410 protein-coding genes, 2 tRNA genes, 3 rRNA genes, 1 other RNA gene, 13 pseudogenes and 2 riboswitches (2 of these 431 only partly in view) are annotated in these 456,540 nt (G+C 72.3%); of the genes and pseudogenes, 268 read left to right on the forward strand and 161 right to left on the reverse strand.

What is annotated here, in order from left to right:
- Window positions 1-2,699, forward strand: partial view of an NAD-glutamate dehydrogenase gene (locus ACQP10_RS06730; RefSeq protein WP_346021933.1) — the 3' portion only. Its footprint begins 2,179 nt before the window's first position; 2,699 of the gene's 4,878 nt are visible here — the last part of the coding sequence; its start codon lies beyond the left edge, outside the window; it ends in the stop codon at window positions 2,697-2,699.
- Window positions 2,700-2,754: 55 nt separating this feature from the next.
- Here the strand turns inward: ACQP10_RS06730 and ACQP10_RS06735 are convergent, their stop codons facing one another.
- The gene (locus tag ACQP10_RS06735; RefSeq protein WP_399499924.1) at window positions 2,755-3,795 is read right to left on the reverse strand and encodes a hypothetical protein; all 1,041 of its coding nucleotides are present in this window, start codon (window positions 3,793-3,795) and stop codon (window positions 2,755-2,757) included.
- A 102-nt stretch (window positions 3,796-3,897) separates the two neighbouring features.
- Between ACQP10_RS06735 and prfB the strand changes: the two genes are divergently transcribed.
- Window positions 3,898-5,013 (forward strand): peptide chain release factor 2, encoded by a 1,116-nt coding sequence (prfB, locus tag ACQP10_RS06740; protein ID WP_179819393.1) that lies wholly within the window; start codon window positions 3,898-3,900, stop codon window positions 5,011-5,013.
- A gap of 88 nt (window positions 5,014-5,101) precedes the next feature.
- On the opposite strand, the gene ACQP10_RS06745 is transcribed toward prfB, so the two are convergent.
- On the reverse strand, window positions 5,102-5,293 hold the full coding sequence (locus ACQP10_RS06745) for a hypothetical protein (protein ID WP_179819392.1): 192 nt from the start codon (window positions 5,291-5,293) through the stop codon (window positions 5,102-5,104).
- A 233-nt stretch (window positions 5,294-5,526) separates the two neighbouring features.
- On the opposite strand from ACQP10_RS06745, the gene ftsE reads away from it, so the two are divergent.
- From ftsE to ssrA, 5 genes are all read left to right on the forward strand, one after another.
- Entirely contained in the window at window positions 5,527-6,216 is a 690-nt protein-coding gene (gene ftsE, locus ACQP10_RS06750; protein WP_346021935.1) for a cell division ATP-binding protein FtsE, read from the forward strand.
- A 33-nt stretch (window positions 6,217-6,249) separates the two neighbouring features.
- Complete coding sequence (ftsX, locus tag ACQP10_RS06755) at window positions 6,250-7,155, forward strand: permease-like cell division protein FtsX (RefSeq protein ID WP_179819390.1); 906 nt, start codon at window positions 6,250-6,252, stop codon at window positions 7,153-7,155.
- Window positions 7,156-7,234: 79 nt separating this feature from the next.
- A complete protein-coding gene (gene smpB, locus ACQP10_RS06760; RefSeq protein ID WP_189245779.1) occupies window positions 7,235-7,702 on the forward strand; it encodes an SsrA-binding protein SmpB in 468 nt (155 codons plus the stop codon).
- A gap of 2 nt (window positions 7,703-7,704) precedes the next feature.
- Window positions 7,705-9,603 carry a penicillin-binding transpeptidase domain-containing protein gene (locus ACQP10_RS06765; RefSeq protein ID WP_433541057.1) on the forward strand — a complete coding sequence of 633 codons (1,899 nt, stop codon included), beginning with the start codon at window positions 7,705-7,707 and terminating at the stop codon, window positions 9,601-9,603.
- Window positions 9,604-10,017: 414 nt separating this feature from the next.
- Window positions 10,018-10,402, forward strand: a transfer-messenger RNA (tmRNA) gene (ssrA, locus tag ACQP10_RS06770).
- Window positions 10,403-10,584: 182 nt separating this feature from the next.
- Here the strand turns inward: ssrA and ACQP10_RS06775 are convergent.
- A complete protein-coding gene (locus ACQP10_RS06775) occupies window positions 10,585-11,724 on the reverse strand; it encodes a S1C family serine protease (RefSeq protein WP_433541058.1) in 1,140 nt (379 codons plus the stop codon).
- Between the two features lie 98 nt (window positions 11,725-11,822).
- On the opposite strand from ACQP10_RS06775, the gene ACQP10_RS06780 reads away from it, so the two are divergent.
- The 9 genes from ACQP10_RS06780 to ACQP10_RS06820 all read left to right on the forward strand — a co-directional run bounded on the left by ACQP10_RS06780 (window position 11,823) and on the right by ACQP10_RS06820 (window position 26,042).
- On the forward strand, window positions 11,823-12,836 hold the full coding sequence (locus tag ACQP10_RS06780) for a hypothetical protein (protein ID WP_433541059.1): 1,014 nt from the start codon (window positions 11,823-11,825) through the stop codon (window positions 12,834-12,836).
- Window positions 12,837-12,890: 54 nt separating this feature from the next.
- The gene (locus ACQP10_RS06785; protein ID WP_433541060.1) at window positions 12,891-15,122 is read left to right on the forward strand and encodes an acyl-CoA dehydrogenase; all 2,232 of its coding nucleotides are present in this window, start codon (window positions 12,891-12,893) and stop codon (window positions 15,120-15,122) included.
- Between the two features lie 3 nt (window positions 15,123-15,125).
- The gene (locus ACQP10_RS06790; RefSeq protein ID WP_433541061.1) at window positions 15,126-16,055 is read left to right on the forward strand and encodes a hypothetical protein; all 930 of its coding nucleotides are present in this window, start codon (window positions 15,126-15,128) and stop codon (window positions 16,053-16,055) included.
- The gene (locus tag ACQP10_RS06795) at window positions 16,028-16,951 is read left to right on the forward strand and encodes a hypothetical protein (RefSeq protein WP_433541062.1); all 924 of its coding nucleotides are present in this window, start codon (window positions 16,028-16,030) and stop codon (window positions 16,949-16,951) included. The genes ACQP10_RS06790 and ACQP10_RS06795 overlap by 28 nt, the downstream gene beginning before the upstream one ends.
- Window positions 16,952-17,103: 152 nt before the next feature.
- A complete protein-coding gene (locus tag ACQP10_RS06800) occupies window positions 17,104-17,232 on the forward strand; it encodes a hypothetical protein (RefSeq protein WP_268246289.1) in 129 nt (42 codons plus the stop codon).
- 216 nt (window positions 17,233-17,448) lie between these two features.
- A complete protein-coding gene (locus ACQP10_RS06805) occupies window positions 17,449-18,735 on the forward strand; it encodes a glycosyltransferase family 4 protein (protein ID WP_433541063.1) in 1,287 nt (428 codons plus the stop codon).
- Window positions 18,732-22,937, forward strand: a complete 4,206-nt coding sequence (locus ACQP10_RS06810) for an alpha-(1->3)-arabinofuranosyltransferase domain-containing protein (RefSeq protein WP_433541064.1) — start codon at window positions 18,732-18,734, stop codon at window positions 22,935-22,937. The genes ACQP10_RS06805 and ACQP10_RS06810 overlap by 4 nt, the downstream gene beginning before the upstream one ends.
- A complete protein-coding gene (locus ACQP10_RS06815) occupies window positions 22,934-23,983 on the forward strand; it encodes a DUF3068 domain-containing protein (RefSeq protein WP_389993591.1) in 1,050 nt (349 codons plus the stop codon). The genes ACQP10_RS06810 and ACQP10_RS06815 overlap by 4 nt, the downstream gene beginning before the upstream one ends.
- A gap of 25 nt (window positions 23,984-24,008) precedes the next feature.
- Window positions 24,009-26,042, forward strand: coding sequence for a hypothetical protein (locus tag ACQP10_RS06820; protein WP_433541065.1), 2,034 nt, complete (start codon window positions 24,009-24,011; stop codon window positions 26,040-26,042).
- Between the two features lie 103 nt (window positions 26,043-26,145).
- On the opposite strand, the gene ACQP10_RS06825 is transcribed toward ACQP10_RS06820, so the two are convergent.
- Window positions 26,146-26,889: a class I SAM-dependent methyltransferase gene (locus ACQP10_RS06825; RefSeq protein ID WP_346021945.1), complete on the reverse strand. Its 744-nt coding sequence runs from the start codon at window positions 26,887-26,889 to the stop codon at window positions 26,146-26,148.
- Between the two features lie 119 nt (window positions 26,890-27,008).
- Between ACQP10_RS06825 and ACQP10_RS06830 the strand changes: the two genes are divergently transcribed.
- On the forward strand, window positions 27,009-28,985 hold the full coding sequence (locus ACQP10_RS06830; protein ID WP_433541066.1) for a hypothetical protein: 1,977 nt from the start codon (window positions 27,009-27,011) through the stop codon (window positions 28,983-28,985).
- A 36-nt stretch (window positions 28,986-29,021) separates the two neighbouring features.
- On the opposite strand, the gene ACQP10_RS06835 is transcribed toward ACQP10_RS06830, so the two are convergent.
- Together ACQP10_RS06835 and ACQP10_RS06840 are read right to left on the reverse strand one after the other, a co-directional pair.
- The gene (locus ACQP10_RS06835) at window positions 29,022-29,237 is read right to left on the reverse strand and encodes a type II toxin-antitoxin system VapB family antitoxin (protein ID WP_433541067.1); all 216 of its coding nucleotides are present in this window, start codon (window positions 29,235-29,237) and stop codon (window positions 29,022-29,024) included.
- A 49-nt stretch (window positions 29,238-29,286) separates the two neighbouring features.
- Window positions 29,287-30,624: an acyltransferase family protein gene (locus tag ACQP10_RS06840; protein ID WP_433541068.1), complete on the reverse strand. Its 1,338-nt coding sequence runs from the start codon at window positions 30,622-30,624 to the stop codon at window positions 29,287-29,289.
- A 117-nt stretch (window positions 30,625-30,741) separates the two neighbouring features.
- Between ACQP10_RS06840 and ACQP10_RS06845 the strand changes: the two genes are divergently transcribed.
- The 5 genes from ACQP10_RS06845 (at window position 30,742) to ACQP10_RS06865 (ending at window position 36,031) form a co-directional block, all read left to right on the forward strand.
- Entirely contained in the window at window positions 30,742-31,674 is a 933-nt protein-coding gene (locus ACQP10_RS06845; protein WP_346021949.1) for a DUF3068 domain-containing protein, read from the forward strand.
- Entirely contained in the window at window positions 31,671-32,594 is a 924-nt protein-coding gene (locus tag ACQP10_RS06850) for a decaprenyl-phosphate phosphoribosyltransferase (protein ID WP_386149151.1), read from the forward strand. Before ACQP10_RS06845 ends, ACQP10_RS06850 begins: the two co-directional genes overlap by 4 nt.
- Window positions 32,591-33,970, forward strand: a complete 1,380-nt coding sequence (locus ACQP10_RS06855) for an FAD-binding protein (RefSeq protein ID WP_433541069.1) — start codon at window positions 32,591-32,593, stop codon at window positions 33,968-33,970. The genes ACQP10_RS06850 and ACQP10_RS06855 overlap by 4 nt, the downstream gene beginning before the upstream one ends.
- A gap of 103 nt (window positions 33,971-34,073) precedes the next feature.
- Complete coding sequence (locus ACQP10_RS06860) at window positions 34,074-34,820, forward strand: SDR family NAD(P)-dependent oxidoreductase (protein ID WP_179819376.1); 747 nt, start codon at window positions 34,074-34,076, stop codon at window positions 34,818-34,820.
- A 95-nt stretch (window positions 34,821-34,915) separates the two neighbouring features.
- Complete coding sequence (locus tag ACQP10_RS06865; protein ID WP_346021951.1) at window positions 34,916-36,031, forward strand: NAD(P)H-dependent flavin oxidoreductase; 1,116 nt, start codon at window positions 34,916-34,918, stop codon at window positions 36,029-36,031.
- Window positions 36,032-36,176: 145 nt separating this feature from the next.
- Here the strand turns inward: ACQP10_RS06865 and ACQP10_RS06870 are convergent, their stop codons facing one another.
- From ACQP10_RS06870 to ACQP10_RS06890, 5 genes are all read right to left on the reverse strand, one after another.
- Window positions 36,177-37,274, reverse strand: a complete 1,098-nt coding sequence (locus tag ACQP10_RS06870) for an NlpC/P60 family protein (protein WP_346021952.1) — start codon at window positions 37,272-37,274, stop codon at window positions 36,177-36,179.
- The gene (locus tag ACQP10_RS06875; RefSeq protein ID WP_346021953.1) at window positions 37,271-37,576 is read right to left on the reverse strand and encodes a hypothetical protein; all 306 of its coding nucleotides are present in this window, start codon (window positions 37,574-37,576) and stop codon (window positions 37,271-37,273) included. The genes ACQP10_RS06870 and ACQP10_RS06875 overlap by 4 nt, the downstream gene beginning before the upstream one ends.
- A gap of 211 nt (window positions 37,577-37,787) precedes the next feature.
- Entirely contained in the window at window positions 37,788-38,192 is a 405-nt protein-coding gene (locus ACQP10_RS06880; RefSeq protein WP_433541070.1) for a hypothetical protein, read from the reverse strand.
- Window positions 38,193-38,204: 12 nt separating this feature from the next.
- On the reverse strand, window positions 38,205-38,432 hold the full coding sequence (locus ACQP10_RS06885; protein WP_179819371.1) for a hypothetical protein: 228 nt from the start codon (window positions 38,430-38,432) through the stop codon (window positions 38,205-38,207).
- Window positions 38,433-38,528: 96 nt separating this feature from the next.
- On the reverse strand, window positions 38,529-39,344 hold the full coding sequence (locus ACQP10_RS06890; protein WP_346021955.1) for a crotonase/enoyl-CoA hydratase family protein: 816 nt from the start codon (window positions 39,342-39,344) through the stop codon (window positions 38,529-38,531).
- Between the two features lie 178 nt (window positions 39,345-39,522).
- Between ACQP10_RS06890 and ACQP10_RS06895 the strand changes: the two genes are divergently transcribed.
- The 6 genes from ACQP10_RS06895 to ACQP10_RS06920 all read left to right on the forward strand — a co-directional run bounded on the left by ACQP10_RS06895 (window position 39,523) and on the right by ACQP10_RS06920 (window position 47,458).
- The gene (locus ACQP10_RS06895) at window positions 39,523-41,073 is read left to right on the forward strand and encodes an acyl-CoA synthetase (RefSeq protein ID WP_346021956.1); all 1,551 of its coding nucleotides are present in this window, start codon (window positions 39,523-39,525) and stop codon (window positions 41,071-41,073) included.
- 33 nt (window positions 41,074-41,106) lie between these two features.
- Complete coding sequence (locus ACQP10_RS06900; protein ID WP_346021957.1) at window positions 41,107-41,994, forward strand: Zn-ribbon domain-containing OB-fold protein; 888 nt, start codon at window positions 41,107-41,109, stop codon at window positions 41,992-41,994.
- 103 nt (window positions 41,995-42,097) lie between these two features.
- Entirely contained in the window at window positions 42,098-43,123 is a 1,026-nt protein-coding gene (locus tag ACQP10_RS06905) for a lipid-transfer protein (protein ID WP_179819368.1), read from the forward strand.
- Complete coding sequence (locus tag ACQP10_RS06910) at window positions 43,120-44,268, forward strand: thiolase domain-containing protein (protein ID WP_179819367.1); 1,149 nt, start codon at window positions 43,120-43,122, stop codon at window positions 44,266-44,268. Before ACQP10_RS06905 ends, ACQP10_RS06910 begins: the two co-directional genes overlap by 4 nt.
- A gap of 18 nt (window positions 44,269-44,286) precedes the next feature.
- Window positions 44,287-45,876: an acyl-CoA synthetase gene (locus ACQP10_RS06915; protein WP_433541071.1), complete on the forward strand. Its 1,590-nt coding sequence runs from the start codon at window positions 44,287-44,289 to the stop codon at window positions 45,874-45,876.
- A gap of 112 nt (window positions 45,877-45,988) precedes the next feature.
- Window positions 45,989-47,458, forward strand: a complete 1,470-nt coding sequence (locus tag ACQP10_RS06920; protein ID WP_433541072.1) for an aldehyde dehydrogenase (NADP(+)) — start codon at window positions 45,989-45,991, stop codon at window positions 47,456-47,458.
- Window positions 47,459-47,523: 65 nt separating this feature from the next.
- Here ACQP10_RS06920 and ACQP10_RS06925 read toward each other — a convergent pair whose 3' ends face one another.
- From ACQP10_RS06925 to ACQP10_RS06950, 6 genes are all read right to left on the reverse strand, one after another.
- Window positions 47,524-47,688 (reverse strand): hypothetical protein, encoded by a 165-nt coding sequence (locus tag ACQP10_RS06925; RefSeq protein WP_346021961.1) that lies wholly within the window; start codon window positions 47,686-47,688, stop codon window positions 47,524-47,526.
- Between the two features lie 196 nt (window positions 47,689-47,884).
- On the reverse strand, window positions 47,885-48,601 hold the full coding sequence (locus tag ACQP10_RS06930; RefSeq protein ID WP_433541073.1) for a recombinase family protein: 717 nt from the start codon (window positions 48,599-48,601) through the stop codon (window positions 47,885-47,887).
- Window positions 48,495-48,974, reverse strand: coding sequence for a hypothetical protein (locus tag ACQP10_RS06935; RefSeq protein ID WP_346021963.1), 480 nt, complete (start codon window positions 48,972-48,974; stop codon window positions 48,495-48,497). The genes ACQP10_RS06930 and ACQP10_RS06935 overlap by 107 nt, the downstream gene beginning before the upstream one ends.
- Complete coding sequence (locus ACQP10_RS06940) at window positions 48,971-50,371, reverse strand: HAMP domain-containing sensor histidine kinase (RefSeq protein WP_346021964.1); 1,401 nt, start codon at window positions 50,369-50,371, stop codon at window positions 48,971-48,973. The genes ACQP10_RS06935 and ACQP10_RS06940 overlap by 4 nt, the downstream gene beginning before the upstream one ends.
- On the reverse strand, window positions 50,368-51,042 hold the full coding sequence (locus ACQP10_RS06945; RefSeq protein ID WP_346021965.1) for a response regulator transcription factor: 675 nt from the start codon (window positions 51,040-51,042) through the stop codon (window positions 50,368-50,370). Before ACQP10_RS06945 ends, ACQP10_RS06940 begins: the two co-directional genes overlap by 4 nt.
- 14 nt (window positions 51,043-51,056) lie before the next feature.
- Complete coding sequence (locus tag ACQP10_RS06950) at window positions 51,057-52,418, reverse strand: alpha/beta hydrolase (RefSeq protein ID WP_433541074.1); 1,362 nt, start codon at window positions 52,416-52,418, stop codon at window positions 51,057-51,059.
- A 132-nt stretch (window positions 52,419-52,550) separates the two neighbouring features.
- Here ACQP10_RS06950 and ACQP10_RS06955 point away from each other — a divergent pair, with 132 nt between their 5' ends.
- Genes ACQP10_RS06955 through ACQP10_RS06970 form a run of 4 tightly spaced genes read left to right on the forward strand, consistent with a single transcriptional unit; the run spans window position 52,551 to window position 55,961 of the window.
- Window positions 52,551-53,156 (forward strand): hypothetical protein, encoded by a 606-nt coding sequence (locus ACQP10_RS06955; protein WP_346021967.1) that lies wholly within the window; start codon window positions 52,551-52,553, stop codon window positions 53,154-53,156.
- A 5-nt stretch (window positions 53,157-53,161) separates the two neighbouring features.
- Window positions 53,162-54,133, forward strand: a complete 972-nt coding sequence (locus ACQP10_RS06960; protein ID WP_433541075.1) for a peptidoglycan-binding protein — start codon at window positions 53,162-53,164, stop codon at window positions 54,131-54,133.
- The gene (locus ACQP10_RS06965) at window positions 54,130-54,798 is read left to right on the forward strand and encodes an ABC transporter ATP-binding protein (protein WP_346021969.1); all 669 of its coding nucleotides are present in this window, start codon (window positions 54,130-54,132) and stop codon (window positions 54,796-54,798) included. The genes ACQP10_RS06960 and ACQP10_RS06965 overlap by 4 nt, the downstream gene beginning before the upstream one ends.
- A complete protein-coding gene (locus ACQP10_RS06970; RefSeq protein WP_346021970.1) occupies window positions 54,795-55,961 on the forward strand; it encodes an ABC transporter permease in 1,167 nt (388 codons plus the stop codon). Before ACQP10_RS06965 ends, ACQP10_RS06970 begins: the two co-directional genes overlap by 4 nt.
- Window positions 55,962-56,261: 300 nt before the next feature.
- Here the strand turns inward: ACQP10_RS06970 and ACQP10_RS06975 are convergent.
- Window positions 56,262-57,065, reverse strand: a pseudogene (locus ACQP10_RS06975) (Tn3 family transposase); the annotation flags it as partial.
- On the opposite strand from ACQP10_RS06975, the gene ACQP10_RS06980 reads away from it, so the two are divergent.
- Both ACQP10_RS06980 and ACQP10_RS06985 read left to right on the forward strand, forming a co-directional pair.
- Window positions 56,949-57,728 (forward strand): aldose epimerase family protein, encoded by a 780-nt coding sequence (locus ACQP10_RS06980; protein WP_346021972.1) that lies wholly within the window; start codon window positions 56,949-56,951, stop codon window positions 57,726-57,728. The pseudogene ACQP10_RS06975 and the gene ACQP10_RS06980 overlap by 117 nt on opposite strands.
- Window positions 57,729-57,863: 135 nt before the next feature.
- The gene (locus ACQP10_RS06985; RefSeq protein ID WP_179819353.1) at window positions 57,864-58,094 is read left to right on the forward strand and encodes a hypothetical protein; all 231 of its coding nucleotides are present in this window, start codon (window positions 57,864-57,866) and stop codon (window positions 58,092-58,094) included.
- A 68-nt stretch (window positions 58,095-58,162) separates the two neighbouring features.
- Here the strand turns inward: ACQP10_RS06985 and ACQP10_RS06990 are convergent, their stop codons facing one another.
- Both ACQP10_RS06990 and ACQP10_RS06995 read right to left on the reverse strand, forming a co-directional pair.
- Entirely contained in the window at window positions 58,163-58,801 is a 639-nt protein-coding gene (locus ACQP10_RS06990) for a LysE family translocator (protein WP_346021973.1), read from the reverse strand.
- Window positions 58,802-58,871: 70 nt separating this feature from the next.
- Complete coding sequence (locus ACQP10_RS06995; RefSeq protein WP_389993677.1) at window positions 58,872-59,813, reverse strand: LysR family transcriptional regulator; 942 nt, start codon at window positions 59,811-59,813, stop codon at window positions 58,872-58,874.
- 75 nt (window positions 59,814-59,888) lie between these two features.
- Here ACQP10_RS06995 and ACQP10_RS07000 point away from each other — a divergent pair, with 75 nt between their 5' ends.
- Window positions 59,889-60,413 (forward strand): cysteine dioxygenase, encoded by a 525-nt coding sequence (locus ACQP10_RS07000; protein WP_433541076.1) that lies wholly within the window; start codon window positions 59,889-59,891, stop codon window positions 60,411-60,413.
- An 88-nt stretch (window positions 60,414-60,501) separates the two neighbouring features.
- On the opposite strand, the gene ACQP10_RS07005 is transcribed toward ACQP10_RS07000, so the two are convergent.
- From ACQP10_RS07005 to ACQP10_RS07040, 8 genes are all read right to left on the reverse strand, one after another.
- On the reverse strand, window positions 60,502-61,266 hold the full coding sequence (locus ACQP10_RS07005) for a PspA/IM30 family protein (RefSeq protein ID WP_179819349.1): 765 nt from the start codon (window positions 61,264-61,266) through the stop codon (window positions 60,502-60,504).
- Between the two features lie 165 nt (window positions 61,267-61,431).
- Window positions 61,432-62,193, reverse strand: coding sequence for a hypothetical protein (locus ACQP10_RS07010; RefSeq protein ID WP_179819348.1), 762 nt, complete (start codon window positions 62,191-62,193; stop codon window positions 61,432-61,434).
- Complete coding sequence (locus ACQP10_RS07015) at window positions 62,193-64,025, reverse strand: substrate-binding and VWA domain-containing protein (protein WP_246423932.1); 1,833 nt, start codon at window positions 64,023-64,025, stop codon at window positions 62,193-62,195. Before ACQP10_RS07015 ends, ACQP10_RS07010 begins: the two co-directional genes overlap by 1 nt.
- Before the next feature lie 130 nt (window positions 64,026-64,155).
- Window positions 64,156-65,331, reverse strand: coding sequence for an MFS transporter (locus ACQP10_RS07020; protein WP_346021978.1), 1,176 nt, complete (start codon window positions 65,329-65,331; stop codon window positions 64,156-64,158).
- Between the two features lie 150 nt (window positions 65,332-65,481).
- Window positions 65,482-66,228, reverse strand: a complete 747-nt coding sequence (locus ACQP10_RS07025; protein ID WP_433541077.1) for a TetR/AcrR family transcriptional regulator — start codon at window positions 66,226-66,228, stop codon at window positions 65,482-65,484.
- A gap of 105 nt (window positions 66,229-66,333) precedes the next feature.
- A complete protein-coding gene (locus tag ACQP10_RS07030) occupies window positions 66,334-68,631 on the reverse strand; it encodes a YhgE/Pip family protein (protein WP_433541078.1) in 2,298 nt (765 codons plus the stop codon).
- On the reverse strand, window positions 68,628-69,341 hold the full coding sequence (locus tag ACQP10_RS07035) for an ATP-binding cassette domain-containing protein (protein WP_389993690.1): 714 nt from the start codon (window positions 69,339-69,341) through the stop codon (window positions 68,628-68,630). The genes ACQP10_RS07030 and ACQP10_RS07035 overlap by 4 nt, the downstream gene beginning before the upstream one ends.
- Before the next feature lie 193 nt (window positions 69,342-69,534).
- Window positions 69,535-70,881: a M20/M25/M40 family metallo-hydrolase gene (locus ACQP10_RS07040; protein WP_179819343.1), complete on the reverse strand. Its 1,347-nt coding sequence runs from the start codon at window positions 70,879-70,881 to the stop codon at window positions 69,535-69,537.
- Between the two features lie 284 nt (window positions 70,882-71,165).
- Here ACQP10_RS07040 and ACQP10_RS07045 point away from each other — a divergent pair, with 284 nt between their 5' ends.
- A complete protein-coding gene (locus ACQP10_RS07045; RefSeq protein WP_389993693.1) occupies window positions 71,166-72,560 on the forward strand; it encodes an aspartate aminotransferase family protein in 1,395 nt (464 codons plus the stop codon).
- A 263-nt stretch (window positions 72,561-72,823) separates the two neighbouring features.
- Here ACQP10_RS07045 and ACQP10_RS07050 read toward each other — a convergent pair whose 3' ends face one another.
- The 3 genes from ACQP10_RS07050 to ACQP10_RS07060 all read right to left on the reverse strand — a co-directional run bounded on the left by ACQP10_RS07050 (window position 72,824) and on the right by ACQP10_RS07060 (window position 76,411).
- Window positions 72,824-74,314 (reverse strand): tetratricopeptide repeat protein, encoded by a 1,491-nt coding sequence (locus tag ACQP10_RS07050; RefSeq protein WP_433541079.1) that lies wholly within the window; start codon window positions 74,312-74,314, stop codon window positions 72,824-72,826.
- Between the two features lie 266 nt (window positions 74,315-74,580).
- A complete protein-coding gene (locus ACQP10_RS07055) occupies window positions 74,581-75,228 on the reverse strand; it encodes a response regulator transcription factor (protein ID WP_346021983.1) in 648 nt (215 codons plus the stop codon).
- A gap of 16 nt (window positions 75,229-75,244) precedes the next feature.
- Complete coding sequence (locus ACQP10_RS07060; protein WP_433541080.1) at window positions 75,245-76,411, reverse strand: sensor histidine kinase; 1,167 nt, start codon at window positions 76,409-76,411, stop codon at window positions 75,245-75,247.
- A gap of 306 nt (window positions 76,412-76,717) precedes the next feature.
- On the opposite strand from ACQP10_RS07060, the gene ACQP10_RS07065 reads away from it, so the two are divergent.
- On the forward strand, window positions 76,718-78,511 hold the full coding sequence (locus ACQP10_RS07065) for a gamma-glutamyltransferase family protein (protein WP_433541081.1): 1,794 nt from the start codon (window positions 76,718-76,720) through the stop codon (window positions 78,509-78,511).
- 341 nt (window positions 78,512-78,852) lie between these two features.
- Here the strand turns inward: ACQP10_RS07065 and ACQP10_RS07070 are convergent, their stop codons facing one another.
- Window positions 78,853-79,020, reverse strand: coding sequence for a hypothetical protein (locus ACQP10_RS07070; protein ID WP_346021986.1), 168 nt, complete (start codon window positions 79,018-79,020; stop codon window positions 78,853-78,855).
- A gap of 255 nt (window positions 79,021-79,275) precedes the next feature.
- On the opposite strand from ACQP10_RS07070, the gene ACQP10_RS07075 reads away from it, so the two are divergent.
- Complete coding sequence (locus tag ACQP10_RS07075) at window positions 79,276-80,031, forward strand: SURF1 family protein (protein WP_346021987.1); 756 nt, start codon at window positions 79,276-79,278, stop codon at window positions 80,029-80,031.
- Between the two features lie 43 nt (window positions 80,032-80,074).
- Window positions 80,075-80,398, forward strand: coding sequence for a DUF3817 domain-containing protein (locus ACQP10_RS07080; protein WP_179819334.1), 324 nt, complete (start codon window positions 80,075-80,077; stop codon window positions 80,396-80,398).
- Window positions 80,399-80,439: 41 nt separating this feature from the next.
- Here the strand turns inward: ACQP10_RS07080 and ACQP10_RS07085 are convergent, their stop codons facing one another.
- The 6 genes and pseudogenes from ACQP10_RS07085 to ACQP10_RS07110 form a co-directional block, all read right to left on the reverse strand.
- Window positions 80,440-80,634, reverse strand: coding sequence for a hypothetical protein (locus ACQP10_RS07085; protein ID WP_179819333.1), 195 nt, complete (start codon window positions 80,632-80,634; stop codon window positions 80,440-80,442).
- A gap of 279 nt (window positions 80,635-80,913) precedes the next feature.
- Window positions 80,914-82,236, reverse strand: a complete 1,323-nt coding sequence (locus ACQP10_RS07090; protein ID WP_433541082.1) for a serine/threonine-protein kinase — start codon at window positions 82,234-82,236, stop codon at window positions 80,914-80,916.
- A 72-nt stretch (window positions 82,237-82,308) separates the two neighbouring features.
- The gene (locus ACQP10_RS07095; RefSeq protein WP_433541972.1) at window positions 82,309-82,911 is read right to left on the reverse strand and encodes a hypothetical protein; all 603 of its coding nucleotides are present in this window, start codon (window positions 82,909-82,911) and stop codon (window positions 82,309-82,311) included.
- A 181-nt stretch (window positions 82,912-83,092) separates the two neighbouring features.
- Window positions 83,093-83,806, reverse strand: a pseudogene (locus tag ACQP10_RS07100) (serine/threonine-protein kinase); the annotation flags it as partial.
- Window positions 83,799-85,403 (reverse strand): hypothetical protein, encoded by a 1,605-nt coding sequence (locus ACQP10_RS07105; protein WP_433541083.1) that lies wholly within the window; start codon window positions 85,401-85,403, stop codon window positions 83,799-83,801. The pseudogene ACQP10_RS07100 and the gene ACQP10_RS07105, both read right to left, overlap by 8 nt.
- On the reverse strand, window positions 85,400-87,034 hold the full coding sequence (locus tag ACQP10_RS07110) for a serine/threonine-protein kinase (protein ID WP_346021991.1): 1,635 nt from the start codon (window positions 87,032-87,034) through the stop codon (window positions 85,400-85,402). The genes ACQP10_RS07105 and ACQP10_RS07110 overlap by 4 nt, the downstream gene beginning before the upstream one ends.
- Before the next feature lie 432 nt (window positions 87,035-87,466).
- Here ACQP10_RS07110 and ACQP10_RS07115 point away from each other — a divergent pair, with 432 nt between their 5' ends.
- The 4 genes and pseudogenes from ACQP10_RS07115 (at window position 87,467) to ACQP10_RS07130 (ending at window position 92,013) form a co-directional block, all read left to right on the forward strand.
- Window positions 87,467-88,411, forward strand: coding sequence for a GNAT family N-acetyltransferase (locus ACQP10_RS07115; RefSeq protein WP_346021992.1), 945 nt, complete (start codon window positions 87,467-87,469; stop codon window positions 88,409-88,411).
- A gap of 133 nt (window positions 88,412-88,544) precedes the next feature.
- Window positions 88,545-89,201, forward strand: a complete 657-nt coding sequence (locus tag ACQP10_RS07120) for a response regulator (RefSeq protein WP_433541084.1) — start codon at window positions 88,545-88,547, stop codon at window positions 89,199-89,201.
- Window positions 89,202-89,477: 276 nt separating this feature from the next.
- A pseudogene (locus ACQP10_RS07125) lies at window positions 89,478-90,200 on the forward strand (sensor histidine kinase); the annotation flags it as partial.
- 454 nt (window positions 90,201-90,654) lie between these two features.
- Window positions 90,655-92,013, forward strand: coding sequence for a DUF4153 domain-containing protein (locus ACQP10_RS07130; RefSeq protein ID WP_433541085.1), 1,359 nt, complete (start codon window positions 90,655-90,657; stop codon window positions 92,011-92,013).
- Here ACQP10_RS07130 and ACQP10_RS07135 read toward each other — a convergent pair.
- Window positions 91,982-93,361: a glycosyl hydrolase family 8 gene (locus tag ACQP10_RS07135; protein WP_346021995.1), complete on the reverse strand. Its 1,380-nt coding sequence runs from the start codon at window positions 93,359-93,361 to the stop codon at window positions 91,982-91,984. The two genes, ACQP10_RS07130 and ACQP10_RS07135, sit on opposite strands and share 32 nt — an antisense overlap.
- Window positions 93,362-93,621: 260 nt before the next feature.
- On the opposite strand from ACQP10_RS07135, the gene ACQP10_RS07140 reads away from it, so the two are divergent.
- From ACQP10_RS07140 to ACQP10_RS07155, 4 genes are all read left to right on the forward strand, one after another.
- Window positions 93,622-95,388 carry an N-acyl-D-amino-acid deacylase family protein gene (locus ACQP10_RS07140; protein ID WP_433541086.1) on the forward strand — a complete coding sequence of 589 codons (1,767 nt, stop codon included), beginning with the start codon at window positions 93,622-93,624 and terminating at the stop codon, window positions 95,386-95,388.
- Window positions 95,385-96,506, forward strand: coding sequence for an alanine racemase (locus ACQP10_RS07145; protein ID WP_389993723.1), 1,122 nt, complete (start codon window positions 95,385-95,387; stop codon window positions 96,504-96,506). The genes ACQP10_RS07140 and ACQP10_RS07145 overlap by 4 nt, the downstream gene beginning before the upstream one ends.
- 151 nt (window positions 96,507-96,657) lie before the next feature.
- Window positions 96,658-97,044 carry a Rid family detoxifying hydrolase gene (locus ACQP10_RS07150; RefSeq protein WP_179819325.1) on the forward strand — a complete coding sequence of 129 codons (387 nt, stop codon included), beginning with the start codon at window positions 96,658-96,660 and terminating at the stop codon, window positions 97,042-97,044.
- A 50-nt stretch (window positions 97,045-97,094) separates the two neighbouring features.
- Window positions 97,095-98,333: a hypothetical protein gene (locus ACQP10_RS07155; protein ID WP_346021998.1), complete on the forward strand. Its 1,239-nt coding sequence runs from the start codon at window positions 97,095-97,097 to the stop codon at window positions 98,331-98,333.
- 41 nt (window positions 98,334-98,374) lie between these two features.
- Here ACQP10_RS07155 and ACQP10_RS07160 read toward each other — a convergent pair whose 3' ends face one another.
- The gene (locus ACQP10_RS07160) at window positions 98,375-98,944 is read right to left on the reverse strand and encodes a TetR/AcrR family transcriptional regulator (protein ID WP_346021999.1); all 570 of its coding nucleotides are present in this window, start codon (window positions 98,942-98,944) and stop codon (window positions 98,375-98,377) included.
- Window positions 98,945-99,245: 301 nt separating this feature from the next.
- Here ACQP10_RS07160 and ACQP10_RS07165 point away from each other — a divergent pair, with 301 nt between their 5' ends.
- The gene (locus tag ACQP10_RS07165; RefSeq protein WP_389993732.1) at window positions 99,246-100,028 is read left to right on the forward strand and encodes an alpha/beta fold hydrolase; all 783 of its coding nucleotides are present in this window, start codon (window positions 99,246-99,248) and stop codon (window positions 100,026-100,028) included.
- Window positions 100,029-100,041: 13 nt separating this feature from the next.
- A complete protein-coding gene (locus tag ACQP10_RS07170; RefSeq protein ID WP_433541087.1) occupies window positions 100,042-102,957 on the forward strand; it encodes a helix-turn-helix transcriptional regulator in 2,916 nt (971 codons plus the stop codon).
- Window positions 102,958-103,096: 139 nt separating this feature from the next.
- On the opposite strand, the gene ACQP10_RS07175 is transcribed toward ACQP10_RS07170, so the two are convergent.
- A complete protein-coding gene (locus ACQP10_RS07175; RefSeq protein WP_312873134.1) occupies window positions 103,097-103,486 on the reverse strand; it encodes a response regulator transcription factor in 390 nt (129 codons plus the stop codon).
- A gap of 893 nt (window positions 103,487-104,379) precedes the next feature.
- On the opposite strand from ACQP10_RS07175, the gene ACQP10_RS07180 reads away from it, so the two are divergent.
- The 3 genes from ACQP10_RS07180 (at window position 104,380) to ACQP10_RS07190 (ending at window position 106,541) form a co-directional block, all read left to right on the forward strand.
- Window positions 104,380-104,754: a C40 family peptidase gene (locus ACQP10_RS07180; RefSeq protein WP_433541088.1), complete on the forward strand. Its 375-nt coding sequence runs from the start codon at window positions 104,380-104,382 to the stop codon at window positions 104,752-104,754.
- A 102-nt stretch (window positions 104,755-104,856) separates the two neighbouring features.
- Window positions 104,857-104,928, forward strand: a tRNA-Arg gene (locus ACQP10_RS07185).
- Between the two features lie 872 nt (window positions 104,929-105,800).
- Window positions 105,801-106,541: a lytic polysaccharide monooxygenase gene (locus ACQP10_RS07190; RefSeq protein ID WP_389993743.1), complete on the forward strand. Its 741-nt coding sequence runs from the start codon at window positions 105,801-105,803 to the stop codon at window positions 106,539-106,541.
- A 242-nt stretch (window positions 106,542-106,783) separates the two neighbouring features.
- Here the strand turns inward: ACQP10_RS07190 and ACQP10_RS07195 are convergent, their stop codons facing one another.
- Complete coding sequence (locus ACQP10_RS07195) at window positions 106,784-107,341, reverse strand: tetratricopeptide repeat protein (protein ID WP_433541089.1); 558 nt, start codon at window positions 107,339-107,341, stop codon at window positions 106,784-106,786.
- Between the two features lie 390 nt (window positions 107,342-107,731).
- Here ACQP10_RS07195 and ACQP10_RS07200 point away from each other — a divergent pair, with 390 nt between their 5' ends.
- Together ACQP10_RS07200 and ACQP10_RS07205 are read left to right on the forward strand one after the other, a co-directional pair.
- The gene (locus ACQP10_RS07200; protein ID WP_346022006.1) at window positions 107,732-108,784 is read left to right on the forward strand and encodes an aldo/keto reductase; all 1,053 of its coding nucleotides are present in this window, start codon (window positions 107,732-107,734) and stop codon (window positions 108,782-108,784) included.
- Window positions 108,785-108,886: 102 nt separating this feature from the next.
- Entirely contained in the window at window positions 108,887-109,684 is a 798-nt protein-coding gene (locus tag ACQP10_RS07205) for an endo alpha-1,4 polygalactosaminidase (RefSeq protein ID WP_433541090.1), read from the forward strand.
- 230 nt (window positions 109,685-109,914) lie between these two features.
- Here ACQP10_RS07205 and ACQP10_RS07210 read toward each other — a convergent pair whose 3' ends face one another.
- Entirely contained in the window at window positions 109,915-110,406 is a 492-nt protein-coding gene (locus ACQP10_RS07210; protein ID WP_433541091.1) for an AAA family ATPase, read from the reverse strand.
- 285 nt (window positions 110,407-110,691) lie between these two features.
- Here ACQP10_RS07210 and ACQP10_RS07215 point away from each other — a divergent pair, with 285 nt between their 5' ends.
- Window positions 110,692-111,015, forward strand: coding sequence for a type II toxin-antitoxin system RelE/ParE family toxin (locus ACQP10_RS07215; protein ID WP_386149171.1), 324 nt, complete (start codon window positions 110,692-110,694; stop codon window positions 111,013-111,015).
- Between the two features lie 28 nt (window positions 111,016-111,043).
- A complete protein-coding gene (locus tag ACQP10_RS07220; protein WP_433541092.1) occupies window positions 111,044-112,141 on the forward strand; it encodes an ImmA/IrrE family metallo-endopeptidase in 1,098 nt (365 codons plus the stop codon).
- Between the two features lie 242 nt (window positions 112,142-112,383).
- On the opposite strand, the gene ACQP10_RS07225 is transcribed toward ACQP10_RS07220, so the two are convergent.
- The 3 genes from ACQP10_RS07225 to ACQP10_RS07235 form a co-directional block, all read right to left on the reverse strand.
- Window positions 112,384-112,728: a hypothetical protein gene (locus ACQP10_RS07225; protein ID WP_346022010.1), complete on the reverse strand. Its 345-nt coding sequence runs from the start codon at window positions 112,726-112,728 to the stop codon at window positions 112,384-112,386.
- Between the two features lie 107 nt (window positions 112,729-112,835).
- Window positions 112,836-113,537 (reverse strand): hypothetical protein, encoded by a 702-nt coding sequence (locus tag ACQP10_RS07230; protein WP_346022011.1) that lies wholly within the window; start codon window positions 113,535-113,537, stop codon window positions 112,836-112,838.
- A 101-nt stretch (window positions 113,538-113,638) separates the two neighbouring features.
- On the reverse strand, window positions 113,639-114,847 hold the full coding sequence (locus tag ACQP10_RS07235) for an ROK family transcriptional regulator (protein ID WP_433541093.1): 1,209 nt from the start codon (window positions 114,845-114,847) through the stop codon (window positions 113,639-113,641).
- 51 nt (window positions 114,848-114,898) lie between these two features.
- On the opposite strand from ACQP10_RS07235, the gene ACQP10_RS07240 reads away from it, so the two are divergent.
- The 9 genes and pseudogenes from ACQP10_RS07240 to ACQP10_RS07280 all read left to right on the forward strand — a co-directional run bounded on the left by ACQP10_RS07240 (window position 114,899) and on the right by ACQP10_RS07280 (window position 122,441).
- Entirely contained in the window at window positions 114,899-115,231 is a 333-nt protein-coding gene (locus ACQP10_RS07240) for a hypothetical protein (protein ID WP_433541094.1), read from the forward strand.
- A gap of 155 nt (window positions 115,232-115,386) precedes the next feature.
- Window positions 115,387-116,616: a hypothetical protein gene (locus ACQP10_RS07245; protein ID WP_433541095.1), complete on the forward strand. Its 1,230-nt coding sequence runs from the start codon at window positions 115,387-115,389 to the stop codon at window positions 116,614-116,616.
- 28 nt (window positions 116,617-116,644) lie between these two features.
- Window positions 116,645-116,767: pseudogene (locus tag ACQP10_RS07250) on the forward strand (epoxide hydrolase N-terminal domain-containing protein); the annotation flags it as partial.
- 21 nt (window positions 116,768-116,788) lie between these two features.
- A complete protein-coding gene (locus tag ACQP10_RS07255) occupies window positions 116,789-117,601 on the forward strand; it encodes an alpha/beta fold hydrolase (protein WP_433541884.1) in 813 nt (270 codons plus the stop codon).
- 78 nt (window positions 117,602-117,679) lie between these two features.
- The gene (locus tag ACQP10_RS07260; protein WP_346022015.1) at window positions 117,680-118,333 is read left to right on the forward strand and encodes an NUDIX domain-containing protein; all 654 of its coding nucleotides are present in this window, start codon (window positions 117,680-117,682) and stop codon (window positions 118,331-118,333) included.
- Window positions 118,334-118,490: 157 nt separating this feature from the next.
- Window positions 118,491-118,961 carry a nuclear transport factor 2 family protein gene (locus ACQP10_RS07265; RefSeq protein WP_346022016.1) on the forward strand — a complete coding sequence of 157 codons (471 nt, stop codon included), beginning with the start codon at window positions 118,491-118,493 and terminating at the stop codon, window positions 118,959-118,961.
- A gap of 165 nt (window positions 118,962-119,126) precedes the next feature.
- Window positions 119,127-120,530 carry an alkaline phosphatase PhoX gene (locus ACQP10_RS07270; RefSeq protein ID WP_399499890.1) on the forward strand — a complete coding sequence of 468 codons (1,404 nt, stop codon included), beginning with the start codon at window positions 119,127-119,129 and terminating at the stop codon, window positions 120,528-120,530.
- A gap of 317 nt (window positions 120,531-120,847) precedes the next feature.
- Window positions 120,848-121,390 carry an RNA 2'-phosphotransferase gene (locus ACQP10_RS07275; RefSeq protein WP_346022018.1) on the forward strand — a complete coding sequence of 181 codons (543 nt, stop codon included), beginning with the start codon at window positions 120,848-120,850 and terminating at the stop codon, window positions 121,388-121,390.
- Between the two features lie 70 nt (window positions 121,391-121,460).
- Window positions 121,461-122,441 carry a carbohydrate kinase family protein gene (locus tag ACQP10_RS07280; RefSeq protein WP_433541096.1) on the forward strand — a complete coding sequence of 327 codons (981 nt, stop codon included), beginning with the start codon at window positions 121,461-121,463 and terminating at the stop codon, window positions 122,439-122,441.
- A gap of 41 nt (window positions 122,442-122,482) precedes the next feature.
- Here ACQP10_RS07280 and ACQP10_RS07285 read toward each other — a convergent pair whose 3' ends face one another.
- Both ACQP10_RS07285 and ACQP10_RS07290 read right to left on the reverse strand, forming a co-directional pair.
- Complete coding sequence (locus ACQP10_RS07285) at window positions 122,483-124,840, reverse strand: DUF4132 domain-containing protein (protein ID WP_433541097.1); 2,358 nt, start codon at window positions 124,838-124,840, stop codon at window positions 122,483-122,485.
- 326 nt (window positions 124,841-125,166) lie between these two features.
- Entirely contained in the window at window positions 125,167-128,748 is a 3,582-nt protein-coding gene (locus ACQP10_RS07290; protein WP_433541098.1) for a galactose-binding domain-containing protein, read from the reverse strand.
- Window positions 128,749-129,033: 285 nt separating this feature from the next.
- Here ACQP10_RS07290 and ACQP10_RS07295 point away from each other — a divergent pair, with 285 nt between their 5' ends.
- From ACQP10_RS07295 to ACQP10_RS07315, 5 genes are all read left to right on the forward strand, one after another.
- Complete coding sequence (locus ACQP10_RS07295) at window positions 129,034-130,026, forward strand: LacI family DNA-binding transcriptional regulator (RefSeq protein WP_399499886.1); 993 nt, start codon at window positions 129,034-129,036, stop codon at window positions 130,024-130,026.
- A 299-nt stretch (window positions 130,027-130,325) separates the two neighbouring features.
- Window positions 130,326-131,714, forward strand: a complete 1,389-nt coding sequence (locus ACQP10_RS07300) for an ABC transporter substrate-binding protein (protein WP_399499885.1) — start codon at window positions 130,326-130,328, stop codon at window positions 131,712-131,714.
- A gap of 155 nt (window positions 131,715-131,869) precedes the next feature.
- Window positions 131,870-132,805 carry a carbohydrate ABC transporter permease gene (locus ACQP10_RS07305; RefSeq protein ID WP_346022023.1) on the forward strand — a complete coding sequence of 312 codons (936 nt, stop codon included), beginning with the start codon at window positions 131,870-131,872 and terminating at the stop codon, window positions 132,803-132,805.
- Complete coding sequence (locus tag ACQP10_RS07310) at window positions 132,805-133,800, forward strand: carbohydrate ABC transporter permease (RefSeq protein WP_346022024.1); 996 nt, start codon at window positions 132,805-132,807, stop codon at window positions 133,798-133,800. The genes ACQP10_RS07305 and ACQP10_RS07310 overlap by 1 nt, the downstream gene beginning before the upstream one ends.
- Before the next feature lie 43 nt (window positions 133,801-133,843).
- Window positions 133,844-135,376, forward strand: coding sequence for a glycoside hydrolase family 13 protein (locus ACQP10_RS07315; protein WP_399499883.1), 1,533 nt, complete (start codon window positions 133,844-133,846; stop codon window positions 135,374-135,376).
- 143 nt (window positions 135,377-135,519) lie between these two features.
- Here the strand turns inward: ACQP10_RS07315 and ACQP10_RS07320 are convergent, their stop codons facing one another.
- The 7 genes from ACQP10_RS07320 to ACQP10_RS07350 form a co-directional block, all read right to left on the reverse strand.
- Window positions 135,520-135,867 carry a hypothetical protein gene (locus ACQP10_RS07320; RefSeq protein ID WP_189245884.1) on the reverse strand — a complete coding sequence of 116 codons (348 nt, stop codon included), beginning with the start codon at window positions 135,865-135,867 and terminating at the stop codon, window positions 135,520-135,522.
- Window positions 135,868-136,100: 233 nt separating this feature from the next.
- Window positions 136,101-136,706: a response regulator transcription factor gene (locus tag ACQP10_RS07325; RefSeq protein ID WP_179819289.1), complete on the reverse strand. Its 606-nt coding sequence runs from the start codon at window positions 136,704-136,706 to the stop codon at window positions 136,101-136,103.
- Window positions 136,703-137,839: a sensor histidine kinase gene (locus tag ACQP10_RS07330; protein WP_399499881.1), complete on the reverse strand. Its 1,137-nt coding sequence runs from the start codon at window positions 137,837-137,839 to the stop codon at window positions 136,703-136,705. Before ACQP10_RS07330 ends, ACQP10_RS07325 begins: the two co-directional genes overlap by 4 nt.
- Window positions 137,840-137,982: 143 nt before the next feature.
- On the reverse strand, window positions 137,983-138,672 hold the full coding sequence (locus tag ACQP10_RS07335) for an ABC transporter permease (RefSeq protein ID WP_179819287.1): 690 nt from the start codon (window positions 138,670-138,672) through the stop codon (window positions 137,983-137,985).
- 11 nt (window positions 138,673-138,683) lie between these two features.
- Window positions 138,684-139,580 (reverse strand): ABC transporter ATP-binding protein, encoded by an 897-nt coding sequence (locus ACQP10_RS07340; protein WP_433541099.1) that lies wholly within the window; start codon window positions 139,578-139,580, stop codon window positions 138,684-138,686.
- A gap of 70 nt (window positions 139,581-139,650) precedes the next feature.
- The gene (locus ACQP10_RS07345; RefSeq protein ID WP_346022028.1) at window positions 139,651-140,082 is read right to left on the reverse strand and encodes an NUDIX hydrolase; all 432 of its coding nucleotides are present in this window, start codon (window positions 140,080-140,082) and stop codon (window positions 139,651-139,653) included.
- Window positions 140,083-140,164: 82 nt separating this feature from the next.
- Window positions 140,165-140,857: an HAD family hydrolase gene (locus ACQP10_RS07350; RefSeq protein WP_346022029.1), complete on the reverse strand. Its 693-nt coding sequence runs from the start codon at window positions 140,855-140,857 to the stop codon at window positions 140,165-140,167.
- Window positions 140,858-141,272: 415 nt separating this feature from the next.
- Here ACQP10_RS07350 and ACQP10_RS07355 point away from each other — a divergent pair, with 415 nt between their 5' ends.
- Together ACQP10_RS07355 and ACQP10_RS07360 are read left to right on the forward strand one after the other, a co-directional pair.
- Window positions 141,273-141,950, forward strand: a complete 678-nt coding sequence (locus ACQP10_RS07355; RefSeq protein WP_346022030.1) for a pyridoxamine 5'-phosphate oxidase family protein — start codon at window positions 141,273-141,275, stop codon at window positions 141,948-141,950.
- 4 nt (window positions 141,951-141,954) lie between these two features.
- Window positions 141,955-143,082 carry a globin domain-containing protein gene (locus tag ACQP10_RS07360; RefSeq protein ID WP_346022031.1) on the forward strand — a complete coding sequence of 376 codons (1,128 nt, stop codon included), beginning with the start codon at window positions 141,955-141,957 and terminating at the stop codon, window positions 143,080-143,082.
- A gap of 41 nt (window positions 143,083-143,123) precedes the next feature.
- Here the strand turns inward: ACQP10_RS07360 and ACQP10_RS07365 are convergent, their stop codons facing one another.
- The 3 genes from ACQP10_RS07365 to ACQP10_RS07375 form a co-directional block, all read right to left on the reverse strand.
- Entirely contained in the window at window positions 143,124-143,927 is an 804-nt protein-coding gene (locus ACQP10_RS07365; RefSeq protein WP_346022032.1) for an MBL fold metallo-hydrolase, read from the reverse strand.
- 133 nt (window positions 143,928-144,060) lie between these two features.
- Complete coding sequence (locus ACQP10_RS07370; RefSeq protein ID WP_179819280.1) at window positions 144,061-144,954, reverse strand: serine/threonine-protein kinase; 894 nt, start codon at window positions 144,952-144,954, stop codon at window positions 144,061-144,063.
- 28 nt (window positions 144,955-144,982) lie between these two features.
- On the reverse strand, window positions 144,983-146,881 hold the full coding sequence (locus tag ACQP10_RS07375) for an N-6 DNA methylase (RefSeq protein WP_346022033.1): 1,899 nt from the start codon (window positions 146,879-146,881) through the stop codon (window positions 144,983-144,985).
- Between the two features lie 84 nt (window positions 146,882-146,965).
- Between ACQP10_RS07375 and ACQP10_RS07380 the strand changes: the two genes are divergently transcribed.
- Window positions 146,966-147,763, forward strand: a complete 798-nt coding sequence (locus ACQP10_RS07380; RefSeq protein ID WP_346022034.1) for a PP2C family protein-serine/threonine phosphatase — start codon at window positions 146,966-146,968, stop codon at window positions 147,761-147,763.
- 89 nt (window positions 147,764-147,852) lie between these two features.
- Here the strand turns inward: ACQP10_RS07380 and ACQP10_RS07385 are convergent, their stop codons facing one another.
- Window positions 147,853-148,683: a phosphoribosylaminoimidazolesuccinocarboxamide synthase gene (locus tag ACQP10_RS07385; RefSeq protein ID WP_346022035.1), complete on the reverse strand. Its 831-nt coding sequence runs from the start codon at window positions 148,681-148,683 to the stop codon at window positions 147,853-147,855.
- Between the two features lie 453 nt (window positions 148,684-149,136).
- Window positions 149,137-149,898, reverse strand: a complete 762-nt coding sequence (locus tag ACQP10_RS07390) for a PP2C family protein-serine/threonine phosphatase (protein ID WP_179819276.1) — start codon at window positions 149,896-149,898, stop codon at window positions 149,137-149,139.
- A gap of 209 nt (window positions 149,899-150,107) precedes the next feature.
- Here ACQP10_RS07390 and ACQP10_RS07395 point away from each other — a divergent pair, with 209 nt between their 5' ends.
- Both ACQP10_RS07395 and ACQP10_RS07400 read left to right on the forward strand, forming a co-directional pair.
- Window positions 150,108-151,724, forward strand: a complete 1,617-nt coding sequence (locus ACQP10_RS07395) for a peptide chain release factor 3 (RefSeq protein ID WP_376770495.1) — start codon at window positions 150,108-150,110, stop codon at window positions 151,722-151,724.
- A 161-nt stretch (window positions 151,725-151,885) separates the two neighbouring features.
- Complete coding sequence (locus tag ACQP10_RS07400) at window positions 151,886-152,866, forward strand: Gfo/Idh/MocA family protein (RefSeq protein ID WP_346022036.1); 981 nt, start codon at window positions 151,886-151,888, stop codon at window positions 152,864-152,866.
- 618 nt (window positions 152,867-153,484) lie between these two features.
- On the opposite strand, the gene ACQP10_RS07405 is transcribed toward ACQP10_RS07400, so the two are convergent.
- Both ACQP10_RS07405 and ACQP10_RS07410 read right to left on the reverse strand, forming a co-directional pair.
- Entirely contained in the window at window positions 153,485-154,003 is a 519-nt protein-coding gene (locus ACQP10_RS07405; protein WP_399499877.1) for a GNAT family N-acetyltransferase, read from the reverse strand.
- A 112-nt stretch (window positions 154,004-154,115) separates the two neighbouring features.
- Window positions 154,116-154,958 (reverse strand): SDR family oxidoreductase, encoded by an 843-nt coding sequence (locus tag ACQP10_RS07410; protein ID WP_433541100.1) that lies wholly within the window; start codon window positions 154,956-154,958, stop codon window positions 154,116-154,118.
- Here ACQP10_RS07410 and ACQP10_RS07415 point away from each other — a divergent pair.
- The gene (locus tag ACQP10_RS07415) at window positions 154,945-155,898 is read left to right on the forward strand and encodes a helix-turn-helix domain-containing protein (RefSeq protein ID WP_433541101.1); all 954 of its coding nucleotides are present in this window, start codon (window positions 154,945-154,947) and stop codon (window positions 155,896-155,898) included. The two genes, ACQP10_RS07410 and ACQP10_RS07415, sit on opposite strands and share 14 nt — an antisense overlap.
- Window positions 155,899-156,006: 108 nt before the next feature.
- Here the strand turns inward: ACQP10_RS07415 and ACQP10_RS07420 are convergent, their stop codons facing one another.
- The 4 genes from ACQP10_RS07420 to ACQP10_RS07435 form a co-directional block, all read right to left on the reverse strand.
- Window positions 156,007-156,303: a DUF6204 family protein gene (locus ACQP10_RS07420; RefSeq protein WP_346022040.1), complete on the reverse strand. Its 297-nt coding sequence runs from the start codon at window positions 156,301-156,303 to the stop codon at window positions 156,007-156,009.
- Window positions 156,304-156,305: 2 nt separating this feature from the next.
- Window positions 156,306-156,944, reverse strand: a complete 639-nt coding sequence (locus ACQP10_RS07425; protein WP_399499874.1) for a TetR/AcrR family transcriptional regulator — start codon at window positions 156,942-156,944, stop codon at window positions 156,306-156,308.
- A 286-nt stretch (window positions 156,945-157,230) separates the two neighbouring features.
- Window positions 157,231-158,451 (reverse strand): beta-ketoacyl-[acyl-carrier-protein] synthase family protein, encoded by a 1,221-nt coding sequence (locus ACQP10_RS07430; protein ID WP_433541102.1) that lies wholly within the window; start codon window positions 158,449-158,451, stop codon window positions 157,231-157,233.
- A 313-nt stretch (window positions 158,452-158,764) separates the two neighbouring features.
- Window positions 158,765-159,316, reverse strand: coding sequence for a YceI family protein (locus ACQP10_RS07435; protein ID WP_346022043.1), 552 nt, complete (start codon window positions 159,314-159,316; stop codon window positions 158,765-158,767).
- A 95-nt stretch (window positions 159,317-159,411) separates the two neighbouring features.
- On the opposite strand from ACQP10_RS07435, the gene ACQP10_RS07440 reads away from it, so the two are divergent.
- Window positions 159,412-159,873 carry a MarR family winged helix-turn-helix transcriptional regulator gene (locus ACQP10_RS07440; protein ID WP_346022044.1) on the forward strand — a complete coding sequence of 154 codons (462 nt, stop codon included), beginning with the start codon at window positions 159,412-159,414 and terminating at the stop codon, window positions 159,871-159,873.
- A gap of 780 nt (window positions 159,874-160,653) precedes the next feature.
- Here ACQP10_RS07440 and ACQP10_RS07445 read toward each other — a convergent pair.
- Together ACQP10_RS07445 and mscL are read right to left on the reverse strand one after the other, a co-directional pair.
- Window positions 160,654-161,262 carry a hypothetical protein gene (locus ACQP10_RS07445; RefSeq protein ID WP_346022045.1) on the reverse strand — a complete coding sequence of 203 codons (609 nt, stop codon included), beginning with the start codon at window positions 161,260-161,262 and terminating at the stop codon, window positions 160,654-160,656.
- Between the two features lie 206 nt (window positions 161,263-161,468).
- Window positions 161,469-161,897, reverse strand: coding sequence for a large conductance mechanosensitive channel protein MscL (mscL, locus tag ACQP10_RS07450; RefSeq protein ID WP_346022046.1), 429 nt, complete (start codon window positions 161,895-161,897; stop codon window positions 161,469-161,471).
- A gap of 170 nt (window positions 161,898-162,067) precedes the next feature.
- Between mscL and ACQP10_RS07455 the strand changes: the two genes are divergently transcribed.
- The 4 genes from ACQP10_RS07455 (at window position 162,068) to treZ (ending at window position 171,860) form a co-directional block, all read left to right on the forward strand.
- Window positions 162,068-165,472, forward strand: a complete 3,405-nt coding sequence (locus ACQP10_RS07455) for a BTAD domain-containing putative transcriptional regulator (RefSeq protein ID WP_433541103.1) — start codon at window positions 162,068-162,070, stop codon at window positions 165,470-165,472.
- Between the two features lie 251 nt (window positions 165,473-165,723).
- Window positions 165,724-167,829 (forward strand): glycogen debranching protein GlgX, encoded by a 2,106-nt coding sequence (gene glgX / locus ACQP10_RS07460; RefSeq protein ID WP_179819260.1) that lies wholly within the window; start codon window positions 165,724-165,726, stop codon window positions 167,827-167,829.
- Window positions 167,822-170,056: a malto-oligosyltrehalose synthase gene (treY, locus tag ACQP10_RS07465; protein WP_433541104.1), complete on the forward strand. Its 2,235-nt coding sequence runs from the start codon at window positions 167,822-167,824 to the stop codon at window positions 170,054-170,056. Before glgX ends, treY begins: the two co-directional genes overlap by 8 nt.
- A gap of 100 nt (window positions 170,057-170,156) precedes the next feature.
- Window positions 170,157-171,860 carry a malto-oligosyltrehalose trehalohydrolase gene (gene treZ / locus ACQP10_RS07470; protein WP_399499870.1) on the forward strand — a complete coding sequence of 568 codons (1,704 nt, stop codon included), beginning with the start codon at window positions 170,157-170,159 and terminating at the stop codon, window positions 171,858-171,860.
- 91 nt (window positions 171,861-171,951) lie between these two features.
- Here the strand turns inward: treZ and ACQP10_RS07475 are convergent, their stop codons facing one another.
- The 4 genes and pseudogenes from ACQP10_RS07475 to ACQP10_RS07490 all read right to left on the reverse strand — a co-directional run.
- A complete protein-coding gene (locus tag ACQP10_RS07475) occupies window positions 171,952-172,923 on the reverse strand; it encodes a YbgA family protein (RefSeq protein ID WP_179819259.1) in 972 nt (323 codons plus the stop codon).
- A 44-nt stretch (window positions 172,924-172,967) separates the two neighbouring features.
- Window positions 172,968-173,489, reverse strand: coding sequence for an RNA polymerase sigma factor (locus ACQP10_RS07480; protein ID WP_433541105.1), 522 nt, complete (start codon window positions 173,487-173,489; stop codon window positions 172,968-172,970).
- Between the two features lie 112 nt (window positions 173,490-173,601).
- A complete protein-coding gene (locus tag ACQP10_RS07485) occupies window positions 173,602-174,192 on the reverse strand; it encodes a hypothetical protein (RefSeq protein WP_433541973.1) in 591 nt (196 codons plus the stop codon).
- A gap of 227 nt (window positions 174,193-174,419) precedes the next feature.
- Window positions 174,420-174,593 (reverse strand): annotated as a pseudogene (locus tag ACQP10_RS07490) (MerR family transcriptional regulator); the annotation flags it as partial.
- A 202-nt stretch (window positions 174,594-174,795) separates the two neighbouring features.
- On the opposite strand from ACQP10_RS07490, the gene ACQP10_RS07495 reads away from it, so the two are divergent.
- Window positions 174,796-176,112, forward strand: a complete 1,317-nt coding sequence (locus ACQP10_RS07495) for a cryptochrome/photolyase family protein (protein ID WP_433541106.1) — start codon at window positions 174,796-174,798, stop codon at window positions 176,110-176,112.
- Window positions 176,113-176,216: 104 nt separating this feature from the next.
- Window positions 176,217-176,606 carry a VOC family protein gene (locus ACQP10_RS07500; protein WP_346022053.1) on the forward strand — a complete coding sequence of 130 codons (390 nt, stop codon included), beginning with the start codon at window positions 176,217-176,219 and terminating at the stop codon, window positions 176,604-176,606.
- A 120-nt stretch (window positions 176,607-176,726) separates the two neighbouring features.
- On the opposite strand, the gene ACQP10_RS07505 is transcribed toward ACQP10_RS07500, so the two are convergent.
- The 6 genes from ACQP10_RS07505 to ACQP10_RS07530 form a co-directional block, all read right to left on the reverse strand.
- On the reverse strand, window positions 176,727-177,062 hold the full coding sequence (locus ACQP10_RS07505) for a hypothetical protein (protein ID WP_179819255.1): 336 nt from the start codon (window positions 177,060-177,062) through the stop codon (window positions 176,727-176,729).
- Between the two features lie 162 nt (window positions 177,063-177,224).
- A complete protein-coding gene (locus ACQP10_RS07510; RefSeq protein WP_346022054.1) occupies window positions 177,225-177,902 on the reverse strand; it encodes a uracil-DNA glycosylase in 678 nt (225 codons plus the stop codon).
- Window positions 177,903-177,979: 77 nt separating this feature from the next.
- Window positions 177,980-178,858, reverse strand: coding sequence for a carbohydrate ABC transporter permease (locus ACQP10_RS07515; protein WP_179819253.1), 879 nt, complete (start codon window positions 178,856-178,858; stop codon window positions 177,980-177,982).
- Complete coding sequence (locus ACQP10_RS07520; RefSeq protein WP_386149255.1) at window positions 178,855-180,213, reverse strand: ABC transporter permease subunit; 1,359 nt, start codon at window positions 180,211-180,213, stop codon at window positions 178,855-178,857. Before ACQP10_RS07520 ends, ACQP10_RS07515 begins: the two co-directional genes overlap by 4 nt.
- Before the next feature lie 290 nt (window positions 180,214-180,503).
- The gene (locus ACQP10_RS07525) at window positions 180,504-181,829 is read right to left on the reverse strand and encodes an ABC transporter substrate-binding protein (protein WP_346022057.1); all 1,326 of its coding nucleotides are present in this window, start codon (window positions 181,827-181,829) and stop codon (window positions 180,504-180,506) included.
- A 124-nt stretch (window positions 181,830-181,953) separates the two neighbouring features.
- Entirely contained in the window at window positions 181,954-183,213 is a 1,260-nt protein-coding gene (locus ACQP10_RS07530) for an ABC transporter substrate-binding protein (protein ID WP_346022058.1), read from the reverse strand.
- 131 nt (window positions 183,214-183,344) lie between these two features.
- Between ACQP10_RS07530 and ACQP10_RS07535 the strand changes: the two genes are divergently transcribed.
- The 3 genes from ACQP10_RS07535 (at window position 183,345) to ACQP10_RS07545 (ending at window position 186,937) form a co-directional block, all read left to right on the forward strand.
- Window positions 183,345-183,851, forward strand: a complete 507-nt coding sequence (locus tag ACQP10_RS07535) for a PadR family transcriptional regulator (protein ID WP_179819250.1) — start codon at window positions 183,345-183,347, stop codon at window positions 183,849-183,851.
- A complete protein-coding gene (locus ACQP10_RS07540; RefSeq protein WP_346022059.1) occupies window positions 183,848-184,594 on the forward strand; it encodes an ABC transporter ATP-binding protein in 747 nt (248 codons plus the stop codon). Before ACQP10_RS07535 ends, ACQP10_RS07540 begins: the two co-directional genes overlap by 4 nt.
- A 63-nt stretch (window positions 184,595-184,657) precedes the next feature.
- Window positions 184,658-186,937 (forward strand): ABC transporter permease, encoded by a 2,280-nt coding sequence (locus ACQP10_RS07545; protein WP_399499866.1) that lies wholly within the window; start codon window positions 184,658-184,660, stop codon window positions 186,935-186,937.
- Window positions 186,938-187,087: 150 nt separating this feature from the next.
- On the opposite strand, the gene treS is transcribed toward ACQP10_RS07545, so the two are convergent.
- Window positions 187,088-188,776, reverse strand: a complete 1,689-nt coding sequence (treS, locus tag ACQP10_RS07550) for a maltose alpha-D-glucosyltransferase (protein ID WP_389993860.1) — start codon at window positions 188,774-188,776, stop codon at window positions 187,088-187,090.
- Between the two features lie 420 nt (window positions 188,777-189,196).
- Entirely contained in the window at window positions 189,197-190,864 is a 1,668-nt protein-coding gene (locus ACQP10_RS07555; protein ID WP_179819246.1) for an asparagine synthetase B family protein, read from the reverse strand.
- A gap of 70 nt (window positions 190,865-190,934) precedes the next feature.
- Here ACQP10_RS07555 and ACQP10_RS07560 point away from each other — a divergent pair, with 70 nt between their 5' ends.
- The 8 genes from ACQP10_RS07560 (at window position 190,935) to ACQP10_RS07595 (ending at window position 201,969) form a co-directional block, all read left to right on the forward strand.
- Window positions 190,935-192,917, forward strand: a complete 1,983-nt coding sequence (locus tag ACQP10_RS07560) for a hypothetical protein (RefSeq protein ID WP_346022062.1) — start codon at window positions 190,935-190,937, stop codon at window positions 192,915-192,917.
- A gap of 78 nt (window positions 192,918-192,995) precedes the next feature.
- Window positions 192,996-193,661 (forward strand): DALR anticodon-binding domain-containing protein, encoded by a 666-nt coding sequence (locus ACQP10_RS07565; protein WP_433541107.1) that lies wholly within the window; start codon window positions 192,996-192,998, stop codon window positions 193,659-193,661.
- A 59-nt stretch (window positions 193,662-193,720) separates the two neighbouring features.
- Entirely contained in the window at window positions 193,721-194,536 is an 816-nt protein-coding gene (locus ACQP10_RS07570; protein WP_179819243.1) for a neutral zinc metallopeptidase, read from the forward strand.
- A gap of 222 nt (window positions 194,537-194,758) precedes the next feature.
- On the forward strand, window positions 194,759-196,141 hold the full coding sequence (gene lysA, locus ACQP10_RS07575; protein WP_346022064.1) for a diaminopimelate decarboxylase: 1,383 nt from the start codon (window positions 194,759-194,761) through the stop codon (window positions 196,139-196,141).
- 34 nt (window positions 196,142-196,175) lie between these two features.
- Window positions 196,176-197,468 carry a homoserine dehydrogenase gene (locus ACQP10_RS07580; RefSeq protein WP_179819241.1) on the forward strand — a complete coding sequence of 431 codons (1,293 nt, stop codon included), beginning with the start codon at window positions 196,176-196,178 and terminating at the stop codon, window positions 197,466-197,468.
- 233 nt (window positions 197,469-197,701) lie between these two features.
- Window positions 197,702-198,706: a polysaccharide deacetylase family protein gene (locus tag ACQP10_RS07585; RefSeq protein ID WP_399499864.1), complete on the forward strand. Its 1,005-nt coding sequence runs from the start codon at window positions 197,702-197,704 to the stop codon at window positions 198,704-198,706.
- A gap of 138 nt (window positions 198,707-198,844) precedes the next feature.
- A complete protein-coding gene (locus ACQP10_RS07590; RefSeq protein WP_389993875.1) occupies window positions 198,845-200,089 on the forward strand; it encodes a glycosyltransferase family 2 protein in 1,245 nt (414 codons plus the stop codon).
- Window positions 200,089-201,969, forward strand: a complete 1,881-nt coding sequence (locus tag ACQP10_RS07595; RefSeq protein ID WP_399499862.1) for a glycosyltransferase — start codon at window positions 200,089-200,091, stop codon at window positions 201,967-201,969. Before ACQP10_RS07590 ends, ACQP10_RS07595 begins: the two co-directional genes overlap by 1 nt.
- 42 nt (window positions 201,970-202,011) lie before the next feature.
- On the opposite strand, the gene ACQP10_RS07600 is transcribed toward ACQP10_RS07595, so the two are convergent.
- On the reverse strand, window positions 202,012-202,809 hold the full coding sequence (locus ACQP10_RS07600; RefSeq protein ID WP_346022068.1) for an SAM-dependent methyltransferase: 798 nt from the start codon (window positions 202,807-202,809) through the stop codon (window positions 202,012-202,014).
- A gap of 94 nt (window positions 202,810-202,903) precedes the next feature.
- On the opposite strand from ACQP10_RS07600, the gene ACQP10_RS07605 reads away from it, so the two are divergent.
- The gene (locus ACQP10_RS07605) at window positions 202,904-204,232 is read left to right on the forward strand and encodes an MFS transporter (protein ID WP_346022069.1); all 1,329 of its coding nucleotides are present in this window, start codon (window positions 202,904-202,906) and stop codon (window positions 204,230-204,232) included.
- A gap of 74 nt (window positions 204,233-204,306) precedes the next feature.
- On the opposite strand, the gene ACQP10_RS07610 is transcribed toward ACQP10_RS07605, so the two are convergent.
- On the reverse strand, window positions 204,307-206,097 hold the full coding sequence (locus ACQP10_RS07610) for a glycosyltransferase (RefSeq protein ID WP_433541108.1): 1,791 nt from the start codon (window positions 206,095-206,097) through the stop codon (window positions 204,307-204,309).
- Window positions 206,098-206,308: 211 nt separating this feature from the next.
- On the opposite strand from ACQP10_RS07610, the gene thrC reads away from it, so the two are divergent.
- The 26 genes from thrC to ACQP10_RS07740 all read left to right on the forward strand — a co-directional run bounded on the left by thrC (window position 206,309) and on the right by ACQP10_RS07740 (window position 232,482).
- Entirely contained in the window at window positions 206,309-207,367 is a 1,059-nt protein-coding gene (thrC, locus tag ACQP10_RS07615; protein ID WP_179819235.1) for a threonine synthase, read from the forward strand.
- A 59-nt stretch (window positions 207,368-207,426) separates the two neighbouring features.
- Window positions 207,427-208,371 carry a homoserine kinase gene (gene thrB / locus ACQP10_RS07620; RefSeq protein ID WP_433541109.1) on the forward strand — a complete coding sequence of 315 codons (945 nt, stop codon included), beginning with the start codon at window positions 207,427-207,429 and terminating at the stop codon, window positions 208,369-208,371.
- Window positions 208,372-208,837: 466 nt separating this feature from the next.
- A complete protein-coding gene (gene rho, locus ACQP10_RS07625; protein WP_433541110.1) occupies window positions 208,838-210,859 on the forward strand; it encodes a transcription termination factor Rho in 2,022 nt (673 codons plus the stop codon).
- 409 nt (window positions 210,860-211,268) lie between these two features.
- Window positions 211,269-212,594, forward strand: coding sequence for a sensor histidine kinase (locus tag ACQP10_RS07630; RefSeq protein WP_346022073.1), 1,326 nt, complete (start codon window positions 211,269-211,271; stop codon window positions 212,592-212,594).
- On the forward strand, window positions 212,588-213,250 hold the full coding sequence (locus ACQP10_RS07635; RefSeq protein WP_346022144.1) for a response regulator transcription factor: 663 nt from the start codon (window positions 212,588-212,590) through the stop codon (window positions 213,248-213,250). The genes ACQP10_RS07630 and ACQP10_RS07635 overlap by 7 nt, the downstream gene beginning before the upstream one ends.
- A 279-nt stretch (window positions 213,251-213,529) precedes the next feature.
- Window positions 213,530-213,748, forward strand: coding sequence for a 50S ribosomal protein L31 (rpmE, locus tag ACQP10_RS07640; protein ID WP_179819231.1), 219 nt, complete (start codon window positions 213,530-213,532; stop codon window positions 213,746-213,748).
- A 113-nt stretch (window positions 213,749-213,861) separates the two neighbouring features.
- Window positions 213,862-214,914, forward strand: a complete 1,053-nt coding sequence (prfA, locus tag ACQP10_RS07645) for a peptide chain release factor 1 (protein ID WP_346022074.1) — start codon at window positions 213,862-213,864, stop codon at window positions 214,912-214,914.
- Window positions 214,915-214,922: 8 nt separating this feature from the next.
- A complete protein-coding gene (gene prmC, locus ACQP10_RS07650; protein WP_179819229.1) occupies window positions 214,923-215,777 on the forward strand; it encodes a peptide chain release factor N(5)-glutamine methyltransferase in 855 nt (284 codons plus the stop codon).
- A gap of 45 nt (window positions 215,778-215,822) precedes the next feature.
- The gene (locus ACQP10_RS07655) at window positions 215,823-216,488 is read left to right on the forward strand and encodes an L-threonylcarbamoyladenylate synthase (RefSeq protein ID WP_433541111.1); all 666 of its coding nucleotides are present in this window, start codon (window positions 215,823-215,825) and stop codon (window positions 216,486-216,488) included.
- 111 nt (window positions 216,489-216,599) lie between these two features.
- The gene (locus ACQP10_RS07660; RefSeq protein ID WP_433541112.1) at window positions 216,600-218,888 is read left to right on the forward strand and encodes a hypothetical protein; all 2,289 of its coding nucleotides are present in this window, start codon (window positions 216,600-216,602) and stop codon (window positions 218,886-218,888) included.
- A 17-nt stretch (window positions 218,889-218,905) separates the two neighbouring features.
- Window positions 218,906-219,286 (forward strand): hypothetical protein, encoded by a 381-nt coding sequence (locus tag ACQP10_RS07665; protein ID WP_179819226.1) that lies wholly within the window; start codon window positions 218,906-218,908, stop codon window positions 219,284-219,286.
- 140 nt (window positions 219,287-219,426) lie between these two features.
- The gene (gene glyA / locus ACQP10_RS07670; RefSeq protein WP_346022076.1) at window positions 219,427-220,695 is read left to right on the forward strand and encodes a serine hydroxymethyltransferase; all 1,269 of its coding nucleotides are present in this window, start codon (window positions 219,427-219,429) and stop codon (window positions 220,693-220,695) included.
- Between the two features lie 57 nt (window positions 220,696-220,752).
- Complete coding sequence (locus ACQP10_RS07675) at window positions 220,753-222,084, forward strand: glycosyltransferase family 4 protein (protein WP_189245942.1); 1,332 nt, start codon at window positions 220,753-220,755, stop codon at window positions 222,082-222,084.
- A gap of 153 nt (window positions 222,085-222,237) precedes the next feature.
- Window positions 222,238-222,669, forward strand: a complete 432-nt coding sequence (locus ACQP10_RS07680; protein WP_179819223.1) for a hypothetical protein — start codon at window positions 222,238-222,240, stop codon at window positions 222,667-222,669.
- 292 nt (window positions 222,670-222,961) lie between these two features.
- On the forward strand, window positions 222,962-223,753 hold the full coding sequence (atpB, locus tag ACQP10_RS07685) for a F0F1 ATP synthase subunit A (protein ID WP_179819222.1): 792 nt from the start codon (window positions 222,962-222,964) through the stop codon (window positions 223,751-223,753).
- A gap of 72 nt (window positions 223,754-223,825) precedes the next feature.
- Window positions 223,826-224,062, forward strand: coding sequence for an ATP synthase F0 subunit C (gene atpE, locus ACQP10_RS07690; protein ID WP_179819221.1), 237 nt, complete (start codon window positions 223,826-223,828; stop codon window positions 224,060-224,062).
- Window positions 224,063-224,094: 32 nt separating this feature from the next.
- Window positions 224,095-224,631, forward strand: a complete 537-nt coding sequence (locus tag ACQP10_RS07695; protein WP_389993902.1) for a F0F1 ATP synthase subunit B — start codon at window positions 224,095-224,097, stop codon at window positions 224,629-224,631.
- Window positions 224,631-225,440 (forward strand): F0F1 ATP synthase subunit delta, encoded by an 810-nt coding sequence (locus tag ACQP10_RS07700; RefSeq protein ID WP_179819219.1) that lies wholly within the window; start codon window positions 224,631-224,633, stop codon window positions 225,438-225,440. Before ACQP10_RS07695 ends, ACQP10_RS07700 begins: the two co-directional genes overlap by 1 nt.
- Before the next feature lie 23 nt (window positions 225,441-225,463).
- Window positions 225,464-227,113, forward strand: coding sequence for a F0F1 ATP synthase subunit alpha (atpA, locus tag ACQP10_RS07705; RefSeq protein WP_189245948.1), 1,650 nt, complete (start codon window positions 225,464-225,466; stop codon window positions 227,111-227,113).
- Window positions 227,114-227,116: 3 nt separating this feature from the next.
- Window positions 227,117-228,016, forward strand: coding sequence for a F0F1 ATP synthase subunit gamma (locus ACQP10_RS07710; protein ID WP_179819217.1), 900 nt, complete (start codon window positions 227,117-227,119; stop codon window positions 228,014-228,016).
- A gap of 1 nt (window position 228,017) precedes the next feature.
- Window positions 228,018-229,445, forward strand: coding sequence for a F0F1 ATP synthase subunit beta (gene atpD / locus ACQP10_RS07715; protein WP_389993907.1), 1,428 nt, complete (start codon window positions 228,018-228,020; stop codon window positions 229,443-229,445).
- 66 nt (window positions 229,446-229,511) lie between these two features.
- Complete coding sequence (locus tag ACQP10_RS07720) at window positions 229,512-229,922, forward strand: F0F1 ATP synthase subunit epsilon (RefSeq protein WP_179819215.1); 411 nt, start codon at window positions 229,512-229,514, stop codon at window positions 229,920-229,922.
- A 37-nt stretch (window positions 229,923-229,959) separates the two neighbouring features.
- The gene (locus ACQP10_RS07725) at window positions 229,960-230,373 is read left to right on the forward strand and encodes a DUF2550 domain-containing protein (protein ID WP_346022079.1); all 414 of its coding nucleotides are present in this window, start codon (window positions 229,960-229,962) and stop codon (window positions 230,371-230,373) included.
- A 182-nt stretch (window positions 230,374-230,555) separates the two neighbouring features.
- Complete coding sequence (locus ACQP10_RS07730) at window positions 230,556-230,915, forward strand: GntR family transcriptional regulator (protein WP_346022080.1); 360 nt, start codon at window positions 230,556-230,558, stop codon at window positions 230,913-230,915.
- Window positions 230,912-231,778 (forward strand): ATP-binding cassette domain-containing protein, encoded by an 867-nt coding sequence (locus ACQP10_RS07735; protein WP_399499856.1) that lies wholly within the window; start codon window positions 230,912-230,914, stop codon window positions 231,776-231,778. The genes ACQP10_RS07730 and ACQP10_RS07735 overlap by 4 nt, the downstream gene beginning before the upstream one ends.
- On the forward strand, window positions 231,775-232,482 hold the full coding sequence (locus tag ACQP10_RS07740) for a hypothetical protein (RefSeq protein WP_433541113.1): 708 nt from the start codon (window positions 231,775-231,777) through the stop codon (window positions 232,480-232,482). Before ACQP10_RS07735 ends, ACQP10_RS07740 begins: the two co-directional genes overlap by 4 nt.
- 232 nt (window positions 232,483-232,714) lie before the next feature.
- On the opposite strand, the gene ACQP10_RS07745 is transcribed toward ACQP10_RS07740, so the two are convergent.
- Window positions 232,715-233,305: a cob(I)yrinic acid a,c-diamide adenosyltransferase gene (locus ACQP10_RS07745; protein ID WP_346022083.1), complete on the reverse strand. Its 591-nt coding sequence runs from the start codon at window positions 233,303-233,305 to the stop codon at window positions 232,715-232,717.
- 65 nt (window positions 233,306-233,370) lie between these two features.
- On the opposite strand from ACQP10_RS07745, the gene ACQP10_RS07750 reads away from it, so the two are divergent.
- The 3 genes and pseudogenes from ACQP10_RS07750 (at window position 233,371) to ACQP10_RS07760 (ending at window position 237,412) form a co-directional block, all read left to right on the forward strand.
- Window positions 233,371-236,553: a S41 family peptidase gene (locus tag ACQP10_RS07750; protein WP_433541114.1), complete on the forward strand. Its 3,183-nt coding sequence runs from the start codon at window positions 233,371-233,373 to the stop codon at window positions 236,551-236,553.
- Between the two features lie 233 nt (window positions 236,554-236,786).
- A pseudogene (locus ACQP10_RS07755) lies at window positions 236,787-236,915 on the forward strand (response regulator transcription factor); the annotation flags it as partial.
- Window positions 236,916-237,094: 179 nt separating this feature from the next.
- Complete coding sequence (locus tag ACQP10_RS07760; protein WP_179819208.1) at window positions 237,095-237,412, forward strand: STAS domain-containing protein; 318 nt, start codon at window positions 237,095-237,097, stop codon at window positions 237,410-237,412.
- A 76-nt stretch (window positions 237,413-237,488) separates the two neighbouring features.
- Here the strand turns inward: ACQP10_RS07760 and ACQP10_RS07765 are convergent, their stop codons facing one another.
- Both ACQP10_RS07765 and nucS read right to left on the reverse strand, forming a co-directional pair.
- Window positions 237,489-238,079, reverse strand: coding sequence for a TetR/AcrR family transcriptional regulator (locus ACQP10_RS07765; protein ID WP_179819207.1), 591 nt, complete (start codon window positions 238,077-238,079; stop codon window positions 237,489-237,491).
- 515 nt (window positions 238,080-238,594) lie between these two features.
- Window positions 238,595-239,254, reverse strand: a complete 660-nt coding sequence (gene nucS / locus ACQP10_RS07770) for an endonuclease NucS (protein WP_179819206.1) — start codon at window positions 239,252-239,254, stop codon at window positions 238,595-238,597.
- Window positions 239,255-239,384: 130 nt separating this feature from the next.
- Here nucS and ACQP10_RS07775 point away from each other — a divergent pair, with 130 nt between their 5' ends.
- The 4 genes from ACQP10_RS07775 (at window position 239,385) to ACQP10_RS07790 (ending at window position 241,654) form a co-directional block, all read left to right on the forward strand.
- A complete protein-coding gene (locus ACQP10_RS07775; RefSeq protein WP_346022086.1) occupies window positions 239,385-239,522 on the forward strand; it encodes a hypothetical protein in 138 nt (45 codons plus the stop codon).
- 89 nt (window positions 239,523-239,611) lie between these two features.
- Window positions 239,612-239,863 (forward strand): ATP/GTP-binding protein, encoded by a 252-nt coding sequence (locus tag ACQP10_RS07780; protein WP_428837524.1) that lies wholly within the window; start codon window positions 239,612-239,614, stop codon window positions 239,861-239,863.
- Between the two features lie 114 nt (window positions 239,864-239,977).
- On the forward strand, window positions 239,978-240,691 hold the full coding sequence (locus ACQP10_RS07785; RefSeq protein ID WP_389993928.1) for an alpha/beta hydrolase: 714 nt from the start codon (window positions 239,978-239,980) through the stop codon (window positions 240,689-240,691).
- A 171-nt stretch (window positions 240,692-240,862) separates the two neighbouring features.
- A complete protein-coding gene (locus ACQP10_RS07790) occupies window positions 240,863-241,654 on the forward strand; it encodes an alpha/beta fold hydrolase (protein WP_312873117.1) in 792 nt (263 codons plus the stop codon).
- A 147-nt stretch (window positions 241,655-241,801) separates the two neighbouring features.
- Here the strand turns inward: ACQP10_RS07790 and ACQP10_RS07795 are convergent, their stop codons facing one another.
- Both ACQP10_RS07795 and mce read right to left on the reverse strand, forming a co-directional pair.
- Window positions 241,802-243,103 carry a DivIVA domain-containing protein gene (locus ACQP10_RS07795; RefSeq protein WP_433541115.1) on the reverse strand — a complete coding sequence of 434 codons (1,302 nt, stop codon included), beginning with the start codon at window positions 243,101-243,103 and terminating at the stop codon, window positions 241,802-241,804.
- Window positions 243,104-243,482: 379 nt separating this feature from the next.
- Window positions 243,483-243,926, reverse strand: coding sequence for a methylmalonyl-CoA epimerase (gene mce / locus ACQP10_RS07800; RefSeq protein ID WP_433541885.1), 444 nt, complete (start codon window positions 243,924-243,926; stop codon window positions 243,483-243,485).
- Window positions 243,927-244,010: 84 nt separating this feature from the next.
- Here mce and ACQP10_RS07805 point away from each other — a divergent pair, with 84 nt between their 5' ends.
- Window positions 244,011-245,198: an acetyl-CoA C-acetyltransferase gene (locus tag ACQP10_RS07805; protein WP_433541116.1), complete on the forward strand. Its 1,188-nt coding sequence runs from the start codon at window positions 244,011-244,013 to the stop codon at window positions 245,196-245,198.
- A gap of 1 nt (window position 245,199) precedes the next feature.
- Window positions 245,200-246,180 (forward strand): methylmalonyl Co-A mutase-associated GTPase MeaB, encoded by a 981-nt coding sequence (gene meaB / locus ACQP10_RS07810; RefSeq protein WP_389993936.1) that lies wholly within the window; start codon window positions 245,200-245,202, stop codon window positions 246,178-246,180.
- Between the two features lie 121 nt (window positions 246,181-246,301).
- On the opposite strand, the gene ACQP10_RS07815 is transcribed toward meaB, so the two are convergent.
- Window positions 246,302-246,976 (reverse strand): DUF4230 domain-containing protein, encoded by a 675-nt coding sequence (locus ACQP10_RS07815; RefSeq protein WP_346022089.1) that lies wholly within the window; start codon window positions 246,974-246,976, stop codon window positions 246,302-246,304.
- A gap of 112 nt (window positions 246,977-247,088) precedes the next feature.
- Window positions 247,089-248,477: a hypothetical protein gene (locus ACQP10_RS07820; RefSeq protein WP_433541117.1), complete on the reverse strand. Its 1,389-nt coding sequence runs from the start codon at window positions 248,475-248,477 to the stop codon at window positions 247,089-247,091.
- Between the two features lie 340 nt (window positions 248,478-248,817).
- Between ACQP10_RS07820 and ACQP10_RS07825 the strand changes: the two genes are divergently transcribed.
- From ACQP10_RS07825 to ACQP10_RS07850, 6 genes are all read left to right on the forward strand, one after another.
- The gene (locus tag ACQP10_RS07825; protein WP_346022091.1) at window positions 248,818-249,351 is read left to right on the forward strand and encodes a MarR family winged helix-turn-helix transcriptional regulator; all 534 of its coding nucleotides are present in this window, start codon (window positions 248,818-248,820) and stop codon (window positions 249,349-249,351) included.
- Between the two features lie 261 nt (window positions 249,352-249,612).
- Window positions 249,613-251,280 (forward strand): acyl-CoA mutase large subunit family protein, encoded by a 1,668-nt coding sequence (locus ACQP10_RS07830; protein ID WP_179819195.1) that lies wholly within the window; start codon window positions 249,613-249,615, stop codon window positions 251,278-251,280.
- Window positions 251,281-251,396: 116 nt separating this feature from the next.
- The gene (locus ACQP10_RS07835) at window positions 251,397-252,332 is read left to right on the forward strand and encodes a tetratricopeptide repeat protein (RefSeq protein ID WP_179819194.1); all 936 of its coding nucleotides are present in this window, start codon (window positions 251,397-251,399) and stop codon (window positions 252,330-252,332) included.
- 191 nt (window positions 252,333-252,523) lie between these two features.
- Entirely contained in the window at window positions 252,524-253,153 is a 630-nt protein-coding gene (locus ACQP10_RS07840) for an AAA family ATPase (protein WP_399499853.1), read from the forward strand.
- Window positions 253,154-253,236: 83 nt separating this feature from the next.
- Window positions 253,237-254,649: an NAD-dependent malic enzyme gene (locus ACQP10_RS07845; RefSeq protein WP_346022145.1), complete on the forward strand. Its 1,413-nt coding sequence runs from the start codon at window positions 253,237-253,239 to the stop codon at window positions 254,647-254,649.
- A gap of 107 nt (window positions 254,650-254,756) precedes the next feature.
- Entirely contained in the window at window positions 254,757-255,335 is a 579-nt protein-coding gene (locus ACQP10_RS07850) for a YqgE/AlgH family protein (protein ID WP_179819192.1), read from the forward strand.
- A gap of 34 nt (window positions 255,336-255,369) precedes the next feature.
- On the opposite strand, the gene ACQP10_RS07855 is transcribed toward ACQP10_RS07850, so the two are convergent.
- A complete protein-coding gene (locus ACQP10_RS07855; RefSeq protein WP_346022093.1) occupies window positions 255,370-256,104 on the reverse strand; it encodes a TetR family transcriptional regulator in 735 nt (244 codons plus the stop codon).
- Window positions 256,105-256,252: 148 nt separating this feature from the next.
- On the opposite strand from ACQP10_RS07855, the gene ACQP10_RS07860 reads away from it, so the two are divergent.
- The 7 genes from ACQP10_RS07860 (at window position 256,253) to ACQP10_RS07890 (ending at window position 264,916) form a co-directional block, all read left to right on the forward strand.
- The gene (locus ACQP10_RS07860) at window positions 256,253-257,845 is read left to right on the forward strand and encodes a DHA2 family efflux MFS transporter permease subunit (RefSeq protein WP_346022094.1); all 1,593 of its coding nucleotides are present in this window, start codon (window positions 256,253-256,255) and stop codon (window positions 257,843-257,845) included.
- A 141-nt stretch (window positions 257,846-257,986) separates the two neighbouring features.
- On the forward strand, window positions 257,987-258,796 hold the full coding sequence (locus tag ACQP10_RS07865) for a L,D-transpeptidase family protein (RefSeq protein ID WP_433541118.1): 810 nt from the start codon (window positions 257,987-257,989) through the stop codon (window positions 258,794-258,796).
- Between the two features lie 45 nt (window positions 258,797-258,841).
- Window positions 258,842-259,093, forward strand: coding sequence for a DUF3039 domain-containing protein (locus tag ACQP10_RS07870; protein WP_346022096.1), 252 nt, complete (start codon window positions 258,842-258,844; stop codon window positions 259,091-259,093).
- A gap of 92 nt (window positions 259,094-259,185) precedes the next feature.
- Window positions 259,186-260,217, forward strand: coding sequence for a M43 family zinc metalloprotease (locus ACQP10_RS07875; protein ID WP_433541119.1), 1,032 nt, complete (start codon window positions 259,186-259,188; stop codon window positions 260,215-260,217).
- A gap of 76 nt (window positions 260,218-260,293) precedes the next feature.
- Window positions 260,294-261,685, forward strand: coding sequence for an MFS transporter (locus ACQP10_RS07880; RefSeq protein WP_433541120.1), 1,392 nt, complete (start codon window positions 260,294-260,296; stop codon window positions 261,683-261,685).
- 939 nt (window positions 261,686-262,624) lie between these two features.
- Window positions 262,625-263,056: a hypothetical protein gene (locus ACQP10_RS07885; protein ID WP_433541121.1), complete on the forward strand. Its 432-nt coding sequence runs from the start codon at window positions 262,625-262,627 to the stop codon at window positions 263,054-263,056.
- A gap of 111 nt (window positions 263,057-263,167) precedes the next feature.
- Entirely contained in the window at window positions 263,168-264,916 is a 1,749-nt protein-coding gene (locus ACQP10_RS07890; RefSeq protein WP_346022100.1) for a DEAD/DEAH box helicase, read from the forward strand.
- Between the two features lie 141 nt (window positions 264,917-265,057).
- On the opposite strand, the gene ACQP10_RS07895 is transcribed toward ACQP10_RS07890, so the two are convergent.
- The 3 genes from ACQP10_RS07895 to ACQP10_RS07905 form a co-directional block, all read right to left on the reverse strand.
- Window positions 265,058-265,690, reverse strand: coding sequence for a hypothetical protein (locus ACQP10_RS07895; RefSeq protein ID WP_399499851.1), 633 nt, complete (start codon window positions 265,688-265,690; stop codon window positions 265,058-265,060).
- Window positions 265,691-265,815: 125 nt separating this feature from the next.
- Window positions 265,816-266,388, reverse strand: coding sequence for an isochorismatase family protein (locus tag ACQP10_RS07900; RefSeq protein ID WP_179819182.1), 573 nt, complete (start codon window positions 266,386-266,388; stop codon window positions 265,816-265,818).
- A gap of 4 nt (window positions 266,389-266,392) precedes the next feature.
- Window positions 266,393-267,682 (reverse strand): nicotinate phosphoribosyltransferase, encoded by a 1,290-nt coding sequence (locus tag ACQP10_RS07905; protein ID WP_399499850.1) that lies wholly within the window; start codon window positions 267,680-267,682, stop codon window positions 266,393-266,395.
- Between the two features lie 57 nt (window positions 267,683-267,739).
- Between ACQP10_RS07905 and clpS the strand changes: the two genes are divergently transcribed.
- From clpS to ACQP10_RS07930, 5 genes are all read left to right on the forward strand, one after another.
- The gene (gene clpS, locus ACQP10_RS07910; RefSeq protein ID WP_246424236.1) at window positions 267,740-268,009 is read left to right on the forward strand and encodes an ATP-dependent Clp protease adapter ClpS; all 270 of its coding nucleotides are present in this window, start codon (window positions 267,740-267,742) and stop codon (window positions 268,007-268,009) included.
- Window positions 268,010-268,126: 117 nt separating this feature from the next.
- Window positions 268,127-268,657: a DUF2017 domain-containing protein gene (locus ACQP10_RS07915; RefSeq protein WP_346022103.1), complete on the forward strand. Its 531-nt coding sequence runs from the start codon at window positions 268,127-268,129 to the stop codon at window positions 268,655-268,657.
- Between the two features lie 166 nt (window positions 268,658-268,823).
- On the forward strand, window positions 268,824-269,240 hold the full coding sequence (locus ACQP10_RS07920) for a M67 family metallopeptidase (RefSeq protein WP_346022104.1): 417 nt from the start codon (window positions 268,824-268,826) through the stop codon (window positions 269,238-269,240).
- A 417-nt stretch (window positions 269,241-269,657) separates the two neighbouring features.
- The gene (locus ACQP10_RS07925) at window positions 269,658-269,936 is read left to right on the forward strand and encodes a MoaD/ThiS family protein (protein ID WP_179819177.1); all 279 of its coding nucleotides are present in this window, start codon (window positions 269,658-269,660) and stop codon (window positions 269,934-269,936) included.
- Between the two features lie 159 nt (window positions 269,937-270,095).
- Window positions 270,096-271,043: a PLP-dependent cysteine synthase family protein gene (locus ACQP10_RS07930; protein WP_179819176.1), complete on the forward strand. Its 948-nt coding sequence runs from the start codon at window positions 270,096-270,098 to the stop codon at window positions 271,041-271,043.
- Between the two features lie 152 nt (window positions 271,044-271,195).
- On the opposite strand, the gene ACQP10_RS07935 is transcribed toward ACQP10_RS07930, so the two are convergent.
- Window positions 271,196-271,765 (reverse strand): hypothetical protein, encoded by a 570-nt coding sequence (locus ACQP10_RS07935; protein WP_433541122.1) that lies wholly within the window; start codon window positions 271,763-271,765, stop codon window positions 271,196-271,198.
- Window positions 271,766-271,945: 180 nt separating this feature from the next.
- Between ACQP10_RS07935 and cysM the strand changes: the two are divergent.
- A pseudogene (cysM, locus tag ACQP10_RS07940) lies at window positions 271,946-272,048 on the forward strand (cysteine synthase B); the annotation flags it as partial.
- Window positions 272,049-272,064: 16 nt separating this feature from the next.
- Here the strand turns inward: cysM and ACQP10_RS07945 are convergent.
- From ACQP10_RS07945 to ACQP10_RS07955, 3 genes are all read right to left on the reverse strand, one after another.
- Window positions 272,065-272,544: an AAA family ATPase gene (locus ACQP10_RS07945; protein WP_389993974.1), complete on the reverse strand. Its 480-nt coding sequence runs from the start codon at window positions 272,542-272,544 to the stop codon at window positions 272,065-272,067.
- 231 nt (window positions 272,545-272,775) lie between these two features.
- The gene (locus ACQP10_RS07950) at window positions 272,776-273,195 is read right to left on the reverse strand and encodes an ATP-binding protein (protein WP_433541123.1); all 420 of its coding nucleotides are present in this window, start codon (window positions 273,193-273,195) and stop codon (window positions 272,776-272,778) included.
- Window positions 273,192-273,518, reverse strand: coding sequence for a hypothetical protein (locus tag ACQP10_RS07955; protein ID WP_433541124.1), 327 nt, complete (start codon window positions 273,516-273,518; stop codon window positions 273,192-273,194). The genes ACQP10_RS07950 and ACQP10_RS07955 overlap by 4 nt, the downstream gene beginning before the upstream one ends.
- Window positions 273,519-273,720: 202 nt before the next feature.
- Here ACQP10_RS07955 and ACQP10_RS07960 point away from each other — a divergent pair, with 202 nt between their 5' ends.
- The 4 genes and pseudogenes from ACQP10_RS07960 (at window position 273,721) to ACQP10_RS07975 (ending at window position 276,396) form a co-directional block, all read left to right on the forward strand.
- Window positions 273,721-274,575, forward strand: coding sequence for a helix-turn-helix domain-containing protein (locus tag ACQP10_RS07960; RefSeq protein ID WP_433541125.1), 855 nt, complete (start codon window positions 273,721-273,723; stop codon window positions 274,573-274,575).
- 21 nt (window positions 274,576-274,596) lie between these two features.
- Window positions 274,597-274,653 (forward strand): annotated as a pseudogene (locus tag ACQP10_RS07965) (hypothetical protein); the annotation flags it as partial.
- Between the two features lie 42 nt (window positions 274,654-274,695).
- Window positions 274,696-274,941: a DUF397 domain-containing protein gene (locus ACQP10_RS07970; RefSeq protein ID WP_386149258.1), complete on the forward strand. Its 246-nt coding sequence runs from the start codon at window positions 274,696-274,698 to the stop codon at window positions 274,939-274,941.
- Between the two features lie 300 nt (window positions 274,942-275,241).
- The gene (locus tag ACQP10_RS07975) at window positions 275,242-276,396 is read left to right on the forward strand and encodes a methyltransferase (RefSeq protein ID WP_389994022.1); all 1,155 of its coding nucleotides are present in this window, start codon (window positions 275,242-275,244) and stop codon (window positions 276,394-276,396) included.
- Window positions 276,397-276,432: 36 nt separating this feature from the next.
- Here ACQP10_RS07975 and ACQP10_RS07980 read toward each other — a convergent pair whose 3' ends face one another.
- Window positions 276,433-278,019: an alpha/beta fold hydrolase gene (locus ACQP10_RS07980; RefSeq protein WP_433541126.1), complete on the reverse strand. Its 1,587-nt coding sequence runs from the start codon at window positions 278,017-278,019 to the stop codon at window positions 276,433-276,435.
- 349 nt (window positions 278,020-278,368) lie between these two features.
- Window positions 278,369-279,613 (reverse strand): MFS transporter, encoded by a 1,245-nt coding sequence (locus ACQP10_RS07985; protein WP_433541127.1) that lies wholly within the window; start codon window positions 279,611-279,613, stop codon window positions 278,369-278,371.
- 72 nt (window positions 279,614-279,685) lie between these two features.
- Between ACQP10_RS07985 and ACQP10_RS07990 the strand changes: the two genes are divergently transcribed.
- Window positions 279,686-280,528 carry a LysR family transcriptional regulator gene (locus tag ACQP10_RS07990; protein WP_433541128.1) on the forward strand — a complete coding sequence of 281 codons (843 nt, stop codon included), beginning with the start codon at window positions 279,686-279,688 and terminating at the stop codon, window positions 280,526-280,528.
- A gap of 129 nt (window positions 280,529-280,657) precedes the next feature.
- Here the strand turns inward: ACQP10_RS07990 and ACQP10_RS07995 are convergent, their stop codons facing one another.
- Window positions 280,658-282,673 (reverse strand): DUF3352 domain-containing protein, encoded by a 2,016-nt coding sequence (locus tag ACQP10_RS07995; RefSeq protein ID WP_346022115.1) that lies wholly within the window; start codon window positions 282,671-282,673, stop codon window positions 280,658-280,660.
- A gap of 251 nt (window positions 282,674-282,924) precedes the next feature.
- Between ACQP10_RS07995 and ACQP10_RS08000 the strand changes: the two genes are divergently transcribed.
- The 6 genes from ACQP10_RS08000 (at window position 282,925) to ACQP10_RS08025 (ending at window position 288,717) form a co-directional block, all read left to right on the forward strand.
- Window positions 282,925-283,716 (forward strand): thioesterase family protein, encoded by a 792-nt coding sequence (locus ACQP10_RS08000; RefSeq protein WP_346022116.1) that lies wholly within the window; start codon window positions 282,925-282,927, stop codon window positions 283,714-283,716.
- A gap of 90 nt (window positions 283,717-283,806) precedes the next feature.
- On the forward strand, window positions 283,807-284,793 hold the full coding sequence (gene murI / locus ACQP10_RS08005) for a glutamate racemase (RefSeq protein WP_346022117.1): 987 nt from the start codon (window positions 283,807-283,809) through the stop codon (window positions 284,791-284,793).
- Window positions 284,790-285,542: an MBL fold metallo-hydrolase gene (locus tag ACQP10_RS08010; protein ID WP_346022118.1), complete on the forward strand. Its 753-nt coding sequence runs from the start codon at window positions 284,790-284,792 to the stop codon at window positions 285,540-285,542. Before murI ends, ACQP10_RS08010 begins: the two co-directional genes overlap by 4 nt.
- Window positions 285,543-285,546: 4 nt before the next feature.
- Entirely contained in the window at window positions 285,547-286,263 is a 717-nt protein-coding gene (gene rph / locus ACQP10_RS08015) for a ribonuclease PH (RefSeq protein WP_179819159.1), read from the forward strand.
- A complete protein-coding gene (gene rdgB / locus ACQP10_RS08020) occupies window positions 286,260-286,898 on the forward strand; it encodes an RdgB/HAM1 family non-canonical purine NTP pyrophosphatase (protein WP_346022119.1) in 639 nt (212 codons plus the stop codon). The genes rph and rdgB overlap by 4 nt, the downstream gene beginning before the upstream one ends.
- 91 nt (window positions 286,899-286,989) lie before the next feature.
- Complete coding sequence (locus ACQP10_RS08025; RefSeq protein WP_433541129.1) at window positions 286,990-288,717, forward strand: molybdopterin-dependent oxidoreductase; 1,728 nt, start codon at window positions 286,990-286,992, stop codon at window positions 288,715-288,717.
- Window positions 288,718-288,786: 69 nt separating this feature from the next.
- Here the strand turns inward: ACQP10_RS08025 and ACQP10_RS08030 are convergent, their stop codons facing one another.
- Window positions 288,787-289,098, reverse strand: coding sequence for a hypothetical protein (locus ACQP10_RS08030; protein WP_346022121.1), 312 nt, complete (start codon window positions 289,096-289,098; stop codon window positions 288,787-288,789).
- A gap of 431 nt (window positions 289,099-289,529) precedes the next feature.
- On the opposite strand from ACQP10_RS08030, the gene ACQP10_RS08035 reads away from it, so the two are divergent.
- Together ACQP10_RS08035 and ACQP10_RS08040 are read left to right on the forward strand one after the other, a co-directional pair.
- Window positions 289,530-290,285, forward strand: coding sequence for a toxin glutamine deamidase domain-containing protein (locus tag ACQP10_RS08035; RefSeq protein WP_346022122.1), 756 nt, complete (start codon window positions 289,530-289,532; stop codon window positions 290,283-290,285).
- Window positions 290,286-290,394: 109 nt separating this feature from the next.
- On the forward strand, window positions 290,395-290,664 hold the full coding sequence (locus tag ACQP10_RS08040; RefSeq protein WP_179819154.1) for a PepSY domain-containing protein: 270 nt from the start codon (window positions 290,395-290,397) through the stop codon (window positions 290,662-290,664).
- A 168-nt stretch (window positions 290,665-290,832) separates the two neighbouring features.
- Here ACQP10_RS08040 and ACQP10_RS08045 read toward each other — a convergent pair whose 3' ends face one another.
- From ACQP10_RS08045 to ACQP10_RS08075, 7 genes and pseudogenes are all read right to left on the reverse strand, one after another.
- Complete coding sequence (locus tag ACQP10_RS08045) at window positions 290,833-293,352, reverse strand: ABC transporter permease (protein WP_433541130.1); 2,520 nt, start codon at window positions 293,350-293,352, stop codon at window positions 290,833-290,835.
- A gap of 3 nt (window positions 293,353-293,355) precedes the next feature.
- Window positions 293,356-294,129: an ABC transporter ATP-binding protein gene (locus tag ACQP10_RS08050; RefSeq protein WP_386149212.1), complete on the reverse strand. Its 774-nt coding sequence runs from the start codon at window positions 294,127-294,129 to the stop codon at window positions 293,356-293,358.
- A gap of 253 nt (window positions 294,130-294,382) precedes the next feature.
- Window positions 294,383-295,048 carry a response regulator transcription factor gene (locus ACQP10_RS08055; protein ID WP_312873108.1) on the reverse strand — a complete coding sequence of 222 codons (666 nt, stop codon included), beginning with the start codon at window positions 295,046-295,048 and terminating at the stop codon, window positions 294,383-294,385.
- A 58-nt stretch (window positions 295,049-295,106) separates the two neighbouring features.
- Window positions 295,107-296,258 (reverse strand): sensor histidine kinase, encoded by a 1,152-nt coding sequence (locus tag ACQP10_RS08060; protein ID WP_433541131.1) that lies wholly within the window; start codon window positions 296,256-296,258, stop codon window positions 295,107-295,109.
- A gap of 379 nt (window positions 296,259-296,637) precedes the next feature.
- The gene (locus ACQP10_RS08065; protein WP_346022125.1) at window positions 296,638-298,995 is read right to left on the reverse strand and encodes a M4 family metallopeptidase; all 2,358 of its coding nucleotides are present in this window, start codon (window positions 298,993-298,995) and stop codon (window positions 296,638-296,640) included.
- A 620-nt stretch (window positions 298,996-299,615) separates the two neighbouring features.
- A tRNA-Leu gene (locus ACQP10_RS08070) sits at window positions 299,616-299,688 on the reverse strand.
- A gap of 49 nt (window positions 299,689-299,737) precedes the next feature.
- Window positions 299,738-299,887: pseudogene (locus ACQP10_RS08075) on the reverse strand (HNH endonuclease); the annotation flags it as partial.
- Window positions 299,888-299,972: 85 nt separating this feature from the next.
- On the opposite strand from ACQP10_RS08075, the gene ACQP10_RS08080 reads away from it, so the two are divergent.
- Entirely contained in the window at window positions 299,973-300,209 is a 237-nt protein-coding gene (locus tag ACQP10_RS08080; protein WP_433541132.1) for a hypothetical protein, read from the forward strand.
- Between the two features lie 11 nt (window positions 300,210-300,220).
- Here the strand turns inward: ACQP10_RS08080 and bcp are convergent, their stop codons facing one another.
- Window positions 300,221-300,688, reverse strand: coding sequence for a thioredoxin-dependent thiol peroxidase (bcp, locus tag ACQP10_RS08085; RefSeq protein WP_346022127.1), 468 nt, complete (start codon window positions 300,686-300,688; stop codon window positions 300,221-300,223).
- A gap of 111 nt (window positions 300,689-300,799) precedes the next feature.
- Between bcp and ACQP10_RS08090 the strand changes: the two genes are divergently transcribed.
- Window positions 300,800-301,138 (forward strand): DUF3618 domain-containing protein, encoded by a 339-nt coding sequence (locus ACQP10_RS08090; protein WP_389994063.1) that lies wholly within the window; start codon window positions 300,800-300,802, stop codon window positions 301,136-301,138.
- A 196-nt stretch (window positions 301,139-301,334) separates the two neighbouring features.
- Here ACQP10_RS08090 and ACQP10_RS08095 read toward each other — a convergent pair whose 3' ends face one another.
- Window positions 301,335-302,528: an amino acid deaminase/aldolase gene (locus tag ACQP10_RS08095; RefSeq protein WP_346022129.1), complete on the reverse strand. Its 1,194-nt coding sequence runs from the start codon at window positions 302,526-302,528 to the stop codon at window positions 301,335-301,337.
- Window positions 302,529-302,676: 148 nt separating this feature from the next.
- Here ACQP10_RS08095 and ACQP10_RS08100 point away from each other — a divergent pair, with 148 nt between their 5' ends.
- Window positions 302,677-303,294, forward strand: coding sequence for a DUF6286 domain-containing protein (locus ACQP10_RS08100; protein WP_179819145.1), 618 nt, complete (start codon window positions 302,677-302,679; stop codon window positions 303,292-303,294).
- Window positions 303,295-303,521: 227 nt separating this feature from the next.
- Here the strand turns inward: ACQP10_RS08100 and ACQP10_RS08105 are convergent, their stop codons facing one another.
- From ACQP10_RS08105 to gcvT, 4 genes are all read right to left on the reverse strand, one after another.
- Window positions 303,522-305,453 (reverse strand): glycosyltransferase 87 family protein, encoded by a 1,932-nt coding sequence (locus ACQP10_RS08105; RefSeq protein WP_433541133.1) that lies wholly within the window; start codon window positions 305,451-305,453, stop codon window positions 303,522-303,524.
- A 345-nt stretch (window positions 305,454-305,798) separates the two neighbouring features.
- On the reverse strand, window positions 305,799-307,175 hold the full coding sequence (locus tag ACQP10_RS08110; protein WP_179819143.1) for an L-serine ammonia-lyase: 1,377 nt from the start codon (window positions 307,173-307,175) through the stop codon (window positions 305,799-305,801).
- 77 nt (window positions 307,176-307,252) lie between these two features.
- Window positions 307,253-307,642 carry a glycine cleavage system protein GcvH gene (gcvH, locus tag ACQP10_RS08115; protein ID WP_179819142.1) on the reverse strand — a complete coding sequence of 130 codons (390 nt, stop codon included), beginning with the start codon at window positions 307,640-307,642 and terminating at the stop codon, window positions 307,253-307,255.
- A complete protein-coding gene (gene gcvT, locus ACQP10_RS08120; RefSeq protein WP_346022131.1) occupies window positions 307,639-308,730 on the reverse strand; it encodes a glycine cleavage system aminomethyltransferase GcvT in 1,092 nt (363 codons plus the stop codon). The genes gcvH and gcvT overlap by 4 nt, the downstream gene beginning before the upstream one ends.
- Window positions 308,731-308,763: 33 nt before the next feature.
- Window positions 308,764-308,858, reverse strand: a riboswitch (glycine riboswitch).
- Window positions 308,859-308,957: riboswitch (glycine riboswitch) on the reverse strand.
- 132 nt (window positions 308,958-309,089) lie between these two features.
- Between gcvT and ACQP10_RS08125 the strand changes: the two genes are divergently transcribed.
- From ACQP10_RS08125 to ACQP10_RS08140, 4 genes are all read left to right on the forward strand, one after another.
- Window positions 309,090-309,956, forward strand: a complete 867-nt coding sequence (locus ACQP10_RS08125) for a hypothetical protein (protein ID WP_433541134.1) — start codon at window positions 309,090-309,092, stop codon at window positions 309,954-309,956.
- A 7-nt stretch (window positions 309,957-309,963) separates the two neighbouring features.
- Window positions 309,964-310,278: a hypothetical protein gene (locus tag ACQP10_RS08130; protein ID WP_346020916.1), complete on the forward strand. Its 315-nt coding sequence runs from the start codon at window positions 309,964-309,966 to the stop codon at window positions 310,276-310,278.
- A 25-nt stretch (window positions 310,279-310,303) separates the two neighbouring features.
- Entirely contained in the window at window positions 310,304-311,011 is a 708-nt protein-coding gene (locus ACQP10_RS08135) for a nucleotidyl transferase AbiEii/AbiGii toxin family protein (protein ID WP_433541135.1), read from the forward strand.
- A gap of 98 nt (window positions 311,012-311,109) precedes the next feature.
- Window positions 311,110-311,310, forward strand: coding sequence for a CsbD family protein (locus ACQP10_RS08140; protein WP_179819139.1), 201 nt, complete (start codon window positions 311,110-311,112; stop codon window positions 311,308-311,310).
- A 175-nt stretch (window positions 311,311-311,485) separates the two neighbouring features.
- On the opposite strand, the gene ACQP10_RS08145 is transcribed toward ACQP10_RS08140, so the two are convergent.
- Complete coding sequence (locus tag ACQP10_RS08145) at window positions 311,486-311,803, reverse strand: hypothetical protein (protein WP_179819138.1); 318 nt, start codon at window positions 311,801-311,803, stop codon at window positions 311,486-311,488.
- Between the two features lie 484 nt (window positions 311,804-312,287).
- Between ACQP10_RS08145 and hutU the strand changes: the two genes are divergently transcribed.
- A complete protein-coding gene (gene hutU / locus ACQP10_RS08150) occupies window positions 312,288-313,943 on the forward strand; it encodes a urocanate hydratase (protein WP_389994085.1) in 1,656 nt (551 codons plus the stop codon).
- Between the two features lie 152 nt (window positions 313,944-314,095).
- A complete protein-coding gene (locus ACQP10_RS08155) occupies window positions 314,096-314,911 on the forward strand; it encodes a MurR/RpiR family transcriptional regulator (RefSeq protein WP_346020913.1) in 816 nt (271 codons plus the stop codon).
- A 71-nt stretch (window positions 314,912-314,982) separates the two neighbouring features.
- Here the strand turns inward: ACQP10_RS08155 and ACQP10_RS08160 are convergent, their stop codons facing one another.
- The 3 genes from ACQP10_RS08160 to ACQP10_RS08170 form a co-directional block, all read right to left on the reverse strand.
- Window positions 314,983-315,732, reverse strand: coding sequence for an ABC transporter permease (locus ACQP10_RS08160; RefSeq protein ID WP_346020912.1), 750 nt, complete (start codon window positions 315,730-315,732; stop codon window positions 314,983-314,985).
- A 35-nt stretch (window positions 315,733-315,767) separates the two neighbouring features.
- A complete protein-coding gene (locus ACQP10_RS08165) occupies window positions 315,768-316,727 on the reverse strand; it encodes an ATP-binding cassette domain-containing protein (protein WP_346020911.1) in 960 nt (319 codons plus the stop codon).
- Between the two features lie 200 nt (window positions 316,728-316,927).
- Window positions 316,928-317,458, reverse strand: coding sequence for a PadR family transcriptional regulator (locus ACQP10_RS08170; protein WP_179819133.1), 531 nt, complete (start codon window positions 317,456-317,458; stop codon window positions 316,928-316,930).
- A gap of 38 nt (window positions 317,459-317,496) precedes the next feature.
- Between ACQP10_RS08170 and ACQP10_RS08175 the strand changes: the two genes are divergently transcribed.
- The 6 genes from ACQP10_RS08175 to ACQP10_RS08200 all read left to right on the forward strand — a co-directional run bounded on the left by ACQP10_RS08175 (window position 317,497) and on the right by ACQP10_RS08200 (window position 323,727).
- On the forward strand, window positions 317,497-317,826 hold the full coding sequence (locus ACQP10_RS08175; RefSeq protein ID WP_346020910.1) for a hypothetical protein: 330 nt from the start codon (window positions 317,497-317,499) through the stop codon (window positions 317,824-317,826).
- 131 nt (window positions 317,827-317,957) lie between these two features.
- Window positions 317,958-318,644 (forward strand): SDR family oxidoreductase, encoded by a 687-nt coding sequence (locus tag ACQP10_RS08180; RefSeq protein WP_346020909.1) that lies wholly within the window; start codon window positions 317,958-317,960, stop codon window positions 318,642-318,644.
- A gap of 101 nt (window positions 318,645-318,745) precedes the next feature.
- The gene (locus ACQP10_RS08185; protein ID WP_362747650.1) at window positions 318,746-319,909 is read left to right on the forward strand and encodes an allantoate amidohydrolase; all 1,164 of its coding nucleotides are present in this window, start codon (window positions 318,746-318,748) and stop codon (window positions 319,907-319,909) included.
- Complete coding sequence (locus ACQP10_RS08190; RefSeq protein ID WP_389994094.1) at window positions 319,897-321,255, forward strand: formimidoylglutamate deiminase; 1,359 nt, start codon at window positions 319,897-319,899, stop codon at window positions 321,253-321,255. Before ACQP10_RS08185 ends, ACQP10_RS08190 begins: the two co-directional genes overlap by 13 nt.
- 128 nt (window positions 321,256-321,383) lie before the next feature.
- A complete protein-coding gene (gene hutI, locus ACQP10_RS08195) occupies window positions 321,384-322,556 on the forward strand; it encodes an imidazolonepropionase (RefSeq protein WP_386149260.1) in 1,173 nt (390 codons plus the stop codon).
- Between the two features lie 232 nt (window positions 322,557-322,788).
- Window positions 322,789-323,727 carry a sigma-70 family RNA polymerase sigma factor gene (locus ACQP10_RS08200; protein WP_179819128.1) on the forward strand — a complete coding sequence of 313 codons (939 nt, stop codon included), beginning with the start codon at window positions 322,789-322,791 and terminating at the stop codon, window positions 323,725-323,727.
- Between the two features lie 436 nt (window positions 323,728-324,163).
- Here ACQP10_RS08200 and ACQP10_RS08205 read toward each other — a convergent pair whose 3' ends face one another.
- Complete coding sequence (locus ACQP10_RS08205; RefSeq protein ID WP_346020907.1) at window positions 324,164-325,342, reverse strand: cytochrome P450; 1,179 nt, start codon at window positions 325,340-325,342, stop codon at window positions 324,164-324,166.
- Window positions 325,343-325,483: 141 nt separating this feature from the next.
- Here ACQP10_RS08205 and ACQP10_RS08210 point away from each other — a divergent pair, with 141 nt between their 5' ends.
- Window positions 325,484-326,092 (forward strand): TetR/AcrR family transcriptional regulator, encoded by a 609-nt coding sequence (locus ACQP10_RS08210; RefSeq protein WP_433541136.1) that lies wholly within the window; start codon window positions 325,484-325,486, stop codon window positions 326,090-326,092.
- 93 nt (window positions 326,093-326,185) lie between these two features.
- Here ACQP10_RS08210 and ACQP10_RS08215 read toward each other — a convergent pair whose 3' ends face one another.
- Complete coding sequence (locus ACQP10_RS08215; protein WP_346020905.1) at window positions 326,186-326,617, reverse strand: SgcJ/EcaC family oxidoreductase; 432 nt, start codon at window positions 326,615-326,617, stop codon at window positions 326,186-326,188.
- A 150-nt stretch (window positions 326,618-326,767) separates the two neighbouring features.
- Complete coding sequence (locus ACQP10_RS08220) at window positions 326,768-327,394, reverse strand: PadR family transcriptional regulator (protein WP_399499838.1); 627 nt, start codon at window positions 327,392-327,394, stop codon at window positions 326,768-326,770.
- A gap of 170 nt (window positions 327,395-327,564) precedes the next feature.
- Here ACQP10_RS08220 and ACQP10_RS08225 point away from each other — a divergent pair, with 170 nt between their 5' ends.
- The 4 genes from ACQP10_RS08225 (at window position 327,565) to ACQP10_RS08240 (ending at window position 329,463) form a co-directional block, all read left to right on the forward strand.
- A complete protein-coding gene (locus tag ACQP10_RS08225; RefSeq protein ID WP_433541137.1) occupies window positions 327,565-328,380 on the forward strand; it encodes an alpha/beta fold hydrolase in 816 nt (271 codons plus the stop codon).
- 90 nt (window positions 328,381-328,470) lie between these two features.
- A complete protein-coding gene (locus tag ACQP10_RS08230) occupies window positions 328,471-328,701 on the forward strand; it encodes a hypothetical protein (RefSeq protein WP_433541138.1) in 231 nt (76 codons plus the stop codon).
- A complete protein-coding gene (locus ACQP10_RS08235; RefSeq protein WP_433541139.1) occupies window positions 328,698-328,934 on the forward strand; it encodes a hypothetical protein in 237 nt (78 codons plus the stop codon). Before ACQP10_RS08230 ends, ACQP10_RS08235 begins: the two co-directional genes overlap by 4 nt.
- A gap of 106 nt (window positions 328,935-329,040) precedes the next feature.
- Window positions 329,041-329,463 (forward strand): SgcJ/EcaC family oxidoreductase, encoded by a 423-nt coding sequence (locus ACQP10_RS08240; protein ID WP_346020900.1) that lies wholly within the window; start codon window positions 329,041-329,043, stop codon window positions 329,461-329,463.
- Between the two features lie 477 nt (window positions 329,464-329,940).
- Here the strand turns inward: ACQP10_RS08240 and ACQP10_RS08245 are convergent, their stop codons facing one another.
- Window positions 329,941-330,873 (reverse strand): ABC transporter substrate-binding protein, encoded by a 933-nt coding sequence (locus tag ACQP10_RS08245; protein ID WP_346020899.1) that lies wholly within the window; start codon window positions 330,871-330,873, stop codon window positions 329,941-329,943.
- Window positions 330,874-331,133: 260 nt separating this feature from the next.
- On the opposite strand from ACQP10_RS08245, the gene ACQP10_RS08250 reads away from it, so the two are divergent.
- The 9 genes and pseudogenes from ACQP10_RS08250 to ACQP10_RS08290 all read left to right on the forward strand — a co-directional run bounded on the left by ACQP10_RS08250 (window position 331,134) and on the right by ACQP10_RS08290 (window position 339,532).
- Window positions 331,134-332,447: an ammonium transporter gene (locus ACQP10_RS08250; protein WP_433541140.1), complete on the forward strand. Its 1,314-nt coding sequence runs from the start codon at window positions 331,134-331,136 to the stop codon at window positions 332,445-332,447.
- Window positions 332,444-332,782, forward strand: coding sequence for a P-II family nitrogen regulator (locus ACQP10_RS08255; protein WP_179819116.1), 339 nt, complete (start codon window positions 332,444-332,446; stop codon window positions 332,780-332,782). Before ACQP10_RS08250 ends, ACQP10_RS08255 begins: the two co-directional genes overlap by 4 nt.
- 212 nt (window positions 332,783-332,994) lie before the next feature.
- Window positions 332,995-333,585: pseudogene (locus ACQP10_RS08260) on the forward strand ([protein-PII] uridylyltransferase); the annotation flags it as partial.
- 281 nt (window positions 333,586-333,866) lie between these two features.
- Window positions 333,867-334,256 (forward strand): annotated as a pseudogene (locus ACQP10_RS08265) (HD domain-containing protein); the annotation flags it as partial.
- Window positions 334,257-334,573: 317 nt separating this feature from the next.
- Window positions 334,574-335,107, forward strand: a complete 534-nt coding sequence (locus ACQP10_RS08270; protein ID WP_433541141.1) for an ACT domain-containing protein — start codon at window positions 334,574-334,576, stop codon at window positions 335,105-335,107.
- 129 nt (window positions 335,108-335,236) lie between these two features.
- The gene (locus ACQP10_RS08275) at window positions 335,237-338,155 is read left to right on the forward strand and encodes a nitrate- and nitrite sensing domain-containing protein (protein ID WP_433541142.1); all 2,919 of its coding nucleotides are present in this window, start codon (window positions 335,237-335,239) and stop codon (window positions 338,153-338,155) included.
- Window positions 338,152-338,574, forward strand: coding sequence for a roadblock/LC7 domain-containing protein (locus ACQP10_RS08280; protein ID WP_386149223.1), 423 nt, complete (start codon window positions 338,152-338,154; stop codon window positions 338,572-338,574). Before ACQP10_RS08275 ends, ACQP10_RS08280 begins: the two co-directional genes overlap by 4 nt.
- A gap of 27 nt (window positions 338,575-338,601) precedes the next feature.
- Window positions 338,602-338,964, forward strand: coding sequence for a DUF742 domain-containing protein (locus tag ACQP10_RS08285; protein ID WP_179819112.1), 363 nt, complete (start codon window positions 338,602-338,604; stop codon window positions 338,962-338,964).
- Window positions 338,945-339,532, forward strand: a complete 588-nt coding sequence (locus ACQP10_RS08290) for a GTP-binding protein (RefSeq protein ID WP_346020895.1) — start codon at window positions 338,945-338,947, stop codon at window positions 339,530-339,532. The genes ACQP10_RS08285 and ACQP10_RS08290 overlap by 20 nt, the downstream gene beginning before the upstream one ends.
- Before the next feature lie 115 nt (window positions 339,533-339,647).
- Here ACQP10_RS08290 and ACQP10_RS08295 read toward each other — a convergent pair whose 3' ends face one another.
- Window positions 339,648-340,601: an SIS domain-containing protein gene (locus ACQP10_RS08295; RefSeq protein ID WP_433541143.1), complete on the reverse strand. Its 954-nt coding sequence runs from the start codon at window positions 340,599-340,601 to the stop codon at window positions 339,648-339,650.
- Between the two features lie 127 nt (window positions 340,602-340,728).
- Window positions 340,729-341,574 carry a hypothetical protein gene (locus ACQP10_RS08300; RefSeq protein ID WP_433541144.1) on the reverse strand — a complete coding sequence of 282 codons (846 nt, stop codon included), beginning with the start codon at window positions 341,572-341,574 and terminating at the stop codon, window positions 340,729-340,731.
- A 454-nt stretch (window positions 341,575-342,028) separates the two neighbouring features.
- Between ACQP10_RS08300 and ACQP10_RS08305 the strand changes: the two genes are divergently transcribed.
- The 4 genes from ACQP10_RS08305 to ACQP10_RS08320 are packed head-to-tail and all read left to right on the forward strand — an operon-like array spanning window position 342,029 to window position 346,269.
- Entirely contained in the window at window positions 342,029-343,159 is a 1,131-nt protein-coding gene (locus ACQP10_RS08305) for a polyamine ABC transporter substrate-binding protein (RefSeq protein ID WP_346020892.1), read from the forward strand.
- Window positions 343,156-344,037 carry an ABC transporter permease gene (locus ACQP10_RS08310; protein WP_346020891.1) on the forward strand — a complete coding sequence of 294 codons (882 nt, stop codon included), beginning with the start codon at window positions 343,156-343,158 and terminating at the stop codon, window positions 344,035-344,037. The genes ACQP10_RS08305 and ACQP10_RS08310 overlap by 4 nt, the downstream gene beginning before the upstream one ends.
- Window positions 344,030-344,803, forward strand: coding sequence for an ABC transporter permease (locus tag ACQP10_RS08315; RefSeq protein WP_346020890.1), 774 nt, complete (start codon window positions 344,030-344,032; stop codon window positions 344,801-344,803). The genes ACQP10_RS08310 and ACQP10_RS08315 overlap by 8 nt, the downstream gene beginning before the upstream one ends.
- A complete protein-coding gene (locus ACQP10_RS08320) occupies window positions 344,803-346,269 on the forward strand; it encodes an ATP-binding cassette domain-containing protein (protein WP_433541145.1) in 1,467 nt (488 codons plus the stop codon). The genes ACQP10_RS08315 and ACQP10_RS08320 overlap by 1 nt, the downstream gene beginning before the upstream one ends.
- Here ACQP10_RS08320 and ACQP10_RS08325 read toward each other — a convergent pair.
- Window positions 346,263-346,871 carry a TetR/AcrR family transcriptional regulator gene (locus ACQP10_RS08325; protein ID WP_189246053.1) on the reverse strand — a complete coding sequence of 203 codons (609 nt, stop codon included), beginning with the start codon at window positions 346,869-346,871 and terminating at the stop codon, window positions 346,263-346,265. The two genes, ACQP10_RS08320 and ACQP10_RS08325, sit on opposite strands and share 7 nt — an antisense overlap.
- A gap of 127 nt (window positions 346,872-346,998) precedes the next feature.
- Between ACQP10_RS08325 and ACQP10_RS08330 the strand changes: the two genes are divergently transcribed.
- The 7 genes from ACQP10_RS08330 (at window position 346,999) to ACQP10_RS08360 (ending at window position 355,808) form a co-directional block, all read left to right on the forward strand.
- Window positions 346,999-348,270, forward strand: a complete 1,272-nt coding sequence (locus tag ACQP10_RS08330; protein ID WP_346020888.1) for a glycosyltransferase — start codon at window positions 346,999-347,001, stop codon at window positions 348,268-348,270.
- Between the two features lie 83 nt (window positions 348,271-348,353).
- Entirely contained in the window at window positions 348,354-349,760 is a 1,407-nt protein-coding gene (locus ACQP10_RS08335; protein ID WP_346020887.1) for an aminobutyraldehyde dehydrogenase, read from the forward strand.
- Window positions 349,761-349,882: 122 nt separating this feature from the next.
- Window positions 349,883-353,038 carry a nitrate- and nitrite sensing domain-containing protein gene (locus tag ACQP10_RS08340; protein WP_433541146.1) on the forward strand — a complete coding sequence of 1,052 codons (3,156 nt, stop codon included), beginning with the start codon at window positions 349,883-349,885 and terminating at the stop codon, window positions 353,036-353,038.
- The gene (locus tag ACQP10_RS08345; protein WP_179819103.1) at window positions 353,035-353,457 is read left to right on the forward strand and encodes a roadblock/LC7 domain-containing protein; all 423 of its coding nucleotides are present in this window, start codon (window positions 353,035-353,037) and stop codon (window positions 353,455-353,457) included. Before ACQP10_RS08340 ends, ACQP10_RS08345 begins: the two co-directional genes overlap by 4 nt.
- A 9-nt stretch (window positions 353,458-353,466) precedes the next feature.
- Complete coding sequence (locus tag ACQP10_RS08350; protein WP_179819102.1) at window positions 353,467-353,868, forward strand: DUF742 domain-containing protein; 402 nt, start codon at window positions 353,467-353,469, stop codon at window positions 353,866-353,868.
- Between the two features lie 7 nt (window positions 353,869-353,875).
- Window positions 353,876-354,415, forward strand: a complete 540-nt coding sequence (locus tag ACQP10_RS08355; RefSeq protein ID WP_346020885.1) for a GTP-binding protein — start codon at window positions 353,876-353,878, stop codon at window positions 354,413-354,415.
- Between the two features lie 136 nt (window positions 354,416-354,551).
- Window positions 354,552-355,808: a flavin-dependent oxidoreductase gene (locus ACQP10_RS08360; RefSeq protein WP_433541147.1), complete on the forward strand. Its 1,257-nt coding sequence runs from the start codon at window positions 354,552-354,554 to the stop codon at window positions 355,806-355,808.
- Window positions 355,809-356,143: 335 nt separating this feature from the next.
- Here ACQP10_RS08360 and ACQP10_RS08365 read toward each other — a convergent pair whose 3' ends face one another.
- Genes ACQP10_RS08365 through ACQP10_RS08380 form a run of 4 tightly spaced genes read right to left on the reverse strand, consistent with a single transcriptional unit; the run spans window position 356,144 to window position 359,560 of the window.
- Entirely contained in the window at window positions 356,144-356,986 is an 843-nt protein-coding gene (locus ACQP10_RS08365) for an ABC transporter ATP-binding protein (protein ID WP_346020883.1), read from the reverse strand.
- 23 nt (window positions 356,987-357,009) lie between these two features.
- Window positions 357,010-357,801 (reverse strand): ABC transporter permease, encoded by a 792-nt coding sequence (locus ACQP10_RS08370; protein ID WP_355639845.1) that lies wholly within the window; start codon window positions 357,799-357,801, stop codon window positions 357,010-357,012.
- Window positions 357,798-358,574: an ABC transporter permease gene (locus tag ACQP10_RS08375; RefSeq protein ID WP_346020881.1), complete on the reverse strand. Its 777-nt coding sequence runs from the start codon at window positions 358,572-358,574 to the stop codon at window positions 357,798-357,800. Before ACQP10_RS08375 ends, ACQP10_RS08370 begins: the two co-directional genes overlap by 4 nt.
- The gene (locus ACQP10_RS08380) at window positions 358,571-359,560 is read right to left on the reverse strand and encodes an ABC transporter substrate-binding protein (RefSeq protein ID WP_346020880.1); all 990 of its coding nucleotides are present in this window, start codon (window positions 359,558-359,560) and stop codon (window positions 358,571-358,573) included. The genes ACQP10_RS08375 and ACQP10_RS08380 overlap by 4 nt, the downstream gene beginning before the upstream one ends.
- Window positions 359,561-359,920: 360 nt before the next feature.
- Between ACQP10_RS08380 and ACQP10_RS08385 the strand changes: the two genes are divergently transcribed.
- The 5 genes from ACQP10_RS08385 (at window position 359,921) to ffh (ending at window position 366,229) form a co-directional block, all read left to right on the forward strand.
- Window positions 359,921-363,040 (forward strand): nitrate- and nitrite sensing domain-containing protein, encoded by a 3,120-nt coding sequence (locus ACQP10_RS08385; protein WP_433541148.1) that lies wholly within the window; start codon window positions 359,921-359,923, stop codon window positions 363,038-363,040.
- Between the two features lie 12 nt (window positions 363,041-363,052).
- A complete protein-coding gene (locus ACQP10_RS08390; protein WP_218912001.1) occupies window positions 363,053-363,466 on the forward strand; it encodes a roadblock/LC7 domain-containing protein in 414 nt (137 codons plus the stop codon).
- A 24-nt stretch (window positions 363,467-363,490) separates the two neighbouring features.
- Window positions 363,491-364,018, forward strand: a complete 528-nt coding sequence (locus ACQP10_RS08395; protein ID WP_376770461.1) for a DUF742 domain-containing protein — start codon at window positions 363,491-363,493, stop codon at window positions 364,016-364,018.
- A 10-nt stretch (window positions 364,019-364,028) separates the two neighbouring features.
- Complete coding sequence (locus ACQP10_RS08400; protein WP_179822947.1) at window positions 364,029-364,589, forward strand: GTP-binding protein; 561 nt, start codon at window positions 364,029-364,031, stop codon at window positions 364,587-364,589.
- An 83-nt stretch (window positions 364,590-364,672) separates the two neighbouring features.
- Window positions 364,673-366,229: a signal recognition particle protein gene (ffh, locus tag ACQP10_RS08405; protein WP_399499828.1), complete on the forward strand. Its 1,557-nt coding sequence runs from the start codon at window positions 364,673-364,675 to the stop codon at window positions 366,227-366,229.
- 226 nt (window positions 366,230-366,455) lie between these two features.
- Here the strand turns inward: ffh and ACQP10_RS08410 are convergent, their stop codons facing one another.
- Window positions 366,456-366,794, reverse strand: a complete 339-nt coding sequence (locus ACQP10_RS08410) for a hypothetical protein (protein ID WP_346020877.1) — start codon at window positions 366,792-366,794, stop codon at window positions 366,456-366,458.
- A gap of 267 nt (window positions 366,795-367,061) precedes the next feature.
- On the opposite strand from ACQP10_RS08410, the gene rpsP reads away from it, so the two are divergent.
- The 12 genes and pseudogenes from rpsP to ACQP10_RS08470 all read left to right on the forward strand — a co-directional run bounded on the left by rpsP (window position 367,062) and on the right by ACQP10_RS08470 (window position 375,372).
- On the forward strand, window positions 367,062-367,529 hold the full coding sequence (gene rpsP, locus ACQP10_RS08415; protein WP_179819092.1) for a 30S ribosomal protein S16: 468 nt from the start codon (window positions 367,062-367,064) through the stop codon (window positions 367,527-367,529).
- 1 nt (window position 367,530) lies between these two features.
- A complete protein-coding gene (locus tag ACQP10_RS08420; RefSeq protein ID WP_179819091.1) occupies window positions 367,531-367,773 on the forward strand; it encodes an RNA-binding protein in 243 nt (80 codons plus the stop codon).
- Window positions 367,774-367,893: 120 nt separating this feature from the next.
- The gene (gene rimM / locus ACQP10_RS08425; RefSeq protein WP_179819090.1) at window positions 367,894-368,409 is read left to right on the forward strand and encodes a ribosome maturation factor RimM; all 516 of its coding nucleotides are present in this window, start codon (window positions 367,894-367,896) and stop codon (window positions 368,407-368,409) included.
- Window positions 368,410-368,422: 13 nt separating this feature from the next.
- Window positions 368,423-369,190 (forward strand): tRNA (guanosine(37)-N1)-methyltransferase TrmD, encoded by a 768-nt coding sequence (gene trmD / locus ACQP10_RS08430; RefSeq protein WP_346020876.1) that lies wholly within the window; start codon window positions 368,423-368,425, stop codon window positions 369,188-369,190.
- A gap of 345 nt (window positions 369,191-369,535) precedes the next feature.
- Window positions 369,536-369,889 carry a 50S ribosomal protein L19 gene (gene rplS, locus ACQP10_RS08435; protein WP_179819088.1) on the forward strand — a complete coding sequence of 118 codons (354 nt, stop codon included), beginning with the start codon at window positions 369,536-369,538 and terminating at the stop codon, window positions 369,887-369,889.
- A 157-nt stretch (window positions 369,890-370,046) separates the two neighbouring features.
- Window positions 370,047-370,919 (forward strand): signal peptidase I, encoded by an 873-nt coding sequence (gene lepB, locus ACQP10_RS08440; protein ID WP_346020875.1) that lies wholly within the window; start codon window positions 370,047-370,049, stop codon window positions 370,917-370,919.
- 134 nt (window positions 370,920-371,053) lie between these two features.
- Window positions 371,054-371,764, forward strand: coding sequence for a signal peptidase I (lepB, locus tag ACQP10_RS08445; protein WP_386149234.1), 711 nt, complete (start codon window positions 371,054-371,056; stop codon window positions 371,762-371,764).
- Window positions 371,765-371,828: 64 nt separating this feature from the next.
- Window positions 371,829-372,515, forward strand: coding sequence for a ribonuclease HII (locus tag ACQP10_RS08450; protein ID WP_346020873.1), 687 nt, complete (start codon window positions 371,829-371,831; stop codon window positions 372,513-372,515).
- 39 nt (window positions 372,516-372,554) lie between these two features.
- Window positions 372,555-372,878 carry a DUF2469 domain-containing protein gene (locus ACQP10_RS08455; RefSeq protein ID WP_179819085.1) on the forward strand — a complete coding sequence of 108 codons (324 nt, stop codon included), beginning with the start codon at window positions 372,555-372,557 and terminating at the stop codon, window positions 372,876-372,878.
- A gap of 331 nt (window positions 372,879-373,209) precedes the next feature.
- Window positions 373,210-373,563: a YraN family protein gene (locus ACQP10_RS08460; protein WP_346020872.1), complete on the forward strand. Its 354-nt coding sequence runs from the start codon at window positions 373,210-373,212 to the stop codon at window positions 373,561-373,563.
- 48 nt (window positions 373,564-373,611) lie between these two features.
- Window positions 373,612-373,863, forward strand: a pseudogene (locus tag ACQP10_RS08465) (magnesium chelatase domain-containing protein); the annotation flags it as partial.
- 27 nt (window positions 373,864-373,890) lie between these two features.
- Window positions 373,891-375,372 carry a recombinase family protein gene (locus tag ACQP10_RS08470; protein ID WP_433541149.1) on the forward strand — a complete coding sequence of 494 codons (1,482 nt, stop codon included), beginning with the start codon at window positions 373,891-373,893 and terminating at the stop codon, window positions 375,370-375,372.
- Here the strand turns inward: ACQP10_RS08470 and ACQP10_RS08475 are convergent.
- Window positions 375,369-375,980, reverse strand: a complete 612-nt coding sequence (locus ACQP10_RS08475) for a hypothetical protein (RefSeq protein WP_433541150.1) — start codon at window positions 375,978-375,980, stop codon at window positions 375,369-375,371. The genes ACQP10_RS08470 and ACQP10_RS08475 overlap by 4 nt on opposite strands.
- Window positions 375,981-376,126: 146 nt before the next feature.
- Here ACQP10_RS08475 and ACQP10_RS08480 point away from each other — a divergent pair, with 146 nt between their 5' ends.
- The 11 genes from ACQP10_RS08480 to ACQP10_RS08530 all read left to right on the forward strand — a co-directional run bounded on the left by ACQP10_RS08480 (window position 376,127) and on the right by ACQP10_RS08530 (window position 382,604).
- Window positions 376,127-376,318, forward strand: coding sequence for a helix-turn-helix domain-containing protein (locus tag ACQP10_RS08480; protein ID WP_433541151.1), 192 nt, complete (start codon window positions 376,127-376,129; stop codon window positions 376,316-376,318).
- Complete coding sequence (locus ACQP10_RS08485) at window positions 376,315-376,464, forward strand: hypothetical protein (protein WP_433541152.1); 150 nt, start codon at window positions 376,315-376,317, stop codon at window positions 376,462-376,464. Before ACQP10_RS08480 ends, ACQP10_RS08485 begins: the two co-directional genes overlap by 4 nt.
- A complete protein-coding gene (locus ACQP10_RS08490; RefSeq protein WP_433541153.1) occupies window positions 376,451-376,798 on the forward strand; it encodes a hypothetical protein in 348 nt (115 codons plus the stop codon). Before ACQP10_RS08485 ends, ACQP10_RS08490 begins: the two co-directional genes overlap by 14 nt.
- Complete coding sequence (locus ACQP10_RS08495; protein ID WP_433541154.1) at window positions 376,798-377,643, forward strand: bifunctional DNA primase/polymerase; 846 nt, start codon at window positions 376,798-376,800, stop codon at window positions 377,641-377,643. The genes ACQP10_RS08490 and ACQP10_RS08495 overlap by 1 nt, the downstream gene beginning before the upstream one ends.
- Window positions 377,640-379,319 carry a DUF927 domain-containing protein gene (locus ACQP10_RS08500; protein WP_433541155.1) on the forward strand — a complete coding sequence of 560 codons (1,680 nt, stop codon included), beginning with the start codon at window positions 377,640-377,642 and terminating at the stop codon, window positions 379,317-379,319. Before ACQP10_RS08495 ends, ACQP10_RS08500 begins: the two co-directional genes overlap by 4 nt.
- Before the next feature lie 295 nt (window positions 379,320-379,614).
- Complete coding sequence (locus ACQP10_RS08505; protein ID WP_433541156.1) at window positions 379,615-379,968, forward strand: hypothetical protein; 354 nt, start codon at window positions 379,615-379,617, stop codon at window positions 379,966-379,968.
- A gap of 3 nt (window positions 379,969-379,971) precedes the next feature.
- Window positions 379,972-380,208, forward strand: coding sequence for a hypothetical protein (locus ACQP10_RS08510; protein ID WP_433541157.1), 237 nt, complete (start codon window positions 379,972-379,974; stop codon window positions 380,206-380,208).
- A 193-nt stretch (window positions 380,209-380,401) separates the two neighbouring features.
- Window positions 380,402-380,953, forward strand: a complete 552-nt coding sequence (locus tag ACQP10_RS08515; protein ID WP_433541158.1) for a helix-turn-helix domain-containing protein — start codon at window positions 380,402-380,404, stop codon at window positions 380,951-380,953.
- Between the two features lie 196 nt (window positions 380,954-381,149).
- Entirely contained in the window at window positions 381,150-381,530 is a 381-nt protein-coding gene (locus ACQP10_RS08520; RefSeq protein WP_433541159.1) for a hypothetical protein, read from the forward strand.
- On the forward strand, window positions 381,527-382,174 hold the full coding sequence (locus tag ACQP10_RS08525; RefSeq protein ID WP_433541160.1) for a hypothetical protein: 648 nt from the start codon (window positions 381,527-381,529) through the stop codon (window positions 382,172-382,174). Before ACQP10_RS08520 ends, ACQP10_RS08525 begins: the two co-directional genes overlap by 4 nt.
- Before the next feature lie 166 nt (window positions 382,175-382,340).
- Window positions 382,341-382,604: a hypothetical protein gene (locus ACQP10_RS08530; RefSeq protein WP_433541161.1), complete on the forward strand. Its 264-nt coding sequence runs from the start codon at window positions 382,341-382,343 to the stop codon at window positions 382,602-382,604.
- Window positions 382,605-382,848: 244 nt separating this feature from the next.
- Here ACQP10_RS08530 and ACQP10_RS08535 read toward each other — a convergent pair whose 3' ends face one another.
- Together ACQP10_RS08535 and ACQP10_RS08540 are read right to left on the reverse strand one after the other, a co-directional pair.
- The gene (locus ACQP10_RS08535) at window positions 382,849-383,031 is read right to left on the reverse strand and encodes a hypothetical protein (protein WP_433541162.1); all 183 of its coding nucleotides are present in this window, start codon (window positions 383,029-383,031) and stop codon (window positions 382,849-382,851) included.
- Window positions 383,028-383,270 (reverse strand): hypothetical protein, encoded by a 243-nt coding sequence (locus ACQP10_RS08540; RefSeq protein ID WP_433541163.1) that lies wholly within the window; start codon window positions 383,268-383,270, stop codon window positions 383,028-383,030. Before ACQP10_RS08540 ends, ACQP10_RS08535 begins: the two co-directional genes overlap by 4 nt.
- A 185-nt stretch (window positions 383,271-383,455) precedes the next feature.
- Here ACQP10_RS08540 and ACQP10_RS08545 point away from each other — a divergent pair, with 185 nt between their 5' ends.
- Window positions 383,456-383,716 (forward strand): GntR family transcriptional regulator, encoded by a 261-nt coding sequence (locus ACQP10_RS08545; protein ID WP_433541164.1) that lies wholly within the window; start codon window positions 383,456-383,458, stop codon window positions 383,714-383,716.
- 468 nt (window positions 383,717-384,184) lie between these two features.
- On the opposite strand, the gene ACQP10_RS08550 is transcribed toward ACQP10_RS08545, so the two are convergent.
- The 7 genes from ACQP10_RS08550 to ACQP10_RS08580 all read right to left on the reverse strand — a co-directional run bounded on the left by ACQP10_RS08550 (window position 384,185) and on the right by ACQP10_RS08580 (window position 389,306).
- Window positions 384,185-386,203: a hypothetical protein gene (locus tag ACQP10_RS08550; protein WP_433541165.1), complete on the reverse strand. Its 2,019-nt coding sequence runs from the start codon at window positions 386,201-386,203 to the stop codon at window positions 384,185-384,187.
- On the reverse strand, window positions 386,203-386,589 hold the full coding sequence (locus ACQP10_RS08555) for a hypothetical protein (protein ID WP_189250007.1): 387 nt from the start codon (window positions 386,587-386,589) through the stop codon (window positions 386,203-386,205). Before ACQP10_RS08555 ends, ACQP10_RS08550 begins: the two co-directional genes overlap by 1 nt.
- On the reverse strand, window positions 386,586-386,819 hold the full coding sequence (locus ACQP10_RS08560; RefSeq protein WP_433541166.1) for a hypothetical protein: 234 nt from the start codon (window positions 386,817-386,819) through the stop codon (window positions 386,586-386,588). The genes ACQP10_RS08555 and ACQP10_RS08560 overlap by 4 nt, the downstream gene beginning before the upstream one ends.
- Before the next feature lie 75 nt (window positions 386,820-386,894).
- Window positions 386,895-388,010 (reverse strand): hypothetical protein, encoded by a 1,116-nt coding sequence (locus ACQP10_RS08565; RefSeq protein ID WP_433541167.1) that lies wholly within the window; start codon window positions 388,008-388,010, stop codon window positions 386,895-386,897.
- Window positions 388,007-388,351 carry a hypothetical protein gene (locus ACQP10_RS08570; protein ID WP_433541168.1) on the reverse strand — a complete coding sequence of 115 codons (345 nt, stop codon included), beginning with the start codon at window positions 388,349-388,351 and terminating at the stop codon, window positions 388,007-388,009. Before ACQP10_RS08570 ends, ACQP10_RS08565 begins: the two co-directional genes overlap by 4 nt.
- A gap of 75 nt (window positions 388,352-388,426) precedes the next feature.
- On the reverse strand, window positions 388,427-388,885 hold the full coding sequence (locus ACQP10_RS08575; protein ID WP_433541169.1) for a hypothetical protein: 459 nt from the start codon (window positions 388,883-388,885) through the stop codon (window positions 388,427-388,429).
- 31 nt (window positions 388,886-388,916) lie between these two features.
- Window positions 388,917-389,306 (reverse strand): DUF6907 domain-containing protein, encoded by a 390-nt coding sequence (locus ACQP10_RS08580; protein ID WP_433541170.1) that lies wholly within the window; start codon window positions 389,304-389,306, stop codon window positions 388,917-388,919.
- 98 nt (window positions 389,307-389,404) lie between these two features.
- Between ACQP10_RS08580 and ACQP10_RS08585 the strand changes: the two genes are divergently transcribed.
- The 3 genes and pseudogenes from ACQP10_RS08585 (at window position 389,405) to dprA (ending at window position 392,236) form a co-directional block, all read left to right on the forward strand.
- Window positions 389,405-389,824: a magnesium chelatase domain-containing protein gene (locus ACQP10_RS08585; RefSeq protein ID WP_433541171.1), complete on the forward strand. Its 420-nt coding sequence runs from the start codon at window positions 389,405-389,407 to the stop codon at window positions 389,822-389,824.
- A gap of 121 nt (window positions 389,825-389,945) precedes the next feature.
- Window positions 389,946-390,902 (forward strand): annotated as a pseudogene (locus tag ACQP10_RS08590) (YifB family Mg chelatase-like AAA ATPase); the annotation flags it as partial.
- Window positions 390,899-392,236 carry a DNA-processing protein DprA gene (dprA, locus tag ACQP10_RS08595; RefSeq protein ID WP_433541172.1) on the forward strand — a complete coding sequence of 446 codons (1,338 nt, stop codon included), beginning with the start codon at window positions 390,899-390,901 and terminating at the stop codon, window positions 392,234-392,236. The pseudogene ACQP10_RS08590 and the gene dprA, both read left to right, overlap by 4 nt.
- Window positions 392,237-392,504: 268 nt before the next feature.
- Here dprA and ACQP10_RS08600 read toward each other — a convergent pair whose 3' ends face one another.
- Together ACQP10_RS08600 and ACQP10_RS08605 are read right to left on the reverse strand one after the other, a co-directional pair.
- A complete protein-coding gene (locus tag ACQP10_RS08600) occupies window positions 392,505-392,894 on the reverse strand; it encodes a murein hydrolase activator EnvC family protein (protein ID WP_346020869.1) in 390 nt (129 codons plus the stop codon).
- 404 nt (window positions 392,895-393,298) lie between these two features.
- The gene (locus ACQP10_RS08605) at window positions 393,299-394,576 is read right to left on the reverse strand and encodes an MFS transporter (RefSeq protein ID WP_433541173.1); all 1,278 of its coding nucleotides are present in this window, start codon (window positions 394,574-394,576) and stop codon (window positions 393,299-393,301) included.
- 67 nt (window positions 394,577-394,643) lie between these two features.
- Between ACQP10_RS08605 and ACQP10_RS08610 the strand changes: the two genes are divergently transcribed.
- The 6 genes from ACQP10_RS08610 (at window position 394,644) to ACQP10_RS08635 (ending at window position 400,027) form a co-directional block, all read left to right on the forward strand.
- On the forward strand, window positions 394,644-395,273 hold the full coding sequence (locus ACQP10_RS08610; protein ID WP_399499823.1) for a helix-turn-helix domain-containing protein: 630 nt from the start codon (window positions 394,644-394,646) through the stop codon (window positions 395,271-395,273).
- 323 nt (window positions 395,274-395,596) lie between these two features.
- Complete coding sequence (gene rpsB / locus ACQP10_RS08615; protein ID WP_433541174.1) at window positions 395,597-396,538, forward strand: 30S ribosomal protein S2; 942 nt, start codon at window positions 395,597-395,599, stop codon at window positions 396,536-396,538.
- A gap of 113 nt (window positions 396,539-396,651) precedes the next feature.
- Window positions 396,652-397,485 (forward strand): translation elongation factor Ts, encoded by an 834-nt coding sequence (gene tsf, locus ACQP10_RS08620; RefSeq protein WP_346020865.1) that lies wholly within the window; start codon window positions 396,652-396,654, stop codon window positions 397,483-397,485.
- Window positions 397,486-397,608: 123 nt separating this feature from the next.
- Window positions 397,609-398,307, forward strand: coding sequence for a UMP kinase (gene pyrH, locus ACQP10_RS08625; RefSeq protein ID WP_218911649.1), 699 nt, complete (start codon window positions 397,609-397,611; stop codon window positions 398,305-398,307).
- Window positions 398,308-398,576: 269 nt separating this feature from the next.
- The gene (gene frr, locus ACQP10_RS08630; protein WP_312873091.1) at window positions 398,577-399,134 is read left to right on the forward strand and encodes a ribosome recycling factor; all 558 of its coding nucleotides are present in this window, start codon (window positions 398,577-398,579) and stop codon (window positions 399,132-399,134) included.
- Window positions 399,135-399,202: 68 nt separating this feature from the next.
- Window positions 399,203-400,027: a phosphatidate cytidylyltransferase gene (locus ACQP10_RS08635; protein WP_433541175.1), complete on the forward strand. Its 825-nt coding sequence runs from the start codon at window positions 399,203-399,205 to the stop codon at window positions 400,025-400,027.
- Window positions 400,028-400,075: 48 nt separating this feature from the next.
- Here ACQP10_RS08635 and ACQP10_RS08640 read toward each other — a convergent pair whose 3' ends face one another.
- On the reverse strand, window positions 400,076-401,158 hold the full coding sequence (locus tag ACQP10_RS08640; RefSeq protein WP_346020863.1) for a suppressor of fused domain protein: 1,083 nt from the start codon (window positions 401,156-401,158) through the stop codon (window positions 400,076-400,078).
- A gap of 64 nt (window positions 401,159-401,222) precedes the next feature.
- Here ACQP10_RS08640 and rlmN point away from each other — a divergent pair, with 64 nt between their 5' ends.
- The gene (gene rlmN, locus ACQP10_RS08645; RefSeq protein WP_346020862.1) at window positions 401,223-402,344 is read left to right on the forward strand and encodes a 23S rRNA (adenine(2503)-C(2))-methyltransferase RlmN; all 1,122 of its coding nucleotides are present in this window, start codon (window positions 401,223-401,225) and stop codon (window positions 402,342-402,344) included.
- Between the two features lie 178 nt (window positions 402,345-402,522).
- Here rlmN and ACQP10_RS08650 read toward each other — a convergent pair whose 3' ends face one another.
- From ACQP10_RS08650 to ACQP10_RS08660, 3 genes are all read right to left on the reverse strand, one after another.
- On the reverse strand, window positions 402,523-403,194 hold the full coding sequence (locus ACQP10_RS08650; protein WP_346020861.1) for a hypothetical protein: 672 nt from the start codon (window positions 403,192-403,194) through the stop codon (window positions 402,523-402,525).
- A gap of 34 nt (window positions 403,195-403,228) precedes the next feature.
- Window positions 403,229-404,047, reverse strand: a complete 819-nt coding sequence (locus ACQP10_RS08655; RefSeq protein ID WP_346020860.1) for an ABC transporter ATP-binding protein — start codon at window positions 404,045-404,047, stop codon at window positions 403,229-403,231.
- Window positions 404,048-404,220: 173 nt separating this feature from the next.
- Window positions 404,221-405,843, reverse strand: a complete 1,623-nt coding sequence (locus tag ACQP10_RS08660; protein WP_433541176.1) for a PucR family transcriptional regulator — start codon at window positions 405,841-405,843, stop codon at window positions 404,221-404,223.
- A gap of 142 nt (window positions 405,844-405,985) precedes the next feature.
- Between ACQP10_RS08660 and speB the strand changes: the two genes are divergently transcribed.
- Window positions 405,986-406,945, forward strand: a complete 960-nt coding sequence (gene speB / locus ACQP10_RS08665; protein ID WP_189246084.1) for an agmatinase — start codon at window positions 405,986-405,988, stop codon at window positions 406,943-406,945.
- Window positions 406,942-408,522: a purine-cytosine permease family protein gene (locus ACQP10_RS08670; protein WP_346020857.1), complete on the forward strand. Its 1,581-nt coding sequence runs from the start codon at window positions 406,942-406,944 to the stop codon at window positions 408,520-408,522. The genes speB and ACQP10_RS08670 overlap by 4 nt, the downstream gene beginning before the upstream one ends.
- A gap of 113 nt (window positions 408,523-408,635) precedes the next feature.
- Here the strand turns inward: ACQP10_RS08670 and ACQP10_RS08675 are convergent, their stop codons facing one another.
- Window positions 408,636-409,130 carry an Lrp/AsnC family transcriptional regulator gene (locus ACQP10_RS08675; protein ID WP_346020856.1) on the reverse strand — a complete coding sequence of 165 codons (495 nt, stop codon included), beginning with the start codon at window positions 409,128-409,130 and terminating at the stop codon, window positions 408,636-408,638.
- A gap of 221 nt (window positions 409,131-409,351) precedes the next feature.
- Here ACQP10_RS08675 and ACQP10_RS08680 point away from each other — a divergent pair, with 221 nt between their 5' ends.
- The 9 genes from ACQP10_RS08680 (at window position 409,352) to ACQP10_RS08720 (ending at window position 419,630) form a co-directional block, all read left to right on the forward strand.
- Entirely contained in the window at window positions 409,352-410,785 is a 1,434-nt protein-coding gene (locus ACQP10_RS08680) for a gamma-aminobutyraldehyde dehydrogenase (RefSeq protein WP_399499819.1), read from the forward strand.
- 25 nt (window positions 410,786-410,810) lie between these two features.
- Window positions 410,811-411,959, forward strand: coding sequence for an ABC transporter ATP-binding protein (locus ACQP10_RS08685; RefSeq protein ID WP_346020854.1), 1,149 nt, complete (start codon window positions 410,811-410,813; stop codon window positions 411,957-411,959).
- An 8-nt stretch (window positions 411,960-411,967) separates the two neighbouring features.
- On the forward strand, window positions 411,968-413,215 hold the full coding sequence (locus tag ACQP10_RS08690) for an ABC transporter substrate-binding protein (RefSeq protein WP_389994310.1): 1,248 nt from the start codon (window positions 411,968-411,970) through the stop codon (window positions 413,213-413,215).
- Window positions 413,216-413,222: 7 nt separating this feature from the next.
- Window positions 413,223-414,074, forward strand: a complete 852-nt coding sequence (locus ACQP10_RS08695; protein ID WP_433541177.1) for an ABC transporter permease — start codon at window positions 413,223-413,225, stop codon at window positions 414,072-414,074.
- Window positions 414,071-414,919 (forward strand): ABC transporter permease, encoded by an 849-nt coding sequence (locus ACQP10_RS08700; protein ID WP_346020853.1) that lies wholly within the window; start codon window positions 414,071-414,073, stop codon window positions 414,917-414,919. The genes ACQP10_RS08695 and ACQP10_RS08700 overlap by 4 nt, the downstream gene beginning before the upstream one ends.
- Before the next feature lie 183 nt (window positions 414,920-415,102).
- Window positions 415,103-416,497, forward strand: a complete 1,395-nt coding sequence (locus tag ACQP10_RS08705) for an NAD(P)/FAD-dependent oxidoreductase (protein WP_346020962.1) — start codon at window positions 415,103-415,105, stop codon at window positions 416,495-416,497.
- Window positions 416,498-416,647: 150 nt separating this feature from the next.
- Window positions 416,648-417,259, forward strand: coding sequence for a GNAT family N-acetyltransferase (locus ACQP10_RS08710; RefSeq protein ID WP_433541178.1), 612 nt, complete (start codon window positions 416,648-416,650; stop codon window positions 417,257-417,259).
- A gap of 160 nt (window positions 417,260-417,419) precedes the next feature.
- Window positions 417,420-418,307, forward strand: coding sequence for an alpha/beta hydrolase (locus ACQP10_RS08715; RefSeq protein ID WP_346020851.1), 888 nt, complete (start codon window positions 417,420-417,422; stop codon window positions 418,305-418,307).
- A 162-nt stretch (window positions 418,308-418,469) separates the two neighbouring features.
- A complete protein-coding gene (locus ACQP10_RS08720) occupies window positions 418,470-419,630 on the forward strand; it encodes a DUF418 domain-containing protein (RefSeq protein WP_389994224.1) in 1,161 nt (386 codons plus the stop codon).
- 100 nt (window positions 419,631-419,730) lie between these two features.
- Here ACQP10_RS08720 and ACQP10_RS08725 read toward each other — a convergent pair whose 3' ends face one another.
- Window positions 419,731-420,333: a DUF5709 domain-containing protein gene (locus ACQP10_RS08725; RefSeq protein ID WP_346020849.1), complete on the reverse strand. Its 603-nt coding sequence runs from the start codon at window positions 420,331-420,333 to the stop codon at window positions 419,731-419,733.
- A 629-nt stretch (window positions 420,334-420,962) separates the two neighbouring features.
- Between ACQP10_RS08725 and ACQP10_RS08730 the strand changes: the two genes are divergently transcribed.
- Entirely contained in the window at window positions 420,963-422,237 is a 1,275-nt protein-coding gene (locus tag ACQP10_RS08730; RefSeq protein ID WP_433541179.1) for a cation:proton antiporter, read from the forward strand.
- Window positions 422,238-422,295: 58 nt separating this feature from the next.
- On the opposite strand, the gene ACQP10_RS08735 is transcribed toward ACQP10_RS08730, so the two are convergent.
- Complete coding sequence (locus ACQP10_RS08735) at window positions 422,296-423,450, reverse strand: LacI family DNA-binding transcriptional regulator (RefSeq protein ID WP_433541180.1); 1,155 nt, start codon at window positions 423,448-423,450, stop codon at window positions 422,296-422,298.
- Between the two features lie 52 nt (window positions 423,451-423,502).
- Between ACQP10_RS08735 and ACQP10_RS08740 the strand changes: the two genes are divergently transcribed.
- The 3 genes from ACQP10_RS08740 to ACQP10_RS08750 all read left to right on the forward strand — a co-directional run bounded on the left by ACQP10_RS08740 (window position 423,503) and on the right by ACQP10_RS08750 (window position 426,142).
- Window positions 423,503-424,417 (forward strand): MFS transporter, encoded by a 915-nt coding sequence (locus tag ACQP10_RS08740; protein WP_433541181.1) that lies wholly within the window; start codon window positions 423,503-423,505, stop codon window positions 424,415-424,417.
- Window positions 424,303-424,767 (forward strand): MFS transporter, encoded by a 465-nt coding sequence (locus ACQP10_RS08745; protein WP_433541182.1) that lies wholly within the window; start codon window positions 424,303-424,305, stop codon window positions 424,765-424,767. The genes ACQP10_RS08740 and ACQP10_RS08745 overlap by 115 nt, the downstream gene beginning before the upstream one ends.
- Before the next feature lie 157 nt (window positions 424,768-424,924).
- The gene (locus ACQP10_RS08750; protein ID WP_346020845.1) at window positions 424,925-426,142 is read left to right on the forward strand and encodes an MFS transporter; all 1,218 of its coding nucleotides are present in this window, start codon (window positions 424,925-424,927) and stop codon (window positions 426,140-426,142) included.
- Window positions 426,143-426,201: 59 nt separating this feature from the next.
- On the opposite strand, the gene ACQP10_RS08755 is transcribed toward ACQP10_RS08750, so the two are convergent.
- The 6 genes from ACQP10_RS08755 to ACQP10_RS08780 form a co-directional block, all read right to left on the reverse strand.
- Window positions 426,202-427,134 carry an acyl-ACP desaturase gene (locus ACQP10_RS08755; protein WP_179819056.1) on the reverse strand — a complete coding sequence of 311 codons (933 nt, stop codon included), beginning with the start codon at window positions 427,132-427,134 and terminating at the stop codon, window positions 426,202-426,204.
- Window positions 427,135-427,220: 86 nt separating this feature from the next.
- Window positions 427,221-427,931: a DUF998 domain-containing protein gene (locus ACQP10_RS08760; RefSeq protein WP_433541183.1), complete on the reverse strand. Its 711-nt coding sequence runs from the start codon at window positions 427,929-427,931 to the stop codon at window positions 427,221-427,223.
- A gap of 178 nt (window positions 427,932-428,109) precedes the next feature.
- Window positions 428,110-429,369: a glycosyltransferase gene (locus tag ACQP10_RS08765; protein ID WP_346020843.1), complete on the reverse strand. Its 1,260-nt coding sequence runs from the start codon at window positions 429,367-429,369 to the stop codon at window positions 428,110-428,112.
- Window positions 429,370-429,519: 150 nt separating this feature from the next.
- Window positions 429,520-429,858, reverse strand: a complete 339-nt coding sequence (locus ACQP10_RS08770; RefSeq protein WP_433541184.1) for a hypothetical protein — start codon at window positions 429,856-429,858, stop codon at window positions 429,520-429,522.
- Window positions 429,831-430,346: a hypothetical protein gene (locus ACQP10_RS08775; RefSeq protein ID WP_433541185.1), complete on the reverse strand. Its 516-nt coding sequence runs from the start codon at window positions 430,344-430,346 to the stop codon at window positions 429,831-429,833. Before ACQP10_RS08775 ends, ACQP10_RS08770 begins: the two co-directional genes overlap by 28 nt.
- Window positions 430,347-430,604: 258 nt before the next feature.
- On the reverse strand, window positions 430,605-431,240 hold the full coding sequence (locus ACQP10_RS08780) for a DedA family protein (RefSeq protein ID WP_346020841.1): 636 nt from the start codon (window positions 431,238-431,240) through the stop codon (window positions 430,605-430,607).
- A gap of 304 nt (window positions 431,241-431,544) precedes the next feature.
- Between ACQP10_RS08780 and ACQP10_RS08785 the strand changes: the two genes are divergently transcribed.
- Both ACQP10_RS08785 and ACQP10_RS08790 read left to right on the forward strand, forming a co-directional pair.
- Entirely contained in the window at window positions 431,545-433,020 is a 1,476-nt protein-coding gene (locus ACQP10_RS08785) for a sensor histidine kinase (protein ID WP_433541886.1), read from the forward strand.
- The gene (locus ACQP10_RS08790) at window positions 433,017-433,685 is read left to right on the forward strand and encodes a response regulator (RefSeq protein ID WP_433541186.1); all 669 of its coding nucleotides are present in this window, start codon (window positions 433,017-433,019) and stop codon (window positions 433,683-433,685) included. Before ACQP10_RS08785 ends, ACQP10_RS08790 begins: the two co-directional genes overlap by 4 nt.
- 20 nt (window positions 433,686-433,705) lie before the next feature.
- Here ACQP10_RS08790 and ACQP10_RS08795 read toward each other — a convergent pair whose 3' ends face one another.
- Window positions 433,706-434,356 (reverse strand): VC0807 family protein, encoded by a 651-nt coding sequence (locus tag ACQP10_RS08795; RefSeq protein ID WP_433541187.1) that lies wholly within the window; start codon window positions 434,354-434,356, stop codon window positions 433,706-433,708.
- Window positions 434,357-434,633: 277 nt separating this feature from the next.
- Here ACQP10_RS08795 and ACQP10_RS08800 point away from each other — a divergent pair, with 277 nt between their 5' ends.
- Window positions 434,634-434,987, forward strand: a complete 354-nt coding sequence (locus tag ACQP10_RS08800; protein WP_179819048.1) for a luciferase family protein — start codon at window positions 434,634-434,636, stop codon at window positions 434,985-434,987.
- A 12-nt stretch (window positions 434,988-434,999) separates the two neighbouring features.
- Here ACQP10_RS08800 and leuE read toward each other — a convergent pair whose 3' ends face one another.
- Complete coding sequence (leuE, locus tag ACQP10_RS08805; protein WP_179819047.1) at window positions 435,000-435,668, reverse strand: leucine efflux protein LeuE; 669 nt, start codon at window positions 435,666-435,668, stop codon at window positions 435,000-435,002.
- A gap of 209 nt (window positions 435,669-435,877) precedes the next feature.
- Window positions 435,878-436,357 (reverse strand): Lrp/AsnC family transcriptional regulator, encoded by a 480-nt coding sequence (locus tag ACQP10_RS08810; RefSeq protein ID WP_346020838.1) that lies wholly within the window; start codon window positions 436,355-436,357, stop codon window positions 435,878-435,880.
- A gap of 127 nt (window positions 436,358-436,484) precedes the next feature.
- On the opposite strand from ACQP10_RS08810, the gene ACQP10_RS08815 reads away from it, so the two are divergent.
- From ACQP10_RS08815 to ACQP10_RS08835, 5 genes are all read left to right on the forward strand, one after another.
- Complete coding sequence (locus tag ACQP10_RS08815) at window positions 436,485-437,156, forward strand: nitroreductase family protein (RefSeq protein WP_399499817.1); 672 nt, start codon at window positions 436,485-436,487, stop codon at window positions 437,154-437,156.
- Between the two features lie 585 nt (window positions 437,157-437,741).
- Window positions 437,742-439,304, forward strand: a complete 1,563-nt coding sequence (locus ACQP10_RS08820; protein WP_433541188.1) for a cellulose binding domain-containing protein — start codon at window positions 437,742-437,744, stop codon at window positions 439,302-439,304.
- 210 nt (window positions 439,305-439,514) lie between these two features.
- The gene (locus ACQP10_RS08825; RefSeq protein WP_433541189.1) at window positions 439,515-441,185 is read left to right on the forward strand and encodes a carbohydrate binding domain-containing protein; all 1,671 of its coding nucleotides are present in this window, start codon (window positions 439,515-439,517) and stop codon (window positions 441,183-441,185) included.
- Between the two features lie 223 nt (window positions 441,186-441,408).
- Complete coding sequence (locus ACQP10_RS08830) at window positions 441,409-442,797, forward strand: hypothetical protein (RefSeq protein WP_433541190.1); 1,389 nt, start codon at window positions 441,409-441,411, stop codon at window positions 442,795-442,797.
- Window positions 442,798-442,833: 36 nt separating this feature from the next.
- Window positions 442,834-443,694 carry a PhzF family phenazine biosynthesis protein gene (locus ACQP10_RS08835; protein WP_389994261.1) on the forward strand — a complete coding sequence of 287 codons (861 nt, stop codon included), beginning with the start codon at window positions 442,834-442,836 and terminating at the stop codon, window positions 443,692-443,694.
- A 93-nt stretch (window positions 443,695-443,787) separates the two neighbouring features.
- Here the strand turns inward: ACQP10_RS08835 and ACQP10_RS08840 are convergent, their stop codons facing one another.
- Window positions 443,788-444,849: an AI-2E family transporter gene (locus tag ACQP10_RS08840; RefSeq protein WP_346020832.1), complete on the reverse strand. Its 1,062-nt coding sequence runs from the start codon at window positions 444,847-444,849 to the stop codon at window positions 443,788-443,790.
- Between the two features lie 540 nt (window positions 444,850-445,389).
- On the opposite strand from ACQP10_RS08840, the gene ACQP10_RS08845 reads away from it, so the two are divergent.
- The 3 genes from ACQP10_RS08845 to rrf all read left to right on the forward strand — a co-directional run bounded on the left by ACQP10_RS08845 (window position 445,390) and on the right by rrf (window position 450,666).
- Window positions 445,390-446,907: ribosomal RNA gene (locus tag ACQP10_RS08845) — 16S ribosomal RNA — on the forward strand.
- 408 nt (window positions 446,908-447,315) lie between these two features.
- A 23S ribosomal RNA gene (locus tag ACQP10_RS08850) occupies window positions 447,316-450,441 on the forward strand.
- A gap of 108 nt (window positions 450,442-450,549) precedes the next feature.
- Window positions 450,550-450,666 (forward strand): 5S ribosomal RNA (gene rrf / locus ACQP10_RS08855).
- Together the 16S, 23S and 5S rRNA genes form the textbook arrangement of a ribosomal RNA operon.
- 522 nt (window positions 450,667-451,188) lie before the next feature.
- On the opposite strand, the gene ACQP10_RS08860 is transcribed toward rrf, so the two are convergent.
- Together ACQP10_RS08860 and ACQP10_RS08865 are read right to left on the reverse strand one after the other, a co-directional pair.
- Window positions 451,189-452,655: a phosphodiester glycosidase family protein gene (locus ACQP10_RS08860; RefSeq protein WP_346020831.1), complete on the reverse strand. Its 1,467-nt coding sequence runs from the start codon at window positions 452,653-452,655 to the stop codon at window positions 451,189-451,191.
- Between the two features lie 579 nt (window positions 452,656-453,234).
- On the reverse strand, window positions 453,235-454,860 hold the full coding sequence (locus tag ACQP10_RS08865) for a PucR family transcriptional regulator (protein ID WP_346020830.1): 1,626 nt from the start codon (window positions 454,858-454,860) through the stop codon (window positions 453,235-453,237).
- A 224-nt stretch (window positions 454,861-455,084) separates the two neighbouring features.
- Here ACQP10_RS08865 and ACQP10_RS08870 point away from each other — a divergent pair, with 224 nt between their 5' ends.
- Window positions 455,085-456,540, forward strand: partial view of a HAMP domain-containing protein gene (locus tag ACQP10_RS08870; protein ID WP_346020960.1) — the start only. It continues 3,080 nt past the right edge of the window; only the first 1,456 of its 4,536 coding nucleotides appear in the window; it begins with the start codon at window positions 455,085-455,087; the stop codon falls past the right edge of the window.

The raw sequence follows: 456,540 nt of genomic DNA on the forward strand, positions 1-456,540 counted from the left end.
TGCAGGCCGCGCTGCACGAGGAGATCCTCGGAGCCCTGGAGGACGTCGCCTCCCTGGACGAGGACCGCATCCTGCGCGCCTACCTGGAGATGATCGGCGCCACCCTGCGGACCAACTGCTTCCAGACCGTGGACGGCCAGCGCAAGCCGTACATCAGCCTCAAGCTGGACTCGCCGTCGATCAGCGTGCTGCCACTGCCCCGGCCGAAGTTCGAGGTGTTCGTCTACTCGCCGCGGGTGGAGGGCGTGCACCTGCGCTTCGGCAAGGTCGCGCGAGGCGGCCTGCGCTGGTCGGACCGGATGGAGGACTTCCGCACCGAGGTGCTGGGCCTGGTCAAGGCGCAGATGGTGAAGAACACCGTCATCGTCCCCACCGGCTCCAAGGGCGGCTTCGTCGTGAAGAACCCGCCGAAGTCGGGCGGCCGGGAGGAGGTCCTGGCCGAGGGCATCGCCTGCTACCGGATGTTCATCTCCGGCCTGCTGGACATCACCGACAACCTCGTCGACGGCCGGGTCGTCCCGCCCGCCGACGTGGTCCGGCACGACGAGGACGACACCTACCTGGTGGTCGCCGCCGACAAGGGCACCGCGAAGTTCTCCGACATCGCCAACGAGGTCGCCAAGGACTACGGCTTCTGGCTGGGCGACGCCTTCGCCTCCGGCGGCTCGATCGGCTACGACCACAAGGGCATGGGCATCACCGCCCGGGGCGCCTGGGAGTCGGTCAAGTACCACTTCCGCACCATCGGCGTGGACGTGCAGAGCACCGACTTCACCGTGGCCGGCATCGGCGACATGTCCGGCGACGTGTTCGGCAACGGCATGCTGCTGTCCCAGCACATCCGGCTGGTCGCCGCCTTCGACCACCGGCACGTCTTCGTCGACCCCGACCCGGACGCGGCCCGCGGCTACGCCGAGCGCGCCCGGCTGTTCGCGCTGCCCCGCAGCTCCTGGGCCGACTACGACGCCTCGCTCATCTCCAAGGGCGGCGGCGTCTGGCCCCGTACGGCCAAGTCGATCCCGGTCTCCCCGCAGATGCGCGCCGCGCTCGACCTGGCCGACGGGGTGACCTCGCTGGCGCCCAACGACCTGATCAGCGCCATCCTGCGGGCCCCGGTGGACCTGCTGTGGAACGGCGGGATCGGCACCTACGTCAAGGCGTCGAGCGAGTCCCACGCCGACGTCGGCGACAAGGCCAACGACGCGCTGCGGGTCGACGCCGCCGAGCTGCGCTGCAAGGTGATCGGTGAGGGCGGCAACCTGGGCTTCACCCAGCTCGCCCGGATCGAGTTCGCGCTCAACGGCGGGCTGGTCAACACCGACTTCATCGACAACTCCGCCGGCGTGGACACCTCCGATCACGAGGTGAACATCAAGATCCTGCTGGACCGAGCGGTCCGCGACGGCGAGCTGACCGACAAGCAGCGCGACCAGATCTTCCTCGACATGACCGACGAGGTCGCCGAGCTGGTCCTGCGGGACAACTACGACCAGAACGTGGTGCTGGCCGCCGCCCGCGCCCAGGCGCCGGAGATGCTGCACATCCACGCGCGCCAGCTCCGCAGGCTGGAGCGGGCCGGGCTGCTCAACCGGGAGCTGGAGTTCCTGCCCTCGGACAAGACGATCGCCGAGCGGCGACAGGCCGGGCTCGGGCTCAGCGCGCCGGAGTTCTCGGTGCTGCTGTCCTACACCAAGCTGGTGACGGACGCCGAGATCCTCGCCTCCGACCTGCCCGACGACCCCTACCTGGCCTCCTGGCTGGTGTCCTACTTCCCGTCGGCGCTGCGCGAGCGGATGCGCCCCCACATGGACGCCCACCCGCTGCGCCGGGAGATCATCACCACCTGCGTGGTGAACGACATGATCAACTCCAGCGGGACCACCTTCATGTTCCGGCTGGGGGAGGAGAGCGGCGCGTCCGCCCCCGACATCGCCCGCGCCTACCTCGTCACCCGCGAGGTCTTCGACCTGCCCAGCTTCTGGCGGCAGGTCGAGGAGCTGGACAACAAGGTGGACACCGCCACGCAGATCGCCATGGAGCTGGAGGCGCGCAAGCTGGCCGAGCGCGGCACCCGCTGGCTGCTCGGCAACCGCCGGGCGCCGCTCGACCTGGCCTCCACGGTCGACTTCTTCGCCAAGGGCATGAACGGCCTGCTGCCGCACCTGCCCAAGCTGCTGACCGGCTCGGACCTGTCGGCGTTCGAGGAGCGCCGCGACTCCTTCATCGCCCGGGGCGTGCCCGAGGAGCTGGCCGAGCGGGTCGCGTCGATGGTTCCGGCCTACTCCACGTTCGACCTGGTGGAGGTCGCCTCGCAGCTCGGCCGCCCGGTCGGCGAGGTGGCCGAGGTCTACTTCGACCTGGCCGACCGGCTCCAGCTGGCCGGGCTGCGCGAGCGCGTCATCGCGCTGCCGCGGGACAACCGGTGGAACTCCATGGCGCGGGCCGCGCTGCGCGACGACCTCTACGCCGCGCACGCCTCCCTCACCCGCGACGTCCTGGCCCACAGCACGCCGGGCCTGTCGCCGGAGGAGCGCCTGGCCCACTGGACCGAGGCGAACGCGGCGGCGGTGGCCCGGGCACGGCAGACCCTGTCGGAGATCTGGGAGAGCGACAACTTCGACCTGGCGACGCTGTCGGTGGCGCTGCGCGCGATCCGCGCGCTGGTGGCCACGGTCAACCTGCCGCTCCGCGAGGTGTGATCCCGAGCCGCGGGGCCCTCGGCGACCGGCCGGTCACCGAGGGCCCCGCGGCCGGTCAGGTGCCGAAGACCTTGGTGACGGTGCCGAGGTAGGCGATGACCCGCGCCGGGACGTGGGCGTTCCGGCGCGGGACGACGCTGACGTAGGGCTGCGTCTCCACGATCCGCAGCTCCTTGACCGGCAGGTCCGAACCGGAGACCAGCGGCTTCAGGTGCCTCGGCACCCTGATCATCGCGCAGGGCGGGACCTTGTTCGTCAGGGTGTCGGTCCTGACCAGCGAGTACATGACCATGGCCCCGCCGTCGGCGGTGCGCAGCGCGCGCACCGGGTAGCCGCTTGCGCCGAAGATCGAGTCGTAGGCCTGGCAGTCGTCGGCCTTGTGCTTCTTCCGCTCGGCCGCGATCTCCTCGGCGTAGCCGGTGGTGCGCCGGCCCTTCTCGATCAGCCCGGCCGCGATCCCCTGGTCGCCCTGCTCCGCGGCGGTCGCGTGCAGCGGCGCCATCAGCCGCGGGCTGATCTCCACGGACCGGTCGTCCTGGTCCAGCGCGGTGGCGTAGCCCTCGGCGTCCCTGGCGATCTCCGGGATCTTCTCGCCCGGCTCCAGCAGCGCGGTGGAGCTGACGCACCACCTGTCCTCGCGCTCGGTCAGGGTCAGCACGGCGGTGCGGGAGCCGCCCGCGGAGTCCTCGCGGCTCACCACCGCGGCGAACCAGTACGGCGCCCGCTGGACGCGGGGGACCAGCAGCCGCGGCCGGCCCCAGGTGTGGTGGGGCGGCGCGTCGGGGGAGACGTTGAACGCGGCGGAGCTGAGGGCCTGCTGCGCCTCGCAGGTCTGCGCCAGCATGTTCCTGCGGTCGGCGGCCAGGTGCGGCGTGGCGCCGCTCAGCACGCCCTCGGCGTCCAGGACGCCCTCCAGGGCGTCGTCCGCCTCCTCAAGGGTGACCGGGGGCTTGGCCAGGGCGGCGGAGGTGGGGGTCGAGCCGGGCGGCATCCCGCCCTTGAGCGGCGTCTGGTCCCCGGGGCCGGAGCAGGCCGCGGCGCAGGTCACCAGCGCGAGGGCGAGCGCGAGCGACCCGCGTCTCCGATGTGCCCGCAACTGCCCGCCTCCTCGTGGTCCCCCCTCGCGCGCCCATGCTAGCCACCGGCGGGGCGCGAGCCGTACCCAACGGGGTTCGGTGGTCGCGTACCCTTTACAGACGTGGCAGTCATCGATCCGGCCGAAGAGATCAACGAGCTTACCGGCACGCTCGCCAGCATCCAGGACGTCCTCGACCTCGGCGTGATGCGCAAGCAGATCGAGGAGCTCGGGGAGCAGGCCGCCGCGCCCGACCTGTGGAACGACCAGGAGCGGGCCCAGCAGGTCACCAGCAGGCTCTCCTACCTCCAGGGCGAGGTCAACAGGATCGAGTCGCTGGGGCGCCGCCTGGAGGACCTGGGGGTCCTGTACGAGCTCGCCGCCGCCGAGGACGACGAGGAGACCCGCGCCGAGGCCGACCGCGAGCTGGAGTCGCTCAAGAGCGACATCGGCGCCCTGGAGGTGCGCACCCTCCTGTCGGGCGAGTACGACGCCCGCGAGGCCGTCGTCACGATCAACTCCCAGGCCGGTGGCGTCGACGCCGCCGACTGGGCGCAGATGCTCCTGCGGATGTACCTCCGCTGGGCCGAGCGCAAGGGCTACCCGACGGAGGTCTACGAGACCTCCTACGCCGAGGAGGCCGGCATAAAGTCGGCCACCTTCACCGTCAAGGCCCCCTACGCGTACGGCACGCTCCGCGGCGAGCACGGCACCCACCGCCTGGTGCGGATCAGCCCGTTCGACAACCAGGGCCGCCGCCAGACCTCCTTCGCGGGCGTGGACGTGGTGCCGGTCGTCGAGACGACCGACCACATCGACATCAACGAGGACGACCTGCGCGTCGACGTCTACCGTTCCTCGGGGCCCGGCGGCCAGGGCGTCAACACCACCGACTCGGCGGTCCGCCTGACCCACCTGCCCACCGGGATCGTCGTCTCCTGCCAGAACGAGCGCTCGCAGCTGCAGAACAAGGCCACCGCCATGGCGGTCCTGCAGTCCAAGCTTCTGGAGCGCAAGCGGCAGGAGGAGGCCGCGGCGCTGAACGAGCTGCGCGGCGAGTCGACGACGTCGTGGGGCACCCAGATCCGCAACTACGTGCTGCACCCCTACCAGATCGTCAAGGACCTCCGCACGGGTTCGGAGGCCGGCAACCCGGCCGCGGTGCTCGACGGCGACCTCGACCAGTTCATCGAGGCGGAGATCCGCTGGACGCGCCGCCAGGAGTCGGGCGCGGAGTGACGGCCGGATGACGCCGCCGGGCGTCCGGGCGGACCGTCGTACGGCGGCCGGGCGCCGGGGCGCCGTCCGGCGCCCGCCAGGGGCCTTCTCAGGCCCCGGTGAGGTGGTTCAGGGCCAGGGACAGCAGGAGCAGGGCGACCAGCGCCAGCAGCACCATCGTGGCCGCCATGCCGTCCAGGCCGTGGTGGTGCATCCGCTCGCGAGCGGCGCGGCACTGAGGACAGCGGCCCTCGGCGACAGGGTGCGCGCACCGCGCGCAGACCAAGTCCTCACAGCTCATACGTCCTCCTTCTAGCCTTCAGAACCACTTTATGCGGTCGTTACCGGGCGGCCGAATCGTTTTGTTTCCGTTATGGACTTTCCAGGCCGGTCTTCCCCCTAGACTGGGCTCCGGCCACCGGAACGTCGATCCTTGGTAAAGACCGGCGCCCCCCGGCCGGCGAGAGGCGAAGGCGAAGCTCCGCCACTACCTCGACCGTCCTACCCCCTAGACTGGCATGCCGTGATGCGCCCGTGATCCATTTTGATAATGTCACCAAGGTCTACGCGAACCAGAACCGGCCCGCGCTGGACCACGTCAGCGTCGATGTCGACAAGGGTGAGTTCGTGTTCCTCGTCGGCCCCTCCGGGTCGGGGAAGTCCACCTTCCTGCGCCTGATCCTCAAGGAGGAGCGCCCCGACTCCGGGGTGATCCAGGTCGCCGGCAAGGACCTCTCCCGGTTGTCCAACTTCAAGGTGCCGCACCTGCGCCGCCGGATCGGCTGCGTGTTCCAGGACTTCCGGCTCCTGCCGAACAAGAACGTGTACGAGAACGTCGCGTTCGCCCTCGAAGTGATCGGCAAGCCGCGGCGGTTCATCCGTAAGGTCGTGCCCGAGGTCGTCGAGCTCGTCGGCCTGGAGGGCAAGGCCCACCGGATGCCCGACGAGCTGTCCGGCGGTGAGCAGCAGCGGGTCGCGATGGCCCGCGCGTTCGTCAACCGGCCGATGATCCTCCTGGCCGACGAGCCCACCGGAAACATCGACCCGGCCACGAGCATCGGCATCATGAAGGTGCTCGACCGGATCAACCGGACGGGCACCACCGTCGTCATGGCCACGCACGACGCGGCCATCGTCGACTCCATGCGCAAACGCGTAGTGGAACTGGAGGACGGCAAGATCGTCCGAGACCAGTCGCGTGGCGTGTACGGCCAGGCGTACTGACACACCAGTACCGGCAGCAGCGACAGGAAGAGCATGCGGGCAAACTTCATCTTCTCCGAGGTCTGGATCGGCCTCCGGCGTAACCTCACGATGACCGTCGCGGTGATCGTGACAGTGGCGATCGGCATGGCCCTGCTGGGCGTCGGCCTGATGATCAACTCCCAGATCTCCACCATGAAGGACTTCTGGTCGGACAAGGTCGAGGTCTCGGTCTTCCTGTGCAAGAAGAACGACCCCTTCCCGGCGTGCAAGGGCAGCGGCGGGGTGAACGCCCAGGAGCAGGCCGCCCTCTCACAGCAGATCAAGGCGATGCCGCAGGTCGAGTCGGTCTCCTTCGAGGACTCCGCGCACGCCTACGAGGTCTTCAAGACGACGAACTCCGGCAACACCGTGCTGCTGTCGGCGATCCGGGCCGAGGACATGCCGGAGTCGTTCCGGGTGAAGCTCAAGGACCCGGACACCTACACCGCGGTGATCGAGCAGCTCAAGGGAGCCCCCGGCGTCTCCAACGTGGTCAACCAGAAGGAGATCCTGGAGAAGTTCTTCGCCCTGCTGGAGAGCCTCCGCTGGGCCGCCCTGGTGGTCGCCATCATCCTGGTCTTCGCGGCCACGCTGCTGATCGGCAACACCGTCCGGCTGTCGGCCTACAACCGCAGGCGCGAGACCGGGATCATGCGGCTGGTGGGCGCGTCCAACATCTACATCCAGCTGCCGTTCGTCATGGAGGGCGTCATCGCCGGCCTGATCGGCGGTGTGATGTCCGGGGTGCTGCTGATGGTCAGCAAGGTGTTCCTCTTCGACAAGGTGCAGGTCTACCTCGCCAACACCGTGCTCACCTGGGAGACCGTGACCAAGGTCATCCTCATCACGCTGATCTTCGGTGTGGTGATCTGTATCCTGGCGTCGTTCGTCACGCTCCGCCGCTACCTGCGGGTGTGACGTCCCGATGACCCTCGTGCCGGACATGCGCGCGATCTCGGGCGCGGTAGGCCGTCCCGGGCACCGGTAGGCTCGAAGCATGCCACGTGAGACCGGGCGGAAGGCCATCGCCCAGAACAAGCGTGCCTGGCACGACTACCACATCGAGGAGACCTTCGAGGCCGGCCTCGTGCTACAGGGCACCGAGGTCAAGTCGCTCCGCCTGGGGCGGGCGTCCCTCGTCGACGGGTACGCCACGATCAAGGACGGCGAGGCCTGGCTGATCAACGTCCACATCCCCGAGTACACGATGGGGACGTGGACCAACCACGCGGCGCGCCGTACCCGCAAGCTGCTGCTCCACCGCAAGGAGCTGGACAAGCTCGCCGCCAAGACCAAGGAGGGCGGCCTCACCCTGGTGCCGCTCGCGCTGTACTTCAAGGACGGCAAGGCCAAGATCGAGATTGGCCTCGCGAAGGGCAAGAAGGACTGGGACAAGCGGCAGACGCTGGCCGAGCAGCAGGCCAAGCGGGAGATGGCCCGCGCGCTCAGGTACAGGAACAGGTAACTGTGACGGGGAAGGCTCGGCGCGCCGTCGCCGCGGCGCTCACGCTGGTCGCGACCGCACCCCTGCTGTCGGCGTGTCTTGAGGAGCCGTCGGCCCATGAGGCGGTCCGCGACTTCCTGGTCGGCTGGCAGACAGGTGACTACGCCGCCGCCGCCAGGCGCACCGACGGCGACGAGAAGGTGGTTCGCAGGGCCCTGGAGGACGCCAAGGTCCAGCTCGACGCGGCCTCGTTCCGCTTCCGGCTGACCGGCCTGCGCGCCGGGCAGGGCGACCGGGACGAGGAGGCCGAGGCCGACTTCGCGGCCGAGGTCGACCTGGGGGAGAACAACCCCCTGTGGGAGTACGACGGGAAGCTGCCGCTGCGCCTGGTGAACGGCCAGTGGAAGGTGCACTGGTCGCCCAGCGTCCTGCACCCCGAGCTGCACGAGGGCCAGCGGTTCGCGGTGGACATCAAGCCCCAGGGGCGCAACCCCATCGAGGACCGCACCGGCGACCCCCTCCAGCAGGTGACCACGCTCTACGTGGCGAACGTCACGCCGGCCGAGCTGAAGAACCCGTCCGAGGTCTGCGAGCGGCTGGCCAAGGTCACCGGGTTCCCGCAGGACCGTCTGCTGAGCCGGATCCGGTCGGCCCGGCCGGACGCGGCCGTGCCGCTGGCCACCTTCGGCGGCAGGCGCTACGCGCAGCTGGAGTCCCAGCTGAAGGCCATCCCCGGCATCACCATCGCCAAGGACCCGCAGCCTCTGGCGCCCGACTCGCCCAAGCAGATCGTGGGCATCGTCTCCGCGGTCACCGCCGACCTCCAGCAGCAGCTCGGCGGCCCCCAGCGGGCGGGCGACACGGTCGGCCGCACCGGGTTGCAGAAGGCGTACCAGGAGTACCTCACCGGCTCGACCGAGACCAGCGTGATCACGCTGGACGTCAAGACGACGAAGAAGGTGGCCGAGCTGCACAAGTGGGAGGGGCGCCCCACCTCGCCGGTGCGCACCACCCTCGACCGCGGCGTCCAGAAGGCGGCGGACGACGCGCTGCTCGGCGTCACGCCCGGCATGCTGGTCGCGGTGCAGGCCTCCACCGGCGAGGTGCGGGCCATCGGCACCACCAAGGAGTACCACCAGGAGAAGGACGCCCTGGCCGGGCGGTTCCACCCGGGCTCGGCCTTCTCGCTGATGGCCGTCGAGGGGCTGATCAAGGCGGGGACGAACTTCAAGCAGAAGCTCGCCTGCCCCGCGGAGCGGAGCGTCGGCGGCGCCCGCTTCCGCCAGTCCGGGCCGCCCGCTCCGAGCACGCCCACCGTCCAGGGCGCCTTCGCCACCGGCTGCGTGACGGCGCTGACCTCGCTGGCCCGCAAGGTGGACGGCGCCGAGCTGGCGGCCGGCGCGGCGAAGTTCGGCCTGGGCACGCACTGGAACCTGCCGCTTTCGACCTTCAGCGGCTCGATACGGCCCCTGAAGGGCGACGCGGCCACGGCGCGGGCCATCGCGGGCCAGAACGTTCTGGTCAGCCCGCTGACCATGGCCCTGGTGGCGGGGGCGGTCGCCTCTCCCACGGGCACCTGGCACCCGCCCGTCCTGGTCACCGACCCCAAGGAGCCCGACCCCTCGGCCGAGACCAAGCCGGTGACGCCGCCCGCGCAGATCAAGCTCGACGACAGGACGGTCGCCACCCTCAGGACGCTCATGCGGGCCGGGGTGACCTCGGGTTCGGCCGCCGCCGCGGCGGCCCCGGGCGACCCGGTGTACGGCGTCACCGCCACCGCCGTCCGCGGCCGCAAGCCCCTGGCGTGGTTCGTCGGCTGGCAGGGGGACACGGCCGTGGCGGTGCTGATGGAGAGCACCGACCCCGCCGCCGGGGCGACCGTCGCCGGCCGGTTCTTCCGGGGGCTGCGCGCGGGCCTGTGACCGATCCCCGCCGACGGAGCCGTGACCCGTCCGGGGGCTGTGACCCGTCCGGGCGGAGACGGAACCGGGCGCCTCGCCGGCCTCGCACACACTCTCGGTGACAATCTCGTCGCCCCGAGCAACCATGAGGTGCCCGCGCTGCGTCCTTCCAGATGACCGGGCGCCGCTTGGGGGGTTGCGGGCCCGGTCGCTGTGATGGCGCCGGGTCCTCGTCTCGGGGAGGCCCCGCCGTCCGGACCGGCTCGACCCTGCCGGTCGATCCCGGGGGCGCGCGGCGCGACGCCCGCGCCCCCGGGATTTCCGGATTTTCCCGCCCGGAAGGGCTCCCGGGCGGGAATCAGGTTGGCATGGACGGTGTTGTTACGGGTATCTTCGGATCGCCCGCCTTTCGAGGCCGGGTTGACAACTCAACAGGGGGGTGACTGGTTTCGACTTTGGCTTTGCAAGTCAGGGGAAGCGGGTCGAGGACTGCGGACATAACCTCGTTAACACTGTGACCGCGACCAACAAGTGCCAATAAGACGCACTCCGAGGTCAGCCAGGGCAACCTGGCCCTCGCCGCCTAAGCAGCGAGTGACCTCTGCCGGCCCGGGAGCGCCTCCGGCCCGGATCCGGCATCGCTAGGAGGCTCAACCGATCGACCCGGCCACGGGGGAGATCGGGAAATCTAACAGTGGCTGAGCCCGTCGGCGACTTGCCTGCGTGATCGCCGGGGCTGAGAAAAGCACAGCGGGCTGCACCCGGAGAAGCCCTGTCTTGGAGCTGAAGGACGCGGGTTCGATTCCCGCCACCTCCACCACCCCGTGAGGAAGCCCGCCGGGGCGAGTAGCACTCGCCCCGGCGGGCTTTTTCGTCATGGCCGGAGAATCCCCGGGCGGGCCGTCGCCTCCGGATGGAGTCCCCAGGCGGAGCCTCCTTCGCCGCGCCGGCGTGGGCGGCTTCTCGTGTTTCCCACGCGGGTCGGCCGCTTTCCCGCGCGGGTCAGCCGCCGCTGGGGAGTTCGCTCAGGGTCACCGTGACGGTGGCGGTGGAGCCGTTCGAGCGGCGCAGCTCCACCCGGGCCCGGTCGCCGGGATCGAGGTCGGCGAGGACCTCCGAGAGGGCCTGCGTCGTCGGGGTTGCGGTGCCGTTGACGGAGAGGATCAGGTCGCCCGCCTTGATCCCCGCCCGCGCCGCGCCGCCGCCGGGGGTGACCCGTACGACGCCGGTGCCCACGGGCAGGCCGTCGGAGCCGATCACGGTCTGCACGGTGACGCCGAGGGCGGCCCGGCGGGTGTTGACGACCCGGCCCTTCTCGATGATCTGCCGGGTGATGTCCACGGCGGTGTCGGAGGGGATCGCGAAGCCGATGCCGGCCGCCTGGCCGCCGCCCAGTTCGGGGTTGACGGCGGTGAGGGTGGGGATGCCGATGACCTTCCCCGCGAGGTCGACCAGTGCTCCGCCGCTGTTGCCCGGGTTGATCGCGGCCGACGTCTGGATGGCGTTGGTGATCGTCGCGGCGGGGCCCTCGCCCTCGGCGGGCTCGGTGACCGTACGGCCCAGCGCGGAGACGATCCCGTCGGTGACGCTGCCGGACAGGCCCAGCGGGTTGCCCATGGCCAGGACGAACTGGCCGACCCGCAGGCGGCTGGAGGCGCCGAAAGCGGCCGGTCGCAGCCCCCTGGGGTCGTCCACCTTGATCACGGCCAGGTCGCCCAGCTCGAAGGTGCTGATCAGCCTGGCCGGCCGGGGCGGGCCACCGCTGGCGAGCGTCACCTGGAAGCGCCTGGCCCGGCCGACCACGTGGGCGTTGGTCACGATGTGCCCGGCGGCGTCGTAGATGACCCCGGAGCCGAGGCCCTCCCCCGTGGTGATCTGCACGATCGACGGCAGCACCTTGGCGATGACCTGCTCGTAGGCCGCCTGGAGCGACTGCGGTGAGACCGGCGCCCCGGGGCCGGGCGGCGTGCCGGTCGGGGAGCCGGGGAGTCTGCCGGCCGTGACGGCGGGCGGGCCGCCGGCCGAGCCGGAGACCGAGTCGGAGATGGAGCCGGTCAGCCCCGTCCCGCCGTCCCCGCCGCAGCCCGCGAGCGCCACGGCGACGGCCGCCAGCAGCGCGGCCCGCGATGTCGATCCCCCCATGCAGGGATATCTTCCCGGACACCGGCGGAGGTACCCTGCCGAGGTTTTGATCAGGTCTGGGTTCATCGTTCCGGGTCCCGTGACGTAGCCTGACGACCATGGCGGACGTTGACGGTGACTCCTCCGGGCGTTCTCACGAGAGATACATCCCGTCGTACGAGGCGCCCACGGCGCCCATGCCCGCGGTCCAGGCCGAGGACGGCACCATGATCGGCACCCGGGTGCCCCGCCGGTTCCCCATCGGGGACGGCGAGGAGACCCTGCTGGTCCCGAGGATCGACCCGGCTGGAGCGTTCCCCGCGCCGGAGCGGCCGTCGCCCGTGGGCGAGCCGGCCGGGCGGGCGGAGCCGCCGGCACCGCCCCCGCCGTCCGGGGCCTCACCCGCCGGGCCGCCGCGGCGCGGCGGGCTGTCGCTGCGGGCCGTCTACAGCATCGTCGCCGCCCTCCTCACCGCCGCCGCGGTCGTGCTGGTCTTCGTCCTGTTCTCCGGGGACGAGCCCCCCGAGCAGAGCGCGCAGCCCCGGCCGGAGGGCGCCGCCGCGCCCCCCGCGAAGGCCGCCCCCACGATCACACTGCCCGGCCGGCCCAAGATGAAGGCGCTGGCGGCGCTGCCCGGCACGCCCAGCGGGGTGGTCGGCTCGGTGAGCGACGCCACGGCGGACATCACCTACGCCAAGCTCGGCAGGCCCTGGAAGGCCGCGGCCGTGCCGCCCTTCTCGGTCGGCCAGCAGGTCGGCGCGGCGCGGCTGCCGCGCACGGTCGTCGGCTCCGGGATGCTCCCCGGCGCGACCCCGGCCACCGCCCCGAAGACCTACCCCGCCCTGCGGACGGCGGCGATGCAGGCGGTGAAGTGGACGGCCGCCAACCACCACCCGCCGGGCGGGAAGATCGCCTGGACGGCCTCGCAGAAGGCGGCCGGCGGCAAGGGCTGGACGCTCGGCTACCGCGTGACCTACGTGCTGAACGGCAAGAAGCACACCTCCCAGGCGGCGGTCACCGTACTGGACGTCGGCCGCCGCAAGCCCGCGATGCTCTTCGTGACCGTGCCCGACTCGCGCAAGGAGCTCTGGGCGGACATCGCACCCCTGATGGCCAGTGCCCGGCCGTTGTGATGGAAGCAACTTCTAGAATATGGTTCTGGCAGTGAATCGTGTCTGGAGGCTGCCATGGCGATCGGGTTGAGTGAGGAGCACGAGGCGCTCCGCGAGTCGGTGACCGGCTGGGCCGAGCGGAACATCCGCCCTGAGGTCGTGCGCGCCGCCGTCGCGGCGGGGGACGGGGAACGCCCCGCCTTCTGGTCCGCCCTCGCCGATCAGGGCCTGCTCGGCCTGCACCTCCCGGAGGAGTACGGCGGCAGCGGCTACGGCCTGCTGGAGGCCGCCGTCGCGGTCGAGGCCCTCGGCGAGAAGGCCGCCCCCGGCCCGTACGTCCCCACCGTCCTCGCCGCCGCCGCGATCCTCGCCTCCGACGGCAAGGCCCGCGCTGAGCTGCTGCCCGGCCTCGCCGACGGCACGCTGACCGGCGCGGTCGCGTTCGGCGCCGCCCTCACCGGCACCCGCGACGACGCCGGGACGCTCACCGTCACCGGCGTCGCCGAGACGGTCCTGGGCGGCGCGCTCGCCGACGTCCTGGTGCTCCCCGTGGACACCGGCCGGGACGAGGAGGAGTGGGTGGCGCTGGACGCCTCCGCGGTGACCGTGACGTCGGTCGCCTCCCTCGACCTCACCCGCGGGGTGGCCAGGGTCGAGCCGGCGGGGGTGACCGTGCCGGCCGGGCGGGTGCTGGACGGCCTCACCGGCGCCGCGGTCCGCGACCTCGCGGCGATCGTCCTCGGCGCGGAGGCCGCGGGCGTCGCGGCGTGGTGCGTGCGCGCCGCCGCCGAGTACGCCAAGGTGCGCGTGCAGTTCGGCCGTCCGATCGGCCAGTTCCAGGGCGTCAAGCACAAGGCCGCCCGGATGCTCGTCGCGCTGGAGCAGGCCCGCGCCACGGTCTGGGACGCCACCCGCGCCGCGGCCGAGGCCGCCACCGGGGAGGGGAACGGCGCCGCGGCGGCCGCCTACACGGCCGCGATCGCCGGGGTCGTCGCGCCCGACGCCGCCGTGCAGTGCGCCAAGGACGCCATCCAGATCTTCGGCGGCATCGGCTACACCTTCGAGCACGACGCCCACCTCTACTACCGCCGCGCGCTGACCCTGCGCGCGCTGCTCGGCCCCTCGTCCGAGTGGGCCGAGCGGGTCGCCGGGCTCGCGCTCTCCGGCGTGAGCCGGGAGATGGAGATCGAGCTGCCGGAGGAGTCGGCGGCGCTGCGCGAGGAGATCCGCGCCGAGATCGCCCAGATCGCCGCGCTGGAGGGCAGGGAGCAGAAGCGGGCCCTGGCCGGGGCCGGGTTCGTCATGCCGCACCTTCCCCGCCCCTGGGGCCGCGACGCCAAGCCGCTTGAGCAGGTGCTGATCCTCCAGGAACTCAAGGCCGCCCGGGTCAAGCCGCCCCAGATGATCATCGGTGCCTGGGTGGTGCCGTCGATCGTCGCGTACGGCACGCCCGAGCAGCAGGAGCGCTTCCTGCCGCCCACGCTGAGCGGCGAGATGATCTGGTGCCAGCTCTTCTCCGAGCCGGGCGCCGGCTCCGACCTCGCCTCGCTGCAGATGAAGGCCGAGAAGGTCGAGGGCGGCTGGCGGCTCAACGGTCAGAAGATCTGGACCTCCGTGGCCCACGTCGCCGAGTGGGGCATCTGCATCGCCCGCAACTCCTCCGAGGGTTCCAAGCACGAGGGCATCACCTACTTCATCGTCGACATGAAGGCCCCGGGCGTCACCGTCCGTCCGCTGACCGAGATGACCGGCGAGAACCTGTTCAACGAGGTCTTCCTCGACGACGTGTTCGTCCCGGACGAGCTGGTCGTCGGCGAGGTCGGCCAGGGCTGGAAGGTCGCCCGCAACACGCTGTCCAACGAGCGGGTCTCGCTGTCGGCGGGGTCCGGCGGCACCGGAGCGTCCGTCCCCGACCTGCTCGGCCTGGCCGGGCGGCTCGGCCGCGAGCTGTCCTCCGCCGAGCGTCAGGAGGTGGCCCGGGTCGTCTGCGAGGGCCACTCGATCAGCGCCCTCGGCATGCGGGTGACGCTGAAGCAGCTCACCGGCGCCGAGCCGGGCGCCGACGCCTCGGTGCGCAAGCTGCTGTCCACCTCGCACGCCCAGCACGTCTCGGAGTGCGCGGTCGGCCTGCTCGGCACGGCTGCGGTGGTCGCGGCGGACATGAAGCTCGGCGACGCCGGCTACTGGAACCGCGCCGTGCTCGCCACCCGGGCGATGACGATCTACGGCGGCACCACCGAGGTGCAGCTCAACATCATCGGTGAGCGGATGCTCGGCCTGCCGCGCGACCCGGAGCCGGGCCGGTAACCCGTGGCGGGAGTGCCTCCGGGGCCGGACGCGGCCGTCCCGCCGGGACCGGCCGCGGACGGGGGCACCCTTCCGGAGGCGGGCGGACCGTCCGGCGCGCGGGCCGCGGCGGCGCGGTTCGCGCCCGCCCTGCTCGGGCTGGCGCTCGGGCTGCTCGCGTTGGGGCCCGCGCTGGGCCCGGGGTTCGTGCTGCGGTACGACATGGTGTTCGTGCCCGACCCGCCGCCGGTCGGGCCGGGGGAGGGCTTCCCCCGGGCGGTGCCCAGCGACCTGGTGGTCGCGCTGCTCGCGCAGGTCGTGCCCGCCCAGGCGGTGCAGAAGGCCGCGCTGCTCGGCATCTTCGTGCTGGCCGCCTCGGGTGCGGCGGCACTGGTGCCCTCGCGGCGTCTCGGCCCGCGGCTGGCGGCGGCGGCCTTCTACGCCTGGAACGCCTACCTCGCGCAGCGGCTGCTGCTCGGCCAGTGGGCGCTGCTGCTCGGGGTGGCCGGGCTGCCGTGGGCGGTGCGCGCCGCCGCCCACTCCGTCAGGGGCGCCTCAGCGGAAGCCGTACGGCGGGCCGGGCGGACCCCGGGGACCCCGGTGACCCCGGGGACCCGGGAGACCTGGTGGGCGCGGGCCGCCTGGCCGGTACGGCTGGCGGTCGCGCTGCTGCCGGCCGCGGTGGGCGGGTTCCAGGCGATGCTGGTCTCGGCGCTGGCGGTGCTCCCGGTGGCGGCGACCACGCGGGGTCCGGCCGGTCACCCGCCACCCGCCGGCCCGCCGGGTGCGGACCCCGGGAGCCGTCCGGCGGACCGGAGGCGGACCGGCGTCCCGGTGAAGCCGGCGGCCGGTGGCGGGTCGGTCCCGCGGTCCGCCGGGCGGGCGGGGCCGCGGCGGTCGTCGTCCTGCTCAGCCTGCCGTGGCTGGTGCCGGCCCTGGGCAGCCGGGCGGTGACCGACCCCGCCGGGGTGCGGGCGTTCGCGGCCCGCGCCGACGGCCCCTTCGGGACGGTCGGCAGCCTGCTCACGCTCGGCGGGATCTGGAACTCGGACGCCGGGGTGCCGGGACAGGGCACCTGGTGGTCGGCGGGCGTGCGGCTGGCGCTGGCGGCGGTCGCGGTCTGGGGGTTCGCGCGCACGCGCTCCGGGCGGGCGGCGCCGTACCGGGCGGGGTTGGCGACGGCGGCGGTGGCCGGGCTGGGCGTCGCCTTGGCGGGCGCCTTCGCGCCGGGGGTGCTGGGCGGCCTGATCGCCTGGTGGCCGGGGTTCGGGCCGCTGCGGGACGGCCAGCTCTACCTCGCCCCGTTCGCGCTGCTGCAGGCGGTGGGCCTGGGCTGCGCGGTGGAGCGCTGGAACTCGCGCGCGGTGGCCGCGGTCGCGGCGGCGGTCCCGGTACTGGTGCTGCCCACGTTCGCGCTGGGGGCGTTCGGCAGGCTGGCCGCGGTGGACTACCCGGACGAGTGGCGGCGGGTCCAGGCGATCGTGAACTCCGACCCGGCGCCCGGGGCGCTGCTGTCGCTGCCGTGGGGCGCGCACCGGGCGTTCGGATGGAACGGCCACCGGGTGATCCTCGACCCGGCGACCAAGATGTTCCGGCGCAGGGTGCTGTGGAACGACGCGTTGCTGGTGGGGTTGCCCGGCGGCGGGCGGCTGCGGGTGGCGCCCGAGGACCCGGCGACGGCGGGGGTGGACGCGGCGCTGCGCGCCCGCCCGGGAGCGCGGGAGGCGGCGCTGGCGCGGCTGGGCGTCCGTTATGTCCTCACCCGGGCTGGTGACGACACGTTCCGTGATGCGGCGACCGTGTTCACCGGCCCGGAGATCCGGCTCCTGCGGCTTGACGAGGGCCTCTGAACAGCTTGATCGGCGTTCTTGGAGGGACATATCCCCAGCTCGGAGGAGTACCCAACGGTAACTTTCTTTGTCACGTTTTAACCAAAACCATGGCTTATGCGCGAATCACGTTCTAGTCTCGGCACACTGTCCGTCGCTGAAGGGAGCCAGGGATGCGAGTGCTCTTGGCGCTGGCCATCGGTGCGATCCTCGCGGTCGGTGCCTCCGTGGCAGTCGTGAACGTCGGCTCGCCCACCCCGGAGCCGCCGAACCGCCCCCTGTACAACTACGGCACCAGGTGATCTGAGGCCGCGCGGCGGCCGGTGATCGCACCGGTCCCCGGCCGGACCGCGGGGATCGTCCATCGGAACGGAGCGTGGCTTCACCATGCCCTGAAACGGGCGCGCCGGGCCGGGCGGGCGGCGGCGCCGTACCCGGACCGGACCGGCGGCGCCCGTCCGGACGCGGGGGACAGGAGAGACCGCGGAGGACCGCGGCCCGGAGAGCAAGGAGGCAGCGTGGCCCTTTTCGGCCGGAGCGCGGGGCCGCGCCCGTCCGCCCCGTCGCGGCCCGCCCTCAGCGTGGAGGCCGAGGGTACGCCCGAGGAGCCGCTGCGCGGCGTCCGGGTGGCGGTGCTGAACTTCCGCGAGCCGCAGCAGTCGGTGGCGGGCGGCGCGGAGGAGTACGCCTGGCAGGTCAGCCGCTACCTGACCGGCCAGGGCGCGAAGGTGTGGTTCGCCACCGCCCGCGAGCCCGGCCAGCCCGCCGCGGAACAGCGCGACGGCGTCGAGCTGCGCAGGATGGGCAACCGCTACCTCGTCTACCTGCTCGTGCCGCTCTGGCTGCTGCTGCGCCGCCGCCGGTTCGACGTCGTCATCGACTCGATGAACGGCATCCCCTTCTTCTCCCCCTTGGTGGTGCGCCGCCGCACCGCGGTGATCTGCCTGGTGCACCACGTGCACGACCGGCAGTTCCACGCCTTCTTCCCGCCCTGGCTCGCCAGGATCGGCTGCTTCGTCGAGGGGCCGGTGGCGCGGTCGCTCTACCGCCGCCGCACCACGATCACCGTCTCGGAGTCGTCCCGGGAGGACCTGCGGGCGCGGCTGCGCTGGAAGGCGCCGATCCACGTCGTGGCCAACGGCAGCCCGGTGGCCCGCCCGGTGACGATGCGGGAGCTGCCCGGCGACCCGCTCGTGGTCTACCTGGGCAGGCTGGTCGGGCACAAGAGGGTCGAGCGGGTCGTCGGCCTGGCCGCCGAGCTGGGCGAGACCCGCCCCGAGCTGCACGTCCACGTCGTGGGCCGGGGGCCCGAGAGCGGGTCGCTCGCCCGCCGGGCCGCCGAGCTGGGCGTCGCCGGCCGGGTGCACCTGCACGGCTTCCTCGCCGAGCCCGCCAAGAACGCCGTGCTCGGCGCGGCGCTGCTGAACGTGACCGCCTCGGAGTTCGAGGGCTGGGGCCTCACGGTGATCGAGGCCGCGGGCTTCGGCGTGCCGACCGTCGCCTACGACGTCGCCGGGCTGCGCGACTCGGTCCGGGACGGGGTGACCGGCTGGCTGGTCCGCGAGGGCGAGACGCTCGCCGACGTGGTGGACCGGGCGATCGGGGAGCTGTCGGACCCGGCGCGGCGCGCGGAGATCCAGGCGGCCTGCCGGGCGTGGGCGGGCGAGTTCACCTGGGGGCGGACCGGCGCCGCCGTCACCGGCCTCGTCACCGCCGAACTGCGCGCCGCCCGTACGGCAGGCCCGCTCCGCAGGGCCGCGGCCGCCGGCCTGCGCATCGCCTCCGGGGAGACCGACCCCGCTTGAACACGGAACCCGCCTCCGAGCCCGGCCGGCTCCGGCACGGCCTGCGCCTGCTGGCCGGCTGCCTGCTGCTCGCCGCCGTGGCGTTCAACACCGCCCCCGGCCAGGTCATCGGCGAGACCAAGCTCGACATGGCGATCAACCCGGTCGCCTTCCTGGCCAGGGCGACGCACCTGTGGGACGGCGCGTTCTTCGGCCACCTGCAGAACCAGGCGTACGGCTACCTGTTCCCGATGGGCCCGTTCTACGCGCTGTTCACCGAGCTCGGCATGCCCGCCTGGAACGTCCAGCGGCTGTGGATGGCGCTGGTGCTGTGTGCGGCGTTCCTCGGCGTCGAGCGGGTCGCGCGGGCGATGGGGATCGGCGCCCCCGCCACCCGCGTCCTGGCCGGGCTCGCCTACGCCCTCGCCCCGCACGCCGTCGCGCTGATCGGGACCAACTCCTCGGAGTTCCAGCCGAGCGCCGTGCTGCCGTGGGTGCTGCTGCCCCTGATCCACGGCACCCGGCCCGGGGCGAGCCCGCGCCGGGCCGCCGCGCTGTCGGCGCTGGCGTTCGTCTTCGCCGGCGGGATCAACGCCGTGGCCGAGCTGGCGGTCCTCGTCGTGCCGCTGCTGTACCTGCTGACCCGGCGCGGCGGCCCCCACCGGCGACGCCTGCTCGCCTGGTGGCTCGCCTGCGTGGCCGCGGTGTCGATGTGGTGGCTGCTGCCCCTGCTGGTGATGGGCCGCTACATCTTCTCCTTCCTGCCCTTCATCGAGACCGCCGACGCCACCACCGGCGTCACCTCGCTCCTCAACACCCTGCGCGGCACGTCGAGCTGGATGTCCTTCCTGCCGGTGGACGGCCAGGCGTGGCTGCCCGCGTCGTTCGAGCAGGCCACCGCGCCGGTGATGATCGCGCTGACCGCGGCGGTCGCCGCGCTCGGCCTCGCCGGGATCGCCGCCCGCGCCACGCCGGAGCGGCCCTTCCTCGCGCTCAGCGTGCTGGCCGGGGTGGTGGCGGTCACCGCCGGGCACGCCGACGCGCTCGCCCACCCGTGGACCGAGCAGGTGCGGGCGCTGCTCGACGGGCCGCTGGCGCCCTTCCGCAACCTGCACAAGTTCGACGCCCTCATCCGGCTCCCGCTGGCCCTGGGCCTCGCGGCCCTGCCCCGGGCCGGACCGGTACGGTTGTGCCGGCCCGTCCTGGCCGGCACCGCCGTACTGGCCGCCCTGGCCGCGCTGCCGGTGGCCACCGCCGGGGCGACCCCCGCCGGGGGGTTCGAGGCGCTGCCCGGTTACTGGCGGGACGCCGCGACCTGGCTGAACCGCAACACCGGCGACGGCATGGTCCTGGCCGTTCCCGGCTCGCGCCGCGGCGACTACCTGTGGGGCCGTCCGATGGACGAGCCCATGCAGTCGCTGCTGACCGTGCGCTGGGCGACCCACACCAACGTCCCCTGGGGCTCGCCGGGACTGGCGAGGCTGGTCCAGGCGGTGGACGAGCGCTTCGCCACCGGCCGCGGATCGCCGGGCCTCACCGCCGCGCTGCGCCGGATCGGCGTGAAGTACCTGCTGGTCCGCAACGACCTCGCCCGGCAGAGCCTCGGCACGGCCTGGCCCGCGCGGGTCCACGAGACCCTCGCCGAGTCCACCGGCCTGCGGCGGGTCGCCGGCTTCGGCCCGGAGATCGGCCTGCGGTCCAGCCCCACGGCCGCCGGCTGGTTCGAGCAGCCCTACTCGGCGCTGGAGGTCTACGCGGTGCCCGACCCCGCGCCGCTCGCCGCGACCGTGCCGCGCGACGGGACGCTCCGGGTCACCGGCGCGCCCGAGGCGGTGCTGGACATGGCCGAGGAGGGACTGCTCGCCGACGACCGGCCCGTCGTGGTCGGGGACGAGCCCGGAGCGCCCGCCGTGCCCGCGCGCGACACGGTGGCCACCGACACGCTGCGCCGCCGCGAGATCCTCTTCGGCGACCTGCGCCGCATCGCCACCCCCACCATGACCGCCGGCCAGCGGCCCGAGCGGCCCCGGGGCGCCGACCTCACCGACCCCGCCTGGTCCGGCGCGACCGTCACGGCCGCCTACACCGGCGTCCGTGACGTGCGGGCCTCCTCCGCCGAGTCGGGCATCGGGGCGGGGGAGCGCCGCGACCCGGGCCGCCAGCCGTACGCGGCGTTCGACGGCGATCCGCGCACCGGGTGGCGCTCCGACGGCTGGGACGGCGCGGTCGGGCAGTGGCTCCAGGTGCGCTTCACCGAGCCGATCGACATGCCGCAGATAACCGTCGCCTTCGAGCGCTCGCCGCTGCTGCCGCAGGTGACCGAGGTGTCCCTGGAGACCGAGGCGGGCGCCCGCCGGGTCGCGGTGAACCCGACCGCCGACCCGCAGCTGATGCGCCCGCCCCTCGGGCGGACCTCCTGGCTGCGGATCCGGGTGACCCGGCTGGCCGCCGAACTCGCGACGCCGACCGGCGCCCGCGTCGGCGTCACCGAGGTCGCGATCCCCGGCGTGCGGCCCGGACGCACCCTCGTCGTGCCCCCCGACGGCCCGCGCGACCCCGGGACGGTGCTGCTGACCCGCCGGGGTACGGCGAGCGCCTGCATGCGCGGGTCGTCCACCTGGACCTGCGACCCCTCCACGCTGCAGGTCACCGGGGAGGACGGCGACGGCTTCGACCGCTCCTTCACCGTCCGCGAGGGCGGGAAGCGGTCCCTCAGCGGCGACGCCGTGCTGACCGACCCCGTCTCCTCCCGCCTCGTCACCACCCTGCACGGCGTCCACCCGCAGGTGACCGCCTCCTCCACGCTGACCGGCCACCCGGCCGTGCTCGGCCGCGCGGCCATGGACGGCGAACTCGGCACCGTCTGGTACGCCGACCCCGCCGACCGCCACCCGACCCTGACGGTCAGGCTGGGCAGGAAGCGGACGATCTCCCAGATCATGGTGCTGTTCCCCGACTCCTTCCTCGGGCAGCCGCCGGTCCAGGTCAGCGTGAGCGGCGGCGGGCAGACCACGCGGGGCTGGATCCGCGCCGACGGCCGGGTGGTCCTCCCCAAGATCACCACCGACACCCTGGAGATCGGCTTCACCACCCCGGTGTCCCGGCCGATCGAGGTGTCGGAGGTCACCGTCCCCGGAGTGAAGCCGCTCGGCTCGATGGAGACGACCCCGCTGCGGCTGCCCTGCGGATACGGGCCCACCCTCTCGGTGAACGGCAAAACGGTGCGCACCGAGGTCGTCCGGGGCACGATGGGCGACGTGCTCGGCGGCCGTCCCGTCGGCTACCGCGCCTGCGGGCCGGTCGAGCTGAAGCCGGGCACGGCCAGGGTGAGCGTCGCCCCGGCCGACGCCTTCCGGATCGAGTCGCTCGTGGTGCGCGCCGCGGACGGTGAGACGCGCGGCGCGACGGAAAGCGGGACGGACGGCCGGACGGCGGACCGGAAACCCGGATCGTCGTCCGGGACCGGCCGGGACGACTCGGAAGGCGACGCCGTGACGGCCTCGCCCGTGACCGCGGAGGCGTGGGGACCGGCCGAGCGCCGGGTCCGCTTCTCGGCCTCCGCCCCCTCCTACCTGGTGGTCAACGAGAACCACAACGCGGGCTGGCAGGCGTACCTCGACGGCGGGCGGCTGACGCCGGTCCGGCTGGACGGCTGGCGGCAGGCGTGGGAGCTGCCCGCCGGGCAGGGCGTGGTGACCATGCGCTACGAGCCCGACTCCGCCTACCGCGCGGCGCTGCTCGGCGGCGGGTGCCTGGTGCCGCTGGTGGCGGCGCTCGCGTTCGTCCGGCCGCGCCGTACCGCGGCCCGCCGGGCGGGGACGGGGGCCGCAGCGGTCCGCGCGGCCTGGTTCTGGCCGCTCGCCCCGGCCGTCGGCCTGTGGACCGGCGGCGTGGCGGGCGCGGTGGTCGTCACCGCGGCGGCGGCGCTGTACGCCCGGCCGGTCAGGCTCTGGGGCGTCCGCCCCGGCGGGTCCGTGCCCGCGACGCTGCTGCGGTGGGCGCCGGCGGTCCCGCTCCTCCTGGCCGGTCTCGCGCTCGCCGCCGGCACCGCGTACGGCGGGACCGCGCTCGCCGGGGCGCTGACCGGCGTCGTGCCGCAGGTGCTCTGCCTGCTGGCGCTCGCCTGGCTGCCGGTCGCGGCCCCGGAACCGGTCCCCGCCGCCCCGGCCGCACCGGAACCGGTGCGGCACCCGGAGCCGGCCGCGACGGCGGTGCGCCGGTGACCGGCCCGCGGGTCCCCTGGACCGCGTTCGCGGCGGCGAGCGCCTTCTTCGTCACGCTGGCGGCGCTGCTGCGCCTGTACGTCTACCCGAGCGCCCTGGTGATGCCGCTGGAGCAGGCCAGGACGTACCGCATGACGGCGTCCGGCGCCCAGTACTTCGACACCGCGACGCTCACTTCCCACGCCGGGGTCTCTCTGCTGTCCACCACGACGGTGAGCGGGGACGCCGGCGCGGGCGGCCCGGACACCGCGGTGTGGGTGGAGTTCACCTCGCTCACCACCGAGGGCGGCGACCGGATCGACTACCACGAGCGCCGGACCGCCTTCGACCGCAGGACGGGCCTCGCGGTCGCCTGTTGTGACGGGTACGTCGACGACGACCCCGGCGCCCGGCAGGAGGGGCTGGCCTTCCGCCTGCCGTTCCGCGCCGAGCCGCGGACCTACCCGATGTACGACGTGCTGCTGCGGACGGCGGTCCCGCTCCGCTACGAGCGGCAGGAACGGGTGTTCGGCCGGCCGGCCTACCGCTACACCTACACGGCGGGCCCGATCAGGATCGAGGACGTCCCCGGGCAGCTCCCGGGCAAGGTGCTGGGCCTGCCGGAGTGGAGGGCCGTCAACGTCGCCCGCTACGCCGAGGTGACCCGGACGATCTGGGTGGAGCCGGAGAGCGGCCTGACGGTCAAGGTGCGTGAGCACCAGCGCCAGACCCTGCGCACCCCCGACGGGGTCGAGCGCAAGGTGGCCCTCCTGGCGGACCTGGACATGATGCCCGAGGACGTGGCGGACCGGATGGCCGACGCGGAGGCCTTCGCCCGCTGGGTCCTCCTCGTCCGCGACCTGCTGCCGGGGCTGTTCCTGGCGGCCGGGCTCGCGCTGGTCCCGGTGGCCCTCCGGCGGCGGAGGCGGGACGGGCGGCCCGGCCCGGCCGGGGAGCCGGCCGTACGTCCGGACGCGGAGACGAACGGGGACCCGGCCGGGGTACGGCCGGGCGCGGAGGCGGGCGGCGAGCCGGCCGCGGCCGGGGCGGACGGGGAGCGGAAGTGAGCGGCGCGGCGGCCGGGGTGAGGCGATGACGGGAACGGGCGGCGGCCCGGTCGAGGTGGAGCTGCGGCTGCCGGCCTGGGCGCGCGGCGTCCCGCGGCTCCGGCACGGCCTCACGGCCGCGGCGCTGCTACTGGTGGCCGCGGGCCTCGTACTGAAGGGATGGCTGCTCAGCCGGTCCTACTTCGTCGAGGACGACATCGTCTTCGTCGGCCGGGCCGTGACCGAGCCGTTCGGCTGGGCGCACCTGCTGCGGGTGCACATCGGCCACCTGATGCCGGGCGCCCTCGCGCTGGTCCGGGCCCTCACCGCGATCTCCCCCTACGACTGGGGGCTGGTCTCGGCCGTCGTCCTCGCCCTGTCCGCGGCGGCGGCCCTGGCGCTGTACCGGCTGCTGCGCCTGCTGTTCGGGGCCCGGCCGATGGTCCTCGTCCCGCTCGCCTTCTTCCTGTTCTCGCCCGCGAACTTCCAGGCGACCGCCTGGTTCGCCGCGGCGATCAACCTCCTGCCCCTGCACGTCGCCATGCTCATGGCGATGTGCTCGCAGGTGCTGCTGGTCCGCACCGGCCGGGTACGGCACGCGGTCGCCGGGCTCGCCTGGACGTGCGCCGGGCTGCTGTTCTTCGAGAAGGCGGTGCTCATCCCGCCGGTGCTGTTCCTGCTCACCGTCGTGCTCCTCGCCGGGGAACACGGGGTGCTCGGCGCCGCGCGCCGGCACCTGGGCCTGTGGCTCGTCCACGCGGCGGTGGCCGGCGCCTACCTCGCCGGGTACCTCGCGGCGACCGGGCGGTCCGGCGGACAGGGGATCGCGTTCCCCGGCTTCTACACGGCCGTGGACTACGCCGCGACGTTCTTCGGCGGCACGGTCCCGACCCTGCTGGTCGGGGGCCCGCTGACCTGGGAGCCGGTGCTGTCGACCGGCGCGCTGGCCGGTCACCGGCCCGTCGAGATCGCCGTGGCCTGGCTGGCCCTGGCCGCCGTCGTGGCGGGAACCTGCCGGGCGCGGCGCGCGGCGGTCCCGGCGTGGCTGCTGGCGGGCGGCTACCTCCTGGTCGCGGACGGCCTGCTGATCATGATCGTCCGCTCCGGGCCGTGGCGCGCCTTCGAGAGCCGCTACATCGCCGACGCCCTCCCCCTGCTCACGGTCTGCCTGGCGCTGGCCCTGATGACGTGGCGGGGCGCGAAGGCGCGGGGCGCGGCGTCTCCGGCGGGGAGCGCGACGGCGAACCCGGCGGCTCCGAGCCCGGAAGGGGACGCGTCGGACCCGGCGGTCCAGGGCCCGGAGGCGGCCGGTCCGGCGGCGGTCCCGGACGGGGGCGCGCGGACCCTCCCGGTGTACGCCGTACCGGCCGCGTGCGCCTACGTGGCGCTCGCCCTGGTGTCGGCGTCGGTCTTCGGCCCCACGCTCCCCGGCCGTACCGGCCGCGCCTACTTCGACGCGGCCCGCGCGGACCTCGCCGCGCTCGGCCCCGAGCCCGGCGTGTACCCCGCGATGGTGCCCGAGCGGCTGCTGTTCCCCTGGCAGTCGCTGCCGGACCGGCTGACCTCCCGGGCACTCGCCCCGCTCGCCCGGGGCGCGCTGCGTGAGCGGGTCGCCCACCCCGGGGTCGCCTACGACGCGGTCACCTTCGACGACCGGGGCCACCTGGTGCCCGCGGCGGTCCTCGGCGGGTTCGTGACCGGCGAGGACGGCGGCTGCCTCCCGTGGCGCGGCGGCGCGGTCACCGCCGATCTCGCCGTCCACGAGGGGAACGTCGTCCGCCTGCACTACGACGTGCCCCGCGACACGCGTGTCACCGTGACCGTGGGGGAGCGGCGGACCGAGGTCACGTTGCGGGCGGACCGGGAGCGGGTCCACCTCGCGGCGGCGCCCGCCCCGGGGCCGGTCCGCGTCACGCTCCCGGACGGAACGCTCCCGGACGGATCACGTCGGGACGGCGCGCTCCCGGACGGAACGCGCCGGGACGGCGGCCGGGAGAGCGGCGTCTGCCTGCGGGCGGTGGTGGTCGGCGCGGCCGTGCCGGAGAGGCCGGAAGGGGCGGTCGATGGCGGCGCGGGCTGAGCGGCGGGCGGGGACCCCCGGAGCGTCTCCCGGTGCCCGGCGGCCGGTAGGGGACGAACGGCGGGCGGGGGCGCCCGGAGCGTCTCCCGCCGGTGCCCGGCGGTCAGTGGCGGCGCAGGACGAGCAGCAGGTTCCAGCTCACGATCTCCCGCAGCCCCGGGACGCGGATCACCGGGGTCGCCCAGCGAGGGTGGTAGCGGGGCAGGGCGTCCAGGACCGTGACGTCGGGCCGCCGCCGGGCCCAGCGCAGCGCGGCGCCGACCGAGACGGGGTAGAGGCTCTCGCCGTAGACGTTCTTGGGGCGCCTGCCGTACCGGCGGGTGTAGCGGGCGGCGGCACGGTGGCCGCCGAGGTAGTGCCACGGGGAGGTCTCGTGGCCGCCCCAGGGCGACAGCCAGTTGGTGAACGACAGGTACACCACGCCGCCGGGCCTGGTCACCCGGACCATCTCGGCGGCCATCCGCCACGGGTCGGGCACGTGCTCCAGCACGTTGGAGGAGAAGCAGACGTCCACCGATCCGGTGGCCAGCGGCAGGTCCAGCGCGCTGCCCAGCACCGCCCCCTCGGGCGCGGCGCCCTGGCGGGCCATCATCTCCCCGGCGTCGCAGTCGACGCAGACCGGGCGGGCGCCCGCGGCGCGCAGCACGTCGGTGAAGTATCCCGGGCCGCCGCCGACGTCGGCGACGAGCGCGCCGTTCAGCTCGGTGTAGGAGGCGAGCTGGGCGACCGTGTCGCGGGCCAGCATGCCGTAGAAGAAGTCCGGGTCGGTCTGCTCCTTGCGGAAGGCGCGGAGGAGTGTGACGGACCGGCCCAACGTGGCCCGGAACGGTGCCTGCGGGGTCTCCAACGCTGCTCCTCACCGCAATTGGACAAACCAGGTGGGCCGGAGCATAACACCGCATCACTTCTGGTCCTGACAGCTCGCGCGGTGTTCCGCCGGAACACCGGATCGTAGGGAGACGCCTGGTGGACGCCACTGAGGACACGAGAGCCGCCACGGGCCCGGAGCACCCGGCCGGCACGGATCACGCCGACGAGGCCGCCGGACCGGGCCGTTCCCGGGACGGGGCGGATGCGGAGACGGGCCGGCCGGAGGCGCCGGCGGTGCGTCTCACGCTGCCCGGGTGGCTGGCGCGGCTGCGCGGCCCGGTGTCCCTGGGCGCGGCGGCCCTCATCGCGGTGTCGCTGGTCCTGCGCGTGCTGGTCCTGCGCGACTCCTACTTCGTCGAGGACGATCTGCTGTTCGTCGGCAACGCCTACGGCGAGGACTTCACGCTCGACTACCTGACCCGGGTGCACAAGGGCCACTTCATGCCGGGCGCGATCGCGCTGACCTGGGTGCTGTCGCGCGCCGCCCCCTACGACTGGGCGTTGGTGTCGGCCGTCACGCTCGTCGCGCAGGCGCTGCTCGGCGTGCTGGCGCTGCGGCTGCTGCGGACCCTGTTCGGCGGTCGGCCGGCGATCCTGCTGCCGCTGGCGCTGTTCCTGTTCTGCCCGCTGACCTTCCCGGCGTTCGCCTGGTGGGCCGCGGCGATCAACGCGATCCCGCTCCAGCTCGCCCTGGTGCTCGCGCTCACCGCCCAGGTGCGCTTCGCCCGCGGCGAGGGAGCCCGGTACGGCCGGCGCGCGCTGATCTGGTGCGTGGTCGGCATGGCCTTCAGCACCAAGGGGGTCTTCGCGGCCTTCCTGCTGTTCGCGCTGACCACGGCGTACCTGCGTGACCGGGAGACCGGCTGGCTCCGCTCGATGTGGCGGGAGCTGCGGGCGAACCGGTGGCTCTGGGCGGCGCACGCGGCGGTGCTGGCCGCCTACACGCTCGTCTACCTCGACCGGATGGACACCGCGCCGGGCGAGGGCGCCGCGGCCCCCAAGCCCGGCGTGGCCGCCGACCTGATCTCCCTGCTGCTGGGCCGTACCTTCCCCAGCGGGGCGGTCGGTGGGCCGGTGTCGTGGACGCCGACCCCCGCGGGCGGCCTGGCCGCGCCGTCCGGCTTCGTCGTGGCGCTCTCCTGGGCGGTGCTGGCGGTCACGGTGGTGGCCACGCTCGTCTACCGGCGGCGGGCGCACCGGGCGTGGCTCACGCTGGCCGGGTACCTGGTGCTCGCCGACGCGATCCCGACGGTGATCGCCCGGGGCAGCTACCTGGGGCTGGTGGGCGCCGAGACCCGCTACGTCGCGGACGCCGCGCTGGTCCTCGCGGTCTGCCTGGGCTGCGCGCTGCTGCCGTTGGCGGGGGAGACGGGCGCCTACCGCCGCCCGCTGCCCGAGCGGTCCTCGCTCGCCCTCGTCGCGGGGCTCACCGCCGGGGCCTACCTGGTGCTGTCGGTGTTCTCCGTCGAGGCGTACCGGGCGACCCTGAACGGCCAGCGCGTCCGGGCCTACCTCGACACGGCCGCCGCTGAGCTGGCCGCCGCCCCGGACACCGCGGTGATCTACCCCGCCCCGGTGCCGCCCGACATCGTGCTGCCGGTGAACGGCGAGCGGCGGCTCACCGACCGCCTGCTCGCCCCGCTGGCCCGGCCGGTCCTGCGGGCCAGGATGGCCCACCCCGAACCCACCGAGGACGCCCGGGTCTTCAACCGGGAGGGCAGGCTGGTGCGGATGAACGTCGCCCCCGGCTTCTTCGCCGCCCGGGGTCCGGGCGAGCGGTGCATGCGGACGCTGCTGGGTGCGATGTCCTTCCCCGACGCGGTCTCCTTCGGCGGCCGGGCCACCGTGGGCGGCCTGTCCTACTCGGCCGACCGTCCCGCCTCGGTCACCGTGGAGGTCGGCGGGGAGCGGACCGTCCTGTCGCTGCGCAAGACCACCATGGGGCTGATCCAGTTCCCGGTGCACGGGATCGGGCGGGGGATGCGGATCGAGATGAACGACCCGGACGCCCCGGTCTGCGTGATCGCCGTGGCCCTGGGCGCCCCGGCCCCCGAGGGCGAGGGCCCGTCCTGACCCGCCATGGCGGTCTCACCCGCTGGAGGCTCGGGGTCACCGCCGACGGTTCGTCTTCTCTTCGAGGATCTCCAGGTCGAAGGCGCCGTCGGCGGCGGCCGCGCGCAGCCGCGTCAACGCCAGTGCTCGCCGCCGGTTCTCCAGCACCTCGCGCAGAGCGGCGTCGACCGTCTCTCCCTTCGTGCCGGTTCCCAATGCCTTGGCCACCTCGGCCAGTAGGTCGTCATCCAGATCGATCATGGTCCGGCTCATCGCGCCTCCTCGTATGCCTAGACGCGCATCAGATATACATCGCGATGTGTCAGCGCACCGGGTTTCGGCCCTCTTCTCGTCCGAGACGGGCCAGCCGGGTGGCGGGGCGTTCGACGAAGCGGTGGGTCAGGGCGGCCATCGCCAGCGTGATGACCGTGATGGGGACGAGGTTGGCGAGGAAGCCGCCGGTGAACGACCGCTGCCCGGTGAAGCCGTACCAGAGGTGGATGGCCACGAACTGCCAGAGGAACACCCCGTAGGAGATCCGGCCGAGGTAGGCCATGACCCGGTTGCCGAGCAGCAGCCGGACCGGGGAGTCGCCCGGGGGCGGCAGCGTGGCGGGGACGAGCAGACACGTGGCGACGACCGCGTAGAGGACGATCTCGAACAGGCCCGACCAGAAGCCGTCGATGCCGAGGAAGCGGGTGCCGGTCACCGGGGAGGCCGCGAGCGCGTAGGCCAGCGCGGCGACCAGCCACCACGAGCCGGGGGAGGCGGACGCCGCCCGCCGGAACCGGCTCGCCGGGGAGTCTCCCGCCGGGTCGGCACGGTCCCAGGCCAGCACGACGGCCAGCGCCATCCCGACGGCGAAGAAGATCGCCGACCGGGGTGCCCAGGAGTTCAGGTAGGGCCGGTACTCCGGGTAGTAGGTCAGCAGCGTCCAGGCCAGTGACACCGCCCCCAGTACGGCCAGGCCGGCCAGCAGGCGGCGGGCCCGGGCGCCGGTGTCCGGGCCGCCGCGCCGGGCGAAGGCCGCGAGCCCGGCCGCCAGCAGCGGGAGCGCGACGTAGAAGGCCGCCTCCACCGACAGGCTCCACATCTGGGCGAGGCCCTTGGGCCCGAGGCCGAACCACCAGGGGTGGGTGTCGTAGTTCTGGGTGAGGGTCAGCAGCTTCAGCCAGGTCCAGCCGTCCGACAGGTGGTCGCGCGACCACAGCAGGAGGGCGACGGCGACCGTCAGCCAGTAGGCGGGCAGGATCCGCAGGGCGCGCTTCCACAGGTAGGACCGCACGTGGACGGGCGCCTCCCCGGCCAGCAGCGACGCCGCGAAGGGCCGGTAGAGCAGCAGCCCGGAGAGCGCGAAGAAGATCGGCACGGCCACGTCGCCCCGGGAGAGCAGCGCGCCGCCGAAGCCGGGCGCGAGCGCGGCCCCGGTCTCGGTCGCCACGTGGAAGACGAGCACGGCGAACGCGGCGACGGCGCGCACGCCGTCGAGGGTGTCGAGCCGGCCGTCACCGGAGAGCGTCGCGGGCCCGTCCCCGGCGACCGGTGCGGCGGGCCGCGAGATGCCCCGGGGGCTCGGGGGGAGCGGTTCGGGGGTAGTTTTGCGGGGGGCCGCGGGATCCGGATCGGAGAGGGCCTCCGTACTAGAACCTGTTTCGGTCACTTTTCCGCATCCCTACGTGACGACGGTCACTCTCGGCAAATAACATACTGGCCAGTAGCCTCGTTAATCCAGAAATATCCCCCTAAATCTCCCAGGCCGGGACCCCCAGGAGGCCAGATGCGCCGGACCGTTGGACTAGTCCTCATAGCACTCGGGGCGTTCCTCATCGTGCTGGCGCCGCTCGTGCGGTTCCAGGTCGCCCCCAAGCTGATCGCCGCCCCGGCCGACTACTACGGCATCAGCGAGCTGACGGCCCCGGGCGCGCGGTACTTCAGCATCGGAGACCTCAAGGTGATGACCGGCGACGCCGACATCACCGTGACCATGCGGGGGGACGTCTCCCAGGCCCAGGGCGACCGGGTCGTCTGGGACGAGGTCATGGCGGTCAACGACGTGACCAACGAGAACCCGCTGATCTCGCTCGTCCCCCGCCGCAGCGCCTTCAACAAGTACACCGGCGAGGCCGTCGACTGCTGCGCCGCCAACATCGACAAGAAGCCGGTGAAACTGGAGGGGCAGGTCTACCTGTTCCCCTTCGACGTGCAGAAGAAGACCTACCGGGTCTTCAACGCCACCGCCGGCAAGGCGTTCGACGCCCGCTTCACCGGCGAGGAGGACGTCAACGGGGTGCGCGCCTACCGGTTCGAGCAGGACGTCCCCAAGACGAAGACCGAGACCCGCACCGTCCCCGCCTCGATCATGGGGGTGACGGACACGACCGGCGACATCCAGGTCGACCGGTACTACAGCGGCCGGAACACCTTCTGGGTCGAGCCCACCACCGGCTCGCCGGTGAAGCAGGAGCAGGAGCGCCACGAAGTCCTCACCACCCAGGACGGCGCCCACAGCATCACCGCCTTCGACGCGACGGCGAGGATGACCCCCAAGACGGTCGACGCCCTGGTGAAGAAGGCGATGGACGGCAGGAGCCAGATCACCCTGCTCAAGGTGACCATCCCGCTGGTCGTGCTGATCGTGGGCGTCGTCATGCTGGCCGCCGGGATCCTCATGGTCGTCGCCGGGCGTGGGCGCCGAGTCCGGACCCGGTGAACGAGGAGACGGCCGTCGCGCGGCCGTCGGCGGACCCGCCGGCGGCCGCGTCCGATTCCCCGGGGTTCTCGCCCGTGGCGCTGCTGCGGGCCTGCCGGCCCCGCCAGTGGCTGAAGAACGCCCTCGTCTTCGCGGCCCCCGCCGCGGCGGGAGTGCTGACCACCCCCCGTGGCCTGCTGGGCACGGCCATCGCCTTCGGCGCGTTCTGCCTGGCCGCGAGCGGCGCCTACCTGCTCAACGACGCCGCCGACGTCGAGGCCGACCGCCGCCACCCGCGCAAGCGCCGCCGCCCGGTCGCGGCGGGCCTGGTAACCGTACGGCTCGCCCGGATCACCGGGGTCGTCCTGCTGCTGCTGGGCCCGGCGCTGGCCGCGCTGTCCGGCGACTGGAAGCTGCCCGCCGTCGTCGCCGGGTACCTGGCGCTGACCTTCTCCTACACCTTCTGGCTCAAGCACCAGGCCGTGGTGGACCTGGTCGCGGTCGCCGGCTGCCACGTGATCCGCGCCCTCGCCGGCGCGGTCGCCGTGGACGTGCCGGTGACGAGCTGGTTCCTGGTGGTCGTCTCGCTCGGCTCGCTGCTGCTCGTGACGGGCAAGCGCGAGGCCGAGCTGCGCGCCTCCGGCGACTCCGCCCGGCGGGCCCTGTCCGCCTACACGCCGAGCTACCTCGCCGGGGTCCGGTCGATGTCCTCGGGCGCCATGATCGTTACCTACTGCCTGTGGGCGCTGAACGAGCGGCACCCCGGCCCCTTCCACGCGATCAGCATCGTGCCGTTCGTGCTCATCGTCCTGCGGCACAACCTGCTGGTGGACCGGGGGGTGGGAGAGGAGCCCGAGGAGCTCGTGCTGCGCGACCGGCCCCTGCTGCTCTTCACCGCCCTGCTGCTCGTGCCCCTGCTCGTGGGAATCTACCTTTCATGACCTTCCTCACCGGCTGGGGCCGTACCGCGCCGACCCCGGCACGCCTGGCCCGCCCCCGCTCCGCCGAGGAGATCGCCGAGCTGGTACGGCGGGCCCCCGCCCGCGGCGTCGCCGCCCGGGGCCTCGGCCGCTCCTACGGCGACGCCGCGCAGAACGCCGGGGGGCTGGTGTGCGACTGCACCGGGCTGGACACCTGGTCCATCGACGAGACCACGGGCCTGGTCACCGCGGGCGCGGGGGTGAGCCTGCACGACCTGATGACCGCGCTGGTGCCGCGGGGCTGGTTCGTGCCGGTCACCCCGGGGACCCGGCACGTGACCGTCGGCGGCGCGGTGGCGGCCGACGTGCACGGCAAGAACCACCACGTCGACTCCTCCTTCGGCGCCCACCTGCGCTCCTTCACCCTGGTCACGGCCTCGGGCGAGACCCGCACGGTCACCCCGGACGGAGGCCGTACGGCCGTCCCGGGCGGGAACGGCGGGAACGGCGGGGGTGACGGCGGCGACCTGTTCTGGGCCACGGTCGGCGGGATGGGGCTCACCGGCGTGATCACCGAGGCGGTGTTCCGGTGCGTGCCGATCGAGACCTCCCGCGTCCGGGTGGACGTCGAGCGGACCCGCGACCTGGACCAGACGCTGGAGACGATGGCCGCCACCGACGACCGCTACCGCTACACGGTCGCCTGGATCGACCTGCTCGCCAGGGGCGGCCGGATGGGCCGCAGCGTCCTGACCCGCGGCGACCACGCCGCCCGCGACGAGCTGCCGCGCGGCGCCGACCCGCTGGCGTTCAACCCCGGCCCGGTGCTCAAGGCCCCGCCCTGGGCGCCCAACGGCCTGCTGAACCCGGTGACCGTGCGCGCCTTCAACGAGGCGTGGTACGCCAAATCGCGCCCGGCGACCGGCCTCATCCAGGGCATCGCGCCCTTCTTCCACCCGCTCGACGGGGTGGACGGCTGGAACCGGGTCTACGGCTCGCGCGGGTTCGTGCAGTACCAGTTCGCGGTGCCGTTCGGGCAGGAGGCGACGCTGCGGCGGATCGTCGCCCGGCTGTCCGCCGAGGGCGTGGTCTCCTTCCTGACCGTGCTCAAGCGGTTCGGTCCGGGCACGCCGGGGATGCTGTCGTTCCCGATTCCCGGCTGGACGCTCGCCCTGGACATCCCGGCGGGACGGCGGGGCCTGGCCCGGCTGCTGCGCGGGTTCGACGACCAGGTGGCCGAGGCCGGCGGCCGGATCTACCTCGCCAAGGACTCCCGGACGTCGGCCGCGACGGTGGCGGCGATGTACCCGCGGCTGGACGAGTGGCGTAGGGTCCGCGACGAGGTGGACCCGGCCGGGGTGTTCCGCTCCGACCTGTCCCGCAGGCTGCTGCTGTGAGGACCGGCGCCGTACGGGCCGCCGGTCGCCCGGATCCGGTGGGCCCGGGTCCGGTGAGTCCGGGTCCCGCGTGCCCGGGTCCCGAGAGAAGGAGGCTCATCCCGTGAGGAACGCGCTGGGGTCGGTGGACACCGTGCTGCTGCTCGGCGGGCGCAGCGAGATCGGGCTGGCGATCGTCGAGCGGCTGGTCCGCGACGGCGCCCGCCGGGTCGTGCTCGCCGCCCGCGGCGCCGCCGGGGGGACGCCCCCGGTCATCGGGGACGCCGAGGTGCACCTGGTCGACTTCGACGCCGCCCGCCCGGAGACGCACGGCGAGGTGATCGAGACCGCCGCGAAGCTGGTCGGCGACCTCGACGTGGTGATCCCCGCCTTCGGCGTCCTGGGCAGTCAGGCGGCCTACGACGCCGATCCGGTGGCCGCCGCGGAGGCGGTCGCGGTCAACTACGGCGGGCACGTCTCGGCCGGGCTGTCCGCGGCCCGGCGGCTGCGCGAGCAGGGGCACGGCACGCTGGTGGTCCTGTCGTCGGTGGCGGGGGTCCGGGTGCGGCGGGCCAACTTCGTGTACGGCTCGGCCAAGGCGGGCCTGGACGGCTTCGCGCAGGGCCTGGGCGACGCCCTGCACGGCTCCGGAGCCCGGGTGATGGTGGTCCGGCCCGGGTTCGTCGTCGGCCGGATGACCGAGGGCATGTCCCCGGCGCCGATGTCGTCCACCCCGGGCGAGGTGGCCGACGCGGTGATCGCGGGCCTGCGTTCGGGCGCCGAGACGGTGTGGGTCCCCGGGCGGCTGCGGTGGGTGTTCGCGGTGACGCGCCTGCTGCCGCGGGCTATCTGGCGCAGAATGCCGCGATGAAACCTGTTCCTTTCTCATTTCGTGTTCCTTTCAAGGAGGGAATTGCGTAGCTAGAACACGTTGCAGTCATTCGGGGCCGGTCGTACCGTGAGCGCATGCGGACACGCGTCACGGACATGCTCGGCATCGAATTCCCGATCTTCGCGTTCAGCCACTGCAGGGACGTCGTCGCCGCGGTCAGCCGCGCCGGCGGGATGGGCGTGCTCGGCGCCCTCTACTTCACGCCGGAGGAGCTCGAGGTCGAGCTCGCCTGGATCGACGAGCACGCCGGCGGCCGGCCGTACGGGGTCGACGTCGTCATGCCCGCCTCCTACGAGGGGGCCGGCCTCGACGTCGACTCGCCCGAGGATCTGGTGGCGCGGCTGCAGGGGATGATCCCCGAGGGCCACCGCCGTTTCGTCGACGACCTGCTCGCCGCGCACGGCGTGGCCGAGCTGCCCGACTCCGAGGCGGGCGCCGGGAAGGTCCTGCTCGGCTGGACCGACGCCACCGCCCGGCCTCAGGTGGAGGTGGCGCTGCGGCACCCGATCGCGCTGCTGGCCAACGCCCTCGGGCCGCCGCCCGCCGACGTCGTCGAGGCGGCGCACGCGCGCGGAGTACGGGTGGCGGCGCTGGCCTCCACGCCCAGGCACGCGGTCAAGCAGGTCGAGGTGGGCGTGGACATCGTCGTCGCCCAGGGCACCGAGGCCGGCGGGCACACCGGCGACATCTCCACCATGGTGCTGATCCCGCAGGTCGTGGACGCCGTGGACGTGCCCGTACTGGCCGCGGGGGGCATCGGGAACGGCCGTCAGATGGCGGCGGGCATGGCGCTCGGCGCCGAGGGGGTGTGGACCGGCTCCGTCTGGCTGGCCGTCGAGGAGGCCGACACCCCCGAGCCGGCCCGGCGGCGCATCCTCGCGGCGACCTCCCGCGACACCGTGCGCTCGCGCTCGTGGACGGGCAAGCCCGCGCGCCTGCTGCGCAACGAGTGGACCGAGGCGTGGGAGGCCGGGGACTCGCCCGGCACGCTGCCGATGCCGCTGCAGTTCATGCTGGTCTCCGACGCCCTGCGCAGGATCGGCCGATCCGACGCCGCGGAGCTGGCGACCTTCCCCGCGGGGCAAATCATCGGGGCGATGAACCAGGTGCGGTCCGCCAAGGAGGTGGTCTTCACGATGGTCGAGGAGTACATCGAGGCCGTCGAGCGCCTGGGCCGCCTGTCGGGGTGACCAGGCCCCGTTCCGCGGGCCGTCCCGCCCGCCCCGGCCGCCCGGGCGGCCGGGGCCCGCGGAACGGACCGGCGGAACGGACCGGCGGAACGGACCGGCGGAACGGACCGGCGGAACGGACCGGCGGAACGGACCCGCGAACGGGCTAGGTGAAGCGGCGGTAGGTGATGGGCTGCTGGCCCGCCACCTCGCCGACCTTCACCACCGTGCTCGGGTTCGGGGCGTGGATCATCTTGCCGTCGCCGATGTAGATGCCGCAGTGTGTGGCCGGGTTGCCGAAGGTGATCACGTCCCCGGGCTGGAGCGGGAGCGTGGCGGGCTTGCCGCTCACCCGGTAGCCCTCGGCCGTGGTGTCGCCGATCTTCACCCCGGCCTGGTTCAGGGAGTAGTACACGAGCCCGGAGCAGTCGAAGGCGCTGGGGCCGTTGGCGCCCCAGACGTACGGCTTGCCGAGGTGGGTCCGCGCGGCGGACACGATGTCGGCCCCGGTCCCCGAACCCGTCACGTACGGCAGGGCCTGCGCGGTGGCGACCCCGCCCCCGCCGCCTCCGCCACCGCCGCCCGTCCCCCCGGGAGACCAGGGCGCGCCGGTGGCCGTGGTGCCGGGCGGGGCGCCGGTCGCCGAGCTGAGCGAGGTGGTGCGGACGGGGGTACGGTCGGCCGGGATCCACCCGTCGACGCTGCCGTCCTTGGGCGCGAACTCCTGGCCGGCGGGGACGGGGATGCGGCCGAACGTCGAGGAGAGGTTGTCGATATACCCCTTGATCTTGCCGGTGGCGGTGGAGATCGCGGTCTCGGCCCTGGTCACGTGCCCCTGGGCGAGGGTGACGGACTGGCCGACCGCACCGCTGATCTGGTTATCGGTGGCGCGCGGGTTGCCGCGGTGCCAGTCGAGGAGGGCGGAGCAGACCTCGTCGATGCCGCTCTTGGCCGACTGCACGGCGTCGGCGGCGTCGTCGAGGGAGTCGGCGCAGTTGCGGAGCGCGTCGCGCAGCGCGTTGCCCGCCTTGGGATAGGCCCTCATGTACCGCACGAACGCGTCGGCCGAGTCGCCGTGCCAGGCCCCGTACACCTGCCGGCGGATCGCCCCGTCCAGGTCGTCGAACGGCTCGGCGCACTTGGTGGCGGCGTCCCGCCAGCGCTTCGCGACCGCGCGGATCTCCCCGGGGTTCCCGTTCGCCTTGTTCGCCAGTGCGATCAGCCGGTCCCCGCCCAGGCGCCGCACCGCCTCCATGTCGGTCATACGGCGCGCGTGCCCTTCTCATGACCCGGCTCGGTCTTCCGGATGTTCCTCTCGACGTTGTCCAGGGCGCGCTCCACGTCGTCGAGGCGGTTCGTCCCGGCGCGGACGTCGGTCTCCACGTGCTTCTCCACCCGGCCGGCCTGGGCGGCCAGCTCCGCGCCCCCGGACAGCTGACCGAAGAGCGAGGCGCCCACCTCCGCGGGGAAGCCCTCGCGGGCCGCCGACAGCTCGCGTCCCCGCCGGTACGCCAGCCGGCCGAGTTCGAGGAGCGCCTGGCGGCTCCACTCGATGTCCGTCGCCACGATCGGATCCCTTCGCCGTCGTCGTCGCCTTCGCCGGAGGACGCCTCCGTGTGCCGCCTCCGCCCGACAACCGACTGTTCATGAACCATGCGGCCAACATCACCGGAAATGGATCATATAAGAAGAGATCCGATTTTCCCGGTTTCTTCCTGACATGTTCACCGAGCCGTCCGGGACCCGGGCCACACCTGAATCGTCCCGTGCCACGTCGTCAGGGAAGCGGTTCGATCTCCACGGCCGGGGCGACGGCGCGCAGTTCGTCGCCCCGGTCGGTGACGACGCGCCAGCCGTATCGGATGCCGCACCATGCGACGTGCGCGAGAGGGACGTCGGAGGTGTCGAAGTCGCCGATCTCGTGGGCCTTCTCGCGGTCGTCGAGAAAGTCGAGGTCCACCGTGGGAGAGCTGGTGAGAAGCATGAGCTGCCAGCGCAGGTCGTGCGGAACGGCGGCGAGGGCCTCCGTGTAGGCGCTCACCGGGATGAGGAGGGTGACGGTGCCGGAGCGCAACGCGGTGGCGATGAGGGCACGGGCGTAGACGTGCTTTCCCGTCGCCGCGGACGTCAGGGCGGAAGTGTCGAGAATGCGACCCGAACCGGTCGGTGGGAACGAACTCACCGGTAGATGGTGTCAGGAGGCGGCGCGATTCCGGTTCAGTTTGAGGGAATCGGCGGCCCGGTCCAGCTCGGCCTGCGGCAACGGACCCCAGGCGTCCGCGAGACGGCCCAGGACGGTCAACCGGGCGGCGCGTTCGTCCACGGACCGTTTGACGGCCGCCTGCATGGAGATGCCCTCCGCCTCGGCCATGCTTCGCAGGCGGCGGGTCTCGTCGTCGTCGAACCGGATGGTCATCGCCATGTCCCCACGTTAACCGACGGGTGATACCGTCGGCCAGCCATTCCGGTATCACCGGCGAACGCCGTGCCGCCGGTGAGCGCCGGGACGCGACGGCGCTCAGCGGCCGTGGTAGACGGCGGGGCGCTTCTCGCGGAAGGCGCGGGCCCCCTCCTTGGCGTCCTCGGAGCCGATCACCGGCCAGCCGATGGCGTCGGCGACCGCCAGCGCCTCGGCCTCGGGCAGGCCCAGGGTCTCGCGGTGGGTGCGCAGGATGGCCTGTACGGCCAGCGGTCCGCACTCGGCGATCCGGCCGGCGATCTCCAGGGCCTCCTCCAGCGCCCGGCCGTCCGGGACGACCCGGTTGACCAGCCCCATCTCCAGGGCCTCCCGCGCGGTGACGGACCGGCCGGTCAGCAGCAGGTCCATGGCGAAGGCGTAGGGGATCTGGCGCGGCAGCCGTACGGCCGAGCCGCCCATCGGGAACAGCGCGCGGCGGGCCTCGAACAGGCCGAGGACGGCCGACTCGGCGGCCACCCGCAGGTCGGTGCCGACGAGCAGCTCGGTGCCGCCGGCCACGGCGTACCCCTCGACCGCGCAGACGACCGGCTTCGCCGGCAGGGCGCCGGGGTCGCGCAGCAGGCCCTTCCAGTGGACGTCGGGGATCCGCGCGGCCCGCTCCCGCACCCGGGGGTCCTCCGAGGGGGCGCCCATGGCCTTGAGGTCGGCGCCCGCGCAGAACGTCCCGCCCGCGCCGGTCAGCACGGCGACGCGGACGTCCGGCTCGGCCGAGACGTAGGCCCAGGCGTCGGCCAGGCCGACCAGCATGTCCGTCGACAGGGCGTTGCGGGCCTCCGGCCGGTCCATGGTCACCACGACGACGTGCCCGTCGCGCTCGATCCGGCAGTGCGGCGTGCTGATCGGCAGAAGTTCCACGAGGCCTCCGGTCTGCTGTCAAGCGCTTGCTCGGTCCTCCCGGGCGGGTTACCCTGCCCATGCATATGAGAACAGATTCTCGTTCCATCTTCCCCGTATCACCAGAGGTTTCATCGATAACGAGAACGTGATTCACTTTGGCGGTCCGGGCCTTTCTCATTCTCGGGAAGGATCTGCGATGGGCACGCTCGGCTTCTGGAGGCTGGCGCAGGCCGATCCGGACTGGATCGCGGCCGTGGACCCCGACGGCACCCCGCACCGCGCCGGCGACCTGCTCGCCCGCGCCGACCGGCTCGTGCACGCGCTGCGGGCCCTGGGGATGGAGACCGGGGACGGACTGTGCGGCCTGGTGCCCAACGGCTCCGACGGGCTCGTGCTCTACCTCGCGGCGCTGCAGGCCGGGTGGTACTACACGCCGGTCAACTGGCACCTCACCGGCCCGGAGATCGGCCACATCGTCGCCGACAGCGAGGCCCGCGCGTTCTTCGTCCACGAGCGCTTCGCCGCCGAGGGAACGCGCGGGGCCGCCGCGTCGGGGATCGACCCGTCCCGGGTCTTCGCCCTGGGGGACGTGCCGGGCGCGCGCCCGGTCGCCGACCTGGTCGCCGGGCATCCCGCCACCGCCCCGGCCGGCCGTACGGCGGGCGCCACCATGCACTACACCTCCGGCACCACCGGCAGGCCCAAGGGCGTCCGCCGGCCGCTGAGCGGCCTGGACCCCGACGACGCGGCCGAGCTGATGACGTTCCTGCTCGCGATGTTCGGCATGACCCCGGCCGGCGGGAACGTCCACCTGGTCACCTCGCCGGGCTACCACACCGCGGTCACCCAGTTCGGCGGCTCGGCCCTGCACATGGGCCACACGCTCGTCTTCATGGACCACTGGGACGCCGAGGAGATGCTCCGGCTCTGCGAGCGGCACCGGGTGACCAGCTCGCACATGGTCCCCACCCACTTCAAGCGCCTGCTCGCGCTGCCGGAGGAGGTCAGGGGCGCCTACGACCTGACGTCGCTGCGGTGGATGATCCACGCCGCCGCACCCTGCCCGGTACCGGTCAAGCGGGCGATGCTCGACTGGTGGGGCGACTGCGTCTACGAGTACTACGCGGCCACCGAGGGCGGCGGCACGATCGCGACCCCGGAGGACTGGAAGAAACACCCCGGCACCGTCGGACGGCCCTGGCCGATCAGCGAGCTGCTCATCGTGGACGACGAGCTGCGGCCCGTCCCGCCCGGCACCCCCGGCACGGTCTACATGAAGATGACCGGCGCGACCTTCGAGTACAAGGGCGACCGGGCCAAGACCGAGGCCGGCCGCCTCGACGACTTCTTCACCGTCGGCGACATCGGCTATCTCGACGGGGACGGCTTCCTGTTCCTCTGCGACCGGAAGGCGGACGTGATCATCTCCGGCGGGGCCAACATCTACCCCGCCGAGATCGAGAACGAGCTGATGGTGCACCCCAAGGTCGCCGACGTGGCCGTGTTCGGCGTCCCCGACGAGGAATGGGGCGAGCAGATCAAGGCCGTGGTCGAGCCCGCGGCCGGCGTCGAGCCCTCGCCCGAGCTGGCCGCCGAGCTCGTCGAGTCACTCCGGGGCCGGCTGTCCACCATGAAGTGGCCGAGGTCGGTGGACTTCGTCGCGGAGATGCCGCGCGAGCCCAACGGCAAGCTCCTCAAACGCAGGCTGCGGGACCCGTACTGGGAGGGGCACGACCGTGCGATCTGAACGAACCGCGCGGCCCCGGAAGGGGAGGCGCCGGTGACCCAGCGGACGCGGCACGTGCTGGAGTTCCCCGGCGGCTACACCCGGACGACCGGGCCGGTGATCGGCCGGTTCCTCACCGAGCTGCGCGACCGTCGCCTCGTCGGGGTCCGCACCGCGACGGGCCGGACGCTGGTGCCGCCTCTGGAGTACGACCCGGACACCGGGGACGCCGTCACCGGCGAGTTCGTCGAGGTCGGCCCGGCCGGGACGGTCGAGAGCTGGTCGTGGGCGGGCTCCCCGCGTGCCGGTCACCCGCTGGACCGGCCGTTCGCCTGGGCCCTGATCCGCCTGGACGGCGCCGACACCTCCCTGCTGCACGCGGTGGACGCGGGCGACGTCCGGGCCATGCGCCCCGGCCTGCGGGTCCGGCCCCGCTGGCGGGCCGAGCGCACCGGCCACGTCACCGACATCGAGTGCTTCGTCCCGGAGGTCACGGCGATGACCGCCCCGGTGCGGGTGGAGTACACCGTCACGCCGGGGCTGGCGCTCGCCCGCTTCCTTTCGGGGATCGCCCGGGGCGTCTTCCTCGGCAGCCGCTGCGGCTCCTGCGGCAAGGTGTACGTGCCCTACCGGCTGTCCTGCCCCGAGTGCGGCGTCGCCGTCACCGAGGAGGTCGAACTGCCAGACACCGGCACGGTCACCACCTTCGCGATCAACAACCTCCCGGACCCGCGCGCCCCCGAGGTGCCGTTCGTGTCGGCCTACGTCCTCCTCGACGGCGCCGACATCCCCATGATCGTCCTGATCGGCGGGATCCCGGCCCACGAGGTGCGGGAGGGCATGCGGGTGCGGGCGGTGTGGGCGCCGGAGTCCGGACGCGGGCCGTCCATGGACAGCGTGCGGTGGTTCGCCCCCACCGGCGAGCCGGACGAGGAGGTGTGATGCGCGGGGACCACACGCGGCACGGCGCGGAGTCCGCGGTGCGCGGCGGCGGACACGCGGCGCCGGGGAGCGCGGCGCGCGGCGCCGTACGGGAGGGGGCGTGATGCGCGAGGTCGCGGTGGTGGCGTTCGCGCAGACCCGGCACAGCGCCGTGGACGAGGGGCGCAGCGAGCCGGAGATGATCCTCGGGCCGCTGGAGGAGGTCCGCCGGGCGACGGGACTGCGCCGGTTCGGCTTCACCTGCTCGGGCTCGTGCGACTACCTGGCGGGCGCGCCGTTCTCCTTCGTCTCCGCGCTGGACGCGCTCGGCGCCTGGCCGCCGATCTCCGAGAGCCACGTGGAGATGGACGCCGCCTGGGCGCTGTACGAGGCGTGGGCCAGGTTGCAGCACGGCGACGTCGACTCCGCCCTCGTCTACGGCTTCGGCAAGTCGTCCCAGGGCGACCTGCGGGAGATCATGACGCTCCAGCTCGACCCCTACTACCTGGCCCCGCTCGGCCTCGACCAGGTCTCCCTCGCCGCGCTCCAGGCGTCGGCCGTGGCCGCGGACCGCGCCGAGCTGGACGAGATCGTACGGCGCAGCCGCGCCGCCGGCCGGGCCAACCCTCACGCCCTCGACCTGCCCGACCCCGAGGGGGAGGAGTTCGAGGTCGCGCCGCTGCGGCCGTACGACATCGCCCCGATCACCGACGGCGCCGCCGCGGTGGTGCTGGCCGCCGGCGACCTGGCCCGGGAGCTGTGCGAGCGGCCCGCGTGGATAAAAGGCGTCGCGCACCGCATAGAGCCGCACTACCCGGGCATGAGGGATCTCGCCCGGTCGGCCTCCGCCGCCGAAGCCGCACGTGCGGCGGGGGCCGGCAAGGGTCGGCCCGACGTGGCCGAGCTGCACGCCCAGTTCAGCCACGAGGAGATCGTGCTGCGCCGGGCCCTGGACATCCCCGCCGCCACGGCCGTCAACCCCAGCGGCGGGCCGCTGGCCGCCAACCCCGTCATGGCCACCGGCCTCATCCGCATCGGCGAGGCCGCCCGGCACGTCATGGAGGGAAGGGCCGGCCGCGCCGTCGCGCACGCCGCCGGCGGCCCCTGCCTCCAGCACAACCTCGTCGCCGTGCTGGAGGGCGGAAGATGAACCGTTGCGCGGTGATCGGAGTCGGGCAGACGCGGTACACGACGCGGCGGCGCGACGTGTCCCTCGCCGGACTGGTCCGCGAGGCGGCGCTGCGCGCCCTGGAGGACGCCGGGCTGACCTGGAAGGACATCGACGCCGTCGTCATCGGCAAGGCGCCCGACCTGTTCGAGGGCGTGATGATGCCGGAGGCGTACCTCGCCGACGCGCTCGGCGCGGCGGGCAAGCCGATGATGCGGGTGCACACCGCCGGATCGGTCGGCGGGTCCACCGCGCTGGCCGGGGCCTCGCTCGTCCAGGGCGGCGTGCACGGCCGGGTGCTCACGGTGGCGTTCGAGAAGCAGTCGGAGTCCAACGCCACCTGGGCGCTGTCCACGCACCTGCCGTTCAGCGCCTCGCTGGTGGTCGGCGCGGGCGGCTACTTCGCCCCGCACATCCGCGAGTACATCCGCCGCTCCGGCGCCCCGGACCACGTCGGCACGCTCGTGGCGGTCAAGGACCGGCGCAACGCGCTGCGGAACCCCTACGCCCACCTGCGCATCCCCGGCATCGACCGGGCGATGGTCGAGGCGACGCCGATGCTGTGGGAGCCGATCCGCTACCTGGAGACCTGCCCGTCCTCCGACGGCGCGTGCGCGATGGTGCTGGCCGCCGAGGACCGGCTCACCGGCTCCGTCCCCGCCTGGGTCCTGGGCGCGGCCATGCGGTCCGAGCCGATCTTCCGGGCGGGTCGCGACACCGTGAACCCCCGGGGCGGCCGGGACTGCGCCGCCGACGTGTACCGGCAGGCGGGCATCACCGACCCGCGCCGGGAGATCGACGTGGCCGAGGTGTACGTGCCCTTCTCCTGGTACGAGCCGATGTGGCTGGAGAACCTCGGGTTCGCCCCCGAGGGGGAGGGGTGGAAGCTCACCGAGTCCGGCGCCACCGCCCTGGACGGCGACATCCCGTGGAACGCCTCCGGCGGGGTGTTGTCGAGCAACCCCATCGGCGCGTCCGGGATGATCCGGTTCGCCGAGGCGGCGCTCCAGGTCAGGGGAATGGCGGGCGAGCACCAGGTGGACGGCGCTCGCCGGGCCCTCGGGCACGCCTACGGCGGAGGCGCCCAGTTCTTCGCGATGTGGATGGTCGGCAGCGACAGACCCTGACCCCTCCGGGAGGACCGAATGGAGTTCAACCACGCGGATCTGTTCGAGGGCCTCGCGGACGCGATCGGGGACCGGGTCGCCGTCGTCTGCGGCGACGACCGGATGACCTACGCCGGGTTGGACGCCGAGGCCAACCGGCTGGCCCATCACCTCCGGGAGGCGGGCGTGCGGGCCGGGCAGCACGTCGGCATCCAGCTCCGCAACGGGATCGAGTACGTCGTGGGCCTGCTGGCCGCGCTGAAGATCCGGGCCGTGCCGGTCAACGTCAACCACCGCTACGTCGAGGAGGAGCTGCTGCACCTCTACCGCGACTCCGACATCGTGGCCCTGCTGTTCGACGCGGAGTTCGACGGGCGGGTGTCGGCCGTGGCGCCGCGGGCCGAGCGGCTCGGGCACCTGATCGTGGCGGGCGGCCCGTCCTCGCTCGGGGCGGCGGTGCCGTACGAGGCGGCGCTGGCCGGGCGGCCGGCCACCCGCGGCTTCCCCGAGCGGTCGGGCGACGACGTCTACATCATCTACACCGGCGGCACCACCGGCATGCCCAAGGGCGTGATGTGGCGGTGCGAGGACCTGTTCTTCGCCTTCGGCGGCGGCAACCCGTACGGCGAGCCGCGCGCCACACCGCGCGCGGTCGTCGAGGCGGCCGTGGAGTCCCAGCCGTTCAGCATGATGACGGCGGCCCCGCTGATGCACGGCGCGGCCCAGATGGCCACCTTCATCACCTGGTGGCTGGGCGGCACCATGGTCTACGTCCGCCGGTTCGACCCGGCCGAGGTGCTGCGGGCCATCGACCGGGAACGCGTCGTGTCGATCAACATCACCGGCGACGCGATGGCCCGTCCGCTGGCCGAGGAGATCGCCAGGGGCGGTCACGACCTGTCGTCGCTGTTCGGGGTCAGCTCCACCGGCGCCATCCTGAGCGGGGCCGTCCGCGACTGGCTGGCCGAGCTGCTGCCGGACCGGATGATCATTGAAAGCTTCGGCTCCAGCGAGTCCGGCTACACCGCCTCCGCCGTACCCGGCTCCTCGCCGGAGTCGGGGCAGCGGTTCCGCGCCAACGACGGCTCCGGTCTGGCGGTGCTCGACGAGAGGCTGGAGCCGGTCGAACCCGGGTCGGGCAGGCTCGGCACGGTCGCCAAGAGCGGCCGGATCGCGTTCGGCTACTACCGCGACGAGGACAAGACGCGGCGCACCTTCGTCACCGACCGGGCGGGCACCCGCTGGCTGCTCACCGGCGACATCGCCACGGTCGAGGAGGACGGCACCATGACGATCTTCGGCCGGGGGTCGGCGTGCATCAACACCGGCGGCGAGAAGGTCTTCCCGGAGGAGGTCGAGGCGGTCCTCAAGGGCCACCCGGAGGTCTTCGACGCGGTGGTCGCCGGGGTCCCCGACGAGCGGTGGGGCGAGCGGGTCGCCGCCGTGGTCGAGCCGCGGCCGGGCGCGGCCCCGTCGGCCGAGGCGCTGACCGCGCACTGCCGTACCCGGCTCTCCGGCTACAAGGTGCCGCGCATCTTCGCCTTCGTCGAGAAGATGGTCCGTTCCCCGGCCGGCAAGGCCGACTACCGCTGGGCCCGCGAGACCGCCCGATCCGCCGCGCCGTCATGAGCACAACCCTCTGTAAAATATTACCCCCTGTTGGGGAAAGCGCTTACCGTAAGAAGGTGGTTCTCGCGTGCCCCCGCGGGGGCGCTTCACGGTGATGAAAGGTTGCTCCGCGTTGATCCACTCATATGACCCCCGGACCGGTGAGTCCTTCGGCGATCCCTTCCCCCTCACCTCCGATGAGGAGGTGGACGCCGCCGTCCGTGCCGCGCACGCCGCCGCCCCCGCCTGGCGGGCCGCCGACCGGGCCGCGGCGCTCGAAGCGGTCGCCGACGCGCTGGAGGCGAACATCGAGGAGCTGTGGCGGGCCGCCGACGCGGAGACAGCGCTCGGCGAGGTACGGCTGCGCGGCGAGGTCGGCCGGGCCGCCGGGCAGTTCCGGCTCTTCGCCCGGGTCCTGCGCGACGGCGCCCACGTCGAGGCGGTGATCGACCACGCCAGGGCCGAGCCGCCCACCCCCGACCTGCGCCGCATGAACCACCCGCTGCCCGGCGTGGTCGGCGTGTTCGCGGCGAGCAACTTCCCCTTCGCGTTCTCGGTCGCCGGCGGCGACACCGCCTCGGCCCTGGCCGCCGGCTGCCCGGTGGTGGTCAAGGCACACGACGGGCACCCCCGCACCTCCGAACTGTCCCACCGGATCATCCAGGGTGCCCTGCCCGACCCCGCGCTCCTCGGCCTGGTCCGGGGGCTGGACGCCGGCAAGGCCCTGGCGCGGCACCCCGAAGTGGTGGCGGTCGGTTTCACCGGGTCCATCCCCGGCGGCAAGGCCATCCAGGCGCTCATCGACGAGCGGCCCGACCCGATCCCGTTCTACGGCGAGCTGGGCAGCGTCAACCCGGTGGTCGTCCTGCCCTCCGCCCTGTCCCCGGACCACCGCAAGGGCCTCGCGGCGGGGTTCGCCGCCTCGCTCACCCTCGGTGTCGGCCAGTTCTGCACCAACCCGGGCCTGGTGTTCGTGCCCGACGACGCCGAGCTGCTGAAGTCCGTCGCCGAGGCGGTCGCCGCCACCGCCGGAGGGCCGATGCTGACCGAGCGGATGCGGGGCGGGTTCCTGCACGGGCTGGAGCGGCTGGGCGCGCTGACCCCGCTCGCCCAGGGACGGCCCGGCGAGGGCGCGTTCGCGGTGACGCCCCAGGTGTTCACCACCGACCTGGCGACGTTCGCCGAGGCCCTGCCCGGCATCGCCGAGGAGTGCTTCGGCCCGGCCGCGATCGTGGTCACCTACGCCGACCCCGCCGAGCTGCCCGCCGTACTGGAGCGGTTGGACGGGGCGCTCACCGCCACCGTCCACGCGGACGACCCGGCGGAGGCCCGCGAGGTCGCCGAGGTGCTGCTCGGGAAGGCCGGGCGGCTGATCTGGAACGGCTGGCCCACCGGGGTCGCGGTGAGCTGGGCGATGCACCACGGCGGCCCCTGGCCCGCCAGCACCGCCCCCGCCCACACCTCGGTCGGCGCCGCCGCGATCAGCCGCTGGCTGACGCCCACCTCCTACCAGGACTGGCCGGCCGAGCTGCTCCCGCCCGAGCTGCGCGACGACAACCCCCTCGGCGTCCCGCGCCGCGTCGACGGCGTCCTGTCCGCCTGACGGCCGGCACGCCCCGAGGCCCCGGCCCGCCGTACGCGGACCGGGGCCCCGGCTCCCTGAGCGGATCAGCGCACGCGGCCCGCGCCCGCGCGCTGCGACACCGACAGCCGGACCGACTCCGCCGGGTCGATCCCGGTGTGCAGGGTCGGGGTCCAGCCCGCGTCGGAGTCGAGGTCGGGGTCGTGGGCGGCGTTGTACGGGGGCAGACCAAGTACGCCGGAAAGGGGCACGCCGCAGGTCAGGGGCCGTGCGGGCAGCTGAGGCGTGAGGGTTTTGGTTCCTGTGCCGGCGGCGGGTTATCTGGATCATGGGCTGGCGCGTCAGGCTCAGAGGCCGGCTCGGGGCGAATGCCGAATGGGCCGGTCCGCCCCCGCTGGAATGCGCCCGGCTGGGCGGCGCCGCCCTTGGCTCGGTAGGGGGTGCGGATCATCGGCTGCCTGTCTCCAGTGCGGTCGATCCCCGGCCGGTGCGCAGTTCATGCAGGTCCGGGATGTGGTTGTAGAGCGTGCCTGGGCTCACTCCGAGCAGCTTGGCGATGGAGGTGATGGAGTGCTCGGGGTTGGGGAGCATGTCGCGGGCGGCGCGCAGGATCTCGGGGGTGACCACGGTGGGGCGTCCGCCGACGCGGCCGCGGGCCCGGGCGGCGGCCAGGCCCTCGCGGGTGCCGGCGACGATGAGTTCGCGGATGAACTCGGCCAGGGCGGCGAAGACGTGGAAGACCAGCCGCCCGCCCGGGGTTGTGGTGTCCAGATGCTCGTGTAGCGAGGTGAAGCCGATTTCGCGGTGGCGTAGTTCGCCGACCATGGTGATCAGGTCGGCCAGGGAGCGGCCGTAGCGGTCCAGGGAGGGTGCCACGAGGGTGTCGCCGGCGGTCAGGAAGGCGTGGCAGGCGGCCAGCTCGGGCCGGTCGGCGTTCTTGCCGGATTTCTTGTCGGCGAAGATGCGCCGGCACCCGGCCGCGTTCAGCGCGTCGATTTGGCGCTCGAGTTTCTGCCCGCCGACCTCGACGCCTACGCGGAGCCGAGGCGGCCTGTGCTCATTGAGTGGACAGGAACTGCGGGCAGCGGTACGGGCCGGCGCTGCGTTTGCCGGTGATGATGGTGACCTGGACACGGTCGGGCCTGCTGCCCTTGAGCACGGCATGCCCTCTGGCCAGGCTGCACACCAGCTGGCCCGTGGCCATCCAGTCGGTCTGCTGGTCGCGGGCCAGCTTGAGCGTGACCGAGTTCTTCGCCGCCGACGTGTGGAAGGAGCCGGAGACGTAGACGAGCGTGGACAGACCGGTGCGCTGCTCGGCGGCGTCGGGACCGGCGAGGAGCAGCTTGACGATGTCGTCGAGGTTGCGCAGTTGGCGGTTGTGCCTGGCCACTCCGCGCAGGCCGGAGTCGGAGACGAAGTAGAGGCGCATGCCGTTGCTGATCCCGGTGGGCGGTTCGCCACCTCGGTGCACGCCAGTGGGCGTGATGCCGCATCCAGTCAGTACGGCCAGGACGGTCAGCAGGGCGAGTCGTCTCATCGTGGTTCCTCGATCGGCAGGCGGACGGTGAAGACAGCGCCGCCTCGGTTGGCGACCGTGATCTCACCTCCGTGGAGCCGGGCGTTCTCCTGGGCGATGGCCAGACCCAGGCCGCTGCCTTCGGAGCGGGTGCGTGCGGCATCCGCCTTGTAGAAGCGCTCGAAGACATGCCTGATCGCCTCGTCGTCCAGGCCAGGGCCTCGGTCGGCCACCTCGATTTCCAACCGGACGCCGTCGGCGCGGAGCCGTACCGACACCGGAGGGACACCGTGCCGCAACGCGTTGCCGACGAGGTTGGCCACGATGACGTCCAGGCGGCGGCGGTCAAGACGGGCCCGGATGCCCGGCGGCAGCTCCAGGTGCAGGTCGCGCCAGCCGCGGGCGGTGAGCGTCGCCTTGATCGCCTCGGCTACGTCGAGGTCGGCGAGGTTGAGTGCGGCTGCGCCGGCGTCGAAGCGAGAGATCTCGATGAGGTCCTCGACGAGCCGGGTGAGCTTGGTGACCTCGGCGCTGACGGTACGGGCCGCGCGGGCGCTGTCGGGTGGAAGGGCTGCGGCGTCCTCGTCGAGCACCTCGGTGACCATGGCCATGGCCGCCAGCGGGGTGCGCAGCTCGTGGGAGACGTCGGCGACGAACCGGCGGGCCCGGGCCTCCTGTTCGCGCACCTCGCCCATGGTCCGCTCCAGCGCCGCCGCCGTCTGGTTGAAGGTGTGGGTCAGGTCGGTGAGCTCGTCCGAGCCGCGCGGTACGGCCCGGCTGTGCAGCGCTCCCTCCGCCAGGTGGCGAGCGGCCCTGCCGAGGTCGCGCACCGGCTGGAGCACCGCGCGGGCGGCGAGCAGCGCCATCAGGATGGCGGCGACGGCGACAATGATCATGCCGTTTCTGGCCGCCTCGAGCAGCAGCGCGGTGTCCACTTCTTCGTCGGACAACGGGACGATGCCGTAGATCTCCAGCCCGGATACCTTGCCCGACGGTTCGAAGGTGACGGGGGCGCCGACGACGAACCATGGCTGCCCGCCGTACTCCACCCGCTGCCAGCTCAGCTCTGAACGGTCGGAGACGGCCGCGCGGAGCGCGGCTGTGATCCGCGCGCGGTCCGCGGCCGCGTCCGAGGCGGCCGTGAGACCGCCGTAACGGGCGATGACCACACCATCTCGTACGGCAGGCGAGACCGACTGCGCGAAGCGGCGTAGCGCGGCCTGGTCGGGAGGAAGGTCGAACTCGCGGGCCAGGGTGGTGACGCGGACTCGGAAGCTTTCCATGACGGCGTCTTGCGTCCGCTGAAGCATGAAATCTCGGGACTGGCGGTAGATCAGCACGGTCGCTGTCACCGAGCTGATCACCGAGACCAGCACGAAGACGACCACCATGCGGGCCCGCAGTCCACCGACCCTCATCGGTCGAACCGGTACCCGAAGCCGCGCACGGTCTGAATGTGACGCGGACTCCCCGGAGTCTCCTCGATCTTGGCGCGCAGCCGCCCCACGGCCGCGTCGACCAGCCGGGAGTCGCCCAGATAGTCGTGATCCCAGACCAGCTCGAGCAGCAGTTCGCGGCTGAAGACCCGGCCGGGCGCGGCCGACAGCTCCAGCAGGAGCCGCAGCTCGGTCGGCGGCAGCGCGATCCTGGTGCCCTTCCTGGTGACGGTGAGTGCGGCCCTGTCGATCACCAGGTCGCCGAAGTCGTCCTGGTCGGCGGGGCTGGTGACCGGCTCCGCCCGCCGTAGCACCGCCCGGATTCTGGCCTCCAGTACCCGCCCGGTCACCGGCTTGACCACATAGTCGTCGGCCCCCGCCTCCAGACCGCCGACCACGTCGAAGTCGTCGCCCCTGGCGGTGAGCATGATGACCGGGATCGGCCCGGCGGCGCGGATGCGGCGGCAGACCTCGAACCCGTCCAGTCCCGGGAGCATGAGGTCCAAGACCACGAGGTCAGGTTTGTCCTTCAGCAGGCCGAGTCCGGCCTCGCCGGTGGCGGCGGCGAGGACGTCGTGGCCGTGGCGGCGCAGGACGAGCTCCATGCTGTCGCGCACCGACGGGTCGTCTTCAATGATCAGTACGTGGGCCATGGCTCTATCGAGTATCAGTTACCGCAGGTGGTGCCCGTGACCTTGCCCGTGAGCAGGAAGCCGGTGATCTTACGGTTCATGCACTGCTTGGGCGCGGTCAGGCCCATCCGGGCGTAGGTGATGTGGCCGGTGCCTTCCATCGTGAGCAGCTTCGAGCCGGGGACGCGCCGATGGACGCGGGTGGCCCAGGTGTGCGGGGTGGCCAGGTCCACCGTATGACTGGCGACCAGCGTGGGCACACCCGTGAAGGAGTGCGCGGCCGGCGGGTTGGCGACCTTGGCCGGCCAGCCCTGGCAGCCGAGCACGAAGTTGATCGCCTGGCTGTTGCCCCTGACGTACGGGGCGACCTTGCGCGCTTCGGCCATCGCCGTCCGATAGTCCGTGAAGTTGGTGAAGGTCGCGCTGAAGTCCTGGCACCAGGTGGCTCTGAACATGATCTCCCCGCCGGAGTGCAGCCAGCGGACCTCGCCCTTGCCGGTGGCCAGCGCCTTGAGGCTGCTGTCCAGCTCGGGGGTGCCGCCCACCCTCAGGTACCCGTTGAGCAGTTCGGTCAGCATCTGCGGGGTGACCTTCTTCCCCTTGTGCGTGAGGGTGCCCTGGTCCGCCCTGGCGAACAGGGTCGCGACGGTCGTGCGCAGGCTCTTCTTGAGCGCCCGCTCGGCTTCGGCCGCGCCGTCGCGCAGCAGCCTGGCCGGGTCCTTGATGCTGTGGTCGACCACGCTGTCGAGGACGAGGCTGTTCAGCCGTTCCGGGTGGAGTTGCGCGTACTGCTGGCCGATGAGCGTGCCGTATGACTGGCCGAGGAAGCTGATCTTCTCCTCGCCGAGCGCCTGGCGGATCGCCTCCACGTCCCGTGCGACGGAGCCGGTGTCGAGGTGGTCGAAGAGCGCGCCGGTCTTCTCGCGACAACTCTGACCCAACGTGCGGTTCGTGGCGACGAGGGCGGCGAACTCCTTGCTGGTCGTCGGTTGTTCGATGGGGCCGGCCTCGCATTCCAGGCCGCTGCTGCGGCCGACGCCGCGCGGGTCGAAGCCGATGATGTCGAAGCTGTCGAGCACCTCGTCGGGGAACTCCTCTCCGGCCATCATGACCGGGGTCGCACCCGGGTTGCCGGGACCGCCGGGATTGGTGATCAGCGTCCCGATCTTCTTCTTTCGCGCCTTGCTCCGCGAGACGAAGATCTCGATCTTCTCGCCGTCCGGCTGGGACCAGTCGACGGGCACCGTGACCTTGCCGCACGTGATCCCCTTGGCCGCAGGGGGGTAGGGCGGGTCCGGCGGGCACGTCCCCCATGTCACTTCGGCGGCGGCCGGAACAGCCGGCATCAGCGCGCCCAGGCAGAGCGCCGCAGCGGCGGCGAGGTAGATCTTCTTCATGGCGGCCACGCTGCCAACCGCGCGTGATGACCATTGAACGGTTTTTCTACCAACGTGTAACAAAGGCGACTGTTACCTCCTCATCACACAGCCATAGATGGTTCACCACATCAGGCCAACACGGTGGTCGGCATGCCGAAGAAGACCACCATCGCGCTGCTCGTCGTACCTGTGTTCGCCCTGGCCGCCTGCGGGAGCGGCGGCCAGGAGCCGACCGGTGGCGAGATCCTCAGTGCGGGCTCACCGAGTGCCGCGTCTGCCACCACCAAGCCTGCGGCCAAGGAGGGCAAGGGCGCCTTCTACGACGCCCAGCTCGCCTACGTGCGGTGCATGCGCCAGAACGGGCTGCAGGACTGGCCCGACCCCAAGCTGAGCGGCCACCCCGACTGGGACCGCATCCAGGACATCCAACGCGAACTCCAGAAGGGCTCGAACCTGCGGGCCGGCCAGGAGAAGCTCACCAAGGCGATGCGCGCCTGCATGGACCTGATGAACGTCGCCGACGCGCTCGCGCCCAAGCAGGACCCGGCCAAGCTCTACGAAGCGCTGCTCAAGCACGCCAAGTGCATGCGCGACAACGGCGTCTCCGCCTTCGCCAACCCCAAGAAGGAGGGCAACGCCGTCATCCCCGGCGGCGACCCGAACCCGGCCAACCCGGCGTTCGACATCGAATCCCCCGCCTACGAGCGGGCCCGCCAGGCGTGTAAGGATCTGCTGCCCGACGGGTCCGACCAGTGAGAGCCGTGCTGGTGCTGATCGCGGCCACGGCGGCCCTGAGTGCCTGCGCGTCCACCGCACCGGCACCGCCCACCAGGCCGCCGGCGATCGCCAAGGTGACCAAGTCAGACCTGGTGCGGAGCAAGACCGTCGACGGTTCGCTCGACTACGCCCACCGGCGCGAGATCAGGCACCCGGTCGCGGGCACGCTGACCGCCGCCGCCGTCGAGGGCAGGACGGTACGGCTGGGCCAGCGCCTGTATGACGTGGACGCCAGGCCGGTGCTGCTGCTGTACGGCAGGACGCCGATGTTCCGCAAGCTCTCCGCCGGGGCGCAGGGCCCTGACGTGCTGCAACTCCAGCAGAACCTGCGCGCGCTCGGCTTCGCTACCGTGACCGAGCGCAGCTACGGTCCGCACACCGTCGCCGCGGTCAAGTCGCTGCAGAAGGCGAGAGGGTTCATCGCGCCCGACGGCGTGATCAGACAGGGTGACGTGGTCTTCCAGCCAGGCCCCGTCCGGGTCGTGGCGGCCAACGCGCGCCTGGCGGACAGGGTGGGCGGCGAGGAGCCGGTACTGACCGTGGCCTCGGCCACACCGGTCATCAGGGTGGAACTCGACCCGGCCGACCAGAAACTGGCGCGCAAGGGGAAGAAGGTCGAGATCGCCCTGTCATCCGGCACGTCCATGGCCGGCCGGGTGAGCACCGTCATCCGGCCGAAAGGCGAAGGCGAGAACCTCACCGTCGAGATCGCCTTCCGCGGCAAGGCATCGGGCACGGTCAGCGTCACCTTCGCCATCCAACGCCGCGCCGGAGTGCTCGCCGTACCGGTGGAGGCCGTGGTGGCGCTGCGCGAGGGCGGCTACGGCCTGCAGGTCGTGGAGAACGGCAAGGTCCGCGTCGTCGCGGTCGAGCCGGGCATGACCGCCGACGGGCTGATCGAGGTCAGCGGCGCAGGGCTGCGCGAGGGCATGGAGGTCGGGGTGGCCAAGGAGTGAGCGCCGTCATCGAGTTGACCGACGTGACCAGGAGCTACCCAGGGGACGTCCACGCGCTGCGCGGGGTGAGCCTGCGCGTGGACGAGGGTGAGCTGGCGGCCGTCGTCGGCCCTTCCGGGTCAGGCAAGTCGACCCTGCTGCAGATCGTCGGCACTCTGGACCGGGCCAGCAGCGGGGGCGTCCACATCGCGGGACACGACGTGGGCACGCTGTCGGACGCGGCGTTGTCTACGCTGCGAGCCGGCCATATCGGCTTCGTCTTCCAGCACTTTCACCTCTCGGCCGGGTTGAGCGCCGTGGACAACGTGGCGGAGGGCCTGCTCTACGCGGGCGTCCCGCTGCGCGAACGCCGAGTCAGGGCCCGCGAGGCTCTGAAGCGGGTACGGCTGGCGCACCGCTTCGATCACCGGCCGCACCAGCTGTCGGGCGGCGAGAAACAGCGCGTCGCCATCGCCAGGGCGGTCGTCGGCCGGCCCGCCCTGCTGCTGGCCGACGAGCCCACCGGTGCCCTCGACACCGCCTCCGGCCAGGTCGTCATGGAGCTGCTGCACGAGCTGCACCAGGGAGGGACGACCGTCGTGGTCATCACGCACGACAACGAGATCGCCGCGTCGCTGCCGCGCCGGATCAGGATGCGCGACGGCCGGATCGTGAGCGACTCGTGAGGCCGGTCGACATCCTGCGCACCGGGGCCGGGGGGCTGCGCTCCAGGCGGGCCAGGGTGGTGTTGTCCGCGCTCGGCATCGCCATCGGCATCGCCACCATGGTCGCAGTGATCGGGCTGTCCCTGTCGAGCCGCGCCGACGTGCTCGCCCAGCTGGACCGGCTCGGTACCAACCTACTGACCGTACAGGCGGGCAAGACCGCGCTCGGCGAGGACGCCAAGCTGCCCAAGCAGGCCGTGGCCATGGTCCGCGCTGTCGGCCCGGTTCAGCAGGCCACCGCGACCGGTGACGTCAACGCCTCGGTCAGGCGCAGCGACGTCGTCCCGCAGGAGCGCACTGCCGGAGTGGCTGTGCAGGCGGCCAGACTCGACCTGCTCAGGGCGCTGGGCGGCCGGGTGCGCTCCGGTACCTGGCTGACCGCGGCCAGCGAGCGTCTGCCCACCACCGTGCTCGGCGCGGTGGCCGCCGAACGGCTCGGCGTACTCGGCCCAGGCGAGAAGATCCTCATCGGGGACAGCTGGTTCGTGGTCGTCGGCGTGCTCGACCCCGTCGAGCTGGTCCCCGAGCTGGACCGGGTGGCCCTCGTCGGCTTCACCGCCGCGCAGCACCACCTCGGTTTCGACGGCCACCCCACGGTGATCTTCGAACGCTCTCGTGACGACGCCGTGGAAGCGGTACGTGACGTACTGGCCCGCACGGTCAGCCCAGGATCACCCGAGGTCGTGAAGATCAGCCGACCGTCGGACGCGCTGGCCGCCCGCGCGGCCACCGACGAGGGCATGACCACGCTCATGCTCGGCCTCGGCGCGGTCGCGCTGCTCGTCGGCGGCGTCGGCGTGGCCAACACCATGATCATCTCTGTGCTGGAGCGGCGGCAGGAGATCGGCCTGCGCCGCGCCCTGGGCGCTCGCAAGGGCGACATCCGGCTGCAGTTCCTGACCGAGTCGCTGCTGCTGTCAGCGCTGGGCGGCAGTGCGGGCGCGGCGCTGGGAGCGGTCGCCACAGCGGCTTTCGCCCTCGTACAGGGTTGGACGCCGGTGATCCCGCTCTGGTCCATCGGCGGCGCCATCGCCGCCACCCTGGCCGTCGGCGTGCTGGCCGGCCTCTACCCTGCAGCGCGAGCCGCACGACTCCACCCGACCACCGCCCTCAACGCCGCCTGAAACCACTTCGGGGGGCAGACAAGATAAGCGTCAAAGGGGCAAGGCCCTGGTCAGAGGCAGATCTGGTGCCATCGAGCCTGGCTGATCAGAGGTCTTCGACATCGCCGCCGGGTACGTCGAAGACCTCTAGCCAGCCGAGTCGGCGGATCTTCCGTCAGGGCCACCGGAGCCTCATCATGCCTTCTGCCTGCGGATTGCATCTTTGGCGTTTACTTGGTCTGCCTCCCGTGCCGACGTGATCAGGCAGCCAGCTCGACCGTGGTGAAGTCGATCTCCTTCAGGCTTTGACCACGTCCAGCTCGGCGAACGCGTTGACCACGGCAGCAGGTTGGCGCTCCAGTCCGCGTACTCGTTCGACCCGGCCACCGCGATGTCGCCGGTCCGCAGCTCCTCGGCCAGATAGGTGAACACCATCGCCTCGAAATGCCGGCGTGCCACCATTCCCGGGCGGCCCCGGTCGGTGACGGCGCGCCGCCAGTTGCCCGAGGCGAACATGATCCCCGATTCGGGGTCGTCGCTGCCCTCCACGCGCGGCGGCATCGGGATGAAGTCCCGCCGCTTGGCTTCGTGGGCGCGGGCGTGATCCAGGGCCGCCAGCACCGAGTCATCGCGGGAGGTGGCCGTCAGCTCCAGCTTGGCGACCAGGTCGAACATCACCGTCCGGTCCTGTCTGAAGAACCGGTAGGCCAAAACCTCGTAGTTGTCGCCGTGGAAGGCCGACACCTCCTCGATGCCGGCCAACTGGGCGGCGAACCCGTCGGCGCTGTTCACCGCGGCCACCGCGCCGGCCGCACCCGATGCCCCTCCAGCCTGGCCGTCGGGGTCCAGACGCTCCAGCACGGTGCGGTAGGTGCCGATCAGCCGCTCACTGACGGTGCGCTGCCGCTCGCGGATGTCCTCCAGCGCGGCCCGGGCCTTCTTCAGGTTGGCCGCCACTCGCTTGCACAGCATCTCGGCCAGATCATCCCGCGCCCGCATCCGCGCAGTATGCAGCAGGCACGCCAGCAGCGCCAGCCGTTTGACCGGGTCGTAGCGCGACAGCGTATCGGCATCTTGGACGGCGGCCTCCCCGGCAAAGTCAGTGATCTTGGTGGGGGCGATCCCCCCGGCGGCTTCTCCCAGCGCGTGTGGCGGGTGGCCGAGGCATCCCCGGCGGCGGTGACGCTCACCTACGTCAGCCCCGACGGACAGGAGGGCTACCCGGGCACGCTGACCGTCTCGCTCACCTACACGCTGACCGGGGACGCACTCCGGCTCGACTACCGCGCGACGACCGACGCGCCGACCGTGCTGAACCTGACCAACCACTCCTACTTCAACCTCGCCGGCGGCGGCGACGTCCTGGACCACGTGGTCCGCATCGACGCCGCCCGCTACCTGCCGGTCGACGCCACGCAGATCCCGACCGGCGAGCTAGCCCCGGTGGCCGGCACGCCGTTCGACTTCACCGTCCCGCACCGGATCGGGGACCGCGTCGGCGACCCGCTGCTGGGCGGCGGCTACGACCACTGCTACGTCCTGGACGGCGGCATCGAGGTCACCGACCCGGTGAGCGGCCTGACCATGGAGGTCACCACCACCGAGCCCGGCGTGCAGTTCTACACCGCCAACCTCCTCGACGGCGTCGCCACGCCGTACGGCAGGCACGCCGGGCTCTGCCTGGAGACCCAGCACTTCCCCGACTCGCCGAACCAGGAGCACTTCCCCTCGACGGTGCTGCGGCCCGGCGAGGAGTTCGCCTCCACCACCGTCTACCGCTTCCGCTGACCGACCCGACCCGACCCGACCCGACCTGGCCCGGCCACCGGGCCCGTACGGCGCGGCGGTCCGGGGTATGAATCCCGGCGGGAACGCGGCCCGCGGGGGACTCCGCCGGCCGCTCGTCTTTCTCGGGGGGTCGCCATGACCGTCTACACCCTGTCGATCATCGAGGGGGAGGCCGGCCGGGACGCGGTCGGCACGGAGCTCTTCTCGGCCGGCTGCCCGGTCCACTTCAGCCAGCTCGACCCCTTCACGCTGACGTGGCTGTCGGAGAACGGGTACGAGGAGCCGAACCGGCACGTCCTCGTCACCCCGGCCGGCCGGGAACCCGCCGCGCTCAACGTCGTCGCCTCCCGCGAGGTGGACCTCTGACCCCGGGCGGCGGGGGTACGGCCGTCCGGCCCGGACGGCAGGCGGCGGGCGCGGGTCCGGCCGTGCCGTCAGGCGGCGTGGGCTTGGCCGGTGAGCGCGGCGGTGGCCCCGAGACCCAGGTAGACGACGCCGCTGCCGGTGTCCAGTCGGCGGCGGGCGCGGGCCGAGCCGCGCAGCCGGCCCGCCATGGCCGAGGCCAGCAGGGCGTAGGCGCCGTCGCTGGCGACGCCGAGGAGGATCCAGATCACGCCCAGCAGCATGATCTGCGGAGCGACCGCCCCCCGCGCCGGGTCGGTGAACTGCGGCAGGAACGCCAGGAAGAAGATGGCGGTCTTCGGGTTGAGCACGTTGACCACGAAACCCTCCCAGAACAGCCGGGAGCGGGAGGCGGCCGGCGGCGCGGCGGCGTCGAGGCCGCCGGAGCGGGTCATGAGCCTGCGCACCCCCAGCCAGACCAGGTAGGCCGCGCCGAGATACCTGACCACCGCGAACGCGGTCGCCGAGGCGGCGAGCAGGGCGCTGACCCCCAGCGCCGCGGCGGCCACGTGCACCACCGATCCCAGGTGGACGCCGAGCACCGACACCATCCCGGCGCTCCGGCCCTGGGTGACGCTGCGGGTCACGATGTAGAGGACCGCGGGGCCCGGCACGAGCAGCAGGGCGAGCGTCGCGGCGACGAAGAGGGCGAGAGTGGTCAGGTCCGGCATACCCGGATCGTAGAACGGCGGGTCACGCCGCCGCCGCCGGTTTTCCCGGCCCCGGACCGGGGGGAACGCGTCAGACCGAGGCCGTGAGCGCCTCCAGCAGCGCGGCGGTGGCCGGGGGGAGGGGCGGCTCGCCGTACGTGGCGACGTGGATGTGACGGACCGAGCCGGGCAGTTCGGCCACGCCGACGGCGGGGTGGCGGTGCGCCCTCAGGGCGAGACCCGGCAGCACCGTCACCCCCATTCCGGCGACGACCAGCGCCTGGACGGCCACGACGTCGTCGGTGGTGAAGGCGATCTCCGGCTCGAAGCCCGCCCGGGCGCACAGGTCAACCAGGTGGACGCGGCAGCGCTCGCAGCCGCCGATCCACCGGGCGCCTCGGTGCGCGGCCAGGCCGCCGGCGGGCGGGGGAGCGACGTCCGTGGGCGCGCCGGTTCCGGGCGCGGTGTTCCCGGACGCGGCGGCGCCGGAACCGATCGGGGCGGAGGCCGGGGTGACCAGGTAGCTCGGGTCGTCCAGCAGGTGCAGCAGCCGGACGCCGTCCTCCTCGGGGGCGGTGCAGTCGTAGTGGAAGACCACCGCCGCGTCCACGTGGCCCCCGCGCAGCATGCGCAGCGCCTCCGGCGGCTCGGTCTCGGTCAGGCGCAGCTCCAGGCCGGGGTGCCGCCGGGCCAGCAGGGAGACGGCCGCCGGCACGAACGTGCCGAGCGCCGAGGGGAAGGCCGCCAGCCTGACCCGGCCCGCCCGAAGCCCCACGTGCGCCGACAGTTCGGCGGCCGCCGAGTCGACGCGGCCGACGATCTCGACGGCCCGTTCGGCCAGCAGCCGGCCGGTCTCGGTGAGCCGGACGCCCCGGCCCACCCGCTGGACGAGCTTGGCGCCCGTCTCGGCCTCCAGCCGGGCCAGGTGGTGGCTGACCGAGGGCTGGGAGTAGTGCAGCTCCCGCGCCGCGGCGGTGACGGAGCCGTGTCTGGCGACCGCGGCGAGCACGCGAAGCCGCACGATATCCAGCATTTATCAACAATATCTATGAATTACCAGGAAATAAGGCATTAGACGGATGAGTTTCCGCCCCGCACGCTGAAGGGCATGGAGACCACCGTCATCACCCGGCCCGGCCTCATGGAACTCGTCGAGGGGACCCGCGGGCTGGTCGCGAAGTCCATGAGCCCGCGCGAGACCGCCTTCGCCGTCGCGGACCTGCTGCGCGAACGGCTGCCGGCGCCCGGGATCCTCACCGAGGAGGAGCGGGCGGGAGACCCGGACCGCTACGTCACCCACGTCCTGCACACCGAGGCGGACCTCTCGGTCGTCGCCATCGTCTGGCGGCCCGGTCAGGAGACCGTGATCCACGACCACGTCGCCTGGTGCGTGTTCGGCGTGCTGCAGGGCGTGGAGTACGAGACGCTCTACCGCCTCGACGGCGACCACCTCACCGAGATCGGCCGTACGGCGAACCGGACCGGCGAGGTCAGCGGCTTCGCCCCGCCCGGTGACATCCACCGGGTCCGCAACATCGGGGACGGCACCGCCATCTCGCTCCACATCTACGGCGCGGACCTCGGCGACACCCCGACCAGCGTCCGCCGCGTCTACGACCTGCCGGTCCGCTGACCCCGCCGCGCCCGCCCGCGCGGCACGGCATCGGCCGCGGCTCCGGGCCGGACGGGTCCGCCGGGACCGGCCGGCCGTACGGCGCGGGTCAGGGAGCGGGGTCGGGGGGCTCGTTCCGGCCGGGCTTCCGCTCCAGGGCCAGGCTCTCCCTGATGGCTTCCAGCCGGGCCGCGCCCTCCACGTCGATGGCGGCGCGCTCGACCTCGATCATCCTGGCCTCGACGGAGCCGGCGGTCAGCTCGGCCTCGCCGAGGGCGCGGGCATAGCGCTTCTCGATCTTCTCGCGGACCTCGTCCATGGTGGGGACGTCACCGGCCGGGGCGAGACCGGACAGGTCGGCCATGGCCCGGTTGAGCCGCTCCTGCATCTTCGCCTGGTCGAGCTGCGACAGCAGCCGCATCCGTTCGGCGATCTTCCGCTGCAGGGCCATGGCGTTGGTCTCGACCGCCGCCCGTGCCTGGGCGGAGGACTGCCGGGCCCGCTCGTGCAGGAGACGGGCCTCCTGCAGAGCCGTCTCCGCCGCCACCAGCCGGGTGGCGAAGGCGCGGGCGGAGTCCTCGTAGGAGGCGGCCTTGCGCTCGTCGCCCGCGGCCCTGGCCTGCTCGGCCAGCAGCACCGCCTGGCGGGCGTTGGCCTGGAGCCGCTCGGTCTCCTCCAGCGCGCGGGTGAGCCTCATCTGCAGCTCGTGCTCGTTGCCGATGACCGCGGCGGCCTGCTGGGACAGCAACCGGTGCTGCTCCTTGGCCTCCTCGACGGCCTGCTCGATCTGGACCCGCGGATCGGACAGCTCGCTCAGCCGGCCGGACAGGGCGAAGACCAGGTAGCGCCACGCCCGGCGGATGACTGTGATCATGGGGGGCTCCTTAACGATCCTCACCGGGCCGCGGCGGTCCGGCGCGTCTCGGGGATCGGCGTGTCCGGTGGGTTCGGTGGGTTCGATGGGCTCGGTGTGTCCTGTGGATCGGCGCGTCCGGCGGGTTCGTTGCGGCTCGGGGACCCGGTGCGCCCGGTGCGTCGCTCATGGATCCGGCGCGTCCCGCGGGCCCAGCGCGTCGCGGGTGATCCGTTCGGTCTCGTGCAGGCCCCGCCGGACCCCTTCGAGACCGTCGGCCAGCTCGTCGAGGACCCGTGCCGGCCCCAGGGAACCGGTCGCGGGCATCGCCGCCAGCTCCACCACCCGGGCGACGAGCCCCTCGATGCCGATCGCGCTCGACTCCATCCGGGTGAGCACCTGGTTCCTGGTCTCGGTCAGCCGGTCGGCCACCGCCCGCTGGGCGGCCAGCGAGCCGAGGGCGCGGCCGATGTCGTCGACCACGTCCCCGCGGGCCCGCCGCAGCTCCTCCGTCAGGCGCGCGTGCTCGCGGTCGAGCCGGCCGCGGTCGAACCGCGCGAGCGCCGCCCCGGTACGGGAGGCGTGCTCGGCCAGGCGTTCCAGCGTGGCCAGCGAGTCCTCGACCCGGGGCCGCATCAGCGTGATCCGCCCGGCCAGCGGGCCGGTCTCCAGCGAGGCGCTCAGCTCGCCGAAGTCCCGGGCCGCCGCGGCGGCCCGGTCCAGCCAGTACGCCTCCCCGCTGCCCTCGGCGACGGCCGGCGCCGTACGGCCCGCTCCCCGCCCCTGCGCCGCGGCGACGCCCGCCTTGACCAGCCAGACGGTCACCCCGACGAAGGCGGCGGCGGCCGGGTGCACGTCGACGGCCCAGGCGGCTCCGCCGGCGGTCGCGCCGAGCAGCAGCCCCCAGGGATCGCGGAGTTCCTCGATGAGGCGGGACGTCGGGGACATCAGAAGTTGGATATCACCGCGGTGAACACCTGGTCGATACTCCCCGCCTCACGGGAGTCGTACGCGGCCGCGTCGGTCGCCTCGGAGATCTTCCTGAGCACGTCGAGGTCGGCGTCCTGGCCGTAGGCGATGGTGAACATCCGCACCGACTCCCGGCCGGTCTCGGCGCGCAGGGCGGGCAGCAGGTTCTCCAGGGAGACGCCGTCGACGTCCTCGTTCTTGCCGTCGGTCAGGAAGACCACCGCGTTGATCGCGTCGTCGTCGTGCCGGCCGAGCACGTCCCGGTAGGCGGCGAGCGCGGTGTCGTAGAGGCCGGTCCCGCCGTCGGGGGTCAGGCCGGCCAGCCGTTCCCGCAGCTCCTTGAGCCGCCCGGCGTCCGCGGCGCGGATCGGGGCCAGCTCCAGGTGGTCCCGGGGGCCGTCCCGCCCGGTGGAGAACATCCACAGCCCGACCCGGTCGTGCGGGCCGAACTGCGACAGCGCGGCGGACGCCGCCTGCCTGGCCAGGTCCAGCTTGGTCCCGCCGGTGCCGGCCACCGTGGCGCCCATCGAGCCCGAGACGTCGATCACCATGAGCACGTTCGCGGGCCTGCGCAGGTCGGCCCAGCCGGCGAGCACCCGGTCCAGCACGTTGGGGGCGGGCGGGTTCAGCGTCGCCTTCGGCTCGGCGGGCAGCAGCCCGTTCGCCTCGGTGATCAGCTTTCCGGGCCTGCCGTCGTGCGACCGGAAGGCGGCGGCGGCGAACCGCTCCTGCTGTTCCGGTGCCCGCAGGTACGCCAGGAAGTCGGCCGCCACCGCGCGCCTGGCGTCGTCCACCCACGGCGCGGTCAGCACGGCGTAGGGGTTGTCGGAGTAGAGCGTGCCCTCCTTGGGGTAGATCGCGACCAGCGGGACCTTCGGCCTGGCGTGCCGGCCCAGCGTCGCGGGGTCGCCGGTCGGGTTGCCCTGGTTGTAGTCCCAGACCGACTTCTCCTCCACGGCCACCGCGGAGATGTAGCCGAGCCCCGCCCCGGCGTCGTCGGCCCGCTGCAGGTTCGACAGGAAGGTCAGCGTGGTGTCGCCGTAGTGGACGATCGAGCGCTCCACCCCCCGCACGAACTCCCTGGTCCGCCGGTCGGCGACGTTCTTCTCCGTCAGGTCGCCGGACAGGCCGGTGGCGGCGAAGTAGGCGCCGATGGTGGCGTTCAGGCCGCTGGTGGAGAAGTTCGGGTTGGTCTTGCCCAGGCGGAAGGCCCCCCACTCCGGGTGGCCGTGACCGGCCCAGGAGCCGGTGGACAGGTCGAGCAGGTCGGACCAGCCGAGCTTCTTGCCCGGCCAGCCCAGCGCCTCGGCCATCGGCTTGGGCATCGCGACGACCAGCGGCGTCTTGGCGATCGAGGGATTCTCCAGGGCGACCGGAGCGCCGGCATCGGACGCGGTGGCGCGCTGCCGGAGCAGCGTGACCCAGCCGCTGCTCGCCGGGGACCAGACGTCGGGGCGGGGGCCGTCCCGGCGCTCGTCCCAGCCGCGGGCCAGCGCCAGCATCGCGCCGCCGCTGGCCACGTTCTCGACGACCACGTCGGCGCAGCGCCCGCCGACCTTCCGGCCGCTGTAGCGGTCCGCCATCTCCCGCAGCAGCCCGGCCTTCTCCGGTGAGGCCGCCACGGTCAGCGTGGTCTTCTCGCCGTCGCATCGCCCGGCGGGCCCGGCGCTGTGCCCGGTGTCCCCGGCCGCGTCGCCCGGCCCCCTGCTCCCGACGTAGAGCCGCAGGCCGACGATCATCGCTCCGGCGAGGATGACCGCGATGATGAACGGGGCGAAGTTCCTGCGCCGTCGTGGCGGCTGCTGGTACAACCCTGCCTCCCGGGGGGTGTCGGTATATGTCCGACGAACGAGCCCCCGCCGAAGTTCGCCGCCGCGGCGATCTAAGGCGGCCCGTCCGGAACCGGCGGCGGTCCGGGACGTCGGCCGGTGACCCGCGGGTTCAGCGGGACCCGGCGAGCGACCACAGGGACACCGCCATGAGGAGGGCGGTCAACCCGCCGCAGATCATCACGATGGAGATCGGGAAGGCGTCGACGAGGCGGCCGCCGAAGAACGCGCCGAGGGCGAAGGTCGCCTGGAACGAGGAGGTGAAGAGGACCATGGCGGCTTCGGGCGCGTGCGGGGCGGCGCCGATGAACGACGCCTGCGAGCAGACGGGCACACCGCCGTAGGCGAGGCCCCAGAGCACGAGCGACACCGTGGCGCCGGCGGCCGTGGCGCCGGCCCAGGGCAGCAGCAGGGTGACGGCCGCGATCAGGCAGCCGCAGGCCACGAAGGCGCCCCGGGGACGCGTGGCGACGGCCCTGCCCGCCAGGAAGTTGCCGGCGATCCCGGCCGCGCCGTACGCCAGCAGGACGGCGCTGACGGCCGCGGGACGCAGGCCGGTGACGTCCTGGAGGAAGGGCGTGACGTAGGTGTAGGTGCCGAAGTGGGCCAGGACGACGAGGAAGGTGGCCAGCAGGGCGACGACGGTGCCCCGGGCGCGCAGCAGGCCGAGCAGGACGCGGAGGCCGGTGGCCCGGTCACCGGGCAGCGGCGGCAGCAGCACCAGCAGGGCGACCAGGACGAGGACGGCCAGCGCGGCCAGGGCGAGGAACGAAATCCGCCAGCCGGCGAGCTGGCCGAGGAGGGTTCCGGCCGGTACGCCGAGCACGGAGCCCAGCGGCACGGCGGAGAAGATGACGGCGGTGGCGGTGCCGACGGACGGCGGCGCCACCAGGCGGCCGGCCAGCCCGGCCCCGATCGACCAGAAGCCGCCGATGGTGAGGCCGACGAGCACCCTGGAGACCAGCATGACCCAGTAGGAGGTCGCCCCGGCCGCCAGGACGTCGGCGACGGCGAGCACCGCCATGAGGACGCACAGCATCACGCGGCGGTCCAGTCGGGCGGTGGTCAGCGTGACGGCGGGCGCGGCGACCGCGGCGACGATGCCGGGCAGCGCCATGGTGAGCCCCGTGATGCCGTCGGAGACGCCGAAGTCGGCGCCGATGGCGGTCAGCAGGCCGATGGGCAGGATCTCGCTGGTGACGATGGCGAAGATCCCCAGCATGAGCGAGATGATCGCGAACCAGTCGATGAGGGGCGGGCGAGGCCGGGTGAGCGTGGTCGTTGGCATGGTTCCCGTCCAGGGGAGGGCGTGCGGACTGCGGGCGTCCAGCCAAGCAGGGACGAGGCGGCGGGCACCGGCAGGTTTCGGACCACACCGTCGCCGGAACGGGTGCCGGGGACGGCCCCCGCTCCGGACCCGAGCCGGAGCGGGAGCCGATCAGCCGGTGACCCTCCGGTGCAGCAGATCGGCGAGCGTGGCGTGCAGCTCCTCCAGCGGGCGGTCCGGGTGCAGCGCCCGGCGCTCGATGGAGACGGTCACCACCATGCCGAACACGGCGGTCGCCGCGGTCTCGACGTCCAGGCCCTCCCGCACCAGGCCCTCGGCCACCGCCCGGCGCAGCACGCCGGCGTAGACGCCCAGCACCTGGTCGCGCAGCCTGGCCACCGCGCTCTGCCAGGCGGTGCGCCACATCTCGGCGAGCAGCACCCGGGCGAACGCGCCGTACTCCTCGAAGAACCGCAACTGCGCCATGACCACCGCGTCCAGGGCGTCCAGCGCCGTGCCTCCGCCCGGCGCGGCGGGGCCGCCGGCGCCGTCCCGCCCGGTACGGCCGGCGTCGCGGTCCGGGACGGCGGGGCCCGGCCCGCCCGACGCGGCGTCGGCCAGCACGCCGGCCAGGTGCTCGATGCCGTGGTCGAGCATCGCCGCGAAGAGCGCCTCCTTGCTGCCGAAGTTGTAGAACACGGTGCCCTTGGCCACCCCGGCGCGCTCGGCGATCGCCTCCACCGTGGCGGCGGTGTAGCCCTGTTCGGCGATCACCTCCACGGCCGCGGTGAACAGCTTCAGGCGGGTCTCGGCCCGGCGCCCGCCCGCCTTCGCCGCGGCCCTCGGCGGGGCCGGGGCCGGGGGCGGCGCGCCCCGCCGGGGGCGGCTCCGGACCGGCTGATCTCCGTCATGGGCCAACCGTAGCCACAGGAGCGCCCCCGGACGGAACCGTCGCGCGGACGGCGTCGCGGGACGGCCGGGCCGCCGCGCCGCCGGCCCGGGACGAAACCGTCGCGCCGGCGGTCACAGCGACAGCTCCGGGTGGAGGCGGCGCAGCGACCAGGTGCGGCTCCTGTGCACCGCGTGGATCGTCAGGGCGAGGCCCAGCGCGGTGGTCAGGCCGAGCACCCCGCACGCCTGCCAGACCACGGTGAGGTCGCCGCCGCTGATCAGCCGCCGCAGCGCGCTGACCACCCAGCTCATCGGCAGCCACGGCGAGATCGTCTGGAAGAAGCCCGGTGAGGTCTCGATCGGGTACGTGCCGGCCGAGGAGGTGAGCTGCAGCATCAGCAGGGCCAGCACCACGACCCGGCCCGGCGGGCCGAGCAGCGCGTTGACCGCCTGCACGACCGCGAGGAACGCCGCCGCGGTGAGCAGCAGGATCCCGGCCACCCCGGCCCAGTGCGCGGCCTCCATGCCGAGCCCGAAGCGCAGCACCGCCAGCAGCACGCCCACCTGGGCCGCGCCCAGCACCAGGGCCGGCAGCCAGCCGCCCACCGCGATCCGCCACGCGGCGGCCGTGCCGGCGAGGAGGCGGGGGTTGAGCGGACGCAGCACCATGTAGCTGACCATCGCGCCCACCCACAGGGCGAGCGGGACGAAGAACGGCGCGAAGCCGGTGCCGTAGTTGGGCACCTCGTTGAGGACCTGCTTGGCCACCCTGACCGGCTCGCTCATCATGTCGCTGCGGTCGGCGCGCTCGCCCTTGCCGTAGTCGGGGATCTCCTTGGCCCCGTCGCCGAGCTTGTCGCTCAGCTCGGCGGAGCCGTCGGTGAGCTCGCCGAGGCCGGTGGTGAGCTCCCCGGCGCCCCGGTGCAGGCGGCCGACGCCCCGGTCCACCTGGGTCGCGCCGTCGCTCAGCTTGACGATCCCGCCGCCGAGCTGGTTGAGCCCGTCGGACAGCTTTTCCGCGCCGTTGCCGAGCTTGGTCAGCCCCGCGGTGAGCTTGCCGTTCGCGGCCGTCGCGTCACCGAGGCCCTTGGAGACCTGCCGGGAGCCGTCGGCCAGCTTGCCGAGGCCCGTGTCCAGCTCGTTGAGCTGGTCGCGGAGCTGTCCGACCCGCTGCCCCGCGGTCGGCGCGACCTCCGCCGTACGGGCCGCGATCTCGGAGATCCGCTGGGCGTTCTGCCGGAGCCGGTCCGCCACGCCGCTCGTGTCGCCGCCGCCGGAGGACCCCTCCAGCCCGCCGGACACCTGCTGGACGGCCTCGGTCAGCCGGTCGGCGATGGCCCGCAGCCGCGGGTCGGCGTCGGGGTTGGACTCCACCCAGCTCTGCAGCTGCTGGGCCTGCCGGCGGGCCTGCTCGGCGCCCTGGGTGAGGCCGCCGGGCAGTGAGTTCAGTGAGTCCGCGCCGCCGGCGACCCGGTCGGCGCCCTCCTCGACGGCCTGCGCCAGCGTGCGCAGCCGCGAGCCGTTCTCCTCCAGCACCGGGATGACCTCGTCGGCCACCGCGTTGACCTTCGACACCTGGGCGTGGACCTGCCGGTAGACCTTCGCGTTGCCGTCGGCGACCTGCTTGGCGCCGCCTGCGAGCTTGGTCAGGCCCTGGCCCAGCTTGCGCGAGCCGCTCTCCGCCTGGCCCAGGCCGGTGGCCAGCTCGCCGGCCCCGGCGGCCAGCTTGCCGGTGGCGGTGTCGGCGCTGTTCAGGCCCACGGCGAGCTGGTGCGTGCCGTTCTTGGCCTGGCCGAGACCGTCGTTCAGGGAGGACGCGCCCTCGCCCGCCTTCGCCGAGCCGTCGCGTAGCTTGTCCGCGCCGTTCGCGGCCTTGGCGGTGGCGTCGTGCAGCTCCCCGAAGGAGACGAAGACGTTGTTCCAGTAGTCCTTGAGCGCGGTACGGCTCGCCGCCTCCCTGACCTCGGCGAACACCGCGTCGGAGATGGTGCCCATGATGTAGCTGCGGCCGGTGTCCACCCGCACGCCCAGCTCGGCGGGGGTGGGCGTGCCGTTCTTCTCGGACGGCGAGGCGAGGTGGGAGCTGAAATCGGCGGGGATGGTCAGCGACAGGTAGAAGCTGCCGTCGTTGACGCCGTCGGCGGCCTCGCGGGCGCTGACCCGGTGCCACTCGAAGACCTTCCGGTCGCGCAGTTCGTCGGCCAGCTCGCGGCCCGCGTCGATCGTCTTGCCGTCGGCCTTGGCGGGCCGGTCCTCCATGACGAGGGCGACCGGGATGTTCTCCAGGTGGCCCTGCGGGTCCCAGAACGACCACAGGTACAGCCCCGCGTACAGCAGCGGCAGCATCACCACGCCGGCCAGCGCCGAGCGGGTCAGCCGCGAGCGGGTGAACCGCCGCAGTTCCAGCCGTCCCGGTCCCAGCGCCCTCATCGGTCCTCTCCCTCGTGTCCCTTACGTGTCTCTTGTCCGTCGTTCTCGCCGTCCCCGTCCGGTACGGCTTCCGCTCCGCGAGCGGCGCCCTCCCGGGCCGCGGCCCCGGAGGGCAGGTGCACCGACGGCGCCGGGGCGTCCTCGACGCAGGAGGCGACGATGGTCAGGCCCAGGCCGGCCAGGTCCGACAGCGTCCCCCAGATCGCCTCCTCCTGGTCCGCGGTGACGCCGATGTCGATGTTGTCGGCCACCAGCAGCCCGGGTTCGTCGAGCAGCGCGAGGGCGATGCCGAGGCGGATCCGCTGCTCCCGGCCCAGGTCGCGGACGAGGGTCCGGTCGTCGGGCGGAAGGTCCAGCCCGGCCAGCTCCAGGGCCCGCGCGGCACGCGCCTCCTGCCGGCCGCGCCGGAGGAGGCCGGGGGACCGCTCGTGCAGGTGCTCGCCGACCGACAGCGCCTTCTCCAGGTCGTTCACCCCGTCCACCAGGCCGAGCGCCGCGATCCGCCGGATCGCCTTCGGCGAGGTGTGCCCGGCGACCGAAATCGTGCCCCCGGTGGGTTTCATCCGCCCGGCCAGGGTGAGGAGAAGGCTCGTCCGCCCGCTGCCGGCCTGGCCGGTGATCGCCGTGACGCAGCCCGGTTCGGCGTGGAGGGTGACGTCGCGGTAGGCCCAGCCGTGGTCGCCCTTCAGCGACAGGTCCGCCGCGCGCACCTCGGCTCCTCGGAACACCGCGTACCCCCATTCTTTAAACTGACCAGTCAGTATAAAAACTATCACGCAAAAGAGCCCTGCCCGACGGCGGGCAGGGCTCTTACCGGCCGGTCCTCCGCGGGGCGGCCCCGGACCCGCCGGGATGCCGGACGGTTCCGGTCCCCGGCGGACCCGTTCCGGTCCCGGGCGGGCCTCAGGCCGTCGCGGCGCCGTACCGCTGCAGGAAGAGCGCCTCGGCCAGGATGTTGCGGCGGAGCTCGGCGAGGTCCACGCGCTCGTTGGGCGCGTGGATCGAGGCGTCGTCGTCCTCGGCGCCGAACAGCAGGATCGAGGCCGCCGGGAACTGCTTGGCCAGCGTGGAGACCAGCGGGATCGAGCCGCCCGTGCCGACGTCGCGCGGCGGGCGGCCGTAGGCGCGCTCCATCGCCTCGTTCAGCGCGGTGCGGGCCGCGCCGCCGGAGTCGGCGAGGAAGCCGGAACCGGCGACGTAGTCGCTGAAGCCCACCTTGACGCCCCAGGGGGCGACCTGGTTGAGGAAGTCGACCACGGACTCGACGGCCGTCCTCGGGTCGGCGGCCGGGGGGACCCGCACGGTCACCCGGGCGCGCGCGACCGGCTGGACCGCGTTGATGGCCCCGGAGACGGTCGGCACGTCCAGGCCGGTGACCGTGATGGCGTAGGAGGCCCACAGCCGGTCGGCCAGCGACCCCGAGCCGACCAGCGAGACGCCGTCGAGCACGCCCGCGCCCTTGCGGAACTCCTCCTCCGAGGGGCCCGCCCCCAGGAAGACGCCGCGCGGCAGGCCGGGGACGCGGATGTCGCCGTTGTCGTCGTGCAGGGCGGCGAGCATGCGGATCAGCGCGGCGAGGGCGTCCGGGGCGGCGCCGCCGAACGTGCCGCTGTGCAGCGACTCGCTGAGGGTGCGCACCTCGACGGTGAACGCGCCCATCCCGCGCAGGGAGGTGGTCACCGCCGGGTCGTCGACGTGCGGGTTGCCGGTGTCGGCGACGATGATCGCGTCGGCGCGGAGCAGCTCGGGGTTGCGCTCGACGAACGCCTCCAGACGCTCCCCGGCGTACTCCTCCTGGCCCTCGATGATGACCTTGACGCCGACCGGGAAGCGGCCCTGGAAGACGCGGAGGGCGGCGACGTGGGAGATGACACCCGACTTGTCGTCGGCGGCGCCGCGGCCATAGAGGGCGCCGTCGATCTCCGTCGGCTCGAAGGCCGGGGTGCGCCACAGCAGCGGGTCCCCGGCGGGCTGGACGTCGTAGTGGGCGTAGAGCAGGACGGTCGGCGCGCCGGGAGGCGCCGGGGCCTCGGCGTAGACGGCGGGGAAGCTGCCGTCCACCGGGATCTGGCGTACGTGCGGCAGCCCCGCGCTGCGCAGCAGCTCCTCGGTGGCGGCGGCCGCCGCGTGCACCGGCTCCTCCGGGTGGCCGGGGAAGGCCACCGAGGGGATGGCGACGAGCCGCTTGAGGTCTTCGACCGCCTGGGGCAGGCCGGCGGCGACGGCGCCCTCGATCTCGTCAGGAGTCACGAACTTTACCCCGCATCTCAATATCTGATCGTTTCCGTTGCGGCGCGGCCGGTGGGGTGGGCCGCTCCAACGACCGATTCCAGCACATCCCACCTCCGACCTGCGGCCCGAGGGTCGCGCGCCGCCCGTTCCGCCCCATTATCGACTCGCGGATTCCGTTGCTTGGGCCTGGTATGGCAACGGATTTCGACGCGATCAAACGGCGACACCACGTTTTCACTTGTCAATGTCCGTATTTGCCGGGCACACTGGTTGGTAGCCCAGCACAGCGAGGGAAGATGGTAATGACGCACCCCGAAAACACCGACGTGGCTTCGATCATGCAGGCCGCCCAGGACAACCTCTGGATGCACTTCACCCGGCACGGCGCCTACCAGGACTCCGAGGTGCCGATGATCGTCCGTGGTGAGGGCTCGTACATCTACGACGTCCACGGCAAGCGCTACCTCGATGGTCTCGCCGGGCTGTTCGTGGTCCAGGCCGGGCACGGCCGCAGCGAACTGGCCGAGGCCGCCGCCAAGCAGGCCCAGGAGCTGGCGTTCTTCCCCCTGTGGTCCTACGCCCACCCCAAGGCGGCCGAGCTCGCCCAGCGCCTGGCCGAGCAGGCCCCCGGCGACCTCAACCGGGTCTTCTTCACCACCGGCGGCGGTGAGGCCGTCGAGACCGCCTGGAAGCTCGCCAAGCAGTACTTCAAGGCGACCGGCCGCCCCCTCAAGCACAAGGTCATCAGCCGCCAGATCGCCTACCACGGCACCCCGCAGGGCGCCCTGTCGATCACCGGCATCCCCGCCTTCAAGCAGATGTTCGAGCCGCTGGTCCCGGGCTCGGTGCGGGTGCCGAACACCAACCACTACCGCGCCGACGAGATCACCGGCGTGCCCGGCATGACCCCCGAGCAGTACGGCTACTGGGCCGCCGAGCGCGTGGCCCGCGCCATCGAGATGGAGGGCCCCGACACCGTGGCCGCCGTCTTCGTCGAGCCGGTGCAGAACGCCGGCGGCTGCTTCCCGCCGCCCCCCGGATACTTCCAGCGCCTGCGCGAGATCTGCGACGAGTACGACGTCCTGCTGGTCTCCGACGAGGTCATCTGCGCCTTCGGCCGTCTCGGCACCATGTTCGGCGGGCAGAAGTTCGACTACGTCCCCGACATCATCACCTGCGCCAAGGGCATGACCAGCGGCTACTCCCCGATCGGCGCCATGATCGCCTCTGAGCGCCTGTTCGAGCCGTTCAAGAGCGGCACCGAGATGTTCGCCCACGGCTACACCTTCGGCGGCCACCCCGTCTCCTCCGCCGTCGCCCTGGCCAACCTCGACCTGTTCGAGCGCGAGGACCTCCTGGGCCACGTCACCCGCAACGAGCCGGTCTTCCGCGCCACCCTGGAGCGCCTGCTCGACCTGCCCATCGTCGGGGACGTCCGCGGCTCCGGATACTTCTGGGGCATCGAGCTCGTCAAGGACAGGACCACCAAGCAGACCTTCGACGCCGACGAGTCCGAGCGCCTGCTCCGCGGCTTCCTGTCCAAGGCCCTCTTCGACGCCGGGCTGTACTGCCGCGCCGACGACCGGGGCGACCCGGTCATCCAGCTCGCCCCGCCGCTCATCTGCGGTCCCAAGGAGTTCGACGAGATCGAGTCGATTCTGCGCTCCGTGCTGACGGAGGCGTGGAGCCTGCTCTAGCCGCGCCGCGTGCCGCGCGCCGTACGTCCCCGTACCGGCGCGCGGCGCCGCCTCGCCCCTTCGTACCCCGTTCCTCCGGCGTCCCGCCGGAACCGAAGGGAACCGCAGTCAGGTGGCGCTCGCCCTCGGCCTGCCGTACACGCGGGTCTCCGAGGTCGTCGCCGCCCGACCCAGATCCCGTACGGCCCGCTTCCCGCGCTCCTGCCGCGCGGGGCGGGCCGTACGGCTGTACGGGGCGGGCCGTACGGCCACGCGGGGCGGCGTCAGGGCGGCCAGGCCGACCGCAGGTCGCGGGCGACCGCCAGGACCCGCTCGACCTCCGCGGGGGTCGGCCACGGAGCGCCGCCCGGGCGCAGCAGCGTGTCCCGCACCGAGGCCAGATACGCGAGCGCGTCCCGCGGGACGTCGCTCCGCCCGGCCAGCCAGGCCAGCGCGCCGGCGCGGTCGCGCGGCGGCCGGGTCACCAGATCCCAGGTGCCCAGGATCTCGGTCAGGTCGGCCACCTTCAGCGGGGTGCCGCCCCGCCGCGCCACGGCGGCGGCCGTCAGCTCGGCGCGGGCCACCAGCTCCGGCGAGGCGGGACGGTCCCAGAACGGCGGGAGCACGACCGCCGGCCGCCGCGGGCCCGCCCCGGGACCCTCCGCCGCGTGGCGTCCGCCCTCGTCCTGACGTCCCGCCCGGGACGCCCCGGCCTCGCCGTGACGTCCGGGCTCCGCCGTCGGTGAGGCCAGCTCGGCGGCGGCGCCGCGGTGCCCGGCCCGTGCCGCCTCCCGGAACCAGCGCCGCCCGCCCCGCACGTCGCCCCGCTCGGCGATCAGCAGCAGGCCGAAGGTGAAGGCCGCCTCCGGGTCGCCCCCGGCCGCGGCCCGGCCCAGCCAGTGGCCGGCCGCCCGGGGATCGCCCAGCTCCACGCACACGAACCCGGCCATCCGCTGGTCGTCGATCCGCCCGGCACGGGCGGCCCGCTCGAACCAGGCGCGGGCGGTGCGCAGGTCGCCGCGGGACAGCGCGATCCCGCCGAGCTGGGACGCGGCCCCGGGATGCTCGCTCTTGGCCGCGAGCCGGTAGAACGCCTCGGCCCCCTCGGGGTCGCGGTCGGCCCGCAGGAACAGCCCCAGGTGGTAGGCGGCGTCGGCGTGGCCGCCCCGGGCCGCCAGCTCCCACCAGCGCAGCGTCTCGTCGTCCTCGCCGCAGGTGTAGGCGATGAACCCCAGGTCGTGGGCCGAGGCCAGGTCGCCCGCCACCGCCGCCCTGCGGTGCCACTCCCCGGCGGCCCTCGTCTCCCCGGCGTCCTCGCAGATCAGTGCTAGGCGCCGGGCCGCCGACCGGCACCCGCCGCGCGCCGCCGCCTCGAACCAGCGCCGCGCGCCGGGCACGTCGCCGCGCTGCTCCAGCAGGAGCCTCGCCAGACCGGCCGCCGCCTCCGCGTCACCGGCGTCCGCCGCCAGCTCGTACCACCGCGCGGCGTCGTCGGAACTGCCATGCGTCTCGTGCCAGAGGCCCAGGTTGTAGGCGCTGTCCATGTTCCCCCCGGTGGCCGCCCGCTCCCACCAGTGGCGCGCCGCCGCCCGGTCGCCGCGCCGGGCGCAGTGCCGGCCCAGCAGGTGCGCGGCCCGCGTGTCGCCCCCGTGCGCGGCCGACCGCAGCGCCGCCTCCTCTTCGGGATCTAGGGCCGGGCCGGGACCCGGATCGAGGCTCGGATCAAGGCCCGGACAGGGGCCGGTGCCGTGCCGGGCGCCACGGGGAGGCGGCACCGCCGTACTCCGGGGGGCCGCCTGGGTCGAAACCGTCTCCGGACCATCGGGCCACCACCCCATGCCACCCTCCTCGTCAGGACATCCGACAGATTGCCATGTGACCGAGTGGGCACGGAGTGTAATTGAAATTTTCCCCGGGCAGGCCGAAAGATGACCTCCCTTCGCGGGGGCGGCCGGTGCGCCGCCGCGCCTTTCGCCTCCCGGACCGCCCGTGCCGGGCCATCTGATGAACACGGAGAGTAGTCGAACGAGATTCGGCCTGGTCAGGTCCAGCCGGGCCTGACCAGGCCGGTCTCGTAGGCGATGACGACGAGCTGGGCGCGGTCGCGGGCGTGCAGCTTGACCATGGCCCGGCTGACGTGGGTCTTGGCGGTGGCGGGGCTCATGAACAGCTTGGCCGCGATCTCGTCGTTGGTCATGCCGGTGCCGACGAGGGCGAGCACCTCGCGCTCACGGTCGGTGAGCAGGGTGAGTTCGCGGGCCGGGTGGGGCTGCTTGGCGCGGCTGGCGTACTCGGCGATCAGGCGGCGGGTCACGCCGGGGGAGAGCAGGGCGTCACCGGCGGCCACGACGCGGACCGCCTGGATCAGCTCGGCCGGCTCGGTGTCCTTGACCAGGAAGCCGCTGGCGCCGCCCCGCAGGGCCTCGAAGACGTACTCGTCCAGCTCGAAGGTCGTCAAGATGATGATCTTCGGACCGGGTGGCATCCGGCGGGTGGCGGTCAGGCCGTCCATGCCCGGCATGCGGACGTCCATCAGCACCACGTCGGGGTCGTGCTCGGCGGCCAGCCGCAGGGCCTGCTCCCCGTCGGCGGCCTCGGCCACCACGGTCATCCCTGGCTGGGCGTCGAGCAGGGCGCGGAACCCGGCCCGGACCAGCGCCTGGTCGTCGGCGATGACGATCTTTATCATGCGGTCTCCTGGTGGATCATGCGGTCTCCCCGGCGGATCGCGCGCCCTCCCCGGGGGACGGCGTGCTCTCCTCGGGGATCGGCAGCCGCGCCTCGACGCGGAAGCCCCGTCCGTACGGCCCGGCGGTCAGCGCGCCGCCGAGGGCCGCGGCCCGCTCCCGCATGCCGGGGATGCCGTTGCCGCCGCCCAGGCCGCTGCCCGGCCCGCCCGTGGGGGCGTCGCCGCCGGTGTCGGTCACCAGCACCACCAGCTCCCGCGGGCCGTACTCCAGGCGGACGGCGACGGAGGCGCCGGGGGCGTGCCGGGTGACGTTGGTGAGGGCCTCCTGGACGATGCGGTAGCCGGCCCGGTCGACGCCCGGCGGCAGGTCCCTCACCGCGCCGGTGACCTCGGTGACGACCGGCAGGCCGCTGCGTCCGGCCAGCTCCTCCAGCCGGTCCAGCCCGGCGGTGGGGGAGCGGGGGGCGCCGTCGCGCAGCACGCCGAGGACCGAGCGCATCTCGGTCAGCACGTCCTTGGAGGCGTGTTTGATCGTGGTGAGCGCGGTGCGGGCCTGCTCGGGGTGGTCGTCGATGAGGTGCAGCGCGGTGGACGCCTGCACGTGGATGAGGGAGATGTTGTGCGCGAGCACGTCGTGCAGCTCCTGGGCCATGGTCAGCCGCTCCTCGCTGGCCTGCCGCCGGGCCTCCTCCCGCGCCACCCGCCGCTGCTCGGCGAGCCGCTCCCGCCGGGCGCGGACGAACTCGCCCGTCGCGAGGACCGTCCCCATGGCGGCGGCGATGGCCAGGACGTGCCACAGGCCCGGGCTGGGGACGGGGGCCAGCCAGGTGGTGTAGACGACGAAGAACACGTAGGTCACCGTCGAGGAGATCCAGGCGGCGCGCCGGTGGCCCAGGGTGACGGCGACGTACAGGGCGATGGCCGGGCTGAAGAAGATGGGCCCGTAGGCGTGGCCGCGGAGGATGAAGACCCAGGTGGCGACGATGTTGACGGCCAGCGTGACGGCCGGGTGGCGGCGCCGTACGGCCAGGGCCGCCGGCCCGGCGATCAGCAGCGCGTTGCCGAGGAGGTCGACCGGAAGGCGGTCGGGCTGGTTCCACTGCGCGCCCTGGGTCGTCAGGACCTGGAGGGCCGCCATGAGCAGGGGGAGCAGCGGGTCTATCCATCGGGTTCCGGCGCGCACGCCCGAACTTTACGCCCGCCCGCCGTCCGGTTCGTCCGCCCGGCGGGGCAGGGCCGGCTACGCCGTCCGCGGTAGCCGGGGGCCGGTGCCGGCCCCCGGGAGGCCGAGTTCCGGGAGGCCGGGCTGCGGGAAGCCGGGCTCCGGGCGGCCGGGCGGGGAGAGTCCGGCCGGCGGCGGACGGGGAATCGACGAGGGCCGCCCGGGTTCGACCGGCGGCGGGCGGGAATTCGACCGAGCTCATGCGAAGGGCTGACAGAACGAGCGAACCGCGAAAGGCTGGGTCGAGCTGACTGTGGGAGGACAAAGATGCTCGATCGCCGTCTCGCCCTGCCCCTCGCCGTGGTGCTGGCCGGGGGATCCGTTCTTTTCACCCAGCCCGCGCTCGCCTCGCCGGCGGGCCACCCGATGTCACCCGGCCACCCGGCGGTGTCCGGCCACCGGGTGGAGAAGAAACCCGTCGCCGAGGGATACGGCGGAGCGGTCGCGACCGTCGACCTGGACGCCAGCCAGGCCGCGTTGGACGTGCTGCGCCGCGGCGGCAACGCCGTGGACGCGGCGGTCGCGGCGGCCGCCACGCTGGGGGTGACCGAGCCGTTCTCGGCGGGCCTGGCCGGGGGCGGGTTCATCGTCTACTACGACGCCCGGAACGGGAAGGTCCACACGATCGACGGCCGGGAGACCGCGCCGAAGGCGATGACCGCCTCCTCCCTGGAGGGCATCCCGTTCGACGAGGCCGTCACCAGCGGGCTGTCGGCCGGGGTGCCGGGCAGCGTGGCCCAGTGGGAGCTGGCCCTGCGCCGCTTCGGCACCCTCTCGCTCCGGCAGGCGCTCCAGCCCGCGATCGAGGTCGCCTCCCGGGGCTTCGCCGTCGACCAGACCTTCCACGACCAGGTCGCCGCCAACGCCGCCCGCTTCGCGGACTTCACCTCCACCGCCCGGCTGTACCTCCCGGGCGGCGCCCCGCCGCGGGTCGGCTCCACCTTCCGCAACCCCGAGCTGGCCGCCACCTACCGCACCCTCGGCAGGGAGGGCGGCGACTGGCTGTACCGCGGGCGGCTCGGCGCGGAGATCGTGGCCACCGTGAAGAAACCCCCGGTCACCCCGGGGTCCACCCGGAACGTGCGGCCCGGCCTGATGGAGCCGTCCGACCTGGCGGCCTACCGGGCGCTCGAACGGCCGCCCACGAAGGTCACCTACCGCGGCATGGACGTGTACGGCATGGCGCCGCCGTCCTCGGGCGGCTCGACGGTGGGCGAGGCGCTCAACATCCTGGAGGCCCTGCCGAGTGTGGGCCTGCACGAGTACCTGGAGGCGTCCCGGCTCGCCTTCGCCGACCGCAACAAGTACGTCGGCGACGTCCCGGGCGTGCCGCTGGAGCAGCTGCTGTCGGACGGTTTCGCCAAGGAACGCGCCTGCCTGGTCGGCGACCGGGCGATGGGCAACCCGGCCCCCGCCGGCAGCCCCGACGGCTCCTACGAGCCGTGCCGTCCCGCCGCCCCGGCCGGCGAGGCCGCCGAGGAGGCTCCGCAGGGGCCGGAGACGACCCACATGGTCATCACCGACAGGTGGGGCGGCGTGGTCGCCTACAACATCACCATCGAGTCCACCGGGGGCAACGGCATCGTCGTCCCGGGCCGGGGCTTCCTGCTCAACAACGAGCTGACCGACTTCACCTTCGGCCCCGCGGCCGGCGACCCCAACCTCCCCGGCCCCGGCAAGCGCCCGCGCTCGTCGATGGCGCCGACCATCGTCCTGAAGAACGGCAGGCCGCTGCTCGCCGTGGGCTCACCGGGCGGCGCGACGATCATCACCACCGTCCTGCAGATCCTCGTCAACCGCTGGGAACTCGGCATGACGATGCCGGAGGCGCTGGCCGCGCCGCGCGCCAGCCAGCGCAACACCGCCCAGACCCAGACCGAGCCCGCGTTCATCGAGCGTCACGGCGCCGAGCTGACGGCCAGGGGGCACGTTTTCGCGCCGACCCCCGAGATCGGCGCGGCCACGGCCGTGGAGTTCCTGCGTGACGGCAGGCTCCAGGCGGTCGCCGAACCCGTACGGCGAGGCGGCGGCAGCGCCCTGGTGCTGCGCGAGCGCCGCTAGCGGGTCATCCGGGTCCTGCCCGCGGATCGTTCGAGTCCTGTCCCGTGGGTCCCCGCCGCGACGGGAACCCACGGGCAGGGGTGGTTCCGCGCGGCGCCGCCGCTTCCACGGCCGGACCGCCTCCGTCCCGGGCACGGGTACGGCGGGCGGCGCGTGTCGGCGCGACCGCTCGCGGACAGGGAGAAGTGATCGCCCGCGGACAGGAGGAAGCGATCGTCCGCGGACAGGAGGAAGTGATCGTCCGCGGATAGGGAAAAGCGCCGGGGAACCCCACCGGCGCCGCTGCTTCGTTAGCGTGTCTCGTCCGAGTCGCGGGCCGCCCGGCCCGCGAACAGGGCGTCTCAGAGCATGAGGTAGACGACCACGGCGATGATGACCAGCACCGCGACCGCTATCGCGATCGGCACGGCCGGCGACTTCTTCTGGGGGGCCGCCTCCGGCTCCGCCCCCTGGGCGAACGCGCGGAACTGCTGGGTGTTGCCGGCCGGGTCAATCTGCGGATCAGACATGGGATGACTTTAGCGATATCGCGGGTTCTTCCACCACCGCTCATGCCATTTTCGCGAAGAGCACGGGCGCTTCCCCAATGCTTCCCCAACGCTTCTCCGGTGCCTCTCCGATGTCTCTTCGGTGCTCCCGGCGGTGCCCGGCGTGGCCGGTGCCCGGGGTTCCCGGAGTGACCCGGGAGAACCGGGTGGCCTGGGACATCGGTGAGACGCGACGCTGGGGACGGGACCGCCGATCCGGGCGGATAGCGTGGTGTCATGCTCCGCATCCTGTTCTCGCCCCGCGCGCTGGTGCTCCACCTGCTCGCGGTCGGGGCCCTCATCACGTGCGCGCTGCTCGGCCGGTGGCAGCTCGGCGTCTTCGAGGACTCCGGGAAGCCCCGCGCGGCGCGTGACCCCGCCCCGGTGGCCGTGCAGACCCTCGCCCGGCAGGGAAGCCACCTGACGAGCGACGCGGTCAGCCGCCGGGTGACGGCGCAGGGGACGTTCGAGCGGTCCAGGCAGCTCCTGGTGGCCGAGCGCGACGGCGGCCTGTGGCTGCTCGCTCCACTCGACCTCGGGGACGGCACCGTGATCCCCGTCGTGCGCGGGTGGGTGCCCCGGGCCGACGACCCGGCCGTCGCCGCGGTGCCGGAGGGGACGGTGACCGTGACCGGGAGGCTGCAGCCCTCGGAGCCCACCGACAGCGTGCCGCGCAGGGCGCGGGCGCTTCCTGCGGGGCAGGTGCTGACCGTGTCGTCGCCCGAGCTGATCAACCTGTGGCCGGGCACCGGTCTGCGCGACGGGTTCGTGGTCGCCGCCGCCCAGTCGCCCGCCCCGGCCGTCGCGGCCAAGCCGGTGAACGTGCCCCCGCCGACCGAACCGGGCGGGCTCACCTGGCGCAACCTCGCCTACGCCGCCCAGTGGTGGATCTTCGGGTTGTTCGCCGTCTTCATGTGGTGGCACTTCCTGCGCGACATGGTCCGCAGCCGTTCCGGGGACCGGGACCCCGGCGCCGAACCGGCCACCGCCTGAGCCGCATATCGTTGCAGTGCCGACAACTCACAGACCGAGGTAGATGACCGTGGAATCCGCCCTCAAGCCCTTTCGCGTCCTGGCCTACATCGTCGGGATCATGCTGCTCGTCCTGTGCACATGCATCGTGCTGCGGTACGGGTTCGACGTCGCGGGGCCGTCGAAGGTCGTCTCGCCGATCCACGGCTTCCTCTACATGCTCTACCTCGTCGCCGCGATGAACCTCGGGATGAAGGCCCGCTGGTCGTGGCCGTACGTCCTGGGCGTGATGCTCGCGGGCACGGTCCCGTTCCTGTCGTTCGTGTTCGAGCGCCGGGTCACCCGCCGCGTGGAGACCGAACTCGCCGCGGCCCCCACAGCCGCCTGAGCACCCGGTCCCCCGGGGCCCAGACGGCCGCCCGGGGGCCGTCAGCGGCCGATGCCGCGCCTGCGGGCGCGGCGGAGCCGCGCGCGCTGGGACGGGTCGAGCATGAGGTAGCCGACCACCGGGGCGGCGACGACGCCCAGGATGATCAACCAGGTGACCACGCTCGGCAGGGGCAGGATCAGGGCGAGCACGATCACCGCGGCGGCCCCGATGGCGTACTTCTGGACGGGCGACATCCTCAACATCCTCCGAACGCGGAGCCGGCGCCCCGCCTTTGGTCCATTCTGCGTCGCCCGTCCAACGAGCGGGCCCGTCCCCCGGGTTCCGGGCGAGATATATCTTGTCCGCCCGCGATCACCACGCCGGCCCGCCCGTGATCACCACGCCGGCCCGCCCGTGATCACCACGCCGGTCCGCCCCGGAGCCTCCGCCGGTCCAGTCCCCGCGAACCCCGGGTACGGCCTCCGCGCGCCCGGGGGCGGGGGCGCGGAGGCCGTGGCCGGCGTCGATACGGTTCAGCGCGTCCGGGACAGGGCTTCCAGGACCCACCGGGTCGCCCGCAACGACCCCGAGCGGGTGCGGTCGCCGGGGTCCTCGGCGCCCCCGCCGCGCTGATACTGGACCGCGACCACGAGGTTGGCCGCGCGGAAGACCACGCCGCTGTTGTAGGTGATCCCGTTGGTGGTGGAGAAGGTGTACGCCTCCGACGCGATGCCGGACTGCGGGGTCGCGGGCCTGACCCGCCGCAGCGGGACGCCGGCCGAGGTCCTGTCCTGTTTCGCCTCGGAGGCCATGAAGCGCGCGTGGTCCGCGTGGGCCTTCTCGTCCGTCGGGTACCGCAGGACCTCGACGGTGAGCCTGTACTGGAGGCTCTCCGGCAGGCTGCGGTCCTCGGTGCCCCAGTCGCACTCGGTCTTCCCCACGGGCCGCGGCTCGGCGGTCAGGGTCAGCTCGGCCGCCTGCTCCTTGGAGATCAGCGAGCAGGGGTCGGGGGCGGTGGCGAAGGAGGCGGGCAGCGTGATCGGCGGGGCGGCCGGGCCGGAGGCGCGGGGCCAGAGCCAGAACGCGGCGCCGGCCAGGAGCGCGACGGCCGCCACCGCGGCCGTGATGAGGTGCCTGCGCCGGGACGCGGGAGGGGCGGGGGCGATCCGCTCCAGGGTGAGGCGGACCGAGGTGGCGTCGGGGCGGTGCGCCGGGTCGGCCGCCAGCAGCCCCTCCACCAGCGGCGCGAGCGGGCCGTGCGTCACCGTCCCGGTGGTGGGATCGGGGTCCGCCAGGGGTATGCCGCCCACCAGCGGCGGGAGGGAGCCCGTGGCCGGGGTCCGGCCCTCCAGGGCGGTGAACAGGGTGGCGCCCAGGTCCCGCAGGTCGTCGGCGGACACGGGGCCGGCCACGCCGGTCAGCACGACCCGGCCGTCCGCGCCGAGCAGCACGGTGTCGGGGGTGGCGGCCAGGCGGACGCCCCTGCCGTGGGCGGCGGTCAGCGCGTCCAGCACCCGCAGGCCCACATCGGCCGCCCGCTCGGGGGCGAGCGGCCCCTCGGCGCGTACGGTCTGCAGCAGCGAGCGGCCGTCGATCGACTCCAGCACCAGCCACATCCGGTCCGGGGCGGAGATCACGTCGTGCAGGGTGACCACGCCGGGGTGGCGCAGGTCGGCGGCGGCCCGTACCTGGCCGAGGAGCCAGTCCCGGTGCGGGCCCGGCGGCGGGAGCCGTACCTCCGAGACGGTGACGTCGCGGTGGAGCACCTCGTCGCGGGCGCGCCAGGCGGTTCCGGTGCGGTCGCGGCGCTCCAGCAGGCGGTAGCGCCCGGCCAGCAGGTTGCTGGGTGTGCTCATGCCGCCCGCTCCGACCCGGCGCGGTCCCGGCCCGGTCCCATGCGGAGTGGCCCTTCCGGGGCGCGGGTCCGCTCAGTCACGGCTGTTCAGCTCCTCGGCGATCTGCCGCGCGACGGTGAGCGCGTTCCCGCGCAGCGCGGCGTCGGGCCGCTTTCCCTTCCGCGACACGTCCACCTCGACCAGCACGTTGCTGATCCGGAAGTGGACCGTCGAGTAGACGCGGTCGAGGGAGGTCAGGTCGAAGGCGAACGCCTCGGCGCCGATCCGGCCCGTGTCGCGCAGCGGGCCGACCGAGCCGACGAGGCCCGTTCCGGCGTCGGCGGCGGTCTCGGTGCGGTCGGCGGCGAAGAACGCCCGCGCCGTCTCCGGCGCGGTCTTCCCCGGCAAGGGCCTGTGGTGGTTGACGGTGACGCGGATCTGCGGAGCGCCCGGCCCGCCGTCCCAGGTGCACGAGGGGCCGTGACCGTCCATGGCGTCCATCGGGAACGGCTTGCCGGTCGGGCCCGCCGCCCGGACCTGGGCGGGGGTCAGCAGGGAGCAGGGGGCGGGGGCGGTGGCGAACCGCCCGGCGCGCGGGTCGGGCCCTGTGGGGGCGGACCTCGCGGGGTCGTCCGAGGAGGTCAGCACCACGGTTCCGGCCACCGCGGCGGCCACCACCGCCAGTCCCGCCCCCACGAGGAGACCGGTGCGGCCCCGCCTCGCCGTCCGGGCCGGCCCCGTCCGCTCCTCGGGGAAGAGCGGCCCGGCGGGCAGCCCCGGGCCACCCGCTGCAGGGCCGCGCGCAGGGCGGCCTCCCGGGCCGCCGCCGGGGATCCTTGTCCAGTACGGCGAGCAGCACCGGGGCCAGCTCGCCCGCCCGCGCGGGGACCGGGGTCTCCTCGGTGAGCACCGCGCCGAGGGTGGCGGCGGAGGAGCCCCGGTGGAACGGCCCGCGCCCCTCGACGGCGGTGTAGAGGGCCGCGCCCAGCGACCACAGGTCGGCCGCGGGGCCGTCGCCGGTGCCGCGCAGCCGTTCCGGGGCGATGTACCCGGGGGAGCCGACGAGCGCGTCGGGGGAGGTGAGCTGGACGTCGCCCTCCAGCGTGGCGATGCCGAAGTCGGTCAGCAGCACCCCGCCGTCGTCGGCCAGCATGATGTTGGCCGGCTTCACGTCGCGGTGCATGATGCCCCGGCTGTGCGCGAGGGCCAGCCCGTCCAGCACGGCCGCCCCGATGGCGGCGGCCCGCCGCGGGTCGATCGGCCCGGAGGCGCGGACCACCTGCTGCAGGGACCGGCCCCGGATGAGGTCCATCACGATCCACGGCCGGCCGTCCTGGGAGATGACGTCGTGCACGGTCACGATGGACGGGTGGCCCAGCCGGGCGGCGGCCCTGGCCTCGCGCAGGGTGCGCTCGCGCATCTCGGCGCGCTGCGCCTCCGGCAGTCCGGGGCCGAGCTTGACCTCCTTGATCGCCACCTCGCGGTGCAGCAGCTCGTCCCGGGCGCGCCAGACCACGCCCATTCCACCCGCGCCGAGGCGGTCGATCGCCCGGTAGCGGCCCGCGAGGACGGGAAGGCCCGGATCAGCCATTGGTCTTGAGGGCCTCGACGACCCAGCGGGCGGCCTTCTGCGCCCCCGCGGCGAGCCTGCCCTCGGCGTCCTTCTCGACGCCGCCCTGCTCGTACTCGACCTCGCCGATCAGGTTGCTGACCCGGAAGACCACGCTCACCTTGTACGACCCGCCGTAAAGGTTGATCTTGCTGTACTTGCCGGTGGTGAACGCCTCCTCGCCGATGCCCTTCAGGTCGCCGGGCGGGGCGGGCTTGGGGGTGGCGAACTCGGCGTCCCTGACGAAGTCCTTCTTCTTGCCCGCGAGGTACTCCTTGGCCCGCTGCACGCCGGAGTCGCTCTGCTTCATGGCGACCAGCCGCACCTGCAGGTCGTACTTCTGCGTGCTCGGCTTGCGCCAGTCCTGCTGGTTGAGCCAGTCGCAGACGCCGGGCTCGACCTCCGAGCTGCGGAAGCCCGGCACCAGCTCCCCGGCCTGCTTCTCGTCGAGCATGTCGCAGGCGCGGGGCGGGGCGGCGAACCGGCCCCCGGGCCCGGCGGAGGCGGACGCGACCGGCTCGTCCGCGGCGGGGTCGCCGGGCGCCGAGGCGAGCAGGTAACCGATGACGGCCGCCATGCCGACGACCAGGACGCCGGTCAGCGCCACGATCGGCTTGGGAACCAGCACCCCGGACCTGCCCCGGGCGTACTCGGTCGGGCCGGTCGGACCCTCCTGGCGCCGGGCGCGGGGCGCCCGCCCTGACCCGGACGCCGCCTCCGGCGTCCCCGGACCCTGGACCGCCTCGTGCGGGACGGGCACGCCGGGGGCGGCCGTCACCGGCGCCGGTCCCATACCGGTGATGGCCGGGCGCGGCGCGGTCGCCTCGGGGTTGGCGGCGGGGTCGTCGTCCGGCGGGTCCGCGACCGCGTTCCCCTGGCCCGCCTGCTCCCGGGCCGGTCCCGCCGGTCCGGAGCCGGCGGGAGGCGCGGGCGGCGGGCCCGCCGGGGACCCCTGGGCGTCCCGCTGCGCCGTACCGGGGGCCGGCGGGAGAGCCTGGGCCGGGACGGGCGGCTGGAACGGCATCGCCGGAGCCGCGCCGGTCAGGGAGATCTCCAGCAGGACGTTGCGCAGCGTCCCCGGGTCGGGCCGCCGCCCCGGGTCCCCGGACAGCAGGTGGGACAGGATCGGCCCGAGCGGGCCGGCGTTGTCCAGCGACCCGCCGGGGGCCGGCGGGCGGCCCTCGACGGCGGTGTAGACGGTCGCGCCGAGCGACCACAGGTCGGCGGCCGGGCCCGTCACCCCCTCGGGGGCGGTGAAGGTCGGCGACCGGAAGGTCGGCCCGAGGAGGGTGACCCGGTCGTTCGGGCCGAGCAGCACCGAGCCCGGCCGCACGTCACCGTGGAGCGTCCCCCGGCCGTGCACGGCGACGATCTGGTCCAGTACGGCCAGGCCGACCGCCGCGGCCTGGCGCGGCGCCATCGGCCCGCCCCGCGCGACCGCGTGCTCCAGCGAGATCTGCTCACCCGGGGACTGCTCCAGCACGGCGGGCAGCGCCGCCCCGGCGGCGGGTTCCGCCTCGGGGGCGGCGTGCCTGCGGCCGCGCCTGCCCTGGGGCCGGGTGACGTCTGGGTCGTTCATCCGCTCGCCTTCTGCTTGTTCAGCGCGTTCGCGATCCAGGTGGCGGCGGTGTGGGCGCCGGCCTGGATCGCCGGGGCGTCCTTGCTGCCGTCCACCACCGTGTATCCGACGTCCAGCACCAGGTTGTCGACGCGGAAGACCACGTGGCTCTGCTCCAGGCGGCCGGTCTTCCGGTTCTCGTAGTAGTCGTAGCCGAACGCCTCGTCCCCGACCGGCTTCACCGGCAGCGGGCCGGTGGTGCGGGTGGACCGGGGGGCGGCCTTGATCTCCGACCAGCTCCAGAGGATCGTCCCGGTCGGCAGGGTGCCGTTGCGCTGGTTCACCAGCAGTTCGTGGGCCTCCCGGGGGCTCTTGCCCCACGGCTTGGCCTGGCCGTTGCCGAGGGGGTCGATCCGCAGGCCGACCCCGGGGACCGCCCACGCGCAGCCGCCGGTGTTGAGCGGCACCCCCTTGGCGTTCACCGCCGGCAGGAGTTTCCTGAGGTCGGCCGCGGCGATCTGCTTGCACAGGTCCACGGGTACGGCGAAGGCGCCCGGCTTCCCGCTCAGCCGGGCCGGTTCGGCCGGGGCGGCGGCGGAGGCGTCGGTGAGGTGGGTCACGCCCATGGTCGCCCCGATGACGGCCGCGATCGCCGCCACCTCGGCGGCCGCCCACAGCGCGACCCGGACTCCGGGACGGTCCGTCACGCGCGCGGCGGGGGCGGGGGCCTGGGCGGGCTCCGGCCCCTTCCCGTGCCGCGGGAAGGCATCCCGTTCCGAGGCCGGGGAAAAGGGCGGGGCGGGGGACGGGACGGGGGGCACGGCGGCCGGCCGGCCCGCGGCGAACTCGCGCAGGGCCTGGGCGACCGCGTCGAAGGACGGCCGGTCCTCGGGCCGGGAGGCGAGCATGCCGAGCAGCAGCGGGCCCAGGGCGCCGGCCCGCTCAGGCGGCCGGGGAGGCTCGGTCAGCACCCGGCTGATCGCCGAGACGGGGGTGTCCGCGGGGTGCGGCGGCAGGCCCTCGACGGCGAAGTAGAGCGTGGCGCCCAGGGACCACAGGTCCGAGGCGGGCCCGCCCCGCTCGCCGCGCAGCCGCTCCGGGGCGATGTAGTTGGGCGAGCCGACCAGGCGGCCGGTCTGCGCCGCGGTGGCCTCGTCCTCGACGACGGCGATGCCGAAGTCGGTCAGCACGGCCCGGCCGGTCCTGGTGAGGAAGACGTTGCCGGGCTTGACGTCCCGGTGCACCACCCCGGCCGCGTGCGCGGCGATGAGCGCGCCCGCGACGCTCACGCCGATCCTGGCGGCCTGGCGCACCGGCAGCGGACGCCCGTCGCGGACCGTCTGCTCCAGCGACGCGCCGGACAGCAGCTCCATGACGAGCCACGGCCGGTCCTGCTCGACGATCACGTCGTGGACGGTGACGATGGACGGGTGCTTGATCCTGGCCGCCAGGTTGGCCTCGCGCAGCGCCGCGTCGCACAGCTCCTGCCGCCGGGCGGGGTCGAGGTCGGGCGGCAGCCGTACTTCCTTGACCGCCACGTCACGGCCGAGCATCTCGTCGGCGGCAAGCCAGACGGTGCCCATCCCGCCCTCGGCGAGCGGGTTGAGCAGCCGGTAGCGGCCCGCTAACAGTCGAGTGTCGATCCCGTTCACCCCGTTCACTGTCCCATCGAGCACAGAAACATAGCCACTTAGCGCGATATGGACCAACGAACCAGGATCTTTCGCATCACCGAAATACCGGTGAACGGAACGGGCGACCGGGAGCTCCGGCCGCCGACCCCGATGAGCCGTCGAGATAGGCGGAACGGACCCGGTCCTCCGGCCGCCGGCCTCGGCGGAACAGGCGGCCGGAGGCTCCGGCCGTCGGCCGCGACGGAACGGTCGTCCGCCCACCGCCCGGATGACCGGTTGATGACCCGGCGCTCCCCCCGATACTCTTGCGGCCTCGCCGACCGAGGTTCGGCTGGCGACGCGACAGAAGACAGGAGGTGAGGAGCCGATGTCCACCCTCGTCACGCGCTCCCGCCTCAGGCGACAGGAAGCCTGAGACCCGGGGAAGCGCACCGCTTTTTCGGAGAAAACGTGTCTGACCTGATTTTCCGCCCGCTCACCGCGGACGACCTCCACCTTTTCCACGCCTACGGCCCGCTGCCCGCCTCCGGTGTCGGCGTCCGCCACGCCCCCTTCGAGAAGCTGGGCTACGACCGGACCGACTGGCTCTGGGTCGCGCTGCGCGGCGAGGAGGTGGTGGCCCGCGCCGCCTTCTGGGGCCCGCCCGGCGCGGAGCACCCGTTCAGCCTCGACTGGTTCGACCCGGGCACCGGCCCCGACCGCGTCGAGGTGGGCGCGGCCCTGCTGCGGGCCGCCTACGCCGCGCTCGTCACGCCGGACTACTCCTCGCCCGTCGGGGACCGCCCCGACTTCCACCTGTTCCTGCCCGCCGACTGGCACGACCGCCCCGACGCCGTCGCCGACGTCTCCGACCGGGTCGAGGCGGCCGAGCGGGCCGGGCTGCGCCACTCCGTGGAGCGGCTCAACCTGCGCTGGACCCCCGAGTACGGCCTGCCGCCCCGCTCCACCCGGCTCACCTTCGCCCCGGCCGACGACGACGAGGCCGTCCTCGACGTGCTGACCCGGATCACCGAGGGCAGCCTCGACGCCTGGGACCGCCACCGTCTCGCCGAGCAGGGGCCGCGGAAGACCGCGGAGGCGACCCTGGAGGACATCGCGGACTTCCCCGGCGGACGCCACCGCTGGCGGCTGGCCTACGACGCCGCGGGCGACGTGGTGGGCATCACGATGCCCACCCGCAACGCCACCGCCGCCACGATCGGCTACATCGGGGTGGACCCCGCGTACCGGGGCCGCCACTACATCGACGACCTCGTCGCCGAGACGCTGCACATCTTCACCGCCGAGGGCGAGCCCGAGGTCAGGGACAGCACCGACGTGGGCAACGCGCCCATGGCGGCGGCGTTCGCCCGGATCGGCTACCGGATCACCGGTCGCCGGCTGATCATGATCTGACCGCCGGGCCTTCGCGTACCCGCGCCCTCCCGGCGCGGGTGCGCGAAACCTTCACAATTATCCGCGGATCGTCTGCACCGCCCCGGTCTACGCTCCGCCTATGGCAACCCCTCAGTAACGACGCGTCCTCCTGGTGGAGGACGACGAGACGATCGCGCGGGCCGTACGGCACCGGCTGACCGCGGAGGGCTTCGACGTGCGGGCCGTCGGGGACGGCGAGGCGGCGCTGGCGGCGTACGCGAGGTCGCGGCCCGACGTGGTGGTGCTCGACCGGCTGCTGCCCGGCCTCGACGGCCTGGAGGTGTGCCGGCGGATGCAGGCGGCCCGGCCGGTGCCCGTGCTCATGCTCACCGCGCTGGCCGAGGAGACGGACCTGCTCGTGGGGCTCGGCGTCGGGGCCGACGACTACATGACCAAGCCGTTCAGCATGCGCGAGCTGGTGGCCCGGGTGCACGCGCTGCTGCGGCGGGTGGAGCGGGCCTCCCAGCTCGCCGGCCCGGACACGGTGATCCGGATCGGCGACGTCGAGATCGACGTCGCCGAGCGGCGGGTCTACACCCGGGGCGCCGAGGCGCAGCTCACCCGGACCGAGTTCGACCTGCTGTGCCGCATGGCGGAGCGGCCCGGCCAGGTCTTCGAGCGGGAACGGCTGCTCTCCGACATCTGGGGCTTCTCCGAGGCCGCCGCCACGCGGACGGTCGACAGCCACGTGCGGGCGCTGCGCCGCAAGCTGGGGCCCGGCGTCGTGCGGACCGTCCACGGCGTCGGCTACGCCCTCGTCCGCCCGTGACCGTGGGCGCCCCCACCCACCGGCCGGGCCCCTCCGCCTCCACCCCCTCCCCACCGACCACGGGATGTGCGCCGATTGAGACCCCTCGACTTCCTGGGCCGGATCAAGGTCAAGCTCGGGCTGGTGATCCTGCTGGCCGTGGTGGTGGCGTTCGTGGTCAACGAGGTCGGCATCAACTCCGGCTACTCGCGCAACGTCCGCGTCGCGGTGGCCGCCGTGCTCGCCCTGGTCATCATGCAGCTCCTCGCACGGGGGATGACCAAGCCGCTGCGCGAGATGGCCGCCGCCGCGCAGACCATCGCCAAGGGCCGGTACGGCCTGCGCGTCACCGCGACCTCCCGCGACGAGGTGGGCGAGCTGGCCCGCGCGTTCAACGCCATGGCGGCCGACCTGGGCGAGGTGGACCGGCAGCGGCGCGCGCTGGTGGCCGACGTCAGCCACGAGCTCCGCACGCCGATCACCGCGCTGCGCGCCGTGCTGGAGAACGTGGTGGACGGTGTCTCCGCGCCCGACCAGGCGACATTGGAGACGGCGCTGGCCCAGACCGAGCGGCTCGGCCGGCTGGTCACCCAGCTCCTGGACCTGTCCCGGCTGGAGTCGGGAGCCCGGCTGATCGAGCTGGAGAACGTCGAACTGCGGCCCCTGTGCGAGCAGGCGCTGCGCGAGGCCGTGCTGGCCAGGGACGGGGTCGCCGCCCGCTGCGAGGTGCCCGGGGGGCTGGGCGTGCGCGCCGACCCCGACCTGCTGGCCCAGGTGCTCGCCAACCTGCTGGACAACGCCGTACGGCACAGCCCCGACGGCGGTGCCGTGGTGCTGACGGCGGCCCCGCGGGACGGCGGGGTGCGGCTGCGCGTCACCGACGAGGGGCCCGGCATCCCGGAGGCCGAGCGGACCCGGGTCTTCGAGCGGTTCTCCCGCCTGGACGCCGGCCGCGCGGCCGACGACGGCGGCGCCGGGCTGGGGCTGGCCATCACCAAGGAGATCGTCGAGATGCACGGCGGCTCCATCCGGGTGGAGGACGGCCCCGGCTGCCGCGTCGCGGTCGACCTGCCGCGGCGCGCCGCCGCGGTCGCCGCCCCGCCCACGGTGGCGCCCGTCCCGATCCGGCCGCTGCCCGTCCCGGCCCCGTCCGGAAGCGGGCTCCCTGACCCGTCGGAACCGGAGATCCCGGGGCCCTCCCGGTGGGAGGTCCCGGCCCCCTCCGCGGACGGGCGACCGGTGACGTTCACCGTTCCGGTCCGGCCGTCGCCCGGACCACCGGAGGCCGGCCCGGCGCCCACCCCGTCCGCGCACGGGAAGGCGGCGAAGCCCTCCCGGCCCCGCGGGGCACGACCGGGGAGTACGTGGCACCGCCAGTGCTGCCCCGGCCCGAGCTGCCCCCCACCCCCGGTGGGCGCCTCCGGCGTGCGCCGCCGTCGGGCTCCTCGCCGCGGTCGCGCTCCCGGGCAGCGCGATGAGCCTAGGGTTCGTCCTGGTCGCCGTGGCCATGGGGGCGGCGGCGCTGCCCGCCGTACGGCGCCGCGTCACCCCCTGGTCGGCGGTGCTCGGCCTGATCGCCTACGGGCTGGTCGCGGTGGCGGCGTTCCGGGACGCCGACTGGCTCGCCGGGCCGCTCCTGCCGGCCGGGTTCCTGCTGGCCGCGCTCGCCCTGTCGGGGGCCGGGCGCGGCTGGGCGGGCGTGCTGCGGGGCGGGGCGTCGGTGGTGCTGGGGCTGCTGCCGGTGCCGTGGTTCCTGGCCGCGCCGGTGCGGCCGGCGAGGGGACTGCCGCTGCGGCGGCGGATCGTGCCGGTGCTCACCGGGGTCGCGCTGAGCGCCGTGCTGGTGGCGGTGTTCGGCGCGCTGTTCGCCTCGGCCGATGCGGTCTTCGCCGAGGCCGTCGCCCGGGTCTTCAGCGTGCGGGACCTGCTGGGCGCGGGGGCGCTGCCGCTGCGGATCCTGCTGTTCGGCCTCTTCGCGGCGGCGACCGCCTCCGCCGTGCTGGTCGGTCTGCGGCCGGTGGCCGAGCCGGAGGGACCGGGCACGCGCCCGGCGGTGAGCCGGGGGCTGTGGGTGCTGCCGCTCGTCGCGCTCGACCTGCTGTTCGGCGTGTTCGTGGCGATGCAGCTCACGGTCCTGTTCGGCACCTCCAGGTGGCTGGTGTCGGCGACCGGCCTGACCTACGCCCAGTACGCCCGCTCGGGGTTCTTCCAGCTCGCCGTGGTCAGCGTGTTCGTGCTGGCGATCGTGGCGGTCGCCTCGGGGACCCTCAGGCTGCGGGGCCGGGAGCGGTGGCTGATGGCCGGGCTGCTCGGCCCGCTCTGCGCGCTGACCATGGTCGTCCTGGTCTCGGCCCTGCACCGGCTGGACCTGTACGTCGGCGCCTACGGCTTCACCCGGCTGCGGGCCTCGGTGGAGGCGGCGATCTGGTGGCTGGGCGCCGTCTTCGCGCTGGTGCTCGTGGCCGGCGCCGTACGGCTCGTCCGGCGTCGCGCCGCCCGGTGGCTGCCCAGGACCATGGTCGCGATGACCGGGGTGGCGCTGCTGGCCTTCGCCGCGTGGAACCCGGACCTGCGGGTCGCCGAGACCCAGATCGCCGTCCGGGGCCCGGACCGGATCGACCACCGCTACCTGGGCGGCCTGGGCGCGGAGGCCGTACCGGTGCTGGACCGGCTGCCCGAGCCGGTCCGCAGCTGCGTGCTGCGGACCGTGGTCGAACGCAACGAGCTGGCCTCGCCGGACCCGTGGAACGGCTGGAACCTCGCCAGGGAGCGGGCCAGGGAGGTGCTGGCCCGCCACCCGGTCAGGGCGTCCAGCGATTGCCGGACACCGTGATCATCGCCTGGAGGGTGACGCTGGCGGAGAAGTAGTCCCGGCGGGTGAACGCGGTGGCGGCCATCTCGTCCCACAGGGCGTCCAGCCACGCCTGGCCGCCGGGGTCGGCCATCGCCGCCACCGCGAACGGGGCGGAGAACGCGAGCTCGGTGTCGCCGGAGAGGCGGCGGCCTGCGAGGGTGCGGCCGGCGCCGATCCGGCCGGGGTCCCCGCCGGTCTCCTTCCTGATCCAGGCGCTCATCCGGCGGACCGCGGCGAGCGACCGGGCGTCCCCGGAGGTCACCGCGTCGTCGCCGATCCGCCAGGGGGTACGGCAGGCGTTCCACCAGTACGCGCCGTCGTGGGGGTCCTCCAGGACCTCCCGGGGCGCGGGCTTCGGGGCGGTGCGGGTGCCGACCACGAAGTCGGCCAGCAGCCCGGTGCCCGGGGCGTACCGCGCCTGCTGGGCGGCGATCAGATCCTGGTGGGCGTCGGTCACGGCGTCCCAGAACGGGTCGCCGGTGGCGCGGCGGAAGGCCCGGAAGTGGCCGATCATCCAGTCGGAGGACCGGCTGACCCAGTAGTACTCGTCGCCGCGGTCGGTCCAGTCGCCCAGTTTGGTCAGCCTGGTGACCGGGTTGATCTCGCCCTCCCTGATCGCGCGGATCCGGTCGAGCGCCAGCCCGCGGTAGTCGAAGGCGCCCGAGCTTCCCCACTGCCGGTCGGCCAGGAGCAGGCCGTAGGCGACGTCGAGGTCGCCGTCGGTGGCGGAGTCGCCGCCGTTCACGCTCTTGCACGAGGCGTCCTGTTCGGCCGCGAGCAGACCGGGGGTGATCGACGAGGGGTGGGCCAGGACGTACCGCAGGAGCCCGTCGAAGATCCTCTTCGCGTCCGGGTCCGCCCCGGCCATGGTGGCGGTGACGACCATGCCGTAGCCCTGGGCCTCGGCCACGTACGGGTGGTCGGCGTCGGGGGAGAGGATCTGGTACCGGTCGTGGCCGCAGTCCCGCCTGACGAAGGCGGCCTTCCACCGCCGGTAGTGCTCGACGACCTTCGCGTCGAGGGCGGCCTGGTCGCCGCTCGGGCGCAGCGTCCCGGCGGCGTAGCGGCCCGCGTGCCCGCCGAACGGCACGCGGGGCGCGTCCGGGGCCGCCGGGGCGGGTGTGCCGGTCGTTCCTCCGGTCCCGCCCGTCGCGGGGGTCCGGGCGGCGGCGGAGCCGTGGCCGGCGCCGCGGGCCGTACCGCCGTCCGCGGCGCAGCCCGCCACCGCGAGCACAGCCGCGGCCAGCGCCGCCGCCATCGGGGCCGCGGCCCGGACCGGGGCGCCGCGGGGACGGCGGGGACGAGGGAGGAACTGCCTTGTGCGCACGGGACGACGGCCTTCCTGCGGGGGAGGTTCCTGGCCTTTGAAGGATGCCACCGCCCACCGGCTCCGGGCGTCACCGGCCCGTCGGTGGGGGACCGGCCGGGGAGAGGACCCCGCGCGGACGCCGTGGGCTTCCGGGCCGCGACGCCCCGCGCGGGCGGGGTAGCACGCCGCGACGACCTGGTCCTCATCCGCGGGCCCCGCGAAGGCCCCGGCGCGGGCGGGGGAGTGCGCCGGAACACGGCGGATGGTTCAATCCGGGCATGATCTTTGATGTGCTGGTTCAGGGTGGCCGGGTGCTGGACGGCATGGGAGCCCCCGCCTTCCCCGCGGATGTCGGCGTCGTCGCGGACGAGATCGTCGCGGTGGGAAGGCTGGACGGCGCCCAGGCCGCCACGGTCGTCGACGCCTCGGGACGGCACGTCATGCCCGGCCTGGTCGACTGCCACGTCCACGGCGACGCCCTGGCGGGCGACCCGGCGGTGCAGCTCGCCGCGCTCCGCCAGGGCGTGACCACGTTCGTCCTCGGCCAGGACGGCCTGTCCTTCGCCCCGGCCACCACCCCCGGGACCCTCGCCTACGTCACCCGCTACTTCGCGGCCGTCAACGGCGTCCACCCCTGGGCCGACGGGCCGCTGAGCGTCCGCGAGCTGCTGGACGGCCACGACAGGACGACCGCGCTCAACACCGCCTACCTGCTGCCGCACGGCACGATCCGCTACGACGTGATGGGCCCCGCCGAGCGGGCCGCCACCCGCGAGGAGCTGGCCGCGATGCTCGCCCGGGTCGAGCGCGGCCTGGAGGAGGGCGCGGCGGGGCTGTCCACCGGGCTGGAGTACGCCCCCGGCCGCTACGCCGACGCCGCGGAGATCGCCGCGCTGTGCGCGCCGCTGGGCGGCCTGCCGTACGTCACCCACATGCGCGCGTACGGCGAGCGGGCCGCGATCGGCATGGCCGAGGTGGCCGCCATCGCCCGCGCGTCCGGCGCCGCCGGCCTCTCCGTCCATGTATCGCACTACCACGGCCCGGCGTCCGTCCTGCTGCCACCCCTCGACGCGGCCCTCGACGAAGGGCTGGACGTCACCTTCGACAGCTACCCCTACCTGCGCGGCAGCACGATCCTGGCGATGGTCGCGCTGCCCGCGCGGATTCCGGCCGCCGACACCGAGCGGGCGCTGGAGATCCTCGCCTCCGAGCCGGTCGAATGGGATGAATCCCTCTGGCCGAGGATCACCCTCTCCCACGTGCCCGGGGCCGAGTGGGCCGAGGGGATGACGCTCCCGGAGGCCGCCGCGAAGGCCGGGACCGGCCCGGGGGAGTTCTGCCGCCGGATCCTCCTCGACACCCGTCTTTCGGCCGGCTGCGTGACGGCCCGCCCGGACGAGGGCCCCGAGGGGGAGGAGTCGGTCCGCGCGATCCTGCGCCACCCGGCCCACACGGGCGGCTCCGACGGCATCTACGTCGGCGGGCACCCCCATCCCCGGGGGTACGGGGCGTTCGCCCGCATGCTCGGCCACCACGTCCGCGAGACCGGCGACTGGAGTCTCGCGCAGGCCGCCGTCCACCTGGCCTCCCACCCCGCCCGCCGCTTCGGCCTGCCCCGCCGGGGCCTGGTCCGCCCCGGGCAGATCGCCGACCTCGCCGTCGTGGACGCCGCCGCCGTCCGCGACCTGGCCACCTACGAGTCCCCCGCGTCCCGGCCGCCGGCGTGGACGACGTCCTCGTCTCCGGCGTGCCGGTCCTGGCCGCGGGACGGCTCACCGGCGCCACCCCCGGGCGGGCGCTGCGGCCGTGAGCGGCTCCGTTCGTTCCCCCGCGTCCCGGCGGACCCGGCCCCGTGCCTCCCCGGCGGTCCCGGTGGACCCGGCTCCGCCTCCCACGCGGCGTCCGTTTCCCCTGTGGCCCCCCGGACCGCGAGGATAGGGTCGGCGGGACCGGCGGCGGCCGGCGCCCGCGGGATCACCAGGACCCTCGCGGCGTGGAGGCACCGTCCTCCGGGACTGCGGGGAGACGAAGGGAGCGTGCGGTGACGGCGACGGTGAAGGGGATCGTGGACCCCGCGAAGGCGGTGGGGTCCTCGCTGTTCGGCGGGGCCTTCAGCTTCCCGGTCATGGTGGCGCGCCGCTCCGCGCTGGAGCACAACATCGCCACGCTCGCGGACTTCGCCGCGCGGCACGGCATGCTGCTCGCCCCGCACGCCAAGACGACCATGTCCCCCGAGCTGGTCCGCGCCCAGCTGGACGCGGGCGCGTGGGGGATGACGGCCGCCACCCCGAGCCAGGTCCTCATCCTGCGCGAGTTCGGGGTCTCCCGGATCGTCCTGGCCAACCAGTTCTTCGACCCCGCCGGGCTCGACGCCGTCGCCGCGTGGCTGGAGGAGGACCCCGCGGCCGAGTTCCTGTGTTTCGTGGACTCGGTGGCGGGGGTGGAGACGCTGTCGGCGCACGCGGGCGCCAGGCCGTTCCGGGTGCTGGCCGAGCTGGGCGTCGCGGGCGCGCGGTGCGGCAGCCGTACGCTGGATGAGCTGCTGGAGGTCGCCGGGGCGGCGCAGGCGGCCGAGGGCGTGGAGCTCGCCGGGGTCGCCGGGTACGAAGGGGTGCTGGGCACGGCCGAGGAGGTGCGGGCCTACCTCGGCCGGATGCTGGAGGCGCTCGCGCACCTGCGGGTGCGCGACCCGATCCTGTCGGTGGGCGGCAGCCAGTGGTTCGACGTGGTCGGCCGGGAGCTCGCCGCCTGCCAGGCCAGGATCGTGCTGCGCAGCGGCGCCTACGTCACCCACGACGACGGCCACTACCGCGAGCACACGCCGTACAACCGCATCGAAGGTGAGCTGCAGGCGGCGCTGGAGGTCTGGGCGCACGTGCTGAGCACCCCCGAGCCGGGGCTGGCCGTCGTCGGGCTCGGCAAGCGCGACGCCCCCTTCGACGAGGGGTTCCCGGTGCCGCGTGGAGTCCTCACGGGCTCGGAGGTGATCAGGATGCAGGACCAGCACGCGGTCGTACGGCTGGCACCCGGATCGCGGGTCACGCCGGGCGAGCTGGTGCCGTTCGGCATCTCCCACCCGTGCACCGCCTTCGACAAGTGGCGGGTCATCCCGGTGGTGGACGACGACTACCGTGTCGTCGATCTTGTTACCACTTTCTTCTGAATTCCGTATATTTCCCTCTGTTTAAGTTGTTTTCGATCGTTCGTCGCCCGCCGAGCCGGCGGGCGCGGACATGCGACCCGATCGGAGGCGCGGCGCCGTGCCGTGCCTCCTCCCGGCCCCGCGGGCCGGGTTCCCACGCTGGAGGTAGTTGATGAGCGTCAAGCAGGAGCTGCGCACCGCCGAGGGTGCGGCGCCGGTCGGGGCGTACTCCCAGGGTCTCGTCGTCGGGGACTTCGTCTACACCTCCGGCATGGGACCGCTGCACCCCGAGACCGGCGAGGTCGTCGGGACCGACGTGGCCGAGCAGACCCACCAGGTCATGCGCAACCTCGGCGCGATCCTGGCCGCCCACGGCCTGGGCTTCGACGACGTGGTGAAGGCGACCGTCCACCTCCAGCACCTCAAGCGCGACTTCGCCGCCTACAACGAGGTCTACAAGTCCTACTTCACCCGGCCCTACCCGGTCCGCACCACCGTCGGGTCCGACCTCATGGACATCCTCGTCGAGATCGACTTCGTCGCCTACAAGGGGCGTTGAAGTCTGACCGGCTTCGACTCCGACTCCGGTTCCGGGTGAAGGGCGGCGGTTTGGACAGCTCGCTACGCGTCCACGTCGAGGACGTGCGCGGGGAGGGCCGCGCGGCGGTCCTCGACCGGATCGCCGGGTACGGCGTCGCGGGCGTGACCGTGGCGGCGGCCGGCGAGCGGTCCCGCGACATCACGCCCCACGGCCCGGCCCGGGTGACGCTGCGCGCGGACGGGGTCCACTTCACGCCGCCCGCGGACCTGTTCGCCGGGCTGCGCCTGACCCCGCCCGTCCAGGCCGGGGCCACCGAGGAGCCGCTGGCCGCCCTGCGCGCGGACACCTCCCGGCGCGGCCTGAGGCTGCACGGCTGGGCGGTCTTCCTGCGGAACGCCACGCTGGGCCTCGCCGCCCCCGACGTGACCGTGCGGAGCTGCTTCGGCGACCGGGGCGCGCCCGCCGACCTGTGCCCCTCCCACCCGGACGTCCGCTCCTACGCGGTGGCGCTGGGCCGGGCGGTGGCCAGGCAGGGGGTGGACAGCGTGGTCGCCGAGGCGCTGCACTTCGGCGCCTTCGGCGGCCCCTGCGGCTTCGGCGGCTCCGGCCGGGGGCACGGCCCCGGGCGCGGCCACGTCCCCCTGGGGCCGATGGACGCGTTCCTGTTCGGCCTGTGCTTCTGCGACTTCTGCATGCGGCGCGCGACCGACCTGGGCGTCAACGCCGAGGCGGCGCGTGAGGAGTGCGCGCGGATCGTGGGCGGCGTGCTCGGCGGCGACCCGCCGGCGCAGGGCGAGGTGACCCGGGCGGCGCTGACCGCCTACGCCGGCCCCGAGGCGGTCGCCTACGCCAGGGCCCGTTCGGAGGCGGTGACCTCGCTGGTCTCGGAGGTCTCCGCCGCCGTCGCCGCTGAGGGATCCAGGCTCGTCTTCCTCGACGGGACCGGCGCGGTGAAGGGCCACGACGACGGCCTGCCCGCCCCGGGGCTCGCCGCGCACGACGCCTGGCAGCTCGGCGTGGACCTGGTGGCGCTGGGCGACCTGGTGCCCTCGCTCGGCGCGTTCGGCTACGCCCGCGACGCCGTCCGAGTGGCCGACGACGTGGGCGCCTACCGCCGCTCGGCGGGCGAGGAGCGGGAGCTGCGGGTCGTGCTGCGGCCCGGCCCGCCCGACACCGACTCGGCCGACCGGCTCGCCGCCAAGGTCCGGGCGGCCCGGGCGGCCGGGGCGGACGCGGTCGACTTCCACGCCTACGGGCTGGTGCCGTACCCGATCCTGGACCGCGTCACGGCCGCGCTCGCGGGCTGACCCGCACCGTCCGCGTCGACGTCGTCAGCCGTCGTCCCGGGTCAAGGGCAGGTCCCGTCCTCGCGGACCGCCCCGTCGAGGACCGCGGACACCGCCCTCGCGGCGAAACCGTCGTCCAGCGGCATGCCGCGGAAGGCCACGCGCAGCCACACCGCGCCGCCGAGCAGGTCCATGATCAGCAGCGGGTCGGCCGAGGCCGGCAGCTCGCCGCGCCGCCGCGCCCGCTCGAAGATCTCCGCCTCCCCGGCGAGCCGCTCGGCGAAGAAGCGCCGGGCCGCGGCGGCCATCTCGGGATGACGTACGGCGGCGCCGAGCGCGGCCAGCGCCACGTCCGCCGACGGGGGGCGGGTGAGCAGCCCGGCCATGCCGGTGACCAGCGCCTCCAGATCCTTCCTGAGGCTGCCGGTGTCGGGCTGCTCCAGCGTCAGCAGGTCCGCCTCCACCAGCGCGGCGGCCAGCAGCGCCGCCTTCGACGGCCACCACCGGTAAATCGTGGTCTTGTTGACCCCCGACCGCTCCGCCACCCCCTCGACGGTCAGTCCGTCGTAGCCCTTCTCGGCCAGCAGGTCCAGCGTGGCCCGGAAGATCTGCTGCTCCTTGCGCGGTGCCATCCCTGCTCCCTGCTCCCTGTTCTTCGCTCTCCGCGGTCCCGTGCGGTGCCGCGCGGTGCCGTGCGGGTTGACCGTCCCGCGCCGCCCGACGCCACGGTGCCGCCCGATGCCACCCCATGCCGCCAGGTCCCGCGCGGTCCTGGACGGTCCCGTGCGGTCCCGCGGCGGTGTGGTGCCGGTGCCGTGTCGTACCGACTATAACCACGCAACGGTGCGTTGTGTTTTAATGGCGGCACACCGAGTGCAACGCACCGTTGCGTTGTAGTCCGCTCGGTACGCCCTCGAAGCGTGGAGGTCAGTGATGCTGCCGGTCGTCCTCGTCCATGGAATCCGGGTCAGTGCGACCATGTGGGACCCCGTGGCCGCCCGGATCGGCGGCCCCGTCGCCGCTCCCGACCTGCCCGGACACGGCTCGCGCCGGGGCGAGCCGTTCACGATGGAGGGGGCCGCGTCTGCGGTGGCCGACGCGATCGACGCGCTCGGCGGCCGGGCGTTCGTGGCCGGGCTCTCCCTGGGCGGCTACGTCGGCATCGCCGCCGCGGGCCGCTTCCCCGAGCGGGTCGCGGGGCTGGCCGCCCTCGGATGCACCTCGAACAGCCGGCTGACGACCGTCCCCTACCGGTTCGCCGCCTCCCTGGCCGCGCGGAACCCGGCGCGCGCCGACCAGGTCAGCGCCCGCCTCCTCCGCGGCCTCCTGCCCGGCCCGGCCGGTGCGGCGATGGTCGCCGGGGGACTGTCGTGCGAGGTGCTGCCGCAGGTCGTCGAAGCCGTCACCGGGTACGACCACCTCGCGGCGCTGGCCGCCTACCCGGGCCGGGTGTGGCTGGTCAACGGCACCCGTGACCCACTCCGGACGAACGAGCGCGACTTCCTGCGCGCCTGCCGGAACGGGCGGCTGATCCTGCTGCCCCGCCGGGGACACCTGGGCGCGCTGGCCGCGCCGGGGCCGCTGGCCCGCCTGCTGGAGGACCTGCGAGACCTGTCCTACGACCGGCCGGACGGCGACGCGGGCGCGCCCGTGCCGGCGGGCGTACCGGCGGGTACGGCGGGCGACCGGCCGGACGGCGCCATCGGCGAGCCATGACATACTCGCCGTCGTGGGCTGGCAAAAGGCGCTGAACGCGCTTATCGGGCGATCGGCGGAGCTCACCCGCCTGGCCGCGGTCCTCGACTCCGCCGCCGCGGGACTGGCCGGGGTGGCCCTCATCGGTGGCGACGCCGGGATCGGCAAGACCCGACTGGTCACCGAGCTGGCCGAACGGGCCGAGGCGGCCGGCTTCGCCGTACTGGTCGGGCAGTGCGCCGAGCTGGGCGACGCGCTGCCGTACCTCCCGCTGGCCGACGCCCTGCGCGGCGCGCCCGCGGAGCTGCGCGCGGAGATCGAGGCACGCCCGATACTCGGCAGGCTGCTGCCCGGCGGCGTCGACCTCGGCGCCGAGACCGCCTCGGCCCTCACCCAGCAGCAGCTCTTCGGCTCGATGCTGGGCTTCCTGGCGACGAGGCCCGTGCTGCTGATCCTGGAGGACCTCCACTGGGCCGACCGGTCCACCCGCGACCTGCTCGTCTTCCTCAGCCGGATGCTGCAGACCGAGCGCGTCTGCCTGGTCGGCACCTACCGCACCGACGACCTGCACCGCCGCCACCCGCTGCGCCGCGTCCTCGCCGAGCTCAAGCGACTCCCCTCGGTGACCGCCGTCGAGCTGAGCCCGCTCGGTCCCGACGAGATGGCCGACCACCTCTCCGAACTCGGCGGGACGGATCCGCAGGTCATCAGCAAGGTCGTCGACCGGGCCGAGGGGAATCCGTTCTACGCCGAGGAGCTCCTGGAGGCGGTGACCGACGGCTGCTCGATGAGCGACGGCCTGGCCGACCTGCTGCTCTCCCGGGTCGAACCGCTCTCCGACGCCGCCCAGCGGGTGCTGCGCACCGCCGCCGTCGCGGGGCGGCGCGTCGACCACGCCCTGCTCCAGGAGGCGTCTGACCTGGACGACCTCGCCTTCGAGGACGCCATGCGGGAGATCGTCTCCCAGGGGCTGCTCCGCCCCGACGGGGAGTACGGCTACGCCTTCCGCCACGCCCTGCTCCAGGAGGTCGTCTACACCGACCTGCTGCCCGGCGAGCGGACCCGGATGCACTCGGAGTTCGCCCGGCTGCTCACCGCCCGCGAGGGCGCCGCGGCCGAGCTGGCCTACCACTACCTCGCCGGACACGACCTCGCCGAGGCGCTGTCGGCCTCCGTCGAGGCGGGCCGGCGGGCCGAGCGCCTCGGCGCGCCCGCCGAGGCGCACCGCCACTTCGAGCAGGCGCTCGGGCTCTGGGACCGCGTCCCCGACGCCGAGCGCCGCGCCGGGACGGACCGCGTACGGCTCGCCATGCGCACCGCCGCCGCCGCGGCCGACATGGGCGACAACCACCGGGCGATCGTCCAGTTGCGAGAGCTGCCCCCGACGGCCGAGACCCACGAGCGGCTCGCCTACTACCTCTACGACGCCGACGACGTGACGGCGGCCGTCACCGCCGCCGAGGAGGCCGTGGCGACGGCCGCCCCGGACACGGCGGTACTGGCGCGGGCGCTGGCCACCCTCGCCCGCACGCTCCTCCCCACCGCCCGCGATGCGGAGATCAGGCCGCTCGCCGAGCGGGCCCTGGGGATCGCGGGGGACACCGGGGCCCGCGACGCCCAGAAGAGCGCGATGGTCACGCTCGCCACCTGCGCCGAGTACGGCGGCGACCCCGGACGGGCCAGGGAACTCTTCGGCGCCGCCGCCGCCCAGACGTCCGGTGACCTGGCCGTCGACCTGCGGGCGATCTTCCAGCACGCCAGGGTCGAGTTCGAGCACGGCTCGATGGCCGAGGCCACCCTGATCGCCGAGCGAGGCGTCCGGCTGGCCGAGGACAGCGGCCTGTCCTGGAGCACCTTCGGCACCGACCTGCGGTTCCTCCAGCTGCTGATCCACTACACGACGGGGGACTGGGTGCGGGCCCGCAAGGAGGGCTCGGGGTTCGGCGTGCGCGTCGGCACGGACCACGAGGCGATCCTGTCGTCCTTCGCGCTGTTCGTCGAGGTCGCCATGGGGCTGCCCGAGGTGGACGAGCGGCTGACCTGGGTGCGTCCCTTCTGGTCCGACTCCCTGGTCGCCTACATGTCGCGGGCGCTGGCCGCCGAGCACGCCCTGTGGAACGGCGACCCCGCCCTCGCCCTGGACCATGTGACCGCCGTCCTCGACGCCCTCGACCCGGCCTACATGGGCAACATCCGCATCGGGGCGGTCGGGCTGTGGGCGCTGGCCGAGCTGGGCCGTACCGACGGCGCCGACGAGCTGCTGGCCCGCGCCCGCAGGCCGGACCGGCCCGGGATGGGGGCCGAGGGGCACGCCTGGCTGGCGAGGGCCGAGGCCGAATGGCACCGCGCGCACGGCCGCGCCGACGTCGGGGCCTGGCGGGCCGCGGTCGAGGCGTTCGACTACGGGTTCGTCTACGAGACCGCGCGCTCACGCTGGCGGCTGGCCGAGGCGCTGCTCGTCTCGGGAGACCACGCCGCGGCTCTTGAGGAGTGGAGGCAGGCCGTCCGGGCCGCCGCGTCGCTCGGCGCCCGGCCGCTGGGCGACGCCCTGGCCGACCTGGGCCGCCGGGCGCGATTCCCCGCGGTCGACTTCGAGGCGCCGTCCGGAGCCGCTGCCGGGACCGGGGACGCTTTCGGAGGTGCTTTCGGGGGCGTGGCGGGGTCGGCGGGAGTCGTGGCGGGGTCCGGGTCAGGGGCCGCCGAGGGGCGGGAGACACGGGACGGCACGCGGGGGCGGACGCCCGCCGGGTCGCGCCCGGGCGCGCTCACCGGGCGGGAGCGGGAGGTGCTCACGCTGGTCGCCGAGGGCCTGGCCAACCGTGAGATCGGCGAACGGCTGTTCATCGCGCAGAAGACGGTGAGCGTGCACGTCTCCAACATCCTGGGCAAGCTCGGCGTCTCCTCCCGCACCCAGGCCGCCGCCGTGGCCCGCAGGGAGGGCCTTCTGTAGGGACCCCGCGGGCGCCGGGACACGGCGTCGCCGGTCCGGTCACGTGCCTCCGCCGCCGTTCGGACGGCGGCCGGGGAGTCAGCGGCTCCGGGTGGAGACGGAGCGGTGGCCGGGTGACATCGCGACACCGGCCGGGGAGTCAGCGGCTCCGGGTGGAGACGGCCAGGTCGCGGACGACCTGGATCAGCTCGGCCGGGTCGAACGGCTTGGTGAGGTAGGCGTCGACCCCGATGCCGAACCCGCGCCGCTTGTCGTCCTCCTGCGCCCGCGCGGTGATCAGAACGACCTTGATGTGACTGGTCCCCTCGTTCCTCCGCAGCTTCGTGGCGGTCATCCAGCCGTCGAGCCGGGGCATCATGACATCCAGCGTGATCACATCGGGCATCACGTCCCGCACCTTGTCCAGGCAGTCCTGCCCGTCGAAGGCGGTCTCCACCTGAAACCCCTCAAGGGTCAGGTTGACCGCGATGAGCTGCCGGATGACCTCGTCGTCATCCACCACCAGTACCTTGCCCAGAACCTCGCCCACGGCCGTGAGGCTAACCCGTGGGAGCGGGGCCACGCGTGGTTTTCGCCGGACGCGTACCGGCGGCGCCCGGAAAAGCCGCGGGAGCCGAGGGCCGGAAGGCGCGCCGCCCGCCGTTGGGGACGCCACCGTGCCCGCGGGCGATGAAACCGGCGGGCAGCGGCGCGTCACCCGCTGTGGGCGGTGCCGCGTTGTCCACAGAATCCCGTTCGGCTCCTTGGTGATCACATGTTCCGGCCGATCCTGGGCCCGGTCATCCGCCGAACCTGGGAGGACACATGATCACCGCATTCCTCGCCGCCACCGCTCTAACGGCGACCCTGGCGGGAGCGCCGCAGGAGTCTCCGGCCCGGCACTGCCCCGACGCCGTGCGGCTCCTGCTGAGCATCCGCTCCCTCCTCGGAGCCGGGATGCCGGACGGCATCCGGAGATGGATCGAGAGCGAGGTACGGGGCGCGCTCGTCGCCGCCTGCGAGGCCCGCCGGGCGGTTCCGGCCCCCACTCCGCCGGTGCCCCCGGCTTTCGACTCCGCGTCGCCGGCGCCCCCGGCCCACGACTTCGCGCCGCCGGCGCCCCCGGCTCTCGGCTCCGTGTCGCCGTGGGCGCCTCCACCCTCCATGCCGCCGTGGGGGGTTCCGGGCTCCGGGGGTGAGCCACCGGAGAAGGTTCCCGGCGCGGGCCCCGCCGGGTCCGGGGCCACTGATCCGGGCGCGCTCGGGGCCGTGTCCCCGAGCGCGGCCGAGGCCGGGCCGTCCCATGAGACGGGCGAACCATCCGGCGAGGCGGGGAAGCCCGGCCCCTCGTCCGCCCCTTCGTCCGCCCCCTCTCCGCGGTCACGCCCCGCTTTACCCGCTCCCTCTCCGCGGCCGCGCCGCACCTCACCCGGCCGGACGGCCGTGGCCGCGGCCCTCCGCCAGCTCGGCAGGCCGTACGTCTGGGGAGGCGGGTCCGGCGCGGGGCCGACCGGTGGCGGCTTCGACTGCTCGGGGCTCGCCCTGCACGCCTGGTCCAGGGCGGGCGTCGCGCTCACCCACTACACCGGCAGTCAGTTCAGGCAGGGCCGCCGGGTGCCGTTCTCCCGGCTCCGGGCCGGTGACCTGGTCTTCTTCGGCGGCGGCACGGGAGACCCCACCCATGTGGGCATCTACGTCAAGGACGGCGTCATGGTCCACGCCCCCAAGACCGGCGACGTCGTCAGGATGACGAATTTCGCCGTCTCCCCCTACTACCGCGCCCGCTACCGAGGAGCCGTCCGCCCGAGCCCTCGGTGACGCCATCCGCCCCGCCGGACGAAGCCGTTCGCCTCCTGTGATCTCCCCTCCGCGCTTCGAGTATCAGTCCACCTCCAGAACCTGGTAATCTTTCACTCGTTGGCCCCCTTAGCTCAGGGGATAGAGCACCGGCCTCCGGAGCCGGGAGCGCAAGTTCGAATCTTGCAGGGGGCACACAGGCCAGGCCAGCCCGGATATGGGCTGAGCTGCAGGTAGAGCACCGAAACGGGCGGGACTCTAGTCTCATGGAGTCCCGCCCGTTCTCATTGGTGCTCGCCATCTATGGACCGGTTATGGACCAGCTCAAGTGGGTCGGTGAGAGCCGCGCCGCTGAACGGGGAGTCAGGGCCGCCTCAATCGATCCCTGATCCCGTTCTACATGCGAGCGTACGAGTCCATGGGCCGGGTGAGCCCGCGAAGGCTTGGAGCTCGTCGGCGGTGCCGCGTTCCCCCCGTGGGCCCTCTACCGGGACCTGTTGCTCCCGTGAGCGGGCCGTATCCACATCGGCGGCCAGTGCGGCGACCGCTTCTACGGCGACGGCGGCTCTTCTGGCGATCAAAGAGACCCCTCCGGGCGGTGGCCGCGAGGTTCGCGGTGACCGGCCCGAACCCCTTGCCGGTCACCCCGAGCACTGTTCCATGCCTGGAGACCGTGTAAGCGGCCATGAGAAGTTTGCTCCAGAGTCAGAACAACCTGTCCGTTCACAAGACCGGCCCGCTTCGGCGCTGACATGTCCGACGCGCTGCCGGACGACCTCGCCAGCCTGGAGATCATCAAGAAGCGTTGCGAGGCGAAGACGGTCGCGGCCGGGTGGCCCGCTGCATCTCCCCGAGGCAGCCGCCGCATCTCCGTGAGGTGGGTGCAGGCCCGTACGACCTCACGGGGACAGGGTGGAGGATCGTGCCGGTCGGTCGTCCGTCACGGCGGGCATGCGGGCCTTTTCCCTCTCTGACATCCATCCGTGCCGGGATTCCACCATGGGGTTTACTGTTAGGAAACTTTCTTTTATATTTCCTTTACTGCCCCCCAACAGAGGAAGCATGACATGCGGAAACTGTTAGCACCCCTGGCGGCCTTCATCGTCGCCGCCACCTCGGTGGTGGTGATCGCCTCGCCCGCTTCGGCCCACGGCTACATCTCGGACCCGCCGAGCCGACAGGCATTGTGCGCCGCCGGCAAGGTCTCCAACTGCGGCCAGATCATCTGGGAGCCGCAGAGCGTCGAGGGGCCCAAGGGCCAGCGCAACTGCAGCGCCGGTGACCCCCGGTGGGCTCCGCTCGACGACGACAGGAAGGCATGGCCTGCCACGGCGGTCGGCAACACGGTCACCTTCAAGTGGCTGATCGAGGCCCGCCACGCCACCAGCACGTGGGAGTACTACATCGGCAACGAGCGGATCGCGGTCATCGACGACCACGGTAGGCAGCCCGGGTCCGTCGTCACGCACACGGTGAACCTGGGTGGACGGACCGGCCGGATCAAGCTGCTGGCCATCTGGAACATCGCCGACACCGAGAACGCCTTCTACAACTGCGTCGACCTCCAGGTGGGCCCCGGCGGCCCGAGCCCGACGCCGACCCCTACGCCTACCCCCACGCCCACCTCCACGCCGACCCCCACCCCGACTCCTTCGACGACGCCCGGGGGTGCCTGGACCTCCGGCACGCCCTACAAGGCCGGCGACCTGGTCACCTACAACGGACGCACCTACCGGTGCCTCCAGGCGCACACCGCGTTGCCCGGCTGGGAGCCGACGAACGTCCCAGCCCTCTGGCAGCCCGTGTGATCACTCATCGAGTGACCCGGTGACCTGGTGACCCGGTAGATCACCGGGTCACCAGGTCACCGCCTGCGGGTGTCCCGCATCGGCGCGGTGCGGGAGGCCCGTAACGAATCGCGCCGGATCATGCGAGCGCGACGGCACCGTCGTCGGCCCGTGGCCCTCGCTCACCGTTGAGCCCGCACTCGCCTGCGCCGCCACTGGGGAGAGCCGGCCGGCCCGTCCCGCGACTCGACGGCGTGCAGGGATCACCCACCGTCTTCGGGGCCTTGCCCGGCGGCCTCCGCCCATCGGGCGAGATGGTGTTGGATGTCCAACGTGTCCGGGTGTCCGGCACCTAGAATTCGCTCGTGTACGGGTAGCAGGGCGGCCAGTCGGTCGCGTGCGGCGACCGGATCTCCCGCCTCTCCCGTCCAGCAGGCGAGGTTGTGCCGGGTGAGGAGGGCACCGGGGTGTTCGGCGCCCAGGACTCGCCCCCGTATGGGTAGCAGGGCGGCGAGCCGGTCGTGCGCCCCGGCCACATCCCCGGCCTCCGCTCTCCGGAGGGCGAGATCGACCTGGGCGGACAGTGCGTCCAGGTGTTCGGCCTGCACCACCCGCTTGCGTATCCGCAGCAGGACGACAGTGCTGGTCGCCAGACCGGCCAGGCCGATCAACGCACAGGTCGGACTGACGACGCTGCCCGGTGCGTCCGGTGTCTCGGACGCGACCGAGGACAGATCGGCGACGGAGCCGACCAGTCCCGCACCGGCCGGCAGGATCGAGAGGAACGCGGCGATGGTGGCCGTGACCCGACGCGCGTTCATGGAATCCGGGGGTGGATCGGGAGCTGCTGCGAGCCGGGGGAGATGGGGGCAGTCGGCACGCCTTCCAGCGTGCCGCCAGGAACGACCGGTATATGCGTATGCGGCCCACCCGTTACCGATCACCTCTCCATGCGGAAACGAGAAGCCTCCGCGCCCACCGGTGTGCCGCCACGCCAGGTGGTCTGTCCCGGGTCCTGTGGAGGCGGGCAGCGTTGCTCCGGGGATGCGCGGTGAACCGATGTCTCGGGCATGCATGTGTTCACCCGAAAGGTGCGCGGCGACCCGGGGTCTCTGGCGTGCGTTCACGAGGAGCTTGCCATGGAGCACGCTCCAGGGCCTAGGGTCCACTTCACCATCACCCTCCTCCGCGATCTCCAGGGAGCCCAGAGCGTGCGTTACCGAGTCCTCGGCGGCACCGGCATCGAGGTGAGCGTCCACTGTCTCGGCGCCATGATGTTCGGCGCCGTCGGCAATCCCGATCACGACGAGTGCGTCCGTATCGTCCACGCGGCCCTCGACCGGGGGATCAACTTCGTCGACACCGCGGACATGTACTCGGCGGGAGAGTCGGAGGAGATCGTCGGGAAGGCGCTGCGCGGCCGTCGTGACGACGTCGTGCTCGCCACCAAGGTGCACTTCCCGATGGGTGAGGGGCCCAACCGGGGCGGCAACTCCCGGCGGTGGATCATCAGGGCGGTCGAGGACAGCCTCAGGCGTCTGGGGACCGACTGGATCGATCTCTACCAGGTTCACCGCCCCGACCACACGACCGACGTCGAGGAGACGCTCTCCACGCTGAGCGACCTCGTCCATCAGGGGAAGATCCGCGCCTTCGGCTGCTCCACGTTCCCGGCCGACGAGATCGTCGAGGCGTACCACGTGGCCGAGCGCCGGGGCCTGCTGCGCTTCAGGACCGAGCAGCCGCCGTACTCGCTGCTGGCCCGGGGTGTGGAGACCTCCGTGCTGCCGGTCTGCCGGCGGCTGGGGATGGGCGTGCTGACGTGGAGTCCGCTGGCCTCGGGGTTCCTGACCGGAAGGTACCGCGCGGGTCGGCCCATCGACCTCACCACCGGCCGTGCGGCGCTGATGCCGGCGCGCTTCGACCCCTCGCTTCCGGTGAACGCCGCCAAGCTGGCCGTCGTGGAACGACTCATCGAGGTCGCCGACGACATCGGCTGCTCGCTGCCGGAGCTGGCCGTGGCATTCGCCGCGGCGCATCCCGGGGTCACCTCGGTGATCCTCGGGCCGCGGACGATGGAGCAGCTGGAGGCGTCGCTGAAGGGCGCCACGCTCACGCTCGACGACGCGACCCTCGACCGGATCGACGAGATCGTCCCGCCGGGGACCGACGTCTACCAGCCGGACGGCGCCTGGCGCCCGGTCGCGCTGACCGACGCCGCGCGGCGCCGTCGCCCGCTCGGGGACCGCGCCGCCGCTCAGTGATCCCTGATTCGTGACGGTCGACGGGTGGACGGCCGGCGGGGTGACGGCGAACCTCTCGATTCCGGGGGATTCGCCATCGTCGCCCGGCTATAGTCCCGTTTCATGATCATCAAGACCCCTCGAATCCTGGCCCTGGCCTTGGCCGCGGTCGGCGTCGCCGCCCTCCAGACCCCGGCGCACGCCGCCCCCGGCGATCGGTGGCATCCCAAGGCCGGGCTGACCTGGCAGTGGCAGCTCTCCGGAAAGATCGACACCTCGGTGAAGGCCGACGTGTACGACGTCGACATGTTCGACACACCTGCCTCGACGGTGTCCGCCCTGCACGGCATGGGGCGCAAGGTCGTCTGTTACATCGACATCGGGGCGGCCGAGCAGGGGCGTCCCGACTTCAAGGACTTCCCGAAGTCGGTCCTCGGAAAGCCGGTCGACGGCTGGCCGCAGGAGCGGTGGGTCGACATCCGGCAGGTCGACGTCATCAAGCGCATCTGGTCGGCCCGGCTCGACCAGTGCAAGGCCAAGGGTTTCGACGGCGTCGAGGCCGACCTGGTGGACGCCTACCAGCAGGACTCCGGTTTCCCGGTCACCGCCAAGCACCAGCTCGCCTTCAACCGCATGCTCGCCGAGGTCGCGCACGAGCGCGGCCTCGCGATCGGGTTGAAGAACGACCTCGACCAGATCCCGCAGCTGGTCGGAGACTTCGACTTCGCGGTGAACGAGCAGTGCGCCGAGTATCGCGAGTGCTCCGCGCTGACCCCGTTCATCAAGGCGGGCAAGCCGGTCTTCCACGCCGAGTACTCCGTGGCGCTCGGCAAGTTCTGCCCGGAGTCCAAGCGGCTCGGTCTGAGCTCCATCAAGAAGACCCTCGACCTCACCGCCAAGCGCGGGACCTGCCCCGCCTGATCTCGACGGGGCCACGCCGACCGTCGTGAGCCGTGGCCCCCCACACGCCGGCGTAAGGGCGCCGGCGCCTTCGCGGGCGGTGACGGAAGTCATCCACAGAACGCGGTTCGGCTCCGAAAGCACCTCCCGCGACCGGCCATCCTGTCCCGCGTGACAGGAAGAGCACGATGGCACTTCACGGTGGCGGAGCCGCGGGAGCGCCGATCCGACCTCGTGAGCACCACCTCGGGTCATCGCAGGCGCGGGGGAGGGTCCGGCGGATCTTCCAGGGTTCGCACGGTGAAGCCGCCGTGGCCGTCGAAGGTCACGATGTGGACCACGTCGAACCCGTCCGACAGGCGGGGGCGGCGGAGCCGTTTGAAGGTGGCGTGGACGCCGACCTCGGGTACCCGCGCGCGGCCGAGCCGTACGGCGTTGCGGTCCAGGGACGCGGCGAGGTCGGGAGGGAACCAGTAGGCCACCGGGTTGGCGCCGTACTCCCTGGCCGTCACGATGAGCGGACTCCACTCCTCGGCGGAGGGATTGGTGTTGTCCACCGCCACATGCCGCCCCTCCTCCAGCGCCTCGACGATCAGCCGGAGCTGGCGGCGCTGCCGGTGGCGGGCGTTGGGGAAGGCGTCCTTGCTCACATGGACGTGCGTCGCCGCCAGGCAGCGGTGGTAGAAGGTGGACTTGCCCGACGCCTGCAGCCCGACGAGAACGGCGACCTCCAGGTCCGTCATACCTCCCCGGTCCGAGGGCGGCAGCCGGCACCGCGGCCCGAGATCCGCCCTTTCCTGCAGCCTTCCCCCGCGGCACGGTACGTCACATACGGGCGCTCCTGAGCCGGTCGCGGGCCGGTCGGCTGTCCAGCCGGTGAGGTGTGCCTGTTCCACGAATCTCAGGACGGGCCGGGAACTCTCCGCCCTGGGCGAACGGGTCGCCGAGCATGTCCGGTGACGCTATCTTGTCCGCAAGGGGAGTTCCTCGTTTACCAATCTGGTTAATACTCAGAGGAGGCCAGCGAGTTGGAGGTGTTCTATGCGGACCGTCGTCTCCAGCTCGTCTGCCAGTCGGACCGGGAGATGCGCGCGGCCTATGGTGCCGAGGGGGCCCGGAAGCTCGGGCAGCGGCTGCAGGCCCTCCGTGTCGCGAACACCCTTGACGACCTCTTCTGCATGCCGGGGCGCTGCCACCCCCTGCGCGGGAACTACTCGGGCTGCCACGCGATGGACCTCCACCGGGGCTGGCGTCTCGTGTTCCGGCTCATGACGCCCAAGGAGAAGGCCGACCAGGGGCTGACGGAAGAAGAAGCCGCGCTGGTCATAGAGATCGTCGACTACCACGGATGAACCGCCAAGCGAGAAAGGAGCGTGGAAGATGACGCCGGCGACCGAGTTCCATCCTTCTGGCGCCCCCGACTACGCCGTGCCGCCGGGGGAGACGATCCGCGAGTACCTCGACGAACTCGGCATGACCCAGCGTGAGCTGGCGACCAGGCTGGGACTCAGCGCGAAGCATCTCAACAGGCTGGTCCAGGGACTGGTGCCGTTGAGTCACGAGATCGCGCAGCGACTGGAACTCGTGACCGGTATGCCCGCCAGGCTCTGGAACCGCCTGGAAGCGGACTACCAGTCCGCCCTGCAACGGCTCAGGCTGGAAAAGGAGCTGCTGGAAGCGGTTCCGTGGCTGGATGAGATACCGGTTCGCGAACTGGTGGTCCGGGGGATCCTCCCCGAGGAGCCGACGGATGACATCTCCCGGGTGCAGCAGCTTCTCGCCTTCTTCGGGGTCGCGCATCTGGCGACATGGCGTGAACTGTACGAGCGACCGGCCGCCGCCTTCCGCAGGGCGGAGCCGTCCGTGACCCGCCCCGGTGCGGTCGCCGTCTGGCTTCGGCTGGGAGAGCTCGCGGCACGTGACATCGAGTGCGGGCCGTTCGACGGTCCGGGTCTTCGGCGCGCGCTGCCTCGTCTGCGGCGGCTGACCTCTCAGCCCCCCGAACTCGCCGCGTCGATGATGCGGGACGTCTGCGCGCGGTACGGGGTCGCGATGGTTTTCGTCAGGGAGTTCGACGGCGCGCGCGTCAGCGGAGCGACAAGATGGGTGTCCGGTGACAAGGTCACACTCCTGCTGAGTCTTCGCCGCAGAACAGACGATCACCTTTGGTTCACCTTCTTCCACGAGATCGGCCACATCCTGCTGCACGGGAAGGGCGACACGTGGATCGACGATGGTGGGTCCGCCGACGACCCGAGGGAAGGGGAGGCCGATCGGTTCGCGTGTGACCTGCTGATCCCCGAAGAGCACTCCTCACGGTTGCGTACGATCACGTCTCCGGATTCCGCCCGCGCGTTCGCCCATGAGATCGGAGTGTCACCCGGCATCGTCGCGGGGCGGCTCCAGCAGGACGGCATCTGGCCCGCCGGCTACGGCGAGGACCTGAAGGAGAGGATCGATCTGGAGACCGGCCTTTGACGATCCTCGGGTCTCGGTGGCTTCGGTTCGCCATGCGGGCCGGAGCGCTGTGCCGGGAACCACGCCCGTGGCGGTTCGGGCGTCGGAGATCATGCCCGTCTCGGGGTCTGGCCGGTACCGCCGCGATCGACACCGTCGCTCCGGCCCCGCCGTTACGGCCGCGGACGCCGTCCTGGCGCCGCTGCCGTGACCATGGTCGCCGCTTCTCGCCCGGCGGACGATCCGCTGACTCGTCCGGCCCGTCAGCCGCCGCCCTGGTCTCCGGTCACCTCTTCCCGGGACGCCTCCCCGGTGCTGCGGTCCTCGACCTCGCCGGACTCGCCGGGTTCGACGCCGATCGCCTCGCGGGCGGCCTCTCCTCCGGTGCTCTCGTCGCCCAGGGGAGCGCGGGTGCCGGTCCCCGCCATGTCGCCGATGCCCTGGACCTGGCCCTCACCGCCCCCTGTCGCGCCCGGAGTCTCCTCGGTGACGCGCTCTCCTCGCGCCGCCGGGTCGGTGTGGCCCAGCGCGGTCTCGCCCGACAGATGTTCCACGTGCTCGTGCGCGATCTTCTCCAGGCGCTCTCTCCGGTCGTCCTGCTCGCTCATCGGGTCCCCCTTCCTCCGACCACCCCTCCTTACCCGCTCCATGCCGGATGACCAGCCACGTAACCCCATAAATCGGCAATACCATCATTCGGCGCTAAGAGGTGGCGTCAACCGGCCATGCCGAGGAGAACGGCGGCGGCGCCCACCCCCAGCGCCAGCGGGTAGGCCCACCACCTGGGTGCGGGTCCGTTCCGCAGGACGCCGATCCCCAGCGGTACCAGCGCCGCGCACAGGCCGAGGACGGCGACCACCGACATCGGTCCCGTCCCCTTCAGCACGCCGATCGGCAGCGCGCTCGTCAAGGCCAGGGCGACGGACCTGGCGACCCCGAGCACACCCGCCCGCCATGCCCCGACGGCCAGCACGATCCAGCCGAAGAAGATCGCGGGAGACAGCGGGTGGAACGGGTGGAAGGCGCCGTAGGAGTCGGCCACCGCCCTCTGGGCCGCCTCGATCCCCTGGACGTCGACGAGCTGGAAGGCCAGGTGGCTGACCCCGGAGTGGAAGGAGCGGGCGAGCAGGCCGGACATGACCATCACGCCGCCCCACAGCGCCCACCGCGGCCGTACCGCCCACACCCGCCGGACCAGCGCGATGACGGCGGGCCACAGCAGGACGTTCCCCACGGCGAAGGCGCCGTAGGAGGCGGTCATCAGGACGGGATTCTCGGCGAACGCCGCGAGCTGCTCGGGGAAGAAGCCGTCGAAGCCGGCGCGGAGCAGCACGCCGGCGAGCATCAGGGAAGGCCCGAGGACGAGCCCGGCCCCCTCCACCCAGCGGCCCGGGAAGTCGAACGAGGTCGTTGTCATACCGTCGATCCAACCGGCGCGGCATCCGCCGCGCACTGGCGCGGAGTGGAGACCCCGGGGTGGTCCTGGCACCACCCCGGCCGGTCCCGCGGCGACCGGCCTCACCCGCGGCCGGCGCGTGCGGACGCCCACGCGGCCAGGCCCTCCTCGGTGAGGAATCGGTCCAGAGCGACGGCCGCGGCCCCGTGCAGCGCGCCGTCCTCACCGAGAGCGGCGGCGACCACGGGTGGTGGATCCGCCCGGCGGAACCTCATGAGCCCGTCCTGCAGGGCGGCGGCGAACCTCGGCGCGGCCGCCGCCCGGAGCGGCTCCGCGAGGCCGCCGAGTGTGACGACGCCGGGGTCGAGGGCGTTGACCAGTCCGGCCAGGCCGGAGGCGAAGTCACCCGCGACACGGTTCACCGCGGACCGGACGGCGGCGTCCTCCGCCATCCTGTCCAGAGCCGCTCGGGCGTAGGTGCGCGGGTCGCGGGGCGGGGGGTCGCCCAGGTGGCGGGCGATGGCCCGGCCGTCGACGGCGAGGTCCCAGCAGCCCCGGGCTCCGCACGGGCAGCGCAGTCCCCGGTCGCCGAACGGGAGGTGACCGAACTCGCCGCCGGCGCCCGTCATCCCCTCGACGGGGCGGCCATCGACGATCAATGTGCCGCCGACACCCACCTCGATCGTGACGTGCAGGGCCACGGCGGTGCCGGCGGCGGCGCCGTACCGGGACTCCGCGACGCCGGCGAGCGTCGCGTCGTTGCCGACCAGCAGCGGCACGCCCGGGTGCGGGACGAGAGCGCCAAGGTCCACGGCGTCCCAGCCGAGGGCCGCGGACTGTGCGATCCTTCCGTGCCGCACGGTCGCGGCGACCGCCACCGAGACGAACCGGACGCGGTCGCCGTAGCGGTCACAGGCGTGGCGCACCGCCCGCGCGACCGTGCCGACGGCGCGGCCGGCGGCGCGGTCGGCGTGGGCCTCGGCCTCCAGCACCTCGGGTCTGCCGTCGAGCGCCGCGACGGCGCATCGGTAGTCCTCCTGCCGCAGGTCCACCGCGACGACGACGGGGCCGTCCGGGTGCGGGCCGAGCACGGTGGTCGGCCGGCCGCGCCCCGACGCCGCGGCGGGCGTCTCGGCGAGCAGCGCGAGTTCGCGCAGCCGGGCGGTGATCTCGGTGGCCGAGCCGCTGCTCAGGCCGAGCCGCTGTGCCACGGCGGCCCGGGTGACACCGGGCTCGCGCCGCATCTCCTGGAGCACGGCCAGCGCGCCGCGCCAGCGGGAGTCGCGGGTGCGGAACGAAAGAGATCGGCTCGCGGGGCTTGCGGTCGACACTGTCTCCCCCTTTATCCTCGTGAGGCGAGTTTATAGGAGGGGGGTAGGCCCATGCCGCGGTTGGACCTGCGGACGGTCGGGACGGTGCTCCTGGACATGGACGGCACCCTGGTCGACTCCGACGCCCGGGTCGAGCGAGCCCGGACGACCTGGGCGCGCGAGTACGGCGTGCCCGCCGAGGCGGTGCTCGCGCACACTCCGATGCCCTGGCGGCCTGGCCAGGGTCTGGGGTTCACCACGGAGCGTCCCTGGCTGCCCGAGGGTGGGCGGACCGAGGCCGACACCGTCGAGGGACAGGCGGGTGATCCAGCTTCGCACCTGAACGCCGTCATCCGGTTGCCGGCGGCCCGGCACGGCCAGGCGCTTCTGCCGGCGGCGCTGTGAGCGGGAACGAGCCGGCCGGTCCGGACGGCACGGGGCGTCCCGGCGCCGGGTCCTCGGCGGCCGGAGTGGCGCGGGAGACCCGGAAGGGCGGGGCCGGTGCTTCCGGGACCGGAGAGCGGCGGACGGGCCGGCGGGTCCCGGCGGGGGAGCGGAGCGTGACCCGGCAGGTCGGAGTCGCGCAGGCGGCGCTGGGTTTCAGCGTCAACAGTCTCGGCGCGTGCCTGGTGCTGCTCGCCGGTGATCTGGGCACCCCGCCGGAGAACCTGGCGTGGCTGGCGTCGTCCTTCGGAGCCGGCCTGCTCGCCGTCGGGGCCGCCGGGAGCATGATCCTGCGCTCCGGCAGCCGGCCGGCCCTCTTCGCCGCGGCCCTCGTCACCGCCGCCGGAGCCGTCCTCCTGGCGACCGGAGCGGCCGCGGCCGTCGCGGCGGCCGGGGCGCTGCTGCTGGGGCTGGGCGCGGCCGGAATCGTCCTGGTGACCCCGGCCCTGCTCCGCGGTCCGGGCGCGGCCGCCGGCCTGGCCCGCGCCAACGCCGTCGGGAGCGTCAGCGCGATGCTCGGCCCGCCCGCCATCGGCGCTCTGGAGACCGCCGGGGCCGACGGACGGCTCGCCCTCCTGCTGGCCGTTCCGCCGCTGCTCTTCCTCGCGGCCGACACCCGCCCGCGCGCGGCGTCCCCGGTGGACGCCGAAGGCTCCGCCCCGGCGCCCTTCTCCACGGCCGACCGGCCCGGTGACACGTCCCCGGCGGGAAAAGACCGGTCCGGCGACACGTCCCCGGCCGGGAAAGACCCGTCCGGTGCGCCGGCTCCGGCGGCGGACGCGGGGACGCGCGGCCGGACGCGACGGACCGCGGGCGCGTGGGCGGCGATCGTGGCCGCCGTGTCCATCGAGTTCTGCTTCACGATCTGGGCCACGGCGCGGTTGCGGGACACAGGGCTGTCCGACGGCGGGTCCGCCGCGGCGGCCACCGCGTTCCTCGTCGGGATGGCGGCGGGCCGTCTGGCGGCGGCGAGGCTGGTCGGCCGGGGGTTCCCGGTCATCCCCGCGGGGTGCGGGCTCGCCGCAGCCGGAACGCTCCTCGTCGCGCTGCCCGGTGCTCCCGCCCCGGTCGCCGCGGGACTCACGCTGGCCGGGCTCGGCGTCGCGCCGCTCTACCCGGTCACGCTCGCCAGGCTCGTCGGCGTCCCCGGTCTCACGGCGGCCAGGTCGGCGGCGTACGGCGCGCTCGCCTCCGGCACCGCGATCCTGGCGGCGCCCACGGGCATCGCCGTGCTCGGAGCGGCCCTGGACCTGAGGGCCGCCCTCCTCATCGCGGTCCTTCCCCTGGCGGCCGGTCTGGCCGCGGCCACCGCGCTTCCCCCTCTTCTCGCGCGTTCGCGAACGTGACCCCCGCCCACCGGCGACCCCGTTCCGCCTCGACATCCCCGAGCCCGACCTGCGCGAGCGCCTGACGCGCACCAGATGGCCGGAGAAGGAGACCGTCGACGACTGGTCACAGGGCGTTCCCCTCGGCTACCTGCGGGACCTGTGCCGCTACTGGGCCGAAGAGATCGGCCCGCTGACCGATCCGCCGGCCCACGGTGGCGACGCCCGCGACGCCTTCCACGTCGTGTGCCCGTCACCGCCCGGCTACGGCTTCAGTGACAAACCGGCCGGCCGGGGCTGGGACGTCGAGCGGATCGCCGCGGCGTGGATCGAGTCGATGGCCCGTCTGGGCTACGAACGGTACGGAGCGCAGGGCCACGACTGGGGCACCGGCATCACGGCGAGCATCGGGCGGCAGGACCCGGGCCACGTGGCGGGAATCCACCTCACCCCACCCCTCGCACCCCCGGACCCGGCGACGTTCGGCGACCTCACCGACGCCGAGCGCACCGCCACCGCCGGCCTGGAGCGGGCGGGCGGGCAGGAGGACGGCTACTCGCTGGAGCAGTCGACCCGGCCCCAGACCATCGGATACGGCCTCGTCGACTCCCCGGCGCCGCTGTGCGCCTGGATCGTCGAGAAGTTCCGTTCTTGGACCGACTGCGACGGCCATCCGGAGAACGTCCTCACCCGCGACGAGATCATCGACAACCTCATGTTCTACTGGCTGCCGGGAACCGGGGCCTCCGCGGCGCGGCTTTACTGGGAGAGCTTCGAGCGGATTCGGCGCGTCTTCACGGACGAGGTGACCGACACCGTGACGGTGCCGGCCGGATGCTCGGTCTTCCCGAAGGAGAACCCGCGGCCCTCCCGGCGATGGGCCGCCAGACGCTTCACCGACATCCGGCACTGGGGCGAGCCGGACCGAGGCGGCCACTTCGCCGCGATGGAGCAGCCCGGACTGTTCGTCGAAGAGGTCCGCGCGTTCTTCCGCCTGGTCCGCTGACGGCGACGGGCCGACGCCGGCCGGGCCGGAGGCGCTGAAGATCGCGGAAAGGGAGGGCGGCCTCCTATGCTCGCCACCATGCCCGAAGCGAATCCCGGCGCCGTGCCCGGCGATCCCCTGCCCGAAGAGACACCCGGCGGTCCCGGCGCGGCGCCCGGCGGCCCCCTCCCCGGAACGGCGGCCGGCGGTTCCGCGCCCGGGGCGGTTCCCCGCGACCCGCTGCCCGGCGTCGTCGTGCGTCCCTCCGCCCGCGTCCTGCTCCTCGACGGCCACGACCGGGTCCTGCTGTTCCGGGGCCGCGGCCTGGTCAAGAACTCCGGCCTCGCCTGGTTCACCCCGGGCGGCGGTGTCGACCCCGGCGAGGAACTGGCCGAGGCCGCCGCCCGCGAGCTGCGCGAGGAGACGGGCCAGGTGGTACCCCCGGAGGACTTCGGCCAGGTCGTCGCCGTCTCCCGGGGCCACTGGGCCGACAACGACGACCGGCTGTTCTACGCCTGGGACCACTACTTCCTGCTGCGCGTCCCCGAGCCGACGGTGGACATCTCCGGCATGGAGGACCTCGAACGCTCCCTGCTGGACACCTTCCGCTGGTGGCCGCTTACCGAGCTGCGGACGACCGGCGACCACGTCATCCCGTCCGGCCTCCCCGGCCTGCTCGACAGGCTGCTGACCGGCGGCCTCCCGGCGGAGCCGCTGATCCTGCCCTGGCACCACCCGGAGCCTCCCCTTTAGGGGACGTGGAATCGGCCGCCCCGTACGGATAGGCCGGTCCCGGGGCGTGCCGTCGCCGGCCCGCGGCGGCGCACCCGTACGAGTGATCACCGGTTCGTGAGTGCGAGGTCCGGTCACCGCCATATCCCGCCGTCCCCGACTCGGCACGATTGCCGGTATGACGCTGAACGACAACGACAACGGCGGCGGGCGGACGACCCGGGCGCTGCTGGAGCGGTTCTACGCCGCCGAGGCGCGGTACATCGCCGCCGGTGGACCCGGTAAGGCGGACTTCTCGGAGATGGCGGCCTGCCTCGATCCCGAGGTGGTCATGTACCAGGCCGAGGGGCTTCCGTACGGTGGCACGTGGCGCGGACCGGAGGGCATCGAAGGGTTCATGGCCGCGATGAGCGAGGCGTGGGACTCGCTGGAGTTCATGGAGCAGCGCTACGTGGTCGACGGCGACAGGGTCGCCGTCTTCAACCTCGGCCGTCTGCGGGCGCGCGCCACCGGCCGGGTCCTCGACACGGCGGTCATGCAGCTCATCACCTTCGGGAACGGCCTGATCACCGAGATCCGCCCCTTCTACCTGGACACGATCGCGGTCGCGGAGGCGCTGGGCGTCCGAACGCCCGTGGAGACCGCCTGACATCCGCCGGGGCGGGGGCCGGGGCGGCGGTGCGCGGAGGCGGGCCGTTCGCAGGACGGAGTGTTCATCGGGGATTCATCCGGCGAACACAGTGGGACAACAAGGGTGTTTCCTGCACATAGTTGGGTCTATCGGTGTCAGCGTTCCAAACTGGAGGCGATATCCGTGTCCTCACCCGTTTCCCGCCGCAACTTCCTTCGTAGCAGCGCCGCAGGCGGCCTCGGCATCGTGTTCGCCGGCAGCATCGAGGCGATCGCCGGCCCCGCGGTGTTCGCGGCGACGCGGCCCGCGCTGGGGTACGGCCCGCTCGTCGACGACCCGGCCGGTCTGCTGGCCCTGCCCGCGGGCTTCTCCTACAAGATCGTCGCTCAGGCCGGTGTGACGAGGCTGGAGACGGGTGAGCCGACGCCCAGCGACCCCGACGGCACCGGAGCCTTCCCCCACGGCCGCGGCACCACCCTGGTGAACAACCACGAGGTCGGCGGCGGCGAGCCGTACCGGGTGCCGGCCCTGCCCGGCCTCACCTACGACCCGGGCGCCGGCGGCGGCACGACCAACATCGACGTGGACGTCCGGGGCGACCGCGTCCGGGAGTACGTCAGCCTGGCCGGCACGCACAACAACTGCGCCGGCGGCAAGACCCCGTGGAACACCTGGCTGACCTGCGAGGAGACCGAGCAGAGGGCCGGCGGGCAGTACCAGAAGGACCACGGCTACGTCTTCGAGGTCGACCCCTTCGACCGCGACGCCAACCAGAACCCGGTGCCGCTGAAGTTCCTCGGCCGCTACTCGCACGAGGCCGTCGCCGTCGACCCGCGGAACTTCACGATCTACGAGACCGAGGACGCCTCCGGTCCCAACGGCCTGTACTACCGCTGGACCCCGCCCGCGCACTTCCGGGGCGGCAAGGGCGCGCTCAAGGCCCTGGCCCAGAGCGAGGGCGGCGACACCGCGGGCACCCTGGAGGCGATGAGCTGCTACCACGGCTCCGAGCACATCCAGGACCTGTCGCAGGCCACCCGGCCGGGCACCCGCTACCGGGTCCGGTGGGTCCCGGTGCCCGACCGCGACGCCCGCAGCGTCTCGACGCGCAAGCAGTTCGCCGACGACCAGGTCACCCGCAGCCGCAAGCTGGAGGGTGCCTGGTGGGCCGACGGCGGCGCGTACTTCGTGGCCAGCTTCGCCCGGCACAGCGACGGCAGCGTCAACGAGCACGACGGCCAGGTGTGGTTCTACGACCCCAAGTCCCAGACGGTCACGCTGAAGACCATCTTCGGCGTCAACACCGACCCCGACGAGGACGGCGCCTTCGACGGGCCGGACAACATCACGGTCTCGCCGTACGGCGGGGTCATCCTGGCCGAGGACGGCGAGGGCGTCCAGCACCTGGTGGGCGTCACCGACCAGGGCAAGTCCTACCCGATGGCCCGCAACGATCTCAACGACAGCGAGTTCACCGGCCCGACCTTCAGTCAGGACGGCAGGATCCTGTTCGCCTGCATCCAGACCCCGGGCCACGTCTTCTCGATCACCGGCCCGTGGGGCCGCCCCGGCAACGGCGCGCACTGACGTACGGCGAGAGCCGGGCGGCGCCGTCCACCGGGGCGCCGGCCGGCCGCGCGGTGTTCGACGGTGAGGCGGAACGGCCCGCCGCGTCCTCCCCCTCGGGAGACGCGGCGGGCCGTTCCGGCGTCCGGCGACGTCCAGCGGCCTCCGGCAGTGTCCGGCGGCGTCCTGCGGCCTTCGGCGGCTTCCGGCGGCTCCCGCGAGGCGGGAATCCCCGTTCCTCTATCCCGGGCGGATCGTGAAACAGTGAGCACAGACGGCGCGGAGGAGAGCGGATCTTCCAGTCGTGTGACGGCCACGGGCGGCCGGGAGGGGACGCGATGGACGAGAGCCGGATGGTGCGCGTTTCCAAATACCTCGCCAAGCACCTGCGGCACCGGCCCGAGCGGATCGGCATCGAGCTGGACGAGCACGGCTGGGTGGAGATCGAGACGCTGCTGGCCGCCGCGGCCGGGCACGGCTTCCCGATCTCCCGGGCGGAGCTGGAGCAGGTCGTCGCGGACAACGACAAACGCCGGTACGCGATCGAGGGCGGACGGATCCGCGCCAGCCAGGGCCACTCGGTGCCGGTGGACCTCGGTCTGCCCGAGGTGGAGCCGCCCCCTATCCTCTACCACGGCACCGTGGGGACGAACCTCGCCGCGATCCGCGCCGAGGGGCTGCGGCCGATGGGCCGCCACCACGTCCACCTGTCACCCGACCGCCGGACGGCGGAGAAGGTGGGGGCCCGGCGCGGCAGGCCGGTCGTCCTCGTCGTGGACGCCGCCGCCATGCACGCCGCCGGGCACGTCTTCCACCTCAGCGCCAACGGCGTCTGGCTGGCCGGGCACGTCCCGCCGGCCTTCATCCGCCTCCCCGGATGACCTGCGGCCCTTCTCCCGTGAAGACCGCCGGAGTTCCGGAGACCGAGAGGCCCGACCGAAGAGGAGGCACATGACCACCCCAGCCGAGGGGACGAGGACGACCGGCCCGGCCGTGGCCGTCGTCGGCGAGTGCGTCGCCGACGCCTTCGCCGACCCCGGAGCGTCCCGGCGGGGAGAACTCGCGCTGCGCGTCATCCCCGGCGGCGGCCCGGCCAACGCCGCGGTCGCGCTCGCCCGGCTCGGCACCCCCGCCCGCTACCTGGGCAGGATCTCCGCGGACCCGTTCGGCCGCCTCTTCCACGAGCGCCTGACCGCCTCCGGCGTCGACCTGTCCGGCGTCGTGCGCGCCGCCGAGCCCAGCACACTGGCGGTGGCGACGCTCGACACGGAGGGCCGGGCCGAGTACTCCTTCCACGCCGAGGGCACCGCCGACTGGCAGTGGACGGCGGAGGAACTCACCACCCGCGACCTCGGCGGGGTCGCGGCGGTGCACACCGGCTCCCTGGCCCTGGTCATGGCGCCCGGCGCCGCGCGGATCGAGGAGTTCCTGGCCGGCGCCCGCGCCGGAGCCACGATCTCCATCGACCCGAACGTCCGTCCCGGGCTCGTCGATCCGGCGGTCTACCGGGCCCGCCTGCCCCGCTGGGCGGCGCTCGCCGACATCGTCAAGGTGAGCGAGGAGGACCTCGACCACCTCGGCGACTTCGACGGGTTCCGCGAGGAGTGCCACGCGGCCGGCGCCAGGCTCGTCCTGCTCACCCGGGGCGCGGACGGCGTGACCGCCTCCCTCGACGGCGTACGGCTCGCGGTGCCCGCCCCCGCGGTGAACGTGGCCGACACCGTCGGGGCGGGGGACGCCTTCACGGCCGGCCTGCTGCACCGGCTGGGCGCCCGGGGCCTCCTCGGCGGACGCCTGACCGGCCTCACCGCCGGCGACCTGTCCGACGCCCTCGCCTTCGCGGTCCGCGTCGCCGCCCTCACCTGCGAGGTCGCGGGCGCCAACCCGCCCTGGCACCACCAGCTGACCGACCCCGCACCGCTCACCCCGTAACCGAACCGGGACGCCCCGGCCGCCGAGCGGCCGTCGCGGGTTCAGCCCTTGAGCTGGCGGAGGATCGACTCGTCGGTGATGTCGGTGTCGTGGGCCAGGAGGAACGCCTTGCTGAGGATGAGGGCGAGGCGGCCGTCGTCCTCGAAGGGCAGGAACAGGCCCTTCCCGGCGGCGGGCGCGGCGACGACGCACAGGTAGACGTCGCCGGGTTCCATGAGGATGTTGGCGCTGCCGAGGTGGATCCGGTAGGTGCGCAGGTCGCCGCGGACGACGAGGTGGCGGTCGGTGAGGGTGCACCGGCCGGCGATGGCGGTGCGGGGGAGCAGGCGGGCGAGGGCGTCGCGGCGGACCTCCGCGGACGGGGACAGGGGAGCCGAGGACGCCGCGTGGCGGTAGTCGCGGTGGCCGTCGTCGTCGCCGGTCCAGGTGGGGTCGGTGGCGATGGAGGTCAGGGCGACGAACAGGTCCACGTCGCGCATGGCCTCGCTGAACACCAGCGGCGGCACCTCGGGGAGCGGCGCCTCGCACCACTCGCCGGAGACCTTCCGGTGGAAGCGGATCCGGCCGGTGACCGCGCGCTCCTCGGTCTCCCCGTAGAGGTAGGAGTGGAGGAGGGAGACCCGCCACCGGCCCCCGGCGAGCACCCGCCGGGCCTCGTCCTCCCCGCCACCGTCCCAGGGGCCGAGCATGGACGACGTCCAGCCGCGCTGCCTGAACAGGGCGTACAGCGTGCGGTACGCCACGACGTGGGCCGCGAAGCGGGCGGAGTGGAAGCGGGCGGTCTCCTCGGCGGGGGTGAGCAGGTAGACCTCGCGGAACGCCTGCTTGAACGGCTGGCGGATCCTCTCCCCGGTCACCCGGTCGCGCCAGGCCGTCACCTCCGCGAGCGGGGCGCGGGCCGGGTGCCACAGCCGCACCGGGGTGTCGGGCGGCGGCGCGGCCACCGGTTCTCCCGCCGCGTCGCGGGGCTCGGCGCCCATCATGCTCCGCCACCGCCCGGGGGAGTGCTCGAACTCCCAGATGAGGCGGCCGGCGACGGCCCCGGTGATCGGATGGTCGGCGATCTCGGCCCGCCACCTGGCGTAGGGGTGGACGGTCTCGCCGGGGTAGCCGCCCTCCAGTGCGCGGACGAGGGTGGTCAGCTGCCGCCGGACCTGCTGGACCTGCTCGCGCAGGTGCTTCACCTCGTCGGGGTGGTCGCGGCGGACCGCCGCCGGGACGCTCCTGAACCGCTTCTCGCCCCGCTGCCAGGTCAGCTCGACGTCGTCGCCGATCGTGATCACGCCCGTGTGCTCGCCGGCCGGCACGCGGAGCACCCCGCCGGGGCCGAAGCCGAGGTCCGGCATCCGGAAGGCCACCTCGACCCGGTCGGCCAGCGCGCGGTCGATCCGCTTGAGCATGCGGTCGAGCTGCCTGGGCACGCCCGCGTGCCGCGTCGCCCCGCGCGCGGCGCGCAGCGCGGTGACCGCCTCGGGGGTCGGGAAGTCCTCGACGGCCCGGGCGATCTCGTACAGCAGCGCCTGGGACGGCAGGGTCCGCGCCGGGCCGGGGGCGACCGCGACCCCGGTCAGCAGCGGGGTGAGCAGGCCCGGCAGCCACTCCTCGTCACGGGCCAGGGCCAGCCGTACGGCGCGGCCGAGCGCCTCGGTCTCCGACGCCTCGAACGCGCGGTCGGCGCGGTAGGGGATCTCGCCCGCGTGGATCGCGGCGACCCGGGCGGCGGCGGTCTCCAGGGCCGTGCGGGCGAAGGCGGTGTACCTGGGGATGTCCGCCAGCCGTTCCCAGACGCCGGGCAGCGGCGGCGGGGAGCCGTACGACCTGTTCCGCAGGGTCTCCAGGAACAGCGCCCGGTGCCCGGCGTCCCAGCTCGCGAGCAGGCGGAGCTCGTCGGCGCCGATCGGGCCCCGGCCCGCCTCGATCGTTCCGGTCACCTCCGCGCCGAGTCCGTCGTCACCTCGCCCGTCGCATCCGGCGAGCCCCGCGACGGCCAGCAGCGCGTACGGCTGGTCGGTCCGGCCGGCGTCCAGCAGGAACCGCACCAGCGTCCGGGCGGGGGCCGCGAGTGCGGCGAGGGGCGGCCCGTCCGGGCAGCGCACCAGCGAGGCGGCGCCGAGGTGCAGGTCGGCCCATTTGCGGGTGGCCAGCCCGTCGACCAGCGCCGCGAACAGCTCGGCGCAGGACTCGGGGGTGAACGCCGGCTGGCGCTCCCGGGCCTCGTCCTCCACCATGAACCTCGCCGACGTCCCGGCGGGGGTCGCGGGGGCGCGGTAGGCGAAGGGCAGCAGGGCCCCCAGGTCGTGGGGGCCGAGCTCGGCGCGGCCGGGCCAGGTGGCCGGGTACTCCGCGGCCGGGTCGGTCATGAGTGCGAGCAGCCGGCGGGCGGCGGGGGAGAGCTCCATCCGGGGCGATCCTCGGTCTGATGGTGGGGGCCGGTGACCCCGGCGCGGGCGGCCGGGGACGCGCGGCCGTACCGGGGCCGGGCGGTCGCGTCCGGCCCCGGCGGTCGGGTGACCGCCGGGGCGTCCGCGGCCGCCCGGTCCGCGGCGGGTTCGCGCGTGCCGCGATCCTGCCGGGTCCCACCGACAGAAACCCGGCGGGGGACCGCCGGAGGATCGGGGAGGACCGGCTGAGGGCCGCCGGGGGGCCGAGGGGGACCGGCGGGGGACCGGCCCCGGCGGAAGGCCGCCGGGGCCGGTGGGCCGGTCCGATGAACCGGTTCGGTGGATCAGTTGACGGTGATGGTGAACGTCGAGGTCGTGTTCCTGATGTTCACGGCGTTGTCGCTCATCCTCAGGTTGTTGAAGGTCACCGACCCCACGGCCGGTCCCTGGTCGGGTTCGGGCAGCTCGTTGGCCCAGACGGCGAAGCCGGACTTGGCGTCGTAGGCGTCACCGCTCCGGTGGGCGCCGGTGATCGAGATGTTCGTGAAGACGGTGTCCTTGACCGGGTTCAGCGGCCTGCCTCCCGAGTAGCCGGTCTGGAACATGATGCCGTGGTAGGTGGGGTCGACGATGTCGACGTTGCTGACCCGGATGCCCTGGAACACCTTCGAGGCGGAGAAGACCCAGATGCCGGGGAAGGTCTGCGCCCCCCAGAAGTGGCCGCCGGCCCGGACGATCGAGATGTTGTCGAATCTGGTGGGCGGGTCGGCCCCGAAGCCGTTCATCGGGTAGCCGAAGTCGAGCGAGCTGATCGTGATGCCGGAGTAGACGAGCGTGTCGGCGATGTAGATGTTGCGGAAGACGTTGTCGTAGCCCCCGTACACCGCGATGCCGGCGGCGCGCCAGGGGAGGATCGCGGTCAGGTTCTCGTAGACGTTGCCCTTCATGTCGGCCCCGCCCGCGTCGATGGCCGAGAAGAGGGCGAAGCTGTCGTCGCCGGTGGAGCGGGCCGCGTTGTTGCTGACGAGGTTGTCCGTGCTGCCGTTGGTCATGTTGACGCCGTCGGCGAACATGTCGCGGATGCGGGAGTTCCTGATCGTCATCCGGTCGGTGTTGGCGCCCCAGTAGAGGCAGACCAGGTGCTCGCTCCAGATGCCGTCGATGACGATGTCGGAGACGTTCTGGAAGTCGAACACCTTGCCGGGGCCGTCGATGCGGGAGGTGTAGTTGCCGAAGTAGGCGAAGCCGGTGAAGGCCGAGCCGTTGGCGGAGGACTCGGCGCGGAAGCCGACGTCGGTGTTCTCCTGCGTGACGGGGGCGCGGAACCGGGTGTACCAGGGGCCCGCGCCGACGACCTTGACGGGCTTGCCGTACACCTGGAACTTCTGCGCGGTCTGGTAGTCGCCCGGCGGCAGGTAGACGCCCAGCCACCCGGTCTCCATCCGCGCCCTGTCCAGGGCGTTCTGCACGTCCTGGTGGGTGAACCCGGACGGGACGACGTACCGCGCGGGGTCGGGGTTGGGGACCGGCGCGACCTGCTCGGTGTCGATGAAGTCGATCGCGTAGGTGGTGGTGTTGGCCGTGCCCTTCTGCAGCCTGATCCTGCTGCCCTTCGGGACGGTCGAGTTGAGCATCATGTTGGCCTCGTCGTAGATGTGCCGGGGGCCGCCCATGGACGGGGAGTTCCCGGGGCTCGCCTCGGGGCCGTACAGCCAGGCGTACTTCGAGGTCAGGCTGAGCGCCTTGTGGAAGACGCCGTCGACGTAGACGTCGAGGGTGGCGTCGATGCCGCCGCCGCCCGGCGCGTCCGGGATGGAGAACCGGGTGACGAGGGTGTTGGTCGGGGCCCTGGTGGTGAACTCGACGTAGGCGCCGGTGGTCGCGAGTTTCACCGCCCTGCGGCCGGACGCCTCGCCGGCCAGGTCGCCGACGGTCCTGTTGGGTCCGACGACGGTCGCGCCGCCGCCGATCGAGGCGTCCTCCGCCTCGTAGGTGTCGTAGGGCATGTTCGCGCCGCGGCCGATGAACAGGGGGGTCGTCACGGTGTTGTCGTCCCGCTTCACCGGAAGCTCGCCGGCGTCGGCCGCGACCTCCGTCCGGACCGTGTACCGGCCGTTCGCCGCCGTCCACGTTCCGAGGCTCACCGGGGCGGTGGTGGCTCCCGCGGCGATCGCGCCGCTGTACGAGCCGGTCAGGGTGCGCACCGCCGTCCCGGCGTCGTTGAGCACGGTGAGCGTGATGGCGTGGCCGCCGCCCGCGGACGCGATGTTGCCCTTGTTCCGGATCGCCACGGAGAAGGTCACCGTGGCGCCGCTCGCCGGGTTGCCCGGGGTCCAGCTCGCCACCGGTGTCAGGTCGGAGCTGTCGACCGGCTTGACGACCAGCGGGGAGGAGGAGGTGAGCGCGTTGTTCAGCTCGTTCTGCTCGGCGACCGCGTCGGCCTCGTCGACCTTGGCGGTCACCGGGTAGGAGCCGGCGTCCCACCGGCCGGCGGACGCCGAGACCTCCGCGGAGGCGCCGGCCGCCAGTGCGGCCAGCGGGGCGGAGCCGACCTTGGTGGCGCCGAAGTAGAAGTTCACGCCGGTCGCGCCGGAGGCGCGGTTACCGGAGTTGCGGACGGTGGCCCGCAACGTGACGGTGTCGCTCTCCGTCGGCGACTGGGGCGTCCAGGAGACGGCGGTGACCGTCAGGTCGGGGTTCGGCGCCGGGACGCCGATCACCTGGAACTCTGCGACCTGCCCGCCGGGCGCCCCGGTGTTGGAGGTGAACCTGAGCTGGACGTCGGCGACGTCGCCGCTGACCGGGATCGTCACGGCGTTCCCGGTGGCGGGGTCGAAGGTGTACGGCGCCGCCGCCTTCAGCGTGGTGAGGGAGGAGGCGCTCTGCTCGCGGCCCAGCACCTCGATCGTCTGGGTGCGCCGGCCCCAGACGGGGTCGGGGTTGAGCTTGAGCACGACCGAGGTGACGCTCGCGTTCGCGCCCAGCTTCACCGTGAGCGTGGCGGGATAGGCGCCGGGCGCGGACTCCCAGTAGGTGGCCGTGTCGTTGTCGACCGCGTTGGCCGCGACGAAGGTGTGGACGTAGGAGGAGCCGCTGACCTGCTTGCCCACGGCCAGGTTGGAGCCGGCGCCGCTGCCGGTGCGGGTGACGGCGTTGCTCGGGGCCGACCGGTTGCCGGCCGCGTCCTTCGCCCGGACCCGGTAGGTGACGGTGGCGTTGGCAGGCTGGGTGTCGGTGTGGGTGAGGACGTCGCCCGCGACGGTGGCGCGCAGGGCGTCGTCGGCGTAGATCTCGTAGCCGGTGACGCCGACGTTGTCGGTGGAGGCGGTCCAGGTCAGTTTGATCTGGCCGGCGGCGGGTTCGGTGTAGGCGAGGTTGCCGGGCGCGGTGGGCGCCTGGGTGTCGCCGGCGGCGCCGCCGTACACCTCCAGCTCGGAGACCTGCGCCGCGGGCCACCCGGTGTTGGCCGTCATGTTCAGCCGGACGTAGCGGGTGACGGTGGCGGGGAGGTCGACGGTGACCGTGTTGCCGGAGCCGGGGTCGAAGGCGCGCGTCGTGGGGCCGGTGATCGTGGTGTAGGCGGTGCCGTCGGTGCTGCCCTGCACCGAGAACGTCTGCGTGCGCGGCTCCCAGCCGGGCGGGAGCTTCACCACGACCCGGTCGACGCTCGTGTTCGTGCCCAGGTCGACCCGGATCCACTGCGGGAAGGCGTGTGACGGGCTCTCCCAGTAGGTGGACGGGTTGCCGTCGGTCGCGTTGCCGGCGACATAGACGTCGGTGTGCCCGCTGGCGGTGACGGCCTTGCCCGCCGCCAGGTTCGGGCCGGCCGCGGCCGCGGCGGGGAGGGGTGGTCCGGTGACGATCAGGAGGCCGAAGGCGGCCAACGCCGCGATCAGCCGGAGTAGTGTGGCGCGCTTGTGTCTCATCCGTTCCTCTGTCTCATGGCTGGAACGTCGGGGGGTGCCGGGATCGGGGGTGCGTGCCCTTCGTCGGGTTGGATGGCTGAACCGTAAAATGACAAATCGATGTCTGCAATATTTCGACTGAATTTCGCAATGAATTGACTTCGTGTTCCTGTGCGAAGGTGCGACACCATCGCTGCTCATCCAGGGTTTTCGGGGCGGAGAGCAGCTGACACGGGTCGCAAACGGCTGACGTTCGGGCCCGCAAGCGGCTGCAAATATTTGCTTCAGATGTCGTATGGTTTGCGCATGACGCGACGACTTGCAGAGGTGGCCAGGAAGGTCGGGGTGAGCGAGGCGACGGTCAGTCGCGTGCTCAACGGGAAGCCCGGGGTCTCGGAGACGACCCGGGAGGCGGTGCTGACGGCTCTCGACGTGCTCGGCTACGAGCGGCCCACCCAGCTGCGCGGGGACCGGGCCCGGCTGGTCGGCCTGGTCCTGCCCGAGCTGCAGAACCCCATCTTCCCCGCCTTCGCCGAGGTCGTCGGCGGCGCGCTGGCCCAGCAGGGCTTCACCCCGGTGCTGTGCACGCGGACGGTGGGCGGCGTCTCCGAGGCGGAGTACGTCGACCTGTTGTTGCAGCAGCAGGTGTCGGGCGTGGTCTTCGCCGGCGGCCTGTACGCCCAGGCCGACGCCTCGCACGCGCACTACGAGCTGATCCTGGAGCGTGGGCTGCCCGCCGTGCTGGTCAACGCGGCCGTCGACCACCTGGGTCTCCCGCAGGTGTCCTGCGACGACAAGGTGGCGGCCGAGATGGCGCTCGGGCACCTGAGGTCCCTGGGCCACGAGCGCGTCGGCATGGTGCTGGGGCCGAAGGACCACATGCCCTCCCGCCGCAAGCTGGAGACCTTCCTCGCCGCCGGCGGGGACCCCGCCCTGGTCGAGCACACGATGTTCTCCCTGGAGGGCGGGCACGCGGCGGCGGCGAGGCTGCTGCGGGCCGGGGTCACCGGCGTGGTCTGCGCCAGCGACCCGCTCGCGCTCGGCGCGATCAGGGCGGCCCGCAGGTCGGGGCTGTCGGTGCCGGCCGACGTGTCGGTGGTCGGGTACGACGACTCCGCCCTGATGAACTGCACCGAGCCGCCGCTGACCACGGTCCGGCAGCCGATCGACGCCATGGGACGGGCGGCGGTGGACCTGCTGGTCGCGCTGATCGGCAAGGCGGCCGTGCCCGCGGACGAGCTGCTCTTCGAGCCGGAGCTGGTGGTGCGGGCCTCCACGGCGAGGCCGGCCGCGGGCTGAGCGCGGCCGCGGACTGAGCGGCGGCCGGGATGAGCGCGGCCGCCGGCCGGGCGTGGCGGTCGGGTTGAGCGCAGCGTGGCCGCGGGCCGAGCGCGGCGGCCGGGACGGCGCGGAAGGGGTGGCCCGATCGGCGGGTCACCCCTTCCGACGTTTCGCACGAGAAACGCGTGACTCAGTCGTTATGTTTCATATTTCTGTCGAAATATTGCATCAAGGTGTCGGGGATCCTATGGTGAGGCCACGCCGGAGCGGACCGTCCGGCTCACTCCTGGCCTCCCCCCAGCAGAAGGGTCAGCTCCATGACGAGATCCGGGTGTCGCAGGCTCCTCGGGCCGCTGCTCGCGAGCGCCCTAGTCCTCGCGGCGTCGGCGTGCGGTTCCGGCGAACCCACCGCGGACGGCGCGCAGCCGTCCGGGTCGGGCTCCGCCGGCGGTCCCGTGTCGATCACGGTCAACTGCATGCCGCCGAAGACCAACAAGGCGCAGCGCACGACCTACGAGGAGGACCTCGCGGCGTTCCGGAAGCTCAACCCGGACATCAACATCGAGAAGGTGACCGACGCCTTCCCCTGCTACGAGCCGCGGACGTTCGAGGCGAAACTGGCCGGCGGCCAGCTTGAGACGGTCTTCTTCGTCAACTTCCCCAACGTCGGGCGACTGGTGGCCGCCGGCCAGGCCGCCGACCTCACGCCGTACGTCGGGGAGCTGAAGACGTTCAAGGACTACAACGCCTCCCTCGACATCTTCAAGAAGGACGGCAAGGTCTACGGCCTGCCCACCGACGGCTACGGCATGGGCCTGGTCTACAACCGCGACGTGTTCACCAAGGCCGGCCTCGACCCGGCCAACCCGCCGAAGACCTGGGCCGAGGTCCGGGAGGCGGCCAAGAAGATCTCCGCCCTCGGTCCCGGCTACGTCGGCTTCGGCGAGTACAGCGGCAACAACGTCGGCGGCTGGCACTTCACCGCCTCCCTCTACGGCCGCGGGGGCGACGTCGTCACCCCCGACGGCAAGCAGGCCGCCTTCAACAGCCCCGAGGGCGTGGCGGTGCTGGAGAACCTCAAGCAGATGCGCTGGACCGACGACAGCATGGGCTCCCGCCTCTACATCGACTGGCCCGCGCTGATGAAGGCGATGGCCGGCGGCAGGATGGGCATGATGCTCGGCGCCCCCGACGTGCTGATCTCACTGCGCAACGACTTCCAGGCGAAGTTCGAGAACTACGCCGTCGCCGCGCAGCCCGAGGCCAAGGCGCTGTTCAACGGCGGCGCCGGATACATGATCAACCCCAAGGCCACGCCCGAGCAGATCAGGGCCGGCCTGAAGTGGATCGAGTACGAGTTCCTCACCCCCGGCAAGGGCCAGCTCGACTACGTGCGCGCCAAGGGCGCGAACCTGACGGTCGGCCAGCCGTACCCGGACCTGTACGGCGCCGACACCCCCTCCGGCCAGGAGGTCCTGCGGCTGCGCTCCGAGAACGCCAACGTCGCGCCCGAGCAGTTCGCGCTCTGGGTGCAGGGCTCCAAGGGCATCCCGCCCAAGGCCGAGCCGGGGCCGTACGCCCAGGAGATCTACGCCATCCTCGACACCCCGATGTCCGCGGTGCTGACGAGGCGGGACGCCGACCCCGCCAAGCTGCTCGCCGACGCCGAGGCGAAGGTCAACGCCCTGCTGGCGAAGAAGGGCTGACCCGGCGGCGCGGGCCGGGGCGCCGGTACGGCGGGCGTCCCGGCCCGCGCCGTGAGGCGGAGGGCCGGTACGGCAGGCGCCCCGGCCCGTGCCGGGCCCCTCGGCCGGGCCGGAGCGAAACGAGCGGACCGCGGAGAGCGCGGGGCGGAGGACCGATGACCACTGTGACCATGCGAGGCCCGCGACGGGGAGACGACCCGGGACGGCGACGGAACCAGCGGCGGCGGCTCGCCGTACGGCGGAACGTCACCGCCTACGGGTTCCTCTGCGGAGCGCTGATCTGCTTCGCGTTCTTCTCCTGGTACCCCATGGTCCGGGAGGTCGTGCTCAGCTTCCAGCGGACCAACTTCGTCGACGCGCCCGTCTGGGTGGGACTGGAGAACTTCGTCACGGTCGTCCAGGACGCGGCCTTCGGGCCCGCCTGGAAGAACACCGTGGCGTTCACCGTGCTCGCACTGGTCCTCGGCTACGGCGTCCCGTTCGTCGCCGCCCTGGTGCTCAACGAGCTGCGTCACGCCCGCGCCTACCTGAGGCTCGTCGTCTACCTCCCGGTGATGCTGCCCCCGGCCGTCGGCGTGCTGCTCTTCCAGTGGTTCTACGAGCCGGAGTCCGGCCTGTTCAACCAGGTGCTCGGCTTCCTGCACCTGCCGCCCCTCGACTGGCTGAACAGCACCGACACCGCGCTCGTCTCGCTCGTCATCGTCTCCACCTGGATGAACCTCGGCAGCGGCACGCTCATCTACCTCGCCGCGTTGCAGACCATCCCCGGCGAGCTGTACGAGGCGGCCGAACTCGACGGCGCCGGCCTCTTCCGGCGGATCCGGCACATCACGATCCCGCAGACCAAACTGATCCTGCTGGTCATGCTCCTGCTGCAGATCGTCGCCACCATGCAGGTCTTCATCGAGCCCTACCTGCTCACCGGGGGCGGCCCGGAGAACTCCACGGTCAGCGTCGTCTACCTCATGTACCAGTACGCCTTCAACTTCGGGAACATCAACGGCGGCAACGCGCTCGGCGTGATGCTGATGATCGTCCTGATGGTCTTCTCCGCCGTCTACCTGCGCGTCTCGCGGGAGGACAAGAGCTGATGCCGAACCTCGCCGACCTCACGGCCGTCCCCGGCACCCCCGGCACCACGCCTCCCTCCACGCCCGCCCCGCCCGCGCGCCGCCCGAAGCGGCGGGGACGACGGCCGCGGCGGATCGAGTCGGAGTTCCGCACCGCCGTCTCCCCGCACCGGCTCAACTCGCCCGGGGGCCGGATCGTCTACTGGACCGTCCTCGTCGTGGTCGTGGTGAGCTTCACCGCCGCCTTCGTCTTCCCGCTGTACTGGATGGTCACCGGGGCGATGAAGTCCACCGAGGAACTGGTGCGGATCCCGCCGACGTTCCTGCCGTCGAAGGTCACGTTCGACGCCTACGCCGAGGCGTGGGAGCTGATGGACCTGGGCCGGCTGCTCGGCAACACCGCCCTGTACGCGGGCGGGGCCTGGCTGTTCACGCTGGCGGTCGACGTCACCGCCGCCTACGCCCTGTCCAAGCTGCGGCCGGTGCTCGGCAAGCTGATCCTGGCCATGATGCTGGCCACGCTGATGATCCCGCCGATGGTGATCATGCTGCCGGCCTACCTGACGGTCAAGGACCTGCCGCTCCTCGGCTGGGACCTGCTGAACACGCCGTGGGCGATCTGGCTGCCCGCGGCGGCCAACGGGTTCAACATCTTCCTGCTCAAACGGTTCTTCGACTCGATCCCCCGCGAACTGCTGGAGGCCGCCGAGATCGACGGCGCCACGCCGGGACGCATCCTGTGGTCGATCGTCATCCCGATCTCCCGCCCGATCCTGGGCGTGGTGTCCATCCTGACCGTGGTCAACGCCTGGCGCGACTTCGTCTGGCCGCTGCTGGTGCTGACCGACGACGAGAAGATGTCGGTCAGCGTCGGCATCGCCAACCTGTCGGCGCAGATGCCGCAGAACGTGCTCATCGCCTCGCTGGTGATGGCCAGCGTCCCGACCATCGTGGTCTTCCTCGTCTTCCAGCGCCACATCATGGCCGGCCTCACCGCCGGCGGCCTCAAGGGCTGACGCGGTGACCGGCGAATCCCTACCAGTGAGGAGTCACAGCAGCATGCCGGAAACGTGGTGGCGGGGGGCCGCGATCTACCAGGTCTACCTGCGCAGTTTCGCCGACGGCAACGGTGACGGGACGGGAGACCTGGCGGGTCTGCGCGCCCGCCTGCCGTACCTCGCCGACCTCGGGGTGGACGCCGTCTGGCTCAACCCGTGGTACCCGTCGCCGATGGCCGACGGCGGGTACGACGTGGCCGACTACCGGGGCATCGAACCGGTCTTCGGCACGCTGGCCGAGGCCGAGAGGTTCATCGACGAAGCCCACGGGCTGGGCATCAGGGTCATCATCGACGTGGTGCCCAACCACGGCTCCGACCGGAGCGCGTGGTTCCAGGAGGCGCTGGCCGCCGGGCCCGGCTCACCCGAGCGGGAACGCTTCTGGTTCGCCGACGAGCCCGGCGACTGGCGGTCCATCTTCGGCGGACCGGCCTGGACCCAGGTGCCGGACGGGCAGTGGTACCTCCACCTGTTCGCCCCCGAGCAGCCGGACTTCAACTGGACCAACCCCGAGGTGCGCGAGGAGTTCCGCGACGTGCTGCGCTTCTGGTTCGACCGGGGCGTGGACGGCATCCGCATCGACTCGGCCGCGGTGCTGGTGAAGGACTTCGACGGCGGCGACCCCGACGGCTACACCGACCTCGACGAGGTGCACGAGATCTACCGCGACTGGCGCCGCCTGGCCGACGGGTACGGCGACCGCATGCTGGTCGGCGAGGTGTGGTTCCCCGACCAGGAGCGCTTCGCCCGCTACCTGCGGCCCGACGAGCTGCACACCGCCTTCAACTTCGACTTCCTGGCCTGCCCCTGGGAGCCCGCCGCGCTGCGCCGCTCGATCGAGCAGACTATCGCCACGCACACCCCGCTCGGCGCGCCGCCCACCTGGGTGCTGTCCAACCACGACGTGGCGCGCGTGGTGACCCGGTACGGCAGGGCCGACACGTCCTGGGACCACGGCGACCGCCGGGACGGCGCGCCGTCGGACCTGGGGCTCGGCGGACGCCGGGCCAGGGCCGCCGCTCTGCTGGCCATGGCGCTGCCGGGCGGCGTCTACGTCTACCAGGGCGAGGAGCTCGGCCTGCCCGAGGTCGACGACATCCCCGACGCCCTGCGTCAGGACCCCATGTGGACCCGTTCCGGCCACACCGTGCCGGGCCGGGACGGCTGCCGGGTGCCGCTGCCGTGGTCGGGTGAGAAGCCGCCGTTCGGCTTCGGCGCGGGCGAGCCGTGGCTACCCCAGCCGGAGGAGTGGCGCGCGCTCACCGTGGAGGCCCAGTCGGCCGACCCCGGCTCGATGCTCACCCTCTACCGCGCCGCGCTGCGCATCCGCCGCGACCGGCTCGGCGACGGCACGCTCACCTGGATCGACCTGGGGCCCGGCGTGCTGGCCTTCACCCGCGAGTCGGGGCTCACCTGCGTGACCAACCTCGGCCCCGACCCCGTACGGCTCCCGCCGCACGGGTCGGTCCTGCTGGCCAGCGGCCCACTCGACGGCGCCGCCCTCCCCGCGGACACCACCGCCTGGCTCATCTGAACCGCTCCTCCGGACCGCTCGAGGGGGAGCCTCCGGGAAGCCGGGGCCGACGGCCGAGATCCAGGGACCGGCGGCCGGTGTCCGAGCCGGGGCCGGGGCCGGGGAGGTGAGCCGGCGGCCCGGGGAGGGCCGGCCGGTTCCGTTCAGGACGACCGGCCCACCCGGACGCCGCCGAACACCCCGTAGGCGCGGACGGTGACCACCGGGCCGTCGGGCGCCCCGGCGCCCTGCTCGACGCGGTGGCCGCCGAACAGGTGGAACCCCCCGACCTCGACGCGGACGCCCGCGGGGACGGTGAGCTTCACCCCGCCGGCGAAGGAGACCTTGGTCAGGGTGAACCGGCCGCCGGAGAAGGCGGCGCCGGTGAGGTCGAGGTCGGCCCCGCCGACGGCGGTGACGACGACCAGGTGCTCGGGCAGCCGCTGGGGGCCGCGCTGCTTGACGCCGCCGAGGAGGGAGATCTTCCAGGACTTCGGGGTGGTGTTCGTCATGGTCACCACGCTACGAAGTCATCGATCTCCTGATAAGTGCCGCGGATCGTGATCTCACCCAGGACGGTCGTCACACCCCGGCCCCGGCCGTCCGGCCCGGGTCGCGTGAACGGTCTCCCGCGCGACCGGGTCGCGCGGACCGGCCTCCCGCGCGACCCGGCCGCGACCCGGCCGCGCGGACCGGCCTCCCGGGGCCGGGGCTCCGCGACCGGCTCGCGCCGTCCGGCCGGACGTCAGAGCCAGCCCTTGGAGACGGCGATGTCGATGGCCTCGGTCCTGGTCCGGGCTCCGAGCTTCTGGATCGCCGCCGACAGGTGGTTGCGGACGGTCCCCGGCGACAGGTGCAGGTCACGGCCGATGTCGGCGATGGTGCCGTGGGCGCGGGCGGCGGCCAGGACGTCCTTCTCCCGCGGGGTGAGCGGGCTGGCGCCCTCGCTCAGCGCCGCCACGGCCAGCGCCGGATCGACCACCTGGCCGCCCGCGGCGACCTTCCGGATGCCCGCGGCCAGCTCGGCGACGGGCGCGTCCTTGAGGAGGAAGCCGCGGGCCCCGGCGGCCATCGCCGCGTGCAGGTAACCCGGCCGGCCGAAGGTCGTCACGATCACGACCCTCGTCTCCGGCACGGCCGAGCGGAGTCTGCGGGCGGCCTCCAGCCCGTCCATGCCGGGCATCTCGATGTCGAGCAGCGCCACGTCGGGCCGGAGGCGCTCGCACGCGGCGACGACCTCGTCCCCGCGGGAGACGTCGCCGACCACCTCCAGGTCGGCCTCCAGTCCCAGCAGGGCGGCCATCGCGCCGCGGAACATGGTCTGGTCCTCGGCGAGGAACACCCGGATCAACCCGTCACCTCCACTCGCAGCCGGAAGCCGCCCCCGTCGCGCCTGCCCGCGGTCAGGGAACCGCCCAGGGCGCGGGCCCGCTCGCTCAGCCCGGCCAGGCCGTTGCCCGGCCGGCCGTCGTCGCGGTCCCGTACGGCGCCGTCGTCGGCGACCTCGACCGCGATCCCGCCAGCGATCCCGGCGGCGTCCCCGGGGTCCCCGGTCACCGTGATCCAGCAGTTGGCGGCGCCGCTGTGCCGCAGCACGTTGGTGATGCCCTCCCGGACCGTCCAGGCCAGCAGGCCCTCGACGGCCACCGGCAGGTCCCAGGATTCCGGGCTGGTCACCTCGCAGCGGATGCCGGCGGCCCGGGCGGCCTGGACCGCCGACGACAGCTCGGCCGCCAGCGTCGGCTGCCGGTAGCCGGTGACCGCCTGCCGTACCTCCGACAGGGCGCGGCGCACGATGGCGTCGATGTCCTTCAGCTCGCCGTCGGCGCGACCGGTGTCGATCGGCAGCAGGCGGCGGGCCAGCTCGGTCTTCACGGCCACCACCGACAGGCTGTGCCCGACCAGGTCGTGCAGGTCGCGGGCGATGCGGTTGCGCTCCTCGACGACCGCCAGCCGGGCCAGCTCCTGCTTGGTCTCCCGCAGCTCGGTCATCAGCTCCGAGGCGTGCCGGGCCTGGACGGCGAAGAAGCCGGCGAGCGCGACGAACCCGCCCAGCACCAGGGCCAGCCCGGCGTCCCCGCCGCCGGCGAAGGCCAGCAGGCCCGCCGACAGCCCGAGCCCCACGACGTACGGCTGGGCCCGCCGCGGCGGCCCCCACCCGGCGGCGGTGCTGGCCCACGCGGCGGTCGCCGCCCACCAGGGACCGGCCACGAAGGCGAGCAGGAGCGGGATCGCGGCCAGCGCCGCGAACCGCGGCCACCACGCCTTCGGCTCGGCGGCGGAGCGGACCGTCAGCCCCAGCAGGGCCAGCAGCACCCCGAGGGCGATCGCGGCGGCCGTCGGCCACGCCGGGGTGCCGGCGGCCACCTGGGCGGCCGAGGCCCAGACCGTGACGGCGACCAGCAGCAGGAGCCGGGAGCGGTCCCGGGCCGACCACAGGCGGGTGATCCGGCCCTCGTCCTCGGCGTCCGGGAGCCCGTCCATACCCGAAGACCCGGCGGGCCGGGCCCGCCGGGTCCAGCCGGCCGTTCCTCCGGGCGCGGCTCCGGATGCCGCCCCGGGCGTCACCGCGGTCGTCGTCCCGGGCACCGCCTCGGACGCCGCCCCGGGTGTCGTCTCCGGTGCGGTCACCCGTCCGAGCTCCAGCGCCGCCGCGCCAGCACCGCCGCGCCGGCCAGCGCCGTCCAGGCGGCCAGGACACCGGCCTGACCGAGTCCGGCGGATCGTCCGTCCCGGCCGCTCGCCGCGGCGTCGCCGTACAGCAGCAGGCTGTGGGACGGGGTGAGCTCGCGGACCCGCTGCCAGGCGCCGGGCAGGTCGCCCTGGCCGATCACGCCGCCGAGCGCGGCCAGGGCGAAGAAGACCACCACGATCCCGAGCTGGGCGGTCTTGCCGCGCAGCGTCAGCCCCAGGAACAGTCCCAGCAGGCAGAACGGCAGCGACCCGGCCAGCAGGACCCCGGCCAGCGCGGCCCACCGCGCGGGCGGCAGGTCGGCGTGGCCGACCAGGACGGCCGCCAGGCAGACGGCGAGGATGCCGGGCAGGGTCATCACGACGCCGAGCACGACGCGCCCGGCGAGCCACCGGGCGCCGCTCAGCGGGGTGACCCGCAGCTGCCGCAGCCAGCCCTGGGCGCGGTCGTCGGCGACCCCGCCGCCCGCGGCCATCAGCGCGCCGCCGGTCGCGGCGTAGACCGCCATCGCCACCAGGGCGGCGTCCGAGCCGCGTCCCCACATCAGGTAGAAACCCACCGGGACGGCCACCAGGAACACCAGGTACTTGACATTGCGCAGGGCGCGAACGAGTTCGAACCGCACGAGGGGCAACATTACGCGGCCTTTCCGGAAGACAGAAGGATCAGGGCTTCATCGAGGCCGGCGCCGGTCACCTCGAGGTCGCGCACCCCGCCGATCGCGGAGTAGAGGGCGCCCACGGTCCGGTCGGCGTCGTCGGTCCGCAGCTCCACCTGCCCGGCCCGGACGGTCACCTCCGTCACGCCCGGCAGGGCCAGCAGACGCTGCGGGTCGGGCTCGGCCAGCACGCAGCGGACGATCCGCCCGCCCGCCCGGGCCTTGACCGTCGCCGGGGCGGCGTCGGCGACCACCCGGCCGTGGCCGAGCACCACGACCCGGTCGGCGAACTGGTCGGCCTCCTCCAGGTAGTGGGTGGCGAACACGACCGTCGTGCCCTCGGTCTCCCGGCAGGCGCGGACCGCGTCCCAGAACTCGCGGCGGGCCTCGACGTCCATCGCCACGGTCGGCTCGTCGAGGAACAGCAGCTCCGGCCGTCCCGCGACCGCGATCGCGAAGCGGACCCGCTGGGCCTGCCCGCCCGACAGCGCGGTCGCCCGCCGCCCGGCCAGCTCGGTCAGCCCGGCCAGTTCGAGGACCTCGCCGACCCTTCGGCGCCCGCCGTACAGCCCGCAGGCCAATCGGACGATGTCGCGGACCGAGGCGCCGTCGGGCAGCCCGCCGCTCTGCAGCATCGCGCCGACCCGGCCCCGGGCGACCGCTCTGGCCGGGGAGCCGCCCAGGACGCCGACCCGCCCGCCGTCCGGGCGGACCAGCCCGAGCATCAGCGCCACCGCCGTGGACTTGCCCGCCCCGTTGTGGCCCAGCAGGGAGACCGTCTCCCCGCGCGCCACCGTGAAACCCGCCGCGTCAAGCGCCCGGACCTGGCCGTAGCGCTTGCTCACCTCGTGGAACTCGACCGCCGCTCTCTCCATGACGCCAACCCTAGGAATCGGCGTTTTCCCAGGTAAGTGGCGGTCATCGTGACTTCACCCCTGACGGTCGTCACAGGCGCCGGGAGGCCGCCCAGGCGGTGAAGAGCGCGAGGCTCCCGGGGAGCTGGGAGTGCGTCCGGTCCGGAAGCCGGCCGGGTGCGAACCAGCCCAGCTCGTCGAACTTGTGGGGCTCCCCGATGGCGACCTCGGCCGGGTCCACCCGGACCGCGAACACCACCGCCACCCAGTGCGAGGAGACCGGGTCCCCGCGCAGGACGTTCCGGACGCCGATCGTCTCGATCTCCAGCGCCGCCGCCGAGTACTCCTCGCGGACCTCGCGCGCGACGGCCGCCTCGAACGTCTCGCCGTACTCCAGCGCCCCGGCGCCGCAGTCCCAGGCGCCGGGCTCGTCCCGCGCCCCGGTGCCGCGCCGGGCCAGCAGCACCCGGCCGGTGCCGTCGTGGCAGACGAACACGCACGACACGGAGGGCTTCGGTGTCATGTCTCCCCGTTTCCCGGTCTTCAGGCGGAGGCCCGGCCGACGCAGCGCGGTGGCGGCGGGTGTCGGCGGGCGTCAGCGGACGTCAGAAGTGGTCGAGCAGCTCCGGGAACCTCCGCAGCCGCAGCACCCGGTCGTCGTCCGGGGCGAGGTCGGCCCGCTCCAGCACCCAGGTGTTGTCGTTGGGGATGAAGACGGCGTTCATGCCCGCCTGCCGGGCCGGCAGGATGTCCGACTTCGGGGAGTTGCCGATCATCCAGGTCGTCGCGGGCGTCAGGTCGTACCGCCGCACCAGCCCGCGGTAGACCTCCACGTCCTTCTCCGGGACGATGTGGACCTCGCGGAAGTGGTGCGCGAGCGCGGAGACCTCCAGCTTGCGCCGCTGCTCCTCCAGGTCGCCCTTGGTGAGCAGGAGCAGGTCGTGCCGGTCGCCGAGGGAGGCCAGGGTCTCGGAGACGCCCGGGATCAGCTCCACGCGGTGCTCGACGAGCGCCACCGCCAGCTCCTCGATCCGGCGGCGCTCCTCGGCGGTCGCCGGCCGCCGGTGCAGCCGTTCCAGGCATTCGCCGAGGCTGCGCAGGAAGACCTTGCTGCCGTAGCCGTGGGCGACCGCGTTCGCCGCCTCGATGTCGTCGAGGATGGCGCGGATCTCGGCCCGGTCGAGGGTCGGGTGCGCGAGCCAGCCCAGGAAGTCGTCGATGACCCGCTCGAACAGGACGTTGTTCTCCCAGAGCGTGTCGTCGGCGTCGAAGATGAGCACCTGCCCGGTGAGCCTCATGATCTTCTTCCCTCCCGAGGTCGCTGCCCGCCGGAGGCTATCAGCCGGTGGACGCGGACTTCATGTCCATTTCCGCCGGCCGTTTCCGCCCGTCCCGGTGCGCGCCGCCGTCGTCGTCGGTGGACCGTTCCCACCCGCCTCGCCACGCCTCTCCGCCGCTCCGGCACACCTCCGCCGCACCCCCGCGACGGCCGCCGTACGGCTCTGGAGTGCAGGTTCGGGCAAGAAAAGTGAGTATTAATCATGATTCGAAAAATCTGTGGAAATGTTGCAGAACTGTTTCGGGTGAGGCTGATGTGGTCTAGGCTCCATCGGTTATGTGGGGGGAAACATCCGGTTTGGTGCTTCATCGCCGGGCTCGGGTACCCGCCCGCGCCCTCTCACAGGCTTGTGGTCCGGGACCGAATGGAGAGACGTGACGACCCAGCATGTGCCGTACGACGGTCTGGATGATGGCGAGGGCCTGCCCGGCTCCCGCGGGGAGCACATCCTCCAGAAACTCTTCGACACCAGGGAGCGGGCGGAGCGGTTCTACGGTCGTCAGGTGGTCGACCGCCTGACGCCCCAGATGCGCGAGTTCGTGGCCCGGCAGCAGATGGCGTTCGTGGGCACCGCGGACGCCGCCGGAAACTGCGACACGACGTTCCGCTCGGGCCCGCCCGGGTTCGTGCGCGTGCTGGACGACACCCGGATGGTCTACCCGGAGTTCCGGGGCAACGGCGTGCTCGCCAGCATGGGGAACATCCTGGAGAACCCGCACATCAGCCTGCTGTTCGTCGACTTCTTCGATGACCTGGTGGGCCTGCACGTCAACGGCACGGCGAGCATCATGACCGCCTACGACGCCTCCCGCCGCTACGGGCTCAACGACGAGGACCAGACCGCGCCCGGCAGGAAGGCCGAGCGCTGGATCATGATCGAGGTCGAGGAGGCCTACATCCACTGCTCCAAGCACATCCCGCTGCTGGTCAGGCAGGACCGCCGGGAGCGCGTCGCGGAGGGGCGCAGGCCCGCCGGTGACGACTACTTCGGTGTCGGACGGATGAGGGGTGTGGGACTGAGCCGACATGAGGCGGGGAAACCGGTTGGGTGACGCCATGACCCTCGACATCCGACTCATCCGGGAAAGCTGGTCGCTCGTCGAGCCGGTGGCCGACCAGGTGACCCTGGACTTCTACAGCAGGCTCTTCGCCGAGAACCCCCGCATCCGCGAGCTGTTCCCGCCCGCGATGGACCTTCAGCGCGACCGCCTCTTCGGTGCGCTGACGCAGGTGGTGCTCAACCTGGAGGACACCGAGGGGGTGCGGGAGTATCTCGGTCAGCTCGCCCGTGACCACCGCAAATACGGAGTCCGGCCCGAACACTACCCGGCGCTCGGGAACTGCCTGATCGCGGCGATGCGGGCGGGCTCCCGCGGCCTCTGGCAGCCCGCCTACGACCAGGCCTGGGCGGCCGCCTACGGCTTCATCGCCGAGGTGATGATCCAGGCGGCCGATCAGGACGCGGTCACCGCCCCGCCCGCCTGGATCGGCACGGTGGTCGGGCACGAGATGCGCACCCCCGACATCGCCGTCCTCACCGTCGAGCCCAACCACCCGTACCCGTTCCGGGCGGGTCAGTACACCACCGTGCAGACCGCGCTGTGGCCTCGGGTGTGGCGCGCGTACTCGATCGCGAACGCCCCCCGCCACGACAACAGGATCGTCCTGCATGTGCGGACCGTACCCGGCGGGTGGGTCAGCACGGCGCTGGTCAAGCACACCCGCCCGGGGGACACCATCCTGCTGGGCCCGCCCAGGGGCACCCTGTCGCTGGAACAGGCCACCACCTCCCACCTGGTCTTCATCGCCGGAGGCACGGGCCTCGCGCCGCTCAAGGCGCTCATCGAGGAGTCGGTGTGGATGCCCGAGCGCCCCGCCATCGACCTCTTCCACGGCGTGCGGCGCACCGTCGACGCCTACGACACCGAGGCCCTGAACAACCTGCGCATGCAGCACCGGCGCCTGCGGATCGTGCAGGCGGTCTCCGACGAGCCGGGACCGGGGTACGGCCAGACCGCCATCGACGCCCTGGAGTACCACCGGATCATCCCGTCCGGCGACGTCTTCGTGTGCGGATCGCAGCAGATGGTGCGCGTGACCTCGGACCGGCTGGTCCGCCTCGGCGTCCCGGCCGGGCGCATCCACACCGAGTACACCCCGGACGCGCCGGTCCCCGTGGGCTGACGGCCCCGAACGCCGCCCGCGGGCGGGCGGCGTCCGGCGGGCTATCCGCCCAGCCGGCCCAGGGCGGTCAGCGTGGTGTCCTCGGGGTAGGGCGAGCGCCGTACGGCCTCCTCGCGGCTCATCCGGCCCGCGGCCACCTCCCGGCAGAGCCCGGCGACCGCCTCGATCTCGGCGTGCTGGGCGGTGACGAACGCCCGGTCCACCGGATCGCCGTGCCCCGGCACCACGACGGCGTCCCCGGCCAGGCCGAGCAGCCCGCCGAGGGTGTCCGGCCACTCCAGGGGGAAGGCGTCGGCGTAGGCCGGCGGCGCGCCGTTCTCCACCAGGTCGCCGGCGAACACCACGCCGGCGTCCGGGACCGCGATCACCAGGTCGCACCGCGAGTGCCCGCGTCCCAGGTACGACAGGACGGCGCGGCGGCCACCGGCCGTCACCTCGGCCCGGTCGGTCACCAGGCGGTCCGGCAGCACGATCTCCGTCTTCTCGATGTCGGCGGCCACGTCGGGCCGGCCCTGCCCGCGGTAGCGCCGTGCCCACGTCTCCTTCGTCTCGGCGCCGTCGGCGACCAGGTCGGCGTGGCAGTCCTCGTGGGCCCAGACGGGGCACTCCATGAACGGCCGGGTGCCGAAGGAGTGGTCGAAGTGGGCGTGGGTGAGCACCACGGTCCACGGGTCGCGGGTGATCCGGCGCACCTCCGCGGCCAGCTCGGCGCCCTGCCGCTCGTCGCCCCGGGTGTCGATCACCAGGCAGCCGCCGTCGCCCAGGACCAGCCCCACCGACAGGTCCAGCTCGGCGTACCGGCGCACCAGCACCCGGTCCGCCACCTCGATCCAGCGTCCTTCCATGGAGGGATTATCCTCCCGACCCGACCCGCGGCGCACTTCCGGACCGGACCCGGCGGCGCGCTCCGGAACCCGCGGTGTCGCCGGGTGTGACGCGCTGCCGGGTGAGGACGCGGCGTCGGGTGCGGACGCGCTGTCAGGCGAGGACGCGGCCGACCATCCGGGCGTACATCCGGCCCGGGCTGGGCACCGACGCCTCGTGGAGGAAGCCGGGGAGCATCGGCAGGTTCACCGCGAAGGGCTGCAGGCGCTCGTACAGGGCCTCGGCGCACGCGGGACGTCGCTCGGGGTCCTTGGCCAGGAGCTCGGCCAGCAGGCCGTTCAGCGCGGCGGGCACGCCCGGCACGTCCGGCGGCAGCTCGTTGACCTGCCGCTCGAACACGGCGTACTCGGTGACGCCGGTGAACAGCTGCCGCCCGGTCAGCATCTCGTGGATCACGCAGCCCAGCGCGTACAGGTCGCTGCGCGGCCCGGACAGGCCGCGCTGGATCTGCTCGGGGGCCATGTAGGCCGGGGTGCCGAGGATCTGGCCGATCCGGGTGAACTGCGACGAGCCCGACTCGCGGACCATGGCGAGGCCGAAGTCGAGGACCTTGACGCTGCCGTCCGGGCAGAGCATCAGGTTGGTGGGCTTCAGGTCGCGGTGGTAGATCGACAGGGCGTGGGCGGCCGCCAGCACCGCGCACGCCTGGGCGGCGATCGCGGCGGCCCACGGCACCGGGAGCGGGCCGTGCTCGCTGACCAGGTCGGCGACGGTCACCCCCTCGATGAACTGCATCACCTGGAACAGCCGCTGGTCGAAGGTGCCGAAGTCGTACAGGACCGGGGCGCCGGGGTGCTCCAGCTTCGCCAGGATGCGCGCCTCCCGCAGGAAACGCCGGGTCAGCTCCTCGTCCGGGCCGGTGAGGAAGCGCAGGATCTTGACGGCGACCCGGCGGTCGAGGTGCTCGTCGTGGCCGCCGTAGACGGCGCCCATGCCGCCCTGCCCCAGGGGAAGGTCGTCGAGTACGTACCGGTCACCGATGACCATCCGACCCTCCCGAGGACTCCCAGGGACATCACACCCCTTGGTCGCACGGTCGGAGATGACCGTCAACCAGTCCGTCAAAGCCTAGCCGGATCAGCGTTTCCCCCAGCGCGGTCGTCTCACGCACCCGGTCCTCCAGCGCGAACAGCTCCCGGAACGCCGCACCGTAGCGCCGCTGGTCGGCGAGGGGGAGCACCGGCACCCGGGCCCGCCGTACGTCCAGCCGGCTGAAGCCGGGATGTGACCTGTTCGTGTCGGCCGAGCGGATGAAGCCCGCCACGAAGTCGGGGTCGAGCCGCTCGGGGTCCACCCGGTAGAGCGTGAGCTGCGGCCCCAGCGCCGCGCCGCTCCGCCTCATCACCCGGACCACGCCCAGGACGCTCGTCACGATGTCCCCGGCCCTGATCATGACCAGGTCCGGGTCTAGGGTGGTCCCGCCCGTGGGGGCGGAGCCCACGGCCGTGTCACCGGCCGTCAGGACCGGTAGGGGACCCTCCTCGGCCGGCATCCTGGCCGGGGCCTGCAGGATCGTGACCAGCCCCGCCTTGGCCAGCTCCCCGACGGTGGTGGCCGGCAGGTCCTGCCGCTCGGCGAGCACCTCCAGCGCCGGGGGCGCGTCCGGCAGCGTGGCCGACGCGCCGCGGAAGCGGTCCAGCGCGTCGGTGAAGTCCCGCAGGAAGTCCGGCCCGCCCTGCTGGGGGCGGCGCCGGGTCGGGCTGACGTCCACCTCCTCGTCGAGCAGGTCGATGATCCGCACGCTGCGGCCGTCGCCCGGCGGCTCCGCCTCCGGGTCCCGCAGGTGGGCCCGCCAGGCGGGCTCCACGACCGACAGGTCCTCGGAGGCGTCGAGGAGCAGGAGCCTCGACGGGGGCCGCCCGCCGTCCGGGCGGCGCAGCAGCCACAGGTCCGGCCCGGCCGCGCCCAGCGTCACCACGGCCCGCAGCGCGCCGGCGCGCAGCAGGTTGGCCCGGATCCGCCGGCCGGGACGGCGGGACGCCGCGGCCGGCGGCATCAGGATCGCCACCGGCCCGCCCGGCCTCACATGGGCCAGGCAGTGCTGCACCCAGGCCAGCTCGCCCTCCCCGCGGGGCGGCAGGCCGTACTCCCAGCGGGGATCGCCGGTCAGCTCGCCGTACCCCCAGGCGCGCTCGTTGAACGGAGGGTCGCAGACCACCGCGTCGGCCTGCCTGCCGGCCAGGCCGTCCTCCCGCAGGGAGTCGCCGGCCACGATCCGGGCGTCGGCGCCGCGCAGCAGCAGCCGGACGGCGGCGATCAGGGCGTTCGTCGCGTCGGCCTCCTGGCCGAGCGCGGAACCGGCACGCAGCAGGAGGGTCCCGACGCCGCAGGCCGGGTCCAGGACCGTGCCCCGTCCCCGGCCCGCCAGCCGCCACATCAGGTCGGCCACGTCGTCCCGGGTGACCGCGAGCCGGCGGGAGTGGGCCTCGGCGTAGCGCTCGCACAGGAACTCGAACGTGGCGAGCGGACCGCGTTCGGCGGCCAGCTCCGCGACCAGCCCGAGAAGGCCGGGGTCATCGGGCGGGGCGATCGGGGCGCCGGGGAGATCGGCCGTGGCGGCGGCCACGGCGTCCGCCGTCCGCGTGCCGCGCCCCGGCCAGGCGCCCGGCTCGCGCCGCAGGAACAGCAGGAAGGCGCCGATCCGGCCCACCAACTCGCCCAGGCGCAGGTCGTCGGCCGAGGTGCGCAGCCGCTGCCACACCAGGTCGCCGAGGGAGACCTCGAACGGCTTGCCGTTGCGGCGCAGCCACGCGGCGACCTCCGGCAGCGAGAAAAGTGGGCTGGATGTGGTTCCGGCGACCGGACGGGGGAAGTCGTCGTGGCGGCGGCGCCAGTTGCTGACCGCGGCACGGCCGACGGAGGCGAGCCGGGCGATGTCGCCCGCGTTCACCGTGATGTCCTGGCTCTCCTCCATGCCGAACAACAGTAGTTCACGTCGCTGAAGCGGTCTACAACATGTTTGCTTGTGAAGTGCTTCAACCAATGCTTTACTGCCTTCATGGCACTCAACCAAGCGTTGGCGCTGCGCTACGCCGCTCGATCCGATGTCGGCGTCCGCCGCGAGGCGAACGAGGATTCCGGATACGCGAGCGCCCGCCTGCTCGCCATCGCCGACGGCATGGGAGGTCACGCGGGCGGCGAGGTGGCCAGCTCCCTGGCGGTCAGGGCCATGGCGGCGCTGGACGAGAGGCTCCCGGCCGGCGGCGTCGACCTCGTGGCGGCGCTCAAGAGCACGGCCACCGAGGTCAACCACACGCTGCATGACATGAGCGAGCAGGACCCCACCCTGCGCGGGATGGGCACCACCCTCACCGCCATGCTCTGGGACGGCCCGAACTTCGCCCTCGCCCACGTCGGCGACTCCCGCGCCTACATGCTGCGCGACAGCGCCCTCTACCAGATCACCCACGACCACACCCTGGTCCAGTCGCTGGTGGACGAGGGTCGCATCACCGAGGAGCAGGCCGCCGAGCACCCGCGCCGATCCATGGTGCTGCGGGTCCTGGAGGGCACCGGAGACGGCGAGCTGGACCTGTCGCTGCGCGAGGCCCAGCCCGGTGACCGCTACCTGCTGTGCTCCGACGGCCTGACCGGCGTGGTCGGCCCGGAGACCCTGTTCAACACGCTGACCGAGATCGACGACCCGGCCGAGGCCGTACGGTGGCTCATCGACCTGGCCAACCGGGGCGGCGGCCCCGACAACATCACCTGCATCGTGGCCGACTACGGCCAGCACCCGCCGTCGGCCGACCGGTTCGTGGTGGGCGCCGCCGCCGAGGGGCGGCTCACCCACTGACCGCCGCGGGCCCCGCCGCGGTGGCGGGGCCGCGCCGCGGTCGCGTCACGACCGCGCGGCGCCCGGGACCGGCCCGCCCGGCCCGCGCGTCACCACGTCTCGCCGGTGATGCGCTCGTACGCCTCGACGTAACGGGCCCGGGTGGCCTCGACGACCTCGGCGGGCACCTCGGGAGCGGGCTCCTTCTTGTCCCAGCCGGTGCCGGTCGCCCAGTCGCGGACGTACTGCTTGTCGAAGGAGGGCTGCGACCGGCCCGGCTCCCACTGATCGGCGGGCCAGAAACGCGAGGAGTCCGGCGTCAGCAACTCGTCGCCGAGGGTGAGCGTGCCGTCGGCCGCCCGGCCCAGCTCGATCTTGGTGTCGGCGATGACGACACCCCGCCCGGCGGCCAGCTCGGCCCCCCGGCGGTAGACCTCCAGCGTGATCCGCCGGAGCTCCTCGGCGGTCTCCGCGCCCACCCGCTCGACCACGCCCCCGAAGGAGATCGGCTCGTCGTGCTGCCCGAGCGGCGCCTTGGTGCTCGGGGTGAAGATCGGCTCGGGCAGCCTGGAGCCGTCCACCAGGCCCGGCGGCAGCGACACGCCGGAGACCGAACCGTGCTCGCGGTACTCCGTCAGCCCGCCGCCGGTGAGGTAGCCCCGGGCGACGCACTCGACCGGCAGCATGTCCAGCCTCCGGCACCGGATGGCCCGGCCGGCGAACTCGGCGGGGACGTCGGTGGCGGAGACGACGTGGTTCGGCACGACGTCGGCGAGTCGCTCGAACCACCACAGCGAGAGCTGCGTGAGGACCTTCCCCTTGTCGGGGATGGGCGTCGGGAGGATCACGTCGTAGACCGACACCCGGTCGGACGCCACGAGGATGATGTCCCCGCGGTCCTCGTAGACGTCCCGGACCTTCCCTGAGTGGAGAAGCTTCACCGTTTTCCCTGCTCTCACGTGCCGTCGTGTCGCCGTATACCGGGCGGCAACAGACTAATGGGCACGCGCCGGCGCGGTGGACGCGGCCGGGCGGTGCGGGGACGCGGCGGGGATGCGGCGGGGACGCGGTGAGGCGGCGCGGGGGCGCGGCGGGGAGGGTCAGGCGGGGCGCGTGATCATGTAGGCCAGGCCGACCAGGATCACGACGGGGATCAGCCAGACGATGGCCTCGATGGCGAATTCCTTGTACATGGGCGCGCGTCCTTCCGGGGGTGGCGAGCGGCGAGAAGCACGGGAAACCGACGATAGCGTCTGCGCCGCGTCACGGCCAGGACGCGCGGCCCCGCCGTACGGCGCGTCCCCCGCGGAGGGGGAGCCGTACGGGGGGACGCCTCAGGAGGGGACGGCCGCGTCGGCGGTCACGGGCGTGTCGGAGCCGTACGGCGGGGCCCCTCAGGAGGGGACGGCCGCGCCGACCGTCACGGGCGTGTCGGAGCCCGGCCCCTCGACCACGTCGGCGACCACGCAGGTGATGTTGTCCGGGCCGCCCGCCTCGCAGGCCAGCTCGATCAGCCGGCGGGTCACCTCGTCCAGGTCGTCGACCTCGGCGAGCACCTGGCGCAGCCGTTCGGCCTCCACCACCCCGGAGAGGCCGTCGGAGCACAGCAGGTAGCGGTCGCCGACCTCGGCGTCGCGCAGGGACAGGTCGGGGTCGGGGTTGTCGCCGCCGTCGAGGACCTGGAGCAGGATCGACCGGTGCGGGTGCCTGGCGGCCTCCTCGGCGGTGATCCGGCCGTCGTCCATCAGCGTCTGTACCAGGGTGTGGTCATAGGTGATCTGGTACAGGTCGCCGTCACGGAGCAGGTAGGCGCGGGAGTCGCCGATGTGGGCGAGCGCCACCCGCGGGCCGTCCCACAGCATCAGCGTCAGCGTGGTGCCCATGCCGGTGAGGCTCGGGTCCTCCTCCACCAGCTCCCGCAGACGCTGGTTCGCCTGGCGGACCCCGGCCTCGGCCGTGGCCACGAGATCGTCCGGCTGCTCCCGGTCGAGGGCCGCGACCGCGGTGATGGCCGCCGCGCTGGCGACCTCCCCGCCCACGTGGCCGCCCATTCCGTCGGCGACGGCGAGCAGCCGGGCACCGGCGTACGCCGCGTCCTCATTACCCTGGCGGACCCGGCCGACATCGGAGCCCGCCGCATAACGAAGCGTGATCATCTGCACATCACTGAAAGGTCGAGTTGCACGAGCGGGTCGCTTTCCGGGCAGTCGGGACGGGCATGGGGCGAACCATGGTGTTCCACAATCCACCGAACACCATGGTGACGCAAGCGGCCGGAGGAAGTGTTGCCACATCTGTTGACGGCCGCGCTGCACGTAAGCTGTTCCAGTGCCCTTCCGAAGCGTTTCCGAACGGGCCGGCCCCCATCTCACCCCCAGCACGGCGAGGAGAACAGCAATTGACCGCGATCATTGAGGAGGCGGCGCGGCGTCGCACGTTCGCGGTGATCAGCCATCCCGACGCCGGAAAGTCCACCATGACCGAGGCGCTGGCGCTGCACGCGTCGGCGATCACCGAGGCCGGAGCGGTGCACGGCAAGGCCGGCCGCCGCGGCGTCACCTCCGACTGGATGGACATGGAGAAGGCCCGCGGCATCTCCATCACCTCGGCCGCCCTCCGGTTCGAGTACCGGGGCCACATGTTCAACCTCGTCGACACCCCCGGCCACGCCGACTTCTCTGAGGACACCTACCGGGTGCTGGCCGCCGTCGACTGCGCGGTCATGCTGCTCGACGCCGCCAAGGGCATGGAGCCGCAGACGCTGAAGCTGTTCGAGGTCTGCCGCCACCGCCGCATCCCCGTCATCACGTTCGTCAACAAGTGGGACCGCCCCGGCCGCGAGGCGCTGGAGCTGCTGGACGAGATCGAGGAGAAGACCGGCCTGCGGCCCACCCCGATCACCTGGCCGATCGGCACCGGCGGGTTCTTCCACGGGGTGATCGACCGCGTCGCCGACCGGGCGGTCCGCTACACCCGCACCCCCGGCGGCGCCACCAAGGCCATCGAGACCGACCTGACCCCCGAGCAGGCCGAGGCCGAGCTGGGCGACGACTGGACCCGGGCCAGCGACGAGGTCGAGCTGCTGGGCGCGATCGGCGCCGACCACGACCAGAAGGCGTTCGAGGGCCACGAGTCCACCCCGGTGCTGTTCGGCGCCGCCCTGAACAACTTCGGCGTCGGCCGCCTGCTCGACGCGATGGTCGACATCGCCCCCGCCCCGGCGCCGCGGCCCGACGCCAAGGACGTCCCGCGTCCCCTTGAGGAGCCGTTCTCCGGACTGGTCTTCAAGGTGCAGGCCAACATGGACCCCTCGCACCGCGACCGGATCGCGTTCGTCCGCGTCTGCTCGGGACGCTTCGAGCGCGGCATGGTGCTGACCCACGCCGCGACCGGGCGCCCCTTCGCCACCAAGTACGCCCAGGCGGTCTTCGGCCAGGAACGCGCCACCATCGACGAGGCATACCCCGGCGACGTCGTCGGCCTGGTGAACGCCACCGCCCTGCGCCCCGGCGACACCCTCTACGACGGCCCGTCGGTCGAGTTCCCGAAGATCCCGAGCTTCGCGCCCGAGCACTTCTGGACCGCCCGCTGCCGCGACGCGGGCCGGGCCAAGCAGTTCCGCAAGGGCATCGAGCAGATGGAGGCCGAAGGGGTCGTCCAGGTGCTGCGCTCCGAGATCCGCGGCGACCAGTCGCCGGTCCTGGCGGCGGTCGGCCCGATGCAGTTCGACGTGGTGAAGCACCGGCTGGCCGGGGAGTTCAACACCGAGATCGCGCTGGACCGGCTCGACTTCAGCCTCGCCCGGATCACCGACGCCGAGTCGGCGCCGATCCTCGCCCGGCAGCGGGGTGTGGAGGTCTTCACGCGCTCCATCGACGGGGAGCTGCTGGCGCTGTTCACCGACGAGTGGCGGATGCGCGGCGTGCTGCGCGACCATCCGAACCTGGTGCTCAAGGCGCTGCTCGCCGACACCCGGGGCTGAGCTTCTCGCGGCGGGCCCGCCGTACGGGGGAGTCTTCTCCGTACGGCGGGCCTCCTTGTGCGGCGGGCTTCTCCGTACGGCGGGCTCTTGCGTACGGCGGGTTTTTTCGCCGGAAGGTAGGGCGTGGTGTGGCGTAGCCGTACATGGTGGGATATGTCGCCATGAGCACCATCAGATGGGGCATCCTCGCGACCGGCGGGATCGCGGCCACGTTCACCGGAGACCTGAAGCTGCTGCCGGACGCCGAGGTGGTGGCGGTCGGATCACGGACCGTGGAGTCCGCCCGGGCGTTCGCCGACCGGCACGGCATCCCCCGCGCCCACGGAAGCTGGGCCGAACTCGCCGCCGACCCCGACGTGGACATCGTCTACGTCGCCAACACCCAGAACGCCCACTATGACGCCGTGCTGACCTGCCTGAACGCGGGCAAGGCCGTACTGTGCGAGAAGGCGTTCACGCTCAACCGCGTCCAGGCCGCCAAGCTGGTGGACCTCGCCCGCGAGCGCGGGCTGTTCCTCATGGAGGCCATGTGGACGCGCTGCGTCCCGGGCGTCCGGAAGATCGTGGAACTGGTCGAGGACGGCGCGATCGGCCCGGTCTCCGCCGTCCACGCCGACTTCGGGATCCTCGCCTCCGTCGGCCCCGAGCACCGGCTCCGCGACCCGGCGCAGGGCGGGGGAGCCCTCCTCGACCTCGGCGTCTACCCCGTCTCCTTCGCCCACCTCCTGCTCGGCGACCCCGCCGAGGTCCGGGCCTGGGCCCGGCTGACCCCCGAGGGCGTGGACGAGAACACCGGCATGGTCCTCGGCTACGACAGCGGCGCGGTGGCGGTGCTGTCCTGCGGCATCACCGCCGCCACCCCGGTCACCGCGACCATCTCCGGCCCGCTCGGCCGGATCGAGGTGCCCGGACCGTTCTTCCGGCCCGACACCTTCGTCCTGCACCGCCCGGAAGCCGAACCGGAGACCTTCCACGTCCCCTACGAGGGGTCGGGCATGCTGCACGAGGCCGCCGAGGCCATGCGCTGCCTGCGCGAGGGACTGCTGGAGAGCCCTCTGGTGCCCTGGCAGACGACGCTGGACGTGATGGGCGTCATGGACGAGGTCCGTGCCCAGGTGGGGGTGCGCTTCCCGGGCGAATGACCGGCTCAGGCCGTCCGCGTTTCCCGTAGGGCTGAGCGGGGCTCTCAGCGTTGCGGGGGTTTCCCGTGTGGCCGGACGGGTCGTTCGGCGGCTCCCATCGCGGGCGCTTCTCCGGATCGGGCAGGTCTGCGCTCGCCGGGCTGGTCGGGTGCGCGCGCTGCGGTGGGTGGGTGTTCCGGCCGGCGTTGTGGCTGGGCTCTGGTTCCGACCGGCCTCCGGCCTGGCCTCGGGCGCGGTGGTCTCCGGCGTTTTGAAGCCGGCCGGAACACCCACCCACCTCCGCGCCAAGACCGCTTCGGTCGTACGGCCCGCTCGCCGTAGTCGCTCTCTTGCGGGCCGCCCATGGTTCCCGCCGTCGCTGAAGCGACCCGTTGCCCCCGGCCCAGGGCGAGCCGCCGTGGCCTTGCGGCCACACTGGCAGGGGAGAGCGCAGGGCCGAGCGCCGTAGCCGCTCACTTTCGGACCGCTCACGGTCCTCGTCGTAGCCGACCCCTCGGGTCGCTCATGGAGTCCGCCGTGGTCGGTTACCTCTCGGGGCGCTCATGGTATCGCCGTGGGGTGTGAAGCAACTTCCCGCAGGGATCAAGAAAGCGGAGAGGAAGCGGGGTGAGGGGGCTTTCAGAGCTTCTTGCGCATGACCGTGCAGGGGCGGCCGTGCTGGAGGTCCGGGCGGTGGTCGAGGACCTCATAACCCAGGGCGCTCCAGAAGGAGAGGCCCTTGGTGTTGGCGTCGAGTACGGCGAGGCGGACCGCCGTCCGGCCCGCCGCCCGGAAGCGCTCCTCCACGGCGCCCGTCAGCGCCCGGCCGTACCCCGAGCGGTGCATCCGGCCGTCGATCAGCAGCAGGCCGATCCACGGGTCCGGGTCGGCCGGGTTCGGGTGGTGCGCCAGAGTGATCGCGATGCCCGCGAGCGGTCCACCGGCCTCCGTACGGCAGAGCAGCACCTCGGTGTCCGGGTTCACCAGCTCTTCGGAGAGCGAGGCCGAGATCTGCTCCGGCCGGATGTCGTCGGGGTCGGGGAAGTCGCCGCTGATGGCGAAGAACTCACGGTTGGCGGAGTGGAGGGCGGTCAGCTCGGTGAGCAGCGGCTCCGGAAGCACGCCGTCTCGGGGGGTGGCGAGTGGCTTGATGATCACGAGCAGGCAGCCTACCGACCGTCGGTCAGGCGCCGCCCGGCGTCGGCCGTCAGCTTCTCCGGCGATCCGGTGTCCACTCCGGAGCGAAGGAGCCAGGGAACGGGGCTCAGGGTCAGCTCGTGACGAAGGCGTCCAGGTGGTCCAGGACCCAGGTGCCGAAGTCGGTGGGTGGGCGTCCGAGGGCGCGTTCGACTCCGTCGGTCAGGATGGCGTTGCCGCCGTCCCGGATGATCCTGATGCCCCTGAGCCTGCTCTCCACCATCTCGCCGTCCATTCCGGAGGCGAGCATCTGCTCGCGCACCACGTCGAGCGGAACGTCAACGGTCTTGATCGTGCGCCCCAGCGCCGTCTCCAGCCGAGCTATCTGGTCGGCGAAGCTCAGCAGCTCCGGGCCGGTCAGCGTGTAGGTCTGTCCTTCGTGCTTCGCCGAGACGAGAGCCTCCACCGCGATCTCGGCGATGTCGCGCGGGTCGATGACCCCCTGCGCCGCGGTTCCCGTCATGTTCGGCACGGGCTCGTCGGCGCGCACCGCCGCGGCCCATCGCAGCACGTTGCCGGCGAAGGCGGACGGCCGCAACAACGTCCAGCTCATGCCGCCGGCGCGCACCGCCTGCTCTCCGGTCCGATGCCAGTGGTCGTCCGTGGCATCGGCCCCGATCGACGAGAGCTTCACCACCTTGCGTACCCCGGCTGATCGGGCCGCGGCCAGCACCGCCAGGTCGTACCGTTCGGTGGACGGCCCACCCGGAGCCACCAGGAAGACGCCGTCGACCCCGGATACAGCTCTCTCCAGCGACGCCGGATCGTCGAAGTCGCCCGCCACGACCTCGACGCCGGGCGGTGTCCGGGCACGTGAGGGGTCTCGTGTCAACGCGCGGGCCGCCTCGCCGCGCGCCGCGATCCGCCGGAGGACCTCACTGCCGATGGTGCCGGTGGCACCGGTGATCAGGATCATGCCCCCGACCTTGCCGCGCGTCGTCCCGGATCGGATAGGAGATTCCGGCACCGAGCACATGGCGGGGTCGTTCGTTCCGACGGCGGATAGCGTGAAGCACGTGAATGCGGCATGGGGTCACGAGATACCCGTTCCAGATGCTCTGCGGCCCTGGGTGTCCGATGTCCGGGGTGTGACCGCCGATGCTGACCAAGGAGTCCTGACGCATCCGCCGGAGGCTTCCACGGCACTTGTGTTCCGCGTACTGGACGACCGGCACGGTGACCTGATGGTCGTCGGCCCTCGTACCCATGCCCGGTACCACCGAGGCAAGCACGTGCCCTTCGGCATTCGGCTCCGTATCCGGCCGAGCCGGGCTTCGCTGCTGCTGGGTGTGCCGGTCGGCGAGCTTGTCGACCAAGCCGTTCCGTTACGGGATCTCTGGGGAGCACCGGGTGATCGCCTGGCTCATGAGCTGGCCGGACTCGGCTCCGATCACATGTCGGTCCTCAAGCGGATCGAGGCGGAGTTTCTGGCCCGCATCTCCCTCGCGACACCGGGCGACCTGTCGCGAAGCGACCTCGTTCAGGCCGCGATCGCAGGACTGTCCACGAGCACCGGTGCGCGACCCGAGCCGGTACCCGCCATCGCACGACGGCTCGGCATCAGCGAGCGCCACCTGCGTGATCTCTTCAACGGAGCGGTCGGCGTGTCACCGAAGCGCTTCGCGCGCATCGATCGGCTGCGAACCGTGCTCGCTCGTGCCCGTACCGGTTCGTGGGCCAGGCTCGCCGTCGAAGCGGGTTACTACGACCAGTCGCACCTGACAGGAGAGTTTCGCGAAGCGATGGGAGTGCCTCCCGGCTCGTTCGTCACCGGACACCTGCCCACCCCTACTCCGTGCGGGGCCTCACGCCCCCTCGGTCCTTCCGGGGGACGCCGTACGATCCCTGCCCCTTGAGCGGCTGACGGCATGACCGCCGGGGGCATCGCCCTCACCGCCGAGGACGCCGTGGCCGGTCACATGTGAGCTCTCAACGTCCCGTGAGACGGACCGGACGTGCAGGGCTCACCGGCGCCGGCCCTTCTGGCGGATCTTGATCTGCCGCATGTCCGTCACCGCGACCTGCAGGAGGTGGTAGGCGTGGCCGTGCGCGTCCAGCGCCGCGACGGCCTTCCGGGTGGCTTCGGGCTCACCGTCGTCGGGGCCCGCGGGCACCTGGCAGCGGAAGGTGAAGGCCGAGAAGCTCCCGTCGTGGGTGAAGCTTCCCGCCTCGGTGAAGGCGGCGCCGCCGGCGGTCTGGACGGCGTCGCGCCCGGCGTCGTCCAGGTCGACGAACTTGCCGCGGATCATCACTCGGAACACGGTCAGTCCCTTCGTATGGCATAGGTGAGAACGCGTTCGCCGAGTACGTCCTCGACGGCGTCGAGCAGTTCCAGCACGGCCTCGGCGATCACGTCGGGGCTCTGGCCCGCCGAGGTGCGCCGGCCGATCTCCTGCAGCACGAGGGAGTGCAGGGAGCCGAGCTGCCAGGCCACCACGCGGGGGAGCGGGGCGTCCTGCGCGGCCCCGGTCTCCTCGGCGAGCGTGGCGGCGAGCGCGTCGGTCATCTGGTACCCGAGCTCTTCCAGCCGGGCGGTCAGCGTGGGGGCGGCCCGCATCATCTCCAGGAAGCGGCCGAATCCCTGGGTCAGCCCGAGCCTGCGGTCGCGGCGGCGGGCCTCCTCACGCAGGTGGTCCAGCACCGCCCGCGCGGCGGACATGCCGGGCGGGCGGGCGCGCACGATGTCGGCGAGCCGTTGGGGGGAGGCCTCCTCCGGTGGCAGGACGAGGTCCTCCTTGGCCTCGAAGTAGTTGTAGACGGTATTGACCGAGACCTCTGCCGCCGCGGCGACCTCGGCGATGGTGACGTGGTCGAAGCCGCGCTCCACGAACAGGCCGGTGGCCGCCTCGGAGATGCGCTGCCGTGTCTGCCGCTTCTTGCGTTCCCGCAACCCCTCCGTCATGGCTGAATTCTAACCGCACTGCAAATTTAAAGTTGACTGCAAATTTGCCATGGACTGTGACTTTTCCGTCGCCATGTCCACACCCGTCATCCGCGCTCAGGGCCCGACCCGGACGTTTCACCTCAAGACGGGCCCGCGCACGCCGTCCGCGAGGTCTTCCTTGGGCGCCATGCCAACGGCGCCGCCGTCACCCTCGCGCCGGCAGCCCTCCGCCTCTTCCGCCGCGCCACCGGATGGGAGAAGGGCATGCACATGACCGACCGAACGCGGACCGGCCTGGAGGGGCTCAGGGGGAGGTGAGGATCAGGGAGGCGTTGTGGCCGCCGAAGCCGAAGGCGTTGGCCAGCGCCGCCGACACCCGGCCCCGGCGGGGGTCGCCCATGACCACGTCGAGCTTGACCTCGGGGTCGAGGTCGTCCAGGTTCCGGACGGCCGGGACCACCCCGTCGCGGATCGAGAGGATCGCGGAGATCGCCCCCATCGCCCCGGCGGCCCCGCACATGTGGCCGGTCATCGACTTGGTCGCGGTGACCGCCGGGTGCGTCCCGATCGCCTCGGCGATGGAGCGGGCCTCGGTCACGTCCCCGGGCGGGGTGGAGGTGGCGTGGGCGTGCACGTGGTCGATGTCGAGCGGGCTCAGCCTGGCGGATGACAGGGCCGCCCGGATGGCGCGCATCTGCCCCTCCGGGTCGCCGGCGGTGATGTGGTAGGCGTCGGACGTGACGCCCGCGCCGGCCAGCGCCGCGTACGCGCGGGCCCCGCGGGCCGCGGCGAACTCCGCGCGCTCCAGCACCACGAGGGCGGCCCCCTCGCCGAGGACGAAGCCGTCCCGTGCCGCGTCGAAGGGCCGCGACGCCTCCTCGGGCGCGTCGTTGCGGGTGGAGAGCGCCTTGGCCTGGGCGAAGCCGGCGATGGTGAGCGGGTGGACGCACGCCTCGGCGCCGCCCGCGATGACGACGTCGGCGCGGCCGAGCCGGATGAGGTCCAGGCCCATCGCGATCGCCTCGGCCCCCGAGGCGCAGGCGCTCACCGAGGTGTGGGCACCCGCGCGGGCGCCGAACTCCATGCTGACCACCGCGGCGGGACCGTTGGGCATCAGCATCGGGACGGTGTACGGCGAGACCCGCCGCGCCCCCGTGGTCCTGCGGACCTCGTCCTGGGCGAGGGTGCTCAGCACCCCGCCGACCCCGGTGCCCACGACCACGGCCAGGCGCTCGGGGTCCGTCTCCGGGGCTCCGGCGTCGGCCCACGCCTCGCGTGCGGCGACCAGGGCGATCTGCTGGCAGCGGTCCAGTCGCCGAGCCTGGACCCGGTCCAGCACCTCGGTGGGCTCCACCCGCAACCGGCCCGCGATCCGCACCGGCAGGCCGTCCGCCCACTCCTCCTCGATGGGCCCGATGCCCGACCGCCCCGCCAGCAGAGCGGCCCAGGCGGATGCCACGTCACCCCCCACCGGCGTCGTCGCGCCCAGCCCCGTGACCACCACGTCGGTCCTGCCGTCCGCCATGAATGCCCCCTTCGCCGTGGAGACGCGGAGGCACCACTTTGGAAGCCGCGCGTCCCGAACCGGACTCCACGCTGCCAGAACGACGGCCCACCGGTCGGGTGGGACGATCGACGAAGATGACGGGTCAAAGTTTGTCGGAAACGTTCATGATCGCCCTCCCACGCTCCGTCTCTCGGGCCCCGATCTCTCTTCGGAACCCGCTGACGAGAGGGCTCGATGCGACGGTCCAGCCACCCTGTACCGGTGAACCGGCCCCGGCCCCCGGAGCCGGTTCCCGGTCCGGCGGGTGACGCTCCACATGGAGGACGGCGGATCAGGCTTGGGTGGTCTTGACGGCGGACAGATCGAACTCAAGCGTGATCTTGTCGGAGATCATCACGCCGCCGGTCTCCAGGGCCGCGTTGTAGGTGATGCCGAAGTCCTTGCGGTTGATCACCGTACTGCCCTCGAAGCCGACCCGGGTCAGGCCCTGAGCGTCGACGGCGGTGCCGGTGTACTCCAGGGGGAAGGTGATCTGCCGGGTCACGCCCCGGATCGTGAGCTGTCCGGTGACCTCGAACCCGTCGCCGTCCACGTGCTTGACGGCGGTGGAGTCGAAGGTGATGTGGGGGTGGGTGGCGGCGTCCAGGAAGTCGCCGGTGCGCAGGTGGCCGTCACGGATCTGGCTGCCGGTCTGGATGCCGGCCACGTCGAGCACCACATGGACCGTGGAAGCGGCGGGATTGGCGGCGTCCAGGGAGGTGATGGCCTCGTGGACGGGGATGCTGCCGCGCACCTTGGTCACCATGGCGTGACGGGCGACGAAGCCGAAGCGGCTGTGGGCGGGGTCGATGGTGTAGGCACCGGTGAGCCGGCTGGGGAACATGATGACTCCATCCTTATTTATTTCAGCGCTGTAAGATTCGGCGCGACACTATCGCCACTTATTTCAGTGCGCAACATTCCAGTAGGGTGACTTCTGTGACCCGATGGCTCAACGACGAGGAGCAGCACGCCTGGCGGACCTTCGGCCTGGCCACCCGCCTGCTGACCGACCGCCTGGAACGTGACCTGCTGGCCGCGGCCGACATGCCACCCACCTACTACGAACTGCTGGTCCTGCTCTCGGAGGCGCCCGAGCGCACCATGCGCATGAGCGAGCTTGCGCATTGGACCAACTCCAAACCCAGCCGCATCTCCCACGCGATCAACAAGCTCGAACAGAAGGGCTGGGTGCGCAGGCAGCACCACACCGGCGACCGGCGCGGCTGGCTGGCCGTCCTCACCGACGAGGGGCTCGACGCGCTCCGGGTCGCGGCCCCGCGGCATACGGAGAGCGTCCGTGAGCACCTGATCGACCTGCTGACCCCCGAACAACTGCGGCAACTCGCGGACATCGGCCAGGTCATCCTCGACCACCTGATCGACGGGGACTCCCGGTGACCGCCCAAGCCGACCGAACAGCGGCCTGAGGCAAGCCGCACCCTCGCCCGCCCCCTTGCTCCCCCTGCCGCTCCGCTCCCCGAACCTTGCCTCCCGTGGGGAAGGTGATCCTCATAGGAGGCGCTCCCCACGACGAGGACCACGAACGACCCGAAAGGGAGAGGCCGAGGATCACGAGCAGCCCGAAAGGAGTGGCTACGGCGGGACCATGAGGGGCCGAGGGCCACGAGCAACCCGAAAAGGAGCGGTTGCGGCGGGGACCGTGAGCGGTCCGAAAGGGAGAGACTACGGCGCCCGGCCCTGCGCTCTCCCCTGTCGGTGTGGCCGCAAGGCTACGGCGGCCCGCCCCCGGCCGGGAGCAAGGGTCGCTTCAGCGGCGGCGGGAACCATGGGCCGACGGAAAGGAAGAAGCTACGGCGAGTAGGCCGTACGAATCGGTCAGTCATGGCGCGGAGGTGGGTGGGTGTTCCGGCCGGCTTCAAAACGCCAGAAACCGTCGCGCCCGAGACCAGGCCGAAGGCCGGTCGGAACCAGACAGCAACCACAACGCCGGCCGGAACACCCACCCACCGCAGCGCGCACCAACGACCGACCCGGCAACCACCGACCCGCCCAACCCCAGGGAGACAGCCTCAAGCGGGAGAAGCCCCAGCCGGAACACCCACCCACCGCAGCGCACACCAACGACCGACCCGGCAACCACCGACCCACCCAACCCCAGGGAAACGCCCCGCGAAGCGAAGAACCCGAGCCCAAAGCACGGGACCCGCTGAAGAAGCGTCAGACCCGTTCCCAGTCGTGCCGTTCCAGGAAGTCGCGCCCGCCCGTGGCGTACTCGGCGAAGGCGGTGCGGACCGCCTCCGGGTCGGGCACGTGGGTGCGGAGCATCAGGTCCCGGCCGCTGTCCTTGTACTCCAGCTCGTAACCGGTGATCTCCGGAGAGACCTGGATGAAGTGCGAGCCGAAGACGACCAGCGCGGTGAACGGGTTCTGCGGCGACAGGGTGCCCAGGGCGTCGTGCACCAGCCCGAGGTCGGGATCGACGACGATCATCCCGTCGCCCGTGTGCAGTTGCATGCCCGCGTAGACACCCAGGGGCGCCAGGTTGTGGACGAGCCCGCGTTGCGGGTCGTAGCAGACCAGCCCGCACTCGCGGGCCAGGGCGAAGACCTCTCCGGACACCTCGTCGGCCCGCTCCGGTTCCACGGTGACCAGGGCGAACTCCGGGGAGACCTGCTCGGCCCCGGCCAGTCGCGCGGCGAACGCCGTCACCTGAGGATGCGGCTCGGCGGCGCCGGGCTCTCCACGGTGGAGCGCGTGGTAGACGCGCTCCGCGCGTTCCCTGCTGATCGGTTCGGGTTCGTACCAGACGGCCAGTTCGAAGCTCACCGTCCCATGGTCCTACAGACGGCCGCCAGGCCGGACCGGCGCCACGGCCCCCGAAGGCCAGAACCGGCCAGTGAGGACCGAACGGCGAGGACCGGCCGGGGAAACAGCAGGGGAAACAGCAGGGGGAACGGCAGGGGAAACGGCCGAAGACGAGCATCACCCGGGAACCGGCCGGACCGGAACACCACCCGGCCCCGTGCCGGACGTCAGACCGGCGGCTTGTCGGCCGCGCGGACCGCCGACAGCTCCACGGTGCAGAACGCGCAACGGCTCGCCTCGACCGGGATGTCGCTGCGGCACTCCGGGCACTTCTTCTCGGTCGCCGCCTTGTCCCGGTCGAAGAAGGAGATCAGCCGGGTCATCGGCATCACGACCAGCCAGTAGATCACCGAGGCGATGATCAGGAAGCTCAGCAGGTGGTTGATGAAGTCGCCGTACATGAACTTCGCGCCGTTGACCGTGAAGTAGTACTGCGAGAAGTCCGGCTCCCGGCCGCCGGTGATCGCCGCGAGCAGCGGGGTGATCAGATCCTTGACCAGCGCCTGCACCAGCCCGCTGAAGGTGGCTCCGACGACGACCGCGACGGCCAGTTCGACGAGGTTTCCTCGCATGAGGAACTTCTTGAATCCGCTCATCCTCGCGTCCTCCACTCGTGAGACCGCTCGGAACTACCCGGGCGTCACGCGGCAAACGTCAGAAAGCCCTTGCCGCAGTGGTCGCTCCGATCCGGGAAACCCCCTGAAAGCCCTGCGAATCCGGACGGGACCGTCCACTACTATCGGCCCGATCCATGAAGAGGTGACCGATGGAATTTCGCGTGCTGGGGCCGGTCGGTGTGACGGCCGAGGACGGGACGCCGCTGGCCATCGGGCCCCACCAGCAGCGGGCCGTACTGGCCCTGTGCGTGCTCGCCGCGCCCCGCCCGGTGTCCCCGGCCTGGCTGATCGACGCGCTCTGGGAGGGCGGCCCGCCGCCCGGGGCGGTCAACACCCTTCAGGCGTACATCTCCAAGCTCCGCCGCGCGTTCGAGCCCGGCAGGCCGCGCAGGGTGCCGCCCCGGGTCCTGGTCAGCAGGGCCGGCGGTTACGCCCTGGACGTCCCGGCGGCCCGGATCGACCTGGGCAGGGCGCGTGAGCAGGCCGCCGAGGGGCGGCGCGCGCTGGGCGGGGGCGACCACGAGGACGCGGCGCGGAGGTTCCGTTCGGCGCTGGGGGAGTGGCGCGGGGAGCCGCTGGCGGACTTCGGGGCCGACGGCTGGGCGGCGGACGAGATCGCCCGCCTGGCCGAGTTCCGGCTGGCGCTGGAGGAGGACGCGGCCGAGGCCGAGCTCGCCCTCGGCCGGGGCGCGGCGCTGAGCGGCGGCCTCACCCGGCTGGTGGCCGCGCACCCGTTCCGGGAACGGCTGCGCGCCCTCGGCGCCCACGCGCTCTACCAGGCCGGACGGCAGGCGGACGCGCTGGCCGTGCTCGCCGAGGGCCGCCGTCTGCTGGTGGAGGAGATGGGGCTGGACCCCGATCCCCGGTCCCGGGAGATGGAGCGGCGCATCCTCGCCCAGGACCCCTCCCTCACCCCTCGAACCCCGGCGACGACCCCCCGGGCCCCGGCGGCGACGGCCCCCCGAACCACGGCGACCACCTCCCGGGTCCCGGCGACGACCCTCACCGAGTCGCAGACCCGGCTGGTCGGCCGGGACGCCGAGATCGGGGCGCTGGAGGAGGCGGTCACCGGGGACGGGCATCGGGTGGTGCTGCTGGCCGGGGAGCCGGGGATCGGCAAGACCAGCCTCGCCGAGCGGGCGGCCGGGACGGCGCGGGCGCGGGGGCACCGGGTGGCGTGGGGCCGCTGCTGGGACGGGGTCGGCGCGCCGCCGTTCTGGCCGTGGACGCAGGCCGTACGGGATCTGGCGGACGGGGACGGGACCGGGGAGGGAGACGACGGGACCGGGCGGCTTTCGTCGCCGCCCGCCGGAACCGCGCATTCCCAGTCCGCCGGATCAGCGTTGCCCGCCGGGACCGGCCAGTTCCAGCGGTACGAGGCGTTCGCCCGGCTGATCGACGGGCACGGCCGCGTCCTGGTCGTCCTCGACGACCTGCAGTGGGCGGACGCGTCCTCGCTGCGGCTGCTGGAGTTCCTGGCCTCCACCCGGCTCTGCCCGGGGCTGACCGTGGTGGCGACCTACCGCGACACCGACGTGCGGCCCGGCGGCCCGCTCGCGCAGGCGCTCGGCGTGCTGACGCGGCTGCCGAACGTGCGGCGGCTGGCGCTGCGGGGGCTGGGAGAGGCCGAGGTGCGCGCCTACCTCGCCGGCGCCGGGGCCGACCCGGATCGGGCCGCCGAGATGGGCAGGCTGACCGCGGGCAACCCGTTCTTCCTGGGCGAGGTGCTGCGCCTCGGGCGGGCGCCGCAGGAGCTGGCGGACGTGGTGCGCGGCCGGCTGGCCGGTCTGCCGCCGGACACCGAGGAGGTGCTGACCGTCGCGGCCCTGGTCGGCCGGGAGGTGGAGGCGGACGTTCTGGTGGCGGTGTCGGAGGTGCCCGAGGAGCGGGTGCTGGACATCCTCGACGCCGCCGTCCGGGCCCGGCTGCTGGCCGAGGGCGACGGGCCGGCCTGCCGGTTCGTCCACGACATCGTCCGCGACACGCTGCGCGACGGCCTGCCGCCGCTGCGGCGCCGCCGCCTGCACGGCCGGATCGCGGAGGTGCTGGAGCGGCGGAGCCCGACCCGCCTGACGGAGATCGCGCACCACTACCGGGAGAGCGTCGTCAACGACCGTACGGCGGGCAAGGCCGTCGGCCACACCCGCCGCGCCGCGGCCCAGGCGATGGCGCAGTTCGCCCCGGAGGACGCGGCGGAGCTGCTGGAACTGGCGCTCGCCGTGGCCGGCGGCCGTCCGGTGCCCGATGACGCCCTGCGCTGCGACCTGCTGCTCGACCTGGCCGAGGCGCAGGTGGCGGCGGGGATGAGCATCGAGGCCCACGCCTCCCTGGAGGCCGCCGCCGGGATCGCCGAGCGGCTCGACGACGGCAGCCGGCTGGCCAGGGCGGTGCTGGGTTTCTCCGACCCGATCCACCTGGCCATGTACGAGGAGATGACCGGCATCGACCGGCTCGCCGAGCGGGTCGGGCGGGTCCTCGGCTCCGGCCTGGCCGGGGACTCGCCGTGGCGGGCCCGGCTCCTGGCCGCCGCCGCGACGACCGGTTTCGCGACCCGGCCGGTGGAGCGCAGCGCGGAGCTCGCGTGGGAGGCGGTAGGGCTGGCCCGCCGTACCGGCGACGACCGTGCCCTGGCCAATGCGCTGGTCGCCCTGGTGATCGTGCTCCGGCACGGCCGTGACCACGACGCCCGGCGGGCGGCGGCGGAGGAGATCGTGGAGATCGGGCGCCGCACCGGCGACCTGGCCGTGGAGTGGCTGGGCCGGGAGTCCGCCTACGTCGAGCGGGTCGCCCGGGACGGCATCGCCGGGGCCGCGGAACCGCTGGCCTGGCTCAGGGAGACGGCCGGGCGGCTCCGGCTGCCCTCGATGGTCTCGCTGGCCGCCTGGCAGGCCGCGATCCACGCCTACCTCGACGGGCGCCCCGACGACGCCCTGGCCGCGGCCGAGGAGTCGGCGGCGGCCCACCCGCAGGGGGCGCTGGGCCGCGACGACGCCCGCCTGCGCGGCGGCGTCTTCCGTTTCCTGGCGCTGCGGGGGCGGGGCGAGCCCGCCGCGGCGCTGGCGGTGGCCGACGAGATGCTCGCCCTGCGCCCCGGCCAGTGGCCCTGGCTGCTGCTGCGCTGCCTGGCCCTGGCCGACCTCGGCCGGACCGGCGAGGCCCGCGAGGTCTTCGCCGGCCTGGCCCGGGACGGGTTCGCGGTGCTGGGCCCCGGCCTGGCCCACCGGTTCACGGCGGACGCCGCCGCCGAGCTCTGCCTGGCGCTCGGCGAGGCGGACGCCGGGCGGGACCTGTACGGCAGGCTCGCCCCGGACGCCGGCCGGCTGGTGGGCTGGTCGGTCGCGGACCTGTGCCTGGCGCGGCTCGCACTGCTCGCGGGCGACCGGGAGCGGGCCGGGGCGCACCTGCGGGCGGCCGGGGAGTTCGTCGCCGCGGCGGGCCTGCGCGGGTACGGGCCGGCCCTGCGCGTCCTGCGCGACCGGCTCGCCGTACCCACGCCCGGGGCCGAAGCCGTACTCACGCCGGGGGCCGAAGCCGGGGACCGCGCCGCCGGGTGAGCCCGCCCGGGGAGCGGATGGCCGCGCGCGACACACCGGGACGGAACACGCCCGTACCCAAAACCACGCCATAGCCTGCTCACAACGGTGCTCGACCCGAACGGCCTGGTCGTGGACGTCTCCACACCGGTCCGGAACGTGTAGGGACCCCGGACGCCGCGCGCGGCGCACTTCACAGTGAAAGAGTGGGAAACGCGTGCATGACCTGGGAGAGACAGGGCATGTCTTCCCACCGCTGAAGGGGCGGTGTGATGATTGAGATCTGGCCGGGGGACCCGTACCCCCTGGGGGCCACATACGACGGCGCGGGCACTAACTTCGCGCTCTTCACCGAGGTCGCCGAGCGCGTCGAGCTGTGCCTGTTCGACGACGACGGCGAGGAGACCCGGGTCGCCCTCACCGAGGTCGAGGGGCACGTCTGGCACGGGTACCTGCCGGGTGTCTCACCCGGGCAGCGGTACGGCTACCGCGTCCACGGGCCCTACGACCCGGCGAGCGGGCAGCGGTGCAACCCCGCCAAGCTCCTGCTGGACCCGTACGCCAAGGCGATCGACGGGGACGTCAAATGGGACGAGGCGGTCTACGGCTACCGCTTCGGCCAGCCCGACAGCCGCAACGACGCGGACTCGGCGCCGTTCATGCCGAAGTCGGTCGTCATCAACCCCTTCTTCGGGTGGGGCCACGACCGGCCGCCGGCGACGCCGTACCACGACACGGTGATCTACGAGGCGCACGTCAAGGGCCTGACCGTCAACCACCCGAAGATCCCGGAGCGGATCCGGGGCACGTACGCGGCCCTCGGCCACCCGGAGATCATCGACCACCTCACCGGGCTGGGCGTGACGGCGCTGGAGCTCATGCCGGTGCACCAGTTCGTCACCGACCACATCCTGATGGACCGGGGCCTGACGAACTACTGGGGCTACAACACCATCGGGTTCTTCGCCCCGCACAACGCCTACTCCAGCACCGGCCAGCGCGGCGGCCAGGTGATGGAGTTCAAGGCCATGGTCAAGGCGCTGCACGAGGCGAACATCGAGGTGATCCTCGACGTGGTCTACAACCACACCGCCGAGGGCAACCACCTGGGTCCGACGCTGAGCATGCGCGGCATCGACAACGCCGCCTACTACCGGCTCGTCGACGACGACAAGCGCTACTACATGGACACCACGGGCACCGGCAACAGCCTGTTCATGCGGTCTCCGCACGCGCTGCAGATGATCATGGACTCGCTGCGTTACTGGGTCACCGAGATGCACGTGGACGGGTTCCGGTTCGACCTGGCCGCGACCCTGGCGCGCGAGCTGCACGAGGTGGACCGGCTGAGCGCCTTCTTCGACCTGGTGCAGCAGGACCCGGTGCTGTCGCGGGTCAAGCTGATCGCCGAGCCGTGGGACGTCGGGCCGGGCGGCTACCAGGTCGGCAACTTCCCGGCCCGGTGGACCGAGTGGAACGGCCGCTACCGCGACACGATCCGCGACCTGTGGCGGGGCGAGCCGGCCGCGCTGCCGGAGTTCGCCTCCCGGCTGACCGGCTCCAGCGACCTCTACCAGGACGACAGCCGCCGCCCGGCCGCCTCGATCAACTTCGTGACCTGCCACGACGGGTTCACCCTGCAGGACCTGGTGTCCTACAACGGCAAGCACAACGAGGCCAACGGCGAGCACAACCGCGACGGCACCGACGACAACCGGTCGTGGAACTGCGGCGCGGAGGGGCCGGCCTCGCTGGACGTCGAGTCGCTGCGCGAGCAGCAGAAGCGCAACTTCCTGACCACGCTGTTCCTGTCCCAGGGCGTGCCGATGATCTCCCACGGCGACGAGCTGGGACGCACGCAGCGGGGCAACAACAACGTCTACTGCCAGGACAACGAGCTGAGCTGGGTCGACTGGTCGGACGTCCGGGAGAACTGGCTGCTGCTGGAGTTCACCCAGAAGCTGGCCAGGCTCCGCGCCGGTCACCCGGTGTTCCGCCGCCGCCGCTTCTTCTACGGCCGGCCGGTGCGCGGCTCGGGCGACAGCCTCAGCGACATCGAGTGGTTCACCCCGCTGGGTGAGAAGATGACCGACGCCGACTGGAACGTGGGATACGCCAGGTCGCTGGCGGTCTTCCTGAACGGCGACGCCATCACCGAGCCCGACCGGCGGGGGCGGCGGACCAGGGACGACTCGTTCCTGCTGCTGTTCAACGCCCACCACGATGTCATCGAGTTCACCATTCCCAAGGACTACGGGGAGATGTGGATGACAGAGATCGACACGGCCATGCCGATCACGGTGGACACCCGGATCTGCCGGGCCGGGGAAGAGGTGCCGGTGACCGGACGGTCGGTGAGGGTGCTGCGCCGTGTCTGACCCCACCGTCTCCTCCGCGTCCGCCGCGCCCGCGCCCGCCGTGGCCGGGCCCGCGGCCCCCCGCTCCACCTACCGGATCCAGCTCACCCCCGACTTCGGCTTCGCCGACGTGGCGGCCCTGGCCCCCTACCTGCGGGACCTGGGGGTCGATCACGTCTACCTGTCGCCGATCCTGCAGGCCGACCCGCCCTCGCGGCACGGCTACGACGTGACCGACCACTCCAGGATCCGCGAGGAGTTCGGCGGGATCGACGGGCTGCGGGCGATGGCGGCGACGCTGGCCGGGCACGGCATCGGCATCGTGGTGGACATCGTGCCCAACCACATGACGGTCCCGGTCCCGGAGTCGGGCAACCCGGCGCTGTGGTCGGTGCTCAAGGAGGGGCGGGCCTCGCCGTACGGGCGGTGGTTCGACATCGACTGGAGCGACGGCAGGGTCGCGATGCCCGTGCTCGGCGACGACGTCGAGCCGGCCCCCGACGGCGACGTGCTGCGCTACCACGACCACGTCTTCCCGCTGCCCGACACCCACTACCGGCTGGTCGACTGGCGCCAGGGCCCCGGCTACCGGCGGTTCTTCGACGTCTCCTCGCTGATCGGGCTACGGGTGGAGGACCCCGAGGTGTTCGAGGCCACGCACGAGGTGATCCTCGGCCTGGTGCGCGAGGGCCTCGTCCAGGGGCTGCGGGTGGACCACCCCGACGGGCTGGCCGACCCGCGCGGCTACCTGGCGCGGCTGCGCCGCGAGTCGGGGGTGTGGACGGTCGCCGAGAAGATCCTGGTGGGGGAGGAGCGGCTGCCCGCCGACTGGGACTGCGATGGCACCACCGGCTACGACGTGCTCAACCGGATAACCGGGCTGTTCGTCGACCCTGCCGGGGCCGAGCCGCTGACCGAGCTGTTCACCGCCCGCACCGGCGTGCCGCGCGACTACGCCGAGGTGGTCAGGCGGTCCAAGCGGCACGTCATCGACCTGTTCTTCCGCGCCGAGGTGGACCGCCTGAACGCGCTGCTCGGCGCGGACCGCGAGACGCTGGTGGAACTGCTGGTCGCGATGCCGGTCTACCGGGCCTACGTGGTGCCCGGTGAGCCCGTCCCGGCCGCCTCCGCCGCGATCGTCGAGGAGGCCGGGAAGATCGCCGCGGCCCACCTGCCCGAGGGCGCGCCCGTGGAGGAGGTCGTCGAGAAGGTCCTCAACGGCCCGCCGGAGGCGGTCGTGCGCTTCCAGCAACTCTGCGGGCCGGTGATGGCCAAGGGCGTGGAGGACACCGCGCTGTACCGGTGGTACCCGCTGTCCTGCCTGAACGAGGTGGGCGGGGAGCCCGACCGGTTCGGCGGGACCGTCGCCGCCTTCCACGACTTCTGCCGGGAGCTCCAGCCCGGCACGATGACGACGCTGTCCACGCACGACACCAAGCGTTCCGAGGACGTCCGCGCCCGGCTGGCCGTGCTGTCGGAGATCCCCGAGGAGTGGGCGGCGGCGGTCGCGGGCTGGTCGGACCGGGTCTCCTTCGACCCGTCGCTCGACCACCTGGCCTGGCAGAACCTCATGGCGGCCTGGCCGATCAGCGAGGAGAGGTTCTTCGAGTACCTGTTCAAGGCGGCCAGGGAGGCCAAGACCGCGATCTCCTGGGCCACGCCCGACCCGGCCTACGAGAAGGGCCTGCGCGACTTCGTCCACCGGGCGATCGAGGAGTGCGGCGAGTCCGTCGCGCGGTTCGCCGCCCGGATCGAGCCCCACGCCCGGTCCAACTCCCTCAGCCAGAAGCTCGTCCAGCTCATGCTGCCCGGCGTTCCCGACGTCTACTGGGGCAACGAGATCACCGACTTCTCCCTGGTGGACCCGGACAACCGCCGCCCGGTCGACTTCGCGCTGCGCCGCCGGATGCTGACCGGGGAGACGGAGGGGACCTCGGACTGGGACGCCGCCAAGCTGGCCGTCACCCGCGAGGCGCTGAACCTGCGCCGGCGGCTGGACCCCGCCCTGCCGTACGTCCCGATGGAGGCCGGGGAGCACGCCGTGGCCTTCGCCCGCGGTGACCGCGCCGTGGCCGTCGTCACCCGGCTCCCGGTCGGCCTGGAGCGGCGCGGCGGCTGGGGGGACGAGATGCTCACGCTGCCGCCCGGCTCGTGGCATGACCTGCTGTCCGGCGTACGGCACACCGGGCGGATCTCGCTCGGCCACCTGCTCGCGACCCGGCCGGTGGCGCTGCTGGAGAGGGAGTGAACGGCGCGTCCTGAGTGCGGGCGCCCGCGGTTTTCGGAGAGGGAGTGAACGGCGTGCCCGAGATCCGGGCGCCCGCGGTTCCGGAGAGGGAGTGAACGGCGTGTTCGAGGTCTGGGCGCCCGCGGCGACGGCGGTGGACGTGGTGATCGGGGATGTCCGCCACTCGATGGACGCCGCGGGCGGCGGCTGGTGGACCGCGGAGGTGGTCGGCGCCGGTCACGGCACCGACTACCGGTTCAGCGTCGACGGCGGCGACCCGATGCCGGACCCGCGCAGCCGCTGGCAGCCCGAGGGGATCTTCGGCCCGAGCCGGGTGTACGACCACGACCGGTTCGCCTGGAACGACGACCTGTGGCGGGGGCGGAGCCTGCCCGGCTCGGTGATCTACGAGCTGCACGTCGGCGCCTTCACCCCCGCCGGGACCTTCGACGCGGCGGCCGGCAGGCTCGACCACCTCGTCGAGCTGGGGGTCGACTTCGTGGAGGTCATGCCGGTGCCGCCGGTGCCGGGGACGCGCAACTGGGGCTACGACGGGGTGGACCTGTGGGCCGTCACCGACGACTACGGCGGCCCCGACGGGCTCAAGCGGTTCGTGGACGCCTGCCATCTGCGGGGCCTCGGGGTGATCCTCGACGTCGTCTACAACCACCTCGGCCCGTCGGGGAACTTCCTGGCGCCGTTCGGTCCCTACTTCCACGACAGCGCCGCCTCCTTCTGGGGGCAGGCGGTCAACCTGGACGGCCCCGGCTCCGACGAGGTGCGCCGCTACTTCATCGAGAACGCGCTGCAGTGGCTGCGCGACTACCACGTCGACGGCCTGCGGCTGGACGCCGTTCACGCGCTGCACGACAGGCGGGCGGTCCACTTCCTGGAGGAGCTGTCGGCCGAGGTGGACGCGCTGTCGGCGGCCGTGGGCAGGCCGCTGACGCTCATCGCCGAGTCCGACCTCAACGACCCCCGGCTGATGACCCCGCGCGAGGCCGGCGGGTACGGCCTGGCCGCCGCCTGGAACGACGACGTCCACCACGCCCTGCACGTGGCGGTGACCGGGGAACGGCACGGCTACTACGACGACTTCGCCGGGGCGCTGCCCAAGGTGCTGACCTGCGCCTATCTCCACGACGGCACTTTTTCGTCCTTCCGGGGCCGCTCGCACGGCCGCCCGGCGCGGCACGTCCCGGGGTACCGGTTCGTCTGCGCGGCGCAGAACCACGACCAGATCGGCAACCGCGCCGAGGGCGACCGGATGCCGGCCGAGGCGCTGCGGCTGGCCGCCGGGCTGCTGCTGACCTCGCCGTTCACCCCGATGCTGTTCATGGGTGAGGAGTGGGGCGCGAGCACGCCGTTCCTGTTCTTCACCGACCACGTCGAGCCGCACCTGCGGGAGGGGGAGGCAGACCGGCGGCGCCGGGAGTTCGTCGGCTTCGGCTACGACGACTGGGCGGAGCGGGCCCCCGACCCGGGTGAGGAGACGACGTTCCTGCGCTCCAAGCTCGACTGGGGCGAGCTGGACCGGGACGCCCACCGGGCGCACCTCGACTGGTACCGGGCGCTGATCGCGCTGCGCAGGGCGCATCCGGAGCTGTCGGATCCCCGGCTGGACCGGGTCCGGGTGGACCACGGCGACGGCTGGCTGGTCGTCCACCGGGGTTCGTGCCAGGTCGCGGCCAACCTCGGCCAGGTCGCGCTCACCGTACGGCTCGCGCCGGGCCAGGTGCTGCTGGCCTCCGACCCGAAGGTCACCGCCGAGGGTGAGGAGCTGTTCCTGCCGCCGCGTTCCCTGGCGATCGTCAAAGCCGGCTGACCTTCCCGGGGCCGGGGGACACCGGTCATGACGCCGCCCGGCGCGTCCGGGGTCTGGTCGGACGCGGCCGGGCGGCGGGCCGGTGCGGCGGTCAGGCCGGGACGTGGTTGCGCAGCCGCAGCGCCCGGGGGTAGGGCGCGAAATAGGTCTGGTCGCGGACGTACTCGGCGGCCTCGCCGCGCGCGTGGTGGCGCAGCAGGGTCGCCGGCACGCTGAGCGCCACCTCCCCGGCGCGGTAGGAGTCGATCACCTCCGCCAGGTCGGCCCGGCGGGTCTCGTCCAGATGGTCCTTCATCATCCCCATGCAGTGCTGGAGGACGTTGACGTTGCGCCCGATGCTCGCCTTGCGGGTGAGGGCCGTGCGGAAGGCGTGGGCGTAGGCGACGGCCAGCTCGTCCCGGGAGGCCGTCCCCGCCCGGGACACCACCTGCCCCGCCCGGTGGTAGGAGGCCGGGTCGTGGGCGAGCAGCTGCATCTTGTGCCGGGAGTGGAAGGCGATCAGGTCGCGCGGGCGCCAGTCGCTCTCCAGCAGCGCGCGCAGCCGGGCGTACGCGAAGATCCGCTCCACGAACGTCTCGCGGAGCAGGGCGTCGTTCAGCCGGCCCTCGTCCTCGACCGGCAGCAGCGGGTGGGCGTCCATGACGCGGGCCGCGAAGACGCCCATGGCCCCGCGGTCCACGACCCTGTCGCCCGCGTAGATCGGGATGCCGTGGATGCCGCAGCTGGGGCTCCTGGCCTTGAAGACGTAGCCGTCCACGTCCAGGGTGAGCGCCCGCTCGGCGGCCAGCGCGTTCATCCGGCCGGTCAGGTCCGTCCCGGTCTTCCGGGTGACCAGGCGGGGGCCGTCGGCCGAGCGCTCCAGGCGCAGCGACTCGCGCGGCGCTCCGAGGCCGATCTCCATCTCGGGGCAGACGCGCACCCAGTCGACGTGCGGGTCCAGCTCCCCGCTGACGAAGCGGTCGCGGCTGTGCCCGCCGTTGAAGCGCACCGGGTCGCCCAGCAGGCAGCTCGACACCGCCACCCGCGGCCGGGGCTGCCGTTCCGTGTCGTTCCACTCGCCCATGTCATCCATGGTGTCCCCCCGGTCCGTGTCGTCCCCAGGGCGGGTCATGCCGCCGGGACGAGGATGTCCGACAGGCGGCGCAGGCCGCGCGCCGTACGGGCCTTGATCGTGCCGAGCGGCACGCTCAGCCTCTCGGCGATCTCCCGCTGGGTCAGCTCGCCGTAGTACGCCAGCTCGATGGCCTCACGCTGGGGCGCGGTCAGCTCGGCCAGCGCCCGCCGCAGCTCGTCGCGGGCGGCCACCCCGTCTCCGTCGACCCGGCCGTCAGCGCCGGGCGGGTCGGCGACCACGTCCAGCGGCACCGTCTGCAGGGTCCGCGCCCGCAGGTGGTCGACGGCCCGGTTGTGGGCGATGCCGATCAGCCAGGCCGGCAGGTTGCGCTCGGGGTCGAAGCGGCGCCGTGAGCGCCACACCTCGGCGAACACGATCTGCTGCACGTCCTCGATGTCCTGCGGAGGGATGAAACGCCGCAGGTAGGAGCGGATGAGCGCGCCGTGCGCGGTGAGGCACTCGGCCAGCGCCGCGTCGTCGCCCTGTGCGAGCCGGACGTTCAGGGTGTCTGTCATGGTGGCCTCACTGACCCTGGAAACCTATTCAAAACTTATTCATACCCGCCGGCTTCCATGAGCGCAAATGAACCCGCCGCTCAGCGCGGCGGGCCGGATCGGTGGATCGGGTTCAGCGGATCGCTTCGCGGATCCGGTTGACCGCCTCAGTGAAGGACGTGACGAGGGCGGCCGACGGCGGCAGCCCCTCCCGCCAGCCCGGGCCGCCCGCGACGATCCGGCTCGCCGGACGCAGCGTGGGCAGCGAACCGAGCGGCGCCGGGTCGCCGGTCTCGGACCGCTGCGACCAGACGAAGACCACCGCCGGGCTCAGCCGCCGCATCGCGTCGGCCAGGGCCGGATACGGGGTCCGGGCCCCCAGCACCCGGGTCTCCAGGCGGTGTACGGTGGCCAGCTCCGCCGCCAGGGCGTGGACCGGCAGGCTGTGCTGCTCCTCGGCGGCGCAGGCCAGCAGCACCGGGCGGTCGTTGACCGGCCGGGCGGGGCGCCGGACGAGCCGGGTCAGCGCGGCCAGCACCCGGTCGGAGAACAAGTGCTCGATCTCGACGCTCGCGCCGGTCTCGGCCTGGCGGTGGCAGATCGTCTCGAAGACCGGGAGCACCAGCTTCTCCCAGGTCCACACCACCCCGTGCCGCTCCAGCGCGGCGCCGATCCACTCGGCCACGGTCGAGCTGTCCAGCGCCACCGCGGCCCGCGCCAGCATCGCCGCGGTCGGGATCTGCGTCCCCGCCCCCGGCGCGGCCGGGACGGTCCGTTCCAGGGCGAGACCGCCCTGGGCGGTGGGGGCGGCGGCGTCCTGGCCGGGGCCGGGACGCGGCGGCCGGCCGGAGGGGCCTCCCGCCGGGCGGCCCCGGGCCTGAGGACCTCCCGCGCCGCGTCGGCCGCCGGGACGCCGAGCTTGATGAGGCGGTTCATCTCCTCAAGGCGCCGCAGGTCGTCGGCGTCGTAGCGGCGGTGCCCCCCCGGGCTGCGGCGGCTGGGCCCGATGCCGTACCGGAGGTTCCAGGTGCGCAGCGTGGGCGCGGGCACGCCGAGCCGGCGCGCGACCGCGCCGATGCCGTACCCCGGCTCGTCCTCGGGGACCGGCCTGCCCGGTTCGTCCATTCTCGCCGTCACCCCGATCCCTCCCCGGTCATCGTCCGGCACCAGCTTGCCAGCAGTGCGACGCCTCCGGTTCGGGGCGTCCGTCCACGACTACTCCTTCGTGCGGCCCACCTGGGCGGATGCAGGGCGCTCCGGAGGAGGCTCCCGACTCGGCCCGCGGCGGGTGCAACCGCTCCCGGCCGGTCACGCGAAGTCATCGTCGATGGACACCGTCATCGTCTTGCTCAACCGCGACCTGAGGGTGCACGACCACCCGGCGCTCGCCGCCGCGTGCGCGGAGGCCCGCCGGGTCGTCCCTCTCTTCGTGCTGGACCCCTCCGTGCCCGCCGGCCGCCGGTCCGGGTTCCTGGCGGAGTCCCTCGCCGACCTGCGCCGGTCGCTCCGGGAGCGGGGCGGCGACCTCGTCGTCCGCCGGGGCGATCCGGTGGCCGAGACCGTCCGGCTGGCCCGGGAGATCGCCGGCGGCGGGGCCGGCGGCGGATCCGCCGCGGGGGTCGTCGAGGCCGTCCACGTCAGCGCCGACGTCAGCGCCCTCGCGCGGCGCAGGGAGCGCCGCCTGGCCGAGGAGTGCGAGCGGCACCGGATGGGGTTCCGGGCCTTCCCCGGGGTGACGGTCGTGCCGCCGGGCGCGGTCACCCCCTCGGGGGGAGGGGACCACTACCGGGTCTTCACCCCCTACTGGCGGGCCTGGCAGGCCCACTCCCGCCGCGAGGTCCTTCCCGCCCCTGCCAGGGTGACCCTCCCCGAGGGACTGGATCCCGGTGTCCCGCCGCCCGGCCATCCGCACCGGCCGCACGAGCTGTTCCGGGGCGGCGAGACGGTGGCGCGCCGGCGCATGCGGCAGTGGCTGAAGTACTGCGTGGCCGACTACGCCGCCGGCCACGACGACCTGGCCGGCAACCGCACCTCCAAGTTCAGCCCCTACCTGCGCTTCGGCTGCCTGTCGCCCCTGGAGCTCTCGTCCCTGGCCGAGGACGGCGACGACTTCGTCAGGCAGCTCTGCTGGCGCGACTTCTTCTACCAGGTGACGATGGCCTTCCCGGCCATCAACCGCGCCGACTACCGGCCGCGCGGGCTGACGTGGAACGACGACGCCGAGGCCCTCCAGGCGTGGAAGGAGGGCCGGACCGGGCTGCCGATCGTGGACGCCGGGATGCGGCAGCTCCTGGAGGAGGGCTGGATGCACAACCGCGCCCGGCTGCTGACCTCGTGGTTCCTGGTCAAACGGCTGCGGGTCGACTGGCGGGCGGGCGCCGACCACTTCTTCGACCTCCTGCTCGACGGCGACGTGGCGAACAACTACGGCAACTGGCAGTGGGTCGCCGGGACCGGCAACGACACCCGGTTCAACCGGACCGTCAATCCGGTACGGCAGGCCCGGCGGTTCGACCCGGACGGGGAGTACATCCGCCGCTACGTGCCCGAGCTCCGGAACGTCCCGCCGAAGACGCTCCACGAACCCTGGCGCCTGCCGTCAGCGGTCCGTGGCTATCCGCCGCCCCTGGTGTCCCCGGCCTGACCGGCCGGGCGCCGGATCGGCCGGTGGGGCTGACGGGGCCGCCCGGCGGTGGCAAGCTCGGCGTGAAGGCAGCGCACGTCCCGAGCGGCTCGATGGAGGCCGGCATGTCGACGCCCCGCGTGGTCCCGTTCCTTCGCTACGAGGACGCCCCGGCGGCCGTGGCGTGGCTGGGTGAGGTCTTCGGGTTCCGCCCGCTGGCCGCCCCGCCCGGCGGCGGGGGGCCCGGACACACCCGGCTCGCGCTCGGGGACGCGGTGGTCGTGGTGGCCCCGGTCCGCGACGGCGAACCGTACCTGCGCAGTGCCCTGGACCTGCCCGCGGTCAGCCAGGGCGTGTTCGTGGTGGTGGACGACCTCGACGCCCACTACGAGCGGGCGGCGGGCCGGGGCGCGGAGATCGTGACGGAGATCGAAGCCACCCCCGACGGCGCCAGGGCCTATCTGGCCTTCGACCTGGAGGGCCAGCTCTGGGCCTTCGGGGACGGCTTCGCCTAGGTTCCGCGGGCCGCTCCGCGGCGCCCGGGTGCCGTTCCGCGGATCCCCGCCGCGGCGAGGGGCCCCCGGCGGCCTCGGCGGGCGGGACGACCCGCGGAACAGGACCTGACGGAACAGGACCTAGTGGTGGTGGTCGTGCTCGCCGTCCTCGTCCTCCTCCGCGGGGCCCTCGGAGGGCTCGACGCCCAGCACGGCCTCGCGAGGCTCGATCGACTCGATGTGCTCGATCAGGCCGAGCACGTGGTCCGGCTCGATGAGCCACTGCAGCGCGGTCGCCCCGCTTTCGTCGGCGGAGACCAGCTCCGCCTGCTCCCGGCGCTCGGCGTCGTCGAGGTCGGCCTCGGGGTGGTTGATCTCCTTCAGCGCGGCGGCCTGGAGCGCGCCCAGGTCGTTCACCTCCACGGTCAGTTCGACCGTGAGGCGAAGATAACGTTCGGTGCCCGATTCATCACTCATGGTGGTAAATCTTAGTGCCCCCGGCGGGCCGGGCCGACCCGGGAGGTGGGACACGGAGGCGGGGAAGGGGGTGATCCGCGGGACGGGACCCGCGGATCCGGGTGCCGTTCTCGCGGATCGGCCCGCCTGCGACGGCCATCCGGCCGGGGTCCGCGGTGGAGACTAGGGGAGCCGCCAGTCGACCGGGTCGGCGCCCTGCTCCTCCAGCAGGTGGTTGGCGCGGCTGAACGGGCGGGAGCCGAAGAAGCCGTTGCGGGCCGACAGCGGGCTCGGGTGGGCCGACTCGACGGCCGGGTAGGGCTGCAGCATCGGCCGCAGGTTGCGGGCGTCGCGTCCCCACAGGATCGCCACCAGCGGCTTGCCGCGCTCGGCGAGCGCCCTGATGGCCTGCTCGGTGACCTCCTCCCAGCCCTTGCCCCGGTGCGAGGCCGGCTTGCCCGGCATGACGGTGAGGACCCTGTTGAGCAGCAGCACGCCGTGCTCGGCCCAGGGGGTCAGGTCGCCGTTGCTCGGCATGGGCAGCCCGAGGTCCTCGGTCAGCTCCTTGTAGATGTTGCGCAGGCTGGCCGGGATCGGGCGCACGTCGGCGGCCACGGAGAAGCTCAGGCCGATCGGGTGACCCGGCGTGGGGTACGGATCCTGGCCGACGATCAGCACCTTCACCTGGTCGAAGGGCTGCTGGAAGGCGCGGAGCACGTTGGGGCCGGAGGGGAGGTACTGCCTGCCCTCGGCGACCTCCTTCCGGAGGAAGTCGCCCATCTCGGCGATCTTGCCGGCGACCGGCTCCAGGGCCTTGGCCCACCCGGTTTCCACGACTTCGTTCAAAGGGCGTGCGGACATGGGGAAACCCTATCGACCTTTGAGGTCCGGTACGGCTCGCCCGGGAAAACCGGGCAAGCCGTACCGGACCTGCCCCCTTACTTCACCGAGCCGGCCATCATTCCCTGGACGAAGTACCGCTGGAAGGCGAAGAAGAGCACCAGCGGGATGATCAGGGAGAGGAAGGCGCCCGGCGCCAGGATGTCGATGTTGGTACCGAACTGCCGCATCTGCGACTGCAGGGCCTTGGTCATCGGCTGGTTGTCGGAGTCGGCGAACACCAGCGCGACGAGCAGGTCGTTCCAGACCCAGAGGAACTGGAAGATCCCCAGCGACGCGATCGCGGGCTTGGCCAGCGGGAACACCACGGTCGAGAAGATGCGCCACTCGCTCGCGCCGTCCATCCGCGCGGCCTCCAGCAGCGAGGCGGGGATGCCCACGAAGAAGTTGCGGAGCAGGAAGATGGCGAAGGGGAGCCCGAACGCGACGTGGAAGAGCACCACGCCGGCGATGGAGCCGAAGATCCCGAGAGCGCCGTAGAGCTTCGCGATCGGGATCAGCGCGATCTGGATCGGCACCACCAGCAGGCCGACGACCACGAGGAACAGCGGGTCCCTGCCGGGGAAGTCCATCCAGGCGAACGCGTAGGCCGCCATGGCCGCGATGCCGATCACCAGGATCGTGGCGGGCACCGTGATGGCCACGGTGTTCCAGAACGACGAGGTGAACCCGGTGGCCAGCAGGTCGCCGTAGCTCTTCAGGGTGAACTCGGCCGGCTTGGTGAACGCGGTCCACCAGCCGGTGGAGTTGTTGGCCGCCTCCTCGCGGATCGAGACCACGAACAGGCCGAGGGTGGGAACCAGCCAGAAGACGCCGATCAGGACCATCAGGGCCTGGATCACGCCGCCGCCGATCCGGTCCGTGACCCGGCTGAGGACGCCGCGCCGCGGGGCCCCGGCGATGGTGGAGGTTGTCACTGGTTGTCCCTCCTGAACCGGCGGATGTTGATGATCATGAACGGCAGGACGAGGATCAGCAGGAAGATGGCCAGCGCGCTGCCCAGACCCTGGTTGTTGCCGCCGCCGAAGGCGACCCGCCACATCTCCAGCGCGATCACGTTGGCCTGCGGCTGCACCGATCCCGGCGCGATGACGAAGACCAGGTCGAAGACCTTCAGGGTATTGATGATCATCGTGACGAACACGACGAGCAGCACCGGCGACAGCAGCGGCACGGTGATCTTGCGGAACACCTGCCACTCCGTGGCGCCGTCGATGCGGGCCGCCTCCAGCGCGTCACGCGGGATGGCCGACAGGCCCGCCGCGATCAGCACCATGGAGAACCCGGCCCACACCCAGATGAAGGCCCCGATGATGGCCGGGGTGATCAGCGTCGGGCCGAGCCAGGAGACCCCGCCGAAGGCCGCCTCGAAGTTCGACTGCGGCAGTCGTACGACGTAGTCGCCCGCGGACAGCCCGCTGAGGCGGAAGGTGCCGTCGGCGCCGGTGGTGGCGGTGGCCTTGACCTCGCCGTTCTGCACCGCCTCGACGGTCAGCCCCTCCAGGGCCTTCTCGGTGGCGTCGACCTCGTTGAGCCGTCCGCCGCCGCCCTGGGTGAAGTCCACCCAGACGGTGCCGGCCAGCTCGCCGGGCCCGGCCTGCGGCGCCGCCTTGGCCACGGAGGCCGTGGCGAGGTCGGCGGGCTTCACGCCCACCAGCGGGACCAGCACGGCCTTGCCGGGCTGCGCGGGCTGCTTGGTCACCACCGCGCCCTGCTGGGCGGCGACGGGCGCCTGGTCGTTCTCCCGGGGCCGGGCGTCGGGGAAGCCGTTGTGGCTGCCGAAGACGCCCTGGACCGAGGTGATCACGGCGTTGGCCACGCCCCGGTCGGGGGCCTGCTCGTACACGAGCCGGAAGATGACGCCGGAGGCCATCAGGGAGACGGCCATCGGCATGAAGACGATCAGCTTGAACGCGGTCGCCCAGCGGATCCGCTCGGTCAGCACCGCGAAGATCAGGCCGATCACGGTCACCATGGCGGGGGCCACCACGACCCAGATCAGGTTGTTCCTGATCGTGGTGAGGGTGCCGGAGTCGGAGAAGATCGCCCCGTAGTTCTCCAGCCCGACGAAGGCGTTCCCGGTGCTGTCGTAGAGGCTGCGGAAGATCGAGTAGATGATCGGGTAGATCACCATCGCGCCGAGCAGCACCACGCCCGGCAGCAGGAACAGGATCGCCAGCGTCGGCGACGGTCCCAGCCGGGAGGGGCCGCGCACCGCCCCGGGCGCGGCCGGCCCGGCGGTGGCGATCTCCGGCTCGACGGCCGGCGCCATCCGCTCGGCGGGGTCGGCGGAGGTGGCGGGGGTCACGTCGGCGAGGGCGGGGTGGACATCCCCGTCCGCGCCGGCGCCGGGGCCGGTGGCCCCGGCCGCGTCACCGGCGGTCCCGGTGGCGCCGCCGGTTCCGGCGGTGGTCCCGGCGTCCGCCGGGGAGGGGAGTCCTCGCGTGGGCCGGCGGGGGAGCCGGCTGCGTCATCCGGTCCGGGAGAGGACCCGCGGGCGGCGTCGCCGCCGCCGCGCGGGGCCCGCGGGCCGTCCAACCGTTCGGTCACGGCCGCTCTCCTCTACTTCCAGGCCTTCTTGGCCTCGGCCTCGAGCTTCTCCTGGATGTCCTTGACCTTGGAGGGGTCGCGGACGAAGTCCTGCAGGAGCTTCCACTCGCCCTTGCCGTCGGTGCCGCCGAAGGCGCTGGGCGCGAGGTCGGACATGTCGTAGCGGACGGCCTCACCGGCCGAGACGATCGTCTGGGCGAGCTTCTTGGTCAGCTCGGAGGGGTAGTTGTCGGGCGAGACGTTGCGGTTGGGCGACAGGTAGCCGGGAAGCTTGGCCCAGACCTCGCCGCCCTCCTTGGAGGCGAGGAACTCCATCAGCGCCATCGCGCCCTTGGACTCCTTCATCACCACCGCGATGTCGCCGCCCAGCACGACCGGCTCGGTGTCACCGGCCTTGGGGAACGGGAAGTACTTGGCCTCCTCGCCCACCTTGGCCTTGGACTCCTCGGCGGTGGTGCCGACGAAGTCGGCCTCGATGACCATCGCCGCCTTGTCCTGGCCGTAGACCTGGGTGACGCAGGTGGGGAAGTCCGTCTGCAGGGCGCCGGAGGTGTCGCCGAGCAGGAACTCCTTCTTGCCGACGAGCTGGCCGATCTTCTCCAGCGCGGTGGTGACCGAGGGGTCGGTCCAGGGGATCTCGTGCTTGGACAGCTTGGTGTAGTTCTCCGGGCCCGCGCTGGACAGGTAGACGTTCTCGAACAGGTCGGTCAGGGTCCAGCCGGAGGCGCCGCACAGGGCGAACGGCGGGGTGCCGGAGTCGGCGATCGTCTGGGCGGTCTTGACGAACTCGTCCCAGTTGGTGGGCGGCTGCGCGCCGGCGTCCTGGAAGGCCTGGTCGCGGTACCAGACCAGCGACTTGTGCGCCGCCTTCATCAGCACGCCGTAGACCTTGCCGTCGGCGGAGCCCAGCTCCTTCCAGTACGGGGTGTAGTTGTCGTCGAGCTGCTTCTGCACCTCGGGGGCGAGCTCCTTGAGCGAGCCGTCCTTGGCGTACTGCTGCAGCAGGCCCGGCTGCGGCAGGATCGCGATGTCCGGCGGGTTGCCGCCCTGGATGCGCGGGCCGAGGTAGGCGCCGGTGTCCTCACCGGTGGAGGCGTAGGTGACCTTGGCGCCGGTCTTGGCCTCGAAGGCCTTGAGGACCTGCTCGAAGTTGGCCTGCTCGGCGCCCGTCCACTTGGCGGCGACCTCGATCTTCACGCCGTCGAGGGTCTTGGCCGCCGGGGCCGAGCTGCCGCTCGCCGCGGCGGAGGGGGATGCGGCGTCGCCGCTCTGGCCGCCGCAGGCGGCGAGCGCGAGCGCCAGGCCCGCGGTGGTCATCGTGATGACGGACTTGCGCATGCTGGGAGGACCTCCTGTGCTGGCGGAGGACCCGGGGAGCCGGGCCTTCCGGGGGGTGATGGAGAAGGGGAAGCCGTGCCGCGCGAGAACGGGGATGACGACTCGGCGAGGGGGTCACCCTCGGTCACTGAGTCCGTATGATCTCGCTGAGCTGGCCTTTCATGGAGGCGACGATGTCGCCGTCGTCCTCCTCCTGGGGGTGCGTGAGGGCGTTGGAGACCGCGCTGGCGATCACCAGGCTCACCTGGTTGTAGTTGGCGCTCGCCGGTCTGGGGCGGGCGGACAGGATGCTCTGCTTCAGGACCGGCAGGTAGGGGAATCGCTTGATCAGGCCGGGGTCGTCGTACAGCTCGGCCCACACGGGCGGGAACGAGCCGTCGGTGAGCACCCGGCGCTGGTTCTCCAGGCCGGTGAAGTAGCGGATGAACTCCACCGCCGACTTCTGCCGCTTGGAGAAGGCGCTGACCGCGAGGTTGGCCCCGCCCAGCGAGCTGGAGCCGGGGCCGTTGAGACCGGGCAGCCGGGTCACGCCGAACTTCCTGCCGACCGCCGAGGCGGTGGCCGGGCCGTAGGCGTGCGGCCAGTTCCTGGCGAAGGCCAGGCGGCCCTCCTGGAACGCCAGCCGCGACTCCTCCTCCTTGAAGGAGAGGGCCTCGGCCGGGATCCATCCCTCCCGGACGCCGCCGGTCAGGAAGTCCAGGCCCGCCTTGGCGCGGTCGGTGTCCATGGCGACCCGCGTGCCGTCCGGGCTGAGGATGTCGGTGCCGGCCGACTGCACGGCCTCGGCGAAGTTGACGGTCAGCCCCTCGTAGGCGAGGAACTGCCCGGCGTAGCCGCCGACGCCGTGCTTCTCATGCAGGGTCCTGGCCTGCTCCCGCAGCTCCGCCCAGGTCGTGGGCGGCTTGAAGCCCTGCTCGGCGAGCAGGTCCTTGCGGTAGTAGAGCAGGCCGGCGTTGCTGGTGTACGGCACCGCCCAGAGCTTGCCCCGGTAGACCGCGGTGTCGACCACCGGCGGCAGGAACCGGCCCAGCGGGAACATGCCGCGGTCGAGCGGCACGATCCAGCCGGCGTCGGCGAACTCCGCCGTCCAGACCACGTCGAGGCCGAGAACGTCGTAACGTTCGCTCTTGGCCTGGAGGTTGGCGACCATCTGGGCGCGCTGCTCGTCGGCCGCCTCCGGAAGCTCCAGAAGGGTGACGCGCTCGGCCGGATGGGCCTCGTTCCAGCGGTCCAGGAGCGGCTGGAGATACCCGGTCGTGTCCCGTCCCGTGACGAAGGTGATCGGACCGGTCCCACTCGACCGTTCCGGCGTCTCCTGCGCGACGGCCCCCGAGCATCCCGCCGCCAGCAGCGCGGCGAGCGCGACCGGGAGCAGCCTGCGCATGATTGCCACCTCGTTTCGGTGCGGTTACATACGTGTTAGGTAGATGCATGCATGTTATGCACAGCGTTAATGTGGGCGTCAACGGATAGTGCCGTAACGCTCAGGTAACGAGCTCCTGAAGGAGGTGAGGGGTGAGGCTGTCGCTGCTGGCGCTCCTCGCGAAGGAACCTGCCCACGGATACGAGCTCAAACAGGCCCTTGAGCAGATATTCGGCAGGGCGTACCCCTCGCCGAACATCGGGCAGATCTACGTGACGCTGGGTCGTCTGGAGAAGGACGGCCTGGTGAAGGCGGTGGACGTCGAGCAGTCCAACCGGCCGAACAAGAAGGTGTACTATCTCACCGCCAAGGGCCGGGAAGCCCTCGACGCGTGGGCCGACGAACCCACCGAGGGACCCCGGGTCCGGGACGAGTTCTTCATGAAGCTCGTGCTGGCCCCGATGACCGGCATCGCGGACCGGACGGCGCTGATCAACCGCCAGCGCCGCCACTACCTCGCGCTCATGCGCGACCTCAACGAACTGGCCGAGCGGACCGACCGGGGGGATCGCGTCGCGCTCCTGCTGATAGAGGGGGCCATGCTGCATCTGCAGGCCGACCTCGACTGGCTCGAACGCTGTCAGGAGGACCTCCCGTGAGTCCACCCCCCATCGTCAACACCGTCAACCTCGTCAGGATCTACCAGGACGGCGGGGTTCCGGTGCCCGCCGTACGAGGGGTGGACCTGAAGGTCGAGGCGGGGGAGTTCGTCGCGATCATGGGACCGTCCGGGTCGGGCAAGTCGACCCTGGTCCACATGCTCGGCGGCCTGGACGCCCGGACCAGCGGCGAGATCTGGCTCGACGGCTCCCGCGTCGACACGCTGAGCGAGAGCGCCTGGGCGCTGCTGCGCCGTAGGAAGATCGGCTTCGTCTTCCAGTTCTTCAACCTGGTCGCCAACATGACCGTCGCCGACAACGTCGAGCTGCCCGCGCTGCTGGCCGGGGCCTCCCCGCGCGAGGCCCGCGAGCGCCGGGAGTACCTCCTCGGCGAGCTCGGCCTGGCCGACCGCGCCGAGGCCGCCCCCGCCCAGCTCGCCGGCGGCGAGCAGCAGCGGGTCGCGCTGGCCCGCGCGCTGGCCAACCGGCCGAGCCTGCTGCTGGCCGACGAGCCCACCGGCAACCTCGACAGCCGCAACACCCGCGACGTCCTGCGCCTGCTCGGCGAGGTCCACCGCGACGGCCAGACCATCATCCTGGTCACCCACGACGCCCGGGTGGCCAGCCTGGCCGACCGCGTGGTCTCCCTGCTCGACGGCCAGATCGTCGACGACGGAGCCGTCGGCCCGGTACGGCGCCGCCCCCGTGCCTCCGCGGGCGACGTCGTCGAGCTGAGGAGCTGAGCCGCCGATGAGCACGACCGGCCGGCCTCCGGCCCATCCCCCCGCGCGTCCGGGATCCCCGGCATGAGCACGGCGAGGGCCTCGGCCCGGTGGATCCGCGCCGACCTGAGGGCCCGGCGGGGGCAGGCGCTGCTGACGGTGCTCGCGGTCGCGGGGATCGTCACGGCGCTGATCGTCTCGGTGACCCTCCTGGAGGACGGCACCAACCCCTGGCGGGGACTGTTCACCGAGTCCCGCGGCGCCCACGTTTGGATCCACACCGGGGACGCCCCCGACGTGACCGCGCTGTCCCGCCTGCCGGGCGTGGCCGAGGTGGCCGGGCCGTACCGCACCGCGCCGGTGACGCTCACCCTGGAGGGCAAGAAGTCGCCGGTGGCGCTGCGCGGGATGGAGGCGAGACCGCCGGCGGTGGCCACGCCGCTGGTCAGGCAGGGGCGGTGGCTGCGCCCCGGCGACACCGACGGCGTGGTCGTCGAGCGGTCCTTCGCCGAGGCGCTGGGCCTGCGGATCGGCGCCTCCTTCCCGGTCACCGCGCTCAACGGCGCCTCGCACCCGCTGACCGTGGTCGGCCTGGCAGACACCGCCGACCAGGGCTTCTACCCCGAGTGGACGCCCGGCCTGGCCTGGACGCTCACCTCCACCCTCGCCCGGGTCGAGCCGGCGCTCGGCCGCAGCGAGTCGGTCACCGGCCTGCGGCTCGTGGACGGCGAGGACACCCTCCCGGCCGTGCACGGCGCGGTCACCCTGCTGAACGACCAGATCCGGCGCATGTCCACCTGGCGCGAGGTCCGCGCCGCCATGGAGCTGGACAACCGGCTGCTCGGCCTGCTGCTGGCGCTGTTCGGCGTCACCGGGCTGGTCGCCGCCGCGCTGGCCGTCGCCAACGCGGTGGGCGGCCGGGTGCTCACCCAGACCCGCGACATCGCCACCCTCAAGTCACTCGGCTACACCCGGGGCCAGATCTTCGGCCTGCTGACCGTGGAGCACGGCGCGCTCGGCCTGCTCGGCATCGTCTGCGGGCTGGTCTGCGGGCAGCTCGTCGCCTTCTTCGCGCTGGACGGGGTGCCGCTCCTGCCGCCGTCGCCGCTGCCGCTACTGCTGATCATCCTCGGCACCGCCGCGGTGGTCGTGATCGCCGCGGCCCTGCCCGCCTGGCGCGGGGGCCGCACACCGCCGCTGCCCGCGGTGCCCGCCGCGCCGCCCCGGGGCCGCCTGTCGCGGATGGCCCGCCTCGCCCTCCTGGTACGGCTGCCGCCCGCGCTCGTCCTGGGCACCCGCGACGCCTTCACCCGGCGGACGCCCGCGCTGCTGAGCATCTTCGGCCTCGCCGTCCCGATGATGATGATCACCATCGGGCTGGGGTGCTGGGCGACCCTGGACGACTTCCTGCGCCACCCCGAGCGGGTCGGGCAGGCGGCGGCGCTGGTCGTCCACCCCGACAAGCTCCCCGCCGAGGAGGCCGCCCGGCTGGCCGCGGCCGACCCGCAGGTGCGGGCCGTCTACCCCGGCGCCGAGGTCTCCGCGCTGGAGCCGGAGCAGACCAGGACCGTCCTGGCCAGGGCGCTGGGCACCTCGGCCGAGCCGTACCCCTTCCGGGTGGCCGAGGGGCGGATGTTCGCCGCCCGCGGCGAGGCGCTGGCCGGGCAGGGGCTGCTCGACCTGCTGGGCGTGAAGATCGGCGACCGGGTGCGGATGACGGTCGGCGGCACGCCGCTGATCGTGCACATCGTGGGCCGGGTGGTGGAGCCCGACCAGGACGGCGAGGTGCTCTCCCTGGGGATGGACACCCTCGCGGCCAAGGACGCGGTGCCGCCGCAGTTCTACAGCCTGGTGCTCGAACCGGGGGCCGACCCCGCGGCGGTCCGGGCCCGGCTGCTGGCCGCCTCCGGCGAGAAGCTGGAGGTGGCCCGGGTGGTCAACCCGGCCGAGCGGCTCTCGGTCATCCGCGTGGTGATCGTCGCGCTGATCGTGGTGCTCTCGCTGCTGGGCCTGGCGAACCTGCTGACCGCCAGCGCCCTGGGCCTGCGGGACCACGCGCTGGACCTGGCGGTGCTCAAGGCCATGGGTCTCACCCCCCGGCAGGTGGCCGCCACGCTGGTCACCGGCACCGGCCTGCTCGTCGTGCTGGGCGTGGTGGCCGGCGCCGCGGCCGGGGTCTCGGTGGTGACGGGCCTGGTCGACCTGCAGGGCCACACCAGCGGCGTCGGCGCGGGCATCGGCCGGGCCCCCTCGCCGCTGACCCTGACGGTGGCGGTGGCCGTCGCGGTCGGCGCGGCCCTGCTGGTCGCCCTCATCCCGGCGAGGAGAGCCGCCCGCGCCCAGGTTCCGGTCACGGCCCGATAGCCAGGGCCATCCGATGGCCACGGGCCGGCGCCGTCGGCGCCGGCCCGCCGTCATGCCTCAGCTCATGACGGCGTGGTCACCTCGCCCGCCGGACGCCGAAGACGGTGCGGTACGGCGGGGCCGTACCGCACCGTCTTCCGGGCGGGACCGTCAGGGGCGGGTGAGGGAGAACCAGTAGAAGCCGTAGGAGGGAAGGGTCAGCAGGTAGGGCAGGGTCCCGATCTGGGGGAACGGCACCGAGCCGCGGGCCTCGACCGGCGTCATGCCCTCGAAGCGGCGCAGGTCCAGCTCGACCGGCTGGGGGTACTTCGACAGGTTGTTGACGCACAGCATCAGGTCGTCGCCGTCCTCGCGGATGAAGGACAGCACGGCCGGGTTGCCGGACCACAGCTCGTTGTAGACGCCCGTGCCGAAGACCGGGTGGTTGCGCCGGATCTCCAGCATCCTGCGGGTGAAGTGCAGCAGCGACGCCGGGTTCCTCTCCTGGGCCTCGACGTTGATCGCCTGGTAGCCGTAGATCGGGTCCATGACGGTGGGCAGGTACAGCCGGCCCGGGTCGGCCTGGGAGAAGCCGGCGTTGCGGTCGGGGCTCCACTGCATCGGGGTGCGGACCGCGTCGCGGTCCTCCAGCCAGATGTTGTCGCCCATGCCGATCTCGTCGCCGTAGTACATGACCGGCGAGCCGGGCAGCGACAGCAGCAGCGCGGTGAACAGCTCGATCTGGTCGCGGTCGTTCTCCAGCAGCGGGGCGAGACGGCGCCGGATGCCGAGGTAGGCGCGCATGCGCGGGTCCTTGGCGTACTCGGCGTGCATGTAGTCGCGCTCTTCCTCGGTGACCGTCTCCAGCGTCAGCTCGTCGTGGTTGCGGAGGAAGATGCCCCACTGGGCCTTCTCGGGGAGCTTCGGCGTCCGGGACATGATCTCGGAGATCGGTTCGCGGCTGCCGCGCCGCACGGCCATGAAGATGCGCGGCATCAGCGGGAAGTGGAACGCCATGTGGCACTCGTCGCCGCCGGTGGTCGGGTCGCCGAAGTACTCCACGACGTCCTCGGGCCAGCCGTTGGCCTCGGCCAGCAGCACCCGGTCGGGGTAGAGGCGGTCCACCTCGGCGCGGACCTTCTTCAGGTAGGCGTGCGTCTCCGGCAGGCCGGAGCAGGCCGTGCCCTCACGCTCGAACAGGTACGGCACCGCGTCGAGGCGGAAGCCGTCGATGCCGAGGTCCAGCCAGAACCGCAGCACCTCCAGCATGGCCTCCTGGACCGCCGGGTTGTCGTAGTTGAGGTCCGGCTGGTGAGAGAAGAAGCGGTGCCAGTAGTACTGCTTGCGGACCGGGTCGTAGGTCCAGTTGGACTCCTCGGCGCCGATGAAGATGATCGGGGCGTCGGGGTAGCCGGTCGGCTCGTCGGCCCAGACGTAGAAGTCGCCGTAGGGGCCGTTGGGGTCGTGGCGGGACGCCTGGAACCACGGGTGCTTGTCGCTGGTGTGGTTCATCACCAGGTCGGTGATGATGCGCAGGCCCCGCTGGTGGGCCTCCTCGATGAGCTTCACGAAGTCCGCCAGGTCACCGAACTCCGGCAGGATCTTCATGTAGTCGGAGATGTCGTATCCGCCGTCACGCAGTGGCGACTCGTACAGCGGCAGCAGCCACAGACAGTCCACGCCGAGCCACTGGAGGTAGTCCAGTTTCTCGATGAGGCCGCGGAGGTCTCCCGTGCCGTCGCCGTTGGAGTCCTTGAACCCGCGGACCAGCACCTCGTAGAAGACCGCGCGCTTGTACCACTGCGGGTCGGAGGAGACGAAGTCCTCGGACACGGTCTCGGGGGAGGGGGATGCGTGCATCGTGTTCTCGCTCAGGGTGAGAAAGGGCAGGACGATGTCGCCGGTCTACCGGCTGAACATGTTGTGATCACCGCGCTGGCCGGGAGTCGTCATCCCCATGAGCTCCGGGCCCCGGTCGGACCGAATTTGTGATTCGGTGCCATCCGTTTGTGGCGCTTTATCCGCGAAGACTACCAGCCGGAGGGGCGCGGCGAACCCCCAGAAATCGGACGGTCTCCGCTCCGTTCCGCGGATTCCCCGCGAGTATCGCGCCATCCGCGCGTAGCCGCCACGACACTTACCGTTTCTTTACCGGAAAGCCGTCGGCCACGACCGCGCTGACCTGGGCGTACGGGTGCCCGACCGGGTCGCGCCGGCGATGATGGGAAAGGGCTTTCCGAGAGCGTCGCCCCGGGAGGGCCGGGTCCGGAACGGCGTCCCTCAGGCCCAGGGCGGGGTGAGGCCGGTCAGGCGCTCCTCGCGGTCGGTGAGCCAGGCCCCGAAGAGCACCAGGCCGCGCACCCAGAACCGGTCGTTCCACCCGTTGAACCGCGCCAGGGCGTCCGGCCCGGCGGCGACGACGTCCTGGAGCTGCTCCGACAGGAGCGTGGGCACCGTCGAGGCGACCCGCGCCAGCATGCGGTGGCCGTACTCGCGGGCCGGCGCGGCGGCCGAGCGCAGCGGAACCCGCTGGAGCGGCTGCTTGACGACGTTGGTCGAGGGCAGCGCCGCGACGCGCGGGTTGGCCGCGTGCAGCAGCTCCCGGTAGAAGCGCCCGCCGTCCTTGCGGGCCACCCCCACCGACAGCGCCGCGTCGAAGAAGGCCGGGTGCATGAACGGCGCGGCGAACGACACCTCGGGCCCGACCAGGTTGACCGCCGAGCGGGCGATGCCCTTGGCCGTCCGGGTGTGCAGCACGGAGAGGGGCAGCTCGGCCCGGTGGCCGTTCAGCATCGAGGTCGACTGGGCGAAGGCCGTCCGCACCGCCGAACCGATCCACTCGGCGGCGGCCTCGGACAGGAACGGCACCGAGGGGGCGCCCAGCGACAGCGAGCCCAGCAGCGCGGCCTTGCGCTCGGCCTGCGAGGAGGCGGTGATCGCGGCCCCGCTGACCATGAAGTTCTTCAGCAGCGGCCCGCCGGCCAGGCCGTCCACCAGGGTCCGGCCCGCCCGGTGGACCTCGCGGGCGAAGGGGGCGTACCAGGCGTGGTGCGGGGTGAGGAACTCGAGACGCCGGGCGACGTCCAGCGCGTCGGCGGGATAGGCGGCGGCGTCCTGGGGGATCACGCGGTGCCGTACGCCCAGCTCGCGGGTGATGGCGCGGGCGAAGGCGATGTCGGTGTCGGTGCCGTCGTCGGGGCTGGTCGTCCACGACTCCACGTCGGCGCCCCGGGCCACCGCGACCGAGCACAGCAGCCGCGAGTCGTAGCCGCCGCTGACCGGCACCAGCAGCGGCCGGTCCTCGAAGTCCTTGTAGACCTCGTGCAGGATCTCCAGGATCTCCCCGGCCGAGCGGCCCGCCTCGAACGGCTCCTCGCGCAGCCAGCGGGGCAGCATCCGCTCGGTGGCGATCCGGCCGGTGGCCCGGTCGAGCACCAGCGCCCCCGACCCGGTCAGCCGCTTGACGCCGGTGTAGGGGGTGTCGTCGCGGAGCGGGAAGGTCACCTGGATGATCGCGGCCCAGGCCTCCCAGTCGACCTCGTGCGGGCCGCGCGTCAGCGACAGCAGCGGCTCCAGCAGGGAGGAGAAGTAGACCACGCCGTCCAGCGCCAGGTAGTAGACGTCCACCAGGCCGAGCCCGCCGGCGTGCAGCACGATCCGCTCGCCGTCGCCGATCAGGCCGGGCGTCTCGAACTCCTCCGCCACCCCGATCCACGACCGTGTCCGGCCGGGTCCCGACGGCCCGCGCTCACCCCAGGCGAACGCCCACGTCCCCTCGCCGCGGTGGTACGGCGGCAGCGGCGAGGAGCTGAAGAGGGCCGCTCCCGGCTCGCGCAGCGCGGGCCGCACCCGCGGCCCCGCCTGCCGGAGGGTCTCCAGCGCGGCCTCGTCGAGGTGGCCGATGCCGCCGCAGACGTACGGCCTCACATTGAACGTCGGCCACTGCACCGTGCTACTCCTCTTTGTCGAGATTGAGTAAAGGGTATCCTTTCGCCCGGCTCAGGAATCGGAGGACGACGTGGCGGGCGATCAACTCGAGAGCACACGGCTGGCGCTGCGGGACGCCGTTGCCCAGGCGGAGCGGGCCGCCGAGCTGGCCAGGCTGCTCGACGCGGCGCAGGCGAAGATCGCCGACGCGGAGCGCGCGTCGGCCGAGGCGAACACGCTGCGCGAGCGTCTGGAGCAGGCCGAGAAGGGCCTCGCGGCGGCGCAGGCGGCCGAGGAGAAGCTCCGCCGCGACCTGGCCGAGCAGCGCTACCAGGCCGAGGTGGCCAGGTGGAAGCTGTCGTCGGTGCAGGTGGCCCGCTGGTCCCGGCTCGGCGACGCGATCAAAACGGGCAAGAGCAACCCGGTCCGGCTGGCGCGGGGCCTGCGCGGGGCCGCCAAGCCCGCCAAGCGCCCGGTCGCCCCCAAGCGCCAGCCCATCCCGGTCACCAAGAAGACCGACCGGCAGGTCCCCGGCGCGTCGTTCCAGGCCACCACCTCCACCCGGGTCATCGGCGGCGCCTCGGTCAAGCTCAAGCCCTTCCGCGTGCCGACCGGCCCCAACACCCGCCCCCACCTGACCGCGGCCGTCGTCGCCGAGCCGCACGCCGAGGCGCTGCTGCGCTACGAGTGGCGCCAGACCGCCGGGTTCACCCCCGGCGACTTCGCCCGCGCCCTGTCGGCCGAGGTCCCGCACCTGCTGCTGGTGGAGTCGGTCACCGGGGGCCCCTGGGCCGACGAGGTGCGCGAGGCCGGCCCGGCGCTGCGCGCCCTGCTGGCGTGGTGCGCCGAACGGGGCATCCGCACCGTCTTCTGGCACACCCACGGCGAGGTCGGCCGGTTCGCCGCCGCCGCGAGCCTGTTCGAGCACGTCGTCTCGGCGCTGCCCGGCACCGTCAAGGAATGGGGCGCCACCCTGGCGGCGCGGGAGCCGGAGCCCGGCCGCCGCCCGCCCTCCCTGGGCCTGCTGCCCTTCGCCGTCCAGCCCCGGGTGCACAACCCGCTGCCGCTGGCCGGGGACCGCTTCGACCGGGTGCTGACCCTCGCGGAGCTGCTCCCCGCCCACCTGGCGTATCCCGACGTGCTCACCTCCTACCGCTGGCCCAGGGCCGTGTACTGCCCGCCGGGCACCGAGCCCTGGCGGATGGCCGAGCTGGCCGCCTGCGGCACGCCGATCACCCCGGTCAACCCGGCCGAACCCGTGGCCGCGACGCCGCCGCAGGCCGGGCCGCCCGCCCCGCCGGACGCCCTCGCCCTCTCCGCCGACGACCGCCGGGCCCACGTGGCGCTCCGCCAGTCCTACGCCGCCGGCACGATGAGCCAGAAGATCGACGACCTGCTCGGCGCGGTCGGCCTGCCCAGCGCCCGCGCCACCCTGAACGTCTCGGTCATCCTGATCGACCGGGGCGACCTCGACCACGCCCTCGCCCAGGTCGCGCCGCAGAAGGGCGTCGTGCAGCTCGTCGTGCTGTCGGACGCCCCCGACGCGGCCGAGCGGGCCCGCGCCGCGATGCCCGACCGGGTGGACGTCGCGGCCCGCCGCACCGAGTCCGGGCTGACCCTCGGCGGCATGCTGAACCGCGCCCTCGACCTGTGCGAGGGCGACCTGGTCGCCGTCATGGACGGCCGCGACCTCTACGGCGAGCACTACCTGACCGACCTCGCCCGCCCCTTCCTGTTCACCACCGCCGACATCGTCGGCAAGGCGGCCTACTTCGCGCACATGCGCGACGTCGCCGCGACGGTGCTGCGCCAGCCGTCGGCCGAGTACTCCTACCTCCCCGAGGTCTCCGGGGCGACGCTGCTGGCCCGCCGTACCGTCCTGCGCGGCATCGGGTTCGCCGACGTCTCCGAGGGCTGGGACGAGGTGCTGATGCGCCAGTGCCGGGCCGACGGGGTCAAGGTCTTCTCCGCCGACCGCTACGGCTACGTGTGCGTGCGCGACCGCGACCGCTGGCTCCTCGGCGCGGCCCGGCTCGTCGACTACGGCCCGCCCGAGCCGCACGCGCTCGTCTAGACTGCGCGGCGTGGCACCGCTCACCGGCGCGTTCACCGACGTGGCGCCGCCCGCCGGCGCGCTTCCCGGCGGCCGGCCGTGACGCCCGGCAGGCTCGCGGAGGTCCTGGGCCTGCCGCCGATCCCGCGCGGCACCTGGGCCGAGGCGGCGACGTACGTCTCCCCGGCCGCGCTGCGGCGCGGCGAGGACCCGGAGGCGATGGCCGCGCGGCTGCGCGCCCTGCCCGGCATCGCGGACGTGCGGGTACGGCCCGGCGGGTTCCTGGAGATCGAGGTCGCCGTGCCGGGGGAGCTGGTCACCGAGATCGGCCCGGCCGCCGCGGTGCCCGTGGCCCCCGCCGGTCCGTCCCCCTGGCCGGACTTCCCGCGGACCTGGGCCAACCCCGGCTTCGCCGTACGGTACGCCCACGTGCGGGCGGTGGCCGTGCAGCGCTGGGCCGCGGAGCTGGGCGTGACCGGGGACTTCCGGCCCGGACTGCTCACCGGGCGCCGGGACCGCGCCGTGCTCAGGTCGCTCGCCGAGCTGCCCGGCAGGCGGGTGAGCAGGGACCCCGGCTGGGCCGCCTACACCGAGCAGCTCGCCCTGGCCTACCACGACGCGTTCGAGCGCGCCCCCGCCCTGCCCTCGGGCGACGAGCCGCCCTCGCCGTTGCACACGGCCCGGGTACGGCTGGCCCGCGCCGTACGGGACGTGCTGGCCGAGGGGCTGGCCGCACTCGGCGAGACAGCGCCGACCGGCCTGTGATAGACCCTCACGGACAGTCCGTGAGGAACCTTTACGGAGCGAGCGGACGGGAGGGGTCGATGAGCGGTCCGCGGGACTGGTCGCCCGGGGAGCCGCGGCGGCCCGGGGTGGTCAGGCGCGTCCTGCCGGTGGCGCTGGCCTTCGCGATCATCGCCTGCGGGACGGTCTACCTCCGCGGCGACCTCCAGGGCCTCATCGGGACCGCGCCCGGCTCGCCCCGGTCGGTCGCCGCCACCCATCGCCTCTACGCCGCCACCCGGCCGGTCGGCGGACGCTGCGCCGGGCTGCCCCGCGACCCCGACGCCCGGGCGGGCGTGACCCTGCGCGCCCTGGCCCGCTGCCTGGACGGGATGTGGGCGGCGTCGCTCGCCGAGGCCGGCATCGACTACACGCCCCCTGCCGAGCTGCGGCTGGTGCGCGTCCCCGCGGACGCCGCGTGCGGCAAGGAGGACCACGACTGGGCCGGGATCTACTGCCCGCGGGAACGCGTGGTCAACGTGCTGGTCCAGAGCGGAGGCCGGGCGGCCCCGATGATGTTCACCCTCGCCCACGAGTACGCCCACCACGTCCAGGAGGTCAGCGGGATCGCCGACAGGCGGGGCTCGGAGACCTTCGACGAGGCGTGGTCACGGCGGCTCGAACTACAGGCCGACTGCCTGGCCGCGGCGGCGCTGCGGGTCGTCGGGCCGCGCCTGCTGCGCGAGCAGCGCCGGATGGCCGCCGCCGACGCCGGCGACCCGGACGGCCAGGCGGCGAGTTACCGCCAGTCGCACGGCTCGGGCGCCAGCAGCGCCGCGTGGATCGCCCGGGGGCAGCGCACCGGCACGGTGGGGGCGTGCAACACCTGGGGAGTCCCGGCGACGCAGGTGTCCTGAGGCCCTCCCGGCGGCCGGGGCGACGGCACGGTCTCCCCGGCGCGGTCTCCCGGCGGGGCGGGGCCGGGGCGCGGATCTCCTCGCGGCGGAGGCGGGAGGAACGTAAAAATATCGCGCTCTGGGTGTGAAACGCGTGAAAAATTCATGCCATTGGGGAGGACGTCGTCTCGACAGGTGGTCATCGGTCTCATCGGCGCCGCCGGGTCCGATAGCCTCGATCGGGTGAGTCGATTCGCCCATCCCGCCGGTGACCGGCACGCCGAGGTGCTGCCCGAGGAGCGCCCTCCACACGCGCCCGCCGACCTCAACGGACTCGATCCCCACATCTGGCCGCGAACGGCCGGCCGTGACGGCGGCGCCGTCACGATCGGCGGCGCCGACGTCAGGGACCTGGTCGCCGAGCACGGCACGCCTCTCTACGTGGTGGACGAGGAGGACTTCCGCTCCCGGTGCCGCGACTACCGCGAGGCGTACGTCGGCGGCGACGTCCACTACGCAGGCAAGGCGTTCCTGTGCCGTGAGACGGCCCGCTGGGTCATGCAGGAGGGGCTGGGCCTCGACGTGTGCAGCGGCGGCGAGCTGGCCGTCGCGCTGAGCGTCGGCTTCCCGCCCGAGCGGATCACGATGCACGGCAACAACAAGTCGCTCGCCGAGCTGGAGCGGGCCGTCGAGGCCGGTGTCGGGCACATCGTGGCCGACTCCTTCGAGGAGATCGCCCGCCTGGGCTTCCTCGCCGACAAGCACGGCAGGCGCCCCCGGGTGATGATCCGCGTCACCGTGGGCGTGGAGGCGCACACCCACGAGTTCATCGCCACCGCCCACGACGACCAGAAGTTCGGTTTCTCCCTCGGCAGCGGCGCCGCGGCCGAGGCGGCCCGCCGCGTCCTGGCCCTGCCCCAGCTGGAGCTCGTCGGCCTGCACTCCCACATCGGCTCCCAGATCACCGACACGGCCGGGTTCGAGGTCGCCGCGCGGCGGCTGGCCACGCTCCTGGTGCAGATCAAGGAGGAGCACGGCGTCGTCCTGCCCGAGCTCGACCTCGGCGGCGGCTACGGCATCCCCTACGTCGAGGGCGACACCTCGCCCGACGTCAAGGTGATCGCCGACGGCCTGCGGGAGATCGTCACCAGGGTGGCCGAGTCCGCCGGCCTGCCGGTGCCCCGGCTGACCGTCGAGCCGGGGCGCAGCATCGCCGGCCGCGCGGGCGTGACGCTCTACGAGGTCGGCACGATCAAGGACGTCGAGGGACTGCGCACCTACGTCAGCGTCGACGGCGGCATGAGCGACAACATCCGCACGGCCCTGTACGGCGCCGAGTACACCGCGCGCCTGGCCTCCAGGGAGAGCGACGCCGAGCCGATGCTCTCGCGCCTGGTGGGCAAGCACTGCGAGAGCGGCGACATGGTGGTCCGCGACCTGTGGCTGCCGGCCGACCTCGCCACCGGCGACCTGGTCGCGGTGGCCGGCACCGGCGCCTACTGCCGGTCGCTGGCCAACAACTACAACTACCTCCCCAAGCCCGCCGTGGTGGCGGTCAAGGACGGGGAGTCCCGGGTGATCGTCCGCCGGGAGACCGAGGAAGACCTGCTGAGGGGCCAGCTGTGAGGGCGGCCGTGAGCGAGAAGGGTGGTGCGGGCGCGTGGCTCTGAAAGTAGCCCTCCTCGGGTGCGGCGTCGTCGGCTCCCAGGTGATCCGGCTGATGCGCGAGCAGGCCGACGACCTCGCGGCGCGCGTCGGGGCCCCGCTGGAGCTCGCCGGGGTGGCCGTGCGGCGGCCGGGCCGCAGGCGCGACACCGACGTGGACCCGGCCCTGCTGACCACCGACGCCGAGGCGCTGGTCGCCCGGGACGACGTCGACATCGTCGTCGAGGTGATCGGCGGCATCGAGCCGGCCAGGTCCCTGATCCTGGCGGCCATGAAAGGCGGCAAGTCGGTCGTCACGGCCAACAAGGCGCTGCTCGCCGAGGACGGCGCGACCGTCCACGCCGCGGCCCGGGCCAACGGCGCCGACCTCTACTTCGAGGCGGCCGTCGCCGGGGCCATCCCGCTGATCCGCCCGCTGCGCGAGTCGCTGGCGGGCGACCGCGTCCACCGGGTGATGGGCATCGTCAACGGCACCACCAACTACATCCTCGACAAGATGGACTCCACCGGGGCGTCGTTCTCCGACGCGCTGGAGGAGGCCCAGGCCCTGGGGTACGCCGAGGCCGACCCCACCGCCGACGTCGAGGGCTTCGACGCCGCCGCCAAGGCCGCGATCCTCGCGAAGATCGCCTTCCACAGCCGCGTGACGGCCGCGGACGTCCACCGCGAGGGCATCACCGAGGTCACCGCGGCCGACGTGGCCGGCGCCAGGGCGATGGGATGCGTCATCAAGCTGCTGGCGATCTGCGCCCGCTCCGACGACGGCCGCTCCTTCGGCGTACGGGTCCACCCGGCCATGATCCCCAGGTCGCACCCGCTGGCCGGGGTCCGCGAGGCGTACAACGCGGTCTTCGTGGAGGCGGAGTCGGCCGGCCGGCTCATGTTCTACGGCGCGGGCGCGGGCGGCGCCCCGACGGCGAGCGCCGTGCTGGGCGACATCGTGGCCGTGGCGCGCAACCACCTGGCCGGCACCCGCGGCCCGGAGGAGTCCACCTACGCCGACCTGGCGGTGCACCCGATGGGCGAGACCGTCACGCGTTACCACGTCTCCCTGGACGTCGCCGACAAGCCGGGCGTGCTCGCCCGGGTGGCCGACATGTTCGCCAGGCAGGACGTCTCCATCCAGACCGTCCGCCAGGAGGGGCACGGCGACGACGCCCAGCTCGTCCTGGTCACCCACCGGGCTGACGACGCCGCCCTCTCGGCCACCATCCAGGGGCTGCGCGAGATGGACATCGTCCGCGACGTGGTGAGCGTCATGCGCGTCGAGGGCGAGGACATCGCCTGATCCGCCGTGAGGCCGGCCCGCCCCGGGGTCCCGCGTCAGGGATTCCCGGGGCCGTCCGTTCCCGCGGTGGGCGTCCCGTTCTCGCGACCCGGGCCTGACCCGGCCTGCGCGGCGGGCCGGGCGGTCCGCCGCCGGGGTCCGGGGCCGGGGTCCGGGGCCGTCCCGGCGGTTCCGCCGGGCCGGTTCGGTGACATCCCGTGCGCCGGTGATCACCGGCTTGTACCGTGGTGCGCATGATCCCCTCCGCCGCCCGCAGGGTCGTGCCCGCCGACAGGACCGCCCGCCGGACGCGGCCGCCGGTGACGGCGGCCGTCCTGACGACGCTTCCGGTCGTGCTTCTTACGACGCTTCTGACGGCGTTCCTGACGGCGCTTCCCGTGATGCTCCCGGGGACGCTTCCGGGCGCGGCGGCCCGGGCGGACGGCCAGGGGGGTCCCGGGGCCGCCGGGCACCGTACGGCGGGAGGGGCCGGCGCGGAGGCCGACGGGGCCCGCGCAGCGGGAGCGGCCGGGACCCGGGCGCCGAAGCGGGCCGGGGCGATCGTCTCGCTGACCTTCGACGACGGCGACGCCACCCACCCGGCCGTCGCCCGCACGCTGGAGCGGCACGGCATGCGCGGCACCTTCTACGTCAACAGCGGCACGGTCGGGCGCGAGCACAAGCTGACCCGCCGCGGGCTCGCCGCGATCGCCCGGGCGGGCCACGAGATCGGCGGTCACACACTGACCCATCTCCGCCTGCCCGAGCTGTCCGCCACCGAGCAGCGCGCCCAGATCTGCGACGACCGCAGGAAGCTGGTGGCCTGGGGATACCGGCCCGCCACGCTCGCCTACCCCTTCGGCTCGGTGGACGCCCGCGCCGAGGCCGCGGCCCGCCGGTGCGGCTACGACGCGGCCCGCGACGTCGGCGGGCTCCGCGAGTTCTCCTGCCCGGCCTGTCCGGCGGCGGACACCCTGCCTCCCAGGGACCGGCACGCGATCCGCACGGCGAGCTCGGTGGGCCCGGACACGCCGCTGCGGCGCCTGAAGCAGCAGGTCTTCGACGCCGAGAAGAGCGGAGGGGTCCTGCCGCTGGTCTTCCACCGGGTCTGCGAGGGCTGCGGCGACTACTCGGCGTCGCCGAAGCTGCTGGAGGACTTCCTCGGCTGGCTGGCGACCCGCGAGTCCCACGGCACGGTCGTCCTGCCGCTGGGGGAGGCGGTCGGCGCCCGCTACCGCCCGCTGCCGCGCGGAGAGTGACCCGCCCGGCCTCCGGCGCGCGGGCCGGATCCCGGCTCGGCTTCGTCGATGTCATCGACGCCTCGCCTGGCCTTCGGCGCACGGGCCGGATAGGACATTTCGTGAAAAATAGCCTTTCATCCTCGCTATCCTTCGCTGGTGCCCGTTCAGCCTTCCCCTTCCCCGGACGCCCCCGAGCCCCCCGTCCCGGATCCCGCTGAGACGGATCCCGCTGAGACCGGTCCCGCTGAGACGGGTCCCGCCGAGACCGGTCCCGCGACCCCCGAGGGGTTCAAACGAGCCGCCGACGGGCCGGTGGCCGAACTGGTGTGGGACGGCCGGAACTGGGCCGCCGACGGCGAACCGCTCGGCGAGCGTCCGAGCGCCGCCGAGGCCGCCCGCCTGCGGCCGTTGCGGGGCCTGGCCGTACGGTGGCCCGCCGAACCGGTGCCGGCCGGCACGGTCACCGGGCTGGCCGCCGCCGGGGTGCCGCTGCACGCCGCCGCCTCGCCGGGCTGGGTAGAGCCCGGCCTGGCCCGCCTGCTCGCCGCCTGGACGCCCGGGGACGACCCCGGAGGGCCCCGTTCGGTGACCGCGCTGCGCCGCGAGGAGCACAGCGTGCGGCTGCGCCGCCACGCGCTGCGCGGCCCGGCCGCCGGGACGGCGGGAGCCACCGGAGCCCGAGCCGGGGCCGGGGCCGCGGCGGGCACCGCGCCGAAGGTCAGCGTCGTGATGTCCAGCATGCGGCCGCACCACCTCGGCCAGGCGCTCACCCAGATCGCCCGCCAGCGGGGGGTGGAGGCCGAGGTCCTGCTCGCCCTGCACGGCGTCCCGGCCGGCCACGAGGCGGTACGGCGGGCCCTGACCGCCTGCGAGGTGCCGGTGACGGTCGTCGAGGTCGCCGCCGACGTCCCCTTCGGGACGGCGCTCAACACGGCCGCCCTGCGGGCCGGCGGCGACCACATCGCCAAGTGGGACGACGACGACTGGTACGGGCCCGAGCACCTGGCCGACCTGCTCATGGCGCGGTCCTACTCCGGCGCCGACATCGTGGGCACCGCCGCCGAGTTCTTCTACCTGGAGCCGCTGGACGCCACCGTCCGCCGCACCGACTACACCGGCGAGATCTGGTCCGACCACGTGGCCGGCGGCACGATCCTGCTCGCCCGGGACCGGTTCACCGAGACCGGCGGCTTCCCCGCCCTGCCGAGCGGGGTGGACGCGGCCTTCCTCAAGGCCGCCCACGCCGCCGGGGCGCGCGTCTACCGCACCCACGGCCTCGGCTACGTGCTGCGGCGTTCGGTACGGGCCCAGCACACCTGGCGGCTCCCGCTCGCCCACTTCCTGCGCGTCGCGTCCAACCAGTGGCGCGGCTTCCGCCCGAGCCTGCTTCTGGAAGCGTGATGACAGCACGGATCCCCGGCAACGACCACCGCGTCCTCACCCCGCCGGAGCTCGGCGCCTGGACGCCCTCGCTGCGGGTCAGCGTGGTCGTGCCCGCCTACGGCGGCCAGGACAAGCTCGACCTGGTGCTCGCGGGGCTGGCCGGGCAGAGCTACCCCGCCGAGCTGACCGAGGTCATCGTGGTGGACAACGGGAGCGACCCGCCGCTGCGCCTGCCCGCGCTCCGGCCGCCGGGCACGAGGCTGATCACCTGCCCGGTCCCGGGCCGGGCGCACGCCCGCAACGCCGGGCTCGCGGCCGCTACCGGCGACGTGATCCACTGGCTCGACTCCGACGTGGTCCTCGACCGCCGGTCGATCGAGGCGCACATGCGCTGGCACCACGCGGCGCCGTACCTCGTGGTGACCGGCTACCTGCGCTTCACCCCCGCGGAGCCGCCCACACCGGAGGCGGTGGCCGCCGCCGGCGACCTGGCGGAGCTGTTCGAGCCCGCCGAGCCGCACGCCTGGCTGGTGGACCTGATCGAGCGCACCGGCGGCCTCACCGACAACCCGCACCGCGCGTTCAGCCTGCACGTGGGCGGCGCCACCTCGGTCGGCGCCGCGCTGCTCACGGCGGCCGGGCCGATGGACACCGACCTCATCCTCGGCCAGGACACCGAGATGGGCTACCGGCTCGCCCAGGCGGGCGCGGTCTTCGTGCCCGAGCCGCTGTCCCGGGCCTTCCACCTCGGCCCCACCATGCGGATGCGCGGCAAGGCGCCGATCGACCGGGTCAGCCACGCGTTCGTGGCCGACCGGATCCCGTCCTACCGCTGGCTGCGCTCCCACCCGGCGCGGCAGTGGAAGGTGCCCTACCTGGAGGTGGTCGTCGAGGCCGGCGGGCGGGCGGGCTACGACGAGGTCCGCGCCACGGTCGACGCCGTCCTCGCCGGCACCCTCCCCGACGTCGCGGTCACCGTCGTCGGGCCCTGGGACCGCGTCGCCGCCGAGGGCCGCGCGCCGCTGCGGAACCCGGACCTGGAAACGATGCTGGTCCGCGGCCACTACGCCCACGAGGGACGGGTGCGCTTCGCCCTCGCCGCCCCCGAGGCGGCCCGCGTGACCGTGCCGTACCGGGAGGAGGCCGTGCCGTACCCGGGGGAGACGGCGGGGGAACGGAGGCCGGAGGGGGAGCGGGGTTCGGTGACGGCGGCGCCGTACCGGCTGCGGCTGCCCGCGGGCTGGACGCCGGGCGAGGACACCCTGGCGCGCCTGCTCGACCTGGCCGTCGAGGGCGAGTACGGCCTGGTCTCCGTGCTGCTGGCCGAGGAGGCCGGGAACGCCGGGACTCCCGGAAACGCCGAGGACGCCGAGGACCCGGGGAACGCGGACGGCGCCGAGGGCGCGGAGAAGGCCGGGGACACCGGGGATGCCGGGGGCGCGGCGAGTGAGGGGGACGCCGGGGACGCGGGGCTGGTGACGGCCCGGCTGGAGCGCACCGCCGCGTTCGCCCGCGCCGCGATCGTCGCCGGCGAGGGCGAGGACCTCGACGACGCCGTGGACGACGTCTTCGGGGTCCTCTGGGTGGACGGCGAGACCCACGGGTTCACCGCGGGACCGCGGCAGATCACCGGACGCCGGAGCGCCTACCGGGCCCGGATCGAGGCGCGGGCCGAGGCCGACCGTCTCGCCAAGGAGGCCGAACGGCTCCGCGGCGAGGTGGCCCGGTGGAAGGAGGAGTCGGGCCGCTGGCGCAGGAACGCCGTCGAGCTGCGGCGCGAGGTCGGCGGGCTGCGCAAGGAGCTGGCGGCGGCCCGCAAGGAACTGGCCGCCGCCAGGAAGGTGATGCAGCTCGGCCTGCTGTCGTCGGTCAGGCGGGCGATCACGCGCCGCCGGTGACGACTCCGGCTCCGCCCGGGAAGGGTCTCCCCGGGCGGGCGATCACGCGCCGCCGGTGACGACCCCGACCCCGCCCAGGAAGTAGTTCCCGATGCCCCGGTAGGGCACCTCGGTGCCCGGTTCGGGACGCCACTCGGGAAGGTTGACGATGCCCGGCTCCACCACGTCGAAGCCCTCGAACATGCGGACGATCTCCTCGCCGGTCCGGGCGACGAAGGGCGCGGACGCCCGGTCGTAGGCCTGGGTGACGGCGCCGGCGGCCTGGGGCCGGGCGTCGATCGCCACGTGCGACATGATCAGGTGGCTTCCGGGCGCCATGGCCTCGCGCAGCGTGGCGATGACGCCCAGCGGGTCCTCCTCGTCCGGGACGAAGTGCATGACCGACAGCAGCAGGACCGCCACCGGCCGGTCGAAGTCGATCGCCGCCCGCACGTCCGGATCGGAGAGGATCTCGCGGGGGCGGCGCAGGTCGCCCTCGACGATCGTCACCCGGTCGTCCTTGCCGAGGATCGCCCTGCCGTGGACCAGGACGGTCGGGTCGTTGTCCACGTAGACGACCCGGGCGTCCCGGGCGACCTGGTGCACGTTGTTCTGGGTCGGCAGGCCGGCCCCGAGGTCGAGGAACTGGTCGATGCCGGAGGCGGCGGAGAAGGCGACGGTGCGGCCCAGGAACGCGCGGTTGAACCGGGTGCTGTGCCGGATCTCCGGGACCGCGGCCAGGGCCCGTTCCGCGGCCTCCCGGTCGGCGGGGAAGTTGTCCTTGCCGCCCAGGTAGTAGTCGTACATGCGGGCGACGTTGGGAACGTCCGCACGAATGCCCTTGGGTATCTGGTCGGTCACGAGCCGCTCCCCCGGGGTGGTTTTTCCGAAATGCGGTGATCATATCGGTAGGAGGGCCTTGGAGAAGCGCCCCCGGAGCTGACAAGATCGCCGCATGGCCGCCTCCTCCCCGCGCCGGGTCCTTGGCCTCCAGCTCGCCGACGGCATCGGCCGCGGCAACATGTGGGCCTTCCTGTCCCTGGCGTTCACCTCGACCATGGTCATCTCCTTCCTTCCCGCGGCGCAGCCGTACGTGCTGAAGGGCGTCCTCGGCGTCGCCGAGGACGACACGGGGAAGATCGTCGGGTTGCTCGGCTCCGCCGCCGAGATCGCGATGATCGCCAGCCTGGCCTGGTACGGGGCGCTGGCCGACCGGTTCGGCCGCCGGCCGATCGTGGTCATCGGGTTCACGCTGTGCGCGCTGGGCGCGGGGCTGTTCCCGTTCGCCGGGAACACCGGCGTGCTGGTGGCGCTGCGGGTGGTCTTCGCCCTGGGCGTGGCCGCGCTGAACGGCATGCTCTCCACGCTGGCCATCGACTACGTCCGCGACCGCTCCCGGGGGAAGTCCTACGGCCTGGTCGGCCTGTTCAGCGGGCTCGGCGCGATGGTCGCGGTGCTCGCGCTGGTCCGCCTGCCCCAGGCCCTGGAGGAGGGCGGCGCGGAGCCGGTCACCGCGGCCCGCCTGTCGTTCCTGCTCGTCGCCGCCGCCGTCCTCGGCGTCGCCGTGCTGATGTGGTTCACCCTGTCCGCCGCGCGGGTCAGCGAGAGCGCCGCGCGCGTCCCGCTCACCCGCCTGGTCCGCGAGGGCGTGACGCTGGCCCGCGATCCCGGGGTGGCGCTGTCCTACGCCGCGGCGTTCGTCGCCCGCGCCGACCTCGCGGTGGTCGCCGGCTTCCTGTCGCTGTGGATCACCGACTACGCCACGAGGGAGCACGGCATGTCGGCCGCCGAGGCGCTGGCCCGCGCCGGGGCCGTGGTCGGCGTCGCGCAGACCGTCGCCATGCTCGGGGCGCCGCTGTTCGGCTGGCTGGGCGACCGGATGCGCCGCCAGGACGTGCTCATCCTCGCCCAGGTGGTCGCGGCCGTCTCCTACCTGTCCACGCTGCTGGTCGACGACCCGCTCGGGGCCGGGATGATGCCGGTGGCGGTGCTCGTCGGCCTGGGGGAGATCGCCGCCATCACCACCGCGGGCCCGCTCCTGGCCGAGCGGGTCCCGGCCGCCGTGCGCGGGTCGGCCTACGGCGTGCAGACGCTCTGCGGGGCCGTGGGCATCCTGGTGGTCTCCTCGCTCGGCGGCGCGCTGTACGACTCCTGGCGGCCCGCCGCGCCGTTCGTGATCTCGGGAGTGTGCGGCCTGCTCGTCGTCGCCTTCGGCCTGGCCGTACGGCGGCGCATCGCGCCCCCGGCCGCCGAGCGCGAGGACGAACCCGCCGCCGCCCGCTGACCCGGCCCGTCACCCGCTGACCCGGCCCGCCGGGCGCCCGTCCGGCCGCCGGGCGGGCGCGCCGTACGGGTGGGTCAGTCGGGGCGCAGGGTCGAGCGCAGCAGGGAACGCCAGTTCCGCCGCCGGGCCGCCGCGGACGCCGCCCGCCCGGGGACGCGCGCGGACGGCCGGGCGCCGCCGGAAGCCGCCTGCCCCGTCTTCGCCGCCTTGCCCGCCTCCGCCGCCTTGTCCGTCTGGGCGGTCTCAGCCGTCTTCGCGGCCTTCTCCGGCCGGGCCGCTCTCCCGGGCTGAGCCGCTGCTTCCGGCTGGACCGCCTTCTCCGCCCGTGTCGCCTGGGCGGCCCGCGCCCCCTGCGCCGGCTTCTCCGGCCTCCCCGGCCTCCCCGTGCTCTCCGTCTTCTGCGCCTTCTGGTCCTTCCGGTCCTTCCGGTCCTTCGCGGGCCAGAAGTCCGCCCGTGCGCCGTGCCGTACGCCGTGAGTCGCCTCGATCGAGGCGGTGACGTCGGTGGCGCCCAGCAGCAGCGCCCGGCCCAGCGCCTCGGTCCGCACCAGCGTCGCCGGGCCGTCCTCGCCGAGGTCCACCACGAGCATGCCTGACCGGTCGTCCTGCATCGCGGCGATCATCCGTTCCAGCGAGTCGCGGCCCAGCGGCACCGAGACCGGGCCCGTGTAGCGGAACGGGATCGGCGCGGGCGTGGCCGTGATCCCGCCGACCCCGCCGACCCCGCCGGCCGCGCTGGTCCCGTCGCCCTCGTCGGTCAGCCGTACCCGGCGGTCGTGGGCGAAGTGCTCACGCAGCAGTCGCAGCTCGAAGAGGGGGTCGTCCGGCCCGGGACGGTTCTCCGACAGCTTCGACCAGGGGGCGACGAGGGTGACCACCACGTCGGGCAGCGACCCGGACAGGGCCGCGCCCACCGCCGCGCGCACCCGCCCGGGGTCCGGGTCCTCCCCGAGACGGAACACGATCTCCACGTACGGCACGAGCCACTGGCGGCCCGGATCCTTGCGCAGGTCGCGGCGGAGCGGCACGCGCTGGGCGAGGTAGGGCGCGACCGTGCGGACCGCGCGCTCGCGGTCGAGGCGCTGCGCGGGGATGCCCAGGTGCACCGCCTGGGCGTCCATGTCGGGCACGAACACCACGCCGTGCGCGGCGAGCCGGTAGGCGAACTCGGTGTCCTCGCCGCGCAGGACGGCCGGGTCGAACCCGCCGACGGCGTGGAAGACCTCCCGCCGCAGCGAAACCGTGGGGCCGGTGCACACATGGTAGGGGTTGCGGCTGGTCCGCAGGCCGTTCGTGCGGGCGATCGTCTGCTCGGTGGAACTGGCCTGCGCCGCCGACAGGTCGAAGACCTCCCCGAGCGAGCCGGCGCGCACCGCGTCGTGCACCTCGCCGGGGGACAGGACGGGCTCCTCCACGAACCGCTTCGCGCCGATGGCGACGACGTACCCGGCCAGGTGGTGCCAGCGCGCCAGCGCCTCGATGTGCTCGCGGCAGACGACCATGTCGGAGTCGAGCCGCTGGACGATCTCGCCCCCGGCGCGGGCGGCCCCGGTGTTGACCGCGTGCGCGATGCCCCAGCCGCCCGGGGCGGCCGGCTCGATCCTGGCGCCCGGCGGCGCGATCTCCGGCAGCCTCAGCGGAGGGTCGCTGCCGTCGTCCACCACGATCACCTCCATGAGGTGGGCGGGGTAGCTCTGCGCGGCCAGGGCGGCCAGGGCGAGATCCAGCCGGTGCTGGCCGCCGCGCGCCGGGATGACCACGCTGACCGGCAGGGACGGCTCCCACGCGCCGAGCGCGGGCGGGGTCAGGGGGGAGTGGTCGTTGTGCCGGATCGGTGGCGGCCCGGCCGCTGCTCCATCCGTCATCCGAAAATGCCCCTTGTCTGCGTCGCCGCTTGTCAAGTTCCCGCCGACCATACCCGGGCAGCCTGAGGGTTTCCTGTACGGTGCCGCCGATGCTGGGCGGATGCGTCCCATCTGGTGGACGGCGAATCCCGTCGCGCGGGCGGTTGCCCGTAGAATCGTGCCAACACCGCAGGTAGCGCGCGTGGTGTCACCGCGCGCGAGAGGAGCAATCATGACCAGGGCGTGGCGTGGCCTGATCGAGGAGTACCGTGACCGGCTTCCGGTGACCACCGCGACGCCCGTCGTCACGCTCCTGGAGGGCGGCACGCCGCTCGTCCCGGCTCCCCGGCTGTCGGCGCTGACCGGCTGCGACGTCCACCTGAAGGTCGAGGGCGCGAACCCGACCGGCAGTTTCAAGGACCGCGGCATGACCATGGCCATCAGCAAGGCCGTCGAGGCCGGAGCCAAGGCCGTCATCTGCGCCTCCACCGGCAACACCAGCGCCTCCGCCGCCGCCTACGCCGTACGCGCGGGCCTGACCTGCGCGGTGCTGGTGCCGCGCGGGAAGATCGCGATGGGCAAGCTGGCCCAGGCGCTGGTCCACGGGGCCCGGCTGCTCCAGGTCGAGGGCTCCTTCGACGACTGCCTGGAGATGACCAGGAAGCTCTCGGAGAGCTACCCGATCGCGCTGGTCAACTCGGTGAACCCGTTCCGGCTCCAGGGGCAGAAGACCGCCGCCTTCGAGATCGTGGACGCCCTGGGCGACGCGCCCGACATCCACTGCATCCCCGTCGGCAACGCCGGCAACATCTCCGCCTACTGGATGGGCTACACCGAGTACGCCGCCGACGGCGTCGCGACCCGTACGCCGCGCATGTTCGGCTTCCAGGCCAGCGGGGCCGCGCCGATCGTCAACGGCGCGCCGGTCTCCCACCCGCACACCATCGCCACCGCGATCCGCATCGGCAACCCCGCCTCCTGGCACCTCGCCGAGGCGGCCCGCGACGAGTCCGGCGGCCTCATCGACGCCGTCACCGACCGGCGGATCGCCGCCGCCTACAAGCTCCTGGCCCAGGAGGAGGGCGTGTTCGTCGAGCTGGCCTCCGCCGCCAGCGTGGCGGGCCTCCTCCAGGCCCACGAACGGGGACTCGTCGCCCCGGGGCAGCGCGTCGTCTGCACGGTGACCGGCAACGGCCTGAAGGACCCCGACTGGGCCATCTCCGGCGCGCCCGCCCCCGTCACGATCCCGATCGACGCCCACGCCGCCGCAACAGCCCTGGAACTCGCCTGACACGTGACGCCGGCGTGGGTCGTCCTTGAGCGGGTCCGGGCCGCCACACAAGGAGACCAATGATCAATGTTCCCCGCGGGAAGGCCATCGTCAGGGTCCCCGCGACGAGCGCCAACCTGGGCCCCGGATTCGACTCGCTCGGGCTGGCGCTCACACTGCACGACGAGGTCGAGATCGAGATCGGCACGACGGGCGGGCTGAGCGTCGACGTCGAAGGCGAGGGCGCCGGGCAGGTCGGCGCCGGTGAGGACCACCTGGTCGTCAGGTCGATGCGCGCGGCCTTCGACCTCTTCGGGGTCAAGCAGCCGGACGCGGTCCGGATGGTCTGCCGCAACCGGATCCCGCACGGGCGCGGCCTCGGCTCCTCCTCGGCGGCGATCTGCGCCGGCATCGTGGCGGCGCGCGCCCTGGCCTTCCCGGCCTTCCCGGACGGCGGCGGGGACGCGCCGTCGGAGGACGCCCTGCTGATCCTGGCAACCGAGATCGAGGGGCACCCCGACAACGTGGCGCCCTGCCTGGCCGGGGGGCTGACCATCGCGTGGACGGAGCAGTCCGGAGTTCCGCGTATGGTGAAACTGGCCCCCCACCCCGATGTCCGGCCCGTGGCCCTCGTTCCGGGGCACCGGCTGTCCACCGAGGTCGCCCGAGGTCTGCTTCCCGCGCAGGTGCCGCACGCCGACGCCGCCGCGAACGCCGCCCGGACTGCCCTGCTGGTGGCGGCCCTGACCACCAGGCCGGAGCGGGAGCTTCTGATGGCCGCCACCGAGGACCGCCTGCACCAGGGTTACCGCGCGCCTGCGATGCCCCGGACCGCGGATCTGGTACAACGTCTGCGCGGGATCGGCGTCCCCGCGGTCGTCTCGGGGGCCGGTCCCACGATCCTTGCGTTTTCCACAGGGGATACGCAGGATTTGATCGCACCGGAAGTGGGTAATGATTGGCACATCCAGCCACTGGATGTCGAAACCCACGGTGCCGGCGTCGTCTCTGCCGAGACACGCTGATGCCTCTTCGACCTTCAGGGAATAGCTGTGTGCGCTGGTGATGTTAGGCTGGTAGCCGCACCAGGTGTCCCCTTGTTGGATGCGTGCTTGTCAGTCACACATCGCTGCACCACGACTCACCTCGTGAGGCGTGAGCGCCGCAGTGGCCTCCCCGAATCCGTCGCCGCCGAATGCTCCATATTCGGATGGGGCAACGCGAGGCGGCGTTTGAGGAGACATGCTCGTTCGAATTACCTCGACATCTGGTTGCCGGTAGCAATCCGGGGGGTGTCCTCCAAGCCCCACCGTCGGCGAATCTCGATGGTGACGGCAAGGATGTGCCCTTCTCCGACAGTGGCGGCGGCCTCCACGGGCCGTCGAGGATCGCGACGTGCAACCCGACCCGGTCTGTCCCTCCGGGTCGATCGCACCACCGGGACGATTGGCTGATCATGGCCACGCCCGACCCCTGGGAAGGACCCATTTAGTGAGCGACACCACCGAACTCCTCTCCGACGCCCCCGGCACCCCGGTGGCCGGTGACACCCCCACCCGCCCCGCGGCCAAGCCGCGCCGTCGCTCCGGCACCGGCCTGTCCGCCATGGTGCTGCCCGAGCTGCAGGCCATGGCGTCCGGTCTCGGCATCAGCGGGACCGGGCGGATGCGCAAGAGCCAGCTCATCGCCGCCATCCAGGAGAAGCAGGGCGTCTCCGCCGAGAGCGCCCCCGCCTCCACCAGCGCCGCCGAGGCCCCCGCGGCTCCGGTCGTCACGGCCGAGCCGGCCGCCGAGCGCCCCGCCCGCAGCCGCCGGGAACGTTCCCGTGCCGCCGCGGCCGAGACCGCGCCCGCGGCTCCCGCGCCCACCGCGGCCCCGGCGGCTCCGGTCGCCGAGCAGACGACTCCCGAGCCCGTGGCCGTGGCCGCGGCCGCTCCCGTCGTGGAGCAGCAGGCGAACGAGGGTCAGGCCGCCGAGGGCCGCGCCGAGCGCGGGGAGAGCCGCCGCGAGCGCCGCAGCCGCGGCGAGCGTGGCGAGAGCCGCCGTGAGCGCGGCGAGCGCGGTGAGCGCGGCGACCAGCGGACCGCCGACGGCGGCCAGGGCCGCGACCGCGACGGCCGGGGCGACCGCGGCGACCGCGACGGCCGGGGCGACCGCGACAGCCGCGGTGACCGCGGCGACCGCGGCGACAGGAGCGACAGGAGCGACAGGAGCGCCCAGAACCGCGGCGCGCAGGACCGTCAGGACCGTCAGGACCGCGGTGACCAGCACGGCGGCGACGACGACGACCGCCGCGGGCGCCGCGGCCGGTTCCGCGAGCGCAACCGTCGCGGCCGCGACCGCTTCGACAGCAACGAGCCGGTCGTGAGCGAGGACGACGTCCTCATCCCGATCGCCGGCATCCTCGACATCCTCGACAACTACGCGTTCGTGCGCACCAGCGGCTACCTCCCCGGCGCCAACGACGTCTACGTCTCCCTGGCCCAGATCCGCCGCAACGGCCTGCGCAAGGGCGACGTCATCACCGGCGCCGTCCGGCAGCCGCGCGACGGCGAGCGCCGCGAGAAGTTCAACGCCCTGGTCCGCCTCGACACCGTCAACGGCATGGACCCGGAGCAGGCGCGCCAGCGCCCCGACTTCAACAAGCTGACGCCGCTCTACCCGCAGGAGCGCCTGCGGCTGGAGACCGAGCCGAACGTCATGACCACCAGGATCATCGACCTGGTGTCGCCGATCGGCAAGGGCCAGCGCGGCCTCATCGTCTCGCCGCCGAAGGCCGGCAAGACGATGGTGCTCCAGGCGATCGCCAACGCGATCACCCGTAACAACCCCGAGTGCCACCTGATGGTCGTCCTCGTCGACGAGCGTCCGGAAGAGGTCACCGACATGCAGCGGTCGGTGAAGGGCGAGGTCATCCACTCGACCTTCGACCGCCCGGCCGAGGACCACACCACCGTCGCCGAGCTCGCCATCGAGCGGGCCAAGCGCCTGGTGGAGCTGGGCCACGACGTGGTCGTCCTGCTCGACTCGATCACCCGCCTGGGCCGCGCGTACAACCTCGCGGCGCCCGCCAGCGGCCGCATCCTGTCCGGCGGTGTCGACTCGACCGCGCTCTACCCGCCGAAGCGGTTCTTCGGCGCCGCCCGCAACATCGAGAACGGCGGCTCGCTGACGATCCTCGCCACGGCCCTCGTCGAGACCGGATCCAAGATGGACGAGGTCATCTTCGAGGAGTTCAAGGGCACCGGCAACATGGAGCTCAAGCTCAACCGCTCCCTGGCCGACAAGCGGATCTTCCCCGCGGTGGACGTCGACGCGTCCGGCACCCGCAAGGAGGAGATCCTCATGTCGCGGGACGAGCTGCAGATCGTCTGGAAGCTGCGGCGCGTGCTGCACGCCCTGGACATGCAGCAGGCCCTGGAGCTGCTCCTGGAGAAGATGAAGGAGACGAAGTCCAACGCGGAGTTCCTCCTCCAGGTGCAGAAGACGACGGTCAACTCCGACCGCGACTGATCACCGGCCTCACCCGTCGTACGGCGAGCGCCCCGGCCCCCGCGGCCGGGGCGCTCGCCGTTTCCGGCCACCCTCCCGCGGGCGTCGGCCCTCGCGCACCCGCGCACCCGCGCCCTCGCGCATCCGCGCCCTCGCGCACCCGCGCACCCGCGCACCCGCGCACGCGGGCACGCGGGCACGCGGTCCGGCCCGACGCGTCCGGGCGCAGCCGGGCACCGGTCGCCCGGGGCCGGGGACGTGGCGGTCCCGCCCCTTGTGCGTCCGGGACCCGGCGTGTATCCATGGCGTGATGACGCCCGTACGCTCCGTCTCGCCGCGTCCGCGCGGCGCCGCCGAATCCGCTCCGGAGGACGGGGTCCGGGCGTGGACCGCGACCGGCGGTCGCGGCGCACCGAGCCGGAGGGGGCGCATGACCGTCGAGACCACGACCGGGCGGACCGGGCGGACCGCGCCCGCGCCGCCGCGCGGGCGGACGCCCCTGGGGCCGTACGGGCCGCTGGCACTGCTCACCGACCCGATGACCTGGCGGGCCGTGCCGTACCTGCTGGTGAACATGTTCTACGGCCTGGCCTTCTTCGGCCTGCTGTCGTTCGCCGTCCCGGCCGCGTTCGCCCTGACGGTCGTCGGCGTGGGGGTGCCGCTGCTCGCGCTCCTCATGGTCGTGTGGCGGGCCGTGGCGATGGCCGAGCGCCGCCTGCTCCGGCTGGCGTTCGGAGTCGTGATCGCCGACCCCTACCGGCCGTCCGCCGGGGGCGGCCCGCTGCGGCGCTGGCGGGAGATGGTCGTCGACCCGGCGACCTGGAAGGACCTGCTGTACCTGCTGCTGCTGCCGCCGATCGGGTTCGTGGAGCTCGTCGTCTCGGTGGTGCTGTGGACGCTCGGGGCGGTCCTGCTCGTCGCGCCGCTGCCGCCGCTGTTCGGCGGCGCGCCGCTGAAGGTCACCGACGGGCTGCTGGTGGACGACTGGGCCAAGGCGCTGGCGTGCCCGCCCGCCGGGCTGGTGGTCCTCGTCGCGGCGCTCTACGCGACCCGCGGGCTGGCCTGGCTGCACGCGCTGCTCGGCGTCGCGTTGCTCGGCGCGGGCGAGAAGGAACTGCTGGCCGCGCGGGCGGCCCAGCTGCGGACGAGCCGGGCCCGCGGGGTCGACGCCGCCGAGGCGGAGCGGCGCAGGATCGAGCGCGATCTGCACGACGGCGCCCAGCAGCGGCTGCTGGCGGTCGCCATCGACCTGGGCCGGGCCCGGGAGAGACTGGACCACGACCCCCGGGAGGCGGAGGAGCTCCTGGCGCGGGCCCACGAGGGCGCCAAGACCGCCCTCGCGGAGCTGCGGGACCTCGCCCGGGGCATCCACCCGGCGATCCTCACCGACCGGGGGCTGGAGGCGGCGCTGTCGTCCCTGACGGCGCGGGCGCCGGTGCCGGTGCGCCTGTCGGTGGAGCTCGACGGGCGCCCGCCCGCCGCGGTGGAGAGCATCGCCTACTTCGTGGTGTCGGAGTGCCTGGCCAACGTCGCCAGGCACGCGTCGGCCACCGAGGTGTCCGTCCGGATCGGCCGCCTCGGCGAGAGGGTGGTCGTCGAGGTGCGCGACGACGGCGCCGGCGGCGCGGCGCCCCGTCCCGGGGGCGGGCTCGCCGGTCTGGCCGACCGGGCGGCGACCATCGACGGCGTCCTGACCGTGGACAGCCCGCCGGGAGGCCCCACGACGGTCCGCGCGGAGTTGCCGTGCCGATGGTGACGCCCCGGGCCACGCGAGTGGTGATCGCCGAGGACTCGGTGCTGCTGCGCGAGGGGCTCGCCCGGCTGCTGGCCGACGGCGGGATCGAGACCGCCGGGACGGCGGGGGACGGCCCCGGTCTGGTGGCGGCGGTGGCCGAGCACGACCCCGACATGGCCATCGTGGACGTGCGGATGCCGCCGACCCACACCGACGAGGGGCTGCGCGCGGCCCTGGAGGTCCGGGCGCGGCGGCCCGGCCTGCCGATCCTGGTGCTGTCGCAGTACGTCGAGGAGCGTTACGCCGCCGAACTGCTCGGCGGCGGCGCCTCGGCGGTCGGCTACCTCCTCAAGGAGCGGGTCGCCGACGTGGCGGAGTTCCTCGACGCGGTCCGCCGGGTGGCGTCGGGCGGCACGGTCGTCGACGCCGAGGTCGTCGCCCAGCTCCTGGGCCGGCACCGCCCCGGCGACCCCCTGGCGGCGCTGACCGTCAGGGAACGGGAGGTTCTGGCCCTGATGGCCGAGGGCCGCTCCAACGCGGCGATCGCCGCGCGCCTGGCCGTCACCGAGGGGGCGGTGGAGAAACACATCTCCGGCATCTTCTGCAAACTGGGCCTGGACCCGGCGCCGGACGACCACCGCAGGGTCCTCGCGGTCCTGGCCTACCTGGGCCGGTGAGCGCGGCCCGCGGGGCCGGTGGGCAGGGGCCGGAGAGCCGGTGGACGAGGGCCGGAAGGCCGCCGGGCAGGGGCCCGGAGGGCCGGTGTGCGGGGGCCGGGGGACCGCCGGGGAATGTCTTGTGGCCTGGGATGGTTGGAGCATCTGGCACACTGGTAGCCGAACCGAAGCGGTTCCGGTTCCCGCCTGCGCGCGTCCAGTGTGCTCACCGCGCGCGAAGCCCATCAGGCGAAGGACAGTGGCGACCCGGCGACCGCGCTCTGGAGAGGAAAGCAAGCGATGAAGCCCGACATCCACCCGGACTACAACGTCACCGAGGTCACCTGCACCTGCGGTAACACCTTCACCACCCGCAGCACCGCCAAGAACGGCGTGATCCACGCCGACGTGTGCTCCGCCTGCCACCCGTTCTACACGGGCAAGCAGAAGATCCTGGACACCGGTGGCCGGGTGGCGCGCTTCGAGAAGCGCTTCGGCAAGAAGACCACGGGCCAGTAGCCCACCCCCGACGCCGGCCCGGAACCGCCCGCCTCCACCGAGGGCGGGCGCGCCCGGGTCGGCGTTCGTGGTGATGAGGCACGTCACGAAAGGCCCCGCAGGAAGGACGCACGGTGAACATCGACGAGCTGCTCAGTGAGTACGCCGAGCTGGAACTCAAGCTCGCCGACCCCGCCGTGCACGCCAGCCCCACCCAGGCGCGCACGCTCAGCCGGCGCTACGCCGAGCTGACCCCGATCATCGCCGTCAGCCGGGAGCTGGAGAGCCTCCAGGAGGACCTCGCCACGGCCCGGGAGCTGGCCGCCGAGGATCAGGCGTTCGCCGAGGAGGCCAAGGAGCTGGAGGCCCGCGTCCCGGAGCTGGAGGACCGCCTCAGGCATCTGCTCGTCCCGCGCGATCCCAATGATGACAAGGACATCATCATGGAGATCAAGGCGGGCGAGGGCGGCGAGGAGTCGGCCCTGTTCGCCGGCGACCTGCTGCGCATGTACCTCCGCTACGCCGAGCGCGCCGGCTGGAAGACCGAGATCATCGACGCCACCCACTCCGACCTCGGCGGTTACAAGGACGTCACGGTCGGCCTCAAGGCCAGGGGCGACGAGGGCGTCTGGTCCAGGCTGAAGTTCGAGGGCGGCGTCCACCGCGTCCAGCGGGTGCCGGTCACCGAGTCCCAGGGCCGTATCCACACCAGCGCGGTCGGCGTGCTCGTCTACCCCGAGGCCGAGGAGGTCGACATCCAGATCGACCCCAACGACCTGCGCATCGACGTCTACCGCTCCAGCGGCCCCGGCGGGCAGAGCGTGAACACCACCGACTCCGCCGTCCGGATCACGCACATCCCGACCGGCGTGGTCGCCTCCTGCCAGAACGAGAAGAGCCAGCTCCAGAACAAGGAGTCGGCCATGCGCATCCTGCGGGCGCGCCTGCAGGCCATCGCCGAGGAGGAGGCCAACGCCGCCGCGATGGCCGAGCGCAAGTCCCAGGTCCGCACGGTCGACCGCTCCGAGCGCATCCGCACCTACAACTACCCCGAGAACCGAATCTCCGACCACCGCGTCGGCTTCAAGGCCTACAACCTCGACCAGGTCCTGGACGGTGATCTCACGGCCGTCCTCCAGGCCCTGCTCGACGCTGAGATGGCGGAGAAGCTCGCCGCCCACTCATAGAGCGCCCGATGACCTTTCTGCTGGACGAGATCGCCCTCGCCACCGCCCGGCTCGCCGAGGCAGGTGTGCCGTCGCCGCGCACCGACGCCGAGGAGATCGCCGCGTTCGTCCACGGTGTACGGCGCAGCGAGCTGCACACCGTCTCCGACGCGGAGTTCGACGCGCTCTTCTGGGAGGGCATCGCCCGCCGTGAGGCCCGCGAACCGCTCCAGCACATCACCGGCCGGGCCTACTTCCGCTACCTGTCCCTGGAGGTCGGGCCGGGCGTCTTCATCCCCCGCCCGGAGACCGAGGTCGTGGCGGGCTGGGCGATCGAGCGGCTGCGGGAGATGGACGTCGCCTCGCCGGTGGTCGTCGACCTCGGCACCGGCTCCGGCGCCATCGCGCTGTCCATCGCCCAGGAGATCGCACTGGCCACGGTGCACGCGGTCGAGGTGGACCCGCACGCCTACCACTGGGCCAAGCGCAACATCCTGGAGCACGGCCAGGGGCGGGTCCACCTGCACCCCGAGGACCTGGCCGACGCCCTGCCCGAACTGAACGGCCGGGTCGACCTCGTCATCTCCAACCCGCCCTATATCCCGCCGGGCGCCGTCCCCCGCGACCCCGAGGTACGCGACTACGACCCCAGGCGGGCCCTGTACGGCTCGGGCGGCGACGGCCTCGACGAGGTCAGGGCGGTGGAGCGGACCGCCAGGCGGCTGCTGCGGCCGGGCGGGTTCGTCGCGGTGGAGCACGCCGACGAGCAGGGCACCGCGGTCTATCTGATCTTCTCGGAGGACAACGGCTGGCGCGACGTCCGCAGCCGCCAGGACCTCACCCGCAGGGACCGTTTCGTCACCGCTCGGTTCGGCCAGGAATAGGCCGGGAATTCGGCCGGGATCCGGCCGGGAATAGGATGGGTCGCCGTGAGCCGCCGTTATGACTGCACAGACACCGAGCAGCGGGCCGCGGGCCTGACCGACGCGGCGTCAGCCGTACGGCGGGGCGAGCTCGTGGTGCTGCCCACCGACACCGTCTACGGCATCGGGGCCGACGCCTTCACCCCGGCCGCCGTCACGTCGCTCCTTTCGGCCAAGGGCCGTGGCCGCGACATGCCCGTGCCCGTCCTCGTCGGCACCGTGCGCGCCGCCTCCGCCCTGGTGGAGAACCTCGGCCCCTACGGCCAGGACCTCATCGACTCCTTCTGGCCCGGCCCGCTGACCCTGATCTGCCGGGCCAACCGGTCGCTGTCGTGGGACCTGGGCGACGCCAAGGGCACCGTGGCTCTGCGGATGCCGCTGCACCCGATCGCCCTCGACCTGCTCAAGGAGACCGGCCCGATGGCCGTCTCCAGCGCCAACCGCTCCGGCGCCCCGCCCGCCACCACCGCCGCGGACGCCGAGGGACAGCTCGGCGAGTCGGTCGCGGTCTACCTCGACGGCGGACCGTGCGCCGACGACGTGCCCTCCACCATCCTCGACCTGACCACGGCCGTTCCCCGGCTGCTGCGCCAGGGCGCCCTCCCGGTGGGCAAGATCCGCGTTGTGATCGGCTATGTCGCGACGGACGCGGAGCCCGACTCCGCGGGCTGATCCGCCGGGTGCTCACGGTCCGTGCCGTGAGCCATGCCGTCTGATTATCACCGTGACGCCGGGCGATCTCCCCGGTACCTTGAAGTGGGCCGACACTTCTGGGAGACGTCCATGGGCAAGTTCGACGGAATGGACCCCGAGCTGGTCCGCGATCTGCTGTCCGAGGTGCGTCAGGCGGCCGAGCAGATGCGGGCCGTCGAGGGCAGGGTCACCCGGCTGATGAGCGCGGCCGGCCTGTCCTCGCAGTCCGCCCACCGCCCGGCGCAGGTGGCCGACTCCGGCGAGAAGATGGTCCGTGACGTCTCCGCCCGCGTGGCGCTGCTGGAGAAGAAGATCAAGCAGAGCGCCGGGCACGAGGTGGGCCCCAAGGCCGCGGCCCCCAAGCCGGACACCGAGCCGTCGAAGGCCGACGACCGTGCCCCGGAGAGGCCGAAGGCCGAGGACCTCACACCGGCCGTTCCCAAGGACGGCGGCGGTCCGGACGCCAAGCACGACTCGGGCTCGGACGCCAAGAAGGACTCGGACGCCAGGCACGACTCGGATGCCAGGAAGGACGCCGGTCCGGAGGACAAGCAGGAGGTCCGGCGGGACGCCAAGGTCGAGGACAAGCCCCAGACCGGTTCCAAGGGGGACGAGACCGCCCCGCGCCGGGACGGTCCGGGGGACGCCCGGCACGACACCGGTTCGGACGCCAAGCATGACACGGGGTCGCAGTCCAAGCAGGACGGGGGCCCGGACGCCAGGCGTGACGCGGACCCGGGTTCGAAGCACGACACCGGCTCCCAGGGCAAGGACACCGGCTCGGACGCCAAGCACGGCTCGGACGACGAACAGGCCACCGGCTCGGACGGCAAGCACGGCTCAGAGGACAAGAAGGACGCCGACTCGGAGGCCAAGCAGGAGGTCCGGCGGGACGCCAAGGTCGAGGACAAGCCCGAGACCGGCTCCAAGGGGGACGAGACCTCCCCGCGTCGTGACGCCCCCGCCCCCGACACCTCGGCCCGTCGTGACGCCCCCGCCCCCGACACCTCGGCCCGCCGCGACGACTCCGTCCCCGACACCTCCGCGCGCCGGGACGACCAGGCTCCGGACACCTCGGCCCGCCGCGACGGCTCCGCTCCGGACACCTCCGCGCCTCGTGACGACTCGACCCCAGAGTCGCCCGGCGGACGCTCCGACGGGAAGATCGAGATCGTCTCCATCGGAGACCGCGACGCCGGGCAGGATCCCGGCGGTGACGCCGGGGCCAAGCATGACATCGGTTCCAAGGGCGACGAGCGCTCACCCAGAGCGGACCAGACCGGGACCCAGCAGGTCGGGACGGGCCAGCAGGGGGCCGACCAGACCGGGACGGGCCAGCAGACGGCGGACCGGACCGGGACCGGGCAGGGGACGTCCGGTGCCGACATCCTGGACACCCCGCGCAAGGACCACCCCGACGACATCGACCAGAGCGACCCGAGGCCGAAGGTCGTGTCGGTGGACGGCGTGAAGGTGCTGCAGATCCCGCTCAACCCGCCCACCGCCGCCGAGGTGACCGAGCTGCTGAACAACGCGGGGGACGTCCCGCCGGCCGATATGCCCACCGTGAACGGTGCCCCCGATCCCGCGGGGGCGCCTCCGGCTCAGGACGCCTCCCAGAGCGTTCCCACCACCCAGGACGCCTCCCAGAGCGTTCCCACGGCACAGGACGCCGCCCACACCGCCTCCCAGGGCGTCCCCACGGTCCAGGGCGCCGTGGACGCCCCCGTCGCGCAGGGAACCGCGGACGCCCCGGCCACCGGGACGCCGGCCGCGTCCGGCGGCTCCGGGGCCGCGGAGGTTCCGCTCGACCGGCCGGGGCAGGTCGAGCCGCACGGGCCGGTGCGGGACGTCAAGCCCGCCTTCCCCGTCCCGGACACCGTCGAGCCCGTCCCCGAGCAGGAGATCCAGCCGCCGGGCACGGGCGGGGAGCCGGCCTCCGGGCAGTCCGGTGCCCTCCGCTCCGACGGCTCCGCCGCGCATCACGCGGCGCAGCACCCCTCCGACGCCAATGGCTCCGCCGCGAACCACGTGGTGCGGCATCCCTCCGACACCCCTGACACCCCGAGCGCCGGTACGGCCGGCGACGCCGTACCGCGGCAGGCCCCGCCGGTCGCGGGCGCGGCGGGCGGCGGTGACGTGGTCTCGGTGCGGGTGGTCCCGCCGGACCCGGACGTCCTGGCGGCGCTCGTCGACGACGCGCGGGACATCGAGCCGATGGACATGCCGAGCGTGCGGGTCCCCGACGGCGAGGTGTGGGGCGAGGGGGCGTGGAGGCCCATGGACGTCGGGCCGGACGGCCCGGCGGGTGACCTGGACCCGGGAGACCCGCTACGGCCGATACCGCCGCCCGGCGACGAGCGGCAGGGCGGACGGTGACCGTGAGGAGCGTGTAGATGTACGTGGACCCGCCCGCGCCGCAGCCCATGCGTCAGGGAGAGACCCCTCCGGTCTCCCCGACCCCCGGCCTGCCGACTCCGGGCACGGCGACCGCCTGGGAGTTCAACCCCGACTACCAGAAGCTGGTCACGCTGTGGCGGGAGGTGCTTCCCCTGCTCGACACGATGGCCACCAGCCTGGACAAGGCATACCGGATGGCCAGGAGCGGGGACGTCTGGGACGCGCCCGTCGCCGAGCGCTACGTGCAGGACATGACCGAGTGGCGCAACCGCCTCGGCCTCTACCGGCAGGCGATCCTCACCTCGATCAGCGACCAGGCGGCCGACACGCCGAGATGGGTGCCCGCCGACGTCGGGGCGCCGCACGCGTTCTCCTGACAGCCGGAGGCCCGGCCGGAACGGGCGCCCGGCCCGGCGGCGGGCCCGCGCCCGATCCGGTGAAAGGCCCGTGCCTGACCTGGGACGGGAAGGTGGTTGGACTTAGAGTGGGTTGAGTCACCGTCCCGGGGATGTGAGCCATGGACGACGCAGATCCGTACTACGGCCCCGACTTCGGCCTCCTGCGGAGGCAGGACCCGGAGGTCGCGAGCGTCCTGCTGGACGAGCTCGACCGGCTTCGCGGGGGCCTCCAGCTCATCGCCAGCGAGAACTTCACCTCGCCCGCCGTGCTCGCCGCCCTCGGCTCGACGCTCACCAACAAGTACGCCGAGGGGTACCCCGGCAGGCGCTACTACGCCGGGTGCGAGGTCGTCGACCGGGCCGAGCGCCTCGCGATCGACCGGGCCAGGCGGCTCTTCGGCGCCGACCACGTCAACGTGCAGCCCCACTCGGGGGCATCGGCCAACCTCGCCGCCTACGCCGCGCTGCTCCAGCCCGGTGACACCGTCCTGGCCATGGCGCTGTCGCACGGCGGCCATCTCACCCACGGCTCCAGGGTCAACTTCTCCGGCCGGTGGTTCGACGTCGTCGCGTACGGCGTGCGCCGGGACACCGAGCTGATCGACTACGACGAGGTCAGGGAGCTGGCGCTGCGGCACCGGCCCAAAATGATCATCTGCGGGGCCACGGCCTACCCCCGCGCGATCGACTTCGCCGCCTTCCGCGGGATCGCCGACGAGGTGGGCGCGTGGCTGCTCGCCGACGTCGCGCACACCATCGGGCTGATGGCCGGCGGCGCCCTGCCGTCGGCGGTGCCGTACGCCGACGTGGTCACCTTCACCACGCACAAGGCGCTGCGCGGGCCGCGGGGCGGCGGGATCATGTGCACGGAGGAGCTGGCGGCCAGGATCGACCGGGCGGTCTTCCCGTTCGTCCAGGGCGGCCCGCTCATGCACGCGGTGGCGGCGAAGGCGGTGGCGTTCGGGGAGGCGCTCCGGCCGGAGTTCGCCGGCTACGCCCGGCAGGTGGTGGCCAACGCCAGGGCCCTGGCCGACGGGCTGGCCGCGGAGGACATGCGCCCGGTCGCCGGGGGCACCGACAGCCATCTGGCCCTGATCGATCTGCGCGGCACCGGGATGTCCGGCGCCGCGGCCGAGGCGCGGTGCACCGCGGCGGGCATCACGCTGAACCGCAACGCGATCCCCTACGACCCCGAGCCGCCCACGGTGACGTCCGGCGTCCGGGTCGGCACCCCCTGCGTCACGACGCAGGGGATGGGCGCCGAGGCGATGAAGGAGGTCGCCTCGATGGTGGCGCAGGCCGTCCGGAACCCGGACGCGGCGGGAGAGATCAGGGCGCGGGTGACGGAGCTCGTGCGGGAGTACCCCGCATATCCCAGCGAACTGTGAGGGGTTCTGTACCCCTTTCCGGTCACAGCCGGTCGTGGCATCCGCGAAACTAGGTCCGTGCGCGAGTATCTGTTCATGGCGCTGGTGGCGGCCGCGGTGACATACCTGCTGGTGCCCCTGGTCCGCGTGTTCGCCATCCGCATCGGCGCGATGCCGGAGGTCCGCGACCGAGACGTGCACACCATCCCGACGCCCCGGCTCGGCGGCCTGGCGATGTACGGCGGCCTCGTCGCCGGCCTGCTGGTCGCCAGCAACCTCCCGTACGCCGGGGGCAAGCTGGCCGAGGGCAAGACCGTCATCGCGCTGATCGCGGCGGGTGGTCTCATCACCCTGACCGGCTTCCTGGACGACTGGTGGGGGATGGACGCCCTCATCAAGCTGGCCGGGCAGATCGGCGCCGCCGGGGTCCTGGTGGTGTTCGACGTCAGCCTGCCGTGGCTGCCGCTGCCCGACTCGCTGGGCGGTCAGGTCATCCTCGACTCCACGCTGAGCCCACTGATCACCGTCATGGTCGTGGTGGTCATGATCAATGCGGTGAACTTCGTCGACGGCCTCGACGGGCTGGCGGCCGGGATCGTCGGCATCGCCGCGATGGCCACGTGGAGCTACTCGGTCGTGCTGTCGAAGGACTACGGCAACACCAGCATCAACGTGACGGCGGCGATCGCGGCGGTGCTCATCGGGGTGTGCCTGGGCTTCCTGCCGCACAACTTCCACCCGGCCAAGATCTTCATGGGCGACACCGGGGCGATGCTGATCGGTCTGGTCCTCGCCTCCACGATGATCACGATCACCCCGCTCGACTCCGAGACCTTCGCGGTCAACAGCTTCCCGGTGATCCTGCCGCTGGTGGTGCCGGTCGCCATCCTGGTGCTGCCGCTGCTCGACCTGATCATGGCGGTCATCCGGCGCACGTCCAACGGGCTGTCGCCGTTCGCGCCCGACCGGGGGCACCTGCACCACCGGTTGCTGGACATCGGCCACTCCCACCGGCGCAGTGTGCTGCTGATGTACGCCTGGACCTTCCTGTTCGCCTTCGCCGTCGTGGCCATGGCCGCGTGGGGTGTGCCGCTCCTGCTGTTCCCGCTTGTGGTGCTGCTGGCCGTCGGCGTGCTGGTGATGATGGCACTGCCGCGCTGGCGGGCGCGCCGGGGCGGCGGGGGGGCGGCGCCCGCCGCCGGGCACCACGACCGGCCCGACGCCGGGCCGGGCGGCCCGGACGGCGGCCGGGCCCGCCCGCTCCCGGGGGAGGCGCCGGGGCTGCCGCCGGAGATGCCCGGCCCCCGGTCCTCCGCCGCGGGGGACGACACGGCCACGCTGGCGGTGCTGCCCGACATCTCGCTCACGGCTCCCGGGCCGGGCGTTCCGGGTCCTGAGACGAGGCGCTGATCACCTCGCGTCCACTGCTTGATCGTTTACTTGAAACGGCAGGTAAAGGCGCTCTTCCATGAGCTTGTGATAGCTTTCACTAGCAGCCGCCGAATTGGACGCGACCTGTAAGGTACCAATCGCTCGCTTGATAACCACCCACCTGGAGCGCTGATGCAGGACAACGATCTCCGGATCCTCAGGGCCGCCGCGATTCCCACGGCCCTGGTCGGTCTGGTCGCCGTCGTCGTCGCCGCGCTTCTCGCGGGAGGGCAGGGGGCGCTGGGGGCCGGCGTCGGCGTCCTGGTGGTGGCGGCGTTCTTCACGATCAGCCTGGTCGCCGTCGCCTACGCGGCGCGGATCTCGCCCACGATGATGATGGCCGCGGCGATGGGAAGCTACTTCGTCAAGATCCTCATCCTGGCGGTGCTGCTGGAGGTCTTCTCGGACTCCACCGTGTGGAACCCGAGGGCGTTCGCTCTGACGGTCATCGCCTGCACGATCTGCTGGACCATCGGCGAGGCGCGCGGGTTCCTGCGGCTGCGCATGCTGTACGTCGACCCCGACACCAAGGTTCCTGGCCAGTACCAGGGAGGCAAAAGGTGATATTTCGCCTTTCGCTGCTCGGGTCCCCTAGACTCGCTGCGACAGACGGGACGGAACGAGTCACCGTCGGACGCCTGCGGGGGAGGGTCTCCGAAGGTTGGTTCGATATGACTAGTCAGAGTCGCGCCTGCTATTGTCGCGTGCGCGATAAACGAAGGTAGGGGAATGACCGCCGGAGCCACAGAGCCCTGGCCTCTCCGCCCTTTTCCACGTTCCTCGTCCGGCCGGTCCGCTCTCGGCGTGATCCGCTGGATGGCCTTTTGACCAATCACCACGACGAAGGGAACGCCGAGTGAGCGCCGCGCTGACGCCTCTCGCCTCCGAGGAGTTCCAGGCTCCGGGGCTCGGCATATTCGACTGGCCGCCGCTCGTCCAGGGTCAGGCCTGGTTCAACAAGCCGGCCCTGCTCGCGCTGATCGGCTCGCTGCTGGTCATCGTGCTCGTCTACGCCTCCTTCTCCCGTCCGAAGCTGGTGCCGAGGGGCATGCAGAACCTCGGTGAGATGGCCTACGAGTTCGTCCGCGAGCAGGTCGCCCGGCCGAACCTGGGCAAGGACAGCGACCGGTGGATGCCGCTGCTGTTCACCATGTTCTTCTTTGTGTGGATCATGAACCTGTTCGGTTCCGTGATCTTCATCCAGTTCCCCGTGATGTCGCGGATCGGCTACCCGGCGATCCTCTCCCTCGGGGTCTGGGTGCTGGTGATGTACCTCGGCATGAAGCACCAGGGACCGGTCAAGTTCTTCACGAACGTGATGTTCCCCCCCGGCCTGCCGAAGTGGATCTACGTCCTCGTCGCGCCGATCGAGCTCATCTCGACCTTCTTCCTGCGCCACATCACCCACGCGGTCCGGCTCTTCGCCACCATGATGGCCGGCCACCTGATCATCGCGCTGTTCTCCGAGGTCGGCTGGCACTTCCTGTTCGTCCAGCTCACGCCGCTCGGCGCGCCGCTCGGCGTGCTCGGCGTCATCATGACGATCCTGCTCACCGCCTTCGAGCTGTTCATCCAGGCCCTGCAGGCGTACGTCTTCGCCCTGCTGACCGCGATGTTCATCAACGACGCGCTGCACCCGGCGCACTAAGACCTTCCGCTCCCACCGCCAGAGAGCCCCGGTGGACACCTTCCACTGGTCGATAGAAAAGGAAACCCAAGAATGTCCAACGTCCAGCTGCTCGCTGAGGTGACCGGCAACCTCGGTTCGATCGGTTACGGCCTCGCCGCCATCGGCCCCGGCGTCGGCATCGGCATCATCTTCGGTCAGGGTGTCCAGGCCATCGCCCGCCAGCCCGAGGCCTACGGCCTCATCCGGCAGAACATGATCCTGGGCTTCGTGTTCGCCGAGGCGCTCGCGCTGATCGGTATCGCTCTCGCGTTCGCCTTCAAGGCCTGACAAACGACCAGCCCTGAAGGAAGGCAGCAGTCATGAATCTGCTAGCTGCAGAGGAAGCGACGAACCCGCTCATCCCCAACCTGGCCGAGATGGTCGTCGGGGGATTCGCGTTCCTGGTCGTCCTCTTCTTCGTCGGGCGTCTCCTGGTCCCCCGTATCCAGAAGACCCTCGCCGATCGCGTCGACGCGATCGAGGGCGGCCTGAAGCGGGCCTCGGACGCGCAGGAAGAGGCGCAGCGGGCTCTCCAGCAGTACAAGGACCAGCTCGCCGAGGCTCGTCACGAGGCTTCCCGCCTGCGTGAGGAGGCTCGCGAGCAGGGCGCGCAGATCAAGGCCGAGCTCCGCGAGGAGGCCCAGGCCGAGGCCCGGCGCCTCGTCGAGGCCGCGCACGCCCAGATCGAGGCCGACCGCCAGCAGGCGTTCGCGCAGCTCCGCAACGAGATCGGCCGCCTGTCGGTCGACCTCGCCACCCGCATCGTCGGTGAGTCCCTCGAGGACGAGGCGCGTCGTCGCCGCACCGTCGACCGGTTCCTTGAGGAGCTGGAGTCCAGCAACGCGGCGGTCCGCTGATGAGGGGTCTGAGCAGGGCCTCGCTGGCCGAGGTCGAAGAGCGCTTCAACGCGGTGGCGGGAAGCGCCGACCTCGGCTCGCTGGCCGACGAGCTCTTCGCGGTCGCCGACCTGCTCGACCGTGAGCACGGGCTCCGCCGCTACCTGTCCGACCCCTCCCGCGCCGCGGCCCAGAAGGAGCAGGCCGTACGGGTCCTGCTGCAGGGCAAGGTGAGCGCCGCGGCGCTGGAGACCGTCGTGGCGGCCGCGTCCGCGAGGTGGACGCGGCCCGGCGACCTGGCCGACGCGCTGGAGCGGCTCGGCGTCGTCTCGGCGGCCGCCGAGGCCGAGGCGCAGGGCAGGCTCGACGACGTCGAGGACGAGCTGTTCCGGTTCGGCCGCGTCGTCGCCTCCAACCGCGACCTGCACCAGGCGCTGTCCAACCCGAACGTCCCCGAGGGGGGCAAGCGGGAGCTGCTCGAGACGCTGGTCGGGAGCAAGGTCGTACCCAGCACGCTCCGTCTGATCGGGCAGGTCGTCGCACACCCCCGAGGACGTAGCCTGGACGGAGGGCTGGAGGAGTTCGGCAGCCTGGTCGCCGCCCAGAGGCAGCGCCTCGTCGCGGTGGTGCGCAGCGCCGTCGACCTCTCCGAGGAGCAGAAGCAGCGTCTCGCCAGGTGGCTGCGCACTACATACGGTCACGACGTTCAGCTGAACGTCGAGGTGGATCCGCGGGTGCTCGGAGGGTTCTCGATCCGCATCGGGGACGACCTCATCGACACCACCGTCGCGGGACGAATCGAAGAAGTCCGCCGCCGGTTGGCCGGCTAGGCGAATAGGGAGACTGAAGAGAGATGGCGGAGCTTACGATCCGGCCGGACGAGATCCGGGACGCCCTTGAGCGCTTCGTCCAGGCATACGAGCCGGAAGGTGCCGCGCGCGAGGAGATCGGGACCGTCGTCGACGCCGGCGACGGCATCGCCCACGTCTCCGGCCTTCCCTCGGCGATGGCGAACGAGCTGCTGGAGTTCGAGAACGGCACGCGCGGCCTGGCCCTGAACCTCGACACCCGTGAGATCGGTGTCGTCGTCCTGGGTGACTTCAGCGGAATCGAGGAAGGCCAGACGGTCCGCCGGACGGGCCAGGTCCTGTCCGTGCCGGTCGGCGACAACTTCCTCGGCCGCGTGGTCGACCCGCTGGGAGTCCCGATCGACGGCAAGGGCGCCATCGAGTCCGAGGGCCTGCGCGCCCTTGAGCTCCAGGCCCCGTCCGTGGTCCAGCGCCAGCCGGTCAAGGAGCCGCTGCAGACCGGCCTCAAGGCCGTCGACGCCATGACGCCGATCGGCCGCGGCCAGCGCCAGCTGATCATCGGTGACCGCGGCACGGGCAAGACCGCCATCGCCGTGGACACCATCCTCAACCAGCGGGAGAACTGGCTGTCGGGCGACCCCGACAAGCAGGTCCGCTGCGTCTACGTCGCGATCGGCCAGAAGGGTTCGACGATCGCCCAGGTGAGGGGCCGCCTCGAGGAGGCGGGCGCGATGGAGTACACCACCATCGTCGCCGCTCCGGCCTCCGACCCGGCCGGTTTCAAGTACCTCGCCCCCTACACCGGTTCGGCCATCGGCCAGCACTGGATGTACCAGGGCAAGCACGTGCTGATCATCTTCGACGACCTGACCAAGCAGGCCGACGCCTACCGCGCGGTCTCGCTGCTGCTGCGCCGTCCGCCGGGCCGTGAGGCGTTCCCCGGCGACGTCTTCTACCTCCACTCCCGCCTGCTGGAGCGCTGCGCCAAGCTCTCCAAGGAGATGGGCGGCGGCTCGATGACCGGTCTGCCGATCATCGAGACGAAGGGCAACGACGTCTCGGCGTTCATTCCGACCAACGTCATCTCCATCACCGACGGCCAGTGCTTCCTCGAGACCGACCTGTTCAACGCGGGTGTGCGTCCGGCCATCAACGTCGGTGTCTCCGTCTCCCGAGTCGGCGGTTCGGCGCAGATCAAGGCGATGCGCAAGGTCGCCGGTACGCTCCGTCTGTCGCTGTCGCAGTACCGCGACCTGGAGGCCTTCGCGGCCTTCGCCTCCGACCTGGACGCGGCCTCCCGTGCCCAGCTGGAGCGCGGTCAGCGTCTGGTCGAGCTGCTGAAGCAGTCGCAGTACGCCCCGTTCCCCATCGAGAAGCAGGTCGTGTCGGTCTGGGCCGGCACCTCCGGTGAGCTCGACGACGTTCCGGTCGAGGACATCCGCCGCTTCGAGGCGGAGTTCCTGGACCACCTGGAGCGCAACAACAAGGGCGTCTTCGACGGCATCCGCGAGACCAAGGAGCTGTCCGACGACGCGGTGACGACCCTCAAGGACGCCATCACCGAGTTCAAGAAGACCTTCGAGACCGCCTCGGGCGAGCTGCTGGTCCGTGACGAGTCGGTGGCGGCCATGGACGCCGGCGACGTCGGTCAGGAGAAGATCACCAAGCACGTCCGCACGGCTGAGAAGAAGTAGCCGATGGGTGCCCAGCTAAGACTGCTGCGGCGGCGGATCCGGTCGGTCAGGTCCACGGCGAAGATCACGCGTGCCCAGGAGCTCATCGCTTCGTCGCGCATCGTGAAGGCGCAGCAGCGGATGCAGGCGGCCATGCCGTACGAGCGCGAGATCACGCGCGCCGTCACGGGCGTCGTCAGCAACACCGCCAGCGTCGACCACCCGTTGACCGTGGCCAAGGAGCAGCCCGCCAGGGCCGCCGTGCTCATCCTGAGCAGCGACCGCGGGTTCGCCGGCGGTTTCAACGCCAACGTCCTGCGCGAGGCCGAGGCCCTGCGCGGCCTCCTGGAGAGCAGGGGCGTCACGCCCACGCCCTACGTGGTGGGCCGCAAGGGCATCGCCTGGCACTCCTTCCGGGGCCGCGAGATGGGCGGGCAGTGGGCCGGGTTCTCCGACAACCCCTCCTACTCCCACGCCAAGGAGATCGCTGAAGCCCTGATCCAGGCGTTCTCGGCGGAGGACGGGGTGGACGAGATCCACATCGTCTCCACCGGATTCGTGTCCATGCTGACCCAGGAGGTGCGGGTCAACCGCATCCTGCCGCTGGAGGTCGAGGAGACGACCGAGGCGCCGGACACGCCGCTGCCGTACTTCGAGTTCGAGCCCGAGGCCGGTGCGGTGCTGGACTCGCTGCTGCCGCGCTACGTGGAGTCGCGCATCTTCAGCGCGCTCCTGCAGTCGGCGGCCTCCGAGCACGCGGCACGCCGCCGGGCCATGAAGTCGGCGACCGACAACGCCAACGAGCTCATCCGCGTCTTCACCCAGCAGATGAACCAGGCTCGCCAGGCGGAGATCACCCAGGAAATCAGCGAGATCGTCGGTGGCGCGAACGCGCTGGCTGACGCCGCAGCGGGGAAAGAGTGAAATGACTGCAGAGACTGTTGAGACCGGCGTGGGCCGCGTCGCGCGGGTCACGGGTCCCGTCGTCGACGTGGAGTTCCCCGTCGAGGCGATGCCCGACATCTACAACGCCCTGACCGTCGACGTCACCATCGGCGGCGAGTCCCAGACCCTGACCATGGAGGTCGCCCAGCACCTGGGTGACAACCTCGTCCGGGCCATCTCCATGCGGCCCACCGACGGTGTGGTCCGCGGCGCCGCCGTGACCGACACCGGCGGCCCGATCTCGGTGCCGGTCGGCGACGTCGTCAAGGGCCACGTGTGGAACGCCCTCGGCCAGCCGCTGGACACCGACGCCGCGTCGCTGCAGGTGACCGAGCGCTGGGGCATCCACCGCCCGTCGCCGTCGTTCGACGCCCTCGAGTCGCGCACCGAGATGCTGCCCACCGGCATCAAGGTCATCGACCTGCTCACCCCGTACGTCAAGGGTGGCAAGATCGGTCTGTTCGGCGGCGCCGGCGTCGGCAAGACCGTTCTGATCCAGGAGATGATCCGCCGCGTCGCGCTGAAGTTCTCGGGCACCTCGGTGTTCGCGGGCGTCGGCGAGCGCACCCGTGAGGGCAACGACCTCTGGCTGGAGATGGAGGAGGCGGACGTCCTCAAGGACACCGCGCTCGTCTTCGGCCAGATGGACGAGCCGCCGGGCACCCGTCTGCGCGTCGCGCTCTCCGCCCTCACCATGGCGGAGTACTTCCGTGACGTGCAGAAGCAGGACGTGCTTCTGTTCATCGACAACATCTTCCGGTTCACCCAGGCCGGTTCCGAGGTCTCCACCCTGCTCGGCCGCATGCCGTCCGCGGTGGGTTACCAGCCGACCCTGGCCGACGAGATGGGCGTCCTGCAGGAGCGCATCACCTCGACCCGCGGTCACTCGATCACCTCCATGCAGGCGATCTACGTCCCCGCGGACGACATCACCGACCCGGCCCCGCACAACGCGTTCGCGCACCTCGACGCGCAGACCGTTCTGTCCCGGCCGATCTCGGAGAAGGGCATCTACCCCGCGGTGGACCCGCTCGACTCCACCTCGCGGATCCTCGACCCGCTGATCATCGGCGAGGAGCACTACCGCGTGGCCCAGGAGACCAAGCGGATCCTGCAGAAGTACCGCGAGCTGCAGGACATCATCGCGATCCTCGGTATCGACGAGCTCTCCGAAGAGGACAAGGTCACCGTCCAGCGGGCCCGTCGTATCGAGCGCTTCCTCTCCCACCCGATGTACGCCGCCGAGGCGTTCACCGGCCAGCCGGGTGAGTTCGTGCCGCTGGACGAGACGATCGCCTCGTTCAAGGGTCTGTGCGCCGGTGAGTACGACCACCTCCCCGAGCAGGCGTTCTTCATGGTCGGTGGCATCGAGCAGGCCATCGCCAAGGCCAAGGAACTCGCCCGCTAGTCGCCTTGGGCGCCGGCATGGCCTCGGGCCGTGCCGGCGCCTGGTTCGAAAGGAACTGGAAAGAAAGTGGCGAAGCTGCGAGTAGGCGTCGTCTCTCCGGAGCGGGAGCTCTGGTCCGGAGAGGCCGACATGGTGATTGCCAAGACCATCGACGGCGAGATCGGCATCATGCCGAGGCACGCCCCGGTGATCGGTGTCCTCGTCGAGGGCGGCGTGCTGAGGGTCAAGCGCGGTGGCGGCGAGACGGACCTGGTCGCCGCGGTCCACGGCGGGTTCATCTCGGTGGCCAGCGACGAGGTGTCGATCCTGGCCGAGACGGCCGAGCTCGGCTCCGAGGTCGACGTCGACCGGGCCCGGGACGCGCTCCAGCGGGCTCAGTCCTCGATGGACGCGGGCCAGGCCGACGTCAGCGTCGATGTCACCGCCGCCAAGCGCGCCAAGGCCAGGCTGCGCGCGGCCGGCGAGGAAGTCGGTTAAATTCTGCTTCTGAGCGGTACGGCTTTTGGGAGCGGGAATGACGGCGCTGAACGTACTCATCGTGGTGACGGCGGTCGTCGTCCTCATCGCCCTCCGCGGGCTGGTTCTGGCACGCTCCCGGGGATCGGTGCTGTGTTGCCTGCGCCCGGTTCCGGGGAAGCGGAGCTGGCGGGTGGGAGTGGCCCGCTACGCCAAGGACCAGCTCAACTGGATTCCGCTCATAGGTCTGCTACCAAGGCCGCGCCACGTGATCGTGAGGCGCGGCCTTGTGGTTTCCGGGCGCCGCAGGGTGGGGTCCGGCGAGTTCTTCGGATTCATCGAGGGCGTCACGGCGCTGGAGTGCCGTAACGGCCCCGACGCCTTCGAGATCGCCATGGGCTACCGCGCGCTGACCGGGTTCGTCGCCTGGCTGGAGTCCGCCCCGCCCAGCGCCTACCTCGACGTCGCCTGACCCTTCTTCCGCCGCCCTCATATCGACGACAGGCCCCCGTCCCCGGTTCGCCGGGGACGGGGGCCTGTCGTTTTCCCGGCTTGGCCCTCGCCTCCGGAGGGCGCGCGCCGGGCGGGATTGACCGGTTGCCATGCACCTTCTATGGTTCATTACTGTAGTAATGAACCATAGAAGCAGGTGCCATGTTCGACGACCGGAGCCCGATCTACCGGCAGATCGCCGAGCGCATCAAGGCGGATGTGCTGAACGGGACATTGGGCGGCGACGAGCAGATCATGTCCACCAACCAGTACGCCGCCTTCTATCGGATCAACCCGGCGACGGCCGCCAAGGCCTTTCAGCAGCTTGTGGACGAGGGCGTGCTGTACAAGAAGCGAGGAATCGGCATGTTCGTGAGTCCGGGGGCTCCGGAGGCGCTCAGGTCCGGGCGAAGGGAGAGGTTCTTCACCGACGTGGTGGACCCGATGGTGGCCGAGGCCAGGGCCATCGGGATCCCGCTCGGTGAGGTGATCGGCCGCATCGAGGAGCTGGAGGGGAGATGAGGATCGATGTCCAGGATCTGGTGCTGTGTTACGGCGAGACCACGGCGCTCGACGGGCTGTCGTTCACCCTGGAGAGCGGGAAGATCTACGGGCTGCTCGGCCGTAACGGCTCGGGCAAGTCGAGCCTGACGTCGGTCCTGGCGGCCTTCCGCCGCCAGACGAGCGGTGAAGCGCTGGTGGACGGGCGGCCGGTGTTCGAGAACGCGGACCTCACCCGCCGGATCGGCCTGGTCCGGGACGAGGGAGAGGCGATCACCATCGGCACCGTCGAGGACGCCCTCTACTTCGCCGAGTGGTTGCGCCCGAGCTGGGACGCCGACTATTCCCGCTCACTGCTGGAGACGTTCGGGATCCCGCCCAAGGCGAACGTCAAGACGATGTCCAAGGGGCAGCGCTCGGCGCTGGGGGTGGTGGTCGGCCTGGCGAGCCGGACGCCGCTGACCATGTTCGACGAGGCTCACCTCGGCATGGACGTGCCGTCCAGGCAGGCGTTCCACGACGCGCTGCTCGCCGACTACATGGCGCACCCGCGCACGTTCATTCTGGCGAGCCACCTCATCGAGGAGGCCGCCCCGCTGTTCGAGGAGGTGCTGATCATCGACCGTGGCAGGCTCGTCGTGCACGAGGACGCCGGGACGCTGCTGTCGAGAGGGGTCTCCGTGACCGGCCCCGCCGCCCGGGTGGACGCCTTCACCGCCGGGCTGACCGTGCTGGACGCCAAGGACCTCGGCCCGACCCGGTCGGCGATGGTCTACGGCGAGCTCGACGACGCCCGGCGCCGCGAGGCCGCCGAAGCCGGCCTCGAACTCGGGCCGGTCGCCATGCAGGAGCTGTTCGTCCACCTGACCGGAGGCCCCCGATGAGGTTCCCCAGCCGTCTCCTGGCCGCCAACATGGTCTTCGCGCTGCTGCTGTGGGGGGTGCTCCTGGTGGGCGTCGCGCTGGTCGCGGCGGGCGTCGCGGTCTTCGGCACGCTCGCCGAAAGCGCGTGGGAGAAGGGCGTGCAGCTCGCCCGGTGGTACGCGCTGTTCGTCGGCGTGGCCCTGGTGCGGGAGTACCTGCCGATGTACCTCGCGCACGGGGTGACCCGCCGCCAGTTCGGCGCGCAGGCGGCCGTCACCGCCACCCTGTTCGCGCCGTTCCTGGCAGCCCTGGTCGCGGTCGGCTACCTGCTGGAGGCGGGAGTGTACGGCCTGGCCGGCCTGCCCCAGACGCTGGACCGGGCCCACCTGTTCGCCGAGCCGACCCACGTGCCGCTCGTCTTCGCCGAGTACCTGATCGAGATCGGCGCCTGGATCGTCGCGGGCTCCTTCGTCGGCGCCGCCTTCTACCGCTGGAACGGCGGCGGCCTGCTCGCCCTCCCGGTCGGCGTCGGCCTGGTCGTGCTGGCGGAGAGCGCGATCGGCACGGAACTGCGGCTGCCGTTCGTCAGCCGCCTCGCCCTGGGCCTGGACGTCCCGCAGTCCCCGGTGGTCACCGCCGGCCTGGGGCTGGCCGCGTTCCTGATCGGCCTGGCCTTGACCTGGCTGGTCGTCCGGAACGTGCCGCTACGCAGCAGACCGGCCTGAACGGCGGGTAGGGGCCGGGTTCCGCGCGGCGACGCGAACCCGGCCACGAACCTGCTGCTCGCTGCCCGGACTCCGCCGATTTCGGCATCGTCATGCTCCGCGGCTCAGTGATCACGTCTTTCGGCGAGGATCGCCCAGCCCGCAGGCGAGCTGATCAGCCCCGCGGCCACCGTTGACGCCTGAGTCCGGCGTGGCGGTCGCGGCCGTGTTCCGGCCCGCGCCGCCGGGGCCGTCAGCGGGTGCCGCCGGGCTTCCAGAGGATCTCGTCGCCGTGGGCGGCGATGCGGCACAGGATGAACATCAGGTCGCTCAGCCGGTTGAGGTACTTGGCGGTCAGCGGGTTGACGTCGTCGTGGTCCGAAAGGGCCGCCCAGACGGTCCGCTCGGCCCGCCGTACGACCGTGCGGGCCACGTGGAGCTGGGCGACGGCGGGGGTGCCGCCCGGCAGGATGAAGCTGCGCAGCGGCTTGAGGCGCTCGTTGAACTCGTCGCAGCGCCCCTCCAGCCATTCGATGTAGGAGGGCTCGACGCGCAGCGGCGGGAACTCGGGGTTCTCGGTGACCGGGGTGCACAGGTCGGCGCCGACGTCGAACAGCTCGTTCTGGATCCGGCCGAGGACCGTCGCGACGTCCTCGTCGAGGGCGCCGGTCGCCAGGGCCACGCCGATCGCCGCGTTGGCCTCCTCGACATCGGCGTAGGCGGCCAGCCGGGGATCGGTCTTGTGGGTGCGGCTCATGTCTCCGAGAGCGGTCGTGCCGTCGTCGCCGGTCCGGGTGTAGATCTTGGACAGCACCACCGGCTTGTCCCTGTCAGCTCGCGTCATGGGGTTCAGCGTAGCGACCGGAAAACTCCTACGATCTCCTGCATAGCGGACAATATGCTGGGGAAATGGGCTCTGGTTACTACCTCCGATTTCCCCATCTCTCCCGCGACACGCTGACGTTCGTCGCGGACGACGACGTCTGGGCGGCCCCCGCGGACGGCGGGCGCGCCTGGCGCCTCACCTCCGACCGGGCCCCCGCGGCACATCCCCGTCTCTCCCCGGACGCCACGAAGGTGGCCTGGACGAGCCTCCGCGACGGAGACCCCGAGGTGTACCTCGCGGACCTGGAGTCCGGCTCCGCCGAGCGGCTGACCTACTGGGGGGACATGCGGACCCGCACCCGCGGCTGGACGCCCGGCGGCGAGGTCCTCGCGATCAGCGCGACCGGACAGCCCTTCACCCCCTGGAGCTGGGCCTACGCCATCGGTGACGGCCTGCCCGAGCGGCTGCCGTACGGGCCGGTCACCGACCTGTCGATCGCCGGAGAGAAGGCCGGGGAGGTGTCCGGCGCGGTGGCGCTGCTGACCGGCGCCCTGGGCCGCGACCCGGGCACGTGGAAGCGCTACCGGGGCGGCACGGCCGGACGGCTGTGGATACGGCGGGCGGGCGAGGAGTCGTTCACCCGGCTGCTGGCCGACCTCGACGGGCACTTCGCCAACCCGATGCTCGTCGGCGGGCGCCTGGTGTTCCTGTCCGACCACGAGGGGATCGGCAACCTCTACTCCTGCGCGCCGGACGGCACCGGCCTGCGCCGGCACACCGACCACGACGTCTTCTACGCCCGGCACGCCACCACCGACGGCACCCGGATCGTCTACCAGAACGCCGGCGACCTCTACCTGCTGGACGGCCTGGACGCCGAGGCCCGCAGGCTCGACGTCAGGCTCGGTTCCCCGGTGCGGGGGCCGCAGCCGTACCAGGTGGACGCCGGACGGCGGCTGCACGGCCTGGCGGTGGACGAGACCGGCCGGGCCAGCGCGGTCGAGGTGCAGGGGACCGTGCACTGGATCACCCACCGGGACGGCCCGGCGCGGCAGCTCAGCTCCGGCCTGGCGGCCGGCACGCCGCGCGTCCTGGGCGCGGACAGGGTGGTGTGGGTCATCGACGACGGACACCGGCAGGGCCTGGAGATCGGCCCGGCCGGAGGCGGGGAGACCCACAGGATCGCCGAGGGGATGCTGGGCGAGGTCGGCGACCTGGCCGTCGCGCCCGACGGGAACACGATCGCGGTGGCGGCCAGGGACGGGCGGCTCCTGCTGGTGGACGTCGCCTCCGGCGAGGTCGCCGAGCTGACCCGGGCCGACGGGCAGGTCGACGGGCTGGCCTTCTCGCCCGACTCGGCCTGGCTGGCCTGGTCGCACCCCGAGGCCGACCCGCTGCGCAGAATCCGCCTGGCCCGGCTGGCGGACCGGGTGATCACCGACGTCACCGACGGCCGGTTCGTGGACACCTCACCCGCCTTCACCGGCGACCACCTGGTGTTCCTGTCGCGCCGCGGCTTCGACCCGGTCTACGACGCGCACTCCTTCGACATGTCCTTCCCGTTCGGTCACCGCCCCTACCTGGTGCCGCTGTCGGCGGCCACCCCGTCGCCGTTCGCGCCCAGCGCCGAGGGACGGCCCGTCGGGTCCCCGGACGACGACGGCGACGACAAGGGCAAGGACGACGTCCCCGCGCTCACCGTCGACCTGGAGGGCATCGCCGGCCGGGTCGTGCAGGTGCCGGTGCCCGAGGGCCGCTACTCGGCGCTCAGCGCGGTCAAGGACGGGTTCGTCTGGCTGCGCGAGCCGCTGGCCGGGGAGCTGGGCGAGGACCGCGAGAAGGTGGGGGCCGACGCGCCCAAGCCCGCGCTGGACCACTACGACCTGGTCAAGCGCAAGTGCGAGGAGATCGTCGATGAGCTCGACGACTACTGGGTGAGCGGCGACGGCACCCACCTCGTCGTCTCCTGCGACGGCGAGCTCACCGTCCGCAAGGTCGGCGGCAAGAACGACGATGACGACGTGACCGTGGACCTGTCGCGGATCCGGGTCACCGCCGACCCCCGCGCCCACCGGCGGCTCGCCTACGACCAGTTCGGCCGCCGGATGCGGGCCGACTTCTGGGTCGAGGACATGGCGGACGTCGAGTGGGACGCCGTGCTGGAGGAGTACCGGCCGCTGGTGGATCGCGTCGCCACCGCCGACGACTTCGCCGACCTGCTCTGGGAGGTCGCCGGGGAGCTCGGCACCTCGCACGCCTACGTCATCGCGGCTCCGTGGGGGCACCCGGCGTCCGACCGGGTCGGCCTGCTGGGGGCGGACCTGTCCCGGGACGCCGACGGCCGCTGGAGGGTGGACCGGGTGCTGCCCGGCGAGTCGTCGGACGTGTACGCCCGCTCGCCGCTGGCCGCGCCCGGCGCGGCCGTCCGTCCGGGGGAGACGCTGCTGGCGGTGGACGGCCGTCCGGTGACGCCGGACGGGCCGGCGCCGCTGCTGGTCGGCGCGGCCGACAAGCCGGTCGAGCTGACCCTGGAGGGCGGGCGCAAGGCGGTCGTCACGCCGCTCGGCGACGACCGGCGCCTGCGCTACCAGGACTGGGTCGCCGGGCGGCGGGCGCGGGTCCGCGAGCTGGGGGAGGGCCGGGTCGGCTACCTGCACATCCCGGACATGGTCGCCGAGGGCTGGGCGCAGTTCCACCGCGACCTGCGCCGGGAGATGGCCCGCGAGGCGCTGGTCGTGGACGTCCGCGGCAACCGGGGCGGCCACACCTCCGAGCTGGTCATCGAGAAGCTGATCCGCCGCGTCATCGCCTGGGAGAGCCCCCGCGGCATGACGCCCCTGACCTATCCCCGGGACGCGCCGCGCGGTCCGCTGGTCGCGGTCACCGACCGCGACGCCGGGTCCGACGGCGACATCGTCACCGCGGCCTTCAAGCTCCACCGGCTCGGGCCGGTGGTGGGCACCCGAACCTGGGGCGGGGTGATCGGCATCGAGGACGACCACCGTCTGGCCGACGGGACGTGCTTCACCGTGCCGAGGTACTCCTTCTGGTTCCAGGACCTCGGCTGGGAGGTGGAGAACCACGGTGTCGAGCCGGACGTCGACCTGGACATCACCCCCGACGACTGGGCCGCCGGGCGCGACACCCAGCTGGAGGAGGCCGTACGACTGGCGCTGGCCGCGCTGCGGGAGCGTCCGGCGGTGACCCCGCCCGACCCGGCCACCCGGCCCTCCCGCCGCCGCCCGGCGCTGCCGCCGCGGCCGTAGTCGGCATTGGTCAGCTCCCGGAGCTGACAGAAGCCGGATCGTCCGGTGATAACGGCGGCCACCTGGCGAAAGAGCGAAAAGCCAGGATTGTCGCCATGGAAACACGGCAGCTCACGGGCGCGGCGGACACCGCGACCGCCGGCCTCGACGACGTCATCGAGGTCGGCGGTCTCCGGCAGAGATACGGCGGCTTCGAAGCCGTGCGCGACGTCTCCTTCACCGTCGCCAGGGGCGAGATCGCGGCCGCGCTGCACCTCACCGAGGGAACGGTCCGCAACCACCTGTCCGCCGCCATCACCAAGCTCGGCGCCGCCAACAGGATCACGGCCATCCGGGTCGCCCAGGAAAAAGGTTGGCTCTGAGCAGAATCTTTTCCCCTCCCCGGGGCAGGCCGTCCTCTGAGAGCCAGAGGTCCGCGAGGGGGTCCCGTCGTCTCACAGTCCGGCATCAGCAAACCCGCACCATGTGACCGCCCGCCGCGTTCACGTGCCGCGGTCGTGTCCGGCCCGCGCCCCACGGCCGGATCTGAGGAGGAGGAGGCATGCGCGTCGCTGAGAACCCCGAAGCACAGGTGGTCGACATCGGGAACCGTCTCGACGTGGGCACCGTCGCCGAGGTGCGCCCGCGGCTGCACGAGGCCGTCGACACCGGGCAGGGCGACCTGATCGTCGACCTCTCCGGCCTGGAGATGATCGACGCCACCGGGCTGGGAGTGCTGGTCGGCACGCACCGGCGCGCGGTGGCCGCCGGGCGCCGGCTCATCCTGCGCCGGGTGCCGCCCAGGGTCATGCGCGTGCTGGCGGTGACCCGGCTCAACCGGGTGCTCACCGTCGAGCTCCCGGTGGGCGCGGTCGCCTGATCCACCGCGACCCCGGATCCCGGACCTCCGGGAAACGATCCCGGCTCCCGCGGCGCCACCGGACGGTGCGCCCCCCTCATGCCACGAAGGACCGGTGGAAGACGTGCACGGCGGCGTCGATCAGGTGGTCCACCTCGGGCGGGTCGTCGGCCAGCACCCATTCGGTGAGCAGCTCCTGGATGGCTCCGATGACCCCGAGGGCCAGCAGCCGCCGGTCGATCCCGGCCGGGCCCGCCAGGGCGGGGTCACCGGGACCGATGATCTCTACGGCCTCGAAGAAGCCCGCCAGGGCCTGCTCGCGTGCCTTGGTGAGGCAGCCGCCGGCCCGCCGTACCTCCAGATGCATGAGGCGGGCCCGCCGCCTGTCCTCGGTGACGAAACCGATGTATCCGCCGATGCCCGCCCTGATCCGTTCGAGCAGCGAGTCGGGGGCCTGCGCGACGGACTTCGCCACCGACGCCAGCGACTCCTGTACGCACCGGTCGTGTACGGCCTCCATCAGCTCGTCGCGTCCGGAGAAGCACTCGTAGAAGGCACGGTTCGAGATGCGCGCGGCGGCGCACAGCCGCTCGATCGTCGTCTCCGGGAAGCCGGGATCGCAGTAGAGCGTGTACGCCGCGGCCATCAGGCGTTCCCGGCGGTCCGCCAGTCGCTCCTCGGATGACATTCCCCGATAGGGCCGTCCATTCACGTCAAGCTCCCGGCGTTGTCGTGAGCTTGACAAATCATCGCTTTATCACTTCCACCCCAAAGTTATGGCCCCAGAATCCACCATTATGGGTGCAAGATCCGTTTTTCTGGAAGAGTCAGAAGGTCACATGTTCCGGCCTCCATGTAAGAAGGTCAGGGATCTGACCAGCCGGTCAAACGCTCCGGGAGGCCGGGATGGAGAACGTGGGGAGGTTTTTCATTCCGGGCGGCAATACGGAGTTCCGAAAATGGGGTTCGGGTCGATCCGAAAAGCCGTATGGTCCCGTGGCTCCCGGGAAACCGCCGGTTCCGTGACTCTGGGAAACCGGCCGGTTTCGTGACTCCCGGAAAGCGGTCGGCCCCGGGACTCCCGGAAAGCGGCCGGCGGCGGGAGGGTGACGGAAGAGCACCGGGACGCCGCCACCCCTTCTGTCCGCCCCGGGACGCGCCGCGCCTCCCGGCCGGGGGGACGCCCGGAGGGCGGGGAGCCGTTCAGAACAGCGTGTCGGTGCGCTCGATGCCCCGCAGCGCGTCGTAGTCGAGGGTGACGCAGCGGATGCCACGGTCCTCGGCGAGCGTCCTGGCCTGCGGCGCGATGGCCTGGGCCGCCAGGACACCGGCGACGGGGGCGAGCAGCGGGTCGCGGTTCATCAGCTCCAGGTAGCGCGTCAGCTGCTCCACGGCGTCGATGCCCGCGCGACGCTTGAGCTCCACGGCCACGGTCGCGCCCTCGTGGTCGCGGCACAGGATGTCCACCGGCCCGATCGCCGTCATGTACTCACGGCGGACCAGCGTCCAGCCCGCGCCGAGCGTGGTGATGTGCTCGGCCAGCAGCTCCTGCAGATGGGCCTCGACACCGTCCTTGATCAGGCCCGGATCGACGCCCAGCTCGTGGGTGGAGTCGTGGAGGATCTCCTCCATGGTGAGGACGAGCTTCTCGCCGCTCTTGCCGTGGGTCACCGTCCAGGTGCCCTCCTCCTCGCGGAGCCGGCACGGCGGGTTCATCCAGTTGAGCGGTTTGAACGCCCTGTCGTCGGCGTGCACGGACACACTGCCGTCCGCCTTGATGAGGATGAGCCTCGGTGCCATCGGAAGATGAGCGGTGAGCTTCCCGACGTAATCCACACTGCATCGCGCGATGACCAGCCGCATGGGGGCCAACCTTACCGCCGGAACACCGGTGCCGGTGGCCGAGCCCGCGGATCCGGTGACCTGCACCGACGTTGAGCTGGTTTTGGGGTGGTTTTGGGGAGAGCGGGAGACCTCTGGGAGACTGGTCGGCATGACGTGCAGCTTCGACCGGGCCGGAGCGGCCGCCCCCGGCGCGACGAGCGCCGTGGCCGCCGAGGTCCTCGCCCCCGCGCCGCCGCCCGGCCGCCTCGTCACGGCCGGGGTGCGGAGCACCCGCGACCTGCCATGAGCCCCCGCCGGTCCCGCCGCAAGGACCCCTTCGCCCGCGACGGACGCGGCGGGCGCGGAGGCTCCGGCCGGCCGCCGTCCTCCCGCCCCGTGGGGATGTTCGTCGCCGGTGTCGACCAGGTCGAGGAGTGGCCGGACGGCGACTGGCACGTACGGCGGGTCACCGGAGCCGGGGCGGACAAGACCTACCGCTGCCCCGGCTGCGACCAGGAGATCAGATCCGGCCTGCCGCACCTGGTGAGCTGGCCCGCCTGGACCGGCGGGGAGGACGAGCGCAGGCACTGGCACACCGCGTGCTGGCGCCACCGGACCAGGCGCGGGCCGGGCCGGACCAGATACTGAAAGGCTGCCGGAGGGCCGCCGTACGGTCCCGGCGCCGAAGGGCGCCGACGGCGACCGTACGGTTCCGTGCCCGCCGGCGCCGGCCACGACACGACGTCACGAAGTGAGGAACACATGGAGATCCGGGCCTCCACGGTGCTGCCCGCGCGCAGGGAGCCGATCGAGCTGGTCACCGCCGACGGGCTGACGCTCGTCGGAGAGCTGGCCCTCCCGGCGGACCGGCCCCCGGCCGCCACGCTGGTCTGCCTGCACCCGCTGCCCACGCACGGCGGCATGATGGACAGCCACGTCCTCAAGAAGGCGGCCAACCGGCTGCCCGCGCTGGCGGACCTCGCCGTGCTGCGGTTCAACACGCGCGGCACCACCTCCGACCGGGGCACCTCCCAGGGGGCCTTCGGCAACGGTGAGGACGAGCGTCTCGACGTCGCCGCCGCGCTGGAGTACGCCGAGTTCCACGACCTGCCCCGGGCCTGGCTGGTGGGCTGGTCCTTCGGCACCGAGCTGGCGCTGAAGTGGGGCCGCGACCCGCTGGTGGAGGGGGCGATCCTGCTCTCCCCGCCGCTGCACCGGGCCACCGACGCCGACCTCGACGGCTGGGCGGAGTTCGGCCGGCCGCTGACCGCGCTGGTCCCCGAGTTCGACGACTACCTGCGGCCGGCCGAGGCCCGCGAGCGTTTCGCCCGGGTGCCCCAGGCCGAGGTCGTCGGGGTGGACGGCGCCAAGCACCTGTGGGTCGGCGAGCCGTACGTACGGATCGTCCTCAACGAGATCGTCCAGCGGGTGAACCCGGCCGCGCACCCCCTGCCCACCGAGATCCCCGAGTCGTAGCCCGGCCCGGCCGGCGTGGTCGCCCGGCCGGTACGGTCCGCCCCGGGACGCGGGGCGGCGCGGCCGCCCGGACGGCCGGGAGCGCCGATACGGGTCGGCGCGGCGGTCCCGGCCATGCCGCTTCGCGCGTCAAGGGATGTCAGATCCGGAACGCGCGACTACCGTGGATCTGTGCATCTGTACACCCGGTCGGCGGGCGAAGGAGTTCCGGTCGTCCTGCTGCATGCGTTCCCCCTGTCCTCTGCCATGTGGCTGGCCCAGCGCGAGGGCCTGTCCGCACTCTGCAAGGTCATCACCCCCGACCTGCGCGGCTTCGGCGGCTCGGTGCTCGGCGACGAGGAGCCCTCCCTCGACGTGATGGCCGACGACGTCGCGCGGACGCTCGACCGCGAGGGCGTCGATCGCGCCGTCGTCGGGGGGCTGTCCATGGGCGGCTACGTGACGATGGCCCTGTGCCGCCGTCACCCCGACCGGCTGATGGGGGTCGTCCTCGCCGACACCAAGGCGAGCGCCGACCCCGACCAGGCCCGGGCGAACCGCGAGCGCATCGCCGCCGCCGTGGTCGAGGACGGCTCCGCCGTACTGCTGGAGGAGGTCCTCCCGCCGCTGGTCGGGCGGACCACCGCCGAGCGCCGGGCGATGGTGTACGGCAGGGTGCGCGGGCTGGTCCAGTCGGCCCCGCCGCGGGCGGTGGCGTGGGCCCAGCGGGCCATGGCGGCCCGCCCCGACTCCTTCGACACCCTGCGCGGGCTCAAGGTGCCCGCGCTGGTGCTGGTGGGGGAGGAGGACGGCCTCACCCCGCGGGGCGACGCCGAGGCGATGGTCGAGGCGGTGCCCGACGGACGGCTGGCCGTGATCGAGAAGGCCGGTCACCTGAGCGCGGTCGAGCAGCCGGAGGCGTTCAACCGCGCGCTGGCGGGCTTCATCGCCGAGCTGGCGGGGCGGGCGCAGCTCGGCGGCTGAGCGCGAACCGGTCCCGGGGACACGGACCTGGGAAGTCGAGGACCCGGGGACGCGGGGACCCCGGAGGACGAAGAGGAGCCCGGCGATCCACACGGATCGCCGGGCTCCTCGGATCAGCCGTCTCAACGCCTCCCGATCAGCGTCCCCCTACTCCTGCCACCACTCGGCGTCGTCGTCCTTGGTCTCGGTCCTGGACGCCGGAGCCGGGGCCGGGGCCGGGGCCGGCGCCGCGGCCGGGGTCTCGGCCGGGGCGGAGATGGCCGGCTTGGCCGGGGTCGGGGCGATCGCCGGCTCCGGGTCGGCGGCCGGGAGCGGCGCGCCGCCGAGCAGCTGGCGCAGCTGCGCGAGGTGGCTGGTGATGCTGTCGCGCTGCCGGGTCAGCTCGTCGACCTGGCGCTGGGCGACCGAACGGCTCCGCTCGGCCTCGGTCTTGGCCTCGGAGACGATCGTCTCGGCGTTCGTCTTCGCCTCGGCCACGAGCTGGTCGGCGTTCTTGCGGGCGTTGGCGAGCAGCTGCTTGGCGTGGGTGTCGGCGTCGCGACGGGTCTGCTCGGCCTGCTGGGTGGCCTTGGTGGCCCGCTGCTCGGCGGTGGCGGCGCGCTGCTCGGCCTCGGAGACCATCCGCTGGGTGTTGGCCTGCGCGGTGGCGTGACGCTCGGCCTCCTGGCGCTCGGCCTCCTCGCGCCGGGCGGCGAGCTGGATCTCGAACTCGGCCTCGTCCTGGGCGCGCTTGGCCTCCGACTCCTCCAGGATCCGCTGGGCCTGGGCGCGCATCTCGTCGGCCTGGCGCTTGGCGGTGGTGAGGATCTCGTCGCGCTCGCGCTTGGTCGAGGCCCGCAGCTGGGCGACCTCGCGCTCGGTGGTGGTGCGCAGCTTGGCGATCTCGCGCTCGGCGTCGGCGCGCTTCTCGGCCACCTCGTGGTCGGCGGTGGCGCGCAGCTTGGCCACCTCGCGCTCGGTGGTGGAGGTCAGCTCGTCGGCCTCGCGGCGGGCGGTCGAGCGGATCTCCTCGGCCTCGCGCTCGGCGGTGGTGCGCATCTCGTCGGCCTCGCGCGTGGCCAGGGCGCGCTTCTCGGCCGCCTCGTTCTCCGCGGCGGCGCGCACGTCGGCGGCCTCGACCTTGGCCGCGGCCCTGATCTCGTTGGCCTCGGAGCGGGCGGCCTGGACCAGCTCGGTGGCCTGCTCCTCGGCGAGCCGGAGCAGCTGCTCGATCCGCGCGCCCAGGCCGGAGTAAGTGGGGCGCTCCTGCTCCTGCAGCTGGCGCTGGGAGTCGGCCAGGTCGCGCTGCAGGCCCTGCACCTGCTCCCTGGACTGGCGCAGCTCGGCGTCCACCTGCTTTAGATGATCATGGACCTGGTGCCGGTCATAGCCACGGAGCACCACGTCGAATTCCCGAGCGGGGGTGTCTTCAAAGAAGTTGTTGAGCTGGGCGTCGATGTCGGACTGCATGGAGGCTCGATCCTGGGTTGTCGAGACGGCTACACGGGGCGGACGAAGGATTCGGACACCCAAGGTGGGGGCCGTGGCGGGACCCACGTCCGGTGATAGGCCAGCGTACTCTGGAGTTGCCGCGTTGGCGGTCCCCTCTGACTTTCTGCGTGACTTGTTACGTATGAACCCTTCCTGTATGTGACGCGGCACCCGGCCGCCACGTTGACGCCGGTCGGAAGGGCGTCGACCGCGTCCGGCTGCCGAGTCGACGAAGATCGGCGGGCGCGTCGACGACGACCGGTGGGCGCGCCGGCGTCCGGTCACCGCGTCGTCAGTGTCCGGTCACCGCGCGGTCAGTGTTCGGGCGCCGCGCGGTCAGTGTCCGGTCACCGCGCGGTCAGTGTCCGGGCGCCGCGTCGCCGGTGTCCGGGGCCTGCACCAGCTCGGTCAGCACCCCACCCATGTCCTTGGGGTGGAGGAAGGCGATCGACGACCCCAGCGTGCCGTGCCGGGGCTCGGCGTCCAGCACCCGGACGCCCCTGCCGCCGATCTCCCGCATCGCCTCCGCCACGTCCGGCACCCCGAACGCCACGTGGTGCACCCCCTCCCCGCGCTTGGCGAGGAACTTCCCGACCGGGGTGTCGGGGCCGAGGGGCTCCAGGAGCTGGATGTAGGAGCCGCCGCCCTCGCCGTCGGCGATGTGCAGCATCGCCTCCTTGACGCCCTGCTCCTCGTTGGTCTCGCGCGTGACCACCCTGAGGTCGAAGGTGCGCTCGAAGAACGCGATCTTCTCCTCCAGGTCGTGGCAGGCGATACCCACATGGTCGATGCGCATGAACATATGGACGGCCTCCATGGCGATCGGTCCGGTACTCATGGGTATGGTGGCAAAGTCGTTCGGAGACTCGCCAGGAGGCCCCTGCTCATGTCTGGTTCCGTCATCGTCGCCGGAGCTCGCACCCCCATCGGACGGCTGCTCGGCTCGCTGTCCGGCCTCACCGCCGCCGAACTCGGCGGCATCGCCATCAAGGCCGCGCTGGAGCGCGCCGGCGTCGCCCCCGAGACCGTGCAGTACGTGATCATGGGTCAGGTCCTGCAGGCCGGGGCGGGGCAGATCCCCTCCCGCCAGGCGGCCGTCCTGGCCGGGATCCCGATGATCGTGCCGTCGCTGACCATCAACAAGGTCTGCCTGTCCGGCCTGGACGCCATCGCCCTGGCCGACCAGCTCATCCGGGCCGGCGAGTTCGACATCGTGGTCGCCGGCGGCATGGAGTCCATGTCGAACGCCCCGCACCTGATGCGCGGCCTGCGCCGGGGCGTCAAGTACGGCGACGCCACCATCGTCGACTCGATGGCCTACGACGGCCTGACCGACGCCTACGACCAGATCGCGATGGGCGAGTCCACCGAGCGGCACAACGTCCGCCTGGGCCTGACCCGCGAGGAGCAGGACGACTACTCCGCCCGCTCCCACCAGCTCGCCGCCGCCGCGATCAAGAACGGCACGCTCGACGACGAGATCGTCCCGGTGCCGGTCCCGCAGCGCAAGGGCGACCCGGTGCTGTTCTCCGCCGACGAGGGCGTGCGCGGCGACACCACCGTCGAGGTCCTGTCGAGGCTGCGCCCGTCGTTCGTCCCGGACGGCACCATCACCGCCGGCTCCGCCTCGCAGATCTCCGACGGCGCCTGCGCGGTCGTCGTGATGTCGAAGGCCAAGGCCGAGGAGCTGGGCCTCGACTGGCTGGCCGAGATCGGCGCGCACGGCAACGTCGCCGGCCCGGACAACTCGCTGCAGTCGCAGCCGGCCAACGCCATCAAGCACGCCCTCGCCAAGGAGGGCATCACCACCGGCGACCTTGACCTGCTGGAGATCAACGAGGCGTTCGCCCAGGTCGTCCTGCAGTCGGTCAAGGAACTCGGCGTCCCGCTGGAGAAGGTCAACGTCAACGGCGGCGGCATCGCCATCGGCCACCCGATCGGCGCGTCCGGCGCCCGCATCGTCCTGACCCTCGCCCACGAGCTGAAGCGCCGGGGCGGCGGGACCGGCGCGGCCGGCCTGTGCGGCGGCGGCGGTCAGGGCGACGCCCTGATCATCCGCGTCCCCTCGGCCTGACATGGAGACGTCCAGCCCCGCGGCGCGGCGCGACCCGCTGCCCACGGAGGTCTCCGAACTGGTCGCGCAGGCGCGGCAGGGCCGGCCCCGGGCGGTCGCGCGGCTGATCTCCCTGGTGGAGAACGGCTCGCCGCTGCTGCGGGAGGTCACCGCCGAGCTCTGCGCGGCCCGGCCCACCCGGGCTCGCGTCATCGGGCTGACCGGCTCCCCGGGTGTGGGCAAGTCCACCTCGACCGGGATGCTGGTCCAGGCGTTCCGCAAGCTCGGCAGGCGGGTCGGCGTGCTCGCCGTGGACCCGTCCTCGCCGTTCACCGGCGGGGCGCTGCTCGGCGACCGGGTGCGCATGCAGGACCACGCCACCGACCCGGAGGTCTTCATCCGGTCGATGGCCAGCCGGGGCCACCTGGGCGGCCTGTCCTGGGCGACGCCGCAGGCACTGCGGGTCCTGGACGCCGCCGGGTGCGAGGTCGTCCTCGTCGAGACCGTCGGGGTCGGCCAGGCCGAGGTGGACATCGCCTCGCTGGCCGACACCACCGTCGTGCTGCTCGCCCCGGGCATGGGCGACGGCGTCCAGGCCGCCAAGGCGGGCATCCTGGAGGTCGCCGACGTGTTCGTGGTGAACAAGGCCGACCGCGACGGCGCCCAGGCGGTCGTGCGCGAGCTGCGCAACATGACCGCCCAGATCGAGGGGCCCTGGCGGCCGCCGATCGTGACGACCGTGGCCTCCCGCGGCGAGGGCGCCGAGGACGTCGTCGCCGCCCTCGACGCCCACCTGACGTATCTGGAGGAGTCGGGCGAGCTCGGCCGCAGGCGCCAGGTCAGGGCCCGCGACGAGATCGAGTCCATCGCGGTCGCGGCACTCCGTACCCGCTTCGCCCACCTGCACGGCGACCGGCGGCTCGACGCCCTCGCCGAGCGTGTCGTGGCGGGTGGTCTCGACCCCTACACCGCCGCCGACGAGCTGCTGGACGCCGCCGGCTGACCCCGCGCCGGGCCGTACGGCCCGGCACCGGGTTCGCCCCGGGCGCGCGGTGCCGGCGGGTGGAGCCGGACGACGGGCCGCGCGCCGTACGGCCCGCCGTCCCGTGACCGGCGGGCGGAGCCTACGGCCGGCCGTCCACCGTGACGGTGACCTTCTCGAAGCCCAGGCCGCCCAGCATGCCCTGAAGCATGGCCTTGGTGTTCTGGTCGGCCCGGTCGCGCAGGTCGCTGGCCTGCGCGGCTTCGGCGATCTTCTTCTCGGCCAGCTGGTAGAGCTCGCGCTGGTCGGCCGGGGAGGACGACAGGAAGTCCTGGACCCGGTCGAACAGGCCGCGCTGCTGGGCGTAGACGTAGGACCGCCCGTTGTCGAGGTTGGGCTTCTCCAGCTGCGCGTGCGGCAGCTTCACCGTCACCTCCTTGCGGTCGGGCGAGACGGTCAGCGCGCCGGAGGACAGTCCGCCGAAGTCGACGTAGGCGTCGACGCCGCCGGCGCCCACGAAGAGGGTCCGGGAGCCCTTGACGGCGTCGGGCAGGAACGCGGCGTCCTTCTCCAGGTCGACGATGATCTGGAAGTTGCCGGTGGCCGCCTCGAAGCGGCTGAGGTCGTGGATCGACTGCAGCAGCGCGGGCTGGCTGCGGTCGATCGAGTTCTCGCCGAACGGGTTCAGCCGTGTCCAGACCAGCCAGGCCGCTCCGGCGACGATGGCCAGCGTGACGACGACCCCGGCGAGGAGGCGTAGGCCGCGCCCGCGACGTGGCGGGGACGCCCCGGGGGGTGCCTGTGGAGAAGCGTTCACGACGATCTCCTTCCCCCCACGGGGTCCTTCTCACGCCCGCCGGCCCGGCCGTGCCCCCGGAGACCGTCCCGGGCGCCGGGTCGGGAGCCGCCCGGCGGTCCGGCGGCGCGCCTCAGCGGTCCGGCATGGCCGGCGTGGACCGGCGGGCCTCAGCGGTCCGGCATGGCCGGCGTGGACCGGCGGGCCGAGGTGGCCGGGGCCGTCCGGGGAGGGGCGGGGCGCCCGCCGCGGTGGGCGCCCCGCCCGGCGTCCCGTAGAGGGCGGACGCCTGGGGAGCCGGCCCGGCGGACGCCGGGTATCCGCCGGGGACCGGCGCGGCCGGCTGCGCGACCTGCGGGACCTGCCCGCCGAAGTCGCCGCTCTGCAGCCCGCACCCGGCGAACCGGTCGTAGTGCGTCCGCAGCCAGTCGCGCCGCTGGGTGTCGGTGAGGCCCGCGAACCACGCGGCGGCGTACTGGTGCTCGGCCGCTGCCCGGCCGGCCAGCCACGCGACCACGATGTCGCGGTACCCCTGGGCGGTGGTGCCGGCGCAGCGCGGGGCCAGGCTCTCGACGAACTCGGCGGCCGCCTGGTCGGCGAACCCGCTGGACAGGTCGTCCACGTGGATCGGCACCGAGCCCGGCGGCAGCGGCGCGTCCTCGCGCCGCGGGCGCTGCTCCAGCCGGGAGAACTCCCCGGGCGTCCCGGCCAGCCGGGAGGCGATCCTGACGAACGCCGAGCCCAGCTCAGGCAGCCCGTCGCGCATCCCCGGGTGCACGCAGACCATGATTGGCCACTCCTCGCAGCTGTAGACCACCCGCTGCGCGGTGACCGTCCGCGGCTCGTTGAGCAGCCGGGCCATCCCGGCCGCCGCGGCGAGCACGGCGAGCAGCGCGCCGGCCAGCGCGAGCGACTGACGCGTCACGACCGCGGCCCAGCCGAGCAGCAGCACCGCGCTGATGCCCAGCAGCCAGAACGTCTGGTCGGCGAACGCCGCCGTGCTCAGCCCCTGGAAGGGGTCGTACGGCTCGCGCGTGGCCGGGGCGAGCCGGTCGGCCCAGGTCCCGCTCCGGGCGAGCCAGGCGAACAGGCCGTAGCAGCCGAGCCCGGCGATCACCGGGGTGATCGTCCAGGGCAGCAGCCACCCGGTCACCCAGCCGATGGCGACGTACAGCGCCAGCCCGGCCATCCCCATGAGCAGGCCGCTGGGCGGCAGCCGTCCGGACTGCTCGCCGAGGATCGTCCGGACGGCGAGCACCAGCGCCGTCGCGGCGAACGCCACGGCCGGCACCGCCGCCACCGCCAGCGGCGTGCGCACCGCGCGCCAGGTGGTCGGCAGCCATCTGCCGCTCTCACGCCGCCTGCGCACCGCCACCCAGGCGGCGAACGCCGCCGACACCGGCCCGGTCAGGCGGAGCGAGCCGATCATGGCGACCACGGTGTTCTCCCAGGCTCCCACGCCGGGTATGAGGACGCTCCACGCCGCGGCCAGCCCCAGCACGAGCAGGACGGCGGCAGCCACCAACGCGCTCTGCTGGAGTTCTTCGCGTGAAACGCCCCTGTGCTCACGCACCGGCGTGCGTGGAACGCATCCACGCCGCGTCGGCCGGCCATGAGCTCACGTGGCGCACGAGCGCCATCGGATCGTCGTTCATCAAGCACCCCCCGTGCTGTGAATGTGCGGTGGCCGGTCCCCTCGGCAACCGGTCCGGCGTGCATCCCCCGCAGCCGGACTGAGACGGCGCGACTTTGGCCGCGCCCTCACCATTCGATGTGGGAACCATAACTGAGCGTGACGTTTGGCGCCCGGGTTCTTGGTGAAGCGGTCAATCTTGTGACTCTACGTATACGGGCGAACCGGGATGAGCTCGCGCTACCGTAGCTCTGTGGCTACAGGTCAGCTGAATCTGCCGTTCGACCCCATCGAGCGAGCCGCCCGGACGTGGCGCGTTCACTTCGGGCCGTCCTCGGCCATGGCCGCCGTCACATCGATCATGAGAGCGCACCAGATCCTGCTCTCGCAACTGGACACGCTACTCAAACCGCATGACTTGACCTTCGCCCGCTACGAGGCGCTGGTGCTGCTGACCTTCAGCAGGACCGGGTCGCTGCCGCTGTCGAAGATCGGCGAGCGCCTGATGGTCCACCCCACGAGCGTGACCAACACCGTCGACCGGCTGGAGCGTGCCGGGCTGGTCCGGCGCATGCCCAACCCGCGCGACGGCCGGGGGGTGCTGGCCGAGATCACCGACAGGGGCCGGGAGGTCGTCGAGGAGGCCACCGCCGACCTGATGGCCGACGGCTTCGCCATGACCATGTACGGCGAGGCCGAGCTGGAGGAGATGTTCGGCCTGCTCCGCACGCTGCGGGTGGCGGCCGGCGACTTCGCGGACTGAGTCCCGGCGGGCCGTACGGCTCCCGCGCCCTCCCGGCGGCGGTCTCGCCTTCCCGGCGAAGGCACCCGCGTCTTCCCGGGGCGGCTCCCGTTTCTTCCCCTGCGCCTTGACCGGAAATTATTAGGACGTCCTAGTATCTCTCCTGGGGGGTGTCCCGGGTCCAGCCCGTCACGAGCGGCGGTCCGCCGACGTCCTCCACGAGGCCACGAGCCACGAGGCCACAAGCCGCACACGAGCCGCGAGCCGTACAAGGGAGTGGGCATGAACGCCGAGGAGATCGAGGCAGGACGGGCGCGCTGGCAGGAGCGGTTCTACCGGACGGCCAGGCGGCCGACGGAGTTCCGGACCCTGTCGGGGCTGGAGGTGGAGCCCGTCTACGGGCCCCAGAACGACGACCCGCGGATGGAGCGCATCGGCTGGCCGGGGGAGTACCCGTTCACCCGCGGCCTGCACGCCACCGGCTACCGCGGCAAGACATGGACCATCCGGCAGTTCGCCGGGTTCGGCAACGCACGGCAGACCAACGAGCGCTACAAGATGATCCTCGCCGCGGGCGGCGGCGGGCTGAGCGTCGCCTTCGACATGCCGACGCTGATGGGCCGCGACTCCGACGACCCGCGCTCGCTCGGCGAGGTGGGCCACTGCGGCGTGGCGATCGACTCCGCGCTCGACATGGACCTGCTCTTCGACGGCATCCCGCTCGGCGACATCACCACCTCGATGACGATCAGCGGCCCGGCCGTGCCGATCTTCTGCATGTACGTCGTCGCCGCCGAGCGGCAGGGCGTGCCGGTCGGCAGGCTGAACGGCACGCTGCAGACCGACATCTTCAAGGAGTACATCGCCCAGAAGGAGTGGCTGTTCGCCCCCGAGCCGCACCTGCGGCTGATCGGCGACCTGATGGAGTACTGCGCCGCCGAGATCCCGGCCTACAAGCCGCTCAGCGTGTCCGGCTACCACATCCGCGAGGCCGGCTCCACGGCCGCGCAGGAGCTGGCCTTCACCCTGGCGGACGGGTTCGGCTACGTGGAGCTCGGCCTGTCGCGGGGCCTGGACGTCGACGTCTTCGGGCCCGGCCTGTCCTTCTTCTTCGACGCGCACATCGACTTCTTCGAGGAGATCGCCAAGTTCCGGGCGGCGCGGCGGATCTGGGCGCGCTGGATGCGCGACGTCTACGGCGCCAAGACCGACAAGGCCCAGTGGCTGCGCTTCCACACCCAGACCGCCGGGGTCTCCCTCACCGCGCAGCAGCCGTACAACAACGTGGTGCGCACCGCCGTCGAGGCGCTCGCGGCCGTGCTCGGCGGCACCAACTCGCTGCACACCAACGCCCTGGACGAGGTCCTCGCGCTGCCCTCGGAGAAGGCCGCCGAGATCGCGCTGCGCACCCAGCAGGTGATCATGGAGGAGACCGAGGTCGTCAACGTCGCCGACCCCCTCGGCGGCTCGTGGTACGTCGAGGCGCTCACCGACCGGATCGAGGCCGAGGCCGAGGCGATCTTCCAGAAGATCCGCGACATGGGCTCCGACGGGACGATGACCTCCGGCATCCTGCGCGGCATCGAGGACGGCTGGTTCATGACCGAGATCGCCGAGGCCGCCTTCGACTACCAGCGCAAGCTGGAGAAGGGCGACAAGCGGATCGTCGGGGTCAACTGCCACACCTCCTCCGTCGAGGAGCCGCTGGAGATCCTGCGGGTCAGCCACGAGGTCGAGCGCGAGCAGAACCGCGTCCTCGCCGACCGCCGCGCCGCCCGCGACCAGAAGGCCGTCGACGCGGCGCTGGCCGAGATGACGCGGGTCGCCGCGGGCGAGGGCAACCTCATCCCGCCGATGCTGGACGCGGTCCGCGCCGAGGCCACGCTGGGTGAGATCTGCGACGCCCTGCGCGGGGTGTGGGGCGTCTACAGCGAGCCCGCCCGCTTCTGAGCGCCCCCGCCGAGAGCCACCGCCTCCCTCCGGGCCCGCCGTGGAGCGGGCCCGGAGGGAGGCGAACCCAGGGTGGCGATTCTGCGCCGCCTACGGGATACGGCAGGATTGGAGTCATGAGCCCAGCGGACTTCAAACGACCCGGATCGCTGTACGGTGCCGTGGATCTCGGCGCGCGCAAGCAGGCCATGGAGGCGCAGGCCAAGCGCGAGGCCGCCGCCCGGGAGGGCGGCGGGACCGCGGCGCAGGTGATCCACGCCGATGACGCCACCTTCGCGACGGAGGTCGTCGAACGCTCCATGAACAGCCTCGTGCTGCTGGAGCTCACGGTGACCCGCGCCGAGCAGGCCAAGGAGTACAGCCTGCTGCTGGACAAGCTGGCCGCCGAGAACGCCGGCCGGTGGGTCCTCGTCCGGGTGGACGTGGAGACCAGCCCGCAGATCGCGCAGGCCCTGCGGGTGCAGAACGTCCCCGCCGTCTACGCGATCTTCCAGGGGCAGCCGGTGGCGGTCGCACCCGGCATCGCCACCGAGGAGCAGCTCCGCGACTGGCTGGCGCAGCTCATGCAGGCCCTGGCCCAGTACCTCCCGCCGCCCGGGGAGGGCGCCCCCGAGGGCGACCAGGCCGCCCCGGAGCCGCAGGCCGAACCGGAGATCATCGCCGCCGAGCAGGCCATCGACGCCGGTGACCTCGACGGCGCCGTGGCCGCCTACGAGCGGCTGCTGGCCCGCTCCCCGAACGACGTGGACGCCAAGCTGGGCCTGGCCGGGCTCGGCCTGATCCGCCGGACCCAGGACGTCGACCCCGCCGACGTGCAGCGGCGCCTGGCCGACCCCGCCGACATCGAGGCCCAGCTGCTGGCCGCCGACTTCGAGATGCTCTCCGGCGAGGTGGACGCCGCCTTCGACCGGCTCGTCGCGGTGGTGCGCCGCACCTCCGGCGAGGAGCGGGACCGGGCCCGGGTGCACCTGCTCGGGCTGTTCGACACGCTGCCCGCCGAGGACCCGTCCCTCGCCCGGGCCCGCCGCAACCTCGCCAGCGCCCTCTTCTGAGCGCCGCCGGGGACTTCCGGGGTGCCCGGCGGCGCCCCGGGCCCCGGACGAGGCGCCGCCGGACGCTCCGTCCCCGGTACGGCGGGCGCCGCCGGACGATCCGGCCCCGGTGCGGCGGACGCCTCCGGAAACCGGCCGACGCGGCGGGCGCGGAGAATGCTGAACGCGCTCCCACGGGGCATCAACCGGTCATGCGGGTCGTCACCCTCTCCGCGACGTACGGCACCGCCGGAAGCGTGATCGGTCCGGCGGTGGCCGGGCGCCTGGGCGTGCCCTTCGTGGACCGGGCGATCCCCGGCGAGGTGGCCGAGGTCCTCGGCTGCACGCTGGAGGAGGCCCTGGCCCGCGACGACCGGGCCGAGCACGGGCTGTCCATGCTGCTGTCGGGGGTCATGCGGCTCCCCGCCGTCACCTTCGGCGGCCTCGACGTCTATCTCCCCGGGGCGACGCCGCCGCTCCCGGAGGACTTCGTCACCCACACCGAGCGGGTGATCAGGCGGACGGCGCGCGAGCGGGGCGGGGTGTTCCTCGGCCGCGCCGCGGCGATCGTCCTGGCCGACCACCCCGGCGCGCTGCACGTGCGGCTGGACGCCCCGGTGGCGCGCAGGGTCCTCCAGACCGCGACGCTGACCGGAGTCTCCGAGGGGGAGGCGCGCAGGCTGGTGCGCGACGCCGACCGGGCGCGGACCGCCTACGTCCGCCATTTCTACCGCGCCGACCCGGCCTCGGCGACGCTGTACCACCTCGTGCTCGACAGCACGACCATCCCGGTCGACACGTGCGTGGAGGTCATTGTGACCGCTTCGACCGCGCTGAGCTGACCGAGGTGGGCCCGTTCACTCGTCAGGTGATGGCACGATGGATGCATCCTTGTAGCAAGTCAGTCGCAAAGGAGCGGATGACTGTGGCCACCGTGCCGAGCGTGTCGTACTCCATCACCGTGCGCCTTGAGGTGCCGGCAGGCGGCAAGGCCGTCAGCCAGCTCACCCACGCAGTAGAGTCCGCCGGGGGTGTGGTCACCGCGCTCGACGTGACCACGGCCGGCCACGAGACCCTGCGCATCGACGTGACCTGCGCCGCGAGAGACACCGAGCACGCACAGGCGATCGTCGACAACCTCGGCGAGGTCGAGGGCGTCGTCATCCACAAGGTCTCCGACCGCACCTTCCTCATGCATCTCGGCGGCAAGATCGAGATGAAGTCGAAGGTGCCGCTGCGCAACCGTGACGAGCTGTCCATGGCCTACACCCCCGGCGTCGCCCGGGTCTCGATGGCCATCGCCCGCAACCCCGAGGACGCCCGCCGCCTCACCATCAAGCGTAACAGCGTCGCCGTCGTCACCGACGGCTCGGCCGTTCTGGGCCTGGGCAACATCGGCCCGGCCGCCGCGCTGCCGGTCATGGAGGGCAAGGCCGCGCTGTTCAAGCGGTTCGCCGACATCGACGCCTGGCCGATCTGCCTGGACACCCAGGACATCGACGAGATCGTGCGCACCGTCCAGCTCATCGCCCCCGGCTTCGGCGGCATCAACCTGGAGGACATCTCCGCGCCGCGCTGCTTCGAGGTGGAGCGGCGGCTGCGCGAGCTGCTGGACATCCCGGTCTTCCACGACGACCAGCACGGCACCGCGATCTGCGTGCTCGCCGCGCTCACCAACGCGCTGCGCGTGGTCGGCAAGGAGCTGGGCGAGGTCCGCATCACCCTCGCCGGCGCCGGCGCCGCGGGTACGGCGGTGCTGCGCCTGCTGATGGCCGCGGGCGCGCGCAACATGATCGTCTGCGACTACCTCGGCGCGGTGCACGGCGGTCGCGACGACCTGGACGACACGCTGCGGTGGATCGCCGACCACACCAACGCCGAGGGCTACGCGGGCGACCTGCGTGGCGCGATCAAGGGCGCCGACGTGTTCATCGGCGTCTCCGCCCCGGGCATCCTCAACGGCGACGACATCGCCACGATGGCCGACGACGCGGTGGTCTTCGCGCTGGCCAACCCCGAGCCCGAGATCTCCCCGGACGACGCCCGGGAGCACGCCGCGGTGGTCGCCACCGGCCGCTCCGACTACCCGAACCAGATCAACAACGTGCTGGCCTTCCCCGGCGTCTTCCGCGGCCTGCTCGACGCCCAGGCCAACCTGGTCAGCGAGGAGATGCTGCTCGCGGCGGCCAAGGCGCTGGCCGCCGTGGTCACCGACGAGGAGCTGGGCCCGAACTACATCATCCCCAGCGTCTTCCACGCCGACGTGGCCGGCGCCGTCGCGGCGGCCGTGCGCGAGTCGGCGGGCGGCCGGGCGCGCAGCGGCATGACCGAGGCGTGACCGAGACGTAGGGTCTCCCCGCCCGGGGGACGATTCCCGGGCGGTTCGCGGAGAATCCGGGCCGGGGTGAGCGGCGCGAAGCGGTCCGTACCCCTCATCATGGATGTATGGCGGAAGCGATCTACGTCGGTGGGCTGCTGGTGGCCGCGCCGCAACTCGACGACCCCAACTTCCGGCGCAGCGTCGTCCTGATCCTGGAGCACGACGCCGAGGGCGGCACCCTGGGCGTCGTGCTCAACCGGCCGAGCGACATATCGGTGACGCAGGTGCTGCCGACCTGGGACACGATGGTCACCGGGCCGTCCGTGCTGTTCCAGGGCGGTCCCGTGCAGACCGACAGCGCCCTGGCGCTGGCCGCGGTCCCGAGCGGGCAGGAGCCGCTCGGCTGGCGGCGGCTGCACGCCGGCACCCCGGCGGTGTCGCGGCTGGGCACGGTCGACCTCGACGCCCCTCCGGAGATCCTCGCGGGTGAGATCGCCCAGATGCGGATCTTCGCGGGATACTCCGGGTGGACCGCCGGGCAGCTGGAGGCCGAGATCGGGGAGGGCGCCTGGTACGTCGTGGACGCCGAACCCGGCGACACGTTCTACCCCGACCCCGGCTCGCTGTGGCGGGCGGTGCTGCGCCGCCAGCCGGGCGAGCTGGCCTACGTCGCGACCTGCCCCGACGACCCCTCCATGAACTAGCCCGTACGGCCGGCGCCGCCGTCGCCGTCGGGGTCTACCCCCGGCGGCCCGAGCCGGAGTCCCCGTCCGGGACGGGGCCGTCCCCGGCCGTGCCCTCACCGGAGTCGGAGCCGGGGCCCGCTCCGGAGGCCGTACCGTCGCCGGGCGCGGGGCGGTCCCAGCCGGGGCGCAGTGAGCGCTCGGCCAGCTCCAGCACCCGCTCCACGTGCCGGGTCAGGTCGGAGAGGTCGTTGAGCTCGCCCGGCCCGCACGCCTCCAGGCCCACCCGGATGGCGGAGGTGAACAGCGAGACGACGAAGTGCGGGAGCAGGTCGTCGGGGCTCATGCCCTCACGCCGGGCGATCTCGGCGACCAGCAGCCGCTCGTTCTGCATCATCATGCGCACGCCGCCGGCGAAGAGCGCCGGGGTGGCCTCGATCAGCTCGCGCGCCTTGAGGAACCTGCTCCGGTCGGCGGTGTCGCCCTGCTCCAGTATGGTGATCATAGTGTTCATCGCGCGGCCCAGCGCGGTGAACGGGGGCTCCTCCGCGGGCCTGGCGGCCAGCTCGGCGAGCAGGATCTCCTGCCCGTCGGCGTCCAGTGAGAGGGCGACGTCCTCCTTGGTCGCGAAGTAGCGGAAGAAGGTGCGGGGGGAGACGTCCACCGCGGCGGCGATCTGGTCGACGGTCGTGGCGTCGTATCCCTGCTCGGCGAACAGGTCGAGAGCCGCGTCGATCAGTGCCAGCCGCGTCTTCTGTTTCTTGCGCTCACGCAGGCCGGGCCGGCTCATCCATGTCACCTCTTCGAAACGTGGTGTTCACAGTGTGCCACATGTCATGGGGTGACAAAGTAAATAGTTTGTCAGTTGTCAGTGACTGCCATAAATTACTCCCATATGACGCCTCATCCGGGGCGGCCGAGCCCAAGGGGGAGTTCTCATGGCAGAAGCCAAGACGGTGACCGCGCCGTCGCCGGAAACCGGTCCATCGCCGGAACAGCGACATCCGTGGCTCACCCTCCTCGCGGTCTCGCTCGGCGTGATCATGGTGATGCTCGACGGCACCGTCGTCGCCATCGCCAACCCGGTGATCGCCACGGACCTGAAGGCGTCCCTCGCCGACCTGCAGTGGGTGACCAGCGGCTACCTGCTCGCCCTCGCGGTGTTCCTGATCACCGCCGGCAAGCTCGGTGACCTGTTCGGGCACAAGATGATCTTCCTGGTCGGGGTCGCCGGCTTCGCGCTCTCCTCGCTCGCGATCGGTCTCAGCTCCTCGGTCGGCATGCTGATCGCGCTGCGCGTGCTCCAGGGCCTGTTCGGCGCGATGCTGCAGCCCGCCGCGCTCGCGCTGCTGCGCGTCGCCTTCCCCGGTGAGCGGCTGAAGACGGCGATGGGCGCCTGGGGTGGCATCATCGGCCTGTCCAGCGCCGCCGGCCCGATCGTCGGCGGCCTGCTCGTCGAGCACGTGAGCTGGCAGTCGGTCTTCTTCATCAACGTCCCGGTCGGCGCCGTCGCCCTGGCCGTGGGCCTGTGGGTGCTCGTCGAGAGCAGGGCGCAGACCCTGTCCAAGGTCGACTGGCTGGGCGTCGTGCTGCTGTCGCTCACGATGTTCTCCCTGGTCTGGGCCATCATCAAGGCCCCCGAGTGGGGCTGGGGCGACCCGCTGACCATCGCCTTCCTGGTCGCCACCGTGGTGATCGGCGCCACGTTCGTGTGGTGGCAGTCGCGCGCCGCCGAGCCGCTGGTGCCGCTCAGCCTCTTCGGCAACGCCTCGGTCTCCATCGGCACCGGCCTGATGGTGCTGGTCGCGTTCTCCATGTTCGGCGCGATGTTCTTCCTGACGTTCTTCTTCCAGGGCGTGCACGGGCTCTCGCCCATGGACTCGGGCCTGCGCATGCTGCCGATGAGCGCCGGAATGATCTTCGCCTCGCCGCTCGCCGCGGTGCTGATCGGCAAGCTGGGACCCCGGGTGACGATCTCGGGCGGCATGCTCGTCACCGCCCTGGCGATGTTCCTGCTGTCGCGGCTCAGCCTCGACGCCGCCTTCATCGACAGCGCGATCCCGTTCGTGCTGCTGGCCTTCGGGCTCTCGCCGGTCTTCGTCGGAGCCACCGAGATCATCGTCGGCAACTCGCCCGAGGAGCTCAGCGGCGTCGCCGGCGGCGTCCAGCAGTCGGCCATGCAGGTCGGCGGCGCGCTCGGCACCGCGATCCTCGGCGCGATCGTCTCGGCCCGGGTCGCCGACGTCTACCCGCAGCACTGGGCCGACGCCAAGCTCCCGGCGCTGCCGCCCGCACAGGCCGAGCCGCTGAAGGCACTGGCCCAGTACGGCAACGCGCCCACCGCCCAGCAGATGCCCGGCATTCCCGAGCAGGTCGTCCAGGGCATCACCGACGTCTCGCACCTGTCCTTCCTGGACGGCATGCACCTGGGCTTCACGGTCAGCACGGCGGTCGCGGTCCTCGCCGCGGTGTTCGCCCTGTTCGTCAGGGCGGGCCGCAAGACCGCCGACGCCCCGATCCACATGGGCTGACCCACCGGTCCCGATACGGCTCCCGCCCGGGTGCGGCTCCCGCCCGCCGGGGTGGGAGCCGTACCCGTTTCACGGCTCTGAGCTGCGGTGACGCAACCGGGGAGGGGGTTGGGGGTTCCCATGAACGGTTAGACGTCAGACATGAGAACGATCAACCACTGTTTCGGGATCGCAGCACTGATCACCGTTTCCACGATGATCCTCGCCACCGCTCCGGCTCGCGCCGGCGCCGTGCCGCCCCGGGACTCCCGCGGGGTCCCTCCGCCGGGACCGCCCGTCCTCCGGTTCGGCGACCGCGCCGGCCCCGGCAAGGAGATCGGTGACCGCGCCGACCCCGGCAGGGAGATCGTCGCGGTGAAGAAGCGGCTCAACGAGCTGGGGTTCAACGTGGGCCCGCCCACCCCCGTCTACGACTCCGGGATGCGCACGGCCGTGTGGGCGTTCCAGAAGGCCAACGGGATTCGCCCGGTGGACCGCGTCGACACCCCCACCTGGGAGGCGCTGGTCCGCCCGGCGCGGATCAGACCGCTGGTGCGCGACGGGGAGCCGTCCAGGGTGGAGATCGACCTGCGCCGCCAGCTCCTCACCGTCTGGCGGCACGACAGGCCCGTGCTGGTCAGCCACGTGTCCACCGGCGCGGAGCGGTCCTACTGCGAACGCGGCCACTGCGGGTTCGCCGACACCCCGACCGGCGACTTCCGGGTGGGGAAGCGGGTACGCGGCTGGTCGATGGGCTACCTCGGCGCGATGTACTACCCCGTCTACTTCAACGGCGGCATCGCCATCCACGGCTCCACGCTCGTCCCGCGCTACCCCGCCTCCCACGGCTGCGCCCGCATACCTCTGCACAACGCCGTGCCGCTCTTCCGCCTGGCGCAGCCGGGGGAGCCGGTCCACGTCCGTCGGTCCGCGCCGGAGCGGCGGACGGCGGAACCCGCGCCCCGCCGGTGAGCGCCGCAGCGGCGACCGGCCGGATGCGGGCATAAACTCTGCAAGGTGAGCACGAAGATTCTCCCTGAGAGCGACGTCCGGCCGAATCTCTCGCACGGTGACGGCGACCACGAGCGGTTCGCCCACTACGTCGAGAAGAACAAGATCATGGAGAGCGCGCTGAGCGGCACCCCCGTGCGCGCGCTATGCGGCAAGGTCTGGGTGCCCAACCGCGACCCGCAGAAGTTCCCGGTCTGCCCCGAGTGCAAGGAGATCTACGAGGGCCTCCCCAAGGGCGAGGACTCCGGCGGCGAGTGAGTGTTGCTCGCGGCTGATCGCCGCGGCTCAGGCTAAGGTCGGATGTCGCCCGGCGGCGAACGACCGGCCGGGGTGACCTGTCGGGGGAGTGCATGGCTCGGCGCGCGATCGCCGTTCTCGTGATGTGCGTGTCGGCGGCGGGCTCCGCTCCCGGCGTGCCGTCGCGGCCGTCCGCGGTGGCCGGCCCGGCCCGGTGCGCCGAGACCGCGGGGGCTCCGATCCCCGGCCCGCCGGCCGTACGGGCGTCGCTCTCCGGCGCGCGGGCCGAGGCCGCGTGGGCGCGGGCGCCGTACCCCGGCGTGCGGGCGCCGCTCCCCGGCGCGCCCGCCGGGCCGAACGGCTCCGGACGGGTCCAGGCCGAGGAGATGCTGGCCGACCTGCGGGCACGCCAGGCGAGGCTGCCGCGCCCGGCGGGCCTGAGCTGGACCCCCGTCACGGTGCCCGTCTGGGCGCACGTCATCACCGCCGGTTCCCTCGGCGCGCCCGACGACGCGGTGCGCGCCCAGGTCGCCACGCTCAACGCCGCCTACGGCGGCCGGTACGGCGGGGCCGACACCGGGATCAGGTTCCGCCTCGACGGCCTGACCCGCGTCGACGACCCCGTGCTGTTCCGCGACCCCCTGGGCCGCCCGGAGACGCTGGAGCGGATGCGCCGGGGCGGTCAGGAGACCCTCAACCTCTACGTCGCCCAGCTCGGCCGGCTGGTGCTGGGCTACTCGACCTATCCCTACTGGTACGCCGGCGACCCCGCGGGCGACGGCGTGGTCCTCGACTGGCGCACCCTGCCGGGCGGGTCGCTGCGCAACTTCGGCCGCGGCTTCACCGGGGTCCACGAGATCGGCCACTGGCTCGGGCTGCTGCACACCTTCGAGAACGGCTGCCTGCCGCTGGGCGACACCATCGACGACACCCCGTCCGAGGGACTGCCCACCCAGGGTTGCCCGGTGCACAAGGACACCTGCGCCGGCGACGGCGCGGACCCGGTGCACAACTTCATGGACTACGCCCACGACCGGTGCATGTCGGGGTTCACCGAGGGCCAGGCGACCAGGATGCAGGAGATGTGGACGGCCTACCGGCAGGCGCCGCCCACGGAGCCGGGACCTGAGACGCCGCGCGAATAGACGCGGCCACCGGGCCCAGACCGGGCACGGCGTACCGGCGGACGCCGCTCGCGGAGCCGGACACTACCCTTGTCAGGTGACAGTACCGAAGACGGTTGAGACTCCGTACGAACCCCCTCGTATCTTCGGCCCCGAACACCGCACCGCCTCACTCGGCATCCTCCTCGTCGTCACGCTCATCGCGTTCGAGGGCATGTCCGTCGGCGCGGTCATGCCGGCCGTCTCCGCAGACCTCCACGCGCTCGACCTGTACGGCATGAGCTTCTCCGCCTTCCTCATCGCCGGCCTGTTCGCCAACGTCGTCGCGGGGTTGTGGTCCGACCGGCGGGGGCACGCGGCGCCGTTCCTCCTCGGAGTCGGCCTGTTCGTGGTGGGCATGGCCCTGGCCGGCGCGGCCGGCTCCAAGGAGCTGTTCATCGTGGCCCGCGCCGTACAGGGCATGGGCGGCGGCGCGACCATCGTGGCGACGTACGTGATGATCGCCCGGGTCTACCCCCCGGTGGTCCGGCCCAAGGTGTTCGCCGCGCTGTCGGCGGCCTGGGTGCTGCCCGCGCTGATCGGGCCGAGCGTCGGCGGCGTCATCGCCGAGTTGTTCGGCTGGCGCTGGGTCTTCTACGGCATCGTGCCGCTGGTGCTCCCCGCCATGCTGATGCTGCTGCCCGCGCTGCGCACCGGCGGGGGGCCGGCGCCCGTGCCCGCCACCGGCCCCCGCTCCCGGCCGCTGGCGATGACCCTGTCGGCGGCGGCCACCGCCGTCGGCGCCGGCGTGCTGCTGTACGGCGTGGACCGCCTGCACACCGCCCCGATCGCCGGCGGCGTCGCCGCCGTCGCGGGTCTGGCCGGGCTGGCCGCGGGCCTGCCCCGGCTGCTGCCCGCGGGAGCGCTGCGGTTCGGCCGCGGCCTGCCCACCACGATCATGATGCGCGGCCTGCTGTCCTCGGCGTTCTTCGGGGTCAACTCCTTCATCCCGCTGGCGCTCACCTCGGTGCGCGGCTTCAACGTCACCGAGGCCGGGATCGCCCTCACCACCGGCGCGCTGGGCTGGTCCACCGGCTCCTACCTGCAGAGCCGCCGAGACTACGACCGCGCACTGCTGGTGCGGATCGCCTCCGCCGCGGTCACCGTCGGCATCCTGCTGACCCTGCTGTCCCTGGTGCCGGGCGTCACCGGCTGGATCGACGTGCCCGCGTGGATCATCGCCGGGTTCGGCATGGGCATCGGCACCGCGAGCATCAACGTCACCGCGATGCGCCAGTCCCCCGACGAGGAGCAGGGGGCGAACTCCGCCGCCCTCCAGGTCGTCGACACCCTGGGCAGCGCGCTCATGATCGGTTTCGGCGGCGTCCTGATCAACCTGATCGGCCACGACGACATCCGCACCGGATACACCATGATCGTCGTCCTGACGGCGGCCGTGGCGCTGTTCGGCACGATCATCGCCACCCGCATGCGCGAGCCCGCCTCCTGACCGCGACGGTCCCTCTCAGGGGCCGTCGCCCGCCCGTGGCTCCTCCCGGCGGGCCCTCGCGCCGATGACTCTTGCCGGCACACGTCCGGCCCGCCGTGCGGACCACCGTCCGGGTCACGCGGGCATCCGGAGAGGCCGCGAAAGAGCGCGGCGGTTCCTGATCGGTCTATGGCCTGATCGCCGTCCGGAAGGCATGGTAGGACGGGGATGACCGTGACCACCGGAGGGAGTCGTCGTGGGCGAACGGCCTCGCCGGGCGTCGCAGCCGGAGGAGTCCGGCGGACGCCCGCACCCCCCGGAGGAACCCGGAGGGCCTTCGCAGCCCGCGGAGCCCCCCCGCCCCCGGCTCGGGCTGGGGGCGCCCCGCGACTTCGAGGAGTTCTGGACGCCGGACGACCACGACCCCCCGGGATTCCGGGGGTTCCGGATGTTCCGGGGGTTACGGGGCTCTCGCGACGCCCGGGATTCCCGATCGTCCCGGGAAGCCGAAGGTCCCGGAGATCCCGGAGGTCCCGGAAGTCCCGGAGGCGACAGCCGGGTGTGGCCGCCCGAGGAGCGCGGGCGACGAGGCCAGCACCGTGCCCAGCCCGCCGAGGACGTCCGGTTCGCCGGGGAGCGGGCTCGGATCGCCGAGGAGCCCGCGCCTCCGCCCCCGCCCGCCAGGCCCCGCCGGGCGCGGCACGCGGGCATGCCGAAGGAGGAGGACCTCCCCGCCCCGGCCCGCCGGTACGGCGGGCTCGCCGGGGTGCCGAAGGAGGACGACCTGCCCCCTCGGCCCGCTGGTACGGCGCGCCCGCGGCCCCCGCCCCCGCCCGTGTCTCCGGCCCGCTGCGCCGCGTCCTGCTCGGGCTGCTGGCCGTACTGGTCGCCGGCGGGGCCGTCGCGTGGGGGGCCGCACTCCTGCTGCGGACCCTGCCGTCGTCCTCGGGACCCGCCGCGGTGAGCGACCCCGCCGCGGGCGTGCGCTACCCGCTGCCCGAGGGCTGGCGGACGGGCGGGCCGCCGCCGGTCACCGGGTTCACCTCCGTGGCCGGCCGGGACGGGCTGGTGACGGTGCTGACCAGGCCGGCCGATCCGGTGACCGACGCGCGCAAGGAGACGGTCCGGCTCGCCGACCTGTACGGCAGGCTGCTGCTGCACGGCGACGAGGTGAAGGTCGTCGAGGACCGGGAGGTCACCGTGGGCGGGCGGACGGGCTACAACCGCACCCTCCGGGCGGAGTACCGCGACGTGGTCAACCGTCCGGCCTACCTGCGTGTGGTGTTCCTCACGGGCCAGACGGGGCCGTCGGTGGTCGTGCTCGCCGCCGCCCAGCCGGACGACCCCCGGACGCGCGCCGAACTCGACACGGTGGTGGCCGGAATCCGCTAGGGGGCGGCACCGTACGGTGTCCGGAGTCCTTTAGCACCCGGAGGCGATATTGGCGAGCATCTCACCGGATCGGCACGTCCTGTCGGCGACTCAGATTACGCTGGGGACACTGTGAGCACTTCCGCCGCATCCCACCTGTCCCCCTCGTACCCCGACCGCGCAGCCTGGGGCACCGCGCCGAAGCTCCGTGCCTGGCAGCAGGAGGCGTTCGACCTCTACTGCCGCCGCGCGCCGCGCGACTTCCTCGCGGTCGCCACGCCCGGCGCCGGCAAGACCACCTTCGCGCTGCGCATCGCGAGCGACCTGCTGTCACGGGGGATCGTCCGGGCTGTGACGATCGTCACACCCACCGAGCACCTCAAGAGGCAGTGGGCGGACGCCGCGGGCAGGGTCGGCATCCCCATCGACCCCGAGTTCAAGAACAGCCAGGGCGCGACCTCGCGCGACTACATCGGGGTGGCCGTCACCTACGCCCAGGTCTCGATGCACCCGGCGCTGCACCGCGCGCGCACCGAGGCCCGCAAGACCCTCGTCATCTTCGACGAGATCCACCACGCGGGCGACGCGAAGTCCTGGGGCGACGGCGTGCGCGAGGCGTTCGAGCCGGCCGCGCGCCGCCTGGCGCTGACCGGCACGCCGTTCCGGTCCGACGTCAACCCCATCCCGTTCGTCACCTACGCCGAGGACGGCGAGGGCGTCCGGCGCAGCCTCTCCGACTACTCCTACGGCTACGGCCCGGCGCTGGCCGACGGCGTGGTCCGGCCGGTGATCTTCCTCGCCTACGCCGGCGAGATGCGCTGGCGGACCCGCGCCGGCGACGAGATCGCCGCGACGCTCGGCACCCCGCTCACCAAGGACCAGCTCGGCCAGGCGTGGAAGGCCGCGCTCGACCCCAAGGGCGACTGGATCCGGCAGGTGCTCCAAGCGGCCGACCGGCGGCTGACCGAGGTGCGCCGGGGCGTCCCCGACGCGGGCGGCCTGGTCATCGCCACCGACCACGAGACGGCCCGCGCCTACGCCCGGCACATCCGCTCGATCACCGGCGAGGGCGCCACGGTCGTGCTGTCCGACGACCCCGACGCGTCCAAGAAGATCAAGCTGTTCTCCGTCTCGCAGGACCGCTGGCTGGTCGCGGTCCGGATGGTCTCCGAGGGCGTCGACATCCCCCGCCTGGCGGTCGGGGTGTACGCCACCAGCACCTCGACCCCGCTGTTCTTCGCCCAGGCCGTCGGCCGTTTCGTCCGGGCGAGAAAGCGGGGGGAGACCGCGTCGGTGTTCCTGCCCTCGGTGCCCACGCTGATGGGCCTGGCCGGGGAGATGGAGGCCGAGCGCGACCACGTCCTCGACCGCAAGCCGGCGGAGGAGGGGCTCGACGACTTCCTCCTGGAGGACGCGCAGCGCAAGAAGGACAACCCCGACGTCCTCGGCGACGAGCTGCCGTTCGAGACCCTGGAGGCGGTCGCCACCTTCGACCGGGTGCTGTTCGACGGCGGTGAGTTCGGCACCGGCGCCGAGCCCGGCTCGCCCGAGGAGGAGGACTTCCTCGGCCTGCCCGGCCTGCTGGAGCCCGACCAGGTGCGGACCCTGCTGAGCAAGCGCCAGTCCGACCAGCTCAGGGCCAAGCGCAAGGAGCCCGAGCCCAAGGAGACGGAGCTCGCCCCGCACGAGCGGATCGCCGAGCTGCGGCGTGAGCTCAACGGCCTGGTGGGGGCGTGGAACCACCGCACCGGCCAGCCGCACGGCGTCATCCACGCCGAGCTGCGCCGGGCCTGCGGCGGCCCGGCCATCGCGCAGGCCACTGCCGAGCAGGTCCAGGAGCGGATCGACCGGATCCGTCAGTGGGCCACCCAGCGCCGCTGACCCGCCGGCCCGGTGCTCGTCCCCGGAGTCCCCGGCATCCCCGGTGCGGGCTCGCCCTGACCCCGGACCGGCCGTTCCCGGCTCGGGTCCGTCCGGCCTCGGACTGATCGTTCCCGGCTCAGGTCCGCTCGACCTCGGCGGTCAGGCCCGGTCGAGGGCGATGAGGAGGCCGCTGCGGCCGTCCACCGTCCGGAGGCCGCCCCGGACCGGCGGCGTCAGGCGCGCCCGCACGGAGGCGACGCCGTCCGACACGGTCACCGGGACGGTCCGGGCGAGGGCCGGGCGGTGCTCCATGGCGCCCCCGGCGCCGTCGGCGCCCGCGTGCAGCCAGATCCGCACCTCACGGCCCTCCCGGCGCAGCAGCACGGTGGCGGTGCGGCACTCGTCCGCCAAGGCCGGCCAGAACAGCCGCAGCGCACGCGGCTCACCCGCGCGGCGGACCAGCGCCGCGCGCTCCGGCACGACGGGCCGGGCGGCACAGGGCACGGCGGAACGCGCCGGGGCGGTCGTCCCCGAGCGGGCCGCCGCGTTTCCGTGCCCGGCGACGGCTCCGGGCCCGGCCGTGCCCGGGGCGATCGCGTGCCCGGCCGCGGCCACGGCCACGGTGTCCCGGGGCCCGGTCATCCCCGGGCCGCCGCCGCTGACCCAGACGGTGGCCGCCTCCAGCCCGGCCAGCGCGAGCACCGCCCCGGCTCGGGCCGAGCCCCGGCCGCGCACCAGCAGCCACAGGGACAGGGGGGCCAGGACCAGCCAGGAGACACCGAGCAGCAGCATGGGCGGACACCACCATGAGATCGAAGAGCGCTTGCGCTCTCCGTGATACTCCTGCCGCGGTCGGCGGTGTCCGCCTTGGACGTTCCGTGACCGTCCTTTACGAACGGATCACCGGCCGCACCCGATCAGGCGCGGACCACCGGCTCGCCGCTGAGCACGACCCCCGCGGCGCGCAGCCGGGCCAGCGCCGCGTCGGTGGTCGGCCGGGCCACCCCCGCGGTCAGGTCGAGCAGCACCCGTACGGCCAGGCCGCCCGCCGCCGCGTCCAGCGCCGTGGCGCGCACGCAGTGGTCGGTGGCGATGCCGACCACGTCCACCGAGTCCACGCCGCGGTCGGCGAGCCAGCGGCCCAGGGGGGTGCCGTCGGGCGCCGCGCCCTCGAAGCCGCTGTAGGCGGCGGCGTGGGCGCCCTTGCTGAACACCTCCTCGGCCAGGGAGTCGTCGAGCGCCGGGTGGAACTCCGCCCCCGGCGTCCCGGCCACGCAGTGCGCGGGCCAGGAGTCGACGTAGTCGGGTTCGGCGGCGAAGTGGGGGCCGGGGTCCACATGGAAGTCACGGGTGGCCACCACGTGGTCGTAGCGGTGGGCGGCGGCGTGCCGCGAGATGGCGGCGGCCACCTCCGCCCCTCCGCTCACCGCCAGGCTGCCGCCCTCGCAGAAGTCGTTCTGGACATCGACGATGATCAGTGCATTCGTCACGAAGCTAGTCAAACACGGTCGCAAGCGCGGCGTCGCCCCGGGAAAGATGATGGGCGGCCGCGGGCAGCTCGGCCATGACCTCGCGGTGCCAGGCGCGTGACGCCTCCAGGCTCTCCCGGCCGACGACCTCACCGCCGCGCACCAGCGGGACCTGGAGCGGCCGGGCGCCGGAGGGCTCCAGCCCGGAGGTGACGACCAGCTCGGCGTCCGCCGTACCGGACGCGTCGAGCCGCCGGAAGGCGCACTTGCGGCCCCCGCGGCTGGGCTTGCCCACCGACCGCTTCGCCACCGGCGCGAGGACCCCGGAGGCGTCCTCGCGGGCGACGAGCTTGTACACCATCGCGGCCGTCGGCACCCCCGAGCCGGTGACCAGGGAGGTCCCGACGCCGTAGCCGTCCACCGGGGCCGAGGCCAGCGCCGCGATGGCGTACTCGTCGAGGTCGCTGGTGACGATGATCCGGGTCTTGTGCGCGCCCAGCGCGTCGAGCTGCTCGCGCACCTCCGTCGCGATCTCGCACAGGTCGCCGGAGTCGAGCCGCACCGCCCCCAGCTCGGGACCGGCCAGCTCCACGCCGGTCCGCACCGCCTCGGCGACGTCGTAGGTGTCCACCAGCAGCGTGGTGCCCGCGCCGAGCGAGGCGATCTGCGCCTGGAAGGCGCCCCGCTCGGAGTCGTGGAGCAGTGTGAACGCGTGGGCCGCGGTCCCGGCGGTCGGCACGCCGTACAGGTGGCCGGCCATCAGGTTGGAGGTGGAGGAGAAGCCGCTGAGGTAGGCGGCGCGCGCGGCGGCGACCGCGGACATCTCGTGGGTACGGCGCGAGCCCATCTCGATGATGGGCCGCCCGGCCGCGGCGCGGACCATCCGGGCGGCGGCGGTGGCGATCGCGCTGTCGTGGTTGAGGATCGACAGGATCACCGTCTCCAGCAGCACGGCCTCGGCGAACGTGCCCTCGACGGTCACGATGGGGGAGCCGGGGAAGTAGCACTCGCCCTCGCGGTAGCCGTACAGGTCGCCGGAGAAGCGGTAGCCGGCCAGGAAGTCGAGGGTCGGCTCGTCCACCACCTGGTTGTCACGGAGGAACGCGAGCTCCTCGTCACCGAACCGGAAGTCCTCCACCGCGTCGAGCACCCGGCCGATCCCGGCGACCACGCCGTACCGCCGTCCGCCGGGCAGCTGCCGGGCGAAGACCTCGAACACCGCGCGGCGGGACGCCGCCCCGCTGCGCAGCGCCGCCTGCAACATCGTCAGCTCGTAGTGGTCGGTCAGCAACGCACTGCTCGTGGAAGTACTCACGATTCGAAGACTATGGGGGCGGTAGGGCAGACTGTTCCTGTGGGTGGCATCGCTCCGATGGAGGTCGAGCGTCCGGAGTCGGACGTCCGGCCCGACCTGCCATGGGTGACCGTCGTCTGGAACGACCCGGTCAACCTCATGTCCTACGTCACGTACGTCTTCCAGACCGTCTTCGGCTACTCACGGGAGAAGGCCGAGAAGCTCATGCTCGACGTGCATCAGAAGGGCAGGGCCGTGGTCTCCAGCGGCACCCGCGAGGAGATGGAGCGCGACGCGCAGATCATGCACTCCTACGGCCTGTGGGCCACGGTGCAGCACGACTCGTGAGCCGCGCCGCGTGGAGGTCCTCCGGGGCCGGGTTCTCCCGGTGACCCGTCGCGGGGCCGGCGGCGGCGGACGACGGCAGGCGAGTGAGGGCAGGCGAGTGAAGGTGGTGGGCGGCCGGTGAGTTCGGGGTTCAAACGGGGACGCGAGGGCGGGGTGATCGCCGTCTTCGAGGACGCCGAGGTCTCGATCCTGCGCTCGCTCGCGGCCCAGATCCTCGACCTGATCGAACCGGCGCAGACCGGCGACGACCCCCTGGAGCGCGCCCTCGGCATCGGACCCTCCGGCCCGGCCGAGCCGCCCGGCGACCCGGTGCTGGCCCGGCTGTTCCCCTCGGCGTACGAGGACGACGGGGAGGCCGCCGAGTTCCGCCGCTACACCGAGGCGACCCTGCGCGACGGCAAGCGGGCCGACGCGCAGGCCGTGCTCGACAGCGCCGCGCCGGGCCGGGTCGACCTCACCCGCGAGCAGGCCCACTCGTGGCTGCGCGCCCTGAACGACGTACGGCTGGCACTCGGCACCCGCCTGGAGGTGACCGAGGACGTCCACGAGGAGTTCGCCGGGCTCACCGAGGACGACCCCCGGTATCCGGCGTACGTCACCTACGACTGGCTGACCTACCTGCAGGACACCCTGGTCCGCGCCCTCTGACGCGCCGCGGGTCCTCCTTTCGAACCTGGGGCCCGTCCCGGGTGTCCTGGGTCCCTTGCCGCGGCGCCTCCCGGGCTTCGGCCCACCCGGGCAGGTCCGGGGTGTCCCGGGCTCCCTCCCCAGGTCACGACACGGCTCTTCCCGGGCGCTCTGGTACCTTCCAGGCATGCTCACGATCTCGCGGGAACTGGTTGACAAGATCATCGCCCACGCCCGGGCCGACCACCCGGACGAGGCGTGCGGGGTGGTCGCCGGTCCGGCCGGTTCTGACACTCCCGAGCGGTTCGTCCCGATGGAGAACGCCGAGCGGTCGCCCACCTTCTACCGCTTCGACTCGATGGAGCAGTTCCGCGTCTGGCGGGAGATGGACGACCGCGACGAGGAGCCGGTGATCATCTACCACTCCCACACCTCGACCGAGGCGTACCCCTCGCGCACCGACATCAGCTACGCCTCCGAGCCCGGCGCCCACTACGTGCTGGTCTCCACCCGTGAGGAACTGGGGGAGGACGCGGAGTTCCGCTCCTACCGGATCATCGAGGGCGTGGTGGAGGAGGAAGAGGTGAAGATCATCCCGGCGTGACCCGCGCCGCACGTGTGCCCGCCGTACGGGCGCGATTTCGCTCGCGCGAGCCGCGGACCGGCCGTCGGGCTCCAGCGCCGCGGGGTGCCCTTGCCCGGAGCGCGGATCGACGCTCACCGGTGGACACCGGCATAGGGCGTAATCATCCTTTTCGGTAAACTGACCACGCCGACCATCGACCCGAGCCAGGAGGACCGACATGCTGTCACGTCCCCGCGCGCGGGCCCGGCATGAGGGCCTGGCGCCCGTGCAGACCTACCTCTTCGCGCACACTCCCACCGTCGTCGTCTACGACTGTCGCTGAGTCGCGGCTTCTCGAAGCCCTCCCCGAAACCCTTCCCGGAATCCCCCCGTGCCCGCCGGTGTTCTGATCCGGAGGGCGGCACTCTCATGACGACACAAGGAGATTGACCCGCGATGGCCATCGAGGTTCGCATTCCGACCATCCTGCGCACCTACACCGACGGCGCCAAAGCCGTCGACGCCAAGGGCGCGACGCTTGAGGAGCTGATCGGCGACCTGGAGACCCGGCACCCCGGGCTGCGGGACCGCCTGGTCGACAAGGGCGCGCTGCGCCGCTTCGTGAACGTCTACCTCAACGACGAGGACGTCCGCTTCCTGGGAGGCCTGGAGACCCCGGTCTCCGACGGCGACACCGTCACCGTGCTGCCCGCCGTGGCCGGCGGCGCCCGCTAGGCCCTGCCTCGTGGGTCCTCGCCGCAGCGGGGATCCACACGGCCCTCCGCCGTCACCGGCCCTCCGGCGGGCCGGTGACGCGCCACTCTCCAGGTCCCGTCGCGCCGCCGAGGCCGGCCGGCGCCGGGACGCCACGAAGGATGACGCGGAAGCCACACCATGCGCTTTGACTCACTGATCGACTCGGTCGGCCGCACCCCGATGGTCGGCCTGCCCCGGCTGTCCCCCTCGGAGGACGTGCGGGTCTGGGCCAAGCTGGAGGACCGCAACCCGACCGGTTCGATCAAGGACCGTCCGGCGCTGTGGATGATCGAGCAGGCCGAGAAGGACGGGCTGCTCAAGCCCGGCTGCACGATCCTGGAGCCCACCAGCGGCAACACCGGCATCTCGCTGGCCATGTCGGCCAAGCTCAAGGGCTACCGGCTGATCTGCGTGATGCCGGAGAACACCTCCGAGGAGCGCCGCCAGCTCCTGCGCATGTGGGGCGCGGAGATCATCTCCTCCCCGGCGGCCGGCGGCTCCAACGAGGCGGTCCGGGTGGCCAAGGGCCTGGCCGCCGAGCACCCCGACTGGGTGATGCTCTACCAGTACGGCAACCCGGCCAACTGGCGTTCCCACTACGAGACGACCGGCCCGGAGATCCTCGCCGACCTGCCGACCGTCACCCACTTCGTCGCGGGCCTGGGCACCACCGGCACCCTCATGGGCGTCGGCCGCTTCCTGCGCGAGCGCGTCCCCGACATCAGGATCGTCGCCGCCGAGCCCCGCTACGGCGAGCTGGTGTACGGCCTGCGCAACGTCGACGAGGGCTTCATCCCCGAGCTGTACGACCCCGAGGTGCTGACCACCCGCTTCTCGGTCTCCTCCGGCGACGCGCTGCGCCGTACCAGGGAGCTGCTGGCCACCGAGGGCATCTTCGCCGGGGTCTCCACCGGCGCCGCCCTGCACGCCGCGCTCGGCATGGCGGCCAAGGCCGTCAAGGCGGGGGAGCGGGCCGACATCGTGTTCGTGGTGGCCGACGGCGGCTGGAAGTACCTGTCCACCGGCGCTTACGAGGGCACCCTCGACGAGGCCGAGGAACGCCTGGAGGGCCAGCTCTGGGCCTGACGCACTTTCTGTTTCCGTACGGCAACGGAAAGTGTGCGTGAGTTGGCTGGAGCGGGGTACCATCGGGGTGCCGCCCCCTGCTAGGGGGAGAGGAAGTGAGCCCGGGTTTACTGCCGGAACTGACAGGACCCCGGGCTTCGCGCTTTCTTGGATCAATCGCAGCGGAGCCGATCGATGACCAGCTCGGCTCTCAAGGCCGTCATCAGATCTGCCTCACCTGCGGCCGCCGACGCGATGACGCCCGCGAGGATGTCGGTAAGCCAGAGCAGTTCCTCGCTCAGAGGGTCGCACCACTCGACGCGCATCTCGTCAGGCAGCACGTTCTGCGCACGCAGAGCGTTCACCATGTCGAGATCCTCCCTGTCATTCGTGGGACCACGCCTTTCCATGACCACGTGGTGCAGACGTAGCTGGGACAGTCGCCAGTAGAGGCGATCCATGCACTTGCGTCGTGCACGCTTCTGCTTCGATGGCGGCATGTCCGTTCCTACGGCCGCGACCACTTCGAGCGGTGGTTCGGCGAGTGCATGAACGATCTCAAGCCGGCGTTTCGGCTTTTCGTCCCGCCAGTGCAGACGGGGTTGCTTGGAAAGGAGCAACGCGCGGAGAGCCGTCCGATACATGTCGGCTCGGCGACTGGGGACGATCACGGATGCCAGCACGTAGAGGCCCGCACCAACGCGCATGGACTCGTCCACGTACGCGCATGACTCACTGTTCACGATCCGTCACCGTAAGGGATCGGTGTGGTCTTCGCCCGTGGTTCGCCGATAGTGGGCAAAGTGTTCGGAGGAGGCGGGCGGCATGCCGGTTGACCTGTTCAAATGCGCTGCTTAAGTGGAGGATCTCTGCGGTCGTATCCCTGGGAAGGTCGTCAAGGCGGGGGAGCGGGCAGACTCGTGTTCGTGGTGGCCGACGGCGGCTGGAAGTGCCTGCCCACCGGCGCCTATGAGGGCACCCTGGACGAGGCCGAGGAACGCCTGGAGGGGCCGGCTCTGGGCTTGACGCCATACCCCGCTGCTCACGGCGTCGTCCGTGCCAGCTCCTCAAGCTGCTGGACGACCCTGTCGATCGGCGCGGAAGCGTCGATCTCGGCGGTGCAGGTCGCCCTGAGCAACGGCTCCACCTCGGCCAGGTCGCGCAGGATGGCCTCACGTTCCTCGGGGCGCTTGCCGAAGGGGTTGTTGGTTCGCGTCGCGATGCGGACGAGCATGATCTCAGCGGGAGCGCTGAGCAGGACGATGTGGTCGAACCGCGGGTAGAACCGCCCCTGGTTGGTCTTACAGCCCGCCACGAAGAGGGCGCCCTCACGGTGACCGGCGAGCAGGTCGTCGATGGCCGGCTCCCGCCACGCCCAGTCGGTGGATCCGTCCGGCAGCACCACCCAGTGGCTCCACCGGTCGCTGTCGGTGTCGACGGCGCGATGACCCCGGGCCGCCAGCATCTCCAACGCGGTGGACTTGCCGGTGCCGGACATGCCCGTGACCAAGATCTTCGCCATCGGCCGAGACTACCGCGCCGCCCTGATCGGGTCGGCTGACGATCCGTCGGCTTCCGGCTAGTGGTGGCTGCCGATGAGAACCGGTTCGGCGTGGAGCCCTGTTCTGTGAGGCGGGTGACGGCCTCGCCGAGCTGGGCGTGGGCGGGGGAGGGCGCTGTCAGGGATACGAGCTGCGTCGTGGGGTGATCATCGCTCGCTGGAAGCCGCTCCCAGGGGATTTCGCCGTGCTCCTCAGAGCGGTGATCGGTGGGCGGAGAGCTGGAACCAGACGACGCGGCCAGCGGCGGTCTCGTACCAGCCCCAGGCGGTGGCCAGCTCCTGGACCAGCCACAGGCCGCGCCCGCCACTGCCGTCACCGTCGATGTCCGGCCGCAGGGCGGGGCGGCACCCCTCGGATCCGGCGTCGATGACGTCGATGTGGAGCGTTCCAGCATGGTTGGCGACCGCGACCACGACCCGGCCACCGGGGACGCGGCCGGAGTCGGAGTGCCGTACGGAGTTCGTCACCAGTTCGGTGACGAGGAGGAGGGCGTCGTCGGTGTGCGGGTGCTCGGTGTCGTCCAGCAGGTCACGGACGTAACGGCGCATCCGGGGGACGGCGGCGACCTCGGCGGGCAGCTCCACCTGCCCGAGCAGTCCTAACGCCCTCACCGGACGGCCTCTGCGAGCCGTTCGGCCAGCTCACGCATCCGGCTTCGCCGTGCCGGGTGCGGCAGGAGGTCATCTGGCTCGTCGTGGTCCGATCGGTCGTGGTCCGGTCGGCTGCGGGCCCGCCGGTCGGGGCTGCCGGGCCAGGTGAAGGTGGTGGTACGGCCGTGCTGGGTGGTGACGGACCTGGGCGGCCCCGGCGGGAGGTAGAACTCCATGCTGGGCCTGCGGCCGGGCGGGAGGCGGACGACGGAGTCGAACCCGAGATCGTTCAACTCCCAGGCCAACTCCACCAGCCGCCCGCCTCCCTCTTGGGGATCGTTCATCCTCATGCCGTCCGCCCTTCCTGGATCGCATAGCCGCTGGGTGTGACATCTACTCCTACTAAGAGTCACGTGCTGTGTACGGAGAGCATGAATGAGCGGCGACGTCAGCGCTACTGGAAGAGCAAATTTGCTTCTCAGTAATCTCCAGCACTGTCGGTCAACGAGCCGCTACTGTTAGCGGCGATCAGGGGGAGGGCAATCGATGAGGCAGCCCGGGAGTCCCACGGTGCGGAGGCGTCGTCTGGCAGCCGAGCTTCGTCACCTTCGTGAACGCGCTCAGTTGACGCTGGAGGAGGCGGGAGAGTGGCTCGGCTGGTCCGCGACCAAGCTCTCGCGGATCGAGACATCCCGGGTGGGTGTGGTCCCCAAGGACGTCGAAAGTCTTCTTGGCCTCTATGGAGTCAACGGCTCCAAGCGCGAGGAGCTTCTCCGGCTGACCCGAGACGCCCGCAAGAGGGGCTGGTGGCAGGCTTACAACGACCTTTCCAGCGAGTACGCCGCTTACATCGGACTGGAGGCCGAGGCAGCTTCGGTGCGAAGCTTCGCGCCCATCGTCATGCCCGGTCTTCTCCAGACCGAGGACTACGCTCGCGCCGTCATCCGCGCCGGATTCGTTCTCGCGCCACCTGGAGAGATGGAGCGTCGTATCGAGATCCGCATGGCCCGGCAGGCACTCCTGACGAAAACCGAGCCCTTGCGTCTTTGGGCGATCATCGACGAGGCGGTCATCAGCCGAACCGTCGGCGGGCCTTCTGTGATGCGCTCCCAACTCGAACGGCTTCTCGGCCTGATGGAGACGCCCAACGTCACGCTGCAGGTCCTGCCGTTCGCGGTCGGGGCTCACCCAGGTACGAGCGGGGCATTTGAGATCCTTCAGTTTCCTGAGTCCGCTGATCCGGACGTCGTTTTTCTGGAGAACCTGACGGACAGCATCTACGTAGAGCAGGAGGGGGATATCTATCGATATACAGTTGCTTTTGACCACCTTCGTGCTCAGGCTTTGGCGCCGGACGCCTCTCGGGCTCTCATTGAGGAGATGGCTGCTCGGCTCGGTTAGCTGCCGTGACGGGAGTGCAGAATGTCGGAAACCAGCTTCTCCTCTGTCGTATGGCGTAAGAGCTCTCTTAGTGGTGCCGGCCAAAATTGCGTTGAAGTCGGCGTCTGGCGCAAGAGCTCTATGAGCGGAAACGGTCCGAACTGCGTCGAGGTAGCGGCCTGGCAGCAGACGACCGGGAGCGACGCCACCGGCGGCCGGTGCATGGAGGTCGTTCACGGCACCTCGTCCATCGAGGTCCAACCCGACCGTCTCTTCCTGGTCCGTGACTCCAAAGACCCCGACGGCCCCGTGCTCTCCTTCGCTCCAGCCGAGTGGGATGCCTTCCTCTCCACCATCAAGAGCGGCGGACTCGACGCGCTGGCCTGATCGGCTCCTCGACGACCCACCATGTACCGGTGGCAGGAGGGCGAAAAGCCTCTCCGGGAGACACGGACCAGGTCTGGATGCCGACTGAGCAGGAGTGATGACTCCGCGGCATCCAGAGCCGGACGTACGGACAGGGGAGCCTGAGCCCTGCGCCACCGGTGCCCACTCGCCGCCCTCATCCGCAGCCACCCCGAACGGGCGCGGTACCGGCCTGCGCCGTCGAACAGCCTCCTCGCCGGAACCGGTCCGATCCTCGACCGCCGTGACCCCGGCCATCCGCAATCGGTAGCCTGAGGTCCGATGAACCGTTTGACGACGCCGAGAGGTGTATTCGACCTCACCCGCTTCCCCGAGGATCCCCGCGACCCGCTCCGTGCCTGGGACGCCGCCGACGAATACCTACTACGGCACCTCGACGGAATCGACGGCGAACCCATCGACCTGTCGGGCACCGTGGTCGTGCTGGGAGACCGGTGGGGCGCCCTGGTCACCGCGCTGGCCGAGCACCGTCCCACGCAGATCACCGACTCCTTCCTCGGCCGGCAGGCGACCCTGGCGAACATGGGGCGCAACGGGATCCCCATTGACGCGGTGCGGCTCCTTACGACCAGGGACGCGCCGCCGGATCGGATCGACGTGCTGCTCATCCGCGTGCCCAAGAGCCTCGCGCTGCTTGAGGACCAGCTGCACCGCCTCGCACCCCACATGCACCCGGACACCGTGATCGTCGGCGCGGGGATGGTCACCGAGATCCACACCTCGACGCTGAGGCTGTTCGAGCGGATCGTGGGGCCGACCAGGACGTCGCTGGCGGTGAAGAAGGCCCGGCTCATCTTCTGCTCACCGGACCCGGAGCTCCCCCGGAGCGCCGGCCCGTGGCCGCGAAGCCACGCGCTGCCCGCCGACGTCGGAACCGTCTCGGGTCTGACCGTCACCAACCACGCGGGCATCTTCTGCGCCGACCGCCTGGACATCGGCACCCGCTTCTTCCTGCGGAACCTGCCGACGCGCCGTGGCCGCGAGCACGTCGTGGACCTGGGCTGCGGCAACGGGGTGGTCGGCCTCGCCGCGGCGCTCGCCAACAGCGAGGCCCGGGTGACGTTCATCGACGAGTCCTACCAGGCGCTGGCCTCGGCGGAGGCCACCTTCCGGGCGAACGTGGACGCGGGCACCGACGCGGAGTTCCTGGCATCCGACGGGATGTCGGACGTGCCCGCCGGGACGGTCGACCTGGTGCTGAACAACCCGCCGTTCCACACGCACCGCGCGACGACCGACGCCACGGCCTGGCGCATGTTCAACGGGTCGCGCGCCGCACTGCGCCGCGGCGGCGAGCTGTGGGTGGTCGGCAACCGGCACCTCGGCTACCACGCGAAGCTGCGCCGGCTCTTCGGCAACTGCGAGGTCGTCGCGAGCGATCCCAGGTTCGTCGTCCTGCGGGCCGTCAAGAGGTGACCGCACCGCCGCGCGGCGCGGCGGTGCGGTGGGGCCCTACGGTCGGCGGGTGCCGTACGGCCGGCCGGCGTGGACCGGGCGGCCGGTTCGGGTGAGGGGCGGGCTCTCCGCCGACTTCGTCGCGGCGGACGGTTCCGTCGGATACTCGGGGGCGCAGCGGGTGCCGGGCTGCGGCACCTTGAGCTCGATCAGGTAGTCGACGATCGCGTCGTGGGCGCAGGTGCTGTTGCGGAACTGGCCATGCCCGACCCCCTCGTACTCAAGCAGGGCCGACCGCGGGATCTGCCGTGCGACCGACTGGTTCCACGCCGCCGGGGTGCCGACGTCGTGGCGGGCCGTGGCCACCAGGATGGGCGGGGTGTCACCGATCGCGAGCCGGTGCTGCGGGTTGGAGACGGGGCCCTGCCAGTTGAGGCAGCTCGTCACGTCGGACCAGAACGGTGAGAGCTTCGTATGCGGGGCGATGGTCTCAAGCCGCCGCCGGTACCGGTCGAGCTGGGAGAAGCTCGTGACGTCCCACTTCCAGTCGGAGCACCAGATCGCGGGGTAGGGGTTGCCGACCACTTCCGTCTTGACGGTGAACGGGGGCGCCGGGGGAGCGCCCCTGGTGAGGGCCCTGAGCCATTGGGCGGCGTCGAACCAGCCGCTCGGGTCGTACATGTAGATGAACAGTCCCCCTCGCAGATCCTCGGCGGGGATCGGAGAACCGTCGAAGGGGGATTTCAGGTCACCGGCCGCCGCCTTCGCGTGCAGTTCGTCCCACACGTCGGTGACCTTCTTGCCGTGCAGCGCGCAGGTCGCGGTCTCGCCGCACCACTTGGCGAAGTCGAGGAAGCTGCTCTCGAAGTCCTCCGTCGTGGTCTTCAGGTACTGCCACGCGGAGGTGATGCTGTGGTCCATGTTGGAGTCGATCGCCATCGCCCGGATGTTCCCCGGGAACAGCTCGGCGTACTGCTGGCCGACCATCGTGCCGTAGGAGATCGCGAAGAAGCTGATCCTGCGTTCGCCGAGCGCGACCCGGATCGCGTCGACGTCGCGGGCCGCGCTGGTGGTGTCCACATGGTCGAACAGCGGGCCGGTCTGCCTGCGGCAGTCCCTCGACAGGCTCGCGTTGAACCGCAGGAGCGACCGGTATTCGGCCTCGTCGGCCGGATAGGTGACCGGTGTGCGGTCGACCAGGTCCGCGCTGCAGACCGCCTGGGTGCTGCGGCCGACGCCGCGTGGGTCGAGGGTGACCAGGTCGAAGTACTGCCGGACGGGGTCGCTCTCCGGGATGGCGTCATCGAGGATGAACGGGTCGATCCCCGAGGCGCCGGGGCCGCCCGGGTGGACGACCAGCACGCCGAGCCGCTTGGCCGGGTTCAGCGCGCTGAGCCGTCCGATCGCCAGGTTCAGGGTCGGTCCGTTCGGTCTCTTCCAGTCGATCGGCACCTTCAGGGTCGCGCACTCGCCCCCGTGGTCTCCGCATCCCGTCCAGAGGAGCGGCTCGGAGGGGCGCCACTCCGGGGTGGCGGTCTGGGCGGCAGGCTGTCCGGTGGGGGGCCGCTCCGCGAGGGCCGGGTACGTGAACGAGGCGGTCAGCGCGAGGCCCGCGAGTACGGCGGTGAGTAATCGCGTCTTCATGGATTCCTTTCCTGAGCGTGCGCCGTGTGCGAGGGGACGGCGACGGACCAGGAACGTGTGGACACCGCCTTGACCGGGGCGGAGGACGCTCGCCGATGGAGCGAGCGCCGCGGCGCCGGCCACGGAGGTTCACCCGGGTCCCTTTGCGACGCTCGCTCCCCTGGGCGGCGTGAGAACCCGACGGGAACGGTCAGGGACTCACGCCCGGAGATCGCAAGTAGACGGATTGATCCTGTCGTGGCCCGAATTCGACCGCAATGGGTTTCAGTCATCGCGGGAAAGGAGGTTCGCTCCCTGCCCGGAGGGGGAGAAGGGGGCGCAGATCAGGGCCGGCCGTACCGGGCTGACGTCATGGGGTCGGCGCGGTGGCGTCGCAGGGCTCGGGCGCCTGCGACGAGGACGACGAGGGCGATGAGGACGACGGAGACGGCGCGGCGGCGGGTGACCGGCGCGAGAGCAGATATCCCGTCAACGCGGTGAGCAGTCCGACCAGGCCGGCCGCGGCGAAGCCGCCCGCCGGCGTGGACGCGTCGATCGCCGCCCCCACGACCGGGGAGCCGAGCGCGAACCCCGCGCTCGACGCCGAGGACTGCAGGCCGGTCGCCTCGCCCCGCACGCCGGCCGGCGCCAGCCGGCTCACCGCGTCGGCGACCGTGGAGAGGGTCGGTGCGGTGAGCAGCCCGGCAACGATGACGGCCACGCACAGCCAGGGCCAGTCACGGGCGAGTCCGATCGGAACCGTCGCCAGCCCGAGCAGGCCGAGCAGCAGCCAGGTGGACATCGGCCGGGACAGCGCTCCGTACACCAGGCCGCCCGCGACGGACGCCACCCCGAGCACGGCGACGACCACGGCCGCCCACGAGACCTGACCGGTTTCTCGAAGAGTGGCGACGATGGCCAGGTCGATGCCGCTGAGCAGCATCGCGACGCCGAATCCCATCGTCAGGACGGCGACCATGGGCGCTCCCAGCCACTCCCGGCGACGGGGCCGGTCCGCCGCCTCGCCGTCCGCCTCGTCCTCGGCGCGCAGCGGCGGGTCGAGCAGGGCGATCCCCGTCCCGCCGGCGACGATCGCGGCGCCCAGTCCCCACGCCACCACCCCGGGGGACAGCTTCGCGGCGCACAGGATCACCACCGCCGGCCCCACCATGTACGACAGCTCGCCCACCACCGACTCCAGCGCGAACGCCGCCCGCCGTTGCCCTGCCGTCGTCATCGCGGTGATCGCCTGCCTGGTGACCTGCTGGATCGGCACCATCAGCAGACCGGCGGCGAAGGAGGCGCCCAGCAGGATCACGTACGGCAGCGCGGGCACGGTCAGCCAGAACACGAGCTGCGACACGACCGTGGCCGCCAGCACGGTACGCAGGCCTCGCCGGTCGATCATCCGGCCCAGCAGCGGCCCGCCCAGCGCGACACCGGCGGTGAGCGCCGCCACCACGGCTCCCGCCGCCGCGTAGCTCATGTCGAGGGCGAGGACGACGTACATCGTCAGCGCCGTCGCGTCCGCCGTGATCGCGGCACGGGCGAGCAGCGAAATGCTCAGCAGCGGCGTCATCCCCGGTACCGCGAGCACCTGTCGAAACCTGATCACCGGCTCGACGGTAGGTCACCCGGAAGGCCATAGGAAGTCGTCAGGTCGTTAGCCCAGGCATAATGAATTCTTATGGCTCGTGATCTCGATACGGCACTGCTGCGGTCGTTCGTCACCGCGGTGCGGGCGGGCAGCATCAGCCGTGCGGCGGCGGCGCTCGGTCGCACCCAGCCCGCGCTCAGCCAGCAGTTGCGCAAGCTCGAACGGGCCGTCGGCAGTCCGCTGCTGCACCGGGCGCCGTCCGGCATCTCGCCGACCCGGGCGGGCGAGGAGTTGCTGCCCTACGCCGAGCGCATCCTCGCGCTGTCGGCGCAGGCGCTCGCCGAGACAGGACGTGCGCTCACCGGGCACTGCGGGGTGGGACTCCTCGAAGACCTCGCCGCTTCCCGCCTTCCCCAGGCGCTCGCCGATCTCGCGCGGCTGCACCCCGACGCGACGCTGGAGGTGCTCAGCCTTTCCAGCGCGGGGATGCGGGAGGCCTACGACACGGGCCGTGTCCAGCTCGTGCTCGACGAGGCCCCGGATCTTCCCTGGCCGCCGCGCTGGACGGTGCGTCTGCCGCTGGTCTGGGCGGTCGGGCAGGGTGTCGCCACCGACGCCGATCCGCTGCCGGTGGTGCTGTTCTCGAACACCTGCGCCTGGCGGACGTCGGTGCTGGAAACGATGGAAGGCTCGGGGCGCCGCTGGCGGGTGGCGTTCGAGAGCAACAGTCTCGCCGGAGTGCTCGCCGCGCTACGGGCCGGGCTCGGAGTCGCGGCGCTTCTGCCCGCCAACCTTGAGCCTGCCATGGCCTGCCACGACGCGGCCGCGTTGCCCGCTCTGCCGGACGTCGAACTCGGCCTTGCCCGCCACCCCGGTACCGAAGGTGACGCGCTCGTCGACGCCGTGGAGACCGCCCTGCGGCGGATGATCTGAGCCGCGAACGGCCGGAGCCCGGCGACGGTGGTCGCCGGGCTCCGTTCTCGGACGTGAACCGGGTCGTCTCCCGGTCCCGGGCCTCACGCGGCGGTCGGCCGTACGGCCGTCGCACGCGAGGCGGGTGGGTCAGTCGAACAGCACTCGCAGGGAGAACGTCGCCTCGTCGCCGGTGGCGGTGCCGCTCAGGCCCACGGCGCGCAGGGCCTGGACGCCGGCCCTCTCCTCGCCCTGGATGCTCTTCAGGTAGAGGGGCTCGATCTTGTTGAGGTCGGCGTAGAGGGCGAAGGTCGCCTTGTCGCCGTCGGGGATGGCCTGCTTGAAGCTCTCGCTGTCGCCCAGCTCGCCGTCCTTGGCCAGCGCGGCGGCGTACTCCTGGGTGCTGGCCACCGTGAAGACGCCGTCTCCCGCGACCTTGCCGAACTGCGGGACGGTGCCGGACTGGGCGGCGGCCTTCTCCACCTTGCCGACGACCGCCTGGGCCTTGGCCGGGTCGGTGGTGATCCGGGCGCCGACCCTGGGCTGGTTGTCGGTGAGGCCGTTGGCGTCCAGCGCGACGGTGAGGTTCTCGCCGAGCAGCGTCACCAGGTCGGCCGGGAGCGACAGCCCGGTCTGCTGCTGGAGCTGGGCGACGGACTGCTTGAAGCGTCCCCCCGCGGCCTGGTCCGCCGAATCCATGATCTTGGGCCACTGCTTGGCGATCGCGTTGCCGAGGCCGGAGACGGAGACCGCGGCGACGGTGGAGCCGGGCAGCTCGCCCATGCCGTTGGGGGCCGGGTCCTCCAGGCCCTCGACCGGCTGGGTGCCGCGGGCGACACCGGCCAGCTCGGCGTAGTCGCCGTCGAAGCGGAGCGCCCCGGCGATCCGGGCGTTCTTGATCGCTTCGATGGCCGTGGCGTTGTCCTTGGCCTCGGGGATGAACGGGACCATCCGGCCGGCGCTCACCCAGAACGACAGCACGCCGGTCTCGCCGAGCGCGCCCAGGTCGTCGGAGAAGTCGGCGTCGTCGGACAGCGAGGGCCCCTGCGCGGCCCGGTCGGCGACCGCCTTGCTCTCGGCCACCAGCGCGTAGTCGTCGCGGAAGGCGATGCCGTGCTCCTCGTCGCCCATCAGCTTGTCGATCCCGGCCTTGGCCTTGCCCTCGTCGGTGACCTGGACGGCGATCAGGGGGTTCGGCTCGTCGCCGCTCTTGGCCGGCGGGAGCACCGCCACGCCGATCCGGCTGCCGAGCCACGGCTCGATGTCGGTGGCGTAGTCCACCTTGGCGAGGTCGGAGTCGTCCTTCTTGAGCAGGGAGAACAGCGCCTTGCGCGGGTCGTCGCCGCTGAAGGAGTCCTTGGTGGCCTGGAACTTCCGCGCGATCTGGAAGAGCGCGACCTTCTGGTTGGCGGCTGGGTCGAGGTCCAGGCGGACGTAGGCGATGGCGTTGCCGGGCAGCACGTCGTGCGGCTGGGTGCCGCCGCCGCTGAGCAGGTTGACGGCGTAGAAGCCGCCGCCGCCCACCAGGGCGGCGATCAGGACGGCGATCGCCGTGATCAGCAGGCCCTTGCCGCCCTTGCGGTCCTTGCGCCGGTCCGGCGGGGTCGCGGGGTGGCCGGAGCCGAGGATCTCGGTGTTCTGCCCGCCGCCGTAGGGCGGCTGCTGCCCGTAGGCCGCCTGGCCTCCGTACTGCTGGCCGCCGTAGGGCTGCTGTCCTCCGCCGTAGGACGACTGGTCGCCGTACGCCTGCTGGTTGCCGTACGGCTGCCCGCCGGAGGGCTGGGCGCCGTACTGCTGGCCTCCGTACTGCCGGCCGCCGGGGGACTGGTCGCCGTAGGGCTGCTGGCCGGACGCCTGCTGCCCGTAGGACTGCTGCCCGTAGGGCTGGCCGTAGGACGGCTGCTGGTGGGCGGCCTGCTCCTGCCCGCCGTACGGCGAGGCGGGCTGCTGCCCGTAGGGGGGCTGACCGTAGACCTGGGTCTGGTCGTATCCGGAACCGCCCTGCGGGTGACCCGGCTGCGGCTGCTGCGGGTAGCCGCCCTGCTGCGGGTGCCCCGGGGCGGGCGGCGGGACCTGCTGGGTGGCGTCGTTCCAGGGATAGGGGGTCGTGCCGTCGGGTTGCCAGCCGGGGCCGGGTGGCTGGCCGGGGGGATTGTTGGGAGACATTCTCACTCACAATGTGGATTTATTAGGTGAAGCGAAAATAGTGGACTTCGGTAACTGATCACTTGCATTGCACTAACCGTGAGACGTCCTGTCAGGGCGGAAACGTGGGAACGGGGCCTCCCGCGGGGCCGCGTCCCGCATCCGGACGGTGAGACGTCGTCGCAGATCACGGCGGTCATGAGAGGCCGGGGAGGCGGAGCCCGGCGGGAGTCGGTACAGTGAGCGCTCTAGAACAAGGTTCGGGAGTGTGGATGACGAAGTTCGACGAGGCGACGCAGGCGATCCGGGTGGACGAGACCACCTACGACGTGTGCCTGGACGCCGGCTACTCGATCGGCGGCCCCCTCAACGGCGGCTACCTGATGGCGGTGCTGCTGCGCGCCGTGGTGGACGCCTCCCCGCACGAGCACCCCGTCAGCACCGGAGCCCAGTTCCTGCGCGCCCCCGTCCCCGGCCCCGCCCAGGTGCGGCTGGAGCAGCTCAAGGCGGGCCGCACCGCGGCGATGACCCGCGCCACCCTCGTCCAGGACGGCGTCTCCTTCATCGAGGCCCTCGTGACGACGGCGACCCTCGGCGACGTCGCCCCCGACTGGACGGGCGAGCCGGCGGCGGTCCTGCCGCCCGTCGAGGAGTGCGTCAAACTGCCCGACCCCAAGCCGGAGTCGAACATGACGCTCAGCACGCAGATGGACATGCGGTTCGACCCGCCCACCCTCGGCTGGCTGCAGGGCCGCCCCACCGGCCGCCCCGAGGCCCGCGCGTACTTCCGGATGACCGAGCCGCAGGACCCCGACCCCTACGTGCTGGCGCTGGCCGTCGACGCGCTCCCGCCCGTGGTGTTCTCCGCCGGGGCGCGCGGCTGGGCCCCCACCGTGGAGCTCACCTGGCACCTGCGAGCCCTGCCCGCGCCCGGCTGGCTCACCCTGGTCGGCAGCGGCAGGCTGATCAGCGACGGCTGGTTCGACGAGGACGTCGAGGTCTGGGACTCCGCCGGGCGGCTGGTCGCCCAGTCGCGGCAGCTCGCCCGGGTGGGCCGCGGCTGAACCCGGCCCCGGTGGGACCCGCGCGACGGGGCGCCGCTGTGACGATTCTTACCGTGATCGGAGGCCCGGGGTCGCCTAACCTTGGGAACCGTGTCGCAAGCAAGCATCGGGATCTTCGACAGCGGGGTGGGCGGTCTCACGGTGGCCCGCGCCGTCATCGACCAGCTCCCGAACGAGTCCATCCTCTACGTGGCCGACACGGCGCGGCAGCCGTACGGGCCCAAGACCATCGCGCAGCTCCGCGCCTACGCGCTGGAGGTGATGGACCACCTCGTCGAGCACGACGTCAAGATGCTGGTGATCGCGTGCAACACCGCCAGCGCCGCGGTGCTGCGTGACGCCCGCGAACGCTACGACGTGCCGGTCGTCGAGGTGATCCAGCCCGCGGTGCGCCGGGCCGTACGGGCCACCCGCAACGGCAGGGTCGGGGTGATCGCCACCCGGGCCACCATCGAGTCGATGGCCTACCACGACGCCTTCGCCGCCGCCCCCGACGTGCTGCTGACCGGGGTGGCCGCGCACCGGCTGGTGGAGTTCGTCGAGCGGGGCGAGACCATGAGCGACGAGCTCATCGAGGTCCTCCGCGACTACCTCAAGCCGGTGCTGGCCGACGGATGCGACACGCTGATCCTGGGGTGCACGCACTACCCGCTGCTGGCCGGGCCGATCGCCTATCTGGTGGGGGACGACGTCACGCTGGTGTCCAGCGCCGACGAGACCGCCAAGGACGTCTACCGGATCCTGCACGACCGGGGGCTGGCCGCGACCTCCGGCACGCCCCGGCACCGGTTCCGCGCCACCGGCGACACCGAGCTCTTCGAACGGCTCGGGCGGCGGTTCCTCGGGCCGGAGATCGAGGCGGTGGAGCTCGCGGCGCTGGGCGACGGCCCCGGCGGGCGGCTCGTGGCAGGCTCCGATGAGTGGTCCGCGGACGGCGCACGGCCAGAGACGGGCGGCGGCGCACGGCCCGGAATGAGCGGCGGGCGGCCGGCAGCGGCCGGGGGGTGGCCCGCGGAAGCCGGAGGGCGGACGATGGAGGCCGGCGGGCGGCTGACGGAAGGGCGGGAGACGCCGTGAAGGTGACGATCGTCGGATGCTCGGGGAGCTTCCCCGGGCCGGACAGCCCCTCCTCCTGCTACCTGCTGGAGGCCGAGGGGTTCCGCATGCTGCTGGACTTCGGCAACGGCTCGCTGGGCGCGCTGCAACGCCACATCGGCCTCTACGACGTGGACGCGATCTGTCTGTCCCACCTGCACGCGGACCACTGCCTCGACATGTGCTCCTACCACGTGGTGCGCACCTACTCCCCGAAGGGGCCGCACCCGAGGGTGCCGGTCCACGCGCCCGCCGACGCCCCTCTCCGGCTGGCCCGCGCCTACGACATGCCCGCCGAGCCGGGCATGGAGACCTCCTTCGACTTCGCGCCGCTGACCCCCGGCACGTTCGAGGTGGGCCCGTTCCGGGTGACGGCCGCGCCGATGAACCACCCGGTCGAGACCTACGGCTTCCGCGTCTCGTACGGCGGGCGCTCGGTGGCCTACTCAGCCGACACCGGGGAGACCGACGAGCTGGTCCGGCTGGCCGCCGGGGCCGACCTCCTGCTGTGCGAAGCCAGCTTCCCCGACGTCCCCGGGCTGCCCGCCGACCTGCACCTCACCGGACGCCAGGCCGCCGAGCACGCGGCCAGGGCGGAGGCGGGCACGCTGGTGCTGACCCACCTGGTGCCCTGGCACGACCCGGCCCGCATCCTCGCCGACGCCTCCCGGGCCGGTTTCCCCGGACGGATGGAGCTGGCGCGGAGCGGCGCCGTCTATGACCTAGGGTGATTCCATGGCTCGTGCAGATGGACGCTCCCCTGACCAACTCCGCCCCGTCACCATCACCCGTGGCTGGCTGGCCCACGCCGAGGGCTCGGTGCTCGTCGAGTTCGGCGGCACCAGGGTGCTGTGCGCCGCGACCGTGCAGGACAGCGTGCCGCGCTGGCGGCGGGGCAGCGGCCAGGGCTGGGTCACCGCCGAGTACGCCATGCTGCCCCGGTCGACGAACACCCGCAACGACCGCGAGTCGGTACGCGGCAAGATCGGCGGGCGGACGCACGAGATCTCCCGGCTGATCGGCCGCTCGCTGCGCGCCTGCGTCGACTACAAGATCCTCGGTGAGAACTCCGTCGTCATCGACTGCGACGTCCTGCAGGCCGACGGCGGCACCCGTACGGCGGCCATCACCGGCGCCTACGTCGCGCTGGCCGACGCGGTGAAGTGGATGCGCGAGCGGAAGATGTGCTCGGGCAACCCGCTGGTCGAGTCGGTCGCCGCGGTGTCCGTCGGCGTCGTCGGCGCAACGCCGCTGCTCGACCTCTGCTACACCGAGGACGTCGCCGCCGAGACCGACATGAACGTGGTGATGACCGGCTCCGGCGCGTTCGTCGAGGTCCAGGGCACCGCCGAGGGCCGCCCGTTCGACCGCGCGGCGCTGGACGAGCTGCTCGACCTCGGTGCCGCCGGGTGCGCGGAGCTGACCCGCCTGCAGCGCGAGGCGCTGGCGTGAGCGCCGGCGCGCCGGCCGCGGGGCGGGTGGTGCTGGCCACCCGCAACGCCGGGAAGATCACCGAGCTGCGCCGCATCCTGGCCGAGGCCGGAGTGCCGGTCGAGATCGTCGGGCTGGAGGAGTTCCCCGAGATCGGTGACGTCCCCGAGACCGGCCTGTCCTTCGCGGAGAACGCCCTGCTCAAGGCGCACGCGGTCGCCCGGGCCTCCGGCCTGCCCGCGGTCGCCGACGACTCGGGCCTGTGCGTGGACGCGCTGAACGGCATGCCCGGCATCTTCTCGGCCCGCTGGTCGGGCAGGCACGGCGACGACCTCGCCAACCTGGAACTGCTGCTCGCGCAGGTGTCCGACGTGCCGGCCGAGCACCGGGGCGCGCACTTCGCCTGCGCCGCCGCGCTGGCCCTGCCGGACGGGCGGGAGCGGGTCGCCGAGGGCACGATGCACGGCGTGATCATCGACGCGCCGCGCGGCACCGGCGGTTTCGGCTACGACCCGATCTTCGTGCCCGAGGGCGAGAGCCGGACGAGCGCCGAGCTGTCGGCGGCGGAGAAGGACGCCATCAGCCACCGGGGCCGGGCCTTCCGCGCCCTGGCCCCGATCCTGGCGGAGACGCTCTCCGGCGGGACGGGCTCATAGCGGCGGGCGGGTGACCGCGCGGACGGCCGGGCGGGTTCCCGTCATCGGTGCGTAATATCTCGGCCCCGCCGCCGGGCGTAGCGTCGGAGGCATGAGGAGTGACAACCGCCTGCCCGGCTGGGCGGCGGCGCTGATCGGCCTGGTGACCGGCGCGGTGGCGGTCGGGGTCTCGCTGCTGGCGGCGGGGCCGGTGAAGGCGTCGGCCTTCCCGGTCGTCGCGGTCGGCGACGCCGCCGTCGATCTCGCCCCGGCCGGGTTGAAGGACTTCGCGATCCGGACCTTCGGTGAGAACGACAAGCCGGTCCTGCTGGCGGGCATCCTCGCCGTCATGGCCGTGCTCGCCGTCGCCGTGGGCGTCTTCGCCGCCCGGGACCTCCGGTACGGCCTGGCGGGTCTGGCGGCCTTCGGGGCCGTCGGCGTGGCCGCCGTCCTGACCCGCCCCGGCGCCGGCCCGGCGGACGTGATCCCCACCGTCGCCGGGGTCGCGGCGGGCGCGATCGCGCTGCGGGTCCTGCTGAGGCGGGCCTCCGCCGCCCGGCCCGACGACGCCCGCCCGGAGGAGATCCGGCCCGACGACGCCCGCCCGGAGGAGATCCGGTCCGGTGATGCCTGCCCGGAGATCCGGTCCGGTGATGTCCGTCTGGAGAAGACCCGGCCCGGTGACGTCCGTCCGGCGGAGACCGGGCCCGACGGCGCCCGCCCGGAGGAGACGGGGCCGCCGGTCATGCGGGCCGGGCGTGACCGGTACGCGCTGAACCGGCGTGGGCTGCTGACCGGCGTGCTCGGCGGCGCCGCCGTCGCCGGGGTGAGCGGCCTGGCAGGCCGGGCGCTGTCGAGCCGGTCGGAGGTGAGCGCCGCCCGGGCGGGCCTGGTGCTGCCCCGCCCCGCCGTACCGGCCGAGCCGATCCCGGCCGGTGCGGACCTGCGGATCAGGGGGCTGACGCCGTTCGTCACCCCCAGCCGTGACTTCTACCGGGTGGACACCGCGATCGTCGTGCCGCAGGTCGATCCGCGCGACTGGACGCTGCGGATCGGCGGCATGGTGGACCGGCCGGTCGAACTCACCCTGGCCGACCTGCTCAAGCGGCCCCTGGTGGAGGCGGACGTCACGCTGTGCTGCGTCTCCAACCCGGTCGGCGGGCCGTACGCCGGCAACGCCCGCTGGCTGGGCGCGCGGCTGGCCGACGTGCTGCGCGACGCGGGAGTGCGGAGCGGGGCCGACATGCTGCTCAGCACCTCCGCCGACGGCTGGACCTGCGGCACGCCGCTCGACGTCGTCCTCGACGGCCGCGAGGCCCTGCTGGCCGTCGCCATGAACGGCGAGGCGCTCCCGGTCGACCACGGCTTCCCGGTCCGCCAGGTCGTGCCCGGCCTGTACGGGTACGTCTCGGCGACCAAGTGGGTCACCGAGATCAAGGTGACCCGCTTCGACCGGGACACGGCCTACTGGACGACCCGGGGATGGGCGGAGAAGGGGCCGGTCAAGACGCAGTCGCGCATCGACCTGCCGAGGGACGGCGCACGCGTCCCGCCGGGCCGTACCGTGATCGCGGGCGTCGCCTGGGCGCAGCACCGGGGGGTGGACGCCGTCGAGGTGCGGATCGACGGCGGGCCGTGGCGCCGGGCCCGGCTGGCCGAGGCGCCGACCGCCGACACCTGGCGTCAGTGGGTGGTCGACGACTGGGACGCCGTCCGGGGCCGGCACACCATCGAGGTGCGCGCCACGGACGCCACCGGACGCCCCCAGACCGCCCGGCGCGCCCCGGTCACGCCCGACGGCGCCACCGGCCTGCACACCGTCACGGTGACCGTCGCCTGAGCCTTTCGGCCTCACGACCCCGATGGGCCCGGCTCCCGGCCGGGCACGGCCCGGCCGGGTCGCGGGGCGTCAGTCGTTGACCCCGGCGGGACCGCTCGCGCCGCCGCCGCCGGGGTTGATCTCCCCGCCACCGCCGATATGGCCAGGGTTGATACCGGGACCACTCTTGGACGTGCCCCCGCCGTGGCCGTGGTGCCGGGCGCGGCACTTGGCGGGATGCTTGGCCTCCGAACAGGGTTTGGCGGCCTTGGCCTGGGATGACGCCGCGGAGAGCAGTCCGGCCTGCCCGGGGGGACCACCGAGCCCGTCCAGCGTCACCGCCGGGACGGCGAGGAGGGAGGCGAGCACCGCCCCAGTGGAGAGGGTGTGCCTGATCGTCATGGACATCACTCCGTCCGGCCCTCGGGGTCCGGGTGCGGCCCGGACCGGCGAACCGCCGGGCCGTCGCCGTACGCGGCGCCGTCCCGGCCTGGGAACCTCGTGTCCCACGGTAGGCACGGCGGGTCCCGGCGGTCGCCCAGGGGAGATCAAAGCCTTGCGAACAGCTTATTACCATTGAGTAACATAAAGTGACCGAATGAAGCCGATCGGTGACCTTCCGTGTCCTGTGCCGGGGCGGGCGGCCGCGTCGCCGCGGGGCGGCGCCGGAGCCGCGGGTAACGGCCCGGTAGGTCGCCCCGCCGCCGGTCGGTTCCGGAACGCCCGGTGCGCGCCCCGGTTCGGTCAACTCGTCCGCCGGTCTGGTCAACTCGCCCGCGCCGCGGGCGGGGCGGCCCTACCATCGGCCCCGGACGGATGGGCGAGGGGGACGCATGACGCGGTTGTTTCTGCCCGAGGGGGTCTACAACCCCGTCGTGGCCGCGGACGGGCGGCGGTGGCGTGACTTCGAGCTGGACGGCTCGCAGCCGGTCCCGGCTCCGGTCGCGGCGCCACGGGAACCGGAGCCGGCGCGCTGGCGGCCGCTGCTGCTCGACCGGTGCCGGCCGTACGGCGTGGCGGGCGGGCTGGCGATGCCCGACCCGCAGACCCAGGAGGACGTGGCGCGGGCGGTGCCGCTGACCGAGCGGGGTGTGCCGCGGCGCTTCCCCGACCCGCGCGGCATGTGGATCAGGCTGGTCAACGGCGCCGGCCCCGCCGAGGACCCGTTCCGGGCGACCAACGCGGTGGACTGCGCCCTGGCGGTGCTGTCCACCTGGTACGGCGCGCCCGCGGTGGCGGCCCCCCGGCGGCCGGAGTACGACCGGGCCGGCAAGCCGCTGCTCACCGGGGAGGCCGGGGGAGTGGCCCGCGCCGAGCGGTGGCTGGGCCAGCGCTTCCGGTACGTCGGGCAGGGGCGGCACTCCTACGTCCCGATCGCGCAGGCGCTGCTGTCCGGCGGGCACGGCTCGTGCGCGGTCATCATGAACCGGTGGCCGGGCGGCGGCAGCCATGCCTGGAACGCGGTCAACTACTCGGGCGAGGTGATCTGGATCGACGCGCAGCGGGGCCACATGTCGGTGGAGCCGCCGTACGAGTCGGTGGCCGGCGTCTTCTGCGTGGCGGTCGACGCGGAGGGTCGGCGACTGTGAATCCCACCGGGGCGTCGACGTGGAGGGGCGGCCGTGAACCTCATCGGAGCCATCGGCGCGGAGGAGTGGTCGTGAATTTCATCGAGGGCATCGACGTGGAGGGGCGGCCGTGAACCTCGACCAGGCCAGGGCGATCGCCGAGGAGTACTTCAACGGCGTCCGCCGTCCCGGCTCCACCGTGGAGATCCGGCTCCACGGCTTCGGCGGCGGCTACGTCGCCTGGGCCGTGGAGCCCGAGCCCGACGACCCCGGCGTGCTGCCCGACACCGTCGGCGGCGGCTGCGTGGTGATCGACAAGTACACCGGGGAACTCGCCCTCCGGCCGCTGCTCCACCCCGAGGCGGTCGCCGAGCAGTGGCCGGGCCCCCGTCTCCGGTAGATCGATGTTTCCAGGAGCGCGATCCTCGGAAGCGTGATCCTGGAAGGAGCGATCACGCGGTCCCGGGAGAACGGCCGGGGCGCCGCCCCCGCGGGCGACCCGGCCGTGTGCGTACTTCTCCGCTCGACGCGCGCCGTCCCGCGGGCGCCCGGCCGCCGTGCCGGCCGGTCAGCCGGTGGCGAGGGAGCCGACGATGGAGGCGCGGGCGGCCCGGCGGGCCGGCAGCACGGCGGCGATGACCCCGGCCAGGCCGGACAGCACCACGAACGCCAGGATCTGCGCGACCGGCACCTGGAAGGCGACGTCGTCGACCATCGTCTGCGTCGCGGCCCAGCCGAACCCGACGCCGAGCGCCACGCCGACCAGCGCGCCGATGAGCCCCAGGATCAGCGCCTCCACCGAGAGCATCCGCCGCAGCTGGGGCCGGGTCAGGCCGAGCGCCCGCAGCAGGGCCGACTCCCGGGTCCGCTCGTGCACCGACAGCGAGAGCGTGTTCGCGATGCCCAGCAGGGAGATGAGCACCGCCAGGCCCAGCAGGCCGGTGATGATCATCACCATCATGTCGAGTGATTCCTCGAACTGGCCCCGGACCTCGGCCGCGCTGGCGATCTTCGCCGTCGGGTACGGCTGCGCCGCCGCCTCGACGATCCGGCGTCCCACGTCGGCGCCGACGCCGTCCCGGGCGTTGATCATCATCCGGCTGTCGCCGACCGCGCCGAAGTAGCGGTCGAAGTCGCCCTCCGGCACGGTGACCGGGGGCAGGACCCCGGATTCGGGGTTGAAGGTGGCCGCGACCCGCAGGTTCACCGTGCCGGCCTTGGCGGTCCGCACGGTGATCCGGTCGCCGACCTTCAGCCCCAGCTCGGCGGCGACATGCCGGCCGATGACCGCGGTCCCCGGCGTGAGCAGGGCGACCGATCCCCGGTCGAGCTCCGGCCGGAAGCCCGGCGCCGGGGTGAAGGTCCCCACCCGGAACTCGGCGCCGCGGTCCCCGACCTTGGTGATCTTCTCGCGGAACGCCACGACCGAGGCGAGCTCGGGGCTGTTCCGCAGCCCCTGGCCCAGGGCGCGGGGGAGCGTGGCGTCGCGGTCCTGCGGCTGGATCAGGTAGTCCACCGGGAACTGCTCGTCGAGCCGCTCGGTGAAGGTCGTCCGTACGGTGCCGGTGATGACGGCGATGAGGGTCATGAGCGTCACGCCCACGGTGAGCGCCACGGTCGTGGTGGCCGACCGGCGGGGGTTGCGGCCGGAGTTGTCCACCGCGAGCCTGCCGGGCACCCCGGCCAGCTTCGCGGGCAGCCAGCCGACCAGCGCGCCGAGCGGCCTGACGAGCACCGGGCCGAAGACCAGCACCCCCAGGAAGAAGACCGTGCCGCCGGCCATGACGACGAAGAGCGCGGTCTCGCCGGGGTCCATGGCGACCCCGGCCGCGGTGACGCCCGCGCCGGCGAGCAGGAACAGCGCCGCCAGGACCGTCCGGACGACGCCGGTCCGGAAGGCGCGCTCCTCGACCTGCGAGCGCAGCGCCGCGATCGGCGCGACCCGCGTCGCCGTCCGGGCCGGCAGCAGCGCCGCGCCCACGGTGACGACGACGCCCAGGGCCACGGCCAGGCCGATCGTGCGCGGTGTCAGGGTGGGGGCCACGCCGGTGGGCAGCGGCGCGCCGAGCGAGGTCAGCGCGGTGAGCGCCCCCAGGCTCAGGCCGTAGCCGAGCAGCAGCCCGAGGGCCGAGGAGAGCAGGCCGACGACCGTCGACTCCAGCAGGACGGAGCCGAAGACCTGCCCACGGGTGGCGCCGATGCAGCGCAGCAGCGCCATCTCCCTGGTCCGCTGGGCGACGAGGATGGTGAAGGTGTTGTAGATGACCAGGGCGGCCACGAACATCGCCACCAGGCCGAACAGCAGCAGGCCCGTCTTGAGTATCCCGGTGTCCGCGCCGTTCCGCTTCGCGAGGTCGTCGGCGAACTTCTCCCCGGTCATCACCTCGTAGCCCGTCCCCAGGGCGGCGGCGACCGCCGTGCGGGCCTGCTCCTGGGAGACGCCCTCGGCGGCCGCGACGTCGATCTCGGTGAAGGCGCTCTGCCCGGTCATCCGCTGCGCCATGGCGGTGGTGTAACCGACCGCGCCGGTGTAGCCGAGCTCCTGGTCGAGGCCGACGTCGAACAGGCCGACCAGGGTGAACTCGTGCCTGGCCTCGCGCGAGTCGAGCACCGTGATCCGGTCTCCGACCTTGAAACCGCGGGTCTTCGCGGTGTTCTCGTCGAGTACGGCCTGCGCGTCGGTCTTCGGGGCCGCGCCGCTGGTGATCTCGGTGCGGTTCAGCGGGCCCTCGACGACGGAGACGCCGGAGGTGGGGTAGTCGCCGACGGCCTTGCCGTCCTTGCCGATCAGGGCGGAGGTGCCCCGCACGAGCCCCTGGGCGTCGGCGACCCCTCTGGCCGCGCGGACCTTCTCCAGCGCCGCCGCCGGGATGTGGGGTGGCACCTGCCGGTCCGTGCCCGGGGCGGGCAGCACGGCGACGTCGACCTTGTCGGCCGCCGCGGCGAACCGCCGGCTGAAGCCCGCGTCGATGGTGTCGGTGAGCACGAACGTGCCCGCGATGAAGCCCACGCCCAGCGCGATAGCCAGCGAGGTGAGCAGCAGGCGCAGCCGGTGCGCCAGCAGCCCGGCGAGTGTCGCCTTGACCATCCCTCAGGCCTCCAGCTTCATCAGCGTGTCCAGCACGCTCTGCGGGGTCGGCCGGTGGATCTCGCTGACCAGCAGGCCGTCACGGAGGAACACCACGCGGTCGGCGTAGGAGGCCGCCACCGGGTCGTGGGTGACCATCACGATCGTCTGGCCGAGCTCGCGCACCGACGTGCGCAGGAAGGACAGCACCTCGGCGCCGCTGCGGGAGTCGAGGTTGCCGGTCGGCTCGTCGGCGAAGATGACCTGCGGCTTGCTGATCAGCGCCCTGGCCACGGCCACCCGCTGCTGCTGGCCGCCGGACAGCTCCGTCGGCCGGTGCCCGAGCCGGTCACGCAGGCCCACGGTCTCCACCACGCGGTCGAACAGGTCCTGGTCGGCCTGGCGGCCGGCGATGTCCAGCGGGAGCCGGATGTTCTGCTCGGCGGTCAGCGTCGGCAGCAGGTTGAACGCCTGGAAGATGAAGCCGATCCGCTCGCGGCGCAGCAGGGTGAGCCGCTTGTCGCCCAGCCCGGTCAGCTCGACGTCGCCGATGTGCACCTGCCCGCCGCTGACCGTGTCGAGGCCCGCCAGGCAGTGCATCAGCGTGGACTTCCCGGACCCGGACGGCCCCATGATCGCGGTGAAGGCGCCGGTCGCGAAGGAGACGTCCACCCCGCGCAGCGCGTGCACGGTCGCGTCCCCCCGGCCGTAGCTCTTCGTCAGCCCCTTCGCGACCACGGCGGGCACCGCGTTCTCCCGCGCGCTCCGCGCGCCGACCTCTCCACCGGTGAGGGTCACGTCAACTCTCCTTGCGACAACAGCCATTGATGACGTGAAAACGCTATTGCCAGGGGAAACGCCCGCCATCGGACTGCGGGACGGACTTGTCCTCCGCCGAAGGGCCCGCGCGGAGCGGCGGTTCCCACCGGAGGGGTAGCCCTGCATCGGCCATTCGGCCGACCCGGCCTGCCCCGGGCGCGACCGGGGCGTGCCGGAAGGGCTCGGCGGGAGCCGGGGCGGCAGGGGGGGAGACCCGGGGCCGGCGGGGCGGCTAGCCCGCCGAGTTCGGGGTGACCAGGCCGCTCTCGTAGGCGTACACCACCACCTGCGCCCGGTCCCGCAGGCCCAGTTTGGCCAGGATCCGGCCCAGGTGCGTCTTGACCGTCGCCTCGGCCAGGACCAGCCGGGCGGCGATCTCGGTGTTCGACAGCCCCCGCGCCACCAGCACCAGCACCTCGCGCTCCCGCGCGGTGAGCCCGTCCAGCGCCGCGGGCTCCGCCGTACCCGGCGACGGGAGGTGTACGGCGAAGCGCTCCAGCAGCCGCCGCGTCGTGCTCGGCGCCACCACCGCGTCGCCGCTGTGCACCGACCGGATCGCGCTGACGAGGTCGGCGGGCGGCACGTCCTTGAGCAGGAACCCGGACGCGCCGGCCTTCAGCGCGGCGAACGCGTACTCGTCCAGGTCGAAGGTGGTGAGGATCAGCACCCGCGGCCCGTCCGGCTCCGCGCGGATCAGCCGGGTCGCCTCCACCCCGTCCATGACGGGCATCCGCACGTCCATCAGCACGACGTCCGCCCCGGCCGTCCGCGCGGCCCGGACCGCCGCGGCGCCGTCGCCCGCCTCCGCGACGACCTCGATGTCGGGCTGCGCCCCGAGCACCATGCGGAACCCCGTCCGCAGCAGCTCCTGATCGTCCACCAGCATCACGCGGATCACGTCCCGCGCACCCCTCTCACTCAACCGGCCGCAGGCTCGCCCACCGGCAGCCGCGCCGTCACCTGGAACCCGCCGCCGGGCCGGGGGCAGGCGTCGACGCTCCCGCCGAACACGGCGGCCCGCTCCCGCATGCCGACCAGGCCGTGGCCGTCCGGGCTGCGGGGGCCGCGGCGCCGCGGCCGTCGTCGGTCACCCGCAGCAGCAGCTCGCGCACGCCGTACTCCATCTCGACCGTGGCTCGCGTGCCGGGACCGCCGTGCTTGAGGGTATTGGTCAGCGCCTCCTGGACGATCCGGTACACCGTCAGCTCCTCCCCCTCGGGGAGGGCCTGCCGGACCCCGGTGACGCGCAGGTCCACCGGCAGGCCGGAGGAGCGGACCCGCGTCACCAGGTCGTCGAGCTGGGACAGGCCGGGCTGCGGGGTGTACTCCTCGGCGGTGTCGTCGGCCCGCAGCACGCCGACCATCCTGCGCATCTCGGCCAGGGCCCGACGGCCGGTGGCGGAGATCGTCCTCATCGCCTCGCGGGCCGTGTCGGGGTTTCCACCGCCCAGCGCGTAGCCCGCCCCGTCGGCCTGGACGATCATCACGCTGACGTTGTGCGCGACCACGTCGTGGAGCTCGCGGGCGATCCGGGCCCGCTCGGCGGCGGTGGCCAGCCGGGCCTGCTGGTCGCGTTCGCGCTCGGCCCGCTCGGCCCGCTCCTCCAGGCCCTCCAGGTAGCGGCGGCGGGTGTTGGCGTAGATGCCGGTGATCCAGATCGCCACGACGAACACCGAGGAGCTGGCGAAGGATCTGCCGTCGGGGTCGCCGGGGGACTGGATGAGGGCGAGGAAGATGCCCAGCTCGGAGGTGAGCAGCGCGCCGACCGCCCAGCGCGGCGCGCAGCGCGACGCCACGCCGTACATGGCGATGAGCACGGAGGTGTTGAAGAACTGCGGCTGCACGTCGGCGAGCCACTGGGCGAAGCTGACCAGCGAGACGATCGCGAACACCGCCAGCGGGCGGCGGCGCATCCAGAACATCGGCGCCACCAGCGCCACCGCGAGTGCGAGGAACCCCCAGGGCCCGAGGTCCCGGCCGATCAGGTGGGCGTCCCCGGAGCGGAGCAGCTGAAGGTTGACGAGCGAGAGCAGCAGGAACGGCGTCAGCCACAGGAGGTCTACGACCGCCGGGTGCCGCCGGCCCCAGGAGTGCAGTCTGCCGAACACATCCCCACGATACGTACGGGTGGACCGGTCCCCTTCCCCCTCAGGGCGGAGCACGGTGTACGACCCAGGTAGCACATTTTGTACGGCTTACGTGTGCTTTACCGCTTCTTGGGCATCATGGTGGCTGGGAGCACCCTCCGGGGTGAGTAAAGGGAGACCGTTTGTGATGGCGGATCACAACAACGCCGGGCCGCGCGATGGTGAGGACGCACCGCGCGGCCCGGCGACTCGGGAGACATCCGCCCGCCGGGCCGGCGACTCGGGAGAACACGCCGGCCGGTGATGATGGGGAGAGCGCGAAGCGGCCCCGGCCCCTGGGGAGGGGACCGGGGCCGCGACGTTCACGTGACGGCCGGGCCGCCGCGCCGGAGCCGCCGGATCAGGACTTGGTGATCTTCACGTCGTCGACGCCGGCCTCGATGAGGCTCGCCGTCGAGGCGTCGGCGGTCTCCACCAGCAGGCGGACCGTCTGACCGGCGTAGGACGACAGGTTCACCGTCGCCGTCTGCCAGGCTCCGGCCCGGTCGGAGGCCGCGCCGAGCTGCTGGAACACCACGGTGTTCGAGCTGCCGCTCACCACGCGGACCCGGAAGTAGTCGCTGCTGCTGGCGTTGTTCAGGTGCGCCAGGTACCAGGAGAACGTCAGCGTCAGCGTCCCGGACGGCAGCGCGATCTCCGGCGAACGGACGCTCGTCAGACCGCCGTCCACGTCGTAGTCGCCCGCCGCGATACCCGCCAGACGGCCGGTGACCAGGTCGTTGGACCCGCTGACGGTGGTGCCGAGCTGCAGCGTCACGCCCGAGGAGGTCGCCGCGGGGTCACCGCGCTCCCACTTCCCGGTGGTGGCGGTGTCGGTGCCGCTCGCGTTCACCGTCCAGCCCAGGTCGGTCTCGAAGGTGTCGTTGAAGACGACGTTGCCCGTCGTGCCGACCGTGAGGTTGAACGTGGCCGTGTGGTCCACACTGGCGCCGTCACCGGTGACGATCACGTTGTAGGTGCCCGCGGCCGTGCCCGCCGGGACCGAGATCGTCATGGTGGAGGAGGCGCCCGAGGTCACCGACGCCGGGCTGAAGGACGCGGTCGCCCCCGACGGCAGGCCGGAGGCCGAGAACGTCACGCTCTGCGCGCTGCCCGAGGTGGTCTGCGTGCCGACCGTCGAGGTCGCCTGCTGGCCGGCCTGCACGCTGGCCGAGGCCGGGTTCAGCGTCATCGAGAAGTCGTTGCTCGTCGAACCGCACGAGGTGGGCTCGCCCGAGGCGGCCGGGACGCTGACGGCGTTCCACGCGGCCTTGGTCGCGTTGAACTCGGTGCAGGAACCCGGGAACAGCTGGATCGCCGCCTCCAGGCTCGCCTTGCGGACGAGCTGGTGGGTCCACGTCGTGGTCTTGCGGTTCAGCGCGCCCATGAAGATCTGGCCGGCCTTCTGGATGCCGACCCCGGTGACCGTCGTGTTGTTGCAGGTCGGGCTGACCGGCTGACCGTTGGTCGGGTTGGTGCCCATCGAGAGCAGGTAGAACCAGTGGTTCTGCACGCCCGCCGCGGCGTGCACCTCCATGTTCGGCACCGAGGAGGAGTAGCAGTCGGGGTCGCCGAGGAGGGACGGCTTGTGCATGTAGCGGATCGGCCCGTCGCCGACCAGGTTGACCTCCTCACCCACGCTGAGGTCCGGCGGGTCGTACTGGCTCGGCTCGTTGGCGTAGAACTCCGTCAGCGCGCCGAAGACGTCACCGGTGGACTCGTTGAGCCCGCCCTTCTCGTTGCTGCCGCTCGAACCGCCCGGCGTGGTCTGGAAGATCGCGTGCCCGAACTCGTGAGCCACGACGTCGATCGGCGTCGCCTGACGCTGCCCGTCCTGGGAGCGGCCGAAGTTGGTGTAGCTGCCGTTCCAGTAGGCGTTGACGTCGCTCAGGCCGACCCGCGCGGGGAAGCCGCTGCCGTTGCCGTCGATGCCGTTGCGGCCCAGCCAGCTCTTGAGCATGTCCCATTCCTGGCTCACCGCGTACATGGCGTCCACGCACGCGGTCTCCAGGTCGGTGCCCGAGCCGTTGCCCCAGCTGTCGTCCGTCCCGGTGTAGGCGGTGCCGCCCTGACCGCCGCAGCGGATACCCGGGCGGGCCGGGTCGGTCATGGAGTACGACGTGCCGGAGCCGGAGGTGCCGATGGTGACCGGGCCGTTGTAGTAACTCGTCCCCGAGCCGTCCCTGACCACGTCCGACTTCTCGGCGACCTCACCGGTCACCGCGTCGACGAAGACGCGCATCTTGCTCTCGCGGCCGCGGTCGGCGCCGGTCACCAGGACCTCGTAGGCCAGCCGGCCCCGCCCCTGGGCCATCACCGACAGCTTCGGCGCGGCGACCTCGGCGGGGTCGCTGATCTGCGTCCGGGCGATCTCGGCGGCCTTCGCCGCGTCGATCTTCGGGGTGGTCGAGACGCTCAGCGGCTCGGTCTGGGCGACCGACGTGCTCAGCACACCGCCGGTGGCGTTCGTCACGACGACGAAGTCACCGCCGTAGACCGGCAGGCCGGCGTAGGTGCGCTCGTAGGCGATGTAGTTGAGCCCGTCCTTGGTGGCGAGAGCGCTGTGGCGCAGGAAGCGGTCCTTGGGAGAAGCCCGCAGGATCGCCGGTTCGGACTCCACCAGGCGGTCGGCGGCCTGGGCGGGAGTGTCGGGGGAGGCGGCCGGCGGAGCCTGGGCGGTCAGCCCGACGGCTCCGGCGGACGGGGCGGACAGTGCCACGGCGAGGCTTGACGCCGAGGCAACGAGCGCAAACGCGACAGAGCGTTTCACGCGGGTGCTCCTTTGCTGAGCGGCGGCCACGGGATCTTTTCGGAGGGGTGTCCGTGGTCCGCCGTGGTGCGTGGTGGCGAGTCCCGGAGCGCGTCCACGCACGCTGCGCGCCTGGCGAGGTGAACGGCGGAGGGGAGGGACTCGTCGGTAGCACTGGGGCTGAGAGGATTTGACCCTGCCGTAAGATCGCCGTCAATATTTCGGTCAAAAGATGAATTTTCACGATTTGGTGACAAGAGTGATCACCGCGCGGAGATCCTGTTCACGGCCCCACCCGTCATTCACGGCCGGGTTTCGGCGGGTACGGATGGGGCCCATCGCCGACCGGCCCCACCCGGCGCGGTACGGCGCGGCGGGCGGAGTGCGGGGAGGTGTTCGGGAGGGGCGGCGGCGCGCTCCTCCCCGAGGGTCGCCTCACGCGGCGGTCGCGGCGCCTCACGGATGGCCGCGGACCGCGACCTCGCGCCCTTCTTCCTCCGGGGGTGCTCGATGAAGAACGCGTCCTGCGGTGAGACGGTCACGGCGGGATCCACGGACCTGAGGACCGCCGAATCGCTTTCCATTCTTTGTGGGGCCGACGGGATTCGAACCCGCTCTGTACAGTTCCTAAGACTGCCGCCTCTACCGTTGGGCTACGGCCCCTGCTTTTTCCTGCGAGATTCCCTGTCTGAGAATGGCGGTTCGGGCAGAGAAATCGCAAGTTTTTTATTCTGTTGTCGAGCCGGTCGCCGTTGATGTGGCCGACGTGCGGGGTCAGGGCCCGGCCCGGCCAGGCTCCCCCGATCTTACAGCCCTCGCACCGGTAGGGCGCGCCCACTTCCCGCGGTGCCCGGCGCAGCACGGGGGCTTGATCCGGTGGGAGCCGGGTGGGAGCACGCGGAGGATCCGGCCCGGTGACAGACGCCGGGACGAGCGGCCTCCCCGTGGTGAGCCTGGCCGAGGAAATGGGACGCGTCGATCCCGAAGCGTTTCGGCCGGCGGCTGATGTGGGCGTGGTCGCCTCCGGCGACGGTCACGCCCAGGCGGCGGGGGACCTCGGTGACGCCGAGGGATTTCGCCGCCGCCTCGGCCGGCATTTCGGGGGCGTATTCATATTCGATGGGCACGCCCCGGGGACGGGCGGTGCGACCGACAATCCCCGGGGTGCGCTCGAATGGCTGTAAAAGGGGAAGGGCTACTGGTCGACGCCCAGCTCGCGGCGGAGACGGGCCACGTGGCCGGTCGCCTTCACGTTGTAGAGGGCCTTTTCGATTTTGCCGTCGGCGTCGATGACGAAGGTGGAGCGCAGCACCCCGACGGTGGTCCTGCCGTACATCGTCTTCTCGCCGTGCGCGCCGTACGCCTTGTGGACCTCCAGTTGCGGGTCCGACAGCAGCGGGAAGGTCAGCGCGTCGCGCTCGGCGAACTTCGCCAGCCTGGCGGGGGAGTCCTTCGACACACCGAGTACGGCGAAGCCGGCGGCGGCCAGCGAGTCGAGGCTGTCGCGGAAGTCGCAGGCCTGCTTGGTGCAGCCCGGGGTCATCGCGGCGGGATAGAAGTACAGGATCACCCGCCTGCCGCGCAGCCCCTCCAGGGAGACGGTCGTGCCGTCGGCGGCGGGAAGGGCGAAGTCCGGGGCGGCGTCGCCGGGCTCGAGTTTCATTGTGTCCCTCCGTGGAATCGTTCCCGGGTCAACTTACCGGTCGGCCCGAAGTGTCGTCGGGGGGACGGACCTGACAGACTGATCGATGTCAAGGGCGATGAGAGGAGAGCCATGGCGGACACCGATCCCATGGAGCTGGAACGGCGGATCGCGCGGACCCGTGCCGAGTTGGCCCAGACGGTGGATGCCATCGCCGATCGGGTGAGCCCGAAGAACGTCGCGCGCCGGACGGTCGCCAAGGCCGAGTCGGACGCCAGGAGGTTCCTGGTCTCGGTGGGCGAGCGGGTCGGTGAGGCGGTCGGGCTCAACCCGCGGCCGGTGCGGCCGGGGGAGGAGTCGGAGGACCTCTGGGCCGGGGAGCAGCCGGAGCTCGGGCCGATCCTGGTGGGTGTGGGGGCGGTGCTCGCGGTCAGTGCGGCGGTCCTGCTCTGGCGGCGTCGCCGCCGCTGACCCGGCGGACCGTACGGCCGGCGCCGGCGACCCGGCCCGGCCCGGCCCGCTGACCCGGCCCGGCCCGCTGACCCGGCCCGGCCCGGGGCGCGGCCGGTCGGCGCTCCACGGGCTCGCCGTCCGGGCCGCGCGGGAAGGCTCACGGCGCGGTCCGGGAAGGTTCGCGGACCGCGCCGCGAAGGCCGCGGGTCCGGTCTCAGAGGAAGGTCCGGCCCTCGCCGCGGTAGGTGGGCGCCTCCTCCACGATCTTCTCGCCGTCGACGAGGTACAGGCGCGCGAAGCGTTCGGACAGCTCGCCGGCCTTGGCGTGGCGGAACCAGACGCGGTCGCCGACGCGCAGGTCCTCGGCCGCCTGGCCGAGGAGGGGCGTCTGGACCTCCCCGGCGCCCTCGTCGGGGTCGTAGCGCAGCCCGCAGGGGAGATACGGCTGGGGGAGGCGGTCCGGGCCGGGGGCGCCGGAGGCGTGGTAGCCGCCGCCGAGGACGGTGACGACGCCGGGGGCGGGGCGGCGGACGACCGAGAGGGCGAACAGCGCGGCGGGCCGGCCGGTGAAGCCGCGGTAGAAGTCGAACAGGCGGGGATGGAAGAAGCCGGATCCGGCGGCGATCTCGGTGACGGCCTTCTCGCGGGCGGTCTTCTCGATGCTGCCGGTGCCGCCGCCGTTGACGAACTCCAGGTCGGCGACCTGGCGGACGGCGTGGACGATGCGGCCCCGGCGGGAGACGAGCTCGCGCCGCGACCTGGCCTGCATCCACCGGATCGCCCGGGTGCGGGCGGGGCTGCCCGGCGCGGCGTCGCCGACCCCGGCGATCTGGGCCTCGTAGGCCATCAGCCCGACGAGGCGGAAGCCGGTCCGCTTGGCGATGTCGGCGGCCAGGTCGGCGGCCTGGTCGGCCTCGCGTACGGCGGAGCGGCGGGCGCCGACCCGGAGCCGGCCGCCGAGCGCGACGAACCCCGCGTCGATGTCCAGGCAGACCCGGATCTCGTGGCGGTCGCGGACGCCGGCCACGGCCGACTCGACGAGGTCCAGGTGGTCGGGGTGGTCGACCATGATCGTGATCTCCCGGGCCGCGCGGCCGTCGGCGGCCAGTTCGGCGAGCGCGGCGCGGTCGGCGGTGGGGTAGGCCACGAGCACGTCACGCAGCCCGGTGGAGACGAGCCAGAGGGCCTCGGGCAGGGTGAAGGCCATGATGCCGGCGAAGCCGTCCATGGCGAGGATCCGTTCGAGGACGGGGCGGGAGCGGATCGACTTGCTGGCGACCCTGATCGGCTTGCCGCCGGCCCGCCGGACCATGCTCTCCGCGTTGGAGCGCATGGCCGCCAGGTCGAGGACGGCGAACGGGGGGTCCAGGTGCGCGGTGGCCCGGTCGTAGCGCTGACGGTCGTCCATGACCGCAGGATAACCCGGCTACACCGAACGTGAGTAGTATTCATGTTCACTGGGCGGCGGTAAAGTCTCCCGCCAGGGCGATCCCAAGATCATGAAAATGGCAGGTCGCGGCCCGCGCGAGGGCCTCCGGCCGGTTAAGCCTGGGGGCGTGACGAGTAGCCTTCAGGAGACCGCGGGGGTCGGGGGGACGACGGCCGAGGAGCAGCAGCACGCCGCCCGCCGCCGGGCTGTACGGCTGTTCCGCCCGGCCAGGAGCCCGGCCGGCGTGGTGGTCGCCCTGATGACGTCCACCGCGCTGTCGGCCGCCGCCGGGGTGACGGTCGGGATGGTGACGGACCACCCGCTGGGGCGGGTGCCGTACCGGAGGATCGCCGTCGGGCCCGGCGCCGCCGCCTGGTCGGACCCCGCCGTGATCCTCGTCTCGCTGGGCGCGATCGTGGCCGGCGCCGCGCTGCTCACCCTCGCGCTGCTGCCGGGACGCACCCGGCTGGTGCCGCTGGAGACCTCCGACCCGCGGCTGTACATCGGCCTGACCAGGAGCGCGCTGCGCCGTACGCTCCGGGCGGCGGCCGAGTCGGTGGACGAGGTGACCGGCGCGCGGGTGCGCCTCGGCGCGCGGGACATCGAGATCACGGTCATCAGCGGCGCCGAGCGGACCGGCCCCCTGCTCCGCCAGGTCGGCACGGTGGTGGGCGACCGGCTGGCGGGCCTGGGCGCGATCTCCGAGGGGGAGATCGTGGTACGGCTCCGCAGGCGGAGGCTCTAGATGGCCGGCGGACGGGGGAGACGGATGGACGGGGGTCGCGGATGAGGCCGTACCGGGGAAACCGCGTCGGGCTCGCCGTCGTCGGGCTGGCGCTGGCCGTGGCCGGCCTCTACGGCTTCCTGCGCGGGGAGGGCAGGCTCCCCTGGCCGCGTGGGGAGCGCCTGCTGCCCCGCGGGCTGCCCGCCCACGCGGCCGAGCACCCGTGGGCGGGGTGGGCGGCCGCACTGCTACTGACGGCGCTGGCGCTGCTGTCGATCCGCTGGCTGATCCGGGCCGTGGGGCTGGGACGATGGGGGAGCCGGAGCGGCAGCGCGACCGCCATGCTGGGGGTTGCGCTTAAAGAAATCGAAGGGCTCAGCCGGATCCGCGTCCGGTGGGTCAAATGCGACCGGCTGCGGATCTCGGTGACCTGCGGGCCGTCGTCGGATCTCGCGAAGCTCGTCGCGCGGCTGAACCGCGACGCGGTCGGCAAGGTGCGCCGGACGGTCGGCGACGACGATCTCGGGGCGGTCGTCCGGCTGCACGTCGGACGGCGCTGACCCTCCGGCCCGGGACCCGGCCGGGGCGGCGGGCGCCGCCGGCCGGTCCGTCCACGGGTCCCGGTCACCCGCATCCGGGAAGGCACCGGGGAAGGCGCCGGGGAAGGCACCGGGGAACGCGCCGGCCGTCATGGGCGACCCCGCCGCCGCGGGCGGGAGCGGATGCACGAGCAGGTCGCTCAACCCGGCCGTCGGGACCGCCGGGCCGGACGCGTCCCGGGCCTCCCGGGAGGCCCGGGAGAAGGCCAGCCCGGCCGCCAGGCAGGCGAACGGCAGCGCGGGCACCACGTACCGGTGGTCGAAGGCCGCGATGAACGGCGGCAGCGCCAGCAGCGTCGCGCCGGCCGCCCACGGCAGCAGCACGGCGCCGCCGAGCCGCCGGATGCGCGCCAGGACGCCGGCCAGGCCGATCAGTATGATCACGGCGATGAACGGGCCGCGCAGGTAGCCGTACAGCTGGTAGTCGCGGAGCAGCCCGGCGTACGGCTCGGCCAGCACGGGCCGGCCGGAGGCGCCCTGGTAGGCGACGGTGATCTCCTCGGCCGTCCGGCCCTGGGAGGCGGTCCCCTTGGGGAAGGGCCTGGCCGTCTCCGGGAAGACGTAGGCGCTCTGCGGGCCGGGGGTGGGGTAGACGCGGCGGTTCCAGTCGAAGATGTGGACCACGTCGGTCAGGCCGGTGCGCAGGAAGTCGAGGGGCTGTGCCCTGATGGCCTGGGCGGCGAAGTCGCCGGCGAGCCGGTCGCGCTCGGCCCAGCTCCCCTTGACCTTGTTCAGCGGGGAGGAACCGTCCCAGATGTAGACCGGCGGGGCCTTGCGCTCGCTGACCGGCTCGTCGGGGCACAGGGCGGCCTCCGGGCCGGCCGGCCTGATCTTCGCGCAGTCGGCGAAGGTGAGCGTGCGCGCGTACAGGAAGGCGTTGCCCCGGGTCATCCCGTAGGTGCCGTACTCGGAGCGGAACCAGGCGGCGTAGGCGCCGAGGCCCAGCGCGGCGGCCACGGCGGTGGCGGTGACCGCCCGCCAGCCGGCCCGGCGGATCACCAGGCAGACGAGGACGACGGCGGTCAGCGGCAGGCCGATCGTCCGGGTGGCGGTCGCCGCGGCCAGCAGCAGCCCGGCGAGCAGACCGGCCCGGACGCCCGGCCGCTCCCGCCGCATCAGCAGCGTGACGGCCAGCACCGCGAGGAACTCCATCAGGGAGTCGGCCATGACGAGGTGTTCGAGCTGGACCTGGTGGACGTCCAGCAGGACCGGCAGGGCGGCGAGCGTGGCGCCCCAGCCGGGCAGGCCGCCCTGCCGGCGCAGCACGAGGTAGACGCAGGCCGCCGTGGCCAGGCCCAGCAGGTGCTGGACCACGACGACGGCCGGCACGCTGGACAGCGGGTGCAGCAGCCACAGGAACAGCGAGTATCCCGCGGGCCGCGACTCCATGGGCCGCGGGTCGAGGCCGCCGTTGAGGTAGACGAAGGAGTCGGCCCAGAACCACAGGGCCGGGCGGTAGCCGAGCACGGCCAGGGCCCGCAGCGCGCCCCCGGCCAGCAGCGCGGCCAGGAATATCCGGTGGGCGCCGAGGAAGCGGAGGATGCGCGGGGAACGGCGGTCCGGACGTACTCCCGCTGACACCTTCCGACCTCCCGGGTTCGTCTGGGGCGGGAGGCCCCTGCGGCCGGGACCTCCGCGACGAGCCAACCAGCATAGGCCGCGCGGCGAAGATCAGGTGCGAGAAGGTGGCTTTTATGCCGATTCGGTGGTCTCGCGCCGGAGACGTCCCCGCGCGGCGGCCGGTCCGGAGGGCGGGAAACCCGGTCCGGAGAGCGGGGAACTCAGGCCGAAACCGGCGGGGGGAGACCCGTCCGCCGTGCCGCCCCGGCCACCGGATCGAATCCGGCGGGAAGGCCCGTCCGCCGTGCCGTCCCGGCGACCGGACCGGGCCCGGCGGGGGAGACCCCTGCCGGGCCCGGTGGCGGGTCAGCACTCGATGACGTTCACCGCGAGCCCGCCGCGGCTGGTCTCCTTGTACTTGTCGAGCATGTCCCGGCCGGTGTCGCGCATCGTCTTGATCGCCTTGTCCAGCGAGACGAAGTGCCGGCCGTCGCCGCGCAGCGCGATCCGGGCGGCGGTGATCGCCTTGATCGAGGCCACCGCGTTGCGCTCGATGCACGGGATCTGCACCAGCCCGCCGATCGGATCGCAGGTCAGGCCGAGGTTGTGCTCGATGCCGATCTCGGCGGCGTTCTCCACCTGCTCCGGGGTGCCGCCCAGTGCCTCGGTGAGCCCGGCCGCGGCCATCGAGCAGGCCGAGCCGACCTCGCCCTGGCAGCCGACCTCGGCGCCGGAGATGGAGGCGTTCTCCTTGAACAGCACGCCGATCGCCCCGGCGGTGAGCAGGAAGCGCACCACGCCGTCCTCGCCGGGCGTCGGCGTGAACCGGTGGTAGTAGGTGAGCACGGCCGGGATGATGCCCGCGGCGCCGTTCGTCGGGGCGGTGACGATCCGGCCGCCGGCCGCGTTCTCCTCGTTCACCGCCAGCGCGTACAGCGAGACCCAGTCCATCGCCTGCAGCGGGTCCCGCTCGGGCGACTCGCCGCTGAGCCGCCGGTGGAGCTGGTGGGCCCGGCGGCGGACCTTCAGCCCGCCGGGCAGCACGCCCTCCTTGTCGATGCCGCGCCGCACGCACTCGCCCATGACCCGCCACAGGTTCAGCAGGCCGTCGCGGATCTCCTGCGCGGAGCGGCCGAACGCCTTCTCGTTCTCCATCATCAGCCCGGAGATCGACAGGCCGGTCTCGGCGCAGTGCGCCAGCAGCTCGGCGCCGGTCGTGAAGGGGTACGGCACCGCGGTGTCGTCCGGCTTGATCCGGTCGGCGCCGGTGGCGTTCTCGTCCACCACGAACCCGCCGCCCACCGAGTAGTAGACCTTCTCGCGGAGAGTGTCGCCCGCCTCGGAGAAGGCGGTGAAGCGCATGCCGTTGGGGTGGTGCGGCAGCGAGATCTTCCGCTCGAAGACGAGGTCCTCACCGACCACGAAGGGGATCTCGTGCGAGCCGTACAGCCGGACGGTCCCGCTCTCGCGCATGGCGGCCAGCCGCTCGTCGACGGTGTCGACGTCCACCAGCTCGGGCTTCTCGCCCGACAGGCCGAGCAGGACGGCCTTGTCGCTGCCGTGGCCCTTGCCGGTCAGCCCGAGCGAGCCGTACAGGATCGCCTCGACCCGCGCGGTCTTCTCCAGCAGTCCGTCCTGGGCGAGGCCGCGGGCGAACCTGTGCGCCGCGGCCATCGGGCCGCCGGTGTGCGAACTGGACGGGCCGATACCGATCTTGAAGAGATCGAAGACGCTGATCGCCATTGATCTGGTCCTTGCTTGCGTCGCCGTGACCACGCGCGCCCCGCGGCCCGCGTGGTCACGGCTCTGGTGAGAGGAGGTCAGGACTCACCGGAGGTGAGCACGCCGTACTCCTCGGCGGACAGGAGGTCCTCGGGCTCGCCCTCCATGCGGATGCGGAAGAGCCAGCCTTCGCCGTAGGGGTCGCTGTTGACCAGCGACGGGTCGTCCACGACCGACTCGTTGATCTCGGTGATCTCGCCGCCCACCGGGGCGAAGATGTCGCTCACCGACTTGGTCGACTCGACCTCGCCGACCGCGTCGCCCGCGGCGACGGTGGAGCCGACCTCAGGGACCTGCACGTAGACCACGTCACCGAGGGCCTCGGCGGCGTAGGCCGTGACGCCCACGGTGAGGGTCAGGCCGTCGTCGATGCCCGCGACCCACTCGTGCTCCTTGGTGTACTGCAGGTCACCGGGAATGCTGCTCACTTTTTCCTCCTGTAGAAAGGCAGGTCGACGACCTCGACCGCTTCATGGGTACCCCGGATGCTCACGGCCAGACCCTCGGAGCGGTCACTGTCCACGTAGGCCATGGCGATGGGCCGGCCGAGGGTCTGGGACGGGGCTCCGCTGGTCACCTCGCCGACGACGGTGCCGTCGTCGGCGACGACCACCGGGTAGCCGTGGCGGGGCACCCTGCGGCCGGTCGCGATCAGTCCGACCAGGCGGCGCGCGGGCGGGACGTCCCTGAGAGGCTCCAGGGCGGCCCGGCCGACGAAGTCGCCCGGTTTGTCAAACCTCACCACACGGCCGAGCCCGGCGTCGAACGGGGTCAGCCCGGCGGTCAGCTCGTTGCCGTACAGCGGCATGCCCGCCTCCAGGCGGAGCGTGTCGCGGGCGGACAGACCCGCCGGGACCAGACCGTGCGGACCGCCCGCCTCGGTCAGCGCCGCCCACAGCGGCTCGGCGTCACCGGCGGCGGCGAACAGCTCGAAGCCGTCCTCACCGGTGTAGCCGGTGCGGGCGATGAGGACCTGGATCCCGGCGACGGTCGCGGGCAGGCCGGCGTAGTACTTCAGGCCGTCGAGGTCGGCGTCGGTGAGCCCGCCGAGGATGGCGCGCGAGTTCGGGCCCTGCACCGCGACCAGCGCGTACTGCTCGGAGCGGTCGTCCACCGCGGCGTCGAAGTCCTTGGCCCGGCCGGTCAGCTCGGCGGCGACCCGGGGGTAGTTGGACGCGTTGGCGACGACCATGAACTCGTCGGCGGTCAGGCGGTAGACGATCAGGTCGTCCAGCACGCCGCCGTCCGGGTCGACGATCATGGTGTAGCGGGCGCGGCCCGGCTCCAGCGCCGACAGGTGGCCGACCAGCGCGTAGTCGAGGGCCTCACCGGCCTGCGGGCCGGTCACGAAGATCTCGCCCATGTGGGAGAGGTCGAACAGGCCCGCCGCCTGGCGGACCGCGTTGTGCTCGGCGGACTCGCTGCCGTAGCGCAGCGGCATCAGCCAGCCCGCGAAGTCGGTCAGGGTGGCGCCGAGAGCCTCGTGGACGCCGCGCAGCGGCGTGGGTCGGGACATGTTCGCACCTCAGGCAGGGGACGGATGAGAGCATCCTCCCCCTCTGTCATTGATGCCTGAGAGCTTCGCCCGGTTTTTGCCGGACTTTCACCTTCGGCGAGGCCACGTGGCCTGCTTTCCAGAGATCACCTACCCGCACGGTCCTTTGCCTTGAGAGGTTCGCGGGGAGGGCTTGCTCCTTCAGGGGTCCTGGTCTGGATGTCAGGACGCTCTCCCGCACGGGTTCATCGGTGCCGTGGCCAGCCTAACCGGCCGTGCCCGCCGAGCGAAATCCCTTGCCGGGGGAAACGTGCGCCTTCGTCCGGCCGTACGGCGGGGCAGCCGTACCGTGGAGATTCCTTGCATAGTCTGATGAATCGATGGACGACTTCTTCCGCGAGAGGATCCTGGACACGGGACGGCTGCCGCTGTTCTGCTTCTTCGTCGCGCTGATCGTGGCGTTCGTGCTGACCAGGATCAACGTCCGGCTGATCCGGGCGAAGATCGGCTGGTTCGGCGACGTCAGCGTCGGCGACATGCACATCCACCACGTGGTGTTCGGCGTGGTGCTGACCCTGCTGGGCGGGGTGGCGGGGCTGGTCGTCTCGGGCATCTCCCAGGGCTGGTACGCCGTGACCGCCGCCGTCTTCGGCGTGGGGGCCGCCCTGATCCTGGACGAGTTCGCGCTGATCCTGCACCTCCGCGACGTCTACTGGGAGGAGGAGGGGCGGGCGTCGGTGGACGCGGTGTTCACCGCGATCGCGATAACCGGTCTGCTCCTCACCGGCCTGCGCCCGCTGGGCTGGGAGGACTCCGACGGCACGCCGCGCGGGGCGTGGCTCACCGCCGGCGCGATCGTGGCGAACCTCGTGCTGGCCGTGGTCACCCTCCTCAAGGGGAAGATCTGGACCGGTCTGGCCGGCCTGTTCCTGCCGCCGCTGCTGATCGTGGGGGCGGTGCGGCTGGCCCGTCCGGGCTCGCCGTGGGCGCACTGGTTCATGGCGCCCGGCTCCCGGCGGCCCCGGCCCCGGAAGATGGCCAGGGCGGTGCACCGGGAGAAGCGCTGGCGGCACCCGGTCATCCGCGCGAAGATCGCCTTCCAGGAGTTCGTCTCCGGCCGGCACGACCTGCCCTCCACCCGCCGCCTGGCCAGGCTCCAGGACCGCCAGGAGCACGCCGCGAGCCGGGGCCGCCACGAGCACGCCGTGAGCCGGGACCGCCGCGAGCACACCGCGGGCCGGGAGTGAGCCGGCCGTGAGCGAGCTTCCGTCCCGCTGGGAGGGCGTGGCGCACCGGGTGCCCGACTCCCTCGCCGACCTGCGCGGCCCCGCCACCGGGGTGGTCAGCCTGCCCGTCCACCTGGCCTGGTCGGGCCTGACCGAGTTCGACCTGGGCAACCGGCTGCTGCGGATGAGCCTGTACCGGACGATCATCACCGGCGGCGGGCGCGAGGACGCCGAGACGTACCTCAACGCCGGGATCCTCCTCGCCGACTGGCCCCTGCTGCGCCGCGGGCTCGGGCCGAGTTACCGCAGGGCCTGGGAGGGCAAGATCTCCGCGTTGGGATGAGCGCGAGCGGAGGGGAGCGAGCCGGGTGGACGCGATACGACTGCCCCCGTTGCAGGAGCGGATGCTCCGGGCCGTCCTGCCGGTCTGCGACCGGTTCGGCCTCGTGCTGGCCGGCGGCTACGCCATGAACGCCCACGGCCTCACCGAACGCCCGAGCAACGACCTCGACTTCGCCACCGCCGCCGAGACGCCGCTGCCCGACGTGGCCGACGCCGTCGCCGAGGCGTTCCGGGACGCCGGGCTGGACGCCACCGTGGTGGAGTCCGGGCCCCGGATGGCGCGGCTGGTGGCGAGCGATCCGGTGACCGAGCAGAGCTGCGAGTTCGACCTGCTCAGGGAGGCGCTGCAGCGCGGGCCCGTGGTCGTCGGCGACGTGTCCGTGGTCTCCCTGGACGACGCGGTCGGGCTGAAGATGCGCGCCCTGCACGAGCGCAGCCTCGCCCGCGACGTCATCGACGTCGTCTCGGTCTCCCACCTGTACGGCTTCCGCGAGCTGGAGCACCTCGCCCGCCTGCACAACGAGGAGTTCTCGCCCGCCGAGCTGGTGATGCGCCTGGAGTTCGTCGAGCTGATCGCCGACGAGGACTTCGAGGCCTACGGCCTGACGGCGGAGGAGATCGCCGGGATCCGCCGGTACTGCTCCGCCTGGGTGGAGGACATCAAGCTCCGCCGCCCGGAGGAGGGCGACGCCGAGTACGGCGCCGAACACGACGACCTCCCCGAGGTCGGCTGACCGTGTCCTTCCCGCGCGGGCACATCCGGCCCCGCGCGAGGCATATCCGGCCGCTCGCCGGGAAGCTGAACGGCCTGCCTGCCGAAGGAGTGTGGATCGTGGGTCTCGTCGAGAAGCTCAATCTGCGTGAGATGAAGGCAAGGGCCAAGCGGAAGCTGGGCGGCCGGATCGGCGACCGGCGGCTCGCCGCCGAGGGGCGGACCGAGGAGGCCGAGGCCAGGCTCCTCAAGACCCAGGACGAGATCCTGGACACCGTGGCCGAGATGCGCAGGGAGTACGGCGCCGCCCGTCGCGGCTGACGTCCGTACCCTCCGCCCGGCCGCGCCGGGCGCCGGCGCTCCGCGGCTCGTGCTCCCCCTCCGGGCCGTGGGGCGCCGGTGCCCGGCGCGGCCGTTCCCTCCGCGGACGGGCTCTCGCGCAAGGGGGCTTCCCGTGGGCGGGCGGCCGGTCCGGGCGCCGTGTCCGGTGGCGCGACTAGTCCGGGCTCTGCACCTGGTAGCGGGGCCCGAGCTCGGGGTGCCAGGGGTCGGTGGCGGCGACGACCAGGCCGGGCCCGCCGATCAGCTCCTCCAGCACCTCCTCGACGCGCCCGGGGTCCAGCCCCGCCGCCCGCGCGATCTCCGCCACGTGCCCCGGCCCGACGGAGCTCTCCAGCTCCGAGACGGCCCGGAAGACCGCCGCCTGCTCCGTGGTCAGGTCCGCGTCGACGGACGGGCCGATGTCCGCCGCGTCGCCCGACACCCCCGTCAGATCCGAACCGCCGGGCAGGTTCGCGTCGTCCGCGTCCGTCATGCCGATCCCCTCCTGGCGCTTCCGGCATTCGGCAGATCCTCCTGACCGTCACCATCCCCCCAGGTGACCGCCTCAAGCCTTCGGAGGGGATTGCGAAAAATCTGTGTAGCGGGTGGCGAGATACTTCGGAAGACCCCGCCTCCCGCTGATTCGCCGCTCCGGAAACCGGGCACCTGGCCTGTGCGGAGCCTCTTCTTCGCATCGGAGCGTCCAGTGGGCGCTCCCGGCTCATCCCCCTTCGCCCAGTCCGTGCGGGACGAGGGTCATGGCGGGGGCGGAGGACGGCCGGAAACGGAGGGCGTCCCGGCGGCGGCCGGGGCGCCCTCCCGCGTCGGGCCTCCCGCGTCGGGCCTCCCGCGCCGGCCCTCTCGCGCCGGGGCCTTCCGCGTCGGGCCTCCTGCCGGACCTTCCGGCCCGGGTTGACCCGTGGCCTCCGGGTGACAAATATGAATGCATTCATTCATGATGATGAGGAGGCTCGGTCATGACCGGCAGCCGGACCGTGCGCGCCCCGCGCGGCACCACGCTCACCGCCAGGGGATGGCCGCAGGAGGCGGCACTCCGTATGATCCAGAACAACCTGGACCCGGAGGTGGCCGAGCATCCCGAGCAGCTCGTCGTCTACGGCGGTTCGGGCCGGGCCGCGCGCGACTGGCGTTCCTTCGACGCGATCGTCCGTACCCTGACCACGCTGGAGGGCGACGAGACGCTGCTCGTGCAGTCCGGCCGTCCGGTCGGGGTGTTCCGCACCCACGAGTGGGCGCCGCGGGTCCTCATCGCCAACTCCAACCTGGTGCCCGACTGGGCGAACTGGGAGGAGTTCCGCCGCCTGGAGGCCGCGGGCCTGACCATGTACGGGCAGATGACGGCCGGCTCCTGGATCTACATCGGCACCCAGGGCATCCTGCAGGGCACCTACGAGACCTTCGCCGCCGTCGCCGCCAAGCGGTTCGGCGGCTCGCTCACCGGGACGATCACGCTGACCGCCGGACTCGGCGGCATGGGCGGCGCCCAGCCGCTGGCCGTGACCATGAACGGCGGCGTGGTGATCTGCGTCGACTGCGACCCCCGGTCCATCGACCGCCGCATCGAGCACCGCTACCTGGACGTCCGCGCCGCCGACCTCGACGAGGCGCTGCGCCTGGCCTACGCCGCCCGCGACCGGCGCGAGCCGCTCAGCATCGGCGTCGAGGCCAACGCCGCCGACGCCTTCCCCGAGCTGCTGCGCCGCGGCGCCGAGATCGACATCGTCACCGACCAGACGTCGGCGCACGACCCGCTGATGTACCTGCCGTCCGGCATGGCCTTCGAGGACATGACCGCCGAGCGGGACAAGGACCCGGCGGGCTTCACCCGCAGGGCCCGCGAGTCCATGGCCCGGCACGTCGAGGCCATGGTCGGCTTCCAGGACGCCGGCGCCGAGGTCTTCGACTACGGCAACTCCATCCGGGGTGAGGCGAAGCTGGGCGGCTTCGAGCGGGCCTTCGACTTCCCCGGCTTCGTGCCCGCCTACATCCGGCCGCTGTTCTGCGAGGGCAAGGGCCCGTTCCGCTGGGCCGCGCTGTCGGGCGACCCCGCCGACATCGCCCGGACCGACCGGGCGATCCTGGACCTGTTCCCCGACAACGAGCCGCTGGCCCGCTGGATCAGGATGGCCGAGGAGAAGGTCCACTTCCAGGGGCTGCCCGCCCGGATCTGCTGGCTCGGGTACGGCGAGCGCCACCTGGCCGGGGAGCGGTTCAACGACATGGTCGCCTCGGGCGAGATCGAGGCCCCGCTGGTGATCGGCCGCGACCACCTCGACTGCGGGTCGGTGGCGTCGCCGTACCGGGAGACCGAGGGCATGGCCGACGGCTCCGACGCGATCGCCGACTGGCCGCTGCTGAACGCCATGCTCAACGTCGCCTCCGGCGCCGCGTGGGTCTCCATCCACCACGGCGGCGGCGTCGGCATCGGCCGGTCGATCCACGCCGGTCAGGTCACCGTCGCCGACGGCACCCGGCTCGGCGCGGAGAAGCTGAACCGGGTCCTGACCAACGACCCGGGGACCGGCGTGATGCGGCACGTCGACGCCGGCTACGACGAGGCGGCCGCGGTGGCGGAGGAGCGCGGCGTCCGCGTCCCGATGCGCGAGTCCTGACCGGCCCGCGGGCCCGCGCCGGACCGTACCGGCCGGGCCCGCCACCGGACGAAGCGCGGACGGGCCCGGCTCGGGCGGACACGCGCCGGACGCGCGGCGGACGCGCGGTGGATGCGGGAATTCCCGCGCGCGGCCCGGCGGTTGGAGGGGACGTGGGGGACGGACTCGATCGACTTCTTGAGGGCCGGCGGCTGTCGCCCGTGCAGCGGCGGATCGCCCGCTACCTCGGCGACCACCTGGATGAGGCGATCTTCCTGTCCAGCGTGGAGCTGGCCGACCGGGTCGGGGTGAGTCAGCCGTCGGTGACCAGGTTCGCCGTCGGGCTCGGCTTCGCCGGCTACCCCGAGCTGCGGCAGGCGCTGCGGCCCCTCGTGGTGGGCGACCAGGTCCCGCCGCGCGCCAACGACCTGCAGACCGCCATCGACGTCGAGATCGGCAACCTGCGCAGCGTGCGCGAGGGCCTGGCCGACCCGTCGCCCGTCGCCGAACTGGGTGCCGCGCTCGCCGCGTGCGAGCCGCTGCCTGTGCTGGGACTGCGCGTCTCCAGCGGGCTGGCCACCACGTTCGCCTACTTCGCCCGCCGCATCCACCCCGACGTCCGCCTGATGGTCCACGGCGGCTCCGAGCTGGCCGACGGCCTGCACGCCGCGCGCCGCGCCGGGGCGGGCTGGCTGGTCGCGGTGGTCCTGCCCCGCTACCCCGCCGAGGCGGTCGCCGCCCTGGGGCGGGCCCGCGAGCTGGGCCTGCGGACCGCGGTGATCACCGACCGGCGCGACGTGCCGTTCGAGGCCGACGTCCTGCTGGACGCGCCGGTCGGCGAGCGGCTGGTGTTCGACTCGCACGCGGCGCCGCTCGCCCTGGCCATGGTGCTGGTGGAGGCCATGGCCGACGCGGCGCCGCTGCGCACCCAGGCCCGCCTGGAGGAGTACGAGCGGATGACCGACCAGGGCGGGGTCTTCGTCGAGTGACGGCGCCGGCCCGCCCCCCCGCCGCCCGGCGGAGAAGGGGGCGGGCGAGGCCGGGGAGCGGGCGGCGCGGGTCAGCCGGCCAGCTTCCGCAGTGAGCGGACCGACCAGGTCAGGGTGAGCACGCCCAGGACCAGGAACAGCGCGAAGGCCGTCGGGATCGTGCCGCTTGAGAAGTCCCCGGCGAACAGCGCCCGGCCCGCCTCGACCGCGTAGTACAGCGGGTTGAACTTCGCGACCGCCTGCATCCAGTCGGGGCCGAGGGAGATCGGCAGCATCAGGCCCGACAGCAGCATCAGCGGCAGCAGGAAGAACTGCACGATCTGCGACATGCCGTTCTCGTCGCGGATCGACAGCGCCAGGCCGTACGACAGGTTCGCGGCGAACAGGCCGGTGACGGCCATGAGCAGCAGCATGAGGCCCATCGCGGCCAGGGAGATCCGCAGGCCCATCAGTGAGGCCACGCCGAGGATCAGGAGCGACTGCAGGACCAGCATGATCATGTCCTTGGCGACCCGGCCGAGGACGATCGAGGGCCGCCACGCCTGGCTGACCGCCAGCCGTTCCAGCACCCCGTTCCGGGTCTCGTTGATCATGCCGAACCCGGTGAACATCGAGCCGAACAGGGCGATCATCACCAGCGCGGCGGGGGTGAACACGACCAGCGCCTCGGAGAGCGTCCCGCCCGGGGTCAGTTTGGTCAGCAGCGGGGCGAACAGCAGGAGGTAGAGGACGGGCTGCATGATGCCGAGCAGCGGCCAGGCGGGGTTGCGGCGGAGGTTGCCGAGTTCGTAGCCCAGAAAGAGCATGGTGTGCCGGAGCATCGGGGGGTTCCTTCTTCGGTCGGGGGCGGCGGGCGTCAGGCGGCGTCGCGCAGGGAGCGGCCGGTGTGCTTGAGGAAGACGTCGTCGAGCGTGGCCCGGTCGAGGGAGATGGAGCCGATCGACACGCCCCCGGACTCCAGGGCGCGCAGCAGGGCGGGCAGGCTGTGCTCGCCGTCGTCGAGGTAGGCGCGCAGGACCTCCCCCTCCAGGCGCGTCTCGGCGATGTACGGCTGCGCGGCCAGCAGTTCCCGGGCCGCGGCCGGGTCATCGGTCCGCAGCGTGACGACGTCGCCCGCGATCTCCTTCTTCAGCCCGCCGGGGGTGCCCTCGGCGACGATCAGGCCGTGGTCGATGATGACCAGCCGGTCGCACAGGGCGTCGGCCTCGTCGAGGTAGTGGGTGGTCAGCAGCACGCTGGTGCCCGCGTCGCGCAGGGCGCGGATCTCCTCCCAGAGGTTGGCGCGGTTCTGCGGGTCCAGGCCGGTGGTGGGCTCGTCCAGGAAGACCAGCGGCGGCCGGTTCACCAGGCCGATGGCCAGGGCGAAGCGGCGCTTCTGCCCGCCGGAGAGCGTCCGCGCCGGGCGGTTCGCGACCTCGGTCAGGCTGAAGGTCTCCAGCAGCTCGCCGGCGCGGGCCAGCGCGTCCCTGCGGGAGGCCCCCGCGAGGCGGGCGGCCAGCACCAGGCTCTCCAGGCCGGGGGCGTTGTCGTCCACGCCGCCGGCCTGGCTGACGTAGCCGATCCGCTCGCGGACCTTGGCGGCGTCGGTGACCACGTCGTACCCGGCGACCCGAGCGGTCCCGGCGGTGGGGACGGTGAAGGTGGCGAGCATCCGGACGGTGGTGGTCTTGCCCGCGCCGTTGGGGCCGAGCGCGGCGAAGATCTCACCTTCGCCGACGCTCAGGTCGATGCCCCGGACGGCCTCGACCTCCTCGGTCTTACCGCGCCCGCGCCGGGCGGTGAAGGTCTTGCGCAGTCCCTGCGCCTCAATGATCATGATTCTCCGTTCGGGGGATGGGGGTCGTGCGGAGTCCCGGGGTTTTCCCGGCAAGGGCGTTCAGGGGGCGCCCGGACACACCGTTCCGGGGGATGTGCCCGGAAGGTTCGGAAGGCGTATCCGGAAGACGCACCCGGATGTTTCACGGCGCGTCCGAAGAAGAGAGTGAACCCTCCAGTGGGAGGAGCCTCAACCGGTTTTCACGGCAGCTCGCCGTTCCGGACCTTCTCGACGGCCTCCTCCACCCAGGTGAGCTGGGCCTGGAGCTGGAGGACGTTCAGCCGCAGGCACTCGTCGATGTGCGGGGGGGCGCCGTAGGCCTGCTTGCCGCCCATCGCCCGCCGGACCATCTCGACGGAGAACCGGAGCTGGGCGGCCCTGGCCTCCAGCGCCGAGGTCAGCTCGGCCGGCGACAGCCGGTCCATGAAGGTGAGCGCCACCTGGAACGGGTCGACGATCGGCTTGATCTCCCACCAGTTCGACAGCAGCAGGCGGTTGAACTCCGACCGGCCGTCCTCGGTGATCGCGTAGACGGTCTTGCCGCCCCTGCCCTCCTCCACCCGCTCCAGCAGGCCCTCGTCGGCCATCTTGGCCAGGCCGTGGTAGATCGAGCCGTAGGCCACGTTGGCCCAGTGGTGGGTGCCCATGATTTCGAGGCGGCGCCGTACCTCGTAGCCGTGGAGCGGGCCGTCGAGCAGCACGCCGAGCAGGAGAACGCGGGTGGAGGACATACTCAAATTTGTATTCAAGTTTGTATAAGGTGTCAACCGTGAGAGAGATCAGACGCGACGACGACGGCGCCCTGCTGGGCTACCTGCGGCAGGCCGGCGACGGCTGGGAGCCGCTGACCGTGTTCGGTTACCCGCTCGGCGAACCCGGACCCGAGGACCGGGCGGCCGGGGAGGTGCGGCGGTCCGGGCTGGAGATGCTCATGGGGCACTGGGAGTTCCTGCGGGACGGCGAGTGGTACCGGTGCGTGATCCTGGAGGCCGCCGCCGGGGAGGTCCGGGTCCGTCCGGACGACCACCGCTACCCGCACGGCGGGTACGCCCTGACCCTGGAACGGCCCGGCCCCGCGACCTTCCGCCCGTACCGGTAGCCGCACCGGTACGGGCGGGACGGGCGCCGACCCGGGCGGCGTCGTGAAACCGGGCGGCGCCGCGAAACCGGGCTGCTCAGGGCCGGGAGGGGGTGACGGCGGGCCGGCGGGCCCGGAGTAACGTGGCCCGCATGTCCGCACGACCGACCGCACTGGTCACAGGAGCCTCCCGGGGAGTCGGGGCCGCCGTCGCCCGCGCCCTCGCCCCCACCCACGATCTACTGCTCGGCGGCCGCGACGCCGAGGCGCTCGGCAAGCTGTGCGCCGAGCTGCCCGGCGCACGGCCCTGGCCGGTGGAGCTCACCGCCGTCACCGAGGCCGACGTCGCCGGGATCGACCGGCTCGACGTGCTGGTGCACAGCGCGGGCGTGGTGACCCTGGGGCGGATCGAGGAGACGCCCGCCGAGGTGTGGCGCCGCACGATGGAGGTCAACGTCGTCGCGGTGGCCGAGCTGACCCGGCTGCTGCTGCCCGCGCTGCGCGCCGCCCGCGGCCAGGTGGTGGCGGTCAACTCGGGGTCCGGGCTGCACGCCAAACCCGCCTGGGGGTCCTACGCCGCCAGCAAGTTCGCGCTGCGCGCCTTCGCCGACGTGCTCCGGCAGGAGGAGCCCGCCCTGCGGGTGACCACCGTCTATCCCGGGCGGATCGACACCGACATGCAGCGCGGGGTGCGGGCCCAGGAGAACGGGGCCTACGAGCCGGAGCGATACCTGACGCCGGAGTCGGTGGCCCGGGCGGTGCTGGCGGCGGTGACCGCCTCGCCGGACGCGCACCTCACCGACATCACCCTCAGCCCGGCGGTCCGTCCCGTCGCCTGACGTCCCGCGGGCCGCCCGCCGAAGGCGAAAGGCTGAAGGCCGAGGGCGGAGGGCTCGCAAATGAATGACTTCATTCACATAATGGAGTGGTGTTCGACGAGATGTGGGGTGCCATCGAGCACCTCGGACGTGACGGCCGGACCGGCGGATACCTCCGCGACGCGTGGTCGCCCGCCGACCGGGAACTGCGCGAGTGGTTCCGCCAGGAGGCGGAACGGCGCGGCCTCGACCTGCGGGAGGACCGCAACGGCAACCTCTGGGCCTGGTGGGGCGACCCGTCCGGCCGTCCCGGCGTCGTCACCGGCAGCCACCTGGACTCGGTACGGCAGGGCGGTGCCTTCGACGGCCCCCTCGGCGTCGTCTCCGCCTTCGCCGCCCTCGACGCGTTGCGCGCCAGGGGCGCCGAGCCCGCCCGTCCGCTGGGCGTCGCCTGCTTCACCGACGAGGAGGGCGCCAGGTTCGGCGTCCCCTGCGTGGGGTCCCGGCTGCTCACCGGCGTCCTCGACCCGGACCGCGCCCGCGGCCTGACCGACGACGAGGGCGACTCGCTCGCCGAGGTGCTGCGCCGGGCCGGACGCGACCCCGGCGCCCTCGGCCGGGACGACGAGACGCTCCGGCACATCGGGGTCTTCCTGGAGCTGCACGTCGAGCAGGGCCGCGGCCTGGTCGACGCCGGAGCCCCGGTCGGCGTGGCCTCGGCCATCTGGCCGCACGGCCGCTGGCGCTTCGACTTCCGCGGACAGGCCAACCACGCCGGCACCACCCGCCTGGACGACCGCGACGACCCCATGCTGCCCTTCGCCCGCACCGTCCTGCGCGCCCGCGAGGCCGCCGAACGCGCCGGGGTGCTCGCCACCTTCGGCAAGGTGCGCGTCTCGCCCAACAACGCCAACGCCGTCCCCGGCCTGGTCAGCGCCTGGCTCGACGCCCGCGGCGGCCGGGAGGACGCCGTCCGGGCGCTGGTCGCCGAACTGGCCGACTCCTCCGGCGCCGAGGTGAGCGCCGAGTCCTGGACCCCCGTCGTCGACTTCGACGCGGATCTGCGCGACCGCCTCGCCGCGGTCCTCGGCGGCGCCCCGGCGCTGCCGACCGGCGCCGGGCACGACGCCGGGATCCTCGCCGCCGCGGGCGTTCCCAGCGCCATGGTGTTCGTGCGCAACCCAACGGGAATCTCACACTCCCCGGACGAACACGCCGAGACGTCCGACTGCCACGCGGGGGTCGCCGCCCTCGCCGACGCGCTGGAGGACCTGTGCCGGAGCTGAACTACTGGTGCGAGCTGGCCTGGCTGCCCCCCGGAGAGGCAGTGAAGGGCGTGCTCGTCACCGTCACCGACTCGATGATCTCCGATGTCGTCCCCGGCGTGGCCGAGCCGCCCGCCGGAGCCGTCCGCCTCGCCGGGCTGACCCTCCCCGGCCTGGCCAACGCCCACTCCCACGCCTTCCACCGCGCCCTGCGCGGGGTGACCCAGCGGGAGAAGGGCAGCTTCTGGACCTGGCGCGAGCAGATGTACACCCTGGCCGCGACGCTCGACCCCGACTCCTACCTCGCCCTGGCCAGGGCGGTGTACGCCGAGATGGCACTGGCCGGGATCACCTGCGTCGGGGAGTTCCACTACCTGCACCACGGGCCCGGCGGCAGGCCGTACGACGATCCCAACGTCATGGGGCACGCCCTCGTGCGGGCGGCGCGGGAGGCGGGCCTGCGCATCGCGCTGCTGGACACCTGCTATCTGACCGGTGGCATCGGCACCCCGCTGACCGGCGTCCAGCAGCGGTTCGGCGACGGTGACGCCGAGCGGTGGGCGATACGGGCCGAGGCCCTGCTCGCCGCCTACCGCGGTGAGAAGGACGTGGAGATCGGCGTGGCCGTCCACTCGGTGCGCGCCGTCCCCGCCGAGCAGATGCCGGTGATCGGCAGGTTCTCGGCGCACCACGCGGTCCCGGCCCACGCCCACGTCTCCGAGCAGCGCGGCGAGAACTCCGCCTGCGTGGAGACCTACACCGCCACCCCGGTCGAGGTCCTGTGCGAGCACGACATCCTCGGGCCCCGCTCGACCGCCGTGCACGCCACCCACCTGTCCGACGTCGACATCGCGCTGCTCGGCCAGTCCGGCAGCCACGTCTGCATGTGCCCCACCACCGAACGCGACCTGGCCGACGGCGTCGGCCCCGCCCGGAAACTGCGCGACGCGGGATCGCCGATCACCCTCGGCTCCGACAGCCACGCCGTCATCGACCTGTTCGAGGAGGCGCGCGCCGTGGAGCTGAACGAGCGGCTGATCAGCGAGCAGCGCGGCCACTGGACGGCCGCCGAGCTGCTGTGCGCCGCCACCGCCGACGGTCACTCCTCGCTCGGCTTCGCCGACGCGGGCATGCTCGTGCCGGGCGCGTGGGCCGACCTGGTGTCGGTCCGGCTCGACTCGGTCCGTACGGCGGGCGCGTCCGCCCGCGACCTGGCGGAGACCGTGGTCTTCGCCGCGTCGGCCGCGGACGTGCACTCGGTGGTGTCGGGCGGCCGCCGCATCGTCGAGGACGGCCGGCACGTCCTGGGCGACGTCGGCGCGATGCTCGGCGAGGCGATCGCGGCGGTCCGCGGGGAGGGGGCGTGAGCGGCGTGCGCGGTGCGGCGGGTACGGCCGGTGCGGCCGGTGGAGTGGCGCGGGTGAGCGGTGCGGCCGGTGCGGCCGGTGCGGCCGGTGGAGCCGAGCGGCTGGGCGATGCGGAGGGGAGCGAACGGGTGAGCCGTGCGGAGGGGGAGAGGCGGAGCACCCTTTTCCATCGGATCGGGCTGCTCTACACCGGCGACCCGGAGCGGGAGGAGATCACGGACGCCGCGCTGGTCGTCGAGGACGGCCGGGTGGCGTGGATCGGAGCCTCCGGCGAGGCGCCCGCCGCGGACGAGCGCGTGGACGCCGGCGGGCGCTGCGTCGTCCCCGGCTTCGTCGACAGCCACGCCCACCTCGTCTTCGCCGGGGACCGCACCGCCGAGTTCGCCGCCCGCATGTCGGGCGAGCGCTACACCGCCGGAGGAATCCGCACCACGGTCGCGGCGACCCGCGCGGCCACGGACGCCGCGCTGACCGAGCGGACGGCCGCCCTGGTCGCCGAGATGCTCGCCCAGGGGACCACCACCGTCGAGATCAAGAGCGGCTACGGCCTCACGGTCGGCGACGAACGCCGGTCCCTGGAGATCGCCCGGCGGTTCACCGCCGAGACCACCTTCCTGGGCGCCCACGTCGTGCCGCCGGAGGCCTCGTCCGCCGACGACTACGTCCGCGTCGTCACCGGGGAGATGCTCGCGGCCTGCGCGCCGTACGCCAGATGGGTGGACGTGTTCTGCGAGCGCGGCGCGTTCGACGCCGACCAGAGCCGGGAGATCCTGCTGGCCGGGGCGAAGTCCGGGCTGCTGCCGCGCGTCCACGCCAACCAGCTCGGCGAGGGCCCCGGCGCGCGGCTCGCCGCCGAGGTGGGCGCCGCCTCGGCCGACCACTGCACCCACCTGACGGATGCGGACGTCGACGCCCTGGCCTCGGCGGGGGTCGTCGCCACCCTGCTGCCGGGTGCGGAGTTCTCGACCCGCTCGCCGTACCCGGACGCCCGGCGGCTGCTGGAAGCCGGGGTGACCGTCGCCCTGGCCACCGACTGCAACCCCGGCTCCTCCTTCACCTCCTCCATGCCGTTCTGCGTCGCGCTGGCCGTACGGGAGATGCGGATGACACCGCTGGAGGCGGTCCGGGCCGCCACGTACGGCGGAGCCAGGGCCCTGCGCCGCGACGACGTCGGCGTCCTGCGGGTGGGAGCCACCGGTGACCTGGTGATCCTGGACGCCCCGTCCTACGTCCACCTCGCCTACCGGCCCGGGGTGCCCCTCGTGGCACAGGTCTGGAAAGAGGGGCGTCGCCTGGTTTGAGACCCGTGGGAAGGGGGCAGCGACGGGGCTTGTGACACCACGCGCGCGGACGTCCTTCTCGGGGGCGGCCTCCTCCTTGAGGAGGAAATCCAAAACCATTCTCCTGGCGTACTTCTTTAGGGAATCTTTGCTCCGGTCCGAGCGTTGATCAGACAAGCGGCATGTCCGCGCACGCGGGGCGTTGAGCGAACGCGTGGGCATGCCATAAGCAGGCGGAGCGAGGTGCCATCGGATGGCAAGGCCGACGGGGAATCGGACGCAGGAGCAGCAGGTCTCGGACCGGGACCTGCTCGGAACCTACCTGGCTGAGATCGGGCGGGTCCCCCTGCTCACCGCGGAGGAGGAGGTGGAGCTCGCCAAGCGCATCGAGGCGGGCCTCTTCGCGGAGCAGTTGCTGGACAGCGGGCTGTCGGAACCGCGGATCGGGGACGCGGCCGACGAGGAGCTGGAACGGATCGCCGTTTCCGGGCAGCGGGCCAAGGACGAATTCATCCAGGCCAATCTACGTCTTGTGGTGGCGGTCGCGCGCAAATACTCCGGCCGGGGAATGCCGCTGATCGATTTGGTGCAGGAAGGAAACCTGGGCCTGGTGCGGGCGGTCGAGAAATTCGACTACCGCCGGGGTTACAAGTTCTCCACATACGCCACGTGGTGGATCCGCCAGTCGGTGGGACGCGCCATCCACGAGCAGGCCCGCCCGGTACGGCTGCCCACCCACGCGGGCGAGCAGATGACCCGGCTGATGAGGGTCCGGCGCGACATGCTGGCCGAGTTCGACCAGGAGCCGACCGACGCCGACCTGGCCAGCGTGCTGGAGCTGCCGATCGAGCGCGTCCGCGAGCTGCGCCGCTGGGCCTCCGAGCCGGTTTCCCTGCAGCTCGGCGTGGGTGACGAGGACGAGACCGAGCTGGGCGACATGATCGCCGACGAGACGTGGGCCGACCCCGAGCAGCAGGCCATGGACATCCTGGAGCGTGAGCGCCTGGAGCAGTGGCTGACCGGCCTGGAGGGGCAGACCCGTGAGATGCTCCGCTGGCGGTACGGCCTGATGGACGGCCGCGAGCACACCCTCACCGAGGTCGGTGAGCGCTACGGCATCGGCCGCGACCGAGCCCGCCGCATCGAGCGCGACGCCCTGGCCCGCCTGCGGAAGATGGCCACGGCGGCTTGACGTTGTTTTCCACCAGGCCCGGTTCCTTTTGGAACCGGGCCTTTTCGATGCGGGGCGTTTCCTCGGGCTTGGGTGGGCCGGTGGTTGCCGGGGTGGTCGTTTGTTCGCGCTGCGGTGGGTGGGTGTTCCGGCCGGAAAACCCACCCACCTCCGCGCCATGACTGACCGATTCGTACGGCCTGCTCGCCGTAGCTTCTTCCTTTCCGTCGGCCCATGGTTCCCGCCGCCGCTGAAGCGACTCTTGCTCCCGGTCGAGGGCGGGCCGCCGTAGCCTTGCGGCCACACCGACAGGGGAGAGCGCAGGGCCGGGCGCCGTAGCCGCTCGCTTTCGGACCGCCCGCGGTCCCCGCCGCTTCGGTTTCCAATGGTCCTCGTCACAGGCGCCTTTCCCCGCCGTGGGGGCGGGGAGTGCAGGGCCGGGCGTAGATGCTCCCCGTCACCTCCCCCAGGTGACGGGGAGTTCGTGGACTCCGTAGATGATCATGTCGTTGCGCAGGGGGACCTTCTCCGGCGGTACGGCCAGCCTCAGGTCCGGGAAGCGCCGGAACAGCGCGGAGAAGCCGGCCCGGATCTCGACCCGCGCGAGCTGCTGGCCGAGGCACTGGTGGACGCCGTGCCCGAAGGCGAGGTGGCCGGTGGCGGACCTGGTCAGGTCGAGGGTGTCGGGGTCGGGGAAGCGCTCGGGGTCGCGGTTGCCGCCGGGCAGCGAGACCATGACGCTCTCGCCCGCCCGGACGAGGACGTCTTCGACCTCGACGTCCTCCAGGGCGGCGCGGATCGTCCCCGGGACGACCGGGAGGTAGCGCAGGAGCTCCTCCACGGCGCCGTCGGCGGTCTCCGGGTCGGTGAGCGCCGGGATCCGCTCCGGGTTCAGCAGCAGCGCGAAGGCGCCGAGCCCCAGGACGTTCGTCGTGGTGTCGAAACCCGCGCCCAGCAGCATGAACGCGATGTTGGTCAGCTCCTCGTCGGTCAGTCCGCCGTTCGTGACGAGCCCGCCGAGTATGTCGTCGGCGGGTTCGGCCCGCTTGCGCCGTACCAGCTCGCCGAGGTGGACGCCGACGTCGGTCATCGCCCGCTGCCGGTCCTCCTGGGTGGCATTCTGGCGGATCATCTCCGTGACGTCCGCCTGGAACCGCTCGCGGTAGTCGTACGGCACGCCCAGCAGCTCGCAGATCACCAGCGCGGGAACCGGCGCGGCGTACTCCCGTACCAGGTCGGCCGGGGGGCCGGCCGCCTCCATCCGGTCGAGCTGTTCCTCGGCGATCCGTTCGACGCGGGCGGTGAGCCGTCGCATCCGGCGTACGGTGAACTGCCCGGTGAGCAGGCGCCGGTAGCGGGCGTGGTCCGGGTCGTCCATCCCGATGAACATGCCGGGCAGGGCGGGCGGGATCTTCGCGGCGCTGAACGGGCTGCCGCGCAGTTCCTGCCGGGCGCTGAACCGGGGGTCGGCGAGCACCGCGCGGATGGTCGGGTACCGGGTGACCACCCAGCCGAGCCTGCCGTCCGGGTAGCGGACCCGGGCGATCGGCCGCTCATCGCGCATCGCCAGGATCTCCCGGGCCGGGTCGAAAGGACCGGAGGCGGTCATCGGGAACGTCAGGGGCTCTGTCGGCATCTTCGCCGTCCTCACCGGGCGCCAGGGGTCGCCCACGCCATTCATTCGGGGCCTCCGTGCTCCGGCCCCGCGCCCTCATGAAACTACACAAAGTGTAAGAATGCAATGTGAGTAAGAATGCTTCTCATATAAAGTGAGCTCGTGGACGAGTCACGGCGTGAGCGCAAGAAGCGGCAGACCAGGCGGCTGATCGCGGAGACGGCGATCAGGCTGTTCGGCGAGCGGGGATACGAGCAGACGACCGTCGCCGAGATCGCGGCCGCCGCCGACGTGGCCACGAAGACGTTCTTCAACCACTTCCCCAGCAAGGAGGACGTGCTGTTCGCCGGCACGCGGGAGCGCAACGCGGTCCTGCTGACGGTGATCGCCGGCCGTCGCCCGGGGGAGAGCCTCCCCGACCTGCTGACCCGGATGTACGAGAAGCTGCTGGCCGACTACCGGGCCGAGGGTGTCGAGGCGGAGGACCCCGAGCTGATGAAGACCTACACCCGCCTGGTCATGACCGTGCCCGCTCTCCAGGCGAAGGCGCTGTACATGTCGTTCGAGCTGCAGAAGGAGATCGCCGAGACCCTGGTGAAGGTCTATCCCGACGAGCTCGACCCGGTCGGCGCCGCCGCGGTGGTCGGCTCCGTGATAGGCGCCGTCCAGGGGGCCGCGCTCGCCAGCATGGACCTGGGCGAGCCGGAGGAGCGGTTCTGGGCGTCCATGCGCCGCGGCTTCGACCTCGCCCTCCGCGGCCTGAGCAGGTGATGAGCCGTCCGCCCCGCCGTGCGCCCGGCGATCGTCGTCTCCTCGGCGCCGCCTGAGGGCCCCGGGCAGGCGCAGGGGCCCTCAGGCGACTCGTCATCGGCGGGTGGGGGGCCCGGCCGGTGCCGCCGGGTTCGTCCGCCGGGTGTTCTGGAAGGCGGCGAACCGCCAGGCGTCCGGTTCCCGTACGGCGGTCAGGGTGATGACGGAGTCGCGCCCGGGGTCGGGCACCCCGTCGAGGGACGAACCGCCACCGGCGACCACGACCGCGACGTCGGGCCGCAGGAAGCGGATCGAGGGGGACGCCACCCCGGTCAGTCTCGACCCCTTCAGCGGTCCCTCGAAGAGCGCGCGGTGGGAGTCCTCGATGGCCTGGCGGCCCGTCATGTGCAGGCCGAAGAACGTGACGTAGTCGGCGTCCTCGGTGAACTGCCCGGCGTAGGCGGCGGCGTCGCCGTCGTTCCAGGCGTTCGTCATCCGGTCCAGCGCCGCGCCTATCTCGCGCGTCGCCAGGGAGACCTCGGTCATGTGCTTCTCCTCGGATCGGGCCCGTACGGGCTCTGGGCCGGCCCGCGAGGCGGCCTATCCTTGGAGACTGCGAGTCCTGGACGGCCGCTTCGCGGATCCGGTTCGGGTTCATCCGCCGGCCGGGTGTTGGCGCACCCGGCCGGCGGCCTCTCATTCCCGGGGCGGCTCCTCGGCGAGGAGGCCGTCCATCAGGGTGCTCCTGACGGAGCCGGGCCAGTCGAGCACGCCCGACTCCAGGCGCGCGACCACCCCGCGCACCCAGTCGAGTTCGGCGGCGCGCAGCGCCCGGTCGCACTCCACCTCCAGCGTCAGGATCGCGGGCAGCCCGGAGGCCGCCAGCCCGCCGATGTGGGCGTCGGCGGCCACGACCATGCCTTGGAGGGTGGCGGCCCGGGTCCGCAGGCACCGGCCGGCGTCCTCGGGTGACAGGCAGCCCATGAGGGAGATCGCCGCCAGGAACGCGCCGCTGTCGGACCCGACCTCCTCCAGGAGCCGCCGGAGCCGGCTGCGCAGCTCGGCCCCGCCCTCCGGGGTGATCTCGTACACCGTGCGCTCGGGCCGGCGGCCCTCCCGCGTCGTCGCGGCGGGCGCGATCAGCTCCTCCGCCGCCAGCCGGTCCACCGCGTGGTAGAGGCTGCGGGGCAGGCCGGTGACGTAGTCCTTGTGCGTCTCGACGATGAGGCGGTGCAGCTCGTAGGGATGGCTGGGCCGTACGGACAGCAGCGCGAGCACGGTCAGCCCGACCAGATCCCGCTCACCTCTCCGCCGCGCCGCCATCCCCACCCACCCTCGGTATGCAACTCCCTATATTGCATATTGCACTATGACGGCAGACGGGTCCAGACGGAATCGAAGCGGTCCGCCGCGCGGTAGGTTCCGCGGCGCGGGGAAAGGTGCGACCGTGGACATTCAGGTCCCGGGAGCCCCTGCGGAGGCATGTGATGCGCATGGACGTCAATGGCGTGGAGCTGGAAGTCCAGGTCAGCGGGGAGGGGCCGGACGTCGTGCTGCTGCACGGCTACCCGGACACCCACGCCTGCTGGCGGCACCAGGTGGCCGCGCTGAACGCCGCCGGATACCGCACGATCGTCCCCGACCTGCGGGGTTTCGGCGCGTCGGCCAAACCGGAGGGGCTGGAGAACTACCGCCTCTCCCGTTATGTGGGGGACCTGCTCGGGATCATGGATCGCCTCGATGTGGAGCGGGCCCACCTCGTGGGCCACGACTGGGGGTCGCCTCTCGTGCAGCTGACCGCCGTCGCGGCGCCGCAGAGGGCACTCAGCCTCACCTGCATGTCCGTCGGCCACCCCGCCACGCTGGCGGCGGCGGGCCCCGTGCAGTGGAGACGGTCCTGGTACATGCTGCTGTTCCAGTTCCGGGGTGTCGCCGAGTGGTGGCTCAGCCGCGACGACTTCGCGACCATGCGGCGGTGGATGGGCGGGCACCCCGATGTGGAGGACGTCATCGCGCGCATGCGAGACCCCCGCGCGCTCACCTCCTCGCTGGCGATCTACCGTACGGGGCTCCGCCCCCTGCCGTCCGGCAGGGTCGCCAAGCTGCCGCCGGTGCCCACCATGGGCGTGTGGAGCAGCGGTGACCGGTTCCTCACGGAAAGAGCGATGCTCCTCACCCAGGAGCACGTCACCGGGCCGTGGCGCTACGAGCGGATCGACGGCGTGGGCCACTGGATGCAACTGGAGGCCCCGGACAGGGTCAACGCGCTTCTCCTCGACTTCCTCTCCACCGCCGCCTCGCCCCACTGACTCCTCTCCCCGGTCGCCGGTCCTTTGCCGCAGGCCGCCCGATCCGCATCGCCTGGCGCCGAGAACGAGTTCGCCGGCAGGGGCTATCTGGTGGCGGGCATCGAGCACACCTATGAGTCGGTGGCCACCATGTTCCCGGACGGCAGGGCCGTCACGTTCGAGGCGGGCAGGGGCGGACAGACCCCGGAACTGGGGGAGAAGGTCGCCCGGGTCAGGGCCGCCGACACGGCGTTCGTGCTGGACGCGCTGGAGAAGGACAGACTCTGGAACCGGCCGGCGACGGGGAGAAGGGGTCCTGGGACCTGTTCTGGCCCCACGTGACCGGTGACTGGAAGCGCTGGCTGACCGTCACCGGCGCCGAGCACATGAACTTCGTCGACTACGCGGTGCTCCAGCCGCAGCTGGGACTGCCGGCCTTCCCCATCGACGGCGAGCGCTCCATAGCGATCACCCGCGCGTACGTCGGCGCCTTCCTCGACCTGCACCTGAAGGGCAAGCGCCGGCCGCTGCTGGACGGGCCGTCGGACGGCTACCCCGAGGTGAGGTTCTGGTAGCCGGAGAACCGCTCTCCTTGTTGACCTCAAGGTAGGTCGAGGTTGTTGTATGGGTGCCGATGATCCTGTCGTCCGTACGGGATTCCCTGATGAAAGAGGTATGGCCATGACCGATGACGTTCTCGTGGTGGGAGAGATCTCGCGGGAGACCCGGGCGGCGGTGACCGGTGTGGTCAAGGCGCTGGAGGAGGCGTTCAACACCAAGGACGCGATCGCGTTGAGCGAGCAGTTCGCCGTGCGGACGTCCTGGTCCAACGCCATGGGCAAGCGCCTGGACGACCGTGAGGCGATCGTCGAGTTCAGTGTTCCGGCGATGAAGGGGTTCCTGGGTGAGTCCTACGCGCGGTACGACGTCGTCAAGCTGCTGGAGATCGCCCCGGATGTGATCGCGGTGAACGTGGCGCAGACGCCCACGGACCGTGCGGGCGAACCCGTCGAGGGTGCCCGGGGTGCGACGCTCTACGTGATCTCCAAGGAACCGGACGGCTGGAAGATCGTGGCCGGCCAGAACACCGCCGTTCCCGCCTGACCCGCCCCGCGTCTCACCGGTTCGCGGGCCGTTCGCCTACAGCGCCCGGCCCTGCGCCCCCGTCGGGGTGGCCGCAAGGCCACGGCGCCCGGCCCTGCGCTCTCCCCTGTCAGCGTGGCCGCAGGGCTACGGCGGCCCGCCCCCGGCCGGGAGCAAGGGTGGCTTCAGCGGCGGCGGGGACCGTGGGCCGGGCGGAAGGGAAGCGACTACGGCGGGCGGGCCGTACGGCCGGGCAAGTCATGGCGCGGAGGTGGGTGGGTGTTCCGGCCGGCTTCAAAACGCCGGAAACCACCGCGCCCGAGGCCAGGCCGAAGGCCGGAAACCACCAGAGCCCAGCCGCAACGTCGGCCGGAACACCCACCCATCGCAGCGCGCACCAATGACCGACCCGGCGACCACCGACCCGCCCAACCCCGTTTCGGGCTCAAGGCCATCTCGGGTTGAAGCACCGTTCAGGGACCGCCGCGCCGTACGGGATCAGGGCTTGGCGTACTTCTCCAGGTCGTCGAGGATCTTCCCGGCCGCGGTGACCCCGATCCCCGTCATCCAGGTCTCGTCGTCCACGTTGTGCGCCCGGTCGTCCTTGACCACCGGCAGGTTCTTCCAGAGCGGGCCCGCGGTGACGGCGGCCTGGTCCTGGGCGGCCTGGTCGCCGTAGGCGGTGTAGAAGAGGACGTCGCCGTCGGCCTGGGGGAGGTTCTCCTGGCTCAGCTCGCCGAAGCGCCGGTCCGCCGCGCCGTTCAGCTGCTGGGGCTCGGGGCGGCCGAAGCCCGCGTCGCCGACCACGATGCCGCTGAACGACTCGGGACCGTACATCCGGATCTTGCCGGGCATGAAGCGGATGATGCTCACCTTGACCGCCTCGGAGCCGCCCAGCGAGCGCGCCCGCGACTGGTAGTCGGCGAGGAGCTTCTCGGCCTGCGCCTTCTTGCCCACGGACTCGGCGTCGAGGAGGAAGTTCTCCTTCCAGGTGGTCCCGACCTTCTCCGTGAACACGGTCGGCGCGATCCGGTTGAGCTTGTCGTAGAACTGCTCCTGACGGAACTTCGAGCCGAGGATCAGGTCCGGCTTGAGCGCGGCGATGGCCTCCAGGTTGGGAGCCTGGAGGGTGCCGACCGGCTTGGTGGCGTCCAGCGCCGAGCCGAGATACTTCGGCCACGCCTGGTTCTGGGCCGCCTGGGCCGCGCCGACCGGGGAGAGGCCGAGGGAGACCATGCTGTCCAGCTTGTCGGTGTCGAGCACGACGACCCGCCGGGGCGTCTCGGGCACCTTCGTCTCGCCCATCGCGTGCCTGACCGTCCGGGTGGGACCCTCGGCGGTCTGATCCCCGCCGTCGGAGGTGCCGCAGGCGGCGAGGGCGACGGTCGAGAGCAGAACCGCGGCGGCGGCTCTGACCAGGCGGAAGGTCATGGGTTCCCCTTGATTCATAAGGTAAGGCAAGCCTAAATATAGATGCGGCCATCGGCGGGTCAAGAACCCGCCTGCCCGAAACGCGGCCGAAACACCGCGCGCCCGGGTTTCACGGGCCCGAAACACCCGTGCACGAGGACTGAAACGGTGCGCCACCAGGCTGTGGGTCAACGTCAGTGCGCGGCCGGTCGACGAAGCCCAGAAGCGTTCACTGCGACCTGAGACGGCCATACGCCATGTGTAAGGGAGGGTCGCGTCGAATGAAGATCGATAGCGGCACCACTGCCTGGATGCTCACAGCCGCCGCCCTGGTGCTGCTGATGACTCCGGGCCTCGCGTTCTTCTACGGGGGCATGACCAGGGCCAAGAGCGTCCTCAACATGATGATGATGTCGTGGGTCAGCATCGTCGTCGCGACGATCGCCTGGGTCCTCTACGGCCACTCGCTGGCCTTCGACGAGGCCGGTTCCGGCGCCGTCAACATGATCGTCGGCGGTCTCGACAACCTCGGGCTGTCCGGCCTGGCGGACACCGCCACCAAGGACGACGGCACCGGCATGCCGAGCCTCGTCTTCTCCATGTTCCAGATGACCTTCGCGATCATCACGGTGGCCCTGATCAGCGGTGGGCTCGCCGACCGCGTCAAGTTCGGCGCCTGGGTCGTCTTCGCGGCCGTCTGGGTGAGCGTCGTCTACTTCCCCGTGGCCCACTGGGTGTGGGGCGGCGGCTGGCTGAGCAACCTCGGCATCGAGGACTTCGCCGGTGGCACGGTCGTCCACATCAACGCCGGAGCCGCGGCCCTGGCGGTGGTGCTCGTGATCGGCAAGCGGGTCGGCTGGGGCAGGGATCCGATGCGGCCGCACAACCTCACGCTCGTCCTGCTCGGCGCCGGACTGCTGTGGTTCGGCTGGTTCGGCTTCAACGCCGGCTCCGAGCTCGCCGTGGACGGCACCACCGGCCTGGCGTTCATCAACACCCAGATCGCCACCGCGGCCGCCGCCGGCGCCTGGATCGTGGCCGAGAAGCTCCGCGACGGCCACTCCACCAGCCTGGGCATCGCCTCCGGCGCCGTCGCGGGCCTGGTCGCCATCACCCCGGCCTGCGGGTTCGTCGACCCCTGGGCGGCGTTCGTCATCGGCGCGATCGCCGGGGCGGCCTGCGCCTACGCGGTCGGCCTGAAGTACAGGCTCGGCTACGACGACTCCCTGGACGTGGTCGGCGTGCACCTGGTCGGCGGTGTCATCGGCGCCGTGGCGCTCGGTTTCGTCGCGGCCTACCCGTTCGCCGACGGCCAGGAGAAGGGCGTCCTCCTGGGCGGGCCGATCTCCCAGCTCGGTGTCCAGGTGCTGGGCCCGGTCGCGGTCGGCCTGTACTCCTTCGTCGTCTCGTGGATCCTCGCCAAGGTTATCGACAGGACGATGGGCTTCCGCGTCACGCGGGAGCAGGAGGTCGCGGGCGTCGACATCACCACCCACGCCGAGACCGGGTACGACCTCGGCACCATCCACTCCTCCGGCGTGGCCTCCCCCAACGGCCCGGCCACCGCCCCGGTGTCCAGGAAGGTGGACGCATGAGACTCATCACCGCGGTGATCAAGCCCTTCAAGCTCGACGACGTGAAGGCCGCCCTCGAACAGTTCGGCGTCCAGGGCATGACGGTCAGCGAGGCCAGCGGGTACGGCCGGCAGCGCGGCCACACCGAGGTCTACCGGGGCGCCGAGTACCAGGTGGACCTGGTGCCCAAGGTCCGGCTGGAGGTGCTCGCCGAGGAGGACGACGCCGAGGACGTCATCGACGTGATCGTCAAGGCCGCGCAGACCGGGAAGATCGGCGACGGCAAGGTCTGGTCGGTCCCGGTGGACGCCGTCGTGCGGGTGCGCACCGGTGAGCGCGGCCCCGAGGCGCTCTGACCCGTGAGGGGTGACGCCCGCTCCTACGCCGCGGTCCGCAGGGACCGGGCGGCGGACATCGACCGCTGGCTCGCGGACCTGCTCCGGTCGGCCTGCGGCACGCCGCACGGCTCCCTCGGAGGCGTCGCGCGCGGCGTCCGGCGCGACCCCCGCGAGGGGCCTCGCGCGGGGCGCCGGGCGGTGGAGCCCCCGAGGGCGTCGCGCTGGTCGCGGTGGGCAGCCTGGGCCGCGGCGAACTCGCCCCGGGCAGCGACCTGGACCTGGTCCTGCTGCACGACGGCCGGCGGGACGTCGCGAGGGTCGCCGACCGCCTCTGGTACCCGATCTGGGACGCGGGGGCGGGCCTGGACCACTCGGTGCGCACGGTGGAGGAGGCCGCCGCCGTCGCCCGGGACGACCTCAGGGCCGCGCTGGGCCTCATCCAGGCCCGGCACGTGGCCGGCGATCCGGAGCTGACCCGGGCGGCGCGCGGGACCGTGCTCGCCGGCTGGCGGGCCGACGCCCGGCGGCGGCTGGGCGAGCTGCGGGAGGCCGCCGAGGGGCGGGCCGAGGCGTGCGGGGAGCTGGCGTTCCTCCTGGAACCCGATCTGAGGGACGCCCGCGGCGGTCTCCGCGACGTGCAGGCGATGCAGGCCGTGGCCGCCGCCTGGGTGGCCCCGGCGCCGGGGCCCCGGTCCCGCGAGGCGTACGAGCTGCTGCTCGACGTGCGGCACGCCCTGCACCTGGTCACCGCCCGCGGGGCCGACCGGCTGGTGCTCCAGGAGCAGGACGCGGTGGCCGGGGCGCTGGGCCTGCTCGACGCCGAGGCGCTGATGCGCCGGCTGGCCGAGGCGGGCCGGACGGTGGCGCACGCCTTCGACGCCACCTGGCGCGCCGCCGACCGGTTGCTCGGCGGTCCCGTCCCGCGGGGCCGCCGCCCGCTGGCCGACGGCGTCGTCGAGCACGGCGGCGAGGTGGCGCTCGCCCGCGGGGTGAGCCCCGCACCGACCCCGTGCTCGTGCTCCGCGCCGCCGCCGCGGCGGCGCAGGCGGGGCTGCCGCTGGCCCCCGCCGCGGTCACCGCGCTGGCGGCCCAGTCGCCGCCGATGCCGGTCCCGTGGCCGGCCGCGGCGCGCGACGCGCTGGTGGCGCTGCTCGGCGCGGGCCGCGCGGCGGTCCCGGTCTGGGAGGAACTGGACCAGGCGGGGGTGCTGGTCCGGCTCCTCCCGGACTGGGAACGGGTACGGCACCGCCCGCAGCGCAACCCGGTGCACCGCTACACCGTGGACCGGCACCTCATCGAGACCGCGGCCGCGGCGGCCGCGCACACCCGGGACGTCTCCCGTCCCGACCTGCTGCTCATCGCCGCCCTCCTGCACGACGTCGGCAAGGGCTGGCCCGGGGACCACTCCGCCACCGGCGCGGTGGTGGCCCGCGACATCGGGACCCGCATCGGCCTGCCGCCCGCCGACGTCGCCGTCCTGGAGCGGGTGGTCCGTCACCATCTGCTGCTGCCGGAGACCGCGACCCGCCGTGACCTGGATGATCCGGTGACGATCTCCCGGGTGGCCGAGGCGGTCGGCTCGCGGGAGGTCCTGGAACTTCTGGCCGCGCTCGCCGTGGCCGACGGCGCCGCCACCGGCCCGGCCGCCTGGAACGCCTGGAAGGCGTCGCTGGTGGCCGACCTCGTGCGCCGGACGCGCTCGGTGCTGTCCGGCGCACAGCCGCCCCGGCGCCCACGCTGTCGGCGGACCGGGCGTCCCTGGCCCGGCACGGCGGCTGCGCCGTGCGGGTCGGCGGGGGAGCGGTCACCGTGGTGGCTCCGGCCGTCCGCCACAGTGCCGGGCTGCTGTGGCGGGCGGCCGGGGTGCTCGCCGCCCACCGGATGGTGGTGCGCGCCGCCTCCGCAGCCTCGGCGGGCGGCACGGCCGTCATCGAGTTCTCGGTCGTCCCCGAGTACGGCTCGCCGCCCGACCCGGCGACCCTGGAGGCCGATCTGCGGCTGGTGCTGGCGGGACGGCTCGACATCGAGGAGCGTCTGGCCAGGAGGGCCAGGTCGATGCGGCCGTCCCGGGTTCCGGTGGCTCCGCCCCGGGTCACGCTGCTGGACGACGCGTCCGCCACCGCCACGGTGATCGAAGTGCGCGCCCACGATCGCCCAGGGTTATTGTGGCGAATCGGCAGGGCTTTCGGAGATTGCGGTCTTGACGTACGCGCCGCGCGTGTGGAGACTCTCGGCGCGGAGGCGGTGGACGTCTTCTACGTCGTCGACAGGGCCGGACGCCCACTGACCGACGCGGTTCAGCGAGCACAGGTGCGGGACCAGGTGCTCGCCGCGCTGCGGTAACCGCAGCTGACCGTTTTTTGTCACCTTCGTAACGATTAAGCCCGGTTTGTCGGCTATGCCGGTTGCGTCCCGTGACCTTGTGGTCTCATTGTGACCACGTACGTCGGTGAGGTGAGAGGTGTCGAAAGCGTGACGACGGCGACAACCGACAGCGGCCGTCCTTCGGCGCGTGACCGCGGTAAGCGGGCCGGCGGGAGGTTCAGCCTGCGCAACTGGCGCGTGCGGTCACGCCTTACGGCCCTGATCCTGGTGCCCACCGTGGTGGGCGTCCTGCTCGCCGGAACCCGGGTGTACGCCTCCGTCGAGAGCGTGGCCGGCTACCAGCGGGCGGCCGCGGCCGCCGAGTACGGCAACCGGATCCGCGACCTCGCGCAGGCCCTCGGCCTGGAGCGCGACCGGCTCGCCTGGTCCTCGTTCCAACCCGGCAACAAGGGGCTGAAGTCGAGCGCCGAGGCGCAGATGGAGGTCGTGGACGGCAAGGTCGGGAAGGTCCTGGCCGACCTGGGCAACATCGACGACTCCTACGGCCGGCGGGCCGCCGACGCCGCCAGGGACGTGCGCTACCAGCTGTCCGGGCTGAAGGAGTTGCGCGGGCTCTCCGGGACGATACGGGTGGAACGGTACAGCACCATGGTCTCCCCGCTGCTGCAGCTCCACGAGGAGCTCACGGCGGTCAGCGACGACCCCGAGATCGTGGGCAACACGCGCGCGCTCAGCGCGCTGGCCTACGCCAAGGAGGAGGTCTCCAGGCAGCGCGCCCGGCTGCTGTCCGGCTACTACGCGCCCTGGATGGTCAACGCCCAGGAGCTGGAGAAGTTCATCGCCTCCCGCTCGCGCATGCAGGAGTACGAGGCGGACTTCACCGTCGAGGCCACCCCGGCCAACGCCCAGCTCCTGTCCAACGCCCTGATCGACGAGCGGGTCCACCGGGCCGAGCTGACCAAGGCCAGGGCGATCGTGCTGGCCAGCGACCCGCGCCACCAGGGCCGGCTGCTGACCGACTTCGACGACGTCAAGCAGTGGTTCTCCGACAACGCCGCGGTCATCGACAAGATCGCCAAGGTCGAGTCCAAGGTCGCCGGGGACGTGGTCACCCGCGCCCGCGATCTGGAGGACACCGAGCAGCGCAACGCGATCATCACCTCCGCGCTCATCCTGCTCCTGCTGGCGCTGGTCATCGGCCTCACCGTCCTCATCGCCCGGTCGATGGTCCAGCCGCTGCGCCGCCTGCGGGCCGAGGCCCTGGACGTCGCCGGGCACCGGCTGCCCGAGGTGGTGCGCAACCTGCGGGTCTCCGGCGACAGCCAGGTCCCCGAGGTGGAGCCCATCCCCGTCGACTCCAAGGACGAGATCGGAGAGGTCGCCAAGGCCTTCGACGAGGTCCACCGCCAGGCCGTACGGCTGGCCGCGGAGGAGTCGGAGCTGCGCTCCAACATCAGCGCGATGTTCGTCAACCTCTCGCGCCGCACCCAGACCCTGGTGGAGCGGCAGATCTCGCTGATCGACGGCCTGGAGAAGGGCGAGGAGGACGGCGGGCGCCTGGGCGACCTGTTCAAGCTCGACCACCTGGCCACCCGCATGCGCCGCAACTCCGAGAACCTCCTGGTCCTCGCGGGCCACGAGCCGGCCCGCCGGCGCAGCCAGCCGGCCAAGCTCGTCGACGTCGTGCGCGCCTCCCTGTCGGAGGTCGAGGACTACGAGCGGGTGCAGGTCAAGGTGCACCGGACGATCTCGGTGGCCGGGATCGCCGCCAACGACATCGTCCACCTGGTCGCCGAGCTGGTGGAGAACGCCATCCAGTTCTCCCCCCGGGCCAGTCAGGTCGTGGTGTCCAGCAGCATGGTCGAGGGCGGCGCCGCGCTGCTCGCGGTCAGCGACGCGGGCATCGGCATGACCAACGAGGAACTGGTCGAGACCAACCGCCGCCTGGCCGACCCGCCGGTGGTGGACGTCTCGGTGTCGCGGCGGATGGGCCTGTTCGTGGTCGGCCGGCTGGCCCTTCGGCACGGCATCCGCGTCCAGCTCCGGCCGCAGGACGGCGGCGGCCTGATCGCCATGGTGCTCTTCCCGCCGGAGCTCATCGTCCAGCAGGTCCAGCCCGCCCAGACCCCCTCGTGGGGCGGCGAGTCGCGGACCGGGCGGCACTCCCCGTTCGACCAGTCCCCCTTCGGCCAGCCGCCGGTCTCCCAGCCGCCGGTCTCGCAGCCGTCGTTCGGGCAGTCGCCGGTCTCGCAGCCGTCGTTCGGCCAGTCGTCCTTCGGTCAGTCGTCGTTCGGGCAGTCCTCCCTCGACCGTCCGCCGTCCGGGCGGTCCGCTCCGCCGCGGAACCCGGCGGCGACCGGCGAGTACCCGCTGCCGCGGCGGCGGCCCCAGGCCGCCGCCCAGGCGCCGACGGACGACGCGCCCTGGGGACAGGCGTCCTCCTGGGACCAGCCGAACCCCTCCTTCGACCAGCCGAGCCCCTCGTGGGACCAACCGTCCCCCTCCTGGGGGCAGGCGTCCTATGAGGAGCCGGTGAACACCCCGATGCCGGTCGTGGAGGTCTCCCCGCTCGAACCCGAGCAGGAGGAGTACCTGCCGATCTTCGCCTCCGTCGAGTCCGCCTGGTTCCGCAGGCCGGACGCCCCGGAGCCGCACTCGGCCGCCGGGGCGGCCCCGGCAGGCCGGCCCGCGCCGTACGACCCCCTGGCCGCGGGGCCCACGCCCCCGGCCGGGATGCCCGCCGCCGAACCCGTCGCCGCCGAGCCGGTCGCCGCCGACGGGAGCTGGCACAGCCCCGCCGACGCCGGGTGGCAGGCGGCCAGGGCCGCGAGCGAGCCGGCCCTCGGGGGGACGACCGCGTCCGGCCTGCCCAAGCGGACGCCCAAGGCCAACCTGGTGCCGGGCGCCGCGACGAGCACGCCCGCACCGGCCGCTCCGATGGCGCCGATCTCGGCCGAGCGGGTCCGCAGCCGTCTGTCGAGCTTCCAGCAGGGGATCCGGCGCGGTCGCGCCGAACTGTACGAGGACACCGCCGGAAAGACGGCGGATAAGGAGGAGGGTTCGTGACGACCCTGAGCCATGAGGCACGCAGGTTCGACTGGCTGATCACCGAGTTCGTCCGCGGCACCCCCGGTGTCGCGCACGCGGTGTGCGTCTCGGCCGACGGACTGCGGCTCGCCAGCTCCGAGGGGTTCCCCGATGACCGCGCCGACCAGCTCTCCGCCGTGGCGGCCGGGCTGCTCAGCCTCACCGTGGGCGCGTCCCGCGTCTTCGACGGCGGATCCGTCACCCAGACGGTGGTCGAGATGGAGCGCGGCCTGCTGCTGGTCATGGCGATCAGTGACGGCTCCTGCCTGGCGGTGCTGGCCTCCGCCGAGTGCGACATGGGCCTGGTGGCCTACCAGATGACCCTGCTCGTCGACCGGGCCGGCCAGGTGCTCACCCCCGCCCTGCGGGCCGAGCTGCAGTCCACCCGGGGGCGTTGATGAACGCGCGCGTCACGGGAGAGGGCCGTGATCGGTAACGACGGGACCGGGGACGAGGAGCCCCTGTTCCGTCCGTACGCGATGACCGGCGGCCGCGCCGAGCCCCGCTACCACCTGGCGCTGGAGACGCTGGTCTCGTCCTCGTTCGTCACGGACGAGGAACTCGCCCTGCTCACTCCCGAGCAGGACGCCATCATGAGGCTGTGCCGGTCCTTCCGGTCGGTCGCCGAGATCTCCGCCCTGTTGCGGGTCCCCCTGGGCGTGGCCCGGGTGCTCGTCGCGGACATGGCGGACGAGGGCCTCGTCCGCCTGCACCAGCCGCAGCTGGAGAAGGGGCAGCCGGATCTCGACATGCTCGAAAGGGTGCTCAGTGGACTTCGCAGGCTCTAATCCCGGCGGCCTGACCTCGACGAAGATCGTCGTCGCCGGTGGGTTCGGCGTCGGGAAGACCACGTTCGTGGGGTCGGTCTCGGAGATCCTCCCGCTGACCACCGAGGCGGTGATGACCGACGCCAGCGCCGGCATCGACGACCTGGGGCTGACCCCGAACAAGACCACCACCACGGTGGCGATGGACTTCGGCCGGGTCTCGCTGGCCCAGGACCTGATCCTGTACCTGTTCGGCACACCGGGTCAGCACCGGTTCTGGTTCATGTGGGACGACCTCGTCAAGGGCGCCATCGGCGCGGTCGTGCTGGTCGACACCCGGAGGCTGGCCGACGGGTTCCCGGCGATCGACTACTTCGAGGAGGCCGGGCTGCCCTTCGTCGTGGCCATCAACGGCTGGGACGGGCAGTTCCCCCACTCTCAGGAGCAGGTGCGCGAGGCGCTGGCGCTGGCGCCGTACGTCCCGGTGGTGACCATCGACGCGCGCTCGCGCGACTCCGTCAAGCGCACGCTCATCACGCTGGTCGAGCATGTTCTGCGGGTCCGCGCGGGCCACGGCATGTCGGCCTGACCGGCTCTCGCGGCCGGAGCCGGACGCGTCGCACGGCGCGGGCCGTCCGTACGGCATGGGCGGCCGGTGCCCCGCCGGCCCGCGGGTGCGTCCCGCGGGCCCGCGCGGGCGGTCCTCAGCCGATCCACCACCGGGCGGCGACCAGCTCGGCCACCAGCGTCTCGGTGAGCAGGGCGACGCCGGGGTCGTCGTCGTGCCGGTATCGGACGGCGTCCCGGGCGCCGGGCAGCTCGCCGCCGACGGTGAGCACGGTGGAGCCCCGCTGCCGGATCCAGTCCATGGCCTGCTCGTCGTAGGCGGAGCCGGGGAACAGGATCGCCCGGTAGTCGAGGGTCTTGGTCAGGTAGACGTCCACGTGGGCCCAGTCGCCCGTCTCGCAGGCGTCGGCCGCCCGGCGCGGGCCCTCGCGGAACATCAGCGCCGACTGCTCGGCGGACGACAGCCGCTCGGCGGGGGCGATCGTGTAGACCCCGTGCGGGCCGTCGAGCAGCTCAGCGGCCCGCTCCAGCCACTCCCCGCGCCGTTCCAGCAGGTCGGCGGCGGCCTCGGCGGCGCGGCGCAGCAGGGCCGGCACGTCCGGGCCCGAGCCGGTCAGGCGGCCGTGCAGGGCCAGCAGCAGTGCGATCGTGTGCTGGAAGGTACGGCAGGCCACCCCGCCGCGCTCCTCGCCGGCGAGCATCGGAACCGTCAGGTCGGCGCCCTCGGCGACGGGCGAGCCGTCCCGGTTGGTCATCGCCAGGACGAACGACCGGCCCCGGTGGCGGGCGACCGCGTCGAGGGTCTCCCGGCTGCCGCCGGTCGCGGAGATCGCCACGACGAGCGTGCCGGGGTCCGGCGGGTAGGAGGTGGCGGCGGAGGCGTACTCGGCGACCGCGTCGATCCCCGCCGCCCGCAGGCGAGCCGCGGCGACCCCGGCGGCGTAGCGGGAGCTGCCCATGCCGAGGAAGAGGACCCGCCGTACGGCGGGCGGCAGGGCGCCGAACGGGTCGTCGGCCTCCAGGGCGTCCGCCAGCCCGGTCAGCGCGGCGGGCTTGGCCTCCAGGTCGGCGAGGTACAGCTCGGGGTTCACGTTCTCTTCTCTCCTTCACCGGGGGATTCCCGGGTTTCGCCGGAACTTCTCGTGGGTTCGCGGGGGTCGGCGGGGTGGTCCCCGCGCGGGCACGCCGTGGCGGGCCCGGGGATGAGGGGACGGCGGCTCAGCCGTACCAGGACCGCAGGACCCCCATCGGCGCGTAGCGCCAGCGCGACAGGTGACGGGCGGCGTAGATGAGCTCCCGGCACTCCTGTTCGATCTCGAAGGGCCGCAGCAGGGAGTCGTCCAGCAGGTCCGACCGGCCGCGCTCGGCCAGGCGGGCACGGTAGGCCGTCTCCAGCGCGGTGCGGGCGGCGGCCGCCCAGGCGCCGGCCGCGGCCGGGTCGGCGCCGCGGCGCCTGATCGCCACCTGGGCGACGTGGTCGACGCTGGTGGTCAGCTGGGCGAGGTCGCGGGCGGCGGGCTGGAAGGGATCGGCGCCGGTGACCGTGGGGTTGCCGTCGAAGTCGATCACCGCGTAGCCGTCGCGCCAGCGCAGGATCTGGCCCACGTGCAGGTCGCCGTGGATGCGGATCAGCGGGGTGGGCCCCGCGCCGGTCAGCGGGGCGAGCCCGGCGCGCAGCGCGCCGGCGTGGGAGGCGAGCCAGTCGCCGTCCTCGCCGCCGGTCAGCGTGAGCGCCTCCTCCAGCGCCGCCAGCGCCCGGGCGGACGGCTCGGGGCTGATCGGGGCGTGCCGTACCGGGCGGGGGATGGTGGTCGAGGGGGTGGCGAGGGCCGCGTGCAGGTCGGCCGCCAGCGTCCCGAGTTCGGTGGCGAAGGCCGTTTCGCCGCGCGCGGCCTCGTCCACGCACCACTCCCAGCCGTCCGAGGCGTCGGGGAGGTAGGCGGTGACCAGGGCGAGGAGCACCTCACCCGCGCCTTCGCCGTCGTCGCCGCCCTCGCGCCGCGTCACCGCCGCGTACGGCGTGGCGGTGGCGGTGAAACCGACCTCGGTCAGGTGGGCGAACATCTCCGGAGCCGGTTGGGGAAGCGGGGCGGGGGGAGTGAGCCACTTCACAACCACGCTGTCGCCGATGATCACTGAGTGATTCGTCTGGTCGACGTCGAAGCCCCGCTCGACCGGGGGGCACCCCTCGGAAACGGCCTCAACTTGAATAAGAGTTGAAAAGCCCTGGACATGCGTACCGGGAAGCGACCGGAAGTGCTTCGCGGCGAACGGCGAAGGGATTTCCCTGGTCAGAGCCTTAATGAGTTCGCTGCTGCGCCCATCCCCGGCGCGTGGCGGGGTCCCGAGCCGCGCCCAGATTGAACGTGGATTTAACAAACTGATCAAACTTCCCTGTGACGTTGTGGGGCAAAGTCTTGCTCAAGATATTCTTGCCTGCAACACTCCTGCTTTGGTCTGCCGTGTCCGTTACGGCCGGGCTGCCCCACTTAACCTGAATTCCGAAGGAGTAGCGGCCGTGTTCCGTGCTCGGTCCCCTCGTTCCCTTCCCGCCGCCGTGCTGGTCACCGGCCTGGCCCTCGCCGTCTCCGCCTGCGGCGGGGGCTCCGGAGAGACCACCGCCGCGGACTCCGGCGCCACCGCCGCGGCCGCACAGCTCAACCCGAACGCCGACCTGACGAAACAAAGCGTCACCGTCACCGTGTGGGACGGCTACACGCCCAAGGAGCTTCCCGAGAAGGTCAAGGAGAAGCTCAAGTTCGACCTCAAGGTGACGCTGCACGACACCAACGAGATCGCCATGGCCAAGCTGACCTCGGGCGCCGACACCGGCATCGACGTGGCGTTCGTCTCCGGCCAGTACGCCCAGGCGCTCAACGAGGCCGGGCTGCTGGAGCCGCTCCACCCCGAGCTCATCCCCAACCTCGCCAACCTCTACCCCGAGGCCAAGGAACTGGCCTACGACAAGGGCAACGTCTTCTCCGTCCCCTACACCTGGGGCACCACCGGCATCTGCTACCGCACCGACCTGGTGAAGACGCCGCCGGCGAGCTGGAACGACATCCTCAACCCGCCCGCCGACGCCGAGAAGAAGGTCACGATGATGACCACCGAGCGCTGGCTGGCCCTGCCCGCCGTCAAGGCGCTCGGCTACTCGGTCAACACCCGCAGCGACGAGGAGCTGGCCAAGGTCAAGGAGAAGCTGCTGGCGGCCAAGCCCCACCTGCTGAAGTACGACGACACCACCTTCGGCGACCTGCTCAAGGCGGGCGACGCCGTGATGGTGGAGGCGTGGGACGGCTGGTGCCCCACCACCGAGAAGAACATCAAGTTCGTGGTGCCCAAGGAGGGCAGCGACCTCTGGGTGGACACCATGGTGATCCTGAAGTCCTCCAAGAACAAGGAGGCCGCCCACGCGCTGATCAACTACATCCTCAGCCCGGAGATCCACGGCTGGGCCGCGGAGAACATCCTGTACAAGGTGCCCAACAAGGCCGCCATGGACCAGGTGGACGCCAAGCTCAAGGCCGACAACACCCCGCTGCAGATGACCCCCGCCCAGCTCCTGCAGGGTGAGTCGATCGTCGACCTCGGCGAGGACTCCACGAAGTTCACCCGCCTGGCGACCGAGGTCTCGGCGAAGCAGTGACCGCCTCCACCGCCCCCGGTACGGCCGCCCGGCGGCGGCCGCACCGGTCGCGCGCCCTGGGGCGGCTCGTCTTCCTCGGCCCCGGCCTGGCCTTCCTCGTCGCCTTCCTGCTCGTCCCGCTGGCGCTGGTCCTCAGCTACACGCTGTTCCGCCGGGGACGGTTCGGCGGCGTCGTCTACGAGGCGACGGGGGAGAACTTCACCCGGCTGCTCGACCCGCTCTACCTCGACGTGGTCGTCGGCTCGCTGAAGCTGGCCGGGCTCGCCACGCTGATCGCCCTGCTCGTCGGCTACCCCACGGCCTACCTGATCGCGCAACTGCCGCGGAAGTGGAAGACGATCGCGCTGGTGGCGATCGTGCTGCCCTTCTGGACCAACTTCCTGGTCCGCATCTACGCCTGGATCGTTCTACTGAGCGGCCCCGGCCTGGTCAACTCCGCGCTGGTGAAGCTCGGCCTGGTCGACAAGCCGCTGGAGCTGCTGTACAACCAGGGCACCATCGTCACCGGCCTGATCTACTCATACCTGCCGCTGATGGTGCTCCCGCTGTACGCCGCGATCGAGAAGCTCGACCCGCAGCTCCGTGAGGCGTCGGCCAACCTCGGCGCCCGGCCGGCCCGCACGTTCGTGTCGGTGACGCTGCCGCTGACCCTGCCGGGCGTGCTCACCGGTTGCCTGTTCGTCTTCGTGCCGAGCTTCGGCAACTTCATCATCCCCGAGTTGCTCGGCGGCGGGCGATCGATCATGGTCGGCAACCTGATCCGCGACCAGTTCCTCAAGGCGCGCGACTGGCCGTTCGGCGCCACGCTGTCGCTGGCGCTGCTCGCCGTACTGATCGTCCTGCTGCTGCTGCAGGCCTGGAGTTCCCGTCGTGCGTAGACCGCGCCTGTTGTACGTGCCCTTCTGGGTGACCTATGTCTTCCTCTACACGCCGATCGTGGTGCTCGTCGGCATGTCGTTCAACGCCGGGAAGTCGCCCTACGTCTTCGACGGGTTCAGCCTGAAGTGGTACGGCGAGCTCGCCGGCAACGCGACCATCCGCGAGGGCCTGGTCAACACGCTCGTCGTGGCCGCCGGGTCCACGGTACTGGCCACCGTCCTCGGCACCCTGCTCGCGGTGGGCCTGGCCCGCCACACCAGGTCGCGGGTGCTGGACGCGCTGGGCGTGCTGCCGGCCGTGCTGCCCGACCTCGTGCTGGGCATCGGCCTGCTGGTGTTCTACGCCGCGGTCAAGATGACGCTCGGGCTGCACTCGGTGCTGCTGGCCCACACCGTGTTCGGCATGGCGTTCGTCACCGCGGTGGTCCGCACCCGGCTCACCCACGCCGACGCCTCCCTGGAGGAGGCGTCCCGGGACCTCGGCGCCACGCCGCTGGCCACGTTCTTCCGCGTCACGCTGCCGCAGCTCGCGCCCGGTGTGGCCGCGGGCGCGCTGCTGGCGTTCACGCTGTCCGTCGACGAGTTCGTCATCGCGTTCTTCACCGCGGCGCCGACCACGCCGACCCTGCCCATCGTCATCTACTCAATGGTCCGCTTCGGGGTCACCCCGGAGATCAACGCGCTGGCGACCCTGCTGCTGGCGGTGAGCTTCACCGTGGTGATCGTGGCCCAGCGGATGACCCGACTGACGGAGTCTCTGTCGTAATGCTGCAGATCACAGGTGTCAGCCGCCGGTTCGGCGAGGTCACGGCTCTGTCGGAGGTCTCCCTGGACATCCGGCAGGGCGAGTTCTTCGCGCTGCTCGGCCCCAGCGGCTGCGGCAAGACCACGCTGCTGCGGATCCTCGCCGGGTTCGAGAGCCCCGACTCCGGCACCGTCACCCTCGACGGCGCCGACCTGCTCTCGCTGCCTGCGCACCGCCGCCCGATCAACCTCATGTTCCAGTCGTACGCGCTGTTCCCGCACATGACCGTGGCGAAGAACGTCGCCTACGGCCTGGAGCGGGAACGGCTGCCCCGGGCCGAGATCCGCGAGCGCGTCGAGGAGGTCCTCGCGAAGGTCGGCCTGGCCGAGATGGCCGGGCGCCGGCCGCAGCAGCTCTCCGGCGGCCAGCGGCAGCGGGTCGCGCTGGCCCGCGCGATCGTGAAGCGGCCCCGGCTGCTGCTGCTCGACGAGCCGCTGTCCGCGCTGGACAAGAAGGTCCGCGCGGAGATGCAGCTGGAGCTGAAGCGGCTCCAGCACGAGGTCGGCATCACCTTCGTCGTGGTCACCCACGACCAGGAGGAGGCCATGTCGCTGGCCGACCGGATCGCGGTCTTCAGCGCGGGCCGGGTCGAGCAGGTGGACGAGCCGGTGGCGCTGTACGAGCGGCCCCGCACGCCGTTCGTCGCCGGTTTCGTGGGGGCCAGCAACCTCTTCGAGGGCGCGGTCCACGACGGTGGCCTGGACGGCGGCGCGCTCGGCGTCCTGCCCGGCACGGGGGACCTGCCCGAGGGGACTCCCGCGCTGCTGTCCGTACGGCCGGAACGGATCCGGCTGGAGGACTTCGGCGTGCCCGACGAGGAGGCCCCGGAGGAACCGGCGGAGTCCCCGGAGCCCGCGGGAGAGTCCCCGGAGCCGGAGCCGGAGCCCGCGGCGGAGTCTCCGCGGGAGGAGCCGGTCTCAGAGGAGCCGGTCTCGGAGAAGCCGGTCTCGGAGGATCCGGAGAGCGCGGAGAAGCCGGAGACGGCGGAAAGCGTGGAAGAGGCGGTCTCGGAGGATCCGGAGAGCGCGGAGAAGCCGGAGACGGCGGAAAGCGCGGAACCGGAGGAGCCGGAGGGCGCGGAACCGGAGGAGCCGGAGGGCGCGGAACCGGAGGAGCCGGAGGGCGCGGAACCGGAGGATGCCGCCGGACCCTCAGAGGGCGCCGGGGATGCCGCGGAAGGTTCCGGGGACGACCCCGGCGAGGTGCCGGACCGCTCCAAGGACTCCGGCGCTCCGGAGGACGGGGGAGTGCTGCGGGGGAAGGTGGCCGACGTCAGCTTCTACGGAGGCGTCTCGCACATCTCCGTCGTCGTGCCGGGACGCCCGGCGCCGGTCCTGGTCGCCGCCCAGGGGGCCACCAGGGTCCGGACGGGATCGGCGGTGGCCCTCCACTGGGCGGCGGACGACGGGGTTCTGGTGCCTCAATGAGACGTCTTGAGCGGGTTGTTCGTCGCGGTCCGGGCGTAGGCCAGGATGAGCTCCGCCGCCTCCTCCGGGCCGATCACCGGGTGGCGGGCCGTTATGCGGTAACCGTACGCGTCCTCCAGCGCGACCAGGTTGCGCGCGATGACCAGGGAGTCGTCGGCGAGCGTGAAGGTCCCCAGGGCGGCCCCGGTCTCCAGGACGCTCTGGTACAGCGAGACCTGGCGGTCGTAGAGCGTGGTGAGCAGCAGGGCGTACATCCGGTTGCGCGGCGCCGCCCCGCCCAGCTCGTTGAGGAGCCGCACGTCGGGGTCGTCCGGCCCGTGCGGCAGGCCGGAGCGGATGGTGACGACGAGCTTCTCGACGGGGTCGCGCATGCCGGCGATCCGCTTCAGCCGCTGCTCGTAGAAGCGCTCCATCCCCGCGTGGTGGGCGTCGACCAGCAGGTCCCCGAGCTGGGGGTAGTGGTAGAGCACCGCCCCGGAGGTCAGCCCGGCCTCCTCGGCGACGTGGTTGAGGTGGACTCCGTCGGTGCCGTGCCGGATTATCGCCCGGTGCGCGGCCGCTATGAGATCGAGCCGCCGATCCGCCCGGTTCTTGCGCGTCATGATACCCCGCTCGTTGAAAAGAAAGCTGTGAGCCCGGGGTCCATGGTGACCCCTTTCCGGCGATTTAGCCAGACACAGAATTGAATCACTCTTCAAAGCCCAGAACACCACAACATACGGAGGCGTGATGTCGCTCACGATCCTGTTCATGCCGGAGAGCGCTTACGGGCCGACGAACAACTGCATCGGCATCGGTGACATTCTCCGCAAGCGCGGTCACCGGGTCGTCTTCGCAGCTGAGGCGTCCTGGAAGGGCAAATTGGAAGCGCTCGGATTCGAGGAGGACCTGGTCGACCTCGCGCCGCCGGCCGAAGAGGAGCAGGACGCCGGGCAGTTCTGGAAGGATTTCATCCGCGACACCGCGCCGGAATACCGCAAGACGACCGCCGAACAGCTGGAGACGGTGACCAAGCCGATCTGGGAAGCCCTGATCGATGGTGTGAAGTACTGCGAGCCGCGGCTGAAGGAGATTATCGAGCGGGTCAGGCCGGATGTGATCGTCGAGGACAATGTGATCACTTTTCCGGCGCTGCTGACCGCGGGCAAGCCGTTCGTCCGCATCGTCTCGTGCAACCCGCTTGAGGCCCGCGGCGAGAACATCCCGCCGGTCTTCTCCGGCCTGCCCTCCGGTGACCGTTCGGAGTGGGACGCCTTCCGCGCCGAGTACGACCGCACCCACCGGGAGCTGTGGAGCGCCTTCAACGAGTGGTGCGTCGAGCAGGGCACCGAGCCGCTGCCCGACCTGGACTTCATCCACGAGGGCGACCTGAACCTCTACGTCTATCCGGAGATCGCCGACTACACCGACGCCCGGCCGCTGGACGAGCGCTGGCACCGCCTGGACTCCTCGGTCCGCGAGACCGACGCCGAGTTCGAGCTGCCCGAGTCGCTGGCCTCCCGGGACGGCGCGCTGGTCTACTTCTCGCTGGGCTCGCTCGGCTCGGCCGACGTCGAGCTGATGCAGCGCGTCATCGACGTGCTGGCCACCACCCCGTACCGCTTCATCGTCTCCATGGGCCCGCTGCACGAGGAGATCAAGCTCGCCGACAACATGTGGGGCGCCGAGACCGTCCCGCAGACCACGATCCTGCCGATGGTGGACCTGGTCATCACCCACGGCGGCAACAACACCACCACCGAGGCGCTGCACTTCGGCAAGCCGATGATCCTGCTGCCCCTGTTCTGGGACCAGTACGACAACGCGCAGCGCGTCCACGAGCTCGGCTACGGCGTGCGGCTCGGCACCTACACCTTCACCGACGAGGAGCTGACCGGCGCGCTGGAGCGGCTGCTCGGCGACACCGCGCTCCGCGAGCGCCTGGCCGCGGCCGGCGAGGAGATCCGCCGCCGCGACGGCCTGCGCAGGGCCGCCGACCTGATCGAGCGGGCCGGAGCCTGACGTCCGCCCCCGCCGGGCCCCTCCACCCGAGGGGCCGGGCGGGACGGCCAGGAAACCCCGCACACCACCACGAGGAAACGACCATGGGCAAGTTGATCAATCCGGCGACCGGCGAGCTTCTGCGGGAGGTCGCCGACACCCCCGTCACGGAGGTGGCCGCCGCCGTACGGCGGGCGCGGGCAGCGTACGCGGAGTGGAGCGAGGCCACCCCGGCGGAGCGGGCGAAGGTGCTGCTGCGCCTGGCCGATCTCGTCGAGGCCGACGCCGAGGAGCTCACCCGGCTGGAGGTCGCCGAGACCGGCAAGCCCGCGGCGGTGTTCCGCGATGGCGAGCTGCCGTTCGCGGCCGACAACCTCCGCTTCTTCGCCGGCGCGGCCCGCTCGCTGGACGGCACCGGGGCGGGGGTGTTCAGCTCCGGCTACACCTCCGTGCTGGTCCGCCGCCCGATCGGCGTGGTCGCCTCGATCTCCCCGTGGAACTTCCCCCTCGTGATGGCGGTGTGGAAGATCGGCCCGGCCCTGGCCGCGGGCAACGGCGTGGTGATCAAGCCCGCGCCGCAGACGCCGGGCACCACACTGCGGCTGGCCGAGCTGTTCGCCCGGGCCGGAGCCCCCGAGGGGCTGCTCCAGGTCGTCCTCGGCGACGCCGAGGTGGGCGAGGCGCTGGTCGGCGACCCGGGTGTGGACATGGTGAGCGTCACCGGCTCCACCGAGACCGGCCGGGCCGTCATGCGCGGGGCGGCCGGCTCGCTCAAGCGGGTCCACCTGGAACTCGGCGGCAAGGCCCCGGCGCTGGTCTTCGGCGACGCGAACCTGGCCGACATGGCGCGCGGGGTGGCCATGGGCGCCACCTACAACAGCGGGCAGGACTGCACGGCCGCGACCCGCGTCTACGTCTCCCGCGAGGTGTACGGCGAGGCCGTCGAGGCACTCCGCGAGACGCTCGCGCAGGTCAGGGTGGGCGACCCCTGGGACGACGCCACCGACATCGGCCCGCTGGTCTCCGCCGGGCACCGGGCCCGGGTGCACGGGTTCGTCGAGCGGGCGGCGGCCGAGGGCGCCTCGGTGCTCTGCGGCGGCGCTCCCCTCGACGGTCCCGGCTACTACTACCCGCCGACGCTGATCGCCGACGCCCGCCAGGACAGCGAGATCGTGCGGGGCGAGCTTTTCGGTCCGGTGCTGGTGGTGCTGCCCTTCGACGGCGAGGACGAGGCGGTCCGCCTGGCCAACGACACCCCCTACGGCCTGGCGTCGTCGGTCTGGTCGCGGGACGTGGCGCGGGCGCTGCGCGTGTCGCACCGGCTCGACGTGGGCGTGACGTGGGTCAACGACCACCTGCCGATCGCCTCGGAGGCGCCGCACGGCGGGGTCAAGCAGAGCGGCTTCGGCAAGGACATGAGCCAAGAGGCCGTACAGGAGTATTCGGTCACGCGGCACCTTATGATCAAGCACCAGGACCCCGAGGCCAGGGCCTCTTTTCGGCCCGCGTGACAGCCCGGTGTTTTGTCCTTTTTATGGCGATATAGCAGCATTTACGCCATTCGAAGTGAAATAAAGGATGTGTTCAAATTGTCTGCGCCGCATCCGAATCCGGCGAGGGGTTACGTAGGCCAGTGAAGACACAAGACCGCCGGAGCCGCCGCGCGTCGACCGCCGGGAGCAGACTGCTGCCGTCGAACTGGCGAGTACGCCCGCGACTGGTCGCTCTGATCATGCTCCCCACGGCCGCCGCCGTGCTGCTGGGCGGGCTCCAGCTCACCGGCTCGCTGTCCGGCGCGAACGCGTACCGCAGGATGACCGAGGTCGCCACGCTCGTCGACAAGCTCGGCACCCTGTCCTACGAGCTGGCCGAGGAGCGCGACCTCACCGCCTGGTACATCGCCGACCGCCGCAACGGCCGCAGGCTCGCCAAGGTCCGGGAGCAGCGCGCGGAGGTGGACCGTACCCGCGCCGACGTGCTCGCCACGATCGACGCGCTCAGCCCCGACCAGCCGGCCCGCGTCCGCACCGAGACGACGCAGATGCGCAACTGGCTGCGCGGCCTGCCCGGCCTGCGCAAGCCGCTCACCGAGGGCGGCATCCTGCCGCGCGCGTCCTTCGACATGTACTCGCGCATGATCGACGACCTGACCACCCTCAACGACGACCTCGGCCGGAGCGGCGGCGACGAGCGCCTGATCGGTGACGCGCTCGCGCTGGGCGCGCTGACCCAGGCCAGGGAGCAGGCGTCCCGGCTGCGCGGCATCCTGCTCGTCGGCCGCATCGAGGGGCGCTTCGACTTCGACGACCCGGCGCAGTTCCTGGGCGCCTGGCAGAACCAGCTGAACCAGGTCGCAGCATTCCGCGCCGCCGCCTCGCCCGCCGACGTCAAGCGCTTCGACAACGCCACCGACACCCCCAAGGCCGCCCAGGCCGACGCCGCGCGCGCCCTGGTCATGTCCCGGATGCGGGAGACCCTGGCCCTGTCCCGTCTGCGGGAGAACCGCGGTCTGCCGCGGACGCTGGGCATCAACGACTGGTTCGACAACTCCTCGGCCCTGGTGGACGGCATGCGCTCGGTCGAGCGCGGCATGTCCTCCGCCGTCGTCGCCCGCAGCCAGGAGCTGGAGGCCGCCGAGCGGCGCAGCGCCATCATCTTCGGCGCCGCGATCGCCGTCCTGCTGGTCCTGATCCTGCTGATCACCGCCTGGGTGGCCGGCACGCTGGTGCGGCCGCTGCGCAGGCTGCGCAGCGAGGCGCTGGAGGTGGCCGACACCCGGCTGCCCGAGACGGTCCGCGCGCTGCGCGAGTCCGGCGACCACGCCCCGGACGTCGAGGTGCCCTCCATCGGGGTGGCCTCCCGCGACGAGATCGGGGAAGTGGCCCGCGCGTTCGACGAGGTCCACCGCGAGGCGATCCGGCTGGCGGGCGACGAGGCCCGGCTGCGGAGCAACGTCAACGCGATGTTCGTCAACCTCTCCCGGCGCACCCAGTCGCTCGTGGAACGGCAGATCGACCTCATCGACGACCTGGAGCAGGGTGAGCAGGACGAGGGCCGGCTCGCCAACCTGTTCAAGCTCGACCACCTGGCCACCCGCATGCGCCGCAACTCCGAGAACCTGCTGGTCCTCGCGGGCCAGGAGCAGAGCCGCCGGTGGAGCGAGCCGGTCCCGCTGAGCGACGTCGTCCGCGCCTCCCTGTCGGAGGTCGAGAACTACGAGCGGGTGGCGCTGCGGGTCGAGGGCGGCGTCTCGCTCATCGGCTCGGCCGTCAACGACATCGTCCACCTGATCGCCGAGCTGGTCGAGAACGCCATCTTCTTCTCGCCGCAGGACACCAAGATCACGGTGAGCAGCAACACCAACGAGACGGGCGCCGTCATCCTGGCCGTCAGCGACGCCGGCATCGGCATGAGCGACGAGGAGCTCAGCGAGGCCAACCGCAGGCTGGCCGAGCCTCCCGCCGTGGACCTGTCGGTGTCCCGCCGGATGGGCCTGTTCGTGGTCGGCCGTCTGGCCATGCGCCACGGCATCCGCGTCCAGCTCCGCCGCCCGGAGAGCGGCGGCCTGAGCGCCGTCGTCATGCTGCCCCCGCAGGTGGTGGCCAAGTCCTCGATGCCGGAGCTGGCCCTGACGGGCCCGGGCGCCTCCCAGTCGTCGTTCGGCGGCACCTCCTTCTCCGATGCCTTCGGCGGGACCTCGTTCGGCGGCACCTCGGTCGCTCCGGACTCGTTCGGCGGCGCCTCCGTCGCCCAGGACTCGTTCGGCGGAACGTCCGTCGCCGACCCGTTCGGCGGCGCGCCCTCCGCCGATCCGTTCGGTGGCGGATCCGCAGGCGGCTCGTTCAGCGACACCTCCTCGATCTTCGGCACACCCGGGGACGCGGGCCCCGACCCGTTCGGGGCCGGCTGGGGAGACTCCCCCCGCAAGCCCGCCGCGCCCGCGCAGCCCTCCACCCCGGAGCGGCCGCCGGCCGCGCAGCCGCCCGCCGCCTCCCCGGCGGCCGACCTGTGGTCGGCGCCCGTGGTCCCGGCCTCCGCGGTGGAGGACCTGTGGTCGTCGCCGCTGACGTCCGTACCGCCGGCCTTCCCGTCGGCGCGGCCCACCCAGGCGCCGGGACAGCCCTCCGGGCCGGGCCGGCCCGGAGCGGACAAGCCCGGGCCGGGACGGCCCGGGGCGGGGCAGCCGCCCCGGACGCCCTCGGCACCCTCGCCGTCCTGGCCGGAGATGCCGCCCGCCGACCCCTGGTCCCCGCCGCTCAAGGAGCCCGCGGAGAACACCCAGTTCCTGCCCGCGGTCGAGGTGTCGGCCACGGAGCCGGAGCCGGAGGAGTTCCTGCCGATCTTCGCGGCGGTGGGCTCCGACTGGTTCCGCAGCAGCGCCTCCGTCGAGCAGGAGTCCCCGCCCGACCTCGGCGAGACCGACCCGGAACCGGAGAAGACGGCGGACAACCGGCCGGAACCCTCCGCCGAGGAACCGCTGCCCGTCCGGAAGCCCAGGTCCGTCGACAGGACCCCGTGGAGCAGCCCCGCCGACGAGGGCTGGGCCGCCGCCAAGGCGGTGGACAAGCCGTCACTGGGCGGGGTCACCGGCTCGGGCCTGCCCAAGCGGGTGCCGAAGGCCAACCTCGTCCCCGGATCCGCCGCTCCCGCCCAGGCTTCGCCCCCGCCGATCCCCCCGCTCTCCGCGGAGCGGGTGCGCAGCCGTCTTTCCAGTTTCCAGCAGGGCATCCGCCAGGGCCGTGCTGAGATGAACGAGCGGCTGAACGCCGCCGAAAGAGAGAAGCAGTGAACCACCAACTCAGTCAGGCCGCTCGGGGCTTCAATTGGCTGATCACCGAGTTCGTCAAGGAGATGCCCGGGGTCGCCCACGCCGTGATCGTCTCGGCGGACGGCCTCCCGCTGGCCTACTCCCAGGGATTCCCCAAGGACCGCGCCGACCAGCTCGCCGCGATCACCGCCGGCCTCATCAGCCTGACGCAGGGAGCCTCCAGGGTCTTCGAGGGCGGCCCGGTCGTCCAGACCGTGATCGAGATGCAGCGGGGCCTCCTGCTGACGATGTCGATCAGCGACGGGTCCGCGCTGGCCGTGCTGGCCTCGCCGGACTGTGACATGGGCCTGGTGGCCTACCAGATGACGTTGCTGGCTGAGCGTGCCGGACAGGCGCTCACGCCCGCGTTGCGGGCCGAGCTGCAGTCGGCCCAGCGATAGGGAGGTGATATGGACGCACCAGGTTGGCGCGGCCAGGGAGACGAATCCCCCGCCCCGCCCCAGGCCAAGAGCGGGCGGAACCGGCTGATTCGCCCGTACGCTGTGACCGGTGGAAGAACCGCGCCCCGGATGCAGCTCGCGCTCGAGGCACTGGTCTCCTCGGCGACATTCGTGAGCGTGGATTCGGCTACGCTCTCCACGGAGTATCAGGCGATCATCTCGTTGTCCCAGCAGGTGCGCTCGGTCGCGGAGCTTTCGGCTCTGCTGCGCATGCCGCTGGGCGTCACCCGAGTCCTGATCGCGGACATGGCGGCCGAGGGCCTGGTGCAGATCCACCAGCCGTCGCTGGATGCCGGAAAGCCGGATCTCAACTTGCTTGAAAGGGTGCTCAGTGGGCTTCGCAGGCTCTGACGCCGGAATGACGTCAACGAAGATCGTCGTGGCCGGAGGATTCGGCGTCGGCAAGACGACCTTCGTCGGCGCGGTCTCCGAGATCATGCCGCTGACCACGGAAGCGGTGATGACCGAGGCCAGCGCGGAGGTAGACGACCTCTCGCACATACCGACGAAGCGGACCACCACGGTGGCCATGGACTTCGGCCGGGTCTCGCTGGACCGTGACCTGATCCTGTACCTGTTCGGTACGCCGGGTCAGCACCGGTTCTGGTTCATGTGGGACGACCTCGTCAAAGGCGCCATCGGCGCGATCGTCCTGGTCGACACCCGGAGGCTGGCCGACAGCTTCCCGGCGATCGACTACTTCGAGGAGGCCGGGCTGCCCTTCGTCGTCGCCCTCAACGGCTTCAACGGCGCGCACATCCACGCCGAGGAGGAGGTGCGGGAGGCCCTGACGATCTCCCCGCACATCCCCGTCGTCCGGACCGACGCCCGGTCCCGGGACGCGGTGAAGACGACCCTGATCACTTTGGTGGAGCACGTCCTCACGCTGAGGGTGTGACACGAGGCACGGGCCCCGTCCCGGATCGCCAGGCCGTACGGCCCCACGGTCCGGGGCGGGGTCCGTGCCGTAACCCCGCGGCACGCGGCCCCGATGACGAAGGGGTTCCGGAAAACCGGCGCGAACGGGGAGAGCCATGCGCGTACTGGTCATCGGCGGAGGTATCGGCGGTCTCACCGCGGCCCTCAGTCTGCACGCCGCGGGGATCGGCTGCGTGGTCGCCGAGTCGGTTCCGGAGCCGAGGCCGCTCGGCGTCGGGATCAACCTCCAGCCGCACGCGGTCAGGGAGCTCACCGAGCTCGGGCTGGGCGGCGAGCTGGCGGCCATCGGCGTCCCGACCGCCCGCCAGATCTACGCCGACCGCTTCGGCAACGTGATCCTGTCGCTGCCCCGGGGCAGGGCCGCCGGCTACCACTGGCCGCAGTACTCCGTGCACCGCGGCGAGCTGCAGATGTCGCTGCTCGCCGCGGTCCGCGAGCGGCTCGGCGAGCGGGCCGTCATGACCGGCCTGGTCTTCGAGGACCTCGCCGAGGGGCCGGACGGGGTCACCGCCTCGCTGCGGGACGCCCGCACCGGCGAGCCGGTACGGATCACCGCCGACGCGCTCGTCGGCGCCGACGGCCTGCACTCGGCCGTGCGGGCCAGGCTGCACCCGTCCGGCGGGCCGCTGCTGTGGAGCGGCATCCGGATGTGGCGGGGGATCACCCGGAGCCGCCCGTTCCTGGACGGCGCCACGATGCTGATCGCCGGCTCCAACCGCTCGTGCAAGTTCGTCGCCTATCCCGTCTCGCCCGACCGGACCCGGATCAACTGGGTGGCCGAGGTGAAGGTCGCCGAGGGAGGCGAGGCGGCACCCGTGGCCGACTGGACCCGGCAGGGCCGGCCGGAGGACGTGCTCGCGCACTTCGCGGACTGGAAGCTGCCCTGGTTCGACGTGCCCGGCCTGCTGTCGGGGGCCGGCCGGATCCTGGAGTACCCCATGGTCGACCGGGAGCCGCTGCCCTCCTGGGGCCGGGGCCGGGCGACCCTGCTGGGCGACGCCGCCCACCCGATGTACCCCGTCGGCTCCAACGGCGGGTCCCAGGCGGTTCTCGACGCCCGGATCCTGGCCCGCCACCTGGCGGTCCTGGGGCCCGCCGCGGGCCTGGCCGCCTACGAGGAGGAGCGGAGGCCCGCCACCACGCCCCTGGTGCTGGCCAACCGCGAGATGCCGATGGAGCGGACCATCGCGACGGTCGCCGAGCGGGCGCCGTACGGCTTTGGCGACGTCTCCGAGGTGCTCACCCCCGCCGAGCTGGCCGAGATGGCGGAGGGGCAGCGGCGCATGACGGACATGGACGTCGCGTTCCTCAACGAGCGGCCCTCGTGGAGCGTCGGGAATCCGGCGACCTGACGTCCGGGGAATTCCCGCGGGCCGGTGCCGGATTTCCGGCCGCCGGTTCCGCGTCCGGCGACGGCCGTCGATTCCGTCGCGTGCCGTGGACATTCGCCGGCCGCCGGTTCACCGTGTTTTCCGGATGACCGCCGGACATCGGATTCGTCACGATCCGGAATCAGGTATCGGCCGGACGGGTTAATTCAACGCCGATAGTGGAACGGGATATGAAAAACCCCGGGACCAGCACTTCCGTCCCGGGGAAAGAGTTCTCTCTTTTTAAATGATCATTCAAAAGGCCTGATGTGGCGCGTGCCCGTCCGGGCGGGCGCGCGTCCTCACCGGCCGGTCCGTCAGGCCTTCGGGGCGGCGGGGGCCGGCTCGGCGGGAGCCGGGTCCTGCCCGGGAGAGGCGGCCTCCGCCTCGGGGGCGGTGGCCGGCCCGCCGCTCCGCATGCCGCGGACCAGGCGGCCGACCTCGGCGCGCAGGTGCACGAAGTCGGGGTGCTCCCGGGTGGCGATCTGGTCGCGCGGCTCGGGGAGCTCGACCCGCAGGTCGCCGACCACCGTCGCCGGGGACTTCGACAGGACCACGACCCGGTCGCCCACGTACACGCTCTCGTCGATGTCGTGGGTGATCAGCACGATCGTCATCCCGGAGGAGCGGCGGACCTGAAGCACCAGGTCTTCCAGGTCCTCTCTGGTCTGCGCGTCCACCGACCCGAAGGGCTCGTCCATCAGCATCAGGGCGGGCTTGTAGGCCAGGGCGCGGGCGATGGCCACCCGCTGCTGCATGCCGCCCGACAGCTCCCACGGGTACTTCCCGGCCGCGGCGGGCAGGCCGACCTGCTCCAGCGCCTCCACCGCGGCGGCCTCGCGCGACCTGCGGTCGCCTCCCCTGCGGCGCAGCGGGAGCGAGACGTTGTCGGCCACGGTCATCCAGGGGAACAGCGAGCGGCTGTAGTCCTGGAAGACGATGGCCAGGTCGTCGGGGACCTTCTCCACCGGGCGCCCCTGCACGAGGACCCGGCCGCCGGTGGGGCGCAGCAGCCCCCCGATCGACCGCAGCAGCGTCGACTTCCCGCATCCGGAGGGCCCGACGACGCAGACCAGCTCGCCCTCCGCGACGGTGAGGTTCACCCCGCCGAGGGCCTGGTACGCCCCGTAGGAATGGGTGAGGTCGCTGATCTCCAGCATGTCCGGATTACCTCTTCTTGGTGTCAGTCGGTCTTGCGGGCGCCGCGGTGCCAGGTGAGCACGTGCCGTTCGAAGCGCAGGAACGCGGCGTTGAGCACGAAACCCAGGATCCCCAGAAGGACGATGGCGGTCCACATCGTGGGGACGTCGAGTTCGCTCTGGGCGACCAGCATGCGGTAGCCGATCCCCTCGGTGCTGCCGATGAACTCCGAGAGGATCATCATGATCAGCGCCAGCGCGACGCTGATCCGCAGCCCCGCGAAGATCTTGGGCGACGCCGCGGGGAGGATGACCCTGGTCAGCCTCCGGAACCTGGAGATCCCGAAGACCTCGCACGTCTCCAGGTACTGCCGGTCCACGTAGCGGGCGCCGTCCAGCGAGTTGAGCAGGACCGGCCAGGAGACGCCGAAGACGATGGCGGTGAGCTGGAGCGGGGTGCCGATCCCGGTCATGGTCATGAAGATCGGGATCAGCAGGGGCGGAGGCACCGAGCGGAAGAAGTGGATCAGCGGGCTGAAGACGTCGCACAGCACCGCCGAACGGCCCAGCGCGACGCCCGCCGCGATGGCGACCAGGCAGGCGCCGGCCCAGCCGGCCACCAGCCGGCCCAGACTGGGCAGCAGGTGGTGGGCCGCCTCGTCGGTGAGGAAGACGTGGGCGGCCGGCCCGGAGAACCACAGCTCGTGCAGGCGCGCCAGGATGACCGAGGGGGGAGGGAAGTAGACGGCCTGGGCGGCGCGGGTGGACACCTCCCAGGCGACGAGGACGACCGGCAGGATCCACAGCCAGGCGATCCGCGACACGATCGTTTTCACAGCGCCTCCTCCCCGGCCCGGGCCCGGTGCCAGCGGAACAGCCGGCTCTCGGCCTTGGCCAGCAGCGAGTTGACCAGCAGGCCGATGACCCCCGTCCACAGCGTGGCGGCGAGCACCACGTCGCGGCGGTTGCCCGACGCGGCCTGGGTCACGAAGACCCCGATGCCGTCCCCGCCGGCCACCAGCTCCACGCTCACCGCGACGATGAGGGCCACCGAGGCCGCGATCCGCACGCCCGTGGTGATGAACGGCGCCGCGCTGGGAAGCGACACCAGCCGCACGACGTCGTAGGAGCCGAAGCCGAAGGAGCGCAGGGTCTCCTTGGCGAGGGGGTCGACGTCGCGCAGACCGTACAGGGTGTTGATGAGCAGCGGCCAGCAGGACGTGTAGACGATGAGCGCGATCTTGCCCTGCTCGCCGGACAGGAACAGGAACATCGCCAGCGGCAGCAGGGCCAGCGAGGGGATCGGCCGCAGGAACTCCACCAGCGGCCGCAGCGAGCGCTCGACGGCGGGCACGGTGCCCATCGCCATGCCGAGCGGCACGGCGACCGCGACGGCGAGCAGCAGGCCGATCGCGCAGGACGAGAGGGTGACGCCGACCTGTGAGAGGAACTCGCCGTTCGCGAGGAGCCGGGCGGCGCCGGTCAGGATGGTGGAGGCGAGGGGGATCAGGTAGGGATCGATGATCCCGGTCCGGCCGAGCGCCTCCATGACGAGGAGGAACCCCGCGACGCCGAGGACGCCGCGGAGTGTCCTTCTTGCGTTCGTCACTGTGAGGGCGCCGCCACGAGGGTCGTGGCGTCGATCTTGTTCTTGGTGATCTGGAACTCGTTCAGCAGGTCGGCCACGCGCTGGATGCGGGTCGCGTTGAGCGAGGTGGAGAAGGTGCCGATCGCCATGGTCGAGGCGGCCTCGGCCGGGATCTGGGTGAAGGTCGGAATGACCTTGTTGAGCTCCTGCCGGTCGGTCGCGGCGATCTGCTGCGCCTTGCCGATCGCGCGCTGGAAGGCGGCGGCGGTCTTCGGGTACTTCGTGATCCAGTCGGCGGTGGTCGCCCAGCCGTCCAGCGGGAGGTTCTCGGTCGGGCCGGACAGGGTGTCGATCAGAAGGCGGGCGCCGAGGTCCTTCTGCGCGGCGGAGATGTAGGGCTCGGTGAGCCAGGCGGCGTCGACGGTGCCGGCCTTGAGCTGGGTGAGCTGGTCGGCGAAGGGCACCGGCACGAAGGTGACGTCGCTCGGGGCCAGGCCGTGGATCTTCAGCTGGGCGCTGACGGTGACCTCACCGAGGGCCTTGACCGTGTTGACCGCGATCTTCTTGCCCTTGAGGTCCTTCGGCTCCTTGATGGGGGAGTCCTTGGTGACCACGACGCCGTTGACCCCGGGGGCCCCCTGCTGCGACTCGGCGAGCATCTTGAGCTTGGCCATGCCGGAGTCGGTGATGGTGATCAGCGAGACGTAGCTGGTCAGGAAGGCGTCGATGCCGCCGTTGAGGATCTTGGGCATCACCGGCTGGGGAGCCTGGATGGTCTCCGTCTTGATCTCCAGGCCCTCGGCCTTGAAGAAGCCCTTCTCCATTGCGATGAAGAGGGGGGCCGAGGAGGGCACCGGGACGACGCCGATGTTGAGCTTGGTCTTCTCCAGGCCGGCGCCACCCGCGGCGGGCTTGGCCTCGTCGGTGCCCGAACTGCCGCAGGCGGCCAGGGCGAGAGCCGCCACAAGGCCGATGAGGGCGTTACGGACGGCACGTCCGGTCCTCATGGAGTCTCCTTAGCTGAGGGGGGAATCCGCGCTCCGCTCGTATGAGGGTCATTAGAGCCCATGTCAGAGGGGGCTGCGGCGCAACGGCGCGCCAGCTTAGCGGATGGAGATCGTCACGCCCAGGGAGGACAGCTATATATGGGTATATCGGCTCTTACACCTTAGGGGCATCTCGACCCTATTCATGGGGATTATTCCCCTTTGTCCCATTTTTCATGGACTCTTCTGACAAGTTTTGTCTTATTCGCCACATCGGTATGGCTATGCTCAAATAGGTCACGCTTGCCAGACGCCTCATTCGGCGTCTCGCGTTACACACGTGCATGCCCCCCATAGTCCGGTGAGAGGTAACCCAGGCCGGTGACCACTGAATCAGCCCCGGACGACCGCGAACCAAGCACCATGGCCGCGAGTCCCGGCGACCAAGGCGAGCCGTCCCAGACAGGCCGCCGACTGGCGTTGAAGAACTGGCGCGTCCGCACGCGTCTCGTCGCGCTGGTCCTCATCCCCACCCTCGTCGGCATCGCCCTCGGTGCGCAGAGCGTGGTGTCCTCTCTCCAGCGCGCCGACCACTACCGGCAGCTCAACGAGGCGGCGACCCTGGTCAGCCGCCTCTCCGCGCTGGCCCACGAGCTCGCCCGCGAACGCGACATGTCCGCCAGGTTCATCGCGGCCGGCCGCAACGGCGACATGCTCTCCCAGGTGCGCAGGCAGCAGCAGGTCGTGGACGACGCCGCCACACAGGTCACGACGAACCTGGAGCTGAGCCGGGGCGCTCTCGACCAGATCTCCGCCGAGGAGTTCCAGCGCGTCGGCAACCGGATCAGGGAGATCTCCTCACTGCGCAACGCCGTCGTCAAGACGCAGCTGGAGCCCCACGCGGCGATCCAGACCTACTCCCGCGCGATCGTCGACCTGCTGTCGCTGCACGACAACGTCACCCAGGGTGAGTCCGACACCGCCCTGATCAAGAACGCCGCCGCCCTGGGCGCCCTGGCCCGCGCCAAGGACGAGGCGTCCAAGGAGCGCGCCACGCTCGCCGTCGCCCTGCAGACCGGCCGCTTCGACACGACCGGCCTCGACGCGATGACCGCGGCCCGCGCGCAGCGCGACACCGAACTGGAGGCGTTCCGCTCCGAGGCGTCCCTGGAGCTGCGCCAGCACTACGACGACACCGTCACCGGCCGGAAGATCGACAGTGCCGAGTTCACCCGGGCCCGGGCGCTCGTGCTCGGCGCGGAGGGGGCGCAGCTCCGGCGCATCTCCGCGGGCCGCGGCACCGAGGCCAGCCGGTGGTTCGACCAGGCCACCGACCGGGTGGAGAAGATGCGCGCGGTGGAGAAGGACATCTCCGACGCCGTCATCACGCGCAGCGCCGAGCTGCGGGACGCCGAGCGCCGCAGCGGTCTGATCGTCGCCGGCGCGGTCGCCGCCCTCCTCGCGGTCGTCCTGCTGATCACCGTCCTGATGGCCCGGTCGCTGGTCAAGCCGCTGCGCAGGCTGCGCAGCGAGGCCCTGGACATCGCCGGCCGCAAGCTCCCGGAGACCGTCCAGAGCCTGCGCGAGCGCGGCGAGGCGGCCGCGGCCGAGGTCACCCCGATCGGCGTGGCGTCGGCCGACGAGATCGGTGAGGTCGCCCGGGCGTTCGACGAGGTCCACCGCGAGGCCGTACGGCTGGCGGGCCAGGAGGCCACGCTGCGGAGCAACGTCAACGCGATGTTCGTCAACCTCTCGCGGCGCAGCCAGACGCTCGTCGAGCGCCAGCTCGCCCTCATCGAGAGCCTGGAGCAGGGCGAGCAGGACGAGGGCCGGCTGGGCAGCCTGTTCCGGCTCGACCACCTGGCCACCCGCATGCGCCGCAACAGCGAGAACCTCCTGGTCCTCGCCGGGCAGGAGCCCGCCCGCCGGTGGAGCCAGCCGGTCCCGCTGATCGACGTGGTCCGCGCCTCCCTGTCGGAGGTCGAGAACTACGAACGGGTCGACCTGCGGGTCTCCGGCGGCGTGTCCGTCGCGGGCACGGCCGTCAACGACGTCGTCCACCTGATCGCCGAGCTCGTGGAGAACGCGATCTCCTTCTCCCCCCGGGAGACCAAGGTCGTCGTCTCCAGCAACCGCATCGACGGCGGCGGCCTGATGGTCTCCGTCACCGACATCGGCATCGGCATGACCCCGGAGGAGCTCGCCGAGGCCAACTGGCGGCTGGCCAACCCGCCGGTGGTGGACGTCTCCGTCTCCCGGCGGATGGGCCTGTTCGTGGTCGGCCGGCTGGCCCTGCGGCACGGCATCAGGGTGCAGCTGCGCCAGCAGGACAGCGGCGGCCTGACCGCGATGATCCTGCTGCCCGACTCGCTGGTCTCCATGTCGGGCGCCCCGGCCAAGCCGGCGGCCCCGGTGGACTGGGCCGCGTCCTCGGCCTCCCTGGAGCGGTCGGCGGTGATGTCCAGCCCGACCGCGTTCGACTCGGCGGCGTCCTCTTCGTTCTCCTCGTTCTCCTCGTTCGACGCCACCCAGCGGCGGCAGCAGCCCTTCGGTTCGTTCGACGCCTCCTGGCAGTTCGGCTCGGCGGAGGCGCCGCGGCCCGCGCCGGGCGGCGACCCGGGCCGGGCGCCGCTGGACACCCCTGGCCCGGTCACGTGCCGCCGCCGGGGTCCGCCTCCGAGTGGTCGACGACCTCCCGGGCCGACGCGCCCGTGTGGCCCGACGCCTCCGCACGCGGCGGCGCGCCGGCCTGGCCGGACGCCCCGGCGCGCGGCGACTCCATGTGGTCCGACACCTCGGCGCGCGGTGGCGACTCGATCTGGTCCGACACCTCGGCGCGCGGCGGCGACTCGGGCGCCTGGTCCGTCCCGCCCGCCCGGCCCGGCGACTCCGGCGGATGGCCGCCGGCCGACGCGCCCGGGCCGCTCGGCCGCCGCGGCCCGGAGGAGGCCGAGAACACCGGCCCGCTGCCGGCCGTACAGGAGCACTCGCCCATGGAGGAGGCGAAGGAGGAGTTCCTGCCGATCTTCGCCGCGGTCGAGTCCGACTGGTTCAAGAAGGCCGAGCCCGTGGCGCAGGCCCCCGCGTCCGCCCACGAGCCCGCCCATGAGCCGGCCCGCGAACCCGAGACCGCCTCGACGGCGGACGCCTGGTCCTCGCCCGCGGACGCGGGCTGGCAGGCGGCCAGGGCGGTGGCCGAGCCGACGCTCGGCGGCCTCACCGGGTCAGGGCTGCCCAAGCGCGTGCCCAAGGCCAACCTCGTGCCCGGCACGGTCTCGCCCGACCTCGGAGCGTCCGCCCCCGCCCCCGCGCTCAGGCCCAACGTCTCCCCCGAGGCGGTGCGCAACAGGCTCGCGAGCTTCCAGAAGGGCGTACGGCAGGGCCGCGCGGCCGCCAGGGGCGAGGCCGGCGAGGACAGGCCGTATCCGGACTTCGGCCGGGACGTTGAAGCTAACAAGGAGGACCGGTGAGCGAGCTCATCAAGGTCGTCGAGGAGGATGACACGTGCGTGAAATGAGCCAGGCCGCCCGGGGGGTCAATTGGCTGATCACCGACTTCGTGACCAACGTCCCGGGTGTGGCGCACACGGTCGTCGTCTCGTCCGACGGACTGCCGCTGGCGTACTCCGACGGCTTCCCCCGGGACCGGGCCGACCAGCTGGCGGCGGTCGCGGCCGGTCTCATCAGCCTGACGCAGGGAGCCTCCCGGGTCTTCGAGGGCGGCGCGGTCACCCAGACGGTGGTGGAGATGCAGCGCGGGCTGCTCCTCATCATGTCGATCAGCGACGGCTCCTGCCTGGCGGTGCTGGCCGCCGCCGACTGCGACATGGGCCTGGTGGCCTACCAGATGACCCTGCTGGTCGAGCGCGCCGGGCAGGTGCTGACGCCCGCCGTGCGCGCCGAACTCCAAGCCGCCCAACCACGGTGATGACGACGACCCCAGGAGGATGCCGTGGCAAACCGGGACTGGCCGGGTGACGGGGGCCCGCTGAGCGGGCCGCCCTCCTGGTCGATGGACGACCCCCAGAGGTCGCACGGGTGGTCCGTGGAGGACCCCCAGCGGCCGCACGGGTGGCCGGTGGACGACTCCCAGCGGTCGCACGGGATGCCGCCCTCGCACGTCGTGCAGCCTCCGCCGGGGGAGCAGAGCTCCCTGGTGCGGCCGTACGCGATGACCGGGGGGCGGACCGCCCCCCGCATCCAGCTCGCCATGGAGGCCCTGGTCTCCTCGGCGACGTCCGCACATCATGATCTGTCCAACCGCACCCCGGAGTATCAGGCGATCAGCGCGCTGTGCCGGCAGGTGCGTTCGGTCGCCGAGATCTCCGCGATGCTCCGCATCTCCCTCGGCGTCACCCGGATCCTCGTCGCCGACATGGCGGCCGAAGGTCTGGTGCAGCTGCACCAGCCGCAGCTCGACGCGGGCAAGCCGGATCTCAACCTGCTGGAAAGGGTGCTCAGTGGACTTCGCAGGCTCTAATCCCGGCGGCCTGACCTCGACGAAGATCGTCGTCGCCGGTGGGTTCGGTGTTGGCAAGACCACGTTCGTGGGGTCGGTCTCGGAGATCCTCCCGCTGACCACGGAAGCGGTGATGACCGACGCCAGCGCCGGCATCGACGATCTGGGGCTGACCCCGAACAAGACCACCACCACGGTGGCGATGGACTTCGGCCGGGTGTCGCTGGACCAGGACCTGATCCTGTACCTGTTCGGCACGCCGGGTCAGCACCGGTTCTGGTTCATGTGGGACGACCTCGTCAAGGGCGCCATCGGCGCGGTCGTGCTGGTCGACACCCGGAGGCTGGCCGACTGCTTCCCGGCGATCGACTACTTCGAGGAGGCCGGGCTGCCCTTCGTCGTGGCCATCAACGGCTGGGACGGGGCCTACCTGCACGCGGAGGAGGAGGTGCGCGAGGCGCTGACACTGGCCCCGCACATCCCCATCTCTCGGACCGACGCGCGCTCGCGCGACGCGGTGAAGGCCACGCTCATCACGCTGGTCGAGCACGCGCTCACCACGCGGATGGCCGTTCCCGGCTGGGGACGCTGATCTCCGGGGCGTCAGTCGTGCCTCCCAGCGGATAGGCTGGGAGGTCGAGTCGCAGACCCGTAGCGCAGAGGCTGGCCAAACACGTGTTCGAGACGCTTTCCGACCGGCTCACATCGGTCTTCTCCTCCCTTCGTTCCAAGGGTCGGCTGTCCGAGGCCGACATCGACGCCACGTGCCGCGAGATCCGTATCGCGCTGCTCGAGGCCGACGTCGCCCTGCCCGTCGTCAAGACGTTCGTGGCCCAGGTCAAGGAGCGCGCCCGCGGCGCCGAGGTCTCGCAGGCCCTCAACCCGGCCCAGCAGGTCGTCAAGATCGTCAACGACGAGCTGATCGAGGTCCTCGGCGGTGAGACGCGGCGTCTCCGCTACGCCAAGAACCCGCCGACCGTCATCATGCTCGCGGGCCTGCAGGGCGCCGGAAAGACCACCCTGGCCGGCAAGCTGGCCCGCTGGCTGCGCGACCAGAACCACGTGCCGCTGCTGGTCGCCGCCGACCTCCAGCGTCCCAACGCGGTCCAGCAGCTCGCCGTCATGGCCGAGCGCGCCGGCGTGGCGGTCTACGCCCCCGAGCCCGGCAACGGCGTCGGCGACCCGATCGCGGTGGCCCGCCAGTCGATCGACCACGCCAGGCGGCAGCAGCACGACATCGTCATCATCGACACCGCCGGCCGCCTGGGCATCGACCAGGAGCTGATGAAGCAGGCCGCCGACATCCGCGACGCGGTCTCGCCCGACGAGGTCCTGTTCGTCGTGGACGCCATGATCGGCCAGGACGCCGTCTCCACGGCCCAGGCGTTCATGGAGGGCGTCGGCTTCGACGGCGTCGTGCTCACCAAGCTCGACGGCGACGCCCGGGGCGGCGCCGCCCTGTCGGTCCGCCACATCACCGGCAAGCCGATCATGTTCGCCTCCACCGGTGAGAAGCTGGAAGACTTCGACGCCTTCCACCCGGACCGGATGGCCTCCCGCATCCTCGACATGGGTGACATCCTCACCCTCATCGAGCAGGCCCAGAAGACCTTCGACGAGGCCGAGGCCGTCAAGATGGCGGGCAAGCTCACCTCGGGAGAGGGCTTCACGCTGGAGGACTTCCTCGAGCAGATGATGATGGTCCGCAAGATGGGCCCCATCAAGAACCTCCTCGGCATGATGCCCGGCATGGGGCAGATGCGCGACCAGCTCAACCAGTTCGACGAGCGCGACCTCGACCGCGTCGCCGCGATCATCCGCTCGATGACCCCGGCCGAGCGCCAGAATCCGAAGATGATCGACGGCTCCCGGCGGGCCCGCATCGCCAGGGGCTCCGGCGTGACGGTGACCGAGGTCAGCGGCCTGGTCACCCGCTTCTTCGACGCCCAGAAGATGATGAAGCGGATGGCCGGCGGGATGGGCATCCCCGGCATGCCCGGCGGGCGCAAGGGCAAGGCCGCGCAGAAGAAGGCGGGCAAGGGGCGCCGGGTCAGCGGTGACCCGCGCAAGGCGGCCCTCGGCAAGAAGGCCCACGACGGGGCCGACGACAAGGTTCCCGGCGGCGCCCTCGGCAACCTGGGCGCCGGTCAGCTCCCCGGCCAGCTCCCGCCCGGCCTGGAGCTGCCGCCGGGCTTCGACCCCTCCAAGTTCAAGTTCCCGGGCCAGAAGTGAGCGAAGGCCGGAACGGCGGCGGCTTCCACGGGCGCGCCCGGTGGATCTGGGTGGTCGTCATACTCGGCTTCATCGCGATGGCGACGCTGGAACTCCTCGGCCTCGGCCCCAGATAGCGGGCCACCGGTGAGAAGGGGGCGGCGGGGGAGACCCGCCGCCCCTTTTCCGTCCCGCCCCGGCGCCCGCGCCCGGGATCCGGCGGGCGGCCGTACGGTGGTTCCCGCGCTCAGGAACCGGCGGGCGGGCAACCGTACGGCGTGACCGCCAGCGTCAGCAGCGCCCACAGCGCCGCCGGCACGTCGTCGGCCGGCGCGGCGGGCCGTACCGGGGCGGTGCCCGGAGCCGGGGTGGGGCAGTCCCCGCCGGCGTGGAAGCCCACGGCGGCGCGGCCACCCTCCTCCCGGGCGCCGGGGGCCGCCGCCCGGGCGACCGTGTGATCCCCCCGGCCCCCTCCGGCGGGGGACGTCTCGCCCGGGGAGGAGGCGGCCCGCATCGTGAGCACGGCGCCCAGCACCGCGATCGACCCGATGGCGGTGAGCGTCAGAGATCTCAGGGTGGTTGCCACGGCGGCCATTTAGCGCAGCAGCGGGCCCCGCCCGGCACGGCGGACACACGCGGATTACCGACTCTTGCCCCGGGCTCGCCGCACGGGATGGCCCTTTGGAACCGGGCACCCCCGCGGGTCTGGCACAATGGCATGTTGGAACACGTGACCCCGTGGGTGCCCTCTCACCCCCGCGCGGCACGACTGTCCCTTGAACGGTCTTCTCCTCGTGCCCCACTCGATGAGATGCCGCTCACCCACGCTTTCGAAGCAGGAGAGACCACAGCAGTGGCAGTCAAGATCAAGCTCAAGCGGCTCGGCATGATCCGCAACCCGCAGTACCGCATCGTCGTCGCCGACAGCCGCACCAAGCGTGACGGCCGTGCGATCGAGGAGATCGGCCTGTACCACCCGAAGGAGAACCCCTCGCGCATCGAGATCGATGCCGAGCGGGCGGCCTACTGGCTGGGTGTCGGCGCGCAGCCGACCGAGCCGGTGCTGAAGCTCCTCAAGCTCACCGGCGACTGGCAGAAGTTCAAGGGCGAGCCGGCTCCGGCTCCGCTCAAGGTCGCCGAGCCCAAGGCCGACCGCCACGCCGCCTACGAGGCCGCGGCCAAGGAGGCGCTGTCGCTCGACGCCGCAGCCGCCACCACGCCGAAGAAGAAGGCCGCCAAGGCCGCCAAGGCCGACGAGGCCGTCGCTGAGACCCCGGCTGAGCCGGCGGCTGCGGCGGAGAAGCCGGAAGGCGAGGCCTGAGGTGCTTGAGGAGGCCCTCGAGCACCTGGTGAAGGGCATCGTCGAACATTCCGACGACGTCCAGGTTCACGCCCGCCGCATCCGCAGCGGCCGTGTGCTTGAGGTCCGGGTCCACCCCGACGACCTCGGCAAGGTCATCGGTCGCGGTGGCCGCACGGCCAAGGCGCTGCGCACGGTCATGAACGCGCTGGGCGACGGCAAGTACGTCCGGGTCGACCTCCTCGACCTCAACGAGGCCCGTTAGGGTCCGCTCCCGCCGAGCGGGCCCTCGCGGCGAAGGCACATCGAGCGAACGGGCCACCCGCCCAGCGTGGGTGGCCCGTTCGCTTGTCATCAACCACTTGGAACCACTTGGGAGGCGGGCGTGCAGCTTGTCGTAGGCCGGATCGGCCGCCCGCACGGGCTCCGCGGCGAGGTGTCCGTGGAGGTGCGCACCGACGACCCGGAGAGCCGTTTCGCCCCGGGATCCGCTCTTTCCACCGACCCGGCGTCCGCCGGTCCGCTCGTCGTGGAGTCCCGGCGCCGGCATTCGGGGATCCTGCTGGTGAAGTTCCTGGGCGTGGCCGACCGCGACCGGGCCGAGGAGCTCCGCGGCACCATGCTCGTCATCGACTCGGAGGAGATCCCGCCGCCCGAGGACCCCGACGAGTTCTACGACCACCAGCTCATCGGCCTCGCGGTGGTCACCCCCGACCGGGAGCGGGTCGGCGAGGTGACCGACGTGCTGCACCACGGCCAGGACCTCCTGGTGGTGCGGCGCGACTTCGGCGAGGTCTACGTCCCGTTCGTCAAGGCGCTCGTCCCGGTGGTCGACCTGGACGAGGGCTTCCTGGTCGTGGACGCCCCCGAGGGCCTGCTCGACCCCGACGCGGCCGTCTGACGGCCATCCGAACATGCGCATCGACATCATCTCGATCTTCCCCGAGTACTTCGCCCCGCTCGACGTCTCCCTCATCGGCAAGGCGCGCGAGCGCGGCATCCTCGACGTCCACCTCCACCAGCTCCGCGACTGGGCCCACGACGTGCACCGCACCGTCGACGACACGCCGTACGGCGGCGGCCCCGGCATGGTCATGAAGCCCGAGCCATGGGGGGAGGCCATCGACACCGTCCTCGCCGCCGACCAGGACGCGCGGCCCAGGATCATCGTGCCGACCCCCAGTGGGGTGCCGTTCACCCAGCGCCTGGCGATGGAGTACGCCGCCGAGCCCTGGCTGCTGTTCACCCCGGCCCGCTACGAGGGCATCGACTCCCGCGTCATGGCCGAGTACGGCTCCCGCCTGCGCGTGGACGAGGTCAGCATCGGCGACTACGTGCTGGCCGGCGGCGAGGCGGCGGTGCTGGTGATGGTCGAGGCCGTCGGCCGGCTGCTGCCCGGCGTGCTGGGCAACGCGCGCTCGGCCGTGGACGACTCCTTCGCGCCCGGGGAGATGGAGAACCTCCTCGAAGGTCCCGTCTACACCAAGCCGCCGGAGTGGCGGGGGCACGAGGTCCCGGAGATCCTGCTCTCCGGGCACCACGGGAAGATCGCCCGGTGGCGGCGGGACGAGGCGCTGCGCCGTACCGCGCGGAACCGGGCCGAACTGCTGGCGGCGCTCGACCCGGCGACCCTCGACAAGCACGACCGGCGGCTCCTGACGGAGCTCGGCCTGCTGCCCTGAGGGGGCTCGGCCGGTTCCCCGGGCGTGGTCCGTGTGGTCCGCCCGCGCGGCGGGCGGTTCCGCGTGCCGGCTCCCGTGGTCGGCTCCGCCCGGTCCGCTCGGTCGGTCCGTTCCGCGTGGTCAGGGTGGTTGATTTCCGGTCGGTCGCCGGGATATGGCAGACTGAAGCGTTGCCGCCGACTGCCTGCAGGCCGGCGCGCAGTCGGGCAGACGGGTCCGGCTCCGCGGAAACAGGCGCGGAGGCGGGCACAGACGCATCCATTCCAGTACGCGTGTCCACCGCGACGCCGCCTCACCGTGGCCGGGTGAACCTCCGCGTGCTCGCTCAGATGAGGTACCACTGTCATGCACACGCTGATCAGCGAGCTTGAGAAGTCCACGCTCCGTTCCGACGTCCCGGCCTTCCGCCCCGGTGACACGCTCGAGGTTCACGTCCGCGTGATCGAGGGCAACCGCTCCCGTGTCCAGGTCTTCAAGGGCTTCGTCCTGCGCCGCCAGGGCGGTGGCGCCCGCGAGACCTTCACCGTCCGCAAGGTCAGCTACGGCGTCGGCGTCGAGCGCACCTTCCCGGTGCACAGCCCCGTCATCGAGAAGATCACCGTGGTGACCCGCGGTGACGTTCGTCGCGCCAAGCTGTACTACATGCGCGACCTGCGCGGCAAGGCCGCCCGCATCCGCGAGAAGCGCGAGAGCCGCTGACGCCTTTCCGCGTCCCGGCGTATCCGGCCCGCGTCCCCTCCCGGGGAGGCGGGCCGTTCGCGTCCGTACAGGCTTGACCGCCTTTGAGGAAACGCATGGCATGAGGTAACCGGACTGGCGAACGTCCGGTCCCCTCCATCATTTAGGCTCATCACCGATGAGTAGCGAAGACCGGGAGTCCGGCGCAGCCTCGCGTCGACCTGTCGAGGACGAGGTGCACGTGGTCGCCGAAGACACTCAGAAGACCGCCAAGGGTGACGAGGGTAAGAAGAAGGGCTCCTTTTGGAAGGAGTTGCCCATCCTGGTCGTCGTCGCGCTGGTCCTCGCACTGGTGATCAAGACCTTCGTGGTCCAGGCGTTCTACATCCCCTCGGAGTCGATGGAGAACACCCTCCTGGTCAACGACCGCGTCCTGGTGAACAAGCCGGTCTACCGGATCCGCGACATCGAGCGGGGCGACGTGGTGGTGTTCTCGGGCGTCGACTCCTGGGACGGCGAGGTCGAGATCCCCGAGCCGTCCAACCCCGTCTCCGGGTTCTTCCACTGGGTCGGCGGCGTGTTCGGCATGGTGCCGAACGAGAAGGACTACATCAAGCGCGTCATCGGCGTCGGCGGCGACACGGTCGAGTGCTGCGACGTCAAGGGCCGGGTGACGGTCAACGGCGTCCCGCTGGACGAGACGTCCTACCTCTACCCCGGTGACGTGCCCTCGCGGGAGCCCTTCAAGATCAAGGTTCCCGAGGGGCGGCTGTGGGTGATGGGCGACCACCGCTCGGTCTCCCTCGACTCCCGTTCCCACATGGGCGACCCCGGCGGCGGGACGATCCCGGTGGACAAGGTGATCGGCCGCGCGTTCGTCATCGTCTGGCCGTTCTCCAGGGCGAAGATCATCTCTATTCCGGACACCTTCGGCCAGAAGGGCCTCCAGCCCGCCGCCGCGGCGGCCGTCGGGGCCGCCCCGTTCCTGGGCGGATTCGCGCTGGCCACGCCGCTGGTGCTCTGGCGCCGGCGCAGGCGCTCCCGGGGCTGACCCGGGGCTGATGGCCTTTCCGGGCGAGGGGACCGTACGGAGGCCGTACGGGGCCCGGACACCGGCGGTCCGGCGGCGACGGCCTTTCCGGGCCGGGAAGCCGCGCCGCGCCGGGCGCCGGTGGGCTTACCCTCATGATTGTGGAACCTGACAGTAAAGCGGCGGAGCCCGGCGAAGGCGCACCCGGGGAAGACACGGCCGGGGACGGCCCGGTCGTGAAGGGCGCGGCCGGGGACGGTGCGGCCGGGGGCGGCGCGAAGGGCGCGAAGAAGTCCTCCGGCAAGGGCGGCGGCCTGCGCGAGTCGGTCCTCCTGGCCGTGTCCGGCGTGGTGGTGGCGCTGCTGCTGCACATGTTCGTCATCGCGTCCTTCGAGATCCCGTCGGAGTCGATGGAGAACACCCTGCAGCGCGGTGACAGGGTGGTCGTCAACAAGCTGCACGGCGAGACCGAGCGCGGCGACGTCGTCGTCTTCACCGGCTGGCGGGACGAGTACACGATCAAGCGGGTCATCGCGGTCGGCGGGGACACCGTCAGGTGCTGCGACGCCCAGGGGCGGATCACCGTCAACGGCGTCCCGCTCGACGAGAAGCCCTACCTGCACCCCGACGACTTCCCCTCGGGGGACAAGTTCGAGAAGGTCGTGCCGAAGGGGCGTCTGTGGGTGATGGGCGACCACCGCTCCGCCTCGGCCGACTCCCGCGCCCACGAGAAGCAGGAGGGTGAGGGCACGATCTCCGAGGACCAGGTCATCGGCCGGGCCTTCGCGATCTACTGGCCGTTCTCCAGGGCCACCGTGCTGTCGACCCCCGACACCCTCGCCCGGACCTTCACCAACACGCGATAGCGGTACCGAACGGGCCGCACAGGGCGTAACCTCTGCCCATGGTCGCTATGTCTGCCGCGGTGCCGTGACGGGCACGTTCCGTCCCACGCCCTGCGTGGTCCGGCGCGACTCGGGGCTGTACGGCTACGAGCGGGCCCTGACGCGCCGCGGGCTGGGGCCGGTGGCAGGGGCCGACGAGGCGGGCCGGGGCGCCTGCGCGGGGCCTCTGGTGGTCGCCGCCGTGGTGCTCGGCCGCCGGATCGATGGCCTGGGCGACTCCAAGCTGCTGACCGCCGCCCGCCGGGAGTCCCTCTACGAGCGCATCACGGCGACCGCGAAGGCGCTCAGCGTGGTGGCGATCCCGCCGGCCGAGATCGACGCGCGCGGCCTTCACCGCTCCAACATCGACGGCATGCGCCGCGCCGTCGCGCGGCTGCCGTGCGCTCCCGGTTACGTGCTCGTCGACGGCTTCGCCGTACCCGGCCTGCCCGCGCCGTCCCTGGCCGTGTGGAAGGGCGACCAGGTGGCGGCCTGCGTCGCGGCGGCCTCGATCGTGGCGAAGGTGACGCGTGACAGGATGATGATCGCTCTGCACGAACGTCACCCGGATTACGGTTTCGCCGCGCACAAGGGGTATGGGACCGTGAGCCATCGCAGGGCGCTGGAGAGGCACGGTCCGTGCCCGGAGCACCGGTTCTCCTTCGCCACGGTGGCGAGGGCGGGGCCGGGGCCGGTGATGGGTGAGAATGAAATGGGGGCCGGTGTCGCCTGATCGGGCGGGCCGGGCAAGGCCTTTAACAGGAGGACCGGTATGAGCGCAGAGGATCTCGAGAAATACGAGGCCGAGATGGAGCTGCAGCTTTACCGCGAGTACCGCGACGTCGTCGGGCTGTTCACGTACGTCGTCGAGACCGAACGGCGCTTCTATCTCACCAACTCCGTCGACCTGGACGTCCGCACCGCCGAGAACGGCGACGTGTTCTTCGACGTGAAGATGCAGGACGCCTGGGTGTGGGACATGTACCGCCCTGCGAGGTTCGTCAAGAACGTCCGCGTGGTCACCTTCAAGGACGTCAACGTCGAGGAGCTCGCCAAGGCGGACCTGGAGATGCCCAAGGAGGGTTTCTCCGGCTGACCCCCGGCCGTCCCGGCTGATCCCCGGCCGGTTTCCGGCCGCTTCCCGGTGATCATCGGCTGGTTTCCGGTTGCTTCCCGGTGCTCCGCCGTCCGGTCCGCGGGCGGTGTGCCGTCCACCCGTGGGCGGTGTGCCATCCGGTCCGTGGGCGTCCCGGCCGGCGTCCGTCCCGCGGTCGTGATCCGGGTCCGTGGTCCGTCCCGTGGACGCGCCTTCGGCTCTGGGGCTCGTCCACAGGCGTACTCGGCGTTCGCCGTCTGTCCACAGAACCGCGTTCGGCTCTCCGGGGCGGGGCCGGTTTGGGCGAAGGTCTGGGACCGGAGGTGGTTCCATGGCCGCGAAACACGAGCTGGGCCGGTACGGCGAGCAGGTCGCCGTCGACTATCTGCTGGCTCAGGGCATGCAGATCCTGGATCGCAACTGGCGGTGCCCGGACGGGGAGATCGACGTGGTCGCCCGGGAGGGGCGGACGCTCGTCGTGGTGGAGGTGAAGACCCGCTCCGGCCAGAGCCACGGCACCGCCTTCGAGGCGGTGACCGAGGCCAAGCTGGCCCGTCTGCGCCTGCTGGCGGTCAGATGGCTGGGGGCCCGGCACCGGCGGTTCGAGACGATCCGCGTCGACGTCGTGGCCCTGGAGCGGTTCGCCGGGGATTTCGCCATCCGGTACGAGCGGGGGGTGTGCTAGATGCGCGCCACGCCGTCGCGCGCCGTCCGCCACCGGGGGGTGGTGTGAGTGGCCGTCGCGCGCACCCGCTGCGTCGCCCTGATCGGGGTGAGCGGTCATCCCGTCGACGTCGAGGCCGACGTCGGAGCCGGTGTGGCGGGGCTGCACCTGATCGGCATGCTGGACACCGCGCTGAGCGAGGCGCGCGACCGCGTCCGCTCCGCCGTGGTCAACAGCCGGCATCCCTGGCCCGACACGCGGATCACCGTCAGCCTGTTCCCCGCCAGCCTGCCCAAGCGCGGGAGCCTGTTCGATCTCGCGAAAGTCAATCTATGGCACACTTAGCTTATGGATTCTCCTCTGCCCCCCGCCGTCCGCGACTACGTCGCGTATTACCGCAAGTCCAAGGGTCGAGCAGGAGTCGCCCGCCAGCGCCGCGACTGCCAACTCCTCTGCGAGCGCATCGGCGGGCGCATCGTCGCCGAGTTCACCGACACCGACCGGACCGCGTTCGCCAAGGTTGGCGCCGGGCCGACCCGCCGCGATGACTACCGTGCCATGCTCGACATGCTCCGCGCCGATAACAGGCCGACACCCCTCGGGGTCCTGGCTTGGCACGCCGACCGACTGCACCGCAACCCCAGCGAATCCGAGACGTTCGTGACCGTGTGCGCCTCCGGCAACCATCCTGTAGAGACCGCCCGCTCCGGCTCCTATGACTTGACCACGCCCACCGGCCGCAAACGCTTCCGGAACGACGTTGTAGACGCTGCCTATGAGGTTGACCACATGATCGAGCGAATCGAGTCCATGAAGGCCGAAGCGGCAAGGGACGGCCGTTGGCTGGGAGGCCGGCGCCCGTTCGGCTACGAGGACGACGGGGTGACCGTACGACCTGCCGAGGCGGTCGAGCTGAGGGACATGGCAGATCGACTCCTAGACGGATGGAGCCTCAACGGCATCGCTCGGAACCTCAACGCACGCGGCGTGCCCACCTCGACCGGCAAGAGCTGGACTGGTAGGAGCGTTCGACAGGTTCTCGCTCGTCCTCGCAACGCCGGGATCATGGAGCATCGCCGAGAGGAGGTCGGCAAAGCGAACTGGCCGGCGATCCTCGACGAACCAACGTGGCGCACCGTGGTTGCTCTTGTCTCGGCCCCAGAGCGCCGTACGTCGCCCGGAGGTGCCCGGCGGTGGATGGGGTCCGGGCTCTACGAGTGCGGCGTTTGTGAGGCAAATGGAGAGCTCTCCACCCTAGTTGTGGGCACCGCTGGAGCAGGGCGAACGGCCAGCCGAACCACCATCCCCGCCTACATCTGCCAGAAGTACGAAGGGCAAAAGCACGTCGTACGCAGCGCCGAGCACCTCGACCGGTACGTGACCATGCACGTGATCGAGCGTCTCTCCCGGCCTGACGCCGCAGAGCTCGCCATGGGCCGACAGGCTGACGACACGGCTCGGGCCCGGGTCATCGAGCGGGAGGCGCTCCGGCTGCGGGAGCAAGAGGCGGGGGAGATGTATGCCGCAGGGGAGATGACCCGGGCGCAACTCGTGACCGCCAACCAAAGGATTGCCGCCCGCCGCGCCGAGCTCGACCAGCTCGACGCCGCGGAAGCTCGGGTTACCGCGCTCACGCCGTTCCGGGAGGGCGATCCGGCTCACGTATGGGAAGGGCTCGACCTCGACCAGCGGCGAGCCGTCGTCGCCGAGCTGATGCGGGTTGTTGTGCTGCCCGCCAGCAAGGGGCGCCCGGCGGGCTGGACACCGGAGTACGGCAAGGTCTGGGGGTACTTCAACCCCGACGCCGTACGGATTACCGGCTTGATCTAACCGGCTTTGCCCTTGATGGCCGGCGGAAGGAAACCGCGCTGACGCGCCCTGGCGATCCAGCGGTGGACCGTCGTCGGGGGCACATTTGCATCCTTCCCGATCTTCACTGCTGGAGCGTCCTCGCCGCGCGCTACCAAGCGCCGGTACACCACGGCGAGGTTCTCCAGGAACTCGTCAGTGATCCGCCCCCCTTCGGGACGCTCCACCTTCTCCCAGGGCGTGTGGGGATCCACCTCATCGTCGATGAGCTTCATGGTGGGCAGCGCTCCGCCAAACTTCAGCGAGGGAACCTCCTCGAAGAAGCAAGCCATGTCCTCTAGCTGCAGGGGCGCTTGCTCCGATGGGTCCATGAACTCGGCGAAGTGCTCAGGCGTGCTGAGTCGCATCACCGTGAGGAACTGTTCTATATCGGCGAGAGGGAAGTCCCGCCACCTCCGCGCCGTAATCGGCTGCGCAGAGGTCATGAGAGTCGTGTGGAGGCGCGGGTTGAGATTCTCGCCCTCGCCCGCCGGCAGGTAATGCAGGACGACTGTTATCCCTGTCTCGTCCGTCGCGCGCACCCAGCCGCCGGGCCAGAAGTTGATCTCCCAAGACTGCCATTTCAACATGGCGCCATTGTGTCACTTGCTCACGTGAATGCATAGGTGGCCCACCTCTTTGCACTTCGCTCTACCTCCCGTTACTCTCAATGCATAAGTGGTCCACGTAGGTGCTTAGGTGGTCCGCTTCGATCGGTCATGCATGGGAGGGAGACATGTCCATTCGGAATGCCGAAGACCAGCTTCCGGCGTACAAGCCGAAGCAGGCAGCCGAGGTCATGAACGTGCACATCAATACCGTCTACCGGATGATCGCCGACGGTCGACTGAAGACTGTGCGGGCCGGGCGAGCCCACCGCATTCCCGCTGGGGAGCTGGCGCCGTTCCGTGACGGGCAGGCCGCGTGAACACGCTCACCGACTTCCAGTCGGACCCGCTCTACGCGCTGGTGAAGAAGAACGTGGATCAGATGCCGCCGCTTAGCCCGGAGAAGCGGGCTCGACTCGCTCTGATCCTGCACGTGAAGGAGGGCGTCGCTGATGTCGCCGCCTGACAACAAAAACGGGCCCCGGAGCACCACCTCCGAGACCCGCCCGAACGACCAGAAGGCCGCCAACAACGCTGAGAACAAGGTACCGAACGTGAACGACAAGCGCGACAACCGGAAGGGGCAGACTTCCCTGCCGCTCGCCGCCGCGGTCGCCTACCCGCCGTACCCGGGCCTCAAGAAGGCCGTCCTCGTGGTCGAGAACTGCCCCGTCTGCTCGTGGCCGCATCGCCATGAAGCCGACTGGCCGGCCGCCGCCCTGCTCACCCGGCGGGGCCGGTGCGGTGCGAGGTACGACCTCATCCCGCGCGTCCGCCGTACCAAGAAGCGGGCCGCCTGATGCCCGAGATGCTCTATCAGACCTCGACCTGGGCGGCCGTTCACTGGCTCGTCGACCGGTTCGACTTCAAGCTCGCCGCCGCCGACAACCCGGCCAACCCCGAGTGCGTCGGCGCCCACCGACCCGACGAACCATGCGACGGGCAGCGCGGCAAGCACCCCTGCGGGCGGTGGACCCTCGTGGCCACCAACAGCGCCGCCGGCCTTCGCGCCCAGTTCAACCGCGGACCCCGGAACATCCTCATTCCGTGCGGGCTGAACAACCTGCTCGTGGTCGACGAAGACCGCCAGGGCGCCTACACCGACTTCGCCGCCAGCATCGGCCAGCAGGTCGAGCCGACGTTCACCAACGAGACCGCCAAGGGTCGCCACTACTACTACTGGCAGCCCGAGGGCGACCAGCTCGGCAACAGCCCCGGCGCGCTCAAGGGCCGCGGCATCGACATCCGGGGCCGCGGCGGCTACGTGATCGGCCCGGGGTCGCTGCACGAGACGGGCGTGATCTACACGCCGGTTGATCCGGGTGCGTCGATCCTTCCGGCGCCGGGGTGGCTGGTGGAGGCGCTGCGTCCGAAGCGGCCGGCGTATGCCGCGGTTCGGCGTCCGGCGGGTCACAGGCAGAGCATTCCCGGCGTGGCTGGGCTGGCTGCGTGGCTGTCTCGCCAGCAGGAGGGCAACCGCAACAAGTCGTTGCACTGGTGCGCGTGCCGGGCGGCTGAGCAGGGCTTGCCGGAAGCCGACTTCGAGGAACTCGTCAGGGTCGCCGTGTCCATCGGACTGGACGAAGGCGCGTCCCGCCGTACCGTCGCCTCCGCGCGGCGCACCGTCGCAAGGAGAAGCGCTTGAGTAGCAAGCCCACCACCGACGCGCTCGCGCTGCTCGGCGCCGCCGGCTGGGACATCCCGGCCGGATATGAGGTGACCGAGGCTGGCCTGTTCTTCCGCAAGGAGACCCGCGAGGGGTCGATCCTCATGCGGTTCGCGTTCGCGCCGGTGCTGCCCACTCTGGTTCAGGTCGACCCGGACGGCCGCCACCAGGTGCGGGTGTCGTGGATCGACGCCAGCCGGGGCGGGACGCGGGTACGGAGCCGGGTGGTGGACCGGTCGGTGTTCACCTCCGGTCGCAAGCTGATCGCCGAGCTGGGCGCCTACGGGCTGCCCGTGGTCGACGGCGACGCCAAGCGGCTGGAGCGGTGGTTGCTAGAGGTCCTGACTGCCAACCAGGACAAGGTGGAACGCCGCTACCTCGCCCGTCAGCTCGGCTGGCAGCCGGACGAATCGTTCGTGGTCGTGCCCGGCCAGCCGCACCCCGTCGAGCCGCTGTTCGTCGAGCAGCAGGACATGCTCACGGGTTTCCGCGCGAAGGGCACGCTGGCCGGGTGGCGGGAGGCGGTCATGAGCCTTCAGGGGTACCCGGCCGCGTCCATGGCGATGTACGGGGCGTTCGCCGCGCCGCTGCTGCGCGTCCTGAAGGCGCCCTCTTCGGTGCTGGACATCTACGGCCGCTCGACCCGCGGCAAGACGACCGCCCTGCGGATCGGCGCGAGCGTGTGGGGCGACCCGGGGGAGGACTCCACCCTCATCGGATCCTGGCGGACCACGATGCTCGGCATCGAGTACCGGCTGCACATCGGCAACGGCCTGCCGGCGATCCTCGACGACACCCGCACGGCTGCTGAAGGTCTGGTTGACCAGGTGCTCTACCAGGTCTCCCAGGGTCGGGGGAAGGCGCGCGGCGGCGGGTGGGCCAACTCGCTGCCCTGGCAGACCATCTTGCTGTCGACCGGCGAGCAGTCGGCGCTGAGCATGTGCGCCCACGAGGGTGCCTCGGCCCGGGTCATGAGCATGGGGGAACCGCCGTTCGGTACCGGCGGCACCGACTCCGCGCGGGCCGCGGACATGGTGCGGTCCGGCATCGAGGCTCACCACGGTGTCGCCGGACCGGCGTTCGTGGAACGCCTGCGCGCCGCCGACTCCGAGGGCCTTCGGCGTAGGTGGGCCGACATGACGGTGCCGCTGCTGGGTGACAGCGACATCTCCGCCCGCCGGGCCCGCAATCTCGCAGTGCTGGCCCTGGCCGCCACCCTGGCATACGAGTGGGAGATCCTGCCGTTCGCGCCCCCAGACCCGGCGCGGTGGATGGAGCTGTTCTCCGGGCAGATCGATCGCGATGACCGCTCTCAGCGGGCGGTGGACCTGGTATCCGGGTGGATCGCGGCCAGCCGACACGCCCTGTGGGCTCCGCGGGACGACCGCTCCGCACCGGCGAGCGGGTGGATCGGCCGCATCATCCGGGACGGCGACAAGATCATGGTCGCCGTCCTGGTCGAGCCGCTCCGCCGAGAGCTCAAGCGCTGCGGTGTCGAGCTGGACGCGGTGGTTCACGGCTGGCTGGAGGACCGGCTGATCCTCCGCAGCGAGAACCGGCCGTACTACTCGCACTCCAAGAAGATCGACGGAGCGCAGGCCCGACTGATCATCTTCAGCCCGGACGCCGTCACGATCGATGGTGACAGCGAGTGAACGCCCCTCGGACGCGCAAAAAAAGAGGGCCCCCTGTTCCGGGCGTGCGCGTTACTCTCCCAAACCCGCCAAATATGCAGGTCAGGGCCTAGATGAAGGGTAACGCGGCCGTGCGTTACCCCAGTCGGTGCAGCTGAAGGTAACGCATCCCCGCGTTACCTTTCTCCTCCATTAAAGCCACAGGTCAGACCGGCAATTAAGGCATCTAGAGAAGGTAACGCGAGATCAGAAAACAGGGAGGGCTCATTATCCGCACACCAACCGCCCTCATCACTAACCGCAACAAGGGGACCTCATGACCACCCACCACGAAGCGCAGGAACAGCGGGCCGCTGACCTCTTCGGCCTGCGACCCTCCCGCGCCCGGATCTGCCCCCGCGTCGTCGCCGGCAAGCACTGCCAGGCTGACCACGACACGTGCGTATGCCAGCGCCACCACCGGCTGCTCGACCACGGCCGCCTCTGGCTCGACCCCGAAGGCCACCACGTCCTCACCGGCGAGCCGTACAGCGCCGACGGCGATGCCCTCACCGCACTGCTCACCGACACGGCCAGCCTCGGACTGACGGTCAGCATCACCGGCCGCTCGCTCTGGAACCCCGGGCAGACGGTGCTGATCCGCATCACCGCCGATCGGCCTTCGGAGTAGCCCGTGACCGTCCACACACTCAAGGTCGGCGAGGGTGTGATCCTCCCTCTCGCCTTCTGTTATGCGTGCGGTGTAGGGCTCGGCGTCATCGTCGGAGAGATCACCGGATACGAAGGGCCGGACTATGTAGTCCGCCTCGACCACGCCGATGACCGCCTAGGCCGGGACTCCTGTAACCCCGCCGGTTCCAGCTCTGTCTGGAGTGAAGCAGAGATCAGCGAACTGGTGTGGGTCCTATGACCACCTCGACCACGCCCGACCGCGGGAATGCCGGGCCAAGGGAACACGCCCCCGGCCCTGTCCCACGGTTGACCCGTGCGGGGGTTGACAATCCCGCCCCCGCCGCTGTCCCACTTTCCGCGTCCACGTCAAGGAGGTGACCGGTATGCCCCGAGGCTTGGGAGGTCCCCTTCCAGATGGGACATTCGCCGTCGTGGATCCGAGCGACTCAAGCACGGTGACCCTCTGGTGGGTCGTCGGCGGGAAGCTCAAGCCCTGGCCCCTCGACAAGCGATGGGCACCCCTCCCGCCGCCACGGCCCAAGGGCCTCCCACCAGCGGAGCGCCGGGCATGGCGAGACGACTGGTACGCCGACGTCTACTTCCCGTGGAAGGACGCGGTCGTCGCGGCGATCGCGGCGGACCTTCCCGTCGCGGCGGCCCTGTTCGACGAGCTGGTGCCGCCGGGAGAGCGGCCCACCCCGGGCATGCTCCCCGTACGGCCAGCCCGTCAGCGCCCCAGCAGGGCACGCACCCCCAGGGCGAAGAAGCCCCGGCGGGACAAGGAGCTCCGGGAGGCGTTCACCGCCGCCACGCTCGCCAACGCCGGCATGTCGGTGCGTCGTGTGGCGAAGGCGCTCGGCGTCACCCGCTCGACCGCCTGGCGCCGGATCGAGGTCGGCAGGGTCGAGCACGCCGATTTGCTGGCGCGGATGAATCGCCTGAAGCGGGGCGGCCCGTTCGTCGTGGGAGGGGACGGGGCGTGACTAGCTTCGGCCCGCGCAAGGCGGGATTGCTGCATAAGCGTCATTATGCATCACTGCAAAATGGCGTTTTCCCAGGTCATTCCACTTTTGAGGTAAGTGACCGTGCGCACGCAGCCAACTCATCCTTTCGTGTCCGTTTATGCAGCGCCATGCATCCCGTCATGCATTCATCCGCCGTCACAGAAAGTAAAGCGGGATGACGTACGTCGAGGGCGCTCTCGTTGCGGGCTTCGCCGCGCACGTCATCGACCGGATCATTGCCGAGCGGATGGGCCGGCTGCTGGCCGACCCGCGCCTGACATCCGTCCAGCGCGCCGAGCTGGAGCAGGTGAAAGCCGCGATCCGCCGGGCCGCCAAGCAGTGGGAGCAGCTGCCCGTTTCCGAGGAAACGCCGCCTGCGGAAACCACGCCATCGTCGGAGTTGCTCACCACCGAGGAAGCCGGGGCGCTGCTGGGCACCACGGCGCGGCGGGCCCGCCAGCTCGCCGCCCTCGGGATGGGCGTCAAGGCCGGCGGCGTGTGGCTGCTGAGCCGAGAGCTGGTGCTGGACTACCGCGAAGGGCGGAGGATCGCATGAGGGCGACCGACCTGCAGGGCGAAGCCAAACGAGTGTTCGACTCCTGGCGGGCCGCGGGCTACACCGAGACCCAGGCACTTGAGGAAGTGGAGCGCTCCGGGGTGCTGCACGAAGACCAGCTGTACGGCATCTTCAAGGGCCTTGGCATGAGCGAGAACGCCGCCCGCACGGCCGCACGAGGCCGCGTCGGCACCACGGCCGGCGGCCCGTTCGATGAACTGGTGGGCGCGTTCCGGCTGCTGGGCATGAGCGGCGACGCCGCCCGGACTGCGGCGGTCGGCCGGGACATGACCGAGCGCCAGGCCCGCCAGGTCCTCGCCGCCGGTGACGTCCAAGCCTCCCTGCAACAGGCGTTCGGCGCGGCGGTCCGCGCCTGCCAGAGCTTCCACGACATGACCGAAGCCAACGCGAAGGCGTGGATCACCAAGAAGCTCGACACCGAGTGGGCGCCGCTGTCGCCCGCCGAGCGCATCATCGAACTCACCAGCTATGCCAAGACCTTCGGCTCGGGAGCCAAGGCCGCTGACCTTCCCGCCCCGCCGGCACCTGCGACGCCGGTCGCCGAGAGCTACGGCCGCGGCCAGGTCGTCGAGCTGCGCGAGGTCATCGGCTGGACCAGCTGGCCGAAGGCGACCCGGGACTGACACGTGTGCGTGCCGGGTCCGGCGTCAACGTCACCGCGGCTGGTGCTACTTGGTGCTTTCCCCACCAGCTCGCGGACCGAAGGCCCGAGAGGCTCACTCCTTCTGGCCAGTGACCGGGCCTGCGTCTTCCCGGCGCGCACCCACCCTCTGAACGGACAGGTGCCCCATGAACGATGTAGCCGCTCACCAGCGGTTTTCTGAGCTGACATCGCACACGCAAGACGGCCTGCTGCGCCTGCAGTCGATCATCTCCGATCTCGGCGAGCACGACCTGATGGCCTTGGGCGGGCAGCTCGCGACAGTCGTGACGCGCCTGGACTCGATGGAGCGCCGCGCTCCGGTGACGATCGAGAACATGCAGGTCCGGGAAGAGGCCGACATCGGCCGGATCTCGGCTCAGCTGGCGTTCCGGCAGGGCGCCCGGGGCTGAGCATCACCGAGCGGAGGCCGGACAGCTCAACGGCTGTCCGGCCTCCTGTCGCCCTGCCAGGGGGCGGCAGTATGGCAGTGGCCCCGCCTCGCGCCCATAGAGCGAGACGGGGCCACCAGGGGTTCCCCGCGCCTCGACACCCCTCCGAGAAGAGGCGCGGGGGAAGGTCCGCGACGCCCCTCTGCGCTGACGCGCCGCGGACTCCTCCGGCCGGCCCTCGGCGCGCGAAGGCCGGACGGGAGGTCTACTCCCGGCGGATCTCCTTGAGGAGCGCCGCCAGGCCCTCCTGGATGGTCATCTCCCGGGCGATGCCCTCGATGCCGCCGCACTCCTTCATCGCGGCCTTCTGCAGCTGGTCGAGCCGCTCGGGGTCTGCGCTCTTGCGGCGGGCGATGGCGTGCCGGCGCTTCACCTCTTCGGGGGTCACAGCTCGACCCCCTCGCGGCCCAGGGCGGCGGCGAGCTGCTTGCACAGGTCGCCGGCGTTGACGTCGTGCAGGGTGTGGGAGCCGCCTTCGCGGGTGGGGCCGGTGGCGTAGTAGACGTCCGCGGTCCACCACACGCGGTATGGCGAGTACGCCCGGCTGATAGCGCGCATGAGGTCAGCGCGGCGCTGGGGAGTGAACTCGACCGGTGGCATCGGCGCGGGAGCCGTATCGTTGGCCATGGGTGGACCTCCATCGTCCAGCCGAACGGCCGTTCCGGTGTTCTCCGCACCGGGGCGGCCATTGTCTTGTGTGCGCTGCGTGGCGTCAGCGCCACTCAACGATATGACGCGGCAGGGAGCGGTGTATAGCAGTAGGCCGCTACCTATACGTTTGTGCAGCTCAGCGTAGTTTTACAGTGAGGCGCATGGCAGCTGAGCAGGACATCCCGCCCTTCGAGCCCGGCCCGGCGCAATACACGTATGTGGCCCTGGCCGACCACATCGCCCTGCGGATCCGCGGCGGTGACCTGAACCCGGGTGCTCGACTGCCCGGGGAACGTGACCTTGCCGTCGAGTACGGCGTGGCGGTCGGCACCGTCCGCCGAGCTGTCGCCGAACTCCGGGACCGCGGCCTGGTCGTCACCCTGCCGGCCAAGGGCACGTTCATCACCGAGCCGAACGGCTGAGCGGCAGGGAGGAACGATTCGTTCCCCCGGGCGCGGCAAGGCGGTCATCCTGCGCTACCACGGCATGCCGACCTTGTCGGTGACGTCACCAACATGGTTCGCGCCGGGCAGGTTCCCGGCGCCGGGAAGCTTCCGGCCGGACCCCCACCGGAGTAGTCCGGACCCTTCGCAGGGTGGGCGACAGCCCTTCCCGCGGGAGGCCAGTCGCAGGGGTACGCACCAGTGCGTACCCCGGCGCCGGCGGGAGCGTGGCACCCCGCGAAGGGGCCTGGGGTGCTACGCGGGAGAGGGTTACAGGTCAGAAGGGGTGCCACGGTCCGTGGCACCCCTCGTGGCACCCGCCGTGGCGGGGGTGTGGCACCCCTCCGTGGCACCCGTGGCAGCAAGATCAAATCTTCGTGGCGCGCAGCCCACGCGCAGCCGTACGCGCGAGAGTGAGCCCGTCAGGGTGACGGGCTCACCGCCGAGTCAACCGACCTCGGGCCGCTCAGGCATGAGGTACCGCTGGGCGTCGTCGTCGTAGCCGAGCACGTCGGCCCCGATCAGCTTCTTGAGTTGCTTCTGAGCCCACGCCCTCTTCATGCCGGTGGACTCCCACAACGGCCGCAGATCGCGTGTGGCGAAGTCGCGGGCCCCGTCGTCCCACAGCCCTTGGAGATGCGCCATGAGCGCCTCTCCGCGCTGCTGAGGCGTCATGGTGACCTCCGGCGGCGCGAACTCCCATTCGGGGTCGCTGGGGTCGTCGACGATCGGGTCATCGGGGCCGGCCTGAACCTCGGGGTCCGGATCGTCCTCGGTCAGGTACTCAGCTGCCACGTTGCGCACCTCCTCATCTTCGTCATCGGTGGCGTCGATGGCGTGTTCCAGCGCTTCGGGCGGGGCGGCGAGCGCACGGCCGCCGCTCGGAAGGCGGGAGATGGCCGCGGTTCCTTCGTCGACGGGCTTCGCGAAGGCCGGCCAGGCGGCGGCGTGCTCGCGCATGGCGGCGTTGGCCCGTTCGTCGTCGAACTGGCCGCGGCCGTCGAGGCCCCAGGCGAAGGTCCGCATCGGCATCGCGATCCGCTCATCCGGGATGGACGGCGCGTCCCAGTACGTCATCCCGGGCTGCTTGTTGCTCCACAGCTCGGGGCGGGCGCCGGCGTCCTGCTGAGCCTCCGACAGGCCGAACCCGGCATCGTGCCCGGACTCGACGCCGAAGCACGCCTTGGCGAGCTGGCCGCGCGCCAGGGTCGGCATCTGCGTGTAGTCCGACCGCTGCAGGCTCATGACCACCGTGCCGCCCGCGCTCCGGATGGCCTTGAGCATGCTCAGGAACGCCTCTTGCTCCTTGTCGCTCAGGGCGTCGTAGACGTCGGGGAACTCCTCGATCCACACGACCCAGTACGTCAGGCCGCACCCGGGCTTCCACTTCTGCAGGTTCTTCGCGGCGAGTTGGTCGGTGCGTTCCTTCACCCGGGCCTGCACATCGCCGAGCAGCTGCTTGGCGCCGGCCTTCGTCGTCTCGAAGCGGTGCAGTGCCTCGGCGAGCGGGCCCAAGGTCTGCGTGCCCTTGGTGATGTCGATGGCGAACACCGCGGCGTCGTAGCGGGTGACGATCTCACCCAGCAGGTTCCACGCCCCGCCGATCGACTTTCCGGACCCGGTCTGCCCCATGATCTGCAGGTGGTGTCCGACGATGACGTAGGCGACTTCGTCGAGGTCCTGCCACAGCCCATGCCGTAGCGGGTCGGCGATCGATCCGCCCGGCCGGGACGGGCCCGGCCACGGGATCGGGTGCTTCATCACCCGCGGGTCGGAGATGACGACCGTCGCCTTGCTCGCGTCGTCGGGGTCGATGCTGGTGATGACCGAGCCGGGCGGAAGGCCGATGCCGGACTCGATGTAGGGGACCTTCTTCTGCAGGTCCTCGGCGGTCTGGCGGCCCGGCTCAAGCTGTACGGCGCCCTCGATCTTGTGTTCGGTCGCCGCGGTGGTGCGCGCCTCGACCGTCAGGCCGGCCCGCTCGGCGCCCTGCCCGAACAGGAAGGCGAGCGGGTCGGAGATCGCGCCCGGCGCGTCCCACCCCTTCATCCTGATCACGGTGCGGATGTTCCAGGTGGCGCACAGGGTGAACCCGCCAATCAGCGCGATGCGGCCCGTGACGACGGTGGTGGGGCCGTTGATCGTGGCGGCCGTCACCCACAGACCGGTCAGCAGCGTCGTGGCGGTGGTGTGCGTCTTGCCCCACGGGCCGCGGGCGTGCGACTGGCCGTAGGTCACGCCGGTCAGCACGATCACCCCCACCGACATCAGGAACGCCGTCCAGGACGCCACGGCAGGATCGTCGGTGTCGAGGATGAAGTGGAAGGCTGAACCGACGCCGAACAGCAGCAGCCCCACCACCCACGGCGATGCGAGGGTGACCAGCTTGGACACGCCCTGCGCGGCCACCTTCTGCAGGCTCGACTCGGTATCGATGGTCGCGAGTTCCTTGCTCCGGGTGGCCATCACACGTCATCCCAGTTGAACGTCGGCTTCTTCTTGTCCTTGATGGCGGGAAGCTGCTCGATGAACTCCTTGCGGAACTGCTGGTGAAACTTCACCATCTCGACCGCGGACCCCTTCTGCAGCTCCGCGGCGCGCTTGAGGCGCCGCACCACGCGGCGGGCCCGCAGGCGGACGTCCGGGCCGCCGAGCAGGGCGAGCACCGGGTGTCCCTTGAAGCTGCGGATCAGAACGGCGTACAGCTCCTCGCTGGCCATCTCGAACTCGCCGCCGAGGTCCCGGCACAGGGCCCGCCCGATCTGGGCGTAGTTGGTGATGGCCACCGGGCCCTGCCACGGGATGTTGGACAGCTCCGGGATACGGGCCCGGCCCGGCCTGTCGGTGCTCACTGGCCGTCCTCCTCGTAGACGTCGTCGTCGTCGAGCACGTCGCCCTCGGCGACGTGGTTCTTGCCGGTCCGGTAGGCGTCGCCGACCACCCGGGCGAAGTCAGCGGCGTCCCGGCGGATCGGGCGGGCGCCGGCGAGCGCGGCCACCAGGTCGTCGAGCGCCGACAGCAGCAGGCGCAGCACGGCGTACAGCCCCGCCCACACGCTGGGGCGGGGGGCATGGTGAATCATGGGGTTCTCTCCTTCACAGGGGGAGGGCCCGCCCCGGGTGCTCTTGGTCGACGCGGCCCGGGGCGGGCATGGGGGTCAGGACGTGGCAGGGCTGTGGCCGTTGACCGCGCGGGCGGGGCCGTGCGGCCCTTCCGCGAAGTAGGCGTAGGCGTCGAACTCGGCGGGCTGCGCGTCCTCGGCCGGCGGCTCCGGGTCGGGCATGTCCCACACCCGGCGCACGAGGAAGCGCTGCGTCTCGGTCAGCCCGTCCTCGTCGAAGTCCGCTTCGGTCGGCGGGTTCTCCTTCGAGAACCCCTCGGCGTCCTGTCCTCGGACGGCCGAAGTCGGCTTCGCCTCGGCGAGCTGGTCGAGGTAGGCGCGGATCCGCGCGGCCCGCGGCTGCCCGATCTTCAAGTCGGCCTTGATACGGGTGATCGACGGCACCTTGCCCTCGGCGAGCTGGTCGCCGTACTTCGCCGCGGCGACCGGGAACAGGACGTCAGGCGCGGGTGTGAGAACCGGCGTCGGTGCAGGTGACGGCGCGGGTACGGCAGGTACGGCGGGCGGTTCCACCATGGTGGAAACCGGCACAGCCGTACCCGAGCCGACCGGCTCGACCGGCACCTGTTCGGCCACCGTCTTGTCAGCCTCGATCTGGTGGAGAGTGTCAGCGGTGACACCCTCGGCGCGGGTGACCGGCGCGGCCGGCACCTGCTCGACCACCGTCTCGCCGGGGCCCTCCCGTTCCACAAATGTGGAACCGGGCGCGGCCGTCTCGACCTCAGTCCGGGCGGCAACGCCGAGCAGGTGCGCCAGACCGCCCAGGGCGATCGGCGGGACCACCGACACCGCGACCACCAGCACCCAGGCCACACCGCCCAGGACGATGACCTTCGCCTCGATCAGGTGGAACATCGCGTTGCCCAGCACCGAGACGACCACCGCGGCGAGCGCGTGCCCGAAGGCGTGCCCGCGCACCTCGGCGGAGTACCGGGCCTTGTTCGTGGCGATGCGGGTCGCGGCGATGCCGTAGGCGTCCACCGTGACCGGCAGCAGCCACGCCATCGACACCTCGACGCCGAACACGTGCAGGGCGGTCGTCCACCCGGCCAGCTCGCCGAGCCCGGCCTGAGCGGTGAACGAAGCGGTCACGGTGGCCAGGGCGACCAGCAGGACGCAGCCGATGACCATCCAGTCGCGGCGGGCGTTCATGCCTCACCGCCCATGGTGCGCTCAGCCACCTTGCCGAGCGCCGCGGCGAACTCGCCGAGTGACCGGATGTCGAGGCCGGCGAGGATGCGCGACCAGTCCATCGCGATCGGCCAGTCGATGTCGGTCAGGTAGCGGCGGCCCTCGGAGAGGAACGACAGGTGAACCACGACCGGGGTCCGGCCGTCGGCGGTGTCGGCCTGGCCGTAGCGGAGCATCACCTCACCGGGGCCGCTGAACGGGCCGACGTAGGCGAGATGGAGCCGCTGACCGGCGGTGTCGGCGGTGTGGTCGGCGACGCACCACTTGGGGCACGGCGCGGGGGGCTGTACGGTCGGTTCCACGATCTCTCTCCTGGTCTGATCAGGGGATGGGTCGAGGCCCCGGCCGGTGCGCGAACACCGGCCGGGGCCGTCTTGCTACTTGGGGATGCCGACGAGGCTCTCGGCGAACGCCTGAACCGCGGCGAAGTCCACGCCGGTGAAGTACTCGGACTGGTGGTTTCCGCCCGCCACCCTGCCGCCGCTCCGGCGGCAGAAGGCGATCAGCTCGCCCTCGTTGCCCTCGTAGTTGAGGTGCAGCGGGGAGACCCACACGTGGTCGATGGACACGCCGTGCTTGGCGCTATCGCTGCGATGCTGGGCGACCCGGCGCTTCCCGTCCTTCGACTGGCCGACCTTGATGACACCGGTGCTGAACGCGATGACGTAAATCTGGCCTCGATCAGCCGACGCCACGATCTTCTGGCGGGCTCCGCCGGTGGACGGCTCGGCGAGCTTGAGCAACACCACCAGGCGACGGCACGTCTCCGGGCTCGGCGGGCCGATCACGTCGATGAGGGGACGGACCGTCCGGTCCGGCGGGGGAATGGTGCTCACAGGAACCTCCTGAACAGGGGTGGATGTTCTGTTACGCAGCGTTGGGCGTCTCGCCGCGGGCCTCGGCGACCAGGCGCATCAGGACGCCGGCGAACTCCTCGGCCTCGGCCAGCGACAGGTAGAACACGAAGCGGTCGGAGCCCTCGACGACGCACACCCGCGGCTCGACCTCGCGGTAGCCCTGGATGAGGTCGATCAGCGCGACCTGGGGCCGGTAGTTCGGCCGGCCGGGCGCCCCGTAGTCGACGAAGTCCATCGTCGTCAGCTCGACGGACTCGCTGGCGCCGTCGTGGTGGCGGTCGTCGGGGTGGTCGGACGCGTTATGAAGAGAGCTGCACCAGTCCGGGCACGGGCCGGTGAGCCACGCGGGCCTCTCGACGTCGACGGGACGGTCAGCGGTGGGGGTCGTACGCTTGTCCATCAGGTGAGGGACCTTTCCATGGGGTGGTTCCGATCCAGGGCCCGTCCGGTGTTCGCAGCACCAGACGGGCCCGCCGTGCCAAGTAAGTAAGCCACAGATTGGCATTCGCACTCGCGATCGCGGTCGCGCTGCTCGCGGCGGCGGGGGTCGTGCCGGCCGCCAAGGTGGCCGAGCCGTTCTTCCTCGGTGAGCTCGGCCTTGACGGCTCGGTGCGGCCGGTGCGGGGCGTGCTGCCCGCCGTGCTGGCGGCGGTCGCCGCCGGGGCCCGCACCGTCGTCGTCCCCGCGCGCAATCTCGCCGAGGCGTCCCTCGTGCCGGACGTGACGGTGGTCCCGGCCGTCACTCTGTCCGACCTGGTGAGCCGGCTTCGCCACGACGGGCCGCTGACTCCCGGCGGTCCGCCCGGCCCGCCCGGCCCGCCCGGCCGGACCGATCGGACCGGCCGTTCCGGCCGTTCCGTACGGCTCGCCAGGTTCGCCCGGCCCGTCCGCGGCCGGAGCGGGAGCCATCGAGGATGACGCGGCGGCCGGATCGGGAGGCGTCGCAGGCGACGGGGCGGGCGGGGCGGAGGGCATCGAGGACGCCGCCGGTGACATGGGCGACGCGGGCGCCACGGCCGACTGGGCGGGAGGCGCCGTCCCCGACCTGGCCGACGTGGCCGGTCAGCCCTTCGCCCGCCGCGCCCTGGAGATCTGCGCGGCCGGAGGGCACAACTTCTGGATGCTCGGCCCGCCGGGCACCGGCAAGACGATGCTCGCCGAGCGGCTGCCCACCCTGCTGCCGCCGCTGGAGCGCGACCAGGCGCTGGAGGTGACCGCCATCCACTCCGTGGCGGGCGTCCTGCCTTCCGACCGCCCCCTGCTGACCCGCCCGCCCTTCGTCGCGCCCCACCACACCGCGACCGTCGCGGCCATCGTGGGCGGGGGAAGCGGGGCGGTCCGCCCGGGCGCCGTCTCGCTCGCCCACCGCGGCGTTCTGTTCCTCGACGAGGCCCCCGAATATCCCGCGAGCGTTCTCGACTCGCTCAGGCAGCCTCTCGAATCGGGCCGGGTGACGGTCTCCAGGGCGCAGGGCACGGTCACGTTCCCGGCCCGGTTCGTGCTCGTACTGGCCGCCAACCGCTGCCCGTGCGCGCGGCCGTCCCGGCCGGACGACCCGTGCCGGTGCTCCCCGGCGGCCCGCCGCCGCTACCTCGCCAGGCTCTCGGGTCCGCTGCTGGACCGCGTCGACGTCAAGGTCACCCTTTACCCCTCGACCCGGCGGGAACTGCTCGCCGACCGGCGGTTCATCGAGCCGAGCCGGGTGGTGGCCGAGAGGGTGCTGCTCGCCCGCGAGCGCGCGGCCAGGCGGCTGGCGGGCACGCCCTGGCGGTGCAACGCGGAGATCCCCGCCCGGGCGCTGCACACCGTCTACCGTCCGCCGTCACGGGCGATGGCCCCGCTGCTCACCTGCCTGGACATCGGCGCGTTGAGCGCGCGGGGACTGGACCGGGTGCTCCGGCTGGCCTGGACGCTCGCCGATCTCGCCGGGAAGGCCGGTCCCGAGGTCACGGAGACCAACGCCGCTCTCGGCCTGTGGCTGGGGGAGGAGCGGTGAGCGACCGGCTCGCGCGGATCGCGCTGATGCGGCTGGCGGAGCCCGGCGACGCGTTGATGGGCGGGTTGGTGGCCTCCCTCGGCGCGCAGGCAGTGGTGGAGCGGGTGCGCGCCGGCCGTCCCGATCCGGCGCTCGTCCGTCTGCTGACCGGGAACGACGGCGATGACGGTGGCGGCGCCGGCGGTTCCGTTGGGGACGGTGGCGCCGGCGGTTCTGTTGGGGACGGTGGCGCCGGCGAGAACGACCGTGCCGGCCGCGGGGCCGGCGGGGCCGGCGGGGGTGGTCACGACGCCGGTGGAGGCGGTGCGGGGGGGTCACGGGAGGAGCGGATCGCGGGCCGGCTCCGGCGCGCGTTCGCCTCCTGGTCGGCCCGGCTGGAGCCGGCCGATCCCCGGCGGGACCTGGCGGAGGGAGAGCGGAACGGAGCCCGGCTGGTGATCCCCGGAGACCCGGAGTGGCCCACCCAGCTCGACGATCTGGGGCGGGCCCGCCCCTACGCTCTCTGGCTCCACGGTGACGCCGACCTGCGGTTCTCCTGCCTGCGCTCCGTCGCGCTCGTGGGCTCACGGGCCGCCACGCCGTACGGCGCGCACGTGGCGGCGGAGTTCGGCGCCGGGCTGAGCGGGCGCGGCTGGACCATCGTCTCGGGAGGCGCCTACGGCGTCGACGGCGCGGCCCATCGGGGGGCCCTCGCCGGGGACGCGCCGACCGTCGCGGTGCTCGCCTGCGGTGTCGACGTCGCGTACCCCAGCGCGCACCACCAGCTCTTCACCGCCGTGCGCGCTCACGGCGTGCTGGTGAGCGAGTGCCCCATGGGCTCCCATCCGACCCGGCCGCGTTTCCTGATCCGCAACCGGCTCATCGCCGCGCTGTCCAGGGGCACGGTGGTCGTGGAGGCGGCCGTGCGCAGCGGGGCGCTCAGCACCGCGAGGCACGCACTGTCACTGAACCGCGTCCTCGGGGCGGTGCCCGGGCCGGTGACGTCGGAGACGTCGGCCGGATGCCACCGGCTGATCCGTCAGGGGGCGGCCGTCTGTGTCACCACCCCCGAGGAGGCGATCGAGCTCACCGGCGCACTGGGAGCCGATCTCGCCCGTGAGCCGCACGGCCCGGTGCTGCCGCGTGACGAGCTGGAACCCGAGACCCGCCGGGTGCTGGAGACCGTGCCGGCCAGGGGCGGGGCGGGACCGGCGGCGATAGCGGTGGCGGCGGGCGTCGGCATGGACACCGCGCTGGCCTGCCTCGGCGCTCTGGCCGCCGCCGGTTACATCGAGCGGGTCTCCCGAGGCTGGCGCCTGCGCCCGGAGGGACCGCGGAGCCCCTCCGGGCGGTGACTCCGTCACGGTGCCCGAGCGGATGGCGTCCAGCTCGAACAGCAGGTTGCTGAAGAAATAGCCGCATCGCAGGTGGGTGACGGCGAGGTCGGTGTCCTCGGCGACGATCCGGTCCAGCGCCTCCTCGACACGGGCCAGTCCGTCGATCTCACCGGCGCCCCTGCGGAACTCGGCGCCCACGCTGCTTCGCAGGACGGTACGGGGAATCCGGTTCCCGGCGATCGCGGCGGCGACGGCCTCGCCGACCTCGGCGTACGCCGCGACGGGGTCATCGGTCCCGGTGCACCGGCCGGGACGGCAGCAGCCGCACCTGCCCTCGGCCCAGCAGGAGCAACGGGTCGAGGTACAGCCGGCCGCGGAGCAGCCCCCAGTGCAGGCAGCCGGTGGGGCAGTGGCCGGGGACGTCCTGGAGGGCGCCGATCACCTGGTTCCGCTCCACGGCCTGGCCGCGCCGTACCGAGGGGGTGACGGGAAGGTAGGTCGTCCGCAGGCCGTCGTCGTGGAGAACGGTGACCACGCCTCGTCCGGCGAGCGGCCCGGCGTAGCCGACCGTGCCGGCGCCCGCGGCGCGGACCTCCGTGCCGGGCGGTGCGGCGAGGTCGGTTCCCCGGTGCCCGGCCAGCCAGGGCCGCGCCGGGGGCGCGAACCCACGGAGCACGCGGAGCCGCCCGGTGAGCGGCGGGTCCCATCGGGGGGAGGGCCCGCCGGCCCGGGGGTGAGGCGGGAGCTCCGCCTCGGAGTGCGGTGAGGGCGCGGCTTCCGGGTGCGGGAAGGGCCGGCGGGGGCCGGGATGGAGCGATCCGGGCCGGGGGACGACGGCTTCCGGGCGGCCCGCCCGGTCTTCCCGATCCCGGTCCGGGGCGCCTGCGGCTCCCGGTGCGGTCATCAGCAGTGCCGGCAGCAGGAGATGTGTCCCGAGGGAGCGGAAGGATCTCATCCGCCCAGCATGAGGATCGTGGTGCGGGCCGGGGCGGACCGAACACGGTTCTGTGGACGGCCGGCCCGATGTCACGGACGGCACGGGTCGTCGGGGAAGCGGCGCGATGTCACGGACGGCACGCGTCACCGGGGAAGCGGGGCGGGGGAGTGGCGCAGCGGGGAGAGCCAGACCATCGGGATGGCGAGGAGCGCGATGCCCGCCGCGCCGCACCACAGCACCGGGCGCAGGCCGAGCAGCTCGCCGGCCAGACCGCCCGCCAGGCCGCCCGCGGCGACGACGCCGTGGATCCCGAAGGTCATGGTGGCGTTGACCCGGCCCCGCAGTTCGGCGGGGGCCTCCCTGAGGGTGATGGCTCCCATGGAGGTGGCGAAGGCGACGATCGCCGCGCCGCTGACGAGCCCGCTGGCCGCCATGACGGCGAAGCGGGCCCAGACCGGGCCGGAGGCGAGCGCCGTCACCACGTAGTCGAGCGGGAACAGCAGTACCGCGTAGCGGAGCATGCGGTTCTCGCCCACCCGTCCGATGAGGCGCGTCGTGGCCAGGGCGCCGAGCAGGCCGCCCACGCCGAAGCACGCGCTGACCGCGCCGACCATCCCGGCGGGCAGTTCGAGGACGGTGACGGCGTAGAGGATGAAGATCGCCATGTACGCGCCGCCGAAGAAGTTGATCGCCATCCCGGAGCCGCAGAGCGCGCGGAGCGCCGGGGCCGCCACCACGGCGCGCAGTCCCTCGCGGATCTCGGTCCACATGCCGCGCGGGGCCGCGGGCACGTGCTTCTCCGGGGCCCGGATGCCGCGGATCAGGAACGCCGAGGCGAGGAAGGACAGCGCGTCGGCGAGAAGGGCGAACGGCGCGGTGAAGATCTGGACGAGCAGACCGGACAGGCTCGGCCCGCCGATGACCGCCAGGGAGTTCGCCGTCTGGAAGCCGGCCAGGGCCTGGGGCCGCTGGCTCTCGTCGACCACGGCGGCGATATGCGGGAAGCTGCAGGCCCGGAAGAGCACCGAGCAGAGGCCGACGGTGAACGTCACGGCGATCAGCCACGGCACGGTCAGCCATCCGGCGAGCCAGGCCACCGGGACGGTGGCGGTCGCCGCCGCCGCGGTCAGCTCGCAGCCGATCATGACGGGCCGGTGCCGCCGCATCCGGTCGGCCAGCGCGCCCGCCTGGAGCCCGGCCAGCAGGTAAGGGAGGGCGCCGGCGGCGGAGAGGACGCCCATCTGCGCGGGGGAGGCACCGAGGAGGGCGGCGGCGGTCAGCGGCACGGCCAGCCGGGAGACCTCGGCGCCGGTCTCGGAGACGGCGCGCGCCGACAGCAGCAGCCGGTAGTCGCGCTGCCGGCGGAGGGGGACGGGGCGGGGCTCGGAGACGGCGTCGCCGGTCTGAAGGGAACGCTTCACATCTATGAAAATATCCCTTCACAGATGTGAAGGCAATCCTTCAGGTTTGAGCGGGTACGGTTTCCCCATGACCGAGGAGGCGCGCAGGCAGCTCACCGATCCCGTGGCGATGCGGGCGCTCGCCCACCCCGCGCGGCTGGCGATCCTGAACCGGCTGCAGGCCGAGGGGCCAGCCACCGCGACCGAGGTGGCCGAGATCGTCGGCATCACGCCCAGCGCCGCCAGTTACCACCTGCGGATGCTCGCCAAGTACGGCTTCGTGGAGGACGCGCCCGCGCGCGGCGACGCCCGGGAGCGCGTGTGGCGACACAGCCCCCGCGGGATGGTCATCAGCACCGAGGCCGGCGACCCGCCGGAGGTGCGGGCCGCCAAGGATCTGCTCATCAAGGCCGTGCGCGATCACGCCGCCGACGAGGCGACGCGCGCACTGGCGAACTTCGACCGCGAGCCCGCCGAGTGGCAGGAGGCGTCGATCTTCTACCGGGCCGCCCTGATGGTGAGCGCCGAGGAGCTCAGGGAGCTGCAGCGGCGGATCGACGAGCTGCTGGACCCGTACTCGATCAACCGGCGTGATCCGGCGGGGGTGCCGCCCGGCGCCCGGGTCGCGGAGGCGCAGGTGAACCTCTTCCCCCGCGCCGAGCGACGCCCGCACGGGCTCCCGCAGGAGGGCACGCACCCCGGCCCCCTCGACGGGTAGGCCCTTCCGCCTCTCCCGTCGGCGAGGCGCCGTCCCCTCCGCGGGCGGAGGGCGGTTCCCCCTGCCGGCCCGGGGACGGTTTCCCCGCGTGCGGTCAGGATGGCTGACGCGCCGGGGTCGGGCGAAGGTCCGGCTGAGGGTACACTTTTCGATGGCCTGCAACGCGCGGGCCGACTTCGCATGTCCCACTGAGAACCATCTCCCTCGGTCCGGGCGAGAGCCCGGCTGGAGCCGGTTCGGGGCATCAGGGCGGTGGCCGAGGGCCGCCGCGTCAACCGAGAACAGCGCCCAGCGATGGGCGCCCCGACCTGGAGGACAATCACATGTCCACCCCCGTCGTCACCATGCGACAGCTGCTCGAGAGCGGCGTTCACTTCGGCCACCAGACTCGTCGCTGGAACCCGAAGATGAAGCGCTTCATCTTCACCGAGCGCAACGGCATCTACATCATCGACCTCCAGAAGTCGCTGTCCTACATCGACAGGGCCTACGACTTCGTCAAGGAGACCGTCGCCCACGGCGGCACGATCATGTTCATCGGCACGAAGAAGCAGGCGCAGGAGGCCATCGCCGAGCAGGCGTCCCGCGTCGGCATGCCGTACGTCAACCAGCGCTGGCTGGGCGGCATGCTCACCAACTTCTCCACCGTGCACAAGAGGCTCCAGCGTCTGAAGGAGCTTGAGGAGCTCGACTTCGACAACGTCGCCGGCTCGGGGCTCACCAAGAAGGAGCTCCTCATGCGCCGCCGCGAGAAGGAGAAGCTGGAGCGCACCCTCGGCGGTATCCGCGACATGGCCCGTGTTCCGAGCGCGGTGTGGGTCGTCGACACCAAGAAGGAGCACATCGGGATCAGCGAGGCCCGCAAGCTCAACATCCCGGTCGTCGCGATCCTCGACACCAACTGCGACCCGGACGAGGTCGACTACCCGATCCCGGGTAACGACGACGCCATCCGCGCCGTCGACCTGCTGACCCGCGTCGTGGCCGACGCCGTCGCCGCCGGTCTCATGGCCCGCGCCGGCGCCAACCGCGGTGACGACAAGCCGGCCGTCGCCGGTGGCGCCGAGCCGCTCGCCGAGTGGGAGCAGGAGCTGCTCGCCGGTGCCGAGAACGAGGCCAAGGCCGAGGCCGCCCCGGCTGAGGCTCCGGCCGCCGAGGCTGAGGCCGCTCCGGCTGAGGCTCCGGCCGCCGAGGCTGAGGCTCCGGCCGCTGAGGCCGCTCCGGCCGAGGCCCCGGCCGCCGAGGGCGACGACCAGCAGGCCTAGTCCTCATCTCGTACGGCTCGCCGTACGAACCCGCAAGGCTCTTTTTCGGGTGGGTACGCCTCTTGAAGGGGCGTACCCACCCGGTCCACGACGATTCCGACGAGGAAAAGACAATGGCTTCCGTGAACATGGCCGACGTCAAGCGGCTTCGCGAGCTGACCGCCGCCGGCATGATGGACTGCAAGAAGGCCCTGGAGGAGTCCGAGGGCGACTTCGACCGCGCCATCGAGATCCTGCGGCTCAAGGGTGCCAAGGACGTCGGTAAGCGCGAGGCCCGCACCGCCTCCAACGGCCTGATCGCCCTGAAGCAGGACGGCGACTCGGCCGCCGCGCTGCTGGAGCTCAACTGCGAGACCGACTTCGTGGCCAAGGGCGAGCGCTTCCAGGAGCTGGCCGCCCAGGTCGTCGAGCACATCCTGGCGACCCGTCCGGCCGACGTCCCGGCCCTGCTGGAGTCGGAGTTCGACGGCAAGACCGTCAAGACCCACCTCGACGAGGCCAACGCCGCGCTGGGTGAGAAGATCGAGATCCGTCGCTTCGCGGTCCTTGAGGGCGGCTACATCGGCGCCTACATGCACAAGACCGACCCGCAGCTTCCGCCGGCGGTCGGCGTGCTCGTGCAGCTCGACGCCCCGAACGCCGAGGTCGCCAAGGACATCGCCCAGCACGCCGCCGCGATGGCTCCGAAGTACCTCAACCCGGACGCCGTTCCCGCGGACGTCATCGAGAAGGAGCGCGCGCTCTTCGAGGAGATGACCCGCGAGGAGGGCAAGCCCGAGGCCGCCATCGGCAAGATCGTCGACGGCCGCATCAACGGCTGGTTCCGTGACTTCACCCTGCTGCAGCAGGCGTTCGTCAAGGACAACAAGAAGACCATCGGCAAGTACGCCGACGAGAACGGTGTCAAGGTCGAGGCCTTCGTCCGCTTCAAGGTCGGCCAGGCTTAGTCTTAACCCAGCTTCTCTCAGCCACAGCACTACAACGAGGAGGCCGCCGTCGTGCAGGAGAACTCAGAATCCGCTACGTCGGCGGTTTCTTCGTATTCGGGTCCGCTTCGCTGGAAGCGGGTCATGTTGAAGCTGTCGGGCGAGGCGTTCGCCGGCGGAGAGCCGCTGGGCATCGATCCCGGGGTCGTCGGCCACCTGGCCGACTCGATCGCCGAGGCCGTCCGCAAGGGCGTGCAGGTCGCGGTCGTGGTCGGTGGCGGCAACATGTTCCGCGGCGCGGCCCTGTCCGAGCGCGGCATGGACCGCGCCCGGGCCGACTACATGGGCATGCTCGGCACGGTGATCAACTGCCTGGCCCTCCAGGACTTCCTGGAGAAGCGGGGCATCGACACCCGCGTCCAGACGGCGATCACCATGCAGCAGGTCGCCGAGCCCTTCCTGCCCCGTCGCGCCATCCGTCACCTGGAGAAGGGACGCGTGGTCATCTTCGGGGCCGGGCTCGGCTCGCCGTTCTTCTCCACCGACACCTGCGCCGCGCAGCGCGCGCTGGAGATCGGTGCCGAGGCGCTGCTCAAGGGCACCCAGGTGGACGGCGTCTACGACGACGATCCCCGGAAGAACCCCGACGCCGTACGGTTCGACCACCTCGAATATGGTGAGGTCCTGACCCGTGGCCTCGGTGTGATGGACGCCACGGCCATCAGCCTCTGCATGGACAATGGCCTGCCCATCGTGGTCTTCGACCTCATGGGTGAGGGCAACATCCTGCGGGCGGTGCGTGGTGAGAAGATCGGCACGCTGGTGAGTCCGGCAGGGAAATAGGGAGCGAGCCTGACGAGCGAGCGGAGCGGTGCGCGACGTAGGAGTGTCCCGCGAAGTGAGTGAGGATGGTGAGCGACCCATGAGCGGGGAGCGAGCCTGACGAGCGAGCGGAGCGGTGCGCGACGTAGGAGTGTCCCGCGAAGTGAGTGAGGATGGTGAGCGACCCATGAGCGGGGAGCGAGCCTGACGAGCGAGCGGAGCGGTGCGCGACGTAGGAGTGTCCCGCGAAGTGAGTGAGGATGGTGAGCGACCGAGAAGAAGGAGTCGCTGTGATCGACGATACCCTCCTCGAAGCCGAGGAAAAGATGGACAAGGCCGTGTCGGTGGCGAGGGACGATCTCGCCGGCATCCGTACGGGCCGCGTCACCCCGTCGATGTTCAACAAGATCACCGCTGAGTACTACGGGACGCCCACTCCCATTCAGCAGCTGGCCTCGTTCCATGTCCCCGAGGCTCGCATGGTCATCATCCAGCCCTTCGACAAGGGCTCGATGGCCGCGATCGAGAAGGCGATTCGCAACTCCGACCTCGGTGTCAACCCCGGTAACGACGGTCAGGTCATCCGTGTGGCCTTCCCCGAGCTGTCGGAGGAGCGCCGCAAGGAGTACGTGAAGGTCGCCCGGACCAAGGCGGAGCAGTCCAGGGTCTCCGTCCGCAACATCCGCCGCCACGCCAAGGAGACGCTCGACAAGCTGATCAAGGAGGGCGAGGCGGGTGAGGATGAGGTGCGTCGCGCGGAGAAGGAGCTCGACGACCTCACCCAGAAGCACGTCGCTAAGATCGATGAGCTGCTCCGGCAGAAGGAAGCCGAGCTGCTCGAAGTCTGATTCGTGGTCCTTGTCCCGTCCGGGTCTCCGGTACGGGGCAAGGATTTTGTGTACGGAAGTGGGACCCCTTGGAAGCTGCGGCGGGCGGTAGCCGTACCGGCCGGAATCTCCCCGCCGCCATCGCGGTGGGCGTCGGCCTGGGAGCGGCCGTCATCGGCTCCCTCTACTTCGTCAAGGTGCTCTTCCTCGCCGTGGTGATCGCGGCGGTGGGCGTCGGTGTGACGGAGCTGGTCAGGTCGTTCGCGCAGAGGGACATCCGGGTTCCGCTGATCCCGTCGCTCGCCGGGATGGCCGCCATACTCGTCGGCGCCTACTACGGCGGGCCCGCCTGGATGCTCGGGATCTTCGCGGCGATGGTCCTGGTGCTGATGGTCTGGCGGATGTTCCAGGGCACGGAGGGGTACGTCCGCGACATCTCCGCCACCGTCCTGGTCGCGGTCTATCCGTCGTTCCTCGTCGGGTTCGTGGCGCTGCTGCTCAGCCACCCGGTCGACGGCCCGGATCGGGTGATCACCTTCATCGCCACGACGGTCGCGAGCGACATCGGCGGTTACGCCGCGGGAGTCCTCTTCGGCAGGCACAAGATGTCCCCGCTGATCAGCCCGAAGAAGACCTGGGAGGGCTTCGCCGGCTCGGCGATCGCCTGCATGGCCGTGGGCGGCTGGCTGGTCTCCTGGCTGCTGGAGGCCGAGATCTGGAAGGGCGTCCTGCTCGGCGCGGTGGTCGTGGTGTTCGCCACGCTCGGCGACCTCGTCGAGTCGGTGATCAAGCGGGACCTCGGCGTCAAGGACATGGGTAGCGTGCTGCCGGGCCACGGCGGCCTGATGGACCGGCTCGACTCCCTCCTCGCCGCGCTCATCCCGGTCTGGGTGCTGCTCACCCTGCTGATCTGACCGCCCGGCGCCCCTGGCGGGCCGGGGCGTCCGGGGCGCGTCGCCGGGTCACCCCGCCCGGGTGGTCCGGTCGGCCGGCAGCCGGGGCAGCAGTGCGCGGTAGCCGTTCGCGGCGGACAGGCGCAGCTCGTCGTCGGTGAGCGGCACCAGCCAGAGCCACCGTACGGCGTCGCCGCCGAAGGTGAAGCCCGACAGGTCCGGCAGGCCGGACGGCCCGGCGAGCATGATGACGCCGTTGTAGGCGGAGCCGAGCGGGAACGTCTCCGGCCGGTGATACCACTTCGCCGTGTGCCCGTGACCCAGCCAGGTGACCGAGTGCCAGGGGTACTGCGCCAGCCACAGGAACAGCCGGGCCGCCTCCCGGGCGTCGCCCCGGGTCGCGACGGCGAGCTCCACCCGGGCGTACGCCTCCGGCCGGTCGATGTACTGCTCCACCGTGGGCATCCGCTGGCAGCTCATCCCCACCGTGGACAGGATCGTGTGCTCCCGGTCCCCCTCCGGCGGCCGCTCGGTGATGCCGACCGTGGGCAGCCGTCCACCGCCGGCGTCCCAGAACCTCCCCGCGGTGCCGACCGCCCGGTCCAGGTGGCCCATCACGAACTGCTGGAAGGTGGCCCAGGAGCCCTCACTCCCGCGCCACTCCCAGTAGGAGCGGGCTTTGGCCAGCCGCGGGGCCAGGGCCTCCATCGCGTCCTCCAGGGACCAGGCGAACGGCGACTCGCCCACCGCGTCGCGGGAGTATCCCGGCATGCCGCGGCTCACGTCGGCCCAGCCAGGAATGACCGCCAGCAGCTCGTCGTTCTCGTACAGGGCGACGCCGTCGCCCTCCTCGAACCACAGTGACCGCAGGGTGCCCAGTGGTCGCCTGCCGCCGGGGTGCCGGGTGTTCACCCGGACGGCCACCGGCGGGAGTTCGGAGTTCAGCCGGTCCAGGTCGGTCGTCTCCGGGGCCGGAACGTGGTTGGCCAGCCACACCGCTCCGTGGACCTCGCCCTTCGGCCCGCACAGGTAAGCTACCGAGGAAGTCTCGTCGCGTTCGACCACCAGGGTGCGGCTTCCGTAGGGGCTGGCGTCGCTGAGCAGGACCTCGATGCCGTCTCCCCGCTCACCCGCGGACCGGATTGTCGCCATATCTCCGGACTTTAGATCAGAGTCGAGTGTCGCTTCGAGTAACCGTTGAGAGAAGGCGTTGGACGTGTCGACTGCCAGCCAGCCCGGGACCCCCGCACCCGGACAGCTCACCTTCGTGGCGCCCCGCAGGGCCAAGCCCGCGCGCCACCTGGCCGATCTGACCATGGCCGAGCGCCGTGCGGCCGTCGCCGAGCTCGGCGAGAAGCCGTTCCGGGCCGACCAGCTCTCCCGGCACTACTTCGAGCGGCTCACCGCCGACCCCAGCCTGATGACCGACCTGCCGGCCGCGGCGCGCGACAGGTTCGCCGCACTGTTCCCCACGCTGCTCACCCCCGTCCGGGAGCTGACCACCGACGGCGGCACCACCCGCAAGACGCTGTGGCGGCTGTTCGACGGCGCGCTGGTCGAGTCGGTCCTCATGCGCTACCCCGACCGCGCCACCATGTGCGTCTCCTCCCAGGCCGGCTGCGGCATGAACTGCCCGTTCTGCGCCACCGGTCAGGCCGGCCTGACCCGCAACATGAGCACCGCCGAGATCGTCGAGCAGGTCGTCGCCGGGGCGCGGACCCTCGCCGCCGGCGAGGTCCCGGGCGGCCCCGGCCGGGTCAGCAACGTGGTCTTCATGGGGATGGGCGAGCCGCTGGCCAACTACCGGGCCGTGGTCGGCGCGGTGCGCCGGCTGGTCGAGCCCGCCCCGGGCGGCCTGGGCATCTCCGCCCGCGGCGTCACCGTCTCCACGGTCGGGCTGGTCCCCGCGATCGGCAAGCTCGCCGACGAGGGCCTGCCGGTGACGCTGGCGCTGTCCCTGCACGCCCCCGACGACGAGCTCCGCGACACCCTGGTGCCGATCAACACCCGGTGGAAGGTCGGGGAGGTCCTCGACGCGGCCTGGGACTACGCCGCCCGGACCAAGCGCCGCGTCTCCATCGAGTACGCCCTGATCAAGGACGTCAACGACCAGGAGTGGCGGGCCGACCTGCTCGGCAAGCTCGTCCGGAACAAGCTCGTGCACGTCAACCTGATCCCGCTCAACCCCACCCCGGGGTCGAAGTGGACGGCCTCGCGCCCGGAGGACGAGCGGGCCTTCGTCCGCCGGCTGCAGTTCCACGGTGTCCCGGTGACCGTCCGCGACACCCGGGGCCGCGAGATCGACGGCGCCTGCGGCCAGCTCGCCGCCGCCGAGTAGCCCCGCCAGGCGGAAGCCACGAGCGGGCATCCGGGGAGCGCAGCGGAAGCCGCGAGCGGGCATCCGGGGAGCGCGTGCGGGCTGCGCCGGTGAGTGCTCTTCGGGGCTGGCGGCGTCTCGGTGATGATCCGCCGGCACGGGCCTACGGCCTGGTACGGGTCTACGGCCTGGTACGGGTCTACGGCCTGGTACGGCGGAGCCGTACGTAGGCGGCCAGGCCCGCGGCGGACCAGAAGAGCGCCGCGGCGGCGATGGGGAGCAGGACCGCGTCGAGGGCGCCGTCGTTGGCCGCCCGCATCCACGGCATGACCGGCACCGTGAACCGGCCCACCGGGGTCAGGCTGACCAGCAGCAGGGCCACGTAGCCGCCGAACAGCGTCAGCATCGAGGCGGCCGGGGACGGCATGATCGGATGGGTGGTCAGCGCGCCCAGCGCCGTGCCCGCGCTCAGGCCCAGCAGGTGCAGGACGGCGCCGCGCGCCACGTCGCCGGGTGCGGGGGTGGCGGCGAAGCCGTGCAGCAGCGGCGTGACGACCGCGATCGCCGCGAACATGAGGTTGACCGTGAACGCGGCCAGCAGCCCCGCGCCGATCTCCCTGCCCGGACCGCCGGCCGCCGTCATCGAGACCAGCCGCTGCGCCGCCGGTTCGGTGTCGAGCAGACTGCGCGCGGCCCAGGCGAAGACGACGATCAGCAGGCCGGCCGAGTCGGCGTAGGCGGACAGCTCCTTGCCGGGCGGCGTCAGCGTCGAGTAGAAGACGCCCAGCATCAGGAGCAGCCCGACCGCCGGCGGGAACAGCCGATGGGAGCGGGCGTAGGCGCTCAGTTTGAACCGGGTCAGACGCGTCAACGGTGCCTCCCGCCGTACGGCGTGCTCTCGGGGGTCACGCGGTCCGCCGGACGGTGTAGCCGTCGGCGCGGAGCTTCTGCTCGACCTCGTCGGCCTCGCCGGGGTCCACCAGCACCTCGATGACCGCCCGGCGGTCCGTGGCGGGCCCCTGCCCGGCAACCCGCCCGGTGTCCTGTTCGGAGCCGGAGCCGGAGCCGGAGCCGGAATCCGAGCCCGAACCGAGGTCGGGGTCCGGCTCGGCCGGTCGGCCGGCGGAGCGGACGGTGACCGCGCGGTCGGCGACGAGACAGTGGTCGGCGCCGGGGAACTCCCGGAGCTGGTTCTGGTGGTCGCTGACCACGACCGTGCCGCCGCGGGCGGCGATCTCGCCGATGACGGCGGGGAGTTCGGCGCGGGTCCGCTCGTCCAGCCCGGCGAACGGCTCGTCCAGGATCAGCAGGTCCGGCGGGCCGAGCAGCGACTGGATCAGCCCCACCTTCTGCGCGCTGCCCTTGGACAGATCGCCGAGCGGCAGGTCGAGCAGGTGGACGGCGTTCAGCCGCCGCGCGAGGTCGCCGGCCGCGGCGGGGGAGGCGCCCCGGACGCGGGTCATGTGGGTCAGGTAGGCGGAGACGGTGAAGGGCTGGCCGGTGGGGAAGACGTCGGGGGCGTAGCCGACGACGCGGGGCCGGCCGGAGACCGAGCCGCGGGTCGGCGGGACGAACCCGGCGAGCAGCCGCAGCAGCGTGGACTTGCCGGCGCCGTTGCGGCCGGTGACCTCGACGACGGACCCCGGGCGGAGCGTGAGCTCGACGTCCTCAAGGATCCAGGGGCCGCGGCGGGAGTACCGGAAGGACACCTGGGAGAGCCGCATGCACCGCACCCTACCGGGATCATGCTCGCCACGTCCCTGCCGCCGGAATCCGCCCCGGTCACGGGCCGGTGAGGCCGAGCCGCCCGGCCGTCCGTTGAGGTCACGGGCCGGCGGGGCCGCGCCGTCCGGGGTCGTCCGGTCGTCGGTGGGACCGGGTGACCTGGGGAGTCCGGTCAGCCGGTGAGGCCGAGTTGCCCGGCGGCCCGGACGGCCAGCCACACCTCGGTGAACGCGCCCGTGGACGAAAGGTCCCGGCCGGTGAGCGCGGTGAACCGGCGCAGCCGGTAGGCCAGCGTGTTGGGATGGACGTGCAGCGCCGCCGCCGCGTCCTCGGTGCGGCGGTCCCGCTCCATCCAGGTGCGGACCGAGGCCAGCAGGTGGGAGTCGTGGGCGGCGTCGTACCGGATCACCTCGCCGAGCACGTGCTCGACCAGCGCCGAGAGCACCGCGGGGTCCTCCGGCAGCCACCGCCCGGCGGTGTCGTCGCCGTAGCGGACGAGCGCCTGGCCCGACTCGGCCGCCCGGGAGACGGCCCACACCGCCTCCCTGCGGGCCACCCGCAGCGACGTCCCGGCGGCGAACGGCCTGCTCACCCCGGCCGCGACGCCCGGTACCCCGGCGACGGCGGCGGCCGCCTCGGCGGTGCCGAGGACGTAGCGGTCGTCACCCCTGCCGAGCATGAGGAACGGGCGGTCGTCCAGGGCGCGCAGCAGGCCGTCGTCGGACACGCCGCGGACGGCCAGCAGGACCAGTTCGTCGTCGGGCAGGCCCAGCCGGATCAGCCGCCGCCGGGCCGTGGCCGGGTCGAGCACGTCCTGCAGCAGCTCGGCCAGGATCTCCGCGCCCTCGCGGCGCAGGGTCTCGCGCTCGTGGCGGGCCATGGCGACCTGGAGCGCGGCGACGGTGGCGATGTGCTGGGCCACCGCCAGCCCGGCCGGGCGGGCGCCCTCCCGCTCCAGGGCGACGAGGAAGCCGGCCGGGCCGCCCGGGGCGGGCACCGGGAGGACGAAACCGCCGGGGATCGTCGGGGGCGCCTCCGCCGTCCTGGGCAGCAGATCCGGGTCGGGCACGGGGACGCCGGGCAGCAGTGGGCGGCCCTGCGGCGTGCACAGGTACACGGTGTAGCCGCTGAGCCGTTCCAGGCGGCGGAACAGCGTCGCGGTGCCGAGGTCCTCGGAGGCCATCCAGCGCAGCGCGCCGAAGACCTGGAGCTGCGCGCCGAGCCGCTGGCGGGCGTCCTCCTGCACGGCCGCGGCGACCTCCTGGGCGACGGCGATGAACGGCACGGCCAGCGGCACCTCCAGGACCGGCATGCCGCGTTCCTCGGCGGCGGCGAGGAACGCCCGGTGCAGCGGCGGCACGTGGAGCTGAGCCGACAGGGCCAGCGCGGACACCCCGGCGTCGTCGAGCCGCTCCAGGTAGGCCCGCTGGCGGGCGGCGGAGCGGGGGATCGCGATGCCGGTCGTCATGATCAGCTCGGCGCCCAGCAGCCAGGGCGTGGGGTCGTCCAGTTCGCTGACGTGCGCCCAGGACACCGAGCGGCCGAGTCCGGCGTGCCCGGCGAGGACGCGCAGCTGCAGGGCCGGGAAGCGGATCAGCTCCTCGACGGTGAGTCGGTCGGCGGAACCGGCGGCGGTCCGGTCGGCAGGCCCGTCAGCGGGCATGCCGTCGGACTCGGCGATGGACCCGGAGGCGGGCATGCCGTCGGATCCGGGGATGGACCCGGAGGCGGGCCCGAGGGCGGCTTCATCGGTGGGACCGGCGGGGGAGCCGGCGGTGTGATTGTGGTCGGCCACAGGAAACCCCGTCGCAGTTCGTTTCCCCCACAGTACCCAAACTGTCACAAAGCTCCCAAACTGTACGGATAGCCTGCTCTGAGCCGGGTTCTCCGCGCCCGGACCTCCCGCCACCCCACGCCTCTCGAAAGGACGGTGCGGCATGACCGAACCCCGGGGTCCCGTCGACTCCTCCCGCGTCCCCCGATTCGCGGGTCCGGCGACGTTCGCACGGCTGCCGCGCCTGGACGAGGTCGGGCGCTGCGACGTGGCCGTGGTGGGGGTGCCGTTCGACAGCGGCGTCTCCTACCGCCCCGGCGCCCGTTTCGGCCCCTCGGCGGTCCGCGAGGCCAGCCGCCTGCTCCGGCCGTACCACCCCGGCCTGGACGTCTCGCCGTTCGCCGCGGTGCAGGTGGCCGACGCCGGCGACATCGCCTGCAACCCGTTCAACATCGGCGAGGCCGTCGAGACGATCGAGGACGCCGCGACCCGGCTCCAGGAGGACGGCGCCCGCCTGGTCACCATCGGCGGCGACCACACGATCGCGCTGCCGCTGCTGCGCTCCCTGGCCAGGCGGCACGGCCCGGTGGCCATGCTGCACTTCGACGCCCACCTCGACACCTGGGACACCTACTTCGGCGCCGAGTACACCCACGGCACGCCGTTCCGCCGGGCCGTGGAGGAGGGCATCCTCGACACCGAGGCGGTCGGCCACGTCGGCACGCGCGGCCCGCTGTACGGCAAGCAGGACCTCGACGACGACCGGCGCCTCGGCTTCGGCATCATGACCTCGGCCGACGTGATGCGCCGCGGCGTGGACGAGATCGTCGACGCGCTCCGCCAGCGGATCGGCGACCGGCCGCTCTACCTGTCGATCGACATCGACGTGCTCGACCCCGCGCACGCCCCCGGCACCGGCACCCCCGAGGCGGGCGGCCTCACCAGCCGCGAGCTGCTGGAGATCCTGCGCGGCCTGGCCGGATGCAACCTGGTCGGCGCCGACGTGGTCGAGGTGGCCCCCGCCTACGACCACGCGGAGATCACCGCGGTGGCCGCCTCCCACGTCGCCTACGACCTGGTCAGCCTGCTGGCGCTGTCCGGTCCCGCGCGGGAGGCCCGGTGAGCCGGGCGGATCACGCCGCGGCGGGCGTCTCCGACCGCGCGCCGTCCGTCATCGAGGTCGAGCAGCACGGTGTCGAGCGCATCCCGGACGCCGACCGCACCGCCCGCCCGCTGGACCTGTTCCGGCTGGCCTTCGGCGGCGCGAACACCTTCGCCACGTGCGTGCTGGGCTCGTTCCCCATCCTGTTCGGGCTCTCCTTCTGGCAGGGGCTCGCCGCGACGGGGCTCGGCCTGGTGGTCGGCGCGCTGATCCTGGCGCCGCTGGCCGTCTTCGGCCCGGTGAACGGCACGAACAACGCAGTCTCCTCCTCGGCGCACCTGGGCGTGCACGGCCGGGTCGTCGGCTCGTTCCTGTCCCTGCTCACCGCGATCGCGTTCTTCTCGATCTCGGTGTGGTCCTCCGGCGACGCGCTGGTCGGCGGCGCCCACCGGCTGGCCGGGCTGCCGGAGTCGAACCTGTCGTACAGCGTGGCCTACGCGCTGTTCGCCGTGCTGGTCCTGGTGGTCTGCGTCTACGGCTTCCGCTTCATGCTGCTGGTCAACAAGATCGCGGTGGCCGCGGCCTCGCTGCTGTTCGTGCTGGGCGCGTTCGCCTTCGCCGGGGACTTCGACCCCTCCTACGCCGGGGCGTTCGCCTCCACGGCCGCGCCGGGGTTCTGGCCGTCGTTCATCGGCGCCGCCCTGATCGTGCTGTCCAACCCGATCTCCTTCGGCGCCTTCCTCGGCGACTGGTCCCGCTACATCCCGGCGGAAACCCCGCGCGTCCGGGTGATGGGCGCGGCCTTCCTGGCCCAGCTCGCCACGATCCTGCCGTTCCTGTTCGGCCTGACCACCGCGTCGATCATCGCCGCCAAGGCGTCGGAGTACGTCGACCCGGCCGCACCCAACTACGTCGGCGGGCTGCTCGCGGTCTCCCCGGCGTGGTACTTCCTGCCGGTCTGCCTGATCGCGCTGATCGGCGGCATGTCCACCGGCACGACCGCCCTCTACGGCACCGGCCTGGACTTCTCCAGCGTCTTCCCGCGCTTCAACCGGGTCCAGGCGACGGTGTTCATCGGCGTGCTGTCGATCGGCTTCATCTTCCTCGGCCGCTTCACCCTGAACCTGACGCAGAGCATCTCCACGTTCGCCACGCTGATCGTCACCTGCACCGCCCCCTGGATGGTCATCATGATGCTCGGCTACGTGACCCGGCGCGGCTGGTACGACGCCGAGGCGCTGCAGGTCTTCAACCGCCGTCAGCGCGGCGGCCGCTACTGGTTCACCCACGGCTGGAACTGGCGCGGGATGACCGCCTGGCTGCTGGCCGCGATGACGGCGATCCTGTTCGTCAACATCCCCGGCCAGTTCGTCGGGCCGCTCGGCGGCCTCGCCGGGGGCACGGACATCTCGCTGCCGCTGGGCCTGGCCACCGCGGCCGTGCTCTACCTGGCCATGCTGGCGGCCTTCCCCGAGCCGCGCGGCGTCTTCGGCCCGGAGGGGCCGCGCCTGGTCCGCTCCCGCGACGTCCCGGTCCCGCCCATCGAGGGACCGGACGCCACCGCCGCGCCCGCCGCGGCGACGACCGCCCGGGTGTGATCCGTCCGGGCGTGCTCAGGCGTCCGTCCGCCGTACGGCCCGGACCGGCCGTACGGCGGGCGAGCGCCGGCGGGTGACCGCGGGGGCGCACCGGGGGCTGATCCCGGAGGGCGTCAGCGGGTGCCCCAGGAGTAGGTCTGCTTGTGCAGCTTGAGGTAGACGAACGTCTCGGTGGCGCGGACCGTGGGGATGGCCCGGATCTTGCCGAGGATGTCCAGCAGGTGCGCGTCGCTCTCGCAGACCACCTCGACCATGATGTCCACCGAGCCGGCGGTCAGCACGACGTAGTCGATCTCCTTGATGGCCGACAGCTCGTCGGCCACCATCTCCAGGTCGCCCTCGCACTTGATGCCGATCATCGCCTGGCGGGAGAATCCGAGGGTGAGCGGGTCGGTGACCCCGACGATCTGCATGACCCCGGCGTCGAGCAGGCGCTGGACCCGCTGGCGGACGGCGGCCTCGGACAACCCCACCGCCTTGCCGATGGCGGCGTAGGGCTTGCGGCCGTCCGCCTGCAGCTGTTCGATGATCTGTTTGGAGATCTCGTCGAGGACGACCGTCCCGTGCTTCGCGTCGTTGTCGCGGCGTACCTTGGGCGGCGTCGTCATCCGCGCTCCCTGGCGTCGGTGTTACGGGATCTGTTACGGGGTCGTCGCGGGCCTCTCACGTCCTGCCGACATGTTGCGGCTCGCTGCGACATGCTGTCAGTTTTTACCGCTCTGTCAAGCGATTTCGTCGCGATTTGGTATCTTAACAACGAAATCCCTTGTCGCGTAGGCTCTCCTCTGTAAGAGTCCCCATAACCAAGCCACCTCACAGGAGGTCAACGGTGACCACCCGTCTGCAGAACTATGTCAACGGTGAGTTCGTGGACGCCAAGAGCGGCCGGTTCTCCGACGTCATCGACCCCTGCACCGGAGAGGCCTACCTGCAGGCGCCGGTCTCCGGTGTGGAGGACGTCGACGCCGCCTACGCCGCCGCGGCCGCCGCGTTCGAGTCGTGGAGTCTGCTGACCCCCGGCGAGCGGGCCAATCTGCTGCTCAAGGTCGCGGACGCCATCGACGCGCGCGCCGACGAGATCAACGAGGCCGAGTGCCTCAACACCGGCAAGCCCCGCGCCCGGATGGCCGAGGACGAGACCCCGGTCGCGGCCGACCACTTCCGGTTCTTCGCCGGAGCCGCCCGCACCCTGGAGGGGCCGACGTCGGGTGAGTTCCTCGCCGACCACACCTCCGTGATCCGGCACGAGCCGATCGGCGTCATCGGTCAAGTCACCCCCTGGAACTACCCGATGATGATGGCGGTCTGGAAGATCGCCCCCGCGCTCGCCGCGGGCAACACCGTCGTGCTCAAGCCGTCCGACACCACCCCGGTCTCCACCCTCAAGATGGCCGAGATCATCGGTGAGGTCCTGCCGAAGGGCGTCTTCAACGTCGTCACCGGCGACCGCGAGACCGGCGCGCTCGTAGTGGGCCACCCGACCGCCCAGATGGTCGCCATCACCGGCTCGGTCGGCGCCGGCATGGCCGTGGCCAAGACCGCCGCCGAGGACGTCAAGCGGGTCCACCTGGAGCTCGGCGGCAAGGCCCCCGTCATCGTCTTCGACGACGTCAAGGACGTGAAGGCCGCGGCCGAGGCGATCGCCGCGGGCGGCTTCTACAACGCCGGACAGGACTGCACCGCGGCCTGCCGGGTGCTGGTCCACGAGGACGCCCACGACGAGTTCGTGGCGGCCCTCGTCGAGGCGGCCACCGCCACCGTGACCGGCGACCTGTCCAACGAGGACGCCCTCTACGGTCCGCTCAACAACGCGGACCAGCTGGCGCGGGTGACCGGCTTCATCGAGCGGGTGCCCGGCCACGCCAAGGTCCTGACCGGCGGTCAGCGGGTCGGCGACACGGGGTACTTCTTCGCCCCGACCGTCGTCGACGGCCTCCAGCAGGACGACGAGATGGTGCAGAACGAGGTCTTCGGGCCCGTCATCACCGTCCAGACCTTCTCCGACGAGGCCGACGCCGTGGCCAAGGCCAACGGCGTCCGGTACGGCCTCGCCAGCTCGGTGTGGACCTCCGACCACGGCCGGGCGATGCGGGTGTCGAGGCGACTCGACTTCGGTGTCGTGTGGGTCAACACCCACATCCCCTTCGTGTCCGAGATGCCGCACGGAGGCTTCAAGCACTCCGGCTACGGCAAGGACCTGTCGGTCTTCGGGCTCCACGACTACCTCCGCGTCAAGCACGTCATGCACTACATCGGCGAATAGCCGCGAAACAGAGGGATAGCCTGGTATGACCGAAACCCAGGCGGATGTGGAGGCGGTGGCCCCCGCCGCCTCCGGCCCGCCTCCGGTGCCCGCCATCGAGCTCGACGGAGTCGTCAAGGAGTACCTCGCCCACGGTGAGGTCGTCCAGGCGGTCAAGGGCGTCACCCTGACCATCGCCGAGGGCGAGTTCTTCTCGCTCCTCGGCCCCTCGGGGTGTGGCAAGACCACCACCATGCGCATGATCGCCGGGTTCGAGGACCCGTCGCGTGGCACGGTGCGGCTGCACGGCCAGGACGTGACCGACGTCCCCCCCAACAAACGCGACGTGAACATGGTGTTCCAGTCGTACGCGCTCTTCCCCCACATGAACGTCTGGGAGAACGTCGCCTTCGGTCTGCGGCGCAAGAAGGTGCCCGACGCAGAGATCAAACGCCGCGTCGGCGAGATGCTGGAGATCGTGGACCTCGGCGGGCGCGAGAAGCGCCGCCCCCGCGAGATGTCCGGCGGCCAGCAGCAGCGGGTGGCCCTGGCCCGGGCCCTGGTCAACCGGCCCCGCGCCCTCCTGCTGGACGAGCCGCTGGGCGCCCTCGACCTCAAGCTGCGCCAGGCGATGCAGATCGAGCTCAAGCGCATCCAGCGCGAGGTCGGCATCACGTTCGTCTACGTCACCCACGACCAGAGCGAGGCGCTCACCATGAGCGACCGCATCGCCGTCATGAACGACGGCCTGGTCGAGCAGCTCGCCTCTCCCCGCGAGATCTACGAGCGCCCCGCCACCGCGTTCGTCGCCGGGTTCATCGGCACCTCCAACCTGATCAGCGGGACGGTGGACCGGGTCGAGGACGGCTGCGCCGTACTGCGGCTCGGGGACGACGGCCGGGTCCTCGCCGAGGAGGGCGCGCACCGGGCCGGGGACACGATCGCGGTCACCGTACGCCCGGAGAAGGTCATGATCTCCACCGACGAGCCCGCGGCGGGCCTCAGCGCCGTGCGCGGCACCGTCGCCGAGGTCGTCTACCTGGGTCTGTACAACAGCTACGCGGTGCGCCTGCCCGGCGGCACCGAGGTCACCGTCTTCCAGCAGAACGCGCTCGACAGCACGAGCACGGCCGAGCGCGGCGACGCGGTCTGGCTGTCGTGGCGGCCGCAGCATTCTTACGTGATCGGAAGTTGAGCCACCCCATGCACCAGGACTCCTCCCTCGACGCCGCCCTGCTGCGCGGCATGACCCGGCCCCGCTCGGTGACCCGCCGCGACGCCTTCCGTCTCGCCGGCCTGTCGGCCGCCGGGCTCGCCCTGACCGCCTGCGGCGTGCAGGGCAAGAAGGCCGCCCCGCCCCAGAAGGACGCGGTCGCCGACTACTGGGCGTCCAAGAAGAAGAACGGCACGCTGCGGTTCGCCAACTGGACGCTGTACATCGACAAGGAAGACGGCCGCTCCCCCTCCCTGGAGAAGTTCACCGCCGACACCGGCATCAAGGTGACCTACACCGAGGCCATCCAGGACACCCCCTCCTTCTTCGGCAAGATCCAGCCGCTGCTCGCCTCCGGCACCGACATCGGCTACGACGTGATGGTCATCACCAACGGCATCCACCTCAGCAAGGCCATCGCGCTGGGCTACCTGGTGCCGCTGGACCACTCCAAGCTGCCCAACTTCGCGGCCAACGCGGCGGAGAAGGTCAAGAACCCCACCTGGGACCCGAACAACACCTACACGATCCCCTGGACGGCGGGCCTGACCGGCATCGCCTACAACCCCAAGTACGTGGACGAGGTCACCAGCATCAACGACCTGTGGAACCCCAAGTACAAGGGCAAGGTCGGCATGATGCTCGACCCGCAGGAGGTCGCGAACTTCGGGATGTTCGCCGAGGGCATCGACCCGGACAAGTCCACCGAGGCCGACTGGCGCAAGGCCGCCGCCCGGCTGCAGAAGCAGCGCGACGACGGCCTGGTGCGCAAGTACTACGAGAACGACTACGTCGACGCGCTGGCCCGGGGCGACATCTGGATCACCATGGCCTGGTCGGGCGACATCTTCCAGCAGGTCGCCGAGGGCAAGGACATCAAGTTCGTGATCCCCCAGGAGGGCGGCACGATCTGGACCGACAACCTGTGCATCCCCAAGACCGCGCAGAACCCCCTCGACGCGCTCACCTACATGGACTACGTCTACCAGCCGAAGATCGCCACGATGCTGGTGGAGGCCATCAACTACATCACCCCGGTGCCGGCCACCAAGGACCTCGTCCTGGCCGACGCCGCCAAGGCGAGCGGCGACGACAAGAAGTCGCTGGAGCAGCTCGCGAACAGCCCGATGGTCTACCCCGCCGAGGCCGACATGGCCAGGCTGCGGTCCTACCGGGCCCTCACCACGGCCGAGGAGAAGGTCTTCGAGTCCATCTTCCAGCCCATCACACAGGGATAGGCGAGCGATGAAGCGCTTCGCCCCCTACCTGCTGATCCTCCCCGGCGGGCTGTGGCTGGCGATCTTCCTGGTGGTGCCGATGGTCTTCATGGCCTCGGTGTCCACCCAGGAGGGCGACGTGGTCAACGGCTTCGTCCAGACGTTCAACCTGTCGATCTACGGCGACGTCCTGTCGCAGTACGGCACGCAGTTCCTGCGCTCGGCCGGGTACGGCCTGGTCGCCACGGTCGTCTCCATCGTGCTGGCCTACCCGATGGCCTACTGGATCGCCTTCAGGGGCAGCTCCCGCAAGTCGACCTACCTGCTGCTGGTGCTGCTGCCGTTCTTCGTGTCGTTCGTGCTGCGCACCGTGTCGTGGAAGTTCCTGCTGGCCGACAACGGGCTGCTGCTGTCGCCGCTGAAGTCCCTGGGCCTGGTGCCCGACGACTTCCACGTGCTGCAGACGACCGTGGCGGTGATCGGCGGCCTGGTCTACAACTACCTGCCGTTCATGATCCTGCCGATCTACGTGGCCCTGGAGCGGGTGGACCCCCGCGTCGTGGAGGCCGCGCAGGACCTGTACGCGGCCCGGCGGCAGGCCTTCACCAAGGTCGTGCTGCCGCTGTCGCTGCCCGGCGTGTTCGCCGGGGTGCTGATGACGTTCGTCCCGATGACCGCCGACTACGTCAACGCCGAGATCCTCGGCGGCCCGGCGAACACGATGATCGGCAACATCATCCAGTCCAGGTTCCTGGTCAACAACGACTACCCGTCGGCCGCGGCGCTGTCGTTCGCGCTGATGGCGGCGATGCTGATCGGCATCTTCGCCTACGCCAGGGCGCTGGGCACCGAGAACGTGCTGGAGGCGGCGGCCCGATGAGCACTGCCACCACATCCGCGCCCGTCACGGCGCCGTCCGCCGGCGCCCCGGCGCCCGCCCGGCCCCGCCGCCGCCTCCTCGACCGGCTGCTCAAGGTCTACGTCTGGCTGATCCTCGCCTGGCTGTTCCTGCCGATCGCGGTCATGATCATCTTCGGCTTCAACGACACCAAGAGCAAGTCGAACGTGACCTGGCAGGGCTTCACCTTCAAGTGGTGGGGCATGCTCGACCAGGACCCCAAGCTGATCGAGGCGGTCGTCAACTCCCTGGAGATCGCCGTGCTCGCCACGGTGATCACCACGGTGATCGGCACCCTCATGGGCCTGGCGATGGGCCGCTACAGGTTCCGCGGGCTGGGCGCCGTCAACCTGGTGCTCTTCGCCGCCATCGCCTCGCCCGAGCTGGTCATGGGCTCCTCGCTGCTGTCGCTGTTCGTCAGCGCCGGGGTGCAGCCGGGCTTCGTGACCGTGGTCATCGCGCACGTGCTGTTCTCGCTGTCGTTCGTGGCGATCACCGTACGGGCCCGGGTCGTCGGCCTCGACCCCTCGATCGAGGAGGCGGCGCGCGACCTCGGGGCGTCCACCTGGGTGACGTTCTGGCGCGTCACGTTCCCGATGATCCTGCCCGGCGTCATCTCGGGCGCGCTGCTGGCGTTCGCGCTGTCCATCGACGACTTCGTGATCACCCAGTTCACCAGCGGCGCCCTCCAGACGTTCCCGCTGTGGATCTGGGGCGCCACCCGGATCGGGGTGCCGCCGCAGGTCAACATTCTGGGAACCCTTATATTCGCGGTAGGCGTGGTGATCGCCGTGGTGAACATGGTGACCGCTCGCCGCCGGACCTAGCGCCGTCAGGCCCCGTTCCGCCCGCGGTGGGCGGCACGGGGCTTCGGCGTACCCGAAAGAGATCTCCGGCACAGAACAGGGAGGCGAGATCGGATTCAGGCGGGGGGAACCCGCGTGTGACCACCGAGGTCACGCAATACCTAGACAACGAATTTTTTGACTCACCGTAGGGAAGTGAGATTTGTGGATCCGCTGAAGGCTCTTGCTGATGCGGAGCGCAAGCCGTACTGGCTCGACAGTCCGGCGAAACCCGAGCCGCTGCCGCGGCTCCTCAAGGACACGACCGCCGATCTCGCGGTGGTCGGCGGAGGCTTCTCAGGGCTGTGGGCCGCCCTGATGGCCAAGGAACGCGACCCGTCCCTCGACGTGGTCCTGCTGGAAGGACGCGGGATCGGCTGGGCGGCCTCCGGCCGCAACGGCGGGTTCGCGGTGGCGTCGCTCACCCACGGCCTCGCCAACGGGCTGGAACGCTGGCCCGAGGAGATCACCACCCTGGAGCGGCTGGGCCGGGCGAACCTCGACGAGATCGGCGAGGCCGTCGGGCGCTACGGCATCGACTGCGCCTACGAGCGCACCGGCGAGCTGCACGTGGCCACCGAGCCCTGGCAGCTCGACGAGATGCGCGAGAGCGTCCAGGCGGCGCGGGAGCTGGGCCTGGGCTACGACGTCCTCGACCGCGACGAGGTCCGGGCGGAGGTGAACTCGCCCACCTACGTCGGCGGCTACTGGGAACGCGACGGCTGCGCCATGATCGACCCCGCCCGGCTGGCCTGGGGGCTCCGGCGGGCCTGCCTGGAGCTGGGCGTGCGCGTCTACGAGAACACGCCGGTCCGCCACATCAGGGACAGCCGGGCCACCATGGACCTGGTCACCCCGCGCGGCACCGTCAGGGCCGCGAAGGTCGCGCTCGGCACCGGCGTGTTCCAGCCGCTGCTGCGCAGGCTGAAGCACTTCCTGGTGCCGGTCTACGACTACGCCCTGATGACCGAGCCGCTGTCGGAGGAGCAGCTCGCCTCCGTCGGCTGGCGCAACCGCCAGGGCGTGGGCGACTCGGCCAACCAGTTCCACTACTACCGGCTGACCGCCGACAACCGCATCCTGTGGGGCGGCTACGACGCGGTCTACTACAACGGCGGCCGCATCAAGCCGGAGTACGAGCAGCGCGACGAGACCTTCGCCAAGCTGGCGGAGCACTTCTTCACCACCTTCCCGCAGCTCGACGGGGTGCGCTTCACCCACCGGTGGGGCGGCGTCATCGACACCTGCAGCAGGTTCAGCGCCTTCTACGGCCACGCCCACGGCGGGCGGCTCGCCTACGCCGTCGGCTACACCGGCCTGGGGGTCGCCGCCACCCGCTTCGGGGCCAACGTCATGCTCGACCTGCTCGCCGGGGAGCCGACGGAGCGGACCGAGCTGCGGATGGTCCGGGAGAAGCCGATCCCCTTCCCGCCGGAGCCGGTCCGCTCGGCGGGGATCCAGATGACACGCTGGTCGCTCGCCCGGGCCGACCTCCACGAGGGTCGCCGCAACCTGTGGCTGCGCACTCTGGACCGGATGGGCCTCGGCTTCGACTCCTGAGGCGCCCTCTGAGGCGTCCCGTCCCGCGGGGACGCGGCCGATCCCGGCCTCGTCCCCGCGGGACGCGCAGCCCCGAGCGGCTCCTCGGCCGGGCGCCGCCGGCCGGTAATCCGATTGCGGCGCCCGACCGGCCCGGTACAAGGTGGGCGGATGATCGTCCGCCGTGAGACCCCCGCCGACATCGACGCCGTCCACCGGGTGACGGCCGCCGCCTTCGCCAAGCCCGACCGGCCCGGCGAGACCCCCTTCGAGGACACCCTGCTGCGCGAGCTGCGCGGCTGCGACGGATGGATGCCTGCGCTGTCCCTCGTCGCGACCGGCCCGGACGGGCAGGTCGTCGGGCACGTGCTGGGCAGCCGCGGCCACGTCGAGGGGGCTCCCGTCGTCGCCGTCGGCCCGGTGAGCGTCCACCCCGCCCACCAGCGGCGCGGCGTCGGCCTCGCCCTGGTGCACACCCTCCTCGGCGCCGCGGATGCCATGGGCGAGCCGATGGCGGTGCTGGTCGGCTCGCCCGTCTACTACTCGCGCTTCGGCTTCCGGCCCGCCGGGGCGTACGACGTCGTGTCCCCGGTGCCGGAGTGGGGGGTGTTCTTCCAGGTCCGCGCCCTGTCGGCGTACGACCCGGGCGACCCGGGCCTCCGCGGCGCGTTCGCCTACGCCGAGCCCTTCAACCGGGGTCGGCAGACGCGTCAGTCGTCGCAGTCGCCGAGCGTCTACACGTCGCCGAAGTGCTCACCCTGGACACCAGAGATTTCTCCGTGATCCGGCCCGCGCATGTTCCCGCGTTCACTGTGATGTCCAGCTGATCTCTTCGCCGCGTTTGTGGTGCCATAGTGGTGAGGTTGCAGATCATGCATGGAACCGAAGTTTCCGATCAAGGGTCGCCCGCGGGTAGGGGCGGGAGTCGTCCAGACTGGGACGCATGACCGAGAGGGTTGAGTTCGAGGCCGACGGGATCACGCTCGTCGGCGACCTGCGGGCGCCGGACGGCCCCGGCCCGCACCCGGCGCTGGTCCTCACCGGGCCGTTCACCGGCACCCGCGACCAGGTGACCGGGCTGTACGCCGAACGGCTGACCGCCGCCGGATACGTGACGCTGGCCTTCGACCACCGCAACTGGGGGGAGTCCGGTGGGACGCCGCGCCTGCACGAGGACCCGCAGGGCAAGCTGCACGACCTGCGGGCGGCGGTCTCGCTGCTGCGCTCGCGGCCCGAGGCCGACGGCGCCAGGATCGGCGCGGTCGGGATCTGCCTGGGCGCCGGCTACGCGCTGAAGTTCGCCGCCTTCGACCCCCGGGTGCGGGTCTTCGCCGGGATCGCCGGCGCCTACAACGACCCCTACACCGCGCGCGCCCGGATGTCACCGGCCGGGTACGAGGAGGCGCTGGCCTCCTTCACCGAGGTCCTGGAGCGCCAGGACCTCGGCGGCGAGGTCGAGTACGTCCCCGCCGTGGCGACGGAGGGGGAGGCGGCCATGCCGGGCGACGAGCCGTACGCCTACTACGGCACCGGGCGCGGCGCGTCCCCGCACTGGCGCAACCAGGTCACCCGGGCCTCCGTCCGCGAGCTGGTCACCATGGACAACATGACCGGCGCCGACTTCCTGTCGCCCAAGCCCGGCCTGGTGGTGCACGGCGTCGTGGACCGCCTCTGCTCCCCGGAGGGCGCGGAGGAGGTCTACAAGCGGATGGACGAGCCCAAGCGGCTCGTCTGGCTGGACGCCCGGCTCCACACCGACCTGTACGACGCCGAACCGCACGTGAGCCGGGCCGTGGAGGCTGTCACCGCCTTCCTCGCCGAGCACCTCTGACCCCGGGCTTCGGGCATCCGGGCGGAACCGGAGGCCGGTGAGGCGTACATCCCGGAGGCGGGGGATCGACCGGCCGGAGGGCGGGTGTCCATCCTTCGATGTACGCCGCGGACAGGTCCGAGGGAGGATGTCCGGCCGGGCCGGGTCCGAGATCGTTGAAGCGTGACGGCGAAACGCATCGACGTGCTGGACCTGCTCCGGGGCGTCGCCATCATGGGAACGCTGGGTACCAACATCTGGATCTTCACCAGCCCGGCGGGCCCGGCCGGGGTGCTGGACGCGCTGGGCGGGACCGGCGCGGTGGAGACCGTCCTGCGCTTCCTGAGCAACGGCAAGTTCCTCGCCCTGCTCACCCTGCTCTTCGGGATCGGGCTGGAGCTGCAGTACCGTTCGGCCGCGCGCCGCGGCGCGCCGTGGCCCGGCCGGTACCTCTGGCGCGCGGGGCTGCTGTTCGCCGAGGGGCTCCTGCACTACCTGCTGGTCTTCGAGTTCGACGTCCTCATGGGATACGCGGTGACCTCGGTCGTGGTGGCCTACCTGATAGGCCGGAGCGACCGGGTGGTCACGGCGTGGACGGCGGGCGCGGGGGTGGTGTTCGCGTCGGTGGTCGGCCTGGTCACTCTCGCCCTGATATCCGACGACACCCCCGCGTCGCCGTCCCGGCCCGGCACGCTGTTCACCGACGGCTCCTACGCCGACCAGGTGGCGGCCCGGATCGAGCTGGCCGGCTTCTACCGGCTGGAGGCCGTGTTCATCATCCCGCTCGGGATCACGCTGTTCCTGCTCGGCGCCCGGCTGATGCGCGCCGGGGCGCTGGAGGACTCCGCCCGCGGCGCCGCGCTCCGCGGACGGCTCATGGCCGCCGGGCTCGGCGTGGGCGTGCCGCTGAATCTGCTGACCTCCTTCGCCGGGGACGACTGGGTCCTGGTCGACCGCTACCTGCTGCCGCCGTTGGTGGCCCTCGGCCTGCTCGCCCTCATCACCGGCGTCGCGCACCGGATGAGCCGCCTGTCCGGCGGGGTCCCCGGTTTCGCGCGGCGCGGCCTGACCGCGGCCGGCCGTACCGCGCTGAGCTGCTACGTGGCGCAGAACCTGATCGCGTCGGTCCTCTGCTACGGCTGGGGTCTCGGCTTGGCAGCGAAGCTCGCGGACCTGCGGCCGTGGTGGACGGTGGCCGCCTGGGCGGGCATCTGCCTGCTGCTGGCCACGCTGTCGGCGCTCTGGCTGCGCCGTTTCCGGCGGGGACCGCTGGAGCTGGTCTGGCACTGGGCCTACACCGCGCCGCGGCGCCGCCTCGCGGCGGCCGACTCATCCGGGCGGTGACGGCGGACGGCTCCGGGCCACTCGCCTTCACCGGGAACGGAGACGCGGCGTCGGGGAGACCCCGGACGCCGGACGCTCCGCCGTCACCTCCGCCCTGAAGTCACTCCGGTTCCACGTGCATGGCGGCCTCCTCGGCGGTGTAGCCGCCGAAGTCCGGGCCGACGTCTTCGGCGATCATGTCGGGCTCGGTGTCGGACGCGGCGCCCTGGTCGGGCTCGACCAGCCGGCCCGCCTGGCGCGGCTCGTCGCCGCCGTACCCGCCGACCGGCCCCGACGGCTGCGACTGGTAGTCGACGTCGATGTCCTCGTCGCGCTGGTAGTCGGTGTTGAGGTCCGCCCCCACGCCGAGGCCGCTGGTCTCGGTCACCTGCTCGTCGAGGTTGTCCGGGATGTCCGGGTCGAGACCGTCCTCGCCGGTGGCCGCCTCGTCCTCGCCGCGGCCGGTCCCCTCTCCCTCCTCCACGCCGAACACCGGCTGGAGCTCGGGCTCCTCGCGGCTGAGGCGGCCGTCGAGGGGTTCCCCGGCGCTCCACTCCTCGGCCGTGGTCCCGTAGTCGTCCAGCGCGCCCGGCTGGTCTGCGGGCAGGGGCTCCTCCTGCGGATCCACCGCCCACTGCTGTTCCGGCGTCCCCTCCTGCAGGTCCGGGATCCCCTCGTCCTCGAACCGCGAATACGGGTCGTCCGGCGTGCGCCGCCTGTCCACAACGATCCCCCTCCGATCATCTCGCCGTCCTTGCGGTGTTCCTCCTGTCACCCGTGCCCACCCCATCGCGGACATAACGAGACGTATGCATCCGCCCGCTCCCTTTGCCCGCCGATCTGAGGGCGGTCCTCGGCGTCGTTTCGTGACAGATGGTAAAATGGCAGACAATTCCCCCGAGAGTTAGGGTTCGGTTTGCCGCGGAGGATCGTCGGTACGGTCGCCGCGATCCTGCTGGCCCTGTTCGCCGTCGTCCACGCCCCTCTCGCGACGCCCGGCCACCGTCACCACGAGCCCGGGGTCGCCGTCATGCTGGCGGGCGGCGCCGTACTGCCTCCGGCCGCTCCACACCAGACCGGCCCCGCTCCCGCGGCCCCGGAGGCCGGGCAGATCCCCGGACCGGGGCCGGGGACCCGTCTTCCGTGCCAACCGTCACGGGTGCGCCTCGCCGTGCCCGCCGTACGCGACAGCTCCGACCCGCGGGCGCCTCCGCAGGGTGATCTCCGACGCACCGACACCGAGATCACTCCACAGGAGGTTTCCAATGTTCGACGAACGTGTGTTCACCATGCCCGCACTCCACCCGGAACGGGTGTTCACCATGCCCGCACTCCATCCGGACGGCGGGCCGCATGGCACTGGGTGACGCTCTCATCGCCCTGGGCGGCTCCTTCCTGGCCGCCGGGGTCATCGCCAGAATCGGCACCCGCGTAGGGCTGCCGACGATTCCGCTGTTCATGCTCGCGGGCATCGTGTTCGGCCCGCACACCCCCGGTCTTGCGCTGGTCGAGAACCCGGCGGACCTGGGGCTCATCGCCGCGCTCGGCCTGATCTTCCTGCTGTTCTACCTCGGCCTGGAGTTCTCCCTCGACGACCTCGTCGAGGGAGGCAGGCGAATGGTCCTGGCCGGGGCCGTCTACATCCTGCTCAACGTCGGGGGAGGGCTGGCCTTCGGGTTCGCCGTCGGCTGGGGCTTCCGCGAGGCGATGGTCCTGGCCGGGGTCATCGGCATCTCCTCCTCGGCCATCGTGACCAAACTGCTGATCGACCTCGGCCGCCTCGGCAACCCGGAGAGCCGCCTCATCCTGGGCGCCATCGTGGTCGAGGACGTGTTCCTCGCGCTCTACCTCGCCGTGCTGCAGCCGGTGCTCAGCGGGGCGGACTCCATCGCCGCCGCGGCGGCCTCCTTCGGCAGGGCGTTCGCCTTCCTGGTCGCGCTCACCGCGGTGGCGCGCTGGGGTGCCCGGCTGGTCAACCGGCTCGTCAGCACCAGGGACGACGAACTGCTCGTGGTGATGTTCACCGGCCTGGCGATCTTCACCGCCGGCGTCGCCGAGGAGTTCGGCGTGTCCGACGCCATCGGGGCCTTCATGATCGGCCTCATTCTGAGCTCGACCAAGGCGGCGCCGCGCATCCGGCAGTTCGTCCACCCGCTCAGGGACGCGTTCGCCGCGCTGTTCTTCTTCGCGTTCGGCCTGTCCATCGAGCCGGGCGACATGCTCTCGGTGGCCTGGCCGATCGCGGCCGCGGTGGCGATCACCCTGCTGCTCAACGTGGCGGCCGGGACGGCCGCCGCGAAGCTGAACTCGTTCGGCCGGCGGGAGGCGGTGAACATCTCGCTCACCGTGCTCTCGCGCGGCGAGTTCGCCCTGGTCCTGGCGACGATGGCGCTCGCCGCCGGGTTGGACACCAGGCTCGCGCCGTTCATCGCCGGGTACGTGCTCATCCTCGCGCTGCTCGGACCGCTGATCGCCAGCCGGTCGGAGGCGATCGTCGGTTTCGTCTCCCGGGGTTCCCGGCGTTCCGGGAAGGGCCGGGCGGACGACCCCGCGGAAGGGGAGAAGCGGGCGGACGGCCCGGCGGATAGGGAGGACCCGGGGGAGAGGGAGGCACGGGACCCGGCCTGACCCCCAGCGCCCGGCGACCGTCCCGGCGGGGACGCGAGCAGAGATCGCGTCCCCGCCCTCAGCCGCTCCGCCGCTCCACCTCCCCGCACGACCGGCACGACCGGGCGACCGGTGTGGCTGGGGGCGACGGGGTGGGGGCGGGCCGGGCGCGGTCAGGGGCGGCGGGTCGAGCCGCGCCGGACCAGCCGCCAGTGAGGAGGCCCGGCGTCCCCGGCCGCGGGGGCGCGCCGAGAGCCACCCGCGCGCAGCGCGCACCCTGGTCGCGCAGGGACTGGGCGATGGTGGTCAGCTCCGCGGCGGCGGCCGCCTCGGTGTCGTCCCACCCGGTGACCGCGAGGTCGCCGGGGACGTCCACCCCCAGGCGCGCCGCGGCGCGGAGGACGCCCAGGGCCAGCTCGTCGCTCATCGCCGCGATCGCGTCGCAGGGGTCCGGGCCGGTCAGCAACCCGGTCGCGAGCGCGTCCGCCTCGCGGGCGTTGTTGGTGGAGCAGACGGCCACCCTGACCTGCTCCCACGGCTTCCCGGTGGCGGTCCAGGCGTCCCGGAAGCCGTGCAGGCGCTGCCTCGTGACGCGGAAGGTCGCGGCGGCGGGGTCGATGCCGGGGAAGACGCCGGTGGCCCTGGTGCGGTCGAGCGGGAAGCCGAGCACCGCGGGCCGGTGGGCGCCGGAGAACGCCTCGCGCCCCGCCGTCTCGGCGGCGGCCCGGTCGTCCGCGGCCACGAAGGGGAGGTCGTCCCGGAGCGGGCCGCCGTGCACCACCGCCGGCAGTCCCAGGGCGGCGATGGCGTCGATGACGGGGTCGTCGTCCGCGGTGGTCCAGACGACGAAGCCGTCGACGGCCGCTTCGGCGACGCGGTTCGCGTCCCCCGGTCCTCCGGTCATGGGGACGAGGGTCAGCCCCATGCCGTGGTCGGCGCAGACCTGGGCGACTCCCGCGAGGAAGCGGGCGGCCTGCGGGTCGTCGAAGGCGTAGGTGAGGTGCTCGCCGAGGACGACGCCCAGATTGCCGGTGCGACCGCGGCGCAGCGACCGCGCCCCGGGGTGCGGGCCCGGGTAGCCGAGACGTTCGGCGGCCTCGCGGACCCTGGCCCGCGTGTCGGCCGAGACCCGGTCGGGGCGGCCGTAGGCATAGGAGACGGTCATCACCGACACCCCCGCCTCGCGGGCGACCTCGGCCATGGTCGCCCGCCGTCCGCCCGCCGTTCCCGTCATGGGGGAAGGATACCTGTGTAACGATACACATCTCTTGTGTATCGTTACACACATGTCGGGTTCCGAAATCGTCTCCGGGCAGCGGGCCGCCTACGCGGGCTTCGTGGTCTTCGGCGCGTTCTGGGGAGCCTGGGGGGCGTCGGTGCCAGCCATCCGTGACCAGGCGGGTCTGGACGACGGCCGGCTGGGCCTCGCCCTGCTGTTCGTCGGCGCCGGGGCGCTGCCCGCCATGCCCGCCGCGGGCCTGGCCGTCGACCGCTGGGGGCGACGGCCGGCCGCCCTGCTGCTCGTGCTGCTCGGCGCGGTGGGAACGGCGGTGGCGCTCACGGCGCGCGACCTGTGGAGCCTGTCGGCGGGCCTCGCCCTGCTCGGCGCGGCCTCCGGGGCGGCGGACGTGGCGATCAACGCGGCCGCCGGGACGGCGGAGCAGGCCGCGGGGCGGCCCGTCATCACCCGGGCGCACGGGTTCTTCTCCGCGTCCGTCGTGCTCGCGAGCCTCTCCACCGGGCTGCTGGCCGACGTGGGAGCGCCGGTCTACCTGCCGTTCCTGCTGGTCACCCTGGTCGCCGCGGGGCTTGCCCCGGTGGTCGCGGCGGGCGGGCGGGCCGGCGCGGCCGATCGCGCGGCACGGCGTGGTACGGGCACGCCGGGGGAGCGGGCGGGCGGGGACGGCGGTCCCGCGCGGGCACGGCCGGCGGGGGAGGAGGCTCCGGAAGGACGCGCGGGGCGGCCCGCCGTACGTCTCGCGCCGCTCCTGCTGTTCGGCGGGCTGGGCGCGCTGGCCTTCGCCGCCGAGAACGCCCACCAGAGCTGGGGGCGGTCTACCTGGCCGACGTGCTCGGCGCCGGGCCGGTGCTCGCCGCGGCCGCTCCGGCGGTCTTCGCTGCCGTCGTCGCCGTCACCCGCTTCTCCGCCGGCCGGTTGGCGTCCTGGCGCGCCGCGACCGTGCTCGTCTGCGGCGCCGTGACCGCCGCCGCCGGGAGCGCGGCGGTGGCCGTCGCTCCCTCCGCGCCCGTGGCGCTGGCCGGGCTCGTCCTGGCCGCGGCGGGGACCGCGGTGCTGTTCCCCACGTTGCTGGCCGCGGCGAACGACGGTGTCGGTCACGCCGTGCGCGGCCGGGCGACGTCCGTGGTGACGGGCGTCGCCTACCTGGGCTTCCTCGCCGGTCCCGTCTACGTCGGATGGTGGGCCGACGCGACCGGTCTGCCGGGGGCCATGGGGGCCGTGGCGGCGCTGTCGCTCGCCCTCGCGCTCGCGGCCTGGCCTGTCCTGCGGGTGGTCCGCGGGCCGACGGAAAATAAGGGATGCACCTTTTAGGGTAAATTGTCTGCTTGGTGTGTCCAAAGGGGCGCGCCCGTAATGACCGCACGGCGGCCGCGACCCCGCGGTATCTACCCCGGTCGAAGCCCACCACGACGGTGCGGCTCGCCCCGGCCGGGCGATGTCCTCCGTCTGGACCCTGGACGGAGACCCGTTGAAGTCCTACCTCGCCGTTCTCGGCCTGCCGGGAGCCTGGCGCTTCCTCGCCCCCGCGTTCGTCGCCCGCCTGCCGTACGCCATGCTGCAGATCGGCATCCTGCTCCTGGTGCAGTGGTCCACCGGCTCGTACGGCGCGGCAGGGATCGCCTCGGCCGCCGCCGCCGTCGCCCAGGCGCTCGTCGGCCCGCAGACCGGACGGCTGGCCGACCGTCACGGTCAGCCCAGGGTGCTCGTCCCGCAGGTCGTCCTGCACGCCGCCGCGCTGGGCGCGCTGCTGGCGCTGGCCGCCTCGCACGCCTCGCCCGTCACGCTCACCGCCGTGTCGGCGCTGGCCGGCGGGTCGATGCCGCAGGTCGGCTCGATGGTGCGGGCCCGCTGGGCGCACGTGCTGGGCGGCTCCGGCAGGCTGGACACGGCCTTCGCGCTGGAGTCCATGACCGACGAGCTGACCTTCACCCTCGCGCCCATGCTCCTGGTCGCCCTGTCCACCGGCTTCTCGCCCGTCTGGGCGCTGCTCGCGGCCCTGGTCATGGTGGTGGTCGGCACGCTCGTGTTCGCCGGAGTCCGCGAGGGCGCCCCCAAGCCGGTACCGGTCCACGCGCGCTCCCGGGGCGGGGTGCTGCGGCTGCGGGGCGTGGCCCTGCTGGCCGTCGCCTTCGTCGCGCTCGGCAGCGTCTTCGGCAGCCTCCAGGTCGGCATCACCTCCTCGACGGCCGCGCTCGGCCAGTCCGCCGCGACCGGGCCGGTCTACGCGACCTTCTCCGCCGCCAGCCTCGTCGGCGGGCTCCTCTACGGCGTCGTCCGCTGGCGGGTCGGCGCCCCGGCCAGGCTGGCCACCGCCCTGAGCCTGCTCTCGGCGGCCACCGTCGCGCTGTGCTTCGCCGGGTCCGTCCCCATGCTGTACGGCGGAGCCGCCGCGGCCGGCCTCCTCATCGCCCCGGCCGTCATCACCGGCTACACCCTCGCCGAGGGCCTCGTCCCGGCCGAGGTGCGGACCGAGGCGTTCACCTGGCTCAACGGCGGGACCGGCCTGGGCATCGCCACCGGCGCCGCCGTGGCGGGCCAGCTCGTGGACCGCTTCGGCGCGTCCCTGGCCTTCCTCGTCCCGCCGGTCACGACGGGCCTGGCCGCCCTGCTGGTGCTGCTCTCCCTGCGCCGGCTGCGGCCCGCCCCCGACCCCGCCCTTCCCCGCGAGCCGGCCCTGACCGCCTGAACCACGGACCCGGAGGCCGTGGCCGTCCCGCGGTTCGGGGCGGCCACGGGCGGAAGGCGTCAGGCGTCGGCGGCCTCGCGGGCGCGGCGGGCCTCGCGGCGCTCGACGAAGCGGGAGGCGGTCACCTCAAGGCGGTCGAGGAACTCCGCCAGCTCCTCGCGGGCCTTGTCGCCCTCGTCGCCCAGGCTCCCCCGCTCGAACACCGACCACTGCCGCAGGACCGGCATGATGACGTCGTCGAGGTGCAGGCGCAGGTCGTAGATCCCGGCGTGGGCGATGGCCATCGCCTTGCGGCTGAAGCCCTGGATGCCGGTGCCGGGCATCTGGAAGGTGGTCACCACGTCGGTGACGGCGCGCATGGTCTGGGCCGGGTTCAGCTCGAAGGCCGCGCCGAGCAGGTTGCGGTAGAAGAGCATGTGCAGGTTCTCGTCGGCGGCGATCCTGGCGAGCAGCCGCTCGCAGTTCGGGTCTCCCGAGACCTTGCCGGTGTTGCGGTGGGCGATGCGGGTGGCCAGCTCCTGGAAGGAGACGTAGGCCAGCGAGTGCAGCACGCCCTCGTAGGAGTTGGTGAACCCCTCCTCCATGTGCGACATCCGGGCCCGCTCCAGGGCGACCGGGTCGACCGCCCGGGTGACCGTCAGGTAGTCGCGGAGGGCGGTGCCGTGGCGGGCCTCCTCGGCGGTCCAGCGGTGCACCCAGGTGCCCCAGGCGGCGTCGCGGCCGAAGGTCGTGGCGATCTCGTAGTGGTAGCTGGGGAGGTTGTCCTCGGTCAGCAGGTTGACGACGAGGGAGATCCGCGCCGCCTCGGGAATCGTGGAGTCGGTCTCGGACCAGGCCTCGCCGCCGAAGATCCCGTCGTAGTCGCGACCCTCGGACCACGGCACGTATTCGTGCGGGAACCACTCCTTGGCCATTTTGTGGTGCCGGTCCAGTTCTCCGGCGACGACGGGCTCGAGTTCGAGCAGCAGCTCGGTCTGGCTGAACTCCCGCATAGGACCTCTTCCTTACTCTCTACGGTTCCGTAACCTACGTTAGCGTAGGTAAGGGCGGGTGCCGCAGTGGGGATATGTCTCTTTTGTTACTGTCCGGTAGGTTTCATTTCGCGCTCAAGAAGCACCGGCCCCGCTTCGAAGGAAGCGCCCAGCGGCCGGGCGGCGCGAGCCGGAGCGTCCCGTCCGTCCGCGCACCGGGCCGCCAGGAAGACCACGGCCGTGTCGGCCAGCAACGCCAGCCGCTCCAGCAGGCCGTGGTAGCCCGAGCCGCCGACGATCTCCGCGACCGGCGATCCCGGGCGAGCCGCGAGGAACGCCACCAGCGCCGCCACCGACAGGCCGGCCGCCAGCGACAGCGCCGGCTCGCCGAACCGGCGCCCGAGCAGCCGGCCCGCGCAGGGCAGCGCGGTGAGGACCACGGCCGCCGCCCAGCGGTGGACCTCCCCGCCGCCGGAGGTGACCCCGGGCGGCGCGTCGGTGGGGAACACCGCGGTGAGCAGCAGGCCCAGCGCCGCCGCGACGAGCAGTACGCGCGCCGGGTCCACCCGGGTCAGGCCGTAGGCCGTCCACACGCAGCTCACCGCCAGCGCGATCGCGGCGACGGCCATGGCCCAGCCGCTCGGGCCGAACAGGGCGTAACGGCTGGTCAGCTCGGTCATCGGATCCACCGAACCGATCGCCGCCAGATGGGCGTAGGCCATCGCCGCCGCCGCGACGCCCACGCAGGCCATCGCGGGCCGCCGCCACAGCGTGCCCTCTCCGTCCGCGCCGTCCGCTCTCACCGGGTCCCCCCTCATCGCGCCGCTCCTTCCCGCGGCGCTCTTCCCGCCGCGGCGCTTCTTCCGCCGGGTCGCCCCCGGACGTGCGCCTCCCGGCCCGGACCTTCCCGGACGGGGCCCTTCCTCACCGCGCGGCCCTCCGCCGGCCGCGCCGCACGATCCACCGGCCGTCCCACCGCGTGACCTCCCGGTGGCCTCACCACGCCATCTCCCGGTGACCTCGCCGGGCGACCTCCCGGTAGATCGCCTCGAACCGGGCGAGGGACACCTGGTGGTCGTGGGTGAGCGCGATCATCCGGCTCGCCGCGCCCATGGCGGCCCGCCGCTCGGGCGCGCCCAGCACGTCGCCCAGACGGCGCGCCAGTTCCCTCACGTCCCCGGGCCGGTACAGGTGGCCGTTCCCGCCGGGCCGTACCAGGTGGGGCAGGGCCATCGCGTCGGCGGCGACGACCGGCAGTCCGGACGCCATGGCCTCCAGCGTCGCGATGCTCTGCAGCTCCGCGACACCGGGCATGGCGAAGACGTCGGCGGCGGCGTAGGCGTCCGGGAGCGTCTCGTCCGGGACGAAGCCGAGGAAGACGACCCGGTCGCCGACCCCGGTCCGGTGCGCCAGCCGGGCGAGCGGCTCACGCTGCCCGCCCGTGCCGGCCAGCGCGATCTGCGCGTCGTGGTCGTTGAGCACGTACGGCAGCGCCCGGATGAGCTCGTCCAGCCGCTTCTCCTCGTCCAGCCGCCCGACGAACAGCACCGTGTGGCGGTCCGGCAGGCCGAGCGCCTGGCGCGCCGGCGACCTGAGACCGCCGCGCGGCTGGAACCGGCGCAGGTCGATGCCGCACGAGACCGGCTCCACCGGATGGGCGAAGCCCTTGCCCGCCAGCAGTTCGGCGGCGATCCGGGTCGGAGTGGTCACCCGGTCGGCCCGGGAGAAGACGCGCCGGAAGTCTCGCCACGCCAGTTCGCCCACCCGGTCGCGCAGCGCGCCCGGGACGTGGGCGAACTGGAAGAGGTTGTCGGGCATGAAGTGGTTGGTGGCCACCACCGGGACGTCCGCGCGCCGGGCCGCCGAGATCGCGGCCCGGCCCACCACGAAGTGCCCCTGCACGTGGACCACGTCCGGCGAGACGGCCGCCACCAGATCGTCCAGCCGGGCCGGTACCGAGATCCGCATCGTCGGGTGCACCAGCACGGGCACCGACCGCAGCCGGTGCACCGTCACCCCGTCCACGTGCTCGGTCCTGGCCGGCCCCTCGTCGGAGGCGCAGGCCACGTGGACCTCGTTGCCCCGGGCGGCCAGCCCGCAGGCCAGCCGGTGGGTGAAGGAGGCGGCGCCGTTCACGTCCGGCGGGTAGGTGTCGGTGGCGATCAGCACCCGCCGCGGCCGGACGGCCGGAAGCGCACGGGCCGGTACGGTGGCCGGCGCGGCGGGGGCGGGGGCGGGCGCGAGAGCGGTGATCATCGGTGGTGCTCCGTTCAGCGGGGAAGGTCGGGGGCGGCTCGCGGAGGGGGGGAGCCGGGGACGGCCGGATGAGGTTCGCGGCGGGGCCGGGGACGGACGGGGCGGTCGGGGCGTGGTGCCCACGAGGCCGCGGGACGGGCCCCGCGGGGCTCAGCGGGCCTGGGGGACGTGCGCGGCGGGCGGCGGGCCGGTGCGGGCCAGCGCGACGGTGCCGCAGGCGGCCAGCAGCGCGGCGGCCAGCGCGGTCAGCGTGGCCGTCGCCCCGGTCGGCAGCGGCTCGCCCAGCAGGACGGCTCCGAAGACGACCGCGGTCAGCGGGTCGGCCACCTGCAGGGAGGCGAAGGCGACACCGAAGTGACCGCAGGCGTAGGCGCGCTGCAGCAGGCCCAGCGCGGCCAGGGCGGGCAGCGGCGCGGCGAGCAGCAGCCACGGCTCCCAGGCGCCGTCGACCAGTACCCGGGTCAGCGTGGCGGTCGCGCCGTACAGCACGCCCGCCGCCATCGCCAGCAGCCCGCCCCGGGCGGTGGGGGAGACGCGCCGGGAGACGGCCAGCAGCCCCAGGGCGACGGTGGCCGCCCCCGCGAGCAGGGCCACCGCCCCCAGGGGCCGAGACGGGGATCGCCGGTGTGCTCCGGCACGGTCAGCACCAGCCCGGTCAGTCCGGCGGCGACCGCGGCCGCGGCGGCCAGCTCGCGCGGCCGTGGCCTGTGGCGTCGCAGGGCCGCCGCGCAGGGCAGCGCGAACAGCAGGCTCGCCGCCCCCAGAGGCTGAACCAGCGTGAGAGGCCCGTACCTCAGCGCGAGGACGTGCAGCGCGGTGCCGGCCCCGACGGCGAGGCCGCCGAGCAGCCAGCGCGGACGCCTGGCCAGGTGGCGCAGCGCGACCCGGTCCGGCCCCGTCTCGGACTGCTGCAGCGCGGCGCCGAGCGCGAAGAACAGGGACCCCAGCAACGCCAGGCCGACGGCCGCCACGCTCATGAGCCCTCCCTCGTCACGCTCACCCGCCCCCGCCGTCCGGCGGGACACGGCCCTCTCCCGATCCCGGGCTCTCCCGATCCGGGTTCCCTCCTCCGATCACGACACGGCGAGATGGCCGGGACGTCTCAGTGAGGCGTCCGGAGGGACGTCCTCCGGCGAACCTCTGGCAGCCTCCCGCGCTCGCGGTGCCCCGATCCATCGGGGTTGTCCCTGACTTCGGTGCGGATTTCCCCCGGGGGACGGGTCGGGGCAGGACGGTCAGTCGTCCGAGACGGCGAGGGCCGGCTCCCGCCCCGGAGCCCCGGCGGTCCGGCGTCGCCGTACGTACCGGACCGTCTCGGCCACCGCGGTGACCGACAGGGCGATGCCGAGGCCGAGCAGCAGCCCCCTGAGCGGGTCGTGCTCGAACGCCGCGCCGCCCACGTAGCCGATCAGCACCGAGTAGACCGCCCATGAGACGGCCGCGACCGCGTCGAAGAGGGCGAACGAGCGCCGGGGGTAGGCGACCGCGCCCATGGTGAGGGTGCAGGCCGTACGGCCCCCGGGGATGTAGCGGGCCGCCACCAGGACGAGCCCGCCGCGTTCGGCCAGCGCGCGCCGCGCCCAGGTGAACGCCCGGTCGCCGCGTCCGCCCCTTCGCAGCCTGCCGTTCGCCGAGCGCCCGATGGCGTAGGAGATGTGGTCACCGGCGAAGGCGCCCAGCGCCGCCACCGCGATCACGGCCGCGACGTCGGGCGCGCCGGTGGAGGCGGCGAACACGCCCGCCGTGATGACGGACGTCTCGGCGGGCACCACGGGGAAGAACCCGTCGAGCAGCGCCAGCGCGAACAGCGCCAGATAGATCCAGGGGGAGGTCATCGCCTGCTGTACGGCGTCGAGAATGGCCTGCGTCACGGCCGCGCTCCTCATCGGTGGGGGTCGGGTGTCCGGACGGCTCCTGCCGGGTCCGGGGGATCTCCCCAGCACGCTGAAGGACCGCCGGGCTCCGGGCATCAGGGAGGGACCCCGGGCCTCGGGGTGGCGTCCCTGAGATCTCCCGGGGACACCGCCGGAACTCGTGCGCCACCGACGCTAGGTGCCGGGCCGCGGTCGGCACATCGGACGTTCAGCCCGTGCCACCCCCTACTTTCGGCGGGGGTCGTGCCCGCTCCCGGGGAGGAGTCGCCCGGCGTCCGCGCCTTGTAACGTCACGAAGGTGATGAAAAGGATGGGCCGGCCGGACCGGCGGGAGCTTGTGACGATCCTGCTGCTCTGCCTGCCGGCGGTCCTGGCCCCCACCCTCCCGGCCTGGTGGGAACCGGCCACCGCCTGGGCGCGGCTGTGGACCATGGCCGCCGAGGTGACCGTGATCTGCGCCGCCGTGCTCGCGAGCCGCCGCGCGCCGGTGCTCCCCATGCTGGCCGTCCTGGTCGCGGGGACATGGAACGTCAGCGAGGGGGCGGCCAGCTTCCAGTTCTGGGGCCTGGACCTGCCTTCGTTCAAGGTGCTGCCGCTGAACGGCCTCACCCTCGCCGCCATCGTGCTGAGCCACCGGGCCGGCCGCCGCGCGCCGGACCCCCGGCCCGCGCTCAGGGCGTTCGCCGTCCTCCTGGGCACGGGCGCCGCCGCGGTCCTCGCTCTCTCCCTCTTCGGCGGCCCGCGGCCCGCCCCGGCCGTCACCGCCTTCTGGCTGCCCGCCCTGTCGGGCGTCCTGCTGTCCGGCCTGCTGCCCTGGAGCGTCGGTCTGCTGTTCCGGCAGCGGGCCGAGCAGCGCCTGCGCGAGCGGCGGCTGGCCGCCGGCCAGGCCAGGCTGCGCGAGCGCAACCGCATCACCCAGGACATGCACGACTCCATCGGCCACGACCTCGCGCTCATCGCGCTGCGCGCCGCGGCCCTGGAGATGGCGCCCGACCTGCCCGTACGGCACCGCCGGGCCGCCGGGGAGCTCCGTGAGGCCGCGGCCGACACCACCGAACGCCTCCACCGGATCATCGGCGTGCTCCGCGAGGACGACCCGGCGCCGCTGACCCCGCCGGAGGAGAGCGTCTCCGACGTGGTCGAACGGGCCGCCGCCTCGGGGCTGCGGGTGGAGCTGCGCGGCGGCGGATCGCTGCGCGACCCCACCGCCCGCAGGGTCGTCCAGGAGTCCCTGACCAACGCCGCCAAACACGCCCCCGGCGCGTCCGTGACCGTGGAGGTGCTCGGCGGGCCCGCCGGGGTCACGGTCGAGGTGACCAATCCGGCGTCCCGGGCGACGATGGGCCGCGCGCGTGGCGGCCCGTCCGGTCCGTCCGGCGGGATGGGCCTGGCCGGGCTGCGCGAGCGGGTACGGCTGGCGGGCGGGATGTTCGAGGCGGGCCCGCGGAACGGCGGCTTCCGGGTCACGGCCCGCCTTCCCCGCGCGGAGTGGTCCGGCGCGGAGCGCCCTGATGCGGAGCGGTCCGGCACTGAACCACTCGATGCGGAGTGGTCCGGCGCGGAGCGGCCCGATGCGGGGTGGTCCGGCACTGAACGGCCCGATGTGGAGTGGCCCCGCGCTGAACGGTCCGGCGCGGAAGTCACCCGGGAGGAGCGTCTCCGCTCCCTCGCAGAGACCGCAGAGACCGCAGAGACCGCAGAGACCGCAGAGACCGGAGGGACCGGAGAGGAAATGGACGTGGACGTGAACATGGACGTGGCGGACGGAACGCGATGATCAAGGTGCTGCTGGCCGACGACGAGACCATGATCCGGGCCGGGGTGCGCGCCGTACTGGCCGTCGACCCGGAGATAGAGGTGGTCGCCGAGGCCGCCGACGGCGGGGAGGCGATCCGGCTCGCCCTCGCCCACCGCCCCGACGTCGTCCTCCTCGACATCCGGATGCCCCGGATGGACGGGCTGGCGGCCGTCGCCGAGTTGCGCCGGGTCGCCCCCGGCACGGCCGTGGTGATGCTCACCACCTTCGGCGAGGACGACTACATCGCCCGGGCGCTCGGGGAGGGCGCGGACGGGTTCCTCCTGAAGTCGGGGGACCCGCGCGAGCTGCTGGCCGGCATCCACGCCGTCGCCGAGGGCGCCGCCTGCCTGTCGCCGCGCGTGGCGAAGCGGGTCGTGTCCGCGCTCGCGGACGGCAGGATGACCCGCGAGGCGTCCGCCCGCGAGCGGGTCGCGGCGCTCACCCCCCGCGAGCGCGACGTGCTCGCCCTGCTCGCGGCGGGGCTGTCCAACGCGCGGATCGCCCGCCGCCTCCACCTGGTGGAGGGGACCGTCAAGGCCCACGTGAGCTCGATCCTCAACCGGCTGGGGGCCGAGAACCGGGTCCAGGCGGCGATCATCGCCCACGAGGCCGGCCTGACGGCCGGGGCCGAGCCGAGCGGCTGAGGACCGGGGCCGAGCGGCCGTCAGGGCGTGGCGGGGAGCGCGGGGGTGGAGGCGGAGTGGAGGCGGTGCAGGACGCGGCGGAAGGCCCAGACGGAGAAGGCGATCGCCGCGCCGCTGATCAGGGCCACGACCGAGGTGCGCACCAGGAGGTAGGCGCCGATCGACTGGTGCAGCAGGAGCCAGATGCTCACCGTCGAGTTCGCCAGCAGCACGAACCCCCACAGCAGGGTGATCCGGGCGAAGAACCGGCGGACCCTCTCGTGCCTGAGCACCGCGGAGGGCAGGTGGATGTAGTCGAGCGTCAGCTTCTGCGCCATCGGGCGGTTCAGCCGCACCGAGGCCAGGAAGACCACGCTGATGCAGATCGTGCCCAGCTCGGGCTGGAGGAAGTAGAACACCATGCTGCCCGTCCACAGCCCCAGCAGCGTCCGCACGGTGATCGCCACGGTGGCGAGGATCATCGTGGCGGGCACCGGGACGCGCCGCAGCAACCGCCATCCCACCCCGATATAGACCCAGCTCAACGCGGCGATGAGCGCTCCGCGCTCGCCGAGGACGGCCAGCGCGGCGTAGAAGACGGCCAGCGGGGCGACCACTCCCTCCAGCAGCTTCGGCGCGGCCTGGCGGGCGAGGACGGTGAGGCGGGGCAGGGTGACGGACGTGTGGCTCATGGCGCGCTCCACGGGAAGGTGGAATGACCGGCGGTGAGGCTTGACGCCTACCCGGACAGCCGGTGAACAGACATGATGGGCTCGTCGTTCCGGGGTACCGGGAATCACCCGGTATCGGGGGGCGGTTTACCGTACCCGACCCCGGAGCATGCCTTCGCTTTAACCGACCGATGCCGCATGGGTCGCGGCGGATCGGCCGATGCTCGGAGTGTGTCCAAGCGGTAACGGTTCGGAAACGTGACTTTCCCGAACCCGTACGGTTCGCGACGATTCGCGTATGGCAGTGCACGCGCGCACGTCCAGCCGGCCGACAGAAGGTGTCGCGCACGTCGCGACCCAGCTCTCCCACTGGCCCGCCCTTGCGCTGAAACGCACCCGCAGGGGCATCGGCTTCAGGTCCGGAGGCCGGGAGATCGTCAGGATGCGCGGGGACCACACCGCGGAACTGCTGCTCACCACCGGCGTCATCGACCGCTGGGCCAGGGTCCTCACCGACTGCCGGCGCGTCGTCCCGGGCAGCGGGGACGGCTGGGTGTCCATGGCCATCGACGGCAGGGCCGACGCCGAGCTCTTCCTCTCACTGGTCAGCGTGGCGATCAAGGCCAACCAGGGCGACGCCGACCCGGCCTGACGCCGTACGGCGTCAGCCCAGGGTGGCCGTGGCCAGCCGCGCCCCGAAGCCGATGAACAGCGCGCCCACACCCGAGGTGAGCCCGGCCGACAGCCTGCGGCGCGACCGGAACTGGGAGGCCAGGAAGCTCCCGGCGAAGATCAGCGTCGACAGGTACAGCACGCTGAAGAGCTGGCAGATCGCCCCCAGGATCAGGAACGACAGCGCCGGGCTGCCGTAGGAGGGGTCCACGAACTGGATGAAGAAGGAGATGAAGAACAGGATCGCCTTCGGGTTCATCAGGCTGATCGTCAGCGCCTTGCGGAACGGGTCCCTGGCCGGACGCCCCGCCCGCTCCTCCGCCGGCGCGGCCCCGGGAGCCTCGGCGTTCCCGTGGTTCCGCCACGAGCGCCACGCCCCGCGCAGCATCTGCACGCCGATCCACGCCAGGTAGGCGCCCCCGGCGTACTTGACGACGTTGAACAGCATCGGCTCGGCCCGCAGCGCCGAGGCGGCCCCGGCCGCCGCGAGGACCATCAGGACGGTGTCACCGAGGAACACCCCCATGGCCCCCCGGTAGCCCTGGCGCACCCCGTGCTGCGCGGCGGTGCTGAGCACGTAGAGGGAGTTGGGGCCGGGCAGCAGGACGATGAAGAAGGCACCGATGACGTAGGTCCAGATGTCGGTGATGCCGAAGAACATGGGAGCGCTCCAGGGGGCGAAAACAGACGAACCCAAAGTACTCCCATCGAACAATCCCTAATCACCTCTCCCGATCACCCAAGCGAAGACGTGCGCACTCTGCGTGACATTTCATGCGCGGATTTCAGTCGCTTCCCGGCGCCCGTCATCCGCGACCTCCTCAAGGACTGACGGGCACGGAGACGGACGGGATCGCGGCGTGGGCGGGTTCAGTCGCCGGCCAGGGGCTGGACCCGGTGGGCCACCACGGTGGAGAGGGTGATCACCGTGCTGCTGCGCCGTATGCCGGGGATGGCCAGCATCCGGTCGATGACCCGCTGGATGTGCTCGTGGTCGCGGCCGGCGATCCGGCACCAGACGTCGCCGGGGCCGGTGACGATGTGCGCCTCCATGACCTCGGGGATCACCTCCAGCGCGGCGGAGATGTCGGGCCGGGAGACCTGCTCGACCTCCAGCGTGGTGAACGCCTGCACCGGGTAGCCGAGGGCGCGCGGGGAGAGGTTGGGCCCGAAGTCGACGATCACCCCGTCGGCGACCATCCGGTCCAGCCGGGCCTGGACCGTTCCCCGGGCGACCCCCAGGATGCGGGAGATCTCCAGCAGTCCGCTGCGCGGCCGTTCCCTGACCAGGCGGAGCACCCTGCGGTCGAGTTCGTCCAGGCCGTTCCGGCCGGCCCTTCTGGCTGCCAATCTGCTCACCTCCGCGTACCCCGCGACGACGGAAACTGACGATCTGGCAGTGTTCCGGACGGGGTGTTGCCCTATTTTTCACCGCCATTCAGACTACGCGCGCACATATGGCGAAAAAGGAGGCATCGTGCCGCGCGAGCACAGCTACCCGTTCATCCCTTACCGGCCCACCCGCTACCTTGAGGACGAGATGGTGGCCCGGGGGCGGGAGTTCTACGAGCACATGGACCGGCGGCGGAGCGTGCGGTTCTTCAGCGACGAGCCGGTGCCCCGCGAGTGCGTCGAGCTGGCGATCCGGGCCGCCAACACCGCCCCCTCCGGGGCCCACCAGCAGCCGTGGAAGTTCATCCTGATCGGCGACCCCGAGACCAGGAGGCGGATCAGGGAGGCGGCCGAGGTCGAGGAGCGCAAGAACTACGAGGAGGGGCGGCTGACGCCTGAGTGGCGCGCCGCCCTGGCACCCCTGGAGACCGGCCCGGAGAAGGACTACCTGGAGACCGTGCCCTGGCTGGTGGTCTGCTTCGCGGAGAAGTACGGCGTGCGCCCCGACGGCACGCGGGTCAAGCACTACTACGTCAACGAGAGCGTCGGCATCGCCTGCGGCTTCTTCATCGCGGCCCTGCACGCGATGGGGCTGTCCACCCTCACCCACACCCCCAACCCGATGGCGTTCCTGAGCGACATCTGCGGGCGGCCGGCCAACGAGCGGCCCTACATCCTCTTCCCGGTGGGCTACGCCGCCCACGACGCGGAGGTCCCCGACCTGGCCCGCAAGCCGCTGCCGGACGTCATGGCCTGAAGGAGCCTGAAGGAGCCTGAATGGGCCTGGAGGGGTCTGAAGGGGTCCGAGGAGAGCTGAGAGGGAGTTGACGGGGTGACGCGCCGGGCGCGTCACCCCGTCTCGTTTCGGCCTTGTTTTGGGTCTTGTGAAGGACGGTTGTCAAGGCTACGATCACGACAACTCTTAGGAAACTTTCCTAAAAGATGAGTCGAATGGGGATGCCGATGACCCGTTCACCAACCCAGGACGCCTTCTGACCAGCGCGGACGCCGCCGACTCCGGCGGCGGCGTCCGCGCCCCCGCGCCACCCGGCGCGGCACCGTACCGATGACCGCCCCGGGCGGCCACCCGCGCGGCGCGACGGTGAACCCGTCCGTCTTGACCGCGCCTGAAAACCCGACCGCGCCGGAAAGCCTGACCACGCGCAAAGCCTGACCGCGCGCAAAGCCTGGCCGCGCCGGAAAGCCTGACCACGCGCAAAGCCTGACCACGCCGGAAAACCCGACCGCGCGGAAACCCTGACCGCGCCGGAAAGCCAACCGCCCCGCCCCCGTGGTCCCGCCGCCGGCGGGACGTGACACCCCCCGACAGAAGGAACAGCGAATGAGACTTCGTCGAACAGCAGCCGCGGCCCTGGCCGCACTCCTGACCGCGCTCGGCACGGCCGCGGTCGCGGCGCCCGCCGGGGCGGCGGCGTCCCCCACGGCCGCCTTCACCAAGGTCTCCGACTGGGGCACCGGCTTCGAGGGCAAGTACACGATCACCAACGGCGGCACCACCCCCATCAACGGCTGGTCGGTGGCCTTCGACCTGCCCTCCGGCGCCTCCGTCGGCTCCTTCTGGGACGCCGCCATGACCCGCAGCGGGCAGCGCTTCACCTTCACCAACGTCGGCTGGAACGGCACCCTGGCCCCCGGCGCGTCCGCGAGCTTCGGCTTCAACGGCAGCCCCGGTGGCGCCACCCCGTCCAACTGCACGCTCAACGGCAACCCCTGCGGCGGAGGCACCGGCAACCCCGGCGCCCCGGGCACGCCCGGAACGGTGACCACGACCTCGACCAACACCTCGATCACCCTGTCCTGGGGCGCCTCCAGCGGCACGGTCACCGGCTACCGCGTCTACGAGGGCTCGGCGCTCAAGACCACCGTCACCGGCACCACCGCCACCATCTCCGGCCTCGGAACCTGTGAGTCGCACAGCTACACCGTCAAGGCGTACAGCGGCACCGGCGAGTCGGCCGGCAGCACCGCCAGCGCCACCACCACGGGCTGCACCAACCCGGACCCCGGCGGCAAGATGCCCGGCGCCCCCTACCTCTACACGGGCTGGGGCAACCCGCCCAGCCCGGCCACGGTCATGGGCGCCACCGGCATCAAGTCCTTCACCATGGCCTTCATCCTCGCCCAGAACGGCTGCAACCCCGCCTGGGACGGCCAGCGCCCGCTGACCGGTGGCGCCGACCAGGCCGCCATCAACCAGATCAAGGCCGCCGGCGGTAGCGTCCAGGTCTCCTTCGGCGGCTGGCAGGGCAACAAGCTCGGCCCCAACTGCTCCACCCCCCAGGCGTTCGCCGGAGCCGTGCAGAAGGTCATCGACGCCGTCGGTCCCGCGGTGGTCGACTTCGACATCGAGAACACCGACGAGTTCGAGAACTACACCGTCCAGGACCGCATCCTCAACGGTCTGAAGATCGTCAAGGCGGCCAACCCCGGCGTCAAGGTGGTCGTGACCTTCGGCACCGCCACCACCGGCCCGACCGCCCCCGGCATCCGCCTGATCAACCAGGCCAAGGCGCTGGGCGTGCCGATCGACAACTACACGATCATGCCGTTCGACTTCGGCGGCGGCGCCAACATGTACCAGAGCACGATCAACGCCGCCGAGGGCCTGAAGAACGCGCTGAAGTCCGCCAACGGCTGGACCGACGCCCAGGCCTACGCCCACATGGGCATCTCCGGCATGAACGGCCTGTCCGACCAGCAGGAGCAGACCTCCCCGGCGCAGTGGACCCAGATCCGCGACTGGGCGAACTCCAAGGGCCTGACCCGCCTCGCGTTCTGGTCGGTCAACCGCGACCGCCCCTGCCCCGGCGGCGGCGTCCAGGAGAACTGCAGCGGGATCGCCCAGGCCGACTGGGAGTTCACCCGGATCACCGCGGGCTTCTGACCCCACCCGCCGGGCCCGCCCGCGGGGAGGCCGTACGGCCCGCTCACAGGAGAACCGTACGGCCGCCCGCCGGGGGCCGGCCCGCCACCCCGGCCCCCTTCCCCGGCGCGTCGGCCCCTCTCCCCGGTGCGGCCCCGCCCCACAGGGCGCGGGGCCGCACCCCGGAAGACCACCCCAGCTCATCCCTTCACGACCCTTGCGGGGCAAGAGATGAACCTCAGGAAACTCGCGGCGGCCGCCGTACTGGCCCTGGGCGCGGCGACGCTCGCCGCGCCGCCCGCGCACGCCGCCGACATCATGACCAACTCCGGGTTCGAGGACGGCCTGACCGGGTGGACCTGCTCGGCCTCCTCGGCCGCGACGACGGTGTCCTCCCCGGTGCACGGCGGCGCCAGGGCGCTGCAGGCCACCGCCCAGGGAGCCGACACCGCCCGCTGCGGGCAGAAGGTCGCCGTCAAGCCGTCCTCGTCGTACTCGCTGTCGGCCTGGGTGCGCGGCGGCTATGTCTTCCTGGGCGCGACCGGCACCGGCACCACCGACCCCAGCACGTGGACCTCCTCACCGTCGGCCTACACGCGGCTGACCACGTCGTTCACCACCGGCCCGTCCACCACCTCGGTGACCGTGTACGTCAACTCCTGGTACGGCCAGGGCGCCTACCAGGCCGACGACCTCGTCCTCGACGGACCGCCCGGCGAGGGCCTCCCGGGCGACACCGTCCCGCCCACCGTCCCGGCGAACCTCACCGTGGGCGGCGCCACCGCCACCTCGCTGGCCCTCTCCTGGTCCGCCTCCACCGACGACTCCGGCACCGTGGCCCGCTACGAGGTCTCCCGCGACGGCGGCGCGCCGGTCGCCGTGGGCTCCGCCACCTCCCACACGGCCACCGGCCTGTCGCCCAGCACCGCCTACTCCTTCCGGGTCCGGGCCTGCGACCCCTCGGGCAACTGCTCGGCCTACGGCCCGCAGGCGAGCGGGACGACCACCGGTGACACCAACCCGCAGCCCGGCGGAGAGATCCGCTACGCCCCCTACATCGACATCACCATGCCCACGCCCTCGCTGGCGGGCGCCGCCACCGCGACCGGGGTGAAGAACTACACCCTCGCCTTCGCCCTCGGCGACAGCACCGGCTGCAACCCGGCCTGGGGCGGCACCATCCCGATCAACGACCCGCGGATCATCGGTGACGTCCGGGCGCTCCAGGCCCAGGGCGGGCAGGTGATCGTGGCCACCGGGGGCGCCCAGGGCCCGTACCTGGAGCACACCTGCGCCAGCTCCGCCGCGCTGCTCACCGCGTACAAGAAGGTCCTCGACGCGGTCGGCACGAACCACCTCGACGTCGACGTCGAGGCGTCGATCGACGCGGCCAAGGTCAACACCGCGCTCAAGCAGCTCCAGGCCGAACGCGGCACCGTGGTGAGCTACACCCTCCGGGTCCAGGGCCAGGACTACGGCGTGGACCCGTTCTCGCTGTCGATCCTGCAGGACGCGGCGGCCAAGGGGCTCAACGTGATCGTCAACCCGATGCTGATGAACTTCGGCTACACCGGCGACTGGGGCGACGCGATGATCAAAGCCGCCGAGGCGACGCTCGCGCAGATGAAGACGGTCTGGCCGGCGAAGACCGACGCCCAGCTCAAAAAGATGCTCGGCCTGACCCCGATGATCGGCAAGAACGACACCGGCATGACCACCACCCAGGCGAACGCCCGCAAGCTGCTCTCCTGGGCCAACACCAACCACGTCGGCTTCATCGGCTTCTGGTCCGCCGGACGCGACAACGGTGGCTGCCCCAACGGCCAGGTGTCGCCCACCTGCAGCGGGGTCGCCCAGTCGCCCTGGGAGTTCACCGGCATCTTCAAGGGGTTCACCGGCTGACGGCCGGGGGCCCGGATCCCGTCCAGGGTCGGGCATGACCCGCGAAAGCCCCTCGCCGCCGGGAGAGACGGACTCCCGGCGGCGAGGTCATGCCCGTGACACTCACCTTTGGTGACCGAAAGTGACGATTCGACCTCTCTCCGCGAAGAAACCTGGAAGAATGAACTCGTTTCGCGGCCCGAGTGGTCCCTTCCCCCTGACTTCCGGCACTCTGGTAGACGTCATGGACTACGCAATCCAAACGGGGTTCGTCCTCGCCGCAGGTGTCGTGCTCGCGCTGGTCGCCCAGTGGCGGCACTGGCGTCCGTCGCTGACCATGGCGATCGCGGTCGGAATCGTGTTCCGTCTGCTGATCATGGCCGCCGCGGCGGACAGCCGATGGCAGCCGGTCGACTTCGTGAACAGCTTCAAGCCCGCGGGCGTGGCGGTCCTGAACCACCAGGACCCCGTCCTCGGCAGCAACGGCGGCTGGCACTTCCTGCCGACCATCCCGTACGTGTACGGCCTGCTGCTCTGGCTGGGCATCCCGTGGGAGATCGCCGGTCGGCTCGTCACCGTGGTGGCCGACATCGCGCTGATCCCCCTGGTCGGCAAACTCGCCGGGGGACGCGACGCCTCGCTGCGCGCCTTCCAGTACGCCTGCAACCCCCTGGCCCTCCTCGTCGCGTGCGTCCACGGCCAGGTCGAGCCGGTCGCGCTGGCCTTCGGCGTCGCCGCGTTCGTGGTGGCCCGCGGCCCGGGCCCGGCCGAGCGCCCCGGCCTCGTCAACGACCCCATCGCCATGACCCGGCAGAGCATTTCCGCCCTCGGGTTCCGCGGCGCCGTACGGCAGGCACTGGCGGCGGCGCCGGAGACGGTGCGCCTGGCGCTGCGTCCCGGCCCCGGCGACCGGGCCGGCCTGCGCCGCGCCCTGTTCGCCGGCCTGCTGATGGGCCTCGCCCTGTGCGCCAAGAGCTGGCCCATCTGGCTGATCCCCGGCATGCTCCTGTTCCTGCCGACCGTCCGCGCCCGCGTCGTCGCCTTCGTGGCCACCGGCATCGCGCCGGTGTTCTTCATCGTGACCCTGCCGATCTTCGCCGGGACCTCCCTGAGCCAGATCCCCGAGGTCCTCAAGGTGATGAAGAGCATCCGCCCCATCGTCGGAGAGTGGAGCTACAGCGCCCTCCTGGTCGGCGGCGACTGGACGCTCCACCAGGGGATCGCCACGTTCGGCACGTGGCTGATCTACTTCACGCTCGTGGTGGTCGCCATCCTGTGGCGCCGCGCCGACCCGGTGGACGTCACCACGGCCCTGCTGCTCGCCTTCATGGTCGCCACCCCCCGGCTCGGCGCGCAGTACCTGCTGTGGTTCATGCCGTTCCTGGTCGCCCGTCCCACCCGCTTCGCGTGGCCCGCGATCCTCGGCGTCTCCTTCTGGGCGGCGTACGGCTACCTCTACATGACTCAGTACCGCGGCCTGGAGTGGGGCGCGCTGCACTCGGTCTGGGCGCAGTGCTCCATCGTGCTCCTGCCGGTCCTCATCGCGGCGATGCCCTGGAGCCGCCGCGTCTCCGAGGCGCAGGTCCCCGCACCGCGTACGGCACCGCAGAAGACCGCCCCGGCGGCCATCTGAGTTCTCCGGAAGGGCGGAGGATAGGCTCCGGTGGGCATGAGAGAAGATCTGGAGATTCTGCGCTACACCGCCTTCACGCACGACCCCGAAGGGGGCAACCCCGCCGGAATCGTCCTGGACGCCGGTGACCTCTCCGACGCCGAGATGCTCGCCATCGCCGCCGAGGTCGGCTACTCCGAGACGGCCTTCGTGACCGGCGGCGACGCCGAGAGCCGCACCTTTCAGCTCCGCTACTTCGCCCCCTCCGCGGAGGTCGCCTTCTGCGGGCACGTCACGATCGCCACCGCGGTGGTGATGGCCCAACGGCTCGGCGCCGGTCCGCTGGTCTTCCACACCCCGGCCGGTGAGATCGCCGTGGACACCGGGATCGAGGACGGTGTACTCCGCGCCACGCTCACCAGCGTCCCCACCCGCTCCCGGCCCGTGGAGGAGGAGGTGCTCGACGCGACCCTCACCGCGCTCCGCTGGTCCCGCGACGACCTCGACCCGGCCTTCCCGCCGCACGTCGCCTTCGGCGGGAACGACCATCTCATGCTCGCAGCCGCGACCCGTGAGCGCCTGGCGGACCTCGACTACGACTTCGACGCGCTGCGGTCGATCATGACCCGCAACGGCTGGACGACGGTGCACCTCTTCTGGCGTGAGAGCGACCTGCGGTTCCACGCGCGTGACCCCTTCCCGGTGGGCGGGGTCGTGGAGGATGCCGCGACGGGGGCCGCGGCGGCCGCGTTCGGCGGCTACCTCCGGGTGCTGGGCACCGGGTCCGACGAGTTCACCATCCTCCAGGGGGTGGACATGGGACGACCGAGCATCCTGAGGGTGTCGATCGCCTCCCCGGACGGCCGCAGCCGGGTGAGCGGGGGAGCCGTGGAACTGCCCGCGCCGTCCCCGGCCTGACCTCCGGCGCGTCCCCACGACGTGCTCCGGTTCCGCGGGAACGGCGGTCGTACGCTCATTCGTGGTGCTTACGACGCCGTTTCCCGTGCGGCCTCACGGCGTCGCGGGCCGGTCCTCGCCGGGGTCGTGCCCGGAGACCAGGGCCGCCGCCCACTCGCCTTCGGGGTCGCTGTCGATCAGCAGTGCCCGGACCAGCAGGCTGAGCGGGATGGCCAGCAGCGCGCCCAGCGGACCGAGTACGAACGCCCACACCAGCAGGGACAGGAGCGTCATGGTCGTGGACAGGCCGACGGCGTCGCCGAGGAACTTGGGCTGGATCAGCGACTGCACGACGAAGTTGATCAGGATGTAGGAGAGGACCACCAGGAGCAGGGTCTTGGGTCCACCCACGAGGAGGCCGAGCAGCGCCGGCGGTATCAGGCCGATGACGAACCCGATGTTGGGAATGTAGTTCGTGATCAGCGCCAGCACGCCCCACAGCAGCGGAAGAGGCACGCCGAGCAGCCAGAGCGCGGTCGCGTCCAGCGCCGAGCAGATCAGCCCGAACACCGTGGAGACGACGAGGTAACGGCGGGTCTTGCGGGCGAAGCCGGTGAGGGCGCTGATGAGCAGGGGGCGCCGCGCGGCTCCCTTCCGGAGCAGCCGGGAGAAACCCGGGGCGTCGAGACACATGGCCAGCAAGAGCACGACGATGAGGACCAGGCCCGAGAAGACGCTGAGAAGACCGGCGGCGAATCCCTGGAGCAGCTGGAAGATCTTCCCAGGATCGAGCGACCGGATCGCCTGGTTCACCTGGTCGGTGCCGATGCCGAGCCGCGCAGCCAGTTGCTGGGCGTCCACCACGAGCTGTTCGAACTGGCTGCTGTAGGTGGTGGCGAGGGTGGCCAGCTGCGCGACCGAGAGCGTCAGGATCGCGACCATGCCGAGCAACAGGAGCAGCACCAGGGCCAGCGGGACCGCCACCAGCGTCCATCCGGGCGCGCCGCGCCTCTGGAGCATGCCGCGGACCGGAGAGACCGCGAGGACGAGAACCAGGGCGAGGAGCACCGGTCCGACGATCGAACCGACCTCCCGTACACCGGCCAGTGTGATCACGGCGCTTGCGGCGCAGAGCAGCACGATGAGCGCTCTGGGGAGGAGCCTTTGGTCCGTCATACCGCCACCACTACCCGCAGAAGAGAAAGGTTTCCTCGGGGGAGGGCGTTGATTTGACGGAAGGGGCGGCCCTACATAGAGTTCACAAGCCCGAGAGCGCCGGTGGAGATCACCGGGAGCTCGGGACCTCCCCTGATGAGCCTCCTCCTGTTGGGATCTTTGTGTCCTGGTGGGATTCGGTTTGACGAAGACCGAATGCTGGAGTAAGTTAGAGGGGTTGCCCTGGAGACGGGGCGGTCGAGATCCGCTGCGGATCCGACGGGTGCGGGTCGGCTGACGCGAAAGCGACAGTTTGACACAAACCAGGCGGAACTGCTAAGATTGAGACGCGAAACGAATGCCCCGGAAGGCGGATCGACGATCCGGACCGACGGTGAACGCGTCCGTTTCTTGAGAACTCAACAGTGTGTTAAAAGCCAGTGCATGATGCACAACCCCGTCCCACCCGCTTCGGTGGGAGGACGGATTCCTTTGGTTGATGCACCTCGTCTCCTTTGCCGGGACGGGGATGCTTTCAGCCGGGAGAAACTCTGTAGACATTGTTTGGAGAGTTTGATCCTGGCTCAGGACGAACGCTGGCGGCGTGCTTAACACATGCAAGTCGAGCGGAAAGGCCCTTCGGGGTACTCGAGCGGCGAACGGGTGAGTAACACGTGAGTAACCTGCCCCTGACTCTGGGATAAGCCCGGGAAACTGGGTCTAATACCGGATACGACACGCTTCCGCATGGGATGCGTGTGGAAAGTCTTTTCGGTTGGGGATGGACTCGCGGCCTATCAGCTTGTTGGTGGGGTAACGGCCTACCAAGGCGACGACGGGTAGCCGGCCTGAGAGGGCGACCGGCCACACTGGGACTGAGACACGGCCCAGACTCCTACGGGAGGCAGCAGTGGGGAATATTGCGCAATGGGCGGAAGCCTGACGCAGCGACGCCGCGTGGGGGATGACGGCCTTCGGGTTGTAAACCTCTTTCAGCAGGGACGAAGTTGACGTGTACCTGCAGAAGAAGCGCCGGCTAACTACGTGCCAGCAGCCGCGGTAATACGTAGGGCGCAAGCGTTGTCCGGAATTATTGGGCGTAAAGAGCTCGTAGGTGGCTTGTCGCGTCGGATGTGAAAGCTTGGGGCTTAACTCCAGGTCTGCATTCGATACGGGCTGGCTAGAGGTAGGCAGGGGAGAACGGAATTCCTGGTGTAGCGGTGAAATGCGCAGATATCAGGAGGAACACCGGTGGCGAAGGCGGTTCTCTGGGCCTTACCTGACGCTGAGGAGCGAAAGCGTGGGGAGCGAACAGGATTAGATACCCTGGTAGTCCACGCCGTAAACGTTGGGCGCTAGGTGTGGGGGCCTTCCACGGTTTCCGCGCCGTAGCTAACGCATTAAGCGCCCCGCCTGGGGAGTACGGCCGCAAGGCTAAAACTCAAAGGAATTGACGGGGGCCCGCACAAGCGGCGGAGCATGTTGCTTAATTCGACGCAACGCGAAGAACCTTACCAAGGCTTGACATCGCCCGGAAAGCTCTGGAGACAGAGCCCTCTTCGGACTGGGTGACAGGTGGTGCATGGCTGTCGTCAGCTCGTGTCGTGAGATGTTGGGTTAAGTCCCGCAACGAGCGCAACCCTTGCTCCATGTTGCCAGCACGCCCTTCGGGGTGGTGGGGACTCATGGGGGACTGCCGGGGTCAACTCGGAGGAAGGTGGGGATGACGTCAAGTCATCATGCCCCTTATGTCTTGGGCTGCAAACATGCTACAATGGCCGGTACAGAGGGTTGCGATACCGCAAGGTGGAGCGAATCCCTAAAAGCCGGTCTCAGTTCGGATTGGGGTCTGCAACTCGACCCCATGAAGTCGGAGTCGCTAGTAATCGCAGATCAGCAACGCTGCGGTGAATACGTTCCCGGGCCTTGTACACACCGCCCGTCACGTCACGAAAGTCGGCAACACCCGAAGCCCGTGGCCCAACCCTTTGGGGGGAGCGGTCGAAGGTGGGGCTGGCGATTGGGACGAAGTCGTAACAAGGTAGCCGTACCGGAAGGTGCGGCTGGATCACCTCCTTTCTAAGGAGCATCCGATCAGCCGGCCCGCTCAGCGAGCGAGTCGATCTGATCCAGCCACGGTCGCAGGCGAGTGTCCTGCGCGTGGCGCGCTCATTAGTGGAGCACTGGCTAGTCAGTCGGACCGGGTCGCCGGGCCGCTAGTACCGCCCCTGTATGGGGGAGTGGGAACGGGGTCGTCGGGGTGAGGTCCGGGTGAACACACTGTTGGGTCCTGAGGAAACGGACCAGGCGGGCCCGCTGTTCGGGCGGGCTCGCTGGTTTGGTTTTCCCTCTGCGGGACCGTCCGCCTGTCATACCGGCTTGAGCTTGGTAGAGGTTGTCTCTGCTGGGTTCGGGTGTCTGGTGGTGGGGTCGTGATGGTCGCTGCGTGTTGTTTGAGATTTGCATAGTGGACGCGAGCATCTTTGTGGCCAAGTTTTTTAGGGCACACGGTGGATGCCTTGGCATCAGGAGCCGATGAAGGACGTGGGAGGCTGCGTTAAGCCCCGGGGAGTCGCCAACCAGACGTTGATCCGGGGATGTCCGAATGGGGAAACCTAGCACCAGTCATGTGGTGTTGCCTCCGCCTGAATGTATAGGGCGGTTGGTGGTAACGCGGGGAAGTGAAACATCTCAGTACCCGTAGGAAGAGAAAACAAATAGTGATTCCGTGAGTAGTGGTGAGCGAAAGCGGAAGAGGCTAAACCGGGCGCGTGTTAAAGCCGGCGGGCGTTGCGTGTTCGGGGTTGTGGGACCTTCTTGTGGTTTCTGCCGGAGCCACGAGCAGTGAGAAATCGATGGGGTAGCCGAAGCTTCTGGGAAGGGGCGCCGGAGACCGTGAGAGCCGGGTAGGCGAAATCCTGTCGACTGCTGGAGGGGATCCCAAGTAGCACGGGGCCCGAGAAATCCTGTGTGAATCTGCCAGGACCACCTGGTAAGCCTAAATACTCCCTGATGACCGATAGTGCACTAGTACCGTGAGGGAAAGGTGAAAAGTGCCCCGGTGAGGGGTCGTGAAATAGTACCTGAAACCGTGTGCCTACAAGCCGTAGGAGCGTAGACACTCTTCGGGGTGTCTGTGATGTGACTGCGTGCCTTTTGAAGAATGAGCCTGCGAGTTGTGGTGTGTGGCGAGGTTAACCCGTGTGGGGTAGCCGTAGCGAAAGCGAGTCTGAATAGGGCGTTTGAGTCGCATGCTGCAGACCCGAAGCGGAGTGATCTAGGCATGGGCAGGTTGAAGCGCGGGTAAGACCGCGTGGAGGACCGAACCCACCAGGGTTGAAAACCTGGGGGATGACCTGTGTTTAGGGGTGAAAGGCCAATCAAACTCCGTGATAGCTGGTTCTCCCCGAAATGCATTTAGGTGCAGCGTCGCGTGTTTCTTGCCGGAGGTAGAGCACTGGATGGCCGATGGGCCCGACAAGGTTACTGACGTCAGCCAAACTCCGAATGCCGGTAAGTGAGAGCGTGGCAGTGAGACTGCGGGGGATAAGCTCCGTAGTCGAGAGGGAAACAGCCCAGACCACCGACTAAGGCCCCTAAGCGTGTGCTAAGTGGGAAAGGATGTGGAGTCGCAGTGACAACCAGGAGGTTGGCTTAGAAGCAGCCACCCTTGAAAGAGTGCGTAATAGCTCACTGGTCAAGTGATTCTGCGCCGACAATGTAGCGGGGCTCAAGTACACCGCCGAAGTCGTGGCATTCACACATCAACCCTGGCTTTTGTCGAGGGGTGTGGATGGGTAGGGGAGCGTCGTGCGGCCGGCGAAGCAGCGGAGTGATCCAGTTGTGGAGGCCGTGCGAGTGAGAATGCAGGCATGAGTAGCGAATCAGAAGTGAGAAACTTCTGCGCCGGATGACCAAGGGTTCCTGGGCCAGGCTAATCCGCCCAGGGTAAGTCGGGACCTAAGGCGAGGCCGACAGGCGTAGTCGATGGACAACGGGTTGATATTCCCGTACCCGCTGTGATGCGCCCATACTGAACCCAGTGATACTAAGGGTCCTTAACCCGGTCTGCTCTTCGGAGCGGGCGTCAGGGTGAACGCCTGACCTGATCTGGTAGTAGGTAAGCGATGGGGTGACGCAGGAAGGTAGCCCATCCCAGGCGATGGTTGTTCCTGGGGTAAGCGTGTAGGGAGGACCGTAGGTAAATCCGCGGTCCGTATATCCTGAGACGTGATGCCGAGCCGATTGTGGCGAAGTGGGTGATCCTATGCTGCCGAGAAAAGCCTCTAGTGAGTGTCATGGCGGCCCGTACCCGAAACCGACTCAGGTGGTCAGGTAGAGAATACCAAGGCGATCGGGTGAACTGCGGTTAAGGAACTCGGCAAATTGCCCCCGTAACTTCGGGAGAAGGGGGCCTTCGCTGGTGATGAGTCTTGCACTCGGAGCTGGTGGGGGCCGCAGAGGCCAGGGGGAAGCGACTGTTTACTAAAAACACAGGTCCGTGCGAAGTCGTAAGACGATGTATACGGACTGACGCCTGCCCGGTGCTGGAACGTTAAGGGGACCGCTTAGCATGCCTTCGGGTGTGCGAAGGTGAGAACTTAAGCGCCAGTAAACGGCGGTGGTAACTATAACCATCCTAAGGTAGCGAAATTCCTTGTCGGGTAAGTTCCGACCTGCACGAATGGCGTAACGACTTCCCCGCTGTCTCAACCGCAGACCCGGCGAAATTGCACTACGAGTAAAGATGCTCGTTACGCGCAGCAGGACGGAAAGACCCCGGGACCTTCACTACAGCTTGACATTGGCGTTTGGAACGGTTTGTGTAGGATAGGTGGGAGACGGTGAAGCTGGGACGCTAGTTCCGGTGGAGTCATTGGTGAAATACCACTCTGGTCGTTTTGGACGTCTAACTTGGGTCCGTGATCCGGATCAGGGACAGTGTCTGGTGGGTAGTTTAACTGGGGCGGTTGCCTCCTAAAGGGTAACGGAGGCGCCCAAAGGTTCCCTCAGCCTGGTTGGCAATCAGGTGTCGAGTGTAAGTGCACAAGGGAGCTTGACTGTGAGACCGGCGGGTCGAGCAGGAGCGAAAGCTGGGACTAGTGATCCGGCGGTGGCATGTGGAAGCGCCGTCGCTCAACGGCTAAAAGGTACCCCGGGGATAACAGGCTGATCTTCCCCAAGAGTCCATATCGACGGGATGGTTTGGCACCTCGATGTCGGCTCGTCGCATCCTGGGGCTGGAGTAGGTCCCAAGGGTTGGGCTGTTCGCCCATTAAAGCGGTACGCGAGCTGGGTTTAGAACGTCGCGAGACAGTTCGGTCCCTATCCGCTGCGCGCGCAGGAGACTTGAAAGGGGCTGTCCCTAGTACGAGAGGACCGGGACGGACGAACCTCTGGTGTGCCAGTTGTTCCGCCAGGAGCACGGCTGGTTGGCTACGTTCGGGAGGGATAACCGCTGAAAGCATCTAAGCGGGAAGCTTGCCTTGAGATGAGGTCTCCCACCCCGTGAGGGGGTAAGGCTCCCAATAGACGATTGGGTTGATAGGCCGGAGGTGGAAGCGCAGTAATGTGTGGAGCTGACCGGTACTAATAGGCCGAGGACTTGACCATAAAGCGTTTTGCTCGCGTCCACTGTGTGATTCTGAGGCAGCAGGCACCGTCTGCACCCCCGGAACTGGTTTTCGGGTTGGGTGCGCGTGTTTGTGTGTTTCATAGTGTTACGGCGGTTATGGCGAAGGGGAAACACCCGGTTACATTCCGAACCCGGAAGTTAAGCTCTTCAGCGCCGATGGTACTGCACCGGGGACGGTGTGGGAGAGTAGGTCGCCGCCGGACAATCTTTTGGAGAGGGCCGCCCCCCGGTTTCACCGGGGGAGCGGCCCTTTCCGCGTTTCCCGGGCTTTTCCCGGCCTCAGTGGTTCCCGCTCTCTGCGGTTCCGGGCCTCCCGGGCCTCCGCGGTTCCCGGTTTCCCGGTCTCTGTGGTTTCCGGCCTCCCGGCCTCTGCGGTTCCCGGCCTCCTGGGCCTTCTGAGCCTCCGCGGCTCCCGGTTTCCGGTTTCCGGGTTTTCTGGCTTCCGTGTTTTCCGGCGGGGTCTTCGGCGCAAGCCGGAGGCCCCGCTTTTTTCATGCCTGCCCTCAGGACCGGAGCCGACCCCCATACGCGCGGAAGGCCCCGCCCCCTTCTCGGGGAGCGGGGCCTCAGCCTCGCCTGTGAATCCCTACCGGAGCCCGGGGGCCCGGCTCCGGGCCTGGGGTCTTCATCGGGCCGTGGGCCGGCTCCTGGGCGGTCAAGCCCCGGGACCCAGCCCCCGAACGAACCAAGCCTGGAAGGCCCTCAGAAGACGGGCCCCGTACGAATCACGGCGTGATGAAGAGGGCGTCGCCGACGGTGCGTTCCGCGCCGTCGGACGGGCGGTTGACGATCTTGCGGCCGACGACCATCGCGGACGAGCCGCCGCCGTCGAGGTTGACGGCCTGCTTGGCGCCCAGCCAGCGCATCAGCTGGGCCGCCTCCACCATCGAGGCGCCGACGCTCACGCCGGGATCGCGGCCGTCGACCGTCGCCACGATCAGCCCTCCGGACCTGCCGATGCCCAGCAGCGTGCGCGGATGGCGGCGGAGCATCATGTTGACCGATGCCTGCCCGTCGGCCTTGGCGGTGATCTGCACCCGGCCGTTCCTGACGAGGCCGACACCTCCGCCCATGATGTAGGTCTCGGGGGTGAGGGGGACGCCCTTCCCGGTCCGCAGGTCGATGACCTTGTTGTCGATCCTCATCGTGGAGCCGTCGAGGGCGTGCGACAGCAGCCACTCCGCCATGCTCCCGGTTCCGTGGAGGACGGAGGATTCGCGGGGGACGGCGCCGCCGGCCTCGCGGGTGACGACCCTGCCCTGGGCGTCGATCACGACTTCGGCGCCGCCGTCGGCCGCGGTCTTGGCGCCGAACTCCGGGGTGTAGAGGACCAGATCGTCGGGGCCGGCGGCCCGGTTGATGCCCTTGATCTCGATTCTGGAGCCGTCCGAGGAGGCGGCCGTGGTCACCGACTTCAGCTCGGTGATCCGGGCCCTGCGCCCGTTGAGCACCAGCCCGCTCCGGCCGGCGACGGCCTCGCTGAGCAGTCTGCCGCCCACCACGGAGACGCCCACGGGGTCCCCCTGGAGCTGCTTCGGTGTGTGGATGTTGAAGAAGCCGCCGTTGACCCCGGCGATGGCGCCGAGATGCTTGGCCATCGAGCTGGTCGTCTCACGCTTGGCGACGCTCACGCCGACGCTGGTCTTGAAGGACCCCCTGAAGAGCCTGGGGTCGACCATCAGCACGTGCATCTTCCATGGTCCGGTGGTCTCGGCTCCGTCGTCGGCGAGGTAGTCGGCCTTGGCCTTGATGCCGGCCTCCTTGAGGTCCTTGACCATCTTGTCGGCTTCGGCGCGCTGCTTGAGCGTCCACTGCCCGATGCGGACCATGTACCGTTCCACCGCCGGGGCGTCGGCTGCGGCCGGCTGGACGATCCGTACCACGGCGGGGGTGAACCCCGCGGCGGAGGCTTCGTCGGCCTTGAGCTGTGCGGCCTGCAGGGTTCCGTCGTCGTGCCCGTTGGGCATCAGCAGCGACACGGTCCAGCCCTGCGTGGACCTGCCGTGCGCCAGGTCGAAGAGCCGGACGCCCCGGGTCACCTCTCGCTGGTTCTTGACCAGGGGGCGGCTCTGTTCCTGTCCCAGGGGGAAGGCCGACGTGGGGAGCGTCAGGTTCGTCTGGTCCGCGTGAGCCGGAACCGCCGTGGCGGCCAGAGCGATGGCGGAAAGCCCGACGATGATACGTCGCGACATGTGCGTGTTTCTCTCTCCCCGTTGATGATCGGTCTTCGGTGCACCATCGTGCCGAAGATCCACACCGTCGGGGGAGTGAAACGCACAAAAAGCCACGAGAAAGTCCGAGAAAGCATTGGGATATCCACCGCGCCGTCGCGTGGGACGGCCGGGGATCCGGTATGACCCCGCCGGGGGAACCGGCCGTGCTGGTCAATAGGGGTTAGTCCCCGCGGTTTCGCTGCGAGGGCGGGGGCGCGGCGTTACGGTGCAGTAGCCGCATTCCCTCAAGACCGGGCGGCACAAGTTGCGAGAGGCAGCCGTCATGGGGCTGAACATTCTCATTGTGATCATCGCGAGCATGGTCCTTGGTTTCATCCTCGGCGTGGTCATGGCGCGGCCGCGGCGCTGGGATCTGTACGTCTGCGCCGACGACACCGTTCACGCCGACGCCGGGTCCGACGGGCCGTCATAGGCGGGTGCGAGCCGCGCGGAGTCCGGGTCCCTCCCGTACGGTTCGCGCCGTCCTCCGGGGCGGCGACCGGAAGAGCACGATGCCCGCGCTCCCGGACGTGCCCCGCGCTTCCGGTCATGGGCGTTTCAGCCTCGGGGGTTGTCCCTCCGGAAGGACTCCAGCGCCAGCAGGGCGACGTGGAGGGAGAGGCAGGACTCGACGTCGTCCAGGTCGGTGTCGAGGATGCGTTCCAGACGGTGGAGCCGGTCGTAGAAGGCGGGCCGGGACAGATGGGCCCTCTGGGCGGCGACGGCCTTGTTGCGGCCGGAGTCGAGGTAGATCCGCAGGATTCCGGTCAGGTCGCCGCCGCGCTGGGCGTCGTGGGCCAGCAGGGGGCCGAGCTCGCGCTCGGCGAAGGTCTGCAGCCGGGCGTCGTCCCTGAGCAGGTGCAGCAGGCCGCGCAGCCGCAGGTCGGGGAGGCGGTAGAAGGGGCGGCCGTCGGGCTGGCGGAAGGCGACGTCGGCGACCTGCTCGGCCTCCAGGAAGCTTCGCCGTACGTCGCGGAGGGATTCGACGGCCGAGCCGGCGGCGAGGACGAACGGCGTGGCGAACATCGTGCGCAGGCGATCGGCGAGCGTGGCCAGCGCCGACTCGACCGGGGTGCGGGGCGGCAGGGGAAGCAGGACTCCGACGCGGTTCTGGTCGAGGGCGCCGACCAGGGCGGGCAGCCGGGCCTCGCGGCAGGCGGCCGCGGCGGCCTCCGCGAGATCGCCGAGCCTGGCGAGCTGCTCCTGGCCGTCGAGGGGTTTCTCCGACGCCTCGGCCAGTCGCAGGACCACGCTGACCAGCTCGCGCCCGGTCAGCGGCACCCCGACCGCCCGGGCGCGGGCCGCCGCCTCGTCGGGGTCGGCGTAGGCGTGGGAGAGGATCCCGGCGATGATCGTGCCGTGCGCCTGGCGCTCCAGCGACTCCTGGTGGCGTTCCAGCAGGCGGCCCAGGGCGAGGGTGGTGGCGGCGCGTTCGGCGAGCACGATGTCGCGGGGGTTGGGCTCGGCGTCGCACAGCATGATCAGCCGTCCCCAGTCCTGGCCCCGCGCCCCGACCATCGTGACCAGCCAGCCGGCGGCGTCGTCGTAGGCGGTGCGCTGGCCGGGGGCGACCGCCCGGGACCGCGTCTCCCAGTTCGCCAGCAGCGTCCCGGTGTCGCGGCCGGCGGTGTCGCAGGCGAGGACCTGGTGGGCGAGGTTCTCCAGGAGGACGGGCCGCCCGGACAGCCGCGCGACCTGGCGGAGGACCTCGGCGGGGGAGGCGCCCTCGACCGAGAGCTCGGTGAACACCTCGTGGAGCTGCTCGGAGGCGCGCAGCTCCTCCAACTGGATGTCGATGATCCGGGCGTGCACCGACTCGGTGATCTGCACGAACGGTGTCTCGCGGCCGAGCGTGATCAGCGGCAGGCCGTGCTTCTCGGCGGCGTTGACCACGCTCCTGGGCAGTTCCCTGACGAACTTGCGGCCCAGTTCCACGATCAGCCCGGAGGCGCCGACGGCGGCGAGCTCGGCGATGTAGTCGGCGAGCCGGTCGGGGTCGTCGGGGAGCGCGATGCCGGTGGTGAGCACCAGTTCCCCGCCGCGCAGCAGCTGGGCGATGTCGGTGACCTCCCCCACGTGCACCCATCGCACGCGGGTGTCCAGCCGGTCGGCTCCCGCGACGACACGGGGGTTACCCCGACGGACGGTGTCGAGGGCGAGCACGTCGGCGATCGTAGGGAGCACTCACCGAGGGTATCCGATCAGCGTGTAAATACGGATTGCCGGTGCTTTACAGGATGTTTCGCGACATTGTGAGGTTAACCGCTTTCCTGGCATCGACCGTGTCTCACCTGGGTCTTCGGGCAGGCGAGACCATACCCGTATCCGGGATACGACGGTGTGGTACCCATAGGGCCTGAGGTCGCTTGACCCCCCCGGCGGAACTGGCAGAAGAGGCGATGGTGAACATGGTTGAGACCCCCGGCACCGACGGCCGCGGAGCGGCCCGGGGCGCCTCCGGCGTGGAGGACCCGGACCTCCGCCAGCTGCTCGCCGGTCTCACGGCGGTGCGTGACGGCGACTTCGGGACGCGGCTGCCGGACGACGGCGACGGGCTGCTCAAGGAGATCGCCACCGTGTTCAACGGCATGGTGGACCAGCTCTCCCTGTTCACCTCGGAGGTGACGCGGGTGGCCCGCGAGGTGGGCACCGAGGGGCAGCTGGGCGGCCAGGCCGAGGTGCCGGGCGTCTCCGGCACGTGGAAGGACCTCACCGACTCGGTCAACGCCATGGCGGGCAACCTCACCGACCAGGTCCGCGACATCGCCCAGGTCGCGACCGCCGTGGCCAACGGCGACCTGTCGCAGAAGATCACCGTGGACGTCCGGGGCGAGATCCTGGAGCTGAAGAACACCCTCAACACGATGGTGGACCAGCTGTCGTCGTTCGCCGACGAGGTGACGCGGGTGGCGCGCGAGGTGGGCACCGAGGGGCGGCTTGGCGGTCAGGCCGACGTCAAGGGCGTCGCGGGCACCTGGCGCGACCTCACCGACTCGGTGAACTTCATGGCGGGCAACCTCACCGACCAGGTCCGCTCGATCGCCCAGGTCACCACGGCGGTGGCGCGGGGAGACCTGTCGCAGAAGATCACCGTGGACGCCCGGGGCGAGATCCTGGAGCTGAAGAGCACCATCAACACGATGGTGGACCAGCTGTCGTCGTTCGCCGACGAGGTGACGCGGGTGGCCCGTGAGGTGGGCACCGAGGGGCGGCTTGGCGGTCAGGCCGACGTCAAGGGCGTCTCCGGCACCTGGCGCGACCTCACCGACTCGGTGAACTACATGGCGGGCAACCTCACCGACCAGGTCCGCAACATCTCGCAGGTGGCCACGGCGGTCGCCCGCGGCGACCTGTCGCAGAAGATCACGGTCTCGGCGCGCGGCGAGATCCTGGAGCTGAAGAGCACCATCAACACGATGGTGGACCAGCTGTCGTCGTTCGCCGACGAGGTGACGCGGGTGGCGCGCGAGGTGGGCACCGAGGGGCGGTTGGGCGGTCAGGCCGACGTCAAGGGCGTCTCCGGCACCTGGAAGGCGCTCACCGAGTCGGTCAACGTCATGGCCGACAACCTCACCGCGCAGGTTCGCTCGATCGCCGAGGTCACCACGGCGGTGGCCCGCGGCGATCTGTCACAGAAGATCCGGGTGGACGCCCGGGGCGAGATCCTGGAGCTGAAGGAGACCATCAACACGATGGTGGACCAGCTCTCGGCCTTCGCCGACGAGGTGACACGGGTGGCCCGCGAGGTGGGCACCGAGGGCAACCTCGGCGGGCAGGCCACGGTCCGGGGCGTCTCCGGCACCTGGAAGGACCTCACCGACAACGTCAACGTCATGGCGAGCAACCTCACCGGCCAGGTGCGTT

It is taken from the genome of Streptosporangium sandarakinum, from assembly GCF_050942225.1.
GTDB lineage: Bacteria > Actinomycetota > Actinomycetes > Streptosporangiales > Streptosporangiaceae > Streptosporangium > Streptosporangium nondiastaticum.

Excerpts from the sequence above, each read along its gene's own strand:
- ACQP10_RS06915 (WP_433541071.1), top strand. The coding sequence starts at position 44,287 with ATGGAGTTCAACCACGCGGATCTGTTCGAGGGCCTCGCGGACGCGATC.
- ACQP10_RS07525 (WP_346022057.1), bottom strand. The coding sequence starts at position 181,829 with ATGCGCAAGTCCGTCATCACGATGACCACCGCGGGCCTGGCGCTCGCG.
- ACQP10_RS07280 (WP_433541096.1), top strand. The coding sequence starts at position 121,461 with ATGACCACCCCAGCCGAGGGGACGAGGACGACCGGCCCGGCCGTGGCC.
- ACQP10_RS07005 (WP_179819349.1), bottom strand. The coding sequence starts at position 61,266 with ATGATCACAGTCATCCGCCGGGCGTGGCGCTACCTGGTCTTCGCCCTG.
- ACQP10_RS07150 (WP_179819325.1), top strand. The coding sequence starts at position 96,658 with ATGAGCGTCAAGCAGGAGCTGCGCACCGCCGAGGGTGCGGCGCCGGTC.
- ACQP10_RS08355 (WP_346020885.1), top strand. The coding sequence starts at position 353,876 with ATGACGTCAACGAAGATCGTCGTGGCCGGAGGATTCGGCGTCGGCAAG.
- ACQP10_RS08360 (WP_433541147.1), top strand. The coding sequence starts at position 354,552 with ATGCGCGTACTGGTCATCGGCGGAGGTATCGGCGGTCTCACCGCGGCC.
- ACQP10_RS07220 (WP_433541092.1), top strand. The coding sequence starts at position 111,044 with ATGACGCCGGCGACCGAGTTCCATCCTTCTGGCGCCCCCGACTACGCC.
- ACQP10_RS08525 (WP_433541160.1), top strand. The coding sequence starts at position 381,527 with ATGAGGGCGACCGACCTGCAGGGCGAAGCCAAACGAGTGTTCGACTCC.
- ACQP10_RS08090 (WP_389994063.1), top strand. The coding sequence starts at position 300,800 with ATGGCGGACACCGATCCCATGGAGCTGGAACGGCGGATCGCGCGGACC.
- ACQP10_RS08520 (WP_433541159.1), top strand. The coding sequence starts at position 381,150 with ATGACGTACGTCGAGGGCGCTCTCGTTGCGGGCTTCGCCGCGCACGTC.
- ACQP10_RS06870 (WP_346021952.1), bottom strand. The coding sequence starts at position 37,274 with ATGACCGACATGGAGGCGGTGCGGCGCCTGGGCGGGGACCGGCTGATC.
- ACQP10_RS07750 (WP_433541114.1), top strand. The coding sequence starts at position 233,371 with ATGGGCTCTGGTTACTACCTCCGATTTCCCCATCTCTCCCGCGACACG.
- ACQP10_RS08825 (WP_433541189.1), top strand. The coding sequence starts at position 439,515 with ATGAACCTCAGGAAACTCGCGGCGGCCGCCGTACTGGCCCTGGGCGCG.
- ACQP10_RS07930 (WP_179819176.1), top strand. The coding sequence starts at position 270,096 with ATGCGCTTTGACTCACTGATCGACTCGGTCGGCCGCACCCCGATGGTC.
- ACQP10_RS08460 (WP_346020872.1), top strand. The coding sequence starts at position 373,210 with ATGGCCGCGAAACACGAGCTGGGCCGGTACGGCGAGCAGGTCGCCGTC.
- ACQP10_RS07925 (WP_179819177.1), top strand. The coding sequence starts at position 269,658 with ATGGCCATCGAGGTTCGCATTCCGACCATCCTGCGCACCTACACCGAC.
- ACQP10_RS07330 (WP_399499881.1), bottom strand. The coding sequence starts at position 137,839 with ATGGACGGGCTCCCGGACGCCGAGGACGAGGGCCGGATCACCCGCCTG.
- ACQP10_RS08245 (WP_346020899.1), bottom strand. The coding sequence starts at position 330,873 with ATGACCTTCCGCCTGGTCAGAGCCGCCGCCGCGGTTCTGCTCTCGACC.
- ACQP10_RS08565 (WP_433541167.1), bottom strand. The coding sequence starts at position 388,010 with ATGAACGCCCGCCGCGACTGGATGGTCATCGGCTGCGTCCTGCTGGTC.
- ACQP10_RS08325 (WP_189246053.1), bottom strand. The coding sequence starts at position 346,871 with ATGACGCGCAAGAACCGGGCGGATCGGCGGCTCGATCTCATAGCGGCC.
- ACQP10_RS07345 (WP_346022028.1), bottom strand. The coding sequence starts at position 140,082 with ATGACACCGAAGCCCTCCGTGTCGTGCGTGTTCGTCTGCCACGACGGC.
- ACQP10_RS07955 (WP_433541124.1), bottom strand. The coding sequence starts at position 273,518 with ATGAACGATCCCCAAGAGGGAGGCGGGCGGCTGGTGGAGTTGGCCTGG.
- ACQP10_RS08820 (WP_433541188.1), top strand. The coding sequence starts at position 437,742 with ATGAGACTTCGTCGAACAGCAGCCGCGGCCCTGGCCGCACTCCTGACC.
- ACQP10_RS07745 (WP_346022083.1), bottom strand. The coding sequence starts at position 233,305 with ATGACGCGAGCTGACAGGGACAAGCCGGTGGTGCTGTCCAAGATCTAC.
- ACQP10_RS06945 (WP_346021965.1), bottom strand. The coding sequence starts at position 51,042 with ATGGCCCACGTACTGATCATTGAAGACGACCCGTCGGTGCGCGACAGC.
- ACQP10_RS06895 (WP_346021956.1), top strand. The coding sequence starts at position 39,523 with ATGGGCACGCTCGGCTTCTGGAGGCTGGCGCAGGCCGATCCGGACTGG.
- lepB (WP_346020875.1), top strand. The coding sequence starts at position 370,047 with ATGAGTAGCGAAGACCGGGAGTCCGGCGCAGCCTCGCGTCGACCTGTC.
- ACQP10_RS07225 (WP_346022010.1), bottom strand. The coding sequence starts at position 112,728 with ATGAGCGAGCAGGACGACCGGAGAGAGCGCCTGGAGAAGATCGCGCAC.
- ACQP10_RS07485 (WP_433541973.1), bottom strand. The coding sequence starts at position 174,192 with ATGCTGGCGCGGGCCGCGGTGGCGCTGGACAGCTCGACCGTGGCCGAG.
- glyA (WP_346022076.1), top strand. The coding sequence starts at position 219,427 with ATGGACGACGCAGATCCGTACTACGGCCCCGACTTCGGCCTCCTGCGG.
- ACQP10_RS08775 (WP_433541185.1), bottom strand. The coding sequence starts at position 430,346 with ATGAGCGTGGCGGCCGTCGGCCTGGCGTTGCTGGGGTCCCTGTTCTTC.
- ACQP10_RS07380 (WP_346022034.1), top strand. The coding sequence starts at position 146,966 with ATGGCACTCAACCAAGCGTTGGCGCTGCGCTACGCCGCTCGATCCGAT.
- ACQP10_RS06800 (WP_268246289.1), top strand. The coding sequence starts at position 17,104 with ATGCGAGTGCTCTTGGCGCTGGCCATCGGTGCGATCCTCGCGGTCGGT.
- ACQP10_RS08690 (WP_389994310.1), top strand. The coding sequence starts at position 411,968 with ATGCACCAGGACTCCTCCCTCGACGCCGCCCTGCTGCGCGGCATGACC.
- ACQP10_RS07945 (WP_389993974.1), bottom strand. The coding sequence starts at position 272,544 with ATGGCGAAGATCTTGGTCACGGGCATGTCCGGCACCGGCAAGTCCACC.
- rph (WP_179819159.1), top strand. The coding sequence starts at position 285,547 with ATGGCTCGTGCAGATGGACGCTCCCCTGACCAACTCCGCCCCGTCACC.
- ACQP10_RS08610 (WP_399499823.1), top strand. The coding sequence starts at position 394,644 with ATGACCGAGGAGGCGCGCAGGCAGCTCACCGATCCCGTGGCGATGCGG.
- ACQP10_RS07765 (WP_179819207.1), bottom strand. The coding sequence starts at position 238,079 with ATGTCATCCGAGGAGCGACTGGCGGACCGCCGGGAACGCCTGATGGCC.
- ACQP10_RS06865 (WP_346021951.1), top strand. The coding sequence starts at position 34,916 with ATGCGGACACGCGTCACGGACATGCTCGGCATCGAATTCCCGATCTTC.
- ACQP10_RS08795 (WP_433541187.1), bottom strand. The coding sequence starts at position 434,356 with ATGAGCCACACGTCCGTCACCCTGCCCCGCCTCACCGTCCTCGCCCGC.
- ACQP10_RS07700 (WP_179819219.1), top strand. The coding sequence starts at position 224,631 with ATGAGGGGTCTGAGCAGGGCCTCGCTGGCCGAGGTCGAAGAGCGCTTC.
- ACQP10_RS08225 (WP_433541137.1), top strand. The coding sequence starts at position 327,565 with ATGGACGTCAATGGCGTGGAGCTGGAAGTCCAGGTCAGCGGGGAGGGG.
- ACQP10_RS08495 (WP_433541154.1), top strand. The coding sequence starts at position 376,798 with ATGCCCGAGATGCTCTATCAGACCTCGACCTGGGCGGCCGTTCACTGG.
- ACQP10_RS07305 (WP_346022023.1), top strand. The coding sequence starts at position 131,870 with ATGACCACTGTGACCATGCGAGGCCCGCGACGGGGAGACGACCCGGGA.
- ACQP10_RS07410 (WP_433541100.1), bottom strand. The coding sequence starts at position 154,958 with ATGATCCTGATCACCGGTGCCACCGGCACCATCGGCAGTGAGGTCCTC.
- ACQP10_RS07365 (WP_346022032.1), bottom strand. The coding sequence starts at position 143,927 with ATGGAAGGACGCTGGATCGAGGTGGCGGACCGGGTGCTGGTGCGCCGG.
- ACQP10_RS06995 (WP_389993677.1), bottom strand. The coding sequence starts at position 59,813 with ATGCTGGATATCGTGCGGCTTCGCGTGCTCGCCGCGGTCGCCAGACAC.
- ACQP10_RS07855 (WP_346022093.1), bottom strand. The coding sequence starts at position 256,104 with ATGAGCCGGCCCGGCCTGCGTGAGCGCAAGAAACAGAAGACGCGGCTG.
- ACQP10_RS08160 (WP_346020912.1), bottom strand. The coding sequence starts at position 315,732 with ATGCTCCGGCACACCATGCTCTTTCTGGGCTACGAACTCGGCAACCTC.
- ACQP10_RS07375 (WP_346022033.1), bottom strand. The coding sequence starts at position 146,881 with ATGGAGGAGAGCCAGGACATCACGGTGAACGCGGGCGACATCGCCCGG.
- ACQP10_RS08490 (WP_433541153.1), top strand. The coding sequence starts at position 376,451 with ATGTCGCCGCCTGACAACAAAAACGGGCCCCGGAGCACCACCTCCGAG.
- ACQP10_RS07455 (WP_433541103.1), top strand. The coding sequence starts at position 162,068 with ATGGAATTTCGCGTGCTGGGGCCGGTCGGTGTGACGGCCGAGGACGGG.
- ACQP10_RS08365 (WP_346020883.1), bottom strand. The coding sequence starts at position 356,986 with ATGCTGGAGATCAGCGACCTCACCCATTCCTACGGGGCGTACCAGGCC.
- ACQP10_RS07350 (WP_346022029.1), bottom strand. The coding sequence starts at position 140,857 with ATGAGGCTCACCGGGCAGGTGCTCATCTTCGACGCCGACGACACGCTC.
- ACQP10_RS07865 (WP_433541118.1), top strand. The coding sequence starts at position 257,987 with ATGAGAACGATCAACCACTGTTTCGGGATCGCAGCACTGATCACCGTT.
- ACQP10_RS08165 (WP_346020911.1), bottom strand. The coding sequence starts at position 316,727 with ATGATCATTGAGGCGCAGGGACTGCGCAAGACCTTCACCGCCCGGCGC.
- ACQP10_RS07785 (WP_389993928.1), top strand. The coding sequence starts at position 239,978 with ATGGAGATCCGGGCCTCCACGGTGCTGCCCGCGCGCAGGGAGCCGATC.
- ACQP10_RS07605 (WP_346022069.1), top strand. The coding sequence starts at position 202,904 with ATGGCCGCCTCCTCCCCGCGCCGGGTCCTTGGCCTCCAGCTCGCCGAC.
- ACQP10_RS08335 (WP_346020887.1), top strand. The coding sequence starts at position 348,354 with ATGGGCAAGTTGATCAATCCGGCGACCGGCGAGCTTCTGCGGGAGGTC.
- ACQP10_RS07425 (WP_399499874.1), bottom strand. The coding sequence starts at position 156,944 with ATGACGGAGGGGTTGCGGGAACGCAAGAAGCGGCAGACACGGCAGCGC.
- ACQP10_RS07030 (WP_433541078.1), bottom strand. The coding sequence starts at position 68,631 with ATGAGGGCGCTGGGACCGGGACGGCTGGAACTGCGGCGGTTCACCCGC.
- pyrH (WP_218911649.1), top strand. The coding sequence starts at position 397,609 with ATGTTGAAGCTGTCGGGCGAGGCGTTCGCCGGCGGAGAGCCGCTGGGC.
- ACQP10_RS08045 (WP_433541130.1), bottom strand. The coding sequence starts at position 293,352 with ATGGTCAAGGCGACACTCGCCGGGCTGCTGGCGCACCGGCTGCGCCTG.
- ACQP10_RS06950 (WP_433541074.1), bottom strand. The coding sequence starts at position 52,418 with ATGAAGAAGATCTACCTCGCCGCCGCTGCGGCGCTCTGCCTGGGCGCG.
- ACQP10_RS06845 (WP_346021949.1), top strand. The coding sequence starts at position 30,742 with ATGCGCCGGACCGTTGGACTAGTCCTCATAGCACTCGGGGCGTTCCTC.
- mce (WP_433541885.1), bottom strand. The coding sequence starts at position 243,926 with ATGTTCATGCGCATCGACCATGTGGGTATCGCCTGCCACGACCTGGAG.
- ACQP10_RS08110 (WP_179819143.1), bottom strand. The coding sequence starts at position 307,175 with ATGGCGATCAGCGTCTTCGATCTCTTCAAGATCGGTATCGGCCCGTCC.
- ACQP10_RS07080 (WP_179819334.1), top strand. The coding sequence starts at position 80,075 with ATGACCGTGGAATCCGCCCTCAAGCCCTTTCGCGTCCTGGCCTACATC.
- atpD (WP_389993907.1), top strand. The coding sequence starts at position 228,018 with ATGACTGCAGAGACTGTTGAGACCGGCGTGGGCCGCGTCGCGCGGGTC.
- ACQP10_RS07775 (WP_346022086.1), top strand. The coding sequence starts at position 239,385 with ATGACGTGCAGCTTCGACCGGGCCGGAGCGGCCGCCCCCGGCGCGACG.
- rpsB (WP_433541174.1), top strand. The coding sequence starts at position 395,597 with ATGTCCACCCCCGTCGTCACCATGCGACAGCTGCTCGAGAGCGGCGTT.
- ACQP10_RS08760 (WP_433541183.1), bottom strand. The coding sequence starts at position 427,931 with ATGAGGGGGGACCCGGTGAGAGCGGACGGCGCGGACGGAGAGGGCACG.
- ACQP10_RS08255 (WP_179819116.1), top strand. The coding sequence starts at position 332,444 with ATGAGACTCATCACCGCGGTGATCAAGCCCTTCAAGCTCGACGACGTG.
- ACQP10_RS07140 (WP_433541086.1), top strand. The coding sequence starts at position 93,622 with ATGATCTTTGATGTGCTGGTTCAGGGTGGCCGGGTGCTGGACGGCATG.
- ACQP10_RS08185 (WP_362747650.1), top strand. The coding sequence starts at position 318,746 with ATGTGGGGTGCCATCGAGCACCTCGGACGTGACGGCCGGACCGGCGGA.
- ACQP10_RS07840 (WP_399499853.1), top strand. The coding sequence starts at position 252,524 with ATGCGGGTCGTCACCCTCTCCGCGACGTACGGCACCGCCGGAAGCGTG.
- ACQP10_RS07835 (WP_179819194.1), top strand. The coding sequence starts at position 251,397 with ATGAGCCCAGCGGACTTCAAACGACCCGGATCGCTGTACGGTGCCGTG.
- ACQP10_RS06935 (WP_346021963.1), bottom strand. The coding sequence starts at position 48,974 with ATGAGACGACTCGCCCTGCTGACCGTCCTGGCCGTACTGACTGGATGC.
- ACQP10_RS08740 (WP_433541181.1), top strand. The coding sequence starts at position 423,503 with ATGTCGGGTTCCGAAATCGTCTCCGGGCAGCGGGCCGCCTACGCGGGC.
- leuE (WP_179819047.1), bottom strand. The coding sequence starts at position 435,668 with ATGTTCTTCGGCATCACCGACATCTGGACCTACGTCATCGGTGCCTTC.
- ACQP10_RS08455 (WP_179819085.1), top strand. The coding sequence starts at position 372,555 with ATGAGCGCAGAGGATCTCGAGAAATACGAGGCCGAGATGGAGCTGCAG.
- treS (WP_389993860.1), bottom strand. The coding sequence starts at position 188,776 with ATGCACGCATCCCCCTCCCCCGAGACCGTGTCCGAGGACTTCGTCTCC.
- ACQP10_RS07825 (WP_346022091.1), top strand. The coding sequence starts at position 248,818 with ATGAGCTCGCGCTACCGTAGCTCTGTGGCTACAGGTCAGCTGAATCTG.
- ACQP10_RS08785 (WP_433541886.1), top strand. The coding sequence starts at position 431,545 with ATGAAAAGGATGGGCCGGCCGGACCGGCGGGAGCTTGTGACGATCCTG.
- ACQP10_RS08685 (WP_346020854.1), top strand. The coding sequence starts at position 410,811 with ATGACCGAAACCCAGGCGGATGTGGAGGCGGTGGCCCCCGCCGCCTCC.
- mscL (WP_346022046.1), bottom strand. The coding sequence starts at position 161,897 with ATGAGCGGATTCAAGAAGTTCCTCATGCGAGGAAACCTCGTCGAACTG.
- ACQP10_RS07295 (WP_399499886.1), top strand. The coding sequence starts at position 129,034 with ATGACGCGACGACTTGCAGAGGTGGCCAGGAAGGTCGGGGTGAGCGAG.
- ACQP10_RS08170 (WP_179819133.1), bottom strand. The coding sequence starts at position 317,458 with ATGTCCTCCACCCGCGTTCTCCTGCTCGGCGTGCTGCTCGACGGCCCG.
- ACQP10_RS07610 (WP_433541108.1), bottom strand. The coding sequence starts at position 206,097 with ATGACGGATGGAGCAGCGGCCGGGCCGCCACCGATCCGGCACAACGAC.
- ACQP10_RS07495 (WP_433541106.1), top strand. The coding sequence starts at position 174,796 with ATGGACACCGTCATCGTCTTGCTCAACCGCGACCTGAGGGTGCACGAC.
- rpmE (WP_179819231.1), top strand. The coding sequence starts at position 213,530 with ATGAAGCCCGACATCCACCCGGACTACAACGTCACCGAGGTCACCTGC.
- ACQP10_RS08800 (WP_179819048.1), top strand. The coding sequence starts at position 434,634 with ATGGCAGTGCACGCGCGCACGTCCAGCCGGCCGACAGAAGGTGTCGCG.
- ACQP10_RS07995 (WP_346022115.1), bottom strand. The coding sequence starts at position 282,673 with ATGTCTCCCAACAATCCCCCCGGCCAGCCACCCGGCCCCGGCTGGCAA.
- ACQP10_RS07585 (WP_399499864.1), top strand. The coding sequence starts at position 197,702 with ATGATCCCCTCCGCCGCCCGCAGGGTCGTGCCCGCCGACAGGACCGCC.
- ACQP10_RS07190 (WP_389993743.1), top strand. The coding sequence starts at position 105,801 with ATGCGGAAACTGTTAGCACCCCTGGCGGCCTTCATCGTCGCCGCCACC.
- ACQP10_RS07435 (WP_346022043.1), bottom strand. The coding sequence starts at position 159,316 with ATGTTCCCCAGCCGGCTCACCGGTGCCTACACCATCGACCCCGCCCAC.
- ACQP10_RS07665 (WP_179819226.1), top strand. The coding sequence starts at position 218,906 with ATGTACGTGGACCCGCCCGCGCCGCAGCCCATGCGTCAGGGAGAGACC.
- ACQP10_RS07760 (WP_179819208.1), top strand. The coding sequence starts at position 237,095 with ATGCGCGTCGCTGAGAACCCCGAAGCACAGGTGGTCGACATCGGGAAC.
- ACQP10_RS07975 (WP_389994022.1), top strand. The coding sequence starts at position 275,242 with ATGAACCGTTTGACGACGCCGAGAGGTGTATTCGACCTCACCCGCTTC.
- thrB (WP_433541109.1), top strand. The coding sequence starts at position 207,427 with ATGATCAATGTTCCCCGCGGGAAGGCCATCGTCAGGGTCCCCGCGACG.
- ACQP10_RS07290 (WP_433541098.1), bottom strand. The coding sequence starts at position 128,748 with ATGAGACACAAGCGCGCCACACTACTCCGGCTGATCGCGGCGTTGGCC.
- ACQP10_RS08765 (WP_346020843.1), bottom strand. The coding sequence starts at position 429,369 with ATGATCACCGCTCTCGCGCCCGCCCCCGCCCCCGCCGCGCCGGCCACC.
- ACQP10_RS08655 (WP_346020860.1), bottom strand. The coding sequence starts at position 404,047 with ATGCGGCTCTCCCAGGTGTCCTTCCGGTACTCCCGCCGCGGCCCCTGG.
- ACQP10_RS08580 (WP_433541170.1), bottom strand. The coding sequence starts at position 389,306 with ATGGACAAGCGTACGACCCCCACCGCTGACCGTCCCGTCGACGTCGAG.
- ACQP10_RS08380 (WP_346020880.1), bottom strand. The coding sequence starts at position 359,560 with ATGAGGACCGGACGTGCCGTCCGTAACGCCCTCATCGGCCTTGTGGCG.
- ACQP10_RS07980 (WP_433541126.1), bottom strand. The coding sequence starts at position 278,019 with ATGAAGACGCGATTACTCACCGCCGTACTCGCGGGCCTCGCGCTGACC.
- ACQP10_RS07300 (WP_399499885.1), top strand. The coding sequence starts at position 130,326 with ATGACGAGATCCGGGTGTCGCAGGCTCCTCGGGCCGCTGCTCGCGAGC.
- ACQP10_RS07275 (WP_346022018.1), top strand. The coding sequence starts at position 120,848 with ATGGACGAGAGCCGGATGGTGCGCGTTTCCAAATACCTCGCCAAGCAC.
- ACQP10_RS06940 (WP_346021964.1), bottom strand. The coding sequence starts at position 50,371 with ATGAGGGTCGGTGGACTGCGGGCCCGCATGGTGGTCGTCTTCGTGCTG.
- ACQP10_RS07285 (WP_433541097.1), bottom strand. The coding sequence starts at position 124,840 with ATGGAGCTCTCCCCCGCCGCCCGCCGGCTGCTCGCACTCATGACCGAC.
- ACQP10_RS07160 (WP_346021999.1), bottom strand. The coding sequence starts at position 98,944 with ATGGCACCGCGCAAGGAGCAGCAGATCTTCCGGGCCACGCTGGACCTG.
- ACQP10_RS07260 (WP_346022015.1), top strand. The coding sequence starts at position 117,680 with ATGCCCGAAGCGAATCCCGGCGCCGTGCCCGGCGATCCCCTGCCCGAA.
- ACQP10_RS07090 (WP_433541082.1), bottom strand. The coding sequence starts at position 82,236 with ATGAGCACACCCAGCAACCTGCTGGCCGGGCGCTACCGCCTGCTGGAG.
- ACQP10_RS06980 (WP_346021972.1), top strand. The coding sequence starts at position 56,949 with ATGCAGCAGGCACGCCAGCAGCGCCAGCCGTTTGACCGGGTCGTAGCG.
- ACQP10_RS06905 (WP_179819368.1), top strand. The coding sequence starts at position 42,098 with ATGCGCGAGGTCGCGGTGGTGGCGTTCGCGCAGACCCGGCACAGCGCC.
- ACQP10_RS07475 (WP_179819259.1), bottom strand. The coding sequence starts at position 172,923 with ATGGGCGAGTGGAACGACACGGAACGGCAGCCCCGGCCGCGGGTGGCG.
- ACQP10_RS07795 (WP_433541115.1), bottom strand. The coding sequence starts at position 243,103 with ATGCAGTCCGACATCGACGCCCAGCTCAACAACTTCTTTGAAGACACC.
- ACQP10_RS08735 (WP_433541180.1), bottom strand. The coding sequence starts at position 423,450 with ATGACGGGAACGGCGGGCGGACGGCGGGCGACCATGGCCGAGGTCGCC.
- glgX (WP_179819260.1), top strand. The coding sequence starts at position 165,724 with ATGATTGAGATCTGGCCGGGGGACCCGTACCCCCTGGGGGCCACATAC.
- ACQP10_RS08470 (WP_433541149.1), top strand. The coding sequence starts at position 373,891 with ATGGATTCTCCTCTGCCCCCCGCCGTCCGCGACTACGTCGCGTATTAC.
- ACQP10_RS08200 (WP_179819128.1), top strand. The coding sequence starts at position 322,789 with ATGGCAAGGCCGACGGGGAATCGGACGCAGGAGCAGCAGGTCTCGGAC.
- ACQP10_RS07390 (WP_179819276.1), bottom strand. The coding sequence starts at position 149,898 with ATGATCACGCTTCGTTATGCGGCGGGCTCCGATGTCGGCCGGGTCCGC.
- ACQP10_RS07020 (WP_346021978.1), bottom strand. The coding sequence starts at position 65,331 with ATGCCAACGACCACGCTCACCCGGCCTCGCCCGCCCCTCATCGACTGG.
- ACQP10_RS06855 (WP_433541069.1), top strand. The coding sequence starts at position 32,591 with ATGACCTTCCTCACCGGCTGGGGCCGTACCGCGCCGACCCCGGCACGC.
- ACQP10_RS07500 (WP_346022053.1), top strand. The coding sequence starts at position 176,217 with ATGTCGACGCCCCGCGTGGTCCCGTTCCTTCGCTACGAGGACGCCCCG.
- ACQP10_RS08205 (WP_346020907.1), bottom strand. The coding sequence starts at position 325,342 with ATGCCGACAGAGCCCCTGACGTTCCCGATGACCGCCTCCGGTCCTTTC.
- ACQP10_RS06985 (WP_179819353.1), top strand. The coding sequence starts at position 57,864 with ATGACCGTCTACACCCTGTCGATCATCGAGGGGGAGGCCGGCCGGGAC.
- hutU (WP_389994085.1), top strand. The coding sequence starts at position 312,288 with ATGACCGGCAGCCGGACCGTGCGCGCCCCGCGCGGCACCACGCTCACC.
- ACQP10_RS06990 (WP_346021973.1), bottom strand. The coding sequence starts at position 58,801 with ATGCCGGACCTGACCACTCTCGCCCTCTTCGTCGCCGCGACGCTCGCC.
- ACQP10_RS08320 (WP_433541145.1), top strand. The coding sequence starts at position 344,803 with ATGCTGCAGATCACAGGTGTCAGCCGCCGGTTCGGCGAGGTCACGGCT.
- atpE (WP_179819221.1), top strand. The coding sequence starts at position 223,826 with ATGTCCAACGTCCAGCTGCTCGCTGAGGTGACCGGCAACCTCGGTTCG.
- ACQP10_RS07695 (WP_389993902.1), top strand. The coding sequence starts at position 224,095 with ATGAATCTGCTAGCTGCAGAGGAAGCGACGAACCCGCTCATCCCCAAC.
- ACQP10_RS07850 (WP_179819192.1), top strand. The coding sequence starts at position 254,757 with ATGGCGGAAGCGATCTACGTCGGTGGGCTGCTGGTGGCCGCGCCGCAA.
- ACQP10_RS07045 (WP_389993693.1), top strand. The coding sequence starts at position 71,166 with ATGACGCACCCCGAAAACACCGACGTGGCTTCGATCATGCAGGCCGCC.
- bcp (WP_346022127.1), bottom strand. The coding sequence starts at position 300,688 with ATGAAACTCGAGCCCGGCGACGCCGCCCCGGACTTCGCCCTTCCCGCC.
- ACQP10_RS07370 (WP_179819280.1), bottom strand. The coding sequence starts at position 144,954 with ATGGTCATCGGTGACCGGTACGTACTCGACGACCTTCCCCTGGGGCAG.
- ACQP10_RS07430 (WP_433541102.1), bottom strand. The coding sequence starts at position 158,451 with ATGGCGGACGGCAGGACCGACGTGGTGGTCACGGGGCTGGGCGCGACG.
- ACQP10_RS07340 (WP_433541099.1), bottom strand. The coding sequence starts at position 139,580 with ATGGAGAGAGCGGCGGTCGAGTTCCACGAGGTGAGCAAGCGCTACGGC.
- ACQP10_RS08505 (WP_433541156.1), top strand. The coding sequence starts at position 379,615 with ATGACCACCCACCACGAAGCGCAGGAACAGCGGGCCGCTGACCTCTTC.
- ACQP10_RS07070 (WP_346021986.1), bottom strand. The coding sequence starts at position 79,020 with ATGTCTGATCCGCAGATTGACCCGGCCGGCAACACCCAGCAGTTCCGC.
- ACQP10_RS07680 (WP_179819223.1), top strand. The coding sequence starts at position 222,238 with ATGCAGGACAACGATCTCCGGATCCTCAGGGCCGCCGCGATTCCCACG.
- ACQP10_RS07400 (WP_346022036.1), top strand. The coding sequence starts at position 151,886 with ATGAGCACCATCAGATGGGGCATCCTCGCGACCGGCGGGATCGCGGCC.
- ACQP10_RS08000 (WP_346022116.1), top strand. The coding sequence starts at position 282,925 with ATGACGAAGTTCGACGAGGCGACGCAGGCGATCCGGGTGGACGAGACC.
- ACQP10_RS08755 (WP_179819056.1), bottom strand. The coding sequence starts at position 427,134 with ATGCGGGAGTTCAGCCAGACCGAGCTGCTGCTCGAACTCGAGCCCGTC.
- ACQP10_RS07545 (WP_399499866.1), top strand. The coding sequence starts at position 184,658 with ATGAGCACGGCGAGGGCCTCGGCCCGGTGGATCCGCGCCGACCTGAGG.
- ACQP10_RS06930 (WP_433541073.1), bottom strand. The coding sequence starts at position 48,601 with ATGCCGTGCTCAAGGGCAGCAGGCCCGACCGTGTCCAGGTCACCATCA.
- ACQP10_RS08390 (WP_218912001.1), top strand. The coding sequence starts at position 363,053 with ATGAGCCAGGCCGCCCGGGGGGTCAATTGGCTGATCACCGACTTCGTG.
- ACQP10_RS06780 (WP_433541059.1), top strand. The coding sequence starts at position 11,823 with ATGGCGGACGTTGACGGTGACTCCTCCGGGCGTTCTCACGAGAGATAC.
- ACQP10_RS08250 (WP_433541140.1), top strand. The coding sequence starts at position 331,134 with ATGAAGATCGATAGCGGCACCACTGCCTGGATGCTCACAGCCGCCGCC.
- ACQP10_RS08215 (WP_346020905.1), bottom strand. The coding sequence starts at position 326,617 with ATGACCGAGGTCTCCCTGGCGACGCGCGAGATAGGCGCGGCGCTGGAC.
- ACQP10_RS08540 (WP_433541163.1), bottom strand. The coding sequence starts at position 383,270 with ATGGCCAACGATACGGCTCCCGCGCCGATGCCACCGGTCGAGTTCACT.
- atpA (WP_189245948.1), top strand. The coding sequence starts at position 225,464 with ATGGCGGAGCTTACGATCCGGCCGGACGAGATCCGGGACGCCCTTGAG.
- ACQP10_RS06775 (WP_433541058.1), bottom strand. The coding sequence starts at position 11,724 with ATGGGGGGATCGACATCGCGGGCCGCGCTGCTGGCGGCCGTCGCCGTG.
- ACQP10_RS07000 (WP_433541076.1), top strand. The coding sequence starts at position 59,889 with ATGGAGACCACCGTCATCACCCGGCCCGGCCTCATGGAACTCGTCGAG.
- ACQP10_RS07195 (WP_433541089.1), bottom strand. The coding sequence starts at position 107,341 with ATGAACGCGCGTCGGGTCACGGCCACCATCGCCGCGTTCCTCTCGATC.
- ACQP10_RS08730 (WP_433541179.1), top strand. The coding sequence starts at position 420,963 with ATGGCACTGGGTGACGCTCTCATCGCCCTGGGCGGCTCCTTCCTGGCC.
- ACQP10_RS08545 (WP_433541164.1), top strand. The coding sequence starts at position 383,456 with ATGGCAGCTGAGCAGGACATCCCGCCCTTCGAGCCCGGCCCGGCGCAA.
- ACQP10_RS08095 (WP_346022129.1), bottom strand. The coding sequence starts at position 302,528 with ATGGACGACCGTCAGCGCTACGACCGGGCCACCGCGCACCTGGACCCC.
- ACQP10_RS07730 (WP_346022080.1), top strand. The coding sequence starts at position 230,556 with ATGTTCGACGACCGGAGCCCGATCTACCGGCAGATCGCCGAGCGCATC.
- ACQP10_RS06745 (WP_179819392.1), bottom strand. The coding sequence starts at position 5,293 with ATGAGCTGTGAGGACTTGGTCTGCGCGCGGTGCGCGCACCCTGTCGCC.
- tsf (WP_346020865.1), top strand. The coding sequence starts at position 396,652 with ATGGCTTCCGTGAACATGGCCGACGTCAAGCGGCTTCGCGAGCTGACC.
- ACQP10_RS07920 (WP_346022104.1), top strand. The coding sequence starts at position 268,824 with ATGCTCACGATCTCGCGGGAACTGGTTGACAAGATCATCGCCCACGCC.
- clpS (WP_246424236.1), top strand. The coding sequence starts at position 267,740 with ATGGAGGTCGAGCGTCCGGAGTCGGACGTCCGGCCCGACCTGCCATGG.
- ACQP10_RS07895 (WP_399499851.1), bottom strand. The coding sequence starts at position 265,690 with ATGCTGCTGCTCGGTGTCTCCTGGCTGGTCCTGGCCCCCCTGTCCCTG.
- ACQP10_RS06835 (WP_433541067.1), bottom strand. The coding sequence starts at position 29,237 with ATGAGCCGGACCATGATCGATCTGGATGACGACCTACTGGCCGAGGTG.
- ACQP10_RS06785 (WP_433541060.1), top strand. The coding sequence starts at position 12,891 with ATGGCGATCGGGTTGAGTGAGGAGCACGAGGCGCTCCGCGAGTCGGTG.
- speB (WP_189246084.1), top strand. The coding sequence starts at position 405,986 with ATGACCGAACCCCGGGGTCCCGTCGACTCCTCCCGCGTCCCCCGATTC.
- ACQP10_RS07860 (WP_346022094.1), top strand. The coding sequence starts at position 256,253 with ATGGCAGAAGCCAAGACGGTGACCGCGCCGTCGCCGGAAACCGGTCCA.
- ACQP10_RS07105 (WP_433541083.1), bottom strand. The coding sequence starts at position 85,403 with ATGAACGACCCAGACGTCACCCGGCCCCAGGGCAGGCGCGGCCGCAGG.
- ACQP10_RS06885 (WP_179819371.1), bottom strand. The coding sequence starts at position 38,432 with ATGGCGATGACCATCCGGTTCGACGACGACGAGACCCGCCGCCTGCGA.
- ACQP10_RS07010 (WP_179819348.1), bottom strand. The coding sequence starts at position 62,193 with ATGTCCCCGACGTCCCGCCTCATCGAGGAACTCCGCGATCCCTGGGGG.
- ACQP10_RS08030 (WP_346022121.1), bottom strand. The coding sequence starts at position 289,098 with ATGACGATCAGGCACACCCTCTCCACTGGGGCGGTGCTCGCCTCCCTC.
- ACQP10_RS07875 (WP_433541119.1), top strand. The coding sequence starts at position 259,186 with ATGGCTCGGCGCGCGATCGCCGTTCTCGTGATGTGCGTGTCGGCGGCG.
- nucS (WP_179819206.1), bottom strand. The coding sequence starts at position 239,254 with ATGCGGCTGGTCATCGCGCGATGCAGTGTGGATTACGTCGGGAAGCTC.
- ACQP10_RS07320 (WP_189245884.1), bottom strand. The coding sequence starts at position 135,867 with ATGACGAACACCACCCCGAAGTCCTGGAAGATCTCCCTCCTCGGCGGC.
- ACQP10_RS08035 (WP_346022122.1), top strand. The coding sequence starts at position 289,530 with ATGACGCGGTTGTTTCTGCCCGAGGGGGTCTACAACCCCGTCGTGGCC.
- ACQP10_RS08240 (WP_346020900.1), top strand. The coding sequence starts at position 329,041 with ATGACCGATGACGTTCTCGTGGTGGGAGAGATCTCGCGGGAGACCCGG.
- lepB (WP_386149234.1), top strand. The coding sequence starts at position 371,054 with ATGATTGTGGAACCTGACAGTAAAGCGGCGGAGCCCGGCGAAGGCGCA.
- smpB (WP_189245779.1), top strand. The coding sequence starts at position 7,235 with ATGCCACGTGAGACCGGGCGGAAGGCCATCGCCCAGAACAAGCGTGCC.
- ACQP10_RS07310 (WP_346022024.1), top strand. The coding sequence starts at position 132,805 with ATGCCGAACCTCGCCGACCTCACGGCCGTCCCCGGCACCCCCGGCACC.
- trmD (WP_346020876.1), top strand. The coding sequence starts at position 368,423 with ATGCGCATCGACATCATCTCGATCTTCCCCGAGTACTTCGCCCCGCTC.
- ACQP10_RS07960 (WP_433541125.1), top strand. The coding sequence starts at position 273,721 with ATGAGGCAGCCCGGGAGTCCCACGGTGCGGAGGCGTCGTCTGGCAGCC.
- ACQP10_RS07505 (WP_179819255.1), bottom strand. The coding sequence starts at position 177,062 with ATGAGTGATGAATCGGGCACCGAACGTTATCTTCGCCTCACGGTCGAA.
- ACQP10_RS08300 (WP_433541144.1), bottom strand. The coding sequence starts at position 341,574 with ATGTTCGCCCACCTGACCGAGGTCGGTTTCACCGCCACCGCCACGCCG.
- ACQP10_RS07630 (WP_346022073.1), top strand. The coding sequence starts at position 211,269 with ATGACCGTCGAGACCACGACCGGGCGGACCGGGCGGACCGCGCCCGCG.
- ACQP10_RS08710 (WP_433541178.1), top strand. The coding sequence starts at position 416,648 with ATGATCGTCCGCCGTGAGACCCCCGCCGACATCGACGCCGTCCACCGG.
- ACQP10_RS07570 (WP_179819243.1), top strand. The coding sequence starts at position 193,721 with ATGAGCGGTCCGCGGGACTGGTCGCCCGGGGAGCCGCGGCGGCCCGGG.
- thrC (WP_179819235.1), top strand. The coding sequence starts at position 206,309 with ATGACCAGGGCGTGGCGTGGCCTGATCGAGGAGTACCGTGACCGGCTT.
- ACQP10_RS08145 (WP_179819138.1), bottom strand. The coding sequence starts at position 311,803 with ATGACGGACGCGGACGACGCGAACCTGCCCGGCGGTTCGGATCTGACG.
- ACQP10_RS07265 (WP_346022016.1), top strand. The coding sequence starts at position 118,491 with ATGACGCTGAACGACAACGACAACGGCGGCGGGCGGACGACCCGGGCG.
- ACQP10_RS08180 (WP_346020909.1), top strand. The coding sequence starts at position 317,958 with ATGTCCGCACGACCGACCGCACTGGTCACAGGAGCCTCCCGGGGAGTC.
- ACQP10_RS07740 (WP_433541113.1), top strand. The coding sequence starts at position 231,775 with ATGAGGTTCCCCAGCCGTCTCCTGGCCGCCAACATGGTCTTCGCGCTG.
- ACQP10_RS08550 (WP_433541165.1), bottom strand. The coding sequence starts at position 386,203 with ATGGCCACCCGGAGCAAGGAACTCGCGACCATCGATACCGAGTCGAGC.
- ACQP10_RS07990 (WP_433541128.1), top strand. The coding sequence starts at position 279,686 with ATGGCTCGTGATCTCGATACGGCACTGCTGCGGTCGTTCGTCACCGCG.
- ACQP10_RS07210 (WP_433541091.1), bottom strand. The coding sequence starts at position 110,406 with ATGACGGACCTGGAGGTCGCCGTTCTCGTCGGGCTGCAGGCGTCGGGC.
- ACQP10_RS07315 (WP_399499883.1), top strand. The coding sequence starts at position 133,844 with ATGCCGGAAACGTGGTGGCGGGGGGCCGCGATCTACCAGGTCTACCTG.
- prmC (WP_179819229.1), top strand. The coding sequence starts at position 214,923 with ATGACCTTTCTGCTGGACGAGATCGCCCTCGCCACCGCCCGGCTCGCC.
- ACQP10_RS07075 (WP_346021987.1), top strand. The coding sequence starts at position 79,276 with ATGCTCCGCATCCTGTTCTCGCCCCGCGCGCTGGTGCTCCACCTGCTC.
- ACQP10_RS08475 (WP_433541150.1), bottom strand. The coding sequence starts at position 375,980 with ATGTTGAAATGGCAGTCTTGGGAGATCAACTTCTGGCCCGGCGGCTGG.
- ACQP10_RS08860 (WP_346020831.1), bottom strand. The coding sequence starts at position 452,655 with ATGTCGCGACGTATCATCGTCGGGCTTTCCGCCATCGCTCTGGCCGCC.
- ACQP10_RS07595 (WP_399499862.1), top strand. The coding sequence starts at position 200,089 with ATGACAGCACGGATCCCCGGCAACGACCACCGCGTCCTCACCCCGCCG.
- meaB (WP_389993936.1), top strand. The coding sequence starts at position 245,200 with ATGGAGACGTCCAGCCCCGCGGCGCGGCGCGACCCGCTGCCCACGGAG.
- ACQP10_RS07530 (WP_346022058.1), bottom strand. The coding sequence starts at position 183,213 with ATGCGCAGGCTGCTCCCGGTCGCGCTCGCCGCGCTGCTGGCGGCGGGA.
- ACQP10_RS08530 (WP_433541161.1), top strand. The coding sequence starts at position 382,341 with ATGAACGATGTAGCCGCTCACCAGCGGTTTTCTGAGCTGACATCGCAC.
- rplS (WP_179819088.1), top strand. The coding sequence starts at position 369,536 with ATGCACACGCTGATCAGCGAGCTTGAGAAGTCCACGCTCCGTTCCGAC.
- ACQP10_RS08675 (WP_346020856.1), bottom strand. The coding sequence starts at position 409,130 with ATGACGACGCCGCCCAAGGTACGCCGCGACAACGACGCGAAGCACGGG.
- ACQP10_RS08025 (WP_433541129.1), top strand. The coding sequence starts at position 286,990 with ATGAGGAGTGACAACCGCCTGCCCGGCTGGGCGGCGGCGCTGATCGGC.
- ACQP10_RS08695 (WP_433541177.1), top strand. The coding sequence starts at position 413,223 with ATGAAGCGCTTCGCCCCCTACCTGCTGATCCTCCCCGGCGGGCTGTGG.
- ACQP10_RS07230 (WP_346022011.1), bottom strand. The coding sequence starts at position 113,537 with ATGACAACGACCTCGTTCGACTTCCCGGGCCGCTGGGTGGAGGGGGCC.
- gcvT (WP_346022131.1), bottom strand. The coding sequence starts at position 308,730 with ATGTCCCGACCCACGCCGCTGCGCGGCGTCCACGAGGCTCTCGGCGCC.
- ACQP10_RS06910 (WP_179819367.1), top strand. The coding sequence starts at position 43,120 with ATGAACCGTTGCGCGGTGATCGGAGTCGGGCAGACGCGGTACACGACG.
- ACQP10_RS07085 (WP_179819333.1), bottom strand. The coding sequence starts at position 80,634 with ATGTCGCCCGTCCAGAAGTACGCCATCGGGGCCGCCGCGGTGATCGTG.
- ACQP10_RS07130 (WP_433541085.1), top strand. The coding sequence starts at position 90,655 with ATGAGCCTAGGGTTCGTCCTGGTCGCCGTGGCCATGGGGGCGGCGGCG.
- ACQP10_RS07480 (WP_433541105.1), bottom strand. The coding sequence starts at position 173,489 with ATGACAGACACCCTGAACGTCCGGCTCGCACAGGGCGACGACGCGGCG.
- ACQP10_RS08220 (WP_399499838.1), bottom strand. The coding sequence starts at position 327,394 with ATGGCGGCGCGGCGGAGAGGTGAGCGGGATCTGGTCGGGCTGACCGTG.
- ACQP10_RS08125 (WP_433541134.1), top strand. The coding sequence starts at position 309,090 with ATGGACGACTTCTTCCGCGAGAGGATCCTGGACACGGGACGGCTGCCG.
- ACQP10_RS07520 (WP_386149255.1), bottom strand. The coding sequence starts at position 180,213 with ATGGCGCCGGCCGTCGAGCCGGAGATCGCCACCGCCGGGCCGGCCGCG.
- ACQP10_RS08560 (WP_433541166.1), bottom strand. The coding sequence starts at position 386,819 with ATGATTCACCATGCCCCCCGCCCCAGCGTGTGGGCGGGGCTGTACGCC.
- ACQP10_RS08640 (WP_346020863.1), bottom strand. The coding sequence starts at position 401,158 with ATGGCGACAATCCGGTCCGCGGGTGAGCGGGGAGACGGCATCGAGGTC.
- ACQP10_RS07710 (WP_179819217.1), top strand. The coding sequence starts at position 227,117 with ATGGGTGCCCAGCTAAGACTGCTGCGGCGGCGGATCCGGTCGGTCAGG.
- ACQP10_RS07660 (WP_433541112.1), top strand. The coding sequence starts at position 216,600 with ATGGGCAAGTTCGACGGAATGGACCCCGAGCTGGTCCGCGATCTGCTG.
- ACQP10_RS07635 (WP_346022144.1), top strand. The coding sequence starts at position 212,588 with ATGGTGACGCCCCGGGCCACGCGAGTGGTGATCGCCGAGGACTCGGTG.
- ACQP10_RS08700 (WP_346020853.1), top strand. The coding sequence starts at position 414,071 with ATGAGCACTGCCACCACATCCGCGCCCGTCACGGCGCCGTCCGCCGGC.
- ftsX (WP_179819390.1), top strand. The coding sequence starts at position 6,250 with ATGCGGGCAAACTTCATCTTCTCCGAGGTCTGGATCGGCCTCCGGCGT.
- ACQP10_RS07735 (WP_399499856.1), top strand. The coding sequence starts at position 230,912 with ATGAGGATCGATGTCCAGGATCTGGTGCTGTGTTACGGCGAGACCACG.
- ACQP10_RS08350 (WP_179819102.1), top strand. The coding sequence starts at position 353,467 with ATGGACGCACCAGGTTGGCGCGGCCAGGGAGACGAATCCCCCGCCCCG.
- ACQP10_RS07055 (WP_346021983.1), bottom strand. The coding sequence starts at position 75,228 with ATGATAAAGATCGTCATCGCCGACGACCAGGCGCTGGTCCGGGCCGGG.
- ACQP10_RS08330 (WP_346020888.1), top strand. The coding sequence starts at position 346,999 with ATGTCGCTCACGATCCTGTTCATGCCGGAGAGCGCTTACGGGCCGACG.
- ACQP10_RS06955 (WP_346021967.1), top strand. The coding sequence starts at position 52,551 with ATGCCGAAGAAGACCACCATCGCGCTGCTCGTCGTACCTGTGTTCGCC.
- ACQP10_RS08840 (WP_346020832.1), bottom strand. The coding sequence starts at position 444,849 with ATGACGGACCAAAGGCTCCTCCCCAGAGCGCTCATCGTGCTGCTCTGC.
- ACQP10_RS07510 (WP_346022054.1), bottom strand. The coding sequence starts at position 177,902 with ATGTCCGCACGCCCTTTGAACGAAGTCGTGGAAACCGGGTGGGCCAAG.
- ACQP10_RS08715 (WP_346020851.1), top strand. The coding sequence starts at position 417,420 with ATGACCGAGAGGGTTGAGTTCGAGGCCGACGGGATCACGCTCGTCGGC.
- ACQP10_RS07165 (WP_389993732.1), top strand. The coding sequence starts at position 99,246 with ATGCTGCCGGTCGTCCTCGTCCATGGAATCCGGGTCAGTGCGACCATG.
- ACQP10_RS08790 (WP_433541186.1), top strand. The coding sequence starts at position 433,017 with ATGATCAAGGTGCTGCTGGCCGACGACGAGACCATGATCCGGGCCGGG.
- ACQP10_RS07065 (WP_433541081.1), top strand. The coding sequence starts at position 76,718 with ATGCTCGATCGCCGTCTCGCCCTGCCCCTCGCCGTGGTGCTGGCCGGG.
- ACQP10_RS08835 (WP_389994261.1), top strand. The coding sequence starts at position 442,834 with ATGAGAGAAGATCTGGAGATTCTGCGCTACACCGCCTTCACGCACGAC.
- ACQP10_RS08480 (WP_433541151.1), top strand. The coding sequence starts at position 376,127 with ATGTCCATTCGGAATGCCGAAGACCAGCTTCCGGCGTACAAGCCGAAG.
- ACQP10_RS07205 (WP_433541090.1), top strand. The coding sequence starts at position 108,887 with ATGATCATCAAGACCCCTCGAATCCTGGCCCTGGCCTTGGCCGCGGTC.
- ACQP10_RS07725 (WP_346022079.1), top strand. The coding sequence starts at position 229,960 with ATGACGGCGCTGAACGTACTCATCGTGGTGACGGCGGTCGTCGTCCTC.
- ACQP10_RS08830 (WP_433541190.1), top strand. The coding sequence starts at position 441,409 with ATGGACTACGCAATCCAAACGGGGTTCGTCCTCGCCGCAGGTGTCGTG.
- ACQP10_RS07830 (WP_179819195.1), top strand. The coding sequence starts at position 249,613 with ATGAACGCCGAGGAGATCGAGGCAGGACGGGCGCGCTGGCAGGAGCGG.
- ACQP10_RS07805 (WP_433541116.1), top strand. The coding sequence starts at position 244,011 with ATGTCTGGTTCCGTCATCGTCGCCGGAGCTCGCACCCCCATCGGACGG.
- ACQP10_RS07240 (WP_433541094.1), top strand. The coding sequence starts at position 114,899 with ATGCCGCGGTTGGACCTGCGGACGGTCGGGACGGTGCTCCTGGACATG.
- ACQP10_RS07970 (WP_386149258.1), top strand. The coding sequence starts at position 274,696 with ATGAGCGGAAACGGTCCGAACTGCGTCGAGGTAGCGGCCTGGCAGCAG.
- ACQP10_RS07360 (WP_346022031.1), top strand. The coding sequence starts at position 141,955 with ATGACCCTCGACATCCGACTCATCCGGGAAAGCTGGTCGCTCGTCGAG.
- ACQP10_RS06820 (WP_433541065.1), top strand. The coding sequence starts at position 24,009 with ATGACGGGAACGGGCGGCGGCCCGGTCGAGGTGGAGCTGCGGCTGCCG.